416 protein-coding genes, 5 tRNA genes, 1 other RNA gene, 5 pseudogenes and 1 riboswitch (2 of these 428 only partly in view) are annotated in these 461,373 nt (G+C 65.0%); of the genes and pseudogenes, 275 read left to right on the top strand and 152 right to left on the bottom strand.

All coding sequences use genetic code 11. The features are described 5' to 3' along the window. Nucleotides 1–261, top strand: partial view of a 16S rRNA (adenine(1518)-N(6)/adenine(1519)-N(6))-dimethyltransferase RsmA gene (gene rsmA, locus IEX24_RS10945; protein WP_188678259.1) — the final stretch only. Its footprint begins 636 nt before the window's first position; 261 of the gene's 897 nt are visible here — the last part of the coding sequence; the start codon falls outside the window, past its left edge; it ends in the stop codon at nt 259–261. Nucleotides 262–376: 115 nt separating this feature from the next. Further along, complete coding sequence (locus tag IEX24_RS10940; protein ID WP_188678031.1) at nt 377–1,312, top strand: 4-(cytidine 5'-diphospho)-2-C-methyl-D-erythritol kinase; 936 nt, start codon at nt 377–379, stop codon at nt 1,310–1,312. A 6-nt stretch (nt 1,313–1,318) separates the two neighbouring features. On the opposite strand, the gene IEX24_RS10935 is transcribed toward IEX24_RS10940, so the two are convergent. Then, entirely contained in the window at nt 1,319–1,852 is a 534-nt protein-coding gene (locus IEX24_RS10935) for an adenine phosphoribosyltransferase (protein WP_268236246.1), read from the bottom strand. A 106-nt stretch (nt 1,853–1,958) separates the two neighbouring features. On the opposite strand from IEX24_RS10935, the gene IEX24_RS10930 reads away from it, so the two are divergent. Further along, nucleotides 1,959–3,851: an ABC-F family ATP-binding cassette domain-containing protein gene (locus IEX24_RS10930; protein WP_188678028.1), complete on the top strand. Its 1,893-nt coding sequence runs from the start codon at nt 1,959–1,961 to the stop codon at nt 3,849–3,851. Here the strand turns inward: IEX24_RS10930 and IEX24_RS10925 are convergent, their stop codons facing one another. After that, on the bottom strand, nt 3,852–4,352 hold the full coding sequence (locus IEX24_RS10925) for a MarR family winged helix-turn-helix transcriptional regulator (protein ID WP_188678026.1): 501 nt from the start codon (nt 4,350–4,352) through the stop codon (nt 3,852–3,854). It lies immediately after the preceding gene. Nucleotides 4,353–4,469: 117 nt separating this feature from the next. On the opposite strand from IEX24_RS10925, the gene IEX24_RS10920 reads away from it, so the two are divergent. The 4 genes from IEX24_RS10920 (at nt 4,470) to IEX24_RS10905 (ending at nt 7,374) form a co-directional block, all read left to right on the top strand. Beyond that, a tRNA-Gln gene (locus IEX24_RS10920) sits at nt 4,470–4,541 on the top strand. Between the two features lie 43 nt (nt 4,542–4,584). Beyond that, entirely contained in the window at nt 4,585–6,069 is a 1,485-nt protein-coding gene (gene glmU, locus IEX24_RS10915) for a bifunctional UDP-N-acetylglucosamine diphosphorylase/glucosamine-1-phosphate N-acetyltransferase GlmU (RefSeq protein ID WP_188678023.1), read from the top strand. Next, nucleotides 6,070–7,047 (top strand): ribose-phosphate diphosphokinase, encoded by a 978-nt coding sequence (locus tag IEX24_RS10910; RefSeq protein ID WP_188678021.1) that lies wholly within the window; start codon nt 6,070–6,072, stop codon nt 7,045–7,047. Between the two features lie 57 nt (nt 7,048–7,104). Next, the gene (locus IEX24_RS10905) at nt 7,105–7,374 is read left to right on the top strand and encodes a mycoredoxin (RefSeq protein WP_188678018.1); all 270 of its coding nucleotides are present in this window, start codon (nt 7,105–7,107) and stop codon (nt 7,372–7,374) included. Here the strand turns inward: IEX24_RS10905 and IEX24_RS10900 are convergent. The 3 genes from IEX24_RS10900 to gnd form a co-directional block, all read right to left on the bottom strand. Then, nucleotides 7,371–7,754, bottom strand: a complete 384-nt coding sequence (locus IEX24_RS10900; RefSeq protein WP_188678016.1) for a hypothetical protein — start codon at nt 7,752–7,754, stop codon at nt 7,371–7,373. The two genes, IEX24_RS10905 and IEX24_RS10900, sit on opposite strands and share 4 nt — an antisense overlap. 10 nt (nt 7,755–7,764) lie before the next feature. Next, nucleotides 7,765–8,637 (bottom strand): SDR family NAD(P)-dependent oxidoreductase, encoded by an 873-nt coding sequence (locus IEX24_RS10895; protein WP_188678012.1) that lies wholly within the window; start codon nt 8,635–8,637, stop codon nt 7,765–7,767. Between the two features lie 84 nt (nt 8,638–8,721). Next, entirely contained in the window at nt 8,722–10,179 is a 1,458-nt protein-coding gene (gene gnd / locus IEX24_RS10890; RefSeq protein ID WP_188678010.1) for an NADP-dependent phosphogluconate dehydrogenase, read from the bottom strand. A 216-nt stretch (nt 10,180–10,395) separates the two neighbouring features. Here gnd and guaD point away from each other — a divergent pair, with 216 nt between their 5' ends. The 6 genes from guaD to mfd all read left to right on the top strand — a co-directional run bounded on the left by guaD (nt 10,396) and on the right by mfd (nt 18,981). Then, nucleotides 10,396–11,823 (top strand): guanine deaminase, encoded by a 1,428-nt coding sequence (gene guaD / locus IEX24_RS10885; protein WP_188678007.1) that lies wholly within the window; start codon nt 10,396–10,398, stop codon nt 11,821–11,823. A 5-nt stretch (nt 11,824–11,828) separates the two neighbouring features. Beyond that, the gene (locus IEX24_RS10880; RefSeq protein WP_188678004.1) at nt 11,829–12,824 is read left to right on the top strand and encodes an antibiotic biosynthesis monooxygenase; all 996 of its coding nucleotides are present in this window, start codon (nt 11,829–11,831) and stop codon (nt 12,822–12,824) included. A 24-nt stretch (nt 12,825–12,848) separates the two neighbouring features. Then, on the top strand, nt 12,849–13,367 hold the full coding sequence (locus tag IEX24_RS10875; RefSeq protein ID WP_229715239.1) for a gluconokinase: 519 nt from the start codon (nt 12,849–12,851) through the stop codon (nt 13,365–13,367). Nucleotides 13,368–13,599: 232 nt separating this feature from the next. Continuing rightward, nucleotides 13,600–14,205 (top strand): 50S ribosomal protein L25/general stress protein Ctc, encoded by a 606-nt coding sequence (locus IEX24_RS10870; RefSeq protein ID WP_188678001.1) that lies wholly within the window; start codon nt 13,600–13,602, stop codon nt 14,203–14,205. Nucleotides 14,206–14,389: 184 nt separating this feature from the next. After that, nucleotides 14,390–14,989, top strand: coding sequence for an aminoacyl-tRNA hydrolase (gene pth, locus IEX24_RS10865; RefSeq protein WP_188677999.1), 600 nt, complete (start codon nt 14,390–14,392; stop codon nt 14,987–14,989). A gap of 182 nt (nt 14,990–15,171) precedes the next feature. Continuing rightward, a complete protein-coding gene (mfd, locus tag IEX24_RS10860; RefSeq protein ID WP_229715238.1) occupies nt 15,172–18,981 on the top strand; it encodes a transcription-repair coupling factor in 3,810 nt (1,269 codons plus the stop codon). On the opposite strand, the gene IEX24_RS10855 is transcribed toward mfd, so the two are convergent. Together IEX24_RS10855 and IEX24_RS10850 are read right to left on the bottom strand one after the other, a co-directional pair. Continuing rightward, entirely contained in the window at nt 18,881–19,852 is a 972-nt protein-coding gene (locus tag IEX24_RS10855; protein ID WP_229715253.1) for an EamA family transporter, read from the bottom strand. The two genes, mfd and IEX24_RS10855, sit on opposite strands and share 101 nt — an antisense overlap. A 97-nt stretch (nt 19,853–19,949) precedes the next feature. Continuing rightward, nucleotides 19,950–21,197: a Na+/H+ antiporter NhaA gene (locus tag IEX24_RS10850; protein WP_188677994.1), complete on the bottom strand. Its 1,248-nt coding sequence runs from the start codon at nt 21,195–21,197 to the stop codon at nt 19,950–19,952. A 136-nt stretch (nt 21,198–21,333) separates the two neighbouring features. Between IEX24_RS10850 and IEX24_RS10845 the strand changes: the two genes are divergently transcribed. Beyond that, the gene (locus IEX24_RS10845; protein WP_229715237.1) at nt 21,334–22,047 is read left to right on the top strand and encodes a nucleoside triphosphate pyrophosphohydrolase; all 714 of its coding nucleotides are present in this window, start codon (nt 21,334–21,336) and stop codon (nt 22,045–22,047) included. Nucleotides 22,048–22,074: 27 nt separating this feature from the next. Then, nucleotides 22,075–23,349, top strand: coding sequence for a histidine--tRNA ligase (gene hisS / locus IEX24_RS10840; protein WP_188677993.1), 1,275 nt, complete (start codon nt 22,075–22,077; stop codon nt 23,347–23,349). Between the two features lie 32 nt (nt 23,350–23,381). Here the strand turns inward: hisS and IEX24_RS10835 are convergent, their stop codons facing one another. Next, nucleotides 23,382–23,888, bottom strand: a complete 507-nt coding sequence (locus IEX24_RS10835; RefSeq protein WP_188677991.1) for an SHOCT domain-containing protein — start codon at nt 23,886–23,888, stop codon at nt 23,382–23,384. Nucleotides 23,889–24,220: 332 nt separating this feature from the next. Between IEX24_RS10835 and IEX24_RS10830 the strand changes: the two genes are divergently transcribed. The 7 genes from IEX24_RS10830 (at nt 24,221) to IEX24_RS10800 (ending at nt 30,600) form a co-directional block, all read left to right on the top strand. Then, nucleotides 24,221–24,658, top strand: a complete 438-nt coding sequence (locus IEX24_RS10830; protein WP_188677988.1) for a MarR family winged helix-turn-helix transcriptional regulator — start codon at nt 24,221–24,223, stop codon at nt 24,656–24,658. Nucleotides 24,659–24,802: 144 nt separating this feature from the next. After that, nucleotides 24,803–26,083 (top strand): phosphopyruvate hydratase, encoded by a 1,281-nt coding sequence (eno, locus tag IEX24_RS10825; RefSeq protein WP_188677985.1) that lies wholly within the window; start codon nt 24,803–24,805, stop codon nt 26,081–26,083. Nucleotides 26,084–26,115: 32 nt separating this feature from the next. After that, nucleotides 26,116–26,709 (top strand): FtsB family cell division protein, encoded by a 594-nt coding sequence (locus tag IEX24_RS10820; RefSeq protein ID WP_188677982.1) that lies wholly within the window; start codon nt 26,116–26,118, stop codon nt 26,707–26,709. A 7-nt stretch (nt 26,710–26,716) separates the two neighbouring features. Then, nucleotides 26,717–27,250 (top strand): DUF501 domain-containing protein, encoded by a 534-nt coding sequence (locus tag IEX24_RS10815; RefSeq protein WP_188677980.1) that lies wholly within the window; start codon nt 26,717–26,719, stop codon nt 27,248–27,250. A 109-nt stretch (nt 27,251–27,359) separates the two neighbouring features. Continuing rightward, a complete protein-coding gene (locus IEX24_RS10810) occupies nt 27,360–28,766 on the top strand; it encodes an NAD(P)/FAD-dependent oxidoreductase (RefSeq protein ID WP_188677977.1) in 1,407 nt (468 codons plus the stop codon). Between the two features lie 11 nt (nt 28,767–28,777). Continuing rightward, a tRNA-Leu gene (locus IEX24_RS10805) sits at nt 28,778–28,851 on the top strand. 255 nt (nt 28,852–29,106) lie between these two features. Continuing rightward, nucleotides 29,107–30,600, top strand: a complete 1,494-nt coding sequence (locus IEX24_RS10800) for a DUF1254 domain-containing protein (protein WP_188677973.1) — start codon at nt 29,107–29,109, stop codon at nt 30,598–30,600. Here IEX24_RS10800 and IEX24_RS10795 read toward each other — a convergent pair. Then, on the bottom strand, nt 30,587–31,282 hold the full coding sequence (locus IEX24_RS10795) for a tyrosine-type recombinase/integrase (RefSeq protein WP_188678251.1): 696 nt from the start codon (nt 31,280–31,282) through the stop codon (nt 30,587–30,589). The genes IEX24_RS10800 and IEX24_RS10795 overlap by 14 nt on opposite strands. Nucleotides 31,283–31,623: 341 nt before the next feature. On the opposite strand from IEX24_RS10795, the gene IEX24_RS10790 reads away from it, so the two are divergent. Continuing rightward, nucleotides 31,624–32,556 carry a TolB family protein gene (locus IEX24_RS10790; protein ID WP_188677969.1) on the top strand — a complete coding sequence of 311 codons (933 nt, stop codon included), beginning with the start codon at nt 31,624–31,626 and terminating at the stop codon, nt 32,554–32,556. After that, nucleotides 32,550–33,227 carry an endonuclease/exonuclease/phosphatase family protein gene (locus IEX24_RS10785; RefSeq protein WP_188677966.1) on the top strand — a complete coding sequence of 226 codons (678 nt, stop codon included), beginning with the start codon at nt 32,550–32,552 and terminating at the stop codon, nt 33,225–33,227. Before IEX24_RS10790 ends, IEX24_RS10785 begins: the two co-directional genes overlap by 7 nt. 79 nt (nt 33,228–33,306) lie before the next feature. Here IEX24_RS10785 and IEX24_RS10780 read toward each other — a convergent pair whose 3' ends face one another. Further along, nucleotides 33,307–34,041: an SDR family NAD(P)-dependent oxidoreductase gene (locus IEX24_RS10780; protein WP_188678249.1), complete on the bottom strand. Its 735-nt coding sequence runs from the start codon at nt 34,039–34,041 to the stop codon at nt 33,307–33,309. Nucleotides 34,042–34,043: 2 nt separating this feature from the next. Further along, nucleotides 34,044–34,655 (bottom strand): NADPH-dependent F420 reductase, encoded by a 612-nt coding sequence (locus tag IEX24_RS10775; protein WP_188677964.1) that lies wholly within the window; start codon nt 34,653–34,655, stop codon nt 34,044–34,046. Between the two features lie 128 nt (nt 34,656–34,783). On the opposite strand from IEX24_RS10775, the gene IEX24_RS10770 reads away from it, so the two are divergent. From IEX24_RS10770 to IEX24_RS19575, 4 genes and pseudogenes are all read left to right on the top strand, one after another. Beyond that, nucleotides 34,784–35,443, top strand: coding sequence for a TetR/AcrR family transcriptional regulator (locus IEX24_RS10770; RefSeq protein ID WP_188677961.1), 660 nt, complete (start codon nt 34,784–34,786; stop codon nt 35,441–35,443). 20 nt (nt 35,444–35,463) lie between these two features. Beyond that, nucleotides 35,464–35,961 carry a GNAT family N-acetyltransferase gene (locus tag IEX24_RS20050; RefSeq protein WP_372435698.1) on the top strand — a complete coding sequence of 166 codons (498 nt, stop codon included), beginning with the start codon at nt 35,464–35,466 and terminating at the stop codon, nt 35,959–35,961. Between the two features lie 227 nt (nt 35,962–36,188). Then, nucleotides 36,189–36,521 (top strand): annotated as a pseudogene (locus tag IEX24_RS20045) (phosphorylase family protein); the annotation flags it as partial. 13 nt (nt 36,522–36,534) lie between these two features. Then, entirely contained in the window at nt 36,535–36,708 is a 174-nt protein-coding gene (locus IEX24_RS19575; RefSeq protein ID WP_229715235.1) for a nucleoside phosphorylase-I family protein, read from the top strand. A gap of 28 nt (nt 36,709–36,736) precedes the next feature. Here the strand turns inward: IEX24_RS19575 and IEX24_RS10755 are convergent, their stop codons facing one another. Continuing rightward, nucleotides 36,737–37,585, bottom strand: coding sequence for an NmrA family NAD(P)-binding protein (locus IEX24_RS10755; protein ID WP_203585900.1), 849 nt, complete (start codon nt 37,583–37,585; stop codon nt 36,737–36,739). Between the two features lie 100 nt (nt 37,586–37,685). Here IEX24_RS10755 and IEX24_RS10750 point away from each other — a divergent pair, with 100 nt between their 5' ends. Continuing rightward, nucleotides 37,686–38,591 (top strand): LysR family transcriptional regulator, encoded by a 906-nt coding sequence (locus IEX24_RS10750; protein ID WP_188677955.1) that lies wholly within the window; start codon nt 37,686–37,688, stop codon nt 38,589–38,591. A gap of 38 nt (nt 38,592–38,629) precedes the next feature. Here the strand turns inward: IEX24_RS10750 and IEX24_RS10745 are convergent, their stop codons facing one another. Continuing rightward, nucleotides 38,630–39,607 (bottom strand): zinc-binding dehydrogenase, encoded by a 978-nt coding sequence (locus IEX24_RS10745; protein WP_188677954.1) that lies wholly within the window; start codon nt 39,605–39,607, stop codon nt 38,630–38,632. A 110-nt stretch (nt 39,608–39,717) separates the two neighbouring features. Here IEX24_RS10745 and IEX24_RS10740 point away from each other — a divergent pair, with 110 nt between their 5' ends. The 3 genes from IEX24_RS10740 (at nt 39,718) to IEX24_RS10730 (ending at nt 41,411) form a co-directional block, all read left to right on the top strand. Next, complete coding sequence (locus tag IEX24_RS10740) at nt 39,718–39,882, top strand: hypothetical protein (RefSeq protein ID WP_188677952.1); 165 nt, start codon at nt 39,718–39,720, stop codon at nt 39,880–39,882. 22 nt (nt 39,883–39,904) lie between these two features. After that, a complete protein-coding gene (locus IEX24_RS10735; protein ID WP_229715234.1) occupies nt 39,905–40,522 on the top strand; it encodes a class I SAM-dependent methyltransferase in 618 nt (205 codons plus the stop codon). Nucleotides 40,523–40,583: 61 nt separating this feature from the next. Then, nucleotides 40,584–41,411, top strand: coding sequence for an SMP-30/gluconolactonase/LRE family protein (locus IEX24_RS10730; protein ID WP_203585901.1), 828 nt, complete (start codon nt 40,584–40,586; stop codon nt 41,409–41,411). 111 nt (nt 41,412–41,522) lie between these two features. Here IEX24_RS10730 and IEX24_RS10725 read toward each other — a convergent pair whose 3' ends face one another. Together IEX24_RS10725 and IEX24_RS10720 are read right to left on the bottom strand one after the other, a co-directional pair. Then, nucleotides 41,523–42,947: an alanine--tRNA ligase-related protein gene (locus tag IEX24_RS10725; RefSeq protein WP_188677950.1), complete on the bottom strand. Its 1,425-nt coding sequence runs from the start codon at nt 42,945–42,947 to the stop codon at nt 41,523–41,525. A 43-nt stretch (nt 42,948–42,990) separates the two neighbouring features. Continuing rightward, entirely contained in the window at nt 42,991–43,752 is a 762-nt protein-coding gene (locus IEX24_RS10720; RefSeq protein ID WP_229715233.1) for a CPBP family intramembrane glutamic endopeptidase, read from the bottom strand. Between the two features lie 54 nt (nt 43,753–43,806). Here IEX24_RS10720 and IEX24_RS10715 point away from each other — a divergent pair, with 54 nt between their 5' ends. After that, nucleotides 43,807–44,157: a nuclear transport factor 2 family protein gene (locus IEX24_RS10715; protein WP_188677947.1), complete on the top strand. Its 351-nt coding sequence runs from the start codon at nt 43,807–43,809 to the stop codon at nt 44,155–44,157. A 53-nt stretch (nt 44,158–44,210) separates the two neighbouring features. Further along, complete coding sequence (locus IEX24_RS10710; RefSeq protein ID WP_188677943.1) at nt 44,211–45,017, top strand: DUF4190 domain-containing protein; 807 nt, start codon at nt 44,211–44,213, stop codon at nt 45,015–45,017. A 13-nt stretch (nt 45,018–45,030) separates the two neighbouring features. Here the strand turns inward: IEX24_RS10710 and IEX24_RS10705 are convergent, their stop codons facing one another. After that, entirely contained in the window at nt 45,031–45,969 is a 939-nt protein-coding gene (locus tag IEX24_RS10705; RefSeq protein WP_203585902.1) for an NADP-dependent oxidoreductase, read from the bottom strand. A 108-nt stretch (nt 45,970–46,077) separates the two neighbouring features. Between IEX24_RS10705 and IEX24_RS10700 the strand changes: the two genes are divergently transcribed. The 3 genes from IEX24_RS10700 to IEX24_RS10690 all read left to right on the top strand — a co-directional run bounded on the left by IEX24_RS10700 (nt 46,078) and on the right by IEX24_RS10690 (nt 47,993). Next, nucleotides 46,078–46,719: a TetR/AcrR family transcriptional regulator gene (locus tag IEX24_RS10700; RefSeq protein WP_188677940.1), complete on the top strand. Its 642-nt coding sequence runs from the start codon at nt 46,078–46,080 to the stop codon at nt 46,717–46,719. A gap of 256 nt (nt 46,720–46,975) precedes the next feature. Continuing rightward, on the top strand, nt 46,976–47,401 hold the full coding sequence (locus IEX24_RS10695) for a MarR family winged helix-turn-helix transcriptional regulator (protein ID WP_188677937.1): 426 nt from the start codon (nt 46,976–46,978) through the stop codon (nt 47,399–47,401). 22 nt (nt 47,402–47,423) lie between these two features. Further along, nucleotides 47,424–47,993: a YbhB/YbcL family Raf kinase inhibitor-like protein gene (locus tag IEX24_RS10690; protein WP_188677934.1), complete on the top strand. Its 570-nt coding sequence runs from the start codon at nt 47,424–47,426 to the stop codon at nt 47,991–47,993. Between the two features lie 103 nt (nt 47,994–48,096). Here the strand turns inward: IEX24_RS10690 and IEX24_RS10685 are convergent, their stop codons facing one another. Next, nucleotides 48,097–48,501: a VOC family protein gene (locus IEX24_RS10685; protein WP_188677931.1), complete on the bottom strand. Its 405-nt coding sequence runs from the start codon at nt 48,499–48,501 to the stop codon at nt 48,097–48,099. A 111-nt stretch (nt 48,502–48,612) separates the two neighbouring features. Here IEX24_RS10685 and IEX24_RS10680 point away from each other — a divergent pair, with 111 nt between their 5' ends. Then, nucleotides 48,613–49,725, top strand: a complete 1,113-nt coding sequence (locus IEX24_RS10680; protein WP_188677928.1) for a helix-turn-helix transcriptional regulator — start codon at nt 48,613–48,615, stop codon at nt 49,723–49,725. On the opposite strand, the gene IEX24_RS10675 is transcribed toward IEX24_RS10680, so the two are convergent. Beyond that, nucleotides 49,685–50,194: a MarR family winged helix-turn-helix transcriptional regulator gene (locus IEX24_RS10675; RefSeq protein ID WP_188677925.1), complete on the bottom strand. Its 510-nt coding sequence runs from the start codon at nt 50,192–50,194 to the stop codon at nt 49,685–49,687. The two genes, IEX24_RS10680 and IEX24_RS10675, sit on opposite strands and share 41 nt — an antisense overlap. 103 nt (nt 50,195–50,297) lie before the next feature. Here IEX24_RS10675 and IEX24_RS10670 point away from each other — a divergent pair, with 103 nt between their 5' ends. From IEX24_RS10670 to IEX24_RS10660, 3 genes are all read left to right on the top strand, one after another. Next, nucleotides 50,298–51,884: a DHA2 family efflux MFS transporter permease subunit gene (locus tag IEX24_RS10670; RefSeq protein WP_188677922.1), complete on the top strand. Its 1,587-nt coding sequence runs from the start codon at nt 50,298–50,300 to the stop codon at nt 51,882–51,884. Beyond that, the gene (locus IEX24_RS10665) at nt 51,881–53,098 is read left to right on the top strand and encodes an FAD-dependent monooxygenase (RefSeq protein WP_188677920.1); all 1,218 of its coding nucleotides are present in this window, start codon (nt 51,881–51,883) and stop codon (nt 53,096–53,098) included. Before IEX24_RS10670 ends, IEX24_RS10665 begins: the two co-directional genes overlap by 4 nt. Before the next feature lie 206 nt (nt 53,099–53,304). After that, entirely contained in the window at nt 53,305–55,635 is a 2,331-nt protein-coding gene (locus tag IEX24_RS10660; protein ID WP_188677918.1) for an arylsulfatase, read from the top strand. 58 nt (nt 55,636–55,693) lie between these two features. On the opposite strand, the gene IEX24_RS10655 is transcribed toward IEX24_RS10660, so the two are convergent. Beyond that, nucleotides 55,694–58,054, bottom strand: coding sequence for an arylsulfatase (locus tag IEX24_RS10655; protein WP_188677915.1), 2,361 nt, complete (start codon nt 58,052–58,054; stop codon nt 55,694–55,696). A gap of 108 nt (nt 58,055–58,162) precedes the next feature. After that, nucleotides 58,163–59,059 carry an SDR family oxidoreductase gene (locus IEX24_RS10650; RefSeq protein ID WP_188677912.1) on the bottom strand — a complete coding sequence of 299 codons (897 nt, stop codon included), beginning with the start codon at nt 59,057–59,059 and terminating at the stop codon, nt 58,163–58,165. Between the two features lie 143 nt (nt 59,060–59,202). On the opposite strand from IEX24_RS10650, the gene IEX24_RS10645 reads away from it, so the two are divergent. The 3 genes from IEX24_RS10645 to IEX24_RS10635 all read left to right on the top strand — a co-directional run bounded on the left by IEX24_RS10645 (nt 59,203) and on the right by IEX24_RS10635 (nt 62,249). Next, a complete protein-coding gene (locus IEX24_RS10645; RefSeq protein ID WP_188677909.1) occupies nt 59,203–60,042 on the top strand; it encodes a class II glutamine amidotransferase in 840 nt (279 codons plus the stop codon). Nucleotides 60,043–60,104: 62 nt separating this feature from the next. After that, a complete protein-coding gene (locus IEX24_RS10640; RefSeq protein WP_188677907.1) occupies nt 60,105–60,431 on the top strand; it encodes an antibiotic biosynthesis monooxygenase family protein in 327 nt (108 codons plus the stop codon). Between the two features lie 138 nt (nt 60,432–60,569). Beyond that, entirely contained in the window at nt 60,570–62,249 is a 1,680-nt protein-coding gene (locus IEX24_RS10635) for a SulP family inorganic anion transporter (protein WP_229715232.1), read from the top strand. Between the two features lie 199 nt (nt 62,250–62,448). Here IEX24_RS10635 and IEX24_RS19855 read toward each other — a convergent pair whose 3' ends face one another. Together IEX24_RS19855 and IEX24_RS10630 are read right to left on the bottom strand one after the other, a co-directional pair. Next, nucleotides 62,449–62,571, bottom strand: a complete 123-nt coding sequence (locus tag IEX24_RS19855; protein ID WP_268236245.1) for a hypothetical protein — start codon at nt 62,569–62,571, stop codon at nt 62,449–62,451. A gap of 155 nt (nt 62,572–62,726) precedes the next feature. After that, on the bottom strand, nt 62,727–63,707 hold the full coding sequence (locus IEX24_RS10630) for a 5'-3' exonuclease (RefSeq protein WP_188677905.1): 981 nt from the start codon (nt 63,705–63,707) through the stop codon (nt 62,727–62,729). 59 nt (nt 63,708–63,766) lie between these two features. On the opposite strand from IEX24_RS10630, the gene IEX24_RS10625 reads away from it, so the two are divergent. The 5 genes from IEX24_RS10625 (at nt 63,767) to IEX24_RS10605 (ending at nt 67,784) form a co-directional block, all read left to right on the top strand. Further along, nucleotides 63,767–63,967 carry a ribbon-helix-helix protein, CopG family gene (locus tag IEX24_RS10625; protein ID WP_188677902.1) on the top strand — a complete coding sequence of 67 codons (201 nt, stop codon included), beginning with the start codon at nt 63,767–63,769 and terminating at the stop codon, nt 63,965–63,967. Continuing rightward, on the top strand, nt 63,964–64,338 hold the full coding sequence (locus IEX24_RS10620) for a type II toxin-antitoxin system death-on-curing family toxin (RefSeq protein ID WP_188677899.1): 375 nt from the start codon (nt 63,964–63,966) through the stop codon (nt 64,336–64,338). Before IEX24_RS10625 ends, IEX24_RS10620 begins: the two co-directional genes overlap by 4 nt. 107 nt (nt 64,339–64,445) lie before the next feature. Further along, nucleotides 64,446–65,255, top strand: a complete 810-nt coding sequence (locus tag IEX24_RS10615; RefSeq protein ID WP_188677896.1) for a tyrosine-protein phosphatase — start codon at nt 64,446–64,448, stop codon at nt 65,253–65,255. Between the two features lie 96 nt (nt 65,256–65,351). Next, nucleotides 65,352–67,352, top strand: coding sequence for an ABC1 kinase family protein (locus IEX24_RS10610; protein ID WP_188677893.1), 2,001 nt, complete (start codon nt 65,352–65,354; stop codon nt 67,350–67,352). Nucleotides 67,353–67,355: 3 nt separating this feature from the next. Then, a complete protein-coding gene (locus tag IEX24_RS10605) occupies nt 67,356–67,784 on the top strand; it encodes a hypothetical protein (protein WP_188677890.1) in 429 nt (142 codons plus the stop codon). Between the two features lie 63 nt (nt 67,785–67,847). On the opposite strand, the gene IEX24_RS10600 is transcribed toward IEX24_RS10605, so the two are convergent. After that, entirely contained in the window at nt 67,848–70,355 is a 2,508-nt protein-coding gene (locus IEX24_RS10600) for an HAD-IC family P-type ATPase (RefSeq protein WP_188677887.1), read from the bottom strand. An 84-nt stretch (nt 70,356–70,439) separates the two neighbouring features. Then, nucleotides 70,440–71,852, bottom strand: coding sequence for a protein kinase domain-containing protein (locus tag IEX24_RS10595; protein ID WP_229715231.1), 1,413 nt, complete (start codon nt 71,850–71,852; stop codon nt 70,440–70,442). A gap of 160 nt (nt 71,853–72,012) precedes the next feature. Between IEX24_RS10595 and IEX24_RS10590 the strand changes: the two genes are divergently transcribed. The 3 genes from IEX24_RS10590 to IEX24_RS10580 all read left to right on the top strand — a co-directional run bounded on the left by IEX24_RS10590 (nt 72,013) and on the right by IEX24_RS10580 (nt 74,771). Then, the gene (locus IEX24_RS10590; protein ID WP_229715230.1) at nt 72,013–73,290 is read left to right on the top strand and encodes an APC family permease; all 1,278 of its coding nucleotides are present in this window, start codon (nt 72,013–72,015) and stop codon (nt 73,288–73,290) included. A gap of 9 nt (nt 73,291–73,299) precedes the next feature. After that, the gene (locus tag IEX24_RS10585) at nt 73,300–73,713 is read left to right on the top strand and encodes a hypothetical protein (RefSeq protein WP_188677885.1); all 414 of its coding nucleotides are present in this window, start codon (nt 73,300–73,302) and stop codon (nt 73,711–73,713) included. A gap of 122 nt (nt 73,714–73,835) precedes the next feature. Then, a complete protein-coding gene (locus IEX24_RS10580) occupies nt 73,836–74,771 on the top strand; it encodes an MFS transporter (RefSeq protein WP_229715229.1) in 936 nt (311 codons plus the stop codon). Nucleotides 74,772–74,830: 59 nt separating this feature from the next. On the opposite strand, the gene IEX24_RS10575 is transcribed toward IEX24_RS10580, so the two are convergent. Together IEX24_RS10575 and IEX24_RS19570 are read right to left on the bottom strand one after the other, a co-directional pair. After that, complete coding sequence (locus tag IEX24_RS10575; RefSeq protein ID WP_188677882.1) at nt 74,831–76,474, bottom strand: DUF222 domain-containing protein; 1,644 nt, start codon at nt 76,472–76,474, stop codon at nt 74,831–74,833. A 162-nt stretch (nt 76,475–76,636) separates the two neighbouring features. Further along, a pseudogene (locus IEX24_RS19570) lies at nt 76,637–76,798 on the bottom strand (ArsR/SmtB family transcription factor); the annotation flags it as partial. 51 nt (nt 76,799–76,849) lie between these two features. Between IEX24_RS19570 and IEX24_RS10565 the strand changes: the two are divergent. Next, nucleotides 76,850–77,272, top strand: coding sequence for an arsenate reductase ArsC (locus IEX24_RS10565; RefSeq protein WP_188677879.1), 423 nt, complete (start codon nt 76,850–76,852; stop codon nt 77,270–77,272). 30 nt (nt 77,273–77,302) lie between these two features. Here IEX24_RS10565 and IEX24_RS10560 read toward each other — a convergent pair whose 3' ends face one another. Further along, nucleotides 77,303–77,782 (bottom strand): NUDIX hydrolase, encoded by a 480-nt coding sequence (locus tag IEX24_RS10560; protein WP_188677875.1) that lies wholly within the window; start codon nt 77,780–77,782, stop codon nt 77,303–77,305. Nucleotides 77,783–77,797: 15 nt separating this feature from the next. Then, nucleotides 77,798–79,198 (bottom strand): dihydrolipoyl dehydrogenase, encoded by a 1,401-nt coding sequence (gene lpdA / locus IEX24_RS10555; protein WP_188677872.1) that lies wholly within the window; start codon nt 79,196–79,198, stop codon nt 77,798–77,800. Nucleotides 79,199–79,328: 130 nt separating this feature from the next. On the opposite strand from lpdA, the gene IEX24_RS10550 reads away from it, so the two are divergent. Continuing rightward, entirely contained in the window at nt 79,329–80,237 is a 909-nt protein-coding gene (locus IEX24_RS10550; protein WP_188677869.1) for a cation diffusion facilitator family transporter, read from the top strand. A 61-nt stretch (nt 80,238–80,298) separates the two neighbouring features. On the opposite strand, the gene IEX24_RS10545 is transcribed toward IEX24_RS10550, so the two are convergent. From IEX24_RS10545 to IEX24_RS10535, 3 genes are all read right to left on the bottom strand, one after another. Next, the gene (locus tag IEX24_RS10545) at nt 80,299–80,904 is read right to left on the bottom strand and encodes a nucleoside deaminase (protein WP_188677866.1); all 606 of its coding nucleotides are present in this window, start codon (nt 80,902–80,904) and stop codon (nt 80,299–80,301) included. 128 nt (nt 80,905–81,032) lie between these two features. Beyond that, on the bottom strand, nt 81,033–82,043 hold the full coding sequence (locus tag IEX24_RS10540; RefSeq protein ID WP_188677864.1) for an FKBP-type peptidyl-prolyl cis-trans isomerase: 1,011 nt from the start codon (nt 82,041–82,043) through the stop codon (nt 81,033–81,035). Nucleotides 82,044–82,127: 84 nt separating this feature from the next. Beyond that, on the bottom strand, nt 82,128–82,805 hold the full coding sequence (locus IEX24_RS10535) for a TetR/AcrR family transcriptional regulator (RefSeq protein WP_188677862.1): 678 nt from the start codon (nt 82,803–82,805) through the stop codon (nt 82,128–82,130). Nucleotides 82,806–82,947: 142 nt separating this feature from the next. On the opposite strand from IEX24_RS10535, the gene IEX24_RS10530 reads away from it, so the two are divergent. The 4 genes from IEX24_RS10530 (at nt 82,948) to IEX24_RS10515 (ending at nt 88,688) form a co-directional block, all read left to right on the top strand. Then, a complete protein-coding gene (locus IEX24_RS10530) occupies nt 82,948–85,491 on the top strand; it encodes a beta-glucosidase family protein (protein WP_188677860.1) in 2,544 nt (847 codons plus the stop codon). A 65-nt stretch (nt 85,492–85,556) separates the two neighbouring features. Next, complete coding sequence (locus tag IEX24_RS10525) at nt 85,557–86,867, top strand: ABC transporter substrate-binding protein (protein ID WP_188677858.1); 1,311 nt, start codon at nt 85,557–85,559, stop codon at nt 86,865–86,867. Further along, a complete protein-coding gene (locus tag IEX24_RS10520; RefSeq protein ID WP_188677855.1) occupies nt 86,867–87,856 on the top strand; it encodes a carbohydrate ABC transporter permease in 990 nt (329 codons plus the stop codon). Before IEX24_RS10525 ends, IEX24_RS10520 begins: the two co-directional genes overlap by 1 nt. Continuing rightward, nucleotides 87,849–88,688, top strand: coding sequence for a carbohydrate ABC transporter permease (locus tag IEX24_RS10515; protein ID WP_229715228.1), 840 nt, complete (start codon nt 87,849–87,851; stop codon nt 88,686–88,688). The genes IEX24_RS10520 and IEX24_RS10515 overlap by 8 nt, the downstream gene beginning before the upstream one ends. A gap of 24 nt (nt 88,689–88,712) precedes the next feature. Here IEX24_RS10515 and IEX24_RS10510 read toward each other — a convergent pair whose 3' ends face one another. Next, nucleotides 88,713–89,039 carry a hypothetical protein gene (locus tag IEX24_RS10510; protein ID WP_188677853.1) on the bottom strand — a complete coding sequence of 109 codons (327 nt, stop codon included), beginning with the start codon at nt 89,037–89,039 and terminating at the stop codon, nt 88,713–88,715. Between the two features lie 40 nt (nt 89,040–89,079). Here IEX24_RS10510 and IEX24_RS10505 point away from each other — a divergent pair, with 40 nt between their 5' ends. Both IEX24_RS10505 and IEX24_RS10500 read left to right on the top strand, forming a co-directional pair. After that, entirely contained in the window at nt 89,080–89,460 is a 381-nt protein-coding gene (locus IEX24_RS10505; RefSeq protein ID WP_188677850.1) for a hypothetical protein, read from the top strand. 76 nt (nt 89,461–89,536) lie between these two features. After that, the gene (locus tag IEX24_RS10500; protein ID WP_188677848.1) at nt 89,537–90,232 is read left to right on the top strand and encodes an SOS response-associated peptidase; all 696 of its coding nucleotides are present in this window, start codon (nt 89,537–89,539) and stop codon (nt 90,230–90,232) included. A 28-nt stretch (nt 90,233–90,260) separates the two neighbouring features. Here the strand turns inward: IEX24_RS10500 and IEX24_RS10495 are convergent, their stop codons facing one another. The 5 genes from IEX24_RS10495 to IEX24_RS10475 form a co-directional block, all read right to left on the bottom strand. Then, nucleotides 90,261–91,067 (bottom strand): hypothetical protein, encoded by an 807-nt coding sequence (locus tag IEX24_RS10495; protein WP_188677846.1) that lies wholly within the window; start codon nt 91,065–91,067, stop codon nt 90,261–90,263. Between the two features lie 136 nt (nt 91,068–91,203). Next, nucleotides 91,204–92,460 (bottom strand): sugar ABC transporter permease, encoded by a 1,257-nt coding sequence (locus tag IEX24_RS10490; RefSeq protein WP_188677843.1) that lies wholly within the window; start codon nt 92,458–92,460, stop codon nt 91,204–91,206. 2 nt (nt 92,461–92,462) lie between these two features. Beyond that, nucleotides 92,463–93,410 (bottom strand): ATP-binding cassette domain-containing protein, encoded by a 948-nt coding sequence (locus tag IEX24_RS10485; protein WP_188678226.1) that lies wholly within the window; start codon nt 93,408–93,410, stop codon nt 92,463–92,465. Nucleotides 93,411–93,516: 106 nt separating this feature from the next. Further along, a complete protein-coding gene (locus tag IEX24_RS10480) occupies nt 93,517–94,623 on the bottom strand; it encodes a sugar ABC transporter substrate-binding protein (RefSeq protein ID WP_188677840.1) in 1,107 nt (368 codons plus the stop codon). A gap of 102 nt (nt 94,624–94,725) precedes the next feature. Further along, complete coding sequence (locus tag IEX24_RS10475; RefSeq protein WP_188677836.1) at nt 94,726–95,907, bottom strand: ROK family transcriptional regulator; 1,182 nt, start codon at nt 95,905–95,907, stop codon at nt 94,726–94,728. Between the two features lie 88 nt (nt 95,908–95,995). Between IEX24_RS10475 and IEX24_RS10470 the strand changes: the two genes are divergently transcribed. Further along, nucleotides 95,996–96,532, top strand: a complete 537-nt coding sequence (locus IEX24_RS10470; protein ID WP_307821304.1) for a pilus assembly protein CpaE — start codon at nt 95,996–95,998, stop codon at nt 96,530–96,532. After that, nucleotides 96,529–97,239, top strand: a complete 711-nt coding sequence (locus tag IEX24_RS10465; RefSeq protein ID WP_188677834.1) for an esterase/lipase family protein — start codon at nt 96,529–96,531, stop codon at nt 97,237–97,239. The genes IEX24_RS10470 and IEX24_RS10465 overlap by 4 nt, the downstream gene beginning before the upstream one ends. On the opposite strand, the gene IEX24_RS10460 is transcribed toward IEX24_RS10465, so the two are convergent. Together IEX24_RS10460 and IEX24_RS10455 are read right to left on the bottom strand one after the other, a co-directional pair. Further along, complete coding sequence (locus tag IEX24_RS10460) at nt 97,211–98,368, bottom strand: glycoside hydrolase family 76 protein (RefSeq protein ID WP_188677832.1); 1,158 nt, start codon at nt 98,366–98,368, stop codon at nt 97,211–97,213. The genes IEX24_RS10465 and IEX24_RS10460 overlap by 29 nt on opposite strands. Before the next feature lie 57 nt (nt 98,369–98,425). Further along, nucleotides 98,426–101,020, bottom strand: coding sequence for an Ig-like domain-containing protein (locus IEX24_RS10455; protein ID WP_188677829.1), 2,595 nt, complete (start codon nt 101,018–101,020; stop codon nt 98,426–98,428). Nucleotides 101,021–101,152: 132 nt separating this feature from the next. Here IEX24_RS10455 and IEX24_RS10450 point away from each other — a divergent pair, with 132 nt between their 5' ends. The 7 genes from IEX24_RS10450 (at nt 101,153) to IEX24_RS10420 (ending at nt 108,724) form a co-directional block, all read left to right on the top strand. Next, nucleotides 101,153–101,749, top strand: coding sequence for a TetR/AcrR family transcriptional regulator (locus tag IEX24_RS10450; RefSeq protein WP_188677825.1), 597 nt, complete (start codon nt 101,153–101,155; stop codon nt 101,747–101,749). Beyond that, a complete protein-coding gene (locus IEX24_RS10445; protein ID WP_229715227.1) occupies nt 101,746–103,122 on the top strand; it encodes an MFS transporter in 1,377 nt (458 codons plus the stop codon). The genes IEX24_RS10450 and IEX24_RS10445 overlap by 4 nt, the downstream gene beginning before the upstream one ends. Further along, entirely contained in the window at nt 103,122–104,381 is a 1,260-nt protein-coding gene (locus IEX24_RS10440; RefSeq protein WP_188677822.1) for an alanine racemase, read from the top strand. Before IEX24_RS10445 ends, IEX24_RS10440 begins: the two co-directional genes overlap by 1 nt. After that, a complete protein-coding gene (locus IEX24_RS10435; RefSeq protein ID WP_188677819.1) occupies nt 104,378–105,691 on the top strand; it encodes a D-arabinono-1,4-lactone oxidase in 1,314 nt (437 codons plus the stop codon). The genes IEX24_RS10440 and IEX24_RS10435 overlap by 4 nt, the downstream gene beginning before the upstream one ends. After that, entirely contained in the window at nt 105,688–107,133 is a 1,446-nt protein-coding gene (locus IEX24_RS10430; protein WP_229715226.1) for a glycoside hydrolase family 1 protein, read from the top strand. Before IEX24_RS10435 ends, IEX24_RS10430 begins: the two co-directional genes overlap by 4 nt. A 75-nt stretch (nt 107,134–107,208) precedes the next feature. After that, a complete protein-coding gene (locus IEX24_RS10425) occupies nt 107,209–107,775 on the top strand; it encodes a LemA family protein (RefSeq protein WP_188677817.1) in 567 nt (188 codons plus the stop codon). A gap of 73 nt (nt 107,776–107,848) precedes the next feature. Further along, complete coding sequence (locus tag IEX24_RS10420; RefSeq protein ID WP_188677814.1) at nt 107,849–108,724, top strand: M48 family metalloprotease; 876 nt, start codon at nt 107,849–107,851, stop codon at nt 108,722–108,724. Between the two features lie 135 nt (nt 108,725–108,859). Here IEX24_RS10420 and IEX24_RS10415 read toward each other — a convergent pair whose 3' ends face one another. Further along, entirely contained in the window at nt 108,860–110,056 is a 1,197-nt protein-coding gene (locus IEX24_RS10415; protein ID WP_188677811.1) for a winged helix-turn-helix domain-containing protein, read from the bottom strand. A 66-nt stretch (nt 110,057–110,122) separates the two neighbouring features. Here IEX24_RS10415 and IEX24_RS10410 point away from each other — a divergent pair, with 66 nt between their 5' ends. Together IEX24_RS10410 and ilvA are read left to right on the top strand one after the other, a co-directional pair. Then, nucleotides 110,123–111,352, top strand: coding sequence for an AI-2E family transporter (locus IEX24_RS10410; protein WP_188677808.1), 1,230 nt, complete (start codon nt 110,123–110,125; stop codon nt 111,350–111,352). Then, a complete protein-coding gene (gene ilvA / locus IEX24_RS10405) occupies nt 111,345–112,598 on the top strand; it encodes a threonine ammonia-lyase (protein WP_188677805.1) in 1,254 nt (417 codons plus the stop codon). Before IEX24_RS10410 ends, ilvA begins: the two co-directional genes overlap by 8 nt. A 30-nt stretch (nt 112,599–112,628) precedes the next feature. Here ilvA and greA read toward each other — a convergent pair whose 3' ends face one another. Both greA and IEX24_RS10395 read right to left on the bottom strand, forming a co-directional pair. Continuing rightward, nucleotides 112,629–113,117: a transcription elongation factor GreA gene (gene greA / locus IEX24_RS10400; RefSeq protein ID WP_188677802.1), complete on the bottom strand. Its 489-nt coding sequence runs from the start codon at nt 113,115–113,117 to the stop codon at nt 112,629–112,631. A gap of 46 nt (nt 113,118–113,163) precedes the next feature. Then, a complete protein-coding gene (locus tag IEX24_RS10395) occupies nt 113,164–113,640 on the bottom strand; it encodes a DUF4307 domain-containing protein (protein ID WP_188677799.1) in 477 nt (158 codons plus the stop codon). Between the two features lie 120 nt (nt 113,641–113,760). On the opposite strand from IEX24_RS10395, the gene mca reads away from it, so the two are divergent. The 4 genes from mca to IEX24_RS10375 all read left to right on the top strand — a co-directional run bounded on the left by mca (nt 113,761) and on the right by IEX24_RS10375 (nt 117,462). Then, a complete protein-coding gene (gene mca / locus IEX24_RS10390; protein WP_188677795.1) occupies nt 113,761–114,690 on the top strand; it encodes a mycothiol conjugate amidase Mca in 930 nt (309 codons plus the stop codon). Next, nucleotides 114,687–114,962 carry a hypothetical protein gene (locus IEX24_RS10385; RefSeq protein ID WP_188677792.1) on the top strand — a complete coding sequence of 92 codons (276 nt, stop codon included), beginning with the start codon at nt 114,687–114,689 and terminating at the stop codon, nt 114,960–114,962. The genes mca and IEX24_RS10385 overlap by 4 nt, the downstream gene beginning before the upstream one ends. Nucleotides 114,963–115,205: 243 nt before the next feature. Continuing rightward, a complete protein-coding gene (locus IEX24_RS10380; protein WP_188677787.1) occupies nt 115,206–116,840 on the top strand; it encodes an HNH endonuclease signature motif containing protein in 1,635 nt (544 codons plus the stop codon). A gap of 97 nt (nt 116,841–116,937) precedes the next feature. Then, entirely contained in the window at nt 116,938–117,462 is a 525-nt protein-coding gene (locus IEX24_RS10375) for a DUF1003 domain-containing protein (protein WP_188677784.1), read from the top strand. A 3-nt stretch (nt 117,463–117,465) separates the two neighbouring features. On the opposite strand, the gene trhA is transcribed toward IEX24_RS10375, so the two are convergent. Beyond that, nucleotides 117,466–118,236 carry a PAQR family membrane homeostasis protein TrhA gene (trhA, locus tag IEX24_RS10370; RefSeq protein ID WP_188677782.1) on the bottom strand — a complete coding sequence of 257 codons (771 nt, stop codon included), beginning with the start codon at nt 118,234–118,236 and terminating at the stop codon, nt 117,466–117,468. 70 nt (nt 118,237–118,306) lie between these two features. Here trhA and IEX24_RS10365 point away from each other — a divergent pair, with 70 nt between their 5' ends. Further along, nucleotides 118,307–119,092: an isoprenyl transferase gene (locus IEX24_RS10365; RefSeq protein WP_188677779.1), complete on the top strand. Its 786-nt coding sequence runs from the start codon at nt 118,307–118,309 to the stop codon at nt 119,090–119,092. Between the two features lie 216 nt (nt 119,093–119,308). After that, nucleotides 119,309–120,649 carry an RNA 5'-3' helicase PhoH2 gene (gene phoH2 / locus IEX24_RS10360; RefSeq protein ID WP_229715225.1) on the top strand — a complete coding sequence of 447 codons (1,341 nt, stop codon included), beginning with the start codon at nt 119,309–119,311 and terminating at the stop codon, nt 120,647–120,649. 29 nt (nt 120,650–120,678) lie between these two features. On the opposite strand, the gene IEX24_RS10355 is transcribed toward phoH2, so the two are convergent. The 6 genes from IEX24_RS10355 to xseA all read right to left on the bottom strand — a co-directional run bounded on the left by IEX24_RS10355 (nt 120,679) and on the right by xseA (nt 125,768). After that, nucleotides 120,679–121,155 (bottom strand): prepilin peptidase, encoded by a 477-nt coding sequence (locus IEX24_RS10355; RefSeq protein WP_188677777.1) that lies wholly within the window; start codon nt 121,153–121,155, stop codon nt 120,679–120,681. Between the two features lie 69 nt (nt 121,156–121,224). Next, complete coding sequence (locus IEX24_RS10350; protein WP_188677774.1) at nt 121,225–122,637, bottom strand: class II fumarate hydratase; 1,413 nt, start codon at nt 122,635–122,637, stop codon at nt 121,225–121,227. A gap of 133 nt (nt 122,638–122,770) precedes the next feature. After that, the gene (locus IEX24_RS10345; RefSeq protein WP_239082907.1) at nt 122,771–123,400 is read right to left on the bottom strand and encodes a carbonic anhydrase; all 630 of its coding nucleotides are present in this window, start codon (nt 123,398–123,400) and stop codon (nt 122,771–122,773) included. Between the two features lie 32 nt (nt 123,401–123,432). Then, nucleotides 123,433–124,146, bottom strand: a complete 714-nt coding sequence (locus IEX24_RS10340) for a DUF4245 domain-containing protein (RefSeq protein WP_188677768.1) — start codon at nt 124,144–124,146, stop codon at nt 123,433–123,435. Nucleotides 124,147–124,153: 7 nt separating this feature from the next. Further along, a complete protein-coding gene (locus IEX24_RS10335; RefSeq protein WP_188677765.1) occupies nt 124,154–124,465 on the bottom strand; it encodes an exodeoxyribonuclease VII small subunit in 312 nt (103 codons plus the stop codon). Nucleotides 124,466–124,475: 10 nt separating this feature from the next. Beyond that, nucleotides 124,476–125,768, bottom strand: coding sequence for an exodeoxyribonuclease VII large subunit (gene xseA / locus IEX24_RS10330; RefSeq protein WP_188677763.1), 1,293 nt, complete (start codon nt 125,766–125,768; stop codon nt 124,476–124,478). A gap of 57 nt (nt 125,769–125,825) precedes the next feature. Here xseA and IEX24_RS10325 point away from each other — a divergent pair, with 57 nt between their 5' ends. From IEX24_RS10325 to IEX24_RS10315, 3 genes are all read left to right on the top strand, one after another. Further along, nucleotides 125,826–126,860, top strand: a complete 1,035-nt coding sequence (locus tag IEX24_RS10325) for a 4-hydroxy-3-methylbut-2-enyl diphosphate reductase (protein WP_188678218.1) — start codon at nt 125,826–125,828, stop codon at nt 126,858–126,860. 96 nt (nt 126,861–126,956) lie between these two features. Further along, nucleotides 126,957–127,727, top strand: a complete 771-nt coding sequence (locus tag IEX24_RS10320) for an ABC transporter ATP-binding protein (protein WP_229715224.1) — start codon at nt 126,957–126,959, stop codon at nt 127,725–127,727. Next, entirely contained in the window at nt 127,709–129,286 is a 1,578-nt protein-coding gene (locus IEX24_RS10315) for a transporter (protein WP_188677759.1), read from the top strand. Before IEX24_RS10320 ends, IEX24_RS10315 begins: the two co-directional genes overlap by 19 nt. 31 nt (nt 129,287–129,317) lie before the next feature. Here IEX24_RS10315 and IEX24_RS10310 read toward each other — a convergent pair whose 3' ends face one another. Continuing rightward, entirely contained in the window at nt 129,318–129,941 is a 624-nt protein-coding gene (locus IEX24_RS10310; protein ID WP_188677755.1) for a DUF6264 family protein, read from the bottom strand. A gap of 33 nt (nt 129,942–129,974) precedes the next feature. Beyond that, a complete protein-coding gene (gene fbaA, locus IEX24_RS10305) occupies nt 129,975–131,027 on the bottom strand; it encodes a class II fructose-bisphosphate aldolase (RefSeq protein ID WP_188677752.1) in 1,053 nt (350 codons plus the stop codon). Between the two features lie 113 nt (nt 131,028–131,140). Here fbaA and glpX point away from each other — a divergent pair, with 113 nt between their 5' ends. Further along, complete coding sequence (glpX, locus tag IEX24_RS10300; protein ID WP_372435708.1) at nt 131,141–132,133, top strand: class II fructose-bisphosphatase; 993 nt, start codon at nt 131,141–131,143, stop codon at nt 132,131–132,133. A 144-nt stretch (nt 132,134–132,277) separates the two neighbouring features. On the opposite strand, the gene IEX24_RS10295 is transcribed toward glpX, so the two are convergent. Beyond that, entirely contained in the window at nt 132,278–133,849 is a 1,572-nt protein-coding gene (locus tag IEX24_RS10295; protein ID WP_188677745.1) for a DNA recombination protein RmuC, read from the bottom strand. Between the two features lie 111 nt (nt 133,850–133,960). Here IEX24_RS10295 and IEX24_RS10290 point away from each other — a divergent pair, with 111 nt between their 5' ends. The 5 genes from IEX24_RS10290 to IEX24_RS20040 all read left to right on the top strand — a co-directional run bounded on the left by IEX24_RS10290 (nt 133,961) and on the right by IEX24_RS20040 (nt 139,751). Then, on the top strand, nt 133,961–135,463 hold the full coding sequence (locus IEX24_RS10290) for a CoA-acylating methylmalonate-semialdehyde dehydrogenase (protein WP_275411842.1): 1,503 nt from the start codon (nt 133,961–133,963) through the stop codon (nt 135,461–135,463). 150 nt (nt 135,464–135,613) lie between these two features. Next, nucleotides 135,614–136,690: a redox-regulated ATPase YchF gene (ychF, locus tag IEX24_RS10285; protein ID WP_188677742.1), complete on the top strand. Its 1,077-nt coding sequence runs from the start codon at nt 135,614–135,616 to the stop codon at nt 136,688–136,690. A gap of 155 nt (nt 136,691–136,845) precedes the next feature. After that, a complete protein-coding gene (locus IEX24_RS10280) occupies nt 136,846–138,438 on the top strand; it encodes an isocitrate lyase (protein WP_188677739.1) in 1,593 nt (530 codons plus the stop codon). A gap of 144 nt (nt 138,439–138,582) precedes the next feature. Next, nucleotides 138,583–139,044, top strand: a complete 462-nt coding sequence (locus IEX24_RS10275; protein WP_188677736.1) for a hypothetical protein — start codon at nt 138,583–138,585, stop codon at nt 139,042–139,044. Nucleotides 139,045–139,397: 353 nt separating this feature from the next. After that, a complete protein-coding gene (locus IEX24_RS20040) occupies nt 139,398–139,751 on the top strand; it encodes a PIN domain-containing protein (RefSeq protein WP_203585903.1) in 354 nt (117 codons plus the stop codon). On the opposite strand, the gene IEX24_RS10265 is transcribed toward IEX24_RS20040, so the two are convergent. Further along, nucleotides 139,736–140,218: a DUF1877 family protein gene (locus IEX24_RS10265; RefSeq protein ID WP_188677734.1), complete on the bottom strand. Its 483-nt coding sequence runs from the start codon at nt 140,216–140,218 to the stop codon at nt 139,736–139,738. The genes IEX24_RS20040 and IEX24_RS10265 overlap by 16 nt on opposite strands. Nucleotides 140,219–140,327: 109 nt before the next feature. On the opposite strand from IEX24_RS10265, the gene IEX24_RS10260 reads away from it, so the two are divergent. From IEX24_RS10260 to IEX24_RS10245, 4 genes are all read left to right on the top strand, one after another. Beyond that, entirely contained in the window at nt 140,328–140,534 is a 207-nt protein-coding gene (locus IEX24_RS10260; protein WP_188677731.1) for a hypothetical protein, read from the top strand. A 42-nt stretch (nt 140,535–140,576) separates the two neighbouring features. After that, a complete protein-coding gene (locus tag IEX24_RS10255) occupies nt 140,577–141,038 on the top strand; it encodes a DUF8821 family protein (RefSeq protein ID WP_188677727.1) in 462 nt (153 codons plus the stop codon). A gap of 156 nt (nt 141,039–141,194) precedes the next feature. Then, a complete protein-coding gene (locus tag IEX24_RS10250) occupies nt 141,195–141,728 on the top strand; it encodes a hypothetical protein (protein WP_188677724.1) in 534 nt (177 codons plus the stop codon). 63 nt (nt 141,729–141,791) lie between these two features. Beyond that, nucleotides 141,792–143,414: an ABC-F family ATP-binding cassette domain-containing protein gene (locus IEX24_RS10245; RefSeq protein WP_188677721.1), complete on the top strand. Its 1,623-nt coding sequence runs from the start codon at nt 141,792–141,794 to the stop codon at nt 143,412–143,414. A gap of 11 nt (nt 143,415–143,425) precedes the next feature. Here the strand turns inward: IEX24_RS10245 and IEX24_RS10240 are convergent, their stop codons facing one another. Next, nucleotides 143,426–143,617 (bottom strand): hypothetical protein, encoded by a 192-nt coding sequence (locus tag IEX24_RS10240; RefSeq protein WP_188677717.1) that lies wholly within the window; start codon nt 143,615–143,617, stop codon nt 143,426–143,428. Between the two features lie 143 nt (nt 143,618–143,760). Here IEX24_RS10240 and IEX24_RS10235 point away from each other — a divergent pair, with 143 nt between their 5' ends. Then, on the top strand, nt 143,761–145,167 hold the full coding sequence (locus tag IEX24_RS10235; protein ID WP_188677714.1) for an FAD-binding oxidoreductase: 1,407 nt from the start codon (nt 143,761–143,763) through the stop codon (nt 145,165–145,167). Nucleotides 145,168–145,177: 10 nt separating this feature from the next. Here the strand turns inward: IEX24_RS10235 and IEX24_RS10230 are convergent, their stop codons facing one another. Continuing rightward, nucleotides 145,178–145,375, bottom strand: coding sequence for a hypothetical protein (locus tag IEX24_RS10230; protein ID WP_188677711.1), 198 nt, complete (start codon nt 145,373–145,375; stop codon nt 145,178–145,180). Nucleotides 145,376–145,567: 192 nt separating this feature from the next. Between IEX24_RS10230 and IEX24_RS10225 the strand changes: the two genes are divergently transcribed. The 5 genes from IEX24_RS10225 to IEX24_RS10205 all read left to right on the top strand — a co-directional run bounded on the left by IEX24_RS10225 (nt 145,568) and on the right by IEX24_RS10205 (nt 152,339). After that, nucleotides 145,568–146,413, top strand: a complete 846-nt coding sequence (locus IEX24_RS10225) for a copper resistance CopC family protein (RefSeq protein WP_188677708.1) — start codon at nt 145,568–145,570, stop codon at nt 146,411–146,413. A gap of 51 nt (nt 146,414–146,464) precedes the next feature. Then, nucleotides 146,465–146,582, top strand: a riboswitch (glycine riboswitch). Nucleotides 146,583–146,774: 192 nt separating this feature from the next. Continuing rightward, the gene (locus tag IEX24_RS10220; RefSeq protein ID WP_188677705.1) at nt 146,775–148,166 is read left to right on the top strand and encodes a glycine cleavage system aminomethyltransferase GcvT; all 1,392 of its coding nucleotides are present in this window, start codon (nt 146,775–146,777) and stop codon (nt 148,164–148,166) included. A 2-nt stretch (nt 148,167–148,168) separates the two neighbouring features. Next, nucleotides 148,169–148,597, top strand: a complete 429-nt coding sequence (gene gcvH, locus IEX24_RS10215) for a glycine cleavage system protein GcvH (protein WP_188677704.1) — start codon at nt 148,169–148,171, stop codon at nt 148,595–148,597. 4 nt (nt 148,598–148,601) lie between these two features. Beyond that, nucleotides 148,602–151,490 (top strand): aminomethyl-transferring glycine dehydrogenase, encoded by a 2,889-nt coding sequence (gene gcvP, locus IEX24_RS10210; RefSeq protein WP_188677702.1) that lies wholly within the window; start codon nt 148,602–148,604, stop codon nt 151,488–151,490. A 3-nt stretch (nt 151,491–151,493) separates the two neighbouring features. Further along, nucleotides 151,494–152,339, top strand: coding sequence for a pentapeptide repeat-containing protein (locus tag IEX24_RS10205; protein WP_188677700.1), 846 nt, complete (start codon nt 151,494–151,496; stop codon nt 152,337–152,339). Between the two features lie 9 nt (nt 152,340–152,348). On the opposite strand, the gene IEX24_RS10200 is transcribed toward IEX24_RS10205, so the two are convergent. After that, nucleotides 152,349–153,140 (bottom strand): CPBP family intramembrane glutamic endopeptidase, encoded by a 792-nt coding sequence (locus tag IEX24_RS10200; RefSeq protein WP_188677698.1) that lies wholly within the window; start codon nt 153,138–153,140, stop codon nt 152,349–152,351. Between the two features lie 283 nt (nt 153,141–153,423). Between IEX24_RS10200 and IEX24_RS10195 the strand changes: the two genes are divergently transcribed. The 5 genes from IEX24_RS10195 to typA all read left to right on the top strand — a co-directional run bounded on the left by IEX24_RS10195 (nt 153,424) and on the right by typA (nt 160,929). Beyond that, the gene (locus IEX24_RS10195; RefSeq protein WP_188677696.1) at nt 153,424–155,043 is read left to right on the top strand and encodes a peptide ABC transporter substrate-binding protein; all 1,620 of its coding nucleotides are present in this window, start codon (nt 153,424–153,426) and stop codon (nt 155,041–155,043) included. 120 nt (nt 155,044–155,163) lie between these two features. After that, complete coding sequence (locus IEX24_RS10190; protein WP_188677694.1) at nt 155,164–156,093, top strand: ABC transporter permease; 930 nt, start codon at nt 155,164–155,166, stop codon at nt 156,091–156,093. After that, nucleotides 156,083–157,063, top strand: a complete 981-nt coding sequence (locus IEX24_RS10185) for an ABC transporter permease (protein WP_188677691.1) — start codon at nt 156,083–156,085, stop codon at nt 157,061–157,063. The genes IEX24_RS10190 and IEX24_RS10185 overlap by 11 nt, the downstream gene beginning before the upstream one ends. After that, entirely contained in the window at nt 157,060–158,814 is a 1,755-nt protein-coding gene (locus IEX24_RS10180; RefSeq protein ID WP_188677687.1) for a dipeptide ABC transporter ATP-binding protein, read from the top strand. Before IEX24_RS10185 ends, IEX24_RS10180 begins: the two co-directional genes overlap by 4 nt. 201 nt (nt 158,815–159,015) lie before the next feature. Then, entirely contained in the window at nt 159,016–160,929 is a 1,914-nt protein-coding gene (typA, locus tag IEX24_RS10175) for a translational GTPase TypA (protein WP_188677685.1), read from the top strand. Between the two features lie 168 nt (nt 160,930–161,097). On the opposite strand, the gene IEX24_RS10170 is transcribed toward typA, so the two are convergent. Further along, nucleotides 161,098–163,128: a bifunctional 3'-5' exonuclease/DNA polymerase gene (locus tag IEX24_RS10170; protein ID WP_188677682.1), complete on the bottom strand. Its 2,031-nt coding sequence runs from the start codon at nt 163,126–163,128 to the stop codon at nt 161,098–161,100. Nucleotides 163,129–163,345: 217 nt separating this feature from the next. Here IEX24_RS10170 and efeU point away from each other — a divergent pair, with 217 nt between their 5' ends. Genes efeU through efeB form a run of 3 tightly spaced genes read left to right on the top strand, consistent with a single transcriptional unit; the run spans nt 163,346 to nt 167,559 of the window. After that, nucleotides 163,346–164,992 (top strand): iron uptake transporter permease EfeU, encoded by a 1,647-nt coding sequence (efeU, locus tag IEX24_RS10165; protein WP_188677679.1) that lies wholly within the window; start codon nt 163,346–163,348, stop codon nt 164,990–164,992. A gap of 14 nt (nt 164,993–165,006) precedes the next feature. After that, a complete protein-coding gene (gene efeO, locus IEX24_RS10160; protein ID WP_188677676.1) occupies nt 165,007–166,218 on the top strand; it encodes an iron uptake system protein EfeO in 1,212 nt (403 codons plus the stop codon). Further along, nucleotides 166,219–167,559 carry an iron uptake transporter deferrochelatase/peroxidase subunit gene (gene efeB / locus IEX24_RS10155; protein WP_229715223.1) on the top strand — a complete coding sequence of 447 codons (1,341 nt, stop codon included), beginning with the start codon at nt 166,219–166,221 and terminating at the stop codon, nt 167,557–167,559. It begins immediately after the preceding gene. 123 nt (nt 167,560–167,682) lie between these two features. On the opposite strand, the gene IEX24_RS10150 is transcribed toward efeB, so the two are convergent. After that, on the bottom strand, nt 167,683–168,627 hold the full coding sequence (locus IEX24_RS10150) for an EfeM/EfeO family lipoprotein (protein ID WP_188677673.1): 945 nt from the start codon (nt 168,625–168,627) through the stop codon (nt 167,683–167,685). Between the two features lie 119 nt (nt 168,628–168,746). Between IEX24_RS10150 and IEX24_RS10145 the strand changes: the two genes are divergently transcribed. The 4 genes from IEX24_RS10145 to IEX24_RS10130 all read left to right on the top strand — a co-directional run bounded on the left by IEX24_RS10145 (nt 168,747) and on the right by IEX24_RS10130 (nt 172,123). After that, nucleotides 168,747–169,226 (top strand): hypothetical protein, encoded by a 480-nt coding sequence (locus IEX24_RS10145; protein WP_188677670.1) that lies wholly within the window; start codon nt 168,747–168,749, stop codon nt 169,224–169,226. A 37-nt stretch (nt 169,227–169,263) separates the two neighbouring features. Continuing rightward, nucleotides 169,264–169,590 carry a ferredoxin gene (fdxA, locus tag IEX24_RS10140; protein ID WP_188677667.1) on the top strand — a complete coding sequence of 109 codons (327 nt, stop codon included), beginning with the start codon at nt 169,264–169,266 and terminating at the stop codon, nt 169,588–169,590. 30 nt (nt 169,591–169,620) lie between these two features. Continuing rightward, entirely contained in the window at nt 169,621–170,757 is a 1,137-nt protein-coding gene (gene dapC, locus IEX24_RS10135) for a succinyldiaminopimelate transaminase (protein ID WP_188677664.1), read from the top strand. A 73-nt stretch (nt 170,758–170,830) separates the two neighbouring features. After that, nucleotides 170,831–172,123 carry a citrate synthase gene (locus tag IEX24_RS10130; protein ID WP_229715250.1) on the top strand — a complete coding sequence of 431 codons (1,293 nt, stop codon included), beginning with the start codon at nt 170,831–170,833 and terminating at the stop codon, nt 172,121–172,123. Between the two features lie 65 nt (nt 172,124–172,188). Here the strand turns inward: IEX24_RS10130 and dapD are convergent, their stop codons facing one another. Next, the gene (gene dapD / locus IEX24_RS10125; RefSeq protein WP_188677653.1) at nt 172,189–173,163 is read right to left on the bottom strand and encodes a 2,3,4,5-tetrahydropyridine-2,6-dicarboxylate N-succinyltransferase; all 975 of its coding nucleotides are present in this window, start codon (nt 173,161–173,163) and stop codon (nt 172,189–172,191) included. A 181-nt stretch (nt 173,164–173,344) separates the two neighbouring features. On the opposite strand from dapD, the gene dapE reads away from it, so the two are divergent. From dapE to IEX24_RS10110, 3 genes are all read left to right on the top strand, one after another. Then, complete coding sequence (gene dapE / locus IEX24_RS10120; protein WP_188677650.1) at nt 173,345–174,445, top strand: succinyl-diaminopimelate desuccinylase; 1,101 nt, start codon at nt 173,345–173,347, stop codon at nt 174,443–174,445. A 5-nt stretch (nt 174,446–174,450) separates the two neighbouring features. After that, nucleotides 174,451–175,728: a glycosyltransferase family protein gene (locus IEX24_RS10115; RefSeq protein ID WP_229715222.1), complete on the top strand. Its 1,278-nt coding sequence runs from the start codon at nt 174,451–174,453 to the stop codon at nt 175,726–175,728. A gap of 81 nt (nt 175,729–175,809) precedes the next feature. Beyond that, nucleotides 175,810–175,983, top strand: coding sequence for a DUF3117 domain-containing protein (locus tag IEX24_RS10110; protein ID WP_104244821.1), 174 nt, complete (start codon nt 175,810–175,812; stop codon nt 175,981–175,983). Nucleotides 175,984–176,058: 75 nt separating this feature from the next. Here the strand turns inward: IEX24_RS10110 and IEX24_RS10105 are convergent, their stop codons facing one another. After that, nucleotides 176,059–176,688 carry an O-methyltransferase gene (locus IEX24_RS10105; protein ID WP_188677646.1) on the bottom strand — a complete coding sequence of 210 codons (630 nt, stop codon included), beginning with the start codon at nt 176,686–176,688 and terminating at the stop codon, nt 176,059–176,061. Between the two features lie 95 nt (nt 176,689–176,783). Between IEX24_RS10105 and IEX24_RS20035 the strand changes: the two genes are divergently transcribed. After that, complete coding sequence (locus IEX24_RS20035) at nt 176,784–177,251, top strand: twin-arginine translocase TatA/TatE family subunit (protein ID WP_372435702.1); 468 nt, start codon at nt 176,784–176,786, stop codon at nt 177,249–177,251. Between the two features lie 84 nt (nt 177,252–177,335). On the opposite strand, the gene IEX24_RS10095 is transcribed toward IEX24_RS20035, so the two are convergent. The 4 genes from IEX24_RS10095 to IEX24_RS10080 all read right to left on the bottom strand — a co-directional run bounded on the left by IEX24_RS10095 (nt 177,336) and on the right by IEX24_RS10080 (nt 181,591). Further along, nucleotides 177,336–178,313, bottom strand: a complete 978-nt coding sequence (locus IEX24_RS10095) for an aldo/keto reductase (protein WP_188677644.1) — start codon at nt 178,311–178,313, stop codon at nt 177,336–177,338. A 219-nt stretch (nt 178,314–178,532) separates the two neighbouring features. Beyond that, the gene (locus tag IEX24_RS10090; RefSeq protein ID WP_229715221.1) at nt 178,533–179,696 is read right to left on the bottom strand and encodes a P-loop NTPase; all 1,164 of its coding nucleotides are present in this window, start codon (nt 179,694–179,696) and stop codon (nt 178,533–178,535) included. After that, entirely contained in the window at nt 179,689–180,318 is a 630-nt protein-coding gene (locus IEX24_RS10085; protein WP_188677642.1) for a DUF1003 domain-containing protein, read from the bottom strand. Before IEX24_RS10085 ends, IEX24_RS10090 begins: the two co-directional genes overlap by 8 nt. Further along, on the bottom strand, nt 180,296–181,591 hold the full coding sequence (locus tag IEX24_RS10080; protein ID WP_188677640.1) for a magnesium transporter MgtE N-terminal domain-containing protein: 1,296 nt from the start codon (nt 181,589–181,591) through the stop codon (nt 180,296–180,298). Before IEX24_RS10080 ends, IEX24_RS10085 begins: the two co-directional genes overlap by 23 nt. A gap of 70 nt (nt 181,592–181,661) precedes the next feature. Here IEX24_RS10080 and IEX24_RS10075 point away from each other — a divergent pair, with 70 nt between their 5' ends. Next, nucleotides 181,662–182,246 (top strand): YflT domain-containing protein, encoded by a 585-nt coding sequence (locus IEX24_RS10075; RefSeq protein ID WP_229715220.1) that lies wholly within the window; start codon nt 181,662–181,664, stop codon nt 182,244–182,246. Between the two features lie 88 nt (nt 182,247–182,334). Here the strand turns inward: IEX24_RS10075 and IEX24_RS10070 are convergent, their stop codons facing one another. Beyond that, a complete protein-coding gene (locus IEX24_RS10070; protein ID WP_188677624.1) occupies nt 182,335–183,867 on the bottom strand; it encodes an aminopeptidase P family protein in 1,533 nt (510 codons plus the stop codon). Between the two features lie 133 nt (nt 183,868–184,000). On the opposite strand from IEX24_RS10070, the gene IEX24_RS10065 reads away from it, so the two are divergent. Then, on the top strand, nt 184,001–184,888 hold the full coding sequence (locus tag IEX24_RS10065; protein ID WP_188677621.1) for a PHP domain-containing protein: 888 nt from the start codon (nt 184,001–184,003) through the stop codon (nt 184,886–184,888). Between the two features lie 122 nt (nt 184,889–185,010). On the opposite strand, the gene IEX24_RS10060 is transcribed toward IEX24_RS10065, so the two are convergent. After that, a complete protein-coding gene (locus IEX24_RS10060; protein WP_229715219.1) occupies nt 185,011–186,405 on the bottom strand; it encodes a DUF445 domain-containing protein in 1,395 nt (464 codons plus the stop codon). A gap of 24 nt (nt 186,406–186,429) precedes the next feature. Beyond that, complete coding sequence (locus IEX24_RS10055; protein ID WP_443741640.1) at nt 186,430–188,280, bottom strand: DEAD/DEAH box helicase; 1,851 nt, start codon at nt 188,278–188,280, stop codon at nt 186,430–186,432. Between the two features lie 320 nt (nt 188,281–188,600). Between IEX24_RS10055 and IEX24_RS10050 the strand changes: the two genes are divergently transcribed. Continuing rightward, nucleotides 188,601–189,317, top strand: a complete 717-nt coding sequence (locus tag IEX24_RS10050) for a ferritin-like fold-containing protein (RefSeq protein WP_188677618.1) — start codon at nt 188,601–188,603, stop codon at nt 189,315–189,317. A gap of 60 nt (nt 189,318–189,377) precedes the next feature. On the opposite strand, the gene IEX24_RS10045 is transcribed toward IEX24_RS10050, so the two are convergent. Genes IEX24_RS10045 through IEX24_RS10035 form a run of 3 tightly spaced genes read right to left on the bottom strand, consistent with a single transcriptional unit; the run spans nt 189,378 to nt 191,194 of the window. Then, nucleotides 189,378–190,628 carry a kynureninase gene (locus tag IEX24_RS10045; protein ID WP_188677615.1) on the bottom strand — a complete coding sequence of 417 codons (1,251 nt, stop codon included), beginning with the start codon at nt 190,626–190,628 and terminating at the stop codon, nt 189,378–189,380. Nucleotides 190,629–190,655: 27 nt separating this feature from the next. Next, nucleotides 190,656–190,958, bottom strand: a complete 303-nt coding sequence (locus tag IEX24_RS10040; RefSeq protein ID WP_188677613.1) for a hypothetical protein — start codon at nt 190,956–190,958, stop codon at nt 190,656–190,658. A gap of 11 nt (nt 190,959–190,969) precedes the next feature. Continuing rightward, on the bottom strand, nt 190,970–191,194 hold the full coding sequence (locus tag IEX24_RS10035) for a DUF3107 domain-containing protein (protein WP_188677610.1): 225 nt from the start codon (nt 191,192–191,194) through the stop codon (nt 190,970–190,972). 150 nt (nt 191,195–191,344) lie between these two features. On the opposite strand from IEX24_RS10035, the gene IEX24_RS10030 reads away from it, so the two are divergent. Both IEX24_RS10030 and IEX24_RS10025 read left to right on the top strand, forming a co-directional pair. Next, nucleotides 191,345–194,659 (top strand): ATP-dependent DNA helicase, encoded by a 3,315-nt coding sequence (locus tag IEX24_RS10030; protein WP_229715218.1) that lies wholly within the window; start codon nt 191,345–191,347, stop codon nt 194,657–194,659. Continuing rightward, nucleotides 194,656–197,946: an ATP-dependent helicase gene (locus IEX24_RS10025; protein ID WP_188677603.1), complete on the top strand. Its 3,291-nt coding sequence runs from the start codon at nt 194,656–194,658 to the stop codon at nt 197,944–197,946. Before IEX24_RS10030 ends, IEX24_RS10025 begins: the two co-directional genes overlap by 4 nt. 23 nt (nt 197,947–197,969) lie before the next feature. On the opposite strand, the gene IEX24_RS10020 is transcribed toward IEX24_RS10025, so the two are convergent. Beyond that, nucleotides 197,970–199,022, bottom strand: a complete 1,053-nt coding sequence (locus IEX24_RS10020) for a phosphotransferase (protein ID WP_229715217.1) — start codon at nt 199,020–199,022, stop codon at nt 197,970–197,972. A 62-nt stretch (nt 199,023–199,084) separates the two neighbouring features. Here IEX24_RS10020 and nudC point away from each other — a divergent pair, with 62 nt between their 5' ends. Together nudC and IEX24_RS10010 are read left to right on the top strand one after the other, a co-directional pair. Further along, nucleotides 199,085–200,122: an NAD(+) diphosphatase gene (nudC, locus tag IEX24_RS10015; protein WP_188677601.1), complete on the top strand. Its 1,038-nt coding sequence runs from the start codon at nt 199,085–199,087 to the stop codon at nt 200,120–200,122. Nucleotides 200,123–200,187: 65 nt separating this feature from the next. Further along, nucleotides 200,188–201,939 carry an ATP-dependent helicase gene (locus tag IEX24_RS10010; protein ID WP_188678204.1) on the top strand — a complete coding sequence of 584 codons (1,752 nt, stop codon included), beginning with the start codon at nt 200,188–200,190 and terminating at the stop codon, nt 201,937–201,939. On the opposite strand, the pseudogene IEX24_RS19565 reads toward IEX24_RS10010, so the two are convergent. Continuing rightward, a pseudogene (locus IEX24_RS19565) lies at nt 201,917–202,516 on the bottom strand (hypothetical protein); the annotation flags it as partial. The gene IEX24_RS10010 and the pseudogene IEX24_RS19565 sit on opposite strands and share 23 nt — an antisense overlap. A gap of 386 nt (nt 202,517–202,902) precedes the next feature. Further along, nucleotides 202,903–204,252 carry a zinc-dependent metalloprotease gene (locus tag IEX24_RS10005; RefSeq protein WP_188677598.1) on the bottom strand — a complete coding sequence of 450 codons (1,350 nt, stop codon included), beginning with the start codon at nt 204,250–204,252 and terminating at the stop codon, nt 202,903–202,905. A 166-nt stretch (nt 204,253–204,418) separates the two neighbouring features. Between IEX24_RS10005 and IEX24_RS10000 the strand changes: the two genes are divergently transcribed. From IEX24_RS10000 to IEX24_RS09990, 3 genes are all read left to right on the top strand, one after another. Then, a complete protein-coding gene (locus IEX24_RS10000) occupies nt 204,419–205,477 on the top strand; it encodes a YlbL family protein (RefSeq protein ID WP_229715216.1) in 1,059 nt (352 codons plus the stop codon). Between the two features lie 90 nt (nt 205,478–205,567). Further along, complete coding sequence (locus IEX24_RS09995; RefSeq protein WP_229715215.1) at nt 205,568–208,543, top strand: UPF0182 family membrane protein; 2,976 nt, start codon at nt 205,568–205,570, stop codon at nt 208,541–208,543. A 229-nt stretch (nt 208,544–208,772) separates the two neighbouring features. Continuing rightward, nucleotides 208,773–208,846 (top strand) — tRNA-Met (locus IEX24_RS09990). 193 nt (nt 208,847–209,039) lie between these two features. On the opposite strand, the gene IEX24_RS09985 is transcribed toward IEX24_RS09990, so the two are convergent. The 4 genes from IEX24_RS09985 to ku form a co-directional block, all read right to left on the bottom strand. Further along, nucleotides 209,040–209,327: a hypothetical protein gene (locus IEX24_RS09985; RefSeq protein WP_188677595.1), complete on the bottom strand. Its 288-nt coding sequence runs from the start codon at nt 209,325–209,327 to the stop codon at nt 209,040–209,042. Nucleotides 209,328–209,377: 50 nt separating this feature from the next. Then, nucleotides 209,378–210,070, bottom strand: coding sequence for a DUF305 domain-containing protein (locus tag IEX24_RS09980; protein ID WP_229715214.1), 693 nt, complete (start codon nt 210,068–210,070; stop codon nt 209,378–209,380). Then, nucleotides 210,067–210,765: a thioredoxin-like domain-containing protein gene (locus tag IEX24_RS09975; protein WP_229715213.1), complete on the bottom strand. Its 699-nt coding sequence runs from the start codon at nt 210,763–210,765 to the stop codon at nt 210,067–210,069. Before IEX24_RS09975 ends, IEX24_RS09980 begins: the two co-directional genes overlap by 4 nt. A gap of 118 nt (nt 210,766–210,883) precedes the next feature. After that, nucleotides 210,884–211,741, bottom strand: coding sequence for a non-homologous end joining protein Ku (gene ku, locus IEX24_RS09970; protein ID WP_188677593.1), 858 nt, complete (start codon nt 211,739–211,741; stop codon nt 210,884–210,886). A gap of 70 nt (nt 211,742–211,811) precedes the next feature. Between ku and IEX24_RS09965 the strand changes: the two genes are divergently transcribed. Beyond that, the gene (locus tag IEX24_RS09965) at nt 211,812–214,481 is read left to right on the top strand and encodes an ATP-dependent DNA ligase (protein ID WP_188677590.1); all 2,670 of its coding nucleotides are present in this window, start codon (nt 211,812–211,814) and stop codon (nt 214,479–214,481) included. A gap of 27 nt (nt 214,482–214,508) precedes the next feature. Beyond that, nucleotides 214,509–214,739 (top strand): hypothetical protein, encoded by a 231-nt coding sequence (locus IEX24_RS09960; RefSeq protein ID WP_188677587.1) that lies wholly within the window; start codon nt 214,509–214,511, stop codon nt 214,737–214,739. 95 nt (nt 214,740–214,834) lie between these two features. On the opposite strand, the gene trxA is transcribed toward IEX24_RS09960, so the two are convergent. Beyond that, complete coding sequence (trxA, locus tag IEX24_RS09955) at nt 214,835–215,233, bottom strand: thioredoxin (protein WP_188677584.1); 399 nt, start codon at nt 215,231–215,233, stop codon at nt 214,835–214,837. A gap of 15 nt (nt 215,234–215,248) precedes the next feature. Next, nucleotides 215,249–215,845 carry a hypothetical protein gene (locus tag IEX24_RS09950; protein WP_188677580.1) on the bottom strand — a complete coding sequence of 199 codons (597 nt, stop codon included), beginning with the start codon at nt 215,843–215,845 and terminating at the stop codon, nt 215,249–215,251. Between the two features lie 109 nt (nt 215,846–215,954). On the opposite strand from IEX24_RS09950, the gene IEX24_RS09945 reads away from it, so the two are divergent. Continuing rightward, nucleotides 215,955–216,989 carry a zinc-dependent alcohol dehydrogenase family protein gene (locus IEX24_RS09945; protein WP_188677577.1) on the top strand — a complete coding sequence of 345 codons (1,035 nt, stop codon included), beginning with the start codon at nt 215,955–215,957 and terminating at the stop codon, nt 216,987–216,989. Continuing rightward, complete coding sequence (locus tag IEX24_RS09940) at nt 216,986–217,810, top strand: carbon-nitrogen hydrolase family protein (protein WP_188677575.1); 825 nt, start codon at nt 216,986–216,988, stop codon at nt 217,808–217,810. The genes IEX24_RS09945 and IEX24_RS09940 overlap by 4 nt, the downstream gene beginning before the upstream one ends. Before the next feature lie 3 nt (nt 217,811–217,813). On the opposite strand, the gene IEX24_RS09935 is transcribed toward IEX24_RS09940, so the two are convergent. Further along, entirely contained in the window at nt 217,814–219,010 is a 1,197-nt protein-coding gene (locus tag IEX24_RS09935; protein WP_188677572.1) for an aminotransferase class I/II-fold pyridoxal phosphate-dependent enzyme, read from the bottom strand. A 142-nt stretch (nt 219,011–219,152) separates the two neighbouring features. On the opposite strand from IEX24_RS09935, the gene IEX24_RS09930 reads away from it, so the two are divergent. Beyond that, complete coding sequence (locus IEX24_RS09930) at nt 219,153–220,964, top strand: trypsin-like peptidase domain-containing protein (protein ID WP_229715212.1); 1,812 nt, start codon at nt 219,153–219,155, stop codon at nt 220,962–220,964. Between the two features lie 92 nt (nt 220,965–221,056). Then, a complete protein-coding gene (locus tag IEX24_RS09925; RefSeq protein WP_188677569.1) occupies nt 221,057–222,133 on the top strand; it encodes a glycosyltransferase in 1,077 nt (358 codons plus the stop codon). Here the strand turns inward: IEX24_RS09925 and IEX24_RS09920 are convergent. From IEX24_RS09920 to IEX24_RS09910, 3 genes are all read right to left on the bottom strand, one after another. Continuing rightward, complete coding sequence (locus tag IEX24_RS09920) at nt 222,114–222,431, bottom strand: hypothetical protein (protein ID WP_188677566.1); 318 nt, start codon at nt 222,429–222,431, stop codon at nt 222,114–222,116. The two genes, IEX24_RS09925 and IEX24_RS09920, sit on opposite strands and share 20 nt — an antisense overlap. A gap of 40 nt (nt 222,432–222,471) precedes the next feature. Beyond that, nucleotides 222,472–222,810 (bottom strand): hypothetical protein, encoded by a 339-nt coding sequence (locus IEX24_RS09915; protein ID WP_229715211.1) that lies wholly within the window; start codon nt 222,808–222,810, stop codon nt 222,472–222,474. A 70-nt stretch (nt 222,811–222,880) separates the two neighbouring features. Beyond that, the gene (locus IEX24_RS09910; RefSeq protein ID WP_188677563.1) at nt 222,881–223,735 is read right to left on the bottom strand and encodes a hypothetical protein; all 855 of its coding nucleotides are present in this window, start codon (nt 223,733–223,735) and stop codon (nt 222,881–222,883) included. Nucleotides 223,736–223,926: 191 nt separating this feature from the next. On the opposite strand from IEX24_RS09910, the gene IEX24_RS20030 reads away from it, so the two are divergent. From IEX24_RS20030 to IEX24_RS09890, 4 genes are read left to right on the top strand one after another with little or no spacing between them, the layout of a single operon-like run. Next, nucleotides 223,927–224,577 carry a pentapeptide repeat-containing protein gene (locus IEX24_RS20030; protein WP_188678189.1) on the top strand — a complete coding sequence of 217 codons (651 nt, stop codon included), beginning with the start codon at nt 223,927–223,929 and terminating at the stop codon, nt 224,575–224,577. Further along, nucleotides 224,574–225,509 carry an ABC transporter ATP-binding protein gene (locus tag IEX24_RS20025; RefSeq protein ID WP_373283850.1) on the top strand — a complete coding sequence of 312 codons (936 nt, stop codon included), beginning with the start codon at nt 224,574–224,576 and terminating at the stop codon, nt 225,507–225,509. The genes IEX24_RS20030 and IEX24_RS20025 overlap by 4 nt, the downstream gene beginning before the upstream one ends. Next, entirely contained in the window at nt 225,485–227,062 is a 1,578-nt protein-coding gene (locus IEX24_RS09895) for an ABC transporter permease (protein ID WP_188677561.1), read from the top strand. Before IEX24_RS20025 ends, IEX24_RS09895 begins: the two co-directional genes overlap by 25 nt. 36 nt (nt 227,063–227,098) lie before the next feature. Further along, nucleotides 227,099–227,401: a DUF3039 domain-containing protein gene (locus IEX24_RS09890; RefSeq protein WP_188677558.1), complete on the top strand. Its 303-nt coding sequence runs from the start codon at nt 227,099–227,101 to the stop codon at nt 227,399–227,401. Nucleotides 227,402–227,404: 3 nt separating this feature from the next. On the opposite strand, the gene IEX24_RS09885 is transcribed toward IEX24_RS09890, so the two are convergent. After that, nucleotides 227,405–228,763, bottom strand: a complete 1,359-nt coding sequence (locus IEX24_RS09885; RefSeq protein WP_188677553.1) for a nicotinate phosphoribosyltransferase — start codon at nt 228,761–228,763, stop codon at nt 227,405–227,407. Nucleotides 228,764–228,814: 51 nt separating this feature from the next. Here IEX24_RS09885 and murI point away from each other — a divergent pair, with 51 nt between their 5' ends. The 4 genes from murI (at nt 228,815) to IEX24_RS19555 (ending at nt 232,073) form a co-directional block, all read left to right on the top strand. Next, the gene (gene murI, locus IEX24_RS09880; protein ID WP_188677550.1) at nt 228,815–229,660 is read left to right on the top strand and encodes a glutamate racemase; all 846 of its coding nucleotides are present in this window, start codon (nt 228,815–228,817) and stop codon (nt 229,658–229,660) included. After that, nucleotides 229,657–230,412: a ribonuclease PH gene (gene rph, locus IEX24_RS09875; protein WP_203585904.1), complete on the top strand. Its 756-nt coding sequence runs from the start codon at nt 229,657–229,659 to the stop codon at nt 230,410–230,412. The genes murI and rph overlap by 4 nt, the downstream gene beginning before the upstream one ends. A gap of 4 nt (nt 230,413–230,416) precedes the next feature. Beyond that, nucleotides 230,417–231,052 carry an RdgB/HAM1 family non-canonical purine NTP pyrophosphatase gene (gene rdgB, locus IEX24_RS09870; RefSeq protein ID WP_188677547.1) on the top strand — a complete coding sequence of 212 codons (636 nt, stop codon included), beginning with the start codon at nt 230,417–230,419 and terminating at the stop codon, nt 231,050–231,052. Between the two features lie 97 nt (nt 231,053–231,149). Then, nucleotides 231,150–232,073: a cation diffusion facilitator family transporter gene (locus IEX24_RS19555; RefSeq protein ID WP_203585929.1), complete on the top strand. Its 924-nt coding sequence runs from the start codon at nt 231,150–231,152 to the stop codon at nt 232,071–232,073. 58 nt (nt 232,074–232,131) lie between these two features. On the opposite strand, the pseudogene IEX24_RS09865 reads toward IEX24_RS19555, so the two are convergent. The 4 genes and pseudogenes from IEX24_RS09865 to IEX24_RS09850 form a co-directional block, all read right to left on the bottom strand. Beyond that, nucleotides 232,132–233,241, bottom strand: a pseudogene (locus tag IEX24_RS09865) (cation:proton antiporter); the annotation flags it as partial. A gap of 6 nt (nt 233,242–233,247) precedes the next feature. Beyond that, a complete protein-coding gene (locus IEX24_RS09860) occupies nt 233,248–234,021 on the bottom strand; it encodes a DedA family protein (RefSeq protein WP_188677542.1) in 774 nt (257 codons plus the stop codon). A 54-nt stretch (nt 234,022–234,075) separates the two neighbouring features. Further along, nucleotides 234,076–234,157, bottom strand: a tRNA-Leu gene (locus tag IEX24_RS09855). A 12-nt stretch (nt 234,158–234,169) separates the two neighbouring features. After that, nucleotides 234,170–235,390, bottom strand: coding sequence for an MFS transporter (locus tag IEX24_RS09850; RefSeq protein WP_188677538.1), 1,221 nt, complete (start codon nt 235,388–235,390; stop codon nt 234,170–234,172). 74 nt (nt 235,391–235,464) lie between these two features. Between IEX24_RS09850 and prfB the strand changes: the two genes are divergently transcribed. The 3 genes from prfB (at nt 235,465) to ftsX (ending at nt 238,781) form a co-directional block, all read left to right on the top strand. Further along, nucleotides 235,465–236,571, top strand: coding sequence for a peptide chain release factor 2 (prfB, locus tag IEX24_RS09845; protein WP_188678182.1), 1,107 nt, complete (start codon nt 235,465–235,467; stop codon nt 236,569–236,571). 105 nt (nt 236,572–236,676) lie between these two features. Further along, the gene (ftsE, locus tag IEX24_RS09840) at nt 236,677–237,867 is read left to right on the top strand and encodes a cell division ATP-binding protein FtsE (protein ID WP_188677535.1); all 1,191 of its coding nucleotides are present in this window, start codon (nt 236,677–236,679) and stop codon (nt 237,865–237,867) included. Continuing rightward, nucleotides 237,864–238,781, top strand: a complete 918-nt coding sequence (gene ftsX / locus IEX24_RS09835) for a permease-like cell division protein FtsX (RefSeq protein ID WP_188677532.1) — start codon at nt 237,864–237,866, stop codon at nt 238,779–238,781. The genes ftsE and ftsX overlap by 4 nt, the downstream gene beginning before the upstream one ends. Before the next feature lie 70 nt (nt 238,782–238,851). Here the strand turns inward: ftsX and IEX24_RS09830 are convergent, their stop codons facing one another. After that, a complete protein-coding gene (locus IEX24_RS09830) occupies nt 238,852–239,973 on the bottom strand; it encodes a S1C family serine protease (RefSeq protein WP_188677529.1) in 1,122 nt (373 codons plus the stop codon). Between the two features lie 118 nt (nt 239,974–240,091). Between IEX24_RS09830 and smpB the strand changes: the two genes are divergently transcribed. Beyond that, a complete protein-coding gene (smpB, locus tag IEX24_RS09825; protein ID WP_188677527.1) occupies nt 240,092–240,568 on the top strand; it encodes an SsrA-binding protein SmpB in 477 nt (158 codons plus the stop codon). Nucleotides 240,569–240,597: 29 nt separating this feature from the next. Here the strand turns inward: smpB and IEX24_RS09820 are convergent, their stop codons facing one another. Continuing rightward, nucleotides 240,598–241,527 carry an oxidoreductase gene (locus IEX24_RS09820; RefSeq protein ID WP_188677520.1) on the bottom strand — a complete coding sequence of 310 codons (930 nt, stop codon included), beginning with the start codon at nt 241,525–241,527 and terminating at the stop codon, nt 240,598–240,600. Nucleotides 241,528–241,663: 136 nt separating this feature from the next. Here IEX24_RS09820 and ssrA point away from each other — a divergent pair. Then, nucleotides 241,664–242,060: a transfer-messenger RNA gene (ssrA, locus tag IEX24_RS09815) on the top strand. Between the two features lie 48 nt (nt 242,061–242,108). On the opposite strand, the gene IEX24_RS09810 is transcribed toward ssrA, so the two are convergent. Beyond that, a complete protein-coding gene (locus IEX24_RS09810) occupies nt 242,109–242,402 on the bottom strand; it encodes a hypothetical protein (protein ID WP_188677518.1) in 294 nt (97 codons plus the stop codon). Between the two features lie 417 nt (nt 242,403–242,819). Between IEX24_RS09810 and IEX24_RS09805 the strand changes: the two genes are divergently transcribed. Further along, the gene (locus tag IEX24_RS09805) at nt 242,820–244,271 is read left to right on the top strand and encodes an amidohydrolase family protein (protein WP_188677516.1); all 1,452 of its coding nucleotides are present in this window, start codon (nt 242,820–242,822) and stop codon (nt 244,269–244,271) included. A gap of 43 nt (nt 244,272–244,314) precedes the next feature. Here IEX24_RS09805 and IEX24_RS09800 read toward each other — a convergent pair whose 3' ends face one another. Further along, nucleotides 244,315–245,511, bottom strand: coding sequence for a MarP family serine protease (locus tag IEX24_RS09800; RefSeq protein ID WP_188677504.1), 1,197 nt, complete (start codon nt 245,509–245,511; stop codon nt 244,315–244,317). A 111-nt stretch (nt 245,512–245,622) separates the two neighbouring features. Between IEX24_RS09800 and IEX24_RS09795 the strand changes: the two genes are divergently transcribed. After that, nucleotides 245,623–248,289, top strand: coding sequence for a phosphoenolpyruvate carboxylase (locus IEX24_RS09795; RefSeq protein ID WP_188677493.1), 2,667 nt, complete (start codon nt 245,623–245,625; stop codon nt 248,287–248,289). Nucleotides 248,290–248,305: 16 nt separating this feature from the next. On the opposite strand, the gene IEX24_RS09790 is transcribed toward IEX24_RS09795, so the two are convergent. Next, complete coding sequence (locus IEX24_RS09790) at nt 248,306–248,671, bottom strand: UBP-type zinc finger domain-containing protein (RefSeq protein ID WP_188677491.1); 366 nt, start codon at nt 248,669–248,671, stop codon at nt 248,306–248,308. A 91-nt stretch (nt 248,672–248,762) separates the two neighbouring features. On the opposite strand from IEX24_RS09790, the gene IEX24_RS09785 reads away from it, so the two are divergent. Continuing rightward, nucleotides 248,763–250,406 (top strand): FAD-dependent oxidoreductase, encoded by a 1,644-nt coding sequence (locus tag IEX24_RS09785; RefSeq protein WP_203585905.1) that lies wholly within the window; start codon nt 248,763–248,765, stop codon nt 250,404–250,406. 52 nt (nt 250,407–250,458) lie between these two features. Here the strand turns inward: IEX24_RS09785 and IEX24_RS09780 are convergent, their stop codons facing one another. Continuing rightward, on the bottom strand, nt 250,459–250,791 hold the full coding sequence (locus IEX24_RS09780; protein WP_188677489.1) for a DUF7882 family protein: 333 nt from the start codon (nt 250,789–250,791) through the stop codon (nt 250,459–250,461). Nucleotides 250,792–251,119: 328 nt separating this feature from the next. Further along, on the bottom strand, nt 251,120–252,646 hold the full coding sequence (locus tag IEX24_RS09775) for an HNH endonuclease signature motif containing protein (RefSeq protein WP_188677487.1): 1,527 nt from the start codon (nt 252,644–252,646) through the stop codon (nt 251,120–251,122). A 116-nt stretch (nt 252,647–252,762) separates the two neighbouring features. Between IEX24_RS09775 and IEX24_RS09770 the strand changes: the two genes are divergently transcribed. From IEX24_RS09770 to IEX24_RS09745, 6 genes are all read left to right on the top strand, one after another. Further along, complete coding sequence (locus IEX24_RS09770) at nt 252,763–253,467, top strand: NUDIX hydrolase (protein WP_188677485.1); 705 nt, start codon at nt 252,763–252,765, stop codon at nt 253,465–253,467. A 74-nt stretch (nt 253,468–253,541) separates the two neighbouring features. Continuing rightward, the gene (gene nadA, locus IEX24_RS09765; protein ID WP_188677483.1) at nt 253,542–254,813 is read left to right on the top strand and encodes a quinolinate synthase NadA; all 1,272 of its coding nucleotides are present in this window, start codon (nt 253,542–253,544) and stop codon (nt 254,811–254,813) included. Beyond that, nucleotides 254,810–256,603, top strand: a complete 1,794-nt coding sequence (gene nadB / locus IEX24_RS09760; RefSeq protein ID WP_188677480.1) for an L-aspartate oxidase — start codon at nt 254,810–254,812, stop codon at nt 256,601–256,603. Before nadA ends, nadB begins: the two co-directional genes overlap by 4 nt. A gap of 47 nt (nt 256,604–256,650) precedes the next feature. Further along, complete coding sequence (gene nadC, locus IEX24_RS09755) at nt 256,651–257,529, top strand: carboxylating nicotinate-nucleotide diphosphorylase (RefSeq protein ID WP_188678178.1); 879 nt, start codon at nt 256,651–256,653, stop codon at nt 257,527–257,529. Further along, nucleotides 257,526–258,668 (top strand): cysteine desulfurase family protein, encoded by a 1,143-nt coding sequence (locus IEX24_RS09750; protein WP_188677477.1) that lies wholly within the window; start codon nt 257,526–257,528, stop codon nt 258,666–258,668. Before nadC ends, IEX24_RS09750 begins: the two co-directional genes overlap by 4 nt. A gap of 144 nt (nt 258,669–258,812) precedes the next feature. After that, the gene (locus tag IEX24_RS09745; protein ID WP_188677474.1) at nt 258,813–258,974 is read left to right on the top strand and encodes a hypothetical protein; all 162 of its coding nucleotides are present in this window, start codon (nt 258,813–258,815) and stop codon (nt 258,972–258,974) included. Nucleotides 258,975–259,079: 105 nt separating this feature from the next. Here IEX24_RS09745 and epsC read toward each other — a convergent pair whose 3' ends face one another. The 5 genes from epsC to aroA all read right to left on the bottom strand — a co-directional run bounded on the left by epsC (nt 259,080) and on the right by aroA (nt 264,155). Next, a complete protein-coding gene (gene epsC, locus IEX24_RS09740) occupies nt 259,080–259,613 on the bottom strand; it encodes a serine O-acetyltransferase EpsC (protein WP_188677471.1) in 534 nt (177 codons plus the stop codon). A gap of 14 nt (nt 259,614–259,627) precedes the next feature. After that, nucleotides 259,628–260,563, bottom strand: a complete 936-nt coding sequence (gene cysK / locus IEX24_RS09735; RefSeq protein ID WP_188677468.1) for a cysteine synthase A — start codon at nt 260,561–260,563, stop codon at nt 259,628–259,630. 112 nt (nt 260,564–260,675) lie between these two features. Beyond that, nucleotides 260,676–261,539, bottom strand: coding sequence for an inositol monophosphatase family protein (locus IEX24_RS09730; RefSeq protein ID WP_188677455.1), 864 nt, complete (start codon nt 261,537–261,539; stop codon nt 260,676–260,678). Nucleotides 261,540–261,566: 27 nt separating this feature from the next. Next, the gene (gene rsgA, locus IEX24_RS09725) at nt 261,567–262,619 is read right to left on the bottom strand and encodes a ribosome small subunit-dependent GTPase A (RefSeq protein ID WP_188677452.1); all 1,053 of its coding nucleotides are present in this window, start codon (nt 262,617–262,619) and stop codon (nt 261,567–261,569) included. A gap of 30 nt (nt 262,620–262,649) precedes the next feature. Continuing rightward, complete coding sequence (gene aroA / locus IEX24_RS09720) at nt 262,650–264,155, bottom strand: 3-phosphoshikimate 1-carboxyvinyltransferase (RefSeq protein WP_188677439.1); 1,506 nt, start codon at nt 264,153–264,155, stop codon at nt 262,650–262,652. A 149-nt stretch (nt 264,156–264,304) separates the two neighbouring features. Here aroA and IEX24_RS09715 point away from each other — a divergent pair, with 149 nt between their 5' ends. After that, nucleotides 264,305–264,991: a sigma-70 family RNA polymerase sigma factor gene (locus IEX24_RS09715; RefSeq protein ID WP_188677436.1), complete on the top strand. Its 687-nt coding sequence runs from the start codon at nt 264,305–264,307 to the stop codon at nt 264,989–264,991. Beyond that, on the top strand, nt 264,988–265,230 hold the full coding sequence (locus IEX24_RS09710; RefSeq protein WP_188677434.1) for a zf-HC2 domain-containing protein: 243 nt from the start codon (nt 264,988–264,990) through the stop codon (nt 265,228–265,230). The genes IEX24_RS09715 and IEX24_RS09710 overlap by 4 nt, the downstream gene beginning before the upstream one ends. Before the next feature lie 281 nt (nt 265,231–265,511). On the opposite strand, the gene IEX24_RS09705 is transcribed toward IEX24_RS09710, so the two are convergent. Continuing rightward, on the bottom strand, nt 265,512–269,378 hold the full coding sequence (locus IEX24_RS09705) for a multifunctional oxoglutarate decarboxylase/oxoglutarate dehydrogenase thiamine pyrophosphate-binding subunit/dihydrolipoyllysine-residue succinyltransferase subunit (protein WP_188677431.1): 3,867 nt from the start codon (nt 269,376–269,378) through the stop codon (nt 265,512–265,514). Between the two features lie 149 nt (nt 269,379–269,527). On the opposite strand from IEX24_RS09705, the gene guaB1 reads away from it, so the two are divergent. The 3 genes from guaB1 (at nt 269,528) to IEX24_RS09690 (ending at nt 273,580) form a co-directional block, all read left to right on the top strand. Beyond that, entirely contained in the window at nt 269,528–270,967 is a 1,440-nt protein-coding gene (gene guaB1 / locus IEX24_RS09700) for a GMP reductase (RefSeq protein WP_188677428.1), read from the top strand. Nucleotides 270,968–271,083: 116 nt separating this feature from the next. Further along, complete coding sequence (locus tag IEX24_RS09695) at nt 271,084–272,550, top strand: hemolysin family protein (protein ID WP_188678177.1); 1,467 nt, start codon at nt 271,084–271,086, stop codon at nt 272,548–272,550. Next, nucleotides 272,543–273,580 (top strand): hemolysin family protein, encoded by a 1,038-nt coding sequence (locus IEX24_RS09690; RefSeq protein ID WP_188677425.1) that lies wholly within the window; start codon nt 272,543–272,545, stop codon nt 273,578–273,580. Before IEX24_RS09695 ends, IEX24_RS09690 begins: the two co-directional genes overlap by 8 nt. Nucleotides 273,581–273,625: 45 nt before the next feature. Here IEX24_RS09690 and IEX24_RS09685 read toward each other — a convergent pair whose 3' ends face one another. After that, complete coding sequence (locus IEX24_RS09685) at nt 273,626–274,714, bottom strand: NADH:flavin oxidoreductase/NADH oxidase (protein WP_188677424.1); 1,089 nt, start codon at nt 274,712–274,714, stop codon at nt 273,626–273,628. Nucleotides 274,715–274,792: 78 nt separating this feature from the next. On the opposite strand from IEX24_RS09685, the gene IEX24_RS09680 reads away from it, so the two are divergent. Then, nucleotides 274,793–275,692, top strand: coding sequence for an ADP-dependent NAD(P)H-hydrate dehydratase (locus IEX24_RS09680; RefSeq protein ID WP_188677423.1), 900 nt, complete (start codon nt 274,793–274,795; stop codon nt 275,690–275,692). A 14-nt stretch (nt 275,693–275,706) separates the two neighbouring features. Here the strand turns inward: IEX24_RS09680 and IEX24_RS09675 are convergent, their stop codons facing one another. Next, nucleotides 275,707–276,402 carry a YceI family protein gene (locus tag IEX24_RS09675; RefSeq protein WP_188677422.1) on the bottom strand — a complete coding sequence of 232 codons (696 nt, stop codon included), beginning with the start codon at nt 276,400–276,402 and terminating at the stop codon, nt 275,707–275,709. Nucleotides 276,403–276,552: 150 nt separating this feature from the next. On the opposite strand from IEX24_RS09675, the gene IEX24_RS09670 reads away from it, so the two are divergent. The 3 genes from IEX24_RS09670 (at nt 276,553) to IEX24_RS09660 (ending at nt 279,533) form a co-directional block, all read left to right on the top strand. Next, the gene (locus tag IEX24_RS09670; protein ID WP_188677419.1) at nt 276,553–277,809 is read left to right on the top strand and encodes a glycosyltransferase 87 family protein; all 1,257 of its coding nucleotides are present in this window, start codon (nt 276,553–276,555) and stop codon (nt 277,807–277,809) included. Next, complete coding sequence (locus IEX24_RS09665; protein ID WP_188677418.1) at nt 277,809–278,126, top strand: thiamine-binding protein; 318 nt, start codon at nt 277,809–277,811, stop codon at nt 278,124–278,126. Before IEX24_RS09670 ends, IEX24_RS09665 begins: the two co-directional genes overlap by 1 nt. Before the next feature lie 90 nt (nt 278,127–278,216). Then, nucleotides 278,217–279,533 (top strand): MFS transporter, encoded by a 1,317-nt coding sequence (locus IEX24_RS09660; protein ID WP_188677417.1) that lies wholly within the window; start codon nt 278,217–278,219, stop codon nt 279,531–279,533. Here IEX24_RS09660 and IEX24_RS09655 read toward each other — a convergent pair. From IEX24_RS09655 to IEX24_RS09635, 5 genes are all read right to left on the bottom strand, one after another. Continuing rightward, entirely contained in the window at nt 279,479–280,186 is a 708-nt protein-coding gene (locus IEX24_RS09655; protein ID WP_188677414.1) for a response regulator transcription factor, read from the bottom strand. The two genes, IEX24_RS09660 and IEX24_RS09655, sit on opposite strands and share 55 nt — an antisense overlap. A 26-nt stretch (nt 280,187–280,212) precedes the next feature. Then, nucleotides 280,213–281,493: a hypothetical protein gene (locus tag IEX24_RS09650; RefSeq protein ID WP_188677411.1), complete on the bottom strand. Its 1,281-nt coding sequence runs from the start codon at nt 281,491–281,493 to the stop codon at nt 280,213–280,215. Then, on the bottom strand, nt 281,490–282,632 hold the full coding sequence (locus tag IEX24_RS09645) for a sensor histidine kinase (RefSeq protein ID WP_188677408.1): 1,143 nt from the start codon (nt 282,630–282,632) through the stop codon (nt 281,490–281,492). Before IEX24_RS09645 ends, IEX24_RS09650 begins: the two co-directional genes overlap by 4 nt. Nucleotides 282,633–282,708: 76 nt before the next feature. Then, nucleotides 282,709–283,914: a homoserine O-acetyltransferase MetX gene (gene metX, locus IEX24_RS09640; protein ID WP_188677405.1), complete on the bottom strand. Its 1,206-nt coding sequence runs from the start codon at nt 283,912–283,914 to the stop codon at nt 282,709–282,711. Between the two features lie 138 nt (nt 283,915–284,052). Further along, a complete protein-coding gene (locus IEX24_RS09635) occupies nt 284,053–285,378 on the bottom strand; it encodes a bifunctional o-acetylhomoserine/o-acetylserine sulfhydrylase (RefSeq protein WP_188677402.1) in 1,326 nt (441 codons plus the stop codon). A gap of 134 nt (nt 285,379–285,512) precedes the next feature. Here IEX24_RS09635 and IEX24_RS09630 point away from each other — a divergent pair, with 134 nt between their 5' ends. From IEX24_RS09630 to IEX24_RS09595, 8 genes are all read left to right on the top strand, one after another. Next, nucleotides 285,513–286,307, top strand: a complete 795-nt coding sequence (locus IEX24_RS09630; RefSeq protein WP_188677399.1) for an SDR family oxidoreductase — start codon at nt 285,513–285,515, stop codon at nt 286,305–286,307. A 79-nt stretch (nt 286,308–286,386) separates the two neighbouring features. Beyond that, a complete protein-coding gene (locus IEX24_RS09625; RefSeq protein WP_188677396.1) occupies nt 286,387–286,971 on the top strand; it encodes a phosphoribosyltransferase in 585 nt (194 codons plus the stop codon). After that, nucleotides 286,926–287,732, top strand: coding sequence for a type 1 glutamine amidotransferase family protein (locus IEX24_RS09620; RefSeq protein WP_188677394.1), 807 nt, complete (start codon nt 286,926–286,928; stop codon nt 287,730–287,732). Before IEX24_RS09625 ends, IEX24_RS09620 begins: the two co-directional genes overlap by 46 nt. Then, nucleotides 287,729–288,457 (top strand): uracil-DNA glycosylase, encoded by a 729-nt coding sequence (locus IEX24_RS09615; RefSeq protein WP_188677392.1) that lies wholly within the window; start codon nt 287,729–287,731, stop codon nt 288,455–288,457. The genes IEX24_RS09620 and IEX24_RS09615 overlap by 4 nt, the downstream gene beginning before the upstream one ends. Nucleotides 288,458–288,467: 10 nt before the next feature. Continuing rightward, a complete protein-coding gene (locus IEX24_RS09610) occupies nt 288,468–289,046 on the top strand; it encodes a GNAT family N-acetyltransferase (RefSeq protein ID WP_188677390.1) in 579 nt (192 codons plus the stop codon). Between the two features lie 38 nt (nt 289,047–289,084). Further along, entirely contained in the window at nt 289,085–290,518 is a 1,434-nt protein-coding gene (locus IEX24_RS09605; RefSeq protein ID WP_188677388.1) for an amidase, read from the top strand. Between the two features lie 63 nt (nt 290,519–290,581). After that, nucleotides 290,582–291,100 (top strand): SIP domain-containing protein, encoded by a 519-nt coding sequence (locus IEX24_RS09600; RefSeq protein WP_188677385.1) that lies wholly within the window; start codon nt 290,582–290,584, stop codon nt 291,098–291,100. Between the two features lie 177 nt (nt 291,101–291,277). Beyond that, nucleotides 291,278–292,564 (top strand): HNH endonuclease signature motif containing protein, encoded by a 1,287-nt coding sequence (locus IEX24_RS09595; RefSeq protein ID WP_188677381.1) that lies wholly within the window; start codon nt 291,278–291,280, stop codon nt 292,562–292,564. Between the two features lie 152 nt (nt 292,565–292,716). On the opposite strand, the gene IEX24_RS09590 is transcribed toward IEX24_RS09595, so the two are convergent. The 5 genes from IEX24_RS09590 to IEX24_RS09570 form a co-directional block, all read right to left on the bottom strand. Further along, nucleotides 292,717–293,610, bottom strand: a complete 894-nt coding sequence (locus IEX24_RS09590; protein ID WP_229715209.1) for an SDR family NAD(P)-dependent oxidoreductase — start codon at nt 293,608–293,610, stop codon at nt 292,717–292,719. Continuing rightward, on the bottom strand, nt 293,607–293,987 hold the full coding sequence (locus IEX24_RS09585) for a Fe-S oxidoreductase (protein ID WP_372435712.1): 381 nt from the start codon (nt 293,985–293,987) through the stop codon (nt 293,607–293,609). Before IEX24_RS09585 ends, IEX24_RS09590 begins: the two co-directional genes overlap by 4 nt. A 71-nt stretch (nt 293,988–294,058) precedes the next feature. Further along, nucleotides 294,059–295,570 (bottom strand): dihydrolipoyl dehydrogenase family protein, encoded by a 1,512-nt coding sequence (locus IEX24_RS09580; protein ID WP_188677378.1) that lies wholly within the window; start codon nt 295,568–295,570, stop codon nt 294,059–294,061. Nucleotides 295,571–295,691: 121 nt separating this feature from the next. Beyond that, complete coding sequence (locus tag IEX24_RS09575) at nt 295,692–296,615, bottom strand: arginase family protein (protein ID WP_229715208.1); 924 nt, start codon at nt 296,613–296,615, stop codon at nt 295,692–295,694. A 126-nt stretch (nt 296,616–296,741) separates the two neighbouring features. Continuing rightward, nucleotides 296,742–297,419 carry an NADPH-dependent F420 reductase gene (locus IEX24_RS09570; protein ID WP_188677376.1) on the bottom strand — a complete coding sequence of 226 codons (678 nt, stop codon included), beginning with the start codon at nt 297,417–297,419 and terminating at the stop codon, nt 296,742–296,744. 118 nt (nt 297,420–297,537) lie between these two features. Here IEX24_RS09570 and IEX24_RS09565 point away from each other — a divergent pair, with 118 nt between their 5' ends. Then, the gene (locus tag IEX24_RS09565; protein WP_188677373.1) at nt 297,538–298,281 is read left to right on the top strand and encodes a gamma-glutamyl-gamma-aminobutyrate hydrolase family protein; all 744 of its coding nucleotides are present in this window, start codon (nt 297,538–297,540) and stop codon (nt 298,279–298,281) included. A gap of 99 nt (nt 298,282–298,380) precedes the next feature. Here the strand turns inward: IEX24_RS09565 and IEX24_RS09560 are convergent, their stop codons facing one another. After that, nucleotides 298,381–298,539 carry a hypothetical protein gene (locus IEX24_RS09560; protein WP_188677369.1) on the bottom strand — a complete coding sequence of 53 codons (159 nt, stop codon included), beginning with the start codon at nt 298,537–298,539 and terminating at the stop codon, nt 298,381–298,383. A gap of 320 nt (nt 298,540–298,859) precedes the next feature. Then, entirely contained in the window at nt 298,860–299,156 is a 297-nt protein-coding gene (locus tag IEX24_RS09555) for a hypothetical protein (protein WP_188677367.1), read from the bottom strand. On the opposite strand from IEX24_RS09555, the gene IEX24_RS09550 reads away from it, so the two are divergent. Beyond that, on the top strand, nt 299,155–299,475 hold the full coding sequence (locus IEX24_RS09550) for a hypothetical protein (RefSeq protein WP_188677364.1): 321 nt from the start codon (nt 299,155–299,157) through the stop codon (nt 299,473–299,475). The two genes, IEX24_RS09555 and IEX24_RS09550, sit on opposite strands and share 2 nt — an antisense overlap. A gap of 795 nt (nt 299,476–300,270) precedes the next feature. Here IEX24_RS09550 and IEX24_RS09545 read toward each other — a convergent pair. The 3 genes from IEX24_RS09545 to IEX24_RS09535 all read right to left on the bottom strand — a co-directional run bounded on the left by IEX24_RS09545 (nt 300,271) and on the right by IEX24_RS09535 (nt 301,527). Beyond that, nucleotides 300,271–300,651, bottom strand: a complete 381-nt coding sequence (locus IEX24_RS09545) for a hypothetical protein (protein WP_229715248.1) — start codon at nt 300,649–300,651, stop codon at nt 300,271–300,273. Between the two features lie 53 nt (nt 300,652–300,704). Further along, the gene (locus tag IEX24_RS09540; RefSeq protein WP_188677358.1) at nt 300,705–300,893 is read right to left on the bottom strand and encodes a hypothetical protein; all 189 of its coding nucleotides are present in this window, start codon (nt 300,891–300,893) and stop codon (nt 300,705–300,707) included. 559 nt (nt 300,894–301,452) lie between these two features. Further along, nucleotides 301,453–301,527, bottom strand: a tRNA-Arg gene (locus tag IEX24_RS09535). Between the two features lie 86 nt (nt 301,528–301,613). On the opposite strand from IEX24_RS09535, the gene IEX24_RS09530 reads away from it, so the two are divergent. From IEX24_RS09530 to IEX24_RS09520, 3 genes are all read left to right on the top strand, one after another. Then, nucleotides 301,614–302,408, top strand: coding sequence for a transglutaminase-like domain-containing protein (locus tag IEX24_RS09530; protein WP_188677355.1), 795 nt, complete (start codon nt 301,614–301,616; stop codon nt 302,406–302,408). Between the two features lie 160 nt (nt 302,409–302,568). Next, the gene (gene argS, locus IEX24_RS09525; protein WP_188677352.1) at nt 302,569–304,248 is read left to right on the top strand and encodes an arginine--tRNA ligase; all 1,680 of its coding nucleotides are present in this window, start codon (nt 302,569–302,571) and stop codon (nt 304,246–304,248) included. A 147-nt stretch (nt 304,249–304,395) separates the two neighbouring features. Then, nucleotides 304,396–305,214: an LmeA family phospholipid-binding protein gene (locus tag IEX24_RS09520; protein ID WP_188677349.1), complete on the top strand. Its 819-nt coding sequence runs from the start codon at nt 304,396–304,398 to the stop codon at nt 305,212–305,214. A gap of 132 nt (nt 305,215–305,346) precedes the next feature. Here IEX24_RS09520 and IEX24_RS09515 read toward each other — a convergent pair whose 3' ends face one another. After that, on the bottom strand, nt 305,347–305,685 hold the full coding sequence (locus IEX24_RS09515) for a hypothetical protein (protein ID WP_188677347.1): 339 nt from the start codon (nt 305,683–305,685) through the stop codon (nt 305,347–305,349). Nucleotides 305,686–305,917: 232 nt separating this feature from the next. On the opposite strand from IEX24_RS09515, the gene lysA reads away from it, so the two are divergent. From lysA to IEX24_RS09415, 20 genes are all read left to right on the top strand, one after another. Then, nucleotides 305,918–307,399 carry a diaminopimelate decarboxylase gene (gene lysA / locus IEX24_RS09510; protein ID WP_188677344.1) on the top strand — a complete coding sequence of 494 codons (1,482 nt, stop codon included), beginning with the start codon at nt 305,918–305,920 and terminating at the stop codon, nt 307,397–307,399. Then, nucleotides 307,396–308,727 (top strand): homoserine dehydrogenase, encoded by a 1,332-nt coding sequence (locus tag IEX24_RS09505; RefSeq protein WP_188677341.1) that lies wholly within the window; start codon nt 307,396–307,398, stop codon nt 308,725–308,727. The genes lysA and IEX24_RS09505 overlap by 4 nt, the downstream gene beginning before the upstream one ends. After that, a complete protein-coding gene (gene thrC, locus IEX24_RS09500) occupies nt 308,727–309,833 on the top strand; it encodes a threonine synthase (protein ID WP_239082797.1) in 1,107 nt (368 codons plus the stop codon). Before IEX24_RS09505 ends, thrC begins: the two co-directional genes overlap by 1 nt. Then, nucleotides 309,830–310,771, top strand: coding sequence for a homoserine kinase (thrB, locus tag IEX24_RS09495; RefSeq protein ID WP_188677338.1), 942 nt, complete (start codon nt 309,830–309,832; stop codon nt 310,769–310,771). Before thrC ends, thrB begins: the two co-directional genes overlap by 4 nt. A gap of 223 nt (nt 310,772–310,994) precedes the next feature. Further along, entirely contained in the window at nt 310,995–313,607 is a 2,613-nt protein-coding gene (rho, locus tag IEX24_RS09490; RefSeq protein WP_188677335.1) for a transcription termination factor Rho, read from the top strand. 6 nt (nt 313,608–313,613) lie between these two features. Next, entirely contained in the window at nt 313,614–314,696 is a 1,083-nt protein-coding gene (prfA, locus tag IEX24_RS09485; protein ID WP_188677333.1) for a peptide chain release factor 1, read from the top strand. Between the two features lie 85 nt (nt 314,697–314,781). Then, nucleotides 314,782–315,654 carry a peptide chain release factor N(5)-glutamine methyltransferase gene (gene prmC, locus IEX24_RS09480; protein WP_188678167.1) on the top strand — a complete coding sequence of 291 codons (873 nt, stop codon included), beginning with the start codon at nt 314,782–314,784 and terminating at the stop codon, nt 315,652–315,654. A 292-nt stretch (nt 315,655–315,946) separates the two neighbouring features. Then, nucleotides 315,947–316,894, top strand: coding sequence for a hypothetical protein (locus tag IEX24_RS09475; RefSeq protein ID WP_188677331.1), 948 nt, complete (start codon nt 315,947–315,949; stop codon nt 316,892–316,894). Between the two features lie 126 nt (nt 316,895–317,020). Beyond that, nucleotides 317,021–317,785 (top strand): L-threonylcarbamoyladenylate synthase, encoded by a 765-nt coding sequence (locus tag IEX24_RS09470; RefSeq protein WP_188677326.1) that lies wholly within the window; start codon nt 317,021–317,023, stop codon nt 317,783–317,785. Nucleotide 317,786: 1 nt separating this feature from the next. Continuing rightward, complete coding sequence (locus tag IEX24_RS09465; protein ID WP_229715207.1) at nt 317,787–318,980, top strand: MraY family glycosyltransferase; 1,194 nt, start codon at nt 317,787–317,789, stop codon at nt 318,978–318,980. A 4-nt stretch (nt 318,981–318,984) separates the two neighbouring features. Further along, nucleotides 318,985–319,512 carry a Cg1360 family ATP-synthase-associated protein gene (locus IEX24_RS09460; protein WP_188677323.1) on the top strand — a complete coding sequence of 176 codons (528 nt, stop codon included), beginning with the start codon at nt 318,985–318,987 and terminating at the stop codon, nt 319,510–319,512. A 295-nt stretch (nt 319,513–319,807) separates the two neighbouring features. Further along, nucleotides 319,808–320,500, top strand: a complete 693-nt coding sequence (gene atpB, locus IEX24_RS09455) for a F0F1 ATP synthase subunit A (protein ID WP_229715206.1) — start codon at nt 319,808–319,810, stop codon at nt 320,498–320,500. A gap of 112 nt (nt 320,501–320,612) precedes the next feature. Further along, complete coding sequence (gene atpE, locus IEX24_RS09450) at nt 320,613–320,837, top strand: F0F1 ATP synthase subunit C (RefSeq protein ID WP_229715247.1); 225 nt, start codon at nt 320,613–320,615, stop codon at nt 320,835–320,837. Between the two features lie 41 nt (nt 320,838–320,878). Then, entirely contained in the window at nt 320,879–321,472 is a 594-nt protein-coding gene (locus IEX24_RS09445; protein ID WP_188677319.1) for a F0F1 ATP synthase subunit B, read from the top strand. Between the two features lie 2 nt (nt 321,473–321,474). Further along, on the top strand, nt 321,475–322,275 hold the full coding sequence (locus IEX24_RS09440; RefSeq protein ID WP_188677318.1) for a F0F1 ATP synthase subunit delta: 801 nt from the start codon (nt 321,475–321,477) through the stop codon (nt 322,273–322,275). An 84-nt stretch (nt 322,276–322,359) separates the two neighbouring features. Further along, nucleotides 322,360–323,997, top strand: a complete 1,638-nt coding sequence (gene atpA, locus IEX24_RS09435; protein ID WP_188677316.1) for a F0F1 ATP synthase subunit alpha — start codon at nt 322,360–322,362, stop codon at nt 323,995–323,997. 76 nt (nt 323,998–324,073) lie between these two features. After that, a complete protein-coding gene (locus IEX24_RS09430; RefSeq protein WP_188677314.1) occupies nt 324,074–324,973 on the top strand; it encodes a F0F1 ATP synthase subunit gamma in 900 nt (299 codons plus the stop codon). A gap of 45 nt (nt 324,974–325,018) precedes the next feature. After that, a complete protein-coding gene (atpD, locus tag IEX24_RS09425; RefSeq protein ID WP_188677310.1) occupies nt 325,019–326,503 on the top strand; it encodes a F0F1 ATP synthase subunit beta in 1,485 nt (494 codons plus the stop codon). A 2-nt stretch (nt 326,504–326,505) separates the two neighbouring features. Beyond that, a complete protein-coding gene (locus IEX24_RS09420) occupies nt 326,506–326,787 on the top strand; it encodes a F0F1 ATP synthase subunit epsilon (RefSeq protein ID WP_188677308.1) in 282 nt (93 codons plus the stop codon). A gap of 20 nt (nt 326,788–326,807) precedes the next feature. After that, nucleotides 326,808–327,551 (top strand): YaaA family protein, encoded by a 744-nt coding sequence (locus tag IEX24_RS09415; protein WP_188677306.1) that lies wholly within the window; start codon nt 326,808–326,810, stop codon nt 327,549–327,551. 20 nt (nt 327,552–327,571) lie between these two features. On the opposite strand, the gene IEX24_RS09410 is transcribed toward IEX24_RS09415, so the two are convergent. Both IEX24_RS09410 and IEX24_RS09405 read right to left on the bottom strand, forming a co-directional pair. Continuing rightward, nucleotides 327,572–328,198, bottom strand: a complete 627-nt coding sequence (locus tag IEX24_RS09410; protein ID WP_188677304.1) for a DNA-3-methyladenine glycosylase I — start codon at nt 328,196–328,198, stop codon at nt 327,572–327,574. Beyond that, nucleotides 328,162–328,740: a methylated-DNA--[protein]-cysteine S-methyltransferase gene (locus IEX24_RS09405; RefSeq protein ID WP_188677303.1), complete on the bottom strand. Its 579-nt coding sequence runs from the start codon at nt 328,738–328,740 to the stop codon at nt 328,162–328,164. Before IEX24_RS09405 ends, IEX24_RS09410 begins: the two co-directional genes overlap by 37 nt. Nucleotides 328,741–328,915: 175 nt before the next feature. Here IEX24_RS09405 and pdxH point away from each other — a divergent pair, with 175 nt between their 5' ends. Further along, a complete protein-coding gene (gene pdxH, locus IEX24_RS09400; RefSeq protein ID WP_188677299.1) occupies nt 328,916–329,563 on the top strand; it encodes a pyridoxamine 5'-phosphate oxidase in 648 nt (215 codons plus the stop codon). A 37-nt stretch (nt 329,564–329,600) separates the two neighbouring features. Here the strand turns inward: pdxH and IEX24_RS09395 are convergent, their stop codons facing one another. The 3 genes from IEX24_RS09395 to IEX24_RS09385 form a co-directional block, all read right to left on the bottom strand. Then, nucleotides 329,601–331,217, bottom strand: a complete 1,617-nt coding sequence (locus tag IEX24_RS09395; protein ID WP_188677296.1) for an NAD(P)/FAD-dependent oxidoreductase — start codon at nt 331,215–331,217, stop codon at nt 329,601–329,603. A gap of 266 nt (nt 331,218–331,483) precedes the next feature. Next, on the bottom strand, nt 331,484–332,929 hold the full coding sequence (locus tag IEX24_RS09390; RefSeq protein ID WP_188677292.1) for an aspartate aminotransferase family protein: 1,446 nt from the start codon (nt 332,927–332,929) through the stop codon (nt 331,484–331,486). Between the two features lie 3 nt (nt 332,930–332,932). Further along, nucleotides 332,933–333,400, bottom strand: a complete 468-nt coding sequence (locus IEX24_RS09385; RefSeq protein ID WP_188677290.1) for an Lrp/AsnC family transcriptional regulator — start codon at nt 333,398–333,400, stop codon at nt 332,933–332,935. 124 nt (nt 333,401–333,524) lie between these two features. On the opposite strand from IEX24_RS09385, the gene IEX24_RS09380 reads away from it, so the two are divergent. The 6 genes from IEX24_RS09380 (at nt 333,525) to IEX24_RS09355 (ending at nt 340,313) form a co-directional block, all read left to right on the top strand. Further along, nucleotides 333,525–334,958 carry a gamma-aminobutyraldehyde dehydrogenase gene (locus IEX24_RS09380; RefSeq protein WP_188677287.1) on the top strand — a complete coding sequence of 478 codons (1,434 nt, stop codon included), beginning with the start codon at nt 333,525–333,527 and terminating at the stop codon, nt 334,956–334,958. A gap of 85 nt (nt 334,959–335,043) precedes the next feature. After that, complete coding sequence (locus tag IEX24_RS09375; RefSeq protein WP_229715204.1) at nt 335,044–335,826, top strand: PP2C family protein-serine/threonine phosphatase; 783 nt, start codon at nt 335,044–335,046, stop codon at nt 335,824–335,826. Nucleotides 335,827–336,062: 236 nt separating this feature from the next. Beyond that, nucleotides 336,063–337,295 (top strand): ABC transporter substrate-binding protein, encoded by a 1,233-nt coding sequence (locus tag IEX24_RS09370; protein WP_188677281.1) that lies wholly within the window; start codon nt 336,063–336,065, stop codon nt 337,293–337,295. Then, nucleotides 337,295–338,494, top strand: coding sequence for an ABC transporter ATP-binding protein (locus IEX24_RS09365; protein WP_188677279.1), 1,200 nt, complete (start codon nt 337,295–337,297; stop codon nt 338,492–338,494). Before IEX24_RS09370 ends, IEX24_RS09365 begins: the two co-directional genes overlap by 1 nt. Before the next feature lie 5 nt (nt 338,495–338,499). Further along, nucleotides 338,500–339,417, top strand: a complete 918-nt coding sequence (locus IEX24_RS09360) for an ABC transporter permease (RefSeq protein ID WP_188677275.1) — start codon at nt 338,500–338,502, stop codon at nt 339,415–339,417. Further along, nucleotides 339,414–340,313 (top strand): ABC transporter permease, encoded by a 900-nt coding sequence (locus tag IEX24_RS09355; protein ID WP_188677273.1) that lies wholly within the window; start codon nt 339,414–339,416, stop codon nt 340,311–340,313. Before IEX24_RS09360 ends, IEX24_RS09355 begins: the two co-directional genes overlap by 4 nt. A gap of 151 nt (nt 340,314–340,464) precedes the next feature. On the opposite strand, the gene IEX24_RS09350 is transcribed toward IEX24_RS09355, so the two are convergent. The 4 genes from IEX24_RS09350 to gabT all read right to left on the bottom strand — a co-directional run bounded on the left by IEX24_RS09350 (nt 340,465) and on the right by gabT (nt 345,127). Next, entirely contained in the window at nt 340,465–340,980 is a 516-nt protein-coding gene (locus IEX24_RS09350) for an endonuclease domain-containing protein (protein WP_188677270.1), read from the bottom strand. Continuing rightward, nucleotides 340,967–341,437 carry a hypothetical protein gene (locus IEX24_RS09345; RefSeq protein WP_188677268.1) on the bottom strand — a complete coding sequence of 157 codons (471 nt, stop codon included), beginning with the start codon at nt 341,435–341,437 and terminating at the stop codon, nt 340,967–340,969. The genes IEX24_RS09350 and IEX24_RS09345 overlap by 14 nt, the downstream gene beginning before the upstream one ends. Nucleotides 341,438–342,575: 1,138 nt before the next feature. Next, nucleotides 342,576–343,769, bottom strand: coding sequence for an asparaginase (locus IEX24_RS09340; RefSeq protein WP_188677265.1), 1,194 nt, complete (start codon nt 343,767–343,769; stop codon nt 342,576–342,578). Further along, nucleotides 343,766–345,127, bottom strand: coding sequence for a 4-aminobutyrate--2-oxoglutarate transaminase (gene gabT, locus IEX24_RS09335; RefSeq protein WP_188677262.1), 1,362 nt, complete (start codon nt 345,125–345,127; stop codon nt 343,766–343,768). Before gabT ends, IEX24_RS09340 begins: the two co-directional genes overlap by 4 nt. Before the next feature lie 99 nt (nt 345,128–345,226). Between gabT and IEX24_RS09330 the strand changes: the two genes are divergently transcribed. Further along, on the top strand, nt 345,227–345,700 hold the full coding sequence (locus IEX24_RS09330; protein ID WP_188677259.1) for an OsmC family protein: 474 nt from the start codon (nt 345,227–345,229) through the stop codon (nt 345,698–345,700). Between the two features lie 97 nt (nt 345,701–345,797). Next, nucleotides 345,798–347,156 (top strand): DHA2 family efflux MFS transporter permease subunit, encoded by a 1,359-nt coding sequence (locus IEX24_RS09325; protein ID WP_229715203.1) that lies wholly within the window; start codon nt 345,798–345,800, stop codon nt 347,154–347,156. Nucleotides 347,157–347,234: 78 nt separating this feature from the next. Here IEX24_RS09325 and IEX24_RS09320 read toward each other — a convergent pair whose 3' ends face one another. Both IEX24_RS09320 and IEX24_RS09315 read right to left on the bottom strand, forming a co-directional pair. Further along, the gene (locus IEX24_RS09320) at nt 347,235–348,590 is read right to left on the bottom strand and encodes a M1 family metallopeptidase (protein WP_188677253.1); all 1,356 of its coding nucleotides are present in this window, start codon (nt 348,588–348,590) and stop codon (nt 347,235–347,237) included. Then, the gene (locus tag IEX24_RS09315; RefSeq protein WP_188677250.1) at nt 348,590–352,921 is read right to left on the bottom strand and encodes a Pls/PosA family non-ribosomal peptide synthetase; all 4,332 of its coding nucleotides are present in this window, start codon (nt 352,919–352,921) and stop codon (nt 348,590–348,592) included. Before IEX24_RS09315 ends, IEX24_RS09320 begins: the two co-directional genes overlap by 1 nt. Before the next feature lie 262 nt (nt 352,922–353,183). Between IEX24_RS09315 and IEX24_RS09310 the strand changes: the two genes are divergently transcribed. The 20 genes from IEX24_RS09310 (at nt 353,184) to rbfA (ending at nt 378,075) form a co-directional block, all read left to right on the top strand. After that, nucleotides 353,184–354,227: an FKBP-type peptidyl-prolyl cis-trans isomerase gene (locus IEX24_RS09310; protein WP_188677247.1), complete on the top strand. Its 1,044-nt coding sequence runs from the start codon at nt 353,184–353,186 to the stop codon at nt 354,225–354,227. Nucleotides 354,228–354,250: 23 nt separating this feature from the next. Continuing rightward, complete coding sequence (gene dxr, locus IEX24_RS09305; RefSeq protein WP_188678160.1) at nt 354,251–355,384, top strand: 1-deoxy-D-xylulose-5-phosphate reductoisomerase; 1,134 nt, start codon at nt 354,251–354,253, stop codon at nt 355,382–355,384. 62 nt (nt 355,385–355,446) lie between these two features. Next, nucleotides 355,447–356,781: a M50 family metallopeptidase gene (locus IEX24_RS09300; RefSeq protein ID WP_188677243.1), complete on the top strand. Its 1,335-nt coding sequence runs from the start codon at nt 355,447–355,449 to the stop codon at nt 356,779–356,781. 119 nt (nt 356,782–356,900) lie between these two features. Then, a complete protein-coding gene (locus tag IEX24_RS09295; RefSeq protein ID WP_188677240.1) occupies nt 356,901–358,316 on the top strand; it encodes a sensor histidine kinase in 1,416 nt (471 codons plus the stop codon). Further along, nucleotides 358,313–359,020, top strand: a complete 708-nt coding sequence (locus tag IEX24_RS09290; RefSeq protein WP_229715202.1) for a response regulator — start codon at nt 358,313–358,315, stop codon at nt 359,018–359,020. Before IEX24_RS09295 ends, IEX24_RS09290 begins: the two co-directional genes overlap by 4 nt. 316 nt (nt 359,021–359,336) lie before the next feature. After that, nucleotides 359,337–359,768, top strand: a complete 432-nt coding sequence (locus tag IEX24_RS09285; protein ID WP_229715201.1) for an SHOCT domain-containing protein — start codon at nt 359,337–359,339, stop codon at nt 359,766–359,768. A 69-nt stretch (nt 359,769–359,837) separates the two neighbouring features. Then, nucleotides 359,838–360,989, top strand: coding sequence for a flavodoxin-dependent (E)-4-hydroxy-3-methylbut-2-enyl-diphosphate synthase (ispG, locus tag IEX24_RS09280; RefSeq protein WP_188677238.1), 1,152 nt, complete (start codon nt 359,838–359,840; stop codon nt 360,987–360,989). 57 nt (nt 360,990–361,046) lie between these two features. Next, nucleotides 361,047–361,649, top strand: coding sequence for a GNAT family N-acetyltransferase (locus tag IEX24_RS09275; RefSeq protein WP_188677235.1), 603 nt, complete (start codon nt 361,047–361,049; stop codon nt 361,647–361,649). A 161-nt stretch (nt 361,650–361,810) separates the two neighbouring features. Continuing rightward, nucleotides 361,811–362,281: a MarR family winged helix-turn-helix transcriptional regulator gene (locus tag IEX24_RS09270; RefSeq protein WP_188677232.1), complete on the top strand. Its 471-nt coding sequence runs from the start codon at nt 361,811–361,813 to the stop codon at nt 362,279–362,281. A 5-nt stretch (nt 362,282–362,286) separates the two neighbouring features. Continuing rightward, on the top strand, nt 362,287–362,466 hold the full coding sequence (locus IEX24_RS09265) for a hypothetical protein (protein ID WP_188677229.1): 180 nt from the start codon (nt 362,287–362,289) through the stop codon (nt 362,464–362,466). Further along, nucleotides 362,463–363,875, top strand: coding sequence for an MFS transporter (locus tag IEX24_RS09260; protein WP_188677226.1), 1,413 nt, complete (start codon nt 362,463–362,465; stop codon nt 363,873–363,875). Before IEX24_RS09265 ends, IEX24_RS09260 begins: the two co-directional genes overlap by 4 nt. 49 nt (nt 363,876–363,924) lie before the next feature. Then, nucleotides 363,925–365,556: a trypsin-like peptidase domain-containing protein gene (locus IEX24_RS09255; RefSeq protein WP_188677223.1), complete on the top strand. Its 1,632-nt coding sequence runs from the start codon at nt 363,925–363,927 to the stop codon at nt 365,554–365,556. A gap of 91 nt (nt 365,557–365,647) precedes the next feature. Next, a complete protein-coding gene (locus IEX24_RS09250; RefSeq protein WP_188677220.1) occupies nt 365,648–367,417 on the top strand; it encodes a proline--tRNA ligase in 1,770 nt (589 codons plus the stop codon). Nucleotides 367,418–367,516: 99 nt separating this feature from the next. Next, nucleotides 367,517–368,557 (top strand): 3-oxoacyl-ACP synthase III, encoded by a 1,041-nt coding sequence (locus tag IEX24_RS09245; RefSeq protein ID WP_188677218.1) that lies wholly within the window; start codon nt 367,517–367,519, stop codon nt 368,555–368,557. Beyond that, nucleotides 368,557–371,556, top strand: a complete 3,000-nt coding sequence (locus tag IEX24_RS09240) for an alpha/beta fold hydrolase (RefSeq protein WP_188677215.1) — start codon at nt 368,557–368,559, stop codon at nt 371,554–371,556. Before IEX24_RS09245 ends, IEX24_RS09240 begins: the two co-directional genes overlap by 1 nt. Nucleotides 371,557–371,605: 49 nt before the next feature. After that, nucleotides 371,606–372,754, top strand: a complete 1,149-nt coding sequence (locus IEX24_RS09235; RefSeq protein WP_188678154.1) for an NAD-dependent epimerase/dehydratase family protein — start codon at nt 371,606–371,608, stop codon at nt 372,752–372,754. A gap of 137 nt (nt 372,755–372,891) precedes the next feature. After that, nucleotides 372,892–373,998 carry a transcription termination factor NusA gene (gene nusA / locus IEX24_RS09230; RefSeq protein WP_188677212.1) on the top strand — a complete coding sequence of 369 codons (1,107 nt, stop codon included), beginning with the start codon at nt 372,892–372,894 and terminating at the stop codon, nt 373,996–373,998. Then, nucleotides 373,991–374,320 carry a YlxR family protein gene (locus IEX24_RS09225; protein ID WP_268236242.1) on the top strand — a complete coding sequence of 110 codons (330 nt, stop codon included), beginning with the start codon at nt 373,991–373,993 and terminating at the stop codon, nt 374,318–374,320. Before nusA ends, IEX24_RS09225 begins: the two co-directional genes overlap by 8 nt. 80 nt (nt 374,321–374,400) lie before the next feature. After that, nucleotides 374,401–377,472: a translation initiation factor IF-2 gene (gene infB, locus IEX24_RS09220; protein ID WP_188677209.1), complete on the top strand. Its 3,072-nt coding sequence runs from the start codon at nt 374,401–374,403 to the stop codon at nt 377,470–377,472. Between the two features lie 72 nt (nt 377,473–377,544). After that, nucleotides 377,545–378,075, top strand: coding sequence for a 30S ribosome-binding factor RbfA (gene rbfA, locus IEX24_RS09215; protein WP_188677206.1), 531 nt, complete (start codon nt 377,545–377,547; stop codon nt 378,073–378,075). Nucleotides 378,076–378,156: 81 nt separating this feature from the next. Here the strand turns inward: rbfA and IEX24_RS09210 are convergent, their stop codons facing one another. Together IEX24_RS09210 and IEX24_RS09205 are read right to left on the bottom strand one after the other, a co-directional pair. Then, nucleotides 378,157–379,164, bottom strand: coding sequence for a ketopantoate reductase family protein (locus tag IEX24_RS09210; RefSeq protein WP_188677203.1), 1,008 nt, complete (start codon nt 379,162–379,164; stop codon nt 378,157–378,159). 62 nt (nt 379,165–379,226) lie between these two features. Then, the gene (locus IEX24_RS09205; RefSeq protein WP_188677201.1) at nt 379,227–380,246 is read right to left on the bottom strand and encodes an iron-sulfur binding domain-containing protein; all 1,020 of its coding nucleotides are present in this window, start codon (nt 380,244–380,246) and stop codon (nt 379,227–379,229) included. A 60-nt stretch (nt 380,247–380,306) separates the two neighbouring features. Between IEX24_RS09205 and IEX24_RS09200 the strand changes: the two genes are divergently transcribed. The 14 genes from IEX24_RS09200 to IEX24_RS09135 all read left to right on the top strand — a co-directional run bounded on the left by IEX24_RS09200 (nt 380,307) and on the right by IEX24_RS09135 (nt 393,590). Further along, the gene (locus tag IEX24_RS09200) at nt 380,307–380,933 is read left to right on the top strand and encodes a nucleoside/nucleotide kinase family protein (RefSeq protein WP_188677198.1); all 627 of its coding nucleotides are present in this window, start codon (nt 380,307–380,309) and stop codon (nt 380,931–380,933) included. Between the two features lie 114 nt (nt 380,934–381,047). After that, nucleotides 381,048–381,983: a tRNA pseudouridine(55) synthase TruB gene (gene truB / locus IEX24_RS09195; RefSeq protein ID WP_188677196.1), complete on the top strand. Its 936-nt coding sequence runs from the start codon at nt 381,048–381,050 to the stop codon at nt 381,981–381,983. Next, complete coding sequence (locus IEX24_RS09190) at nt 381,980–382,348, top strand: hypothetical protein (RefSeq protein WP_188677193.1); 369 nt, start codon at nt 381,980–381,982, stop codon at nt 382,346–382,348. Before truB ends, IEX24_RS09190 begins: the two co-directional genes overlap by 4 nt. A 13-nt stretch (nt 382,349–382,361) precedes the next feature. After that, on the top strand, nt 382,362–382,901 hold the full coding sequence (locus tag IEX24_RS09185) for a hypothetical protein (RefSeq protein ID WP_229715200.1): 540 nt from the start codon (nt 382,362–382,364) through the stop codon (nt 382,899–382,901). After that, nucleotides 382,898–383,827, top strand: a complete 930-nt coding sequence (locus tag IEX24_RS09180; protein WP_188677190.1) for a bifunctional riboflavin kinase/FAD synthetase — start codon at nt 382,898–382,900, stop codon at nt 383,825–383,827. The genes IEX24_RS09185 and IEX24_RS09180 overlap by 4 nt, the downstream gene beginning before the upstream one ends. Continuing rightward, the gene (locus IEX24_RS09175) at nt 383,824–385,086 is read left to right on the top strand and encodes an MFS transporter (protein ID WP_188677188.1); all 1,263 of its coding nucleotides are present in this window, start codon (nt 383,824–383,826) and stop codon (nt 385,084–385,086) included. Before IEX24_RS09180 ends, IEX24_RS09175 begins: the two co-directional genes overlap by 4 nt. Nucleotides 385,087–385,089: 3 nt before the next feature. After that, nucleotides 385,090–386,097, top strand: a complete 1,008-nt coding sequence (deoC, locus tag IEX24_RS09170; protein WP_188677186.1) for a deoxyribose-phosphate aldolase — start codon at nt 385,090–385,092, stop codon at nt 386,095–386,097. 12 nt (nt 386,098–386,109) lie between these two features. Further along, the gene (locus IEX24_RS09165; RefSeq protein ID WP_188677183.1) at nt 386,110–387,660 is read left to right on the top strand and encodes an aldehyde dehydrogenase family protein; all 1,551 of its coding nucleotides are present in this window, start codon (nt 386,110–386,112) and stop codon (nt 387,658–387,660) included. After that, nucleotides 387,657–388,517 (top strand): aldehyde dehydrogenase family protein, encoded by an 861-nt coding sequence (locus IEX24_RS09160; RefSeq protein ID WP_188677181.1) that lies wholly within the window; start codon nt 387,657–387,659, stop codon nt 388,515–388,517. The genes IEX24_RS09165 and IEX24_RS09160 overlap by 4 nt, the downstream gene beginning before the upstream one ends. A 46-nt stretch (nt 388,518–388,563) precedes the next feature. Beyond that, on the top strand, nt 388,564–388,701 hold the full coding sequence (locus tag IEX24_RS09155) for a hypothetical protein (RefSeq protein ID WP_188677178.1): 138 nt from the start codon (nt 388,564–388,566) through the stop codon (nt 388,699–388,701). A gap of 39 nt (nt 388,702–388,740) precedes the next feature. Further along, nucleotides 388,741–389,472 (top strand): spermidine synthase, encoded by a 732-nt coding sequence (locus tag IEX24_RS09150; protein WP_188677175.1) that lies wholly within the window; start codon nt 388,741–388,743, stop codon nt 389,470–389,472. 120 nt (nt 389,473–389,592) lie between these two features. Next, nucleotides 389,593–391,191, top strand: a complete 1,599-nt coding sequence (locus IEX24_RS09145; protein ID WP_188677171.1) for an HNH endonuclease signature motif containing protein — start codon at nt 389,593–389,595, stop codon at nt 391,189–391,191. Between the two features lie 208 nt (nt 391,192–391,399). Next, nucleotides 391,400–392,947: an SDR family oxidoreductase gene (locus tag IEX24_RS09140; RefSeq protein ID WP_229715199.1), complete on the top strand. Its 1,548-nt coding sequence runs from the start codon at nt 391,400–391,402 to the stop codon at nt 392,945–392,947. A 64-nt stretch (nt 392,948–393,011) separates the two neighbouring features. Beyond that, on the top strand, nt 393,012–393,590 hold the full coding sequence (locus IEX24_RS09135) for a GDSL-type esterase/lipase family protein (protein ID WP_188677166.1): 579 nt from the start codon (nt 393,012–393,014) through the stop codon (nt 393,588–393,590). Nucleotides 393,591–393,599: 9 nt separating this feature from the next. On the opposite strand, the gene IEX24_RS09130 is transcribed toward IEX24_RS09135, so the two are convergent. Further along, nucleotides 393,600–394,706: a carbohydrate kinase family protein gene (locus IEX24_RS09130; RefSeq protein WP_188677165.1), complete on the bottom strand. Its 1,107-nt coding sequence runs from the start codon at nt 394,704–394,706 to the stop codon at nt 393,600–393,602. Next, on the bottom strand, nt 394,699–395,619 hold the full coding sequence (locus IEX24_RS09125) for a pseudouridine-5'-phosphate glycosidase (protein ID WP_188677162.1): 921 nt from the start codon (nt 395,617–395,619) through the stop codon (nt 394,699–394,701). Before IEX24_RS09125 ends, IEX24_RS09130 begins: the two co-directional genes overlap by 8 nt. An 18-nt stretch (nt 395,620–395,637) precedes the next feature. On the opposite strand from IEX24_RS09125, the gene IEX24_RS09120 reads away from it, so the two are divergent. The 4 genes from IEX24_RS09120 (at nt 395,638) to IEX24_RS09105 (ending at nt 400,649) form a co-directional block, all read left to right on the top strand. Then, nucleotides 395,638–396,153 carry a heme-degrading domain-containing protein gene (locus IEX24_RS09120; protein WP_188677159.1) on the top strand — a complete coding sequence of 172 codons (516 nt, stop codon included), beginning with the start codon at nt 395,638–395,640 and terminating at the stop codon, nt 396,151–396,153. A 10-nt stretch (nt 396,154–396,163) separates the two neighbouring features. Further along, nucleotides 396,164–396,637, top strand: a complete 474-nt coding sequence (locus IEX24_RS09115; RefSeq protein ID WP_229715198.1) for a DUF6804 family protein — start codon at nt 396,164–396,166, stop codon at nt 396,635–396,637. A 239-nt stretch (nt 396,638–396,876) separates the two neighbouring features. Further along, nucleotides 396,877–398,997, top strand: a complete 2,121-nt coding sequence (locus IEX24_RS09110; RefSeq protein WP_188677156.1) for a DEAD/DEAH box helicase — start codon at nt 396,877–396,879, stop codon at nt 398,995–398,997. After that, complete coding sequence (locus tag IEX24_RS09105) at nt 398,994–400,649, top strand: stealth family protein (protein ID WP_188677154.1); 1,656 nt, start codon at nt 398,994–398,996, stop codon at nt 400,647–400,649. Before IEX24_RS09110 ends, IEX24_RS09105 begins: the two co-directional genes overlap by 4 nt. Nucleotides 400,650–400,668: 19 nt before the next feature. Here the strand turns inward: IEX24_RS09105 and IEX24_RS09100 are convergent, their stop codons facing one another. After that, nucleotides 400,669–401,607 (bottom strand): phosphodiesterase, encoded by a 939-nt coding sequence (locus tag IEX24_RS09100; protein ID WP_188677150.1) that lies wholly within the window; start codon nt 401,605–401,607, stop codon nt 400,669–400,671. Between the two features lie 348 nt (nt 401,608–401,955). On the opposite strand from IEX24_RS09100, the gene IEX24_RS09095 reads away from it, so the two are divergent. Next, nucleotides 401,956–402,969, top strand: a complete 1,014-nt coding sequence (locus IEX24_RS09095) for a magnesium and cobalt transport protein CorA (RefSeq protein WP_229715243.1) — start codon at nt 401,956–401,958, stop codon at nt 402,967–402,969. Nucleotides 402,970–403,110: 141 nt separating this feature from the next. Beyond that, nucleotides 403,111–404,616, top strand: a complete 1,506-nt coding sequence (locus IEX24_RS09090; RefSeq protein ID WP_188677147.1) for an FAD-dependent oxidoreductase — start codon at nt 403,111–403,113, stop codon at nt 404,614–404,616. A gap of 127 nt (nt 404,617–404,743) precedes the next feature. Here the strand turns inward: IEX24_RS09090 and IEX24_RS09085 are convergent, their stop codons facing one another. Next, a complete protein-coding gene (locus IEX24_RS09085) occupies nt 404,744–406,297 on the bottom strand; it encodes a maltokinase N-terminal cap-like domain-containing protein (protein WP_188677144.1) in 1,554 nt (517 codons plus the stop codon). A gap of 121 nt (nt 406,298–406,418) precedes the next feature. After that, on the bottom strand, nt 406,419–408,617 hold the full coding sequence (locus tag IEX24_RS09080; RefSeq protein ID WP_188677142.1) for a S9 family peptidase: 2,199 nt from the start codon (nt 408,615–408,617) through the stop codon (nt 406,419–406,421). 75 nt (nt 408,618–408,692) lie between these two features. Between IEX24_RS09080 and IEX24_RS09075 the strand changes: the two genes are divergently transcribed. Then, nucleotides 408,693–410,243, top strand: a complete 1,551-nt coding sequence (locus IEX24_RS09075) for a CYTH and CHAD domain-containing protein (protein WP_188677139.1) — start codon at nt 408,693–408,695, stop codon at nt 410,241–410,243. A 21-nt stretch (nt 410,244–410,264) separates the two neighbouring features. Here IEX24_RS09075 and IEX24_RS09070 read toward each other — a convergent pair whose 3' ends face one another. Beyond that, a complete protein-coding gene (locus tag IEX24_RS09070; protein WP_188677126.1) occupies nt 410,265–410,414 on the bottom strand; it encodes a hypothetical protein in 150 nt (49 codons plus the stop codon). A gap of 130 nt (nt 410,415–410,544) precedes the next feature. Between IEX24_RS09070 and IEX24_RS09065 the strand changes: the two genes are divergently transcribed. Continuing rightward, nucleotides 410,545–411,648: a potassium channel family protein gene (locus tag IEX24_RS09065; RefSeq protein WP_229715197.1), complete on the top strand. Its 1,104-nt coding sequence runs from the start codon at nt 410,545–410,547 to the stop codon at nt 411,646–411,648. Here IEX24_RS09065 and IEX24_RS09060 read toward each other — a convergent pair. The 4 genes from IEX24_RS09060 to IEX24_RS09045 form a co-directional block, all read right to left on the bottom strand. Then, the gene (locus IEX24_RS09060; RefSeq protein WP_229715196.1) at nt 411,581–413,596 is read right to left on the bottom strand and encodes an APC family permease; all 2,016 of its coding nucleotides are present in this window, start codon (nt 413,594–413,596) and stop codon (nt 411,581–411,583) included. The two genes, IEX24_RS09065 and IEX24_RS09060, sit on opposite strands and share 68 nt — an antisense overlap. Before the next feature lie 35 nt (nt 413,597–413,631). Continuing rightward, complete coding sequence (locus IEX24_RS09055; RefSeq protein ID WP_188677123.1) at nt 413,632–414,486, bottom strand: hypothetical protein; 855 nt, start codon at nt 414,484–414,486, stop codon at nt 413,632–413,634. Beyond that, nucleotides 414,479–416,221: a cation:proton antiporter gene (locus tag IEX24_RS09050; protein WP_188677120.1), complete on the bottom strand. Its 1,743-nt coding sequence runs from the start codon at nt 416,219–416,221 to the stop codon at nt 414,479–414,481. The genes IEX24_RS09055 and IEX24_RS09050 overlap by 8 nt, the downstream gene beginning before the upstream one ends. 117 nt (nt 416,222–416,338) lie before the next feature. Continuing rightward, nucleotides 416,339–417,838, bottom strand: a complete 1,500-nt coding sequence (locus IEX24_RS09045) for an MFS transporter (protein WP_229715195.1) — start codon at nt 417,836–417,838, stop codon at nt 416,339–416,341. 120 nt (nt 417,839–417,958) lie between these two features. Here IEX24_RS09045 and IEX24_RS09040 point away from each other — a divergent pair, with 120 nt between their 5' ends. The 4 genes from IEX24_RS09040 (at nt 417,959) to IEX24_RS09025 (ending at nt 423,898) form a co-directional block, all read left to right on the top strand. After that, complete coding sequence (locus tag IEX24_RS09040; RefSeq protein WP_188677117.1) at nt 417,959–419,017, top strand: Gfo/Idh/MocA family protein; 1,059 nt, start codon at nt 417,959–417,961, stop codon at nt 419,015–419,017. Between the two features lie 255 nt (nt 419,018–419,272). After that, a complete protein-coding gene (locus IEX24_RS09035) occupies nt 419,273–420,772 on the top strand; it encodes a carboxylesterase/lipase family protein (protein WP_188677114.1) in 1,500 nt (499 codons plus the stop codon). 29 nt (nt 420,773–420,801) lie between these two features. After that, a complete protein-coding gene (locus IEX24_RS09030) occupies nt 420,802–422,310 on the top strand; it encodes an aldehyde dehydrogenase family protein (RefSeq protein ID WP_188677112.1) in 1,509 nt (502 codons plus the stop codon). 19 nt (nt 422,311–422,329) lie between these two features. Beyond that, on the top strand, nt 422,330–423,898 hold the full coding sequence (locus IEX24_RS09025; RefSeq protein WP_188677109.1) for an aspartate ammonia-lyase: 1,569 nt from the start codon (nt 422,330–422,332) through the stop codon (nt 423,896–423,898). Here IEX24_RS09025 and IEX24_RS09020 read toward each other — a convergent pair. Both IEX24_RS09020 and IEX24_RS09015 read right to left on the bottom strand, forming a co-directional pair. Beyond that, nucleotides 423,840–424,925, bottom strand: a complete 1,086-nt coding sequence (locus tag IEX24_RS09020) for a YihY/virulence factor BrkB family protein (protein WP_188677106.1) — start codon at nt 424,923–424,925, stop codon at nt 423,840–423,842. The two genes, IEX24_RS09025 and IEX24_RS09020, sit on opposite strands and share 59 nt — an antisense overlap. Beyond that, entirely contained in the window at nt 424,922–425,404 is a 483-nt protein-coding gene (locus IEX24_RS09015; RefSeq protein WP_188677103.1) for a DUF6328 family protein, read from the bottom strand. Before IEX24_RS09015 ends, IEX24_RS09020 begins: the two co-directional genes overlap by 4 nt. Before the next feature lie 78 nt (nt 425,405–425,482). Here IEX24_RS09015 and IEX24_RS09010 point away from each other — a divergent pair, with 78 nt between their 5' ends. Continuing rightward, nucleotides 425,483–427,789: a HelD family protein gene (locus IEX24_RS09010; RefSeq protein WP_188677101.1), complete on the top strand. Its 2,307-nt coding sequence runs from the start codon at nt 425,483–425,485 to the stop codon at nt 427,787–427,789. Between the two features lie 37 nt (nt 427,790–427,826). Then, entirely contained in the window at nt 427,827–428,198 is a 372-nt protein-coding gene (locus IEX24_RS09005; protein ID WP_188677097.1) for an FKBP-type peptidyl-prolyl cis-trans isomerase, read from the top strand. A 146-nt stretch (nt 428,199–428,344) separates the two neighbouring features. Here IEX24_RS09005 and IEX24_RS09000 read toward each other — a convergent pair whose 3' ends face one another. Next, nucleotides 428,345–429,652, bottom strand: coding sequence for an MFS transporter (locus tag IEX24_RS09000; protein WP_188678138.1), 1,308 nt, complete (start codon nt 429,650–429,652; stop codon nt 428,345–428,347). Nucleotides 429,653–429,931: 279 nt separating this feature from the next. Between IEX24_RS09000 and IEX24_RS08995 the strand changes: the two genes are divergently transcribed. Further along, nucleotides 429,932–430,396 carry a PaaI family thioesterase gene (locus IEX24_RS08995; RefSeq protein ID WP_188677094.1) on the top strand — a complete coding sequence of 155 codons (465 nt, stop codon included), beginning with the start codon at nt 429,932–429,934 and terminating at the stop codon, nt 430,394–430,396. A 40-nt stretch (nt 430,397–430,436) separates the two neighbouring features. On the opposite strand, the gene IEX24_RS08990 is transcribed toward IEX24_RS08995, so the two are convergent. After that, the gene (locus tag IEX24_RS08990) at nt 430,437–430,676 is read right to left on the bottom strand and encodes a hypothetical protein (protein WP_188677091.1); all 240 of its coding nucleotides are present in this window, start codon (nt 430,674–430,676) and stop codon (nt 430,437–430,439) included. Nucleotides 430,677–430,717: 41 nt separating this feature from the next. Here IEX24_RS08990 and crcB (IEX24_RS08985) point away from each other — a divergent pair, with 41 nt between their 5' ends. The 7 genes from crcB (IEX24_RS08985) (at nt 430,718) to IEX24_RS08955 (ending at nt 435,221) form a co-directional block, all read left to right on the top strand. Continuing rightward, entirely contained in the window at nt 430,718–431,311 is a 594-nt protein-coding gene (gene crcB, locus IEX24_RS08985) for a fluoride efflux transporter CrcB (RefSeq protein ID WP_229715194.1), read from the top strand. Further along, entirely contained in the window at nt 431,308–431,691 is a 384-nt protein-coding gene (gene crcB, locus IEX24_RS08980; protein ID WP_188677087.1) for a fluoride efflux transporter CrcB, read from the top strand. The genes crcB (IEX24_RS08985) and crcB (IEX24_RS08980) overlap by 4 nt, the downstream gene beginning before the upstream one ends. A gap of 86 nt (nt 431,692–431,777) precedes the next feature. Next, the gene (locus IEX24_RS08975; RefSeq protein WP_188677084.1) at nt 431,778–432,131 is read left to right on the top strand and encodes a hypothetical protein; all 354 of its coding nucleotides are present in this window, start codon (nt 431,778–431,780) and stop codon (nt 432,129–432,131) included. Nucleotides 432,132–432,136: 5 nt separating this feature from the next. Then, nucleotides 432,137–433,105 carry an FAD:protein FMN transferase gene (locus IEX24_RS08970; protein ID WP_229715193.1) on the top strand — a complete coding sequence of 323 codons (969 nt, stop codon included), beginning with the start codon at nt 432,137–432,139 and terminating at the stop codon, nt 433,103–433,105. Between the two features lie 3 nt (nt 433,106–433,108). After that, on the top strand, nt 433,109–433,666 hold the full coding sequence (locus tag IEX24_RS08965) for a ferric reductase-like transmembrane domain-containing protein (RefSeq protein ID WP_188677078.1): 558 nt from the start codon (nt 433,109–433,111) through the stop codon (nt 433,664–433,666). Beyond that, entirely contained in the window at nt 433,663–434,964 is a 1,302-nt protein-coding gene (locus IEX24_RS08960) for an NADH-ubiquinone oxidoreductase-F iron-sulfur binding region domain-containing protein (RefSeq protein ID WP_188677075.1), read from the top strand. The genes IEX24_RS08965 and IEX24_RS08960 overlap by 4 nt, the downstream gene beginning before the upstream one ends. Further along, nucleotides 434,961–435,221 (top strand): ferredoxin, encoded by a 261-nt coding sequence (locus IEX24_RS08955; RefSeq protein ID WP_188677072.1) that lies wholly within the window; start codon nt 434,961–434,963, stop codon nt 435,219–435,221. Before IEX24_RS08960 ends, IEX24_RS08955 begins: the two co-directional genes overlap by 4 nt. A gap of 54 nt (nt 435,222–435,275) precedes the next feature. Here the strand turns inward: IEX24_RS08955 and IEX24_RS08950 are convergent, their stop codons facing one another. After that, entirely contained in the window at nt 435,276–436,523 is a 1,248-nt protein-coding gene (locus IEX24_RS08950) for a sensor domain-containing phosphodiesterase (RefSeq protein ID WP_188677069.1), read from the bottom strand. A 158-nt stretch (nt 436,524–436,681) separates the two neighbouring features. Between IEX24_RS08950 and rpsO the strand changes: the two genes are divergently transcribed. From rpsO to IEX24_RS08920, 6 genes are all read left to right on the top strand, one after another. Beyond that, entirely contained in the window at nt 436,682–436,951 is a 270-nt protein-coding gene (gene rpsO / locus IEX24_RS08945) for a 30S ribosomal protein S15 (RefSeq protein ID WP_104243121.1), read from the top strand. Between the two features lie 130 nt (nt 436,952–437,081). Next, complete coding sequence (locus IEX24_RS08940) at nt 437,082–437,678, top strand: hypothetical protein (protein ID WP_188677066.1); 597 nt, start codon at nt 437,082–437,084, stop codon at nt 437,676–437,678. 166 nt (nt 437,679–437,844) lie between these two features. Beyond that, the gene (locus IEX24_RS08935) at nt 437,845–440,148 is read left to right on the top strand and encodes a polyribonucleotide nucleotidyltransferase (protein WP_188677063.1); all 2,304 of its coding nucleotides are present in this window, start codon (nt 437,845–437,847) and stop codon (nt 440,146–440,148) included. A 213-nt stretch (nt 440,149–440,361) separates the two neighbouring features. Next, entirely contained in the window at nt 440,362–440,880 is a 519-nt protein-coding gene (locus IEX24_RS08930; RefSeq protein ID WP_188677059.1) for a hypothetical protein, read from the top strand. A gap of 60 nt (nt 440,881–440,940) precedes the next feature. Further along, complete coding sequence (locus tag IEX24_RS08925) at nt 440,941–442,506, top strand: M16 family metallopeptidase (protein WP_188677056.1); 1,566 nt, start codon at nt 440,941–440,943, stop codon at nt 442,504–442,506. A 2-nt stretch (nt 442,507–442,508) separates the two neighbouring features. Beyond that, a complete protein-coding gene (locus IEX24_RS08920) occupies nt 442,509–443,111 on the top strand; it encodes a histidine phosphatase family protein (RefSeq protein ID WP_188678134.1) in 603 nt (200 codons plus the stop codon). Here IEX24_RS08920 and IEX24_RS08915 read toward each other — a convergent pair. Beyond that, nucleotides 443,108–443,623 carry a GNAT family N-acetyltransferase gene (locus IEX24_RS08915; RefSeq protein ID WP_229715192.1) on the bottom strand — a complete coding sequence of 172 codons (516 nt, stop codon included), beginning with the start codon at nt 443,621–443,623 and terminating at the stop codon, nt 443,108–443,110. The two genes, IEX24_RS08920 and IEX24_RS08915, sit on opposite strands and share 4 nt — an antisense overlap. A 60-nt stretch (nt 443,624–443,683) precedes the next feature. Here IEX24_RS08915 and dapB point away from each other — a divergent pair, with 60 nt between their 5' ends. After that, nucleotides 443,684–444,520 (top strand): 4-hydroxy-tetrahydrodipicolinate reductase, encoded by an 837-nt coding sequence (dapB, locus tag IEX24_RS08910; RefSeq protein WP_188677053.1) that lies wholly within the window; start codon nt 443,684–443,686, stop codon nt 444,518–444,520. 23 nt (nt 444,521–444,543) lie between these two features. Beyond that, nucleotides 444,544–444,969: a tetratricopeptide repeat protein gene (locus tag IEX24_RS08905; protein ID WP_203585906.1), complete on the top strand. Its 426-nt coding sequence runs from the start codon at nt 444,544–444,546 to the stop codon at nt 444,967–444,969. 17 nt (nt 444,970–444,986) lie between these two features. Here the strand turns inward: IEX24_RS08905 and IEX24_RS08900 are convergent, their stop codons facing one another. The 3 genes from IEX24_RS08900 to IEX24_RS08890 form a co-directional block, all read right to left on the bottom strand. After that, nucleotides 444,987–445,901 (bottom strand): TIGR01777 family oxidoreductase, encoded by a 915-nt coding sequence (locus IEX24_RS08900; protein WP_188677047.1) that lies wholly within the window; start codon nt 445,899–445,901, stop codon nt 444,987–444,989. Nucleotides 445,902–446,029: 128 nt separating this feature from the next. Then, entirely contained in the window at nt 446,030–446,536 is a 507-nt protein-coding gene (locus IEX24_RS08895; RefSeq protein WP_188677045.1) for a DUF4395 domain-containing protein, read from the bottom strand. Further along, a complete protein-coding gene (locus IEX24_RS08890; protein ID WP_229715191.1) occupies nt 446,536–447,072 on the bottom strand; it encodes a TlpA family protein disulfide reductase in 537 nt (178 codons plus the stop codon). The genes IEX24_RS08895 and IEX24_RS08890 overlap by 1 nt, the downstream gene beginning before the upstream one ends. A 119-nt stretch (nt 447,073–447,191) precedes the next feature. On the opposite strand from IEX24_RS08890, the gene IEX24_RS08885 reads away from it, so the two are divergent. The 5 genes and pseudogenes from IEX24_RS08885 (at nt 447,192) to IEX24_RS08865 (ending at nt 455,192) form a co-directional block, all read left to right on the top strand. Next, nucleotides 447,192–448,511, top strand: coding sequence for an alpha/beta hydrolase (locus IEX24_RS08885; RefSeq protein ID WP_188677043.1), 1,320 nt, complete (start codon nt 447,192–447,194; stop codon nt 448,509–448,511). A 98-nt stretch (nt 448,512–448,609) separates the two neighbouring features. After that, a complete protein-coding gene (locus IEX24_RS08880; protein ID WP_188677040.1) occupies nt 448,610–451,261 on the top strand; it encodes a bifunctional lysylphosphatidylglycerol flippase/synthetase MprF in 2,652 nt (883 codons plus the stop codon). A 150-nt stretch (nt 451,262–451,411) separates the two neighbouring features. Then, on the top strand, nt 451,412–453,178 hold the full coding sequence (leuA, locus tag IEX24_RS08875) for a 2-isopropylmalate synthase (RefSeq protein WP_188677037.1): 1,767 nt from the start codon (nt 451,412–451,414) through the stop codon (nt 453,176–453,178). 251 nt (nt 453,179–453,429) lie between these two features. Beyond that, nucleotides 453,430–454,146 (top strand): annotated as a pseudogene (recO, locus tag IEX24_RS08870) (DNA repair protein RecO); the annotation flags it as partial. A 239-nt stretch (nt 454,147–454,385) separates the two neighbouring features. After that, nucleotides 454,386–455,192: an isoprenyl transferase gene (locus IEX24_RS08865; protein ID WP_188677034.1), complete on the top strand. Its 807-nt coding sequence runs from the start codon at nt 454,386–454,388 to the stop codon at nt 455,190–455,192. A 40-nt stretch (nt 455,193–455,232) separates the two neighbouring features. Here the strand turns inward: IEX24_RS08865 and IEX24_RS08860 are convergent, their stop codons facing one another. Then, a complete protein-coding gene (locus IEX24_RS08860; RefSeq protein ID WP_188677031.1) occupies nt 455,233–455,718 on the bottom strand; it encodes an aminoacyl-tRNA deacylase in 486 nt (161 codons plus the stop codon). 107 nt (nt 455,719–455,825) lie between these two features. Here IEX24_RS08860 and IEX24_RS08855 point away from each other — a divergent pair, with 107 nt between their 5' ends. The 5 genes from IEX24_RS08855 to dnaG all read left to right on the top strand — a co-directional run. Further along, nucleotides 455,826–456,584, top strand: a complete 759-nt coding sequence (locus tag IEX24_RS08855; protein ID WP_188677028.1) for a DsbA family oxidoreductase — start codon at nt 455,826–455,828, stop codon at nt 456,582–456,584. After that, nucleotides 456,581–456,823: a hypothetical protein gene (locus IEX24_RS08850; RefSeq protein ID WP_188677026.1), complete on the top strand. Its 243-nt coding sequence runs from the start codon at nt 456,581–456,583 to the stop codon at nt 456,821–456,823. The genes IEX24_RS08855 and IEX24_RS08850 overlap by 4 nt, the downstream gene beginning before the upstream one ends. Nucleotides 456,824–456,883: 60 nt before the next feature. Continuing rightward, nucleotides 456,884–458,074: a tRNA dihydrouridine synthase DusB gene (dusB, locus tag IEX24_RS08845; protein WP_188677023.1), complete on the top strand. Its 1,191-nt coding sequence runs from the start codon at nt 456,884–456,886 to the stop codon at nt 458,072–458,074. A 115-nt stretch (nt 458,075–458,189) separates the two neighbouring features. Then, on the top strand, nt 458,190–459,566 hold the full coding sequence (locus IEX24_RS08840; protein WP_188678123.1) for a deoxyguanosinetriphosphate triphosphohydrolase: 1,377 nt from the start codon (nt 458,190–458,192) through the stop codon (nt 459,564–459,566). 8 nt (nt 459,567–459,574) lie between these two features. Further along, a protein-coding gene (dnaG, locus tag IEX24_RS08835) for a DNA primase (RefSeq protein ID WP_188677019.1) crosses the window boundary here: on the top strand, nt 459,575–461,373 show its 5' portion. Its footprint extends 154 nt past the window's final position; only the first 1,799 of its 1,953 coding nucleotides appear in the window; its start codon is at nt 459,575–459,577; its stop codon lies beyond the right edge, outside the window.

Below are 461,373 nucleotides of genomic sequence, written 5' to 3'. Positions count from 1 at the left end.
GATTCGATACTCGTGGCGTTCGAGCGTTCGGCGACGAGCCTGGCGAGCGAAGAGCTGCGAATCGCCACGTTCGAACTGGTCGACGCAGCGTTTCAGCAGCGCCGCAAGATGTTGCGGCAGTCGCTCTCGAGCGTGTTCGGCGACTCACGAACAGCAGCCGAGGTTATCGCGTCGGCGGGCCTTGAGCCGACGGTTCGCGGCGAGCAGCTCACCGTGCACGACTTTCTCGCCATCGCTCAAGAGGCCACCCGCCTCGAGTGAACGCCGGGCACGAGTGAGAGTCGGCCTCGAGTGAATGCCAGGCCCGAGCATCCAGCCACTTAGCAGACGGCAACCAGCGCAAGTGACGAGCTCCGCCCTGGGCTAGGTTAAATGCATGACAGTGAACACGGGTCTCCGAACGGTTCATGTCAGGGCCCCGGGCAAGATCAACGTGTTTCTCAAAGTGGGCGCCGTCATGGAAGACGGCTACCACGACGTAGCCACCGCCTACCAGGCCGTTTCGCTCTACGAAGAAGTTCGCGCCTTTCAGGCCGATGACTTCTCTGTCTCGTTCACCGGATCTATCGACACGAGCACCCTCGTGACCGACGGCTCGAACCTCGCCATTCGAGCCGCGCGCATGATCGCGCACAAGGCGGGTTACCGCGGCGGCGTGCACCTCGAAATCGTCAAGAACGTGCCCATCGCCGGCGGAATGGGCGGTGGGTCAGCGGATGCCGCGGCCACCCTGCTGGCCTGCGACACCCTCTGGCAGACCGAACTCGGCCGCGAAGAACTGCTCATTCTCGCCGGCCGCCTCGGTGCTGACGTGCCGTTCGCCTTCACTGGCGGAACAGCCATCGGCACCGGCCGCGGCGACCAACTGAGCCCAGCATTGGCAAAGGGCCAGTTTCAGTGGGTGCTCGCCATCGCCGATTTCGGCTCCAGCACCCCCGAGGTTTACCGCGAACTCGACCGGCACCGCGACCGTCACGCACAAGACATCTTTCCCGCCCAGACGCAGCCGTCGGTCGACGCGGATGTTCTGCAGGCCCTCCGCGCAGGCGACCCCCACATGCTGGCCGAGTCGCTGCACAACGACCTGCAGGCTCCGGCGCTGCACCTCGCGCCCGCCCTGGCAACCGTGCTCGAGATCGGCGAGGCGAACGGCGCGCTCGCCGGAATCGTCTCGGGTTCGGGCCCCACGGTCGCGTTCCTCGCGGCCGACCTCGATGGTGCCCTCGAGCTGCAGATCGCTCTGAGCGCCGCCCGCTACACCGTGGTTCGGGCCACCGGGCCCGTGCACGGTGCCCGCGTCATCGGCGATTGACGACTGTCAGTCGATGGTGAGCAGCGCGTTGATGGGGTAACCCGAAAGCGTCGCGCGTCCGTTCAGCGCGGTCAACTCGATCGCCACGCCGACGCCCGCCACGATGTAACCGGCACGCTCGAGCAGCCGGATGGCCGCCGCCATCGTTCCGCCGGTGGCGAGCACATCGTCGAGCACGTACACACGCGATCCGGCGGCTAGCGCGTTCGGCTGCAGTTCGATGGTGGCCGTGCCGTATTCGAGATCGTACGTCTCCGCTAGCACGTCGCCCGGCAGCTTGCCCTGTTTGCGCACGGGAAACACCCCAATGCCACGAACCACTGCAGCGGCTGCGGCGAAGAGAAATCCGCGAGCCTCGACGCCCACAACGGCATCGACATCAGCCGGAATCTCGTCGAGCAGAGCATCCGTCACCGCTCGAAGCGTCGGGCCATCGGCCATCACCGCGGTCAGGTCTCGAAACAGGATGCCCGGCTCAGGAAAATCGGGTGTCGTCGTCATCTTCGCGGTGATCAACTCACTGATACTGGTTCTCGTCACCCGCCCACGTTACAGCCCCTCCTGCTCGCCCCTGTGGATAACGAATTGTGCACAAGACAGCAGCCCGCGGGAGTCTGCCTGCTCGCGGGTGTGGTCAACTTGAGTAATGGCACATTTACTGGGAGCCGAGTCTCTCCACCTCGAATTTCCGACCCGCGTTATTTTCGATAACATCACGCTGGGCATCAACGAGGGCGACCGTATCGGCATCGTGGGCCGCAACGGCGACGGCAAGTCGACCCTGTTGCAGCTGCTCTCGGGGCGCCTCGAACCCGACTCGGGCCGGGTGACCCGCCGTAACGGTGTTACTCTCGCGGTGCTCGACCAGTCTGATGTGCTCGACGGTTCGCTCTCCGTCGGTCAAACCGTGGTGGGCGACCTCGACGAGCATGTCTGGGCCGGCGACCCCATCGTTCGCGATGTGATCGCGGGGCTGGTCTCAGACATTCCGTGGGAGGCGAAGGTCGCCGACCTTTCGGGTGGCCAGCGGCGGCGCGTTGCGCTCGCGGCGCTGCTCATCGGCGACCACGACATCATCTTTCTCGACGAACCCACCAACCACCTCGATGTGGAGGGAATCGCCTGGCTCGCCGGGCATCTGAAGAAGCGCTGGTCGACCAACGCCGGCGGCCTCGTGGTGGTGACACACGACAGGTGGTTTCTCGACGAGATCTGCACCGCCACGTGGGAGGTGCACGACCAGATCGTCGAGCCGTTCGAAGGCGGCTACGCGGCGTACATTCTGCAGCGCGTCGAGCGCGACACCATGGCAGCAACCATGGAGTCGAAACGTCAGAACCTCATGAAGAAAGAGCTCGCTTGGCTACGCCGCGGCGCGCCCGCTCGAACCGCCAAGCCGAAGTTTCGCATCGAGGCGGCGAACGCTCTGATCGAAAACGAACCGCCGGCTCGAAATTCCATCTCGCTGGCATCGATGGCCATGCAGCGCCTCGGCAAAGACGTGGTCGATCTCGAGAACGTGTCGGTCGTCTACACCGGCGCCGCCGGCGAGAAGAAGGTTCTGCACGACATCACCTGGCGCATCGCGCCGGGCGAGCGCACCGGAATTCTCGGCGTGAACGGGGTCGGCAAGAGCACGTTGCTCAGCCTGGTCTCGGGCTCGTTGCAACCCACGAGCGGCCGGGTCAAACGCGGCAAGACCATCAAGGTCGCGACTCTCACCCAGCAGCTGTTCGAACTCGATGAGATTCTGAACGACCGGGTGAGCGAGGTCATCGGGCGGCAGCGCAGCACCTATGTCAGCGGGGGCAAAGAAATGACGCCCAGCCAGCTGCTCGAACGAGTGGGGTTCTCGAGTGCGCAACTCTCCACCCCCGTGAAAGACCTGTCGGGCGGCCAGAAGCGGCGCCTTCAGCTGTTGCTCATTCTGCTTAGCGAACCGAACGTCTTGATTCTCGACGAACCCACGAACGATCTCGACACCGACATGCTCGCGGCCATCGAAGACCTGCTCGACACCTTCCCGGGCACTCTGCTCGTGGTCTCGCACGACCGGTACCTGCTCGAACGTGTCACCGACAACCAATATGCGGTGATCGAGGGTGGATTGATCCACTTGCCACGAGGGGTCGACCAATACCTCGAGGTGCGAGCGCTGCAACAACGCGATGCGGTACGTGGGTCGAGCAGCGTCGGGGCGAACCCGTCGACGGCGGGCGCGGCATCCGGAGCTGGAGGCGGAGCCGGAGCGGGCGGAACGGGAGCGGCCGGAGGCGCCGCGGGCAGCAACGCAACCGCACCGGCAGCACCGAAGTTGGGCGGCGCAGAACTACGCTCGGCGCAGAAAGAACTCGCCTCGGTCAACCGCCGTCTCGAGAAATACGGCACCCAGGTCACCGGCATTCACAATCGCATGGCCGCCCACGACCAGAGCGATTACGCCGGCCTCGGCGAGCTCTCGGCCGAACTCGACTCCACTCAGAACATTCTCAGCGATCTCGAAGTTCGCTGGCTCGAACTCTCTGAACTTCTGGCCTGATCAGCCGAAGTCGCGGCTGAGTTTGCGCAACAGCACGGCGAGGCGCTCTTGATCGGGCTTGGTGAGGCTCGAGAGCAGCGCGGCCTCAGAGGTGACGAGCTCGGAGATGGCCGCATCGGTGCGCGCCACCCCGTCGGCCGTCATGGTGACGAGGATGCCCCGCCCATCGTGCGGGTCGGTGCGCCGTTCTACGAGCCCCCGCGCCACGAGCCGGTCGATGCGGTTCGTCATCGTTCCCGACGACACAAGGGTCTGCTCCAGCAGCGTCTTCGGGCTCAATTGGTACGGAGCACCGGCGCGCCGAAGCGCAGAAAGAACGTCGAACTCCCACGAATCGAGGTCACTCGTCGAGAACGAATTGCGTCTGGCCCGGTCGAGGTGACGCGACAGCCGCCACACGCGCGACAGCACTTGAAGCGGCGCGAAGTCGAGATCGGGCCGCTCGCGTTCCCACGCATCGACGATCTGGTCGACGGAGTCAGCGGATTCGGTGTCGGGCATCTACTCATTATCCGGGGCTTTTCGTAGGATTTCTTCGCACAGATGCTCAAACCCGTGCGCAGCACCCTCGAAGCTCTGGCAGACTTGTTTACTGCACGCGGGCCAGCCCCTGTGCATTCCGCCTTGGTGTAACGGCAGCACGACAGCCTTTGGAGCTGTTAGGACTAGGTTCGAATCCTGGAGGCGGAGCGCACCACAAGAGGCGGCGCACACAAGAAACAAGGAGAGTTTTGTGACCGACGCCAATCTCGCGATCATCATCTTGGCGGCAGGCCAGGGAACGCGAATGAAAAGCGAAACCCCGAAACTCCTCCACACGCTCGCCGGAATCCCCATTGTCAGCCACGTGCTCGCGACGGCCCGCGAACTTGACGCGGCCTACACGGTCGCCGTTGTGCGGCACGAGCGCGATGCCCTGGTCGCCGTCATCACCGACGAGCTACCGAACGGCGTGGTCGTCGACCAAGACGAGACGCCGGGTACGGGTCGCGCAGTAGAGCAGGCCCTCGCAGCGCTGCCAGCCGATTTCGACGGCGATGTTCTGGTCATCAACGGCGACACCCCGATGCTGGATGTTCAGACCCTCGCAGGCCTCGTCAACGAGCATCGTCGTGGCCGGGCATCCGCCACCCTGCTCTCGGCCTTTCTCGATGACCCGTCGGGCTACGGCCGCATCGTGCGCGCTGCGCCCGAAACCAGCGCCGGCGCTGCCACCGACACCAACGGCCGGGTCGACCGCATCGTCGAACACAAAGACGCCACCGACAGCGAGCTTGCCATCGCCGAGATCAACGCGGGCGTCTACCTGTTCGGCGTCTCAGAGCTTCGCGACCTGCTGCCGCAGCTCACGCTGCACAATGCACAGGGCGAGAAATACCTCACCGACATCATCGAGCTGCTGCGCCGCGCCGGCTCTGAGGTGACGGTGCTTCCGGTGGCCGAGTCGTGGCTCGTGGCCGGCATCAACGATCGCGCTCAGTTGAGCGAGGCGGCCGCCAAGCTGAATGCCCTGATCATCCGGGGCTGGCAGTTGGCGGGTGTGACAGTCGAAGACCCGGCGAGCACCTGGATCGATCTCAAGGCGAGTTTCGAGCCCGACGTCACGCTGCTGCCGGGAACCCAGATTCGCGGGGCGACCGTGGTGGCGCGCGGCGCCATCGTGGGCCCCGACACCACTCTCGTCGACTGCGAAGTGGGCGAGGGTGCAACCGTGAAGCGCACCGACGCGACGTTGAGCGTCATCGGCGCCGGCGCATCCGTCGGCCCGTTCGCCTACCTGCGGCCGAACACCATTCTCGGCGCGAACGGCAAGATCGGCACCTTCGTCGAGACGAAGAACGCGCAGATCGGCGAGGGCAGCAAGGTGCCGCACCTCTCGTATGTGGGCGACGCGCACATCGGGGTCGACTCGAACATCGGCGCCGGCTCTATTTTCGCGAACTACAACGGCGTCACCAAGAGCGAGACCGAGATCGGCTCGAACGTGAAGCTGGGCTCGCACAACGTCTTCGTCGCCCCGGTTACAATTGGTGACGGAGCATACAGCGGTGCCGGCACTGTGGTTCGCAAGAATGTACCGCCGGGCTCGCTGGCCATGAATGTCGCTCCACAGCGCAATCTCGAAGGGTGGGTAGCGACCCACCGCGCCGGCAGTGCTGCCGATGCGGCTGCGCGCCGTTCGCTCGAGCAAAATTCAACAGAACAAACCGGAGAATAAGTGTCTGAGATCACCTCTAACGGCGAAAAGCATCTGGTTCTGGCAACCGGTCGCGCGCATCCTGAACTGGCTGAAGCCATTGCGGCAGAGCTCGACACCACGCTCATCGGTTCGACCAGCCACACTTTCGCCAACGGTGAGCTTTACGTTCGGTTCGACGACAGTGTTCGCGGCAGTGATGTTTTCGTCATTCAGTCGCACTCCACGCCCATCAACGAGTGGCTCATGGAGCAGCTCATCATGGTGGATGCCCTGAAGCGCGCCTCGGCGAAACGAATCACCGTCGTGGCGCCGTTCTACCCCTACGCCCGGCAAGACAAGAAGCACCGCGGTCGCGAGCCCATCTCGGCTCGCCTCGTGGCAGACCTGTTCAAGGCAGCGGGCGCCAACCGCATCATGTCGGTCGATCTGCACGCCCCGCAGATTCAGGGTTTCTTCGATGGCCCCGTCGACCACCTCTTCGCGATGCCGGTGCTCATGGAGCACATGCGAAAGACCTACGACATGGCCGAAGTGACCGTGGTTTCGCCTGACATGGGCCGCGTTCGCGTGGCTGACGTGTGGAGCGACAAGCTCGGCACACCGCTGGCGATCATCCACAAGCGCCGTGATCCGCTGGTGCCGAACCAGGTCACCGCGCACGAGATCGTGGGTGACGTGAGCGGGCGGTGGTGTTTGCTCGTCGATGACCTCATCGACACCGGGCGAACCATTGTCGCGGCATCCGAAGCTCTGAAGAACGCGGGAGCGAAGGGTGTCATCGTGGCGGCGACGCACGCGGTGTTCTCTGACCCGGCGACGGAGATTCTGCAGTCAGACTTCATCGACTCGGTCGTCGTCACCGACACGCTGCCGATTCCCGAAGCGAAGCGCTTTCCTTCGCTGACGATTCTGCCCATCGCCCCGCTGCTTGCCCGCGCCATTCACGAGGTCTTCGACGACGGTTCGGTCACCTCGATGTTCGACGGCGACGCGTAGAAACGCTCAAGAAACGTAGCCCGAAATATTCGGCCGGCTCTGCTGGTTGAGGCAAGCATGACTTTGACCACAGACTTTGTTCCCGCCGCCGAATCGATCACGATGTTCTCCACATCGTGGTGCGGCTACTGCAACCGACTCAAGAAGCAGCTCGACAAAGACGGCATCGCCTACATCGAGGTGAACATCGAAGAGGTCGAGGGCACTGCCGCTCTGGTCGAGTCGCTGAACGGCGGCAACCAGACCGTACCCACCGTGCTCTTCCCCGACGGCTCGAGCGCGACGAACCCCTCAGCGCATGAGGTCAAGGTTCGCCTCGGCCTCTAACTGCCGTCGGTCGGCGCCTGAATCGACGGATACGTCGGAATCAGCCCCAGCGGCGCCACCGGCTGCCGGTCGCCGCCGTACGCACCGACGGTGTAACACTGCCAGCCCAAACCGCCTGGCCCGAAGACCTCGAACTGCACCCGCGAACCGACGCGTGTGCCCATCAGGCTGGCCGGCAACGCCGCCACGGTAGCCGCGCACGCCGCCTGAGCGGTCGCCCGCGCCAGGCTATACGTCGTCAGGATCCCCGGCAACACCAGCGCCACAATGCCCAGAATCACCACGATGCGAATGGTTCGCTGCATCCGCACGCTTCGTAGCGGCCGCTCACCGTGCGGCTCGTACCCTGTGAGCTCTGGCTCGTCGTAGTAGTCGGTCATGACGTGCCGGCTAGGCGACCCACGAAGCAGTGAAGCCCGTCACAGCCGAGCCGTCGAGGTCGCGCAGCTTGGTGCCCGCGAACGCCGTCGCGCCGTCTGACGATTGCAGTCTGAACGGAATCTCGTCGGCCAGTAGCGCGCCCACAATCACGTCGGCGACGCCCTGTGCGAGCTGCGCATTCGCGAAGGCGCCCCGCGTGCGCTCGATGTAGTGGTCGAACGCTTCGGCGTAGGCTCCGGATGCCGTGACCCCCGCATCGGCAATGCCCACATTCTCGACGAAACTCGTCGCAACCGCTCCCGGCTCCACGATCACGACGCGCACGCCCACCGCGGCCGCCACCGGCTGCAGACTCTCCATCATGCCTTCGACGGCGAATTTCGCCGCGCAGTACGCCTCGTTGAACGGCTGGCCCACCACGCCGCCCACACTCGAGACGGTCACGAGGGTGCCACCGGATGCCCGTAAATGCGCCATCGCGGGCTTCGTGACGTTGACCACCCCGAAGTAATTCACTTCCATCACCCGACGAATGGCGTCGATGCTGTCGTCTTCGACCGTTCCGACGTGCCCCGAGCCCGCGTTGTTCACGACGGCGTCGAGACGCCCGTAGCGCTGCGCTATGTCGTTCACGGTAGCGGCGGAGGTCTCGGCATCGGTGATGTCGAGCATCCGCAGCTCGATGTCTGACGAAACCCCCGCAATGTCTGCGGCCGTGCGCAATTCACCATCACTGCCTTCGCGGCGAATCGTGGCGACGACCTGCCAGCCGGCCATGGCGGCTGTGACGGCCACGGCGAGGCCGATTCCGGTCGACGTGCCGGTGACCAGCACCACAGGTTTCGTCGACCTGCCCGCCTGGTTTTCGTTCGTAAGGCTCATGCTCAAATTATGCGCTCATTTGTGCGTGCGCGGGGCTGCGCGGCCAACGACAAGCCGAGGCGCGCAGCCCTCTGCAAGCCGCCGCTAGTGCGAGCTGCCCTCGGTCTCGATCTCGCTGCGGTCGCCCGACCACAGAGTGTGAAACGTGCCCTCGGTGTCGACCCGCTTGTAGGTGTGCGCACCGAAGAAGTCGCGCTGAGCCTGAACGAGCGAGGCCGGCAGCCGCTTCTCGGCGAGCGAGTCGTAGTAGCTGAGCGCCGAGCCGAACCCGGGCACCGGGATGCCCGACAGTGCTGCGGTCGAAACGATGCGCCGCCAGGCGGCCTCACCGTTGGCTACAGCCGAGGCGAAGTACGGGTCGGCCAGCAGCGTCTTCAGCCCCGGGTTCTTGTCGTACGCCTCAACGATGCGGTTCAAGAACTGAGCGCGAATGATGCAGCCACCGCGCCAGATCTTGGCGATGTTGCCCTTGTTGATGTCCCAGCCGTACTTCTCAGCGCCCGCGATGATCGCGTCGAATCCCTGCGCGTAGGCGACCACTTTCGAGGCGTAGAGCGCGGCGTTCACGTCGTCTGAAAACGAGTCACCCACCTCCACGGGGGTCGGCCGCGACGTGATGACGGCCTGCGCTGCTTCGCGCTGCTCGGGGTGGCTCGACACGGCGCGAGCGAACACGGCCTCGGCGATTCCGCCGACGGGCACGCCCAGGTCGAGCGCGTTCTGCACCGTCCAGACGCCGGTGCCCTTCGAGCCGGCCTGGTCGAGCACGATGTCGACGAACGGCTTGCCCGTCTTCGCGTCGACCTGCTTCAGCACCTCGGCTGTGATCTCGATGAGGTACGACTCGAGGTCGCCCGAGTTCCATTCGGTGAACACGTCTGCGGCGGCGGCCGGCGTCAGCCCGCCGATCTTGGTGAGCAGGTCGTACGACTCGGCGATGAGCTGCATGTCGGCGTACTCGATGCCGTTGTGGATCATCTTGACGAAGTGCCCCGCACCGCCGGTGCCCACGTGGGTGACGCACGGCTCGCCCTCGGCGACGGCCGCAATCGACTCCAGAATCGGCCCGAGTGTCTGCCACGACTCATTCGACCCGCCGGGCATGATCGACGGGCCCTTCAGTGCGCCCTCCTCGCCCCCCGAGATTCCGGTGCCCACGAAGTGAATGCCCTTGGCCGTCACGGCCTCTTCGCGGCGAATCGTGTCGGTGAACAGCGAGTTGCCGCCGTCGACGATGATGTCGCCCTCCTCGAAGAGTTCGGCGAGCTCTGAGATCACGGCGTCGGTGCCCTTGCCGGCCTGCACCATGATGATGGCTGTTCGCGGCTTCGAAAGCGACGCCACAAAGTCTTCGATTTTCTCCGAAGCCACGAACCCGGCTTCAGGATGCTCGTCGGTGAGCAATTTCGTACGTTCAGGTGAGCGGTTGAACACCGCCACCGTGTTGCCTTCGCGGCTGGCAAGGTTTCGTGCCAGGTTCGAGCCCATCACGGCAAGCCCGACGACACCGATGTTTGCTGCAGCAACGCTTGTTTCAGCCATTGTTTTCCTCCTGATTACCAACCTGTTCAGCGTACCGGGAAAGCCTTGCGCCGCCGGGCCTGCACTGGTTGACTGAGGCCGACCGCGGCACGTCTGCGGCTTTCACTGTGGCACCCGAACGAGGGGTATTCGCTCGGGGCATCTGGCCACTACGATCGGGCGATGGGGCGGGTTTTCGCGCCATTTTCAACTGAATATGACCGAAGGATTTGATCTGTGACCACTCACGCCATCCGAGGAACTTTTTTCGATTTCGTCGATGACCCCTGGAACCATGTCGGCGACGAAGAGGCGTCGGCCCGTTTTGTCAAAGACGGCCTGCTGGTCGTTGAAGACGGCATCATCACCGCGTTCGGCCCCTACTCAGAACTCAGTGCAGAGTACGGCGATGTTGAAACCACTCACATCGAGCACCGCATCATCACCCCCGGTTTCATCGACGGTCACATTCACCTCCCGCAGACCCGCGTTCTCGGCGCCTATGGCCTGCAGCTGCTGCCGTGGCTGCAGAAGTGGGTCTTTCCCGAAGAAGCCCGCTATGCAGACCGCGACTACGCCATCGCCGGCACGAAGCGTTTCTTCAACAACCTGCTCGCATCCGGCACCACCACGGCCCAAGTGTTCACCAGCACCTCGCCGGTCTGTACCGAAGAGCTGTTCGAAGAGGCGACTCGGCGCAACATGCGCATGATCGGCGGCCTCACCGGCATCGACCAGAACGCTCCCGAGTACTTCGCCGACACACCTGAGAGCTTCTACGAGAACAGCAAGATCCTCATCGAGAAGTACCACAACGTCGGTCGCAACCTCTACGCCGTCACCCCCCGCTTCGCCTTCGGCTCGAGCCCTGAGCAAATGGAGAAGTGCCAGCAGCTCAAGAAGGAATACCCCGACACCTGGGTGAACACCCACATCTCAGAGAACCCGCACGAAATTCGCGGTGTGCTCGACCTTCACCCCGACTGCGACGACTACCTCGCCGTCTACGAGAAGTACGACCTGGTGGGCCCGAAGTTCTCTGGCGGTCACGGCGTCTGGCTGAGCGATGACGAGTTCAAGCGCATCCACGATAAGGATGCCTCGGTCACGTTCTGCCCGCACTCGAACCTGTTTCTCGGCAGCGGCCTGTTCCGCCTCGGCAAGGCAAAAGACCCGGCACAGAAGGTGCGTCTCTCGTTCGGCACCGACATGGGCGGCGGCAACCGGTTCGGCATGCTGCAGGTGCTCGACGGCGCCTACAAGGTGGGCATGATCAACAACACCATCCTCGACGGCAGCATCGACCCGTCGCGAATGGCGACCGCCGAGTCTGAGCGCAACAAGCTCTCGGCTTACCGCGCGTTCTACTCCATCACCCTGGGCGGGGCAGAGGGCCTGTTCATCGACGACAAGGTGGGCAGTTTCGAGGTCGGTAAAGAGGCTGACTTCGTCGCCCTCGACTGGACGCAGGGGCCGGCGGGTGCCGACTGGCACTCGCAGCTCATCGCCGACGGCGGCGACCCGGTCACGGTCGATGACGCGGCCAACATGCTCTTCGGCATCATGATCGTCGGCGACGAGCGTGCCGTCGACCAGACCTGGGTGATGGGCGAGAAGGCCTACCAGAAGGCGGCCGAGGTCGAGCCCACCTTCGCGGCGGTCTAGCCCTCGTGTCTACGTCAGAAAGCGGCGCCCCCTCGGTCACCACGGCCGGCGGCGGCGCCGCTTCACCTGCGGGCGGCCCCCCGGTTTCGCTCATCATCGAGAGACGGGTGATACCCGAGAGCGACGACCTGTACCGCGATTGGCAGCGCCGACTCGGTACCGTCATGGCCACCTGGCCCGGGTTCATCGACCGCAAGGTCATCGAGCCGTCTCCGCCCACCCAAGACGACTGGGTTCTCATCCAGCGTTTTGTGAATGCCGAAGCCGCGCGCCAGTGGTTGCAGAGCGCCGAGCGCGCCGCCCTCCTCGAAGAGATCAAGGGCCACTTCGTCGGGCAAGAAGACATCCACCTCGTCACCGAAGACTCGTCGGTCAACAAGGCTGCCTCGATCATCGTGACCAGTCACGTCGACGCCGGCGGTGAAGACGCGTTTCTAGCGTGGCAGCGAAAGATCTCGGCGGCCGAATCGAGTTACCCCGGGTTTCTGGGGCACAAGATCGAGCGGCCTACTCCCGGTGTGCAAGAAGACTGGACGGTCATCCTCACCTTCGACACCGACGAACACCTCGACGCCTGGCAGAGTTCAACCCAACGCGCGAAGCTCTTGAAAGAGGGTGAGGCGTACAACTCGAATATGCGCGTCACCAAGTCGAGCTACGGCTTCAATTTCTGGGCGCCGGGGCGACCGAACCGGGCCACCATCTTCAAAGACAACCTGCTCGTGTTGCTGGTGCTCTACCCCATCGTGTTCTTGTTCGGTTACTTCATCACCGACCCGTTTCTCGGTGGCTTACCGTTCTGGGCCAGTCTGTTCATCGGCAACTTCGTCAGCACTCAGTTGCTTGGTTGGTTCATTGCGCCGTGGATCTTCAAGGTGTTCGACTGGTGGCACAACCCCGGTGCAGGCGTGCGCCGCAATGTCTACGGTTACCTGATTCTCGCGGTGCTCTACGCCGCGCTGATGGGTGTCGACGCGTGGCTCATCTCGCTGAAGGCGTAGCGCTCGCTCGGATAGGCTGGGCAGGTGACTTCTGAGCCCGTGCTTCTGCCCCCTGTCGTCGTCATGGGGGTGTCGGGCTCCGGTAAGTCGACCGTGGGTACCGCGCTCGCCGCGGCACTCGGAGTCGACTTCATCGATGCCGATGACCTGCACCCCGCGGCGAACAAAGCCAAGATGGCAGCCGGCATTCCGCTGACCGACACCGATCGGCAGCCCTGGCTGGTGCTGGTAGGGGATGCCCTGCACGCCCAGCCCGGGCGTGGCCCCGTCATCGCGTGTTCGGCCCTCAAGCGGGTGTATCGCGATACGCTTCGCAGCTCTGCTCCCGATGCGGTTTTTCTCGAGCTCGAGGCGGGCAAGGCCGAACTGCGTGCGCGCATGGAGCACCGCCCCGAACACTTCATGCCGGCCGCGTTGCTCGACTCCCAGCTCGAGACGCTTCAGCCGCTCGAGGCCGACGAGCGCGGGGTCGTACTCGACACGAGTGCTCCGTTCGCCGAGGTTCTTACACACGCGGTCGCGTGGCTGCGTGCATCCGTGTAGACTTATTGACTGAACTTCGGCGAGGGATGCCCGGCATCCGTAATCGACGCGGTGGACGAAGCAGAGAGCTTTTGCACACTGGCTTTTCCTCACGCTGACGCGTTCGAGTTGAACACTAACCCAGATCTTTCGGCGGCTGTTTCGTCGCGATTCGCTTCGGCATGAATCGCTTCGGGGCTGCTGCTCGAGAACAGACAAACGCGTGCCGTTTCGGCCGCGACAGGAGAAACCAATGGCTGACGACAACAAAATCGTTGCAGAAACTCGCACCTCGTTCGGCAAGGGCGCGGCACGCAAGCTGCGCGCCGCCGGCAAGATTCCCGCAGTGATCTACGGTCACGGCGCCGAACCGCAGCACGTGAGCCTGCCGGGCCACGAGGTGTTCTTGCTCATTCGTAAGTCGAACGCTCTGATCGAGCTCGACATCGAAGGCAAGCAGCAGCTGGCGCTCGTGAAAGACGTTCAGAAAGACCCCGTACGCCAGATCATCGAGCACCTCGACCTGATCGTCGTGCGCGCCGGCGAGCGTGTGCAGGTCGAGGTCACCGTGCACGTCGAGGGCGAGCCTGTCTCCGGTACCACCGCAGACCTCGACACGTTCACGTTGCTGCTCGAGGTGCTCGCCACGAACATCCCGACCCGCGTCATCGTGAACATCGAAGGCGCCGAGGCCGGCACCCAGATTCTGGCGAAAGACATCACGCTGCCCGAGGGCGCTGTGCTCGTCGGCGACGAAGACCAGCTCATCGTGGCCGTGTCTGTGCCCGAGGAGCAAGACCTCGGCGACAGCCTGTCGGCCGGCGACGCTTCGACCACCGACGCGCCGACCCCCGCGTAACCCGCTCTCGCCTCTTTGCCGCTTCCCGGCGGCCCTCGGCGGTTGCGCAAAAGCACCCTCATCGCGAGATGGAGGTGCTTTTGTGCAACCTGCGGCCACTTCTCGCCAGCGCTGAGGGCGGGCGAGGTGGAGTGGGGCAGCGGATGCCCGGGGCAGACTGATTCGAAATGCAAGGAGTGGCGCCGTGGCTGATGACCTCTGGCTGGTAGTCGGGCTCGGTAACCCCGGGGCCGAGTACGCCGGCAACCGGCACAATGTGGGGCAGATGGTGCTCGATGAGCTGGCGGGGCGACTGCGTGCATCGTTCGGGTCTGCCGCTGGCCGCGTCAACGCGCGCGTCGCGACCGGGCGCGTGACGCCGGGCGGCCCGCGATTCGTGCTCGCCAAGCCGAACAGTTTCATGAACAACTCGGGCGGACCGACGGCGGCGCTGCTCTCGTATTACTCTGTCGAGCCGTCGCACCTCATCGTGGTGCACGACGAACTCGACATTCCGTTCGACACCCTTCGCCTGAAGTTCGGCGGCGGGCACGGCGGGCACAACGGCATTCGTGACATCATTGCGGCCGCTGGCACCGGCGACTTCACCCGCATACGTGTGGGCATCGGCCGCCCGCCCGGCCGCCAGAGCGCGGCCGACTTCGTTCTTCGCGACTTCACCTCAACCGAACGCACCGTGCTGCCCAACCTGCTGGCGGATGCCGCCGACGCCGCAGAGAAAATCGCCGCAGACGGGCTCACCGCCGCGCAGCAACAGTTTCACGCGCCGCCGCCCGTCGCCTGAACCGGCGCCCGCCGCTCGAGCCGGTGCCCGCGGCCTGAGCCGACGCCCGTCGCTTGAGCCGCCGCCCGTCGCTTGAGTCGGCGCCCGCCCCCTGAGCCGCCGGCCCGGCGCCCTGTCGCTTGAGCCGACGCGGGCGCGGCGGCCGGGGCGGGAGTGTCAGGGGGTGCCCGTAGACTTGTCCAGTGATCCTTCAGGGCTTAATCGCTGCGCTTTCGCGCGCCTCGACGTTCGAGCGCGCCCTCGACGAGTCGGGTCGCAACGCCGACTTCTCGCTCGCCGACGGGCTGCGGGCGCCACTGCTTTCTGGCCTGTTGGGCCGCCGCGCCGAGAAGGGCCTACCGCAGGCGCTGCTCGTGGTGACTGCGACCGGGCGCGACTCTGAGAGCATCCGTGCCGGCCTTGCGTCGCTCGCACCCGAAGCCGAGATACTCGAGTTTCCGGCGTGGGAGACCCTGCCGCACGAACGCTTGAGCCCCAGCGCCGAGATCGTGGGCAAGCGCATCGCGGCCCTGCGCCGGCTCGCCGCCTGGTCTGCCGAGACCGCCGCTGTGGATGCCGCGGGCCTGCCCGCCTACGCGCCGACACCGACTTCGGCGGCGAAGAAGCGCCCCGCGGCGAAGTCCGCTGAAACCGCTGGATCCACCGCGGCCGCCGCAGCCGGGGGTCGCGCGTCCGCCAGCCGGAACGCGGCCACCTCCGCCACGCCCCTTGCGCCACAGCGCCCGCGGCCGATCGTGGTCGTGGCGTCGGTGCGCGCAGCGTTGCAGCCCCTGGCCGACAACCTCACCGAGCACGAACCGGTGCGGCTCGTCAAGAACGGGCGCGGGTACGACCTCACCCGGCTCACCGCAGACCTCGTCGGCCTCGCCTATTCGCGAGTCGACATGGTCACCCGGCGCGGCGAGTTCGCGGTGCGCGGTGGCATTCTCGACGTGTTTCCGTCGGTCTCCGAGCATCCGGTGCGCGTCGATTTCTTCGGCGACGAGATCGAATCGATCCGCCTGTTCTCGGTAGCCGACCAGCGCTCGCTCGACGACGAGCTGGTCGAGGTCGAACTGCCGCCGAGCCGCGAGTTGCTGCTCAGCGACTCGGTGCAGCAGCGGGCGCGCGAGATGCAGCACGAGTTTCCGAGCCTGGCCGGCCTGCTCGAAAAGATCGGGCAGGGCATTCCGGTCGAGGGCATGGAGTCTCTGGCACCTGCGCTGCTCGACCGGCTCGTCACCGTCACGCACTACCTGCCGGAGGGCGCGGCCATCGCCGTGATTTCGCCCGAACGAGTCGCATCCCGCGCCGTCAGCCTCACTGAGACCAATCGCGAGTTTCTGCAGGCCGCCTGGAGTGCCGCGACCGTCGGTGCTGAGGCGCCCATCGACCTGGCGTCGGGGGAGTTCATCACGCTGAACGATCTGCGCGATGCCGCCGGGGTGAACCGCCCGTGGTGGACTCTCAGCACGTTTGACAGCGGTACGGCATCCACTGACGAACACCTGCAAGCCATCGTCGATGCCGACGCCCACTATGTTCGTATCGCAGCGGATGCCGTACCGAGCTTTCAGGGCAATGTCGACGGTGCGCTCGAGCACGTCGCCACCCGCCTTCGCGACGGCTGGACGGTCGCCGTGGTCGCCGCCGGAGCGGGCCTCGTCGAGCGTGCGGCCGATGTTCTGGCCGGGCGCGAGCTGCCCGCACGCATCGTCGACGAATTTCCGGCTGACGCCGAGCCGGGCATCGCCTACCTCGTCAAAGCCACCGTCGAGAGCGGATTCGAGCTGCCCGAGACGAAGCTCGCGCTCATCAGCGAGTCTGAGTTCTATGGCCGAAGCGCCGGGTACGACGCACGCCAGGTCAAGAAGTTGGCGACCCGCCGCAAGAACGTCGTCGACCCGTTGCAGCTGAAAACCGGCGACGTGGTCGTGCACCAGACCCACGGCATCGGCAAGTTTCTCGAGCTGACCCAGCGCGAGGTGTCGAGCGGCGGGCGAAACCCGGTCAAGACCACACGCGAATACCTGCTCATCGAGTACGCGCCCTCGAAGCGCGGTTACCCGGGCGACAAGCTCTACGTGCCCACCGACCAGCTCGACCTGCTCACCCGATACGTCGGGGGAGAGACTCCGGCGCTGTCGAAGATGGGCGGCAGCGACTGGTCGTCGGCCAAATCGAAGGCGCGCAAGGCCGTGCGCGACATCGCCGTCGAGCTCGTGAAGCTGTACAGCGCGCGCATGGCCTCGAAGGGCTACGCGTTCGGCCCCGACACGCCCTGGCAGCGTGAGCTCGAAGAGGCGTTTCCGTTCGCCGAAACCCCCGATCAGCTCACCACCATCGACGAGGTCAAGGCCGACATGGAGCGGCCCATTCCGATGGACCGCCTGCTGGCCGGCGACGTGGGCTTCGGCAAGACCGAAGTCGCCGTGCGTGCCGCTTTTAAGGCCATCCAAGAGGGCAAGCAGGTCGCCATGCTCGTGCCCACGACGCTGCTTGTGCGCCAGCACCTCGAAACGTTCAGCGAGCGGTTCGCAGGCTTTCCCGTGCACACGCGGGCCCTCTCGCGCTTCCAGTCAGACAAAGAGGTGCGCGAGACCATCAAGGGCCTGGCAGACGGCACCATCGACATGGTCATCGGCACTCACCGCATTCTCACCGAGGGCATGGTCTTCAAAGACCTCGGCCTCGTCATCATCGACGAAGAACAGCGTTTCGGCGTCGAGCACAAAGACAAGCTCAAGAAGCTCAAGACCAACGTCGACATACTCTCGATGAGCGCCACGCCCATACCGCGCACGCTCGAGATGGCGGTCACGGGCATCCGCGAGATGTCGACGCTCGCGACCCCGCCCGAAGACCGGCACCCGATTCTCACCTACGTCGGCCCCAACTCAGACCGGCAGATCGCCGCAGCCATTCACCGCGAGATGCTGCGCGAAGGCCAAGTGTTCTTCGTGCACAACCGCGTGCAGTCGATCAGCCGGGTGGCCGCGCACATCGCCGAGCTGGTTCCGGATGCCCGCATCGCCGTAGCCCACGGCCAACTACCCGAGCACGTGCTCGAACAGGTGATCGTCGACTTCTGGGAGCGCAAGTTCGACGTTCTCGTGTCGACCACCATCATCGAGACCGGTCTCGACATTCCGAACGCCAACACGCTCATCATCGACCGTGCCGACAAGTACGGGCTCTCTCAGCTGCACCAGTTGCGCGGCCGCGTCGGCCGTGGGCGTGAGCGGGCTTACGCGTACTTCTTGTACGACGAAGGAAAGCCGCTCTCTGAGACCGCCCATGACCGGCTCTCGACCATCGCCGCGAACAACGAACTCGGCTCGGGCATGCAGGTCGCCCTCAAAGACCTCGAAATTCGAGGGGCCGGCAACCTGCTCGGCGGCGAACAGTCGGGCCACATCGCGGGGGTCGGCTTCGACCTGTACTTGCGCATGATCGGCGAGGCCGTGTCGACCTTCCGCGGCGACGTCGCCGAGGGTCAGACCGAGCTGCGACTCGAGCTACCGGTGGATGCGCACATTCCCGAAGACTACGTCGACAGCGAGCGGCTGCGACTCGAGGCGTACCAGAAGCTCTCGTCGGCGACCTCCCCGTCGTCGCCCGACGGCCAGATCGATCAGGTTCTCGAAGAACTCACCGACCGCTACGGCGAGCCGCCGGAGCAGGTGACGAACCTCATCACCGTCTCGAAACTGCGCCGACTCGCGCAGCGCACTGGGCTCTCTGAGGTCGTGGCCATGGGCTCGAACCTGCGTGTGGCGCCGGCGAACCTGCCCGATTCCATCCAGGTGCGGCTGAAGCGCCTGTACCCGTCGTCGAAGTACTTCGCGGCGGCCGCGGCGCTCTCGGTGCCCATGCCCGTGGTCAACGGCGAGTCGCTGCCCGACGCCGAGCTCATCGCGTGGGTCGAGAACCTCCTCGCCGCGATTTTCCCGCCGCCGCCCGCGCCCGCAAGCTCCACCGCTGCTGCGACTGCGCCGCTTGCAGCGGAGTGATGGCGGCGGCTGAGTCAGCCACACGCCGTGCGCGCATCGCCGACGCCCGCACGGCGCCGATGCTCGCCGCGATCACGAGCGCGATCGCCGCACCCTCCACCCAGGTCAGCGACTGCCCCAGAATCACGAGGCCGGCCAGCGCCGCGATGGCCGGCGCGAGACTCATCAGAATCGAGAACACCGCTTCGGGCACCCGCCGCAGCGCGATCAGCTCGAACGCATACGGAATCGTCGACGACAGCACCGCCACCGCGAGCCCCAGCACCACTGCGGTGGGCTGGATGATCGATACCCCCGCCGTGCTCAGCCCGAACGGCAGCGACAGCACCGCCGCGAACCCCATGGCGAGGGCGATTCCGTCGAGCTTCGGAAACCTCCGGCCCGACCGCGACGAGAGCAGAATGTACCCGGCCCAGGCCGCCCCCGCCCCGGCCGCGAAGGCGACACCGATGGGGTCAAGAGCATCCGCACCCCCCTGGCTGAGCAAGGCCACCCCCACGAACGCCAGAATCGCCCACAGCCAACTGGATGCGCGCCGGCTGACTACAACCGACAACACCAGCGGGCCTAGAACCTCGATTGTCACCGTCGTGCCCAGCGGCAACCTCGCAAGCGCTTCGTAGAACAGCATGTTCATCGTGGCGAGCACGGCGCCGAACCCGATGACGGTGATCCAGTCGCTGCGCCGGTAGCCGCGCAACTTCGGGCGGCAGACGATCAGCAGAATGACGGCCGAGAACACCAACCGTAAGGTGACCATGCCGAGCGCCCCCACCAACGGAAAGAGCACCACGGCAAAAGACGCGCCGACCTCCTGGCAGGCCAGCCCCGCCACAACCAGCCCAACCGGCCACAGGGCCGCCGGCTTCACGGCCGTGGCGTGTCCGCTCCGGCCGGTGGAAAAATCGAGCGGTTCGGTCACCCGACAACGCTACCCGCCCGTGCGCGCCAGTACGCTGACCTGTCGCTCACTCGGCGAACGGCGAATCTGCTGGCGCCGCGTCGTCTGCATCGATCGAAGCCGCAGCCATCTGCCCGCTGCGATACGCCCGCGACCGCCCCGACACCAACAGCGACGCCACCACGATCGACACTGCCGACCCCAGCAGCACCGCGAGCGTACCTTCGTCGATCACCTCGTCGATGCCCTTGAACGCCAGCTCATTCATCAGCAGAGAGACAGTGAACCCGATACCACCGAGCCCCCCGATCATCACCAGATCGGGCAACGTCAGCACGCTCGACGCGGGCGCGCGCCGGCCCACGAACCGGCTGCCCAGCCAGCCCGCTACCGTGATTCCCACGAGTTTGCCCACCGGCAGCGCCACCAGAATTCCCCAGAACGCTGGGCTCAGCTCGCTGATTCCCACCGACGGAATCGCCACCAGCGCCGCCGAGAACGCAAAAAGCGGCAGCACGATCGCGTTCGACCACGGCTGCAGCGCATGCGCCGAACGCGCAGCGGGCTTCGCGGCCATCACCAGCCCCAAAGCGACCCCCGCGATGGTTGCGTGGATGCCCGACTGATAGGTCAGATCCCACGTCAGTAATGCAATCAGCACCATCACGACGCCAATGAGTATTCGTACGCCTCGCCTGGTCAGGGCACCGGATGCTCCTGCCCGAGAACCTCTGCCGAGCATCCAACTCAGCACACCAAACGCCGCGACACACACCGCCGCGCTCGCCAGCGCCGGCAGGTTCAGCGAGGTCGTGAAGAAGACCGCGATGATGAGAATGGCAACGAGGTCGTCGAGCACCGCCAAGGCCAGCAGAAACACGCGGATCTTGGTGGGCAGAGTGCGCCCGAAAATAGCCAGCACGCCCAGGGCGAAGGCGATGTCGGTGGCGGTGGGAATCGGCCATCCGTCGCCGTAGGGGCTGCCGAGGTTGAAGAGCAGGTAGACGCCGGCTGGCACGACCACGCCGCCGAGCGCCGCGATGGCCGGCAACAGTGCTTTGGCAGGCGAGTTCAGCGAGCCGGCAACGAGTTCGTGTTTGAGCTCGACGGCCACGATGAAGAAGAAAACGGCGAGCAGGCCGTCGCTGGTCCAGTGCTCAACCGAGAGGTCGAGGTTGATCGCCGGAAAGCCGATGTGCGCCGCGTTCGCATTCAGCAGCGCGGTGCCGAAGCCGGTGTTCGCGAGAATGAGCCCGAGGGCGGCCGCGACCAGCAGAATGGCGGCCGCGTTGCGTTCGGATCGCAGAAAGCTCATACGCTCATCCTGTCAGGGTTGCTGTCGCACCATCAGAGTGGATGCTCGTCGGCATGCCCTTTCGGCTCGGGGTGATCATGACGCAGCAGGGGCTACAGTCGAATTCAGCTCCGACCGTGCCGACCAGAGGATTTTCGTGGCAACCGAATCGAAACTCGACGAACTCATCGCCGTCACCGCCCGCCTGCGCGCACCCGGCGGATGCCCGTGGGACGCCGAGCAGACCCACGAGTCTCTCGTGAAATACCTCATCGAAGAAACCTACGAACTCGTCGACGCCATCGAAACCGGCACCCGCGACGACCTACTCGAAGAACTCGGCGACGTGCTCTACCAGGTCATCTTCCACGCCGACCTCGCGGCGCACACCGCTGGCGAGCAATTCGATATTCACGACGTCGCCGCACACATGACCGCGAAAATGGTGGGCCGACACCCGCACGTGTTCGGCGAGGTGAGGCTCGAGACGGCAGACGACGTGGTGGCCGTATGGGATGACCTGAAGGCGGTCGAGAAACCCTCTCGCACGAGCATCCTCGACGGAATACCGCAGGGCATGCCCTCGCTCGCCCTCGCCGACAAACTGCTCGGTAAGGCTGCGAAGATCGGGCTGCTCGACGCCGATGCTCCGCAGAGCATCCCGGTCGCCTCAGAAGACGAACTCGGGCCGCTGCTGCTCGCCATCGTGGCATCTGCAAAGGCGCAGGGCCTCGACGCCGAGCGTGCGTTGCGTTCGACGCTGCGCGACCTTCAGTCTGAAATTCGCGAGGCCGAAGTGGATGCCCGGCAAACACCATTCGACCCAGACTCGTCAGACGCCGGCGTCATCGCGTTCCCCGCGGCCGACTGACCCAGCCCGGGCTGGCACAATTGAGGCATGGCCCAAGCAATAACCCCGCCCCGCGGCATGCGCGACTTTCTGCCCGCCGAGAAGGCGGCTCGCGAGCGTGCGCTCGGCATCATCCGCACCAGTTACACCGCCCACGGGTTCGACGAGATCGAGACGCCCGTGATGGAAGACATCGAGCGCCTGCACTCCGGCCTCGGCGGCGACAACGAAAAGCTCAGCTTCAGCGTACTGAAGCGCGCCATTCCGGGCCCCGAGCTGGCCACCGCGGCGGCGAATGACGACCCGCAAAGCCTCGCTGACCTGGGCCTGCGTTTCGACCTCACTGTTCCCCTCGCGCGGTTCTACGCCAGTCACCGAGCCGAACTGCCGAGCGTCTTCCGCTCAATTCAGATCGCACCCGTCTGGCGTGCCGAACGCCCGCAGAAGGGGCGGTACCGCCAATTCGTGCAGTGCGACATCGACATCATCGGTGAAAAGAGCCAGCTCGCCGAGGCCGAGATCATCACCGCGACCCTCGCCACCCTCGACGCCCTCGGGCTCGAGGGCTGCACCATTCGCATCAACGACCGGCGGCTGCTCACCGAGATGCTGAACGTGTTCGGGTTCGGTGCGGCCGAGCATCCACAGGTCTTGATCACCGTCGACAAGCTCGACAAGGTGGGCCCCGACGGCGTAGTCGCAGAATTGCGCGAACGCGGCGCAACGCCCGAGGCCGTCGACGCCCTCGACGCCTTCTTTCACCGGGTCACCACGCTCGAGTTCAATCCGTTCGGCGTGCGTGCCATCACCAAGGCGCTGCCGCACGGAGTCGACGAGGTCCTCATCGCCGAGCTCGCGGCCCTCGCCGAGGTCGTAGACCCCGAGCTTCTCGTTTTCGACCCGTTTCTCGTGCGCGGCATGGGCTATTACACGGGCACCATCTTCGAGATCGCCCACCCCGACTTCTCGTTCTCGCTCGGCGGGGGAGGCCGTTATGACGGCATGATCGGCCGTTTCCTCGGTCAAGACGTGCCCGCGTGCGGTTTCTCCATCGGTTTCGAGCGCATCGTCGACCTCTTGCAGGCCGAACAGATCGGGCTACCGGATGCTCTGCTGCTGCTGCACGAATCAGACGCCACCCCGGCTCAACTGCTCGGCCTCAAGACGCAACTCATCGCGGCCGGCACCCGTGTGCGCCTCGAACGCCGCACCAAGAACACCAAGGCGCAACTCGACCGCGCCGCGGCCTCGGGCTACATCACCTTCGCGTTCGTCACCTCAGACACCCACGACATGGCAGACCTGACCCCCAAACCCCTCTAACGTGAAGTCCAGTTTTTACGCCACCAGCGACATTAGAGGCTGAGGAGCTTCTGTTTCTGAGCCTCGAACTCAGCCTGCGTCAAAATTCCACGATCGCGAAGGCTGGCAAGCCTGTCTAATAGGGGTGCGACGTCGGTTGTTTGGGCGGGGCGCGACAGAGGTGCAGATGAGGAGCTGGCCGCGGCCATCAGACCATCGAAGTTGCGCCACAGAGCTTCTGTGTCCACTTGGGATGAATCGATCGGTGAGCCGTTTAGAGATATCTGCTGACGCTCATCGCCCTGGGCGGGCGTTTCTTCGACGTGTGCGGCCGACCGGTCTGGCGCTTTCATTTGTGCGGCGATATCTTCTGCGCGACGATGGCCCGACTCAGGGCCCGAGTTGAGTTGCTGCCACAGAATGGTGAACTTCTGGGGATTCGCGGGATCTATCGACGCGGGCAATGTCATTCCGGGTTCAGGCCATTTTGACGTCACGATCGCATGCGAGTAACGGGCAGCAACCGGTGTCAAACCTGGAGCCGAGAGCACCACATCCATGTCGCAGTAGCCTTGCGCGGAGCTGGCCCATTGCCGATGCGATCGTACTGTGACAACGTACGCCGAACCAACTACTCCATTGCGAACGCTTTTTGGCCGAGCGTTACGTCTGGTCGTGACAAGAATCACGCCGACTAGAATCACGGGTAGGACCGCCAAAACCCACAAAGCCATGAAAAACTCCCAATGTTTCACCCGAGCGCGACAATTTCCCGACAAGAAGTCGGCCAAATGCTCGTATATGAGAATACATCACTGTTTTATCGAATGGCTGGGTAAGCGCTGAGCGAACGGTTTTGGTTTATATATAGTTCGGCTATACAATAAATCAAGTGAACAGCGAATTATCAGCACTTTTGGGCGACCTCGTAACCGTCACCCACCGTCTTACCCGTCTCGCGGCCCAGGCCACGGGAGAAAACACCTCACCTGCGGCCTGGCGCACTCTGAGCGTTCTGACATCGGCCGGCCCCATGCGCCTCGGCGAATTGGCCGCCGCGAGCCGCGTCAGCCAGCCCACGATGACCAAGATCGTGCGGGGCCTCAACGAACTCGAGTGGATCAAGCGCATCGCCGACAGCTCAGACGCCCGCGCCTGGCAGATCGCCATCGCCCCCAAGGGTCAGATCGCGCTCGACGACTGGCGCTTCCGCCTCGGTGTCGCCCTCGAACCCCTCTTCGCCGACCTCTCCAGCCGCGAGGTCGACGTGCTCGCCGAGGCGACAGACCTCATCGGCGACCGCATGGGCGTTCAAGAACTCGCCGCCTGACCACTTCTTCACAGGGTGACGTTTGCACGATCATCCACAGGTCGAAGGCCCCGACTGCAGGCGTTCTCAGCGAGTCGTTAGACTGGGCGGCGGATGCACGCTGAACGCGTCATCCGTCATTTTGAACCCTGAGGAGACAATCCAGTGGCATTGATCGAAGCTGTAGGTGCTCGCGAAATTCTTGATTCGCGCGGCAACCCGACCATCGAGGTCGAGGTTCTGCTCGATGACGGCGTGGTTTCACGCGCCGCCGTACCGTCTGGCGCATCGACCGGGGCTTTTGAGGCCTACGAGCTGCGCGACGGTGACAAAAGCCGTTACCTCGGCAAGGGTGTTCTGAAGGCAGTGGATGCCGTGATCGACGAGCTCGGCCCGGCACTCGAAGGCTTCGACGCCAGCGACCAGCGCCTTGTCGACGGCGCAATGATCGCCCTCGACGGCACCGAGAACAAGAGCCGTCTAGGCGCGAACGCCATTCTCGGCGTCTCGCTCGCTGTGGCCCGTGCCGCGGCCGACTCGGCCGACCTGCCGCTGTTCCGTTACGTCGGTGGCCCGAACGCCCACGTTCTGCCGGTGCCCATGATGAACATCATCAATGGTGGCTCGCACGCCGACTCGAACGTCGACATTCAAGAGTTCATGATCGCCCCCATCGGCGCCGAGACGTTCGCTGAGGCGCTGCGCTGGGGCGTTGAGACCTACCATGCCCTGAAGTCGCTGATGTCGAGCAAGGGCCTCTCCACGGGCCTCGGCGACGAAGGCGGCTTCGCGCCGAACCTCTCGAGCAACGCAGCAGCGCTCGACCTCATCGTCGAAGCGATCACGAAGGCCGGCTTCACCCCCGGCAAAGACATCGCTCTGGCCATGGACTGCGCTGCGAGTGAGTTCTACAAAGATGGCGCGTACCAGTTCGAGGGCAAGGCGACTACGGCGCAGCAGCTCAGCTCGTACTACGAGAACCTGCTCGCGAACTACCCGCTGGTCTCCATTGAAGACCCGCTCGAAGAAGACGACTGGGAGGGTTACCAGCACCTCACCGGCGAAATCGGCAGCAAGGTGCAGCTCGTCGGCGACGACCTGTTCGTCACCAACCCGACTCGCCTTGCGAAGGGCATCTCGCTCGGAGTCGCCAACTCGCTGCTGGTGAAGGTGAACCAGATCGGTACGCTCACCGAGACGCTCGACGCGGTCAGCCTCGCCCAGCGCAGCGGTTACACCACCATGATGTCGCACCGTTCGGGCGAAACCGAAGACACCACCATCGCCGACTTGGCCGTTGCCACGAACTCGGGTCAGATCAAGACCGGTGCGCCTGCCAGAAGCGAGCGAGTCGCTAAGTACAATCAGCTCTTGAGAATAGAAGAAGAGCTGGCCGAAGCCGCCGTCTACGCGGGCCGCACCGCGTTCCCGCGCTTCACGGCCTGACCTCTCGTCACGGGCTAAGTGCAAGGAAATTCATGAGGCCACCGGCCAAAACATCAGCGACAGGTTCTTCGCGCCCGGTGCACGTCACCGGCCGGGCTCCCGCTGGTGCGGCGGCCGGTGGTTCCGCATCGACGAACTGGCTGCGCAGCATTCGGTTCTCGGGGTTCACCGTGCTCATGCTGATTGTGCTCGTGCTGTTCGTGGTCATCGTCGCTCCGGGCGCGCGTGTGTTCATCGAGCAGCGTCAGCAGATCGCAGACCTGCAGAACAACCTGCAGTCGGCCCAAACGCAGAACTCCACGCTCACAGCCCAGGTTGCCCGGTGGAGCGACCCGGCCTACATCAGGGCCGAGGCACGCGAGCGGCTCTATTTCGTGATGCCCGGCGAGACCAGTTTTCTCGTGCTCAATGACACGGCGCCCAATGCGACCGGTTCGAGCGCTCCGGTCAGTACGAGCATCCAATCGACCCGGAGCAATTGGATGGCCGCCCTGTTCGCCTCGGGCATGACAGCGGGTTTGAGCAACCAGACCCCCGACCAGCTCGGGGCTGCGACGCCGGCTCCCGCCGACCCCGCGACGCCCGCCCCGGCGACGCCCGCCCCCACCCCAGCACCAACACAGTGAGCACTTCATGACCACCCCACCGTTCGACCCGCCAAGCGAGGCCGACATCGCCACCGTCTCAGCTCAGCTGGGCCGCCCGGCACGCAACGTTCTCGGCATCGCGGCTCGCTGCGTCTGCGGCGCGCCGACGGTGGTCGCTACTGCGCCTCGACTCGATGACGGCACGCCGTTTCCGACGCTGTACTACCTGAGCCACCCCGCCGCCACGGCTGCCATGTCAGACCTCGAGGCGACACAAGTGATGCCCGTTCTGCAAGACCTGCTCGCTACTGATGAGACCGTGCGTGATGCCTACCGTCTCGCCCACGAGACCTATCTCGCAGACCGCGAGGGCATCGCCGTCGTTCCCGAAATCGAAGGCATCTCGGCCGGCGGAATGCCGGTTCGGGTGAAGTGCCTGCACGCTCTTGCGGCGCACTCGCTCGCCGCGGGGCCGGGTGTGAACCCCATCGGCGATTTGGCGCTGGCGCAAGGTGACTGGTCGCCGCTCGTCTGCCAGTGCGTCGACTACAATAAAGACAGGGCCAGTGCGGGCCAATAACATGCTTCGTCGCTCGTCTTCGGCCGATCATCGATTGGTAGTCGGTTCAGGGGGCGTGTGGCGGAGGTAGTAGCCTATGGCTATACCTTCACTGAGGAGATCTATCACTGTGCCCAAAATCTTGATCGTCGGCGGCGGTTACGCCGGCTTCTACACCGCTTGGAAGCTTGAAAAATGGCTTCGCGCAGGCGAGGCAGAAGTCACTGTCGTCGACCCTCTGCCCTACATGACCTACCAGCCGTTCTTGCCGGAGGTCGCGTCGGGTTCGATCGAGCCCCGTCACGCAGTGGTCTCGTTGCGCCGGCACCTCAAGAAGACCAGGGTCATCGCGGGCAAGGTCGAGAAGATCACGCACGCTGAAAAAACGGTCACCATTCTGCCCAACGCGGGCGAGCAATACGAGCTCGACTACGACATCATCGTGGTCACCGCCGGCGCCGTTTCGCGAACCTTTCCGATTCCCGGCATCGCCGACGAAGCCATCGGCCTCAAGACCATCGAAGAAGCGACCGCAATTCGCGACCGAATTCTGACCAACTTCGACAAGGCCTCACAGCTGCCCGAAGGCCCCGAACGCGATCGCCTGCTCACCTTCGTCGTCGTGGGCGGCGGATTCGCGGGCATCGAGATCTTCGCCGAAATGCGTTCGTTCGCCAGCGCTCTGCTCGACAAGTACCCTGAGCTCGAGTTCGAAGACACCCACTTCCACCTCATCGAGGCCATGGGCCGCATCATGCCCGAGGTTTCGGTGAAGACCGCGAACTGGGTGGTCAAGAACCTCGCCGAGCGAGGTGCCGAGGTTCACCTCGAAACCCAAGTGCAAGGCGCTGTCGGAGGGCTCGTCGAGCTCTCGACCGGTGTCTCGTTCGAGAGCGACACCATCGTCTGGACGGCCGGCGTCATGGCCAGCCCCATGCTCAAGAACACCGACCTGCCCACCGAAGAGCGCGGTCGCCTGCGCGTTCGCCCCGACCTTCGCGTGCACGACGATAAAGACGAGGTCGTCATCGACGCCTGGGGTGCCGGTGACGTTTCTGCTGTTCCCGACCTCAGCGGTGGTGGTGTCGGCGGCTTCTGCGTGCCGAACGCTCAGCACGCTGTTCGCCAGGGCAAACAGCTCGCGAAGAACCTCGTTTCAGAGCTTCGTGGTGAAGACCTCAAAGACTACGAGCACAAGAACCTGGGCGCGGTCGCCGGCCTCGGGCTCGGCGTGGGCGCCTTCCAATCGGGCAAGATCGGCATCACGGGCCTTCCCGCGTGGTTCATGCACCGCGGCTACCACGGTCTCGCCATGCCGAGCTGGGAGCGCAAGTTCCGTGTCGTCTGGGGTTGGGTGCTCAACTTCTTCCTCGGCCGAGACATCGTCTCGCTTGAGGCTCGCGTGCACCCCCGCGCGGCGTTCGAAGAGTTTGCCTCACGCCCGCGCGTGGCTGTCGCTGCCGAGCCGGCTGCTGCAGGGCATCCCGGCCCCGCCGGCGCACCCGTGCCCGTAGGCGGCGCTGTCTCGAAAGAGTAGCTGCACAGGTCGCCCCCATAGCCCAATTGGCAGAGGCAGTCGACTTAAAATCGACACAGTGAGGGTTCGAGTCCCTCTGGGGGTACTCAGCTCGAAGGCCCTTCTTCCCCTTATTCATGCGGAAGTGGGGCCTTTTTTGTTGCATCTCCGAGTGGTAATCAGATCACCCTGGATATCGGTTGATCATATGGAGTGGTTTCAGGCTTGCTCTAGCGTTTCTGGAGTGTTCTCTTCGGATAGTTCAGAAATCGAGGCTCGAGGACTATCGCGGAGTCAGAGCACTAGCATCTACGCTCAGACTGTCGGAAAAACCGACGTTGCTCTACGAGGAGGCATCTGGATGACTGAGCACATCAGCGTTGAGCAGACGGCGACATCGTTCCTTCCTGGTCACCCCAACCTGCCCCACGCGGCAGGGGTCTCGGCGCAGTCTGCGAGCGAGAATTATGTCGAGGCGCTCGCCCGTGTGGTGTTCTACTGGGCCTACCCCGGCGTTGATACGTTCGGGCGCACGAATGTGTGGCAGATCATGGCCGGTCAACGCGGCACCATGCTCGGAATCTTGCCGGGCGGGCCGAAGAACCACACCGGCGGCCTCGGTGACTACATGAGCCCTGCGCAACGCTGGGTCGTGACGCCGAACTATGACACGATTTACGGCGCCGGATTCTTCGACCTCAGCAGCGAGGCCGTGATCGTTCAGACTCCAACCGACGTTCCGGATGGTCACTACTGGACCATCCAGATCGTTGATGTGATGACCAATGTCGTGCATCAACTCGGCTCTGCCTCGGCCACACCGGGGGGTAAATTCTTGATGGTGGGGCCGGAATGGGCCGGCGAAGTGCCAGACGGATTCCTCGGACTGCTGCGCATGCCTACCGAGGTTGGTGCGGTGCTGCCCCGCAGCTTCGCAACACAAAACCCAGAAGGCAAACAGCGCGCTCGAGCGGTGCTGAATCAGTTGGGCATGTATCCGTTCAGCGAGAACACCGAGGGGCAGTTCGATTTCGCCTACGACAGTTACGCTCGCAACGCAGTGTTCCCGCCCGGCGTCACGGCTGAGATGATTGCGGCTAACCCGTCGGCGAGCCGACCCGACTGGGTGAAACCGCAATCGTTCTGGACCGATCTTGAATCGATGCTCGAGCTCGTCACGCACTTCGGGCCCGACGACGCTCCGATGGCCGATCAGGCGCGCGCCCTCGTGGCTCTCTACAAATCGAACGACAACTATCGGGGAATCCTCGATCGTGTCGCAACCGCGGCGTACACCGATCTCCACGCCGCGGCGAACTACATTCAGGCTGGGCTCGACGTCGGAAACGGGTGGCGGCGCCAGCCCAACGGCGGCCTGTGGGAATCAGACTGGTACGGGCGAGCCATCGCCGCGGTCATCTACATTTTCGTCAACGACTATCACGAAGCTCTGTACCTGACACGCGGGCTCGACAGTGACGGTCAGGTGCTGAGCGGTCTCGAGGACTACACGGTCACCTTCGATGCGGACGATCTGCCACCCGTTGATGCGTCACGAGGCGGCTTCTGGTCGATCACCATGTATAACGCCGAAATCTTTATGCTCGCCAACCCGAGCAACGGTCGCGTCAACCTTGGTACGGCGTATCTGGATGCTGGTGCGTTGCGCATCATCGACGGAAAGCTCACGCTCTACCTCGGTGCGGCAGTGCCCGAGGCCGACGACGCACGAGCGAACTGGCTTCCAGCGCCCGACGGATCGTTCTGCCTTGCGGTGCGTGCATACGTACCGGATGAGTCACTCATCGGAGGCAGCTACCTCATGCCAGATGTGATTCGCGTCAAAGACCGGTAGTGCTCAGCACTTCAAACTCGATTGATCGGCCCGGGGAGAGTGTCGCAGAAATCGCAGAGGCTTTTGAACGCGAGCGAGCATCGTTGAGCGCGTCAGTGACTGCGTCGAGATCGTCGTCGAAAAGATCGGCATAGGTGTCGAGTGTCATCGCGGCCGACTTGTGGCCGAGCATCCGTTGTACGGCCTTCACGTTTGCTCCAGCGCTGATCGCAAGGCTCGCAGCAGTGTGCCTCTGGTCGTGGAGCGTAATGCGCGGAAAGGAGGGATCTGCTGTCTGAAGTCGGCGAATCGCGTAGTCGTACCAGCCGTCTCGGGACGACGGCGTTCCGAGGTGAGTGATGCCGTCACCGAACACAAGCTGATCGCGTGACTTCCCCTCGCATAACCGCGCCAACGGCTCGGCGAGGAATGAGGGATGGGGCACGCTTCGAGCCTCGTGGCCCTTCGGAGTGCCGACAATAATTCGGCCACCGACGCGTGACGAGTGCACCTGCACGAGGACTCGTCGGCGCAGTGTGTCGAGCGATCCGACTCGCTTCTCAATTGCCTCACCCCACCTCAGGCGCGTGTAGGCGAGGAACAGCACGAGTGTCTCGTTCTGACCACACTTAGCGTCCAAGCGATCCGCCTGTTCGTGGGTGAGATAGACACGGCGTTTCGGTGTTTTTGGGGGGACGTTTATTCCTCGGGCTGGGTTCGCTCACCCGCCAACGCTAGCTGGAATCCTCAACGGAACGAGGTATGGAGTTGACTTCAGTGAGATCCGACGTTGAGCCAGGCTGAGGCGACCTGTTCGGCAAGGGCTGTTGCCTCAGTAACCTGAATATTGTAGAAAGCACGCGCTGAGCTGGAAAAGGTTCAACGATTCCCGGCGGAGGTTCGTTTGCTCCGAGATGAGAACTGATGCACAGCTTCAGGATCCACATCGCTAGCGACGTTTCGGCACGCGATGGTCTGGCTGCTGAGTTGGTCGCGGAGCCGCCCGGCGATTGCTTGATCTGCATTCGATAGAAAGACGGCACCATGGCACGCACACTCGCGCGAGGGCAACTGGCACGCATCCTCACCCTCGACGTAAACACGGGGGAGGAGCAGGTGCGTTTCGAGTCGCGCGAGATTCTGTACGAGGCCCCCAACTGGTCGCTCGATGGCTCGACGCTCTACATCAATGGTGACGGGCATCTTTTCCGGCTCGAACTCCGTGACGGCGCAGAGCCCGAGCGCATCGACCTGGGCGATATCCCCGAACTCAACAACGACCATGTGCTTGATCCCGACGGCGAGCACGTGTTCGTCTCCGCACAAGACCGGCACATCTATCGGGCCCAGCTGACGGGCGGGCCACTGACACGCGTAACGAACGACAACGACGGTCGACTGCATTTCTTGCACGGTGTTAGTCCCGACGGATCGACCCTCGCCTATATCGGCATCGCAGCACCTGCTGACGGTGTTTGGTCGCCAGCAAACGTCTTCACGGTTCCTGCTGCGGGCGGCACCGACACCCAGCTGACAGACGACGAGTACCCCGACGACGGGTCTGAGTACTCACCCGACGGCGAGTGGATCTATTTCAATTCCGAGCGCGAGCGCACCCGACCAGGTCACGCACAGCTCTTCCGCATGCGCCCAGACGGATCTGGCGTAGAACAACTGAGCGACGACGAGCGGGTCAACTGGTTTCCGCACATCTCACCCGACGGCACCACGATTGCGTACATCAGCTTCCCACCAGAAACCGAGGGGCATCCGGATGATCGTGAGGTCGTTCTTCGACTCTGCGACCCCGATGGGTCAAACGTACGTGACCTGCGGCACCTGTTCGGCGGGCAGGGCACAATCAATGTGCCCAGCTGGTCGCCAAACTCCACCCACATCGCGTTCGTCGAATACCCCATCGAGACAGCAACTGCTAAGTTGCTAAAGAGTGGACCGGAAGGATATCCACAGTGCTGAAAGTGCTCAGCTATAACCTGTGGCAAGGGCGCGCTCAACGCGAACTAGAGTCGCTCGTCACGACTCACTCTCCCGACGTTCTCTGTCTTCAGGAAGCCCACTCGTCGAGCCTGCCGACCCGGCTCGGCAACCTGACACTGGCATCCGGAACGACGGGTAACCGTCTTGCTGTAGCGCTTTACGCACGCTCCGACCGCTTCACTGTCGAAGCGGCAGCGAAGATCAAACTGTCTATCTCGCGCCATGACCGACTCGTCGGCGGAACCGAACACCGACTGGTCACAGCGCGAGTGCACGACAGACAGACGGGTCGACGCTTGGTTCTGGGCTCGTTCCACGGCACGCCGTTCACCGACTCCAATGCGTTCCGACGCCTTCAGGTCGACGACGCCCACGAAGCTCTCCGAAAGCTGGGACCGAGCCTGCCCGCGGTAATGGCCGGTGACTACAACCACCCCATCCTGCTGAGCATGCTCCGACGCCACCTCAAACGTCGCGGCTTCACCGTCGCCCGCACATCGACCAGCACGTACAACAAGAATCGAAGCCTCGTACGAGGCAAGTTCGACCTCGCCACCGCCTCTGGGCTCGATGTCAGCGGCGCCGACGTGCTGCCCCGAGGAGCATCAGACCACCGCCCGGTGCTTTTCACCTTCGAGTACACCCGCTGAGCCGACACTCGGTCGAAAGTCAGCCGATAGCGAAGGCCGGCCCCGAGATGCGGGTGGGCTTGGCCACCCGCATGACGGTTCAGATCACTGTGCTGCCGCCGTCGGTGACCAACTCCAAGCCGTTGACGTAGCTCGAGTCATCCGACGCGAGAAACAACGCGACCGACGCGATTTCGTCTGGTTGGCCCATTTCGCGCCGCGGAATCACCGACTCGAACATTGCCTTCATCTCCGCATCCATCACCTGCTCCAGAACCGGCGAATTCACTTGCCCTGGGGTCAGCACGTTCACCCGAATCTTCCGGTCTCTCAGCTCAGACACCCACACTCGCGCATAGGCGAGCTGCACGGCTTTGCTCGCCGCGTACACGCTCCAGTCTGGGTAACCTCGAAGTGACGCATTAGACCCGGTCATGAAGATCGAGCCTCCGTCGTTGAACAGCGGCAACGCCTTTTGAACCGTGAAGAGGGTGCCACGTGCATTGACCGAGAAGGCGGCATCGAAGTGCTGCTCGGTGATTTCACCGAGCTTGCCCTGTTCGCCAATTCCGGCGCTGGCCCACAGAACGTCGATCGAACCCTTCTCCTGTTTCACCGTCTCGAATAGTCGGTCGAGGTCGTCGAGGTTCGCCGAATCGGCCTGCACCCCGGTCACGTTTCGGTGAATCAGTTTCACCGCCTTGTCGAGTGCGTCTTGCCGCCGGCCCGAAATGAAGACATGCGCCCCTTCTTCAACGAACAATTTGGCGCCGGCCAGAGCCATGCCACTCGTCGCACCGGTGATCACTGCAACTTTGCCATCGAGCTTTCCCATGGTCACTCGGCTCCCAACGTGATGCCGAAGCCGCCACCGTTTCGAGCTAAGCCCATGAGCAGGATGCCCGCCCATTCGAGCGCGTGGGTTGTCTCTAGCCCGCCTGCATCGAGGGGCCGCAGGCCCATGCTCTCCAAGAGTGCCGAGACGCGCACCCTCGCCTTGGCATTGCCGCCGGCAAAAAACACGTCTAATTTCCGGTCGGATGCCAGCACGTCACGGAAAATCGTATTGAACGCCTTCACAACCTGCGTGTCGGCGGGCGCGACCGCAGCGATCTGCTGGGTTATCGAATTGCCCGGGGTCGTGACCACTCCACTTGCGTCTGCGTTGAAGGGGTTGGTGATCTCGATGATGATCTTGCCTGCCAGTTTGTCGCCGTAGTGCGTGACGATGTCGACGGCGCTGGCGTACAGAACGGCGAGAAAGACAATGTCGCCTGTAGGTTTCGTTCCATACTCGGCGACCGTGGCTCCGTGGCCGATGTCGTCAGCGGCTGCCCGAGCTTGGACAGAGTCGCGGCCCAATATTTCGACGGTGTGGCCGTGTGCTGCGGCGCGGGCGCCGATGGCCGTGGCCATGTTGCCGGAGCCGATGATGCTGATGGTGGTCATAACCCGTATTCCTTCGTGACGTATCGATCAATTGAGTGGGGGGATGCCCTAATGTGAGGCACCCCTCCGGTGATGATGTAAACCTGAGGGGTACCTCCCCTTATTCCCGATCGGAGTAAAGTGGTTTCATGATCGGTCAGGTCGAGCAGACTCGAATGCCGCGGCGGCGCGACGCTATTGAGCGCCACGATCGACTTGTCGCTGCGGCGCAGCAGGAGTTCGCCGTTCGAGGCGTAAACGCTTCGCTCGAAGCAATAGCACGCGATGCGGGCGTGGCAATCGGCACGCTGTACCGTCACTTTCCCACCCGAATGGATCTGCTCCTGGCAGCTTTCGAGCCTCGACTCCAGGAGTTTCTCGAAGGAGCGAAACTATCCATCGAGATCGCTGATCCCTGGGAGGGGTTCGTCTCCTACCTGGAGAACCTGTTCAGGGTGCAGGCAGGAGACCGGGGTTTCAACGACTTCCTTTCCCGTCGCTTCCCCGGCAATGCTGAGACTGAGCGGATTCACGACCAGATGTGTCTGCACATCGCGAGCGTGCTCACCCGAGCACAAAAAGCGGGGCAGGCGCGCTCAGACATTAGATTGGCCGATATCGTCAACCTCATCTGGTCGAACGGCCGCATGATCGACGCCACGGGCACCACGGCTCCCAACGAGTGGCGACGCCACCTCTACCTCATGCTCGACGCCTACCGCGCCGAACGCGCGCATCCGCTCCCTGAACCGCCCATGACAGACGAGCAGCTCTATGACGCGATGGTGCATCTGGGCAACGCAGACTAGAGAGCGCGCCGACCATCCATATGTCTGTTTCTCTGCTCGCTGTCGACGAATCCTCCGTGGCAGCGCTACGGCGATTGTGGCAGCTCTGTCAGCACGATCTTTCTGAGTTCCGCGGCACATATCCGGGCACAGATGGCTGCTTCAAGACCGATCGCCTCGAGTCGTACCTCGGAGACTCCAACCGCAGCGCCCATCTGATCTTCAACGACGCTCATGTGGCTGGCTTCGCTCTGGTTCGCGGCGTCACCGAAGACTCGCGTGCTCTCGGCGAGTTCTTTGTCACGCGCGCAGCGCGGCGTGCAGGAGTCGGTCGCGATGCCGCGCACCAAATCCTTCGCAGCCATCCGGGTAGATGGGCGATCGCATTTCAGGACGCGAATGCTGCCGCGGCACAGTTCTGGCCAAACGTCGCACGAGCCCTCGTCGGCACTGCTTGGACGCTGGAACACCGCCCTGTACCAGGCAAGCCTGACGTTCCCCCCGACGCGTGGATCGAATTCGAGCTACCCCAGTGCTGAGTAGGTAGACACAAGCCGCAGACGCCGCGCAGACGTTGGCGGCGCGCCGGTGCCCCTGAGCGAACAAGCGCCGGGGCGAAGTCTTCTCGTCTCCTCCGGTTGGAAACGATCAGTCGGAGTCATCCAATGAACATAACGTTTCGAGTACCAGGTGATTATCGGAGCTATGCCGGAACCCGCGTCGCTATTGTCTATCACGGCAGCGGCCCGGTTTCGATTCGGTCGCGATCGAGGAGCTCGCGCGCCTTGGGGTGTCTTCGATCATCCGTGCCGGCAACTCAGGCGGCCTCAGCCCCAAGGTTTTTGTCGGCGATATCGTCGCGGTCACATCTGCAGTCCGCGCCGAACGGATGCTGCTGGATTATGTACCGCCGGAGTACCCGGCATCAAGTGACCGCGAACTGGTCGGCCGCTTGGTGCACGCGGCGCAATCGCTTGGCGTCGGTGCGCGAGTTCACGAAGGCGTGGTCGTATCGGTCGCCAGTTTCTATGCGGGAAGCGGAATGCCGACCGCGGCCGGGGTGATCAACCACGATCAGATCGCGAAACTCAGGTTGTGGCAGCACCTCGGCGTTGAACATCGACGCGGAATCGTCGACAGTGCTGGTTCTCGCGTCGATCTTCGGAATGAAGGGCGGCTGCGTGCTCGGAATCGGCAATCACATCGACACCGGTGCTGGGCACCACCTCACCAACACCAAATCACTCGCACAAATCGCGCTGAACGCACTCACGAAAACCAGCTGACACGGGCTTCTCGAACGGGTTACGAAGTTCAGTGAGCAACCGCGAACGCGGGTCGGTAGTCGGCTGCGAAGGCGCGGAAAGAGAGCGCCGGGCGCCCGAGAAGGTTCGCCGCGTCGGAGGAGAGCCACTCAGCGTCTCCGTCAGCGATGAGGCTGAACGCCTGCGCATTTTGAGTGGCGATCGTGGGGGGAACTCCCGCCTCGATCATCGCCGCCTCGTCTTCGGCACGGGTTCTGGTGGCAAAGGTCACCGGATGATCGAGCGCGTCGGCGAAAATCGCGGCCACATCACCGTAGGTGAGAAGTTCAGGGCCGGTGAGCCAGTACGTTTTCGCGAGATGCGACTCCGGCGCTGTCGCAATCGCGGCCGCGACGTCGCCTACGTCACGAGCATCGATGAATCCGACTCGGCCAGCACCTGCCGATGAGGCGAGATGACCGGTCGCGATGGCGGGCGCGAGCGCCAGAAAGTTCTGCATGTACGCGTTCGAACGAAGCAGGGCATGCGGGATGCCCGAGGCAATCAGTCCGGCCTCGATCTCGCTCTGGCCGCGGCGACGCGCGATCGGCGAATCGGCTGACGCCTTGCTCGTGGCCTTGACGATGAAACCGACGCTGGTCGCCGCCGCGCATTCGATGACCCGAAGCTCCTGGTCGGGAATGGCCAGGCTCACGAGCACCACCGTGTCGACGCCGTCGACTGCGGCGGCAACCGACACCGTGTCGGCCAAATCGCCTTCTACGAGCTCGGCCCCGGCATCCTTGAGAATCTCGTGTCGTTGTGGGTCGCGAACGAGAACGCGTACGTCATGCCCAGAGCGGGCGAGCGTGAGAGCTGTTTGGGTGCCGACCTTGCCGGCAGTGGTGACGAGAATCATGATTTACCTTTTCGAATGTTTCGACTCTTTCCATCCTTTTCGATGCAATAGAGCTGATCAAGGGGCGATTGCCGAGCGCAACGATTAGTCTCAGTAATTGATGTGGGATGAATTAGAACTACGCGACCTGCGAGTGTTTCTCGTGCTCGCCGAAGAGTTGCACTTCGGGCGTACTGCGTCGCGGCTTTATCTCTCGCAGAGTCGGGTCAGCCAGAGCATCCGCTCACTCGAAGCGCGTCTCGGCAGCAGGCTCTTCGAGCGCACCAGTCGCCGCGTCGAACTCACGCCTGTGGGTGCTGAATTTCGAAAGCAGGTTGGGCCGGCGTACGAAAGTCTGCGCGACGCTGTCATGTCGGTGTATGAACGAACGGCCAATCGTGTGACGGGAGTGCTTCGGCTCGGGCTGCCCAATCCCGCCAGTGGGGGCCCGCGCCTGGTCGAGATCGTACGCCGGTTTCGCGAGGCCAACCCTCTCTGCGAGGTTCGAATCGTTGCCTCAGACATGCTCGAGAGTCCTCTGCAGCACCTGCGACAAGGCAGCCTCGATGTCGTTGCGTTTCGACTTCCGCTCGATGACGACGATCTCGAGATTGGGCCGATTCTCTCGACCGAGTCCCGGGTTCTGCTCGTCGCTGCCGATGACCCGTTGGCAGCGCGCGACTGGGTCGACTACGACGACGTTGGCGAGCGGCCGGTGTCGCGCAACCCGTTTTTTCCGACGGAGATGATGGACGAGTTCATTCCACCGATCACCGCTACCGGGCGGATGCTCAACCGCATCGACAACGTCAGCATCGAGCAGCTCATGCTGCGCGTGGCACTCGGAGAACAGGTGCATCCCACAGTGGCCAGCTGGCTCGAGTATCATCCCCACCCCGGCGTGAAAGCCGTCGCCATTCGTGATCTGCCGCTGACCCGCACCGCGCTCATCTCCTTGAGATCGGTGCACAGCCCACGGGTCACCGCCTTCATCAACGCGGCTCGTGACGTGCTCGCCGAGGCGTAGTTACCGCGCGGCTTGCGTGCGGGCGACGAACGGGGCGGCTACGGGCGAAGCAGAATCTTGCCGTCGCGGCCCGAAACAAAATTCGCGTCGCTCGCCACGCGTGCGTCGTCGAACGAGTACGTTGCTTCAACGGGCAGGGTGAGATCGCCATCGTGGATGCGTTGAACGAGTTCGGCAAACAGCGCACGACGCGTGTCGCTTGGCATGGTGGCGCCGACGGTGCTGCCCCAGAATCCCTTCACGGTGAGATTCTTGAAGATGATGTCGCCGGAGCTGATCTTCATGACCGGTGAGGCCATGGCCCCGAACACGACGAGCGAGCCCTGTTCGGCGAGCAGCGAGAGCACATCGCCGCTTGCTGAGCCGCCCACCGAATCGATGCCCACCCGAAGAGGCGCACCTCCAGTCAGCTCGCGAACCCGTTCGACCCAGTTCTCAGCGTCAGTCGATACGACGTTGACGATGCCTTGCGCAGCGAGTTCGTCAACCCCTGCAGCGCGGCGCACGAGGCCCAGAATGTTGATCTTGCGCGGCGCGGCAAGCTGGGCCACGAGTCTGCCGACGGCACCGTTCGCCGCGTTCTGAACCAGCCAGTCGCCTTCGGCGAGGCCGAGGCTTTCGAGCAGGCTGATGGCGCTGAAGGGCATCGCAACGAGCTGGGCTGCTGCCTCGTCGGTGATGCTGTCGTCGACCGGAATCAGTGCGCCGGCTTTGGCGATGAAAAACTCGGCCCAGACTCCGAAGGTCGAGCCAGAAGCGACGCGCTGCCCCACGCTGAGGCGCGTCACCCCCTCGCCAAGTGCGTCGATGATGCCCACCGCTTCGGTGCCGGCGCGGGCCGGAAGTTCGGGTTTGAAGCCGTAGGTGCCGCGAATGGTCCACAGGTCGTGGTTGTGAATGGGCGAAAGAATCGTGCGCACCCGAACCTCACCAGCACCCGGTTCGGGAAGGGGTACTTCTTCGACCGAGAGTACATCGGAGGCTTCTCCGAACTGGGAGTGAATGATGGCGCGCATGACGGTCTTCCTTACTTCAATGACCGTCTCATCATATTTTGGGTGCCCCGATCATCCACTACCGAAAGGCACGATCGCACGAACGTGCAGAGGCGAGGCGTGCACAGGGAGTGCACACACGCGATTGCACGTCATGGGGCCAGTTGGTGCTGGCGATTGACGCGGTTCTCGGTCAGCAATGGGGTTTTCTGCTGCTCGAGGGCGTCTGGGCGATCGTTTCGGCGATAAGTCTTCTAGCTGTGCTCACCCGTCGCGAGTCGCGCGTCGCCCACTAGCGATTTCTCTAGACTCGGTCGCGTGGTGAACGAAATCAGTGAGGTCAGCCGCGCCTACTCGGGTCGGGCGGCCGAATACATCGACCTCGTGGGGTCGATGAGCGCCGTGCATCCATCTGACCTTCAGATCGTGTCGACGTGGGCGCAGACCGTCGACGGCGAGATTATCGATGCGGGCTGTGGGCCTGGTCAGTGGACGAACTTCTTTGTAGAGGAGGGGCTCACGGCCAGGGGAGTGGATGCCGTGCCCGAGTTCATTGCGCATGCCAGAAGCACGCACCCCGAGGTGAGCTACACGCTCGGCAACCTCGATGCTCTCGATGCGGCCGCCGGGTCGGTAGGCGGCGTTCTCGCCTGGTTCTCGCTCATTCACCGCGAACCCGAAACGGTAGGGGTCGCGCTGCGGGAGTTCGGCCGCGCGCTCAAGCCCGGCGGCACCGTACTGATCGGGTTTTTCGAAGGCCCCGTGGTCGAGCAATTCGCCCATAAGGTGACGTCGGCATATCGATGCTCGGTCGACGACCTGAGCGCTGAGCTGACTCAGGCCGGCTTCGAGGTGGTCGAATCGTACGTGCGCAAGACCACCGGTCAGCGGTCGCACGCATCCATCATCGCCCGGGTTTCGGCGCTAGATCGCTAGGGCGCACGCTGCGGCGAGTGCAGAATGGTGTCGGCACTGAGAGCCGACCGGGAGGGCAAACGTGACTGAGGCGAAAACTGTCATCGCAGGCATCGGCATGGGCGAGAGCGCTCGTTGGCACGATGGTTCGCTCTGGTTCGCCGATTGGCTCGCCGGCACCATCTCGGTGCTCGAGGCCGACGGGCAGGCGCGTGTTGTGGTTCGCGTTCCGTCGTTTCCCATTTCGTTCGACTGGTTGCCAGACGGGCGGATGCTCGTTGTCTCCGGTGCGCACGGCAAGCTCTTGGTGCTCGACGACGGCGAGCTTCAGCCGTACTACGATCTGCACGACCTCAACTCGTTTTCGTGGAACGAAATCGTCATCGATGATGCCGGCAACGCTTATGTGAACGGCATCGGCTACGAGTTTCCGGGCGAGCCCAAGGTCGCTGGGGTGGTGGCCGTGGTCAGGCCTGATCGCACGGCGCAGCTGCTCGCCGCCGACCTCGCCTTTCCGAACGGCATGGTTCCGACGCCCGATGGCACGACCGACGGCACGCCCGCCGGCACGACGCTGATCGTGGCAGAGTCGCACGCCGGGCAGCTGACCGCCTTCCCTGTGCTGCCCGATGGCTCGCTCGGGCAGCGGCGGGTGTGGGCGGCAGTACCAGAGAGCGCTCCCGACGGAATGTCGTGGTCGCCCGACGGCGTCTGGTACGCCGATGTGCCGAACCGGCACTGCGTTCTTGTCGGCGAGGGCGGAGCCGTACACCGAGTCGCCGACTTCGGGGCAGCCTGCTTCTCGTGCGCGACAGACGGCACAACGCTGTTCGCTATGACCGCGGCCTGGCCGCTCGATTTCACCCCGGGCGCCGCGCCAACGGGCGAGGTTCGCACGCTCACCCTCTGACAAGTGGATGCTCGGCCCCGCGCGCTCGTCGCGCAGCGCTCATTCGCGATGTGGCCGCGCGCTCGCACTGAAGCCTCCGAGCTGCCGGTTCGCCGAGCCGCCGAGCCGCCGCTACGCCGCCCCGCCCGGCAGCCCCGCCGCCCCCAGGTGCGTCGCCGCCCGCGACCGCGCCCGCTGCTCATCGAGCGCCGCCTCGAACTCGGCCTCCCACTCCGCGTCGACGTCGATGCCCTGCCGCAGGGCCTCCTCGACGCTCAACTCTTTCGGAAATCCGTTCGTATCTGAGAGCACGAAGATGTCGTGCCCCGTCATGGTTCGCCCCGTGAATCCGGCAACCGACCGAAGCCCTGAGGCGAGCGTGCGCCTGAACGCGCGCTCCTCTTTCATCAGCACCTCGATGACCTCACCGCGCCGCTGCCGCACCTCGGGGTAGTCGTCGGCGTACAGGTCGGCGATGACGGGAACGACCTCACCGAAGAAATTCTCGCTCAACCCGAGCGCGAGGGCGAACCGAATGGCGCGCCGCAGCAGGCGCCGCATCACGTAACCCTGCTCCTTGTTCGACGGCCGCACACCGTCGACGGCGAGAAACGTCGCCCCGCGCAGGTGATCCGCGATGATGCGCATCGCTCGCGTCTCGTCGTCGTAACTCGTGCCCGTCAGCTCTTGCAACTTCTCGACGATGGGCCAGAGCAGACTGATTCGAAATACGTCAGGCGAGTGGATGGCGGCCGCCGCAATACGCTCCAACCCACCCCCGAAGTCGACGTTTCGGCGCGCGAGCGGCACGAACGAACCATCGTCGAGGCGCCGATACTGCATGAACACCTGGTTGCCGATCTCCATGAACTGCCCGCTGTCACTCGCCGGGTGCGCCAAGCCGAAGGCGGGGTCGTGGTGTTCGGGGCCGAAATCGTAGAACACCTCGCTGTCGGGCCCGCACGGGTCACCGATGGGAGTGCCCACGAGCGAGCCGCCCCGCGACCACCAGTTCTCACCGCCGTCGTAATAGAAGATGCGTTCGCCCGTGCGTACCCCACGGGCATCCCTATCGGCCTGGCTGCCGATCGCAGCGATACCGGCCTCGATGCCGCGTTCGGCGAATACGGCCTGCCAGATGTGCGCGGCCTCTTCATCGCGCGGAATGCCGTTCGCCTCGTCGCCGATGAAACAGGTGACCGAGAGTCGTTCGGGGTCGAGGCCCACGATGTCGACGAGAAACGTGAAGAACTGGCGAATCTGCTGCTCTTTGAAGTAGTCGCCGAGGCTCCAGTTGCCGAGCATTTCGAAGAAGGTGGTGTGCCGGTTGTCGCCCACCTCGTCGATGTCTTGGGCGCGCACGCAGGGCTGGCTGTCGGTGAGGCGTACGCCTAATGGATGCTCGGCGCCCAGCAAATACGGCAGAAGTGCCTGCATTCCGCCGCCCGTGAAGAGCGTGCTGGTGTCAGCCGGAACGAGATTCGCCGGCGTGATGACCGCATGGCCACGCTCGCGCAGGTAGTGCAGGTACGAGTTGCGAATTTCGTGCGCATCCATCTGTCAAGAATTCCATATCGTTTCGCATCTGTGCGACGCGATGCTACGCGGTGAGCTTCTCGTCGGCACCGCGGATGACGAAGGCCACGGTGGCCAGGCCCACGATGCCCGCGACGATGTTAACGATGGCGCCAAGAGCCGATGTGGCGGCGGGAGTGCCGTGGCCCACCGCGAATGTCGAGAAGTCCCAGAGGCCGTGTAGCACCATGGCCCAGATGAGCGTGCCCGAGGCGCGCCTCAGAATGTAAAAGATGGTGCCGCCGAGAAAGGCGAGACCGACTTGTTGAATCGTCGGACCGAGAGCTTGCCCCGAAAAGGCATTGATCAGGTGCATCAGCCCGAAGAGCGCTGAGCTGATGAACCAGACCCAACCCTCGCCCAAGCGGCTGCGAAGCGCGGTGAGCAGGAGGCCCCGTGTTGTGAGTTCTTCGGTGAACCCCACGAGAATCAGAACGATGCTGGCGCCGAAGAAGGCGAGGTCGTACGAACCCCAATCGGTTGACACCAGGTTGAGTACGAGGGCGATGCCCATGATGATCGGCGCGATCAGAGTCCAGCGGGGTGCGTGATGGCGCTCGAACAGGGCTGGTCGCCACCAGCCCAGAAGGCTCGTCGTCACAGCGAGCAGAATGGCGGCGACGATGAGCGACAGCCCAGCTCCGAAGAAGAGGTTCGACCCGCTGTCGCCGAGTGCCGGGTACGAGACGCCGCTCAGCTTCTGCACGGCGAATACCACGACGATGTACCCGACGTAAATCGCAAGGCCGATCCAGATACGCGGGCGAACTCTCAACTCTGCTCCCATGAGACGATACTGGCAGAGCATTCGCCGAAATTCGGCTATTGAGGGAGAACTGCGATGGCCACGACGGCTGAACTACTTAGAGCTAATCTGCACCAGGTGTTCGGGCGTGATGCCGCGCTGCGGCGCCCCGCAATCGAGGCCTCATTCGCCGCCGAGGCCACGTTCACCGACCCCGAGCACGCCACGCAGGGGTGGGATGGCATCGAGCAGACCGCCGCAGCATTCCTCGACGCTGCTCCGGCCGACTTCGTCTTCGTCGAAGACGGCCCCATCTACACGGGCACCGGTTCAGGCGCCTTACCATGGGCTTTCGGCCCGGCGGGCGCCCCCGTCGTTCACGGCATAGACATCATCACCGTTCGCGACGGCAAAATCGTCGCCCTGAACACCCTCGTGCACCAATAGCCCCGAATTCCTCTCGCTCAGAGCGCCGCGCATCCATCAGCTAGGGTCGAGTCGTGACCAGTGATGACACCCGAACGGATGCCCGGCCTTTTAATTCGCTCGCGATTGTGTCGTTCGTCTGTTCGTTCGTTGTGTCGCTCGCGGCCGTCATCACCGGGCATATCGCCCTCTCGCAGATCAAGCGTCGCAGCCAGCAGGGGCTGGGGGAGCGGGGCCGCGGGTTGGCTATCGCGGGTGTGGTCATCGGGTATGCGGGTATCGCAATCAGCATCGTCACCGTGGGCGTCGTTGCAGCGCTGTTCGTGACGGGGAGCATCCATACCGGGTCGAATGCGGCGCCGCTGGTACCCGTCATTGCCCCTGACCTCACGTTCGCGGCCGGTCAGAGCCTGAAACCCGAGAGCACGGTTGCGTTCACCGATTCGTTTGCGAAGAAGTCAGGTTGGAACGAAACGAAGAAAGACTACGGTGACGGCAACTCGCAGTACAGTTCGCCTGGCGGCACCTGCACGGTGAAGTTTGCGCGCACGCCGCTCGAGTCTGTTCAAGTGGTCAAGAACGACGACAAGGCGACCACAGACAATCTGCTGGCAATGGTCGACGATGCGAGTTACGCCGATGTCGGCACGTACGCCGATAGCAGCACCATTTCGCAAGGCAACACCCTGAACGGGTCCTCGGTCGACGTTCGCGAGATGGGCTGGTCGGGGGCCGACGGAGCCGAAGGCGCGACGCTGGCGCGTGCGTTCACTGCCGTCGGCTACGGGCTCTCGGCCGACATTTCCTGCCCCGACTCGGCGACCCTCACCAAGGCTTCGGCCACAGTGTCGAGCACGCTCGCGATCGCCGTCACGGGCTAGCGGCGCCGACGGTTTACGGCAGCAGCATCAGCTTGCCGCGGGCCTTGCCGCTCAGGCTGATGGCGAGCGCGGTCTGCCACTTGTCGAGCGCGAACGTGCCAGCGATGGGCACGACGAACTTTGCGTCGGCCGCGAGCTGCGCGAACTCGGGCAGCGGCTCGGGTCTGTTCGTCAGGTCTTCGCTGAAGGTGGCGCGAACACCGAGCTCGGCTGCACCGGCGAAGTCGGAGGCGGTGAGCACGTGCTGCGGGTCGCCGCCGGCAAGGCGCAGCAGGTCGGGCAGCGCGCCGCCGACGGGCGATGTGTCGAACGCAAGATCAACAGGCCGGCCGTCGGTGAGCTCGAAAACGCGCTCGACCAGCCCATCGCCGTAGGGCGTGACGAGTGCCCCGAAATCGCGAAGCTGCTGCGCGTAGGTGTCTCCGGCAGTCGCGATGACACGCATACCGCGAAGAAGCGCGATTTGCACGGCGGCGAAACCGATGGTGCTGCCGGCCCCGTGAATGAGGATGGTCGCGCCCGGGTCGAACCCCAGCCAGTTGAGGTGGTGAAACGCCGTATCGACGGTCATCGGCAGCGCGGCAGCCTGAACAAGATCGAGCCCGTCGGGCACGGCGAACCAGCGGTTCATGATCGCCTCATCAGACGCACCTGCGCTTGAGCTGTTCGCCCAATCCGTGGTTCCGAACACCACATCTCCGAGCGCGACGCCGGTGACGCCGTCGCCGATCGACGTGACCGTGCCCGACACGTCACAGCCGATGCCTCGGGGCAGGTTGCCGGCGAAGAGCCCCCGGCAAAGCGCCCAGTCGGCGGGAGCAAGCCCGGCGGCATGCACTGCCACCCGAATTCGCCCGGGCCCGGGCTCCGGAATGGGTGCGTTCTCGAGTGTCAAAACATCGGCCGGCTCGCCGTAGTCGTGAAATCGCACGGTTCGCATCTGGTCGGGCATGTTTTCTCCACTCGTTCGGTGACGGCCGCTGAGCTCCGTCATGCGGTAGCGTCAGCCACTGACTATACCGTTTCGTCAGTGGCTGACGCAACCTGCTAGTCTTACGACATGCCCCGTGATGGTCGTGTCGTTCGCAAACGCCTGGAGCGCGCCGGCCTCGAGCTGATGTCTGAGCACGGCTTCGACGGCACGACGGCTGAGCAGATCGCCGCGCGCGCCGGCGTCACCGAACGCACCTTCTTTCGGCACTTCCCCGACAAACGCGAAGTGTTGTTCGCCTCCGAAGACGAACTGCACGAAGTGACAGTGGATGCCCTGGCCGCCGTACCTCTCGATCTCGATGCTCTCCCTGCCTTGCAGAGAGCGTTCCACGGTGTCGTGCCGTTGATCGAACGCAACCGTACTCTTGCGGCGCTACGTGCGCCGATCATCCGCGCTTCCCCCTCCCTCATGGAGCGCGAGCTGGCCAAGACGAGTTCGCTGATCGAGCTCGTTGCAGACGGCCTCAAGTGGCGAGGTGTCAGCGAGATCACTGCCCTCTTCTGCGCTCAGGTGGGCATGGATGCGTTCAGCACGGCCATCAGGCGCTGGAATGCTGCGACTCACGGCTCGACTGCGGCTGTCGGCACTTTCGCGGCTGTTGGCACGCCCGCGGCGGCCGGCACCGCTGACCTGCACGAAGAGCTCGACGAGGTCTTCGACGATCTCCGCGTCATGACGCAGACGCTCACGCCAACCGCTGTGCGGTAGCGAGTGCGTCGGCTGGTTCGACGGCAGTCGACGCCGTGGCGGCTGCTCCGGAGTGTCTCGCCCTTACACGGCGAGGCGACCACCGTCGACGGGCAGAACCGCGCCGTAGATGTGCTTCGCCTGCTGCGAGGCCAAGAACACGATCGCGTCTGCACTGTCGTGCCCACGTTGCGCCCGGCTCGCTAGGTGGTGTCGCTCACAATTACTAAGGTCTACTAAGTAAATGCTATGGTCTACTAAGCAATAGGAGACGAGCATGAGCGAGAACGTCGATGAGGTCGGCGCCGAACTTCGGCGAGCCGCCACGCGGCTGTACAGCCGATTTCGCGCAGAGCGACTCGAGGGCGAAGTCACCGACGCCGCTTTGCTGGTGCTGCTCGTTCTCGACAAGCAGGGTCAGCTGAATCTCACCGAACTCGCCTCGTCGGTGAAGGTCACGCTCGGCTCCGTAAGCCAGACAGTGCGGCGCCTCGAGCAACTCGAGTACGTGACCAAGAGTCGCGGCCTCGAAGACCGCCGCACGGTGCTCTTCAGTCTCACCGAGCAGGGCATGGCTGCCGTGACGGCGTCACGGCAGCACCGCCGCGACTGGCTCAATGGGCATCTCGCCGAACTCAGCCCTGATGAGTTGTCAACGATTGCCGCGGCGGCACCGATCTTGCTCGCCATTGCCGATTCCTGAAGATTCTTGAAGAAGGAGCACTATGCATCCCGTCGAAGTTCTGCTCGTTCCACTCGGTCTGGCGTTCCGCGGCCGCCGCGGAGACGAGGCAGCGAGCTTTTCCCACGCGCCAGAACTCGCTACCGATACGCGCCTCACGCTGACCTCGCCGAGCTTCGCTGAAGGCGAAGAGATTCCCGCGAAGCACTGCGGCCGCTTCATCGGCGCCGAGATTTCGCCCGCGCTCAGCTTCGGTGATCTGCCCGCAGAAACGGTGGATCTGCTGCTCGTGATCGAAGATCTCGACGTTCCGCTCGCCACTCCGAGCATCCACACCATCGTCGCGTTCGAACCGCGTGGCGATGGTCTGCCCGAGGGTGCTCTGAATGCTCCGGATGCCCGTTTTCGGTTCATTCCCGGCACCGGCGGGCGCACCGCCTACATCGGACCCCGACCTTTGCCGGGCCACGGCCCGCATCACTACAGGTTTCACCTGTATGCGCTCGACGCTCGCGTCGATGCCACCGCGATTTCTGGCATCAGTCAGGTGCCCGCCGCGCTCGACGGGCATGTGTTGGCCTCGGGCCTGCTGACGGGTACCCGAACCTCGTAGCGAACGTGGCGGCGGCAGACGGCGGGGGCGGGAGCGGCGCGTGACCGGCGACGGGTGGCGGGTGGCGGGTGCCGAGTGCCGGGCGCCGGGTGGCGCGAGCTGGCTACTGAAGGCCGAAGCGTTCGCGCGCGGCCGCCGTGGTAGGGGTGAAGAAGTTGATGAGGTTGCCGTCGGGGTCGCGAAAGAGCAGCGAACGGTTTCCCCACGGCAGTTCGGTCGGGCCGCTCACGAAGTCGGCGACGATCTCGCGAAGGCGCGGAACAAGCGCGTCGACATCGTCGACCAGAAAGTCGAGGCACACGCTGCGGTTCGCGCCGGCCTCGGCGGCGCCGTCACCGAGTAAGCTCACCGTCTGCGTGCTGGCAATGGCGAGAGTGCCGAGCGGCGTCTCGAGTACGCCGAATAGTGGGTGCAATCTGCGGGAGGCGATGCCGGTGACCGCCTCATAGAACGCGATGAGGTCGTCGACGTTGTCGGTGAAGATGCGAGTGGATGCGAATTGAGTCATTGCTGCTCTCCTGTGCAGTCGAGGCGTGCCCGGATGGGGCCGGCGCCGGAATGCCCAGACTAGAAACAGTAGCGGGCGTATTGCGCCCGGTATTTGGCTCAGAATTGCCTTATGGTGTCTGCAACTTCACGAGCCCTCGAGTTGCTCGAGCTGATGGAATCGGCGGGCATCCGCTCAGCTCGAGAACTTGCCGATCGGCTGAACCTCGACGAACGCTCGGTGCGCCGGCACATCGAGAGGCTGCGCGAGTTGGGAATACCGGTCGAAACCGTGCGGGGGCCCGGTGGTGGCTATCGAATTGCATCGAGTTTTCGGCTGCCGCCTCTGATGTTCAGCGAAGAGGAGGCCGTCGCTTTACTCGCCGGGCTGACTGTTGCGCGCGGGGGAGTGAATCAGCTCGCAGCGAGTTCAGCGCTTGCCACTGCCATCGCGAAGGTACAGCGCAGTCTGCCGAAGGCGCTCGCTGAACGGGTGAGCGCGCTTCTCGACGTGGTGGTGGGCGCCGAGCGTGCCGGCGACGAGACCGACCCGACCATCGTGCTCACCGCGGCCGACGCGATACGGTCACGGCGGCCCGTTGCGCTGCGATACCGGTCTGCAGAACGAAGCTCTCAGCGCACCGTTCAGCCGCACGACCTGGTTGCCTACAACGGGCGGTGGTATCTCACCGGTCTCGATTCGCTCGGCCGAGAGCGCCGCGTTTTTCGGCTCGACAGGGTCGCGTCGCTTCGCGCGCTCGACGGCAGCTTCGCCGCGCCGCTCCCGCGAGATGCGCTGGGCGATCTGGTTCGCGGGTTCGCGACCGCGCCCCATCGGTACACCGTGCGTTTGCGCATTCAGGCTGCGCCCGACTGGATCGAGAGGCATCTGCCGCCGAGTGTCGCCACGCTCGAGCGGCTGCCAGGGCAGCCTGCTTCGGTTTCGGCCCCTGCCACAGGCTCGGCGGCCCCGGGCTCGGCAGTCACGGGCACGGCGGCCACGGGCACGGCGGCCACGGGCTCGGCGGCCACGGGCTCCGCCGCCGCCGCGCGCTCAGCCGAGCGCGGAGATGCGTGGTTTCGCGCGATCATCCACGCCGAGTCGCTGGAGTGGCTGCCTCGCATTCTGCTCGCGCTCGATCGGCCCGTCATCATCGACGAGCCCGACGAGCTTCGAGTCACTCTGATCAATCAGGCGGCGAAACTCACTCGGATTGCTTCTGCGAGTGTGCCGGCGCTTGACTGACCTCGCTGAGGTACTCGGTCATGGTCTGTGTCACCTCGCCCAGAAACCGTTCGATCTCGGCCAGAGTTTCGGGGGAGTAGCTCGCCAGCATGGCGCCCATGCGCTCGGCGAGCGGGTCGAAGAAGTCGTCGATCATCGATTCGACACCATCGGTCGAATGTAGAGTCACCACCCGGCGGTCGGCGTTGTCTCTGGCCCGTTTGATGTGGCCGGCGTCTTCGAGGCGATTCAGCAACGACGACGTGGCGCCGCCGGTGAGTCCGATGCGGTGACTGAGTTGGGTCTGAGTGAGCGGCTGGCCGGCGTCTTGGGCGGCGAGTATCTCCACCAGCGCGGTGGCGTCGGTCGTGTGAAGGCCCGAGTTCACGCCGAATTGGTGGCCCATGTCGGCGAACGCGGCCCCGTGCATCCGCAGGCCCGCCAGTATGCGGTCGCGCTGGGCGGCGTGGATGTTCGTGGAATCAGTCATGGCCGAAACTCCTTCTGTCAAGCAGTCTAGCGACATTTGGTTACATCGTCATTTCATTTGATGATGGGGTATATTGATGGTGTAACTAATTGAGAGGTCGCCCATGGCAGGTTCAGCAGTATCGCTACGACAATGGCTCGGTTTGATCGGGGTGTCGCTCGGCGTCGCGATGATCGTGGTCGACACCACTATCGTCAACGTCATCACGCCCGCTGTGATCGACGACCTCGGCATCGACTCGTCGCAGGCGCAGTGGATTCAGGAATCGTACGCGATCACCTTCGCGGCGTTGCTGCTGGTGTTCGGCCGGCTCTCTGACCTGATCGGGGCCAGGCGGGTCTTCACCATCGGAATCGTCGCGTTCGGCGCAACCAGCCTGCTGGCCGGGCTGGCGCCGAGCGGTGACATTCTCATCGCGGCCCGGTTTCTGCAGGGAGCAGCGGGGGCGATGCTGCTGCCGACCTCGCTCGCACTGCTCAACCAGACCTTCACGGGCGCGACCAGAAACCTCGCCTTCGCCGTCTGGGGCTCGACCATCGGTGCGGCCACAGCAGTCGGACCGGTTATCGGCGGCTGGCTCTCTGAGCACGCCAGCTGGCGGTGGGCGTTCGGTATCAACGTGCCGCTGGTCATCGTGGTTCTCGTGTTGATTGTGACCTGCATTCTGCCCTCGGCCAAGCGAGCCGGGAGCATTGATGCGGTTGGCGCCGTGCTCTCGGCGATCGGCCTCGCAACCCTCGCATTCGGTTTGATCGAGGGCCGAACCTACGGCTGGGTGACGACAGAACGCTCGCTCGACGTGTTCGGTTTCAGCTGGAACAGCGGGCTCTCGCCGGTTTTCGTCTCGCTGCTGATTGCGCTCGTTGCGCTCAGCCTGTTCGTTTGGCGACAGGTGCGGTTGAGTCGCGAGGGTTCGAGCCGCGAGCCGCTGATGGACACGCGACTGTTTCGCATCTCATCGTTTCGCAACGGCAACGTTGCAACCCTGATCATCGGGCTCGGCGAGTTCGGCATCATCGCAATCGTGCCGCTGTGGCTGCAGTTCGCCCTGAACTACTCGCCGTTGCAAGCGGGCGTGGCTCTGCTGCCGCTGGCCGGCGGCAGTTTCATCGCGAGCGGGTTGAGCTTCAGCGTTGCGAGCAGGCTCTCGGCCATCGCCCTGGTGCGTATCGGCCTGGTGCTCGAGGCGACGGGCCTCGTCGCGCTCGGCGTCGTGGCAGCAACTACGAGCGCACCGTGGTGGGCGATCTCGCTCGCGCTGTTCGTTTATGGCATCGGGGTGGGGTTCGCGACAGCGCAGGTGACGAATGTGGTGCTCGCCGAGGTGCCGGCAGAAGACGCGGGCCAGGGCGGGGGCATCCAATCGACGTTCAGGCAGCTCGGTTCTGCACTCGGCATCGCGGCCTTGACGACGCTGTTCTTCAGCACGCTTCGGTCAGGTGTAACTGACTCACTGACGTCGAGTGGCGTGCCCACAGATCAAGCGAACCAGTTCGCCTCGGCGATCACCGACAGCGCGGGTGCCGCCATTGCACAGCTCGGCGCGAACCCGGCCACCGCGGCGGTCGCCCAGGCGGCGCGCGACGCGATGGCGAGCGGCGTGGCGATCGGCGCCTACGTTGCCGCCGGCACGTTGTTGCTCGGTTTCATCTCGACCCTCTTCATTCCCCGAGCGAAAGATCACTCATGACTCGTCAAATAACCGCACTCATCTCGGGAGCCAGTATCGCCGGCCCCGCCCTCGCGTACTGGCTCGATCGGTACGGTTGGGCGTGCACGGTGATCGAACGTGCCCCAGAGTTTCGTGACGGCGGCCAGAACATCGACGTTCGCGGTGCCGGGCGCGAGGTACTGCGCCGGGCCGGGCTCGAAGAGGCCGTGCGAGCAGCCACCACGGGCGAGGTCGGCACACGATTTCTCGGCAAGGGCGGCGCGGTTGTAGCCGAGTTTCCGGTGCGCGAATCTGAGTCGGAGGGCGCCACCGCCGAACTCGAGATTCTTCGCGGCGACCTCGCCCGCCTTCTCGTCGACGCCGGCAACGAGCGAATCGAGTACATCTACGGCGACCAGATCACCGGTATCGACGACTCGAGCGACGGCGTCGAGGTCACGTTCGAGCACGCCGCCCCGCGCCGCTTCGACCTCGTGATTGCGGCCGACGGCATGCGCTCGAGCACTCGCGACCTCGTCTTCGGCAGCGAGGCGTCGGTTCGCCCGCTCGGCATGCAGACGACCTACCTCACTATTCCGCGCACCGAAACCGACACGTCGTGGTGGAACTGGTACAGCGAACCCGGCGGACTCACCGTCACCCTGCGACCCGACCGGCACGGCACCACCCGGGCGGTGCTCTCGTCGGTCGTCTACGGCGAGCAGGTCGATGTGGATGCCCGTGCCGCCCGCACCTCGGCCGCCGACCACAAGGCACGCCTCCGCAGGCAATTCGCGCACGTCGGTTGGGAGGCCCCGCGCATCCTTGCCGCCCTCGACGATTCGCCCGACCTGTATTTCGAGAGCATCGGGCAGGTCACCGCGCCTCGCTGGTCGCTCGGCCGCGTCGTTCTGGCCGGTGACGCGGCGTGGTGCGCTTCGCCGGTGAGTGGCATGGGCACCAGCCTCTCGCTCGTGGGCGCCTACGTGCTGGCGGGCGAACTCGCCGCGCACGTGCACCACGCAGACGCGTTCGCCGGGTACGAGCGCATCATGCGGCCCTTCGTCAACCAGGCGCAAAACCTGCCTCCGGGCGTGCCGAAGATCGCAAACCCGAGAACGCGCGCCGGTCTGGCTGCCTTGCACGTCGCGCTGCGCGCCGCATCCACCCCCCTCGTCGGCAAACTCACCGGCCGCTTCTTCAGGCCGCCGGCCGACAAGATCGACCTGCCCGACTACAGCCACCTCGGGTAGCGAGTGGCGGCGGCAGCCGTGCCAGCTCGTGCCGAACCCGAGCGGGGGGCGGGCGCGGCTCGCCGAGAACCGGCCTGCCCTGCACGCCACCGTACAACTGAGCCGGCGCCGCAATCGAGCAAGAAGCTGCACTCGGGCACTGGCCGTCAGACAGGGTACATGCCACCATTATGGGGGCATCACCGATACGTCTGACGGAGGACAACATGGCAGAGTTCAAGGGAATCATCAATCTCGACGTGCGTGACTCGACTCCCGATTGGGATGCGTTTCTGCCCAAGAAGGCGCCCGCAGGGTCGCCGAACGTGTTGGTGGTGCTCTTCGATGACACCGGGCTCGCGGCGTGGTCGCCGTATGGTGGCCGCATCGAGATGCCGACCCTCGACCGGCTGGCGGCGAACGGACTCACCTACTCGCAGTGGCACACCACGGCGCTCTGCTCGCCGACGAGATCGACGTTCTTGACCGGCCGCAACCATCACTCGAACGGGTTCGCCTCGATTTCGGAGTCGTCGACGGGCTTTCCCGGGTACAGCTCACACATTCCGCGCGAGAACGCGACCATGGCCTCCGTTCTGCGCCGGGCCGGCTGGTCGACGTTCTGGGTCGGCAAGAACCACAACGTTCCCGTCGACGAGTGGTCGATGGGCGCCTCGAAAGAGCGCTGGCCTCTCGGCCAGGGTTACGACCGGTTCTACGGATTCGTAGGCGGCGAGACGAACCAGTGGTACCCCGACCTCGCCGAAGACAACCACTACATCGACCAGCCGTACCTGCCAGAAGAGGGCTACCACCTCTCGAAAGACCTGGCCGACAAAGCGATGTCGTTCATTCGCGACAGCAAACAGTCTGAGCCCGACAAGCCTTGGTACCTCTGGTTCTGCCCGGGCGCGAACCACGCCCCGCATCACGCGCCGCAAGAGTACATCGACAAGTACAAGGGAATGTTCGACGACGGCTATGAGGCCTACCGCGAGTGGGTTCTGCCCCGGATGATCGAGCGAGGCATTCTGCCCGAAGGCACAGTATTGACCGAATTGAACCCCATGCCGCCCGAAACTTTCGCTGAGGGCGACTCCGTGCGCCCGTGGGCGGAGCTGTCTGACGACGAAAAGCGCCTCTTCAGCCGTATGGCCGAAGTGTTTGCAGGCTTTTCGGAGTACACCGACGTGCAGGTGGGGCGCATCATCGATTACCTCGAGGAGTCGGGTCAGCTCGACAACACCCTCGTCATCTTTGCTGCAGACAACGGTGCTTCGGGCGAAGGATCACCCAACGGCTCGGTGAACGAAGGGAAATTCTTCAACGCGTACCCCGACACGATCGAAGACAATCTGCCGCTGATCGACAAGCTCGGCTCGCCCGCCACATACAACCATTACCCCACGGGGTGGGCGGCCGCCTTCTCAAGCCCGTTCCGCATGTTCAAGCGATACACCTATCAGGGCGGCGTCTGCGACCCCTTGGTGATCTCGTGGCCGAAAGGAATCGCAGCGCGCGGCGAGGTGCGCTCGCAGTACCACCACTCCACAGACATCGTGCCGACCATTCTCGAGGCTTGCGGAGTCGAGTTTCCCGACATCGTCGACGGTACCGTGCAGAATCCACTCGCCGGAGTCTCAATGGCGTACTCGTTCGACGAACCAGACGCGCCCACGACGAAGAAGGTTCAGTACTACGAGATGTTCGGGCAACGCGGCATTTGGCACGATGGTTGGAAGGCCGTGACCGAGCACGGGCCGATCTCGGGCATGAGTAACTTCGAAAACGACACGTGGCAGCTTTTTCACACCGACGTCGACCGAGCTGAGGCCTCTGACCTCGCAGCCGAGCATCCCGAGAAGGTGCAAGAACTGGTAGCTCTCTGGTTCGAAGAGGCGCAGGCTAATAATGTACTGCCTCTGAACGATATGCAGGTCGCCGGCAAAGACCTCGCAGCGTTCATCGCCATGGAGTTCAAGGTGCCGGTGCCGCCGGGCGGAACGTACACCTACTACCCCGGCACGAGCGAAGTGCCAGAGCGGTCGGCCGCGAACACCCACGGAGTCTCGTGGAAGGTGCTCGCCGACCTGACCACCACCGCCGACACGGCCGGGGTCATCTTCGCCCACGGCGCCCGATTCGGCGGCCACTCGCTCTACGTCAAAGACGGTTCGCTGCGGTACGTGTACAACTTCTTGGGCATTCCACCCGAGCAAGTCATCGAAGCGCCGATGCCCGCCGCCGGCGACCACGTTTTCGGGGTCGACTTTCAGAAGGAAGAGCGTGGGCAGCACGGCGAGTGGCTGGGCACCGCAACGCTGTTCATCGACGACGACCCCGTCGCCAGCGAACGCATTCGCACCATGCCGGGTCACTTCACCCTCTGCGGCGAGGGGCTCTGCATCGGGTACGACGGCGGTGACGTGGTGAGCACCGCGTACAAGCCGGGCTACACCTTCACGGGCGGCGAATTGCGAAAGGTCGTGTTCGATGTGGCCGACGACGTGTACATCGACGTCGAACGGCACCTCGCGGCTGCGCTGTCTCGCGACTGAGCACTGAGTTCGTCGGCTGAACCCCGTCGGTAGCGGCGGGGTTCAGCCGACGTGAGCGCTACTGCTTCGCCATCGCTACCCTGAAGCGCTCTTCTGGCGAGATGAGATGGTCGACGTCTTCGGCGGCGGCGTCGATGTCGAGCTGCACCCATTCGACTCGGCCGTTGAACACGTTGTTGCGAGGTCCGTACTCTTCAGAGACCGAGGAGCCGGCGTCGCTTCCCACCTCGGTGGTCTCGTCCATGGAGAAAATTCCCCAGTGGGTGCGCTCGACGCGGCCGGTACCGACAGGCGAGCCGTCGACGTAAAGGGTCACGTCGCCGCCCTTACCGATTCCGCCACCGTCGTAGACGAACTCCATGCGCACCTGATGCTTTCCAGCTGGCAGTGGCGCGTCTGAGCCCACGTAATACATGCGCGCGCCGGTGAAGTTGTACGCGTACCGCAGGGCGCCGTCGAGTGTGTAGAGCGACCACCCGCCGCCGTTGCCACCCTGGGCCACGATGACTCCGCTTGCTCCCGCCTCAGGGACAGTGATCTCTGCCGTCACCGAGTGCGACTTGTTCTTCGTGTTAATGACCACGTTCTCTTGCAGCCGGTGCATGCCGCCGAACAGCAGTTGCGTGTTGCCGGCGATGGGGTTCGGCCGGCCGGCGAGCTCGGGGTTGAAACGCTCGGCGAACCGGGGTTCGAGTGGAAAAACGTTGTATTTGCCCGCCTCGAGATCGAACAGTCGCTGCAGAGCCTTCAGCTTCTCGGGGTTCGATGCGGCGAGGTCATTCGCCTGCGTCCAGTCGGTGTTCGTGTCGTAGAGCTCCCACACGTCTGAGTCGATGTCTTCGCTGCGGCCCGAGAACTCCCACGGGGTGGCGTGCTTCGTCACGGCAGTCCAGCCCTCGTGGTAGATGCCGCGGTTGCACATCATCTCGAAGTACTGCGTCGTGTGCCGCTCGGCCGCCGCCTTGTCGTTGAAGCTGTACGCCATGCTGACCCCGTGCATCGGTTCTTGCTGCACACCGTTGACCGAGGTGGGTATCGGCAAGCCGGCGGCCTCCAGGATGGTCGGGGCGATGTCGATGACATGGTGAAACTGCGTGCGAATCTCACCCTTGGCCTCGATGTTCGAAGGCCAGTGCACGATGGTTCCGTTTCGGGTGCCGCCGAAGTGCGAGGCGACCTGCTTGGTCCACTGGTACGGGGTGTCCATGGCGTGGGCCCAGCCCACGGCGTAGTGGTTGTAGGCGCGGGGCGATCCGAGATCGTCGATGCGGTCGATAATCCACTCAGCCGTGGCCAGGTCAGGCGCCTCAGACACCATGATCTCGTTCGAGGTGCCGAGCAGAGTGCCCTCGGCAGAAGCTCCGTTGTCGCCGATGATATAATACACGAGGGTTTCGTCGAGAATGCCGAGCTCGTCGAGCGAGTCGATGACCCGGCCGATGTGAAAGTCGGCGTATTCGAGAAAGGCCGCGTAGACCTCCATCTCGCGGGCGAGCACGGGCCTGAGGTTCTCGGGCTGGTCATCCCAAGACGGAATCTCGTCGGGTCGTGTGGTGAGTGCGGCGTCTTGCGGCACCACGCCGAGCGCCTTCTGGCGGCCGAACATCTCTTCGCGCAGCACATCCCAGCCCTGATCGAATTTACCCTTGTACTTGGCGACCCACTCTTCGGGCACGTGGTGCGGGGCGTGGGTCGCGCCCGGGGCGAGGTAGGTGAAGAACGGCTTGTCGGGCGCCAAGGCCTTTTGCTGTTTCATCCACAGAATTGCGTGGTCGGCGAGGTCACCCATCAGGTGGTAGCCCTCTTCGGGAGTACCCCACGGCTCGACGGGCGTGGTCTGCTCGTAGAGGGCCGGGTACCACTGGTTGTTTTCGCCGCCGATGAAGCCGTAGAAGTACTCGAAGCCGCCGCCGGGGTGTGGCCAGTGGTCGAACGGGCCAATGGGGCTCGACTCGAACACCGGAACTTCATGGCACTTGCCGATCTGCGCGGTCGAGTAGCCGTTCAACCGCAGAATCTCGGCCAGCGGCGCGCAGGTGTTCGGGCGCAGCGAGTTGTAGCCCGGGGCCGAGGTCGCCATCTCGGTGATGGCGCCCATGCCGACAGAGTGGTGGTTGCGGCCCGAAAGCATCGCCGCGCGGGTGGGCGAGCAGAGCGCCGTCGTGTGAAAGCGGTTGTACTTCAGGCCGTCGGCCGCCAGGCGTTCGGCTGTCGGGGTGGCGCAGGGCCCGCCGAAGGCACTGGATGCTCCGAAGCCCACATCATCGAGCAGAATGACCAAAACGTTTGGGGCGCCCTTCGGGGGCCGCAACGGCTCGATGGGCGGAAACGACGTGTCGGGGTCTGTCGTGACGTACGTAGTCAATCCCACCGGCTTCGTGTCTGCAATCGGCAGAACCTGTCGTTGAATCTCGGCCATCGAAGCACCCTTCCACACCATCGAACAGAACATGTTCAGTCTGTCGGGAAGCGGCGCTCGGGTCTAGTGCACCCCGCCGGGGAGTGCATGACCCGAGCAAAGCGCTCCTCACGATGCCGAGTACGCGCCGCCCTCAATGTCTTCGATGAGCGTCGGGCCAGAGGGAACCCAGCCCAGCAACTGCTGCGTGCGCGCCGACGACGCCGGAATGTCCATACCGAAGAACGTGCCGATCGGGCCGAATTGCGGCACGGTTTCGTCGGCCGATATCGACCGCACGGGCAGATCGAACGCGCGCCCGATGGCCTCCGCGATCAGCTTCGTCTCGATCGCCTCTTCGCCGATGGCGTGCAGCACGGTGCCCGGCGCCGCCTTCTCGAGCCCGAGACGCACAACGCGGGCAGCGTCAGAGCGGTGCACCGCGGGCCAGTGATTCGTTCCCTCGCCGATGTACGCTGCGAACCCCTTGGCCCGGTCGGCGTCGACGAAGATCTTCGTGAACCCGTTGTCGCCCACGCCGTGCACCGTGGGCGCGAAGCGCACGCTCACCGCACCAACGCCGCGGTCGACGAACTCGAACGCGCGGTTCTCGCTGCCGCCGCGCGGCGACTCGAGACCGTGAAACGGTGACGCGTCGTTTTCAGTGAGCGAACGACCAGGCACAGCGCCAGCCACACCAGAGGCCAAAAGCAGCTTACGATTCGACCCGGCGAGCACCTCGCCGATCGTTTCGATGGCCTCGCGCTCAGCCTTGTTCGACAGCTCCGGATGCGCCCAGTCATGCTTGTTGGCCAGGTGAATAGTGGCGTCGGTCGTGGCCGCACCCTCACGCAGCGAGTCGAGATCGTCGAGGTCGCCGCGCAACACCGAGGCTCCCTTCGCTGAAACGGAGGCGGCCGACGCGTCGGAGCGTGCGAGCCCCAACACCTCGTAGCCGCCTGCGAGCAGCTCGTCGGTGACGGCCGAGCCGATCCAGCCTGATGCTCCAGTAACAAAAATACGCATGAAAATACTGCTTTCTGCTCTGCCCCGCGGCAATGGCGGAGGAGTAATGTCAGAACCTGTCATGAGGTTCTGATCTCACTCTAGCGCGTCATGTCAGCTTCTGTCATCACTGCTTTTCACTGACTGATCAGACGGAGAAGAAAATGTGCCGCTGGCTCGCATATTCGGGTGAACCGCTTCGACCGGCAACAGTCGTGCTCGATCCGCAGCATTCGCTCGTCGCCCAGTCGCTGAACTCGCCGCTCGGCAACGAAACCGTCAACGGCGACGGCTTCGGTTTCGGCTGGTACCCCTCTGGAGCGGTCGCGGGCAGCATTCCGGCCCTGTTTCACTCCATCGAACCGGCCTGGCACGACACGAACCTGCGCGAACTGACGGGCGCGATCGAGAGCCCCTTGTTCTTCAGTCACGTGCGCGCAGCCGCGGGGCCGCCCATTCAACAGACCAACTGCCATCCATTTCGCTACGAGAATTGGATGTTCATGCACAACGGTTTCGTGAGCGGGTTCGCTGCCTTCAAACGTGAATTGGTCTTCGCGATCGACCCCTCGCTGTACCTCGAACTCAAGGGCACCACCGACTCCGAGGTGCTTTTCTACCTCGCGCTCACGCTCGGTCTGCGCGAAAACCCGATGGCGGGGCTTGCCGCGGCCATTTCGCTGATCGAGAAGGTGGGCCGCGAGCACGGCGTCGCCTTTCCCATGCAGGGCACCATTGCTGTGGCCGACGGCGCCACCATCTGGGCGCTGCGGTATTCGTCGCAGGGGGCGACTCGCACGCTGTTCCACTCAGCCGACATCGAGGCACTTCGAGAGCTGTACCCCGACACGGCGTGGCTGAATCTGTTCGGAAAGGCTGCGCACGTGGTGGTGTCGGAGCCACTGAACGATCTGCCGGGGGCATTTCTCGAGGTGCCGGAGTCGACTTTCGTGACCCTCGATGCCAGCGGGTACCATCACCAACCGTTTCTCGTGGCAGCATGAATACATCCACCCGCGAACGTCTCGTTGACATCGCCGACCTCGCCGACCACAAAGGATGAACCATGACCGTCATCAAAATCAACGCCATCACCGTGCCCGCCGACAGTGGCGACGAGCTGGCGCACCGCTTCGCGGCCCGAGCGGGGGCCGTTGACGATCAGGCCGGCTTCGAGGGCTTCGAGTTGCTGAAGCCCACCGACGATCGCACCACCTGGCTGGTCGTGACACGCTGGGCCGACGAAGACTCGTTTCAGGCCTGGGTCAGCTCGCCGGCATTCGGGCAGGGGCACCGCAGCGAAGCCGAGCGTTCGGGCCAGCCCGCAGCCCGCCCTGTGGGCGTGAGCAGCGAGCTCTGGTCGTACGAGCCCGCCGGTGGCTCGGGTCACTGAGATGGCTGGGCCGAAGAAGTCGCGTCTCGCGAACAGCGACCAGTCTCGCTTCGCCGACCGCTCCAGACGCCGCGCATAGCAGCGAGTGGCGACCAGCGTGCGGCGAGGAGTGGGGGAGTGAGCGAGCGGCAAACAGTAGTGCCTGAACGAACTCGGCGGGGCTGGTTCTTTCCGACCATCCGGGAATACCAGCGCAGCATGCTTCAAGCCGACGTTCTGGGCGGACTCACCGCTTCTGCGGTGATTCTGCCTCAGGCGATGGCCTACGCCACCATCGCTGGTCTGCCGGTGCAGATCGGGCTGTACACCTGCATGCTGCCGGCCGTCGTCTACGCTCTTCTCGGTGGTTCGCGAGCGTTGAACGTTTCGACCACGTCGACCATCGCCACGCTGACCGCCTCGTCGCTGCTCGCCGCCTCGACTGCGGCAGAGTCGGCCGAGCCGGTTCGCGATCTCGTGACGCTCACCCTCATCGTTGGCGTTTTGCTGATACTGGCCCGGCTGTTTCGCTTGGGCTCGCTCGTCGAGAACGTGTCTGAGGCCACGCTCATCGGCATCAGAGCCGGTACCGGGCTCACCATTGCGGCAACTCAGCTGCCCAAGCTGCTGGGCATTGCGGCACCACCATCGGGCACGGGCTTCTTCGAAACGCTCGGGTACACCGTGGCACACCTGGTCGGTGCGAACGGCGCCACCGTCGTGTTGTCGGCCGCATCCATTGCCCTGTTGCTGCTGATCGCGCGGTTCTTCGCGCGCATTCCGGGGGCGCTCATCGTGGTGGTGGTAGGCATCGTGCTCATGGCGTTCACTGGGCTGGCGGGTGCGGGGGTGGCGCTCATCGCACCTGTTCCGAGTGGGCTGCCGGGCATCCAGCTGCCCGACGTCGCGGCGTTCGGGGCAGTGCTGCCGAGTGCCATCGCCATTGCCATCATGGCGTTTCTCGAGTCGATTTCGGCCGGGCGCAGCGTGCGAACGAGCGACGAACCCGATATCGATGCCGATCAAGAGCTGCTCGCGCTCGGCGCCGCGAGTGTGATTTCGTCGTTCACGCAGGCGATGCCGGCGGGCGGCGGATTCTCGCAGGCGGCCGTATCGCGTCAGGCCGGCGTGCGCACCCAGGTGGCGAGCCTCACGACCGCGGTCATCGCGGTGCTCGTGGCGTTGTTCTTGGCGCCGGTGCTCAGCGACCTGCCGCAGGCGGTGCTCGGGTCGCTCGTTATCGTGGCGGCCGTCGGGCTGGTGAAGGTGCGCGACTTCACACGGTTGGCGCGCATCAGCCCGGTAGAGGCGTGGCTCGCTCTCGCTACCGCCGTCGTCGCCGTCACGGCGGGGCTGCTGGCGGGTGTGGTGACGGGTGTGCTGATAACGCTGGTGCTCGTGCTGCGTGAACTGAACCAGCCGCAGGTGGCGCCGATCTACCGCCGCGCCTCGGGAGCCTGGTCGATCGTCAGTCAGCCCGGCGACCAGCCGCCGCTCGCGGCCGTTCTGCCCCTGCACCTGACGTCTGGGCTGTACACGGCGAACATCAAACCCACCACGCGTGCCGTTGTGAGTGCAGTGCAGGCGCTCACGCCGATGCCGGCGATCGTCATCTTCGAGGTGGCGAGTTTGCCGCACATGTCGGTGACAGTACTCGACGGCTTACGCGACCTCGAGGCGTCGCTGGTAGGGCTCGGCTGCACGCTCTACCTCGTGGGCTTACCCGAACGGGCAGTGGATGCCGCGTGCAACTCCGAGTGGTTCGCGGGCTTCGAGGGTGCCGGCCACCTGCAGCCGACCATTGATGCGGCGCTCAAGGCGGCAGGCCGCCTGACCTGAGGTGGCGCGTGTCGGCGAAAGGCGAGATCTGTCGGGTCGGCTGACTGTGCGGGTCGGCTGACTGTGCGGGTCGGCTGGCAGTGCGGGTGCTGGCAGTGCGGGTGCCGGCAGTGCGGGGTGCCGGCAGTGCGGGTGCTGGCAGTGCGGGTCGGCCGGCAGTGCGGGTGCTAGCAGTGCGGGTCGCGGGTCGACCGCTCTGCTAGTGCTGGTCGCGAATGCGAATGACTTGGCCGAGCGCGATGGCCACGGGCACCGAGATGATGGCCCAGAGTGCGACCACGGTGATGGTTGCGTCGAAGAGGTGGTGCGTGATGTCAGACATCAACGCGGGTTTCGTTCCGTTTTCATGCTTCAACGCTACGTCTGGTAGAGCGGCCGGGCATCCGTCGACAGGCTGATTTTCAGCGTCATCACATGTGTGTATCAGGCTTCGCTCGGGCCCGGCCACGATGGCGCGGCACCGCGCTGGGAGAGATCTCAGCGCGCGGCAGCGGCCCGGGCATCCAGAGCCGTTCGCGCCCGGTCGGCCGAACCGCCGAGGCCCCATTCGGCGGCCAGCTCAGTGATGCGGTCGAGCTGTTTCGGCGTGAGCGGCTCGATCGTGTCGGCCACCTCACCGAGATCGAGATCGCGCACTACCTCGACCACCTTCGGTGCCACCGCGAGGTAGTCGACTGCCGCGCTGATCTTCGTGCGAACCGACGCCGACATGGTGGCCGCTGTCGCATCGGCTTGCGCACCGCCATCAGCGTCATCTGTCGCGGCCGCCACGATGTCGTCGATACCGCCGAAGTCACGCACCAGGGTCGCCGCGGTCTTGTCGCCGACCCCGGCAACCCCCGGCAGGCCGTCTGAGGTGTCGCCGCGCAGCACCGCGAAGTCGACGTACCGGTCGGGCCCCACCCCGTATTTCGCCCGAACAACATCGTCGGTGACGAGCTCGAGCTTGCTCATGCCGCGGGCGGTATATATGACGCGAGCGCTCGCCGCATCGTTCACGAGCTGAAACAGATCGCGGTCGCCGGTCACGATGTCGACCGGTATCGATGCTGCACCGGCGCGCGTGACGAGCGTGCCGATCACGTCGTCGGCCTCGTGGTCTGGCGCACCCACGATGGCAATGTCGAACGCCCCGAGCAACTCTCTGATCAGCGGAAGCTGCTGCACCAACCCCGGCGGCGTCTCTTCGATGTCGACTCCGCCCGGCACCTCTTCGGCCACCCGATGCGCCTTGTAGCTCGGGATGAGCGCGGCCCGCCACATCGGCCGCCAGGCGTCATCCCAGCAGGCGACCAACGCGGTCGGCTCGAACTCGGCGACGAGCCGCGCGATCATGTCGAGCAGCCCCCGAGCGGCGTTCACCGGCGTTCCGTTCGGCGCCTTCACCGTGTCGGGCACACCATAGAACGCGCGAAAGTACAGTGATGCGGTGTCGAGCACCATCAGTCGGCCGGTCATACCCCCGATCATCCCACGCCTCACCCTGGGCGCTCGAGTGGTACCATAATGGTATGGCTATGACGGTACGACTCCCTCAAGAACTCGATCGTCAACTCGATGAGTTGGCGGCGCGTGAGCACATGTCGAAGCACGCCCTTCTTCTGCAAGGCGCTGAGCTCGTGGTGCGCGCTCGTTCGCGTAGGGAAGACATCAACCGTGGCATGGACTTCGTCTTGCAGCACGACGCTGAGTTACTGAGGCGCCTCGAAGACGCGTGACCGACTACCTCACTCTCGACGACGCGCTACACATCGTAAGTCGACTGGGCTTTTACGTCAGAGATGCAGGGTTACTGTCTTCTGCGCTGGCTCGCCCCTCCGCCTCCCTGTTCGAGGTGGATGCCTACCAGTCCATTGACCGCAAGGCGGCGGCGCTGCTCGAGTCGCTGGTTCAAAATCACTCGCTCGTCGATGGCAACAAGCGTACGGCCTGGGCCTTGATGATTATCTTTTTGTGGATCAACGGTTGGCAACACGAGTTCACCGTCGACGAGGGCTTCGCCCTGGTGATGGGAGTCGCGGAGGGCGCCATCGACATCGACATGGGAGAGCGGCTGATCGCCGAGCGACGGGTGGGCCGGCGCGACTGAAGCGGCGAGCGAATCCCACGCCGCCACCCCGGTGCGAGCGAATCCCACGCCCCTGCCCGGCCCACGGGGAATTCGATAGGCTCCGGGCAGTGAACGAAGGAGACGTCATGGTCAGCGAAACGCCCGCGCCGGGGCAGAACATCGCCATTGCTACGGTGCCGAATCTGCGCGACGTCGGAGGGTGGCAGACAAGCACGGGAACGGTCGCACGCGGCAAGCTGTATCGTTCGGCCCAGTTCTCGGCGCTTCAGGGGGCTGACGCGGCCGCGTTCGCAGAGCTCGGCATCAGAACGGTATTCGACATGCGCACCGAGCCTGAACGCCAGGAGCAGCCGAACATCGTTCCCGACGGCACGAACTACGTCGTCATCGATGTGCTGAAGGATGCCTCGGGCGCAGCCCCCGCGCAGCTCATCGCCTTGCTGCAGAACCCGAAAGCCGCGGAAGAGATGCTCGGCGACGGCAAGGGCGTAGAACTCTTCACAGGTGCCTACAAACAGATCGTCGACCTTCCGAGCGCCCGCTCGGCCTACCACGACTTCTACACGGCACTGGCAGACGAGCACATCTTGCCAGCCGAATACCACTGCACCACCGGCAAAGACCGCACGGGCTGGGGCACCGCGGCCCTGCTGCTCTTGCTCGGCGTGAGTTACGACGACGTGCTCACCGACTACCTGCTCACAAACGACCAGCTTCTGCCGACACTGAAGCCCGTCTTCGACCAGTTCGCTTCGATCGGCGGCGACCCTGACCTCTTGCTGCCCGTTCTGGGTGTGCAGAAAGAATACCTCGACACTGCCGAAGCCTCGATGACCGCCCAGTACGGAGACATCGAGACCTACTTCACGAAGGGCCTCGACATCGACGAGGCGACCATCGCGAAGCTGCGCGAAATCTATATCGAGGTGGCGTAGTACCCGAGGTCACGATCTCACCGTAGCCGACCCGGCAGGCGGTGGTTGGCTAGACTGCGAGGCAACGTCTTGCCGCTAAGCAGGGGAGCAACAGCCGTGTTCGACATTGTCATTCTGATCATCGTGGGCATCATCTCGGCGGTGTTCGTCGGGTTCGTGAGCCGCCGGGTGCTCGGGGTGCCGGTGGGCTGGCCGCGCAGCATCGTGGTGGGCATTCTGGTGTTCATCTGCGGCCTGCCCTTCTCGTTCTGGGTGCTGAGCGAAACCGGCGCCATGGTGAACAACACGGCCAACGCGTCAGACGCCGTCATCATCACGCTGATTCTGCTGTCGGTCGCCTGGGTTTTTGCGCTCGGCGTAGGCCTGCTGGTGATTCTCGAAGCCATTTTTCCGACCTCTGGCCTTCGTAACCCCATCGATGTGGTTCGGGCAGCGTTTCAACGGCAGAAGCGAACGCGGCGCTATCTGCAGATTCTCGAGATAGCTTCGCGCAGCGGCGCCGGCTGGCTGGTGCGCGGGCGTAATCGCACCGACGCAGAGCTGACTACCTCTGAGCAACGTGCGGCCGCGGTCGTGAAGACCATCAACCAGTCGGGTGTCACCTTCGTGAAACTCGGCCAGGTGCTCTCGACCCGGCGTGATTTGGTGCCCGAGCCGTACCTCTCGGCGCTCGCGTCGCTGCAATCGGGCGCAACGACCATTCCCTGGGTCTCGGTCAAGGCAGTCATCGAAAGCGAACTCGGCCGGCCCATCTCTGAGGTGTTCACTGCCATCGACGAAGAACCGCTCGCGGCCGCTTCGGTCGCCCAGGTGCACACCGGCATTCTGCTCGACGGCACGAAAGTCGTGGTGAAAGTGCAGCGGCCCGAAGCCAGGGCGCAGGTCGAAGCGGATGTCGACATCATTCTGCGGCTCGCCAAAACGGCCGAACTGCACACCCAGCAGGGTCGCGACCTGCGGGCCGAATCGGTAGCGCGAGGCTTTACGCAGACCCTGCTCGAAGAACTCGACTACCGCATCGAGTACTCCAACACCGAGATGGTGCGCCAGACGCTCGTGCAGATCGCTCAACACGCAGATGACGCGGACATCACCATCGACGTGCCGAAGGTGTATCGCGAGGCGAGCACGCGGCGCATGATCACGATGGACTTGGTCGACGGCCAGCCGCTCAGCCGTGCATCCGCTGCTGTCGCGGCCATGACGCCCGAGGCCCGGCGGGCGCTCGCGGTGGGGCTGATGAACGCTGTGCTCGAGCAGATTCTGGTCTGCGGAGTGTTTCACGCAGACCTGCACCCGGGCAATGTGATTCTGCGCGAAGATCAAACACTCGGGCTCATCGATTTCGGCGCGGTGGGAGTCATCGAGCGCAGTCAGCGCGAGAACCTGGCCGCGCTGCTGCTGGCGGCCTCTGCCGAAGACGACATTGCGGCGACCGACGCGCTCATGCTCATCGTCGACGTGCCAGAAGAGGCTGACATCGACAGCTTTCGGCACGACATCGGCCTGGTGCTCACCACGGTTCGGTTTCGGCGCGGCGGCGACGGTTCGATCTTCAGCCTCATGCTCGACGTGATTCGGCAGCACCACATCGCGCTGCCGGCGACACTCTCGTCGGCGTTCCGCAGCTTTGCAACGCTCGAGGGCTGCCTTCACGTGATCGTGCCCGACTTCGACATGGTGACCGAGGCGCTGCCGCGGGTGCCCACGTTGATGCGGCGCATGCTCGACCCGAAACGCATCGCCGTTTCGGCTCAGGCGCAGGTCGCTGTGGGCCGTGCTCTGCTGCGCAAGTTTCCGCGGCGTATCGACTCCATCATGCAGAAGCTCGAATCGGGCACGTTCGGCATTCGCATCCGATCGTTCGGCGAGGGCGACGACCGCGAGTGGATCAACGGCATCGTCTCAGAGTTCGTGGGCGCTTTCGTGTCGGTCGCGGCCGTCGTCATCGCCATCGTTCTGGTCATCAACGGCGTGGGCCCGCTCGTGGCGCCGAACCTGCACCTCTTCGACCTGCTCGGGGCGGTCGTAGGCTTCTTCGGGTTCTTAGGCATTTTGCGAACCCTCTTGCGTACGTTCGTGAAGCGGGTGCATTGACCGATGAGTGAAGTGGATGCTCAACAAGCCACCCGCGCACCGGCGAGTGTGATCGTGGTGGTCGTTCTGACCTACATCGCCGGAGTGCTCGACATCGTGGCCGGCATCTTCGTCATTCTGCTGCGATACGCCGACGACGTCGACGAGATCGGCGGGCAGGCCACGGTGACCCTCATCGGCGCTGCGACGATTCTGCTCGGACTGCTGACCATCGCCATCGCGTCGGGGCTGTCGCGGGGCGATCGGGCCGCGCGCATCGCCGCGACGGTGATTCTCGGCATCACGCTTGCGGTGGGCGTCACCGCCATCGTCACCGGGTCGGGCATCTCGGTGTCGACCATCGTCGAGGTGGTGCTGATCGCCGGGGTGATGACGGCGCTCTACGTCGGCCCGGCATCCCGATACTTCGCCAAGCGCAGCGCTGACTCGTAAGCCGGGCCGCGCATACTCAAAGCAGAGGCCGAGTCAGTGCTTGCCGAGTCAATGCTTGCTGGGTCAGTGCTTGCCGAGCAGCGGAGGCGGCCCCGAGTGCCGGCGCACGTAGCGCACGTGCACGAACCGCACGATCTCGATGCCGCCGATGGTGAGCGCCGAGATCAGGATGACCAGCAGCGCTGTCGTCAGCGACGGGTTCACCAGCTCGAGAAAGTTCGTGACCAGCGGAATCGAGTACACCAGAACCAGCCCGATCATCATGGCACCGATGATCAGCGTCTTGATGCCGTCGATGGGCCGCGAGAGCACGATCAGAATCCACAGGCCCACAATGGCGAGAATGAGGGTAGAGCCGGTGCGGAGTTCGGCTTCGCTGATGCCGGCGTCGAGCGAGAGCCGGGTGTAAAGCGCCAAAGCGAGCGCGATCACGAGCCCGGCGGGAATGGCGAAACTCAGCGAGCGACGCAGGAAGCCCGGAATGTACCGCCGCGTGTTGGGCATCAGCGCCAAGAAGAACGACGGAATGCCGATGGTCAGACCGTCGACAATCGACAGCTGGCGCGGCAGAAACGGAAACTGCAGCAGAAATGCGCCGAAGATCACCGCGAGCGCTGTGGCGTAGGCCGTCTTGGTGAGAAACAGCATCGACACGCGTTCGACGTTCGCGATGACCTGCCGGCCCTCGGCGACGACGCCGGGAAGGTGCGAGAAGCGGCCGTCGAGCAGAATGATGCGGGCGACGGCCTTCGTGGCTGCCGAGCCCGAATCCATAGCGATACCGATGTCGGCCTCTTTGATGGCCAGCGCGTCATTGACACCGTCGCCCGTCATGGCCACGGTGTGACCGGCCTGCTGCAGGGCGATGACGATGTTCTTCTTCTGCGCCGGAGTCACGCGGCCGAAGACCACGTGTTCAGCCAGCACGGCGGCGAGGGCATCCCTATCGTCGGGCAACTCGCGGGCGTCGAAGCCGTCGAGCACTTCGAGGCCCACCTCGCGGGCGATGGCGGCCACGGTGTGCGGGTTGTCGCCCGAGATGATGCGAACGGCCACGCCTTGGCTGGCGAAGTAGTCGAGGGTTTCGCGGGCGTCTGAGCGCACGCTCTCGCGGAACGTCAGCAGCACCACGGGCTGCACGCTGCCGTCGCCCGGCAGACGTTCTAAATCGATGTCGTCGGCGCTGAGCTGGTGGGGGGAGTGGGCGAGCACCAGCGTGCGTCGGCCGGAGGCGGCGAGTTCGGCAGACTGCTGGCGGAGCGCCACGCCCGAGTCGGCAGAGTCGGCCGAGCTCCCGCCTGCTGGAAAGACCATTTCGGGCCCGCCCAGAACCCAGGTGCCGCCGGCGCCGGTCACCTCAGCGAAACTGACCGCGCTCCATTTACGTGCAGACGAGAACGGAATACGCCCGCTCGGCTCACGGGCATCGGTGACCGGGTACGGCACGGTGAGGCAGCGTGCGGTCGCATTCGCGTCGGGCTCGGCCCCATACCAGGCGAGAACCCTCTGCCAGCCCCGCGCAGAAACGTTGCCAGCGACATTGCCGGTGGCAGCATCGCCCGCGCCAGCAGCGCTAGCAGCGCCACCAAGAGCAGGCACCGGATGCACCGCGTCGAACACGATGTCGCCTTCGGTCAGTGTGCCCGTCTTGTCGAGACAGATCAGGTCGATGCGGGCGAGCCCCTCGACGGCGGCAAGCTCTTGCACGAGCACCTTCTGCCCCGAGAGCTTCACCGCGCCCACCGCGAATGCGATGCTCGTCATCAGCACCAAGCCGAGCGGAATCATGGCCACTACCGAGGCGATGGTCGACACCGCACCGTTGCGCCACGCGCCCGACGAGATAGCCTCGGGCCAGCCGCCGAGCGCCACCATCTGGGCATTCAGAACGAGCAGGGCGATGGGGCCGATGATCCAGGCGATCCACTTCAGAACCCTATTGATCGAGGCGCGCAGCTCGCTCGTAACGAGCGAGAACTTCTTCGCCTCGCTCGAGAGCTGGTTCGCGTACGAGTTGGCGCCGACGTGCGACACTCGCGCCGTGCCTTCGCCGCCCACCACGATGGAGCCAGAGAGCACGGTGTCGCCTGCGACCTTGTCAACGGCATCCGATTCGCCCGTCAGCATCGACTCGTCGAGCTGCAACCTCGCGGAGTCGACAATGACCGCATCTGCCGACACCTGATCGCCCGCGCGCAACACCACGATGTCGTCGAGCACCAGGCCGGCGACAGGGATGTTCGCCTCGTCGCCATCACGCAAGACCCGTGCGAGCGGGGCGTGCATCAGCGCGAGCTGATCGAGCGAACGTTTCGCCCGAAACTCTTGCACCGACCCGATGACGGTGTTCGCAATGGCGCTGAGGCCGAACAGGGCGTCTTGCCAGCGGCCGAGCAGCAGCAACACGATGAAGCAGGCCGCGATGATTCCATTGAAGAGCGTGAACAGGTTGGCGCGAACGATGCTCCATGCGCTGCGGCTCGAAGCGGCAACGTAGGCGTTATCGTCGCCGCGGGCAACACGTTCATCAACCTCTGCAGATGACAACCCGAGTGTCGCTATAGCCGTCATGGCATCCCCTCGTTGAGCCGGCTACACCAGTTGCACTGGCTGAGCCGAATTCCCGCCCGCCAAGTCTCGCAAGCCGGTGCCTCACTATCGAGACAACGGTAGCGCCTCACCGGGCGTGCCCGCGATGTCACTAGTGGTGCGAAGGCCCACCTGGCGAAGCTCGAGCTGCGCCACAACGAGGGCCGCGAGGTCTTTGAGGTTCTCGATTTCGGCCTCGTCGGCCTCACCAGGAACGAAGTCCATCACGCCCAGCGTGCCGATGAGCTCGCCCGACGAACGCTTCAGCGGCACCGAAACATAGAATCGCAGCCCCAATGGGCCGGTGACCAGCACGCTGTCAGATGTGCGGGTGTCGAGCATGCCGTCTTCGATGACGACCGGGTCGTTCTGCGGCAGCATGATGGTTGTCAGATCGACCTCGCGAGCGATGCGTTCAACATCGTCTCCGTAGTGCGATTTGAACCACACCCGGTCGTGATCGACCACGCTCACAATGGAGATCGGCGCCGAGAACAGTCGCGCGGCCATAGCGGTGACCCGGTCGAGCGCTTCGTCGGGAAGGGTGTCGAGCGACGCGGGCCGCGAAACCGGCTCGCCGTGAACCTCGCCCGGCGCGAAAAGCGGCTCCATGGCCTCGTCTTTGTGCTTGCCGCTCTCGGCGATGACCACCTGTTTCAGCACGGCGACCAGCTCGTGACGTACGGGCCGCGCGGCCGGATCGCGAGCGGTCATGGCGGCGAGCAATTGCTGCCAATAGTCGGGCAGGTCGTCGGGAATCACCGGGTCACGCGAGAGGCGGGCGAGGGCAGATTCGACGACGCCGCCGGGAAATTCAAGGTGCCGTGTGAAACACTCCAGCAGCACAAGACCGAGCGAGTAGACATCGCTGGCCGGCCCGATGGGCTGCCCCGATGCCTGCTCCGGGCTCAGGTACCCGGCGGTGCCAGTGGTCGTTCCGTCGGTCGTGAGCCGTTCGAGGTCTTCGGCGATGGCGATTCCGAAGTCGGTCAGTTTCGCGCGAGCCCGAGGTGAGCCGTCACCGTAGTCGACCAGCAAGATGTTCGACGGTTTGATGTCGCGGTGAATGACTCCGTGCGCGTGAATGTAGTCGAGTGCCTCGGCGAGGTCGTAGCCGATCTCGGCGATGTGCCGTGAGGTGAGTGGATGCCGCGACAAACGCTCGTGCAGGTCGCTGCCATTCACCAGTGCCATCACCAGGTAGCGCGTCGACCGACCGTATTCGTCGACGTCGATGCCGGCATCGTGAATCTGCACAAGAGCGTGGTGGTCGAGCCCGGCAAGAACGGCGAGTTCGCTCTCTTGACGGCCCGAGTTGACAGCGCTAGCGTGAAACAGCTTCACCGCGACGTCGCGACCCAGGGTCTCATCATGCGCGAGAAAAACCGTGGCGAGACCGCCGTGGCCAATGGTTTGGCCGAGGCGGTAGCGCTCGCCGAGCATCCGTGCTCTCGGTTCGTCAGAAGGCGCATCGGCCACAAGTGCTGCTTTCGGTTGACTCTAGAATCGGGTCAGGTGACCAGCCTCTAGAATACCGCGAACCCCCAATCTGGCGGTGGGCCTTGACGGTGAGCCGATTTTCCCGGAAGACGTCGCTCTCGTTCACCGGCCAGATGCATCGCTGCCGTACGATACGCGCGTGACTCCGACTGTGCCGCCCTCGCTCGCACGCCGCCTCGGGCTCGGCGACGCTGTTTTCATCGGCCTGGGCTCGATGATCGGTGCTGGAATCTTCGCGGCGTTCACCCCGGCCGCACAGGCGGCGGGCAGTGGGCTGCTCATCGGTCTTGGCGTCGCCGCCATCGTCGCGTTCTGCAACGCGACCTCGTCTGCTCAGCTTGCGGCGACGTATCCGGCCTCGGGCGGAACGTACGTTTACGGGCGAAAGCAACTCGGCCCGTGGTGGGGTTTCATCGCCGGCTGGAGCTTCATCATCGGTAAGACGGCGAGTTGCGCTGCAATGGCACTGACATTTGCCGCGTATGCCGCGCCGCCCGGCTGGCAGAAGCCAGTCGCCGTTATTGCCGTGCTTGCGCTCGCAGCAGTGAACTATCGCGGCGTGACACGCACGGCGACGCTCACGCGCGTCATTGTCGTGGTGGTGCTGCTCACGCTCGCGCTGGTCGTAGCGGCCGGGTGGAGTTCTGGGCTTCCGGTGCTGAACGCCTGGGAGTCGGGCAATCTCTCCGGCGATCTCGTCGCTCACGGGTGGTACGGAATTCTGCAGTCGGCCGGACTGCTCTTTTTCGCGTTCGCCGGTTACGCGCGCATCGCGACCATGGGTGAAGAGGTTCGCAACCCCGAGCGCACGATTCCGCGCGCCATCACGCTCGCTCTGGGTATCGCGGTGGTGGTCTACGCGGTCATTGCGATCATCGTGCTGGGCACTCTGGGAGCCACAGCGGTGGCCGGTTCGTCTGCTCCGCTCGCCGATACGGTGACGGCAAGCGGATGGCTGTGGGCCGTGCCTGTGGTGCGTTTCGGTGCCGCCGCTGCGTCACTCGGTGCGCTGCTGGCGCTGATCGCGGGCATCGGCCGAACAACGCTCGCGATGTCACGCGAGGGCGATCTGCCGCGCTGGCTGGGCGTCATCCACCCCCGCTTCGCCGTGCCGCACCATGCCGAGGTAGCGCTGGCTGTCGTGGTGAGTGTGCTGGTGCTGACCGTCGACCTTCGCGGCGCCATCGCCTTTTCGTCGTTCGGGGTGCTGCTCTACTACACGGTGGCCAACGCTTCGGCCTTCACCCAGCGCGCGGCGCAGCGTCGGTACCCGCGAATGCTCGCTGTGCTCGGGGTAGCCGGATGCCTGACCCTCGTCATCACGCTGCCCTTAGCCGGCATCGTTGTTGGTATCGCTGTCGTTCTCGTGGGTGTGGTCTACCGCCTTGTGCTTCTGAGCGTTCGTCATGGCCAATAGAGTTCTGTCATGAGTAACACGCGCCACAATCAATCAGGCAGCAAGATCAGCAGCGGGCAGCGCAAGAACAGCCAGACGGGCGGGTCGACGCAGCACACAGCGCTCGAAGACGGCCGCCGCGGTGGCTGGGGCGCTTTCGCCGGGCTGATCACCTTCGTGCTGATCGCTTTTCCGCTTTCTACGACCATCGCGTTCGCCACACACCCCGCTACACAGACACTGTTCGGCTCGCACCTGGCCGACGCGAGCCAGTTCGGCTACCGTGCGTTCTGGTGGATTCTGTCGCTGATGCTGCTGGCGTTGCCGTTTCTGGTGGGCTACGGTCTCAGCAACCTCGGCGGTCGGGGCATCAAGATCGCAGGCGCCGTGGTGGCTTTGTTCGTCATCGTCGTTGTGGTGCTGGGGCAGCTTTTCGTCTACTGACGCACGTGCCCTGCCGGCGCCGCTGCCGAGCGGAGCGTACGCCTGAGACTGGCGTTTGTCACCTGGTTCCCGGCACGAAAAACACAGGGCGGCCCGGTGCGGCTCTCGGCTCATTCGCCAACTTGTTTCTGCTGAACCCCGACATCTTCGCCGAGAACATCGGCTGGCGCATCGGCTTCTTCATCGGCCCGGTGCTCGGTCTCGGCGTCATTTTCCTGCGCAGACACATTCCCGAGAGCCCACGCTGGCTGATGACGCACGGGCGCGAGAAAGAGGCCGAAGAGACGGTCGACGACATCGAAGCGCGGGTCGAGCGCGAGGGCGGTGAGCTGACGCCGGTGGATGATTCGCTGGCGATCACGGTGAAGGCTACCGAGAGCATCCCGTTTCGCCAGATTGCGCACGTGCTGCTGAGGCAGTACCCGAAGCGCACCCTGGTGGGCGCGACCATGATGATCACGCAGTCGTTCTTGTACAACGCCATCTTTTTCACCTATGCGCTGGTGTTGCAGAACTTCTACGGTACGAGCCCGAGTTCGACACAGTACTTCTTCTTTCCGTTCGCCATCGGCAACCTGCTCGGGCCCCTGGTGCTGAGGCATCTGTTCGACGTGTGGGGTCGACGCAAGATGATCTTCTTGACCTACGGAATCGCCGGGGTCGTGTTGGCCGTATCTGCGGTGCTCTTTCACGCCGGAACCCTCAACGCCGCGACCCAGACCATTTTCTGGTGTGTCTCGTTCTTCTTCGCTTCGGCAGGCGCTTCGAGTGCGTATTTGACGGTGAGCGAGATCTTTCCGCTCGAGCTTCGCAGCCAAGCCATCTCGTATTTCTTCGCGCTCGGGCAAATAGCCGGCGCCGGTGCACCGTTGCTGTATGGCGTGCTGATCGGTGACGGCTCCGACCGTGGGCCGCTCACCGTGGGGTACTTCATCGGTGCCGGCGTGATGATCATCGGCGGTATCGTGGCGCTGATCTTCGGGGTGGATGCCGAACGGAAGTCTCTCGAGACCGTGACGGCACCGCTTTCGCTCGTGACGACTGACGACAAGAGGTAGCGCCCGCACTGCAGCTGTAGCTTCTCGGTGGCGTGCCGCAGGTCAGGCGTGCGGATGCGTCAAGCGACTCCGCCGGCTCGCGTTGGTGGCCGGTTCGCCTGCATTTTCGTGTCGAATCGGTAGGGTGTTGGTGGGTTGAGTCGGTCGGTTTGTTGGATGCATCGCTTGGGTGTTTGGTCGGGTTCGACCCATTTCGGGGGGATCATGTGTGGTACCCCGTATCGCATGACGAGTTTCCAGTCGGATTGGTGCAGGTGTCGGTGGTGGAAGCTGCACACTAAAGCGCCGTTGTTGATGTCGGTTCGGCCGGGGGCGTGGTTGTCGTGTTTCCATTCGTCGACGTGGTGGGATTCGCAGAATGAGGGTGGCCGGTCGCAGCCGGGCCAGACGCAGCCGCCGTCGCGGGCGGCTAACGCCCGGTTTTGTGCGGGAGTGAAGTAGCGCCGGGTCTTCCCGTGTTGCAACACGTGCCCGTGCTTCCCGAACAGGGTGGTGATCACATCGCCGTGGCAGAGCAGCTGTTCGACAACGGATGCGGGTATGGGTTCGTCGATGCCGTCGACCCAGCCGACCCCGCGGCCGGCGATGATGTCTTCGAGGGTCGCGTGAACGTTGATCGTGGGCGCGGCCCCGTTGATGACCGGCATGCCCGGTAGCCCGGAGCTTTTCCGCGCAAGCTCGGTGTAGAAGTCCACTCGCCGTTTCGACAGCGTACGAGTATCAACGTTCTGACCTTCCGGGGTTTCCAGGCCGCTCAGAAAAGGTTCGGCCGCAGCCCCGCCAGCCTCGGCGTTACCTTCGGCGGCAGCATCGCCGCCGTTCTCGCCGTCGCCGGCTTGACTGCCGTCGCCTGCGGCATCGCAGCCTTCAGAGCCGTCGCCGGTGTCGTCGCCGTTGGTGAAGGTGGGTGTGATGCGGGGGCTGAACGCGGCGTTGTCGATCGCTTTCCATACCGCGGCTTGGTCGGGGGTGAAGATCGCGACCATTTTGGTGTTCCCTGACCGCATTCGTGAGAACGTGAGGCCGCGTTGTTCTTCCAAATCTGTGTACCGGGGTTCAGCACCGTCGGGGTCGATGTTCTCCCGCACCCGTACAGCGAGGCCCCTGATTTGGTCGGCGGTGAACCCGAACCCGCCCACACTCATCCCGGCCTGCTCGACAAGCCGCACGGCGGCAGCGTGTACTTCGTCGGTGAGGGCTGCGCCGCTGATGTCGTCTAATGGCCGGATGATCGCATCAGCGACATCAACCCCGATCCGCCCGTCAGAGAGTGCTTCACGTACGGCGTCGTATTTGCCTGGTAGCGCCTGCCCGAGGAATGACTCGCCAACTCGTACCTGTTCCCCGAGCCGTACCCGCCCCCGGGCCGTTCTTATTGACACGGACGTGACAGCGGCGATCATCGCGGCCGGTGAGCTGAAGTTGTTGCGTACCGTGAGCCCGTCGTTTCCGAGGTCGTGTCGGCCGCGGTAGGCGATCTCAGCCGCGTACGAGACCCGTAACCCATCCACCAGCCGGCCCAGCGCCTCGACCGCTGCCAGACCAGCCACAGCATCCTCATCGGCAAGCCCAGTGGGCGCGGCAGCCCGGAACCCCCCACAGTCATCGAGCGCCCCCACTGCGGCCAGTAATCCTTCCCGCAACCGCGCGCCGGCTGACCCGGCTGATGCCGGGCCGGGAGCGGGGTTGGGGTTCACGTTCATAGAACGATTCTACCACAAACACGAGTATGACTCACTAAAATTATGGCCGAAACCACCGACACTCCGACCCGCACTGCCGCGCCCAACGGGCTTGCCTTCAGATGGATGGGCCGGCTTCAGGAGACTGGCAATAGTTGGAATGTGGCCGGATGAATTAGACGGAGCGAGGAGGGCTGCAGCGGAATTCAGGGCGCCTGGAACCAGCCGGTAGTAGTGCCAAGTTCCTCGTTTGGTTGCAGAAAGGTAACCGGCGTCGACGAGAACTTTCAGGTGATGGGCGACGGATGGTTGTGAGAGGCCGAGTGGGTCGGTGAGGTCGCAGACGCGACTGCGAGTATGGTGGCGGCCGAACTGCTCAATCGATAGGGAGCCAAAGTGACCGACCAGCCCACAGTGTTGTTCGTGTGCGTGCACAATGCGGGCCGGTCGCAGATGGCCGCCGGGTTCATGCGCCAGCTGAGTGGCGGCCGCGTTCGGGTGTTGTCGGGCGGTTCCGAGCCCGCGTCGTCGATCAATGCGGTGGCGGTCGCGGCGATGGCCGAGAGCGGCATCGATATTGCGGATGAATTGCCGGGCATCCTGCAGACCGACGACGTTCGAGCGTCAGACGTCGTCATCACCATGGGCTGTGGCGATGCGTGCCCGATTTTTCCCGGCAAACGCTACGAAGACTGGCAACTCGACGATCCCGCCGGTCTGCCGATCGACGCGGTTCGGCCCATTCGAGACGACATCCGCGCTCGAGTCGAGGCGCTGTTCGCCGAGCTTGTTGAGTCGCGTCAGATCGGCGGCGCCTGAAAGGAGATTCGGGAGTGGGCCTGGCACCCGCTATTGCGCGAGACGCTCGCGCAGCGCATCGAGCAGAGCAACCTGGCCGGCCACGAGTTTCAGCGACGCGTCGCCGAGGCTGAGCCAGCGCGCCTCGGCGATCTCGGCGAACTCCTGTTGTGTGCCCGAGTGCGGTGGCCACTCCGTGGTGAAGGTGTTGCTCGACGAGAAGGCGACGGATGCCTCGCTGCCCGGCGTATCGGTGCGAGCAACGAAGGCGCGCACGACTTTGCCCGAGCGCTGCCGAAAATCGCCGAGCAGCTCGTAGGGCAGTGGGGGAGCATCCGCCCCGATCTCTTCACGAAACTCACGCCGGGCCGCATCGAGCGAATCTTCAGAACCTTCGAGTAACCCCTTCGGAATCGACCAGGCCCGCTCGTCTTTCTTCGCCCAGAACGGGCCGCCCATGCGCGCCACAAAGACTTCGAGTGAGGCCGGCTCGCCGCGAAACAGCAGGATGCCCGCACTGACGATCGGCATTGAAACCGCCCTCGCCTAGAGGTTGATCATGTGGCCGATGAGCCCATGGAACGCGTCTTGCATCGACTCGCTGAGGGTCGGGTGCGTGTGCACGTTGCGGGCGAGTTCGTAGGCCGTCAGATCCCACTTCTGCGCCAAGGTCAGCTCGGGTAGAAGCTCGGAGACGTCGTGACCCACGAGGTGACCGCCGAGCAGCTCGCCGTAGGTCGCGTCGGAGACGAGTTTCACGAACCCGCTCGGCTCGCCTAGCGCGTGCGCCTTCGCGTTCGCGGTCATGGGGAAGGTTGCGACGCGAACGTCGTACCCTTCGTCGCGCGCCTGCTGCTCGGTGAGGCCGAAGCTCGCCACCTGCGGCTGGCAGAACGTGGCACGCGGCATCATGCGGTAATCGCCGAGCGACATGGTCTCGGCACCCCCGATGGTCTCGGCGGCAACGATGCCCTGCGCTTCGGCGACGTGTGCGAGCTGCAGTTTCGCGGTGACGTCGCCGACCGCGTAGATGCCGGGCACGTTGGTACGCATGAACTCGTCGATGGCGATCGCCCCGCGCTCGGTGACCTCGACGCCCGTGTTCTCGAGCCCGTAACCGTCGACGTTGGCGGCGAACCCGATCGACATGAGCACACGATCGGCCTCGATCTGGCCGGGCGCACCCTTCGCATCGGTGTAGCTCACGGTGACCGACGACCCGTTGTCGACCACGCTGTCGACACGCGTCGATGTGAGAATGGGCACACCGAGCTTCTTGAAGTTCTTTTCGACCTCTTTCGAGACATCAGCGTCTTCGTTCGGCAGCGCCCGCGAGAGAAATTCGATGATGGTGACCTCGACGCCGTAGTTCGCCAGCACGTAGGCGAACTCGATTCCGATGGCCCCAGCGCCCACGATGGCGATCGATTTCGGCAGGTCGCGGTCGAGAATCAGCGTCTCGTAGGTGACGACGTTCTCGCTCAGGCTGGTGCCCGGCAGCAGCCGCACGGTCGAGCCCGTGGCGATGATGGCGTTATCGAACGTGATGTGCTCGCTGCCGCCCTTGCTCAGCGCGACGTCGAGCGAGTGCGCGTCGGCGAACGTACCGCGGCCGTCGTATTCGGTGACCTTGTTCTTCTTCATCAGAAAGTGCACGCCCTTGGCGCGGCCGTCGGCGACCTTGCGGCTGCGGTCGTATGCGACTCCGTAGTCGAAACTGACGTCACCCGAGATGCCGAACGTGTCTGCCTCGGCATAAAAGATGTGCGCGAGTTCTGCGTTTCGAAGCAGTGTCTTCGCCGGAACACACCCCACGTTCAAACACACACCACCCCAGTACTTCTGCTCGACCACTGCCACACTGAGCCCCAACTGGGCGGCGCGCACAGCGGCGACATAACCGCCGGGGCCGGCTCCGAGAATGACGACGTTGTAGTGTGCGGCCACAGTTGTTCCTCCTGGTTGAGTTGCCTGACTCTTCTATTGTTCCCCTGTTTCTGGATGCTCGGCACCTGCTGTGCCGCGTGCACCCCTTTCGTTAGGCTGGGGCCGAAGCCCATGGCACGAGGGGGAAGTGATGGTCGTCGTACTCGCGTTCATCGCGAACATTCTGGTTGCGCTGGCAAAGACGGCGGCGGCGGCCGTCACGGGTTCGGCGTCGCTGGTCGCCGAGGCCTCGCATTCGTGGGCTGACGCGGGCAACGAGATCTTTTTGCTCGTCGCCGATAAGCGGTCGGTGCGGGCCAGTGATGACGAGCATCCGCTCGGTTACGGGCGCGAGGCCTACGTATGGTCGTTGCTGGCGGCAGTTGGCGTGTTCACGGTGGGCGCCGTCATTTCGGTGATGCACGGCGTGCAAGAGCTGTTCGACCCCGAACCGGCCTCGAACTTCGGCATCGCGTATGCCGTGCTGGGAGTGTCGGCGGTGCTCGAAGGGGCCTCGCTCGCGCAGTCGCTCGTACAGGCGAAGCGTGCAGCCACCACACTCGATCGGCAGCCGCTCGACTATGTGGTGAACGGTTCTGACGCCACGCTCAGGGGAGTGGTGGCAGAAGACACGGCCGCGATCGCGGGTCTTCTCATCGCCTTTCTGGGCATTCTTCTGCACCAGATCACCGGAAACCCCGCTTACGACTCCATCGGCTCGATTCTCATCGGGCTCTTGCTCGCCGTGGTCGCCATCATTCTGATCAACCAGAACAGGCGCTATCTGGTGGGGCTGAACCCGCCCGAGAAGGTTCGCACAGGCGCTGGGCGCGACCTGCTCTCGATTCCCGACATCGAGCGCGTGACCTACCTGCACCTCGAATTTGTCGGCCCTAGTCGCCTCTTTCTGGTCGCCGCGGTCGACCTGGCCGGCAACGACACCGAAGAGCACGTGGCGGTGCGGATGCGCCGACTCGAGAAACTCATCGAGAAGAACGAGCGGGTGCAGCAGGCGGTGCTCACCCTCTCGGTCGCCGACGAGCCGTCACTCGTCTTCTAAAGCGCAGCACGTTCCGTCAGCCCGCCGCCCCGCGGGTTGCGCGCCAAGCCCTCGACGCGACTCACGCGCCGGGAATGACCACCCCGTCGCCGCCGCGCGCGTTGTACACGACCGCGCTCGAGGCGCCATAGGCCGCGAACACGGCGAGCGCGTCGTCTCGCCCCACGTTCTGCGTCACCGAGATGCCGCGCGCCTCGAACTGCTCGGCCCAGTCGTCACGCATCGGCCCTTCGTCGAAACCGGTGAGCTGCTCGAGCTCAGGCCCAGATCCGGCCACCACGAGGTACCGGATGCCCGACCACAATGTCGATCCGTAACACATCACACACGGGCGCCAGTTCACCACCAGCTCGAGTTCGCGTTCACGGTCGGCCCCGAGATCCCACGAGCCCACCTCGGCCTGAGCAAGGCTCAGCGCCATGAACTCGGCATGGGCTGCGGCGATGCCGCTCGAGAGCACCACGTTCACGCCCACCGAGATGAGTTCACCGGTCTGCCGATCGGCCACGAGCGCGGCGAACGGGCCGCCGTTGCCCTCGACGTAGTTTCGCGCCGCGAGCCGATTGACGAGCGCCATGCGCTCTTCTGCCGTCTCGAGTCGCGTCGGTAACAGCGGCAGGTCGTCGATCAGCCACTCGGGCAGATTCAGGGCGAGGGAACTCTTCATGGCTGTCTCCAAACGCTCTCGAGGGTGTGACCACACCCGGGGGCCGCTGACCCCCTGCAGCCGCTCTGTGCAGCCGCTCTGTGCAGCCGCTCTGTGCAGCCGCACTGTGCGGCCGCACAGTGTTTCCGCTATGCAGCCGCCGTAGCCAGAATATCGATCACGAAGACGAGGTCGTCGGTGCCGCTGATGCCGGCCGTCGAGTTGCCGGCAGCGCCGTACCCCTGGTCGGGCGGAATCACGGCGATGATCTGCGAACCCACGGCGTAGCCCACCAGTGCGGCGGAGAAGCCCTTGATGACTTGGCCGGTGGTGAACGTCGCCGGAGACTGGCCCCAGCTCTGGTCGAAGACCTTGCCGGTCGACCAGATGACGCCCTGATACTGCACGGTCACGCTGTCGCCATCGGCGACGGTGGCGCCGTCGCCCTGCTTCAGTACACCGATCTGCAGCGTGGTGGGGGCCGGGGTGCTCGGAATCGTCACGGTGGGGGTGCCGTCGTCGGCGAGGGTCACGGTGGGAAAGCCGGCCGGGGCCGGCTGGGCGGCACCGGTCGCCTTCAGCGGCATGTTCGGGTCGAGCGTGGCCGACGGCGTGGGAGATGCAGTCGCGGCAGCAACAGACTTCACGTCGATGACGAACACAACCGTGTCGGTCGCAGCGACGCCGAGCGTGCTGTTGCCATCGGTGCCCCAAGCATCAGCCGGCGGAACCACGGCGACGATTCGTGAACCGACGGTCGCGCAGTCGACGGCCTTCACGAGGCCCGGCAAGAACTGCGCCGAGTCGACAGTGACCTGCTGCGGCCCGACCTCGGCGTCGGTCGTGGTGAAGAGCTGAGCGCCCGAGGTGGCGTTGTAGAGGGTGAAGTCGACGGTGGCGACAGAACCGTCAGTGACCTGCTCTCCGCTGCCGGTAGTGACGACCGAACGCTCAGTGGTGGTCGCCGTCATGGGCGCGGTGAACGTGGTGGTCGGCAGTGCGTCGAGGTCGCCGGTCACCGTCACGGCTGCGGAGTTCGTGCCAGGGGCAGTGAGCGTGCATCCTGCAGCAGTGGGCGTCGCAGACGACCCCGACGAACTGCAGCCGGCGAGAGCGAGCGCTACGGCGGCTGCCGCGGCGAAAAGGGCGATCTTGCGCATGAATCCTCTAAAAGGGTTAGAACCTGGGGGCTGTGAGTGAAGCAGACCCCCACAGTCTGGCCCGTGAGGCTATGAGCAAGCTGGCTACGCGCTGGGAGCGGGCGAGGTATCAGCTGCCATGATCTCGGTCACGGCCGGCGCCCCCAGCCGCGCGAGCAGCATGTCGAGCACCATCGACACCGCCCGCGGCATGTCGACTTCGTCGGGGTCGAGCAGCCACTGCACCTGCAAGCCGTCCATAGTGGCGATCAGCGCGTTCGCCGCATCGCGCAACTGTACCGGGTCGGGGTTTTCGACAACCTCGGCGAGCACACCCTCGATCTTGTGCCGCAGGTTGGCGAGCCGGTCACGAAAATATTGCTGAGCCGGATGCCCGTCGGTGACGCTCTCGCCCGACAGCACCGTATACGCCTGAACCACCCCGCGCCGCTCGGTGTTCTCTCTCACCGTCTGCACGATGTGACCCAAGAACGGCGGCCCCTCGACCTGTTCGCGGGCGTCGATTCCGGCCACCGCTTCGCCGTCACGATATTGCAGCACGGCCACCAGCAGGCCCTCTTTGCTGCCGAAGTGGTGCAGCACACCGGCGTGTGTCATTCCGGCCCGATCGGCCACCTCGACTAAAGCACCTTTGTGATATCCGTACGCGCCGAAGACGGCCATGGCGGCCTCGAGAATGCGTTCTCGTTTCGCAGCAGTCGGCCCGTGGGGCTTCACAACGCGGTCGGCGGCGGCGACCTGGCGTGCCTTGGTCACTGCCATTGTGTTCTCCCTGATGTGAACGATGCGTGCGCAGATAGTGCCGATTGTGGTCGAATACTTACTGACTCATATGTAAGTATGTCTCTAGCGGGAACGCGAATCAACGCAACGATGCGAAGACTCAACAATTTGGAGTATAGACATGAACGCTTTCGCAGCGGTTCCAGACAACCCGCAAGCGAAGGCATCCGCCGCCACGCTCCGTGCTCGTATCGAGACGCTGCCTCTCGCAGACAAGGTGCGCCTGCTCACCGGTGAGACCTCGTGGACGCTTTTCGCAGTGCCCGAGCTCGACCTGTCGCCCATCGTTGTCTCTGACGGCCCCATCGGCATTCGCGGCATCGAGCAGGTCTCGACCGAGGCTGCTCAGATGCCCAGCCCCAGTGCCGTAGCGGCCACCTGGAACACCGACCTCGCCGCGCGCCTCGGCACGCTCATCGCGGGGGAGGCCCGCCGTAAGGGAATCGACGTCGTGCTCGCTCCCGTGGTGAACCTGCAGCGCACGCCCGTGGGCGGCCGCCATTTCGAGTGCTACTCAGAAGACCCGCTGCTCACCGGAGCGATTGCCGCCAGTTATGTCGCAGCGGCCCAGGTCGAGGGCGTCGGTATGTCGGTGAAGCACTTCATCGGCAACGAGTCTGAGACAGACCGCACGACCTATATAGCGAAGGTCAGCGAACGAGTTCTGCGTGAGGTCTATCTCGCCCCGTTCGAGACCGTGGTTCGCGAGGCGAACGTGTGGTCGGTGATGGCGGCCTACAACGGGGTCGACGATGGCACGGGCGTCGCCCCCGCGACCGAGCACGATCATCTGCTGAACGACGTGCTGAAGCGCGAGTGGGGTTTCGACGGAGTCGTTGTGAGCGACTGGCTGGCTGCGAACAGCACGGTCGAATCGGCGCTCGGCGGCCTCGACCTGGTGATGCCCGGCCCCGGCGGCCCGTGGCAAGACAAACTGCTGCAGGCAGTGCACGACGGGTTGGTCGCCGAATCGATCATCGACGACAAGGTCGAGCGCATCCTGCGGCTCGGCGAACGGGTGGGCGCGGTGGGTCGCGTTGCGCACGCCGTGCCCGATGCTCCGGATGCCCTGCACTCCGCCCCCGAAACGCGGGCGCTCTTGCGTGAAACAGTCGCGCGCTCCATCGTGGTGCTCGGCAACAATGGCATTCTGCCGCTCGACCCGGCCCGCGCCGCTATCGGCAGCATCGCCCTCATCGGCCCAGCCGCCGTCGACCCATTCGTGCAGGGCGGCGGCAGCGCCTTCGTGCAGGCGCCCTACGCGTCGACGCCCGAGGCCGCGATACGCGATGCGTTTCCGCACGCCCGGCTGCGGGTCGAGCGCGGCGGCACGAGCAGGCTGCACGCGCCCGCCATCGATCCGGCCGTAGTCACCACGCCAGGGGGCTCGCCGGGGTACGAACTGAGCCTGTTCGATGCCCACGGGCATCCACTCGGCGACACCGTCGTGGTCGACGCCGCAGAGTCGTGGAACCGCGACGTGCCCATCGAGGCCCGGTCAGCCAGGGTGAGGGCGCGGGTGAGACTCACGCGGCCCGGGCCCAACCGGCTCGAGGTCGGCGTGTCAGGAGCCCACGAGGTGTGGTTCGACGGCGAACTCGTCTCGGCCTCGACCGAGGTCGCGAACTCGAACGTGATTCTGAACTCGTCGGCGAATCACCCGGTGGGCCCCGCGAAACGCTTCGAGGTCGGCGACGCCGAGCCTGTCACGAAAGCCATCGATGCCGAATTGCAGGTGGTCGATGCCGAGGCGTACGGCACTTTCGTGCGCTTCGAACTGCGGCACGAGCCGCACGACATCGACCTCGACGACGAACTAGCTGCAGCCGTCGAAGCAGCCGCAGAGGCCGACGTGGCCATCGTGCTCATCGGTACCACCGAAGAGACCGAGTCTGAGGGCTGGGATCGCCCGAACCTCGACCTGCCCGGCCGCCAGAACGAACTCGTCACCCGGGTGCTCGCCGTCAACCCGCGAACCATCGTGGTGGTGAACGCCGGCGCGCCTGTGCTGTTGCCCTGGCTCGACGACGTGCCTGCGGTGCTCTGGTGGTGGCTGCCCGGTCAAGAGGCCGGCAACGGGCTTGCTGACGCCCTCACCGGCCGCGTCGAGCCGAGCGGTCACCTGCCCTGGACACTTCCGGCCCGGTTCGCCGATGTGCCCGTTCAGGATGCCCGGCCGATCGACGGTGTCATCGATTACGTCGAGGGTGGTGATGTGGGCTACCGCAGCTGGGATCGCCTCGAACGCACCCCCGCCCGCCCCTTCGGCTTCGGACTCGGTTACGGCGCCTGGGCTATCCCGCACATCGCCGGCACGACATGGCGCCCCGACGGCTCACTCGTGGTCTCGGTCGAGGTCGAGAACCGCGGCGACCGCGATTCTCGGGCTACCGCTCAGGTGTACCTCGAGTGCGTCGAGCCTGACCCCGACCGCCCGCTGCGCTGGCTGGCAGGTTTCGCCCTGCTTGACGTACATGCTGGTCAGAGGGCAGTTACCGACATTGTTGTGCCGTGCAGACAGTTCGAGGTCTGGAGCGAAGAAAGCCAGCAGTGGGTCGTCTCGACGGCCGAACTCGCCATTCGCGTGGGTCAATCCAGCCGGGAACTCTCGCCTTCGCGGCCGTTACCGAATCGTGATCTAATACATTTACAAACAAGTCAGTAAGTATGTCTAGACTGCTGACAGCACCACATGAACCACCGTTACACACACCGACAAGGGAGTCACAGATGAAGAAACGCGTTCTCGGCGCAGCGGCTATTTTCGCCGCCGCCGCACTCACGCTGGCGGGATGCTCGGGGTCTGGTGGTTCCAGCTCGAGCACCGACTCGGCCGGCTCGATCACCTACTGGGCGAGCAACCAGGGCACCAGCCTGCAGAATGACAAAGACGTCTTGCAGCCACTGCTCGATAAGTTCACCGCCCAGACCGGCGTGAAGGTCAACCTCGAGGTCATCGGCTGGAACGACCTGCAGACGCGCATCCAGACCGCCATCACCTCAGGTGTGGGCCCCGACGTCGTGAACATCGGTAACACGTGGGCCACGTCGTTCCAGGCGACCGGCGCTTTCTTGCCGTTCGACGACTCGGCCATGAGCGCCATCGGCGGCGCAGACAAGTTCGCTGCTACCGCACTCAGCACGGGTGGCGCTGCGGGCCAGACGCCCACTTCGGTGCCGCTCTACGGTTACGCCTACGGCCTGTACTACAACAAGGCCATGTTCGCGGCGGCCGGACTCACACCGCCCACCACCTGGGAAGACATGGTGGCCGATGGCAAGAAGCTCACCGACCCGGCAAAGGGCGTGTGGGGCACGTCGATCGAGGCGGGCAGCTACACCGAGAACAACCACTTCGCCTTCATCACTTCGGCCCAGAATGGCGGAGCCTACTTCGACGGCAGCGGCAACCCCACCTTCACGCAGAGCCAGAACGTCGACGGCATTCAGCGCTACATCGACCTGATGCAGACCGACAAGATCGCCGACACCGCTGACGCGCAGTACAGCACCGGCACCGAGTCGATCTCGAACTTCGCCAAGGGCACCGCGGCGATGATCTTCAACCAGAACAACGCCGAAGCGAATCTCACGGCAGACGGTATGGATGCCAGCCAGTACGGTGTCGTGCCGATTCCGGCTCCCGCTTCGGGTAAGCCGGTCGCGAGCTTCATCGCCGGCATCAACCTCTCGGTGTTCAAGAACACCAAGAACCAAGATGCCGCACTCAAGTTCGTCAACTTCATGACGAGCCCCGACACTCAGTCGGCACTCGGCAAGCCGTTCAGCTCGATTCCGGTGCTGAAAGACGCAACTCCCACCTTCACCACCGACCCCGACATTGCGAAGACGTTCTCGAACATCTACAACAACCTGTCGCAGCCGCTGCCGACGGTTCCGCTCGAGGCGTCGTTCGAAACCGAGGTGGGCAACTCGATGAATACGCTCTTCGCCACGGTGGCGACGGGCGGCTCGGTGAGCTCGTCAGATATACAGAGCGCACTGAACACCGCTCAAGAGAAGGTTGCAGCATCTAACTGATGGTGCTCACGACCGAAAAGCCGGAGGTCGCCCCTGTCGGGGTGGCCTCCGCGCCGGGCGCTGTGAAGCTGCCCAAGAAGAAACGCCCCAAGGGGTGGTGGTTGCCGTTCGCGTTGATCGCCCCCGCTATTGTCTTCGAACTGCTCATCCACGTCATTCCGATGATCGTCGGAATCTGGATGAGCTTCATCAAGCTCACGCAGTTCTACATAGCGAACTGGTCGGCGGCGCCGTTCGTGGGCTTCGGAAACTACCAGATCGCGCTGAACTTCAACGGCGCACAAGGTCAGGCCCTGCTCTCATCATTCCTGGTGACCTGCGGGTTCACCATTCTGGTCGTCGGGCTCGCCTGGGGGTTCGGCATGGCCGCGGCCGTGGCGTTGCAGAAGGCCTTCCGCGGTCGGGCGATCTTCCGAACGATGTTCTTGATTCCCTATGCCGTGCCGATGTACGCCGGCATCATCACCTGGAAGTTCATGTTCCAGCAGAACACCGGGGTCATCAACCAGATTCTCGGCGCGCTGCACCTGATCGACCCGAACAATCCGCCTTTCTGGCTGATCGGCAACAACGCGTTCGTCGCGATGGTTGTCGTCGCCATCTGGAAGCTCTGGCCGTTCGCTTTTCTCATGCTCATGGCGGGCCTGCAGACCATCAACGAAGACCTCTACGAGGCAGCTTCCCTCGACGGCGCGAAGCCGTTTCGGCAATGGCGCAATATCACGTTGCCGGGCCTGGGCGCGGTGAACAACGTGTTGCTGCTGGTGCTGTTCTTGTGGACCTTCAACGACTTCAATACTCCGTTCATTCTGTTCGGCGGGGGAGAACCGCCCGCTGGCGACCTGATTTCGTTCCACATCTACAACACCTCGTTCATCACGCTGAACTTCGGGTTCGGCGCGGCCATGTCAGTGCTCTTGCTGCTGTTCTTGATGCTCGTTTCGGCCATCTATCTCGTGTTCATCAACCGGAGGTCGCGTCGTGCGTGAAACTACTGGATTCAAGACGTTTCGCATCGTCACCTTGGCGGCCCTGGCCGTGTTCGTGCTGCTACCCCTCTACGTGATGATCACCTCGGCGCTGAAGCCTCTGGGCGACGTGCAGGGGAAGTTCACCTGGTGGCCCACGAACTTCACCATCCAACCCTTCATCGACATCTGGTCGACCATCCCGCTGGCGTCGTACTTCGTGAACAGCGTCATCGTGTCGACCTCGGCCAGCGTGATCAGCGTCATCATTGCCATCTTCGCTTCGTACGCGGTCTCTCGGTACAAGTTTCGGGGGCGCAACGCGTTCACCACGACCATCCTGTCGACCCAGATGTTTCCCGGTGTGCTGTTCTTGCTGCCGCTGTATTTGATCTTCATCAACATCAGTCAGACGCTCGGCATCCAGTTGATCGGCAGCTACCTCGGGCTGATCATCACCTATCTGACGTTCACTCTGCCGTTCGCGATCTGGATGCTTACCGGCTACTTCGACAACATTCCGCGTGAACTCGACGAAGCCGCGAAGGTCGACGGCGCTTCAGCCATCGGTACGCTCATTCGGGTGATTCTGCCGGTGGCGCGGCCCGGCATCGTGGCAGTGCTGGTGTACTCGTTCATCACAGCATGGGGCGAAGTACTGTTCGCCTCGGTACTCACCACACAATCAAGCCGCACACTCGCCGTCGGCCTCGGCGAATACTCCACGCAAGTCAACGTGTACTGGAACCAGATCATGGCTGCATCGGTCGTGGTGAGCATACCGGTCGTCATCGGGTTCTTGCTGCTGCAGCGCAACTTCGTCGCCGGCCTCAGCGCAGGCGCAGTGAAGTAGCGCGGGCCGCATCGTCGCGGCGGGTCAGACCGAGATCTGGCTCGCCGCGATGATCAGGATGCTCACCAGCGCCACCGCGGCTATGCTGAGCATCAACACCGCGAGCACCCCGAGCCGCGCGCGCCCCCGCCGCGTGAGCAGCTGAGTGATGACCATGGCCGCGTACAGCAGCACCACCACGGCCAAGGCAACGGCCGCCAGCCCGTGCGGTGAGAACGGCAGCAGAAAGAACAGCACCACGGCGGCGATCAGGGCGAACAGGCCGCCCATGATGAGCCACACCCGACCCGTCGACGTGGTGAGCGAGGGCTGATTGCGTACCTTCGTCGGGTCTGGGGTTTCGTTCGACATCGCGCCTCCTCGGCTCTATCTAAAGTACCCTCGAAGTACGATGATCACACGACGAGAAGCCGCGCTGAGGCTTGATATTCCGCTCGAGATGGCCCAGCGGCACGGCATTCCGTCGCGGCTCTCCGAGGCAGAGGTCGTGGCGATCGACGCCGATCCGCCGGCCTGGCTGGTGCAGTCGCGCGCGAATCGCACGGGCAAGAAACCGGTCTGGGTGCAGCTCACCTGCACGGTCTGCGGATACACGGAGGCGGTGCGGCCGAAGAAGTGGTGGCCCGCCTTCACCTATCTCAGCTGCGACGACCATTCTCCGGCCGAGCTGCCCGCCGAGCAGAGCGGATACACCCGGCGCGAGATCGACGGCATCGGCAGCAGGTTCGTCGGCATCGTCGATGAGCCCGTGGGCGAGCATCCGGAGCCGTGATCGACTGGGTGAAAGACGGGGTGAAAGCCACAGGCTCTGACCGTTGTGACGGGCTCTGGGCCATAATCTAGAAGCAATGCGCAGTAGATTCGCTCTCACCGAAACTCCTGACCGACTTGCGGCCGCCTTTGGGGCGACGGCCTCCAGTACCATCGGGTGGAAACCCTCGTACAAGTTCGGTCCGGCACGAAAGATCATCATCGTGCGCGATCAGTCGAGTGATTCTTCTGAGGCGCGCTCTCGTGAACTGATGACCGCGTCGTGGGGGTTCACCCCCGTCTGGAACAGCGGCGAGGTGCCGCCGACCATTCGGGTGGGAATGGAGCGACTGGCGCAGAACGGGTTGTTTCGCGACTCGTTCGTACAACGCCGGGCCCTCGTGCCGATGCTGGGCTATTACGACTGGCAGCTGGGCCCTGACGGAATTGAGCGATCGTATTTCGTGCGCAGCGAAGACACCGTCATGGCCGCCCTCGCCATCTACAACGTTCGTGAAGATCAGGGTCGGCGGCGCACCTCGGTCGCCCTCGTCACCCGAGACACCGGCGCAACGGGAGACGATCGAGTGCCGTCGATTCTCGCGGCGCCCGACTGGAACGAATGGCTCGACCCGGCCCCGGTAGCCGACCCGGCAGAGCTGCTCGGCCGGGTGAGCGAACAGTCGAGCCTTTTCGCGGCCACTCTCGTTCAGCACCGGGTGGCCGACTCGATCAACTCGCCGTATTCGCGTGACGCGGCCAATCTGATCACTCCGTTACGCCGGCGCGCCTGACTCAGGCCTAGGCGCCCGCGCGCCGGACTCAGGCCTGGGTGCCGCCGCTACCCGGTTTCAGCGCCTGCAGATTTGCGGCAGCTGTCTTCACCACCGCGTCGAACAGGGTCGAGTTGAGCTTTCCGCTGTCTGTCGATGCGGCGTCGGCAGTGATGCGAGTGACGATGTTGCCGCGCTGCAGGTCGGCGGCGAAGTAGGAGCCTCCGGTGTGGCTGGCGGTGCCGGTCTCGACCCAGGCCGAATGCGAGATCGAGACGCCCGGCAGGGTCAGGGGAGCGACAGTGGCGCTCCACGACGAGGTGGAATACGACGTGCATCCGGCAACCAGCTGACGCATCTGCCCGATGAACGCTGACGCTTCGCCGGCGCTACCGAAAACCCTCGTCGACTGGCTGAACGTCGAATCGGTGTCGATGCTCAGAAACTGATCGTTCAGCGCGAGGGGCTGCTGTTCTTGAGCGCCCGTCTCGAGATTGGTGACGGGGTAGAGAGAGTAGGCGAATTCGCAGGGCAAGGCCGATGCGGCAGGCGTGTCACCCTTCCAGTCGCTCGCGAGTTCGCTTTGCGCGTCAGACACAACAGCGGTTGTGGTTTCGGGGGCCGACCAGGTGCCGTACGGCTGGCTCTGCGTCTCGGTGAGCAGAACGGCCGAAGCGTCGTCGGCTTCGAAGTGGGGGGCAGCGGTTCGAGCGAGAATTGCGCCCCACACCGTTGCCGACACCAGAGCCACAACGACGGCCAACCCGATGAACACAAGCACACCGGCCCCGCCCAGCACGACCCAGAGACCGGTTCGAGGTGTGGCCTTCTGCGGGGCGATCGGGCTGTACGTCATCGGTGAAACGTCTCCTCGGTGGTGCGGGTGGTGCATTCTTCAGCCTAATGCGGCGGCGGCACAATGAACTTCGGCCCACTCGAAAACTCTCGAGTGGGCCGAAGTGTGGCCGAAGCCGAATGGTGCCGAGCGGTTGTTAGGCCTGGCCGTGGCTGGCACGCGAGCGGCGTGACAGCGAGTCGATGATGACCGCGAGCAGCAGAACTGCACCGGTGATCATGTAGCGAATCGACGAGTCGAGGTTGAGCAGCGTCAGGCCGCTCGAGATCGACTGGATGACCAGAATGCCGAGCAGTGCGGAGTAAGCGCTACCACGGCCACCGAAGAGGCTGGTACCACCGATGACGGCCGATGCGATGGCGTTCAGGTTCGTGTCGCCACCACCCGACGACAGGCTGGCACTGGTCAGGCGGGCCGAGGCCAGCAGACCACCGAGGGCCGCGAACGACGAGCACAAGATGAACACCGTGATGTAGACGCGGTTGACGCGGATACCGGCGCGGCGCGCTGCCTCAACCGAACCACCGACGGCGAACACCGAACGGCCCCACCGGGTACGGGTGAGGAAGAAGTTCATGATGACCACGAGCAGAACGAACAGCAAGAACGATGCACCCAGGCCGCGGTCGGTTGCGAGGTAGGCGACGGCTGCGAACAGTACGACCAGCAGGGCGATGGCCTTGATCAAGGTGACCGAGAGGGCGCCCGTTGAGAGACCGGCCTTACGGCGTCGGCTGGAGCGTCTGATGTCGCCGAAGAACAGCGCGGCGGCGGCAATGAACGCCAGTGCGTAGGCGGCCCACGGCGGCAAGAACGCCGAGGTGGCGAATTGCACGATCCACGAGTCGTACGGCAGGTTGATCGATCCCGCTGGGCCGAGAACCTTCAGCTGCAGGCCGAGGAATGCGAGGAGGCCAGCAAGGGTGATCACGAAGCTCGGTACACCGAACCGGGTGAACAGCAGCCCGTAGAGGTAACCGATGGCAGCACCGACGACCAGAGCCACGATGACAGCGACGATGATGGGCCAGTGCAGCTGAGTCATTCCCACACCGAGAATGGCGGCAGCCAGACCGCTGACGGAACCGACCGACAGGTCGATCTGGCCGAGCAGCAGCACCAGAACGATGCCGATCGAGATGGTACCCACGGCCGCGCACTGCAGCGTCAGGTTCACCAGGTTGTTGGCCGAAAGGAAGTTCGGGTTCAGAATCTGAAAGATGACGCAGATGACGATCAGGCCGATGACAACGGGCAGCGAGCCCAGGTCACCGCCGCGCACTCGCTGACGGAAGGCGAGAACCGCTCCGCGAACACCTTCGGTGCGAACGAGACGTTCGTCTTGAAGATCGGCGGCGCGCTCTGCCGGGGTTTCAGTTGGGGTGGTGGTCATGACTAGCGGTTCTCCTCTGAATCGGCGTCGATACCCGTTGCGTTGTTCGGCAGAGCTTCGGTGACGGAACCGGCACTCGGCGCCGCGACGGCTTCTGCTTCGGCAATGGGTGCCTCGACGGGCGCAGCGGCCGCGTTGTCGGCCGCTGCTTGCACAGCATGTGCGCTGGCACGACGGGTGACCACGTTGTCGGTGGCGCCGGTGATCGCCGAGATGATCTCTTCGTAGCTCACGTCGGCGACGTGGAAGTCGCCGTTGTTGCGGCCGAGCCGCAGAACGACCACGCGGTCGGCGACAGCCTGAACGTCAGCCATGTTGTGGCTGATCAGCAGCACTCCGAGCCCACGCTCGCGCAAACGCTCGACGAGGTTCAGCACCTCGGCGGTCTGCGCCACACCGAGGGCGGCGGTCGGCTCGTCGAGAATGACGACGCTCGGCTCACCGATCAGCGATCGGGCGATGGCGACGGTCTGGCGCTGGCCACCGGAAAGTGAAGCGACGGCGATGCGAACCGAGGGAATCTTCGCTGAGAGCTGGCGCAGCAGAGTCCAGGAGCGCTGCTCCATCTCTTCTTCGTCCATCGAGATGCCGCGTACGATCTCACGGCCCAAGAAGAGGTTCGACACAACGTCGAGGTTGTCGCATAGAGCGAGGTCTTGAAAAACGGTGGCGATGCCGAGCGCGCGCGACGCGGTCGGGGTCGGAATGCTCACGACCTGGCCATCGAAGCTGATGGTGCCGGAGTCTTGCGGGTGAACACCGGCCAGAATCTTGACGAGAGTCGACTTTCCGGCTCCATTGTCACCGACGATGGCCACCACCTCACCCGGATAGATATCGAGGTCGATGTCGGTCAGTGCTCGAACTGCACCGAAGCCTTTCGAAACCTTCTTGAGCGAAAGTACCGGCTCTCGAGTGGTGCTCGTGGGTTCAGCGACGGCTGATTGCATCGTCACAATTACTCCTTTGATTAGCGTTTGGTCTAAATAACGCGCTGGGCATCAAAGTAAACCCGGGCGGGGTGTGTGTACACCCCGCCCGGGTTTTTTTCGATACTTACTTGATGCCCGCGGTGGCGCAAGCTGCTGCGTAGTCTGCGGTGCAGATCTGCGCAGCGGTGTAGAACCCGTCAGCGACAACGGTGCTCTCGATGTTGTCTACCGTCACAGCAACCGGAACCAACAGGAAGGAGGGGATAGCGGCCCCGCCGGCGGTGTTGGTGGTGCTGGTGCCGTTGACAGCCTGGCCCTTCGCCAGAGCGACGGCCAGCGTTGCGGCCTGCTCTGCTTCAGGCTTGAGGGCCTTGTAGACGGTCATGTACTGGTCACCCGAGAGGATGCGCTGGATACCAGCGAGTTCAGCGTCTTGACCGGTGACGGGGGGCAGGGGGCTGACGTTCGCGCCCTTCAGTGCTGCGATGGCGCCACCTGCGGTGCCGTCGTTCGCTGCATAAAGACCCTTGATCTGGCTGCCGAACTGCGTGATCTGGCCTGCGACCCAGGTCTGAGCCTGCGCCGGGTCCCACCCGGGTGTGTCGTACTCGGCGAGCACCTTGTAGCCCGAGGTGTCGATCACAGAGTGAGCACCCTTCTTGAACAAGGTTGCGTTGTTGTCAGTCGGCGAACCGTTGACCATGATGATGCCTGCGCCCGCAGGAACTCCGGTCTTCTTCAGGTCGTCGACCAGAGCCTGACCCTGGAGTTCACCGACCTTCTCGTTGTCGAACGAGATGTAAGCCGAGGAGTCGGGGCTGTCGATGAGACGGTCGTATGAAATGACCGGCACGTTCTTGGCCTTTGCTTCGCCGACGATCGACGCTGCTGCTTCGCCGTCGAACGGGTCGAGAACGAGAACGTTCACGCCCTGGGTCAGCATCGACTCAGCCTGCTGTTGCTGCTTCGAAGCGTCGCCATCGGCGTTCGCGTAGAGCACCGTGCAGTCGGGGCACAAGGCGGTGACCTTGGCTTCGAAGTACGGCTTGTCAGCGCTCTCATAGCGAGCGGTGACGGAGTCGGGGAGCAGCAAGCCAATCTTGGCGCTTGATGCGGTTGCTGTCGACGCACTTGATCCATTGGATGATCCGTTGGAACACGCGGTCAGTGAGCCGGCTGCGAGCAGGATTGCGGCCGTGGCTATGACCGCTCTCGTGGTGGCGATCTTCATTGAGAAACCTCCGTAATCGGGCCGCCCTCTTTGGCGGCTGGAGCGAGCTTGGCATCTTTCGATGTTGTCGTCAAGTCTTGAAGTCAAGCATTTGATAACAAGTTAAGCACTTCTCTCGTCAGACAAGATATTTGCGCTGTCGACCGCGAAAACAGCGGCCCCCAGAGTGGCTGCGCGCGCACCGAGCTGACCCTGAACGATTTCGGGCATGAGTTCAGGCCCGACGATGATCGAGCGTTCGACTGCGTGTCTCAGTGGCCCGAGCAGCAGCTCGCCGGCCCGGGAGAGTTCGCCGCCCACCACGATGCGTTCAGGGTCGAGCAGATTGCAGAGGTTCGCAGCTGCAACGCCGATGTGCCGCCCGGCGTCGGCCACCGCGCGAATCGAGGCCGGCTCGCCCGACATGGCGCGCAGCACGATGTCGTTGAGCTTGATGGTGCCGAGTTGTTCGCGCAGGTTGTCGAGCAGCGCTGGGCCGCCGGCGATGGCCTCGAGGCAACCCCGGTTTCCGCATCGGCAGAGCGGGCCGTTCTCGAGGATGGTCGTGTGCCCGAATTCGCCCGCGACCCCGTTGTGGCCCCGAAACAACGCCCCGTTCAGAATGAGACCGGCGCCGATTCCGTCTCCGATGTCGAGCGTGACGGAGTTCGATTTGCCGCGAGCCGCACCCAGCCGGTATTCGGCCAGAGCCGACATGTTCGCCGCGTTGTCGACGTAGACGGGGCGCTTCAGCCGGCGCTGCATCACCTCGGCCACGGCCACGCCGTCCCACCCACGCATGATGCCACTGCGGGCGGTGGTTCCGGTTTCTCGGTCGATGGGGGCAGGCACCGCGATGCCCACGGCCAGAACCTCGTGCATCGAGGCATCCACTGATTCGAGCATGTCGGCCAGCAGAAGCGTGGTCTTGTCCAGCTCGTTGTCGGCGCGATGGTCTTTGGCCAACGGCATGTGGTGCTCGGCGACCACCGTGCTTGCCGCGTCGGCCAGAGCGATGCGCATGTGGCGGGTCGAGAAGTGCACCCCCACGAAGAGGCCGAGGGTGTGCGCGAGCGTCACGTGCTGGGCTCGGCGACCACTGCGTGTGCTCGGCGCGGTATGCAGCAGACCTGAGCCGACACCCTCTTTGACGATGTTCGAGACAGTGGCCGGCGAGAGACCCGTAGCACCGGCCAATTCGACCTGAGTCAGGCCGCCGTGTTTCTTAATGGCATCGACGATTCGTGCCCGGTTGGCTTCACGAAGTGAAGTCTGCGAGCCGGGAGTGCGTCGTTGGTCTTCCACCAGAACAACATACAGCCCCTGTCAATGGGAACTTCTCTCACGAATAGTTACCAGATCGTCACTCAGCCTGTGCACCGATAATGAAGCCATGATCTCACCTCAGCTCGCCCGAGCGCTGCGGGTCGCCGGGTTACGTTGGCACCCGATTTCGGGGGATATGTTTCTCATCGATCGCCCCGGCTTCGAGGGTGACGTGTTCGCGCTCAGCAACATGACCATCGAGGCGCACGAGTTCGCCACCGGCACCGTGCTGGGCTTCAACGGCACCACCGAGTGGGCGCTCGATTCTGTCGCGCTCGACGACGCCCTCTGGCTGCCAGCCGAACACCAGTTGCGGGCGCTGCTCGCCGCGACCTTCGTGGCGCTGCGCCGCGACGAAGACGGCTACGAAGTCGAAACCGTCTTGGCCGGTCAGAGCCAGGTTTTCGCGGCGACTGACCCGGCCGATGCTTACGCCGGGGCGCTCTTGGTGCTGATCAGCGCTTCGAGTGACGAGTTCAGCGCGGGCCTGGGCGACGTGGCGTCGGGTGACGCGGGCCTGGGTGACGCGGGCCTGGGTGACGCGGGAATGGGTGACGCGGGAATGGGTGACGCGGGAATGGGTGACGCGGGGCCGGTTCGGTGAATCGTGCTGCCAAAGCAGGCTTCTGGATGCTCGACTACGCCTCCACCGTGACCGACGAGCTGTGCTCCGCACTCGAACGCCGCACGGCAGAACCGTTCGCCGATGCGAGCGCCTATCGGGTGCGCGAAAACGTATTGCGACCCGTGCTTCTGCTGCCGGGAGTGTTCGAAACGTGGCAGGCCTTGAGGCATGTCGGTGACGAGGCGGTTCGGCTCGGGCATCCGGTGCACATCGTGCCGAGCCTCGGCCGAAATGTGGCGCCCATCGACGAGAGCGCCGCAGTTCTCGCTCGCTACCTCGACGACCATGACCTTTCGAGCGTCATTCTGGTAGCGCACAGCAAGGGTGGCCTGGTGGGCAAGTACCTCATGACACGATTTGACGACGCCGGGCGAGTCGACGGCATGATCGCCATCAACACACCGTTCTCGGGGTCGCAGTGGGGCGATTACCTGCCCATTCGAAGCGTTCGGGCCTTGGCGCACGACGACCTGATCGTGCGCTATCTCGGTGCGTCGGCAGCGGTCGATGACCGCATCGTTTCGGTGTATTCGACGTTCGATCAGAACGTTCGGGCGGGCAGCAGGCTGGCTGGCGCCCGAAATGTGCGACTGAACGTCGCCGGGCACGCGCGAATTCTGCGGTCGAAAAAATTGCTGCGGCTGTTGCCCGAAGCGTTCAGCTGGCTGCCTCAGCGGCCCCGGTAACGGCGTCAAGTCGTGCTCGTGCTTCGAGCGCGAGCACCGCACTGAGTTCGGTCGACAGCGCTACGGTTCGGGTCGCGAACCGCCGCCAGTCGTCGGCCGACAGCAGGCTCGGCTCGAAGGTCTGCCAGAGCACATCGGTGCTGTCGACGAGAAAGGCCGTCAGAAATGGTACGTCTTGTGCCGAATTCCCACGTGAGGCCGAATCTGCTTCTGCTCGGGCGATCGGGTGAGCTGCCAGGTCGGCCGCGTACCGGTAGAAAACGCCCTTGAACAGGCCGATATCGGCGCCGCCGCGCCGTGAATCGTCGACGTTCTCGCCCGCGATGACCCCCTCGGGTGCCAGCGTCTCGATGGTCGTTCGGGCCGTGCGCAGAGCTTCGGTGAGGTGCTGCCCGTCGCGGTCTCGGCCGAACGCTTCGAGCTGTGCGCCGATGTATAGCCCCTGGCTGTAGCTGAATCGCCAGTCGCGATCGATGGTGCCGTCGCCGGTTCGGTTGATTCCGTCGGCGAGAAATCCGGTACCTGGGTCTCTGAGCACGGTCTCGAGGTAGCCGAGTGACGAGTCGGCGAACGCGCTGTAGGCGGTTCTGCCGGTGCGCTCGAAGAGCCGAGCCGAGAGTATGCCGAAACTGCCGTTGGTCGGGGCGTTCGTGTAGGCCGGCTGTTGGCGGCGCCAGCCGATGGCCGGCAGAGAATCTGTTTCGGTGGCCAGTTCGTAGTAGCCCGTGCGCACAATGTGGCGCCAGAGCGACTCGGCGTCGGCGAGATACCTCGACTCGTGCGTGGCGTCGAACAGCCGAAGTGCTGCTAGGGCGAGCCAGCTCATGTCGTCGAAGTAGTCGTTGAACAGCGAGTTACCGTTGCGCCGACGGATGCCCGCGTAGGTCTTCTGGGCGAGAGTGAGCCACCTCGGGCATCCGCTTCGCTCGAAGGCATCAACCCGAACCTCGACTGCGTGCGCGAGCCACCAGTAGTTGAAGGCTGCGAGGTCGCCGAGGCGCGGGCGCGAATGGGATCGAAGGCTGCCGGCACGCACTCCGCCGAAGTGCTGGGTGAGGCCGTGCTGTGCGCGGTCGGCCCGTTCGGCTGACGTCGTCACGGGATGCTCGGCTCGGGCAGCGTCACGCATCCGCCCGGTCGTTCCCGGTGGGGTGTTGCAGGTACCCGCGCGAGAGCATCACGGTCGTCACTCGTTCAACGTGGGCGTCACGAATTTCTGCCACGCCCACACCGAGATGCTCACCGCGGCGAAGGCGACGCCCACGATAATGACCTGTGCCGCCTGAAATGCGCGGCCAGCGTGTTCGAACGAGGGTACGAGCACCGCTGCGAGAAGGGTGAACGACACCACGGCCGCCGCGAACCACGCGGGCTTCGACCAGTCGAAGAGGGTCTTGCCGAGCATCCGGCCGAACGGCAAGACGGTCACCGCGGCGGCACTGAAGGCGGCGAGCGCCAGGGTGTTGAGGGTCTCGTTCGCGAAGGTCGAGAACGGGTCGATCGCAGCCGCCGACGACCCGAATGCCGGAACCACGGCCACCAGCAGCCAGGCGAGCGAGCCGCTGACAACGCGCGCCGCCAGCTGCAGTAACGCGAACTGGGCCCGTTTAGTGCGCGAGACCACCTCGGCGAGGGTGAGCATGAACAGCAGCCCGAACAAGACGGCCGGTTGCAGGTCGAAGAGGCGCGAGGCGAGAGCTGCGGCGCCGGCGATGAGCAGGTACCGGGGGGCGAACAAGATGTCGCTCGACACCCCGAGCCACCGTTTCGCAAGCGCACGAGGCAAAACGACGGCCGCCGCAGTGAGCAGGGCGAACGCTGCGCAGAGCGCGAGTAACAGACGAAGGTAGGCGGGCTGGTTGGCGACGGGGCCCGACAACATTCCGATTCCCGCGGCCACGATGATGGCGCCCGCAGCGATCAGCCAGGGGTTCACCCGCACGTCGGGTGCTGAATCGTATTCGGTGCGCGACCGGTTTCGCCCCGTGACTCGAGGCTTGCGGGCAGACGCCGCCGTCGCCGTCGTCGCCGTCGTCAACGGCGCGGTGGCGCCCCTGGCGACAGAGCGCAGGCGCGGTGCGACGGTGGCGGGCGCGACCGATCGCAGCCGTGAGAGGCCAGAGCTGAGCAGCCGGCCGGGGGCGGCGATCAGCACGATGATGGCGAGCGCCGCGAGAAGCGAGAGCAGCCAGGTCGTCACCGGTGAGGTCTGCAGAACGGGCTGCAACGCCGAGGTGAACCGGGTCGCTCCGGCCCACGCGCTGGGGTCGTTGGCCGAGCCGGGCGTGAGCGAATTGCCGCCCGGGTCGCCCCCGCCGCCGTTGCTGGTGCCCGAGCCGCCGGTGCCTGCGCCCGCGCCGCCGCCCGCGCCCGTGCCGCCCGTGCCGCTGTTGCTGCCCGAACCGCTGCCGCCGGTGCCGCTGCCCGACCCGCTGCCGCTCGAGTCTCCGCTGCCTGACGAACCGCCCGAACCGCCCCCGGCCTGCCCAGTCGAACCGCCTGCCGCCGTCGGCCCCGGCGTGCCGGCCGCGCCGGTGGCCGTGCCGTCGCCACCGGTACCCGAGTTGGGCGAAGCGCCGCCCGACGAGCCAGCGGAGCCCGTGGGCGTTGGCGAACCCGGTGTCGAACCGCCCGCGCCCGCGCCCGTCGCCGCGGCGAAAGCCACGGCGTAGGGTGCGCTTTCGTCGCTGACGTTTCCGGCAGCGTCTTGCTGAATCGCCGAGAGCGGGTAGCTGCCAGCGGCGACCGTTCCGGCCAGACAACTCCACGCGCTGCCTTGCACCGTGGCAGTGCAGGCCGCGAACGAGCCCGCGAAAACCGTGACCAGCGCGCCTTGCTCGCCCGTTCCCGAAATCGCGGCGCCCGTCAGAGGCATGCTCGCGCCGGCAACCGGTGCGGTGATCGTCGGTGGCGAGGGCGGGTCAGAATCGATCTGCAGCGTGAGCGGCGAACTCGCCGAACTCACGCCATTGCTCCAGCCCGTCGCCTGACTGGCGCGCACGGTGATCGACCCGCTCGGGATGCCCGAACCGAGGTTGCACGCCCAGCCACCCTGACCGTCAGCCACCGAAGAGCACGAGTAGCCCCCACCGTGTGCTGTGACGGTAGCCCCGGCGAACGCCGTGCCGCGCACCGTTCCGTACCCCGTCGACACGCCACCGGCTGCTCCCGATCGCAGCGTCGGAGCCTTCAGCACGTTCACAGTCACCGACGCACTCTGGCTGTCTTCTCCGGGCACGAGTTGAACGACCGTGAGCACCACGTTCGGTGCGCTCGGCAGACCCGAACTCGTGCAGCTGAATGAACCGTCGTCGCCAGCGGTCAGTGTGCAGAGCGGGTCGGATTGTGTGCTGCTCGACACCTGGATGCTGCTGTCGGGCAGCGCAGACCCGGTCACCGTGACGGAGCCGCTGAGCAGATCGGCAGCGGCGGGCGAGTCGATCGTCGGGCCTGAACTGGCCCCCCATGTGGGCGGCGCAGACGGCGACGACCCAGCTGGCGACGACTCCGCCGGCTGCGACGACTCTGCCGGCTGCGACGACTCTGCCGACAGAAACGACTCTGCCGGCTGCGACGACTCTGCCGACAGAAACGACTCTGCCGGCGGGGTGTCGCTTGGCGTGGCCGTTTCGCCGGCCGCCCGAGCAGGCTCCGCAGATTGCGCCAGAACGAGGGGCAGCGCCACAGCGAGCACCCCGAGCCCGAGCAGGCAGACTCGCGAAAGTCTGGCAGCCGAACTCGCCGACGCTGTGCGTTTGGTGCCCTGCTTCAGAACTGTCACGTTCTTCCATTTAGCAAGCAAATCGGCGCGATGTCAAAGCACCATGCGGTTGCATGTAGTGTTTCGTGTCATAATCGCTCAACTGGGTCAGATGACCCACTCGAGAAGGCCCCACACCAACGAAGGTGAGCAATGCCCCGACTACCCGTTGCCGAGCGCCGTGAGCTGCTGCTCGAGGCTGCGCTTCGCGTGGTGGCTGCGCAGGGCATCCAGGGCGCCACCACCCGCGCCATTGTGGCCGAAGCCGGCGTTTCGCTGGCCAGCTTTCACTACGCCTTCGCGAGTCGCGATGAGCTCATCGCCGAGCTGGTGAACTCGGTCATCGCGAGTGAAGAGCTGGCCTTGACTCGACTTGAGCTGCGCGGCGGCTCGATGCGCGACACCCTGCGCGAGGGTCTGATGCACTACTTCGACGTTCTGCGCGAAAACCCGATGAGAGAGAAGGCCATGTTCGAACTGACGCAATACGCCATGCGCTCGCCCGAGCTCGAGCCCCTCGCTAAGATGCAGTACGAGCGGTACTACGCTCTGGCCGAGCAGGCGCTCGACGTTGCGGCTGCCTCCACGGGGCTTCGGTGGAGTAAGCCGGCGGCCGAACTCGCAACCGTGTTGGTCGTTCTGACCGACGGCCTCACCATCGGCTGGCTGGTGAATCGCGACGACGCTGCGGCGCACGCCATCATCGACTTCGCTGCAGACTCGTTGAGCGCATTGGCAGAAGCCGCATGAGCGGCACAGGTGACGCGAGTGGCGCCAGCGGCGCGGCGGGCATGAGCGGCGCGAAGGGCACGAGCGGCGCAGGCGACTTCACCGCCGAAGCCCCGACCGGCAGCGGCTCCGCCCTCGGCGGCGTCGGCGTGCTCGGTGTCTTCACCGAACCTACCAAACGCATCGGCGGCGGCTGGATCGCCCTCTTCGCCATCGCCTGGCTCGGCATCTGGATGGCCCAGCTCACCCCCATTCAGCTCTTGCTGCCCTTGCAGGTCGAGAACCGGGTGAACACGGGCAACTGGATGGACAGCGTGGTGGCGTTCGGCGTCATCTCCGGCATTTCGGGCGTCGCTGCGCTCATCACCTTTCCCATCACCGGCGCCATGTCTGATCGCACCACGTCGCGCTTCGGTCGCCGTCGCCCCTGGATCGCCTTCGGCACCCTGCTCTTCGCGGTCTCACTGGTGCTCTTGGGCGCCCAGGAGTCGCTCGTCGGCGTGGGCATCTTCTGGACTCTCGCCATCATCGGCTTCTGCATCGTGACGGCATCACTCACCGCCACGATCTCAGACCAGGTTCCGGTGGGTCAGCGCGGCTACGTCTCGGGCTGGCTCTCGGCACCGCAGGCCATCGGCATCATCTTGGGTCTGGTGCTCGTCACCGCCGTGTTCACCGGTCTCTTCGTGGGCTACCTCGCGGTGGCCGTCGCCCTGGTCGTGTTGGTCGCTCCGTTCTGCATCTGGATGCCCGACACCGTGCTGCCGAAAGCCGACCGAGCTCGTGTCACGGCCCGCGCCTTCGTCGATGGGTTCTGGATCAGCCCTCGAAAGTACCCCGACTTCGGATTCACCCTGCTCAGCCGCATTCTCGTCAACATCGGCAACGCCCTCGGCACGGCCCTCTTGCTCTACTTCTTGATGTTCGGGCTGAACGATGCCTCGGCCCAAGACGACCTGATTCTGCTGGTGCTCATCTACATGGTGTTCGTCATCATCGCCGCCCTCGGCGCGGGTGCACTGTCTGACCGAATCGGCCGGCGGCGGGTTTTCGTGTTCGTGTCGTCTGCACTTCAGGCCGTGGCCGCGCTGCTGCTCGCCTTCGTTCCGTCGCTTGACGTGGCGATGGTGGCCGGCGGCTTGCTCGGCCTCGGCTACGGCTGCTTTCTCTCGGTCGATCAGGCGCTCGCAACCCAGGTGCTGCCCGACCCCGCCACCAGAGGCAAAGACCTCGGCATCATGAACATCGCCACCGCCGTTCCGCAAGCCATCGCACCCCTGCTCGGTGCCGGAGTCGTCGCCCTGTTCGGCGGTTTCACCGCCCTTTTCGTGTTGTCTGGTCTGTTCGCCGCCGCGGGTGCTTTCGCCGTGGCCCGAGTGAAATCGGTTCGCTGATGCCTGCCACCCTGCCCTTCGCCCTCACCCGCTCCGAGGCCACGCCCTGGCAGAACCCTGCGCAGTACTGGGGCGACCTCACCGCGGCAACGGCGAACCTCGATACCCCGCTGGCCGCACTCAGCCTGACCGCGCTCGCGCACAACGCTTTCTCGATGCTCGATCGCGCGGCGGGTAAACCCATTCGTGTCGCCAGCAAATCGGTTCGCGTTCGCGAGGTGCTCGACGCCGTGCTCGCGTTACCGGGTTACGCCGGAATTCTCGCCTACACGCTGCCCGAGGCGCTCTGGCTCGCCGAGACCATCGACGACGTGGTGGTCGGGTACCCCACGGTCGACCGCGCCGCGATCGCTCGATTGGCGTCGGATGATCGGCTCGCCTCACGGGTGACGTTGATGATCGACTCGGTGAGTCAGCTCGATCTCATTGACGCCGTCGTTTCGCCGAAGGTCCGCGCGAGCATCCGCATCTGCATCGAACTCGACACGTCGTATGTCACGCGTGCCCTCGGGCATATCGGGGTGTGGCGTTCGCCCATCTTCACGGTGGGCGAGGCGCGCACGCTCGCGCAGGTCGTCGAGTCGCGCCCGGGCTTCAGCCTGGTGGGGCTGATGGGCTACGAGGCGCAGATCGCGGGAGTCGGCAACCGGCCGAAAGGCAACCCTGCCAGGGCACGGGTGCTCGACTGGATGCAGCACCAATCCATCGCCGAACTCGCCGACCGGCGGGGTGCCGTTGTGCGCGCCGTGCGCGAGGTGGCCGATCTCGAGTTCGTGAACGGTGGCGGTACAGGGTCGCTCGAGAGCACTTCTGCCGACTCATCCGTCACCGAGATCGCCGCCGGCAGCGGGCTCTTCGGCGGCCACCTCTTCGACACCTACTCGCGGTTTCAGCCCGCGCCCGCGGCAGCGTTCGCGCTCTCGGTGGTGCGCAAACCCACGCCGAAGATGGCGACGCTGCTCGGTGGCGGCTGGATCGCCTCGGGGCCGGCGCAACCCGACCGGCTGCCCGAAATCGTGTGGCCCCTCGACCTGAAGATGCAGGCCCGCGAGATGGCGGGCGAGGTTCAGACTCCGCTCTCGGGTGCGGCCGCCGAGGTGCTGCGACCCGGTGACCGGGTCTGGCTGCGGCACACCAAATCGGGGGAGCTCTCTGAGCACGTCACCGAGTTTCAGCTCGTCGACGACCAGGTGCGGGGCGCAGCATCCATTGTCGCCGCACTGCCCACTTATCGGGGCGAGAATAAGGCGTTTCTGTGACGGCGACGGGAGCGGTTTGGCGCAACTGGGGCCGCACCGAAGCGGTGAAGCCGGCCCGGGTCGAAAGGCCGTCGAGAGTCGAGGCGGTGCAGCGTGCCGTCATAGCCGCGGCGAAGTCGGGAATGCGCATCAAGGCCGTCGGCGCAGGCCATAGTTTCAGCGGAATCGCGGTGGCCGGGGGAGTGCAGCTCGACCTACATGCCCTGAGAGGCATACGTTCGGTCGACAGTGCACGCTTGCAGGTCACGCTAGCCGGCGGCACGTTTCTGCACGAGATTCCGCGCCTTTTGGCGCCGTTCGGGCTCGCCATGCAAAACCTCGGCGACATCGATCGACAGACCATCAGCGGCGCCATCTCCACCGGCACGCACGGCACCGGTCGGAGGTTCGGCGGCATCTCGACCCAGGTGGTCGGCGCTGTTCTGGTGGTGGGCGACGGGTCGCTGCTCACCGTGAGCGAGACCGAGAACGTCGAGCTGCTGCCGGCCGTGGCCCTCGGCCTCGGCTCGCTCGGCATCATCGTCGAGGTGACGCTGCAGTGCGTGCCCACGTTCGTGCTGCACGCCACCGAAGCCGCCGAGCCGCTCGACGACGTGCTTTCGCGAGTGGATGCCCGTGCCGACGCCGTCGACCACTTCGAGTTCTACTGGTTTCCGCACACCCGCACCGCACTTACCAAGACGAACGCGCGACTCCCCGCACACACCGTTCGGCGGCCGCTCTCGCCGCTGCGCAGGTTCATCGACGACGAGCTCGTATCGAATCAGCTCTTTCGGGTCACCTGTATGGCCGGGCGGGCGGTTCCCGCGGTCATCCCGCACATCAATCGGGCGGCCGAGAAACTCACTGGCACGCGAGAATTCAGCGATCTATCGGCCCGGGTCTTCGCCACGAAACGCACCGTGCGCTTTGTCGAGATGGAGTACGCCGTGCCCGCCGAAGACGTACCCACCGTGCTGGGGGAGATCGACGACCTCATCGAGAGTCGGGGCTGGCGCATCTCGTTTCCCATCGAAGTGCGCTTCGCTGCGGCCGACGATGTGCTGCTCTCGACCGCCTCGGGTCGCGAAACGGGATACATTGCAGTGCACCGTTACTACCGAGACGACCCGGCAGAGTACTTTCGGGCGGTCGAGGAGATCATGATGGCGCACCACGGCAGGCCGCACTGGGGCAAGATGAACACCCGCGACGCCGCGTCGTTGCGCACCGTGTACCCGCACTTCGACGAGTTTCTCGCGGTGCGCGACCGGCTCGACCCCGAGCGGCGCTTCGCGAACACGTACCTCGAGCGGGTGCTCGGCCGATGAGCGAGAACGCCCGCGACGCCGCCATGGCCGAGGCCGAGGCGTTCGCCTCGATCATCCCCGCCGGTTTCGTGATGGGAGTTGCCACTGCGGCATTTCAGATCGAGGGCGGCGTGCACGATGGCGGCCGCGAACTGTCGGTGTGGGATGAGTTCAGCCACCAGCAGGGCCGCATCGCTGGCGGCGCGAACGCCGACGTCGCGGCAGACCACTTTCACCGGGTGAGCGAAGACGTCGCCCTGATGGCCGACCTCGGCGTCGACTCCTACCGGTTCTCGTTCGGCTGGCCCAGGCTTCAGCCCGGCGGCACCGGTAGCCTCAACCGTCAGGGCATCGCGTTCTACGACCGGTTGCTCGACGAGCTGCTCACGGCCGGAATCAGCCCGATGGCCACCCTCTTCCACTGGGACACCCCGCTCGAACTGCGTGGCAGCTGGCTGAACCGCGACACCGCGCAACGCTTCGGCGACTACGCCTACGCCGTGGGCGAGGTCTTCGGCGACCGAGTCGACCGGTGGGTCACCATCAACGAGCCGGCCACCGTCATGCTGAACGGCTACGCACTCGGCATTCACGCCCCCGGTACGACACTGCTGTTCGACGCGCTGGCCGCGGGTCACAATCAGTTGCTCGGCCACGGGCTCGCCGCGCAGGCCCTGCGTGGGGCCTCGGTTCGCGGCGACATCGGCATCACCAACGTGCACTCGCCGGTGTCAGCGGTGACCAGCTCCGATGACGACGAGGCGTTCGCTGGGCTCTTCGACATCGTGCACAACCGGATGTTCGGCGACGCGGTGCTGCTCGGCGAGTACCCCGATGTGCCAGAGGCGTTCGCCGCGCTGCTGCGCCCGTTGGTCGAGGCTGAGCCGGGCGATCTGGCGATCATCCACCAGCCCCTCGATTTCTACGGGCTGAACTACTACTTTCCCACCCGCATCGCGGCCGGAGCTGGGGGAGTGGCCTCGCCCGACGGCGAGTCGAGTGCGCTCTCGTCGTTGCCGTTTCACCTCGGCGAGTGGCCCGAATTTGCGCGCACCGGTTTCGGCTGGCCGAACGCTCCCGAGTTTCTCGGCGTCGCCCTCACCGAGCTGGCCGAGCGGTACGGCGAGGTACTGCCACCGGTGTTCATCACCGAGGGCGGTGTCAGCCTGCCCGATGCGGTGGTTCTGGATGCCGAGACCGGCGTCGCCCGCATCGGCGACTCCGCGCGCATCGACTATCTCGCCGCTCATCTGCAGTGCGCCCTCGACGCCACAGCGCCCGGCGGCCCGGCCTCGGCGGTGGATCTTCGCGGGTACTACGTGTGGTCTCTCCTCGACAACTTCGAATGGGCAGCCGGATTCAGTCAGCGTTTCGGGCTCGTTCACGTGAACTTCAGCACCCTCGATCGCACGCCGAAAGAGTCGTTCGCATGGCTGCGACGGGTGCTCGAGGCGCGTTCGTAACCCGAGGCTGCCCGATGGCTGAGAGCTTGCCTCGACCCCTCTGTGTGAGTACATCTCAGTCGTTATAGTTGTGGCATGGGCTGGATAATCGCACTGATCGTCGTCGTCGTACTCGTCATCATCATCGGTATATACCTGTGGGCGACCTACAACTCGCTGGTGACGCTGAACGTTCGCGTCGACGAGGCGTGGAGCGACATCACCGTTCAGCTGAAGCGTCGAGCCGATTTGCTGCCGAACCTCATCGAGACGGTCAAGGGCTACGCGGCGCACGAAAAAGGCGTGTTCGAGGCGGTTACGAAAGCGCGTGCTGAGACACTGAGCGCGCAGGGGCCTGCCGAGGCATCTGTTGCCGAGAACCACATGCAGACCGCCCTGAAGAGCATTTTCGCGGTCGCCGAGGCGTACCCGCAGCTGCAGGCTTCGCAGAACTTCTTGCAGTTGCAAGCCGAGCTGGTCGACACCGAAGACAAGGTGCAGGCGTCTCGACGGTTCTACAACGGCGGGGTGCGCGAGCTCAACACCAAGATCAAGGTCTTTCCGAACAACGTCTTCGCCAAGCGGCTCGGCTTCACCGCCCGCGACTTTTTCGAGGTGGCCGACCTGGCTGCCATCGCAGAGCCGCCGCGTGTGCAGTTCTAGAGCAGTGGCGATTGTCAGTCACCCTCACGTACTTTCTCTCTTTTGACACAAACCTCTCTGACCCGAACGTCACATGTATAAAGCAATAGCGGCGAACAAGCGCAACACCGTGGTGATTCTGGTGCTGTTCGTCATCATCATCGGCGGCCTCGGCTGGCTTGCCGGGTACCTCTACAGCAGCTACAGCCTGACCATCGTGATTCTGGTGTTCGCCATCGGGTTCGCCATTTTTCAGTACTTCTTCGCTGCGTCGCAGGCCGTCATGCAGTCGGGCGCCATCGAGATTCAGAAGGCCGACAATCCGAGGCTCTGGCGCGTTGTGGAGAACCTCGCCATCACCACCGGGCAGCCCATGCCGAAGGTCTACATCATCAACGATGCGGCGCCGAACGCCTTCGCCACCGGGCGCGACCCGAAGCACTCCGTGGTCGCGGTCACCACGGGGCTGCTCGACATCATGACCGACTCCGAGCTCGAAGGCGTCATGGCGCACGAGATGGGGCACGTGCAGAACTACGACATTCGCGTGTCGCTGATCGTCTACGGGCTCGTGGTGGCGGTGGGGCTCATCGCCGACATGTTCTTGCGCATGGCCTTCTTCGGGCGCGGCAACAATAACAACAACAATCCGCTGGTGCTCGTTCTCGGGCTGGTGGCGGCGGTTATCGCGCCCATCATCGCGACCGTCGTGCAACTCGCCGTGTCACGGCAACGGGAGTATTTGGCCGACGCCACGAGTGCGCTCACCACGCGGCATCCGGATGCCCTGGCCTCCGCCCTCGAAAAGCTCGAGGCCTACGGCAAACCCATGCAGAAGCAGACCACGAGCATGGCGCACATGTGGATAGCCGACCCCCTGAAGCCCGGCCTCATGAACCGCCTCTTCGCGACGCATCCGCCCATCCCCGACCGCATCGCGCGCCTAGAAAAAATGGGCGGCAGTTTCTGAGCATATGGCCCGCCCTGCGGGCGGCGCCGCATGAATCCTCGCGGCGGTAGTGGCGGGACTGGCGTCGCATGAATCCTCGCGGCGGTGGTGGTGGTTGCGCGCCCGGGCGAGGTGGGGCGGCACCCGGGTGCGGGCCTAAGGCGCGGCTACGGCCGCGGCCAGGGGCGCCGCGAAGTTGCCGCGGGGGGCTACGAGTACGTCGGTGAGGTTCTGCCAGGCCGCAGTTTGGCGCAGCACGATGGCGAGGCGCGCTGCCGCGTCTGCGGGAGTGTTCGGCTCGCTCCAGGCCGCCTGCACGCGCAAGACGCCGGCCTGCCGATCGTTCTTGAGGTCGACGCGCCCCACGACGCGATCGTCGATCAGCACCGGCAGCACGTAATACCCGAACACTCGCTTGGGCTGCGGAGTGTAGATCTCGATGCGGTAGTGAAAGTCGAAGAGCCGCTCGGCGCGGTCGCGCTGCCACACCATCGGGTCGAACGGCGACAGCAGAGCGGTGGCCTCGATGCGGCGAGGCTGCCGGGCGTCGCGGTGCAGCCAGGCCGGTTTGTTCCAGCCCTCGACCGACACGGGCAGCAGCTCGCCTGAGGCCTCGAGGTCGCGAATGGCCGGCTGAGCATCTACCCCCTTCAGCCGAAAATAGTCGGCGATGTCACCGGCGGTGCCGATGCCGTGAGCCTTCGCCGAAATGGCCACGAGTTCACGAATCGCGTCGGGTCGCGTGACCTCTCGCGAGGCAATCTCGGCCGGCAGCACGTGCTCTGGCAGCGCGTAGGTTCGCTCGAACCGGGTGCGCCCGGCACTCACCACATCGCCCCAGCGAAAGAGCGTCTCGAGCCCGACCTTGACGTCAGACCAGCCCCACCACGAGCCGGTGCCCTTGTTCGACTCGTGCTCGATGGCGCTGGCGGGCAGCGGCCCCTTCTCGGCCAGCTCAGCCAACAGCCACCGCAGCATCTGCGGGTTCGCCTCGGCCCACGAGCCTGGCTTGGTCGAGTGCGCCCGAAAGTCGGCCATGCGCCAGCGCAGCAGCGGAAAGGTCTCGACCGGAATGAACGACGCCTCGTGCGCCCAGTACTCGATCATGCGTTTGCCGTAGGTCAGCCGGTCGAGATCGGTCTTCTGATAGGGCCCGAGCCGCGAGAACGCAGGCATGTAGTGGCTGCGCTCGAACACGTTCACCGAATCGATCTGCAGCAACGCGAGCCTGTTCACCAGCCCTGTGAGCTGTCGCAGGCCCACAGTGGATGCCCGGCTCGCCCCGCCCGAACCGAACCCTTGCGCGCCCAGCGCTATGCGCCGCGCCACCCCCGCAGAAATCGTAGAAACCACACTCGAAGCGTACCGGCGCCCTCAGACACCAGCCGCTCTTCAGAGGGCGCTGTCTAGACTGAACTCATGTCAGATTCCGTCGAACCCACCGATCGGTCGAGTTTCTTCGCACGTCGACGTGCCGCGGTTCTGAAGGCCCAGGCCGACCAAGCCGCGGTGCAGGCCGCGGCGCTGGCTCGAGTAGTGGAAGATTCGGCCCCGGCTTCTGCCTCGGCAGACGGAATCGTGCCACCCGCCATGATGATCGCCGGCGCGTGGGCATGGCGCATCGTGGTTATCGTTGCGGCACTGGCAGCCTTGCTCTGGGTCGTGTCGCAGTTCAGCCTCGTGGTGATTCCTTTGCTGATCGCCGTCATTCTCTCGGCGCTGCTCGTGCCGTTCAAGAACTTTCTGATTCGGCACCACTGGCCGCACTGGGTCGCGATCGTGGTGCCGCTGCTTGCTGTGTTCGTCGTGATCGGTGCGCTCGGGTTGCTCGTGACCACGCAAATAACCTCGGGTTACGACGACCTGAAGGCGCAGAGCACCGCGGCGTACAACTCGTTCATCGACACCTTGAAGAACGGGCCGTTGCACCTCACCGATGACCAGATCAGCAGTTACATCGGTCAAGCGTGGACAGCGATTCAGAACGACAGCGCCGCCCTCTTCCGCGGCGCTCTGAGTGTGGGTTCGACCGTCGGGCACGTGCTCACCGGTGTTCTGCTGGTGCTCTTCTCGACGCTTTTCATCCTCATCGACGGCAAGGGCATCTGGAGCTGGCTGGTGCGCGTCTTTCCGAAACGCGCCCGTGCGGCCGTCGACGGCGCGGGGCTTTCGGGCTGGAATACCCTGCAGAGCTTCATCAAGGTGCAGATTCTGGTGGCGTTCGTCGACGCGGTCGGTATCGGGCTGGGCGCTCTCATTCTGCAGGTGCCGTTGGCCATCCCGATCGCCGTGCTCGTGTTTCTCGGGTCGTTCATTCCCGTCGTGGGCGCGGTGCTGACCGGGGCGCTCGCCGTGTTCATCGCTCTCATTTACAACGGCTGGGTCGTGGCACTCATCATGCTCGGCGTGGTGCTTCTGGTTCAGCAGATCGAGGGCCACGTGTTGCAGCCGCTCGTCATGGGCACGGCTGTTAAGGTGCATCCACTCGCCGTTGTTCTTGCCGTAGCTGGGGGCAGTATTATCGCTGGTATCCCGGGCGCATTTTTTGCCGTTCCCTTCATCGCGGTTCTGAACGTGATGATCAAATACGTGGCAAGCGGCGTCTGGCACGGCAAACCCGAACCGAAAGAGCCCCTACTCGATGCCTGAAACACCCGCACAGACCGTCTCTGCCATACCCGACCTGGCAGACATCGAGTCTGCGCGGCAGATCGTGGCTAGAGTAGCGCAGCCCACGCCCATCGAGACCTCGCGGTTTCTGGCCGAGGTGCTCGGGTCTGACGTTCTGCTGAAGCTCGAGAACCTGCAGCGCACCGGGTCGTACAAGATTCGCGGCGCCTACTACCGCATGTCGCGGCTGAGCGCCGAAGAGAAGACTCGCGGCGTCGTTGCGGCCTCTGCCGGCAATCACGCTCAAGGTGTCGCCTTCGCCGCCCGCGAACTCGGCATCAAGGCCACCATCTTCATGCCGCTCGGTGTCGCCTTGCCGAAACTGCAGGCCACACGCGATTACGGTGCGGATGTTCTGCTCCGCGGTCACACGGTCGAAGAACCCTTGAGAGCCGCCGCCGAGTACGCCGCGACGACGGGGGCGGTGCTCATACCGCCGTTCGATCATCCTGATGTCATCGTGGGCCAGGGAACGCTCGGGCTGGAGATCTTCGACCAGGCGCCCGACTTCGAGACCATCATCATTCCTATCGGCGGAGGCGGGCTGATCTCGGGTGTCGCCAGTGCAGTCAAGCAGCGAGCTGCGGCCGACGGGCGTCAGGTTCGGGTCATCGGCGTGCAAGCAGCGAACGCTGCCGCCTACCCGCCCTCGCTCGAGGCCGGCGTCGCCACCGAGATTCGCACCTCGGCCACCATCGCAGACGGTATCGCCGTGGCGAAACCCGGCATCTTGAACTTCGAGATCATTCGGCAGCTGGTCGACGAGATCGTCACCGTGAGCGAAGCAGATATCGCCAGGGCCATTCTCGTGCTGCTCGAGCGAGCGAAACTCGTCGTGGAGCCGGCCGGCGCAGTGGGCGTCGCGGCGATCTTGGCGGGTCAGATCTCGAACGCTGGCAAAACGGTGGTCATACTCTCAGGCGGAAACATCGACCCGCTGTTGATGCAGCGCGTCATCAGCCACGGCCTGGCCGCGTCAGACCGGTACCTGAAACTGCGCATCATGCTGCCCGATCGGCCTGGTCAGCTTGCTCGCACCTCAGAGATCGTGGCTGAGGCCAACGCGAACGTCATCGAGGTGCTGCACACACGTCACGGCGGCGGAATGCAGCTCAGCGAGGTCGAGCTCGAACTCAGCGTCGAGACGCGTGGGCCTGAGCATCGTGCAGAGGTTGTAGAGAAGTTGCGCGAGGCGGGCTACGACCCTCGGCTCGTGCTCGACTGAGCCGCATCCGCTTCGCAACGTCGAGCGGTCTCAGCCGGTGTAGTTCTCGACCGCGGTGACCTTTACGGTGATGGCGCGGCCGTTCGGCGCCTCGTAGGTGGTGGTGTCGCCTACCGCGAGACCCATGATGGCTGAGCCCAGCGGGCTCTTCTCCGAGTACACGTCAAGGTCGCTCTGGCCGGCGATCTCGCGGCTGCCCAAGAGAAAGACGGTCTCATCTCCCGCGATGACTGCCGTGATGACGGTGCCGGGGACGACCACTCCGTGGCTCTCGGGCGCTTCGCTCACCTGTGCGGTTTTCAGCAGGTTGGTCAAGAACCTGATGCGAGCCTCTTGTTTGCCCTGCTCGTCTTTGGCGGCGTGGTAACCGCTGTTTTCTTTGAGATCGCCCTCTTCGCGCGCCGACTGAATCTTGTCGGTGATCTCTTGCCGGCCGGTGGTAGTGGCGTATTCGAGCTCATTTGCTAGACGGTCGTACGCTGCCTGTGTCAGCCAGCTGACCTCTGCTTCGTCTGCCATGAAGTTTCCCTTACGTTGGTGCGCGGCCCGTGGTCTGGCGGGCTGCCTAGGTGAGCCAGCAGCTGTCGAGGGTTCCGGTGACAGCTGGTTCTGTGGTCAATACAGTAGTGGTGATCTGCTGAGTTCGTTGCGCCGACGCGGGCACGTCGATCACTTTGAAACCCACCACCGAGTGGTTCGAGTTCTGCGCCTCGATAGCGCACGACACCGCGCGGCCACTGTCGACAGACACCGTCACCGCGACGTCGACCCGGGTGCCGCTGACGATGACGAACGCCCGATTCTGTGCATCTACTGTGGATGCCGTACCGTCGAACCCCGCCCATACGACCCACGAGCCGATGACCACGACAACCGCGGCACCGAACGCGAGCGCAATGATGCGACCGCGCTTTGACGTGCGGGGCGTGCGGCCATACCGTTCTGCGCGAACGTATGAGGCCGGTTCTGCTGTTGATGAGGGCGCGAGCGGCGCGCTCGAAGCGGCGAAAGGGCCGTCTTCGCTCAACTCGTCTTCGTTCACGTCTTCGAATCTCTTTCGTCGAAACGATTAGTCTAGGTCAGTGCAGAAAATCCCCGCACAACCCATTTCACTAGGGTAGTTCGCTTACCTGAGGAGTTGAGACACCTGGCATTTCGTCTCATGGCAGTTCACGCCCATCCCGACGATGAGTCGAGTAAAGGCGCAGCCACGTATGCCTATTACGAGCACCACGGGGCCGACGTCATGGTGGTGAGTTGCACCGGCGGTGAGCGCGGCAGTGTTCTGAACGAGAACCTCGAAGCGCGAAGCTGGGCCGAGCGGGACATGGCTGGGTTACGCCGGGTCGAGATGGCGGCAGCGCAGGCCGCTGTCGGGTTCGAGCACCGCTGGCTCGGGTATGCCGATTCGGGGTTGCCCGACAAGGGTGATCCGTTGCCTGCGAACGCTTTTGCGAGCATCCCGACCCAGGTGAGTGTGCGGCCGCTTGTGAAACTGGTTCGCGAGTTTCGCCCGCACGTGCTCCTCACCTACGACGAAAATGGGGGGTACCCGCACCCCGACCACATTCGCTGCCACGACATCTCGGTGCTCGCGTACGAGCTCGCGGCCGACGAATCGTACGCGCCCGAACTCGGGCCGGTGTGGCAGGTGTCGAAGCTCTACTACGACCGTATCTTCAGCTACCAGCGCATGCAGTCGATCTACTCGCTGCTTCTCGAAACCGACCCCGAAAGCCCGTTGCTCGAGTCGTTCACCGAGATCAAGAGGTGGATGACCGAAGCCCCGTACCTCGCGACGACTCAGGTTCCGGCGGGCGAATTCTTCGGGGCTCGTGACGCGGCGCTGCTCGCGCACGCCAGCCAGGTCGCGCCCGACAGTTCGTTCTTCTTCTGGCCGAACGAGCTGCAGCAGAAAGCGTGGCCGTTTGAAGACTTTCAGCTGATCGATTCGAAGGTGCCGCTGCCTGAGCGCGGCGATGCGCTCGAATCAGATCTGTTCGAGGGCGTCGTCGACGAAAGTGCTGATGCACAGGCCCTCGACCACGACCAGACCCGCGTTGATGCACAGGCGACGGAGGCCGCGAAATGATGCTCCTTACCGTCACCGCCCTGAATTGGCTAGCCGACGACTCCACGCCGACGCCTGACCCCACCTTCAACCCAGACACCGTGACGCCGGGCACAATCGGCTTTGTCATCACGTTGTTGGTCGCGATCGCTGCCGTCGTACTGATCATCGATATGGTTCGTCGAATTCGACGTGTCAACCTGCGTGCCCAAGCCAAAGAAAAGATCGACGCAGAAGAGGCGGCTGCGGCTGCAGCCGCGATCAGCGGCCCGAAGGGCAAGAAGAACCGCTAGCCGCGCTTGCGCGCTTGTTCGTTCGCAGATCATCTTTCGACTGAACGCTCGACCCCGATCGCTAGTCTCCATCTCCATAATTCTGCGCCGTAGCCTGCCGTGCATTGACGATCCGTTGTCTCCTGAAGCCGGCCCATCCATCTGAAGGCAAGCCCGTTGGGCGCGGCAGCTTTGGGTCGGAGTGTCGGTGGTTTCGGCCATAATTTTAGTGAGTGTTACTCGTGTTTGTGGTAGAATCGTTCTATGAACGTGAACCCCAACCCCGCTCCCGGCCCGGCATCTGCCGGGTCAGCCGGTGCGCGGTTGCGGGAAGGATTACTGGCCGCAGTGGGGGCGCTCGATGACTGTGGGGGGTTCCGGGCTGCCGCGCCCGCTGGGCTTGCCGATGAGGATGTGGTGGCTGGTCTGGCAGCGGTCGAGGCGCTGGGTCGGCTGGTGGATGGGTTACGGGTCTCGTACGCGGCTGAGATCGCCTACCGCGGCCGACACGACCTCGGTAACGACGGGCTCACGGTACGCAACAACTTCAGCTCACCGGCGGCGATGATCGCCGCTGTCACGTCCGTGTCGATGAGGACGGCGAGGGGGCGGGTGCGGCTCGGGGAACAGGTACGAGTTGGCGAGTCGTTCCTCGGGCAGGCGCTACCAGGCAAATACGACGCCGTGCGTGAAGCACTCTCTGACGGGCGGATCGGGGTTGATGTCGCTGATGCGATCATCCGGCCATTAGACGACATCAGCGGCGCAGCCCTCACCGACGACGTACATGCTGCCGCCGTGCGGCTGGTTGAGCAGGCGGGGATGAGTGTGGGCGGGTTCGGGTTCACCGCCGACCAAATCAGGGGGCTCGCTGTACGGGTGCGGGAGAACATCGACCCCGACGGTGCTGAACCCCGGTACACAGATTTGGAAGAACAACGCGGGCTGACGTTCTCCCGAATGCGGTCAGGGAACACCAAAATGGTCGCGATCTTCACCCCCGACCAAGCCGCGGTATGGAAAGCGATCGACAACGCCGCGTTCAGCCCCCGCGTGAAACCCGCCTTCACCACCGGCGACGACACCGCCGAAGGTAACGCCGAGGCCGGCGGGGCTGCTGCGGAAGGTAACGCCGAGGCCGGCGGGGCTGCCGGCGAAGGTAATGCCGAAACCGGCGATGCTGCCGGCGAACCAGAGTTTCTCGGTGGGCTGGAAACCCCGGAAGGTCAGAACGTTGATACTCGTACGCTGTCGAAACGGCGAGTGGACTTCTACACCGAGCTTGCGCGGAAAAGCTCAGGACTACCCGGCATGCCAGTCATCAACGGTGCAGCGCCCACGATCAACATTCACGCGACCCTCGAAGACATCATCGCCGGCCGCGGCGTCGGCTGGGTCGACGGCATCGACGAACCCATACCCGCATCCGTCGTTTCGCAACTGCTCTGCCACGGCGATGTGATCACCACCCTCTTCGGCCAACACGGCCACGTGTTGCAACACGGCAAAACCCGGCGCTACTTCACTCCCGCACAAAACCGGGCGTTAGCTGCCCGTGACGGCGGCTGCGTCTGGCCCGGCTGCGACCGGCCACCCTCATTCTGCGAAAGTCATCATGTTGATGAATGGAAACACGACAACCACGCGCCCGGCCGAACCGACATCAACAACGGCGCTTTAGTGTGCAGCTTCCACCACCGACACCTGCACCAATCCGACTGGAAACTCGTCATGAGGTTCGGGGTACCACACATGATCCCCCCGAAATGGGTCGACCCCGACCAAACACCCAGGCGATGCATCCAACAAACCGACCGACTCAACCCACCCACACCATACCGATTCGACACGAAAATGCGGGCGAGCGGGCCACCAACGCGAGCCGGCAACGCTGTCTGAATAAATGTGAGCTTCATTCGAAATGGCTGGGAAACGAGCCGTGGTTGGTTGGCGCGTCCGTATGATTCGGCAGGGGATTCGCCGAACGAGAAACCACATGACTGACACACTCACGAATCAGAATGAAGCAGCAGACGCCAACACCGCACCCTCGACGCCCATAATCGCAGGCCGAGATGAGGTCGCGCAGGTTCACCACCCGCTCGTTGCGGAGCAGCTGCGGCGACGGGCGAACAGCGTTCAATTGCGTGTCGCCGATGCCATTACCGCATTCGCGGGGTCGATGCGGTTCGTGTACCTTCACGCGGCGATCTTCGTGGTGTGGATGCTGCTCTTCGAACAAAGCCCGTGGCCGACGCTGACGCTCGTTGTGTCTCTCGAGGCGATCTTTCTTTCGACGTTCGTCATGGTGGGGCAGAACCGTCAGGCGGCCTTTCAGCAGGCGAAGGCAGACCACGACTTCGCCCAATCAGACCATGAGCTGCTGTCGAACACCGAGCTGACCCGGCAGGTGCACGAACTGACCAAACAGATTCACGCGTTCGTCATGAAGGAGGCCCAAGCGGTTGACGCCGGCAAACATTGCGATGAGGGCCCGACCGGTGAGACGCAGCGGCTGTGAGACTCAGGCGTTATACGGCGGGTTCACCGCGAGCAGCAGAATGCCCGTCCAGTGGCATGCGAATGCCACGAGGGTCAGGGCGTGAAAGATCTCGTGAAACCCGAAGACTCCCGGAATAGGGTTGGGCCGCTTCAAGCCGTAGATGACGGCCCCGATCGTGTAGGCGAGACCGCCCACGAGCACCAGCGTCATGGTGGCAGCATTGGCAGCGAAGATGTCTGCGATGAACAGCAGGGCCGCGAAACCCATCAAGACGTACAGCGGGGTATACAGCCAGCGGGGAGCGTCGATCCAGAACACCCGAAAGCCGATGCCCAGAACAGCGGCTATCCAAATGAGCACGAGTAGCAGTGTGCCTTTACCCGGCGGCAGTGCGAGAACGGCGATGGGTGTGTAGGTGCCGGCAATCAGCAGAAAGATGTTGGCGTGGTCGATGCGCTTCAGTATGCGCTTCGTCTTGAGCTTCCAGTTGAAGCGGTGATAGAGCGCCGAATTGCCGAATAGCAGCAGCGACGTGATCGCGAACACGGCGCAGCTGGCCTTCGCGGCCGGCCCATCGGCTACGGCGACCAGCACGATGCCTGCGGCAATTGCGAGCGGAAACGTGACCGCGTGAATCCACCCGCGCCAGGTGGGCTTCACTTCGAGCGGTGCGGCATCGTCGTCGGCCTCTTCGAGCAGGGGCAAATGGGGGATGGGCGGGGCTGGGTCGAGAGGCTGCGCGGCGCCGAGGCGCTCGTCGGGCGTCGGCAGGGCATCCGGATGTTCGGGCATGACTCAACACTATGGCGGGCGAATAGTGCTGCGCTGTGAGTTTGAGGCGCACGAGGGGTAGCGTAGCTTCGTGGCAAACAGGCAGGGCTCACCGGCACGTGGATTGCTTTACGGGCTCTACCAAAAGCGACTTCGCCGTGAACTTGAGGCCGGCGAGATGCCGCATCACGTCGCCATGATCATCGACGGCAACAGGCGGTGGGCGAAACAGAACTTTCTGGCGACCGCGGCACACGGGCATCGCGCCGGCGCCGCCAAGGTCATCGAATTTCTGGAATGGTGCGACGACCTCGGAATCTCGGTAGCGACGCTCTATCTGCTCTCGACCGACAACCTGAAGAGCCGCAGCACCGATGAACTCACCGAGCTGATCGAAATCATCGCTCAGCTGGCAGAAGAGCTTGCGACCTACCGCAACTGGCGCATCAAGCACGTCGGCAGCAACGAGGGATTGCCTCCCCGGCTCGTCTCCGCCCTCACTTCGGCCGAAGAGCAGACAACCGGCAACACGGGCCTGCACGTGAACCTCGCTGTGGGCTACGGGGGCCGCAGCGAGATAGCGGATGCGGTACTCAGCATCATTCGCACGCATCAGGCCGCGGGGCATTCGCTCGAAGACCTCGCCGCCAACCTCGACGAAGACCTGATTAGCGCCAACCTCTACACCGGCGGCCAGCCCGACCCCGACCTCGTCATTCGCACCTCTGGCGAACAGCGGCTGAGCGATTTCATGCTCTGGCAGAGCGCGCACAGCGAGTTCTACTTCATGGAGGCCCTCGGCCCTGACATTCGCCAGGTCGATTTTTTGCGCGCGCTGCGCGACTATTCGCGGCGCCACCGCCGTTACGGCAGCTGACCTGCAGCGACGTAACACAGAGTTAATCTCCGAAGTCGCGTGTCGTTACCTAACTCGGAGGTTCGAGCCGTAGCTTGGTCTCATCAGGTATGGCACCTGATCGAAACGGCCACATAAGTACGTTTCGATACCAACCTGGTCTTGAAAGAGACTGCGGGGCCGTTTCGCCGGAAAGAGATCCGGCGCCGCATTTCGCGGGCCGGGGTTGGAGTACTTGTGCCCGATCAGAAAACTCAAAAGTCCGTCACCACCAGCGCAATTCAAGCCGAGCGTACCTACGTGTTAGATACCTCGGTTTTGTTGTCTGACCCCAAGGCTATTTTTCGGTTCGCCGAACATCCTGTGGTCTTGCCGGTGGTGGTCATCTCTGAACTCGAATCGAAACGAAACGACCCGGAGATCGGATATTTTGCTCGCCAAGCGCTTCGAAACCTCGATGAGCTGCGGGTGCTGCACGAGCGACTCGACTTTCCGATAGCTGTCGGAGACGCCGGCGGCAGCTTACGCGTCGAGCTGAACCACTCGAACATGTCTGTGCTGCCGTCTGGCTTGCAATTGCAGGACAACGACTCGCGTATTCTCGCCGTTGCGCTCAACCTCTCGAACGACGGTCTTGACGTCACGGTGGTGTCGAAAGACCTGCCGTTGCGCGTGAAAGCAGCCTCGATTGGTCTCGCCGCCGAAGAGTATCGCGCAGAACTCGCCGTCGATTCAGGATGGACGGGGCTTGACGACATCACCCTGAGTGCCTCAGACATGTCGAAGCTCTACGAGCACGAGGGTATGCAGACCGATCTCGTGAAAGACATGCCCATCAACACCGGGCTGGTCATTCACTCAGACAGAGGATCAGCTCTCGGCCGCGTCAACGGAAAACGGAGCTTTCAGCTAGTGCGCGGCGACCGCGACGTGTTCGGCCTGCACGGTCGTTCGGCAGAGCAGCGGGTGGCGATCGACATGCTACTCGACCCAGAAGTGGGCATCATCTCGCTGGGGGGTCGAGCCGGTACAGGGAAGTCTGCTCTGGCCCTCTGCGCTGGCCTCGAAGCAGTGCTCGAGAAGCAGCAGCACAAGAAGATCATGGTGTTCAGGCCGCTTTACGCGGTCGGTGGACAGGAGCTCGGCTTCTTGCCAGGCGACGCGTCAGAAAAGATGAACCCGTGGGCTCAGGCCGTGTTCGACACGTTGGGTTCGCTCGTTTCGCAGAACGTGCTCGACGAGGTGGTAGAGCGCGGCATTCTCGAGGTGTTGCCGCTCACCCACATTCGCGGTCGGTCGCTGCACGACGCGTTCGTGATCGTCGATGAAGCGCAATCGCTCGAACGTAATGTTCTGCTGACGGTGCTTTCTCGAATCGGGTCGAACTCGCGTGTCGTGCTCACTCACGATGTCGCTCAGCGCGACAACCTGAGGGTGGGCCGTCATGACGGTGTCGCTTCTGTCATTGAGACTCTGAAGGGGCATCCACTCTTCGGCCACATCACCCTGACGCGTTCAGAGCGTTCGGCGATCGCCGCGCTCGTCACCGAGATGCTGGAGTCGAACGAACTGGCCTAGCCAGACGAGCCGGCCTTAAGCTGATCGGGTCAGCCCAGGCCAGCCCAGACGAGCACAGCCAGCCAGAACCCGGCGAGCAGAAACGGGCCCAGTGGCAAGCTGTGGCGACCGTAGGAGAACGCTAAGAGTGCCGCGGGCGCGATCAGCAACAGGGTCGCGCCCGCGGCAACCGCCGGTAGCGGGGGAGCGTTCGCACTCGGTAGCAGCTGGAGGCAGCCGGCCAGCAGCCCCATGAGCTTGACGTCGCCCATGCCGATGGCACCGAGCATCCACAGGCCACCTGCGCCGACGAGGGTCGCCAGGCAGACGAGTGCAGGCGATGGAGCACTCTTCGACAGCGCACCGTTCGATGGGGCCGTCAGCGTGTGGAGCTCGGCGGCGCACGCGAAGGCGACGTAGCCGACAAGAATCAGCCGGTTGGGCAGCCGAAGCCGGGTGACGTCAGACATGACAAGGGGTGCAGTGATGCCTGCAATGACGATGAGTGGTGCGAGCCAGAAGAGCATGGCTCGACCCTAAAACAAACAGCGGAGGGCGCCCGGGAGTTATCCACAGGCGCCCTCCGCTGGGTGAGGCTACTTCGCCTGGGGCGGCCGTGTCATCGAGAGCACGTCGAGCGCGCTGTCGAGCTGCTCGAGGGTGACCTCGCCGCGCTCCACGAAGCCGAGGTCGATCACAGCGTCGCGAACGGTGATGCCCTGGGCGACCGAGTGCTTCGCGATCTTGGCAGCGGCCTCGTACCCGATAATGCGGTTCAACGGTGTGACGATCGACGGCGACGACTCCGCGAGCGCAAGCGCGCGAGCGAGGTTCGCCTGCAAGCCGTCGACGGTCTTGTCGGCGAGCAGCACCGACGAGCTCGACAGCAGCCGAATCGACTCGAGCAGCGCCGTGCCCATGACCGGAATGGCCACGTTCAGCTCGAACGCACCTGAAGCGCCCGACCAGGCGATGGTCGCATCGTTACCGATCACTCGCGAGCACACCTGAAGCACGGCCTCGGGAATGACGGGGTTCACTTTGCCGGGCATGATTGACGAGCCGGGTTGAAGGTCGGGGATGTGCAGTTCGCCAAGCCCGGTGTTCGGGCCTGAGCCCATCCAGCGCAGGTCGTTGCAGATCTTGGTGAGGCTCACCGCGAGAACACGCAGGGCACCGGATGCCTCGACGAGCGAATCACGGGCGCCCTGGGCCTCGAAGTGGTCGCGCGCTTCGGTAATAGGCAGTTCGGTCTCTTCGGCCAGCAGGCTGATGACGAGCTGGGGGAAGCCGGCGGGCGTGTTGATTCCGGTGCCCACAGCCGTTCCGCCGAGCGGAACCTCGGCGACGTGCCTCAGCGTGCCTTGCACGCGCTCGATGCCGAGGCGAACCTGTGACGCGTAGCCACCGAATTCTTGCCCGAGCGTGACGGGTGTGGCATCCATCAGGTGGGTTCGGCCCGACTTCACGGCCGTCTTCCACAGCTCTTGCTTCACTTCGAGCGCCTCGGCGAGGTGGGTCAGTGACGGAATGAGGTCGTTGATGAGTGCGCCCGTGACGGCGACGTGCACCGACGTGGGAAAGACGTCGTTCGACGATTGCGAAGCATTGACGTGGTCGTTCGGGTGAACCTTCGAGCCCAACCGGGTCGATGCGAGCGAAGCCAGAACCTCGTTCATGTTCATGTTCGTCGAGGTGCCGCTACCGGTCTGGTAGATGTCGATGGGAAACTGGTCGGCGTATCCGCCGGCGATGACGTCGTCGGCGGCAGCAGCGATGGCGGTTGCGATGCCGGAGTCGAGTACGCCGAGCTTCTCGTTGGCCAGCGCGGCGGCCTTCTTGATGCGCGCGAGAGCCGTGATCTGGGCAACCTCGAGCACATCGCCCGACACGGGAAAGTTCTCGACCGCCCGCTGGGTCTGCGCCCCGTAGAGCGCACTGGCGGGCACTCGCACCTCGCCCATCGTGTCGTGCTCGATGCGGTACTCGGTGTCAGTAGAGTTCTCCACCACTTCGTGGTCTTCCTTTCATTTGTCGCCCGCTATCCATGCAGGGGCGCGCTGGGGGTGTGATGTTGTGGGTGTGATTCTGGGTGCTTGTGTCTGTTCGCTGCCGAAGGCTGACGCCAGTCTTGCGCCATTCTTACGCCGCAGGTTGGTCGACGGCCCCCACGATGATGTCGGGTACCACCTGACCCTCGGCAAGGCGGTAGTTGGCGCCGACGATGGCCAGCCGCCCCTCGGCGATGGCCTCGGTGATCATTTCTGAGGTCTCAAGAAGCTCGGCGACGGTGTCTCGCAGGTGATACTTGCCCACCTTCTGCGGGTCGGCCGACGCCGGGTTCACTCCGCTGCCTGGATGCTCGGCCTCTGCCTCCTCGGCCACCTGCGTGATGGCGGGCACAATCTTGTCGACCAGGTGCGCGATGTGCGGGGGCAGCGGGGGAGTCTCGGGGTCTTGTGACGCAATGGCTGCCGCTACGGCACCGCACGCGTCGTGCCCGAGCACCACGATGAGCGGCACGTTCAGCACGCCCACTGCGTATTCGAGGCTGCCCACGACCGACTCAGACATGACCTGACCCGCATTTCGAACCACGAAGAGGTCGCCGAGGCCCTTGTCGAAGATGATCTCAGCGGCAAGGCGCGAGTCGGCGCAACCGAAGAGTGCGGCATGCGGGTTCTGACCGGTGGCGAGCTCATGGCGACGGTCGACGTCTTGCCGGGGGTGCCGAGGGTGCCCGAGCACGAATCGCTCGTTGCCGCGAACCATTTCGGCCCAGGCCGACGTGGGCGTCGTCACGCTCACTGGCCGACCACCGCCGTCGCCGGCTGCGACTGGATGTTCGGGGTGATCGATTCGGCCACCTGGGTGAACTCCTCTGTCGTCGCCGTGCCGAGCAGCACGTAGGTGGTGGCACCCGATTGAGTGCTGAGCGCGTAACTGGCGTTACCCACGTCGTTCGGAGTCTGCCGGTTGTCGTACACCGTCCACTGCACGCCATCGATGGTCACGGTGTCTGTGGCCGCGGTGTCGTGCAGTTGCTCGGCGAGCCAGGCGTCAGTTCCGCCGTTCGTCGGGGTCGTAACTGCTTGTTCGAGCCCGATGTAGGCGTTGCTCGGGGTGACGAGGCCGATGTACCAGTACGGAACAGTGGCGGCCGCAGTCGCCCCGGTGCTCGACCTGATCTCGGCGGCGTTCGCACTCCAGGTGCTGGGCAAATCGGGCGAGGCCACGGGAACGGGGAAGGCCGCTTGAGCGCTCGAAGCGATCGAACGATAGTCGACCGGCGGCAAGTGCGATGTGTTGTCGCGCGGCACGAGCAGCACGATGACGATCACCACGGCGACGCACACGATCAGCGACAACCAGAGGTTGTTGATGGTCTTGTTGGCCCGGTACTTGCGAGAATTCTCGGCCTTGCGCGCGGCGGTTTCGTCGGGAGTTTCGGGCCTGCCGAGTTCGGCGACCACCTGCGGCGGCTTCTGCCGCCTCGAGACTGTGCCGTTCGAACTCACCGCGCGCCTACTCTGTTACCGCTGCGCGTGAAGAAGACGAAGACGAAGACGACGGCGAGGAGGCGGAGCCGTCGGCGGAATGCCCCGCGGCGCGCGCGGCATCGAGCCGCGACTTGGCCCCGATGAGCCACTCCTCGCAGCGAGCGGCCAGCGCCTCGCCGCGCTCCCACAGGCCGAGTGACTGCTCGAGGGTGGCGGCGCCGCGCTCGAGCTCGGCTACGACACGAACGAGCTCGTCTCGAGCCTCTTCGTAGCTGAGTGCGCTGACGTCGCCCGGCTGACCGGCGCGCGCGTCAGTATTGGTCGGTGACGTGGGCATGGCTTCAATCTTACCGATGAGTCGAGGTCTCGAGCTCACCTTCAGAGCGTGCTCGCAGAGCTCCGCTGGCAAGGGTGATTGTGAGGGAGGAGTCAAGCGGAGCATCCACTGGCCGTCTGACAATGTGACCGGCTCGGCTGCCCTGGCCCGAACTGCCGCTGCCGCCCGGGCCGCCGTCGGCGCGCTGCACGATGGCGTACCCGCGGTCGAGAGTGCTTTGCGGAGACAGTGTGCGTAGCCGCGCGCTGAGCTCGCTTGTGGTCGTGCCAGCACGTTCGAGCACGCGGTTCATCAGTTCGACCCCCCGCGAAACGTAACGGGTGAGGTCTTCTGCGCGCGTGTCGACGATCCAGCTCGCGTTCTGGAGCACCGGCCGCGAACGCACCTGTTCGATGCGATCGATCTCCGAGCGCACGAACGCCGTGACACGCAGGCTGAGCCTGGCGCGGGCCTGCTCCACCTTGTTGAGCTCTTCAGACACGTCGGGCACTAGCCGTTTCGCCGCGTCGGTGGGGGTGGATGCCCGAAGGTCTGCCACCTCGTCAAGAAGTGGTCTGTCGGCCTCGTGCCCGATGGCGCTCACCAGCGGTGTTCGGCAGGCGGCCGCCGCGCGTACCACTGACTCGTCACTGAACCCGAGCAGGTTCTGAAAGTCACCGCCGCCGCGCGCCACAATGATCACGTCGACCTCAGCATCGTCGTCGAGCGTCTTTATCGCTGCAGCAACCTCGCGCGGCACTCGATCGCCCTGAACGGCCGCGTGCACGACCCGAAACGACACCGACGGCCAGCGCAGCTGAGCGTTTCGCAGTACGTCTTTCTCCGCATCGCTGTCTTTGCCGGTGATCAGCCCGATGCAGCCAGGCAGAAAAGGCAGCCGCTTCTTGCGCGACTCATCGAACAACCCCTCTGAGGCGAGCTGGCGACGCAGCCGCTCGAGGCGCTCGAGCAGGTCGCCGAGGCCGAGGTGCCGCATCTCGAACACCTGCATGCTGAGCGTGCCGCCCTTGAGCCAATAGTTCGGCTTGACGAGCGCGATGACACGATCGCCCTGCTTGAGGTCGGCAGGAAGCTTCGAGCGCACCGACGACCAGATGTTGAACCCGACGGTCACGTCTTCGCTGGTGTCTTTGAGTTTGCCGTAGATATTGCCGCCGCTGACACCCCATTGGGTGATCTCACCCTCGACCCACGCGGTGCCCAGTCTGTCGATGTACGACTTGATTTTGCCCGAGAAATAGCCCACCGGCCACGGGTTCTCGAACGTGGGCGGGCCCTCGGCGAAGCTCGGCGCTTCGGCCATGGTGGTACCTCCTGCACCTAGAATCGTAGGGTGAGCGACACAACCATCAGCCTGCCCATGCCGAGAATGCCCGGCGTTCGCAACAGGCTAAACGATACCCCTGTCATCGGCGCCAAGAAGGTGCTGCTGGCCGCTCCACGGGGGTACTGCGCCGGTGTCGACCGCGCCGTCGTGGCCGTTGAGAAGGCGCTCGAGCGCTACGGAGCACCGGTGTACGTGCGCAAACAGATCGTGCACAACATCCACGTCGTGGCCACCCTCGAAAAGGCGGGCGCGATCTTCGTCGACGAGGTCGATGAGGTGCCGCACGGCTCGCACGTGGTCTTCAGCGCCCACGGCGTTTCGCCCGCGGTCGTGCAGGGCGCCGCCGACCGGCAGCTTCAGGCCATCGACGCGACCTGCCCGCTGGTCACGAAGGTGCATCGCGAGGCGGTGCGGTTCGCCCGCGACGATTTCGAGATTCTGCTCATCGGCCATGAAGGCCACGAAGAGGTCGAAGGCACAGCAGGCGAGGCGCCCGAGCACACCACGCTCGTTGGCAGCCCAGAAGAGGCAGACACCATTCAGGTGCGCAACCCCGACAAGGTGGTCTGGCTCTCGCAGACCACATTGAGCGTCGACGAGACCATGGAGACCGTGCGGCGCCTGCGCGCTCGTTTTCCGAACCTGCAAGACCCCCCGAGCGACGACATCTGCTACGCCACCCAGAACCGCCAGGTGGCCATCAAGAAGGTCGCCAAAGACAGCGACCTGGTGATTGTGGTGGGCTCGGCCAACTCCTCGAACTCTGTTCGTCTGGTCGAGGTGGCACTCGAGTACGGGGCGAAAGCCGCCTACCGCGTCGACTACGCGCACGAGGTGAAACAAGAGTGGCTCGACGGTGTGAACACGGTCGGCGTCACGTCAGGGGCATCCGTACCCGAAGTTCTCGTTCAAGAACTGCTCGACGACCTGGCAGGGGCTGGCTACGGCGACATCGAGACCGTGCAGACGGCCGAAGAAGACCTGATCTTCTCGCTGCCGAAAGAGTTGCGTCAGGGCCCCACGGGCAACACGGATGCCCGAGCCATCGGCGGGCGAACGAGGCCGTAACCCGCCCCTTCCTTATCGCAACGCCCGACGGCGGCGCAAGACGTTGGCGTGGCCGCCGCTTCCGCTTAGGCTGCAGGCGACGACAAGGAGATCGTTGTGCACTCTGACCTCCCGGTGGCCGCCCTCGAATTGCGCGGGCTGACCAAGCGGTTCGGCGAGAAACTCGCCGTCGACAAACTCAGCCTGACGGTGCCTACCGGCTCGTTGTACGGCCTGGTCGGGCCGAACGGCGCGGGCAAGACCACCACGCTCTCGATGGCCACGGGGTTGTTGCGGCCCGATGCCGGGCAGTCGATCATCCACGGAGTCGACATGTGGCGGCGGCCACTCGAAGCGAAACAGCTCGTGGGCAACCTTTCTGATGGCGTGAAACTCTTCGACCGGCTGACCGGCGAACAGCTCGTCACGTACAACGGCCTGCTGTTCGGAATGGATCGAGCAACGGTGGCCGAACGCGTGGGCGACTTGCTGCGCCTGCTCGACCTGGAAAGTGCGGCTGGCACGCCGGTGGTCGATTATTCGGCCGGCATGACCAAGAAGATCGCCCTGGCTTGCGCTCTCGTGCACGCGCCGAAACTACTCGTGCTCGACGAACCGTTCGAGTCGGTCGACCCGGTTTCGGCCGCGAACATTCGCGACATGCTCACTGAGTACGTGAAGGGCGGCGGCACCGTCATCGTGTCGAGTCACGTGATGGATCTGGTGCAGCGTATGTGCGACCACGTGGCCGTCGTCTCGGCCGGGCGAGTGCTTGCCGCGGGCACCGTCGACGAGGTTCGCGGTGACTCGTCGCTTGAAGACCGCTTCGTCGAACTCGTGGGCGGGCGGCACCACTCCGAGGGGCCCGAGTGGTTACGACACTCCTGAGACTGCGGTTTCGGGTTCTGGCGAACTCGCTGAAACGCAGCCCGTGGCAGCTGGTCGCGGTGATCATCGGCGGTCTCTACGGGGTGGGGGTGTTGGTCTTCGCCGTGGTGGGCCTCATCGCGCTCGGTTTCGCGAGCATCCAACTCGCCAGCACCATCGTGGTTCTCGCCGGCTCAGCGCTGATTCTCGGCTGGATTCTGATTCCGCTGGTGGCAACGGGAATCGAGCAGACCCTCGAGCCCGCGCGGCTCGTTCAGTTTCCGTTGCCCATGTCGAAGCTCCTTCTCGGGCTGACGCTCGCGGGCGTACTGGGCATTCCCGGCATCATCACCTCTATCGCGGCGCTCGCCACCCTCGGCACCTGGATCAGATACCCGTTCGCGGCAGTCGCAGCGGTGGTCTGCGCGGCGCTCGGCGTGCTCATCTGCGTTGTCGGGTCGCGGATGATCGCAGCGCTCAGTGTCTCGCTTTCGTCGCGGCGGCGCTTTCGCGAACTCTCGGGCATTCTCATTTTCATTCCGCTCATCTTGCTCGGGCCGATCATTTTCGGGGTGACGCAGGGCATTCGGAGCTCGGCTGACACGCTGCCGGCCGTGGCTCGAGCGCTGAGCTTCACTCCGCTCGGTGCGCCGTGGTCGGTGCCGGCCGATCTCGCCACCGGCGATGTCGGGGCTGCCGCCCTGAAGTTCGCCATCACGCTGGTGACGCTCGCGCTACTGGTGTTCATCTGGCGGCGGAGCCTCGCCATTGCGCTCGTCACGCCGCCCTCAAACGCCAGAAAGCAGGTGGCTCGGGGAAAAATCGGCTTGTTCGGGGTGCTGCCGGCCAGCCCGGCGGGCGCGGTGGCGGCTCGCTCGCTCACCTACTGGCTGCGTGACCCGCGTTACGCTCGCCAGCTGATCGTGGTGCCGTTGATACCCGTTCTGCTGTATTTCTACTCGAGCACTTTTCATTCGCTTGCGCTGCTGAACCTGACCGGGCCGCTCATCGCGTTTCTGCTCGCGCTGAGCACGTACGCCGACGTATCGTACGACGGAACCGCTTTCGCCACTCATCTGGCCGACGGCGTTCGGGGGCGCGACGATCGGCTCGGGCGAGCCGCTGCGCTCGGCGTCATCGCGCTGCCGATCGTGATCGTGCTCACCATCGCGTCGGTGGCGGTCACCGGGTCATGGGCGCTCCTGCCGCCCATCGGCGGCCTGGCGCTCGGCGTCATGCTCTCGGGAATCGGGCTGACCGCGGTGTCGTCGGCGCGCATCGTGATTCCGGTGCCCGGTGCGGGCGATAACCCGTTCAAATCGGCACCGGGAGCCGGGTTCACCACTGCGCTCAGTGCATTCGCGATCTGGGGCATCCTGTTGCTGCTGACACTGCCCGAGATAGCACTGGCCGTTGCTGCAGTTCTCACCGGTTCGGTGCTGCTCGGCTGGGCCGGGTTGGTCGTCGGGGTGGTGCTTGGTGCCTTCTTCGCTGTGCTCGGAATTCGGCGCGGCGGGGCGCTCTATGACCGGCGTTCGCCCGAATTGCTCATGCAGCTCAGAATGCTTCGGGGTGCCTGAGGGTTTGCGGTCAGACCGAGTGAGCTCGCAGTCAGCCGGCCTTCGTCGTCGACATGATCTGCTGCACGAACGCCGGGTCGTTGAAGAACGCGTACGTGATGGCCGCGATCCACACCGCGAACGTGACGATGCCGAAAAGCAGCACCCAGACGAAGGCGAGTTTGCGGCGTTGCAGCCGTCGTACGCCCACAACAATGGCAAGCAGCTGCAGGATGATCGTGACGACACCCGCAATCGTGCCCGCGGTATGAGCGGCTTCCGATGGCGCGAACGACCCGTAACCCTGCATGGCCGCGGCCTGCGTCAGCACAGGGTTGAGGTTAAATAGCGCCGGAATCGTGCTCGCCGACAGCAGCACGCCCACCAGAAGCAGTAGCCCAGTCGCCACAACATCGATCGTGTTGACAGGCTTCCGAGCGGGGTTGTCGCCGCTGTTCGCCGAAATCGACGACCCGGTCGTGCGGGGGTAAGGCGTGAGCGGTGCGGAGTAGGGTGCTGCCGAACGGGTGTCGTCTCGGGGAGCCTCCGCGCCCGGATCTTGCTGCGAGCCCGACGGGACAGGCACGTCCGACTCCGCCGGGGGAGCAGGAGGCGTCCACGTCCAGCCCTCCGGGGCGAGTTCGCCGTATTTCGGCTTCGGCCGGTCGTCACTCATCAGTGCGGGTCACGTCTTGGTTCGCTGACGGCGTTACTTGCCCGAATGGCCGGCAGAGCCGAGTTGCTCGGTGGCCTCGACGACACGTGAGGCCATGTGGGTCTCGGCCAGCTTGCCCCAGGCACGCGGGTCGTAGATCTTCTTGTTGCCCACTTCGCCGTCGACCTTGAGCACACCTGAATAGTTGGTGAACATCGTGTCGGCAATAGAGCGGGTGAACGAGTACTGGGTGTCGGTGTCGATGTTCATCTTGATGACGCCGTTCGAGACGGCCTCGGTGATCTCGGCGTCGGTTGAGCCTGATCCGCCGTGAAAGACGAGGTCGAACGGCTTGGTGTTGTCGCCGAGAGTCGAGGCGTACTTCGCGTAGACGCCGTCTTGAATCTCTTTGAGCAGCTCGGGGCGAAGCTTCACGTTGCCGGGCTTGTACACGCCGTGCACGTTGCCGAAGGTGAGGGCGGCCATGTACCGGCCGTTCTCACCGAGTCCGAGCGCTTCGACGGTGGCCAGAGCATCCGACACCGTGGTGTACAGGTGCTCGTTAATGTCGTGGCTCACGCCGTCTTCTTCGCCGCCCACGACGCCGATTTCGACCTCGAGAATGGCGTTGATGGCCTTGACGCGCTTCAGCATGTCTTCGGCGATGGTGAGGTTCTCGTCGAGGGGAACAGCCGAGCCGTCCCACATGTGCGACTGGAAGATGGGCTCGCGGCCGGCCTTGACCTCGGCCTCACTCGCTGCGATCAGCGGCAGAACGAAGGTGTCGAGCGCGTTCTTCGGGCAGTGGTCGGTGTGTAGCGCCACCGTGATGGGGTAATTCTTCGCGACCTCGTGCGCGAATGCAGCGAACGCGAGTGCACCCGTCGCGCGGGCGCTGCCGGTGGGGGAGACCGCGCGCTGACCGGCGAAATAGTCGGCGCCGCCGGTGGTGACCTGAATGATGCCGTCAGATCCGGCATCAGAGAGCCCCTGCAACACGGCGTTCAGCGTCTGAGACGACGAAACGTTGACGGCCGGGTAGGCGAACCCGCCTGACTTGGCTTTGTCGAGCATTTCGGCATACTGGTCGGGCGTTGCAATGGGCATGTCATCTCCTTTGGTGGGCGCGATGGCGGCGCGCCGGCCTGCGTACAGAACCGAGTCTAGCGAAAGCGCGCAAGGTGGCCCGAGCGCTACGCTGAGGTGGCCTGAGCGCTACGCTGGGAGCCATGACCGCTGACAGCACACCCCTCTACGAGCACCCCGACCGCAACCTGGCCCTCGAGTTGGTTCGAGCGACAGAGGCAGCTGCCATTCGTGCGCAGCCGTTCATCGGCAAGGGCGACAAGAACGCCGCCGATGGCGCGGCTGTCGACGCTATGCGCGCGTTCCTCGGCACGGTCGACTTCGACGGCGTGATCGTGATCGGTGAGGGCGAGAAAGACAAGGCCCCGATGCTCTTCAACGGCGAGCACGTCGGCACCGGCCGCGGCCCGTCGTGCGACATCGCGGTCGACCCGATCGACGGCACGTCGCTCACGGCTGCGGGTCGTCAGAACGCCATCTCGATGCTGGCCGCCTCCGACCGCGGCACAATGCTCGATGCGTCGTCGGTGTTCTACATGAACAAGATCGTGACCGACGGCGACGGTTTCGGAGTGATCGACATCGATCGGCCCATCGGCGACAACATCCGCGCGTTCGCAAAGGCCAAGGGCAAGGCTGTCGGCGACATTCGCGTGGCAGTGCTCGACCGGCCGCGGCACCAGCAGCTCATCGAAGACATCCGCGCAACAGGTGCGGGCACGAGACTCATGCTCGACGGTGACGTTGCCGGCGGCATCAACGCGGCGCGCTACGGCACCCGCATCGACATGTGCGTCGGCATCGGCGGCAGCCCAGAGGGCGTGGCCACGGCTTGTGCCATCAAGGCGCTCGGCGGATTCATTCAGACCAGGCTCGCCCCGAAAGACGACGATGAGCGCCAGAAGGGTATCGACGCCGGTCTCGACATCGACAAGCTCTACGAGGCGAACGATCTCGTATCGGGCGACAACACCTTCTTCGTGGCAACTGGCGTGACCGACGGCGGACTCGTCGCCGGCGTGAAGCGGCTCGGCCCGATCATCCGCACCGAGTCGATCGTCCTGCGCTCGCACTCGGGCACCATCCGCCGCATTGAGGCCGACCACCTCGTTTCGCGCTGGCTCTAAGGCCTCGACTCGCCCGCCGTGACAGTTCGCCCGCCGCAATAGATCGTCTGACGCGGCGATTCTTGCGTCGTGAGCCCTTTACTCCTTTTGAGCCCACTACACCCGGCTCGATACGGCGTAATGGGCTCACAAAGCATGTGCGGCTCAGATCAGGCGGGGCTGAGCCGAGCGGTCACCTCTGTGCAACAGATCTACCGAACTCAGGTCGTCTTCGAGCTCGAGCTGCGCCACGAGTTCGGGACTGGTGACGTCGCGCGCCTTCTCCTCGATGGGCTCGAGCGGCTTCAGCACGATCGACTCGTCGAGCGAGTTCAGCTTGCGCGCCGTCGAGTAGACGTTGCGCTCGAACGAACCAATGAACGCGTTGTAATGCTTCACCGTGCGGTCGATGGTGCTGCCGAGCTTCTCGATGTGCGACGCCGTCACGGCGAGCCGCGAATACAGTTCTTTGCTGAGGTCGAAGAGCGTCTTCGCTTCGTGCGTCAGCACGTCTTGCTGCCAGCTGAACGCAACGGTCTTCAGCAGCGACCACAGCGTCACGGGCGACACGAGTGCCACCCGCTTGCTGAACGCGAAGTCCATGATGCTCGGATCAGCCTCCATCGCGGTCGAAATCAGCGATTCGCTCGGGATGAACGCCACCACCAACTCCGGCGAAGCATCCAGCCCCGCCCAGTACCCCTTCGTGCCCAGCGTGGTGATGTGATCGCGCACCGCTTTGACGTGCGCTTTCAGCAGTTCGGAGCGGCGGGCGCCTTCGGCACCGGTAGCAGTGGCGGGAATCTGGCTCGCCTCGAGGTACGCGTTGAAGGGTACCTTCGCATCCACGGCGATGTTCTTACCGCCCGGCAAATGCACCACCATGTCGGGGCGACCCGCACCGTTGTCGCTCACGAGAGTCGACTGCACCTCGAAGTCGACGCGGTCGAGCAACCCAGCGGCCTCCACCACGTTGCGCAGCTGGGTCTCGCCCCAGACCCCACGCGTGCTGTTCGAGCGCAACGCAGAAGCGAGTGACTCTGCCGTGTTTCGCAGCCGCTCTTCCGACTCGGTGGCCGACTTCAGCTGCTGGCTGAGTTCGCCGTGCTGCTGCCGGCGCTGCTCTTCGAGTTCGGTGACCTTCGCCTGAACCAGCCGCAGGCTCTCTTGCACGGGGCTGAGCGCAACCAGCACCTTGCCGTCTGATTTCACCCGCTCGGCCTCTGCCTGTTGAACCTCGGCCAGGCGCTGTTGAAACTCGACGAGCCGCTCTTCTTGCTGGGCGATCTGGGCGCGATACTGCACGTCTTTCGTGGCGATCTGCTCGCGAAAAAGCGTCTCTTGCTCGGCAAGGCGTTCGGCGAAGTGCTCACGCTCTTGCTGAAGTTGGGCATCGGTCTGCGCTCTGGCTTCGAGCACTCTGCTGCGCGAGTCGGCGAGCTGAGCATCCGTCTGCTCGCGGAGTTCTGTGACTCGAGAGCGAGCTTCGGCAGCTTGTTCGGCCGAGTGGGCTTGTGTGAGCGCGAGCTGCTCACGCAGGCCGGCCGCCGTCACCTCGGCGGTGGTGCGCAGATTCTGCAGTTCTACGAGCTCGGCGACGCTCTCGGCGGTTGCGGCGCTGGCCGCATTGCCTCCCGCCGAGGTCTCGGCCCGGCGCGCACGAATGAGCCAGCCGATGAGAAAACCGGCGGCGCCCCCAACAATGAGGGTGATCAGTAGCGGTACGAGTGTCTGCATGAAAACAGTGTCTCAGCAGCATCCGACACTGGCTCGGAGGCTGGTCGGCCCGCCGCCACGAATGCGTATTAGGGTGTTCGAGAACACCTCACAACGAAGAAACAGGATTCAATGTCAGATTCGGCACTGCCCGTCGTCAACCACTTCATCAACGGCACCGAATACGTGAGTGCGAGCGGGCGAACGGCGCCGGTCTACGACCCCGCGCTCGGCGTGCAGACCAAAAGCGTGGCACTCGCCAATGCCGCCGAGATCGAGGCGGCCATCGATGCCGCGAAGGCCGCGTTCCCCGCGTGGCGCGACACCTCGCTGGCGCGTAAGCAGCAGATTCTGTTTCGGTTTCGCGAGTTGTTGTCGAGCCGCCGAGACGAACTCGCCGAGATTCTGACGAGCGAGCATGGCAAGGTGCTCTCAGACGCGGCCGGCGAGATCACCCGCGGGCTCGAAGTAGTGGAGTTCGCCACCGGTTTTCCGCACCTCATCAAAGGCGAGTATTCAGAGAATGTGTCGACCGGCGTCGATGTCTATTCGACTCGCCAGCCCCTCGGCGTGGTCGGCGTTATCAGTCCCTTCAACTTTCCGGCGATGGTTCCGCTGTGGTTCTTTCCCATCGCCATTGCGGCGGGCAACACAGTCGTGCTGAAGCCCAGCGAAAAAGACCCGTCTTCGGCGAATTGGCTTGCCGCTCTCTTCCAGGAGGCCGGGCTGCCCGACGGCGTGCTGAACGTTCTGCACGGTGACAAGGAGGCAGTGGATGGCCTGCTCACCAGCCCCGACGTCAAATCCATCTCGTTCGTAGGCTCGACCCCCATCGCCCACTACGTCTACGAGACGGCAACCCAGCACGGCAAGCGGGTGCAAGCCCTCGGCGGAGCCAAGAACCACATGCTCGTGCTGCCCGACGCCGATCTCGACCTCGCGGCCGACGCAGCCGTCAACGCCGGTTTCGGTTCGGCAGGCGAGCGCTGCATGGCTATCTCGGTGGTCGTCGCGGTCGAGCCCGTCGCCGACGAGCTCATCGCGAAGATCCAGTCGCGCGTGGCCGGCCTCGTGGTCGGCGACGGGCGTCGCGCTTGCGACATGGGCCCGCTCGTCACCGAGGCGCACCGCGACAAGGTGTCGTCGTACCTCGACATCGCGCTCGAAGACGGTGCCTCGCTCGTCATCGACGGCCGCGGCATCGAGGTCGACGGCGACGCGAACGGCTTCTGGCTCGGCCCCACCCTCATCGACAACGTCACGACCTCGTCGCGGGTCTACACCGACGAGATCTTCGGCCCGGTACTGTCGATCGTGCGCGTCGCCTCCTACGACGATGGCCTGGCGCTCATCAACGCCTCACGGTACGGCAACGGAACGGCCATCTTCACCAATGACGGGGGAGCGGCCCGCCGCTTTCAGAACGAAGCCGAGGTGGGCATGATCGGCATCAACGTGCCGATTCCGGTTCCCGTGGCCTACTACTCCTTCGGCGGATTCAAAGACTCCATCTTCGGCGACACGAAGGCCTACGGCGCCGACGGCTTCCACTTCTTCACCCGTCAGAAGGCCATCACGTCGCGCTGGCTCGACCCGTCGCACGGCGGCATCAACCTGGGCTTCCCGCAGAACTAGCTCCGCGGCCCCTGGCACGGCTTTTGCGTCCGATCACTGAGGCCGTTGCGCCCAATTGAGACCGGTAGAACGGCCTCACAACGGCGTAGTGGGCTCACGTGTGGCAGCGGGCATCCGGATGCCCGTGTCAGCGAAGTACGATAGACCCTCGTGGCTCTAACTATTGCAATCGTCGGGCTGCCCAATGTGGGCAAGTCCACCCTGTTCAACGCGCTCACCAAGAACCAGGTTCTGGCAGCGAACTACCCGTTCGCCACCATCGAGCCGAACGTGGGCGTGGTGAGCCTGCCCGACGCGCGGCTCGAGAAGCTCGCCGAGCTGTACTCGAGCGAACGCATTCTCGCGGCTCCCGTGTCGTTCGTCGACATCGCGGGCATCGTCAAGGGTGCGAGCGAGGGGGAGGGGTTCGGCAACAAGTTTCTCGCGAACATCCGTGAGGCCGATGCAATTGCGCAGGTCGTGCGCGGGTTCGCCGACCCTGACGTGGTGCACGTCGACGGCAAGGTCGACGCTGCGTCAGACCTCGAGACCATTAACACCGAACTGATTCTGGCCGACCTGCAGACCCTCGAAAAGGCCGTGGCGCGCTACGAAAAAGAAGTCAAGACGAAGCGCGTCGAGCCCATCGTTCTCGAAACCGCACGAGCCGCCCAGGCCATTCTCGACGCCGGCAAGCCGCTCTCATCTGACAGCAAACTCGACCTCGAACCCATTCGTGAACTCGGTCTGCTCACCGCGAAGCCGTTCATCTACGTCTTCAACGTCGACGAGGCCGTGCTGGGCGACCCGGATGCTCTCGCCTCACTCTCAGCCCTGGTCGCCCCCGCGCCCGCCATCTTTCTCGACGCAAAACTCGAGTCAGAGCTGATCGACCTCGACGCAGAAGACGCCGCAGAACTCTTGGCCTCCACGGGCCAAGACGAAAGCGGGCTCGACCAGCTCGCCCGAATCGGATTCGACACCCTGGGCCTGCAGACCTACCTCACCGCAGGCCCGAAAGAGTCGCGCGCCTGGACCATCGGCAAGGGCTGGACGGCCCCGCAGGCGGCCGGCGTCATTCACACCGACTTCCAAAAGGGCTTCATCAAGGCAGAGATCGTCTCCTTCGACGACCTCATCGCGGCCGGCTCCCTCGCCGAGGCCCGCTCCCGCGGCAAGGCCCGCATCGAGGGCAAGGAGTACGTCATGCACGACGGCGACGTCGTCGAGTTCCGCTTCAACGTCTGACCGGGTGCGTTGGTCGTTGAGCCAAGGCGACAGCACTTCTTCTGCGCCGTAGAAAAATCGCGAAAGTTCTGTTCTGACCTCGCGTGATGAGTCGGTGTTCTTCACCCAGAGTGGTCTTACGTGCACTGCACGAGCACTCATAACGAAGGAAGAACATGACCGCTTACCAAGATGACATCGACCAGGTCGAAGCGCTGAAGCAGGAAGCCGGCAGCAGCTGGGATGCAATCAACCCTGAGTCGGTCGCCCGCATGCGCGCCCAGAACCGCTTTCGCACAGGCCTTCAGATCGCCCAGTACACCGCAGACATCATGCGCAAAGACATGGGCGAATACGACGCCGATTCCTCCGTCTACACCCAGTCGCTCGGCGTCTGGCATGGCTTCATCGGCCAGCAGAAGCTCATCTCCATCAAGAAGCACCTGAAGACCACCAACAAGCGCTACCTGTACCTCTCGGGCTGGATGGTCGCCGCGCTGCGTTCGGAATTCGGACCGCTGCCCGACCAGTCCATGCACGAGAAGACGGCCGTGCCAGCTCTCATCGAGGAGCTCTACACGTTCCTCCGCCAGGCCGACGCCCGTGAGCTCGACCTGCTGTTCACACAGCTGGATGCCGCGCGTGCCGCCGGCGACGAGACCTCGATCGAGCTCATCCAAGCGCAGATCGACAACTACGAGACTCACGTCGTGCCGATCATCGCCGACATCGACGCCGGCTTCGGCAACCCGGAGGCCACATACCTGCTGGCCAAGAAGATGATCGAGGCGGGCGCCTGTGCCCTCCAGATCGAGAACCAGGTTTCTGACGAGAAGCAGTGTGGCCACCAAGACGGCAAAGTCACTGTTCCCCACGAAGACTTCATCGCCAAGATCAACGCGGTGCGCTACGCGTTTCTCGAGCTGGGAATCGAGAACGGCGTGATCGTCTCTCGCACCGACTCGCTCGGCGCAGGGCTCACGCAGAAGCTCGCCGTGAGCCACGCGCCCGGTGACCTCGGCGACCAGTACAACTCGTTCCTCGACGTCGAAGAGATCCCCGAGTCGGGGCTCAGCGACGGCGACGTCGTCATCAAGCGCAACGGCAAGCTCGTGCGGCCGAAGCGCCTGCCCAGCAACCTCTTCCAGTTCCGCGAGGGAACCGGTGAAGAGCGCTGCGTGCTCGACAGCATCACGTCGCTGCAGAACGGTGCCGACCTGCTGTGGATCGAGACCGAGAAACCGCACATCGGCCAGATCGCCGGCATGATGAATAAGGTTCGCGAGGTCATCCCGAACGCCAAGCTGGTCTACAACAACAGCCCGTCGTTCAACTGGACCGCCAGCTTCCGCCAGCAGGCCTACAACGACTTCGTCGAGCAGGGCAAAGACGTTTCGGCGTACGACCCGACCAAGCTCATGGGCGTCGAGTACGACGACACCGAGCTGGCTCAGGTCGCCGACGAGAGCATCCGCACGTTCCAGCGCGACAGCTCGGCACAGGCCGGTATCTTCCACCACCTGATCACCCTGCCGACGTACCACACGGCCGCGCTGTCGACGGATGACCTGGCCAAGGGTTACTTCGCCGACCAGGGCATGCTCGCCTACGTCAAGGGTGTGCAGCGCCGCGAGATCCGTGAGGGAATCGCCACCGTGAAGCACCAGAACATGGCCGGCTCCGACATCGGTGACAACCACAAGGAGTACTTCGCAGGCGACTCGGCCCTCAAGGCTGGCGGCGAGAACAACACGATGAACCAGTTCTAGGCGCTCGTTCTCCTGCACCACACCGATGCCGGTCTCCCTGGGGAGGCCGGCATCGCTGCGTTTCATGGGTACAGTAACGACTGAGAGTTGGAGCGCAAATCTTCGCCCCGTTGTCGGGCGATCCTTCTCGCGAAAGGATGCTCGATGTCGACTTTGCCCGCTGCCTCAGCCCTTCACCGTGTCGGGGGCATCAGCGTTGCTTCGGGCGCACTATTCGTGGCCGCCGGAGTCGGTGCCTGGGTGACGGTCACGAAGCAGCTCCGCGCAGAAAAGATCACGGTGCCCGGTAATGCACCGAGACTCGCCGGAAAGCGGGTGCAAGGCCCCGCGACGGCCTACGTCGAGGCCCTGGTCATCAAGGGCAACGCCGAGCGCGGCGCGGGCGGGCGCACCTTCGCTGACATCAGCGAGGCACTACGCGGGGTCGACTCGGGCAGCGACGAGGCTGCCCAACTGCGAAAGCAGAGCGCCGCCCTTTCGACAGCGGCGTCGCTGCGCACATCTCTCCTGACCTCCGTGTTGGCATACGGCGTGAGCGCTTTCGCCACCGGCCTCGGCGCCGTTCTCCTCCTCACCGGATTGCAGCTGCGTCGCGTCGATAACTGATTGGTTACTAATGGGATTCGAACGGGAGAATTTTCCCATGGAAGCCACAACTGACTCTGGTGGTCGACTTCTGCTGCCCACAAGCCTTAGAGAAGCCTCGGGCCTCCGTCCCGGCTCGAAGGTAGATGTGTCGGCATATGGCCACGATTTACAGGTGACGCCTGGGGGTCGTACGGCCCGATTGGAGCGAGCAGAAGACGGCCGTCTCGTCGCTTCGTCGACGACAACTGTCTCCGATGATGTCATGTTCGCGTTGATCGACGCTGGGCGACGGTGAACCCGAGCGTTCGATTCGCTGTTGACACGAGCGTTTCAGTTCCTCTTCTCGTCGCCTCCCATGAGGCGCACCCTGGGTGGCTTCGTGGGCTTCAGGTCGTTTGCTTGCGTTGAGTGGGCATGCTCTAGCCGAGACGTATTCGGTGCTGACTCGACTCCCCGGAGACTCACGAGTGGCTTCTGTCGACGCGGTTTCGCTCATCGACGACAACTACCCAGATTTGCTGATGCTCTCTCCGGAGACTTATGCATCAGCTCATCGCGAGTTAGCGCGTAACGGAGTATGGGGCGGAGCGACCTACGACGGGCTTGTCGCCCTAGCGGCGCGTGAGCACAACGAGGTTCTCGTCACGAGAGATGCACGAGCACGGTCGACGTATGAAGCAGTCGGAGCGCGAGTCGAAATTCTCGCTGATCAGCCAATCAAATAGACCAACCCTTTGCCCTGTTCGGCAAGTCGGCTGACGAAAGACTTCGCGTCGGCCAAGAGCGGCGAAACGTAATCGAACTCCTGCTCGGAAGTTTCGTTAGGTCTGAGAGTCATGAGATCACTGATTTCGGCGCGAAGCGTTTCAGAGGTGATCGTCGCGAGGTCAGCGGCCACTTCTCTCACTTGAGCGGGGCTGAGTGCACGTTCAAACGCGATCCATCCCGTCGACGTGAATTCGACCTCGCCTTGCACCAGCATGAAGGCGGGCCGCGCCGGCCGAGACTCCGATACGCCGAAGAGGTACTGAAATTCCTGCCAGCACTTGTCGAGATAGAGCATGTCTGGTCGGTCTTCCTCCTTCCCCCAGGCATCGAAAAGAGGGTCGTCGCCGTGAAAGAGGCACGGATTCTGCCGGGCCCGCTCGTAATCGGCGGCGTTGATCGGATAGGCGTAGTAGCGAATTCCCATGCGACCACTGTGATTCGTCGGGCCCCTGAGTTCAGCTGATGCCACGGCATCTGTGGATAACCGACGAGGGGCAGCACATGTGGACGAGTCGCTGAGATACCCTACCTGCATGGCAGAGACCACTTACGCACTCGAATACGAGGGCCGCACCTTCGTACTCAGCGAGGCCGACTACACGAGGCTGCATAAGGTGTACGACCGAGGGCTCTCGATCAGCAGCAGCCTGTTCGCTTTCGTGCCCGTGGGCAGTGATGTCGAGGTCGAAATCGCGATCGGCAGCGGTGCGCAGTTCGTCTTGTCGAAACAGACTGCCTGACGCGCTACCGTGGAGGTGCACTGTCGCCGATCAGGAGGATCCATGTCGTACGCCGTCGACTTTCAAAACGTTTCGACCGAGGGGCTCGAATCGTCGCCTGTCGTTGAAGCTCTCGCAGGGCTGCGCGCCAACGAGGCGCGTTACTACAAGAACAAATACGACCACGTGTTCACGGTGACCCCCGCGGCCGAAGCTCCTGAGACGCTCGACTGGATCACGGGCATCCTGAAGGATGAACGCAACATCGTCATCGCCTCACCGGCCCTCGAGGTAACCGACTTCGAGGTCGAGGGCCTGCACATGGCCTACGTCTTCTACGAGTCGGGCTTGTCGATCAACGTGATGTACAACGTCGCAGAAGGCGGAAAGCGCGCGGTGGGCTTCAAGCTCTCTGACGGAATAGAGATTCCCGACGAACTCGCCGCCTTCAAGTTCGCCCGCCAGAAGTCGAAGCTCGCCGGCACCATTCGCGGCTCGTACTTCGTCATCAAGGGCGAGCACTGAGCGCCCTTGCCACGAATCGCCCGGGCGCGCGAACGCGGGTCGGTTCAGGATGCCCGGCAGATCTTTCAGCGCGATCAACCTGAGCGATCGCAGGAGCGCGTCGTGTCGGCGAAATGGAGGACTGCGCCGAGCTCGTACAATCGGCAAGATGAAGGTGTGCCCCACCTTTTACGCCGCCGACTTCTCGCGCTCGCCGTCACAACGCTCATCGCTGGGTCGCTGGCCGCGTGCTCGACGAACATGAATCTGGAGGCGGTTCAGACAAGCGTGCCGACGCCGACGCCGACTCCGACGCCCACCCCGACTCCGACGCCCACCCCGACGCCCACCCCGACGCCGACGGTCACGCTCGAACCGCCACCCCCGCCACCCCCGCCGACACCGCCGAACGCAATGGGCGGCCAGACCGACGGTGGCAATACGGCGAACACGCCCGAGGTGAACGACACCGGTGACCAGCCCTTCGCCATCGGCCACGCGACTCAGGTGAATGACTATGAATATCGCTATGTGGTCGCGAAGAACGATCAGGTGCTCGCCATCGCTTCGCGGTTTCAGCTGCAGACGATAGACGTCGACAGGGTGAACTTTCCGTGCTCCGATCCGCTCAATGTGCAACCCGGCGATGTGCTCGACATTCGCTGGCCCGTCGATTCGGAGCAGGTCGGTCCGCTCTCGTCCCGATGCTGATGGGGCCGCCAGGGGCTACCATCGAGAGTCTCGACCCTCGAGCGACCAACAACGAAGGCCGACATGAGTCTCATCCGCATGAACGACGTGAGCGTGAGCTTCGAGAACAACCAGGTCTTGCGTGAAGCCTTTTTTCGCCTCGAAGCGCGAGACAGGGTGGGCCTGATCGGGCGCAACGGTTCGGGCAAGTCGACGCTGTTGAAGCTCGCGCTCGAGCAGGTCGCTCCCGATGGCGGAACGATTGCGCTCGACCCGGGCCTCACCCTGGGCTACTTCTCGCAGTTCTCTGAGCTCGATGGCACGGCGTCGATCACCGAAGTGCTCGAGGGGCTCTTTGCGAGCATCCACCTCATTGAGGCAGAACTCGCTTCGATCGACGCCGAGGTCGCCGCCGCCGCTGCAGACCCCGCAGCGGGCGCGGCCCTCGACGCGCTGATCAATCGTCAGGCCGAGCTGTTCGAGCAAATGGAGCATCTCGACGGCTGGGATTACGGCCGCCGCATCGACAAGGCGCTCACCACTCTCGGTTTCGACGAGCCGCATCGGGTCTGCCCGATCGACGAACTGTCGGGCGGGTGGCGAAATCGAGCTGCGCTCGCCAAAATTCTGCTCGAAAACCCTGACGTTCTGCTGCTCGACGAGCCCACCAACTTTCTCGACGTGGCCGGTGTCGAATGGCTCGAGAGCTGGTTTCGCGACTTTCGCGGCGCCGCCATCATCGTGTCGCACGATCGAACTTTTCTCGACGCCGTCGTGACGCGCATCGTCGAGCTCGAGAACTTTCATCTGCACGAGTACCCGGGCAATTTCGACGAATACGTGGTGCAGAAGCAGTTTCGGCTGAAGACGCTCGAGGCGCAGTTCGTGCACGAGTCTGAGCTGCTCGCGTTCGAGGCCGAGGGTATTTCCGACCGCCGCGAGGCGGTGAAAGCAACGAAGGTTGCAAACTCGGCCGGTCGCGGCCTGACCAAACAGCTCTCGACCATCAAGAAGTCACGCGCCCCACGCCCCGTCGACCAGATCATCACCGAGATCTACGGCGGGCTGCACGTGAAAGACGTGCTCTGCCGAGTGGATGCCCTCACCAAGTCATTCGGCACGAAAACGCTGTTCAGCGACCTGACCTTCGAGATCAGGCGCGGCCACCGCATCGCCGTTCTCGGCCCGAACGGCAGCGGCAAAAGCACCTTGCTCGAGGTGCTCGCGGGCGACGTAGCCCCCGATTCGGGCTTCGCCGACTGGCCGAAGGGTGTGAAAGTCGTCTCCTACAACCGGATGCTCGCCGATCTCGACGAGGCAGACACCCTCACTCACGCAGTGAATGCCCTGCCCGACAGTCTGGCGCTCACCGCCACCCGCAAATCGGTCGGCCGCTTCCTCGCCATGTTCCAGTTCTCTGAGGCCGATCTGAAGCAGCGCATCGGCAACCTCTCGGGTGGGCAGCGCGCTCGGGTAGCGATGGCGCAGTGCTTACTCTCGGGAGCCTCGGTGTTGTTGCTCGATGAGCCCACGAACCACCTCGATCTGCCGAGCATCCAGGTCATGGAGCGTGCCCTCGCGCACTTTCCGGGCGCCGTGGTCGTGGTCAGTCACGACCGCTTCTTCACCGACAAAATAGCCAACCGTTACCTCGTTTTCGGCGCCGATTCGGCGGCCCCCGGCCACATCGAGGTCGCCGTCGCGTAGCTGCCTGACGGTCAGGGCAGCGGGGTCGAGCGCGGGCCGATCAGGCCTCTGCTCGAGTCGGCCGGCTGTCGCACCTGAAAGCCGTCACGCACCTGAAGGGCGTGGTCGCGGCAGATGGCGTAGATGAGCAGCAGACCGTTCGAATCCACCGTGAGGCGCTCAACCGGGTCACCCGGGCAGCCCTCCACCACGCACTCGATCATGTGCCAACGCTATTGCCTCGTCAACCGTTCGTCTACGACCGCGGCCGGTCGAATAGCCGGTCGAGCGGATGTCTGGCTGCCCGAATCCTGTTCGAGTGGCTGCCTCGTGGCATGGCTTCCGACCGAACGATACGATGACCACCATGCCTGAGACTGCGCCGACCGGTTCGTATTCGCGCCTGACGCCCGGCGACGCGGGTTTTGTGGAGGCGGTCTCTGGCGGCCTCTTTAACTCTCTCCGGGTCGACGGCGAGCCAGACGCGGTGGTCGTGCCTCGCACCGAAGCCGACGTCGTAGCGATCGTGCGCGACGCAGCGCGAACGGCAACGAAGGTCGCCATCAGGTCAGGCGGCCACAGCTGGGTCGCCTCCTCTGTGCGCGAGGGCAGCATTCTCGTCGACCTCGCCGCCTTCGACGCAATCGACGTCGACGTCGAAGCCCGAACGGCGCGCGTCGGCCCGGCCGTCAGAGGCCAGCGGCTGTCGAAAGAGCTGGTGGCGCATGGCCTCGCCTTTCCGGTGGGGCACTGCGGCAACCCAGCGCTCGGCGGCTTTCTGCTCGGCGGCGGTCTCGGCGTGAACTGGGGGCATTGGCTGCCCTCGTGCTTCTCCATTCGCAGCATGCGCGTGGTGCTCTCATCGGGCGAGGTGGTCGTGGCGTCTGAAACGTCGAACCCCGAGCTGTTCTGGCTCGCACGCGGCTCGGGCCCGGGCTTTCCCGGTATCGTCACCGAATTCGAGCTCGACCTTCAGCCGTTGCCGGCCGCGATTCGCCTCTCGAGTTGGATGTTCGCCCTCGCCGATCTCGCGGCCGTCACCTCATGGGTCACCCGCGTTTCGGCCGCGCTGCCGAGCAACGTCGAAGTCTCGCTCGTTGTGGCGGGCCCCCAGAGGCCCGGCGCCTCAGCCGATTCTGAGCCGTTCATCGTGGGAGTGGTTGCCACGGCCTTCACGGCTGACGAGGCCGAAGCGGCCGAGGCGCTGCACGCGTTCGCCACCGATCGAGGGCCCGGCGTTTCCCCGCTCGAGTATCTCGACGCCGTACCCGTGGCGTTCGACACCGTGCACGAAGCCGTCGATGCGACCTACCCCGAAGGCTACCGGTATCTCGCCGACACCTTCTGGAGCCCGCTCGACCTCGGCGCCGCCCTCGAACCGCTCGCAGAGCTCATCACACGGGCTCCCTCGGGCGTCTCCTACATTCTGTCGGGCATGCCAAAGAACGGCGATGGCGCCAACCTGGTGCCGAAAGGTGTCGCGGCCTACGGGATGCACGACAAGACCCTCGTCGTGCCCTACGTGATCTGGGCCGACGAGTCAGACGACGCGGCCAATCTCGCGTGGCTGAACGAACTGCGAGCGGTGCTCGAACCAGTCAGTAGTGGGCACTTTATGAGCGAAGCCGATCTGCGCCATGATGCCTCGCGCGTCAGCCGGTCGTTCGCGGGCGACGATGGGGAGCGGGTTCTGCGACTGATCCGGCAGTTCGACCCTGACTCACTGTTCTGCGGCTTTCCCCGGCCTGCTGGCGTCGCCGAGCCCACACCGTAGCGTCGCCCGATCAGCGTTTTCGGGGGAGTTTCAAGCCGAGCAGGCCGTGCTGATCGTCGCGTTGCTCTGAGAATGTGGCGCCCCAGCGCATCTCTGTGGCGTGAGCCCCGCACACGGAATAGACGAGGGTGAGGCCGTTTGCCTCAACGATGACCTCGTCGTCGGGCTCCGCCGAGCATCCGATCACCAGGCAGCTGACAGCAGTCATGTCGACACCTTACAGAAATCGCCCGCGACCTGCCTGTCGAGGCTCTGCGTTGCGACTCAATCGGGCCCTGAATCGGCCGGTCGGTGCACTAGCCTGAGGGCCATGACTTTACGCTGGGTCAAACCCGCTAGTCCGCTGAGCATCCGGCCGCTCGGCCCGGCGAATGCGGGTGCCTCCGGTTATCGTTGATCTGTGCGAATCTCCCCCCACGATGCCCCGCGACTCGTCGGGTTCGGGCTTCTGGCGGGGCTCGTTCTGGCCGGTGTCGGTGCAGCCGTCGCCGCTGCCCCGGCGCTCGCGCACGACACGGTGGTTTCGTCGAGCCCGTACAACGGCGAAGTCGTGACGAAGCCCATCGACACGGTGACCGTTTCGTTCAGCGACGCCCTGATGGCCCTCGGTGCCGGTTCGGCCACGGCCGGCACGGCAGGCTCGCCCAGCACGTCGGCCTCGAGCCCCGCGGGGTTCGCCATTCAGGTGACCGATGCCGACGGTGGCCACCACGAATCTGGTTGTGTCACCGTCGACGGCAGTGGCGCCACCACGAGCGTGGCGCTCGGCGAGGCCGGCGAGTACGACGTGACGTGGCGAGTGGTGTCTGACGACGGGCATCCGATTTCTGGCACGTACTCGTTCACCTGGCAGCCCACCGCCGTCACGGTCGCTGCGCCTGCATATGACGGAGCGCCTGCGTGCGGGGCGGTGTGGTCTGGCGCAGCAGCGTCTGGCGGCGCGGGCACAGCGACCGGTTCGCCCGGCGAAGCGACCGCAGGGCAGACGAACCAGACGGGCGAGTCTGGCTCGGCTACTCAGCTCGGCGAGTCGGGTCAGGTGGGCCAAACGGGTCAAGCAGGCTCTTCAGAAGCGAGCACAACGCCGCCCGAGCCGACCATGACCATTCTTTCTGCGGTGCCCGCCGACTCGAACGAAGACCAGGGGCTGGCGTTGCCTATCGCCATCGTCGCGGGCGTCGGTGCGCTCGCAGCATTAGCAGTCGTGGTCGTGACGGTGTTTCGCCGCTCGCGCACGGGCCGGTAGGCTAGCCACGTACCCGCACGTAGGTACGCACAACTGAATACTGTTGGCCGAAAGGTCGGCGCGGGAGAGCCCAGCACTTTCGAAGCAGCGCAGTGCGCTTATTCGAAACGGGCACCGAAGGAGCAATTCTCTCCGATAATCTCTCAGGTTCGTGTACCGCGCTGAACTGGCCACTCTGAAAAGCAGACGCCCGAAAATGGGCGGCTCGCCCACGGTGAAAGCTTCTGTTGCGCAGTTCGGCGCCGCGGCGGTGAAACTCTCAGGCAACGATGACAGAGGGGGAGTTCGCTGAGGTTCTGCCGAACCTCGATGACCTTGACCGACCTGCCAACACGCGGGCCGGTAATGATCAGGAGAACTCATGACCGCCGACCCACCCCCACCCGCTCCGGTGTTCTCGCCGCTGCATGCCGTGCATGTCGCAGCGAATGCGAGCTTCACCGACTTCGCGGGCTGGCAGATGCCGGTGCGTTACTCGGGCGACCTGGCTGAGCACCACGCGGTTCGTACCGCAGCGGCGATCTTCGATCTGTCGCATATGGCCGAGCTGAGCATCCACGGGCCTGATGCCGCAGCGTTTCTCGACTACGCCCTGGCGGGCAAGCTCTCGGCGATCGCTCTCGGCCAGGCGAAATACAGCCTGCTGCTGGCGCCATCTGGCGGAATTATCGACGACGTGGTGGTCTACCGCACCGGCGAATCTGAGTTCATGGTGGTCGCCAACGCCGGCAACCATGAGGTGGCGTTCGAGACGCTTCTCGAGCGCAGCGCCCCATTCGATGTCGAGGTGGTCGACATCAGTGACGACCTGGCGCTCATTGCGGTTCAGGGCCCCCGCTCGCGCGAGATCGTGGCTGCGACCACGGCACTGGCGTTCGATGTCGTAAAGCCCGGCACTGTGCATACCGACACTGTGCATACCGACACTCTGCAGGTCGGCACTGTGCAAACCGACACTGCGCAGGTCGACACTGTGCAGGTCGACACCCCGCGGTCGGCTCCGGATGCCCGTTCCCTCGAATCGCTGAAGTATTACTGGTCGCTTACCGCCGCCTACTCAGGTGAACCGATCCTCGTCGCTCGAACCGGTTACACCGGTGAAGACGGCTTCGAGCTGTACGTTCCCGTTCGTCTGGCTGCCGAACTGTGGCGTGACCTTGTGACTGCCGGCGAGCCGTACGGCCTGATTCCGGCGGGGCTCGCGTCGCGTGACACGCTGCGCCTCGAGGCGGGAATGCCCCTTTACGGTCACGAGCTGAGCCTCGACACGCTGCCCGCCCAGGCAGGGCTCGGCCGGGTGCCCAACCTCAGCAAGGGAGACTTCGTGGGTCGCGCCGCGCTCGAGAACGCTGCCAGTGCACCGACCGCTCTCGGAGCCGAGACCGGTGGTGCGCCCTCAGCTTTCGTCGACGAAGGCGAGACACACAGCCCGTCGACGCCGTCTCGCGTGCTCGTTGGTCTCGTCGGCGACGGCAAGCGTGCCGCGCGCGCCGGCTACCCGCTCTATGCCGATGACACCCCTGGCGGCACCCTCGACAACGCCGCTGGCGACACCCACGACGACCCCGCCCCCGCACCCATCGGCGAGATCACCAGCGGCGTTCTCTCGCCCACCCTCGGCGTGCCCATCGCCATGGCCTACCTCGACCCCGCCTTCGCCGCCGAAGGCACCGCCGTCTCGGTAGACGTTCGTGGCAAACGCCTGCCTTTTCGTGTCACCCCGTTGCCGTTCTACAGCAGAAAGAGAGCCTGACCGTGACTGACTACTCCGCCCTTACATTCACTGCCGAACACGAGTGGATTCGTCTCGAGCCCGTTTCAGAAGGCTCCCCGGCCACCGCGACCATCGGCATCACCTCGTATGCCGCCGGTCGACTCGGCGACGTCGTGTTCGTCGACCTGCCTGAGGTGGGCGCAGAAATCGCCAACGGCTCGGTCGTCGGCGAAATCGAGTCGACCAAATCGGTCGGCGAACTCTTCGCGCCCCTCAACGGCATTGTTCTGGCGAAGAACCAGTCGGTCGAAGACTCGCCCGAGCTGGTGAACAGCGACCCGTTCGGCGAAGGCTGGCTCATCAAGGTGGAGTTCACCGAGCTGCCCGAGCTGCTCACCTTCGCCGAATATCAGGCGCTGCTGGGCGACGACGCACTCACCGACGACGAGACCGACCGAGCGGGAGCCTGACTAGATGAGCGCCCCTTTCGTCGACCGCCACATCGGAACAGACCGCCTGGCGCAAGCCGCCATGCTGAAGGTGCTCGGCTACGACACTGTCACCGAGCTCGTGGAGGCGGCTGTACCGCCCTCGATTCACACTCAGAGCCGGGGCGAGCTATCGGTCATCCCGCAGCCCGCCAGCGAACGCGAAGTGTCGGCCGAACTGCGCAGCCTCGCCGACCGTAACTCGGTGAAACGCTCGATGATCGGGCTCGGCTACTACGACACCATCACGCCCGCCGTCATCAAGCGCAACGTGTTCGAGAACCCGAGCTGGTACACCGCGTACACGCCCTACCAGCCCGAGATCTCGCAGGGGCGTCTCGAGGCGCTGATCAACTTTCAGACCATGGTTGCCGAGCTCACCGGCCTCACCACGTCGAACGCGTCGATGCTCGACGAGGGCACAGCGGTCGTCGAAGGCATGCTTCTCGCGCGCCGGGCCAGTAAGTCGAAATCGACCGTGTTCGTGGTCGATTCGGATGCCCTGCCGCAGACCAAGGCGCTGCTGGTGTCACGGGCGTCGGCGGTGGGCATCAACCTCGTCGAGCTGAACCTCGCGACGCTTTCGCCCGCCGAGCTGCCTGACGCGTTCGGCGTCTTCGTGCAATACCCCGGCGCTTCTGGGTTCGTCTGGAACCCCTCGGCAGTGATCGAGCAGGCCCACACCACCGGCGCGCTCGCCGTCGTGGCGGCCGACCTGTTGGCCCTCACTCTCATCACGTCGCCCGGCGACCTCGGCGCCGATGTCGCCGTGGGCACGAGCCAGCGTTTCGGTGTTCCGATGGGCTTCGGCGGCCCGCACGCCGGCTACATGGCGGTGCGCAAGGGCCTCGAGCGCCAGCTGCCCGGGCGTCTGGTCGGGGTCAGCGTGGATGCTGTCGGCAACCGCGCCTACCGCCTCAGTCTGCAGGCTCGCGAACAGCACATCCGCCGCGAGAAGGCCACCTCGAACATCTGTACTGCGCAGGTGCTGCTGGCGGTGATGGCCGGCATGTACGCCGTCTACCACGGGCCGAAGGGTCTTCGCGACATCGCCCGCGAGGTGGCGGGACGAGCCACGTCTCTCGCCGTGCTGCTGCGCACGGCAGGCGTGGTCAGCCGCCACGATGAGTTCTTCGACACCCTCACGCTCGACGTTCCCGGGGGCGCGCGAGCGGCAGCAGAGCGCGCCTACGACCGTGGCTACCTGCTCAACGTCGTCGACGACGACACGCTCAGCATCTCGGTCGACGAGACCAGCACCGACGACGACATCGCACAGGTCGTGGCTGCGGTCGCAGGAAGCGTCGGCAGCGTCAACAGCGTCGAAGGCACTCCCGCCGATTCGCAACCGAGCCTCCCCGCCGAGCTGCTGCGCACCAGCGAGTTTCTCACCCACCCTGTCTTCAACACGCACCGCTCGGAGACGAGCATGATGCGCTACCTCAAGCGTCTCGCCGACTACGACTACGCGCTCGATCGCGGCATGATTCCGCTCGGTTCCTGCACCATGAAGCTGAACGCCGCCACCGAGATGGAGGCGGTGAGCTGGCCCGAGTTCGCCGGGCTGCACCCCTTCGCTCCCCGAGCAGACGTCGAAGGGTATCTCACCCTGATCGACCAGCTCGAGTCGTGGCTCACCGAGGTGACCGGGTACGACACGGTTTCACTGCAGCCGAACGCCGGCAGCCAGGGTGAGCTCGCCGGTCTGCTGGCGATTCGCGGCTACCACCACTCCCGCGGCGACGATGGGCGCACGGTGTGCCTCATTCCGTCGAGCGCTCACGGAACGAACGCTGCTTCTGCGGTGCTCGCCGGCATGCGCGTCGTCGTGGTGGCCTGCGACGACCTGGGCAATGTCGACGTCGCCGATCTGCGAACGAAGATCGGCGAGCACGCTGACGAACTCGCCGCGCTGATGATCACCTACCCGTCGACCCACGGTGTGTACGAGCACGACATTGTGGATATATGCCGTTTGGTGCATGAAGCGGGCGGGCAGGTTTACGTCGACGGCGCTAACCTCAACGCGGTGCTGGGTTTCGCCCGCTTCGGCGAGTTCGGTGGCGACGTTTCGCACCTGAACCTGCACAAGACGTTCTGCATTCCGCACGGTGGTGGCGGCCCCGGTGTGGGGCCGGTGGCAGCGAAATCGCATCTGGCACCCTTCTTGCCCGGTCACGAGTTCGCTCAGAAATCCGAGCATCCTGCAGCAGGCGGCGGCTCGGTCGTGCACGGCGGGGGAGCGGTCTCAGCGGCCCCCTACGGCAGCTCGAGCATTCTGCCCATCAGCTGGGCCTACGTGCGCATGATGGGCTCTCAGGGCCTCGCGGCTGCAACCGAAGCGGCGGTGCTCGCGGCGAACTATGTCGCAGCTCGGTTGCGTGACCACTTTCCGGTGCTGTACTCGGGCGATAATGGTCTTGTGGCACATGAGTGCATTCTCGACCTCCGACCGCTGCGCGAGGCCACCGGAATCACGGTCGACGACGTGGCGAAGCGGCTCATCGACTACGGCTTCCATTCGCCCACCATGAGCTTTCCGGTAGCCGGCACGCTGATGGTCGAGCCCACCGAGAGCGAAGACCTCGCCGAGATCGACCGGTTCATCGACGCGATGATCGCCATCAAAGCCGAAGCAGACGCCGTGGCACGCGGTGTCTGGCCCGCCGACGACAACCCGCTCGTGCACGCTCCGCACACTGCGCAGTCGATCGCTGTGGGCGAGTGGATGCACGCCTACGACCGCGAGCGTGCCGTCTTTCCCGTGGCATCCCTCGTCGCGCAGAAGTATTGGCCCCCGGTGCGCCGCATCGACCAGGCTTATGGCGACCGCAATCTGTTCTGCGCCTGCCCACCACCCGAGGCGTTCGAGTAGCCGATGGATATTGTCAGGGCAACACTCACGAAATCAGCACTCACGCTCGCCATCGGCTTGGGGGCACTGTTACCCGTGGCGCTCGCGTCATCGGCTGACGCGAGCGTGCTCGCGGTCACACCGGTCTATTCGAGCGGTGGATGCGTAATCAACCACAGCGCCGACGGGCCGGTGGCCGGCGGCAGCCAGTGCGCGAACGTCGACCTCAGCGGCGTGCACCTCGCCCAGTCTGATTTCGACGGAGCGAATCTCACGAACGCCGATCTGAGTGCGGCCGATGTTCAAGCCTCGACGTTCGCGAACGCGACCCTCACGGGCGCCGACTTCACCGGGGCTCGCGTGGTGGGCGCCGATTTCACCGGAGCCGGCATTCTGCCGGCGACTCTCGAGGTGTCGGCGGCCACCGCCGATGGCGCGCCGGTGAACTTCACAGCGACGCCGCCGAAAGGCTTGACGATGACGGGCTGCAGCATTGCCGGCGAGCCGGTCGACTCGGGGGCGGTCTTTCCGCTCGGCCAGAGCGGAGTGGTGTGCTCGTTCGCCTCATCTCGCCCGAACGAGGTGGCTACCGCGCTCGTCATGGTGACCGTGTCGAGCCCGCAGACCTCGGCTCCGCCCGTGCCGGTGTTCAGCGCCGAACCGGGCTCCGCTGCGCCCTCGGCCACCGCGTCAGCAGCTGAAGGGCTCAGCCCTGCCACGGCGACCCTGCTGGTGGGCGGAGCGGGTGTGATCGTGCTTCTCGGAGTGGTGGGGTTGATCATCCGTGGCGCGCGTGGCTCACGGGGCGCGGGCGGCGGCGGGAGCGGTGGCAGCACTGGCGGCTCTGGCCGAGGCCGCAGCAGGCACTAGGCACTAGCCCTATTTGAACAGCTGAGGAAACGTGGCGACTGCCCAGGCGTAGCCCACGAACGAGGCGATGTCGAGAATCCAGTGCGTGATGACCAGCGGCACGGTTCGGCCCCAGCGGGTGTAGAACCAACCGAAGACCACACCCATCACGAAATTGCCGATGAACGGCCCGAAGCCCTGGTAGAGGTGATAGCTACCGCGCAGCAGAGCGCTCGAGCCGATGATGACCCATGTGTTCCAACCGAGTCGGCCGAGGCGCTCGAACAGGTAACCGACCACGATGAGTTCTTCGGTGATCGCCGCACGCAGAGCCGACAGAATCAGAATGGGAATGGTGTACCACGATGGGTCTAGTGGTGCGGGAACCACGTTGACCGTGATGCCGAGCGCGCGGCCGACGAAATAGAACGCCAAGCCGGGGATGGCGATGATCGCCAGCAGTAAGCCTGCCCGTCGCAGGTCTCGAAGGGGCTGGGATGCGTCGAAACCGAGTCTCTTGAACGGGTTGACGCCCGAAAGGGTCAGCAGGTGGAAGACCAGTAGAACCGGAGCAATGGCGAACGCAATGCCGAGAAACTGGTAGGTGAGATCAAGCCAGGCCCGAGCGCTCTGGGTCTGGTTGATCGTTGCAGTCTGCGAGCCCAACGAGGTGGGCCGAGTGAGTAGATCGATCAGCTGAACGATGGAGTACACCGCCGATGCACCGAGCGACAATGCCAGCACGACGATGACTTCGAAGCCGATTCGGCCTTTTGTGAAGATCGGCGGCGGCGGGTCGGTACGGGGTGTCGAAGGGTCCATTTTCGCTCCGCCGCTTTCTTGCGTTTTTCGGTCTGAAATCACAATTATTGTGCGAACTGCACAACAATCCCGTGATATTAGTTTCTAATATGTAACTTTTTTGGCTCGCATTTGGTTCTGGGCGATACCCCTTTTAGGGTACTCGTTAGTCATCGAGCGCGTCGTTCACCGCGGCGTGCTCGATTTGCGAGGCAATCACACGCACCGCGAGCGACACATTCATTCGAATTCACCGGCCACAAGCCGTGAGATCGATTTGCCCAGTTTGCACAGGAGGAAAACCTTGAAAAAGAACCGTATTGGAGTGGGCGTTGTCGCTCTGGCTGCAGCCAGCGCGCTCGTGCTCACGGGATGCTCGTCAGGCGGCAGCAGCAGCACGCCTACGTCGAGTGCCAATCTGTCGGCCGTCATCACAGCCAATGGCTCAGAGCCCCAGAACCCGCTCATCCCCACCAACACGCAGGAGACGGGTGGTGGCCGTATCGTCGACTCCATCTTCGCCGGCCTCGTTTACTACGACGCAACGGGCAAGCCGATCAACGACGCGGCCGACTCGATCACCACGACTGACTCGCAGACGTTCACGATCAAGCTCAAGGCGAACCAGACCTTCAGCGACGGTACGCCCGTCACGTCGAACTCGTTCGTCAAGGCGTGGCAGTACGGTGCGCTGCTCAGCAACGCTCAACTCAACCAGTCGTTCTTCGCTCCGATCGAGGGCTACAGTGCCACGGCAGACAGCCCCCTCACGGGTCTGACGGTGGTCGACGACACCACCTTCACGGTCAAGCTCAGCGCACCTCAGGCCGACTTTCCGCTCGAGCTGGGTTACGACGCGTTCTACCCGCTGCCTGACAGCGCGTACGCAAACATGACCGCGTACGGTACCGACCCCATCGGCAACGGCCCGTACAAGCTGGCTTCGCCCACCGCATGGCAGCACAACGTTCAGATCGACCTCGTTCCGAACACCAGCTACACCGGCGGCCGCAAGGTGCAGAACGGTGGCCTGACCATCAAGTTCTACGCCGACCTCGGCGCTGCGTACGCAGACCTGCAGGGCAACAACCTCGACGTGCTCGACTCGATTCCGAGTGCCGACCTGGCCACGTTCCAAAACGACCTCGGCAGCCGCGCGGTGAACGAACCGACCGCCGTGTTCCAGTCGTTCACCATTCCGGGCCGTGACGCTCACTTCAGCGGTCAAGAAGGCCAGCTGCGTCGTCAGGCGCTATCGGAGTCGATCGATCGCGACACCATCACGAAGGTCATCTTCAATGGCACCCGCACCCCTGCCAGCGACTTCACGTCGCCGGTCATCAATGGCTGGACCGACAGCCTCTCGGGTGCGAGCTCGCTGAAGTACAACCCCGACGACGCGAAGAAGCTGTGGGCAGAGGCCGACGCCATCTCGCCGTGGAGCGGTACCTTCCAGATCGGCTACAACGCCGACGGTGACCACCAGGCCTGGGTTGACGCTGTGAGCAACAGCATCAAGAACACCCTTGGAATCGACGCATCTGGCGCACCCGTGCCCACCTTCGCCGCGTTCCGCACCTCGGTCACCGACAAGTCGATCAACACCGCCTTCCGCACCGGATGGCAGGCCGACTACCCGGGTCTCTCCGACTTCCTCGTGCCGCTGTACAGCACCTCAGGAAGCTCCAACGACGGCCAGTACTCGAACCCCGCAGTTGACGCCCTCTTCACCAAGGCATCGGCTGAGACCAGCACCGACGCAGCGAACCAGGATTACCAGGACGCTCAGAACATTCTTCTGAAAGACCTGCCTGCTATTCCGTTGTGGTACTCCAACATCACCGGTGGCTACGGCACCTCGGTGTCGAACGTCTCGTTCGGCTGGAACTCGGAGCCGCTCTACTACGCGATCACGAAGAGCTAGTTTCGTCCGCTAACCATTGGGGGGCGGCAGCATCATGCTGCCGCCCCTTTTGGTTTGACTCCTAAATAAGGTCTACTTACCCGTATGCGCATTTTCTCCAGGTTGCGAGGCTGACCCTCCATGGGCGGTTATATTCTCAGGCGCCTTCTGCAGGCGATTCCTGTCTTCTTCGGAACAACGTTCCTCATCTACTTCATGGTCTTCGCTATGCCGGGAGACCCCATCATCGCCATGTTTGGCGACAAGACCCCGAATCCGGCGCTCGTCGCCCAGCTTCGGGCGCAATATCACCTCGACCAGCCGTTCATCGTTCAGTACTTCATCTACATCGGCGGCATCTTTCGCGGTGACTTCGGTATTTCGTACTCGGGCGTGCCGGTGGGCGACATTCTGCTGCGCACCTTCCCCGTCACGCTGAAACTCGCGGTCATCGCGCTGTTCTTCGAAACGGTCTTCGGCATCGTCGTCGGTCTGATCTCGGGCCTGCGCAAGGGCAAGCTCTTCGACGCGAGCTCGCTGGTGATCAGCCTGATTCTGATCTCGCTGCCTATCTTCGTGATCGCCTTCGTTGGCCAGTACGTGTTCGGAGTTCAGCTCGGCTGGGCCAGAACGACGGTGGGCCCCGGTGCACCGGTCGCCGACCTGATACTGCCAGCGCTGGTGCTGGCGAGCATCAGCTTCGCCCAGATCGTCAGGCTCACACGGTCGTCTGTCATCGAAACGTCGAGCCTCGATTTCGTGCGCACCGCCTACAGCAAGGGCCTCAGCCGTAACCGAATCGTTCCCGTGCACATTCTGCGCAACTCGCTGATTCCCGTGGTCACCTACTTGGCCACCGACTTCGGTGTTCTGCTGGTGGGCGCGACAGTCACGGAAGGTATCTTCAACGTTCCCGGTGTGGGTAACACGCTGTACCAGGCCATTATTCGAAGCGAAGGCCCCACCGTCGTGTCGTTCGTGACGGTGATGGTGCTTCTGTACCTTGTCGTCAACCTCATCGTCGACCTGCTTTACGGCTTGCTAGACCCAAGGATCCGCTATGTCAAATGACCTCACTGAGCGACCGCCTCTCGAGGCGACTCCGCCATCGGCGAACCATTTCGTCGCTCCACTCGAAGAAACTCCCCTGCTGGCAATCGACGTCGTCAAGGTCGCCGACAAGCCGTCGAACCTGTGGATCGATGCCTGGCGAGACGCGAGGCGTCGCCCCATCTTCTGGATCTCGGGCTTCTTCATCATTCTGGTGTGCGTTGTCGCGCTCTTCCCCGGCCTGTTCACGAACGTGCTACCGAACAACAACTGCCAATTGATCAACAGCAACGGGGGGCCGACGGCCGGGCATCCACTCGGCTTCACGAAGCAGGGTTGCGACGTATACTCGCGCATCATCAACGGTACGTCGACCTCGCTTTCGGTCGGCATCATCGTCATTGTTCTGACCACGGTTCTCGGCATCGTCTTCGGTGCCTTTGCCGGGTTCTACGGGGGCGTCGTCGACGCATTTCTTTCGCGCATCGGCGACATCTTCTTTTCGATTTCGTACATCTTGGCCGCCGTGGTCATCATGTCGGTGCTCGTCAACTACCGGAGTGTGTGGACGATTTCGCTCGCCATCGGCATCTTTGCGTGGCCCGCGACGGCCCGCGTGTTGAGAGCCGAGATTCTGCGGGTGAAGAACTCCGACTTCGTCATGGCGTCTGAGGCGCTCGGAGTTTCGAGTCTTCGCATTCTGCTGCGCCACGTGCTGCCCAACTCCATCGCCCCGGTCATCGCCATCACGACGATCTCGCTCGCCGCCGCCATCGTGGCCGAGGCGACCCTGTCGTTTCTCGGTGTGGGCCTCGGCAGCAGCATCATGTCGTGGGGCAACGACATCAACCAGGCTCAGAAAGACCTGCGTACCAACCCGCAGACACTGATCTACCCGTCGCTCGCACTTTCGCTCACCGTATTCGCCTTCATTCTCATGGGCGAAGTGATTCGAGACGCGCTCGACCCGAAAGCGAGAGCACTTCGATGAGTACAACACTGCCAAGCCCGTCGGCTGACGGCCGAGTGGATGACCGTGTTCCCCTTCTGCAGATCAACAACCTGCAGGTGGGTTTTCACACGCAGACCGGTGTCGTTTCCGCCGTTCGCGGGGCGAACCTGACGCTTCATGCCGGCGAGACCCTCGCCATTGTGGGGGAGTCTGGGTCAGGAAAGTCGACCACGGCTCACGCCATCATCAACCTGCTGCCGGGCTCTGGAAAGGTGACCGGCGGCGAGATTCTCTTCGACGGTCGCGACCTGACCAAAATCTCTGAAAAAGAGATGCAAGAGATTCGCGGCAAGCTCATCGGGTTCGTGCCGCAAGACCCGATGTCGAACCTCAACCCGGTGTGGAGTGTCGGCTTTCAGGTGCAAGAGGCCATCAAGGCCAACGGCATCGCCAAAGGCAAGGCCGACATCAAGAAGCACGCCGTACAGGTGCTCAAAGAGGCGGGGCTCGCCGACGCAGACAAGCGTCTGAAGCAGTTTCCGCACCAGTTCTCGGGCGGTATGCGCCAGCGTGTGCTCATTGGCATCGGGTTGTCGTCACGGCCCAAGCTGCTGATCGCCGACGAGCCGACCTCGGCGCTCGACGTGACCGTGCAGCGCACCATTCTCGACAACCTCGAGAAGCTCACCCGCGAGATCGGTACGGCACTGCTCTTCATCACGCACGACCTGGGTCTGGCGGCCGAGCGTGCCGAGCATCTCGTGGTGATGTACAAGGGCCAGGTTGTGGAATCGGGCCCCTCGCGCGAGATTCTGGCGAACCCGCTGCACCCGTACACGCAGCGTCTGGTAGCTGCGGCGCCCAGCTTGGCTTCGCGTCGCATCCAGTCGTCGTCGCGCAAGCTCACCGACCTCGACTACCAGGCGAGCGATGTGACCGAGGGGCTCGACCTCATCGAGACCGCAGAGGCGCGCGCAGATCTGCTTGCTGCAGCGAAGCCTCGCGAAGACGCCATCGTGGTGCAGAACCTCACCAAGGTCTACAAGATCCGCGGCAACAAAGAGGCCTTCACCGCAGTCGACGACGTGTCGTTCAGCATTCAGCGCGGAACGACCATGGCGCTGGTGGGGGAGTCGGGTTCGGGCAAGTCGACGGTTGCGAAGATGCTGCTGCGCCTCGAAGACGCGACTCACGGCGAGATCGTCATCAACGGCACGAACACGGCGCCGCTGAAGGGAAAGGCTCTGCTCTCGCTGCGGCGCAAGATGCAGCCCGTGTTTCAAGACCCGTACGGTTCTCTCGACCCGCTGCGCAACATCGGCCACACCATTGCCGAGCCGCTCAACACGCACAAGGTCGGCGACAAGAAGTCACAACGCGAACGCGTGAACGAGTTGCTCGACCAGGTCTCGTTGCCTCGGGCGCTGGCCAGCCGCTACCCGGGTGAACTCTCAGGGGGCCAACGGCAGCGCGTGGCGATCGCTCGCGCGCTCGCGTTGAAGCCCGAAATCGTGATTCTCGACGAGGCGGTTTCGGCCCTCGATGTGCTCGTGCAGGCCCAGATTCTGCAGTTGCTCTCTGATTTGCAGACCGAGCTCGACCTGACGTACCTCTTCATCACTCACGACTTGGCCGTCGTTCGCGTGATCGCCGACCATGTCTCAGTGATGCAGCGTGGCAAGATCGTCGAGCGCGCAACAACTGACGAGGTGTTCGACAACCCGCAGACGCAATATACTAAAGAGTTGCTGAATGCGATTCCCGGGGCAGGTATTGCCCTGCGGGTATAATCGCATCAACAACCCGCATGCATTCAGTGCTCGGTTATGAACGCGGTGTCTCGGCACCGAGTTCGGCGCTCGCACTGTGTGCAGCGCTCCGCGGGCGTCGCTGCCCACAGTTCAGTCGGGCTGCTCAACAGCCCGACGTCGTTTATTTCGTCGGGCTCGTAGAGAATATGTGAGTCCGCATTACTTTGAGGACGATCATCCATGGCGTCAGCCACCCGCGATGACCTACGTAACGTAGCCATTGTCGCCCACGTCGACCACGGCAAGACCACGCTTGTCGACGCAATGCTCAAGCAGACCAACTCGTTCGACGCCCATTTCGAGGGCGAAGACCGCATGATGGACTCGAATGACCTTGAACGCGAAAAGGGCATCACGATTCTCGCTAAGAACACTTCGGTGCTCTACAGCGGTAAGCACGCCAACGGCAAGTCCATTGTCATCAACGTGATCGACACCCCGGGCCACGCCGACTTCGGTGGTGAGGTCGAGCGCGGCCTCAGCATGGTCGACGGTGTCGTGCTGCTCGTCGATGCGTCTGAGGGCCCGCTGCCGCAGACGCGTTTCGTGCTGCGTAAGGCGCTCGAGGCGAACCTTCCGGTCATCCTGCTGGTCAACAAGACCGACCGGCCGGATGCCCGAATCGACGAGGTCATCGCTGAGTCGCAAGACCTGTTGCTCGGCCTCGCGTCAGACATGTCAGACGACCACCCCGATCTCGACCTCGACGCGGTGCTCGACGTACCGATCGTCTACGCATCGGGTCGCGCCGGCGCTGCATCGAACAACAAGCCCGAGAACGGCACGCTGCCCGACAACGACGACCTCGAGCCGCTGTTCGAGGCGATTCTGAAGCACGTTCCGGCTCCCGTCTACGACGACGAGCACCCTCTGCAGGCGCACGTCACCAACCTCGACGCGTCGCCGTTTCTCGGTCGTCTCGCCCTGCTGCGCATCTTCAACGGTCACATCAAGAAGGGCCAGCAGGTCGCCTGGGTGCGTCACGACGGTTCTGTGCAGAACGTGAAGCTCACCGAGTTGCTGATCACCAAGGCTCTCACCCGCTTTCCGACGGAGACCGCCGGCCCCGGTGACATCGTGGCCATCGCCGGTATCGACGAGATCACCATCGGCGACACCATCAGCGATCCCGAAGATGTGCGCCCGCTGCCGATCATCACGGTCGACGACCCCGCCATCTCGATGACCATCGGTACGAACACCTCGCCGATGATCGGCCGCACCAAGGGTTCGAAGGTCACCGCCCGCATGGTGAAAGACCGTCTCGACCGCGAGCTGGTCGGTAACGTCTCGCTCAAGGTCGTCGACATCGGCCGCCCCGACGTGTGGGAGGTGCAGGGTCGTGGCGAGTTAGCTCTCGCCATTCTGGTCGAGCAGATGCGCCGCGAGGGCTTCGAGCTCACCGTGGGTAAGCCTCAGGTGGTCACCAAGCAGGTCAACGGCAAGACGCACGAGCCGTACGAGCATTTGACGGTGGATGCCCCTGAAGAGTTCTTGGGCGCCATCACCCAGTTGCTCGCCTCGCGTAAGGGCCGCATGGAGACCATGCAGAACCACGGCACCGGCTGGGTTCGTATGGAGTTCATCGTTCCGTCGCGTGGGCTCATCGGGTTCCGTACGGAGTTCTTGACCACCACGCGCGGCACCGGCATCGCAAACGCCATCTCGCACGGCTACGACGCGTGGGCCGGCCCCATCGTGACCCGTAACAACGGCTCGATCGTCGCCGACCGCTCGGGTGTCGTCACTCCGTTCGCCATCGTGAACCTGCAAGAGCGCATGTCGTTCTTCGTCGAGCCGACGCAGGAGGTTTACGAGGGCATGGTCATCGGTGAGAACTCGCGCGCCGACGACATGGACGTGAACATCACCAAAGAGAAGCAGCTCACCAACATGCGCCAGTCGACATCTGACACGTTCGAGCGCATGACCCCCTCACGCAAGCTGACCCTCGAAGAGTCGCTCGAATTCGCTCGCGAAGACGAGTGCGTCGAGGTGACGCCCGAGTGGGTGCGCATTCGCAAGGTGGAGCTCTCGGCGCAGGCCCGCCAGCGCAGCGCTTCGCGCGTCAAGTCGCAGAACGCGAACGCGTAGGCGCTTCGCGCCCCCGCTGCGCTCCGCGCCGCACCTCCACAAGCGCCCCGTCCTTATCGGCCGGGGCGCTTGTGCGTGCGCGCCCGTTGCTTTTGAGCCCGCCGAGGCGTTTCGAGTCCGGTACACCGGGCTCAATTGGTCGTAACAGGCTCACGTGATGCTGAGTGGCTACGCGGCGTCGGCGTACGAGGCGACGATAGAGATGTCGAGGGGAACGTCGACGGGAAAGGCCCCGAAGAGCAGGCGGGTAGCGGATGCCGCGGCGGCACGAATGGCGTCTGCGACGGCCTCGACGTGCTCGACGGGGGTGTGCACGATGACTTCGTCGTGCAAGAAGAACACGAGGTGCGGTTCGCGATTGAAGGGAGCCGCGGCCTGGCCGGGGATGGCGGGCGTGACGGTGGGGTCGTTTGCCGGCGCGGAGGGTGCGGCGGTTGTGCTAACTGCTCGGGTGTTTGCGGGTGTTGCGGGCGACGCGTCGGTGGGTGCGGGTGCTGGTGCGGTGTCGGTGTCAGCGAGCGGGGCATCGGGCGTGGTCGGCGTGGCGGGAGGGAAGGCGGCTAGGCGGCGGCGGAGGTCGGCCATCCAGCAGAGGGCCCAGTCGGCGGCGCTGGCCTGCACGACGAAGTTGCGGGTGAAGCGGCCCCAGTCGCGGGATTCGCGGCGGGCGCGGGTGAGTTCGGCGTCGTTGGCGGCGCCCTCGGCGGCGCGGGCCTGCGACTCCCACCACTCGGAGCCGGGCCGGGGAGCGCTGCGGCCGAGACGCGAGGTGACCACTTCGCCGCGCTCACCCGCGCGCGCCGCCGTCTCGACGAAGGCGAGCGCCGTGGGGTAGGCGCGAGCGAGCCGGGGCAGGAGCCGCCCGCTTTCACCGGTCGTGGCTCCGTACATCGCCCCGAGCATGGCGACTTTCGCCTGAGCGCGGGTTTCGACGGCGCCGCTGGCAACGATTCCGGCGTAGAGGTCGGTGCCGCGACCGGCGGCAGCCATGGCGGTGTCGCCTGCGATGCCAGCGAGAATGCGCGGCTCGAGTTGCGCCGCGTCGGCGACCACGAGCATCCAACCGTCGTCGGCAGTTACCGCTCGCCGAATCTGTTTCGGCAGCTGCAGGGCGCCGCCGCCTCGGGTGGCCCAGCGGCCCGAAACCACTCCGCCCGGAACGTAGTCGGGCACGAAACGGCCGTTTCTGACCCACTGCTGCATCCACGACCATCCATTCGCGCTCGCGAGGCGCGAGAGTTTCTTGTACTCGAGCAGCGGTTCGATTGCCGGATGCACGAGCTTCTGTAATTCCCACGACCGCGTTGTAGCGACCGAAAGTCCCGCGTTTCGCAGAGCCCGAAGCACGTCGGCGGGGGAATCGGGGTTGAGGTCGGCAATGCCGGTCTCGGTGCGAATTCGCTCGGCCAGCCGCTCGAGCCGCTCGGGGCGAACGCCTGCAGCCGTGCGCGGCCCGAGCAACGAGGTGAGCAGTTCGTCGTGCAGATCTTCGCGCCACGGCAAGCCGGCGTGCGACATCTCGGCCGCGATCAGCGCGCCCGCCGACTCCGCGGCGAGCAGCAACCTCAGTCGATTCGGGTCGGTCGACTCGCGAAGAGCGTCTAGCTGCAGCCGAAATTCGCTGAGGGCGGCGGCCATCGTGAGCGAATGTGATTCGGCCTCAAGCAGAGTCGCACCCAGGGCCGAGTCATAAGCCGCGCTAGCGGCCGCGCCCGGGCCCTCGCCTGCGGCCGAGAGGTCGAAGAGCGTGACCTGCTCGCGTGCCCCGGCAGGCGTGGCGGGCTGCAGCGGCGACGCCGCATCCCACGGCGAAGTGGATGCCCGGGCCAGCGCCGTCTCGGCTGACAGGCTCGACGACCGAAGTATGGCGTGGCTGAGCCGAAGGTCATGACACCGCTCGACGCGTACGCCCACCGCTAGTAGCTCGGCGTACACCGAAGCCGTGTCGGCCCACACCCAACGCGGGGCAGAGCCCGCCGGTGCTTCGGTGCCGGAGCCCGTTGTTTCGACCGGGGAGCCGGTTTCGTTGCCTTCATGGAGTGACCCCGACGCACCAGCGTGTTGCCGTTCGACCGCTGCGACGGCGGCGGCCACGTCTGCCTGTGCGACGCGGTCGACCGGCCGAGCATCCGACCCGTCGTCGTTCAGCGTCGCCAGACTGAACGAACTGTCAGGCGAAGCGCAGAGAACGAAGTACACGCCTTCATTCTCGCCTGCGCCACTGACTGTGCGTACGCTCAGCCAATGCTCGGCGAGAAAGTTAAGACAGGCGACCCTTAGTAAGTGTAGGCTTACCTTCGTAGCGAGGCCTCGAGAGCTCGTCACCCGTTCCGCACGAATTCACCGTCTCTGCCCGTCTCTGCCCGCCTGTGCACCCCGCACCTCTGCGCCCGCACCCCACTGCTGGAGTCTCTACTTGCTTGCCACCTTCGTCATCGGTCTTCGTGAGGGCCTCGAAGCGGCGTTGATCGTCGGCATCATCGCCGCATTCTTGAAACGCAATGGGCATTCACTGAGGTCGATGTGGGTGGGTGTCGTCGCCGCCATCGTGCTGAGCATCGCCGTGGGCGTGACCCTCGAGATCATCTCGGTGGGCTTGCCGCAGGCGCAGCAAGAGGGCATGGAGTCGATCATCGGTGTCGTCGCCGTGATCATGGTGACGTTCATGATCACCTGGATGAGCAAGCACGCCCGCAATATGCGCAGCGAGCTCGAATCCACGGCGACCAGCGCGCTGGCGCAGGGCTCCGTATTCGCCCTGGCGGGCATGGCTTTTCTCGCCGTGCTGCGTGAGGGATTCGAGACCTCGGTGTTTCTGCTGGCCGCTTTCCAGTCGTCAGTGAGCCCCTTCGCGGCCGGTGCTGGCGCGGTGCTCGGGCTGCTGCTCGCTGTGGCCATCGGTTACGGAATCTACCGCGGCGGTGTGAAGCTCAACCTCGGCAAGTTCTTCACCGTGACCGGCGTGTTTCTCGTCTTCGTCGCGGCCGGGCTCGTGATGAGCGCCCTGCGTACGGCGCATGAAGCAGGCTGGATCACCGTCGGCCAGAACGCCACCGTAGACCTGTCGTGGCTCGCCCCCGGCGGCTCGGTGCAGGCCGCTCTCGTCACCGGAGTGCTCGGCATTCCCGCTGACCCCCGCGTCATCGAGGTGCTCGGCTGGGCGCTCTACCTCGTGCCCATGCTGCTCTTTGTGCTCTGGCCGCACTCGAAACGCCCCGGCAAGCGTGCGTACCGCGTGCAATTCGGCATCGCCGCCGCGTGTGCTGCGGCAGCTCTTGTGCTGTTCATCGCGGTTCCGGCCGCACCGCAGGCAGCGGTGGGTGCGGTCGTCATCACCGGCGCCGACGGCGCACAGGTCGGCACGGCCGAGGTCACCGCGTCTGGTTCGGGGCCAGACCTCTCGCTGACTGCGACGGTGCTCGGTGTTACGACGGTGACGGCGCTCGATTCGTCGGCGGCGAGCATCCAGAACCACCTGGGTGAGGATGCCCGGGCGTTCTCCATCACGACCGACACCCCCATCAGCGGGCAGCCGTCGACCCTCACGCTCGATGCTGTGGCCCAGCTGAACGGCGGCCGCACCCCGGTCGGAGTCAGTCGAGTCACCAACCCCGGCCCGTTCGACGCCACCTGGCAGGCCACGCAGACCGTTCAGGCGTGGGTGGTCGGCGACACGCTGCTCGATGCCTCGAGTTCGTCGGTGACAACGCTCACCCTTTCGGGTGGCGGGCTCTCGTCGGCTCGAACGGTTTCCATTTCGGGCAGTGGTACGGCGCCGACGGCTATCGCCTGGGGCGTTTCGCCGCAGCAGGCCTCGGCAACAGCCGCGGCGCTGTCTGACGCGCAGGTAGCCGCCTCTGAGGCGCAACTCTTCAAGGTGTATCTGCCGATTGTGCTGGCCGTCGCCGCGCTGATTCTCGCGGCCTTCGGTCTGCGCGGGCTGCGGTCGGCACGGCGCACGGGCGACCGGGCCGACGCTGACGTTTCTGCCTCCGGCGCGAGCGAGCCCGACGACTCACTGTTCCATTCCGACAAGACCCCTGCTCACAGCACCAGCTTCTAGGAGTTGCACCACCGATGACGAAATTCGCCACCCCTTTTCGCGCCCGAAACGGCGCGCGCTTCGCCGTGCTGGGCGGCCTCATTGCGGGCAGCCTGCTCTTGACGGGCTGCAGCAGCGCCAGCACACCGGGCTCGACCGCAGCGCCGACCGGCGGCAGCGCCCCCGTGTCGAACGGCGCCGCTCAGGTCAAGGTCACGCTCTCTGGTTCGGAGTGCGCGCTCGACTACTCGAGCGCCCCGGCAGGCCCTGTGACCTTCGAGGTGACGAACACCGACGCAGCCGGCCTCAGCGAGGTCGAACTGCTCAGCGACAAGCGCATCATCGGTGAGCGCGAGAACATCGTGGCCGGTCTTCAGCCCGCCTCCTTCACCGTCACGCTCACCGGCGGCACCTACAACCTGAACTGCCCCGGTGCGACCACCGAAAACACCGCGTTTACCGTGGTGGGCGCCGCAGCAACCACCGCCAGCGACACCCAGAGCCTGCTCGCTGAGGGCACCACCGGCTACGGATCGTACGTCGAAGACCAGGCGCAGGCGCTGGTCACCGCAACCCAGGCACTCGACACGGCCATTCAGTCGGGCAATGTGACGGCGGCGCAGACGGCATATGCCGAGGCGCGCCCGTTCTACGAGCGCATCGAGCCCGTTGCCGAGAGCTTCGCCGATCTCGACCCTGAGATCGACGCACGCATCGCCGATGTCGACCCCGGAACTCAATGGACGGGCTTTCATCCCATTGAACAGGCCCTCTTTACCAACCAGGCCATCACTGACGACACGAAGTCGCTGAGCACCAAGCTCGTCGCCGACGTCACGCAGTTGCAGACGCTCACCACGGGTCTGACCTATAAGCCCGAAGAGCTCGCGAACGGGGCATCCGGTCTGCTCGACGAGGTTCAGTCGTCGAAGATCACTGGTGAAGAAGAGGCCTACAGCCACATCGACTTGCTCGACTTCGCGGCGAACGTCGAAGGTTCTGAGCAGGCGTTCGAGTACCTGAAGCCGGGCCTCACCACCATCGACCCGACTCTCACGCAGCAGATCGCCGACCAGTTCACGTCAGTGGATGCTCTGCTCGCCACCTACAAAGATCCTTCGGCCATCGGCGGTTACGCCCTCTACACCGACGCCCTGAAGGCCTCTGACGCCACGAAGCTGACGCAGGCCATTCAGGCTCTGCAGGCGCCGCTCTCGCAGATCTCCGAAAAGGTGGCGACGGCGTAAGTGCGCAAACGCGGTAAGAACGACGCCGGCGTGCCCCTCGAAGGTGCGCCGCCCACCCCCTCGAGAGGCGTGCCCCTCGAGGGTGCGCCGGCCACCCCCACCGGTATCTCGCGCCGCGCGCTCTTCGGCGGCGCGCTCGCCAGCGCCGCGGCCGGCGCCGCCGTGGGCATCGTCGCTACCGGCGTCGCCGAGCAGTCGGCCGAGGCAGCCGAGGTTGCCGCGGCGTCACCGAACGACTCGGTGGTCGATTTCTACGGGGTGCATCAGGCGGGCATCCAGACCCCACCGCAAGACCACCTCGTGCTGATGGTGTTCGACGTGACCACGGCCTCGGCCTCTGAGCTGCAGGTCATGCTGGCCAAGTGGTCTGCCGCCATGGCGCAATACTCGAAGGGCGTGCCCGTGGGTGCCGTCGAGCCAGACCGCGACCAGGCCGTTCCGGGTGACACGGGTGAGGCCTATGGCATGGGCCCGAACGCGCTGACGCTGACGCTCGGCTTCGCGCCGTCGATGTTCGACAGCCGGTTCGGCTGGGCGAAGTACAAGCCGGCCATCTTCAGCGATCTGCCGGCCTTCGCCAGCGATGCGCTCACGCCCGAATTCACCGGCGGCGACATCTGCATTCAGGCCTGCGCGGCAGATCCCCAGGTGGCCTACCACGCGATTCGAAATCTGGCGCGCATGGCCAGAACCACCGCGACGACACGGTACACGGTGCAGGGGTTCGGGCGGGCATCCGCTGGCCAGGGCCAGACCACCCCGCGCAACCTGATGGGTTACAAAGACGGCACGCGCAACATCAAGACCGACGACGAGCTCGACCAGTTCGTCTGGGTGGGCAATGAGAGCGACCAGAGTTGGATGGTCGGCGGCAGCTATCTCGTGGCCCGCAAGATTCACATGCTCATCGAAACCTGGGACGCCGACTACATCGCCGACCAGCATGCCGTCTTCGGCCGCACCAAAGCTGCGGGCGCCCCGCTCACCGGCACGGGTGAGTTCGACACCCCCGATTTCGCGGCGAAGGGCTCAGACGGTGCGCTCGTGATTCCGGCGAACGCTCACGTGGCGCTCGCCGCCCATGAGAACAACGGGGGAGTGAAGATTCTGCGCCGCGGCTACAACTTCACCGACGGCATCGACAGCGTGGGGCGACTGGATGCTGGGCTGATGTTCTTGTCGTACCAGAAAGACCCGGCGCAGTTCGTCTCGATACAGTCGCGTCTCGGGGCATCAGATCGCCTCAACGAATACATTCGGCACGTGGGTTCTGGGGTGTTCGCGGTGCCGCCCGGGCTGAGCGGCGCGGGCGACTACTTCGGTAAGGCCCTGTTCGCCTGATTCTGGCGCGCCGGCGCCTGGCGGTTGGCGACCGGCAAGGGTGAGCAAAAGCAAAGAGCGCGGCGCATGGTGCTTTTGCGCAACCCGCGCGGGTTCTAGAACGACCCGGCTGCGAAGCGCGGGTCAGCCGGCGGGCGCGGGAGTGGGCGTCGCAGTGGCCGGAGCCATCGTCACCGTCACCTGGCTTAGTGAGGCAGCGAGAGCCGACACCTTGTCTTTGAGCGAGGCCAGGTCGTCTGCGCTGACCTTGTCGTACCGTTTGAACGCCACCCCTTCACGCTGAGCGTTCAGGGAGTCTTGTATGCCGCCGAATTCGTGATCGAGGGTGGTCGCGAGGGCCGCGTCTTGCGTCACCAGAACCACACGGATGCCCTCGAAGACCAACTGCGCGCCGTCGACGTAGCCCTGCAGGTCGTACAGGTCAGAGCTCGAGGCCGCGTCTTCGGCGCCGTTGGCCGCATTCACACCGCGCGTTTGCAGCAGCTTCGCCGCACCCTCGGTCTGCTGGTCGACGGTAGGTCGCAGACCGTTGATCTGCTCGACGAGGGCGTGCGTATCGGCCGCGAGCCCCGTCGCCAGCGCCGTGCGCTGCTCTGCCGAATACGGTGCTTGGCCGGCCACCGGGTAGAGGTCTTGTTCGATGGCGTGCCACCCCGTGAACGCCTCACCGGCGGTCAGGTCTTGCTGGCGGGTGTCGAGCCGGGCATCGAGGTCGGCGAACGAGTCGGAGACCACGAGCATCCGGTTGTAGAACATGCGGGTGGGGGCGTAAAGCGAACGGGCGAGGTCGTCGTCGCCTGCCTGATAGGCGGCTGCAAATTCTGCTGCGCCGCCGTCGAGCTGTTCGGCCTGCTGACGCAAGTAGTACGCGAGATCGCTGGTCGATTCGCTCAACTCGACCGCCACCGAGATCTGGGGCGTCATCGCTTGGCTGCCCGAGCTGTTCGAACTATTCGAGCTGCCTGAGTCGCCAGAGGTCGACGTTTGAGACGTTTTCGCCGTGCATCCACTGAGCGCCAGCGCGGCGATGAGAGCGGCCGCTGCGAGCGCTGAGGTTCTGGATTTCACGAATGGTCTCCGTGTGAGGTGAGGGGATGCTGCCGAAAAGTGTCGCGGCACCATTGCCTCTTTTACGGTACAGCGTTCAGGTAGCCTCGCTAAATTGAGGGCAATAACGAAAGGCAATTGTGATCTCTGCAGAAACTGAGCGCGCGCCAGAGGTGGGCGAGTCGTGGTTGGTTCGGGTGGGCAGCTGGTTGGTTGCGTTGCTGCTCGGTGTGGTTTTCGGCATGCTCGGTACGGTCGTGAATCAGTTCACCATCAGCATTTTCGGCTGGTTCGACCTGCCCATCGGGCTCATCATGGGCTGCCTGGCGAGCGCTCTGCTGCTGCTCGGGTTGCGACTCATTCTGCCGACGCGCACGCTCGCCTTGCTCGCGGCGGTCGGGCTCGTGGGCATCGTTGCGGCGCTCACCTTGCAGAGCCCGGGCGGGTCGGTGCTGATTCCGGCGAATGCTCTGGGCTATGTGTGGACGTTCGCGCCCACGGTGATCTCGCTGGTCATTCTGGCCTGGCCGCGCCGGGTGGCTCGTCGACAAGAGCCGACTGCGCAAGAGCCGACCGCGCAGGAGCCGACCGAGCAAAAGCCTGTCAGCGCGAGCGAATAGACTTGACAACGATCAGTTTCGAAGGGATTTCACCACTGTGACCTATGTCATCGCTTTGCCGTGTGTCGATGTCAAAGACAGGGCCTGCATCGACGAATGCCCTGTCGACTGCATTTACGAAGGCGAACGGTCGCTGTACATCCACCCCGACGAGTGCGTCGACTGCGGTGCGTGCGAGCCGGTGTGCCCCGTCGAGGCCATCTACTACGAAGACGATCTGCCCGAAGAATGGGCCGATTACTACAAGGCGAACGTCGAATTCTTCACCGACATCGGTTCGCCCGGCGGCGCGGCGAAAATCGGCGTTATCGCCAAAGACCACCCCGTCATCTCGGCCCTGCCGCCGCAGGCCACGCACGCCTAGCCCGGCCGGCGACGCTGTGAGCGTGTTTCGGTGAGCCTTCAGGAGCTGCCCGACTACCCGTGGGAGCAGATGGCTCCATTCGTCGAACGCGCGAAGGCGCACCCCGACGGGCTGGTCGACCTCTCGATCGGTTCGCCGGTCGACCCCACTCCGGCGCTAGTGCGTGAGGCGCTGGCTGCGGCGACGGATGCCCATTCCTACCCGCAGACGGCCGGAACCCCTGAGCTGCGCCGCGCCATCACGTCATGGTTCGCGAGGCGTCGGGCGGTGCCCGGGCTGTCAGAAACCGCGGTTCTGCCCACCATCGGCTCGAAAGAGTTCGTGGCGTGGCTGCCCTTCATGCTCGGTTTCGGCGAGGGCGATGTTCTCGTGCATCCGCGGGCCGCCTACCCCACGTACGAAATGGGCGCCATCATCGCGGGCGCACCCGCGGTGGCAGCGGATGACCCTGCCGAGTGGCCGACGGGCACAAAACTGGTCTGGCTCAATTCTCCGGGCAACCCCGACGGCAGCGTTCTGACCGTGGAGCAACTCGCTGCCGCGGTGGCACGCGCGAGGGAGCTCGGAGCCGTGATCGTGAACGACGAGTGTTACGCCGAGCTCGGCTGGGAGGGGCGGTGGGCCGAGGAGCCGGTGCCGAGCATCCTCGACCCCCGGGTGGTGGGCGACAGCACCGCCGGAGTTCTTGCCGCGTACTCGCTCAGCAAGCAGTCGAACCTGGCGGGTTACCGTGCGGCCTTCGTCGCCGGCGACGAGTCGCTGATCGCCCGGCTGCTGAACGTGCGCAAGCAGGCCGGCATGATGCCGCCAGGGCCGGTTCAGACCGCTATGACGGTGGCGCTAGGCGATGACGCTCACGTCGCCGAGCAGAAGGAGCTCTACCGGGCCAGGCGTGCCGTGCTGAAGCCCGCGCTCGAGGCGTACGGGTTGCGTATCGACCGCAGCGAAGCGGGGCTCTACCTCTGGGCGAGTGCGGGTGTGTCGTGCTGGCAGAGCATCGCCGAACTGGCCGACCTCGGCATCGTCGCGGGCCCCGGCGAGTTCTACGGTTCGTTCTACCCCGACCACGTTCGCTTCTCGCTCACCGCGACAGATGAACGCATCGAAACTGCGGCAAGGCGACTGCACGAAGTATCTCGGCATCGAGATACCCGTCGCGTCGTTTAGGCTGAGACATGTGAACGTGAATTCTCAAGGAGGCACAGTGGGCGACAACGACGGTCAGCCAGATACCGCGGGCGTGAACGAGACGCCCGAACCGGGGGTTGCGAAGCTGACTTTTCCGGGCGGAACCGCTGAGTTTCCCATTCTGCCGTCGGTCGACGGTGCGTCATCCATCGACATCTCGACGCTGACCAAGCAGACCGGCTTCACCACGCTCGACTACGGGTTCGTGAACACCTCGGCCACTCGCTCGAGCATCACCTACATCGATGGCGACAAGGGCATTCTGCGTTACCGCGGCTACCCCATCGACCAGATCGCCGAGAACTCGACGTACCTCGAGACTGCATGGCTGCTCATCTACGGTGAGCTGCCCACGCCCACCGAGCTGGCCGAATTCGACGACCGAATTCGCCACCACACGCTGCTGCACGAAGACCTGAAGAGCTTCTTCGATGCGCTGCCGCACGACGCGCACCCGATGTCGGTGCTCTCGGCCGGCATCTCGGCTCTGTCGACGTATTATCAAGACTCGCTCGACCCCCGTAACCCCGAGCACGTCGAGATTTCGACCATCCGGTTGCTCGCAAAGCTGCCCGTGATGGCGGCCTATGCGCACAAGAAGAGCCTCGGCCAGGCGTTCTTGTACCCCGATAACTCGCTCAGTTTCATCGACAATTTCTTGCGCCTGAACTTCGGCACCATGGCCGAGCCATACGTCATCAACCCGGTGCTCTCGAAGGCACTCGAGCGGCTGTTGATTCTGCACGAAGACCACGAGCAGAACGCCTCGACCTCGACGGTTCGGCTGGTCGGCTCGACCGAGGCCAACATGTTCGCCTCGATCTCCGCCGGAATCAACGCGCTCTACGGCCCGCTGCACGGCGGCGCGAACGAGGCCGTGCTCACCATGCTCGCGCAGATTCGCGACTCGGGTGAGGGCGTCGAGAAGTTCGTCGAGCGCGTCAAGAACAAAGAGGCGGGCGTTCGCCTGATGGGCTTCGGCCACCGCGTCTACAAGAACTACGACCCGCGCGCGAAGCTCGTGAAAGAGGCCGCAGACGAGGTGCTGGCGGCGCTCGGCGTGCAGGATGATCTGCTCGACATCGCCAAGGAGCTCGAGGCCATTGCGTTGGCCGACGAGTACTTCATCTCGCGTCGGCTGTACCCCAACGTCGACTTCTACACCGGCGTCATCTACAAGGCGATGGGGTTTCCCACGCGCATGTTCACGGTGCTCTTCGCTATCGGCCGGCTTCCGGGCTGGATCGCCCACTGGCGTGAGATGCAAACCGACCCGGCCACCAAGATCGGCCGCCCGCAGCAGCTCTACTTAGGTTCGCCCGAGCGCGAGTTTCCCGCCCGCTAGAACATGGATCACGAAAATCGCCCCACCCACTCGGGTTTGGGGCGATTTTTGTGATCCAATGTGGGTCAGGCGTGCAGGGTGGTGTTGAGGGTTACGCCAGCGCCGGTGCGCGAGAGAACCTCGACGGCGCCCGTGATGGAGTTGCGGCGAAAGAGAAGGTTCGGCACGCCCGAAAGCTCGACGGCCTTGGTCGTGGGGGTGGTGCCGTCGGGCCTGGGTGCCGCGCCCACGAGCACGACCTTGGTGCCGGCGGTCACGTAGAGGCCGGCCTCCACCACGGAGTCGTCGCCGATCGAGATGCCGATGCCCGAGTTGGCGCCGAGCAGCGCGCGCTCACCGATCGACACGCGCTGGGTTCCGCCGCCCGAGAGGGTGCCCATGATGGATGCTCCGCCGCCGATATCCGACCCGTCGCCCACCACCACTCCCTGCGAAATTCGGCCCTCGACCATAGAGGTTCCCAGGGTGCCGGCGTTGAAGTTCACGAACCCTTCGTGCATCACGGTGGTGCCAGGGGCCAGATGGGCGCCGAGACGAACCCGCGAGGCATCCGCAATTCTTACTCGGTCGGGGCTCACGTAGTCGAGCAGGCGCGGAAACTTGTCGATGCCGTGTGCGGCGATTCCGGCTCGTTGAAGTGACGGTCGCAGCCGGTCGAAGTCTGCCGGATGCACGGGGCCGGCGTTCGTCCAAACGACAATCGGCAGGTGACCGAAGATGCCGTCGAGGTTGATGCTGTTCGGTGCGGTGAGCAGGTGCGAGAGCAGGTGCAGCCGAAGGTAGGCGTCTGAGGTGCCCTGCGGCGCCTTTGACAGCTCGATCTCCACGGTGACGACCTCGGTGCGCACATTGCGGCGCGCATCGGCACCTGCGACGTCTTCGAGCTCGGCGGGCACGACCCACGGCTCGACCGCGTCGCTCAGCCGCCCGAGCCGGGGCGCGGGGTACCACGTGTCGAGCACGGTTCCGTCGCCCGCGATCGTGGCGAGCCCATACCCCCAGGCGAAGTGGGCGGGCGATGCGGGCGTGGCGAAGTTCATGCCTCCAGGGTAGCGCCGCAGCTCCGGATGCTCGCGCACGTGTCACGCGGAGAATGCGCGCAGGTTGCGCGAAAGCACCTCCCCCCGCGCGTCTGGATGCTTGTGCGCAACGTGGGCGCCCGAGGAGGCTCCCGAGCGCCCCAATCGGAAGCGATCAGGTTCGGCATCGTAAACTTGTGGCATGGCTCAGACCGACACCGCGACACCCGTTCTCGACCTGGGGGCGTCGTCGATCGACCTCACCCGGCAGATCTGCGACATCGAGTCGGTTTCGGGTAACGAGACGACACTCGCCGACGCCATCGTGGCCAGCCTCGAGGGGTTCGCGCACCTCGAGATCATCCGTGACGGCGACACCGTGGTCGCCCGCACGAACCTCGGCCGCGCAGAGCGCGTGGTGATCGCCGGGCACATCGACACCGTGCCGCTGAACAACAACCTGCCGACCCACTTCGAAATCATCGACGGCCGCGACTACCTCTGGGGCCGCGGCACCGTCGACATGAAGGCGGGCGTCGCCGTGCAGCTGAAGCTCGCCGCCGAACTCGCCGACCCGAGCGTCGACCTCACCTGGATGTGGTACGACCACGAAGAGGTCTCGGCGGCGCTGAACGGCCTCGGCCGGCTCGCCGCGAACCGCCCCGACCTGTTCGTGGGTGACTTCGCCATTCTCGGCGAGCCGAGCAACTCGCAGATCGAAGGCGGTTGTAACGGAAACCTGCGCATCGAGGTGCGAACGTTCGGCCTGCGGGCGCATTCCGCTCGCGGCTGGGTCGGCGACAACGCGGTTCACAAGCTCGCGCCCATCCTCAACACCCTGGCCGGCTATCAGGCGCGGGAGGTGGAAGTCGACGGGCTCGTCTATCGTGAGGGCCTGAACGCCGTGGGCATCAGCGGGGGCGTCGCGGGCAACATCATTCCCGACGAGGCCATGGTGCACATCAACTATCGTTTCGCCCCGAACCGCTCGGGCGACGAGGCCATTGCGCACATGCACGAGCTGTTCGGCGAGTACGACATCACCGTGGTCGACCTCGCCGAGGGCGCGCGCCCCGGCCTCGACGCCCCGCTGGCGCAACAGTTTCTTGAAGCAGTGGGCGGGGTCGCGAAGCCGAAGTACGGCTGGACAGACGTTGCCCGTTTCTCGGCGCTCGGCATGCCCGCGGTGAACTTCGGCCCGGGTGATCCGTTGAAGGCGCATGCCGATGACGAGCGCGTGCTGCTCACGCAGATCACCGAGTGCGAAGAGGCCCTGCGGGTCTGGCTGATGCGGCGCGGGTAGGGGCGGTGTCACAAGCAGTAGATTCGCACGCCGAAGAGCTGCCTTCGAGCGACGATTCGGCGAGCATCCGGAGCCTGGCCGACGCAGGCGGTGAGCGGATGCCCGCCAGCCGTCGTTTCTCGTGGTGGCTCTATGTGGTGCTCATCTACCTGGCCGCGCGGGTCGTCACCACGGTGATGCTGCTCGCGCTCGCGAGTGTGCAGGGCAAGAACCCGTGGACAGGCGCGCACCCCTCTTACTGGGATTACGCCTCCATTTGGGATGGCACCTGGTACAAGATCATCGCGTACTGGGGGTACCCCAGCCAGCTGCCGATCACCACCTCGGGGCACATCGCCCAGAACGCGTGGGCGTTTCTGCCGGGCTACCCGTTTCTCGTGCGCGGCCTCTCGACCCTGACCACCGCGCCGTGGGAGTATGTGTCGGTCTTTGTGTCACTGGCCTTCGGGCTCGGCGCTGCGCTGGTGTTCTACAAGCTGATGCGGGTGTGGCTGCCGGCTGGCACCGCCATGTTCGCGGTGCTGCTGTTCTGCATTGCTCCGGTGTCGCCGATGTTTCAGGTGGCCTACGCCGAGTCGATGTACATCTTCTTGCTCGTGCTGGCGCTGTATTTGCTGGTCAAGCGGCGTTACGCGTTCTTGTTTCCGATCATCTTCGTCATGTCGTTCACCCGGCCGAGTGGGTTGGCCTTTGCGCTGTGCCTGGCGATGCATTTCGCGTACCGCTGGTGGCAGCGCCGGCGAGACCCTGAGGGCCACCCGTTCTCGACGCGCCAGCAGGTACTGGTCGGCTCTGTCACCATCTTCAGCGGCCTGATGGGCATCGGCTGGAACCTGATTGCGTGGGGGAGCACCGGGTTCTTCTCGGCCTACACCGAAACAGAGCTGGCCTGGCGGGCGACCTACATCGGGTATGCGAAACTGCTGCCGTTCTCGTCGTGGATTCAGGGTGGCAACTGGTGGCTCGGCGCGCCGGCCGGCGCCATCGTGGTGGTGTTACTAGTTGTGACGTTCGGCCTGTTCATGGCCACGAAAGCGGTTCGCCGTCTGCCGATCGACTTGCGTTTCTGGGTGATCGCCTACGCTATCTATCTGCTTGCCGTGTTCTTTCCGCAGTCGAGCACGTTTCGGCTGCTCATGCCGCTTTTTCCGCTTCTCGGCGTCATTGCGTTGCCGAAGTCGCGCATCTACCGGGTCGCTGTGGTGATTCTGTTTCTCGCCGCGCAGTGGGGGTGGCTGCTGATCTGCTGGGGCGTCGACGGAGCCGACTGGACTCCGCCGTAAACCGCCTCACCGGGCGCGGGTTTTTTCGCTCGGCCTCGATGACCGATAATAGAAGAACGACACCACGAAAGGGGATGCCGCATGGCCGCCATGAAACCAAGGACCGGTGACGGCCCGATGGAGGCTGTTAAAGAAGGACGCCTCATCATCGTGCGCGTGCCACTCGAAGGGGGAGGGAGGCTCGTCGTCTCTGTCAATGATGCAGAGGCCCGTGAGCTTCACGACGCTCTCGCCGGAGTGGTAGCGCCCGCATAGCCAAAAGAAACCCCCTGCACCGACTTCAGCTGAAATCGGTGCAGGGGGTTTCTTCGGTTTAACCGATCGTCGAGCTCAACCGATCAGCTTCGTGATCTGCAGCAGACCGTCGCCGATGGGCGACAGCGCAGTGATCACGGCGGGTGACGAGGCGAGTTCGCTCAGCAGACTGCGGAAGTCGGCCACGGTGTCGTCGCGCTGCACAGGGTCTGCCACGCGGTCGCGCCAGAGGGCGTGCGGCACGAGCACCGTTCCGCCCACGCGAACGAGCCGCAGGGCGTGCTCCACGTACTCGATCACCGACTCGGGGTCGGCGTCGACCAGCACGAGATCGTAGGTGTTCTCATTCATGCGCGGCAGAACATCCCGAGCCTTGCCCGTGATCAAACGAATGCGGTTGGCCGGGATGCCCGCCTCGAGGTATGCCGCCCGAGCTGACTGCTGGCGGTCGACCTCGGTGTCGATGGAGGTGATGGTGGCCTGCGGCGCCCCCGCGAACAGCCAGAGGCCCGAGACGCCGACACCGGTGCCGATCTCGACGATTGCTTTCGCGGCCGCCGTGCCCGAGAGCACGGCGAGCTGCGCGCCGATGCCCGGGCTCACCGATTCGACGCCGAGTTCGAGGGCGTGCGCCCGTGCCGCCGCAATGACGGCGGGCTCGGTGACGAAGTCTTCTGCGTACTTCCAGTTGGTCTCTTTAGACAAAAGTTGTGGCCTCCGGTGTGAAGTTTAGGTTACGTCTGGCCGTGTGTACGCAAGGCTCGCAGGAGCGCAGGGTGACGACGCGGTAGTGTGTATTCATGTTCGGGTTGACTTTCGAGAAGCTGATAATCGTCGGCGTGATCGCGGCCTTCGTCATCGGCCCCGAGCGCCTGCCGCACTACGCCGCAAAGCTGGCGCAGTTCGTGAAGCAGTTGCGCGAATTCACCAACGGCGCCAAATCTCGCATGAAAGAAGAGATGGGGCCCGACTTCGACGACATCGAGTGGAAGAAGCTCGACCCGCGTCAGTACGACCCCCGCCGCATCATTCGCGATGCTCTGCTCGAAGACCCCGCAGACTCTGTGGGCGCACCGGTGAAGCCGGCCTCGCCGATGGCTGCCGCCGCGCCGCTTGCTCCCGACGGGTCGTCGGCCGAGCCCGTGACGCTGACGCGCCCCGAGCCGGCGTACCTGCAGCGCAAGAAGAAGCTCGAAGCGGCCGCCGCGTCAGGTACCGACGGCATGCCCATCGCGCTGCCGGTGCCGCACGACTCCGAAGCGACCTGAGCCGCTTCGCCTTAAGTCGCTTGGCCTTGAGTCGCTTCGCTCCGATCCGAGTTGCGCCCGACCTGAGCGCGTCGACAGGCCGCGCTACCGGTTGACCGACGACATATCGGGGTAGCGGTCGCCTGCGGCCGCGGCCACCGCACCGAGGGCGCTGAGTTGCGACGGGCTCAAGACCAGAGCATCCGCCGCCGCATTCTCTTCGAGGTAGCTGACGCGTTTGGTTCCCGGAATCGGCGCGATGTCATCACCCTGAGCGAGCAACCAGGCCAACGCGACCTGGCCGGGCTTCGCGCCGACTTCTGCCGCCACAGCGTCGACCTGCTCGACGATGCGAATGTTCGCTTCGAGGTTCTCGCCCTCGAACCGCGGGTTCGACCGCCGAAAGTCGCTCTCATCGAGCTGGTCGACCGAGCGGATGGTTCCCGTCAGAAACCCGCGCCCGAGCGGCGAGTACGGCACGAAACCGATGCCGAGTTCGCGCAAGACCGGCAGCACCTCGGGCTCGGGGTCTCTGGTCCAGAGCGAGTATTCCGATTGCACGGCCGTGATCGTATGCACGGTGTGCGCCCGGCGAATAGTGCTCGCCGCTGCTTCAGACAACCCGATGTACCGAATCTTTCCCTCGTCGACGAACTTCGCCAGCTCGCCGACGGTCTCTTCGATGGGAACCTTCGGATCCATGCGGTGCTGGTAGAAAATGTCGATGTAATCGGTGCCGAGCCGCTTCAGCGAACCCTCGAGCGCGAGCCGGGCGTTCTCCGGGCTGCCGTCGAGCCCTCGGCTGCCGTCGGTGCGGTGCTGCAGAAAGCCGAACTTCGTGGCGATCACCGCTTCGTGGCGGCGGCCGGCCAGCGCTTTGCCCACAAGCTCTTCATTCGTGTAAGGCCCATAGACCTCTGCAGTATCGAAGAAGGTGATGCCCAGTTCGAGCGCACGATGGATGGTCGCGATCGATCCTTGCTCGTCGGTGCCGCTACCGGTGTAGAACGCCGACATTCCCATGCAGCCGAGTCCGAGGCGAGGGACCTCGGGGCCATTCGTTCCGAGCGTGATTCGTTTCATGGTTTCAGCCTAGGCCCGCTGTTGCGCGGGGAGCCTTCATGAGAGTCTTCACAGGCTGCCTGTAGGCTGGAAAGCATGGAGCTGGGGATCTACGCCCACCCTTCGCGCATTCTCGCCGAGGCCCAGGGCATGCTCGACCTCGAGGAGACGCGCCTGCGCTCCCGCGACCCCGGCCTCTGAGGCGGCGGCGTCTGAACGTGCCCCGCTGGCCCTGCCGCGTCAGCGGGGGGAGACGGGGAGCTTGAGGCCCGAGAGCCCGCGGGGGCGCACCGCGAGAGTGTCGGCTATACGGAGGATCGCCGCGGCAGCGGGGTCGAGTGGGTCGGTCAGCACGATGGGGGCTCCCACGTCGCCGCCGGCGCGGAGGGCCACGCTGAGCGGAATCGAGGCCAAGAGCGGCACCCGGGCATCCTGACCCGCAGACAGTCGCCGCGACACCTCGTCGCCGCCGCCCGAGCCGAAGAGTTCGAGCACAGTGCCGTCGGGCTGCGGCAGGCCCGCCATGTTCTCGATGACGCCCACGATGTTCTGGCCGGTCTGGCGCGCGACGACGCCCGAGCGCTCGGCCACATCGGCCGCCGCGGGCTGCGGAGTCGTCACCACGATGACCTCGGCGTGCGGCAGCAGCTGGCCGATCGAGATGGCCACATCGCCCGTTCCGGGTGGCAGGTCGAGCAGCAGCACGTCGAGGTCGCCGAAGTACACGTCGGTCAGAAACTGCGCAATCGTACGGTGCAGCATGGGGCCGCGCCACGCAACGGCAGCATTGTCGTCGACGAACATTCCGATCGAAATGACTTTTACGCCGAAACCGACCGGCGGCAGAATCATGTCGTCGACCCGAGTGGGCTTCTGCGCCGTGCCGTTCGAGGTGAGGCCCAGAATGCCCGGAATCGAGAAGCCGTACACATCAGCGTCGACGACCCCCACCGCCAGCCCCCTGGCGGCCAACGCCGCGGCAAGGTTGGCCGTGAGCGTCGACTTACCGACCCCGCCCTTGCCGCTGGTGACGGCGTAGATGCGGGTGAGACTATCGGGGCCGAACTGCATCGCGCGGGCACCGCCAGGGCCGCGGAGCTTCTCGGTGAGAGCGGCCCGTTCGTCTCGCGTCATGACGGTGACCTGGATGCTCGCGGCGGTCACTCCCGGCACGCCGAGCGTGGCCGCGGTGACATCACGCTCGATGGTGTCGGCGGCCGGGCATCCGACGATCGTCAACTTCACGGTAACAGAGGCGACGCCGGCCGCATTGACATCGACGCTGCCGACCATATCGAGGTCGGTGATGGGTTTGCGAATCTCGGGGTCGAGCACGCGCGCGAGGGCCGCGCGAACCGCCGTGGCGAGTGCAGTCGGCTCTCGCAGGTGCGCTGACTCAGGCACTCCCGGTCAGCTTCGCCTCGGCGCGTGGAGCCCGGGTCGCTCGTGGCGCAGAACTTGCGGTGGCCCCGCCAGCAGCGCCACTTGCGCCACCCACGCTCTCGCGCCGGGCGGGGGGCTCGTCGTCGGCCGCCGTCAGCTCTTCGAGCAGCGCTTTGAGCTCGCTGCGGATGAAGTCTTTGCTGGCCATGTCTTGCATCGCCAAACGGAGCGCCACGACCTCGCGCGCCAAGTACTCGGTGTCGGCGAGGTTACGCTCAGCACGCTGTCGGTCTTGCTCGATCTGCACGCGGTCGCGGTCGTCTTGGCGGTTCTGCGCAAGCAGAATCAGCGGTGCAGCGTACGAGGCCTGCAGCGACAGAATCAGCGTGAGTGCGGTGAACCCGATGGCCGCCGAGTCGAAGCGCAGGTTCGACGGGCCGTAGGTGTTGAAGCCGATCCAGAGCAGCACGAACAGCGTCAGAATCACCAAGAACCACGGCGTGCCCATGCCGCGCGCGATGGCCTCGGTGCCCCGCCCGAAACGGTCGCGACTGGTGCGGCGCGCGGGCAGAACGCGCGTGCGAAGGCCCTTCGGGGCGTCTAACCGCGCGTCAGGAGTCTTAGTGGGCGAGTTGCGTGCCATTGGCGATCCTCCTTGCTCGGGGTGCGGGTGTTGTTACGTCGCCGTCGTGACTTCGCCAATCGTCGGGCAGCAGGTAGTCGAGAACATCGTCAATGGTCACCACCCCGACCAATCGGTGGTTCTCGTCGACGACGGGAACCGAGACCAGGTTATAGCTCGCGAGAATACGCGAGACCTCCGCGGCACTCGTGTCAGCCGTCACGGGGTCGAGCCCGTCGTCGATCAGACCGCCGAGCCGTTCGTGCGGCGGGTAGCGCAACATGCGCTGAAAGTGCACCATGCCGAGAAACCGGCCGGTGGGTGGCTCATACGGCGGCAGTGTGACGCAGATGGCGGCGCCGAGCGCAGGCGCGAGTTCGTGTCGGCGAATGAGCGCCAGGCCCTCGGCCACGGTCGCGTCTGCCGACACGATGATGGGCTCGGTGGTCATCAACCCGCCGGCGGTGTCGGGAGCGTAGGCGAGCAGCATTCGCACGTCGTCAGCCTCTTCGGGCTGCATGAGCTTCAGCAGCTCTTCACCGCGCGCTTCGGAGAGTTGCGCAATGAGGTCGGCCGCGTCGTCGGGTTGCATCTGGTCGAGCACGTCAGCAGCCCTGGTGTCGTCGAGCTGATTCATGATCTCGACCTGATCGCTCTCAGGCATTTCTTCGAGCACGTCGGCGAGCCGGGCATCCGGAAGCTCTTCAGCAACCTCGAGACGACGACCCTGCGGCAAATCGAGCAGAGTATTGGCGAGGTCGGCCGGCTTCATGTCGCCGTAGGTAGCGATGAGTTGTTCGGCCGACTGCGACTGGCCGGTCTGGCCTTTTTCGCGCACTTCGTTCCAGGTGGCGAAGACGGTGGGGCCTTTGCCGAACGGGCTCGCGGTGGTTTTAGGGCGACGTACGAAGAGCTGTGAGACGCTCCACTCGCCGGGCCCCGACTGCTCGATGGCCACGTCTTCGATGGTGCCCTCGCCAGAGCCGTCGGCGAAGGTGACCTTGCGGCCCAGAATCTCGGCGATCACGCGCACTTCGCCGCCGCGCTGCTCGAACCGGCGCACGTTCATGAGGCCCGTGGTGATGATCTGCCCGCTGCCGATGCTGGTCACGCGGCCGATGCTCACGAACACCCGACGCTTGCCCGGAATCTCGACGATCAACCCCACCAGACGGGGCGATTCGTTATTTCGGTACACCACAAGAACGTCACGCACCTTGCCCAGGCGGTCGCCCGCGGGGTCGAAGACGGTGCACCCGGCCAATCTGGCGACGAAAACTCTGGTGGCACTCACAGATCTAACTTAGACCGTCAATCTGTATGCCCGGCTGCCACGAGATGGATGCACGTGAAAGACTTACCCCGTGACCAACCAGTTGCCCGGCGGCGGTCGGGGCTCACGTCAGCCGGCACGTATGCCGCGCGGTGACGTCGTGATGACCTATGAGACCTACGAAGAGGCCCAGGCGGCCGTCGATGTGCTGGCCAAGGCCGACTTTCCGCTGCGGCAGCTCGCTATCGTGGGCAGCGATCTGAAGACGATCGAGGTCGTAACGGGCAAGCTCAGTTACGCCCGCGGTGCGCTGACCGGGGCTTTCAGCGGTGGCTGGCTCGGGTTGTTCGTGGGTTTGCTTCTGGTGATCTTCTCACCCACCGCGACGTCGGCCGAGTTCGTGGTGGCGGCGGTGTTCATCGGCGCGGGTTTCGGCGTTCTGTTCGGCATCGTGTCGTACGCGCTGAACAGGCGCCGGCGCGACTTCACCTCGAACATTCAAGTCATCGCCACGAGCTACCAGATCATCGCCGACCCCGACGTAGCGAATCGCGCGCGCAACCTGATCGCGCCGGGCGCCGCGTGGGGCGACCCGCCCGCGCATCCCTCCGACCCGCCCGCGCCTGCGCATCCCTCAGACCCGCCACCCTCGCCAGACCTTCCGCCGGCCCCGTGATCAAAAAAGTCGCTCACAACGAACGGTTTGACCGACTTTTTGTGATCACGCAGTGGCGTGTGGGCGGCCCGCCCGGCGCGCGAGCGGGCTAGAGGCGGGCGATCCACGCCTCGACGTCGTCGGCAGTGCGGGGGATGGCCGCAGAGAGGTTCTCGGCGCCCGTGGGGGTGACGAGAATGTCGTCTTCGATGCGCACTCCGATGCCACGGAACGACTCGGGCACGGTCAGGTCGTCGGGCTGAAAGTAGAGGCCCGGCTCGATGGTGAACACCATGCCTGCCGTGAGAACGCCGTCGAGGTACATCTCGCGCCGCGCTGCAGCGCAGTCGTGCACGTCGAGGCCGAGGTGATGACTCGTGCCGTGCACCATATAGCGGCGGTGCTGCTGGTTCTCGGGCTGAATGGCCTCTTCGGCGCTGACTGGCAGCAGCCCCCACTGGGCCGTCTTCTGCGCGATGACGCCCATAGCGGTGGCGTGAATCTCCCGAAACTTGATGCCGGGTCGCACGATGGCGAACGCGGCGTCGGCGGCCTCGCGAACGGCTTCGTAGATCATCCGTTGCGTCTGGCTGAACGTGCCGCTGACGGGCAGGGTGCGCGTGATGTCGGCGGTGTAGTACGAGTCGAGCTCCACGCCGGCGTCGACGAGCATCAGGTCGCCGGGCACCACAGGGCCGTCGTTGCGGGTCCAGTGCAGAATGCAGGCGTGCGGGCCCGATGCCGCGATCGTGTCATACCCCACCGCATTGCCATCGGCGCGAGCGCGGCCGTTGAAGACGCCCTCGACCAGACGCTCGCCTTGCTCGTGCGCGGTGATGCGTGCGAAGTCGGCGATGATGTCGTCGAACCCGCGTGCCGTGGCGGCGATGGCGAGGCGCATCTGCTCGATTTCGTACTCGTCTTTTACGAGCCGCAGCTCAGAGAGGTCTTGCGCCAGCAGCGTCGACTCGTCGACCTCGTCTCGCTCGCCGTCAGCGGGGCTGAACGCGATGGTGGGCAGTGCAGCTTCGTCTTCGGCTTCGACGACCGCTGCCGCGACCCGCGCGTCGATCAACGCAGTGAGGTCTGGGTCGGCGTCGCGGATGATCAGGGTCGACTCATCGCTCGAACCCACTACCTCGTCGAGTTCGGCGATGCCGAGTGTGGGTAGCGCGAGGTCGGCGGCGACTTGGGCGAGCGATGGGCGCGGCCCGATCCAGAATTCGCCGATCTCGGGGTTCGCGTAGAACTCATCAGAGTCACGGCCCGCGCGCTCGCGAAAGTACAGCGTTGCGTCGTGGCCGGCGGCTCCACTTGGGTCCAGCACGAGCACCGCGCCGGGCTCGGAGTCAGACCCCCAGCCGGTCAGATAGCTGAACGCGGTGTGCGCGCGGAACGGAAAGTCGGTGTCGTTCGATCGCTGCTTCAGCCGCCCCGCGGCAATGACGAGCCGTTTGCCCGGGTATTTCGCCGAGATGCGCGCGCGGCGTTCGGCCGCGAACGAGGCTTCGGGCCTGGCGGGCGGCAGAACATCCGTTCGCGCCGCCCAATTGCTCGAGATGTACTCTTTGAACGTCTCTGAGCCCGGCGTGGTGGAGCGGTTCGAAGTGGCACGGGGTGCGGTGTCGGTCTGTTCAGCCATGCTTCTATTGTCGCGCGCCCGAGTGCGAATGTCATTGCGGCTGTCGCGCGCCCGGGTGCGAATGTCAGCACAGCTGGCCCGAGGGTGAATGTCGCTTGGCAGGGCACCCCTCGAGATCGGAATACGATGAGGTATGCCCGACCATGCGCCCGTTTTCGAAGGCCCCATCGATTTGCACACGCACAGCAGCGCGTCTGATGGCACCGAAACGCCCTACAACGTGGTGCGTTCGGCGAAGGAGGCCGGTCTCGGGGCGCTGGCGCTGACCGATCACGACAGCACTGCGGGGTGGGCGTCGGCCACTCAGGCGGCGCACGACTTCGAGATCACACTGATTCCCGGCATGGAACTCAGCACGCGGTTGGAGCACGCGAGCATCCACCTGCTCTCGTACCTGTTCGACCCCACGAACCCCGCCCTGCTCGCCGAGACCGAGACGATTCGGGATGCCCGGCTGAAGCGCGCGGAACAGATCGTCGCCCGCATCGGCGCCGACTACGACCTCACCTGGCAAGACGTCGTGGCGCAAACCACTGCGGGTGCCACGGTGGGGCGCCCGCACATCGCCGATGCGCTCGTGGCCAAGGGGCTCGCCGAGTCACGCAGTCAGGCGTTTCAGGGCATTCTGCACTGGCGCGCTGGGTACTTTCAGCCGCACTACGCGCCGACGCCCCTCGTGGGGGTTCAGCTCGTGGTGGCGGCCGGGGGAGTGCCAGTGCTGGCGCACCCGGGAACGAGTCGCGACCGGGTGATTCCCGAGTCACGGCTGCGGCTGCTGGTGGATGCCGGGCTCTTCGGCCTCGAGATCGAACACCGTCAGAACACTCCCGACGCCAAAGAGGAGCTGTACGAACTCGCCGCGAAGTACGGTCTCGTGGTCACCGGTTCGAGCGACTACCACGGCGAGGGCAAGCCGAACCGCCTCGCCGAGAACACCACCTCGCCTGAGGTCTTGGCGCAGATCGTGAAGCGCGCCACAGGTTCGTCGCCGGTCTACGGCGCGGTAGCCCGCACGGCCTGACCCCCGGAAGCCCACTCCGCCCGACCTCCCGGAATCGAGAGGTCGAAATTCCTCCAAAACGGTGGGTTTTGAGAGAGATTTCGACCTATCGATTTACGCTCGGGGTGGGGCGGGTGGAGGCGTCAGGAGGCGAGCGCCACGACGGCCTGCGCCACGGTGAAGATGGCGAGGCCCGCGAGCGAGCCCACGACGGTGCCGTTGATGCGGATGTACTGCAGATCTTTGCCAACTTGAAGCTCGATCTTCTGGCTGGTCTCTGCGCCGTCCCACCGCTCGACGGTCTCGGAGATGACCGCCGCGATGTCGTGCCGATAGTTCTCCACCAGGTGGGCGGCGGCGTTCGCTACCCAGGCGTTCACCTTCGAGGCGAGCAGAGCATCCGTCTGCAGGCGCTTGCCCGTATCGGTGAGCGTCGATTCGACGGTCTGGCGCAGGGGGCTGTCGGGTTGCGCCAGCGAGGTTGCGAGGGCGTCTTTGAGTGACTCCCAGGCCAGCGAGGCGATTTCGCGCAGGCGCGGGTCATCGATCAGCGTGGCCTTGGCCGCCTCGACTCGCTCGCGAACCACAGGGTCGTCTTGCAGATCAGTGGCCAGCTCGCGCAGGTAGTCGTCGAGGGCGAGCCGCAGCCGGTGATTCGGGTCGTGCTGAACGGCCTGAACGAACTTCAGAGCCTCGTAATAAACGCGTTCGTCGACGATGCGGTCGACGAACGAGGGCACCCAGCTCGGCAGCCGACGCGACACCAGTTCGGTGAACGAATCGGGATTCTGCCTGAGCCACTCTTCGGCCTTGTCGACCAGCAGATCGACCACGAGGTGATGATTGCCTGACGCTACGACCTTCTCGGCCAGCGAACCGAGCTCGGGCGACCAGTCACGGTCGACGAAGTGCGTGCGCACCAAGCCCTCGATGACGCCGCGAATGTCGTCGTCGCTCAGCATCGTCATGGCGCCCTGAGCGGCACTCGCCAGTTCGGTGGTCAGGCGTTTCGCGTTGACCGGGTTCGCCAGCCAGCCCCCGACGACGCGAGAAACGCCCACCGACCCGAGCTTCTCGCGCACGACTGCCTCAGAGAGAAAGTTCTCTTCGACGAACTCGCCGAGGCTCGCCCCGATCTCGTTCTTTCGAGTCGGAATGATGGCGGTGTGCGGAATTTTCAGGCCGAGCGGATGCCGAAAAAGTGCCGTCACCGCGAACCAGTCGGCCAGCGCGCCGACCATTCCGCCTTCGCTCGCCGCCCGCACGTATTGCAGCCAGGGGTAACGCCCCTGCAGCGCGAACGACACGGCGAAGATGACTGCCATCAGCACCAGCAGCAAGGTCGCGATGAGCTTCATGCGTCGCAGCGCGTGCAGCTTCTCTACCTCGCCCGGCGTGAGGCCGGCTTTGGCAGAAGGCGAAAGAGGGAGCGTGGCTTCGGGTGCGGGCGGCGTCGTGAGGCCGGCTTCGGCGGAAGGCGACGCCGCGCCCGGCACCCGCGTTCCTCGCGCGTGCATGTCGGGCGTCGGCGTTGTCATCGAGCCGGTTTCTGACTACTCGCGCTACTCGGGGCGGGGCGCGCGGTTGCGTGAGCGGCTGCGACGCCGCGGGGCGCTATTGCCGTCGTGGTGCTCGCTGCCGGCGTGGCCGTCAGCCGAACCGGCCTGACCGGTGGTGGATGCGGCGGCGTTGTCGTGACCGCCGGCCGAGGCGGCCGAGTCAACGGAGCCGGAGAAGCTGACCGCTGTGGCGCTGCCGTTCATCCCGCCGCCGTCGACCGCGGTGGTGGAGGTGTTCTGGCCCGCCGTCGCGCCGGCGCCGGCGCTGCCACCGCTTCTTCGGCGGTTGCGTGAGCGTGGTGGGCGAGTCGAACCGTCGGTCGTCGTGGTCGACGATGCCGAACCATCGGCACTACTCGACCCTGAACCCGATGCGGGCCCTGCACCCGACGCAGTGCGGCCATCACGACCACCGTCACGATTGCCATCACGACCGCCGTCACGCCCGCCACCCTCGCGCGGTGCCCGCGGCGGGCGACTGCTCGCGCCCTCGGGCCCCTTGGCAGCGGGAGTCGGCTTCAGTCGCCCCTTCACACCCACCGGAATATCGAGATCGCTGAACAGGTGGGGTGACGACGAGTAGGTTTCGACGGGTTCGGGCTGACCCATGTCGAGGGCGCGGTTGATGAGCGCCCACTTGTGCAGATCATCCCAGTCGACGAAGGTCACCGCGATGCCCGTCTTGCCGGCTCGGCCGGTGCGGCCCGCGCGGTGCAGGTAGGTCTTCTCGTCTTCGGGAATGGTGTGGTTGATCACGTGAGTCACATCGTTCACGTCGATGCCGCGGGCCGCGACGTCTGTTGCGATCAGCACGTCACGCTTGCCGGCCTTGAACGCAGCCATGGCGCGCTCGCGCTGCTCTTGGTTGAGGTCGCCGTGCACGGCGGCGGCGTTGAAGCCGCGGTCGCCGAGCTCTTCGACCAGACGGGCGGCGGCGCGCTTGGTGCGGGTGAAGATGACGGTCTTACCCCGGCCGTTGGCCTGCAGAATGCGCGCGATGACCTCGTCTTTGTCGAGGTTGTGCGCGCGGTACACGACGTGCTTGATGTTGGCCTGGGTCAGGCCCTCGTCGGGGTCGGTGGCGCGAATGTGGATGGGCCGGCTCATGAAGCGGCGGGCGAGCGCGACCACCGGGCCGGGCATGGTGGCCGAGAAGAGCATGGTGTGCCGGCCGGCCGGGGTCTGTGCGAAGAGCTTCTCGACGTCGGCGAGAAAGCCGAGATCGAGCATCTTGTCGGCCTCATCGAGCACCATGACGCGAACGTTCGCGAGCGAGAGCAGGCGCTGGCCTGCGAGGTCGAGCAGGCGGCCGGGGGTTCCGACGACGACCTGCGCGCCGGCCTTGAGCTGCTCGATCTGGCCCTCGTACGATTTGCCGCCGTAGATGGCGATGACGGTGGTGGGCCGGTTCTTCGCGGCGAGCTGAAGGTCTTCGGTCACCTGAACGGCGAGCTCACGGGTCGGCACGACGACGAGCGCCTGCACGCCGGGCTCGGGGTTCGGGCCGAGCTCCTGCAAGAGCGGCAAGCCGAAGCCGAAGGTCTTGCCGGTGCCGGTTTTGGCCTGACCGATGATGTCTTGGCCTTCGAGGCCGAGCGGAATGGTCTGCACCTGAATCGGAAACGGGTGCAGAATTCCGTGCGAAGCGAGTGCCTCGACGAGGTCGCCCTCGACCTTCAGGTCGGCGAAGGTGATCTCGGGCAGCACGGCCCCGTCAGAGAGCGGGTCGGGTGCGATGATGTCGATCTCGATGAGATCGTCTTCAGAGGGGTCGGTCGGCTCGGTGTCGACCAGGCCGCTGTCGACCAGGCCGGTGGGTTCGGGTTCGGAGAATTGCGGTTCGATGAAAGTCATGTAGTGATTTCGCCCTGTCAGTGATGGGGCTACGCCTGAGAATGTCTGAGTTCGTGCTGCGCCGTTCTGCAAGGGCTCGATTTCACAACTGCTGAAACGCGAAAGCCACTGGTAGATGGGCGTAGCGGGTGGTGGCCGGCGATGGCGCCTGGCGAGGCGTAGATGCCCCGATTCGTGTCAGGGCTTCCCTCAGTTTAGCTGTGCGCACCGAGATTCGGCGTTTTCGCTGCACGCCAGCTGCGAACTCCATATTCCCGAACAGGCATGAAGCGCCATTCTGCGCTCAGCGGCTCTCAGCGCCACCAGATAGACTCGGGGCCGTGTTCGACGTTTTCAAGCGCCCAGCGGTGCGCCTCGAGGTTCCGCGGCTGAAGCCCCGCCGGGCTCCCGACCAAGCGCTGCGCGTCAACCTCGCCGAACTCACGCCAGAACTCGTGCCGTACCTTGGGCAGGCCGCGTACATCCAGCTCGCCATCTTCGAAGCACTCGCACGCGCGCTGATGCTCGCCCCCAGTGTGGGCGCCAAAGAAGCTCTCGGTCCGGCCTCCGGTCTCGCCCTCGAGAAGCACGAGCGACTGGTTGCCGAGCTGCGGAGGCTGGTTGACGACCCTGCGGTGGTGATGGCGCCGTTCGCACCGGCGATCGACGCCTACGCGGCGGTGGTTCGCGGAGTCGATTGGTATGAGTCGCTGACCAGCGTCTACCTCACCGCCGGAATTCTCGACGACTTCTTCATTCTCTTGGCCGCGGGGCTCGCGGGCGATGTGGGGCCCAAGGCGGCGCGCATCGTTGATTCGGCCACCGGGCGCGAGATCATCGAAACGCTCTTGGCCGACGCCATCGCCGAAGACGACACGCTCGGCTCGCGCCTGGCGCTCTGGGGCAGGCGGCTGGTGGGCGACACGCTGCTCGTCGCCCGGTCGGCGATTCACCACAGCGGCAACGTGCGCACCGACGAGCAGCGCATCGAGCCCGTGTTCACCGAACTCATCGCCAAGCACAGCCGCCGTATGGACGGCCTCGGCCTCACCGCGTAATCGCGGAGCATCCTTCTGCGGTGCTCGACCGAGACCACTCTCTCGCCGTCGCCGTCGCCTTCACCGCGTAAGCGCGTCGCGAACCGCGTCGAGGCCCACTGCTACCTCGGCGAAGCTCGTCGAGAGCGGCGACAGCCCCACCCGCAAGCCGAACGGGGCCCGAAAGTCGGGAATCACGCCGCCCTGCCACAACTCGGCGACCACTCGCTTGAACTGTGGATGATCGAGGGTGATGTGACCACCGCGCCACGCCGCATCACGGGGCGACGTCACTTCGACTCCGAGCGGCGCCAGCACTTCGTCGGCGAACCCGATCGCGAATTCGGTGAGCGCCACTGACTTCTGACGCACGGTACGGATTCCGACGCTCGCGATGAGCGCGATCATCTCCCGCATGGCCAGCATGCCGACGACCGGGGGAGTGCCGCTCTGAAACCGGCGCATGCCGTGGGCGGGCTGGTACGAGGGGCCCATGGCGAAGGGCTCCGCATGGCCGAGCCAACCCTGAATCGGCTGCTGCAGCTCTGCCTGAAGGTCGGCGCGAACGAAAACGAAGGCGGGCGAACCGGGGCCTCCGTTGAGGTACTTGTACGTGCATCCCACCGCGATGTCGACGCCCCAGGCATCGAGTTCGAGCGGAACACTACCGACCGAGTGGCAGAGGTCGGCGACGATGAGCGCGCCGGCTTCATGGCTGAGGCGCGTGAGTTCGGGCAGGTCGGCGAGAAACCCCGAGCGGTAGGCGACGTGGCTTACCAGCACGACCGCGGTGCGATCGCTGAGGGCTGCAGCGAGCAGCTCGGCCGAGAGCCCCGAATCGGGCGTGGTCGTGACCCATCGCACGGTGAGCCCGCGCTCTCGCGCGATGCCTTCGACGAGGTACCGGTCGGTGGGAAAATTGTCGGTGTCGACGACGATCTCGGTTCTGCCAGGCCGGGCGGCGACGGCAGCGCGAAGCAGTTTGTAGAGCAGCACCGTGGTCGAGTCGCCGATGAGGGTCTGGCCGGGGGCCGCGCCCAGGGCGGCCGCCGCGAGTTCGTCTCCGATGACGGTAGGCAGCTGCATCCACTCCTCGTCCCAGCCGCGAATGAGGCGGTCACCCCAGGCGTCGTCGACAAAGGCTGCGAGAAGAGGCCCGACCGACTTCAGTGGGCGGCCGAGCGAGTTGCCGTCGAGGTACGAGACGACGTCGGTCGTGGGAGTCGCCTCTAGGCCGGCCACCTCGTCGCACCCGACGAAGAGCGCCCGAGAGGAGGCGAGCGGGTCTGCCGCGTCGAGGTCGGCAGCACGCCGTGAGCGCGAGTCGGGCATCCTGCTGCCGCAGTCAGCGCGAACGGCTCAGGCCCGGGCTTTGCGCGAGAGAAGTGCGGTCAGCTCGGCGCGGTCGCGCGAGCGGCGCGTGCGGCCCAGAACGGGGGCCGTGATACCCACCACGAGGGCGGTCACGATGAGGGTGATCACCCAGATCCACCCACCGTCGTACGGCCAGTTCAACCAGGTAAGCACCTCCCAGATGATGGCCGCGGTGATTCCACCGACCGCCGGCATCAACACGACGCCGTGCGTCTCGCGCAGCGGAAAGAGGTAGCGCGCGACGCCGCCCATGATGATGCCGGCCAAGACGATGAAAAGCAGTTCCATAGCGTACGAACTTAGCCCACGAAACCGATGCGGCGGTTCTCTTCTTTGCCGATCTCGACGTAGGCGAGGCCCGAGACGGGAACCAGGTAGAGGTTGCCTTTGCTGTCTTTCAGCGAGAGGTGGCCGCTGCCGGTGGCGAGTGCGTCAGACACGGTCTTCTCGACTTCATCGGGCGACTGGCTCGATTCGAAGCTCAGTTCGCGAGGAGATTGGGTAATGCCGATACGAATATCCACCAGGTGTGCCTTTCAACTGTGATGTGGCTTGTGCTTGCCCACCCAAGAAGATTACGGCAGATCGGATGCCCGGCAGCGCCTGAACGCCCCGCCCGGCCCTCGCCGTGAGCGAACACGCGAATGTCACAGGGTCGCGCTAACTTTGCTGACGTGCCTTCTTCGAGTCTGGATCAATCGCAACGTGCCGTCGTGGCCCTCGCCGACGACGTGAACGTTGCGGTGATCGGCGCGCCTGGCTCGGGAAAGACCCACACTCTCGTCGAGTTGGTGGCCGATCGTGTGCTCAATCGCGGGTTCGATCCGTCTGAGCTGGTCGTGCTGACCCCGTCGCGCCAGAGTGCCACTCGGCTGCGTGACCGGCTGGCTCTGCGGCTCGGCGTGCCGACGAACGGGCCGCTGGCTCGCACGGTCAACTCGCTCGCGTTTCAGATCGTGCAGGCCGAGGCGGTGGTCGCCGGGCTCCCATCGCCGACGCTTTTGACCGGCGCCGAACAAGACCGCATCATCGCCGAACTTCTGGCCGGGCATCTGGCCGATGGCACCGGGCCGGCCTGGCCGGCGCCGCTGACGCCCGACGTGCGTGCGTTGCGAGGCTTTCGCACCGAGCTGCGTGAGCTGCTCATGCGTGCCACCGAAGACGGCGTATCGCCAGGCGAACTGCGCGAGCTGGGCCGGCGTCACGAGGTGCCGGAATGGGTGGCCGCCGGGGAGTTCGCGGCGGAGTACGGCGCGGTGGTCGCCGGGCTCGATGAGGCGCACCTCGATTCGGCCGAGCTCATCGCGGCGGCGCGGCTGGCGGTAGTGCGCGGCGATTCGGGCGGGGCGCCGGGGCTCCAGACCGTGCCCGTGCTGGGGTCCCTGCGGCTGGTGGTCGTCGACGATTTTCATGAACTGGCCTCTGGAGCCGTGAACTTCTTGTCGACACTCGCCAGGCGCGGGGTGTCGATCATCGCCTTTGGCGACCCTGACGTGGCCACGGCGAGCTTTCGGGGCGGCGAGAAAGACGGTCTCGGGCGACTCGGCTCGGTGCTCGCGGCGCCGGTGGCCGAGCCGCTGTACCTCTCGACGGTCTATCGGCACGGCCCGGGCATCCGGAGCCTCGTCGACCGCGCGACAGCCCGTATCGGTGCGGCGGCGGCCGGCAAGCAGCGGGCCGCGCGTGCCGCGGAGCCCGTGGCGCAGCTCGCGCCCGCCGAAATGGCTGCTGCAGGCGGCGGCGTTGTGGGTGGCGCGGCGAGTGGTGGCATCACCCGCGGCGTCGAGCCGGTGCGGCGGGTCTTCAGCACGTCGACGGCAGGCGAAGTCGCCGCCATCGCGCACGTGCTGCGCGAACACCACCTGCTGGGAGGCGTGCCGTGGCGTGACATGGCCGTGGTGGTTCGTTCTGGTGCGTTGCTGTCGTCGTTCTCGCGGGGGCTCGCGCTGGCCGAGGTGCCCACCAGCACCGTGTCGGGTGGCCTCGCCTTACGCGACGACTTCGCGGCGCGGCAGCTGATCACCGCCATCATGATCGCCATCGGTGCCCTCGAACTCACCGACCCGCCCATCAGCGAGCTGCTGCTGGGCCCGTTCGGTGGTCTCGACGCGGTGTCGCTGCGCCGGCTGCGGCTGTCGCTGCGGCAAGAAGAACTCGCTGGCGACGGAAATCGAACGGCTGAAGAACTGTTGCGTGATGCAGTGCTGAACCCGGGCCGCCTCGTCACCATCGACTCGGCCCCTGCCCGGCGCGTGGGCCGCCTCGCTGCCAACCTCGACCGAGTGCGCACCCTGAACGACGAGGGTGCGAGCGCCGAAGAATTGCTCTGGCAGCTGTTCAGCCACAGCGGGCTCAGCGAACAGTGGCTGGCTGCGTCGAGGGGCTCGGGCATTCTCGCCGACGAGGCGAACCGCAATCTCGACGGCGTGGTCGGTGTGTTCACCGCGGCAAAGCGGTTCGTCGAACGCACGCCCAACCGGCCGGCCATCGACTTCTTCGTGGGTCTGCTCGAAGCCGAAGTGGCCGAAGACTCGCTGTCACCGCGGTCGGCAGCCGATGCCGTCGTGGTTTCGACTCCGAACGGGGTGATCGGCACCGAATTCGATGTGGTGGTCGTGGCGAGACTGCAAGACTCGGTGTGGCCGAACCTGCGGCTGCGCGGTTCGCTGCTGCACCCCGACCGGCTGAGCGCCGTTGTGGCGGCCCGGCCGCTGGGCGATGTCGACGAACGCGCTGAAGTGCTCGGCGACGAGCTGCGGATGTTCGCGCTCGCCGCTTCACGTGCGAAAACCCAGGTCGTGCTGAGCGCCGTCGCCAACGACGACGAACAGCCGTCGCCGTTCACGCGCCTGGTGCCGGGTGCGCCTGGTGCGGGCGGTGAAGCGGCGGGCGGTGAAACGGCGGGAGGTGAATCTGCGGGAGGTGAACAGGCGGCCGTCGAATCGGCGACCGTCGATTCGACGCTCGGGGAACCAGCGGCCGGGCACCCGCTCTCGTTGCGATCGCTGACGGGAGCGCTCCGTCGCCGGCTTGTCGAGACGGGCGACCCGGGTGCGGCCGCTGCGTTGGCACGACTGGCGGCCGAGGGCGTGCCGGGCGCGCATCCCGAGTCGTGGTACGGCCTGCTCGAGCCGTCGACTCTTGACGAGCTGGTCGACCTGAGCGACCCAGATGCGGTGGTCGACGTTTCGCCGTCGAAGCTCGAGACGTTCGAGAAGTCGCCTCTGGCCTGGTACATCGACAAGGTGTCGGGCGGCACGTTCGGTCTGCCCGCGGGCATCGGCACACTGCTGCACTCGGTGATGGAAGAGGTGACGAAACGCCCTGACCCCGATTTCAGTGTCGTCGCCCTCTGGGATGAGCTCGACGAGCGCTGGAACGAGCTGCATTTCGAGTCGCCGTGGCTCGCCGAACGCGAGCGGCGGCGCACCGAGACGAAGGTGCGGGGCCTCTCGGAGTATCTGCAGCGGTTCGAACGAGACGGCGGCACGTTGCTCGGCGGAGAAGAGAGTTTCACGCTCGACGTGGGGCGCGCCCGGCTCCGCGGCACGGTCGACCGCGTCGAATTGCGGCCCGACGGTCACGTCAGCGTCGTCGACCTCAAGACGGGCAATTCGACGCCCAAGGCGTCTGCAGTCGAGAAACACGCTCAGCTCGGCAGCTACCAACTTGCGCTCGCCAACGGCCTCATCGGTGGCGAGCGGCCGCCGGGCTCCGACGCTGACCCGTCCGAACCTGTTATGAGCGACGGCGCCGTGCTGCTCTACGTCGCTGTCACCTCGGGCAGCGGCGCCAACAAGGTGCAGTACAAGCTGCTCGCCCAGGCGCCACTCGATGCAGAAGCCGAGGCCGAATTTCGGCAGCGAATCGAAGAGGGAGCCGAGGGTATGGCCGGCTCCGTCTTTCCGGGTCGTGAAGGTCTCGACGAACGCGACCCCCACGGTCGCTGGAACTACCGTATTCATCTCGTGAAAGCCGTGAGCGCATGAGCACTCCCACCCTCGACTCGTTCGGTTACCCCGAACCGCACCGCCCGGCCGACCGGGCAGCGCCCGTCAGCAGCGCCCGTGTCAGTGCCATCCAGATTGCCGCTCACCTCCACCTCCCGACCCCCACCGCACAGCAGCAAGCCGTCATCGAAGCTCCGCTCGGCCCGAGCATCGTCATCGCGGGCGCCGGCAGTGGCAAGACCGAGACTATGGCGAACCGCGTGGTCTGGCTGCTCGCCAATAAGTTCGTCGACATCACCGAAGTGCTCGGCCTGACGTTCACACGAAAGGCCGCCGGTGAACTCGCTCAGCGCATTCGTTCCCGCATCGACCAGCTCGCTGCCGCAAACCTCACCGACGCTGTTTTCGACCCGTTCGACGCTCCCACCGTGGCCACCTACAATTCGTTCGCCAACACGATCTTTCGTGACAACGCCCTGCTCATCGGGCGCGAGGGCGACTCGAGCATTCTGAGCGAAGCCTCGGCCTGGCAGATCGCCAGGCGGCTGGTGACCAGCAGTACTGACGACCGGTTGCTCGACCTCGACCGCTCTCTCGACACCATCACCGAGGCGGTGCTCACCCTCAGTCGGGCTATCAGCGAGAACGTCGTCGACCCGGCCGACGTCTCTGCCATGGCGCTCGACTTCTTGGCGCTCGAACTGTTGCCCACGGGCAAGACCGGTGACGCTGGGGGCTCGCGAAATGCTGTGGTGAGAGATTCGGCGAAAATGGTGAGTGCGCTGCCCGTGCTCGTCGACCTGGCCGAACAGTTCGGCCGAGAGAAGATCAGACGCGGGTTCGTCGAGTATTCCGACCAGGTCGCTTTGGCTTTGGCGATCACCGAGCGCGTTTCCCGTGTGATCGGTGACTACCGCCAGCGCTACAAAGTGGTGCTGCTTGACGAATATCAAGATACCTCTGTCGTGCAGACGAAGCTTCTGGCTAGGCTCTTCGCCGGGCATCCGGTCATGGCCGTGGGCGACCCCCACCAGTCGATCTACGGCTGGCGAGGCGCGAGTGCGGCCAACCTCGCCACGTTCGCCGCCGACTTCACCGGCAACCCGGCCGGCGCAGCCGAATTCGCTCTCTCGACGAGCTGGCGCAACCCCGTGCACGTGCTCGACGCGGCGAATACCCTGGTGGCGCCGCTCAACGCTCTCTCGCCTGTGGCCGTGCACCGGCTCGAATCACGCCCCGACGCGGGGCGCGGCACTCTCGACGCCGTGTTTCTCGAAACCGTGAACGACGAGGCCGCCGCGGTGGCCGGGTGGCTCGCCGACCAGCTCGAAACCCCGAACGCCAAGGGTGAAAAGCGTTCGGCCGCCATTCTCTGCCGCTCGATCAAGAAGATCGACGCCTTCACCACAGCGCTCACCGAACGGGGTGTGCCGTTTCATGTGCTCGGGCTCGGCGGTCTGCTCGAAGAGCCCGCCGTCGCCGATCTGGTGTCGGCTCTGCGGGTCATCTACTACCCGAGCGCCGAGTCAGAACTGGTGCGACTGCTCGCCGGAGCGCGCTGGCGCGTGGGCCTTCGTGATATTTACGCGCTCAGTCAGGTGGCATCGTGGCTTGCCGCGCGAGATCACAGCTTCACCCGGCTGAACGACGATGTGAAGCAGCGCCTCCGCAACTCGGTCGATCCCGACGAGGGCCGCTCACTCGTCGACGCGCTCGATTTCGTGGCAGAAGCACCTGCCGGGCACGGGATGCTCGCCGATTTCACCGAGGCGGGCCTCGAACGCCTGCGCGCGGCAGGCCGCCAGCTCGCGTTTCTGCGCACCCGAACCGGCCTCGACCTGCTCGACCTCGCGAATCTGGTCAAGCAAGAACTGCTGCTCGACATCGAGGTGCGCGCGAACGAACGCTCGTACCTCGGCCAGGCCAGTCTCGACGCGTTCTCCGAGCAGATCAGCGCCTTCGTGGCAGCCGACTCCACCGCCGGCCTCGGCATGTTCTTGTCGTGGCTCGAAGAAGCCGAGAAGCGCGACCGACTCTCGCCGCAGTCTGACGAACCCGAGCCGGGCACCGTGCAGATTCTGACCATTCACGGCGCCAAAGGGCTGGAGTGGGACACGGTGGTCATTCCCCGGCTCGTCGAAGACGAACTGCCGGGCAAGCCGCAGAGCAAACAGGGCTGGCTCGGGTTCGGTGAATTGCCCTACGAGTTTCGGGGTGACGCGGCCGAGCTGCCCTTTCTGCCCTGGCGCACCGTTTCGACGCAGGCCGAGTTCGCCGCCGCAAAAGCCGCCTACTGCGAAGAGATCGTCGACAGGTTCGCCGAAGAACAGCGCAGGCTCATCTACGTTGCCGTCACCCGCGCTCGCGAAAGCCTGCTGCTGAGCGGATCGTTCTGGTCGACGCAGCTGCAGCCGCGAAGGCCGGGGCTCTTTTTGCGCGAACTCGCCGAGCACGGTCTCATCGAAGCGGATGCTCTGCCAGACGCCCCCGACAACACCGAGAACCCCTTGCCTGCCACGCAGTTGCTCGTGCCGTGGCCGCTCGATCCACTCGGCACGCGCGCGGGCGCGGTGGCTCAGGCGGCGGCAGCGGTGCGAGCAGCAGACCCTGCCGCCTCGACAGAGTGGACTCATGACATCGAGCTGCTGCTGGCCGAACGAGCGGCGGCGCTCGCGGGCGAGCCGCCGAGCATCCCGATTCGTGTAGCGGCGTCGCGGTTCAAAGATTACGTAACCGACCCGGCGGCCGTAGCTCTGCAGTTACGCAGGCCCATGCCCGAGCGGCCGTACCGCCAGACTCGACTCGGCACGCGGTTTCACTCGTGGGTCGAGAACCGCTACAAGCTGATCGGCGGGTCTGAGCAGCTCGACGCGTCGGAGATCGAGCTCGATGCTGACACCCCCGACCACTCTGACGAACTCGCCCTCGAACGGCTTCAAGAGACCTTCGAGACCTCGCAGTGGGCCGGAATCGCGCCCGAAGAGGTCGAGGTGGAGATACATCTGGTGCTCGGCGCCAACATCGTGGTGTGCAAGATCGATGCAGTGTTCAAGCGTGGTGACCGCTTTCAGATCGTCGACTGGAAGACCGGTCGGGCGCCCACCGACGCTGCCGACCTCGAGGTGAAACAGCTGCAGCTGGCTCTGTATCGCCTCGCGTATTCGAAGTGGCGGGGCATCGACCCCGACCTCATCGACGCGGTGTTCTACTTCGTGGCGGTCGACGAAGTGATCACGCCCGAGCGCGTCTACTCCGATGCAGAACTCGTCGAGCTGTGGGCGGGCTCAGCCGGAGCCGGCGTTGAAGCCAAGGGGTCGCGGGCGTAGCCACCGGTGGCAGGGCGGGCGCCTCAGTCGTCGTCTGAGATGCGGGCCGCGTTAGCGTGGTCTCGTGCGGCAACCGGTTCTGGCCGGGGGGTGCTCTTCAGCATCTCTTCGACCTCATCGATGGCCATCACGCGGCCTGTGTCAGTCGAAAGCGGGTTCAACAGGTCGGCCTGAGCCGTTGACGCCAGGCCGACGAGCATGCCCACCGCGTCTTCGACAATGGCAGGGTCACGCAGATCTGAACCGTGCACCAGCCACTTCGCGATCTCGAGTTCGGCATAGAGCCGGGCTCGTTTGCGCAGCTGCCGATCGACGGGGCCGAGACGCCCGGCGTTGTAGCCGGCGAACACCCGGGTCGCCGACTCTTCGCGCGAGACCGAGCTGAGCCAGTACAGGTCGCTTGCCGGGTCGCCGACCTTCAAGTTCGACCAATCGAGAATTCCGGTGACACGTTCACCGGCGATCAGAAACGACTCAGGCCCCAGAGAACCGTGAATGACCGTGGGCTGAAACTGCCAGAGCGCGCTGTCTTCGAGGGCTAGAGACCACCTGGTGAGAAGCTCGGTGGGAACGCGCCCGGTCGCTGCGGCGCGGTCTTTGACGGTTCGGGCGGTTCGCGCAGACTCCGTCGCGCTGAATACGGGGAGCCCGGCGTCGGTGATCACCGAGGTGGGCAGTGAGTGCACAGCGGCAATGGCGCGACCGAACGACTCAGCGAGGTCGACGCTCACGTCGAGACTTTCGAGGCTGGCGGGGTAGCCCGGTATGTAGCGGTAGACGATGCCGCGGGTCTCACCGATGGGCGCTTGCCCGAGAAACTCGGGCGCCTCGAAGGGGAGGCGTTTGCGTGAACCGCCGGTGAGGGCACGAAGGGCGACGAGGTCACCCGACTGCTCGATTTCGGCCTCGCGCGCTGTCGGAACGCGCACGATGAGCTGGTCGCCGCCCCGAATCGTGAGCAGGGCGGAGTCGAAACGGCCGCCTTGCCCACTCGTCACTGGCGTGGTCGAAACGACATCGAGACCAGCGACTGCCGCAGTGGCAAGCGCGGCTAGAGTGAGAGAAGATCTGGCCATGCCTTCAGGGTACGGCTGGCTCCTGCGCTCGCTGGCTTTCGCCACGCACGATTGGTCAACCCATGCTGAAGACTTTGCTCGCCTCGCTGCCGCTTTCTCGTTTCGAGATCGACCGTGACCACTCGACTCGCGACCTACCTGGTCTCTTCGAGACGCTCTGGGCCGATGAGAAGACACGCATTCTGCCGTTCTGGAACGGGCAAGCGCTGCTGGCATCGGGCGACGCGTCAGACGGCGACTGGAGCGCGGCGCCAGCGCGAGACTCGGCGTCGGCGCGAGCTGCAGCCTCAGCCGGTGGTGCGGCCGACGGGCATCCGGCGCTCGCTTTTCTGCCGCCATCTCGGTTGACTGACGTTGAGCTTCGGGTGTACCTCGGTCTCTCGCTTGCCGTCGACGCACCAGAAGCGCTCGGTTCGCGGTTGGTTGCCGTTTCGCTCTCTGACGATGTGGCACGCGCACTCGAACCCGATGAATCACGGTGGGTGAATCTTCGTACGGCGGCCTCGTCGCTCAGCGACCGTGATGCGGGCGCCTTCACCGAAGCGCTCGGAATCATGAACTGGCATCGCTCGCACACCCACTGCCCGCGTTGCGGTGCTGCGACCGTGATCGAAAAGGGCGGCTGGGTGAGGCGTTGCCCGGTTCAAGACATCGAGATCTTTCCGCGCACCGACCCGGCCATCATCGTGGGCATCGTCGACGCCGACGATCGCATTCTGCTCGGCTCGAACGCGCTGTGGGAGAACAACCGGTATTCGCTGCTCGCCGGTTTTGTCGAGCCGGGCGAATCGCTCGAGGCGGCCACTATTCGCGAGGTGTTCGAAGAATCGGGCGTGCGCATTGTCGACCCCGAGTACCTGGGCTCGCAGCCGTGGCCGTTTCCGGCCTCATTGATGTGCGGATTTCTGGCTCGCGTCGACCCGGCAACTGCGCAGAACGCTTTGCTGCCCGACGGCGAAGAGATTCTCGACGTGCGCTGGTTCAGCCGTGACGATCTCACCGACCCGGCGAACGCTCCCTTGCTGCCGGGCTCGGCCTCCATCGCGCGGTCGATCATCGAGCACTGGTACGGCGGGCCTATTCCTGCCGCGTCGTGGTGAGCGTGGCTGCAGGCCGAACGATGCAGGGCGACTCCTTCGACCGCGACCAGCTTGCTGGCGAGCGGATGCCCGTACCGCCGCCGCGCGAATCGGCCGGCCCCGAGGCGCTGCTCACCGCACTCGACGACGAACAGCGTGTGGTGGCGACCACTCTGCTGGGCCCGATGTCGGTGCTCGCCGGAGCAGGTACCGGCAAGACCCGCGCCATCACCCACCGCATCGCCTACGGCGTTGCCACAGGCGTTTTTCCGCCGAACAAGGTGATGGCGCTGACCTTTACGGCTCGTTCGGCGGCCGAGCTCCGCTCGCGTCTGCGCCCTCTCGGTGCGGGCACTGTTGCCGCGCGCACGTTTCACTCCGCCGCCCTGGCGCAGTTGAACTTCTTCTGGCCGCAGGTGGTCGGAGGTGATGTGCCTCGTCTGCTCGACGGCAAGGCACGCCTGCTCGGGCAGGTGGCCGAGGGCCTGAAGCTGCGGGTCGACACGGCATCGCTTCGAGACCTGGCCGCCGAGATCGAGTGGCGAAAGATCTCGAATCTCACCCTTGAGCAGTATGAGCGTGCCGCCTACACGTCGAGAACGCAGCCCGGCTCGCTGAGCATTTCGCAGGTCGTCGACCTGCAGCTCGAATACGAGCGGGTGAAAGACGAACGCAAGCAACTCGACTTCGAAGACGTTTTGCTGGCGACCGCCGGCATGATCGAGAGCGAGCCGTCGGTGGCAATGCAGGTGCGCGAACAGTACCGGTTCTTCGTGGTCGATGAATTTCAAGACGTGTCGCCCCTGCAGCACCACCTTCTGTCGTTGTGGCTCGGCGATCGCCGAGACCTCTGCGTGGTGGGAGATGCCAGCCAGACCATCTACTCGTTCGCAGGCGCTCGGGCCGATTTTCTGCTGTCGTTCGCGCGCACCCACCCCAACGGCACGGTGGTGAGACTCGAGCAGAACTACCGCTCGACTCCGGCCATCGTCGACACGGCGAATCGGCTCATGCGCGGCCGCACCGGAGCCTTGAATCTCGTCGCAGCGGGCGCCGGAGCCGCCTTTTCTCGCGGCCCGGAGCCGGTCGTGACCCCGTACGCTTCTGAGGCGAGCGAGGCTCGCGGGGTGGCCGAATCGGTGGCCAGACTCATCGCAGACGGCACGAAGCCCGAAGACATCGCGGTGCTCTACCGCATGAACGCTCAGGCCGCCGCCCTCGAGGGCGCGTTGGCTGAGGCCGGGGTCACGTACCAGATTCGGGGCGCCAAGCGCTTTTTCGACCTGCCCGAAGTGAAACAGGCCGTGATGTCGTTGCGAGCCGCCTCTGTTTCGATTTCGGGTGAACCGCTCTTCAAATCGGTCAGCGACGTGCTGCGTTCTCTGGGGTGGTCGCAGAGCCCGCCAGAGGGCCGCGGCGCGGCGCGCGATCGCTGGGAATCGTTGAACGCCATCATGAGCCTTGCCGAGCAGCAACCGCCGCGCACCACGTTTCGCGTGTTCACCGACGAGCTTCTCGAGCGTCAAGCCGGGCAACACGAACCCACCATCTCGGCTGTCACCCTGGCGACCCTGCATTCGGCGAAGGGGCTCGAATGGCCCACCGTTTTCATCGCCGGGCTCAGCGAAGGGCTGGTGCCCATCTCGTACGCCACTTCTCTCGAGCAGATCGACGAAGAGCGCCGCCTGCTGTACGTGGGCGTCACCCGCGCGCGTCAACGACTGGCACTCTCGTGGGCTGCGACAGGTTCGACCAGGGCTCAGACCCGTGCTCCGTCGCGTTTTCTGGCAGAGCTTGACACGCACACTCCGGATGCACGCTCCGCACGGTCTCGGTGACGACACCGCTCGCGGCGTTCACATGCACCACAGCGCCCGGGCGCAACCCTCGCCCGTCGCGCGCCAGGTGCCCACGAACGAGACGCGCCGTGATGGCGCTGACCGATGCGACGAGCAGCGGTTCTTCGCTTGTCGCCCGGCGACCGAGCAATTGACTCGCCATGGCCGGCCAGGCCGCGTCGCGCGAAATGGCGGCCCGTTCGACGCAGTGCAGGCAGGGCCCCGTGCCGGGCGTCACGAGAGGCCCGATGCGTGCCTCCTGATCGCTGAATACCACCGCCAGGTGCGCAACGTCTTGGCGTAGCCAGCGCGCGGCGTCGGCCGGCCGAACGGCCCACGCGGCAACGATCACCGCGAGGTCGGGCCGCGTGTCGCCGCCGCCGCCACCAACCGCGCTGCCGCGCGCAACCAGTTGAGCGAACAACCGCCGCAGCGCTGAGGCAGCGGGGGAGTCGCCCTCCACCACGATGTCAGCCCCCGCGAAGGGCGAGGCCCGCGCAGAGTCGAGGGCCGGTCGTACGCGCTCGAGTACTCGCGTCAGAGCGCCCGCGTCACCCGTGGCGTCTTCGGCGAGCATCCGGAGCCCCTCGAAACCCGCGCCCACCCTTAACGCATGCAGCATGATCTCGTCGGCCGCTGATACCGAATCGAAGCGCGCGAGGGCGTGGTCGACTCCGATTTGGAGCGACGACGGCGTGCGCCAGACGAGGGGAAATCGTGGGTCGAGTCGGTAGCTGGAGAAGGTCATGCGTCAATGGTGCAACGCACAGCCAATCAGCCCGCGAAGTTATCCACAGGAGACGCCGAGAAGCCCGGAACGACGGGCCCGAGCGGCAGACGGGCCACCCGGCAGACGGCCACCCGGCAGACGGGCCGCCCGGCAGGCCGCCACCCGGCAGACCGCCACCTCGCAGACGACCACCCGGCAGGCCGCCACCTCGCAGACGACCACCCGGCAGGCCGCTACACGGCCGGCGGCGCCTCGGTCTCGCCCGGCCCATTCTCTTGCTCGCGAAAGAAGTCTTCGATGGCCTGATCCATCTCGTCAGGCTCCGGGTCACCGGCCAGCAGTCGAGCCACCAGCGCAGCGGGATTGTCGATGTCTTCTGAGGTAGGCACCACGTCGGGGTGCGACCACAGTGCATCGCGTGCCTCTGGCCCTACCGCGTCTGTCACGGCCTGCCACAGAGCGGCAGCCTCACGCAGCCGCCGTGGCCGAAGCTCGAGCCCCACCAGGGTGGAGAACGCCGACTCTGCGGGGCCACCCGTAGCGCGGCGACGCCGCACAGTCTCGGCCACCGCATCACGCCGCGGCAACCGAACGGTCGCCGCCGCCGTCACCACGTCGACCCAGCCCTCGACGAGCGCGAGCGTGGTTTCGAGCCGCGCTAGTGCCTGAAGTTGGCTCTCGGTCTTCGGCGGAATCAGCGCACCGCTCACCATGGCCTGGCGCAACTCTTCGGGGTTCGACGGGTCGAATCCGCTCGCCAGTTCTTCGAGCCGATCGGTGTCGATGGAGATGCCCCTCGCGAACTCGGTAATCGACGAGATCATGTGCAGGCGCAGCCACTTCGCGTGCCGAAAAAGCCGCGCGTGAGCGATTTCGCGCACCGAGAGGTAGAGCTGAACCTGATCGACCGGAATATCGAGCCCTTCACCGAACTCGTCGAGGTTCTGCGGAACAAGCGCCGCCTGCTGATCGCCCATCAACGGAATACCCACGTCGCCGCCCGACACCACTTCGGTCGAGAGCTGCCCCACCACCTGGCCGAGCTGCATAGCGAACAACGCCCCGCCGATGTTGCGCATCAGCTGACTGGCGCTCGCCATCATGCCCGAAAGCTCTTCGGGCGCCTGCTCTTTCAAGACACGGGTCAGTGCGTCGGCGATGCTCAGCGCCACCGGCTCGGCGACCTGAGTCCACACCGGCATGGTCGCCGTGACCCACTCCTTGCGGCTGAGCAGCTTGGGCGTCGCCGCGAGTTCGGCGACGAACGTCACCTCGTCGAGCCACAGCTCTGCCACGTGCAGCGCCTGCTCGAGCGCCGAGCGGGCTCCGGGCGAGATGGAGACCGCGTCTTTCGCGGCGATCTCCTGGGCGGCGTCGAGCGCCACCTTCCAATCGACCCCGTCGCCGGTGTGCTTCATCGCATTCTGCAGCTGCTGCATGAGCTGCGCCACGGCTGCAGGGTCAGAGGGCAGGCCGGCTGCACTGGCGAGCTTCGACGGGTCGAGTTCAGAATTGCCCGACAGAAACTGGCGCAGCATTTCGGTGAACTCGTCTTCAGGGTTCTTCTCGGGCTCGTCGCTCACGCTCGCACTACTCTCACGTCTGGTTCTATGGCGCCTATCAGCAACCACTTCTACGCTAACCCGTGGCCCAGCGGCCAAGCTGGAATTTCTCCTAAGCTGGGGTGCCTGCCCGTGCGCCTGTGGCGAACACGACAGCGACACGACGGGGCGAATACGAAAGGGCGACGTGAAGCGGCGCAGAACCATCGGCTGGGTCAGCCTCATTGCGGCATTGGCGCTCGCGCTCGGCATGAGCTTCATTCCCTCGCCCTACGTCATCGAGCAGCCGGGCCCCGTCTTCAACACGCTCGGCACGAGTTCGCACGACGGTAGCGAAGTGCCTCTCATCTCGATCACCGGCGCACCCACCTACCCCACCGCCGGGTCGCTCGACATGCTCACCGTCTCGGTGGTCGGCACGCCGAGCTCCCTGCCCAGTTGGGCCGAGATCGTGGGTGCGTTCTTCGACACGAGCAAGGCCATCGTTCCCCTCGACGCCATCTACCCGCCTCAGGTGACCGTCGATCAGCAGAACCAAGAGAACCAGGCCATGATGGTCGACTCTCAGCAAGAGGCCATCGCGGCCGCGCTCACGAACCTGAACATCGCTTTCACCACCCAGGTCACCGTCGCCCAGCTCGCCGATGGGTCGCCCGCCACCGGAATTCTGCAGGTCGGCGACATCATCGATTCGGTCAACGGCACACCCGTCACGAGTGTCGATGACTTGCGCGCTGCTGTCGCGGCCAACGGGGATGCCCAGCCGGCCACCCTCGTCATCACCCGTTCTGGCGCGCAGCAGACCGTGCAGGTCACGCCCACGAAGGCCAGTGACGGCACCATCCTCCTGGGCATCGGTGCCGGAGCCACCTACACGTTCCCCTTTACCGTGAACATCCAGCTCGACAACGTGGGCGGCCCGAGCGCCGGAATGATGTTCGCCCTCGGCATAATCGACCAGCTCACACCCGGCGAACTCAACGGAGGCAAGAACGTCGCAGGCACGGGCACCATCAGTGCAGATGGCACGGTGGGAGCCATCGGCGGCATCAGGCAGAAGATGTTCGGCGCCGTCGACAGCGGTGCGAGCTACTTTCTGGCTCCGGCATCCAACTGCGATGAAGTCGTTGGGCACGTGCCGAACGGGCTGCGTGTCTTCGCTGTGAAAACCCTTTCAGATTCCCTCACGGCGCTCGGCGACATCAGCTCGGGGCAGGGTATGGATTCGTTACCGACGTGTAACTGAAGTATCAGCGCACTGGGAGGTTGACGGGGCGGATTGCCAGCGGAGGTTGTCTAGGATTAGCTGACATCCACAGCTAACAAGAGGCTCAACGTGACAACGTCTACCGCGCAGAACCCCGCGCAGAAGCCCGCACGAAGGTCGCGAACGGTCATTGCGATCGCCATTGCGATCGTCGCGGTTCTGGCCATTCTTTTCTTCGTCTTCACGAATCTGTACACCGAGGTCTTGTGGTTCAACCAGCTCGGTTACCTCAGCGTTCTGACCACGCAGTGGGTTGCCGGCGGTGTGATGTTCTTCGTCGGGTTCTTCGCCATGGCGATTCCGGTGTTCGTGAGCATCGAGATCGCGTTTCGCTTCAGGCCGGTGTACGCCAAGCTGAATTCGCAACTCGACCGCTATCAGCAGGTCGTCGAACCGCTGCGCCGACTTGCGGCTTTCGGAATACCGGCCCTCTTGGGGCTGTTTGCGGGTGTTGCCGCCGCAACCCGCTGGCAAGTCGTTCTGATGTACCTGAATCGCACGTCGTTCGGCAAGACCGACCCGCAGTTCAACCTCGACATCTCTTTCTACGTCTACGACCTGCCGTTCTGGCAGAGCGTCGTGGGCTTTGCCTCTGCCGTTGTGTTGATCTCGGGCATCGCAGCCCTGGCCACGAGCTACCTGTACGGCGCGATTCGCTTCGGGCAACGTGAAGTTCGCATCTCGAAAACGGCGCGCATCCAAATCGCCATCACCGCAGGTGTGTACCTGCTGCTGCAGGGCATCAGCATCTGGCTCGACCAGTACGCCACGCTCACGGCGAGTGGCGGGCTCCTCACCGGGGCGTCGTACTCCGATGTGAACGCCACTATTCCCGGCCTTCAGATTCTCTCGGGCATCGCCATTCTGGTGGCGATTCTGTTCTTCGTAGCGGCCTTCATCGGCCGTTGGCGGCTGCCCGTCATCGGCACCGCGCTGCTGATCATCAGCGCCATCATTCTCGGTTCGCTGACCCCCTGGGTCGTGCAGCGTTTTCAGGTCGATCCTTCTGAGCGCAGCCTCGAAGCGCCCTACCTGCAACGAAATATCGACATGACGCGTGATGCGTACGGGGTCGCAGACGTTCAGACGATTCCCTATAACGCCACCACGACGGCTGAGGCGGGGGCGCTCCGGGCTGACGCGGCGACCACCTCGAGCATCCGCATTCTCGACCCTGCGCTCGTGTCGTCGACGTTCGCCGCGCTGCAGCAGTTCAGGCAGTACTACCAGTTTCCGACCGACCTCAACGTCGACCGCTACGAGGTGAACGGGCAGAGCCAAGACACGGTCACCACCGTTCGTGACCTCAACCTGACCCAATTGGGCACCTCGGCGAGCTGGTACAACCAGACTGTGGTCTACACGCACGGGTACGGCGTGGTGGCCGCGTATGGCAACCAGCGCTCGGCCGATGGTCAGCCCGTGTTCGCTGAGTCGGGCATCCCGAGCACCGGCGTGCTGGGCGACTACGAACCCCGCATTTATTTCGGTGAGAATTCGCCCACCTACTCCATCGTGGGGGCGCCCGCCGGAACGAAGCCGACCGAGCTCGACTACCCGTCGGGCAATGCGGATGCTCAGCAGACCTACACCACGTTCAGTGGTGATGGCGGGCCCAAGCTCGACAACGTGTTCAACCGGCTCGCGTATGCGCTGAAGTTTCAGTCGACCGAGATCTTTCTCTCTGATGCGGTAAACAACGACTCGCAGATTCTTTACAACCGCGACCCCGCCACGCGCGTGTCGAAGGTCGCGCCGTACCTGACCATCGACTCCGACCCCTACGCCTCGGTGGTCGATGGCCGAGTGGTGTGGATCGTCGACGGTTACACCACCTCGTCGAACTACCCGTACTCGAAGACCGAGGGGCTGAGTGCGGCCATTGCCGACACCTACACCCCGAAGCCGGGCTATGAGGTCGACAACAACATCAACTACATTCGCAACTCGGTGAAGGCAACGGTCGACGCCTACGACGGCAAGGTCACGCTCTACGCGTGGGACGACACCGACCCGATGCTGCAGACCTGGGAGAAGATCTTTCCCGCAACGGTGAAGCCGATGAGCGACATGAGTGCTCAACTGATGAGCCACGTGCGGTACCCGGCAGACCTGTTCAAAGTGCAGCGGGCCATTCTCGGTCAGTACCACGTGACCGACGCCGGGTCGTTCTACTCGCGTGAAGACGCCTGGACCACCCCGAACGACCCCATCTCACCGGCCACCAACCCCACGCTGCAACCGCCGTACTACCTGACGCTGCAGATGCCGGGGCAAGATCAGCCTCAGTATTCGCTCTACTCCACGTTCATACCGCTGACCGGTGAAGACACCTCCAAGAGCCTCAACGGCTATCTGGCGGTCGATTCGAACGCCGGTGACACTGCGGGGGTGAAGTCTGCCGATTTCGGCACCCTGAGGCTGCTGACGCTGCCGAAAGACGCCACGGTACCCGGCCCTGGCCAAGAGCAGAACAAGTTCAGCTCCGATCCGACGGTGTCACAGGCTCTCAACCTGCTGAAACAGGGCTCGACAGAAGTGCTGAGCGGTAACCTGCTCACGCTGCCGGTCGGTGGCGGGCTGCTTTACGTGCAACCGGTCTATGTACAGTCGCGTGGTGAAACGAGTTATCCGCTGCTGCAGAAGATCTTGGTGGGCTTCGGTGACAAGATCGCCTTCGAAGACACGCTCGACGCAGCCCTCGACGATCTGTTCGGCGGTGATTCGGGGGCCACGGCAGGTGACGGCAATACACCTGTGCCCAGTACCGGTGCGGGCACCGGAACGACGACCGACCCCGCAACCCCAGCAACGAACAACGCGGCGCTGCAAACGGCACTCAACAACGCTCAGGCTGCACTGGATGCCCGAGATGCAGCCCTCAAAGCAGCCGACTGGGCAGCCTACGGCGTAGCGGATGCTCAGCTGAAGGCTGCGGTCGACGCGGCCATCGCGGCCAGCGGTGGCACGCCGACCACGACGACGCCGAGTACCGACGCGCCGAGCACCGATACACCCACGCCTGCGCCAACCGCTGGCGGGTAGCGGAGGCCTCCATACGCCTGCGCCTGCCGCTGGCGGGTAGCGGAGGCCTCCATACGCCTGCGCCTGCCGCTGGCGGGTAGCGGAGGCCTCCATACGCCTGCGCCTGCCGCTGGCGGGCAGTGTCGGCCGCCGTGTGCCGCCGCCGGCGCCTTCGGGCGCGGCGCTGACCGCCCAGATGTGGCCCATGGTCATCGGCTGCCAACACCTGTGATAGTGTTGTCTCTTGTGCCGCGGGGTGGAGCAGTTCGGTAGCTCGCTGGGCTCATAACCCAGAGGTCGCAGGTTCAAATCCTGTCCCCGCAACAAACGCAAGACCAGAAAGGCCCGGAATCACTGCGATTCCGGGCCTTTTTGCGTTCCGCCGCTTCCGAACTTTCCTGGCACTGAGTGAGCCCATTCAGAACTCTCCTGACGCTGAGTGAGCCCAGTACGCCCAATTGAGGCAGTTATAGCGGCCTCAATTGGGCGTACTGGGCTCACTCCGAAGTGCCGCCGGCTACTTGTTGGCCAAAACGGGGGTGACCGCGCTGATTGTCGAGATGGGGGAGTAGCCCGATTTCGTTCCCGTGACGATGACCGTGATGCTCGTGCCCGCGTCTGAGTTCGTCAACACCCAGGTCGCCGCCGTGGCGCCGATGATGAGCACTCCATTACGGTTCCACTGGTAGGTCAACAGGGGCGTGATATCGGCAATCTGATCGCGCTCGCAGCTGAGAGCGGTGAGGCTCTGCAGTTGCGCTCGTGAAATGGATGCTGCGGGTGAAACCCCGAGCTGAGTCGCCACGCAGCTCTTCAGAGCCGAATCGGCGAAGGTGACGGCATCGCCGAGAAACTTTACGAACGAGCAGCGAGCAGCTGCTGCATGTAAGCGATCTCGCTGGTTTGCGCCGTGATGATGGTGTTCGCCAGCGCCAGAACGTCGGGATTGGTCGAGCGGGCCACCAGGGCATCCGCCATTTCGACTCCGCCCTGGTGGTGAGCGATCATCAGCGTCAAGAACAGCTTTTCGGCGTCGACACCGGTGAGCGACTGGAGGCGCGTGAGATCGGCTTGGCTCGCCATGCCCGGCATGGTGGGCGACGCCGCGATAGCGGCATCGGTGGTCGCGACCGAGCTCATGTTCATGCCGTGCTGGGCGTCGGTCTGGTCGAGGGTGGGCAGGGTCATCCACGTCATCGCGGGCACGGGGGAGGACTGTGGCAGGCCCCAGAGATTCAGCCAGGCGAACATCTGGCCGGCCTGCTGCCCCTGCGAGGTCGCGATGTCGTAGGCGAGCTGGCGAATCTCAGGATCGGTTGTTTCGTCACGGATGATCAGGGCCATGTCGATGGCCTGCTGATGATGCACTTGCATGTCTCGGGCGAATCCCGCCTCGGCGCTCAGAGTGCCGGGCGTCGTGGTGACGGGTGTGGTCACGCGGCCGACGACGAGGCCCACCACGAGCAGCAGCACGGCCCCGAGAACGAGCGCGATGCGTAGCCGCACGCGACTGCCGCCCGCGCTGGTATCTGAGACCTCTTCGCTCACGACACCAGGCCGGGCGCGGTCAACCCACCGGTGCAGGCCGCACCGGGCTCGGGGGCGTTCGGCGACTGCCAATACGTGTTCAAGAAGTCTTTGAGCCTTGTGTCATCGACCCCGGTGAGCTGAATCTGCGCGCCCCACGCCGACGCCACCACGGGCGAGGGCAGCCCGGCATACGGCGAGAGCACGATGTACGTGGTCGGTAGCTCGGCACGCAGTGCCGTCAGTTGGTCTCCGGTGATCTTCGTGGCGTCATAGGTGACCCACACGGCGCCGTGCTCCAAGTCGTGCACGGCGTTCTCGTTCGGCACCGGCTGGTCGTAGATTCCGCAGTTCAGCCAGACGGGGTTGTGATCGCCACCCACGGGCGGCACCTGGGCGTACTTCACCGTGCCGGTGACGTGATTGCGGGTGAGCCCGGTGAAGGTCTGCACGCCGTCAGCCTGAGTCGCCACCGGCGCGGGCGTCGAACTGCCACCGGTCACCACGAACACGATGACCAGAACCACGATCAGCGCGAGAACGCCGAACCCTGAACCGAAGGCGATGCGACGGTTGCGTGTGGCCTTCGCCTGCGCGCGCTTCATCGCCTCGACCTTTTCAGCCCGGCGAGCCTCGCGTTCTTGCTTGACGCTCAGCTGCTTCGCCGAACCGCCGTTCGGTGTGGAGGCGGGCTTTGAGCTGTCATCGGCTGGCACGCGCAGAGGCTATCGGCCGAAATTGGGAGAAAACCGTTAAAGCGACAACTATCTGCCCAAAACGGTCGGCCGAGCGGGGCCGCGCCGGTCGAGCGCCCACCGAGCGCCGCCCGAGCGCTCAGGCTGGCTTCTTCGCCGCGGACTTGCGCGGCGCCCGCGCCGGCTTCGACGTGTCAGAACCCTTCGCCCGGCTCTTCTCCACGCTCTGCCGCAGAGCCTCCATCAGGTCGAGAACCTCACCGCCCGAGTCTTCGGAGTCGTTCGCGCTTTCGCCGAAGGTGGACTCGGTGTCGACAGCGTCGCCGGCCTCGAGTTTGGCGTCGATGAGCTGGCGCAGCTGCACCTGGTAGTCGTCGCTGAACTTGTGCGGTTCGAAGTCAGAGGAGTACGAGTCGACGAGTCGCGCCGACATTTCGAGTTCTTTGGCGGAGACGGTGGGGCGGTCATCCAGCGACGAGAATTTTGCGTCGCGCACCTCGTCGTCCCACAGCAGCGTCTGCAGCAGCAGAACGTCGCCGTGCACGCGCAGGGCGGCGAGCCGCGACTTCTGCCGTAGGGCGAACTTCACGATGGCCGTGCGGTCGGTCTCTTCGAGGGTGCGGCGCAGCAGAACGTACGCCTTCGACGACTTCGAGTCTGGTTCGAGAAAGTAGCTGCGGTCGAAGCGAATGGGGTCGACCTGTTCGCTCGGCACGAATTCCACGACATCGATCTCGCGGCTCTTCTCGGCTGGCAACGACGCGAGGTCGTCTGAGGTGATGATGACGGTTCGCTCGCCGTCGTCGTAGGCCTTGTCGATGTGCGCATACTCGACGACCTTGCCGTCGATCTCGCACACTCGCTGATACCGGATGCGCCCGCCGTCAGCATCGTGCACCTGATGCAGCGAAATATCGTGATCTTCGGTTGCGCTGTAGACCTTCACCGGTACATTCACCAGCCCGAAGGTGATGGCGCCCTTCCAAATTGATCTCATGTCATGAGTTTTTCACCAAACGGCCGTCAAGAGCTAGTGCCTTGACGCCCCGCCGCCGCACAATAGCGCTATGACACCGGCGCGCACGGCCTCTTCGAGAGGCACATCCGGCGGTTCGGCGAACGACGTGCTGGTCAGCGTCGACGGCCACCGCATCAGGCTGACGAACCTCGAGAAGGTCATCTACCCAGAAACAGGCACGACGAAAGCGGATGTTCTGCGGTACTACTCCGAGATCGCCGACCTGATGCTGCCGTACGTTCGCGATCGCGCGGCCACACGAAAACGGTGGGTGAACGGGGTGGGTACCGCCGAGCATCCGGGCGACATGTTCTTTCAGAAGAACCTCAGCGACGGCACGCCTACGTGGGTGAAACGCCGCGCCATCGAGCACTCAGACCACGACAACGAGTACCCGCTCGTGAACGACCGCGCCACGCTCACCTGGCTCGCTCAGATCGCCGCGCTCGAGTTGCACGTGCCGCAGTGGCGGTTCGGCCGCACCGGAGTGCGCCACAACCCCGACCGGCTGGTGCTCGACCTCGACCCGGGTGACGGCACGGGCCTCGCCGAGTGCGCCGAGGTGGCGAAATACGCCCGCGAGCTTCTGCAGGGCATGGGGCTCGAACCGATGCCGGTCACGAGCGGAAGTAAGGGAATCCACCTGTATGCCGCGCTCGACGGCAGCCAGACCTCTGATCAGGTGTCGGCGGTCGCGCACGAGCTCGCCCGCATTCTCGAGGCCGACCACCCCGACCTGATCGTCAGCGACATGAAGAAGACGCTTCGGCAGGGCAAGGTTCTGGTCGACTGGAGCCAGAACAACGGCTCGAAGACCACTGTCGCGCCGTATTCGCTGCGCGGCCGATCGCACCCCATGGTCGCGGCGCCGCGCACCTGGCGCGAACTCGCGTCGCCCTCGCTCGCGCAGCTCGACTTCACCGAGGTGCTCGCGCGGGTGAAGCGGCGCGGCGACCCGCTCGCGGTGATCACCTCGTCGGCCGGGGGCGAGGTGTCGGTCGAGAGTGTCTCGGGCGCGTCAGGTTCTGGTTCTTCTGGTTCGTCGGGTTCTTCGCGTGCTTCGAGCCCCGAGACCTCCGAACCCGACCGCCTGCATACCTACCGCTCCAAGCGCGATCAGGCGAAGACTCCCGAGCCGGTTCCGGATGCCCGGCCGGCCCCAGGCGGCGGCAACTCCTTCGTCATTCAGAAGCACAACGCGTCTCGGCTGCACTACGATTTTCGCCTCGAACACGACGGCGTGCTCGTCTCGTGGGCGCTGCCGAAGGGCACTCCCACCGAAACGAAGGTGAACCATCTCGCGGTGCAGACCGAAGATCATCCGCTCGAGTACGGGTCGTTCGAGGGCACCATTCCGAAGGGCGAGTACGGGGGAGGCGTGGTCGAGATCTGGGATGAAGGCACCTACGACCTCGAGAAGTGGCGGGATGGTAAAGAGATCATTGCGACACTGCACGGCACGAAGAAGGGCGGACTCGGCGGCGATCGTAAGTTCGCCCTCATCCACACCGGTTCGGGCGGCGGTTCGAAGGCGCCCCAGAACTGGCTCATCCACCTGATGGAACCGCACTACAGCGCGGCGAGCGAAGAGCGTCACGCGAAGCTGCCGCCGCAGCCCGACGACGAGGCGCCCGCCATCAACGCGGCGCGGGAGTCGGCGCGAACCCCTGCCAGCGCCACTGCGCGATCGGCCACCTCTAAACCGGCCACCTCGAAGCCGGCCACCCCGAAACCGGCCACCCCGAGTGCGCCGCCCCCCATCTCACCGATGCTCGCCACCCTCGGCGCCGAGAAAGACATCAGCGGCACCGAGGCCTGGGCCTACGAGATGAAGTGGGACGGCATTCGCGCCGTCGCCTACCTCGACGCCTCGGGCGTGCGCCTGCTCACCCGCAACGGCAACGATGTCACCGCCGCGTACCCCGATCTGCTCGACGGCCTGAGCGCCGCGGCAGGCTCGCACGAGCTCGTGCTCGACGGCGAGATCGTCGCCCTCGATTCGAAGGGGCGGCCGAGCTTCAGCCGCCTGCAGCAGCGCATGAACCTTCAGGGTGAGGCTGAGGTCAAACGTGCGCTCGCCGCGGTCGCCGTGCATTACCTGGCCTTCGACATCCTGAGCCTCGATGGGCAGTCGCTGCTACGGCACAGCTACGACGAGCGCCGGGTGCTGCTCGAAGAGACGGTGCGACCGGATGCCCGTTCGGTCGTTCAGGTGCCCGCCGCCTTCGCCGGCGACTTCGAGGCAGCCTTCGCGGCCAGCAAGACGTTGGGCCTCGAGGGGGTCATGGCGAAGAAACACGAGAGCACCTACACGGCAGGCCGCCGTTCTCGCTCGTGGATCAAGATCAAACACCACCTCAGCCAAGAAGTGGTGATCGGCGGGTGGCGGCCCGGCGCCGGTCGGCGCGCAGACGGCGTCGGCTCGCTCCTGCTCGGAGTACCCGAGAACGACGGCCTGCGATATGTCGGCCGCGTCGGAACGGGCTTCAGCGACGCCGAGCTCAGCCGAATGGATGCCCGTTTCGAGAAACTCGGCCGAAAGACCTCCCCGTTCATCGACGTTCCGCGCGACGTCGCCCGCGATGCCCGCTGGCTGACGCCCGAACTCGTCGGCGAGGTGGAATTTGCCGAGTGGACAGCCTCGAATCACCTCCGTCAGCCGAGCTGGCGCGGCTGGCGAACCGACAAGGCCGTTACCGACGTGGTGCGCGAGTCGTGAGTGCCTCGAGGCCCTAAGATAGATGCCATGACACAGTTAGGTAAGGGCCCCGTAGAATCTCGGCAGTCGACCGGGGGAGTCGTGACGGTCGTCACGCTCATCGTTTCGCTCGTGCTGTTCATCGGCGGCATGTACCTGTTCGGTCTGGCCTTTCAGTTTCCTGACTTCGCGACGCTGATCTTCGCCTCGGGCCTGGTTTCGGTGTGCCTCGGTGTGTTCATTCCGCTGCAGCTGCTGCGCCACGTAGATGGCGCGTAGCTGCACACTTCACAATCTCAGCTCACAAAAAAGGCTCCCAATCGGGAGCCTTTTTTGATGCGTGGGTGTTGCTGCGTAGGTGACCGCTGCGCAGGCTATTCGGCCACCGCGGCCGCCTGACCTTCAGCGGTACGCTTCGCCATCGCCTCGTCGTATTCTTTGCGAACCTCGGTCATGTCGAGTTCGCGAACCTGTTCGATCAGGTTCTCGAGTGCGGGTTGCGGCAGAGCGCCGGGCTGACCGAAGATCGGGATTCCGTCGCGATAGACCACCAGGGTGGGAATCGACGTGATGCCGTAGCTGGCCGCCAGGGCTTGCTGGTCTTCGGTGTCGACCTTCGCGAAGGTGATGTCGGTGTTCTTCTCGCTGGTCGCCTCGTAAACGGGCGCGAATTGGCGGCACGGGCCGCACCAGTCGGCCCAGAAGTCGATCAGAACGATGCCGTCGGCCACGGTGCTGTCGTGGTTGTCTTGGGTGAGGGTTTGGGTGCTCATGGGGGGTAAAACCGACTACCGAGGCCCGGTATTCCCGGCGTTCTCGGTGGCCGCGGCGGTGGCGGTGGCCGTGGCGGTGTTGGTGGCCGCTGCGGTATTGGTGGCGCTGTCGGTGTTGCTATCGCTGTCGGTGACACCCAGCGTCCCCGGCTTCACGAACACCTGACGCATGTGGTCTGACGAGAGGTAGTCGGCCACCCCGATGAGCACCAAGCTGAAGAGAATCTGCTCGGTGATCATCCACAGCGGGTAGAGCCCCGGAATCGCGGCGATCACCAGCGTGATCACGGGAAAGATCTTGCTGAACAGCTTCAGCCTCGAATACGCCCAGTAGTACCCCTCGCGGGCACGCCAGGCGAAGTAGAACAGGGTCGTGGTGATGCCGAGAACCACGACGCCCCGAAACCAGACCGGCCACGACACGCTCTGACCGTTGAGCGTGAGAACGAGGGCGATCACCAGGGCGGTCACGCCGAGCGCGAACTCCACAGCGAGCAGCCAGGTGATGGCGGTGAACGCCCGCTTGGTTCGGGGGTGCGTGCGCAATTCGTCGGCGATGCGATAGCCGGCGGTGCGGCCCGCGGCCAACCGATCGACTCGCTCGAAAACCATGTGCCCGATTCTACGTGCCACTGCTGGGCTTCTCCGTGCCGCTGTGGGCGCGCTGCGCGGTCACCGTCATGCCGCGAGGTGCGGCCGCCGCTGGGTAGGCTGATGCGTTATGAGAGCTGCTGTCTACAATGCCCCGTTCGACGTTTCGCTGGGTGAGAGGCCAGACCCGATCATCCAGCAGCCCGGCGATGCGATCGTGCGGGTAACAGCGACCTGCGTGTGCGGTTCAGACCTCTGGTACTACCGCGGCGAGAGCAAACGTAAGCACGGCGGGCCCATCGGGCACGAGTTCGTTGGCGTGGTCGAAGAGGTCGGTGCCGACGTGACCACCGTGAAGGTGGGCGACTTCGTCATCGCTCCGTTCATGTGGAGCGATGGCACGTGCCCGCACTGCCGTTACGGCATCACGTCGTCGTGCGTGCACGGTGGTTTCTGGGCGACGCAGGGCGCCGACGGCGGTCAGGGCGAATACGTGCGGGTCGCCGAGGCGAACGGCACGCTCGTGGTCGTTCCCGGCGGGGTTCCGGATGCCCGGCTCATCCCCTCGCTGCTGGCACTCTCAGATGTGTGCGGCACCGGTCACCACGCCGCCGTCGGAGCGGGCGTCGTCGCTGGCTCAACGGTCGCCGTGGTGGGCGACGGCGCCGTCGGGCTCTGTGGTGTGCTCGCAGCCCGTCGACTCGGCGCCGAACGCATCATCTCGCTGAGCCGAAACCCCGCACGCCAGGTCATCGCCACCCAGTTCGGAGCGACCGATATCGTGTCGGCGCGCGGCGACGACGCGGTGGCCGAGGTGCTCGAGCTGACCGACGGCGTGGGCGTCGATGCGACTCTCGAGTGCGTGGGCACGGGCCAGGCCTTCACCACGGCATTCGCGATTGCGCGCCCGGGCTCGCGTGTGGGGTTCGTGGGGGTTCCGCACGGCGTCGAGGTGCCGATTCAGACGGCGTTCGGCAGCAATATCGGCTTGGGCGGCGGGCTTGCACCTGTGCGGGCCTATCTGCCCGAGCTGTTGACCGACGTGCTTTCGGGCGCCATCAACCCGGGCCTCGTCTTCGACTACGAGTTCGAGCTGGCCGACATCGGCGAGGCCTACAAGGCGATGGATGAACGCCGCGCCATCAAGGCGATCGCGCGACTATGAGCGCTGTTGCTACCCCCAGCGGCCCCGTGGGCGTCGCCGTCGCGCAGTTCGCCCCCACCGCCGACACGGCGGCCAACCTCGCCGAAATCGCGCGCCTCACCGCGCTCGCCGTCTCGCGCGGTGCCGCGCTCGTGGTCTTTCCCGAGTACTCGTCGCACTTCTCCAGCCCGCTCGGCCCGAACGCGCTCGCCGCAGCCGAGCCCATCGACGGGCCCTTCGCCACCGCCCTCGCTGCCATTGCACGGCACAACGGTGTGGTGCTGGTCGCCGGCCTGATCGAAAGCGCCGACGACGCGCACTACTACAACACCCTCGTCGCCTTCGACGGCAGCGGCGAATTGGTTGCGCGGTACCGCAAGGTGCACCTTTACGATGCGTTTGGCGGCCGCGAGAGCGAGTGGATGCGCGCGGGTGCCGTCGAGCATCCGCAGACCTTCACGGTGGGCTCATTCACCGTAGGGCTGCAGACCTGTTACGACATCAGATTTCCTGAGTCGACTCGGTGGCTCGTCGATGCGGGGGTCGATCTGGTGCTCGTTCCGGCCGAATGGGTGCCGGGGCCGGGCAAAGAGCGGCACTGGATGACGCTCGTGGCGGCACGGGCCATCGAGAACACCGTTTTCGTAGCCGCGGCCGATCACACCGCGCCCGGTGGCATCGGACTCAGCACGATCGTCGACCCCATGGGCGAGCTCGTCGCGAGCATCGGGGCGCAAACCGACGTGGCGGTGGCCTTCATCGACTCCGAACGGGTGGCTGCCGTGCGCCGCGTCAATCCGGCCCTGGCGTTGCGCCGGTTCGAGGTGGCGCCCAAAGCGTAGGAGCTACCGCCCCAGCCGCGCCAGCTGCGCGGCAGCGAGCTCGAGCACTTCGACACGCTTGCAGAACGCGAACCGCACGAGCGAGGCGTACTCGCCGGCCAGCTCTTCGTGACAGAACGCTGAGATGGGCACCGCCACAACTCCGGCAAGCTCGGGCAGTTCGCGGCACAGCGTCACGGCATTGTCGTAACCGAGCGGTGCGGCGTCGGCCACGACGAAATAGCTCGCCTCCGACGGAAAGACTTCGAACCCAGCCCTGGTGAGCCCGCTTGAAAGCACATCGCGTTTGTTCGTCAAATCTGTGGCGATGCCTTCGAAGTATTCGTCAGGCAGGGCGAGCCCGGTCGCGATGGCAGGCTGAAACGGCGCGCCGTTCACGTAGGTCAAGAACTGTTTCACGGCCAGAACGGCGGTGATCAGTTTTGCCGGCCCAGTCACCCAGCCGATTTTCCAGCCCGTGGTGCTGAACGTCTTGCCGCCCGAGGAGATGGTGAGCGTTCGCTCCCAGGCCCCCGGCAGGCTCGCGATCGGAATGTGCGGCAGCCCGAACGTGAGGTGCTCGTACACTTCGTCGGTGACGATGAGCGCATCGTGTTCGTGGGCCAGTTCGATAATCAACTCGAGGGTGTCGAGCGGCAAGACAGCGCCCGTGGGGTTGTGCGGGTTATTGATGACGATCAGCCGGGTGCGGTCGGTCACCGCCTTGCGCAGATCGTCGTGGTCGGGCAGAAAGTCGGGCAGGCGAAGAGGCACTGTGCGATGTTCTGCCCGCGACAGCGCGATGAGGGCACCGTAGGCGTCGTAGAACGGTTCGAGGGTCACGACTTCGTCGCCGTCATCCACGAGACCCAAAATCGTCGCAGCAAGTGCTTCGGTCGCGCCTGCAGTGACCAGCACTTCACGTTCGGGGTCGACCTCGATGTCGTAGAACCGCTTCTGGTGCGCGGCGATTGCCTCTCGCAAACCCACCGAGCCGCGGCCGGGCGGGTACTGGTTGACGCCCTTCTTGATGGCACGCCGGGCAGCGTCGAGCACCTCGTCTGGGCCGTCTTCATCAGGAAAGCCCTGGCCGAGGTTGATGGCGCCGGTCGCTTCGGCGAGCGCGCTCATCTCGGCGAAAATCGTCGCCCGAATCGTGCCGTCGGGCGCTAAGAGGCCCGCTCCGGCTGCCGCGTTCTGCCATGCACCGCTGATCAACATTCCCTAAACCTACCGGCGATGCGGTCGCTGCCTCGCAGCGGCGTAGCCTCGTCGTGACCAACCTGGCAGACCGTATTCAGCCTGCCCATATAAAACGCTCAGCTAAGGCGGGAATGCTGAACATGCTTGAAAGGAGCACCACGTGTCAGACAGCACCTCGAACTCAGACAGCGCAGCAGACATTCCCCAGCAGCCCGAGCACGTAGCAGGCACCGAGCACGTAGAAGGCACCGAGCACGTAGCAGGCACCGAGCACGCCGCAAGCACCGAGTCCGTAGCTAGCACCGAGCCCGTAGCTGGCACCGAGCCCGCCGCAAGCATCGAGCACGCCGCAAGCACCGAGCACGCCGCTAGCACCGAGGCAGTGCAGCCTCTGGCCGACCAGCCGACGGATGCTCAGCCGACGCTCGTGCAGCCTACCGAGGTTCTGCCGCCCGCTCCTGTCGTGCCTCCCGTCATCGCACCGGCACCCCCGGCAGCCCCCGCCGCGGTGGCCGGAGTGCCTCCCTACGGCCAGACCGCGCCCGTCGCCCCCGTTGCCGGGCAGCCGGCACAACCCGGGCAGCTGGCACAACCCGCGCAGCCGGCACAACCCGCCTACGGCCAGTACGCTGCAGCGCCCCAGCCCAACTACGGCAACGGCGCCTTCGGCCAGCCGCAGGCCGGCGCCCCGCAGTACGGCCCCGATGGGCGCCCGTTGCCGGTCGCCACCGCGCCCGCTCCCGCCAAGAGGCGAGGCGGTGCCGCTCTGGTGGCAGCACTGGTCATCGGCGCATTGATCGGTGGAGCATCCGGAGCAGGCATCAGCGTCTGGGCGCTCTCGCAGAACAACAGCTCGTCGACTCAGGCGTCGAGCCCGCAGACGATCAACGTCAACAACCCGAATAGCGTGAACGACATCACCGCGGTCGCCACCAAGGCGTCGCCCTCGGTCGTCACCATCTCGGTCACCGACAACTCCACCACCGCCGGCACCGGCTCGGGCGTGATTCTCTCGACCGACGGTTACGTGCTCACGAACACCCACGTGGTGACCCTCGACGGCGCCACCGCCAGCCCCACCATTTCTGTGACAGCGGCCGACGGCAAGATCTACGTGGGCAAAGTGGTCGGCACCGACCCCGTTGCAGACCTCGCGGTCATCAAGCTGCAAGACGCCAGCGGCCTGACCCCCATCGAATGGGGCGACTCGTCGAAGCTCAACGTCGGTGACACCGCCATTGCCATCGGTGCTCCGCTCGGGCTTTCGGGCACGGTCACCAACGGCATCGTCAGCTCGCTGAACCGCAGCATCACGGTTGCGTCTTCGGCGGCGCCCGACACCTCTGGCGAGCAGGCCACCCCCGACCCGAACAGCACCGGCAGCCCCTACGACTTCTGGAACTTCGACATTCCGGGCCAGGGCGGCGGCAGCACGCAGTCGCAGACCCCGTCGGCGAACAGCGCCATTTCGCTCGCGGTCATTCAGACCGACGCGGCCATCAACCCGGGCAACTCGGGTGGAGCGCTGCTGAACTCCGACGGCCAGCTGATCGGCATCAACGTGGCCATCGCCAGCGCCGATTCATCGGGTTCGTCTACGAGCCAGTCGGGCAGCATCGGCGTAGGCTTCTCGATTCCGGCCAACTTCGCCAAGCGCATCTCTGACGAGATCATTGCCACGGGCAAGGCGACCCACGGGCTCCTGGGTGCATCCATCGCGGCGACCGGCGATTCGTCGGCCACGGTGGTCGGCGCCACCGTCGCAGATGTGACGAGCGGGGGAGCCGCCGCCGCGGCCGGTCTTCAGAAAGGCGACGTGATCACGGCGTTCAACGGAATCGCTATCACTGACGCCACCGACCTCACCGCTCAAGTTCGGGTGCTGCCGGCCGGAGCCACAGCGCAGGTCACGTACCAGCGCGACGGTAAGTCGAGCACGGTCACCGTGACCCTGGGCGCACTCGCCAGCTAACCACCCGAAGACCCTCACCTGGTAGGCTCATCGTTGCTATTGGCGCGATGGGCCTATTGGTCTGTTTGCACCCCATCCACCGAGCGGAACCCATGACCGACCCCACGCCTGCATCTTCGGCGTTGCCGCCTCTCACCGCGATTATCGTGACTCGAAACGATAGAGAGACGGTTCGAGCGGCGATCGATTCGCTGCTCGCGCAGAACTACCCGTCAGACCTCGACATCATTCTGGCCCTCGCGCCGAACACCGACGGCACAGGTGATCTGATCGCCGAGATCGTTGCTGCGAATCCGCGCATCGCAGTCATCGACGTCAGTTCGAGTTCGCTGGTGGTCGGCCTGAACGAGGCCATCGCTGCCGCGCGCACAGCACTGATCATCCGGGTCGATGCACGAGCGGTGTTTCCGCCCGACTACGCAGCGAAAGCGGTGCGAGCCATGGGCCGAACCGGCGCCGCCGAACTCATCGGTGTGACGACTCCTGTCGGCGCGACACCGTTCGAACGGGCGGCGGCGCGTGGCATCGAGCATCCACTCGGTCTCGCACGCGACCCGTTGGCTCAGCACGCCGGCGAGGCGCAGACGCAGGCCTCAACCGCTCACGTCATCAGGCGCCGCACATTCATCGAGGCCGGGCTCTACGACGAAGAGATTCGGCACGGTCAAGGCTGGCAGCTTTCAGAGCGGCTGCGTGATGCCGGTCACACCGTGTGGTTCAGCCCCGAGCTGCAGTACGACTATCGGCCGCCGTCGAAGACGGTACAGCTCACTCGCTCGCTTTTCGCCGAGGGCTTGTGGCGGGGCGAATTCGCTCGCGCCTTTCCCGACGAGAAGGTGCTTCGCTTCCTGTTGCCGTCGATCGTCGTCATAGCCTCGATTCTGGGTTTCATTCTGGGCGCCATCGGCTTTTTCGGAGTGATCGCCGGCGCTCTGGGTGTTGCCTCCGTTGTCTCGCTGATTCTGTTCGCACTACTCGTTCTTCCGGCCGCCTATGTGCTCGGAGTGGTCGTGTTGGCGATCGCGGCGATGGTTCGCAGCACTGTACGCACGGGGTTGTGGTTCGCGCTGGTGCTGCCGTTCATCCACTTCAGTTGGGGTTTCGGCTTCATTGCGGGTTTCGTGAATCTCGAGGGTGCCGCCGACACGGTCATCGTCGATTTCGACTGATCACCGAGACGAATTCTTCGCCCAGGTCGTCGACCAGGCGAACGGCGACGATGCACGGCCCGTCATGACGAGCTACCCGGATGCGCGCAACGGTGGTCAGCGCATCGCCTCTGCGGCGGCCCGATGACCAGGTTGCTGCGAACATGCCGTCGTAGCTCGAATCGATGTGCCACGACTCAACGCGCGCGCCGCTCGGAGCCAGAGTGTCTGCGAGTTCGACCGTGGCTTCGTGCCACTCCACCTCGGGCAGGTGCCAGGTGAGGCGAACGGGAGAGGGCGCTGTAGTGATTATGTGCATGAGGCATTAAAGCATCAGCCACCGACACCCTCGGAACGGCTCAGAAACTGACGCGCCACAGGTACTCTTCGCCTGATGGCCGAAACCATCGGATGACGAGCACTGTTCGGCGAGCCAGGTCTTCCCCGCGAATGATGACATCAGTCGTGGCTCCCACGTCGAGCAAGCGTGGAGCGGGGCTGTTCATCACGCCCGAACCCAAAAGCGAGTAGGTCAGGCCGACGAGTTGCTCATGGCCGACGTTCGTAATGCGGTAGCGAGGCGCACCAGAGCGATCGATGCGCAGCGGAACGGCGTACGCGGGTTCGGGCAGGCGCGCGTCGTCGTCGAGACTCTGCCGGCCAGGGGGGCGCGGCTGATGACGCAGCACGTTTTGCATGCGCTGATACTAATTCGAGCCCCCGACGACGCCCAGCGCGCCGCTGAGTGACTGGGCACCCTTGTGCAATTCAGGCTCTAGGGGCGCTTTGTGGAGGAATGGAGGTTGGCAGCGGTTCTGCTCCGGCCCCGCGACGGGGAGGCGTCGGCACGTGGTCGTAGTTGGGTACCCGGTCGGGGCGTGGGGGCGCCTTCGGGGTCTTGGGCATTCGCATGTTCCATTCGAGCCCCGTCGGAAACTCGAGCGGTGCCGGCCCGAAAGCGGTACGCGCACTGCGAACGACCCGCCGGCCTAAAACGTTGTTGCCCGCACCGCCGATCACTGCTCCGATACCGAACGGCATCAGACGCCCGACCGCTGTCGAACCCGTCCAGGCTAGAAAGTGCTTCAGAAATGTCTTCTTGACCTGATCGGCGACGGGGCCCACAGCGGCGGCTGGCAAGCTGCGCGCAACGAGCGTGCCCCAGAATTCGGTGCGAGCCGCTCCGGCACCGCCGGCCTGTTTCGCGAGCTGCTGCACGAGATCGACTCCGCCGCTGCCGAGCATCAACGTCATGACCAGTGCCCTGGCGCGATCGGGGTTCTGCACGGCGATTCCGTGAATCTCGGTGATCGATTGAGCAAAAAGAGCGCTCGCCTCCAAGAACCCGAGCGTCTCGACGCCGGTGAGTGCCAGCGACGTCGCCGTTCCCACTGCCGGAATGACCGATGTTGCGCCAACCGCTGCGCCACCGGTGGTGACGGCTGTCAGATAGTGCCGTTCGAGAACCTTGATCAGCTGTTGTGGGCTTGAACCGGGGTGCCGGCTGCGTAAACCGCGAATGTGGGCGAGCACAACGGGTCGATGGATGCTCAGCACCCGGTCGATTCCACGAATCACTCGTGGGTTCACCTGAGTTTCGTTGAACGGTGGGTTCTCGGCCATCAGCGGTATCCTTCTGAACGGTGTGAACGGCTAATTGTATGTCGCTGGGGGCCCGACTTCGAGGCTCAGCTTGGTCGCCGCGCACTGTGATATACATGCTGCAGTCGCAGGTTAAGGCCAGGCTGCGCCGACGGGGAACGACGGGGATTGATAGGTTGAAGTAGTGAGTTCAGAAACAGACCATCAAGTCGATGACAGCGAGTCTGGCGGCTCGGCCGTGCCAGATTCCGCACTGCCATCGAGCGCTGAGGGCCCTGATTCGAACGATTCGCCCGAACAGCGCACCTCTACGAAGACTGCCACGCGGCCGCCCGCTCGCCGCGCGCCTGCGAGGCCGAAAACTGCGACGCCTCGAACCAGTGCTGGTGCCGTCGTGGAGAAGGCGCCCGCTCAGCCTCTCGGCGATGAGCCTGCGGCAGATGCACCGGATGCCCGTGCCCCCCGCACCGCCGCACGACGACCGTCTACGGCGAAGAAGCCCGCGCCCAAGGCCGTCACAGAACGAACGGCTGCCCCGCGCACACCGCGCACGGCAACCCCTCGCACGGCAGCCCCGCGCGCCTCGACGCCGCGCACCTCGACGCCGCGAACCGCAACTCCTCGAGCCTCGACACCACGCCCGGCAACTCCGCCCAAGACAACTCCGGTCAAGACAACGGTCGGGGTCGAATCTGTCGAGTTCGAATCTGTCGGGGTCGAATCTGTCGAGTTCGAATCTGTCGAGTTCGAATCTGTCGAGTTCGAATCTGTCGAGTTCGAATCTGTCGAGTTCGAATCTGTCGAAAGCACTCCGGTCGTCGTCGATCTGGCGGTCGTCGAAGAGACCATCATCGACGACGTGATCATTGAAGAGGCGAATCTCGACGGCGTGAACCTCGACGGCGTGATCCTCGACGAGGTGATCGTCGACGAGATCGTGGTCGTCGAATCCGCTGAAGACCACGACCCGAGTACCCACGACGCGGGCCAAGACGACGCAGCCGCCGACGAATCGGCCACCCGCGAACTCGCCGCAGACACCGTTCTTTCGCTCTCTGGTCTGGTGAAGAAGTTCGGCAGCGTCATAGCCGTCGACGGCGTCGACCTCGAAGTGCGGCGCGGCGGCTTCTACGGAATCGTCGGCCCGAACGGCGCCGGAAAGACCACCACACTATCGATGATCACCGGGCTCGTGCGCCCCGACGAAGGCGTTGTGCTCGTGAACGGCCACGACGTGTGGAAAGACCCCGTCGAAGCCAAACGCATCATCGGCGTTCTGCCCGACAAACTCCGGTTGTTCGAACGGCTTACCGGCCGTCAACTGCTGCAGTACTCCGGCTCGCTGCGCGGTCTCAAAGGCCAAGTCGTTCGCGAGCGCACCGACGAACTCGCCGAGGCCTTCGGAATTCACGACGCGCTCAATCGTCTCGTCTCCGACTATTCCGCGGGAATGACGAAGAAGGTCGCTCTTGCGGCATCCATGATCCATTCGCCCCGTCTGCTCGTGCTCGACGAACCGTTCGAATCCGTCGACCCGGTGTCGGCCGACACCGTCACCGAGATCTTGCAGAAATACGTCTCTGCCGGCGGCACCGTCGTGCTCTCGAGCCACAGCATGGACATGATCGAGCGCGTCTGTGACGGCGTCGCCATCATCGTGCACGGCCGCGTTCTTTCAAGCGGTACTGTCGACCACGTCAGAAACGGCTCCACCCTCGAAGACAGATTCATCGAGCTCGCGGGCGGCCACAAAGCAGTTGAAGGCATGGAATGGTTGCTCAGCTCTTTAGATTGAGGCTCGCGCTTCTCGGCAACATCTTCCTCGGCACGCGCACCCGCGTCTTCGGCGTGACCGTGGGCTTGCTGGCCTCGTTGGTCGCCGTTATCGCGGTCTGCGTGCGTGTGATTCGCCTCGGCGACGCAACTGCCAACGCGCAGACCGCCCGAACCGATGTGGTGATCGCCGGCTCGGTGATCGTGCTGGCCTTCGCCGTTGTGCCGCTTATTCTTCAGCGCGCCGACCCGGTCGATCCGCGCCGGTTTGCCCTGTTCGGCATTCAGCCGCGCACACTCGCCATCGCGCTGGTCGTGAGTTCGTTTGCTGCTTTACCGGTCGTGGCTGTCTCGCTGTTCGGCCTGTCGAGCATCGTCACGTGGGCGCATAGCCCTCTCGACGCACTGCTGGCCGTGGTCGGCGCCGCGCTCGGCGTTGCAACCTGCGTTCTGTTCGGCCGCATCTCGTCATCACTGGCGGCCTTCTTGCTGTCAACGCGCCGTGCTCGCGAGATCGCCGGAGTGATCGGCGTGCTGATTCTGGTGCTCCTGGCGCCTGCCGTCGTGCTGGCGCTGAGCCTCAATTGGGGCGAGCCTGGCGACACCATCGGGCAGAACATCGCCGCATTCGTCAGCCTCACGCCGCTCGGCGCCGCCTGGGGCGTACCGGCGGCCGCGGCGAACGGCGATGTCGGGGGAACCTTCTTGTCGTTCATCATCGCCGTAGTGACAGTCGTCGTGCTCTGGCTGGCCTGGCGTGCGCTGGTGACGATGATGCTGCAGTCGAACCGCGTCGACGACGATAGTGCAGAGCCGGCGGGCCTCGGCTGGTTCGCCCGCTTGCCGTCGACTCCGACAGGCTCCATCGCGGCCCGGAGTCTCACCTACTGGTCACGTGACCCCCGCTATTACGTACCGTTGATCATCGTTCCGGTCGTGCCGATCATCATGGCCATTCCGTTCATGCTCGTCGCCTTTCCGGTGACGACATATGCGCTCATTCCGCTGCCGGTGATGTGCCTGTTTCTGGGCTTCATGATTCACAACGACATCGCGCTCGACAGTTCGGCTGTGTGGCTGCACATCGTCTCTGGCCGTCGGGGTCTGGCCGACCGTCTCGGCCGCATGGCGCCGGTCTTTCTGATCGGCTTGCCGCTCATCGGGGTGGGCTCTGTGATCACCGTGTTCTTGGCGGCAAACAGCGCCGCGCTTCCGTCGGTGCTCGGAGTCAGTACCTGCCTGCTGCTCACGATCGTCGGCCTGGGCAGCGTCATCTCCGCTCGCTTTCCCTACGCGGCCACCAGGCCAGGCGACAGCCCGTTCGTGCAGCCTCAGTCGACGGGCTCGACCTCCGTTTTCGTTCAACTCGGCACCGTGCTCGGCACTCTCGTGCTCTCGGCCCCGAGCATCGTGTTCGCCATTCAGGCAGAAGCCGGTGATTCCGGCGCGCACTGGTCGGCGCTCTGGTGCGGAGTAGGCACCGGCGTCGTTGTTCTCATTCTGGGCGCGCTTGCCGGCGGGGCCGTGGTCAATCGCCGAGGCCCAGAGATTCTGGCCAGTTCGCTTCGTAGTTGAGGTAGACCAGTGGATGCCCGGCGGTAGAATTTCGCTATGACCACTTCGCCTCGAGCCTCCATCGCCGACCCCGGATCACCCGGAAGCCTTCCCGACGGCGGCGGCACGGCGACTCTCGAACGCGAGCTCGAAGAACTGCTCGAGGCTGAGCAGTTCGAACCCGGCGACCACGAGCGTTTTTCGCACTACGTGCAGAAAGAGAAGATTCTCGAGTCGGCCATGACCGGCACGCCCGTGAAGGCATTGTGCGGCAAGAAATGGGTTCCCGGCCGCGACCCCGACAAGTTTCCGGTCTGCCCCACCTGCAAAGAGATCTACGAGAAGATGCAGGCTGAGTAGCTCCTAAGCGCTCACATATTCGGTTGGGATGACCGGCTCGCCGCCATGCGCCAGCCGAAATGCCTGAGCGGGCAGTTCTTCGCGTACCTCAGCGTGATGTGCCCGAGCGGCCTCGACACCCCGGACGCCGGTATATCGCTCATCGATGACACCGTCGCGTACGAACACCTCGCTGAGCGCTCTACCATGCTCGAGTTCTGCGTCTGGCACGGGTTCGTCGATATACAGCACCTCGGCTACGGCGGTGCCTTCGGCATCGAGGCGACGCAGTGGCACTTTGCGCCCTCCGATCGACGTCTTCTTGGCCGATCGCTTGGCCACGGGCATCCACTCGCCAGCGCCTGCGCCAGAGCCAGCGCCAGAGTCAGCGCCCGAACCTGCCCCAGCCCGATGCGCCACGAGCTTGTACACCATCCCCGCAGCGACCGACCCGCTGCCCGTCACCAGCGACGTACCGACCCCGTACGAGTCGACGGGCGTGGCCGCCAGAGCCGCGATGGTGTACTCATCGAGGTCGCTGGTCACCGTGATTTTCGTGTCGGTGTTGCCGAGCGCGTCGAGCCTGGCGCGAACCGATGCCACAAGCGCCGGCAGATCGCCGGAGTCGAGCCGCACAGCGCCCAGCGACTGCCCTGCCACCCGAACCGCAAGATGTGCGCCTGCATCGACGTCGAACGTGTCGATGAGCAGGGTCGTGCCCGGCCCCATGGCGGCGACCTGCGAACGAAACGCGTCTTCTTCGGTGTCGTGCAGCAGCGTGAAGGCGTGCGCGGCAGTTCCCATGGTGGGCACGCCCCAGCTGCGGCCGGCTTCGAGGTTCGAGGTGGCGGCGAACCCTGCGATGTAGGCGGCCCGGGCAGCCGCAACCGCCGAGTGTTCGCCCGTGCGCCGAGAACCCATCTCGGCCAACGGGCGCCCGGCTGCGGCCGACACCATGCGCGCGGCGGCACTGGCCACCGACGAGTCGTAGTTGAACACGCTCAAGATGAGCGTCTCGAGAATGACACCTTCGGCGAACGACGACTCCACCGTGAGAATCGGCGACCCGGGAAAGTACAGCTCGCCTTCGCGGTAGCCCGAAATGGTGCCGCTGAATCGGTAGTCGGCCAGCCAGTCGAGAGTGGATGCCCGAACGACGTCATTTGCGCGCAACCACTCGAGCTCGGGCTCACCGAACCGAAAGTCACGGATCAGCTCGAGCACGCGCCCGGTGCCGGCTACGACACCGTAACGCCTGTCGTGGGGCAGCGAACGAGCGAACACCTCGAACAGGCACTCTCTCGCTGCGGTGCCGTCGGCCAGTGCGGCATCGAGCATGGTGAGCTCGTAGCGGTCGGTGAGAAGTGCTGTCGATGAACCCACAGTTCTGAGCATACGGTGTGTGCCGAGCGGGGGCGTATAAGCTTGACGCCCGTGAGCGACGCACCGATTGGCATTTTCGATTCCGGCGTCGGCGGTCTCACCGTGGCCCGCTCCATTCGCGATCAGTTGCCGCGCGAATCGGTGCTCTACGTCGGCGATACGGCTCATTCACCGTACGGCCCGAAGCCGCTCGCCGAGGTGCGCCGCTATGCCCTCGCCGTGCTCGACGACCTCGTCGCCCAGGGCGTGAAGATGCTGGTCATCGCCTGCAATACCGCGTCGGCCGCGATGCTTCGGGATGCCCGGGAGCGTTACTCCGTTCCCGTGATCGAGGTCATTCAGCCCGCCGTTCGCTCGGCTGTTCGAGCAACTCGCAACAACCGCGTCGGCGTTATCGGCACCCTCGGAACCATCAACTCCCGCGCCTATAACGACGCATTCGCAGCCGCCCCGCACCTCGAACTGTTCTCTGCGGCCTGCCCGAGGTTCGTCGACTTCGTCGAGTCGGGTGACACCTCGAGTGCTGAATTGCTTGGGGTTGCGGCCGACTACCTCGCCCCGCTGAAGGCCGCCGCGGTCGATACCGTGGTGCTGGGCTGCACGCACTATCCCTTTCTGAAGGGCGCCATTCGCGTGGTGATGGGCGACGAGGTGACGCTGGTGTCGAGTGACACCGAAACGGCGAACGATGTCTATCGCGTGCTGGTGGAGTTGGGCATCCAACGCACCGGCCGAAGCGTCCCCACCTACCGCTACGAAGCCACCGGCGAGAGCGCCGACGAATTTCTGCGCCTCGCCCACCAGTTTCTCGGCCCGCAAGTCTCGAGCGTCGATCTCGTCGAGACCGGGGTCATCTCACTGCCCGTTTCACCCGCCTTCTTCAAGGAGACCTCATGACCGACACCCACACCACACCACTCGTGCGAAAAGACGGCCGCGGGGTCACCGATCTGCGCGACGTCACCATCGAGCGCGGCTGGAGCACGCAGGCCGAGGGCTCGGCGCTCATCTCGTTCGGCAATACCCGCGTGCTCTGCACCGCCTCGTTCACGAACGGCGTGCCGCGCTGGATGCAGGGCAAAGGCAAGGGCTGGGTCACCGCCGAATACGCCATGCTGCCCCGCGCGACGAACAGCCGCACCGACCGCGAGTCGGTCAAGGGCAAGATCGGCGGCCGCACCCACGAGATCTCACGCCTCATCGGCCGTTCGCTGCGTGCCGTGGTCGACATGAAGGCGCTCGGCGAGAACACCATCGTCATCGACTGCGACGTGCTGCAGGCCGACGGCGGAACCCGCACCGCCGCCATCACCGGCGCCTATGTGGCCATGGTCGACGCCATCGAGTGGGCCCGCGAGAAGAAGTTCATCGGCCAGAAGTCGCAGCCGCTCATCGACAGCGTCTCTGCGGTGTCGGTGGGAATCATCGACGGCACGCCCATGCTCGACCTCGCCTACACCGAAGACGTGCGTGCCGAAACCGACATGAACGTGGTCGTCACCGGCCGCGGGCTGTTCGTCGAGGTGCAGGGTACCGCCGAGGGCGCCCCGTTCGATCGCGCCGAGCTGAACGCACTGCTCGACCTCGCCTTGGGCGGCGCGAACGACTTGGCCGAGTTTCAGCAGCTCGCGCTGAGCGACGGTGAGTGACCGGATGCCCGTGAGCAGCACGTCGCCGGGCACGGTTCCCGCGAGCATCCGTATCGTTCTGGCAACGCACAATCAGCACAAGGTCGACGAATTTCAGAAGATCTTGGGCGCCAGGCTGCCCGAACTCGAAATCGTGAAATACACCGGCCCTGAGCCCGTCGAAGACGGAGTCACCTTCGCTGAGAACGCGCTCATCAAGGCGCGGGCCGCTGCCGAGTTCACCGGTCTGCCGGCGATGGCCGACGACTCGGGTATCTGCGTCGACGTGCTGAACGGTGCGCCGGGTATTTTCTCGGCCCGCTGGGCCGGGCACGGCAAGGGTGATGTGGCCAACCGCGACCTGCTGCTCGACCAGGTCGCCGACATTCACGATGAGCATCGCGGCGCGGCATTCGCCTGCCACATCGCGGTGGTGGTTCCTGGCGTGTTCGAAGACGTGGCCGCGGGCCTCTGGCGCGGCACTCTGGCCCGCTCGGCGAGCGGAACGAATGGGTTCGGCTACGACCCCATCTTCGTGCCGAATGGTCACGACGTCAGCGCAGCCGAACTCGAGCCCGAGCAGAAGAACGCGATCAGCCACCGCGCGCTCGCATTCGAGAACGTGATTCCGCTACTGAGAATGAACGTCATTCCTAACTAGCTCGAACGCTGGTGTCTCGCCGTGCAGGCTGCCTATTCTTGAGGCAGTGGGCGACACGACGCTCCGAACGAAAACCGGATACGAGCGATACGAAGCGATGAGCGACAAACCCGCGGGCCATAGCCACGCACACGGTTCGACCAACCGCGCCAGGCTCGGTATCGCCATCGGCATTGTCAGCCTCGTGCTGCTGGTGGAGATCGGCGGCGCCTACGTCAGCGGCTCGCTCGCGTTGCTCGCCGACGCGGGGCACATGTTCTCCGACCTGTTCGGTCTCATCATTGCGCTCGTCGCCTCGATCATCGCCTTGCGGCCGGCCTCCGATCGCCACACCTTCGGCTTTCAACGCACCGAGGTGCTGGCGGCGCTGATCAACGGCGTCATTCTCATCGGTGTGGGTGTGTTCGTCGCCATCGAGGGCATCTCACGACTCATCACGCCAGAGACCGATAACGTGCAGGGCGGCATCATGCTCGTCATCGCCTCGATCGGGCTAGTGGCGAACATCTGCGCACTGCTGGTTTTGCGCGGGGGAGACACGAAGTCGTTCAACATGCGCGGCGCCTACCTCGAGGTGCTCGGCGACACGGTCGGCTCGATCGCGGTGATCGCCGCGGCCATCGTGATTCTGCTCACCGGCTTCGTGGCTGCAGACGCCATCGCGTCGCTCGCTATCGCCGTCATGATCATTCCGCGTGCGGTGATGTTGTTGCGCGATGTGGTGGGAGTGCTCATCCAGTCGGCCCCGAAAGAAACCGACGTGCAGAAGATTCGCGAACACCTTCTCGGTACCGCGGGGGTCGTCGACGTACACGACGTTCACGTCTGGGCGATCACCTCGGGCGAACCGGTTTTTTCGGCGCACGTCGTGGTCGACAGCCGCATTTTCGCCGAAGGAACTACGGGTGTTCTTCTCGATCAGCTGTCTGAGTGTCTGACTCAGCATTTCGACGTGGAGCATTCGACGTTTCAGCTGGAACCGGCAGAGCATGCAGGTCACGAACACGAACAGCATCGCTGAAGTTTGCCACGGTGACGATGCCGTTGCGCTTTGACAGCGCGACGGCGACCATCGGAAAGATCAGCACCGACAGTGCACCGGCACCCACGATGCTGGCCTCAGCTGCCTCGGTCATGGCGCCGTTGTCGACGCCGATCTCGGTGAGGGCGACGAGCAAAGGCAGAGCGGTGGCCCCGAAGAGCGTGAGTTCGAACCGTTCTCGAACCGGCACGTCATTGCGATACCAGAACAGCGCTGGAGCCCCGCGAATCAGCAGCATCGCCACGAAGAAGATGATGAGTGGTGCGGGGTTCTGCAGAATCGATGTCACGTCGAGCGTCATACCCGAATAGATGAAGAACAACGGAATGAAGAACCCGTAGCCCACGGCATCGAGCTTCACCTCGAGAATCTCCGACCCGCCGGGCGACCAGTGCCGTAAGAGCATTCCGGCCGCGAAGGCCCCGAGAACACTGTCGAAACCGAACGCGTTCGAGACGAAGAGCAGCACGAACAGCAAGGCGATGACGAGCCTCAGCACCAGCTGAGAGGTGGAATGGCGGCGCTTGTCGACCATCTCGAGAAACCACTTGGGCATCAGCGAGAACTTGGCAAGCGAGGCCGCGGCGATGACGCCCAAGAAGATGACGAGAGCGATGAACGCCGCGATCGTGCCGCGGGTGCCGAGAAAAAGAGCCATCGCGATGATGGGCGCGAGTTCGCCGACCGCGCCGGTGGCGATGATGTACCGCCCGAACTTGGTGGCGAACATCCCCTGCTCTTTGAGTATGGGAATCAGCGTGCCGAGCGCCGTGGTGCTGAGCGCGATGGTCAAGACGATGGGCGAATCGATGATGTGCACCGCGTAGAGCCCGAAGACGACGAGCGCCGCCAGCACCAGCGTGCTCAGCCACGCCCAGATGGCGAGTTTGCCGGCCCTTTCGACGAAGATCTTCGGGTCGAGTTCATAGCCCGCCAGCAAGAACAGAAAGCCCATGCCGATGGTCGAGAACAAAGAGATGTCGGTAGGGTCGGCGAGGTGCGCCACCTCGGGCCCGATGATCACACCGCCCACCAGCAGCAGCGCGACCTGCGGAATTCGAACCGGCCCCGGTATGAGGTCGACGATCAGCGGCGCCGCGGCGGCGAGCAGAACGACAACGACGAGTGACGCAAACGCCTCGTTCACGAAGCGTTACTCTGCGCGCTGGTTTTTGTCGTGGTGACGGTCGAACACCGTCGGGTCGAGCAGCAGCTCTTCGGCTGCTCCGGTGGCCTCGACGGTGTCTTCGTCGGCTGAAGCCGCCAGCTTGCGCGACTTTCGTGCAGACGAGACGGTGTGGATGACCGTCGGCACCAGGGTCACCACGACCACCGCCAGCAGCACCACATCGATGTACTTCTCGGTGAAGTCGCGCACCACCGGAATCTGGCCGAGAAAGTAGCCCAACAGAACGAATCCGCCGCCCCAGAGCAGTGCCCCGATGGCGTTGTACAAGCTGTACTTGCGGTAGTTCATCTTGCCGACGCCGGCCGCGACCGGCGCAAACGTACGCACGACGGGCACGAACCTGGCGATCACGACGGCGAACCCGCCGAACCGCTCGAAGAACGCGTTCGTTCGCTCCACGTTCTTGATGCTGAAGAAGCCCGACTCTTTTCGCTCGAAGATGCGCGGGCCTGCTTTGCGGCCGATCAGATACCCGACTTCGCCGCCGAGAAAAGCGGCGAGTGCCACAGCAGGCGCAACGAGCCAGATGGAGATGCCGATGCCACCGGTCGAGTTCTCTTGGGTGCCCGCGAACGTCAACAGCCCCGTGAAGAACAAGAGTGTGTCACCCGGCAGCACAAAACCGATGAGCAGACCGGTCTCGGCGAAGATGATGAAGCAGATGCCGAGCAACGCGAATGGCCCGAACGAGTGAATCAGAGTGTTCGGGTCAAGCCATGGTACGAGTGCGGTATGCAAGGGTCGTGCTCCAGTCGTCGTGCGGCGGCGAGGCGAGGTAAAACGGGTGACGCGTGCGGGAGAAGGGACTTGAACCCTCACGCTCGAAAGCACAGGTACCTAAAACCTGCGTGTATACCAATTTCACCACTCCCGCAGAGAAACACCCTCAGTGTAATGGTTCATACCGGGGAATGTACCGCACCAGAATGCCCGCCCCCACGAAGCCCAGCACCCCCATGACTCCCACGGCAAGCGGCAGCGAAACGAGCGCAACGACCAGCGAGATCAGCAGGGGAGCGGCGGCCGTTCCCAGATCGCCGGTGAACCGAAAGGCTCCCAGAAATGGCGCGGGGTTGTCTTTCGGCGCGAGGTCGGCTCCGAGCGTCATCACGATTCCACTGCCGACTCCGTTAGAGATGCCTAGTGCGATAGTCAGCACGATGAACCAGGTCACGGCTCCGGGCAGGTCATGGGTGAACGCGAGAACGAGTAGGCAGATTCCCATGCCGACCATGCAGGGCACTACGCTCGCGAGCCTGCCGAACCTGTCCATGATCTGGCCGCTCGCGTAGAACAGGGCGAAATCGAGTGCGCCGCCGATGCCGACGATCAGTGCGGTGTTGGCCTCGCTCAACCCCAGACTGACTGCCCAGAGCGGCAGGATGACCGTTCGGCTGGCCCTCAGCGCACCGACGAGCGCGACGCCAGACCCGATGCGAACGAGCAGCCCTCGAAACGAGTAGATCGTTGAAAAGAGCCCGTGCGATTCGCCGACCACCAACCGCTCACCGGCATCCGGTTTCATCAGCTTCTCGGTGGGGTCGGGCACAATCAGCAGCACCACGATGATCGCGACGGCGCAAACGCCCTGAATCCAGAACACCGACTGAGATGTGCCGCTCAGTGCGATGACTGCCGCGCCCAGAAACGGCCCCACGAACCAGCCGAGCCGAAACGTACCGCCGAGGGTAGAAAGCGCTCGCGCGCGAAACTGCGCCGGAACGAAGCTCGTCATGAAGGCGTGCCGGGCCAGGGCAAAAGTCGCAGCGGCGAGGCCGAGCAAGAAGATGCCCGTGCCGAAGAGCCAGGGCGTTGACGCTGCCATGCAGACCAGCACAGCGACGATGGCGAGCACAGCGGCTGAGATCATGGCGCGACGTTCGCCGATTCTGCCCACGACGAAGCCGCTCGGAATGTCGCCGACGAGCTGGCCGACCATGGTCATTCCAGCGATGAAGCCCGCGATGGCGAGCGTCGCGCCGAGGTTTGACGCGATAGCCGGAATCACCGGAATCACCGACCCTTCGCCGATGGCGAACAGCAGAGAGGGCAGCAACGCGGGGAGAGCAATGGAGCGGAACGTGAAGGTCGACTCAGTAGTACTCATCACCTCACGACTTTACTCGCGACGCAGTCTCGCGAGGGCCGCCTACCCAGCATGCCCGGGTAGGCTGGGTGACCGTGTTAGAACTCGACCTCTCTGAGCAGATTGCCGCCCTTCGCTCTACCTTCAGCGACATTCGAACGGTGGTCGATGTCGAAGGCCTGAAGGCGCAGATCGCCGATCTCAGTGAGCAGGCGGGTGTGCCCGACCTCTGGAACGACACCGAGAAGGCCCAGAACGTCACCAGCGCGCTGTCGCACCGGCAAGCCGAGCTCGCCAAGATCATGAGCATCGACTCCCGCCTCGACGACCTCGAGATCATGATCGAGTTGGCCAATGATGAGTCAGACGAAGAGGCGGTGGTCGAAGCCCAGGCCGAATTGTCCAGCCTCACCAAGGTGCTGGGCGAGCTCGAAGTTCAGACGCTGTTGAACGGCGAATACGATCCACGCGCCGCCGTCGTGACCATTCGCGCCGGCGCGGGCGGGGTGGATGCCGCGGACTTCGCTGAAATGCTGATGAGAATGTATTTGCGCTGGGCTGAACAGCACGGGCATCCCACCACCGTGCTCGACACGAGCTATGCCGAAGAGGCGGGTATCAAGAGCGCGACGTTCGAGATCGACTCTCCGTACGCCTTCGGCACCCTCTCTGTAGAAGCCGGCACCCACCGCCTCGTGCGCATGAGCCCCTTCAACTCCGCAGGAAAACGACAGACGAGCTTCGCCGCAGTCGAGGTGGTGCCGCTCATCGAGCAGACTGAAGTGGTCGAGGTTCCCGAGAGCGACATCAGGGTCGATGTGTTCCGCTCAAGCGGCCCCGGTGGTCAGTCGGTCAACACCACCGACTCCGCGGTGCGCATCACCCATCTTCCGACGGGAATCGTGGTCAGCTGCCAGAACGAGAAGAGCCAGATTCAGAACCGTGCCGCAGCACTTCGTGTGTTGCAGTCGCGCCTCCTGCTGCTGCAGCGCGAACAGGAGAACGCGACCAAGAAAGAGCTGGCCGGCAACATCACCGCGAGCTGGGGCGATCAGATGCGCAGCTACGTGCTCGCTCCTTACCAAATGGTGAAAGACTTGCGCACCGACTACGAGGTCGGCAACCCGGCTCACGTGTTCGACGGCGACATCGACGGGTTCATTTCGGCGGGCATCCGCTGGCGCAAACGCAAGCAAGATTAGGTCGTCTGACCATGCGCTCACTGATCGCTCAGGCTTCTCCAAGCCTTGCGATTGGGCGAGTCGCTGTGCCGCAATCGAACTGTCGCTGCTTAGGCTCGTCACGAAATGATTCGATTCGACCACGTATCCAAGATGTACAAGGGCACGGCGAAGCCCGCGCTCAACACGATCGACCTCGAAATTCTGCGAGGTGAGTTCGTCTTTCTCGTCGGCGCTTCAGGCTCCGGCAAGTCGAGCTTTCTGCGGTTGGTGCTGAAAGAAGACCGGCCCACCAGCGGCAGCATCCACGTGCTCGGGCAAGACCTCGGGTCGATCTCGTCGCGCAAGGTGCCGTACTTCAGGCGCAACCTCGGCGTAGTCTTTCAAGACTTCCGGCTGCTGCCCAACAAGAACGTCTTCGACAATGTGGCTTTCACGCTTCAAGTCATCGGCAAGTCGCGCGGGTTCATTCAAGAAGCGGTTCCGGATGTTCTTGCCATGGTCGGTCTCGCCGAAAAAGCAAACCGGCTGCCCCACGAACTCTCGGGTGGTGAGCAACAGCGTGTGGCCATCGCCCGCGCGGTGGTGAACAAGCCCGCCATTCTGCTCGCTGACGAGCCGACAGGAAACCTCGACCCCGTCACCAGCGCCGGCATCATGAACGTGCTCGACCGCATCAACGCCGGCGGCACGACCATCATCATGGCGACGCACGATAACGCCATCGTCGACCAGATGCAGCGTCGCGTCGTCGAGCTCGTCAGTGGGTCTGTCGTACGCGACGATCGCGTGGGCGGGTATGGCGTCACCACCGAGATCAGCCTGCAAGACAGTGGCATGACGGCCGAGATCACCCGGCCCGACCCGCTCTCGCTGCGCATGCAGGCCACGGGAGCCATCGAGCGGCCGGTCATTCCCGCGGCCGCCGCGCCTGCTGCGGTGGCGGTTGCTGTGGAGGTCATCGAGCGTTCGGCCGAGAGTGGTGCTGCCGAGCATCCTGCAGCCCTGCCTGTGGTGCCGCGCGTGCCTACGTCGTCGATTGCTGTGGCGCGGCCGGTCGAGAGTGAGCCGCTGTTCTTCCCGTCGGCGCCCGCGCCGTCACCGTCGGAGGATGCGGCAGCGGCAGCCGCGCCGGCTGCGGCACCCGAACAGGCTGCTGCAGCGGCAACCACGCCGGCACCCGCCGCCCCCCAGCCTTCAGACCCCATCGAAGACCTCACCACCGGCCAGATCAGCCTCGCCGAGAAGCTCGGCCTGCGCGCTCCCGGTGAGAACCATGACCCGACTCGAGACCAGAACGTGGGCCCCACCTCGTGAGATTCGCACTCATTCTCGGCGAGGTCGGCACCGGCCTTCGCCGCAACATGGCCATGGTCATTTCTGTGGTGCTTGTCACCTTCATTTCACTGACGTTCGTGGGTTCGGCCATTCTGCTGCAGATGCAGATCGGTCAGATGAAGGGCTACTGGTACGACAAAGCCCAGGTCGCGGTTTACATGTGCACAGCTACGTCGGGCAGCGCCAACTGCGCCAACGGCGAGGCGACCGACGACCAGATCGCGGCCGTCGACGCCCTGCTGAAGGGCTCGACTCTCGCTCCCTTCATCAAGACCTACGAGTTCGAGAACCACGAGCAGGCCTACGAGAAGTTCAAGGCGCAGTTCGCCGGCAACGATGTCGCGCAGTATGTGACGCCCGACCTGCTGAACCAGACCTTCTGGATCAACATGAACGACCCGCAGCAATCCGACGTGCTCGTCGAGAGCCTGTCGAGCCAGCCCGGCGTCGATAGCGTGGTCGATCAGCGAAGTTATCTCGAGCAGATCTTCAACATTCTCAACGCAGCCAGTTACACCGCCATCGGCATCGCGCTTCTGATGCTCGTGGCAGCCGTGTTGCTAATCGCCACAACGATCAGGTTGTCGGCGTTCTCGCGTCGAAGAGAGATCGGCATCATGAGGCTGGTGGGGGCATCCAATCGGTTCATTCAGACGCCCTTCATACTCGAGGGTGTGATCGCCGCGCTCATCGGGTCGGTGCTGGCGGGTGCAACCGTCTGGGCGATTGTGCACTTTTTCGTGCAGGGCTACCTGACCACTCAGCTGCCGTTGACCGCCTTCGTCACGGTTCAGGATGCCCTGTGGATCGTAGCTCCCGTACTGATCGTGCTCGGGGTGCTGCTTGCCGCCGTCTCGGCCAAGTTCGCCATCACGCGGTACCTTCGCGTATAGCCTTCGCGCAACAAGCCAGTCTGCCCTCGTACCTGCCTCACGTTTCGGCCGTCAGGCTACGGCCGTCACGCTACGGCGCCGCCACCAAGGTCACCGATGTGCTCGAGGTCACTCCACGCCGAACAAAGGTGACTGCAACGGTATCGCCGACCGCTTTCTCCTGCACGAGCGTGGTGATCACGTCGCTGCTCGTCGCCGGGCCGCCGTCGATGGTCGTGATGATGTCGCCTTCACGTAGGCCCGCAGCATCCGCGGGGCCGCCTGGCACGACAGATTCGATGAAGAGCCCTGGGGCAACGCCGAACTGCTTGGCAGTGGCAACAGGAATGAGCGACACCTCGGCGCCGAACCATGGAGTGCGCACGCCGCCGCCAGACTTGATGTCGGCCACGATCGAGTTCACGAGATTTACCGGCACAGCAAATCCGATGCCGACGCTGCCGCCGCCCGCATCGCCCGACGCGTTCGGAACGGTGGCGATGGCCGTGTTGACGCCCACGAGGGCCCCGGAGCAGTCGACGAGCGCACCGCCCGAGTTACCGGGGTTGATGGCGGCGTCGGTCTGAATCGAGCCGACGAGGGTGGTCGTCGTGCCGTTGTCACTCGGGGCCGTCACGTTTCGGTCGAGGGCGCTCACGATTCCCGCGGTGACGGTGTTCGACAGGCCGAGCGGGGCACCGAGAGCGACGACGGGCTCGCCAACCGACACGTTCGACGAGTTGCCGATCTGGATGGTCGGAAGCGCCTTATCGGTCGAGACCTTGAGTACGGCGAGGTCTGACACAGGGTCGCGCCCCACGAGCGTGGCGTCGACGGATTCTCCGCTCGAATACAGCACGCTGATGCTGCCGGAGTTCGCCGCGCTCGAGATGACGTGGTTATTGGTGACGATGTATCCGTCGGTGGTGAGAATTTCGCCTGTGCCGACGCCGTTACCTCCCGGAGCCTGCACTTGAACAGTGACGATCGCGGGCAGCACCTGAGTGGCGATCGATTGGGCGTTGCAGGTGTTCGCTGGTCGCCAAGCCGTGGCGACCAAGCCACCGAGTACGCCCGCCACCACCGCGATAGCCAAGCCGCCGGCCGCGATCGCCCAGAACCGCGACGTGCGCCACCATCGTTTGCGTACGGGAGCCTGGCCCGGGTGCGCCTGGTCGGGGGCCGTTTCGTCGGCGGGGCTTGGGTCTGTCATGGCTCTGTGCTGCTTTCGCATCGGGTGAACATGGGGCGTGGCATTCGATAGACTAGTGGGCTGCAGAGCGCGCTGTGCAGAGCATCCATCGTCAGATTTCAACCATTCAGGAGTAACCGTGCCACGCGAACGCGGAGAAAAGGTCGTCGCGACCAACCGCAAGGCGCGCCACGACTACACCATCGAAGACACTTATGAAGCGGGTCTCGTGCTGACCGGCACCGAGGTCAAGTCGCTGAGGGCCGGGCGGGCATCCCTTGTCGACGGCTACGGCTACATCGACGGGGGAGAAGCGTGGCTCGACGCCGTGCACATTCCCGAATTCAATCAGGGCTCGTGGAACAACCACCCGCCCCGCCGTAAGCGCAAAATGCTGCTGCACAAGGCGCAGATTCTGAAGATTCACAACAAGGTCAAAGAGGGCGGTTACACCCTCGTGCCGCTGCGCCTCTACTTCAGCGACGGCCGCGCCAAGGTCGAGCTGGCGGTAGCCAAAGGCAAGCGTGAGTACGATAAGCGCCAAACCCTGCGCGAACGTCAAGACAAGCGCGAGGCAGACCGCGCCATGGGCACGCAGCGCAACCTCGGCGACTAGCCGCGGCGTAGCTCGTCGACTAGCCGCGGCTAGAAGCTGAGCGGCACGCCCGTCATGGTCTCGGCCATGCTCCAGAGGGTACTGGCCGAGTGGATGTCGCGGGAGCGGTTCTTGGCCCGCACCACTGTGGGGCTGCCTTTCAGCTGCCGCCAGCCGGCTGGGCCCCAGTATTCGCCACCGCGGGCCACGGGGTCGGCTGCCGCGCGCACGGTCGGCAGCGCGCCAGCGTCTTTGCCCTGGGCGAAGGTGCCGAGGGCGGCGCGCACGAGAACGTTCGATCGGCTGCCGTTCGTGATTCCGGGCCGGGCTGCACTCAGCCCGTCGAGCGAGAAGCCAGGGTGCGCGACCAGACTCTCGGTCGACAGCCCCGCCGCCCGCAGTCGCCGGTCGAGCTCGAATGCGATGAGCATCACCCCGAGCTTCGAGCGGCTGTAGGCCCGAAAGCTGCCGTAGTTCTGGTCGCTCATGACGTCGGCGAGATCCATTTCGTTCATCTCGTGCGAAATGCTGCCGAGTGAGACCACGCGCGAGTTCTCGGTGGCCAGTAGTGTCGGCATCAGCCGAGCCGTGAGCGCGAAGTGACCGAGCACGTTCGTGCCGAACATGAGTTCGAAGCCGTCTGAGGTGAAGCCGCGCTTCGACGCGCCCAGCACGCCGGCGTTGTTGACGAGCACGTCGATGGGCTGCGCTGACAGCTCGGTGGCGGCGCGCTCGATCGAGGCAAGGTTCGCCAGGTCGAGCTTCACCCAGCTGACGTCGGCGAGGGGTGCCCGAGTCAGAATAGACGCGATGGCCGAGGTGGCCTTCTGCTCGTTGCGCGCCGCGATCACCACAGAGGCGCCGCGCCGCGCGAGAAACTCTGCAGCCCAGTAGCCGAGGCCCGCGTTGCTGCCCGTGATGACGAATCGTTTTTCGGTGAGAAGAGGCAGTCGGGCGGGAGTCCAGAGCGCAGTCGTCATGAGGTGAGATTAGTGCATATACTAGAGGGCTGCCTGAGCGCAGCGGTTAGATTGACAACTCAACAGCGCGTGATAGTGGCCCGAGTCTGTGCGCCGTTTCGATCTCTTTCGAAATAGTCGTACACAGCTCGTTCAGGGGGATGATCGGTTTCGACATTGCCTGAGTGAGTGTGAGAAGCGGGCCGAGGATGCACAGTTATCTCGCAAACGATCTGTGCAAACAATAAGTGCCAATCAAAAAAGCACTGTTCCGGCCACCAAGGCCGCTTTCGCTCTCGCAGCCTAAGCTCCTTGTAGCCGCTTAAGGAACCGTCAGACCGGGAATGCCCTCTACCCGGAGCCTGGCGTTATCTAGAGGGATTGCTTGTGCACTGAGCCTCAGGGTGCACAGGGACTTTTACTGAGACTGGGCTCGTCGATCTAGCTGCCAGTGGCAAAGATCGGAGCCGAGTAGAACGCCTGCACTGGCTACACCCGTAGAAGGCACACGACCACAGCAGTGGACGGGGGTTCAATTCCCCCCATCTCCACCGCCGGCCCCTGTCACGCGCTGTCGAGCATCCCTCTTGTGGTGGCTGTCGTCACTCTGGCTGTGCAGGGTTTCGAGTGCGACGAACGTGGGCTGCGGCCACACGGTGTGCGAACTTGCGATGTGCAGCCTGCCGCGAAGTGCCGAGCACGACGCTGATGGCCTCCCACGAATCGCCGGCGTCGTGAGCTTCGGCGACAGCGCGTTCGAGTGCATCTCCGGCGTTCTCAACTGCCGTGAGGGCGTCGCCGATAGCACGAAGATGACTCCCGTCTTTCATCGGCGACTGAGTCGGCTCGAACGAGTCGAGCCACTTTTCTGCGCTCGAGCGCGGATCTGATTTCATGATTCTCTCCTCACAGGTAGTGATAGAACTGCGGCCGCAGTAAGTCTGCGTGGATTATGCGGTTGGGTTGCGGCGACGGCACCGCCACGATTTCGAGAAAGCGCCCGTGGCGGTCTGTGCCGATGATGAATATTCGAGACTCGCCGTCGTAATCGTGTTCTAAATATCGGATTGTGTTTACGCACTGCGTGAGCAATGTCGGCATCAAGTACCCCATGCTTGCGGGCGCTCGGTGCAATTATCATTCTGTCATCATAGCGATGACAATCGAAAATAGCGAATAAAGCTCAGAAAAAGACCATCTGCCGGCGGAGGCCCAGCTGCGTCTGAGCTGCGTCTCGCCTGCGTCTGAGTTGCGTCGCGGCCGCGTTGCATTCGCGTAACGTGTTCGTCTTTTTTGCCGGATAGCGTGTGGCCATGCCCGCACCCTCACCCGCCCTCACTATTGTCAACGCCGTGATCATCACGATGGCCGATGGGGCCGAGTGGTTCAGAGGGTGGATGACCGTGGGCGACGACGGCCGCATAACAGGTTTGGGCGCGGGGGAGCCGCCCGAGCCTCCGCAGGCCGAAACCAGCGACGCGGTAGAGGGCGACACCGCAGCCGCAGCAGGCACCAGCGCAGCACCCACCGGCGAAGTGCTCGACGCCAACGGCGCCTTCGTCGCGCCCGGGTTCATCTCGGCGCACAGCCACATCTTCACCTCTGGCATGCGCGGCATGACCCCGGGCGACAACCTCTACGGGTGGGTCGGCGAGCAGTCGACGTTCATCTCAGGCGCCGGCGAAGACGACATCTACTGGTTCACCCTGCACGGCTGCCTCGACTTCATCGGCAACGGCATCACGAGTGCGTACAACTTCACCGATTCGCGCATCGTGGGCCGTTACGACGCCGCAACCGACCGCCGCGAGATCTTCGACGTCAGAAGCGAACGCTACCTGCAACGGCAAGTGGATGCCGCACGCCACTCCGGCCTTCGAGTGCTCACCTCGATCAGGCTCGACAGCGAATTTCAGCCGCCCGAGCAGGCCTTCGAGGTGTTCGCCGACGCGGTGGCCTACGTGGAGCAGAACGTGCCGACCGAGCTGAACCTCGGCACGAGCGTGTTCGGCGCCGTGCAATGGTCGGAGTCTGAGCAGGCGGCGCGCGACGAGGTTCGCGCGATGGACGCGCACGGCATCGGCAACCAGGCCCACTTTCTCGAGACGAGTGAGGCGCTCGACCAGCAGCGTGAAAAGTTTCGCTGGTACGAAGAGGCGGGTGCGCTGCGTGACGGGTTCTTGTTCGGCCACTTCGTGCACCCCGATACCTCAATGGCCGAGAAGGCCGCGAGTTCGGGCAGCGGAATGGTGTGGCAGCCCACCTCGAACGGCCGGCTCGGCTCGGGCGTCGCCGACATTGTGCGCTACCGCGACCTCGGCATGCCCATCGGCGTCGGTCTCGACGACCAGTCGTGCACCGACATCTCTGACCCGTTTCAGAACATGCGCATCGGCATGTACACCCAGCGCGCCGTGCACCAGAACGCCTCGGTGCTGATGCCGCGCGACATGCTGCGCATGCACACGCTCGGCTCGGCCGAAGCACTCGGCGTCGCAGACCGCGTCGGCAGTCTCGAGGTGGGCAAGTTCGCTGACTTCGTGGTGGTGAATCCGTCGTCGCCCGACACTGGCCCCGTGTGGGATGTGTACGCCAGCTATGCCTTCGCGTGCGGCCTGCGCAACCTCGAGAAGGTCTACATCGGGGGAGTACTCGTGTCGCAGAACGGTGTCTCCGTGCATCCACACGCCACAAGCGCCTCGGCCCACCTGCACGACCGCGTGCGCGCCGCCGCAGCCCGAACGGGCCTCTCCCTCGCTTGGTAAGCGAGAAGCCTGGTCAGTGACAGGCCTGGTCAGACAGATGTCGCTAGTCGGTCTGGCAGGCGCCTGACGAGACGGGGTCGGATGCCCCAACCTCCGCCACGACGGGCGCGAGTTCGTTGAGCGTGAGGGCGTACCCCGTATCGGCGTCTGACGTCGATCTCGCGAAGACCACGCCCACCACCTTGCCGCTGCTGTCGAAGAGGGGCCCGCCGGAATTTCCCGGCAGCACCGTGCCGCGCAACGAGTAGATCTCGCGGGTCACCGTTTCTTGCCCGTAGATGTCGAGCCCGACGGCCTGCACCACCTGACGCACTCGCGCCGTCGCTGTGGTGTAGGGTCCGTTCTCCGGGTACCCGGCCACCACGGCGGAGTCGGAGGCGCCGAGCTCGGTGCCGAGCGCGAGTGGCGAAACGTTCAGGTCGGGCACGTCGAGCACGGCCAGATCTCGTTGCGGGTCGTACACCACGAGGGTGGCGGCCATCAGCGACCCCGAGCCGTTGGCTTGCACGAAGATGTCGGTGCTGCCGGCTACCACGTGTGCGTTTGTGATGACGCGGTTCGCTGAGACGACCCAGCCGCTGCCTTCGGCGTCGTTGCCGCAGTTCGGCGCCGACGAGAGCACCTTCACGACGCCGGCAGATGACGCCGAAACCGCATTCGGCACCGTGGGGTCGGGCGCCTGCGCCCCCGCGATGAACTCAGCACCGTCGGCGAAGACGGTCGGAAAGCCCGCACTGCCGAGAGCACTGTCGAGCGTGCCGAGCGCGGCGGTGGCAGGCACGGGCGCGATGGAGTTCAGCGCCCTGACCACTTGAGACGAATTGACCAACTGAGTCGCCTGCAACTGCCCCGTCGAGAGCAGAAAGCCGCCCGCGAGCCACACCACCACAGCCCACGCCAGCACGCCGATGAGCGCGCCGCCCAGCGAATCGATGCCGCGCACCACCTTCACCCGCCCGAAGGCGCGCCGAATGAGCGTTGCCGCAGCCCCCAGCACCGACGAGCCGATGACGATGCACAGCACGAACACGGCGCCCGCGGCGATCGAGCGCTGCAGGGTGCTTGTCCAGCCGTATTGAACGAGCAGATCGACCATGACCGGCGCGACGAGCGTGGCGACGTAAGCGCCCAGAGCGATGCCCACCAGTGACGCCGCCATCACCACAGCGCCGCGCGCCCAGCCGCCGGCAATGGCGAGAAGGGCCGCGACCACGAGAACGATGTCGACGGCGAGTTGCATAGCTCTCAATGTCTCGTGCCAAGCTGAACAAACCCTGCGCCACGTCGGCTGGCACGTCGATCTGCGACCCACGTAACATGCTGTCAATATGCAGGCGCTAACTTGGTGTTTGTGACTATCGCAGAAGAACCCCACGTCGGTTCAGATCTCAGCCGCAGCGCCATCAGTGACGAGGTCGATGAAGACCTGCGTTCAGACGTTCGCCTGCTCGGCAGCCTGCTGGGCCGAGTGCTCAGCGAAGCCGGCGGCCTCGACTTGCTGAGCGATGTCGAGAAGCTGAGATCGCTCACCATCGAGGCCTACGAGCACGAGAACAACACCTCCATCGAAGACGCCGAGCGCCTCGTCGAGTCATTCACCCCCGAGCGCGCCGAGCAGATCGCCCGCGCCTTCACCTGCTACTTTCACCTCAGCAATCTCGCCGAAGAGCACCACCGCGTGCGGGTGCTGCAGGCTCGGGATGCCCAGGGCGACGCCGTGGCGACCGACTCCCTCGCCGCGGCAATCCAACGCCTCGAGGCAGAGGTCGGCGCGGCCGAAACCGCCACTCGCCTGAAGGGGCTGCGGTTTCACCCGGTTCTGACCGCTCACCCCACCGAGGCTCGTCGACGTGCTGTCGCATCATCCATTCGCCGCATCAGCGAACTGCTCGCCGAGCGCGATGTGCTTCAGCCGGGTACCCTCGGCAGCAGCGAGAACGATCGTCGCCTGCTCGAAGAGATCGACGTGCTCTGGCGCACCTCGCCGTTGCGCACCACCCGGCCGACGCCGCTCGACGAAGTTCGTACGGCCATGAACATCTTCGACCAGACCCTGTTCGAGATCGTACCGCGCGTCTACCGGCTGCTCGACGACTGGCTGCTCGGCAGCGATGCCGGCGCAAAGCCGACCGAGGCCCCAGCCTTCATGCGGCTCGGCAGCTGGATCGGCGCCGACCGCGACGGCAACCCCTTCGTCACGGCGGCGGTGACGAAATCGGCCGCCGCCATCGCCTCAGAGCACGTTCTGCTCGGCCTCGAGCACGCCGCGACGCGTATCGGGCGCACCCTCACCCTCGATTCCGCTGACACTCCAGCCGACAAAGCCTTGAACTCCCTGTGGGCTCGGCAGCGCAGCTTCGCCGGTGAGGTCACGGCTCAGGTGGGCACCCGTGCGCCGAACGAGCCGCACCGCCGAGTGCTGCTGGTGATTGCTGAACGAATCGCGGCGACCCGCCTGCGCAACGCCGACCTGGCCTACGGCGCCCCCGAAGAACTACTGACCGACCTGCGCATCTTGCAGACGTCGCTTCGCTCGGCCGGTGCCGACCGCAGCGCGAACGGCGAACTGCAGAACCTCATCTGGCAGGTCGAGACGTATGGCTTTCACCTCGCCGAACTCGAGGTGCGCCAGCACTCGAAGGTACACCGACAGGCCCTCGAAGAGATTCGCGCGGGTGGCGAACTCAGCGAGATGACGACCGAGGTGCTCGACGTGTTCGGCACCATTTCGTACCTGCAGAACCGTTATGGTCTGCGCGCGTCGAGACGGTACATCGTGTCGTTCACGCAGTCGTCAGAAGACCTCGGCAACGTCTATGCGCTCGCTGAAGCCGCTCTCGGCTCTGCCGAGGCAGCGCCTACGCTCGACGTGATTCCGTTGTTCGAGACCTTCGACGACCTGAACGCCAGCACGACGATTCTGGCCGAGATGATCGAGCTCGAGCCAGTGAAGGCGCGGCTCGAAGCGACCGGGCGCAAGCTCGAAGTGATGCTCGGCTACTCCGACTCGTCGAAAGACGTCGGGCCCGTGTCGGCAACGCTCGCGCTCTACTCCGCGCAGTCGCGAATCGCGCAGTGGGCGAAAGACAACGACATCGTCTTGACACTCTTCCACGGTCGCGGCGGTGCCCTCGGGCGAGGCGGCGGCCCGGCCAACGAAGCCGTTATGGCGCAGCCGCCCGGGTCTGTCGAGGGCCGCTTCAAGCTCACCGAACAGGGTGAGGTCATCTTCGCTCAATACGGTGACAAGACCATTGCCGCCCGGCACATCGAGCAGATGGCTGCCGCAACCTTGCTCGCTTCGAGCCCGTCGAACGAAGAAGAGAACCGCGCGGCGACCCTCGACTTCGAAAGTGTTGCGGCGACGATGGATGCCCGCTCACGCCAACGCTTTTACGAACTCATCAAGGCTGACGGTTTCGCGCCCTGGTTCGCGCAAGTAACCCCGCTCGAAGAGGTCGGTCTGCTCGCGCTCGGCTCCCGCCCGGCTCGCCGCGGGCTTTCGATCGAATCGCTCGAAGATCTCCGAGCAATTCCGTGGGTTTTCGCCTGGACGCAGGCCCGCATCAACCTGACCGGCTGGTTCGGCCTCGGTTCGGCACTGGCAGCGGTGGGCGATGTGGATGTTCTGCGCGACGCCTACGCACGCTGGCCGCTTTTCACGGCAATGATCAACAACGTCGAAATGTCGCTCGCCAAGACAGACGACCGCCTCGCAAAGCGCTACTTAGCGCTCGGCGACCGTGACGATCTGGCCGAGTTGGTGCTCGAAGAGATGGCTCTCACCCGGGAGTGGGTGCAGCAGACGACGGCCCATTCCGAACCGCTCGAAGGCCGCCCCGTGTTGCGCCGGGCCGTGCGCCTGCGGAGTCCGTACGTCGACGCACTCTCGTTGCTACAGCTTCGTGCGCTCAAGTCGATTCGGGCATCCGGCAGCGCAGACCCGGCCGATGAACCGCACCAGCTGCTGCTGCTCGCCGTGAACGGAGTGGCAGCCGGCCTGCAGAACACGGGCTAGCTGCTGCCGGGTGACGCTAGTTCAGCAGCTGCTCCCAGTTCGGCGGCACGTGGCCCTCGGGCCCGGGCGTCGGCTGGTCGAGCGGGTGGTGCACCGCGGGAGCAAGCTCGGGGCCCTCGGTGTAATCGTCGGTGCGGTAATCCCACATCCACGATTCACCCGGCTCGAAGGTCTGCATGATGGGATGCCCGGTGCTCTCGAAGTGGTGGGTAGCATGTTGTGACGGCGACGAGTCGCAGCACCCCACGTGCCCGCATTCCGCACAGCGGCGCAAGTGCAGCCACCACCCCGACACGGGGTCGCAATCGGCACACCCCGCACCGCTCGGGCCGATTTCTGGGTCGATTCCATTCGAAGCGCTCACACTAGGATCGTAAACCATGACCGATACATCGGATTCATCACTGCGGCCCTCTGCACGGGCAGTTTCTTCTCCCGCGCAAGACATGCCGGCTGCGCGTGTCGATTTGAATATGCCTGCAGAGGCATACCCCGTTTTGAGCCCCGATCAGCTGAGTCGGTTGCGCACGTACGGTGAGGCGAGACCGACCTCCGCAGGCGACATCGTCTTTCGCGCCGGTGATACCGAACTCGACTTGATCGTGGTCGATGAAGGCGTCGTCGAGATTGTGCAGGTGGCTACCGTGGACGGCCCAGAAGAGTTGGTGAGCCGGTTCACTGCCGGCCATTTCATCGGCGAACTCAACCTGCTCACTGGTCAGACCATCTATTTGACCGGTCGTGTCGTCGAGCCGGGCCAGATCACGCACATTTCGCCAGCGCGGTTCAGAGCGCTGATGGCAGAAGAGCCCGACCTCTCAGACCTGCTGCTGCGTGCGTTCATTGCGCGGCGCAAGCGACTTCAGCGTGGCGCTGGTGCGCGCAGCATCGAGATCGTCGGCACGAGCCTCTCGGCGGCCTCGCTCGCCCTGCGCACCTACGCGGCACGGCAGCAGCTCGCGCACCTCTGGTTCGACTCCGACAGCGTGGCGGGTCAGTCGCTGCTGAAGGTGGCTGAGCTGACTGCGGCTGATCTGCCCGCCGTGATCATGCCCGATGCCATTCTGCGAAACGCGACACCGGGCGAACTAGCCGAACACGTAGGTCTCTCGTACCGAAGCACCGGCGAAGAGGTCGTTGACCTCACTGTTATCGGCGCCGGCCCTGCCGGGTTGGCGGCGGCTGTCTACGGCGCGTCAGAAGGGCTCTCGACGATTCTGCTCGACGCCGTGGGAACCGGCGGCCAGGCGGCAGCCAGCTCCCGCATCGAGAACTACCTCGGATTTCCGTCAGGTCTCAGCGGCAACGAACTCGCCTCGCGCGCCGCCGTTCAGTCAGAGAAGTTCGGGGCTCGCCTGTTCAGCCCCTGCAAGGTGGTCAGCCTCGACGTCGGCGGCGACTCGCTGCGGGTGTTTCTCGACGACGGCACGGCGATTTCGTCGCGCGCCGTCATCATCGCCACTGGAGCCCGCTACCGCTCGCTTGCTCTGCCGAATTGGGCGCAATTCGAAGGCGCCGGCATTTACTACGCAGCGACCGAGCTCGAAGTGAGAGCGTGCAGCAAGCAGTCGGTCACCGTGATCGGTGGCGCGAATTCGTCGGGTCAGGCGGCGCTGTTTCTCGCCGGCCGCGGTAGCACCGTGACCATCGCGGTGCGCCACCACGACATCGGCAGTGGCATGTCGGCCTACCTCGTGGACCGATTGCAGGCGCACCCGAACGTCACCATCAAGGTCTCGACCGAGGTCACGGGCCTGGCGGGCACCGATTCGCTTGCCGGCATAGAGCTGCGCAACCGTGTAACGGGTGAAACCGAGACGATCGCGTGCACGGGGTTGTTCTGTTTCATCGGGGCTGATCCTGAGACGTCGTGGTTGCACGGTGTGATGACAGACGGCGACGGATTCGTAGTCACCGACCAGCAACTGCTGCCAGGTGACCTGCCGAAGTGCTGGGGGAGTATCGGTCGCACTCCGTTGCCGTTCGAGACGAGCATCCCTGCCGTCTTCGCTGCAGGTGACGTTCGTAGTGGGTCGATGAAGCGAGTTGCTGCCGCGGTAGGTGAAGGGGCGAGCGCTGTGCGGTCGGTGCATCAGGCCATCGGGGTGCAGGCCTAGCTGGCGCTGCGGGCTTGGTGCTCGGGCTTGTAGATGCCCGCGAGTGGATGCCCTAGGCCGACGACTTCGGCAGGGGAGTGCTGTGATCGCCGGGCTCTTCAATGAATGTCAGACCCGCACCGCTGTTCGCTGAGGCGGTCATGACCGTGATCCATTCGCGGTTGAGCGCGGGCACTTTGTTGGAGTTATACCGAAAGTAGAGCGGAACCGACGAGTCGAGCCAGATGCTGCTGCGGCCGTCACCCACTGCCGGGTCGTCTTTCCACGAGAAGAAGAAACTTTCGCGTCGTCGCAGCTTCGCGCCGATCACGATCTGCAGATGCGTGAGAACACGGTCGTCGAATTCGATTTCGGTTCCCGAGTCACCGTAGACAAGCTTTCCCATGACACTCCTCGCGGCTAAGACTACTGTGCTGCTGCACCAACGTGGTGAGCTGTTTCGGCGCGGGCTTGTTCAGCGCAGTGAGAGGTGTGGTCTGGCTTCGGACTACCCGATTGTCGGAAGCCAGACCACAGGAATTCGAGAAACCAGAGGCGTCAGAACTCGCTCAATGATTATTCGGGAACTCCGATCGCAGCGTCTTCGTGGGGGAGAGACGACTGCGTCATGACAAAACTATGGCGTCGCTTCGCGAGAAAACCAAACTTGGGCTCGGCCCTTGACCGTACGCCGAATGTAACCTAAAGTGGGGGGCTTTTTGCTTATATGTGAGCTAGTTTCGGAGTATGTGCCAGGGTTCCGAGCGTTTGGGGAGGTCGGCGAGGTTCAATGGTTTCAGCCGTGTTCGGGTGCGTTGCTGGGTTGCGGGTCTGGGGGTGCGTGTCCAATCAAGGCAGTCGGGTGGGATGAAGTGCGGTGCGCCGCTGATCATGACCAACGTCCACCCCGTTTTGTGTACGACGGAGTGGTGAAAATGGCACAGGAGCACGCCGAGGTCCACATCGGTACGGCCCGGGAGGTAGCCCTGGGAGGTCCACGGGGTTGTGTGGTGACTTTCGCACCAGGACGGTGGCCGGTCGCAGCCTGGCCAGACGCATCCGCCGTCACGGGCGGCCATGGCCTGAATCTGCCGGGTCGTGAACAGGCGTTGCTTCTTGCCTTGGCAGAGCACTTGCCCGCCCTCACCGAACACCGTGGTGGTTGTGTCGGCGTGGCAGAGCAGTTGCTGCACTGCACTGGCGGGTAATGGTTCGGTGATGCCGGGTACCCAGCCCACCCCGAGGCCGGCAACAATGTCATCAAGATCAGCATGCACCGAAACGACTGCGGCGGCACCGTTGATACGGGGCACATCAGGCAACGTCGCACCCCTCCGGATCACATCGGTGAAGACGTCTAAGCATTTCTGATCCCGAGTACGCGGATCCTCGAACACCACATCCACCGGCGGCACGGTTTCGTCGTCTGCGCCTTCAGAAGGCGGTGCCGGGTCGGCACGGAACGACGGCCTGACGCGTGGGCTTTGGGTGGCGGCGTCGATCGCGAGCCAGGATGCGGCGTCTTCGGGTGGGAGCAGGCCGATCATCTTCACCATCCCCGACGGCAGCGTGATGAACCTGAGGCTGCGCTGCTCGGTCAGGCCGGCGTCACGGGGTTCGACCCCGTCCGGGTCGAGACGGTCGCGGAGATTCCCCGCGAGAACACCGACTTCGTCCGCGGAGAAACCCAGCCCACCCGCCGACTGTGCCGCCGCCGTGACGAGATACTCCTCCGCCGCCCCGAGCTCCTCCGTGTACCCGGTGGCCTTCGCAACCTGCGACAGCTTCCGGGTGATCACCTCAGCCGTATCCACACCGAGAACCCCGGTACGGAGTGCTTCTTCCACGTGCGGGAACCGCGACGGATTCGGTACCCCAGCGAGCGACATATCCGTGCGGATACGACGGCCCAGCCGCACCCTGTCAGCCGCCGTCGACACCGACGTACCCGTATGCGCAGCGAGAAGCTTCTGCACCGTCGCGAAACCCAGTCTCACTGTCAAACGGTCGTCCCCTCGCGACACCTCACACCGGGCATCCACTGTAGAAGCGAACTCGACCCGCAGAGCATCAACCAACTTACCCAGCCGCTCCACGAGCACCAGCCCCGTCAACGCATCCGAGTCAGACAACCCAGCCACCAGCCCGTCGGCAAGCCCATTGGGCGCGGCAGCACGGCACCCCGACAGCACCTCAATCGAGCCGATAAGCGCGCGCATCCCATCACCCACAGACACGGAAGAAGACGCGGTTTCATTCATGACCCAAGTCAAACACCAACCACTGACATTCACTCAACTTCGCCTGTGGTTCACGCTAAAGCAAAAACAGTTGTATTATCAGTTCAGGTCAGTTACACCTTTACTCAGAGGAACTCATGAACCACGACGCACCAACGCTCGCCGTCTCAACGGTGATCTTCGCGTTGCGTGCAAATGAAGCGCAAACGAAAGACTCGGGAGAGACCAGCGCGGCGACCCTGTGGCTTCCGCTGGTGAGGCGCATACGAGAGCCGTTCGAAGGCAGGTGGGCGTTGCCTGGGGGGCCTATCGGGGCATCCGAAAGCCTCGGTGACGCGGCAGCGCGCAACCTGCTCGAGACCACGAGCCTGACCTCGAGGTACCTCGAGCAGCTCTACGCCTTCGGCACCGTCGATCGCTCACCCAGTCAGCGTGTCGTTTCGATTGTTTACTGGGCGCTCGTGCGACCCGACGAGGCAGAACGTGCGACCGAGGGTGAAAATGTGCGCTGGTTCGCGGCCGATGACCTGCCAGAGCTGGCATTCGATCACAACACCATCGTCGAATACGCATTGTGGCGGCTGCGCAACAAGATGGAGTACAGCCGCATTGCGCACGCCTTTCTGGGCGAACGATTCACGCTCACGCAACTCCGTGAGGTGTACGAAGCTGTGCTTCGAAAACCGCTTGACCCCGCGAACTTCAGGCGCCAGATCGAATCGACGAATTCGGTCGTGGCGACGGATGAACGGCTCGCCGGTGGGCGCCACCGCCCCCCTCGGCTCTACCGATACAACGAGTCGTTCGGCTTGGCCGACAACGGGCCGCTGCCGGTGACCTGAACGCCCGACACCCGACACACCCAGCACCACCCGATACACCCCGCACCACACCCGCTGTGCAAGAGGAGCACGAAATGCCATCTGTCGACACCACCATTCAGCTGATCCGCCCCGGCGGAAAAGTCACCAGCTGCAGCCCCGCGCTCAAAGACGCGCCGTGGAACTTCGACAAATCGCCCGCTCCCAGCTACGGCCCGGGGTCGTCGATGTACGACGTCGCCCCCGCTGACACCCCGAAGCAGGGCGAGATTCCGCTCGAATACCGCCTCGCCAGCAACGAAGAACTCGATGCTCGCATCATGGCTGCCAAGGCGACTCTCGGCGACCGGCTCGTGATTCTCGGCCACTTCTACCAGCGCGACGAGGTCGTGAAGTACGCCGACTTCGTGGGCGACAGCTTTCAGCTCGCGAACGCTGCGAAGGCCAAACCCGAAGCCGAGGCCATTGTGTTCTGCGGCGTGCACTTCATGGCCGAGACGGCCGACATGCTCTCGGGCCCGAATCAGTCGGTGATTCTGCCGAACCTCGCGGCGGGGTGTTCGATGGCCGACATGGCCGACATTGACTCGGTGACCCAGGCCTGGGAGCAGCTCGAAGAGATCTACGGCACTGAGCCTGATGCGAGTGGGCGGGTGCCGATCATCCCGGTGACCTACATGAACTCGAGCGCGGCCCTCAAGGGTTTCTGCGGAGAGCACGGCGGCATCGTCTGTACCTCGTCGAACGCCGCGACGGTGCTCGAGTGGGCATTCGAGCGCGGGCAGCGTGTGCTGTTCTTTCCTGACCAGCACCTCGGTCGCAACACGGCCAAGGCCATGGGGGTTCCGCTCGAGCGCATGCCCATGTGGAACCCACGCAAACCCCTCGGCGGCAACGACGAGCAGCAGATTCAGGATGCACAGGTGATCTTGTGGCACGGGTTCTGCTCGGTGCACAAGCGTTTCACCGTGGCGCAGATCGACAAGGCGCGGGCCGAGTACCCCGGGGTGCGCGTAATCGTGCATCCCGAATGCCCGATGCCCGTGGTCGACGCTGCAGACGAAGCGGGCTCGACCGACTACATTCAAAAAGCCATCGACGCGGCGCCCGCCGGCTCGACCTTCGCCATCGGCACCGAGATCAACATGGTGCAGCGCCTGCAAGCCGAGCACCCCGAGCACACCATTTTCTGTCTCGACTCGGTGATCTGCCCATGCTCGACCATGTACCGTATTCACCCGGGGTACCTGGCGTGGGTGCTCGAGGCGTTCGTGGCCGGCGAGGTCGTGAACCAGATCACGGTCGACGACGCTGTTGCCGTGCCGGCGCGTGTTGCGCTTGAGCGGATGCTGGCGGCCAAGCCATGACCACGAATTCTGGTGCCGGCCGACCGACCGCGATCGTGGTCGGCAGCGGAATCGCTGGGTTGGTCGTGGCGTTGCGTGCCGGTCGAACGCATGACGTGACGTTGATCACCAAGGCAGAGCTCGGCGAGAGCAACACCCGCTATGCGCAGGGCGGTATCGCCGTGGCGCTCTTCGCCGACGACAGCGTCGAGTCGCACGTGGCCGACACGCTGGTTGCTGGCGCGGGAATCAACCGGGTGGCTGCGGTGGAGGTGCTGTGCGCCGAGGGACCCGACCGCATTCGCGACCTCATTCGCTGGGGCGTCGAGTTCGACCGGGTGGCGTCTGAGGCCGGAGGATCGAGCGCTTTGTCGGCCGGACGCGTCGAGGGCGACGACCTCATCGACGGTCTCGCTCGTGGCATGGAGGCAGCACACGCGCACGCGCGTATCTTGCACGCCGGCGGAGACGCGACCGGAGCCGAGATCGAATCGGCGCTGGTGCGAGCTGTTCGCGCTACGGCGTCGCGCATTCTCGAGTACACGTTCGTCGCCGATCTGGTCGTCGAGGATGTGGCGGGTGACGTGGCTGGTGGTGTCGCTGGTGACGTGACCGACGCTGCGGCGGCCGAGCGCCGAGTCACCGGCGTCGTGGCGGGTGAACGGAGGGTCACTGGCGTCGAGGTGATCGGGCCAGATGGTGTCGCGAGCACGTTGCTGGCGGATGCCGTGATTCTCGCCAGCGGCGGAGCCGGACAGCTCTTCGCGCACACGACGAACCCCGAAGTGACCACGGGCGACGGAGTCGCCGCAGCCTATCGCGCGGGTGCGCAGCTCTCTGACCTGGAGTTCTACCAGTTTCACCCTACGTCGCTCGCGGTGCCGGGTAACTTTCTCATCTCTGAGGCCGTACGCGGTGAGGGAGCTGTGCTGCTGAACGCTGCCGGTGAGCGGTTCATGCCGGCCGTGCATCCTGACGCCGAACTCGCCCCGCGAGACGTGGTCGCCCGGGCGATAGCCGAACAGATGCAGAAGCAGGGCGGAGCGCCTGTGCTGCTCGACGCGACACGGCTCGGGGCGGAGTTTCTCGCCACGCGGTTTCCGAGCATCACCGAAGCGTGTCGGCGTAATGGGCTCGACTGGTCGGTTCAGCCGATACCCGTCACCCCCGCCGCGCACTACTGGATGGGCGGCGTGACGACCGACGAATGGGGCCGTACGTCGCTGGCAGGGCTCTACGCGGTCGGCGAAGTGGCGTGCACGGGGGTGCATGGCGCGAACCGGCTTGCCTCCAACTCATTGCTCGAATCGGTGGTGTTCGCGTGGCGGTGCGTCGACGCGCTTCGGGGTGAGGCTGACCCGACGCTGGCTCCGAGCCCTTTCGCAGCATCCGTCGCCCCCGCACCCCTCACCTCGGCCACGTCGGATGGCGAGAGTGCGCGTTTCGGACGAGAAATGCCGGTGCAACCCCCGCTTTCGTCTGAAACGCACTCTCTCGATGGAGCGGCACCGAGCCGCCTCGAGTTACAGCAGGTGATGTGGAACAACGTGGGGGTATACCGCGACGCTGCGACACTCGAGCGCGCGCTCGAGGCGCTCGAGGCGTGGGCGCCCAGCTACGCGACGCTGCACGATCGCGAGAACGCCAACCTGCTGCTGCTCGGCACGCTGATTGCCCGCTCGGCTCTGGCGCGCGAGGAGTCACGCGGAGCCCACTTTCGCTCGGACTACCCGGAGCCGCGTGAGGTCTTTCGCCGTCACATCAGCGTCCAGCAAGGCAGCGTCGAACGAGAGAGTGCAGTCGCCCGGTGAATTTCGTTTCAGAACTCAGCCCGCTCGCCGTGAGCCCCGTGGTGACCATGGCGCTGAACGAAGACGCGCCGTGGGGTGACCTCACCTCGCAGACACTGATTCCGGCCGATGCGACCGCGGCGGCGAGCTTGGTGGCGCGCGAGGTAGGCGTGTTCAGCGGGGGAGCGGTGTTTCGGGCCGCCTTCGAACTGCTCGACCCCACGGTCATCGTCGAACTGGTGGTGGCCGACGGAGCCGCCTTCCAGAAGGGTGCCACGCTCGCCACCGTGGCCGGCCCGGCGCGCTCGGTGCTGCAGTCTGAGCGCGTCGCGCTGAACTTCGTGCAGCGCCTTTCGGGCATCGCCACTCAGACGGCCGCCTACGTGGCCGAAATCGAAGGCACGAGTGCCCGCATCGTCGACACGCGCAAAACCACCCCGGGCCTTCGAGTGCTCGAACGCCACGCCGTGCGCTGCGGCGGCGGCCACAATCACCGATTCTCGCTCTCTGATGCTGTCATGGCGAAAGACAACCATCTCGCCGTGCTCACGCACGATGGGAGGCGTTCGGTGACGGATGCCCTGCTCGAGGTTCGGCGATCACTCTCTCACACGACCCACCTCGAGGCCGAGGTCGACCGGCTCGACCAGATCGAACCGGTGCTCGCGGCCGGTGTCGACACCATCATGCTCGACAACTTCAGCCTCGACGACCTGCGCACGGGTGTGGCCATGGTGGCCGGCCGCGCCATCGTCGAAGCGAGCGGATCGGTCAACCTCGGCACGGTTCGCGCCATCGCCGAGACGGGCGTCGACGTCATCTCGGTGGGCGCGCTAACGCACAGTGTTCGCTCGCTCGACCTCGGTCTCGACGTGACGCTCGCGACCAGCTCGCAGATCGCGCGCCCGACCGAGACCGCGCCCGCCAGCGCGCAATCCACGCCGTGATCTACCTCGACTCCGCCGCCACCACCGCGGTACGCCGCGAGGTGCTCGAAGCGATGTGGCCCTACCTCACGGGCGACTTCGGCAACCCTTCGAGCACACATTCGCTCGGTGAGCGGGCGGCTGACGCGTTGGCAGAGGCCCGAGCATCCGTCGCCCGCGCACTTGGCGTGCGTGCGAACGAGATCGTGTTCACGTCGGGCGGAACCGAGGCCGACAACCTCGCGATCAAGGGCATTGCGTTGGCGAATCCGCGCGGGCGGCACCTCATCACCACGCCCATCGAGCATGAGGCGGTGCTGGAGTCGTGCGACTACTTGCGCCGCCACCACGGTTTCACGGTGTCGTTTCTCGGTGTGAACCGCGAGGGACTGGTCGACCCCGACGAGTTCGAGCGCCTCCTCACGCCCGAGACCACGCTCGCGAGCATCATGTACGCCAACAACGAGATCGGTACGATTCAGCCCCTCGCCGAGCTCGCGGCCCGCGCACAGGCCGCCCGAGTACCGCTGCACACCGATGCGGTTCAGGCCGCCGGATGGCTCTCGCTGAACGTGCGGGCCCTCGGCGTCGACGCGCTCACCATCTCGGGCCACAAGCTCGGCGCACCCAAGGGAATCGGCGCCCTGTACGTGCGCGGGCGTCTCGCCCTCGAACCGGTGCTGCACGGCGGCGGCCAAGAACGCGGCGCTCGCTCAGGCACCGAAAACGTGGCCGCGGCCGTGGGCTTGGCGACCGCGCTGAACCTCGCCGAGGCGACCCGTGAGGCCGATGCGGCTCGGGTGTCGGCGTTGCGTGACGAGTTCATCGGCACAGTGCTGCGCGAGGTTGCGGATGCCCGGCTCACCGGCCCCGCCGAACACCGCCTGCCCGGGCTCGCCTCCTTCTGTTTCACGACGACGAGTGGTGAGTCGGTGCTGCTCGAACTCGAGCGTCAGGGCATCGTCTGCTCGAGTGGATCAGCCTGCGCAGCGGGCAGCGACGAGCCCTCGCACGTGCTGGTGGCTGTGGGCTACGAGCCCGAAATCGCTCAGACGGCCGTGCGGTTCACCATGGGTTCGAGCGTCACAGCCGCCGAACTGCACGAGGCCGCAGCGGCCGTGAAGTCGGCCGTCGAAGCGGTACGGGGCATCGCGCGCTGAAGTCGGCTCGTGCGTGAAAACGCTCTCTCGCCCCATACCGCAGCGTGGCGCTTCAGCGCAATCCCCCACCCGAAAGAGGCACGCACCAATATCATTGTGGTCGCGGTCACCACCGCACACACATCTCGGGAGGGATACAACACCATGAATATTCTCGTAGCAGTCATCGCGATCATCGCGATCATCTTGCTTATCACAGGCGGGATTTCGTCATCGCTCAGCTTCTTGATTTGGGTCGGAGTTGTGCTTCTGGTCATCGCCCTGATCGTGTTCTTGCTCCGTTTCATCACGGGCCGCAGGGTCTAGTTTCCGCGCAATCGCGCACCTGCACACGCTGAAGGGCCTTCTCGACGAATGGATCGTCGGGGAGGCCCTTCTTCGTGCCCGCTGCGCACGACAGCGAGAGAAGCTCTAGCGCGGCCGCGCTGCCGCGGGCACGCCTACGAGCAGAGAGTTGGGGGGCGCGTCGTGCAGCACCACCGCGTTGGCTCCTACCGAGCATCCGTCGCCGATGCTGATGGGGCCGAGCAGCTTCGAGCCCGCGCCCAACAGCACGCCGTCGCCGACAGTCGGATGCCGCTTGCCAACGCGAGGGCCCACACCGCCGAGTGTGACGCCGTGGTAGATGAGCACGTCGTTGCCGATCACCGCGGTCTCACCGATCACAACGCCCATTCCGTGGTCGATGAACACTCGGCGACCGATGACTGCCGCCGGGTGAATTTCGACGCCGGTCAGAAATCGTGCGAACTGCGAGAGCAGCCGGGCGGGCAGCTTCAACCCTGGGCGCTGCCACATCGTGTGAGTGAGGCGGTGCACCCACAGGGCATGAAGGCCCGAGTAGCCGAGCAGTATTTCGCCCTTCGAACGCGCAGCAGGGTCGCGCCGCTTGGCAACCGCGAGGTCTTCACGCAGGCGCGCGAAGAACCTCTGCGAGGTGCGCACGACGGCAGGGCCGCTCAGTTGCGAATGTCGTCGTAGAGCACCGACGAAACGTAGCGCTCACCGAAGTCGCAGACCACCGCGACAATAGTCTTGCCGGCGTTCTCGGGGCGCTTCGCCACCTCGAGGGCGGCCCACATGATGGCGCCTGATGAGATTCCGGCGAGAATGCCTTCGTCGGTGGCGAGCTGGCGTGAGACGCGGATGGAGTCGTCGAGCGACACGTCGATGATCTCGTCGTAGACCTCGCGATCGAGAATCTCGGGAACGAAGTTGGCGCCGATGCCGGCGATCTTGTGCGGCCCGGGCGCGCCACCGTTCAGAATCGGGGAGTCGAGCGGCTCGACGCCGATGATCTGCACGCCGGGCTTCTGCTCGCGCAGGTAGTGGCCGGTGCCGGTGATGGTGCCGCCGGTGCCGATGCCGGCCACGAAGATGTCGACCGCGCCATCGGTGTCTTCCCAGACCTCGGGGCCCGTGGTGGCGTAGTGGATGGCCGGGTTGGCCTCATTCTCGAACTGATGCGCCAGAATCGCCCCCGGCGTCTCGGCCGCAATGCGGTTCGCGGTTTCGACGGCGCCCTTCATGCCCTCGCCGCCCGGGGTGAGAACGAGTTCGGCTCCGTAGGCGCGAAGCACCACGCGGCGCTCCATGCTCATGGTTTCGGGCATGGTCAGAATGACCTTGTAGCCGCGAGCCGCGCCCACCATAGCCAGCGCGATGCCCGTGTTACCGCTGGTGCCCTCGACGATGGTGCCGCCGGGCTGCAGTGCACCAGCTTTCTCTGCCGCGTCGATGATGGCCACACCGATGCGGTCTTTCACGCTGTTCGCCGGGTTGTAGAACTCGAGCTTGCCGAGAATGGTGGTGTCGATGCCCTCGGTGAGCTTGTTGATGCGCACGAGAGGGGTGTGGCCCACCAGATCGGTGATGTTGTCGTAAATGTGTGACATGAGGTGCATGCTCCATCTGTGAACGTGTGGCCGCCGTCGGCCCAGGGTCAAGCCTAGCTATGTACACCGGTCGCTCGCCGTGAGTTACACGGGCGAGAGCGGCGCGGCACGTTTAGAGGGCGAGCAGCTCCACGACCGCGTCGTGCAGCAGCGCGTTCGTGGCGAGGGCGTCGCCGGCCCAGAGCGGGTCTGACCCGTCGAGGCTGGTGAAGGCGCCTCCAGCCTCTCGCACGATCGGGATGAGCGCCGCCACGTCATACGCCTTCAGGTCGAATTCGCCCACGGCGTCGACGAGCCCCTCTGCGAGCAGCATGTACGCCCACATTTCGCCGTAGGCGCGGGTGCGCCACACCGTGCGGTTGAGGCGGGTGAGGGCGTCGAGGTGGCCGGCGTCATCCCAGCCTTGGAACGAGTTGTAGCTGACCGAGGCGCCAGCGAGGTCGGCGACCTTCGAGACAGCGAGGCGCTGCGCGGTTTGGGCCGGGCCGGCGGCTGCGTTCGGGGCGGTGGTGGTCCCGTTCGGGGTGGCGGCTGCGTGCGGGGCTGTGCGGTCGAGCATCCATGCGCCCGCACCAGTGGATGCCCACCAGCGCTTCTTCAGCGCCGGCGAACTTGCGACGCCGACCGCCGGCACCCCGTCTACCACGAGCGAGATGAGCGTGCCCCAGATGGGAACGCCGCGCAGAAAGTTGGCCGTGCCGTCGATGGGGTCGATGATCCACTGGCGGTGGGCGTGCGCTTCGGCGCCGTCTCCGCCGTACTCTTCGCCGAGAATCGCGTCGTCGGGGCGTGCGCGCTCAAGCCCTTCGCGAATGGCACGCTCAACGGCCTTATCGGCGTCGGTCACCGGAGTGCGGTCGGGCTTCGTCTCTACCACCAGGTCGAGCGCCTGAAACCGGTCGAGCGAAATGGCGTCGGCGGCGTCGGCGAGGTCGAGGGCGAGCTGCAGGTCTTCGGCGAGGCTGAATTCGGTCACGGCTCCAGCGTACCGACGCGCGCTGTGCTACCTGGCGAGGGTGGTGATGATCTTCTGCAGAGACTCGAGGCGTGCCTTGCCGCTCTCGCCGAGCTCGCCGGCCTCGATGCGGTCGACGATCTCCCAGTCGTGGGCCTGGGTGAGCGCGATGCCGTCGGCCTCGGGGGGCAGAGTGGCTGCCGGAATGGCGTAGTTCGCGAACGAGCGCAAGATGTTCTCGGGGTTCACATGCCCGAGGCCGAACGAGCGCACGCCGGGGGTGTCGATGATCCAGCCCGGGTTGCCGTCGTTGTCGCGCACGCGGAGGCAGACCGTCGACGACGAGGTGTGCCGCCCGCGCCCGGTGACGTCGTTCACGCGACCGACGGCACGATCGGTGCCGGGCACGAGGGCGTTGACGAGGGTCGACTTTCCGACGCCGGAGTGACCCACGGTCACAGTGGTGTGCCCGACGAGCAGGGATTTCAGGGCATCCAGTGGGAAATCGTCTTTTGCACCCATGATGATCTCGAGGTCGAAGCAGTCGAACTGCGCGAGAAAGTCGCTGGGGTCTGCCACGTCGGTCTTGGTGATGCAGAGAATGGGCGCGAGGCCCGCATCGAAGGCGGCGACGAGGTACCGGTCGATGAGGTTCGCGCGCGGTTCGGGGTTCGCGGCGGCCACGACGATGAGCATCTGGTCGGCGTTGGCGACGATGACCCTCTCGACGGCATCAGAGTCGTCAGCGCTGCGCCGCAGCAGGGTCTTTCGCTCGTCGACGCGCACTACGCGAGCGAGGCTACCGTCGGCTCCGCTGGTATCGCCCACGAGGTCGACGGTGTCGCCGGTGACGATTCCGAGCCGGCCGAGTTCGCGGGCGCGTGACGCCGTGATGACGGCCTCGTCGGCAGCGTTCTCGCGCACCAGCACGCCGAAGCGCCCGCGGTCGACCGAGAGCACCCGGCCGCGAACGGCATCGTTGTGCTCGGGCCGAGTCTTGGTTCGGGGGCGGTTGCCTTTGGGGTTGGGTCTGACCCGAACGCTCGACTCGTCGAATTCGTCGTACTCGTCGGGTTCGTCGTCGTCGGTCAGCCAGCTCATGCGGGTCGCCCGATCATTCGCCGTGCCTCGTCATACTGGCAGCCCATCCGCATCGACCGCCCCGGGTTCGCCGTGGCGATGGCCCGCGCCGATGCCGCCGTTCAGGCCATTGCCCAGCAACCCGTCGCCCAGCGCGACACTGGCGCCGGCCGGTCTGCCGAGTGAGCCCGCAGCATCCGGAGCGCCGCCCGACACCATCTGCTGCCAGAGTGCCGCGAACTCGGGCAGGGTCTTCGCGGTGGTGGCGATGTTCTCGACGATCACGTCGTCGATCGCCAGGCCGATGATCGCCCCTGCGTGCGCCATGCGGTGGTCGTGGTAGGTCTGCCACACCCCGCCGTGCAGCGGACGCGGTTCGATATAGAGCCCGTCGTCGAGCTCGGTGACCGAACCGCCGAGCCGGTTGATCTCTGTCGCGAGCGCGGCGAGGCGGTCGGTTTCGTGGTGCCTGATGTGCCCGATTCCGGTGATGGTGCTGGGCGAATCGGCCAGCGCCGCAATGGCCACGAGAGCGGGCGCGAGTTCGCCGCCCGTGGTGAGGTCGAGTTCGATGCCCCGGATGCTCGAGCCGCCGGTCACGGTGACGCGATCGCCCTCGCGTGTGACCTCCGCGCCGAACAGAGGCAGAAGTTCGAGCAGGTCGTCGCCGACCTGGGTGGTCGACCCCGGCCATCCACTGATCGAAACGGAGCCGCCGGCCACGAGCGCGGCCGCGAGAAACGGTGCCGCGTTCGAGAGGTCGGGTTCGATGCTGATGTCGAGCGCGGCGATGGGGGAGGGCTCGATCATCCACTCGCCCGGCGACGGCGTTGCCACGGCAACACCGCGGGCGGCGAGGGCCGCAATGGTCATCTCGATGTGCGGCAGGCTCGGCAGACGTTCGCCCTCGTGGGTGAGGTGCAGGCCGTGCTCGAAGCGCGCGGCCGCGAGCAGCAGGCCCGAGACGAACTGCGACGAGCTGGAGGCGTCGATGGTGATTGCTCCGCCGTCGACACTGCCCGAGCCGTAGACGGTGAACGGCAGGTTGCTGCGGCCGTCAGCGTTGATGTCGACGCCAAGCGCGCGAAGCGAGGAGATGGTGGTGGCCATCGGGCGCTTTCGGGCACCCTCGTCGCCGTCGAACACGATGGGGCCGAGGGCCAGCGCGGCCACCGGAGGCAGGAAGCGCATGACGGTGCCGGCGAGTCCGCAGTCGATGGTGGTGCTGCCGAGCAGCTCGGGTGCGGGCGTGATGAGCCAATCGGGGCCGAACAGGCCGGTACCCGGGGTGGGCTCGATCGACACGCCCAGAGAGCGCAGCGCCTCGACCATGAGGGTGGTGTCACGGCTGTGCAGGGGCGAGCGGAGGCGGGAGGGGGCATCCGCTAGCGCAGACAACACCAGCTCACGATTGGTGAGGCTCTTCGAACCCGGCAACGAGACCGTGGCGTGCAGCGGCTGGTGGGCGCGGGGGGCGGCCCAGTCAGGATTCGGCTCGCCGGGGGCGGAGTCGCCGTACGGGTTGAAGTCTGGTGTGGAATATCTCGAGATCAGCATCAGTTATCTAGGGTATCGCCAGTAACCAACATCACGAGAGGCAGACGATGGCAACGGCATACGGCACCATCGCTCGACCCGTTATAGCTGCACCCAGCGTGCCGAGACTTGACCTGGTGAAGATAGCCCGAGAAGTAGACTTGGCGGTGATGACAACCGTGAAATCTGACCCCCGCGCGCTCTTCGAGGAGCAGGCCATTCCCTTTCTCGATCAGCTTTACGGCGCCGCCCTGCGCATGACGCGCAACCCGGCCGACGCGCAAGACCTCGTGCAAGAGACGTTCGTGAAGGCGTACGCCGCCTTCGCGCAGTTCGAACAGGGCACCAACCTCAAGGCGTGGCTGTACCGCATTCTCACCAACACGTTCATCAACGTGTATCGCAAAAAGCAGCGCGACCCCTACCAGGGCACCACAAGCGACCTCGAAGACTGGCAGTTGGGTAACGCCGAGTCGGCCACCGCAACGGGCACGTCGTCGCGTTCGGCTGAAGCCGAAGCCATCGATCACTTGCCTGACAGTGCGGTGAAAGATGCTCTGCAGTCGATTCCCGAAGACTTTCGTCTGGCCGTGTATCTGGCCGACGTCGAAGGCTTCTCGTACCAAGAGATAGCCGACATCATGAAGACCCCCGTAGGAACAGTGATGAGCCGCCTGCACCGCGGCCGTCGCCTGCTGCGGGGCCTGCTCTCTGAATACGCCGAAGGCCGGGGTGTCGCGGTGAAATCCACCGCCGCTGCGGAGTCGGCGAGCACGTCGCCCGCACCAAAAAAGGCGACTGCGAAAGGCGCGTCTTCTGTGAAGGGCGCGCTTGCTTCGAAAGGAAAAACGAAATGACCGACTGCGGCTGCTCGAAAGCCAAAGCTGAACTCGAAGAGTATCTCCACAACGAACTCGCCAGCACCGACGCTGCCGACATTCGTGAACACATGAGCGGATGCACGGACTGCTCGTCAGAGCTGCATGTGGGCCTCGTTCTCACCGAAGCCGTGCAGCGCGCCTGCAAAGAGGTCGCCCCTGAGCAGTTGCGCGACCAGGTGCTGCTGAGCATCCGCACGATCCAAGCAACGCACTGAGTCATTTGGTGCGCCGCCGCCTCTGCGGCGCACGGTGTGACCGGTAACTCTTCGCAATGTAGTTGCCGCGTCGAACGTCGGAAGCGACGTACACTCCCCCGCTTCCGCCCGACTACGCTGTGAGCGGAACTCTAAAGCTATTCAGCGCACGATTGACCCGAAAGCTCCCTATCAGCGCGTATAGGGAGCTTTTGCGTTTAACGGAATGAGCGGACGCGTGCAGAAACGCAGAACGCCCCCTCCCGGTGTGGGACGGGGCGTTCTGCGTTTGGCAGGCGATGCTACAGGGTGAGGGCACGCTCGAGGAGGTCGGCCTGCTGCTTGGCGTGACGCTTGGCGGAGCCGGCCGCGGGGGAGGCTGAGGCGGCACGCGACACCACGCGAATGGTGCGGCCTGCGGGCAGGCGCGAGGCCAGCTCGAGGCAGACGTACGGCCAGGCGCCCTGGTTCTGCGGCTCGTCTTGCACCCAGACCAGTTCGGCGTTCGGGTAGCTCTCGACCACGGCACGCAGATCGGCTTCGGGCAGCGGGTAGTACTGCTCGAGTCGAACGAGGGCGATTTCGTCGTTCGGCGTCTTCTGCAGTTCGTTCAGCAGGTCGTAGTAGATCTTGCCGGCCATCAGCAGAACCCGCTTGACGCTCGCCTTGTCGACGCCCGCCTCGAGCGCGCGGGGGTCGTCGAGCACGGGCTCGAACTTGCCCTGCGCCAGGTCGTCGACCGAGCTCGTGGCGCCACGCAGCCGCAGCATCGCCTTCGGCGTGAAGACGATCAGCGGGCGGCGCGGCCGGGCGTAGGCCTGGCGACGCAGCAGGTGGAAGTACGACGCGGGAGTCGACGGCCGAGCGACCGTCATGTTGTTCTCGGCGCACAGTTGCAAGAAGCGCTCGATGCGGGCCGACGAGTGGTCAGGACCTTGGCCTTCGTAGCCGTGTGGCAGCAGCAGCACGAGCGACGAACGCTGGCCCCATTTTTGCTCGGCGGCCGCGATGAACTGGTCGATGATGATCTGAGCGCCGTTGGCGAAGTCGCCGAACTGCGCCTCCCAGAGCACCAGGGCATCCGGTCGTTCGACTGAATAGCCGTACTCGAAGCCCATGGCCGCGTATTCGCTCAGCAGCGAGTCGTAGATCCAGAACCGGGCCTGGTTGTCGCTGAGGTTGACCAGCGGAATCCATTCCTGGCCGTTCTCCCGATCGTGCAGCACCGCGTGGCGCTGAACGAACGTTCCACGCCTGGAGTCTTGACCCGCAAAACGAACTGGCGTGCCCTCGAGCAGCAGCGACCCGAGCGCGAGCAGTTCGCCGAACGCCCAGTCGATGTTGCCGTTACGGCTCATCTCGAGACGTTTGGCCAGCAGCTGCTGCAGCTTCGGGTGAACCGTGAACCCGGCGGGAGGGTTGTTGAACGCATCGCCGATGAGCGCGACCGTCGACGGCGAGACGCCGGTGGTGTCGGGCTCGCCCACGCCATCGTCGTTCTGCTGCGCCTCAGGGCGCTCGAGGTCGGCGACCGCGTTCATGTCGTCGGTGATGATCGGAATCGACGAGGTCTGAGCGGCGTGCGTCTCGGCGAAGGCCCGCTCGAGGCGGTCTTGGAAGTCGCGGTGCGCGGCTTCGTACTCTTCTTGGCTGATGTCACCACGACCGACCAGCGACTCGGTGTACAACCGGCGAACCGAGCGCTTGGCTTCGATCAGGTTGTACATCAGCGGCTGCGTCATCGACGGGTCGTCGCCCTCGTTGTGGCCGCGGCGACGGTAGCAGATGAGGTCGATGACGACGTCGGAGTGGAACTCCTGGCGGTATTCGAACGCGAGCTGAGCGACGCGCACGACCGACTCGGGGTCATCTCCGTTGACGTGGAAAATCGGTGCCTGCACCGACTTGGCGACGTCGGTCGAGTAGACGGATGATCGGGCATCCGAAGGCCTCGTGGTGAAGCCCACCTGGTTGTTGATGTTGACGTGAATGGCGCCGCCGATGCGGTAGCCACGCAGCTTCTCCATTTGGAAGGTCTCGTACACGATGCCTTGGCCGGCCATGGCTGCGTCGCCGTGCACCAGAATCGGCAGCGTGGAGTAGCTGCCCTTTTCTTTGCGGTCTTGCTTGGCGCGCACTATACCTTCGACGACGCCATCGACAGCTTCGAGGTGCGACGGGTTCGCGGCGATGTAGACCGGAATCTCGGTGCCGTCATTGCCCGTGAAGGTGCCCTCGGTGCCGAGGTGGTACTTCACGTCACCTGAGCCCTGAACCGTGCGGGGGTCTTGGGTGCCCTCGAACTCGCGGAAGATCTGGCCGTAGGTCTTGCCGGCGATGTTCGTGAGCACGTTGAGGCGACCGCGGTGCGCCATGCCGATGGCGACCTCGTCGAGCCCTTCGTCTGCGGCGGCCTGAATGACGGCGTCGAGCAACGCGATGGTCGACTCGCCACCTTCGAGGCTGAACCGCTTCTGGCCGACGTACTTGGTCTGCAAGAAGGTCTCGAACGCTTCAGACTCGTTGAGCTTCGCCAGAATGCGCATCTGCTCGTCGTGCGTGGGCTTGGCGTACTTGCGCTCGACTTTGTCTTGAATCCAGGCGCGCTGGGCCGGGTCTTGAATGTGCATGTACTCGACGCCGATCTTGCGGCAGTACGAGTCGCGAAGAATGCCGAGAATGTCGCGCAGCAACGCGGTGCGCTTGCCGCCGAGGCCGCCGGTGATGAACTCGCGATCGAGATCCCACAGCGTCAGGCCGTGGCTCGCGATGTCGAGGTCGGGGTGCGAGCGTTGCTTGTACTCGAGCGGGTCGATGTCGGCCATCAGGTGACCCCGAACGCGGAACGAGTTGATCAGCTCTTGAACGCGAGCCGTCTTGTCGACCGCGTCGAAGTCGACGCTGATGTCGGGTGCCCAGTGAATGGGCTCGTACGGAATGCGCAGTTCGGCGAAGATGTCTTGGTAGAAGTTGTTCTCGCCGATGAGCAGCTCGTGCACCTTCTTCAAGAACTCGCCCGACCCGGCGCCCTGAATGACCCGGTGGTCATAGGTGCTGGTCAGCGTGATGACCTTGCCGATGCCGAGGTCGGTGAGGGTGCGGATGCTCGACCCCTGAAATTCGGCCGGATACTCGAGCGCGCCAGCGCCGATGATTGCTCCCGAGCCCTTCATGAGGCGCGGAATCGAATGTACGGTACCGATACCGCCGGGGTTGGTGAGCGAAATGGTCGCGCCCTGAAAGTCGGCGGCGGTCAGCTTTCCGCTGCGAGCCTTGGCCACGAGGTCGTCGTAGGCGGCGAGAAACTCGCCGAACGTCATCGTGTCGGCGCGCTTGATGGCGGGCACGACCAGCGAGCGGGTGCCGTCGGGCTTGGGCATGTCGATGGCGATGCCGAGGCCGATGTGCGCGGGCGACACGACGACGGGCTTGCCGTCGACCACGTCGTAGAAGACGTTCTGGCTCGGGAAGTCTTTCAGTACTTGCACGAGCGCCCAGCCGATGAGGTGGGTGAACGAGACCTTGCCGCCGCGCGAGCGCTTCAGGTTCGAGTTGATGACGATGCGGTTGTCGATGAGCAGCTTCGCGGGGATGCTGCGAACGCTGGTCGCCGTCGGCACAGTGAGGCTGGCATCCATGTTCGTCGCGAGCGACTTGGCGGGCCCACGCAGCGGGGTGACCTTGTCGTGCTCGGCGGCCTCTTCTTCAGCGGCACGGTCGCGAACGGTTGCTTCTGCAGGGATCGGCTGGGGGCTGGCCACCTTCGAGGTGGTGCGCGCCACGGGGGCGGTCGCCGGGGCTGCTGCTGCGGGGGCTGCGGCGGCTGCTGCCGGGGCCGAGGCGGCCGGCGCGGCGGCGGCAGGGGCTGCTACTGCGGCATCCTGAACCGGCGCGGCCTGAACCGGCGCGGCCTGAACCGGCGCGGCCTGAACTGGCGCGGTTTGGGCCGGCGCGGCTTCAGCTGGCGCGGCCTCAGCGGGCGGCAGTTCAGCGGTGGTCACCTCGCCCGAGCTGGGCTTGTAGTGCTCCAGAATGCTCCACCACGACTGGTCGACCGAGTTCTTGTCGACCACGTACTGCTCGTAGAGTTCGTCTACCAACCACTCATTGGCGCCAAATTCGCCCGACGAACTGTCGTCGGTTCCTGTTCCGGTCAACTGGCTCGACACTAGCCGATCGCCTACTTTCGTCAAATCACGTATGAATGACGTGTCAGATAGCTGCGTAGCAGAGGTTCACGCGCCGACACGTGCTTATCCAGCTTAAACCCCCGAGCAGGCCACCTGCCGAATCGGGGCATCAGGGCTAGCGTAAAGATATGCAGTTCTTGACTGGTACACATAATGACGACCTGACGTACTCCGATGTCTTTCTGGTGCCGAGTCGTTCAGACATCAGGTCACGACTCGACGTTTCGCTCGCTCCTGAAGACGGCACGGGAGCCACCATTCCGGTGGTCGCGGCCAACATGAACTCGGTCACCGGCCCCCGGCTCGCTGCGACCCTCGCCCGGCGCGGCGGGCTCGGCGTGCTGCCGCAAGACATGCACCTGCAAGACCTCGACGCGGCCATCCGCTGGGTCAAGGCGCAGTCGGTCGAATACGACACCCCGTTCGATTTCAGGCCAGACGCCACCGTCGAAGAGGCACTCACCGTGCTGCCCGCGGTCGCCGGCCAGGGCATCGTCATCCACGACCACGACGGCACCTTTGTGGGCTGCATCCCCGCGTTGCGCCTCGCTTCTGCGCTGCCGGATGCCCGGCTCGGCGATCTCTTGCACGGCCCCCTCACCTCATTGTCGGCCGACGACATCGACTCACCCCGTGAGGCCTTCGACGCCATGGTGGCGGCAGATCTCGATTTCGCAACGATCACGCAGCACGGTCGTGTCATCGGCACATTGAGCCGAACCGGAGCCCTGCGCTCGACCATTTACGAGCCCGCGGTAGACGCTCACGGCCGGCTGCGAGTCGCCGCAGCGGTGGGCATCAACGGTGACGTGGCCGCGAAGGCCACGGCCCTGGCTGCCGCCGGCGTCGACGTGCTTGTGCTCGATACGGCGCACGGTCACCAAGACGCCATGGTCGCGGCCATCCAATCAGTCAGAGACGCCGGCCTGCACCTGCCGATCGTGGCCGGCAACGTGGTGACGGCCGAGGGCGTGCGCGATCTGGCCGAAGCAGGCGCGAACATCATCAAGGTCGGCGTGGGGCCGGGCGCCATGTGCACGACGCGCATGATGACCGCCGTGGGGCGCCCGCAGTTCTCGGCAGTGATCGAGACGGCCGCCGCCGCGACACTCCACGGCGCTCACGTCTGGGCCGATGGGGGAGTGCGCTACCCGCGAGACGTTGCTCTCGCGTTGGCGGCCGGTGCGGCATCCGTCATGATCGGGTCGTGGTTCGCCGGAACCATCGAAGCCCCTGGCGTGCTGAAGCGCGATGCGGGCGGGCGGCTCTATAAGGAGAACTACGGCATGGCCTCGGCGAAGGCCGTGACCGACCGGTTCGGGCGGCTCGGAGCATACGAGCTGGCGCGAAAGCAGCTGTTTGCCGAAGGCATCTCGTCGAGCATGATCTACCTCGACCCGCTGCGGCCCTCGGTCGAAGACCTGCTCGACATGATCACGTCGGGGGTGCGCAGTTCGTTCACCTACGCGGGCGCCGCGTCGGTGGAGGAGTTTCACGACCGGGCGCGGGTGGGCATCCAATCGGCGGCGGGGTATGAAGAGGGTAAAGCATTGCCTGTGAGTTGGTGACGGCGGCCTCATTCGGCGGCCTCGCGAGGCATCGATTCTGTAGTATTGCTCAGACATATGGATGACCCTCCCGCGCCTGCTCGCTCCTCCTGTTTCAGCCTCAATCGGTGGCGCGAATGCTGACCGATTGGCTGTTGCTGCTCGGCGGCCTCGTTCTGACTGTCGGAACCGGTTTTTTCGTGGCGAGCGAATTCTCGCTCGTCAATCTCGACCGCTCTGACCTCGAAGGCCGGCAAGATCGCGGTGAGAAGGGCCTCGGCCCCACCATCGCGGCGTTGAAGATCACCTCGACGCATCTGTCGAGCGCACAGCTCGGCATCACGCTGACCACTCTGCTCACCGGTTACCTCATGGAGCCGGCCATCAGCCACCTGCTGCGCCCACTATTCGACGCGGTGGGGCTGGGCGACGACGTGTCGACCGTGATCGCGTCGATCGTGTCTATCGTGATCGCAACCCTGCTGTCGATGATCGTAGGCGAGCTCGTGCCGAAGAATTTCGCGCTCGCGTTGCCGATTCAGACGGCGAAGCTCGTCATTCCGTTTCAGCGGGCGTTCACCATGGTGTTCAAGCCGGCGGTGTCGCTGCTCAATAACAGCGCGAACGCGATCATCCGGCTGTTCGGTATCGAGCCGAAAGAAGAGCTCTCAGGCGCGCGCACCGCAGACGAACTCTCGTCGCTCGTGCGACGCTCGGCCCTCGAAGGCAGTCTTGACGTCGATACGGCCACTCTGCTCAACCGCACCCTGCTGTTTTCGGGTCACGATGCCTCAGACGTCATGACTCCGCGGCCGCGCATCGCGGCGCTCAAACGCACCGACTCGGCCAAAGACGTACTCGAACTCGCCCGCACCACGGGGTACAGCCGCTTTCCCATCATCGACGAGAGCATCGACGACGTGGTGGGTGTCGCCCACATCAAGCAGGCCGTTGCCATTCCCCGGGCACGGCGAGCGGATGTTCCGGTGGTCGCTCTGCTGACCGAACCGTTACGCGTGCCCGAGACCATGAAACTCGACATGCTGCTCGGCGAGTTGCGCGGCAAGGGGTACCAAATGGCCATTGTGCTCGACGAATACGGCGGAACGGCCGGCGTCGTCACCCTCGAAGACCTCGTCGAAGAACTTGTGGGCGAGCTGAACGACGAGCATGACCGTTCGCGGGTGGGCGTGGTCAAGGGGCGCGACACGATTTCGTTCCCCGGCCAGCTGCGGCCCGACGAGTTGCTCGAGCGTGCGGGCGTCACCGTGCCAGAAGACGGCCCGTACGAGACAGTTGCGGGGTTCGTGATGAGCGAACTCGGCCGAGTGCCGAAGGTCGATGACGTGGTGGGGTTGCCCGACGGTGAGCTTCGCGTCGAGAGAATGGATGGTCGGCGAATCGATCGCATCAGATTCAGCCCGACACCGGTCGAGGTGCTCGTCGACGTGCCCGAGAAGCAGGCCCGGCAGGCCGCGCAGGGTCGGGGCGCGGGGCGTGCCCGTGAAGCAGACCGCGAAGCAGAGCGCGAGGTCGAGCGCGACTCCGCTCGAGCATCCGCTGCGTCAGAGTCGCGCGGCGCGAACGGGGGCCGCGATGTCTGATTGGGCCGGAATCGCGTGGCTCGTCGTGCTGCTGCTCGTCAACGCGTTCTTCGTGGCGGCGGAGTTCGCCGTCATCTCGGCGCGGCGCTCGCAGATCGAGCCACTTGCCGAGGCGGGGTCGCAGCGCGCGAAGACCGCGCTGTGGGCGATGGAGCATGCCACGCTGATGCTCGCCACGAGTCAGCTCGGCATCACCGTGGCATCACTGCTCATTCTGAATGTGTCTGAACCGGCCATCCATCACCTGCTCGAAGGGCCGCTGGGGCTCACCGGCTGGAGCGAAGAGGTGATCGGCTCGGTGGCGTTCGTCATCGCGCTCGTCGTGGTGTCGTTCTTGCACGTGGTGATCGGCGAAATGGTGCCGAAGAACCTCTCGTTCTCGTTGCCCGACCGTGCCGTGCTGCTGCTGGCGCCGCCGCTGGTCTGGATCGGTCGCGCGCTGAAGTTCGCCACGGTTGCGCTGAACGCCACGGCGAACGGCGTCGTGCGGCTGTTCGGCGTAGAGCCGAAGAGCGAGGCCGCTAGCGCGTTCACGCTCGACGAAGTGTCGAACATCGTGGCGCAGTCGACCCGCGAGGGTGTTCTCGACGACAACTCAGGAGCACTTCACGCGGCCTTCGAATTCACCGAGAAGACCGTAGCCGCGGTCGCGTTGTCGCTCGACCGGCTCGTGACCCTGACCCGCGCCGCGACTCCCGCCGACATCGAGCGGGCGGTCGCGAAATACGGGTTCTCGCGCTACGTGATCGTGGATGCCCGGGGCAACCCCGAAGGTTACCTGCACCTCAAAGACGTGATCGACCTCGACGACGACGAGTTCGACGACCCGGTTCCGGCCAAGCGCATTCGCCAGCTCGCCTCCATCTACGACGGAACCGACCTCGAAGACGCGCTCGCCACCATGCGCCGCACGGGCGCTCACGTTGCGCGGGCGTTCACGGCCACCGGGGCCACCACGGGCGTGCTCTTTCTCGAAGACGTCATCGAAGAGCTCGTCGGCGAAGTGCAAGACGCGACGCGTCGCGACTAGCAGCGCTTTTGCTCGGTTGCGGCCTGGCTCCCGGCGGCGTGGCGGCTACGCGCGCCAGGCGGCGCGCTCGTACTGCCGCGGCCAGTAGTCGAGCGTGACGCCGAGGTCGTGTGCGGCCTGCAGCGCGAAGTGCGGGTCGCGCAAGAACTGCCGCGCCATCATCACGGCGTCGGCCTGCCCCGACGCCACCACGCCGTTCGCCTGCTCTGCCGTGGTGATGAGTCCGACCGCGCTCGTGGGCACCCCGGCACCGTCGCGCACGGCAGTGGCGAAGGTCACCTGATACCCCGGCGTCAGAGGAATGTGCACACCGGACACGTTGCCACCACTCGACACGTCGAAGAAGTCGGCACCGGCATCCCGAGCCCAGCCGGCAACCGTGGTGGTCTGCTCGATGTCCCAGCCGCCGGCTTGCACCCAATCGGTACCCGACAGCCGCACGAACAGCGGCACAGCGTCACCGACCTCGGCGCGCACGCCGGTCACGATGCGCAGCAGAAGTCGCGCGCGGTTCTCAAGGCTTCCGCCGTATTCGTCACTGCGTGAGTTGCTGAGCGGCGACAGAAACTGATGCAGCAGGTACCCGTGTGCCGCGTGAAGTTCGAGCACGTCGAACCCCGCATCGATGGCCCGGCGAGCGGATGCCCGAAACGCCTCCACGATCTCGTCGATCTCACTGACGCTGAGTTCGTGCGGTACGTCGTAGCCCTCGAATGCGAGCGCCGAAGGTGCCACCGTCTGCCAGCCGCCCTGATCGGCTGGCACGGTTCCTCGTTCGCTGGCCCACGGCTTGAACGTCGACGCCTTGCGCCCGGCATGGGCGAGTTGGATGCCCGCCGACACCCCCTGCGCATGAATCAGCCGCACGATTCGGGCGAACGCCTGCTGTTGCTCGTCGTTGTAGAGCCCGAGGTCTTGCGGTGAAATGCGACCGGCCGGTGTAACAGCGGTCGCCTCGGTGAAGATGAGGCCGACGCCGCCCGAGGCGAACGACCCCAGGTGCGCGAGGTGCCAGTCGGTGGGCACGCCATCTTCGTCGTCGGCCGAGTATTGGCACATCGGCGCCACCCAGAGCCGATTGCGAAAGGTCGTGCCTCGAATGGTCAGCGGGTCGAAGAGATTTGTCTGAGTCACTGTGAGTTCAATCGTGCGGAGCGTCTCAGTATTCCGACGCGCCTCCTCAACCGCGGCATCGAGACCTATCGTTGAACCATGACAGACCACCAGTCTCCTTCGCTCACCTTCACCGACTTCGGCGCAGCAGATGCAGCAGCATTTCTTGCACCACCTCAGCCGGGCGACGACAAGTACTCGCGCGGCGTTCTTGGCGTCATGACGGGTTCATCGAGCTTTCCGGGCGCCGCTCTTCTCGGTGTCGAGGGCGCGACCCGCACCGGCGTCGGCATGGTGCGGTACCTCGGCCCGGGTCGTGCGACGCGCATGGTGCTGCAGCGCCGCCCCGAGGTCGTGACCGCCGACGGGCGCGTTCAAGCGTGGCTAATCGGATCCGGAATGGCGGCCGAGGGGCGCGACCCCAGCGTCACGGCGGCGTTGATCGAGGTGCTATCGCACGGGCATCCGGTCGTGGTGGATGCCGGTGCCCTCGATCTGCTCGAACACGCCACGGGCCCAGTGGTCATCACGCCGCACGCAGGAGAACTGCTGACCCTGCTGTCATCGCACGGCATCTCGACCAGTCGAGCGGATATCACCGCTGACGCAGAGCACTGGGCCGCCCTCACTGCCCAGCTTCTGGGCGTGACCGTGCTGCTCAAGGGCCACCTCACCCACGTCGTCGGTGCTGCACAGGCGGGGAACTCGGCCGACCGTGCGCTTGGCCCGGCGGTGCGCGTGACCGCGCCGACGACCGAACTTGCCACCGCCGGCTCGGGCGATGTTCTCGCCGGCATTCTCGGGGCGCTGGTGGCGACTCATCACGAAGAACTCGACGCCGATGATGACGGTAACGGCGGCGTATTGGCCCGACTGGCCGCCACGGCGGCGACGCTGCACGGGCTCGCGGGGGAGCGGGCTTCGGGCGGTGGCCCCATCGTGGCGCTCGACATCGCCCACGCCCTCCCTGCCACGATCGCCGCGCTGCGCGCTCGCTGACTGCCGCGCCGCGCCTACTGCTTCACCGCGCTCAAGCTGAACACCACCGTGGCCGACTTGTCGGCAACGGCGAAGCCGAAATCGGGCCCGGTGACGTCGTAGTCGCCGAAGTCGATCGGAATGCTGCCGGTGAGCCTGGCCCCGTCGGCACCGAAGCTCGTCTGGAGAGCGACTGTCACCTGGCGCGTCACGCCGTGCAGAGTCAGCGTGCCCGTGCCCGAGAGGGTCTGAATCTGACCGGCGACGGCAGTCAACGAACCCGCGACGGGCTGGTCGAGCTGAAATGTCGCCGTGGGGTACGAATCAGTCTGCAGGGCGGTGTTTCGCAGGTACCGGTCGATTGTGCTGTTGCCGCACGTCAGGGAACCGGCTTGAACGATCACCGAGGCATCCGTCAGCGTGTCATTGGCAACCGTGACCGAACCCGTCACCTGGCTGGTCGACCCCGCGAGAGTGCCAGCGCTGTCGGGCTCGGCTATCTGGTAACCGGCGGTCGACCCGGCAGCGACGCTCCACACCCCGTTCACATTCATGCCCTCAGCGATAGACGACGCAGAGCCGTCGGTGACCGTCGGAATGACGCTCGCGGCCTGAGATGAGGGCGCAATGGTCACATCTCGATAAAGAATTGGCGCGGCAACCGCCGCCACGAGGCCTACCGACACGGCCGCCGCGACGAGCGCGAGGCTGATGCTGACGGGCTTTTTCATCGTGTTGACGAGCTAATCAGCCATTCTTGGCGACACGCTGGGAGGGGGTGGGGTGCAGCCTGTGTTTCGGCTGCGCGTGTGCCGCGAACCGATCGGCTCAGAACGACCGCATAAGATGGCGAGGTGCGTCGACTGGCAAAAACTCCCCTAGTGCTGTGGTTGGCGTTCATCGTCATTCACCTCTGGCTGGGCATCATGGGTCTCGTCGGCCCTGGTCTGCCCTGGGGCGACGTGACCATCGTGTACAACGACTGGATTCAGCACGGGCTCGACGGCTATTGGGTCGGCATCGACGGCCCTTTCGTCTATCCGCTGCTGGCGCTCGTGCCGATGATCGCCGCGATGGGGTTCGGTAGCTCGCTGTACGGCGTGGGCTGGCTGCTGCTCGTCGTGATCGCGAACGCCACCGTTTTCGCCTTCATTCTCAACTCGCGAGCTACCGCCGAGCCTTCAGACGAGGTGGCCATCGCCGATCGCGGGCAATTCACCCCGAACATCCGGTATCTGGCTGCCTGGTGGTGGCTCGCCTTTCTGCTTCTGCTCGGGCCGGTTGCTCTCGGCCGCATCGATACGTTCGAAGTCGACCTCGTCATCGTGGGGCTGCTGCTCGCCATGCGCCGCCCGGCGATCGCCGGCGTTCTGCTCGCCCTCGCCACCTGGGTGAAGGTATGGCCCGCAGCGCTCATCGTGGCAGTGGTCATCGCGGCGAAGAAGCGCGTCGCCGTGGCCGTTGGGGCGGCAGTCACCGCCATCGGCGTTGCCATCATCGGGTTCTTGCTCGGCGCGGGTTCGAACCTGTTCAGCTTCGTGAGCCAGCAGACCGGCCGTGGGCTGCAGATCGAGGCACCCGTCAGCCTGCCGTGGATGTGGATGGCCTACCTGCGCGTTCCCGGTTCGAAGGTGTATTACGACCAAGACATTCTGACCTTTCAGGTGAAGGGCAACGGCGGTTCGATCGCCGACTTCTTGACGACGCCGATGCTGGCCGTCGCCGTCGCGGCCGTGCTTGTGCTGGGTGTGTACGTGGTTCGCTCGGGAGCGTCGATCACCCGGGTGCTACCGAGCCTGTCGCTGGCACTAGTCACTGCGCTCATCGTGTTCAATAAGGTCGGCTCGCCCCAGTTCATGCTGTGGATCAGCGCTCCCGTGATTCTCGGCATCATCTGGCAGGGCCGCGAGTTTCGGCAGTTCGCCGTCATCGCCGCGGTTCTCGGCGCACTCACCCAGCTGATCTACCCGTATCTGTATGACTGGCTACTCTCGCTCGACCCGTTGATGCTGCTCGTTCTGACGGCGCGCAACGTTCTCGTGGTGGTGTTGTTCGCCCTCGCTGTGCGATCGTTGTTCCGTGCACGAGTGCGAGCGAAAGACCTCGCATTTCTGCCCAACGAAAGGGTGAGCATCTGATGTTGGTCGCATTTTCGGTCGCACCGTCGGGTGAAGGCCCCTTGGGCAGCGACAACGCCGACGCTTCGGTGCATGACGCCGTCGCGGCGGCTGTTCGAATCGTTCGCGAGTCTGGCCTGCCGAACCATACCGATTCGATGTTCACCACCATCGAGGGCGAGTGGAACGAGGTGTTCGACGTCATTCGCCGCGCCACCGAAGCGGTGGGTCAGTTCGGCTCGCGGGTCTCGCTCGTACTGAAGGCCGACATTCGCCCGGGCCACACGGGTGAATTGACGGGCAAGCTCGAGCGTCTCGAGAAGGCTCTAGGCGAGTAGAACTCCGCCGGGCCGGGTTCGTGTAACTATCGTGTAACCGATAATCGAATCGATTCGATTTTCGGCCCACACGTCGCTTACGATAGTTCTGTGACCACAACAAACCAGGCGACGACGTTCGGGCTGACACCTGCCCGCGTTCGCCTCGCCCTGCTCGCCCTCACTCTGGGCGGCTTCGGCATCGGTTGCACCGAATTCGTGGCGATGGGCCTTCTGCCGAATATCGCGCACGACCTGCTGCCGGCGCTCTTCGCCGCGTCGGTCGAGCAGGCGAACGCCCAAGCCGGTCTGCTGGTCACCGCATATGCCGCCGGCGTGGTGGTCGGCGCACCCACTATCGCCGCTGTTGCCGCTCGATGGCCGCGCAAGATCGTACTGATGTGCCTGCTCGGCATCATCATCGTCGGCACCGTCGCGTCGGCCTTGTTGCCGACGTTCGGCCTCGTGGTGCTCGCGCGATTCGTCTCGGCGCTGCCGCACGGCGCCTACTTCGGCATCGCCGCTCTGGTTGCCGCCTCGCTGATGGGGCCGGGCAAACGTGGCCGCGGGGTGGCGCTCGTGCTTGCCGGCTTGACCGTGGCCAACGTCATCGGCGTGCCGCTCATCACCTTCATCGGCCAGGCGACGAGCTGGCGGGTGGCCTACCTCGTTGTGGCCGCGGTCTTCGCGCTCGCGCTGCTCTCGATCGTGCTGACGGTGCCGAATATGCCCGGCGACCCCACCGCCACCTTGAAGCAAGAACTCACCGTCTTCCGGCGACCGCAAGTGTGGTTCACCGTGGCCATCGGCGCTATCGGGTTCGGCGGCTTCTTCTGCGTCTACACCTTCGTTTCGCCTATCGTGACGTCGATCACCGGTCTGCCGGCCTCCATCGTGCCCCTCGCTCTCATTGCCATCGGCATCGGAATGACCATCGGCAACTTGCTCGGCGGCTGGTTCGCCGATAGAAACCTCAAGCGCTCGATTCTCGGTTTCTACGCGGCACTCACAGTTATGCTCGTGTGCCTGGCGCTGTTCGCAACGAACCCCGTGGGCCTGTTCGTCGGCCTCTTTCTCGTCGGTATCGCCGCCTCCGCAATCTCGCCCCTCGTGCAGACCAGGCTGATGGATGTTGCGGGCGACAGTCAAACGATCGGTGCCGCCCTCAACCATTCGGCGCTCAACACCGGTAACGCGCTGGGCCCCATTCTCGGCGGGCTCGCCCTCACAGCAGGATTCGGTTACCTCGCACCCATCTGGGTGGGAGTGGTTCTCACGCTGCTCGGCATCGCGATTGCCATCGTCTCGTTCTCGGTCGAACGACGGGGCAAGGCCCGGGCACTCGCGCCGACGAAAACCGCGGCCTCAGCGGCTCATTCGGCCGGTGACGAGGCCGGCTCGGCCGTGTTCTCCGACGTATCGAGGTAATCGTCGTGCAGCAGCAGGCCGTCTTGAATGGCCCGCCGGCGCAACGCCACCTTGGTACCCACGTCGATGCCCAGCACGCGGTACTTCTCGCGAATGCGCTTGAGGTAGCTCTTGGCCGTCTCTTCTGAGATGCTCAGCTGTTCAGCGACCTGCTTCACGGGCTCACCGCCGCCGTAGAGCGCCATCACCCGACGCTCTTGAGCGCTGAGCTTCGGCGCACCGCCGAGTTCTTGGGCGCTGAGCGCCAGATCGAGTTCACTCGAAATGAACGGTTCGCCCTTCGCCGCGGCACGAATGGCCTCGACGATCATGTCTGCTTCTTCGCTCTTCACAAGGTAGCCGAGCGCGCCCGCGGCCAGTGCCTCACGGATGACCACGGGCTCGGAGTACGTGCTCATCAGCACGGTCTTGACGCCGGCTGACTTCAGTGCGCGGAGTTTGACCGAGATAGGCAGGTTGTCTTTGAGATCGAGGTCGAGCAGCACCACATCCACCGGAAACTCAGGGTGTGTGAGCAGATCGGGCCACGTCGTGACCGCTGCGACCATGCTGATGTCGCTGGCCGCTCCGCGTATCCACTCGGTGAGAGCACCGAGCAGCATCCGGTGGTCATCGACGATCGCCAATCGAATGTTGTCATGCGACGGTGACATGATCGACCCTTCTCGTTGTGCTCATCTTACGTTTCTGGCGTGTCGACATGCACGCTCATCTGTAAGCGCAGACTGCCGTGTCGACCGCTTTCGATGTGCGGCCCAACCCGATCGAGTGCCCCCCAGATCGTGACGTCGACTCGACGCCTCGGTATTCCTTCAACAGAAATATCTATCGGAAACGCAATCCTATCGGGTTGTGCCCCGGGTGAGGGGTCTGACTGCGGCCCCACTGTGATGATCAGGCGTGGTTGCTGCCGGGTCGCGGCGGCCGCGATCAGCCACACGGCAGACAACAGACCTTCACGCTGATCGGGTTCGAGGTAGCCCGCGAGACCTGCAGGGTCGAGCAGTGTCACGGTCGGGCTCAGCACCTCTGAGTCGTCGATGGCATGCTGAAGCCAGGTCTGCCGCCGACCGGCCACGAGGCGCAGCCTCAGCTCGCTGGCCAGTGCCGAGGCTGCCGATGCTTGTTGTTTGTTCAGCGGCAGACTGACGCGGCCCGATGCCACATCTGAGAGCAGTTCTTCGGCGCTCTGGTCGAGGCGCACGAGTTCATCGGCCCCCTGGATGCCCACCCCGAACCTCGGCGATGAAAGGGTGCTCTCCACCAGCGTGCGGTCGAGCTCTCGGTCGATGAACCGGCTGAACGACCGAACGATCAAGATGCCGATCAGTGTGGGTGCAATGGCCGCAACGATCACCTCGATCTGCGGCCGGGTGCCCGGCGGCTGCGAACTCACACCGGCGATCGTCACCGCGAGCAAGAAGGCCGCGAGAACGAGTGTCGCGAGCAGCAACTGGTTCAGCGGCCGGTAAGCCACGAGGGCGAGCAGTGCGGCGCCGGCGCCCACGATGACGGTGACTTCTGGCACCGCCGTGGCGAACCCGCCCGCTGACACCACGTCGAGAATCACCGCCGCACCGAGCAGCACCAGCATCACAATGAACGCCGGCGTGGGCAGATGACTGCCGTGTGCGTTGGCGATGAGAACGGCGCCGGTGAGGGCGATTGCCACGACGATCCAGGCGATCAGCGTCAACCACGGGTTCGGGTACAGCCCCCAATCGAAGATGAAGATCGCGAGCCCGCGCACGCTCAGAATCACCGCGGCCACGATGGCGCCCACCCCGAGGTACCCGATTCCGATACGCGAATCGCTTGCCATGTCTTTGCGCAACGCCTCGAGCGCTTCTGGGCCGAGCGTTCGGGCGCGCACCAACCGTGTCAGCAGCCCGGTGCTCGCCTCGTCGGGCTCGCTCTTCGTGCTCGGTTGCGCACTTTTCAGCACCGGATGCTCGCTCATCGGGGCACCTCCAGAACCACCGTCGTGCCGGCACCTGGCGCCGAGAAGATGCGCGCGTTGCCGCCCACATCTCGAATGCGAGCCACCACCGATTCGGTGATGCCGAGTCGCCCGCTCGCCACGTCGGCCGTGTCGAATCCGACTCCCGAGTCGGTGACCATGGCGCGCACTCCCGCGGCATCCTGTGAAATGGTCACATCGGCTTGGTCGACGCCCGAATGCCGTCTGACGTTCTCGAGGCATTCGCCGAGCGAGAGCAGAAAGGCGCTTCGCACCACGGGCGGCAGGGTCACGTCGCCGGCGCCGTGCCAATGCACGGTCAAACCGCGTCGCGCGAATCGGTCTTGCAGTGCCCGAATATTGTCGGTGACCCCCACCACGTCGTCGGCTTTGAGATTGTAGGCACCGGATGCCCGTGGTGCCGGTGTCTCGCCCAGCCGAAGTTGCCGCAGCAGCACGGCGTCTTCTGCAGCTTGTACTCGCAAGGCTTCGGGGTCGACTCCTCGGCCGGAATGCGCAAGCAGCGTGAGAGTGGCGAGCACGGTGTCGTGCATCAGTCGAGCGCTCTGCCGGCGTTGTGCTTCGATTTCGCTGGCTCGCCGTTCGGCTTGATGTGCAGTGCCGAGCCGGGCGATTCGGGCTCTGGCGCGTTTGACGCTGTCGTTGACCCAGATTCCGACCATCACGTTCACCGACCAGCCCACGATGAAGATGGTCAGTGCCTGAGTGACGTCACCGCCCTTCATGAACGGCAGCGTCACCGCAAGATTCGCCACGAACATCAGCACCAAGTACGCCCGGCCCGCCGCAGTGCCTTGCAGCACGATCGCCATGGCGCCGAGCCCGCCGCCTGAGACGAGCAGAATGGCGCTGAGCACCGACGGATTCTCGCCGCTCAACGTGCCGAGCAATAGGCTGATCGAGAGCCCGATGACGGTGGTGATGACAATCCACCACGACGAGGGCGACCGCCCCAGCATGAAGTACGAAAACAGCATCACCAGGTACAGAACGACGGCGATCAGAAAAGTGAAAATAGGCACCCCGCCGGCGATCGCAAGGCACGCGAACGACGAAACGGTGAAGACCGTTCCCTCGAGCCACGCAGCCGTGCCGAGAAGTGGTTCTTGATGCTTCATCGTTGATGCCTCATCACTGACTCCTCATCGCGCACGCGGTAGCACTGACTCGATGTTACCGATAGGTCGCAACACGTCAGGTTGCGAGCAGCCGCACCAGCTCGTTCGACACCGCGTCGTACTCGATCAAGAAGCCGTCATGGCCGAACCGCGATGTGATCACGGTGGCCTCATCGCCGTCGATGTTGCTCGAAATGTACTTCGCGATGACCTGCTGGTCGGGTACCGGAAACAGCCGGTCGCTGTCGATTCCGATGATCAGTGAACGCGCGGTGACTCGGCGAAGCGCCTCGATGACGCCGCCCCGGCCGCGCCCCACGTCGTGCGAATTCATCGCCTCGACGAGCGTGATATAGGCATTGGCGTCAAAGCGTCTCGTGAACTTGTTGCCGTGAAAGTCGAGGTACGACTCCACCGCGAATCGGCCGCCGTGCCCGAGCGGGCTGATTCCGCTCTGCCAGCTCCGCTCGAAGCGGTCGTTCAGCTCGGTGGGGCTCCGGTAGTTCAGCAGGGCCATGCGCCTGGCCAGCGCCAACCCTGAATGCGGCCCCTCACCGTCTTTCGCGTTGTAGTACGACCCGTGCCGGTACAGCGGGTCGGCGCGAATCGCCTCGATCTGCACCGAGTTCAAAGCGATCTGGTCTGCACTCGAAATCGGGGGAGCGGCGATGATCGCCAGCCGCTCCGCCTCGTCGGGGTACTCGACGCCCCATTCGAGCACCTGCATACCGCCCATCGAGCCGCCCACGATGGCCGCCCAGCGCGTGATGCCGAGATGCTCCATCACGCCGTGCTGCGCGCGCACCTGATCGCGAATGCTCGTGTACGGAAACCGGATGCCCCATTCCTCGCCGTCACCGTCGAGCGACGCGGGCCCGGTCGACCCCTGGCAGCTGCCGAGCATGTTGGGTGCGACCACGAAGTACCGGTCGGTGTCGAGCGCAAGGCCAGAGCCCACGATTCCGCCCCACCAGCCGGCTGTCGGATGCCCGGGGCCGGCCGCTCCGGCCAGGTGCGAGTCGCCCGTGAGAGCGTGCGCCACGAGTATCGCGTTGTCGCCGGCCGCGTTCAGCGTGCCGAACGTCTCGTACGCTATGCGAACGTCGGCGACGAACCCACCGCTCTCGAAGCTGACGTCGCCGATGTGGGCGAACTGGCGGTTGCCTACCGGGTCGCCGTCGCGCCAGGCACCCGTCGCCGGGGGCTTGCCCATGATCGACCGGATCTGCGCATCGGTGATGAAATCGCTCGGTACGGTGTCTTCAGATATCTGCCAGTCCATGGTTCTTCCATTCTGGCCAAAGAAAAGAGCGCCCGCGTCACTGTTACGTGACGTGGGCGCCCCTGCTCTGTGGTTACTGCTCTGTGGTTGATGCTCTGTAGTCGAACGTCAGGCGTAGTCGAACGTCCAGCGCGTCGCTTAGAGCGCGTTCGCGCGAGCAACCTCACGAGCCGCAGCGAGGCCGCCGGCAAGGTCGGCCTTGATGTCGTCGATGTTCTCGAGCCCGACCGACAGGCGAACCAGGCCCGGCGTGACGCCAGAGGTCAGCTGCTGCTCGGGGGTGAGCTGGGAGTGCGTGGTGGAGGCGGGGTGAATCACGAGCGAGCGAACGTCGCCGATGTTGGCCAAGTGCGAGAACAAGCTGAGGTTGTTGACCAGCGCACGACCGGCATCGACACCGCCCTTCAGCTCGAACGACAGCACCGCACCGACACCCTTGGGCGCGTACTTGTTCGCGGCGCCGTACCAGGGGCTCGACGGCAGACCGGCGTAGTACACCGCGGCGACGTCGTCGTGGCTGTCGAGCCATTCGGCGACCTCTTGGGCGTTCTGCACGTGGCGCTCGATGCGCAGAGACAGCGTCTCAATGCCCTGGATGAGCTGCCAGGCGCTCGCCGGAGCGATTGACGAGCCGAGGTCGCGCAGCAACTGCACGCGAGCCTTGATGATGTAGGCGATGCCGTCGCCGAGCGCCTCGGTGTAGGTGACGCCGTGGTACGACTCGTCGGGCGTGGTGAGGCCCGGGAACTTCTCCGAGTTCTCGCTCCACTTGAACTTTCCGCCGTCGACGATGACGCCGCCGATGATGGTGCCGTGGCCACCGAGAAACTTCGTGGCCGAGTGCACCACGATGTCGGCGCCGTGCTCGAACGGGCGAATCAGGTACGGAGTGGCGATGGTGTTGTCGACGATCAACGGAACGCCGTTCTCGTGCGCGACACCCGACACGAGCTCGATGTCGAGAATGTTGATCTTCGGGTTTCCGATGGTCTCGGCGAAGAACAGCTTGGTGTTCGGGCGAACCGCGCGGCGCCATTCTTCGGCGTCGTCTTGGTTTTCGACGAACGTGGTCTCGATGCCGAGCTTCGCGAGCGTGTACTTGAACAAGTTGTACGTGCCACCGTAGATCGACGAGCTCGACACGATGTGGTCGCCGGCCTGGGCGATGTTCAGCACCGAGAAGGTCTCGGCGGCCTGGCCCGAGGCGACCAGCAGCGCTGCTGTTCCGCCTTCGAGTGCTGCAACGCGCTCTTCGACAACGTTCTGGGTGGGGTTCTGAATGCGGGTGTAGATGTTGCCGAACTCGGCGAGAGCGAACAGGTTCTTCGCGTGGTCGGCGTCGTTGAAGACGTAGGAGGTGGTCTGATAGATCGGTGTCGCACGGGCGTTGGTGACGGGGTCTGGAGCGGCGCCCGAGTGAATCTGTTTGGTCTCGAACTGCCAGTCGGCGGAGTTGTCGGTCATGAGAGTATTCCTTTGGTCTGACGAGAAATCGCGGGTGAACTACGGCAACAGTAGGCAGCCCCGCCAGCGCGGTCAACAAGTGCCGAAACACGGGGTAACGAAGCGGTGCCTCGATCTCGGCTAGCGTTGAGAACATGGCAGAGAATTCCAGGCGCGCAGTCGTCACAGGGGCAAGTTCGGGCATCGGCGAAGCGACAGTGCGGGTGCTTCGCGCGCACGGCTGGCAGGTGGTGGGCGTGGCCCGCCGCGAAGACCGCCTGAAGGCGCTCGCCGACGAGACCGGCGCCTCCTCTTTCGTCGCCGACCTCACGAAGCAGGCCGATGTGGATGCTCTGGCGAGCTACCTCGCCGAAACCGGCGGCGTCAGTACTCTTATCAACAATGCCGGGGGTGCCGCAGGCCTCGACACCGTCGAAGCGGGCGACCCCGACGACTGGCGGTGGATGTACGAAATCAACGTCATCGCCGTCAAACGAGTCATCACCGCCCTTCTACCCCTGTTACGCGACTCGGTTCGTGGCGCGGAGACAGGCACCGCCGTGGCCGACATTCTCACGGTGACTTCTATCGCCGGCCATATCGCCTATGAGAAGGGCGGCGGTTACAACGCCGCGAAGTTCGCCATCGCCGCTGCGCTCGACGTTCTGCGACTCGAGCTGAGCGGCGAACCGATCCGTGTGCTCGAGATCGCGCCGGGCATGGTGCACACCGAAGAGTTCTCGCTCAACCGGCTGAAAGGCGACCAGGCTGCGGCCGATGCCGTGTACGCCAACGTGCCGAATCCGCTGACCGGTGACGACGTGGCCGAGACCATCGTCTCGATGGTCGAACTCGCGCCGCACATCAGCCTCGACTACGTGGTCATCAAGCCGGTCGCCCAGTCGGCAGCATACAAAGTGCACCGCGGCCCGCTGACGGCTAAAGGCTGAGGGCGACTGAGAAGACGAACCGAAGGCAAACGAAAGCTGCGGGGCTTCGAAATGCCGGGTAAACCGGTACCGTAGTCGAATGGCCGAGAGTGCAGAAGTCACAGAGAACACCGTTGATGTCGATTCAGTCGAGGCAGTCGATTCAGTCGAGGCAGTCGATTCAGTCGAGGTAGTCGATTCAGTCGATTCGGTCACGCCTGAACGCGAAGTGCTCGGCTGGCTGGAGTTCGGCGAGGCATCTCGAGTGCTCGCGACGAGTGTGCTCGAGAGCGGGTTCGTACCCGATTTCGTCATTGCGATTGCGCGCGGTGGCCTGCTGCCCGCGGGTGCGCTCGCCTACGCAACGGGCACGAAGAGCTGCGGCAGTCTCAATGTGGAGTTCTACAGCGATATCGAGACGACGTTGCCTGAGCCGATCATCCTGCCGCCCATGCTCGACAACACTGCACTGATCGGCAAGAACATCTTGCTCGTCGACGACGTCGCCGACTCGGGCCGCACGTTGGCGCTGGTGGTGGGGTTGCTTACGAAAATCGGCGTCATCGTGAAAACCGCCACGCTGTATTCGAAGCCACGCTCGGTGATCGAGCCCGACTTCTACTGGCGCAAGACCGATCGGTGGATCGTCTTTCCCTGGTCGGCGCACCCGCCCGTATCGGTCTGAGTTCGGTCGGCGTGGGCATCCATCTGGTGGGCGGCGGCTGGCCGCCCGAAGACGACGGAGCGGTCTACCGCGAATTTCTCTCTGAGGCCGCCGAATTGGCCCTGCGAGAGGGCCGGCTCGAGGGCCCGCGCGTTGTGATCGTTCTCGTGCGCGACGGCGACGCGCCTGAGAAGTACGCCGAGCTGCGGGCCGCGCTCGACCTGATCACCGAGTTCGAGCCCGTTCCTGTGCTGCTCGCCGAAGGGAGGTTGGTCGACCCGCGGGTGCTCGTGGGCTCGCACGGCATTCTGGTCTGGGGCGGCCTCACCCCGGCCTACCGCGACAGCCTTGCTCCCGCGTTCGACGAGATTCGGCGCCAGGTTTCAGCGGGCGTGCCGTATCTCGGCTTCTCGGCCGGAGCAGCTATTGCTTCAGAGCAGGCCCTTCTCGGCGGCTGGAAGATCGGCGAGGTCGAGGTGTCGCCGCAGGAGGCCTCTGAAGACCTCGACGAAATCACTCTGGGCGAAGGCATCGGCCTCATCGACCTCGCCGTCGATGTGCACGCGGCGCAGTGGGGCACGCTTTCGCGGCTGATCGCTGCCACCGAGGCCGGCCTGACCGACAGCGGGGTGGCCATCGACGAACACACGGCGCTCATCGTGGGCGACGGCCCGCTGCGTGTAGTGGGCCGCGGCAGCGTCTGGACGGTCACGCTCGTCGACGGTGCCGTGCGCGTCGCGACCATGGGTGAGCTCAGCGACGACCCCGAGCTCGACGTATGACAAGCAAATCACTCTCTGAACTCGCCGCCGACGGGCAGATGGATGCCGGCTGGGCCGAGGCGCTCACGCCCGTTGCGGGCACTATCGCTGCCATGGGCGACTTTCTCCGCGCCGAGGTGGCTGCCGGGCGCGGGTACCTGCCCGCGGGCGCGAACGTTCTGCGCGCGTTTCGGTACCCGCTGGCCGATGTTCGGGTGCTCATTGTGGGTCAAGACCCGTACCCCACCCCCGGGCATCCGATCGGCCTCTCGTTCGCGGTCGAACGACACGTTCGGCCGGTGCCACGCAGTCTGCAGAACATCTATCGCGAGCTGAACACCGACCTGGGCGTAGTGCCGCCGGTCCACGGCGACCTCACGGCCTGGAGCGAGCACGGCGTCATGCTGCTGAACCGCGTGCTCACGATTCAGCCGGGCGTCGCCGGCTCGCACCGCGGCAAGGGCTGGGAGGCCGTGACCGAGCTGGCCATCAAGACGCTCGCCGCGCGCAGCACACCCCTGGTCGCCATTCTGTGGGGTCGGGATGCCGCCAACCTCACGCCGTGGCTGGGCCAGACGCCGGTCATCGAGTCTGCGCACCCCAGCCCGCTCTCGGCCAGCCGGGGGTTCTTCGGCTCACGCCCGTTCAGCCGCGCAAATGCCGCGCTCATCGCGCAAGGATCGGAGCCCATCGACTGGGCGCTCGGCCCAGACGGGTCGCTCGGTTCTGACGGGTCGCTCGGCTAAGATCGAGCCCATGCTCGAAGAGGAATATCAGGCCCGCCGCACCCTGCCGGCGAATCTGCGACCTCCTACGCCTCCGCTGCCGAAATTCGAGTTCAGCATTCGTGACGCGACCATGGCCGACATGCCAGCGGTACGCGAGCTTTACAACCACTACGTGGCGAACACGGTAGTGACACTCGACGAAGACGCGATGACCCTGAAGGAGTGGCGCTCGAAGTTCGAGTGGGTGTCGAGGCTCAATCTGCCGTTCTTGCTTGCCGTGTCACCGACCGACCAGATGATCGGTTTTGCCTATGTGTCGCCGTGGAAGCAGAAGGCGGCCTACCGCCGAACCGTCGAAGACAGCATCTACCTCGGGCCGGCCGCGACCGGCAAGGGTCTCGGCAAAGCGCTCATGAAAGAGTTGCTCGCCCGCAGCAAAGCCGCGGGTGTCAAAGAGGTGCTCGCCGTCATCGTCGACAAGGGTGCAGAGGGCTCGATTCGGTTGCACGAGAGCCTCGGCTTCAAAGAAGTCGGCCGGCTCGGCAAGGTGGGCTTCAAGTTCAACCGGTGGCTCGGCACGGTGCTGCTGCAGAAGCACCTGAAGTAGCGCGCTGACTACTGGGTGTGCCGTGGCAGACTCGGTGCATGGCACAGTTGCATGACCTCAGCGCCCTCGAACAGTGGCACCTTCTGCAGAAAGGCGACGTCGGTGTCGTCGAACTGACCGAGCACTACCTCGGCCGCATCGAGCGTTTGAACCCTGAGCTCGGTGCCTTTCACGAGGTCACGGCCGAGAAGGCGCTCGAACGGGCATCCACTGTCGAATCGAACGTGCCGCGCACGACCACTCTGTGGGGGCTGCCGTTCGGCGACAAAGACCTGGTGCGGCGGGCAGGTGTTCGCACGACGTTCGGGTCGCGGCTGTTCGAGAACTTCGTGCCCGAGGAGTCTGACGAGATCGCCGACGCGCTCGACGCTGCCGGGGGAGTGAGCCTCGGTAAGACCGCAACGCCCGAATTCGGGCTGCCGAGTTACACCGAGAACCTCGTGGCGCCGCCGGCCCGCAACCCCTACGACACCGACCTGGGCCCCGGTGGTTCGAGCGGTGGCGCTGCCGTTGCGGTCGCGGCGGGGCTGCTGCCGTTCGCGCCCGGGTCTGACGGCGGCGGATCCATTCGCATACCAGCGGCGGCGACCGGCCTCGTCGGGCTGAAGCCGACTCGCGGGCTGATTCCGGCGGCGTCGGGCATCGGCACGCTGGCGGGGCTCGGGGTGGGCGGCCCGCTCGCGCGTACGGTGACGGATGCCGCACTGCTGCTCGACGGAATGATCAGCCCCTCGGGCGGTGCTCCGGCGCACCACTTCAGCCTGCGCGCCCCAGAAAACCTCGACGGCCCCTACCTCGGAGCAGCCATTCGCGGCGAGGGCCGCTTTCAGCTCGGCGTGCTCACCGATTCGCCCTGGGATTCTGCCTACGAGATCACCATCGACCCCGAGGTGCGCGAGACGTTCGAGCAGACCGTCGGCCTGCTGGGCGAACTCGGTCACGGGCTCGAATCGCTCTCGCTGCTGCCCTCGCCCGAATACGCGCCGGCGTTTCGCACCATTTGGCAGGCCGGCGCTGCGCTGATACCCGCCGATGACAGCACCGAGCATCTGCTCGAGCCGCTGACGCGCTGGCTGATGCATCGTGGGCGTGCGCTCGGGGCGGCCGAACTGGCTCGCGCGCTGCAGACCCTGTCGTCGTTCGAGCGGTCGGTCATCCACCAGTTCGAATCGTTCGACGCCGTCGTGACGCCCACGCTCGCGCTGCCGCCGCGGCCCATCGGCTGGTTCGACCCCGAAGACGGCGAGCACAACTTCGCGCAGCAGGTGCAGTACACGCCGTTCACTTCGTTCGTGAACGTGAGCGGGCTGCCGGCGATCACGCTGCCGGTGGGGCAGACGGCGGCCGGGTTGCCGCTCGGCGTTCAGCTCATCGGCCGGCCGGGCGGCGAGGCCACGCTGCTCTCGCTCGGGCGGCAACTCGAGAGGCGGCTGCGGTGGGATCTGGTGCATCCACCTGCGTTCAGCCTGTGAGTTCACGAAGGCGGGGCATCGCTGCGTTGCGAATAAGGTTAGGCAACCCTATGCTTGAGACAAATGAGCGTAGTGATGCAGAGCCCCCGCAGCGTGGATAAAGGCAGTGTGGTCGAAGGCGGCGTGGTCGAAGGCGGCGTGGTCGGCTCACCCCTTACGACCGGGCTCTCCGGTCAGGTTCTGGTCGCCGCTGACGAAACGTGCATCGCAGAGGTTCGTGACCTGGTCTCTCGGCTCGACGCCATTCAATCGCGATCGCGCCGCACGCGCGGACAGATCTTCATCGAGGTCGCTTCGGCCGCCGACATCGAGCTACTCGAGACTCCTGAACTCATCACGGTGACGTGGCTCGCCCGCGATGTCCGCACCGGTGACCCCGGTACCAGCACGGCCTGTGCCCCGGGCCAGGCCCTCGGCCGTTCGGTACGCGCGTGGGTTTCTGAGATGTGCACCGGCGACGCCGAGTTTGACGGCACCGAGATCACGGCGGTCGTCTTTGGCGACACCGAGTCGATCTCCGACCTGCGCCTCGACCTCATCGCCCAGCTCGGCGTAGAGACCGCGGAGTCTGCAGCTCTTTAGTCATCGATTCTCGGCACGTCAGGAACTCGGCACGGCACGTTAGGGCTCGGGCACGCTCGGGTCTCGCCACGTCTGGGTCTCGCCACGTTTGGGTCTAGCCACGTCTGGGTCTCGCCACGTCGGGCGCGAAAATTCGGGTGAAAACTCAATGTCGGTGGCTCATGGTGAACTTATCTCATGAAACTTCCACCGTCTGGCAACGTGCCGTCTGCGCACGAGCGGCTTCTGCTGCGCGAGCAATTCGCCGCCGCCATCACAGAGGTCGTCGCCCTCGAACGCCAGGTCTCCCGGGTGCAGGCCGAGCAACTCGCCTGCATCGAGCGAGCGCGCTTGGCCAGCCTCTCCATGGGCGTACGCGACCAATCGACGGGCGGCCCGGGCTGGTCGCCCGCGGTGGTGGCCGAACGAATCGTTGTGACAGAGTTGGCCGCCGCTGTGCACCTGAGCGAAACGGATGCCCGGCGGCGCCTCGACACGGCCGAAGCCCTCGCGGGGCCGCTCTCTGCCACTCGCGAAGCGCTACAGAGCGGCGACATCTCGTACCGGCACGCCGAGAAGATCGCACACCATGCGGCAGGTCTACGTCCAGACCGTCTGCACGACTACGAGAGCCTGGTTCTCACAGCGGCGAAGCGAGTGTCTGTTCAGCGGCTCGGTAGTGTCGCTCGCGCCGCCGTCGAAGAGGCTCAGCCCATGACCGACGTTGAGCGTCATCTCCGCGCGGCTGCCGAACGCAGGGTCACCATCGACGCGGCCACCGATGGAATGGCGTACCTCACCCACTACCTTCCGGCTGTCGAGGCGGTCGCGATCTACAACCGCGCGACGGAACTCGCCCGATCACTGAAGAACGGGGGCGACCTTCGCACCATGGCTCATCTCCGAGTCGATACGCTCAGTGACCTGATGCTCAACGGCGAGACGTCGATTCCAGGGTGCACGACGGGCATTCGGCCGCACGTGCGGGTTACCGTTCCGGTGTTGACACTGTTGGGTCATGATGGCGGCGGCGCCGCACAGCTTGAAGGTTATGGACCGATCGACCGGTTGACCGCTCTGCGACTCGCCCGTTCGGCACCCAGCTTTCGCCGTGTTCTCACCGACCCGATCACGGGGGTGGTGCTCAACTTCGGTCGCGAACGGTATCGGCCGCCTGCAGATCTTGACGAACTGATTCGGCTGACCCACACGGAGTGTGCTTTTCCCACCTGCGGAATTCCTTCCGCCGCGGCCGAACTCGACCATACCCGGCCGTGGTCAGAGGGCGGCGAGACGAATTTCGCCAACCTCGGCCCGCTCTGCTCGAGCCATCACAAAGTGAAGCACCACACCGAATGGAAGGTCGAGCACGATCCGGCCCCACCAGGCTCACTGCTCTGGACATCTCCCGTCGGGTTCGCCTACCTCGTCGAGCCGACTCCGGTGGCGCCCCGCTCCGCAGTTCGTCACGGCCCAACTCGGTGATGTGGCAAGTGAAGACTCCACGTTGAACGGCCCGGAGCCGCCCTTCTGATTCACCGTGGATTCACTTCGAGCAGGGGAGAGCAGGGGAGAGCAGGGGAGACTCGGGAAGCTCAGGTGCGAACGCTCAAGTGCGAACGCTCAGGCGCGGCGGGTCAGGCGACGGCGGGAGCCGTGTCTCGCGCCGAGACGGCCCAGAGCTTCGCAGCCAGGTCGGCGTCGTTCGCGCGCGCCGAGGTGCGTCCGTTCGGAGTGAGTTGGTCGAAGAAGGTGCCGCTCGGGGCATCCACATCGGGTATCGACGCCAGCTGCACCAAGGGAGTCCCGCCCGCTTCGGGCGAGAGGCCGATGTGACCCTGGCCCACCACGTTGGCGAACTTCAGCAGGGCCGTGTCGCCGGCGAACGACGTCGCCACGAAGCCTGGGTGAAAGGCGTAGGCCTCGAGGCCAGTGCCGGCCGTACGTCGGGCGAGTTCTTTGATGAAGAGGATGTTCGCCAGCTTGGCCGCGCAATACGCCGGCCAGCCGCCGAACCACCGTCGGTTACGCAAGTCGAGGTCGTCGAGGCGAATTCTGCCGAAGTTGTTCGCGCTCGACGCCGTTGAGATCACCCGAATCGGTGCCTCGGCCGCGTTCTCGAGCAGTCGAGGCAGCAGCAGAGTGGTCAGCAAGAAGGGCGCCAAGTGGTTGCTCTGAATGGTGCGTTCGTGCCCGTCAGCGGTGAGGGAGCGCTTCTTCACCAGCCCGCCGGCGTTGTTCGCGAGAACGTCGATGCGGTCGAATCGGGTCAGCAGAGCATCCGCCAGCCCGCGCACCTCGTCGAGGTGGTCGTAGTCGGCCAGAAACGCCTCGCCGCCCACGTCGCGCGCCACTGCTCGTGTTCGCTCGGGGTTTCGCCCGACCACGGCCACGGTTGCGCCTTCGGCGGCAAGAGTGCCGGCCGCAGAACGGCCGATGCCCGAGCTTGCGCCCGTGATCACGATGACCTTGCCGGTCAACGATCCGTTCGGTTCTTCGGGTGACGTGCCCGACGGCTCTGCAGCGCTCACCGGTAACCGCCTTTCTCGAGCCCGGCTTCGACTTCGAAGCGGTTGGTCAGTGGGTCAGATCCGGCGAGAAAATACGCCAAGGGAAAGAGCAGGCCGTACTTCTGCCACTGTAACCGGTGCACGGCTTCGTGTTCGAGAACCTGCGGGCCTGCATTCGTGTCAGTGAGGTACACCCCGCCGATGCATGACCCGCCGCGAGAGAACGCCCACGTCGGCACACCGGTGAACACGAACAGGCCGTCGACGCGGCGGATGCGGCCCGTGCTCAGCACGGCACCCCACACGACGCCGACCAGGGTGGCGTACAGATACCCGGCGCGTGCCAACGGGGGAGCGAGCAACACTGGTCGCAACAGCGCTCTCAGAGCCGTCGACACCGTTGTCGGGGCGGCCGTCGGCACGGCTGTCGGCGCTGAGGTCGCTACGGCGCTCGGCACCCTCGGCGGCTTCAGAAGCTCGACCCGTCTCGCCCGTAGGTCTCGAGCAGTCGCAACCAGACTTCGCTGAGCGTCGGATACGACGGCACCGCATGCCACAGCCGGTTCAGCGGCACCTCACCCACCACCGCGATGGTGGCCGAGTGGATGAGCTCGCCCACGTCTTGGCCCACGAAGGTCGCCCCCAGAAGCACCTGACGTTTTTCGTCGACCACCATCTTGGCGCGGCCGACGTAATTCTCGCTCGTCACGCTCGCGCCGGCGACCCAGCTGATGTCGTACTCCACGGCGCGAACCGAGTAGCCCGCCTTCTTCGCAGCCTCTTCGGTGAGGCCCACAGACGCAACTTCGGGGTCGGTGAAGGTCACCTGAGGAACCGCTTCGTGATCGGCCGTGGCGACGTGCGCGCCCCAGGATTCGATGGAGAGCTTCTTGCCGAGTGCGCGCGCCGCGATCACATCGCCAGCGGCCCTGGCCTGGTATTTTCCTTGATGAGTGAGCAGCGCGCGATGGTTCACGTCGCCGGTGGCATAGAGCCATTCGCCCTCGAGCGGCCTGCCTTCGTCGTCGAGCACGAGCAGCGTGTCGTCGGTGCTCAGCCACTGGTGCGGCTTCAGCCCGATGGTCTCGAGACCGATGTCGCCCGTGTGCGGGGTTCGGCCGATGGCCACGAGAAGCTCGTCGACCACGAGAGTGCTGCCGTCGTCGAGCGTAAGAGTGACTTCGCCGCCCGCACCGTTGCGCTCTACCTGCGTCGGTGAGACTCCGATCTTCACCTGCGCACCCAGACCGATGAGCGAGTCGCGCACCAGCTCGCCGGCGAAGGGTTCTTGGGTGCTGAGCAGTGCAGAGCGCGATAGCAGAGTCACCTCTGAACCGAGTGAGGCGTACGCCGTGGCCATTTCGCACCCCACGACTCCGCCGCCCATGATGGCGAAACGCTTCGGAATGGTCTGAGAGGAGGTCGCTTCGCGGCTGGTCCACGGTGCGGAGTCTGCGAGGCCCGGAATGTCGGGCAACAACGCGGCCGAACCGGTCGAGACGGTGATTGCGTGCCGTGCCACCAGCTTCGTGACGCTGCCGTTCTCGTGGGTGATAGCGAGCTCTTTCGGCCCGATGAACCGAGCGAATCCGCGGATGAGCGTGATGTGAGCCCCCTCGACCCACTCCACCTGGCTCTTGTCGTTCCACTCGTTGACGACCTCGTTGCGCCGGTTCAGCACGGCGCGCACGTCGAACCCATCGACGTTCACGGCCTCACGCGCACCCGACACGTTCTGCGCCTCGCGGAGGGCCGCACCGCTGCGCAGCAGAGCCTTCGAAGGCATGCAGGCCCAGTACGAGCATTCGCCGCCCACGAGCTCCGCTTCGACGAGTGCAACGGTGAGTCCGCCCTGCACGGCGCGATCTGCCACGTTCTCGCCGATCGCTCCAGCACCGATGACCACGAGGTCGAAGGTCTGGGTTTCGGCGAAGACCTGCGCATCGGCAGCGCTCGAACTCGAACCAGAATCTGACGTCATCGTAATCCTCTCGCAGAGCCGCATCCGGCTCACATCACACTACCTGCCGAACTTTTTTCAGGGTGATGGTTGACGAACGGCGCACTCGCTGCGTCTGCGTGGCTCAGAGGGTATGCGTGGCTCAGAGGGGACGAGTCAGAGCCGAGATGACGCGCAGCACCGCAGAGAGATCGTCGGTCGCCGCGTCAGGGCTGGCAGGCGCGAACTGAGTGATTCCGGCACCCACCACGGTGAAACGGCGGCGCACCGCCACAATGTTCTCGACGAGCGCGGCGACGCTCAGTCCGAACGGTTCGGGGTAACTGACGCCCGAAATCTCTGCGGGGTCGAGCACGTCGAGGTCGATGTGCAGGTACACCTTGGTCGCCCCGGTCGCGCTCACTGCAGTGACCAGCGCATCGCCCCGCTCGAGTTCTTCACTCTGCTGCAGAGCATCGACGCTCAGCTCGGTTATGCCGTTCTCCTCGACGAACTGCTGTTCCACGTCGTCGAGCGAGCGCACTCCGGCCAGAACAAGGCGGTCGGGCGTGAGCGCCCGCTCGGGCACGAGAAGTTCGGTGCCGTCGCCGAGCACCGTTCGGAGCACCATACTCGAGAAGGCTCCGTCGCCGGAGTCTTCGGGTTGCAGAAGGTCGGCATGGGCATCCAGCCACACCACAGCCAGCTCGGGATGGTCGCGCACCGCTTCGCTCACCGGAGCCAGCTCGACACCGCAGTCGCCGCCGATGGTGACCACGAAATCGGCGCGCGGCGCCCCCGAGTCGTCGCCGACCCCGTCACCCGACGCCGTCGAGTCGGTGGGTGCCGAACCCGCCAGCGGCGTGCTCGCCAGGGCACGTAATACCGAGTCGCGGATGCTCCGCAGCGCACTCACGCGCGCCACCCCCGTTGCGAGGCTTTCACCGGCGCCCAGAGCGATCTCCAAGCGGTTCGTCACCCGAGGCGGCAAGTCACCCGCAATGGCGTCGGCGCCATCGATGAGCTGCATTGCGCGAGAAGAACCAGAACCCTGCCACTGGGGCACCACGAGAAAAGTTGCTGACACCGTCTCAGTGTGCCACGAGCGGGCTGGGCAAGCTCGCACCGCAGCGCAGACTGTGCAGAACCAAAAGGTCGGCTCGTTATGCAGAACGAGCTCGCCCGTGCAGAACGAGTTGCGCTCATCGCCCCGCTACGCGTGCGAACCGAACTCGCCCGGCACCAGCTCCCCGACACGCTTCGCAGCCGCCAGGTCGCCTGTCAGCTCGTCGATGGTGCGGTATCCCGCCACATAGCCCGGCTCATCGCGCTGAATGCGCCAGCCCTCGGCGAGCGGGCCGGCATCGAGGGCGTCGAACCCGAACTCGTCGAGGAGGGTCGCCACGGTCGCCTTGGCTGCTTCGTCGTCTCCGGCGATGACGAGGGCGCGACGGCCCGTCGTACCAGCCGGCTTGCCGTCGGCGGTGAGTTGCGCCGACGCGATGTGGTTGAACGCCTTGACCACGTACGACTCGGGCAGGTGCGCTTGAAGCAGCTCGGCCGAGGTCGTGCTGCCATCATCGAGTTCGGCCACGTGCCCGTCGCGCTCGAAGTAGTAGTTGTTCGTGTCGATGACCACCTTGCCCGCGAGCTCGGCGACCGGCACGTCGAGGTAGGCCTTGAACGGAATCGAGACGACAGCGATGTCGGCTGCGGTTGCGGCCTCGACGGCCGTTGCCGCAGAGGCGAGCGGGCCGAGTTCGTCGACGAGCTCGGCGAGCGTCTCCGGCCCACGCGAGTTGCTGATCACCACGGTGTATCCGTTTGCTACCGCGAGACGGGCGACCTGAGCGCCGATGTTGCCTGAACCTATGAATCCGAGAGTTGTCATGCTGCCTCAAACCGCGGTGAGCGATCGAATGTTCCCGCGGGCATCCACAATTCGCCAGTGTTGCGAAACGTTACCGGCCTGCTTGGTGATCGTGCGTGCCGCGTCTTTAATAGAACGCATGCCCGCCGCCCCCTCAGCACTGCGCCTCGCCGTCGTCGAGGTGACCCGGTCTCGACCGCACGACTCGGCCTATCACTCGTACATCGACCTGCTCAATTCGCGTGTCGTTCGAGAGGCCGAAGCGCAGGGGTACAGCGTTTCTCGCATTGCCGCGGCAGACGTCGGGGCTGAGGCGCTGCTCGAGTCGACGCGCGACGCCGACGCCATCGTGGTGATGGGCGGCGAAGATATCGCTCCGCGGTTCTACGGGGGAGCATCCGAATACCCGAGCCAGGGGCGGCATTTCGAGGTCGCTGACGAGGCACAGATTGCGCTCGTTCGCCGTGCGGTTGAAACATCCACACCACTGCTCGGCATCTGCCGTGGTCTGCAGATCATCAACGTGGCGCTCGGCGGCACGCTCGTGCAAGACATCGGCACCGAGACGATTCACAAGAACCTCGATGTGCCGGTCGATGAAACCATGGCTGGGCACGACGTGGCGGTGCGCGCCTCGAGCCGTCTCGCCGCAACGCTCGGGGCCTCAGTCGTTGTGCAGAGCGCGCATCACCAGGCGGTGGATGCGCTCGGCTCTGGCCTCGTGGTCGTCGCAACGGCGGCTGACGGACTGCCCGAGGCCGTCGAACATGTGTCTGCACCGATCATCGGCATTCAGTGGCACCCCGAAGACCCGGGCGCGCCGGTCGGTCAGCTCGAACTGCTGCTTGCGGCGTTGCACCGCGACGAGGCGCTCGCGGCCTGAGGTTCAACGTCGAGCTGAGGCTTGCGTCGACTTGAGTGTTGGCGGTCGCAGGGCCGAGTTTGTCGCTGGGGTTCGGCGGCCTCCGGGCCAGAGTTCGGCTTAGCGAGTGATGGTGCCGATGGCGCCGGTCGTGTGGGCCTGCGCCTGACGCAGATCTGCGAGTTCGGCGATCTTCGGAATGCGGCCGACGATCAACGCAATGGGAAGAGACACGATCACCCAGACCGTGCCGACGATGACGATGAGTGCAAGCGTCATGTGGTGCTCCTTCGGTGGTTCGTCGAGAGGGGAATGATCCGTCGACGAGCTTTCGAAGAAGCCTGGCCCGACGCTGGGTCACTGGTGCGTTGTTGAGAGCATAACTCCGCATTTGAGCAGGGAAGCGCTCTAACGGCGTTTCGCGGCAAATTTCTTGAGAAATTTCTCAGATGCCTGTAGTCTCACCGAACTCGGCCCCCCGAACGGGGGTATTTCGCGGAAAAAGGGCTTGTGGTGTGGAGTTCCATTGCCAAAATGTTGCCAAGCCTATGAATCGGCGGCGATCTTCGTCAGGGGGCGTGAAGTCGTCGGGTGCCTGCTCAATTTCGACTCTTGTGACCGATCCAGCCGATTCCGTCAGGCTTACCCTCATCGTCGATTGGCAGCTGCTGTAGACCAGTCCGCGCAACCGTCAGACCGCTTTCTGGGTCATCCGACAACGCGCGCAAGGCTGCGGTGATCGCGTGAGGCCAATTCGAGACTCCGACCGGATCGAGATCGACGTACCCCGTTGTGTTGGGATACCGCGCTGACAGCTTCTCCTCGTCGGTGATGACGATCTCTATGTTCGCGCGTGTCCGTAGGTGCTGTAGCTCCTCGGAGAATTCGTCTGTCATGGGCATCACCGTATCGACCGTCGGGCTCGGCGTTCATGGTGGGGTTCGCGCAGGCCGGTGTGCACCAGCGAAGGAGATTTACCTGTGTCAGTCAGCCTTGGACGATGGTCAGACGCTGCCTTTCGAAAAGGATGTGACCGCGAAAACTGGTGGCGCGTTTGACTTCAGCAGCTTCCTGCTTTCGGCTGTCGGCGACCAGACCACAACGACGATTACGTGCACTATCACCGTGAATGGCAAGGTGATTTCTACCCAGACGGGCAGCGGGCCGTTCGCGAACGCGACGTGTAGCGTCTCAGGTTCTGACCTAACGAAGTAATCGCCCAAAACGAAAAAAGCCCCAGCCCCCCATGAGGCTTGGTGGGGCTCGTTCTATCTGCGGGAGAGCGACCCGGTACGGCTGATCACCACAGGCGCCGCGGGCACGCTGATCGAAGTGGATGACTTACCCTCGATGTTGTGAGCACTCCAGAGCCGCGCCGGCATCAGCTGCGGTCACACCTCAGCCCGTGTCGACCCAAGATGCGTTCGACCGGGGCATGAAGTCCGGTGTCGAGTACGAGAAATGGTTCTGCTCGAACACGGTTACACCGACGCCGACGCCATCGCTTTTCGGGTGTGCTGGTGTCGATGCCGTACTGCGCGAGGGCTTGCCAATCGATTCGTTGGCCAGTTAGCTCTTAGGCATGCGTGGTTGGCTCATGAGACATCGGTGGAACGGTTTAGCGCCACTCATCGTCAGTGTGGGTACTCTTATTCGCCATCTGATGCAACACGACCTTGACTCGCTGACCTGATTGTATTCGGTACGCTGTCAGCCATCGCGGTGATATGGATTTTATGGGCCTCGATTCTCATCCGACGCCACGGCCCTGTCGTGAGCGCTGCGCGTCATGCGTCGAGCAAGACCAAATACCTGTAACGACTAAGACGCCCCACGGGCCCAATGAATCCGCATTTAGGGTCGCTCGACTCAGCATGCATCTGACCCTCGAAGATCGCGCGACCGTGACGCTCACAAACGGCGTAGACGAGAAGCAGACCGGACTCGTTGACGGTGACCTGCTCGGTGGGCGCTTCGTCGCACCCGCCGATCATGCAGCCAGTCATAGCTTCAGTCGATGCTTTCGATGGATGAGATATCGTCGGGTGGCTCCGACCGGCATCGTTTCTGCCTATCTAATTCGTCCTGCATTGCGACGAAGAAGCGGTCGATCTCACCGACACGCCGAGTGAACAGGAGGGTCTCTGCGCCAGGAATTCTCCCGACAACATCAAGCTCGATCCGGGTGTGCGTCTCGTCAACGGCTGTATATCGAAGATGTGGCTCGAAGAGGGCATAACCGCCGAGCACCTGCGCAAAAGGATCCACGAGACTCGTGCCTTTTACCGCGCGGCGAACAAAATCACGCACCTCATCAAATGGCACAGGCACGACGAGTTGCGGTGCGTGTCTCGCGGCGAGTTCCTTTTTCGGATGTTTCCGCGGTTCCATCTCTTTCACAGGGCGAGCGTATCCCCAGCTTGGCGTGTTGTCGTCGGATGTGCCTACACTCGGCGCGTGCGCAGGCCGGTGCGCTCCGAGAGGAGCAGCCAGTGGTCGGTGACGGGCGTATCCGTATCGGATGGCACGAGTGGGTGATCGTACGGAATAACCCGCGATACCCGAAGGCTCTCATTCGTCGCATCGACCCGGGCGAACTTACCGAACACTTCAGAGTCGTTTCGTTCGATCATGACCCGACTAAACGCCAACTTCTCGGTAGATATCGCACTCTCGGGCAGCGAATGACTCGGTGTCGTACGACCGTGTTGATGACGGGCTGCCGGCGCATACCGGGTATCCGATTTACACCGGGAACACGCCGCTCTCGGAACGCGACTCTATCTCTAGTCGAGCGGCCGCAGCCGACGCCGATGATTAGTCGAGTCCGACGCACTCACGTAGGGCTGATCAGAAGTCGCTTGACGAGACCTCTTGCAATGGCTCTAAATCAGTGATGCGTTCTGGCGGATGGCGGATAAGGCGAATCGACGAGTTGAAATACAAGACTGCAAGCAGCGCATCCGTTGCAGTACTCACCTAGATGTCGAAACTCACCTAGATGTCGAACGTTCGATTGACTGCGCCCGAAACGGCCAGAAACAATAAGGGCCCGGCGCAGCGACCTTGACAGTGTTTCAGCGGCACTCGATCAGGCCATCCAGAAATCGAATGTTGCCAAAACGTTGCCAGAACGCGAATACAGAGGAAACCCGGAACCCGCGAGATCCGCGTAGTTCCGGGCTTCAAAGCTGGTGGCCCCACGCAGATTCGAACTGCGGCCCCTGCCTCCGGAGGGCAGTGCTCTATCCCCTGAGCTATGGGGCCAGGAGTGCGGTGTTCACATTACCACCGGCCGGGGGTCGCTCGAAGACGGCTGGGGCGGGCATCCGTTTCATGACAAAATCGAGAGCATGAAGCGAACGGTCAGCGCCCACATCGAATGTGACATCGACGCCCCCGCGAACCTCGTGTTCTCGATAGCCGTGGCGGCGGGGTTTATCGCCGAAACGGAGACTGTCGAGTATGAGTTCAACGGGCATCCGCTCACCCCCGTCGACATCACCGATGTGCACGGTACACGCCTTCATGAATTCGATACCGGCCGAGGGCATTTGAGCCTCAATTACTGGGCTGAGGTCGAGGGAACGGCAGCGGCGGCGCCGGTGAGCAAAAACGACCTCATTACGTATCTGCGGCCGAGCCGGTATTGCGAGAGTGACACTCTGTTGCCAACCGCGCGCTCGGAGTTCTCGGGGCTCGAGGGGCGCATGCTGCTTGACAGCGTGAGTTCGTGGGTGGGCGAGAAGCTGAGCTACGTTCCGGGCTCGAGTCTGCCCACCGACGGCGCGGTGCGCACGCTGCTCTCGCGGCAGGGCGTCTGCCGTGACTATGCGCACCTCGTGGTGGCGTTGCTGCGCGCGCTCGATGTGCCCGCGCGACTCGTGTCGGTGTATGCGCCGGGCCTTGACCCGATGGATTTTCACGCCGTCGCCGAGGCCTACGTCAATGACGAGTGGTTCGTGGTGGATGCCACCGCGCTCGCCCCCCGGCAGAGCCTGGTGCGCATCGCCACTGGCCGCGATGCCGCTGACACCGCGTTTTTGAGCAACCACGGCGGCTGGCTGGCCCTCACGGCGCTTGAAGTGACGGCGACAGTGGATGCTCTGCCGCGCGACGACACCCGAGAACTCGTTCAGCTGCACTAGCCCCGCTGCTTCCGCTGAGTACCCGCCGGCTCGACGCCGCGGGTTTGACGCAAAGGCGCGCTATCAAGCTTCAGAGGGGGCTTTCGCGTCAAATCGGTGACGAAGTCGGGTGACAGAGGGCGCAGGATGCACGCAGGGCGCCGCGATAGGCTTGAATACCGTGACTCCCGAAGCCCTCTCCAGCGCCCTGTTCGACATCGTGACCGCTCGACTCGACGCTCGACGTGCAGCTGAGCCGGATGCCGCTGCCGAGACCATCTCGGTGGTCGACGTTCAGCTCGAGCGCCCCCGCAACCGCGACCACGGTGACTGGACCACCAACATCGCCATGAAGCTCGCCAAGTCTCTGGGCACGAATCCGCGCGCGTTCGCCGCCGAGCTCACCCCCGAGATCGAGGCCATCGATGGCGTGGCGAAAGTGGATGTCGCGGGCCCGGGGTTCATCAACATCACCCTCGAAACCGCGGCCGCCGGCGAGATCGTGCGCACCATTCTCGAGGCCGGCGACGATTACGGTCACAACCACGTGCTCGACGGGCTCAGCGTGAACATGGAGTTCGTTTCGGCGAACCCTACCGGACCGTTGCATTTGGGGCACACCAGGTGGGCCGCTCTCGGCGACGCGATCGCCCGGGTGCTCAGCGCATCCGGAGCCGATGTGACGACCGAGTACTACATCAATGACGCCGGCAACCAGATGGACAACTTCGGCGCCTCAGTGCTGGCAGCCGCCAAGGGCGAACCGACGCCGCAGGGCGGGTACCCCGGGGAGTACATTCAAGAACTCGCCGCAAAAGTGCTCGCCCAGGTGCCGAACCTGCTCGAGTTGCCCGAGAAAGAGGCCATCGCGGTGGCCCGCGACCTCGGTTACCTGCAGCAGCTCGAAGAGATCAAGACGAGTCTCGAGAACTTCAATGTGCACTTCGATGTGTTCTTCTCTGAGCGCACCCTGCACGCGGTCGACCCTGAAACCGGTACGAGCCTCATCGACCAGGCCGCCGTGCGCCTGCGCGAGCAGGGCCACGTCTTCGAAAAAGACGACGCCGTCTGGGTGCGCACCACCGACTTCGGCGACGACAAAGACCGCGTTCTGACCCGTGGCAACGGCATCACGACCTACTTCGCTGCCGACGCGGCCTACTACCTCAACAAGAAAGACCGCGGTTTCACCGAGAAGATCTACCTGCTCGGCGCCGACCACCACGGCTACGTGGGCCGACTCAAGGCGCTCGCTGCCGCGGCCGGTGACGACCCCGACGTGAACATCAAAATTCTCATCGGGCAGCTCGTCAACCTCAACGGTGCCAAGCTGTCGAAGCGCGCGGGCAACATCGTCGAGCTCGATGACCTGCTCAACTGGGTGGGTGCGGATGCTCTGCGGTACTCACTCGCCAGGTACCCCGCCGACTCTCCGCTCTCCCTCGACGGTGAGACCTTGCGCAGCCGCACAAACGACAATCCTGTTTTCTATGTGCAGTACGCCCACTCCCGCACCCGCTCCGTGGCGAAGAACGCCCTGGCGGCCGGTGTGGATCGCAGCGCCTTCGAACCCGCGCTGCTCACCCACGAGACTGAAACCGAGTTGCTCGGCTCTCTGCAAGAGCTTCCGCGCATCGTGGCCCAAGCGGCCGAGCTGCGCGAGCCGCACCGTGTGGCGCGCTACCTCGAAGAGGTCGCTGGTCACTACCACCGCTGGTACGGCGCGTGCCGCGTGCTGCCGCTCGGCGACGAGCCGGTCAGCGACCTGCATCGCACCCGCCTGTGGCTGAACGACGCCACGGGTCAGGTCATTCGCAACGGCCTCGACCTGCTCGGCGTGTCGGCTCCCGACCGTATGTAGCCGTTGCGGCTACCCGCCTCCGGCAACGCCCTGCCGGTGGCCCGGTGCCGACCGCCCACCCCGGTCGCCGACGCCGGTCGCCCTGACCGGCACGCGTAGGAGCGGCCCAACCCGGCGGCAGCAAGAGGGATTATGTAGGCTGCCCGTATGGCAATTCCCGCTCCGCCACCGGCGTCATCGGCCAGAACGCCGGGGCCGTCATTGGCCGCTGGCGCGGCGCCGAACAAGCCCGCTGGGCACAATCGGGGCCGAGTGATCGCTATCGTCGTCGGCGCTGTCGTGCTGCTGGCGGTGATTCTGGTCGTAGCCGACTTCGGAGTGCGCGCCTACGCCGAAGGCCGCGTTCGCCAGGCGGTCATCGACAATCTGCCGGCGAGTGTCACGGGTGACGTCGATGTGAGCATCGGCGGCGGCCCGTTTCTGCTGCAGTACGCCACGGGTACTTTCAGCCAGGTAACCCTCACGAGCAAGAATCTGCAGGTCAATGGCGTTCCGGCCGAGGTGCAAGTGGTCGCCCACGATGTGTCGACCGATACGTCGAAGCGGGTGCCCCGGGCATCCGCTAGCCTGACGCTCGATCAGGCAGCGCTGAACTCGTTTCTGAGCATTCCGGGGTCGAATGAAATCACTCTGGGCGACGGAACGGTGGGCTACTCGGGCCAGTTTCAGGTCTTCGGGCTGACGCTCGGGTACGACGCCACAGCCACGGCGGCGCCGCAGGGCCCGGATGTTCTGCTGACGCCTACCGGAGCACAACTCTCCGCGGGCTCAGCCTCGTTCGACGTCAGCGGAGCCTTGAAGGCAGTCGTGTCGAAACCCATCTCCATTTGCGTGGCCCAGTATCTGCCCGCGGGAGTGCAGATCACGTCGATCGCACCCACGAATGGGCAGGTGACGGTGACCGCAGAGGCGACGAACATCACGCTGAGCGAAGACGCGTTGAAGACCACGGGCAGCTGCGACTGAGAGCGAGCGGGCTGGCTGACCGGGCAACTACAGGCAGGCAGGCAGGCGCCAGGCAGGCCGACAGGCAGCCAGGCATCCAAGCGCCAGGCAGGCGCCAGGCGCCAGGCAAGCACCCGTGCGCGAGGTTCGGCTCTACGACTTCGGCTGATCGGCCACCTTCGTGTCGATGTGAAAGTCGCCGCCGTTGACGTTGCTGATGGTCGACGTGGAGTCGTAGATCGTCGTCGGGTCGGTAGCCGAACTGATGTCGCAGTGCACAACGGTGCCGTTCACCAGCGGAATGGCAGCAGACCCGCAGTCGACCGTCGGCGTCTGACCCACCTGCTTCTCGAGCAATGTCGTCACCTGCTTCGCGAAGTCGCCAGAGCTGATGGTAGCGGTGCCCGCCGAGCAGCCGAAGAGCGCGAAGGGCAGGGCGAGCATAAGGGCGGCCGCGGCCGTAGTGAGGGCGGTTCGGGAACGCGTCGGCATGTTGTCTCCAGTCTCGATGATTACTCGATTAAGTGTAGAGGCATTCTCAATTGTGACGAAGCGAAAATGTGCTCTGCGGCGAACTCCGCTAGGATTTTCTCAATCCCACGCGCAGTCCCCCTCTGCACCGGCGCGGGGTTTGACGGCTTCAGGGACCAATCCGGGTTCGCTCGCCCACACCTGACGCGCGCCCTGCCGTAGGGTGTCGCTCGATCGCCAAAGGTTTTTCCTGATGACTGCCAACCCTCTCGCTCCCTCGTGGCTTGTCGTGCCCGACGACGCCAACGAGCTCGCGCCCGCTGTGTGGCCGAGTAACGCCACCCGCGCCGCTGGCGGCGAGCTCACCCTCGGCGGCGTCACTGCCTCTGCCCTCACGGCGCAGTTCGGCACCCCGCTCTACGTCGTCGACGAGGCCGATGCCCGCGCCCGCGCCCGTGACCTGCGCGACGCCTTCGACCGCGAGTTCGCGCGAATCGGCACCGACGTCACCATCTATTACGCGGGCAAAGCGTTCTTATGCGCCGCTGTGGCCGAATGGATGACCGGCGAGGGCCTCGCCGTCGACGTCTGTAGCGCGGGCGAATTCGCCGTCGCCCTGGCCGCCGGGGTCGACCCCGCTCGCATCGGCTACCACGGCAACAACAAGTCGCTCGCCGAGATCGACAACGCGGTCGAAAACGGCGTCGGCGCCATTGTCATCGACAGCCCCGTCGAGGTGGAGCGCGTGGCTGCTGCCGCCCGGCGTCACGGGCGGGTGCAGAAGGTGCGCCTGCGGGTGAATAGCGGGGTGCATGCCCACACCCACGACTTTCTGGCGACAGCACACGAAGATCAGAAGTTCGGAATCACGCTCGATGACGCTCCGACCTTGGTCTCGAGCATCCGGTCGCACGCCAGCCTGGAGTTTCTGGGGCTGCACTGCCACATCGGCTCGCAGATCTTCGGCGCCGATGGGTTCTCAGAGTCTGCCGCGCGGTTGCTCGCCGTGCACGCCGAACTGCGGGCGGGCGGCGAGATCGCCGAACTCAACCTCGGCGGCGGGTTCGGCATCGCGTACACGACGGCTGACGACCCCACCGCCATCGCGGTGCTCGCCCGGCAGCTCGCCGACATTGTGGCCGCCGAGTGTGCGCGGCTCCAGATTCCTGTGCCGCATCTCGCGTTCGAACCGGGCCGCGTCATCATCGGCCCGAGCGCGGTGACGCTCTACGAAGTCGGCACGGTGAAGCCCGTCTCGGTCGGCCTCGACGACGGCTCCAGCGCGGTTCGCACCTACGTGAGCGTCGACGGCGGCATGAGCGACAACGCACGCCCTGCGCTCTACGGCGCTGATTACTCGGTGCGCATCGCCAACCGGGTGACGGATGCCCGTGCCGCCCTCATTCGAGTGGCCGGCAAGCACTGCGAAAGTGGCGACATCGTCGTGTACGCCGACTATCTACCGGGCGATGTGCAGCCCGGCGACACTCTCGCGGTGCCTGCGACGGGGGCCTACTGCTGGTCGCTGTCGAGCAATTACAACTATCTGGGTCGCCCCGCCGTCGTGGCGGTGAACGATGGCGCTGCTCGCGTCATCGTGCGCGGCGAGACCATCGACGACCTGCTCGCGCGCGACCCGGGCATCGGTCGCGGTACCCGCAAGGCGCAGACCGCGGGCGACCACGACACGAACAACACCGCCGCGAGCAGCCCCGATTCGCAGAAAGCATCATGATCGAATACCGCAACCTCAAAATCGCGCTGCTCGGCGCCGGCAACGTGGGCGCCCAAGTGGCGCAGCTGCTTGACGAGCACGGCGACGAACTCGCTTCGCGCGTCGGCGCGGGGCTCGAGCTCATTGGCATCGCCGTGCGTGATGTCGACGCCGACCGAACCGCGAACATCGACCGCAGCCTGCTGACGACCGACGCCGAATCGCTGATTCTCTCGGCCGACATCGTGATCGAGCTGATGGGCGGCATCGAACCGGCCCGAACCTACATCTTGCAGGCGCTGCACTCCGGCGCCGACGTGGTGACGGGCAACAAGGCGCTGCTGGCGCTGCACGGGCCCGAGCTGTTCGAGGCCGCCGAGCAGGTCGGTGCTCAGCTGTACTACGAGGCCGCGGCCGGGGGAGCGATTCCGATCATCCGCCCGCTTCGCGACAGTCTGGCCGGCGACCGTGTCAAACGCATCTTGGGCATCGTCAACGGCACCACGAACTACATTCTCGACCGCATGGATGTGAACGGCGACACGCTCGACGAGGCACTCGCACTGGCAACCGACCTCGGGTACGCCGAGTCTGACCCCACCGCAGATATCGGAGGGTTCGACGCGGCGCAGAAGGCCGCGATTTTGGCGCGGCTCGCGTTCCACTCCGCCGTTCCTGTTGAGTCGGTCTACCGCGAAGGCATCACCGGGGTGACCGCCGAGCAGGTCGAACAGGCCCGGCGCTCGGGGTATGTGGTGAAGCTGCTCGCGATCTGCGAGCGCGTCACCGACCCGGTCACAGGTGCCGAGGGTATTTCGGCGCGAGTGCACCCGGCGTTGGTGTCGCGGCTTCATCCGCTGGCCGCCGTGCACGGGGCGAAGAACGCGGTGTTCGTCGAAGCCGAGGCTGCGGGCGATCTGATGTTCTACGGCGCCGGCGCCGGTGGGTTGGAGACGGCATCCGCAGTTCTCGGCGACCTCGTTTCAGCAGCACGCCGGCATGTCGCCGGGGGCCCTGGGGTGGCCGAGTCGTTCACCGCGCACCTGCCGATTCTCGGCATCGGCAAGGTGCACACGCGCTACCAGATCACCCTCGAAGTGGCCGACGAGCCCGGTGTGCTCGCGCGCATCGCGAACGTCTTCAGCGAGAACGGAGTCTCGGTCGAGGCCGTTCAGCAGTCGGCCGGCTCACGGGCTGTGTCGATGAGTAGCGAGTCGATGAGCACCGCTACCCTAGTCATTGTCACGCACGAGTCGACCGAGGCGGCGCTGTCAGCCACCGTCGATGCGCTCGCCCAACACGCCGCTGTCGCCAGCGTGACGTCTGTAATGAGAGTAGAAGGAGCCTGATGGCCGCCGAAAGTGCCCGTATTGTGTCTCGCCAATGGAAGGGCGTGCTGCACGAGTACAAAGACCGCCTCGACGTCACCGACGCAACACCCATCATCACGCTCGGTGAGGGTGGCACTCCGCTGATCGCGGCGCCGGCGCTCTCTGCGCGCACGGGCGCGAACATCTGGATCAAGTTCGAGGGCATGAACCCCACGGGCTCGTTCAAAGACCGCGGCATGACCATGGCCATTTCGAAAGCCGTCGAACACGGGGCGAAGGCCGTCATCTGTGCTTCGACCGGCAACACGTCAGCCTCGGCGGCCGCGTATGCGGCACACGCCGGCATCACCGCGGCGGTTCTCGTGCCCGAGGGCAAGATCGCCATGGGCAAGCTCAGCCAGGCCATCGCGCACAACGCCGAGCTGCTGCAGGTCGAGGGCAACTTCGACGACTGCCTCGACATCGCCCGCGAACTCGCCGCGAACTACCCGGTGCACCTGGTGAACTCGGTGAACCCCGACCGCATCGCGGGCCAGAAGACCGCCGCCTTCGAGGTGGTCGAGGTGCTTCAGGATGCGCCCGACTTTCACATTCTGCCGGTGGGCAATGCGGGCAACTACACCGCCTACTTCCGCGGCTACAGCGAAGAGCTCGAGCGCGGCGCCACCACGAAACTGCCGCGTATGTTCGGTTTTCAGGCCGCGGGCGCAGCACCCATCGTGCTCGGACACGTGGTGAAGCACCCCGAGACCATCGCCAGCGCCATTCGCATCGGCAACCCCGCCTCGTGGAGCTTCGCAACCGAAGCCCGCGAGAAGAGCGACGGCTACTTCGGCGCCATCACCGACGATCTCATTCTCGAGGCGCACCGCATTCTCTCGGCCGAAGTAGGCATCTTCGTCGAGCCGGCATCGGCCATCAGCGTCGCGGGCCTGCTCGAGCGCTCAGAGGCCGGCGCCATTCCGAAGGGCGCCACCATTGTGCTCACGGTCACCGGCCACGGCTTGAAAGACCCGCAGTGGGCCCTCCGCACGGCCGACGGCAGCGACATCACGCCCACCGTGGTTCCTGTCGATGTGCCCGAGATCGCGGGTGTGCTCGGTCTCTCCAAGGCAACCGCGTGAGCTCGACTGAGCTCACCGGTCGCTCGGTGACCGTTCGCGTGCCGGCCACCAGCGCGAACCTCGGCCCCGGCTTCGACACCCTCGGCCTCTCACTCTCGCTGTACGACGAGCTCACTGTCACCGTGCGTGACGCGCCGGGGGCGAGCGTAGATGTTCGGGGTGTCGGCGAGGGCGAAGTGCCCACCGACGACTCCAACCTCGTCGTGCGTTCGATCGCGCACACTTTTGCGGCGTACAACCAGCCCCTGCCGGGGCTCGACCTCATTGCGCGCAACTCCATTCCGCACGGCCGCGGGCTCGGATCCTCCGGGGCCGCCATCGTGAGCGGCATCATGGCCGCGAAGGGTCTGCTCGAGGGCGTGGTCGAGATCGACGCGTTGGGGCTACTCGCTCTCGCGACAGAGCTCGAAGGGCATCCCGACAACGTGGCGCCCGCCCTCTTCGGCGGCCTCACCATTGCCTGGGTCACGCCAGAAGGCCCGCAGTTCAAGAAGCTGATGGTGCACCGCGGGGTCTCGCCGCTGGTGCTCGTGCCGAAGGCCACCATGTCGACGGCCCTAGCGCGCAGCCTGCAGCCGGCGACCGTGCCGCACGAAGACGCCATCTTCAACGTGTCACGTTCGACGCTGTTGATCGCCGCGCTCATTCAGAGCCCTGAGCTGCTGTTCGCCGCCACCGAAGACAAGCTGCACCAGAGCTATCGTGCTGCCGCTATGCCCGAAACCGACCGGCTGATCAGTCTGCTTCGTGCAGCGGGTTTTCCGGCCGTCGTCTCGGGTGCCGGGCCCAGCATTCTCGTGCTCTGCAGCGACCCGGGGCAGCGCCTCGCCGCGGCCGAATTAGTGGCCGAACACGCCGAAACACCGTGGGATTCGCTCGTACTGGCAGTCGACTTCAAAGGTGCTACAGTGATAGCGCACCCGGTCGAAGCCGCGTAGATCTCAAGCGCCGCACAGATTCACAGCCCAACAGCTCAACGGCCCAACCAGCCATGCGGCAGGGCGGCCATGTTCATCTGACTACCGATTGCACATCCTCCACATTACCGCTGACGCTTGCAGTGCCGTGGAGCCACGACTCGTGGCCTCCGCCGACGTATTCAGGCGCGTACAGCCCTTTTGCCGCAACTCATAAGACGGCAGAGGAAGGAAAATCACTTTAGTGACTGACACCAATCTCCACGCTCCGAGCGTGGAATCCACCGCCGATCTGTCGACCCTCCGCGTTTCGGAGCTTCAGACTCTGGCAGCGGCGCTCGGCATCGCCGGCGCCTCCAAACTCCGCAAGGGCGAGCTCGTCGCGGCCATCCAGGGCGCTCAGCCTGCCACCGCCGACGGCGGCGGCGGCATGGTTGCTGCCGACGCCACCTCCGGCCCCGAGGTCACCGCGACGTTCGCGGCTCCCGAGACCGAATCTGCCGCAGCTGCTGCAGCTGCATCCGCCGCGCCCGTGCCCGACGCCGCTGTGGCACCGCGCCGTCGTGCGTCTCGCCGAGTGACGTCGAGCGAACCGACGAGCGCGCCGGCGCAATCCGCGATCGCGTCGCTTGACCCCGCGGGCGGCACCGACGCTTCAGAGCCAGATGCTGCGGGACCTGAAGCCTCAGACAACGCCGACAGCACTCCTTCGACCGCACCCACGCGCGGTAACGGCCGCGGCTCGCGTGCCGGGCGCGTCACGGCCACAGGGCACGTGAACGCCGGCGCGCCCGAGCACGCGACACTCGTTCCCGATGCTGCCGCCGCGAACGAGGTGGGTAGCGTCGCTTCAGACGAGTCCGCGATTGATACGAGCGCGCTCGACGCTGTGCTCGATGCGGCGATTTCGGGCGGCCGAGCATCCAATTCAGGTGACGGCGAGAACCGTACCGAGGGTGTTCGGGCTGAACGCCAAGTGCGCACACCGCGCCTGACCCGTGCTCAGCGTGCCGCGCAGGCCGCACGTGATTCTGCCGATGGAGGCGCTTCGCGCACCGACTCGATTCTGCCGAACCTGCCGATCGTGGGTGAAAGCGATGACTCGGGCAGCCGGGGTGCCGATGCAGACGCCGAGCCGAACGGTGCTGCCGACAGTGCCGGGCAGTACGACGGTTCGCAGAACGACGCCGGCCAGAACGACCGCGAGCAAGGCGAGGGTCGCCAAGGCGGCCGAAACCGCAACCGCCGCGAGCGTAACGCCGACCGCCAGAACGGCAACGCGGCCGGTGGTAACCAGAACGCGGGCAACCAGAACGCGGGCAACCAGAACGCCGCGAACACCGGCAGCCAGAACGCGGGCAACCAGAACGACCGCGCCCAGGGCAACCAGAACGCCGACCGCCAAAACGGCCGCGACCAGAACAACCGCGGCAACACCAACCAGCGCAACCAGCGCAATGACCGCAACGATCGCCAGAACGACCGCAACGACGAGGCGAGCTTCGATGAGCAGCAACTCGACGAGCTGAACGGGCGTGACGGCGACCGCAACCAGTCGCAGAACCCGAACGACCGCAATGACCGCAGCGCGCGCAACCGTTACCGCGATCGCAAGCGTCGCGGCCAGGGCCAGGGCGACGACCTCGAGCCCGAGATCAGCGAAGACGACGTGCTGATTCCGGTCGCGGGCATCCTCGACATTCTCGACAACTACGCTTTCGTGCGCACCAGCGGCTACCTGCCCGGCAACAGCGACGTGTACGTGTCGCTCGGCCAGGTCAAGAAGTACAACTTGCGCAAGGGTGACGCCGTTGTCGGCTCCATTCGCCAGCCGCGCGAGGGAGACAACAACGGCCGCCAGAAGTACAACGCCATCGTCAAGGTCGAGTCGATCAACGGCCTGCCCGTCGACGAGGCCGCGAACCGCGTGGAGTTCTCGAAGCTGACGCCGCTGTACCCGCAGGAGCGTCTGCGCCTCGAAACCGAGCCAGGCAAGCTGACCCAGCGCATCATCGACCTCGTCTCGCCCATTGGCAAGGGCCAGCGCGGCCTGATCGTCGCGCCCCCCAAGGCCGGCAAGACCATCGTCATGCAGCAGATCGCCAACGCGATCTCGACCAACAACCCTGAGGTTCACCTCATGGTGGTGCTGGTCGACGAGCGCCCTGAAGAGGTCACCGACATGCAGCGCACGGTGAAGGGCGAGGTCATCGCCTCGACCTTCGACCGCCCCGCCGAAGACCACACCACGGTCGCCGAGCTCGCCATCGAGCGTGCGAAGCGCCTCGTCGAGCTGGGCCACGACGTAGTCGTGCTGCTCGATTCGATCACCCGCCTGGGCCGCGCCTACAACCTGGCCGCCCCGCCGAGCGGGCGCATCCTCTCGGGTGGTGTGGATGCTGCGGCTCTGTACCCGCCGAAGCGTTTCTTCGGCGCGGCCCGCAACATCGAGAACGGCGGATCGCTGACCATCATCGCTTCGGCTCTCGTCGAGACCGGCTCGAAAATGGACGAGGTGATCTTCGAGGAGTTCAAGGGCACCGGCAACATGGAGCTGCGTCTCTCGCGTCAGCTCGCCGACAAGCGCATCTTCCCCGCCGTCGACGTGAACGCGTCGGGCACCCGCCGCGAAGAACTGCTGATGGGCGTCGACGAGACGAAAATCACCTGGAAACTGCGCCGCGCCCTCGCCGGGCTCGACCAGCAGCAGGCGCTCGAGATCGTGCTCGGCCGCCTCAAAGACACCACGAGCAACGTGGAGTTCTTGATGCAGGTGCAGAAGTCGATGCCGGCGACAGCCGCCACCAACGGGCACACCGCGTCGCACACAAACCACAACGGTCACAAAGAGGATTAGGCAGTTATGTTCGAATCAGTAGAAACCTTGCTGATCGAGCATGACGAGCTGCAAGAGCAGCTCGCTGATCCAGCGCTTCACTCGGATCCTGCTCGATCCAAAAAGGTCAACCGTCGTTACGCCGAGCTCAGCCGCATCATCGCGGCTTGGCGCGAGTGGCAGCAGCTGACCGATGACGTCGCCGCGGCCACCGAGATGGCGGCCGAAGACGAGTCGTTCGCGGCCGAGCTGCCCGGCATGGCCGAAGAACTCGAAGCGTCGACCGAGAAGCTGCGGCGCTTGCTCATTCCCCGTGACCCCAACGATGGCCGTGACGTCATCATGGAGATCAAGATGGGGGAGGGCGGCGCTGAGAGCGCGCTGTTCGCGGCCGACCTGCTTCGCATGTACCTGCACTACGCAGAGAGCAAGAAGTGGAAGACCGAGATCATCGAGCAGACCTCATCAGATCTCGGCGGCATCAAAGATGTTCAGCTCGGCATCAAGGGCAAGTCGACCGACCCCGCTGAGGGTGTTTGGGCGCACCTGAAGTACGAGGGCGGGGTTCACCGCGTTCAACGTGTTCCCGCCACCGAGTCGCAGGGGCGCATCCACACCTCCGCCGCCGGCGTCCTCGTCTACCCCGAGGTCGACGAGCCCGAAGAGGTGGAGATCAGCCCGAACGATCTCAAGATCGACGTCTACCGTTCGTCAGGCCCCGGTGGCCAGTCTGTCAACACGACAGACTCTGCGGTGCGCATCACCCACCTTCCCACCGGCATCGTGGTGGCGATGCAGAACGAGAAGAGCCAGCTGCAGAACCGTGAGGCCGGCATGCGCGTGCTGCGTGCCCGGGTGCTCGCGAAGCAGCAGGAAGAGATCGATGAGGCGGCCAGCGCCGTGCGTAAGAGCCAGATTCGCACCATGGACCGCTCGGAGCGCATCCGCACTTACAACTTTCCCGAGAATCGCATCGCCGACCATCGCACCGGGTACAAGGCCTACAACCTCGACGCCGTCATGAACGGCGCACTCGAGCCCGTCGTCGAGTCGTGCATCGCGGCCGACGAAGAGGCGCGGCTCGCCGAGCTGGGCACCTCGGCCGAGTAGTGGCAATGATGCACCGGATGCTCGCGCCTTTCGCTCAGGCCATCGAAATGCCCGTGCGGCGATTCTCGAGGGCGTCGTGAGCGTCATCCAGACAGATCGGCCTCTCACCGTGCGAGTGCTGCTCGAGCGATCGGTGCAGATTCTGGCGCGCGCCGGCGTGCCGACCCCCGATGTCGACGCCGAGCTGCTGATCGGCCACGTGCTGGGCGCAACGCGAGGTCGCGTGCAGTCGCTGACCATCACCGATGCGCCGGTCACGGTCGAAGACGCCGTCGCCATCACCGAAGCAGTCGAACGCCGCGCGGCCCGCGAACCGCTGCAGCACATCACAGGCGTGACGGGCTTTCGTACGCTCGAGCTTGCGGTCGGGCCCGGTGTCTTCGTGCCTCGCCCCGAGACTGAATTCGTGGCCGGCCTTGCCATCGACTCGCTTCGCGCAGATGCCTCAGAATCACCGATCGCGGTCGATCTCGGCACCGGCAGCGGCGCCATCGCCTTGTCACTAGCCACCGAAGTGCCGCATGCCCGGGTGGTCGCTGTCGAGAACTCGACGGCCGCCTTCATCTGGGCGAAGCAGAACTTCCGATCAGTGGATGCCCGTAACGCCCGCCTCGTTTTCATCGACTTGGCTGTGGCCCTGCCAGAACTCGACGGTCTCGTCTCGGTCGTCATCTCGAACCCGCCCTACATTCCCGACCGAGCCATCCCGCGCGACCCCGAAGTGCGGCTCTTCGACCCCGAACACGCCCTCTACGGCGGCCCCGACGGCCTCGACGTCATTCGTGAGGTCTCGCGCACGGCGCTGCGCCTCACCCGCCCGGGCGGAACCCTCGTCATCGAGCACGGCGAACTCCAAGGCGCGGCCATCCGTTCCCTCCTCACCGCCGACGGATGGACCGCCACCTCGACCCACCGCGACCTCACCGGCCGCGACCGCGCCACCACGGCCCTCCGCTAACCCCGCATCTCGCGCCCGCCCACGTCCGCCCGGACCCCAATCGCCCTCGAGCCCCCACCTCACCTCGCCCCGCCCCGCCCCATGCGCGACCGCGACATTCTCGGCGAACGCGACTGAAGCGGACGAGCGCGACCGCCTCTTCGGCTCATCTCGGCCGAAACGGTCGCTGTTGGGCCCGCCCCAGCGTCGGAAGCCACGTGCATCCCGCCCTCCCCACTCTGCACACGGCGAAGTTATCCACAAATGAGCTCGCAGGCGCAAATCGGGAGCCGAGCATCCGAAACCATGAGGCATGCACACGTCAGCCCCACTTCTCCTCGTTCGCGACCGAGTGCGAGTCGGCGAGAGCGACCGCGCTCTGAGGCGAGCGGCTGACGCCGGCACCCTTGTCAGGGTGCGCCGAGGGGCCTACGCGCGCGCTGACGAGTGGTCATGCCTCGACAGCCGCGGGCGCTACCGAACTCGAATCGACGCGGTAGTGCGCACTCGACGCACCAGGCCAGTGCTCGCGTTCGAATCTGCCGCGGCCATCTGGGGATGCGACCGCTGGGGCGGCTGGCCCGATACGGTGCATCTCATCGTCGATCAGGTTGCCGGGCCCACCCGCTCAGAGGGCGTGAAGGTTCATCGAGGCTCGACAGACCGCGTCGTCGAACGTAACGGATTTCTCGTCACCGACTATCGCCGAACCCTCCTCGACCTCGCACGAGTGATGCCGTTTGCGCAGTCCGTCATCGCGCTCGACGAGGCGCTCAACCGCAAGCGCGTCGGCGATCATCTCGCGCAGCAGCGTGAAGCGCTGCTCGACGAACTTGCCATCTTGTCAACATCGCGCGGCCGGGCGAAGGCCATCCAGGCCGTACAATTCACAGACGGACAAGCCGCCAACGGGGGAGAGTCCTACGCTCGGGTACTCATGCACGCGCTTGGATTTCCGCCGCCAGCGTTGCAAACGGAACATCGCAACCCGAGGGGCGGCAACTACTTCACCGACTTCGAGTGGCCGGAATATCGACTCATCGGAGAACTCGACGGCCGCGGGAAGTACCTGAAGACGGAATACCTCGGCCGGATGTCGCCGGGTGAAGCGGTCGTCGAGGAGAAAATTCGCGAGGATCACCTTCGGGCCGAAGGGTTTCGGTTCGCGCGCTGGACGACCGACGAACTACACAATCCCGCGAGGTTTCGCCCGCTGCTCCTGGGCGCAGGGCTGCCGGTGCGACCATTGCGGACGAGATGAGCCGGCGCGGCGGTCGCTCTCGGCCGCTAACATCGCGCTCGGTCGACCCAGGCGCGGTGGGTGCGGATGGGGATGCGGCGCGGGCGCAGGAGCGCGCAGGCCGCGCAAGCTATCATAGTCAGCGATATGGCTGCCATCTATGACTGCACGGTTCCGGCCGAACTCCTCGCCGGAATGCGGCTCTCCCGGGCGGCGATCGGCCGCGGTGAGCTCGTCGTGATACCCACCGACACCGTTTACGGGCTCGCGGCTGACGCGTTCAGCGCCGACGCCGTGCAACGACTGCTCGACGCGAAGGGCCGCACGCGGCAATCACCGCCGCCAGTGCTGATTCCGAACCTGCGGACGCTCGACGCCCTGGCCGAGAACGTCAGCGACGCGGTTCGCTCGCTCGCCGAAGCGTTCTGGCCCGGCGGCCTCACCATCGTGGTGCCCGCCCGCTCATCACTGATGTGGGATCTCGGCGAGACCGACGGCACCGTCGCCCTTCGCATGCCCGCAGACCCGCTCGCCCTCGAGTTGCTCGCCGAAACCGGCCCGCTCGCCGTCTCGAGCGCGAATCTCACGGGTCAGCCTGCCGCTCTGAACGCCGAAGAGGCCGAACGGATGCTCGGCGAAAGTGTCGCCGTGTACCTGCAGTCGTCCGCGCCCGAGACCGCTCCCGCCGGCCTCGCCTCGACAATCGTCGACGCGACCGACCCCGAGCGCGTCAGCATCATCAGGCACGGAGTCATCACCGAGGCGCAGCTGCGCGAGGTCATCGGCGACGCGCTCGTCGATCCGGCGGCACCCGTCGCACCCGATCCGGCGGCACCCGCCGCACTTGAGCCGCCGGCCGCACCCGAGCCGCCCGCGGCATCCGCTGCCCCGCCGGCCGACGAGTCGGCCTAGCGTGCGCTTCTACCTCCTCATCGGGGCGCTTTCGGCCGTCGTCACCTTCGTTCTGGCGATTGTGGTCTATCGGCTGAGCATGAAGTACCGGCTCTACCCGAAGATTCGCGAACGCGATGTGCACACGAGGCCCACGCCGAGGCTCGGCGGTGTTGCCATGTTTCTCGGCATACTCTTCGCCACGGGCATAGCCTCGCAGATCAGCTGGTTCAGCCTCGTCTTCATGAACCCAGGCCCGATTCTGGCGATTCTGGGCGCGGCCTTCATCGTGGTGGTGCTCGGCGTGGCCGACGACATCTGGGATCTCGACTGGGTTACCAAACTCGCCGGTCAGATCATCGCCGCGCTGCTGCTCGCCTGGCAGGGTGTGCAGATCGTTTCGCTGCCCATCGGCGGCCGCACCATCGGTTCGAGCGGTATGTCGCTGTTCATCACCGTGCTCGCCATCGTGCTCGTAATGAACGCCATCAACTTCATCGACGGGCTCGACGGCCTGGTGGCCGGCGTCGCGATCATCGCCAACAGCGTGTTCTTCTTCTACAGCTACATGCTCACGAAGCTCACCAGCCCCACCGACTACTTCAACCTCGCCTCGCTCATCACCGCCGTGCTCATCGGGGCATGCATCGGCTTTCTGCCGCTCAACTGGCACCCGGCGAAACTGTTCATGGGTGATGCCGGTTCGATGCTCGTGGGGCTTCTGATGGCCACGAGCGCCATCGCGGTGACCGGGCAGATCGACCCGACACCACTGGGTCGTTCGCAGTTGCTGCCCGCGTTCATCCCGATTCTGCTGCCGTTCGCCATTCTCGTGCTACCGCTGCTCGACTTCAGCCTTGCAGTGATTCGGCGTCTGCGGGCAGGCAAGAGCCCGTTCAGCGCCGATCGTAAGCATCTGCACCATCGGCTGCTCGATATGGGCCATTCTCAGCTTCACGCCGTGCTGATCTTCTATGGTTGGACTGCCGTGATCTCGATCGGCTGCCTGCTGTTCTTCGTGTTGAATCCGTACTGGCTGGCGTTCGTGTTTCTCGGCGTGGGCGTGGTCATCTGCACCGTTCTCACCCTCGCGCCGCTCACGAGGCGCAAGGCGCTCGAAGCCACGGTGCAGCTCGCACCCGCGCAGAGCATGATCTCAACAGAAGGTGCCGGCCTCGACCCGCTCGACGAGGCCAGCGACGAAAAGGATGTCTGAACCCGTGTCACTCGCCAAGGCCCCCACGCTCAGCTCGACCCCTGTGCTCACCAAGGCACTGAAGTTCGCCGCCGTGCTGACTGTCGCGCTCATCATCGTCGGGGGAGTCGTGGGCTACTTCGTCGACTCCTGGGTCGGGGTGCTGAGCGCGGTCATCGGGGCCGCAATGGCCTTCGTCTTTCTCGGCATCACGGCCGGCAGCATTCTCATCGCGAACCGCTCGTATGCCTCGCCGCTGTTCACCGCGACATTCTTCGCCATCGTGCTCGGCTCGTGGATCATCAAGTTCGTTCTGTTCATCGTGGTCGCCCTACTGCTTCGCAATCAACCATTCATCAACAAATACGTGCTCTTCGGCTTTCTGATCATCGGCGTGATCCTGACTCTGGTTGTCGATGTAGTCGTCGTTGCGCGCACTCGTTTGCCGTATGTGAGCGACGTCGAGCTGCCGAATGCGCAGCAAGTTCTACCGAATGTCGAAATTGACCCCGAAAATGGCCCAAATCGGCCTAAAACAGGCGAACGCGATTAGTTCTCAGGCCCAAAACCTTGATAGGGTTTGGTTGTAAGTTCCGCTGCCCGCGGCTGGTCACCTGTAACAATGAAGCTACAGTTCATGAGTTTTTGGTTGCCAAGCCTGGTCTGCAGCACCCCCCATTATTCGTAGACGCGAGAGCTGAGCTCCACGCCCGAAACAGGAGAAAGCGCTGATATCTAACGCTGTAAACCTGCTAGCCCCGTTAGCAACCGATGAAGGTGGCTTTACGGGTCCCTCCATCAATGAATTTTTTCCCGATGTGTTGTTGTTCGCGGGCACCCCCTTCGCGATGAACCGCATCATGATCATCCGCATCATTGCGCTGCTGGCGATCGTGCTCATCTTCTGGCTCGGCACGCGAAAGATGAAAATCGTTCCGGGCCGTTTCCAGAGTCTCGTCGAGATGGGGCTCGACTTCGTTCGAGTCAACATCGCCGAAGACCTGCTGGGCAAGAAAGACGGCCGGCGCTTCCTGCCGATTCTCACGACCATGTTCTTCATGATCCTGTTCTTCAACCTCACAGGCATCATTCCGGTCTTGAACATCGCCGGCACCTCGGTGATCGGCGTGCCGATCGTGCTGGCAGCGGTTTCGTACATCTGCTTCATCTACGCCGGTGTGCGCAAGCACCCCGCCGCGTTCTTCCGCAACGCGTTGTTCCCCCCAGGTGTGCCGTGGTTCCTCTACATCATCGTGGCGCCCATCGAACTCGTTTCGACGTTCATTCTTCGCCCCATCACGCTGACGCTCCGACTGCTCATGAACATGGTCGTCGGTCACCTCCTGCTGGTGCTGTTCTTTTCGGCGACCTCGTTCTTCTTGTTCACCGCCGGGGGCTGGTGGTCGCTGCTCAGCATCGGCAGTCTCGCTTTCGGTTTCGTCTTCACGCTGTTCGAGATTCTGGTCGCGGTTCTGCAGGCGTACGTCTTCGCTCTGCTGACGGGCGTCTACATCCAGCTCGCGCTGGCCGATGAACACTGAGACTGCAGAATCCTAGGCACTCCCCAGCACCACACCTAAGCACCACCCACAAACGAAGGCTGGCGGGCATCCGCTCGTACAGCCCCAACGGAAGGAAACACTCGTGGCAGACATTTCGACTCTTGCGGAGCTGAGCGGCAACATCGCAACCGTCGGCTATGGCCTCGCAGCCATCGGCCCGGCCATCGGCGTCGGCATCGTCGTCGGCAAGACCATTGAGGGCGTTGCACGCCAGCCTGAGCTGGCCGGCCGTCTTCAGGTGCTGATGTACATCGGTATCGCGTTCACCGAGGCGCTTGCGTTCATCGGTATCGCCGTCGGCTTCATCTTCACCTAAACCCTCCCTGACGAAACCCTCGAGTTTAGAAAGGAGGCACGATGTTCAATTCAGTGAACACAACGGTTCTCGCTGCAGAAGCGACCCACAACCCGATTCTTCCCGAGACCCCAGACCTGGTCTGGGGGTTCGTGTGCTTCATCGTCTTGCTGGTGTTCTTCTGGCGCCTGGTTCTGCCACGCATGAAGAAGCTGCTCGACGAGCGAGGCGAGGCCATCGAAGGCAACATCGAGAAGGCCGACATCGCGCAGAAAGAGGCCGACGCGCTGCTCGAGCAGTACACCGCTCAGCTGGCGGATGCTCGTGTCGAGGCCGGTTCCATTCGCGAACAGGCTCGTGCTGACGGTCAACGCATTCTCGCCGAGCTCAAAGAGCAGGCGTCGAGTGAGGCTGCCCGCATTCAGGCGACGGCACAATCACAGATCGAAGCCGAACGCCAGGCCGCTGTCGTGTCGTTGCGCTCAGAGGTCGGATCGCTTGCGATCGACCTCGCATCCGGCGTCATCGGCGAGAGCCTGACCGACGACAAGCGCTCCGCTGCCATCGTCGACCGCTTTCTCGCCGACCTCGAAGCGAGTGAGACGGCCTCTGCTGCTGGCGCGGCCGAGTCATCCACTGGGGCGGTGTCGTCGTAGGCATGGGTAGTGCAAGCAGAGAAGCCCTGGCTTCGTCGAAAGCGGCCATCGCGGCCGTTGCGCCTGGTGCGTTGACGCTGTCGACCGGTGAAGACCTTTTCGCCGCCGGCCGCATCATCGGCGCATCACCGCAGTTTCGCGGTTTGCTGAGCGACCCCGCCACCGAGCAGGCCGAAAAATCGGCCCTCATCAGGCGGGTCTTCGGCGACGACCTCAGTACTGACGCGTTGTCGCTGCTGACAACCATTGCGTCGGCGACCTGGTCGAGCACGGATGATCTGCTGAGTGGCATCGAAGAAGTGGCTCTGCGGGTCATCGCAACGAGCGCTCCGGCCGACCTGTCGATCGAAAGCGAACTGTTCGAGTTCGGCGAGGCCGTGTCGTCTGACTCCGGTCTCGAATTGGCGGTCAGCTCGAGCTTCGGTGCACCCGAAGCGAAGGTGGCGCTGATCAACGCCCTGCTGCACGGCAGGGCGTCAGAGCAGACCGTGGTCATCGTGAGGCACCTCGTGCTCCAGCCTCGCGGCCGGCGTATCGAAGAGCTGCTGAACACTGCGGCGACGATCGTGGCAGACACGAAGAACCAGTCGATCGCCACCGTGACGAGCGCCACACCGATTGCGCCCGCACAACTCGACCGATTGCGCGTGGCTCTAGGCCGCACCTATGGCCGCGAGCTGACCATCAACCAAGTCGTCGACGCATCAGTGCTCGGCGGGCTCCGGGTGCAGATCGGCGGTGACGTCATTGACGGCAGTATCGAATCGCGCCTGAACGACCTTCGGCAGAAGCTCACCGCATAACAGTGCGGAAGGTTTAGCCGGGCACACCCGCCCGAAGCCTCCCGCCCACACGCATACTTAGAAAAACACATCAAAGGATTGGCAATGGCAGAACTAACGATCAGCCCCGACGAGATCCGTAACGCGCTTCAAGATTTCGTGAAGTCGTACGAACCCACCGCCGCAAGCGCTGTCGAGGTCGGCTACGTCATCGACGCCGCAGACGGCATCGCCCACGTTCAGGGCCTGCCCGGCGTCATGGCGAACGAGCTCATCACCTTCGCCGACGGCACTCTGGGTCTCGCCCAGAACCTCGAGCAAGACGAGATCGGTGTCATCGTTCTCGGTGAGTTCTCCGGCATCGTCGAAGGCATGGAGGTGAAGCGCACCGGCGAGGTGCTCTCTGTTCCCGTCGGCGACGCGTACCTCGGCCGTGTGGTCGACCCGCTGGGCAACCCCATCGACGGCCTCGGCGAGATCGTCACCACCGAGCGTCGTGCTCTCGAGCTGCAGGCGCCCGGCGTCATGAGCCGCAAGAGCGTGCACGAGCCCATGCAAACGGGTATCAAGGCCATCGACGCCATGATTCCCATCGGCCGGGGCCAGCGCCAGCTGATCATCGGTGACCGCCAGACCGGCAAGACCGCTATCGCGATCGACACCATCATCAACCAGAAGGCGAACTGGGAGTCGGGCGACACCAACAAGCAGGTGCGCTGCATCTACGTGGCCATCGGTCAGAAGGGCTCCACCATCGCTTCGGTGAAGGGTGCTCTCGAAGACGCCGGGGCTATGGAGTACACGACCATCGTCGCAAGCCCGGCATCCGACCCGGCCGGCTTCAAATACCTCGCTCCCTACACCGGCTCGGCTATCGGCCAGCACTGGATGTACGACAGCAAGCACGTTCTGATCATCTTCGACGACCTGTCGAAGCAGGCCGAGGCATACCGCGCTGTGTCGCTGCTGCTGCGCCGCCCGCCAGGACGTGAGGCGTACCCCGGTGACGTGTTCTACTTGCACTCCCGTCTGCTCGAGCGTTGTGCCAAGCTCTCTGACGAGCTCGGTGCCGGTTCGATGACGGGGCTCCCCATCATCGAGACCAAGGCCAATGACGTCTCGGCGTACATCCCGACCAACGTGATCTCGATCACCGACGGCCAGATCTTCTTGCAGTCCGACCTGTTCAACGCCAACCAGCGCCCCGCTGTCGATGTCGGTATCTCGGTGTCGCGAGTCGGTGGCGACGCTCAGGTGAAGAGCATCAAGAAGGTCTCCGGCACCCTGAAGCTCGAACTGGCTCAGTACCGCTCGCTCGAGGCGTTCGCGATGTTCGCCTCAGACCTCGATGCGGCATCTCGTCGCCAGCTCGCCCGTGGTGCGCGCCTGACCGAGTTGCTCAAGCAGCCGCAGTACTCGCCGTACCCCGTCGAGAACCAGGTCGTTTCGATCTGGGCCGGCACGAACGGCAAGCTCGACGAGGTTCCGGTCGAAGACATTCTGCGTTTCGAGCACGAGTTGCTCGACTACTTCGGTCGCAACACCGACGTGCTGACCAAGCTGCGCGACACGAACGTGCTCTCTGACGAGATCACTGCGCAGCTCGAAGAGGGCGTCGACAAGTTCAAACTCGAGTTCCAGACGGGTGAGGGCAAGCCGCTCGCTTCGGTGGGCAGCGAGAAGTTCGACGCCTCGGCCAAAGAAGACGTCAACCAAGAGAAGATCGTCAAAGGGCGTCGATGATGCTTAGTAAAAAGGCGCAGTGCGGCTTTTTGCTCATCGGCGCCGAGCCGGTGACGGCTCGGTTTAGGGAGATCTCATGGCCGCACAGCTGAGGGTCTACCGGCAGAAGATCAAGTCTGCCCAGACGACCAAGAAGATCACGAGAGCGATGGAGTTGATCTCCGCCTCGCGTATTCAGAAGGCGCAGGCGCGGGTCGCGGCATCCTCGCCGTATGCGCGTGCGGTCACCCGCGCGGTGTCGGCCGTGGCGACCTACTCGAACGTCGACCACATTCTGACGACCGAGCCCGAAAAGGTCGAGCGCGCGCTTGTCGTTGTGTTCGCATCTGACCGCGGCCTGGCTGGTGCCTTCAGCTCGAGCGTGCTTAAAGAGTCAGAGCAGCTGACCACTTTGCTGCGCAGCGAAGGCAAAGAGGTCGTCTACTTTCTCGTCGGTCGCAAGGCTGCCGCCTACTTCTCGTTTCGCAAGCGCGCGGCCGAGAAGATCTGGACGGGCGGCACCGACCAGCCCACGTTCGAAACCGCGAAAGAGATCAGCGATGCGCTCGTTGAGATCTTCGTGAAAGAGGCTTCTGAGGGCGGCGTCGATGAGATTCACATCGTCTACAACCGCTTCGTGAGCATGGTGTCACAGGTACCCGAGATCGTTCGACTGCTTCCCCTCGAAGTGGTTGAAGAGATGGAGGTTCCGGGTGAACACGACGTGCTGCCGCTCTATGAGTTCGAGCCCGAGGTCGGCGATGTTCTGGATGCTCTGCTGCCGGTTTACATCGAAAGCCGCATCTTCAACGCCATGTTGCAGAGCTCGGCGTCTGAACATGCCGCGCGTCAGCGGGCCATGAAGTCGGCCAGCGACAACGCAGACAAGCTCATTCGCGACTACACCCGCCTTGCCAACAACGCCCGCCAGTCAGAGATCACACAGCAGATCTCCGAGATCGTCGGCGGCGCCGACGCACTGACCCCGGCTCGCTAACGCGCGGCCCTCACGTTTTAGTTTTTCTAGAGAAGGAAAGAAGCAATGACACCGACAGCAACAGCCACTGAGCCCGCTGCCGCCGACGAGAAGGTCGCAGGCGTAGGCCGCATCGCTCGCGTCACCGGCCCGGTCGTCGACATCGAGTTTCCGCACGACGCGATTCCGGGCATCTACCAGGCCCTGAAGTCGACGATCACCATCGACGGCGAGAGCCACGAGATCACGCTCGAGGTTGCACAGCACCTCGGAGACGACTTGGTTCGCGCCATCGCCTTGAACCCGACCGACGGTCTCGTTCGCGGTCAAGAGGTTACCGACACCGGAGCGCCGATCTCGGTGCCCGTCGGCGACGTTACCAAGGGCAAGGTCTTCAACGTCATCGGCGAGGTGCTGAACGCAGACGCCGATGGCACGATCAACGGTGAGAAGATCGAGATCACCGAGCGCTGGCCGATTCACCGCAAGCCGCCGGCGTTCGACCAGCTGGAGTCGAAGACGACTCTGTTCGAGACCGGCATCAAGGTCATCGACCTGCTCACCCCGTATGTGCAGGGTGGCAAGATCGGCTTGTTCGGTGGCGCCGGCGTGGGCAAGACGGTGCTGATCCAAGAGATGATTCAGCGCGTTGCGCAAGACCACGGTGGTGTGTCGGTCTTTGCGGGGGTCGGTGAGCGCACCCGTGAGGGCAACGACCTCATCGCCGAAATGGAAGAGGCGGGTGTCTTCGACAAGACCGCCCTTGTCTTCGGCCAGATGGACGAGCCGCCGGGAACGCGTCTTCGCGTCGCCCTCTCGGCGCTGACCATGGCGGAGTACTTCCGTGACGTGCAGAAGCAAGACGTTCTGCTCTTCATCGACAACATCTTCCGCTTCACCCAGGCCGGTTCTGAGGTTTCGACGCTGCTCGGCCGCATGCCGTCTGCCGTGGGTTACCAGCCGAACCTCGCCGACGAGATGGGTGTTCTGCAAGAGCGCATCACCTCGACGCGTGGTCACTCGATCACCTCGCTGCAGGCCATCTACGTTCCTGCTGACGACTACACCGACCCGGCTCCGGCGACCACCTTCGCTCACCTCGATGCGACCACCGAGCTCTCGCGCGAGATCGCATCGCGGGGTCTGTACCCCGCGGTCGACCCGCTGACGTCGACCAGCCGCATCCTCGACCCCCGCTACTTGGGTGCCGATCACTACAACACGGCTGTTCGCATCAAGGCGATTCTGCAGAAGAACAAAGAGTTGCAGGAGATCATCGCGATTCTCGGTGTCGACGAGCTCTCTGAAGAAGACAAGATCACCGTTTCGCGTGCTCGTCGTATTCAGCAGTTCTTGTCGCAGAACACTTACATGGCGAAGAAGTTCACCGGTGTCGAGGGTTCGACTGTTCCGCTGAAAGACACCATCGAGTCGTTCTCGGCCATCGCCAACGGTGACTTCGACCACGTGGCCGAGCAGGCCTTCTTCAACGTCGGTGGCATCAACGACGTTGAAGAGAAGTGGGCTCAGATTCAGAAAGAAGACGGCTAACCGTGGCCGAGGTTTCGGGTGAGGCGCCGCTGCAGGTGAGTGTCGTCGCCGCCAACCACGAAGTGTGGTCGGGCGGTGCGCGCCAGGTGATCGCGAAGACGACCGAGGGTGAGATCGGTATTCTGCGCGGTCACGAGCCGCTGCTCGCCATTCTGTCGGAGGGTGAAGTTCGCGTCACCCTCGTCGACGGCAAGCGCATCGTGGCCCAGGCCGACGAGGGCTTTCTGTCAGTCGAGAACGATCGCGTGACGATCGTGGCTCGCGCCGCAGAACTCGTCTCCTAACTTCTCTTCATGCAGCTTCGTTGTTAATTGTTCTACCGCCGTCTGAGACAAAACGAGACGGCGGCGTGGATGCTCGGCTCGACCTGGCCTCTCTTCGCTTCGCGAAGCTGAGGCCGCGTCGGGCCGAACTCATTCGTGCCGTACGTACGCTTGCGCGTGACCCCGAGGCGACGATCGCGGCGCTGAAGCTCGGCCGCACTCAGCACGATGAGATCAGCCGCAACCGTCGGCTGACGCTGTCGCCGACGATGCCGGCCCTCGACCGGTACACAGGCGTGCTCTTCGACGCGATCGATGCACCCTCTCTCACCCCCGCCGCGCGACAATTCGCGGGGCAGCACCTCATCGTGCAGTCGGCGTTGTTCGGGCCCATCGGCGCTCTCGACCACGTTCCCGCCTATCGGCTCTCGCATGACTCGCGTGTTCCCGGTTTCGCGCTCAAGAAGCACTGGGCACCAGGCGGTTCGCGGGCGCTGGCCGACGAGCCCGGCCTCCTGCTCGACTTTCGCTCAGAGGGTTACGTCGCTCTATCGCCGGTGGATGCTCGGCCGAACTCGTACTTTCTCCGAGTCAACGCGGTCGGCCCCGACGGCGAAGTTCGCGCGCTGAACCACTTCAACAAAACGGCTAAGGGTCGGCTGACGCGCGCGTTACTCGAAGCCGGTCTCGACTTCGACACCGTCGACGACGCGGTCGACTGGGCGCGCGGTGCCGGTTTCGCGCTTGGGCGAACGGCGCCCGCCGAAATCACCCTGACCGTCTGAGTTGGCCTCGGCCTAACGTCTTACGGCACAGCGCTGAAGCAGCCTTCTACGTGGTCGTCGACGAGGCCCGCAGACTGCATGAGCGCGTACATGGTGGTCGGCCCGACGAATTTAAAGCCGAGTCTGCGGAGTTCTTTGCTGAGGGCTACCGATTCGGGTGTGGTCGCCACGAAGTCGCCGAAACCTCGGGGGCGCGGCCGTTTTTTGGTGGGCTCGAAACTCCAGACCAGAGCATCCAGTGCACCGTCGCCGCGCTCTGCGATGAGGTTCTGCGTGACTTTCGCGTTGTTGATGGCCGCCTCGATTTTGCCGCGGTGTCTGATGATGGCGGCGTCGACAACGAGGCGTTCGACATCATTCTCATCGAATGCGGCCACAGTGGCGATGTCGAAGTTCGCGAACGCCCGACGAAATTCGCCGCGGCGGCGCAGAATGGTGATCCACGAGAGGCCGGCCTGAAAACCCTCGAGGCTGACCTTTTCGTAGAGCGCTCTGTCGGTGTGGAGCGGTTTTCCCCACTCGTTGTCGTGGTACGGCCGATAGTCGGGGTCATCGCCGGCCCAGGCGCACCGTGCCTTCCCGTCGTCTCCGATCACGAGAGCGCTGGCGCTCACAGGTGGCCGATGCTTTCGTGATCGAGCAACCATACTTTTGTGGGAATGCCGTTGCCGCCGCTGTAGCCGGTGATCTTGTTGTTCGAGGCGAGCACACGATGGCAGCCCACAATGATGGGTATGGGATTCGCGCCGACCGCACCACCGACCGCTCGACCGGAGCCCGGTCGCCCTGCCGCCAGACCGAGCTCGCCGTACGACACGTACTCGCCCCAACCGACGCGCTGGAGCTGCTGCCAAATGTCGCGCTGAAACGCGGTGCCCACCATGCGGAGGGGAAGGTCGAACTCGGTGCGCTCACCGGCGAAGTATTCGCTCAGCTGCCTGACGGCTTCATCGAGCACCGCATTCGAGCGTTCGGGCAGGTCGTCGTGCGGGAGCGAGAACGCGCGCTCGATGTGCAGCGTGAGGATCGACTCCGTGTCGGCGGTGAGTTCGAGGCGACCGAGGGGGCTCTCGGTGCGAACCAAGAACTGCGGCGATTGCAGTGTGAAGGGCGAGGGGGCGATCGCGGTGGGGATGGTCTCCGTGGGGATGGTCGCGGCGGGGGCCTCGGTGAGTGAGCTTGCTGTCATGGTTCGACTGTAGCTCGGGCCATCTCAGTGACGCTGGCATCGATGCGACATTGTGGAAAAGCTCGTGAGGTGACGGCATGTGGAGAGGGCGAGCGGAGGGGGCGAGTGGAGAAGGAGACACTCGACTGCCGGGGCGCTGCAGATGAAGCGCCAGGCAGGTAGCGTTGGCACTGCCATGAACTCACTCATCACACACCGCGACTACGGTTCTGAACCGCTCAACGAAGCCGATCTGGCCGCCGATCCGTTCGAGCAGTTCGCGTCGTGGCTGGCCGACGCCGAGTCTGCCGAGCTGACTGAGCCGAACGCGATGGTGCTCAGCACGGTCGATGGTGATGGAGTGCCGAGCAGCCGCACGGTTCTGCTCAGAGGAGTGCACGAGGGCGGCTTCGAGTTCTACACGAACTACGACTCGCGAAAGGGGCGGGCGCTGGCCGAGCATCCGGTGGCCTCAGCGCTCTTTCCGTGGTACTTGTTGCAACGCCAGGTGATCATCACCGGAACGGTCGAACGGGTGAGTTCGACAGCAAGCGATACATATTTCGCGAGCAGGCCGTACAAATCGCAAATCGCGGCGATTGCGAGCGAACAATCGCGGCCGATCGATTCACGTGGCGAGCTGGAGTCGCGCATGGCCGAGGTGGCGGCGACTTTTCCCGAAAATGAAAGCGTGCCGCGGCCCGACGGCTGGGGCGGTTTTCGCCTGGTTCCGTCGCGCGTCGAGTTCTGGAAGGGCCGCCGTTCGCGCCTGCACGACCGCTTGGTCTACTCGCGCGAGGCTTCGGGCGACTCCGCGTGGCAGGTCACACGCCTACAACCCTGAGAGCCGCCCGCGCGCCAACTCGAGCGCAATCAGGGTGTCAGTGGCCGGTGAGGGGCCCGAGCAGCTTCGCGGTGCGGGAGGGGCGGCCGGTCATCCATTCTTCGCGGTCGGCGAGGTCTGCCGATACGAGGCCGAGGTTTGCGCCGATGAAGCGCAGCGGCTCGGGCTCCCAACGCGGTGAGAGGTGGTTCACCCACGGCAGACGAGTGAGGTCGTTGCTGTGTGGGAGCAGGCTCGCGTCGGATCCCGTGATGAGTGCGGTGAGGGTGCGTCCCGCCAGGTTCGTGGTGCTGAGCCCGTCGCCCACGTATCCGCCCGCGAACGCGACACCGGTGCGCGGGTTGTAGCTCGCCGAGGCGTGCCAGTCGCGCGCGACTCCGAGCGGACCGCCCCATCGGTGCGTGATTTCAGCGTCGAACGCGTCGGGGTAGAGGTCGACGAGGGTGTTGCGCAGGTGATCGAACACGCGCTGAACCTGGTCATACGACGAGTGGATGCTCGAACCCCAGTGATACCGCGCTCCGCGCCCGCCGAACGCGAACCTATTGTCGGCCGTGCGCTGCCCGTAGATGAGCAGGTGCCGGTAGTCGCTGAAAGTGGTGCCGTGTGGCAGACCGGCCTGCTGCCAGAACGCGTCGGGAAGCGGCTCGGTCGCGATCATGAGCGAATAGAGCGGCATGATGCGGCGGCCGACGCCGGGAAGCTGGGCGCCGTACGCCTCGGTGGCGATGACGATGTGCTCGGCGCGTACGGTCGTGCGCGTCCCGGGCGTTTCGCGGGAGGTGCGCGAGTCGGCGCGGCCCAATGCCAATGCCAATGCCGATGCCGGCGCGGTTGTCGGCGCGGCTACGTGCGAGTCGCTCGTGCGCGGCGTCGCCACAGTCGCTTCGCGCGGCCGCCACGACGTGACTTCGGTGTGCTCGTAAATGGCGACCCCGAGCGCCTCGACGACTGCGGCGAGCCCGTGCACCAGCTTCGCGGGGTGCAGGCGTGCGCAAGCCGGGTCGAAGGTGGCGCCGAGCGCCCCAGCAGGGTGGCCCGACGACGCGAAAGCCGCCGGAGCCGCATCCGCGACGTCGCCGGCGACCGTCTCCCTTGCAGACCTCTGTGCCGCCGCAGGTGAGCTCGCTGCGTAGTCGGCCGAAGACGCCCCCGGGCCGGCGACGTAGTCGCGGTACTCGAGTTGGTCGACGCCGAAGTGGCGCGCCTCGGCGACGTCGGCGCGCGCCGCCGCGACCTGCACCGAGTTCATCGCGTAGACGAGGGTGCCGCCCTGTGCGAAATCGCACGAAATGTGCTCGGCGGCGACCACCGCGCCCACTTCGGCCACCGTGTCGATCATCGCGCGGCGCATGGCGACGGCCTGCGAGAATCCATACTCCCGCTCGAGTGACGCGGCCGAGCGCGGAAACAGCGCCGAACACCAGCCACCGTTGCGCCCCGAGGCGCCGAATCCCACCGTCTCTTTCTCGAGTACCGCGATCGAGAGCGAAGGGTCTGCTGTGGCGAGGTAGTAGGCCGTCCACAACCCGGTGAGCCCGCCGCCCACGATGCATACGTCGACGTCGAGGTCACCTTCGAGTGCGGCCCGCGGATGCCCGCCCGGCGCCAGCTCGCTCGAAGCCCATTCGCTCCAGTAGTTCTGCACGATCATCCGTTCGTGGGGTCAGCTGAGGCTCGGTATGTGAGCCCCTTACGTCGAAATGAGACCGGTCTACCAGGCTCAACAAGTCGCAATGGGCTCACCTGGGCACGGGGGAGCCGCAAGGCGGCGGCGGGAGTGGGAGGCCCGGAGGGGGCGGGACGGGCGCGACGGCGCGGCGGGCGGAAGCGGCGCTGCGCGCAGAGGCGGCGCTGCGGGCGGAGGCGACGCGGCGGGCGGAGGCGGCGCTGCGCGCGGAGTTGACATCGCGCGGCGAGTTACAGCTGCGCCCAGGCCTCGGTGAGCACCGAGCGCAGAATGCCCTCGATCTCGTCGAACTCGGGCTGGCCGATGGTGAGCGGGGGCGCGAGCTGAATCACGGGGTCGCCCCGGTCGTCTGCCCGGCAGTAGAGGCCGGCCTCGAAGAGCGCCTTCGACAAGAAGCCGCGCAACAGGCGCTCTGACTCATCGTCGTCGAACGTCTCTTTGGTGACCTTGTCTTTGACGAGTTCGATGCCGAAGAAATAGCCGTCGCCGCGTACATCGCCCACGATCGGCAGATCGTTGAGCTTCTCGAGCGTCGAACGAAACGCGGGCGAGTTAGCCCGCACCCGTTCGTTCAGCTTCTCCTCTTCGAAAATGTCGAGGTTCTCGAGCGCCACAGCAGCAGACACCGGATGCCCGCCGAACGTGTAGCCGTGGTAGAACGACGTGTTTCCGTGCTTGAACGGCTCATAGACGCGATCGGAGACGATAGTGGCGCCGATAGGGGAGTACCCGCTCGTCATACCCTTTGCGCAAGTGATCATGTCGGGCACGTAGCCGTACTCGTCGCAGGCGAACATGTGGCCGATGCGGCCGAACGCGCAGATGACCTCGTCGCTGACCAGCAGCACGTCGTACTTGTCGCAGATCTCGCGCACTCGCTGAAAATAGCCAGGGGGCGGCGGAAAGCAGCCACCCGAGTTCTGCACCGGCTCTAAGAACACCGCGGCCACCGTTTCGGGCCCCTCGAACTCGATCATCTCTTCGATGCGGTTCGCCGCCCAGACGCCGAACTCTTCGAGATTGTCGGCGTGCTCCGGCGCGCGGTAGAAGTTCGTGTTCGGCACCCGAAAGCCGCCGGGGGTGACCGGCTCGAACATCTCTTTCATGGCCGGAATGCCGGTGATCGCCAACGCACCCTGCGGCGTGCCGTGGTAGGCGACGTTGCGCGAGATCACCTTGTGCTTGGTGGGCCGGCCCTGCAGCTTCCAGTAGTACTTCGCCAGCTTGAATGCGGTTTCCACGGCCTCGCCGCCGCCGGTGGAGAAGAAGACGCGGTTCAAGTCGCCAGGGGCGTAGTCGGCGAGTCTGTCGGCAAGCTCGATGGCCGACGGATGCGCGTACGACCACAACGGAAAGAACGAGAGCTCAGCGGCTTGCTTCGCCGCAACCTCGGCAAGCCGCTGCCGCCCGTGCCCGGCGTTCACCACGAAGAGGCCCGAGAGGCCGTCGAAGTACTTCTTGCCCTGGCTGTCCCAGATGTGGTGGCCCTCACCCTTGACGATGATGGGCACGCCGTGGCCGTCTTCCATGACGGATTGACGGGAGAAGTGCATCCACAGGTGGTCTTTCGCCTTCTGCTGCAGGTCTGCTTCGTCGAATTTCGACGAGATCGACGAGTCGGTGACGCCTGTTCCGCGAGCGGCTGCAGCCGCGGCCGTTGATTCGGTGATGGTCATGAGTTATCTCGTTCCCCAGTTGTAGAGCTGCTTGTGCAGCTTCAGATAGACGAAGGTCTCGGTCGACAGCACCCCGGGCAGCGTTCTGATGTCGTTGTTCAGCAGGGAGATGAGGTCGTCGTCGTTCTCGCACACCACTTCGACCATGATGTCGAAGGTACCGGCGGTGAGAACGACGTAGTCGACCGCCGGGAGTTCTGCCAGGGCATCCGCTATGACTCGCGTGTCACCTGTGACCTTGAGCCCCACCATGGCTTGACGATAGAAACCGAGTTGCAGCGGGTCGGTCACGGCCACGATCTGCATGACGCCCGTTTCGGTGAGCTTCTGCACGCGCTGCCTGACGGCGGCCTCGCTCAGCCCCACGGCCTTGCCAATCTCGGCGTACGATCGGCGACCATCGTCTTGCAGTTGCTCGATGATGGCCTTTGAGGTTTCGTCGAGATGCGGCGCGCGTGCCTTGGTGCTCATGGCTCGATTCTGTCAGTGAAAATAGGCATCGGCAAGCGAATCCGAAGGAAATACGTCATTTGACCTATGAAAACGACAGAAATTGCCCTCGTGCTGAATGTCGGCTTCGCATTAGGATGGCCGCATGAGCGTTCGTGAATTGAAGAACTTCGTCAACGGTGAATACGTGGATGCGTCGGCCGATCGACGCCTCGACATCATTGATCCTGCCACCGAGCAGGTCTACGCAACCACTCCCATCTCGAACGCGGCCGACATCGACGGAGCCTATCGCGCCGCGGCGATCGCGTTCGAGAGCTGGGGCGAGTCGACCCCGTCAGAGCGGCAGCTAGCCCTTTTTCGCATCGCCGACGCCATGGAGGCCCGAGCCGAAGACTTTGCCGACGCCGAGTCGCTCGACACCGGCAAACCGCGCGGCTCCATCGTCGCCGACGAGATCTTGGTGTCGGTCGACCAGATCAGGTTCTTCGCGGGGGCGGCTCGCGTTTTGGAGGGGCGCGCGGGGGGCGAGTATCTCAAAGACTTCACCTCGTTCATCCGGCGCGAACCCATTGGCGTGATCGGTCAGGTCACCCCCTGGAACTACCCGCTGAACATGGCGGTGTGGAAGTTCGCCCCCGCCCTGGCAGCGGGCAACACGACCGTGCTCAAGCCATCTGACACCACGCCGGCCTCGACGCTGCTGCTCGCTGAGGTGGCGGCCGAGTTCTTGCCGCCGGGCGTGTTGAACGTGATCACGGGCGACCGTTCGACGGGCGCCGGGATGATCGAGAATCGCACCCCGCAGATGGTCTCGATCACGGGTTCGGTTCGAGCCGGTATGGAGGTGGCGAAGGCCGCGTCTGCCGATCTGAAGCGGGTGCATCTCGAACTCGGCGGTAAGGCGCCCGTGATCGTGTTCGACGACGCCGACATTCCGCTGGCGATTGAGGGCATCGTGGCCGCGGGGTTCTTCAACGCGGGGCAAGACTGCACGGCGGCGACACGCCTTCTCGTGCAGGCGGGCATCCACGACGAATTCGTGGTGGCTCTGGCCGCGTACGCCAAGGAGAACGCGCTGACCGGGGCGCCGAGCACCGATGGCATTTTGTTCGGCCCGGTGAACAACCAGAACCAGCTCGACCGGGTCACCGGCTTCATCGACCGACTGCCCGACAATGCGAACATCGAGCTCGGTGGTCACCGCCAAGGCGACACGGGCTACTTCTACGAGGCGACCATCGTGTCGGGCCTGCACCAGACCGACGAGGCCATTCAGACCGAGATCTTCGGCCCGGTCATCACCGTACAGAAGTTCACCGACGAGGCTCAGGCGCTCTGGTGGGCGAATGATGTGGAGTTCGGCCTCGCATCATCGGTGTGGACGAAAGACCACAGCCGCGCCATGCGGTTCGCCAAGAACCTCGACTTCGGCTGCGTGTGGATCAACACCCACATTCCACTCGTGGCCGAGATGCCGCACGGCGGATTCAAGCACTCGGGCTACGGAAAAGACCTGTCGATGTACGGATTCGAGGACTACACGCGCATCAAGCACGTCATGTCATACATCGGCTGAGTTTTCGGGGCCTGAACTCTCGTCTACAGTTATGTCGAGAAGCTGTTGCACCCGCAATCGACGGCTGGTCAGAGAGAGAATTCGCGTGACGCAGATCGGCGAGAGAACAGCGACGTTCCGAGTCACCAGCCCAACGACGCCGTCGCGGTCGTTCGTGGTCTCGTGGGCCGCTCTGACCGACATCGGCAGGCGGCGGGCGGTCAACGAAGACAGCGTGGTCGCGCATCCGCCCATTTTCGCCGTGGCAGACGGCATGGGCGGCCACGCGGCGGGCGATGTCGCCAGCGATGCCGTGGTCAAGCGGCTCGGTCAGCTGGGAGCAGACCCGTTCACCACCGGCGACGTCATCGACGAGGCCCTGTCGCTTGCACTCACCGACATCGACCTGGTGGGCGACACCACGACCCTGGGCACCGGAACCACCGTGACCGGTGTCGCGCTCAACCTGGTCGACGGCGAACCGACGTGGGCCGTGTTCAACATCGGCGATTCGCGGGTGTATCAGTACCTCGACGGGTCGCTCGCACGCCTCACGGTCGACCATTCTGTGGTGCAAGAGCTGGTGGATGCCGGGCTGATCACTGCCGAACAGGCCGAAACCCATCCCGACAGCAACATCATCACCCGGGCGGTGGGGTTTCATGAGAAGCCGGTGCCCGACTACTCGCTGCTCGACATCATTGCCGGCCAGCGCATTCTGATCTGCAGCGATGGGCTGACGAAAGAACTCACCGACCACGGAATCGCGCACTACCTCGGGCGCGAGGGGTCGGCGTGGCAGACCGCGTCATCACTGGTCGAGGCCGCGCTGACGAATGGCGGGCGCGACAACGTGACCGTTCTGGTGATCGACGTGGCCGCGGGCTGAGCCCCGCATGCAGGTTTGCCGCCGGGGGTCGCGACTGCCGGGCATCCGCTGGGCGTCGAAAAAGAGCCAGCAACGAAATCGTCGGTGAAAAGTCGAAACGCATACTGATTTCGTGAAGATTATGTTTCGACATTGCCCATTTCGTGGGTTTTGGTGTGATTGTGCCCCGGGGTATGCGAGTATCGAGTCACCCATTTTGGCCGCCCCGATCGCTCAGCCGAGGAGTGAACTCACCGATGCCGTTACAACCGCCACAAGACCCGATGATCATCGAAGCCATCAAGCATTCTCAAGCCATGCAACGGGCGAAACGCCTCGGCATGACCCGGCGCGGGTTTCTCGGCGCTGTGGGTCTCGGCGCAGGTGCGCTGACACTTGCCGCCTGCGCACCGACCACCGCGGCAAAGGCGGCGCTGACCCCGGCAACCGACGTGTCGGCCACCGAGAAGACGCTCGTGTGGGACAACTGGCCTTCCTACATGGATGAAGACGACGAAGGCAACTACCCCACGCTCGTGGCGTTTCAGCAGCAGTCGGGCATCACTGTCACCTACAACGTGGCTGTCGACGACAACAACACCTACTACGCGAAGGTCAAAGATCAGCTCGCGCTGGGGCAAGACATCGGCACCGACACCGTGTGTCTCACCGATTGGATGGTCGCCCGCCTGGTGCGCCTCGGCTACATTCAGACGCTCGACCATGCGAAGATTCCGAACATCTCGAACCTTTCTTCGGCTTTCGCGAACCCCGACTTCGACAAGGGCCGACAGCTTTCGCTGCCCTGGCAGGGCGGATTCGCGGGCATCTGCTGGAACACCGAGAAGGTACCCAACGGGCTGAAGAGCATCAGCGACCTCTGGAGCCCCGACTTGAAGGGCCGCGTCGGCGTGCTTTCAGAGATGCGCGACACGATGGGCCTGATCATGCTCTCGCAGGGCGTCGACATCACCGGCAGCTGGGGTGACAACGAGTACGGCAAGGCCGTCGATGCGTTCACCGAGCAGGTGTCGAACGGCCAGGTGCGCAACATCAAGGGCAATCAGTACCTCAACGACCTGCAGAACGAAGACACGTTCGCCGCCATCTGCTGGTCAGGCGACATCACCTCGCTGAACGCGACGGCCGGCAACAAGTGGCAGTTCGCCATTCCCGACTCGGGTGGAACGCTCTGGAACGACACCTTCGTCGTGCCGATGGGCTCGAAGCACAAGGCCAACGCCGAGGCCGTCATGAACTACTATTACGAGCCGGAGGTCGCTGCTGAACTGGCCGCCTGGGTGAATTACATTTCGCCGGTCGACGGTGCGAAAGAGGCGATGGATGCCATCGACCCCGACCTCGCGTCGAACCAGCTGATCTTCCCCGACGCTGACACGCTGTCGACCGTGCACATCTTCCGCACGCTCACCCCCACCGAAGAGACGAACTACGATGCGCAGTTCCAGAAGATTCTGCTGGGCTCGTAGTGGCAACGGGTACCTTCGCCGAAAAGGGCGCCGACCTCGAGCTGGTAGGCATTCAGAAGCGCTTTCCCGGCTTCACGGCCATCGAATCGCTTGACTTGTTCATTCCCGAGGGGTCGTTCTTCGCCTTGCTCGGGCCATCGGGCTGCGGCAAGACCACGACGCTTCGGCTGGTGGCCGGGCTCGAAGAACCCACCGCCGGGCGCATTCTCATCGGCGGCAAAGACGTCACATCGACAAAGCCGTTCCAGCGCCCGGTGAACACTGTCTTTCAGTCGTACGCGCTTTTTCCGCACATGACCGTGCTCGAGAACGTCGCCTTCGGGCTGCGGCGGCGCAGCATCGCGTCGCCGGTCGAGAAGGCGCACGAAGCCCTTCGGCTGGTGGAGCTCGACCATCTCGCCGCGCGCAAGCCGGGTTCGCTCTCGGGTGGGCAGCAGCAGCGCGTTGCGCTGGCCCGCGCCATAGTGAATCGGCCGGCACTGCTGCTGCTCGACGAGCCGCTCGGCGCCCTCGACCTGAAACTGCGGCGCCAGATGCAGCTCGAACTGAAAGACATTCAGACCGAGGTGGGGCTCACCTTCTTGCACGTCACCCACGACCAAGAAGAGGCGATGACCATGGCCGACACCATCGCGGTCATGAACAAGGGCCAGATCGAGCAGATGGGTGCCCCCGAAGAACTCTACGAACTGCCCCGTACGGCGTTCGTCGCTAACTTCTTGGGTCAGTCGAACCTTTTCACGGGGCAGGTGTCGGGCACGACACCGGATGCACTGACGGTGGCCCTGGGCAGTGCATCCATTACCGTGCCCGTGGCCCGCGCCCCGCGACGGTCGGGCACCGTGACGGTGGGCGTGCGCCCGGAGAAGCTCACGCTGCTGACGTCGGCGCCGGTGGCCGAGGCCGGGCGCAACGTGCTCGGCTCGGGCCGCGTGGTCGACGTGTCGTTCAGCGGTGTCAGCACGCAGTATGTCATCGCGATCCCTGGTGCGGGCGATGTGGTGGTGTTCGCGCAGAACATGGTGTTCGGGCCCGTAGTGCATGTCGGCGCCGAGGTGTGGGTGAGCTGGGCGGTGGAGCACGGCTTCGGGCTCGAAGACGCGCCCGATGAGGTGGCGGCGGGCGTCCATGACGCTGCCGTGGCGGCGGGGCTCGACGATTCGGGGTTCGACAGCGAACCCGCGCTCGAGAAGGCGTAAGCGCCATGGCGTTCACCGCGTTCTCGACACCCACGAGCACGGCTGCCGAGCCGGCGGTTCGCAAGCGCAGCTGGATCGCGCTCGTGTTGCTGCTGCCGGGCATCCTGTACCTGCTGTTGTTCTTCATTGCTCCGCTGATCTCGCTGATTTTCACGTCGTTTCAGCAGCCGGTGATCGACGGCGACATCGGGCAGTATTCTGCCGGGTTTCAGTGGCAGAACTACACCGATGCGGTGGGGCAGTACCTGCCGCTGATCTTCAGGGCCTTCGGGTACGCCATTCTCGCGACTGTGTTCGCGCTGGTGATCAGCTACCCGATGGCGTACTTCATCGGGGTGAAGATGCGGCGCTGGCCGCTCGCGCAGAGTCTGCTGCTGACCCTGGTGATTGCGCCGTTCTTCATCAGCTTTCTGCTGCGAACGCTGGCGTGGAAGCAGATCTTCAGCGACGAGGGGCCGGTGGTGCCGGTGCTGAAGGCGCTGTCGGTGCTGCCAACAGACGGGCACATCACGGGCACGCCGTTCGCGGTGGTGTTCGGGTTGACGTACAACTTCATTCCGTTCATGACGCTGCCGCTGTATGCCGTGCTCGAGCGGATGGACGTGCGGTACATCGAGGCGGGCGCTGACCTCTATGCTTCGCCCTGGACCACGTTTCGCAAGGTGACCATACCGCTGTCGATGCCGGGCATCGTGTCGGGAACGCTGCTCACGTTCATCCCGGCGGCCGGTGACTACATCAACGCGTCGAACGACTTTTTGGGTTCGTCGCAGACGTCGATGGTGGGTAATGCGATCGAGGCGAACTTCTTGGTGCTGCAGAACTATCCGATAGCGGCGGCGCTGTCGATCGTGCTGATGGCGGTGATTCTGATCATCGTGGGTATTTATGTGCGACGAGCGGGAACGGAAGACCTGATATGAGCGCTACTGCTTCTCGTTCGCGGTTCGCTTCGACGACCCCGGGTGGGCTTGCGTCGACGCTGGAGGCGCCGGTGCCGGCTGGGCCCAGGCGGCGTTCGCGCATCCGGTTTCGCGGGCTTGGGCTGCCGATCTACACGGCTCTGGCGCTCATCTTTCTGCTGATACCGATCGCCTACACGTTCGTTTTCTCGTTCAACAACTCGGGCAAGCTGAACATCGCGTGGCAGGGGTTCACGCTCGACAAGTGGACTCACGTCTGCGATGCGCAGGGCGTCTGTGAGGCATTCACGAACAGCATCATCGTGGGGGTGGTGGCGACCGTGCTGGCAACGGCACTCGGCACCGCCATTGCGATTGCGCTGGTGAGGTACCGGTTTCGGGCTCGCTCGCTGATCTCGCTGCTGCTGTTCTTGCCGATGGCGACGCCCGAGGTGGTGCTCGGGGCGGGGCTCGCGGCGCAGTTTCTCTCGCTCGGGGTGAACAAGGGGCTCGGCACCATCATCATCGCTCATACGATGTTCTGCATTTCGTTCGTAGTGGTGACGGTGAAGGCCCGGGTTTCGTCGCTCGACCCTGCGCTCGAAGAGGCCGGGCGCGATCTGTACGGGTCTGCTGCTGCGGTGTTCTGGCGCATCACGTTTCCGCTGCTGGTGCCCGGGATCGCTGCCGCCGCGCTGCTGTCGTTCGCGTTGAGCTTCGATGACTTCATCATCACGAACTTCAACTCGGGCGCGGTCGATACCTTTCCGAAGTTCATCTACATCGCGGCGGCGCGCGGTATTCCGGCAGAGGCGAATGTGATCGCGTCGGCGGTGTTCATCTTGGCGATCGTCATCGTGGTCGTGGCGCAGGTCACGCGTGCGGCGCGCGCGAAGCGCTTGGCGCGCCTGCATTAGGCGCGGCGCTCTCCGCGCGCGCCTCCCGCCGGCTTCTTCTCGCTGGCCGCCCTCACCTCACCTCACCTCACCTCACCACTCCCCACCTCTGCGCACCTCACCTCACCTCTTCGCGCCGCGCGTTTGACGCAAAATCACCTTATGGGGCGTCTTAGTGGGCTTTTGCGTCAAACCGGTCAGCGCCGAGAAGGGTCGGGAGGGGGCGGAAGCCCTTCAGAGCGAGTGCCTCAGTGATTTGCGCGATCGTTTTGGCGGGGCGGGCGAAGAGGTCATCATCGTGAAAGCGCAGCACATCCCACCCATTTCGGGCGAATCGTTGCCAGCGGATGACATCTTTTCGGTACTGCCGCTTATCCGTGCGATGCTGGTCGCCGTCGTACTCGATGATCACCCGATGCTCGGCGTAGACGAGGTCTGCACGACCGATGCGTCGGCCGGTCGAATCGTAGATGACGGGGTTCACTGCCGGTTCGGGCAGCCGGGCATCCTGCATCAGAAGGCGAAGTAGCGTTTCGGGTCGCGACTCGGCCCCCGGCCGAATCAGCTCGAGGGCTCGGGATGCTCGGCTTTTGCCTGCCCCGTGAAATGAGTCAGCTCGCACTCGAAGCTCGTCGAGCGTCACGTACGGGCGCAGGTCACGAGGGTCGAGCACTTCAGGCTCGAGCACGAAATGATCCCCGGCGACCACAAGTTTCAGCGATGGAGAACGCGCCGGCAAGGCTGAGCCACGTATCGGCTGCGTCGCTGCACGGTAATCCGAACCTTCGTACAACGCTGGGATGCTCGGCGGCGCTCTGATGCCCGCGGGCTCCTCGTGCTCGCGATGCCCCTGCGGGCGCGCGCACCGTGACGTGAACGGCGTCAGACATGCGCTCGCGGTCGCGTAGCGGCACGTGCCAGAGGCGCGCTGCCGATTGGTGACTGAACCATTCGTTCGTGCGCAGACGGGGTGCGAATGCGGCGATCGGGCTGTTCACGGCGCCTGCCTCAACGCGAACTCCGTGAAACGGGCGAAGCAGCGCCTGGTTGGCCAATCGCTTGCGGCCGATTCCGAGCGCTTCGGCCTCTGCAACAGAGAAGCTCGCGTCGGTGAGGGTCGGTGGAAGTGGTTCTCGTCTACGCATGAACCCATGGTGGCCGCTCGGAGTTTTGCACAGCGGCACTTATCCACAGGCGACTGACCGTGGGGGGCCTCCTGCCTGTCGTTTCGTGATCGATTTGACGCGAAAGCCCGCTATCGCCTGGCATAGGGCGCTTTTGCGTGAATCCCTCGTGGGCGACGCACTCGCGTGCGGGGAGGGTGCACGGGACCGGGTGAGCAAGGGCGGGCGAAAGGAGGTGGGCGAGGGTGGGGGCGGGGTTGGTTAGGCGAAGGTGGGGGACACGCGGATGGCGCCTACCGGGGTGGTGCCGCCGTAGACCGTGAGGTCTAGGTGAGGGTGGGCGAGAGCCGGATGGCGCCCACCGGGGTGGTGCCGCGGTAGACCGTGAGGTCTAGGTGAGGGTGGGCGAGAGCCGAATGGCGCCCACGGGGTGGTGCCGCGGTAGACCGTGAGGTCTAGGTGAGGGTGGGCGAGAGCCGAATGGCGCCCACGGGGTGGTGCCGCGGTAGACCGTGAGGTCTAGGTGAGGGTGGGCGAGAGCCGAATGGCGCCCACGGGGTGGTGCCGCGGTAGACCGTGAGGTCTAGGTGAGGGTGGGCGAGAGCCGAATGGCGCCCACGGGGTGGTGCCGCGGTAGACCGTGAGGTCTAGGTGAGGGTGGGCGAGAGCCGAATGGCGCCCACGGGGTGGTGCCGCGGTAGACCGTGAGGTCTAGGTGAGGGTGGGCGAGAGCCGAATGGCGCCCACGGGGTGGTGCCGCGGTAGACCGTGAGGTCTAGGTGAGGGTGGGCGAGAGCCGAATGGCGCCCACGGGGTGGTGCCGCGGTAGACCGTGAGGTCTAGGTGAGGGTGGGCGAGAGCCGAATGGCGCCCACGGGGTGGTGCCGCGGTAGACCGTGAGGTCTAGGTGAGGGTGGGCGAGAGCCGGATGGCGCCACCGGGGTGGTGCCGCGGTAGACCGTGAGGTCTAGGTGAGGGTGGGCGAGAGCCGGATGGCGCCCACGGGGTGGTGCCGCGGTAGACCGTGAGGTCTAGGTGAGGGTGGGCGAGAGCCGAATGGCGCCCACGGGGTGGTGCCGCGGTAGACCGTGAGGTCTAGGTGAGGGTGGGCGAGAGCCGAATGGCGCCCACGGGGTGGTGCCGCGGTAGACCCTGAGGTTTAGGTGAGGGTGGGCGAGAGCCGGATGGTGCCTACGGGGGTGGTGCCGCCGTAGACCGTGAGGTCTAGGCGGGGAAGGAGGGCGTCGAGCTGAGGTTGGGTGAGGGCGCCGGCGGAGACGAGAAGGGTGAGTCCTACGAGAGACGCGGCACGGAGGTTGCCGTCGAGCATTTTGAGGGCGACGGTGGCGCGGCCGGGCACCGACATCACCATGACTCCCTCGGCGCCGAGCTTGGCGAGCACGTGCAACTCGTCGATGACGAGGGTGTTGGCGCGGCCCGGGCCGTCGATGGCCCATCCGTTGGCTAGAACGGAGGCCGTGAGGGTGGCGGCGGGCCCGCTGGTGGCAGAGGTGATTCGGCCGATGCCTCGGGCTAGCCCGGTGAGCGAAACGGCGTGAATCGGGGCGCCGCAGCCGTCGATACCGGTGGCGAAGATGGGCTCGCCGGTCAGCCGCTCGACGTTCTGCGCGATCTTCTGCTGCAACGGGTGGTCGAGGTCGAGGTAGGTTTCGGTCGGCCATCCGTTCACCTGGCAGGCGTAGAGCATGGCTGCGTGTTTGCCTGAGCAGTTCATGTAGACGGATGCTCGGCCTTCGTGCGCTCGCACGAGTTCGTCTCGCGTGGCGGAGTCTCCGGGCCAGTCTGCGGGGCACTGCAAGGCATCGCGGCCGAGTGCTGCTTTGGCGAGGATAGAGTCGACCACCTCGACGTGCCGATGTGTACCGGCGTGGCTGGCCGTGGCCAGCACCGTCTGCACGGCGTCGAGCGCAACGTCGCTGCCTGCGGCGTACCTTGTGCCTGTGCCTGTGCCTGTGCCTGTGCCGTTGCGAGCGGAAGTACCAGTGCCGGTAAAGGTCGCAGGCTCGGAGCTGGAGGTGGAGCCGGTGCCCGTGCCGTTTCCGGTGCCGTGGACGATTGCGGCGTGGTCGCGGGTGCGTTCGCCGCTGATTCCGGTTTCGCCGGCCGCGAGCTCGGCGGCTTCCAGAGCCTCGAGTACGGTGAGCGCCTGGAACGGCTTCAGGCAGGAGCGTGGAAAGACGGGCGCCGAGGGAGTGCCGAGCGAACGGAGCACCTCGCCGGCCGCCCCGACCACGACGGCCGAGCCGATGTGGCGCGATTCGACGAAGCCGCTGCGCTCGACGACGGCTAGTTCGACGGCCTCCGTGGCCGTGAACGTGCTGGTCGTGGTCACTCGGCGAGGGTTGCGAAGCCGGCGTCGAGAACACTGAGGGCGTCTTCGAGGAGGGCGTCGCTGATGGTGAGGCTCGGCAGGAAGCGCAGAACGTTGCCGTAGGTGCCGGCCGTCAAGATGAGTACGCCGTGTTGTGCGGCGTAGGCCGCGAGAGCGGTAACTGCGGCTGGGTTGGGTTCTTTCGTGGTGCTGCCGGTGCCGGGCTGAACGAGTTCGATGGCGATCATGGCTCCGACACCACGAACCTCGCCGATGATGTCGTATTTCTTCTGCAGTTCGAGGAGACCGGCCGAGAGAGTCTGTTCGACACGCGTGGCCTCTGCGAGCAGGCCGAGTCGTTCGATTTCGCCGAAGACCGCGACTGCAGCCGCGGCAGCGACCGGGTTGCCGCCGAAGGTGCCGCCAAGACCGCCGGGTAGTGCGGAATCCATGATCTCGGCACGGCCTGTGACGGCGGCGAGCGGCAGACCGCCTGCGATTCCCTTGGCAGAAAGCACCAGGTCGGGCTCGAGACCGAAGTGCTCGCTCGCGAAATAGGCGCCCGTGCGGGCCATGCCGCTCTGAATCTCGTCGGCGACGAAGACGATGCCCTTCTCGGTGCACCAGGCCTGAAGCGCGGGCAGGTACCCCTCGGCGGGGATCACAAAACCGCCCTCACCCTGAATGGGCTCGACCACGAGGCAGGCCAGGTCGTAGGAGCCGACGGTCTTCTCGAGATAGTCGATGGTGCGCTTGGCCGCCTCGGCGCCCGAGAGCCCGTCGTGATAGGGGTACGAGTTGGGGGCGCGGTAGACGTCGCCGGCGAACGGGCCGAAGCCGGTGGAGTACGGCGATGCCTTGAAGTTCATGGCCATGGTGAGGTTGGTACGGCCATGGTAGGCGTGCTCGAGCACAGCAACGCCGACGCGGCGCGTGTACTTGCGGGCGATTTTGACGGCGTTCTCGACGGCCTCTGCACCGGAGTTCGCGAGCATGGTCTTCTTTGCGAACGACCCGGGGGTGTGCTCGGCGAGCAACTCGGCGACGCGCACGTACTCTTCGTAGGGCGTGACGGTGAAGAGGGTGTGGGTGACGTCGTTCAGCTGTTCTGTCGCGGCCTCGACCACGCCCGACTGGGTGTGCCCGATGGTGGTCACCCCGATGCCGGCGCCGAGGTCGATGAACTGGTTGCCGTCGACGTCGACCAGAATCGCGCCATTCGCGCGGGCGATGTAGACGGGCAGAACAGACGAAACACCCACGGGCACCACGGCGAGACGGCGAGCGTGCAGCGCGTCGGATTTCGGGCCGGGAATCGCCGTGACGATCTTGCGCTGCTGCGGCACGGTGAACGAGGTGGTGTCGATGGTGTCTGTCATACCCTCAAGATTACCGGGCAGAGGCTCGAGGCAACGATGCGCACGGCCGATTGTGCATAACTCGCCGCCTGTGCACAACCCGCGGCTAGGCTGAGAAACGTGAACGCCGAACACCACTACTTCGTGTCAGTCGAATGGCAAGGCAACCGCGGAACGGGCACGAGCGGCTACCGCGACTACAGCCGCGCCGGCGTGATTCGTGCCGAGGGCAAGGTCGAACTGCCGTCGTCTGCAGACCGAACATTTCACGGCGACCGTGACCGCTGGAACCCCGAAGAACTGCTGCTGGCGGCGCTCGCCGAGTGCCACATGCTCTCGTACCTGCATGTCGCCGTGCAGCACGGGCTGGTGGTCACGGCCTACGAAGATTCTGCGGTGGGCACCATGGAGCAAGTGGGGCAGGGCGGCCACTTCACCTCGGTGACGTTGCGGCCCGTGGTGACGGTGGCCGAGGCATCCCAAGCCGAATTGGCCGACTCGTTGCACCACGAAGCCAGCGAGCTGTGCTTCATCGCCCAGTCGGTGAACTTCGAGGTGCTGCACGAGCCGCGCGCTGTGGCGCTGACGCAGTGACGGTGCCTTCAGTCGCGGCAAAAACTCCCGGTGCGCAGAGAGCGTCAGCGTCAGCGTCAGTTCACGCGGGCGCAGTCTGTTGCGAGGGTGGATGCCCGTGACCGCCTATCAGCGCAAAGTACTCATCGTCGCCATTCTCGCCTCGTTCATCGCCTTTCTCGACGGCACGGTCATCAACGTGGCACTGCCGGCCATCAGCCGTGAACTCGGTGGGGGTCTGGCCGGCCAGCAGTGGGTCGTCGATGCCTATCTGATCACTCTGACTGCGGTGATTCTGCTCGCCGGTTCGCTCTCTGACGCGTATGGGCGGCGGCGGGTGATCTTCTGGGGGCTCATCGGGTTCGGCGGAGCATCCATTCTCTGTGCGATCTCACCGACCGACGAATTTCTCATCATTTCGCGCGGACTCCAAGGGCTGGCGGGCGCGCTGCTCGTGCCGAGTTCGCTGGCCATCATCATCTCGAACTTCGATGGGCCGAAGCGGGCGAAGGCTATCGGTCAGTGGACGGCCTGGACCAGCACCGCGTTTCTCGCCGGGCCACTGCTCGGCGGCGTGCTGGTGGACTACGCGTCGTGGCGGTTCGTGTTCGCGATCAACGTGATTCCGATCGCGGTGACGCTGTGGCTGCTGCGCGGGGTGTACGCCGAGCCACCGCGCCCGGTGAAACCGAAGATCGACTACCGCGGTGCCGTGCTCGGCGTCTTCGGCATCGGTTTGCCCGTGTTCGCACTGATCGAGCAGGGGCGGCTCGGCTGGGGAAACCCGATTGTGTGGGGCGCAATGGTCGTGGGGGTGGCGGCTTTCGCGGCGTTCATCGTGAATGAGCGGCGGGTGAAACAGCCGATGCTGCCGCTCAGCCTCTTCACGGTGCGCAACTTCTGGGTGGGTAACCTGGCGACCACCTTCATCTATGCCGCGCTCTCGCTCGGCGGCTTCTTGCTGACGTTGTTCTTGCAGCAGGTGGCGGGCTATTCGGCTACCGAGGCGGGGTTGGCCTCGCTGCCTTCGACCATCATCAGCATTTCGTTATCGACGCTGTTCGGCACTCTGGCCGGCAAGTACGGGTCGCGGTTGTTCATGGCCATCGGGCCCGTCATCGGGGCGGTGGGGTACGTGATGCTGTCGCAGGTGACTCCCTCGGCCAATTATCTGACGCAGGTGTTCCCTGGCACGGTGGTGTTTGCGCTCGGGCTCACCATCACGGTGGCGCCGTTGACGGCCGCCGTGCTCGGGGCGATCGACCCTGAGCGCGCGGGAATCGCATCGGCCGTGAACAATGCCGTCTCGCGGGTGGCAGGGCTGATTGCGACCGCCGCCGCGGCGCTTATCGTGGGAGATGCCCTGACCACGGAGGGTTTTGCGCGCGGCGCCATCGTCACGGCGGTGCTGCTGACGCTCGGTGGGGTGGTTTCGGCGATCGGCATCCAGAACGCCAAGCGCCCCGTTAAAGTCTGACGCGCTACCGCTGTCGGCGATCGCATGCGCCTCGGGATGCTCGGCGGCGCCGATGAGCTCCGAAAGTACTCGCGAGCCTCAGGCCGTCGGGTGTCGCCGGGGGAGCTTCGGCAGCGATGCCTGGTCGAGCCAGGAGGCGAAAAGTGCGCGCACCGGAACCGTGGCGTAGCGCTCCACGAGGGCGATGAACTCCGGGGTCGAAATGGAGCCGTGCCGATGAGACGCCGCCCAATCGCGCAGAACGTCGAAGAACACCGGGTCGCCGAGGGTGCGCCGCAGGGCGTGCAGCGTCAGGGCGCCTCGTTTGTAGACACGGTCGTCGAACATCCGGAGCGCACCAGGGTCACCGACGATGATGTCTTTGGACTGGCGATTGATTCTGGCCCAGTGCGTTTCAGCGCAGGCGTCTGCGGTGGCGCTGCCCGATTCTTCTGACCAGAGCCATTCTGCATAGCAGGCGAAGCCTTCTTGCAGCCAGATGTCTTTCCAGTGCGACACGGTGAGGCTGTTACCGAACCACTGGTGGGCGAGTTCGTGGGCGATGAGGCGCTCTGAGCCGCCGAGTCCGTCGATGTGGTTGCGGCCGAAAATGGCGAGGCCCTGCGCCTCGAGGGGAATCTCGAGGTCGTCGTCGGTTACCACGACGGTGTAGTCGGCGAAGGGGTACGGCCCGAACTGTCGCTCGAACAGCGCCATCATGCGCTCTTGCGCCTCGAAGTCGGCAAGAGCGTTCGGGCGCAGATCTTCGGGCAGCAGCACGTATTGCGGCACGCCGTGCTGCGAGACGCCCATGGTCTCGTAGAGGCCGATCTGCACGGTCGCGAGGTAGGTGGCCATCGGTTCGTGGCAGTGAAACTCCCACTGCGTGCGGCTGGCGCGCTGCGTTTTGCGCACCAGTTCGCCGTTGCAGAGCACGCGGTATGCGGTCTCGGCCGAGAGGGTGAACGTATAGGTCGCTTTGTTCGATGGATGATCGTTGCACGGAAACCACGAGGGCGCCCCGCTCGGCTGGCCGGCCACGATCACCCCGTCTGAGAGCTCTTCCCAGCCCACCTCGCCCCACTGGCTGCGAACCGGTCTGGGTAGGCCGGCGTAGCGCACCACAATGGTGAATTCGGCGCCGTTAGCCAGAGGGGTGGCGGGTGTGACGACGAGCTTGCGCGCGGTCTGCTGCAGGTGGGTGGTGCGAACGCCGTTGACGCTCACGCGGCTCGCGACGAGACCGGCGAAGTCGAGGCTGAATTTGCTGAGCCGCTGGGTGGCGCGAGCGGTGATGGTGGCGGTGGCGGTGAGCCGGTTGCTCGACACACGGTAGTCGCAGTCGAGGTCGTAGTGCAGCACGGTGTACCCGCCGTTGCCGCTCGTGGGCAGGTAGGGGTCGCCGTGCGAGCGCGCGCCTTCGGAGGCGAGGGCCGTTGACGTGGGCCGGGCCATCAGAAGGCCCCGCCCACGGTAGGCGATTCCAGGCCCGCAACCGCGGCATCCGTCGTCAGCGTGTCTGCCTCGCCCGTATGCACCGCCCACGGCGCGATGGGGTTTCCCGCCCACCGCGACCCGGCCGGAACGTTCTCGCCGCGCATCACGAGCGAGGCGGGCCCCACGGTGGCGTTCGACCCGATGGCAGCGGCCGGCAGAATCACGCCGTGCGGCCCGAGGGTGGCGCCGTCGTCGAGGGTGACGCCGTCGAGGCTCATCACGCGGTCGTGAAAGAGGTGGGTCTGCACGACACAGCCGCGGTTGACGGTCGACCCGGCCCCGAGCGACACGAGGTCGGCTTCGGGCAGCCAGTACGTTTCGCACCAGACGCCGCGGCCCACTGAGGTGCCGAGCGAGCGCAGCCACCAGGCCAAAGCGGGCGTGCCTGAAGCAGCATTCGCGAACCAGGGAGCAGCAACCATCTCTACAAAGGTATCTGACACTTCGTTGCGCCAGACGAACGACGACCAGAGCGGATGCTCGTCTCGGCGAATCCGCCCCACCAGAGCCCACTTCGCGGCCGTCGTAACCGCCGCGGCCACCGCACCAGCGGCGAGCATCACTGCGCCCGACAGCACAATCGCCCAGCCGAGCCCAAGAGCACCGAGCAGCCACTCCAGCAGCACCGCGATGCCGAGCCCGATGGCCACACTGATCATCACCGGCACGATGCGCCCGATCTCCCAGAGCGCACGGGCAAGCCGCAGGGCACTGGATGGCCGAAAGGTGCGCCCTTCATCGAATTCGTTGACCTGACGCCGCAGCCGCACGGGCGGGTTACCCAACCACGACGACCCGTTCTTCGCCTTGCGCGGAGTCGCCGACAGCACGGCGACCAGCCCGTTGCGCGGAACGGCCCGGCCCGGCGCGGTCATGCCGCTGTTACCCAGAAACGCTCGCTTGCCCACCCGGGCCTCGTCGATGCGCAGCCAGCCGCCGCCGAGTTCGTAGGAGGCGACCATGGTGTCGTCGGCAAGAAACGCGTGGTCGCCGATGGTCGTCATGACCGGCAGAAGCAGAACCGTCGAGGCTTCGACGTTCTTGCCGACGGTGGCCCCGAGCATCCGGAGCCAGACCGGGGTGAAGAGGCTCGCGTAGAACGGAAAGAGAATGGTGCGCGCGGCATCGAGCAGGCGTTCGGTTGCCCAGACTTGCCAGCCAACGCGGCTGCGCACGGGGTAGCTGCCGGGGCGAATGCCGATGCCAAGGAGGCGCGCTGCGATGACGGTGAGGCCGGCATAGACGATTCCGGCGGCGAGGGTGGCGAGCGGAATAGCTGCCAAGGCCCGCCAGGCCGCATCGCCGAGGGTGGCCATACTCGTGGAGGAGGCTCCGCCGAGCGAGCCGAGAAGACTCATGCCGTTCGAGCTGTGCGCGAACTGCGCGGCGGCCGCGGCAGCCGCCTGCGCGTTCGCCCGTGCGATGTCGGCCGTGTCTGCTGCGCCGCCGCCTGCGATGCTGCCGAGCCCGTGCACGGCACTCGGGTCGAGACTGAGGCCGAGAAACAGGCCGACGACGGCCGCCCCGGCGAGCACCGCGACGACGGGCAGCAACGAGAGTGCGACAGACCCGAGCGCGTAGGCGAACAGCCAGCGCGTGTTGCGCGGCGGGCGATGGTCTGGCCAGTCGGGCCGTGCTTTTCCGATGCGCTGTGCGGGCGAGCCTGCCCACAGCTGCCCCGACGGCACTCGACCCGAAACGGCCGACCCGGGGGCGATTTCGGCGCGGCGCCCGATGTGCGTGCCCGGCAAGAGCGTGCTGCGGGCACCGACGGCGGCATCCGCCCCGACCTGAACCTGGCCGAGGTGCAGCACGTCGCCGTCGATCCAGTAGCCCGCGAGGTCGACCTCGGGCTCAATGGATGCCCGCGCCCCGATCTTCAGCATTCCCGTAATGGGCGGCAGCGAGTGCAGGTCGACGCCCGGGCCGATTTTAGCTCCGAGCGCCCGTGCGTAGGTGATGATCCAGGGTGCGCCGGCGAGATTGGTGGCGCCCACCAGGTGCGCGATCTGTTCGGCGAGCCACAGCCGCACGTGCACGTTGCCCCCGCGCGGGTAGTCGCCCGGCTCGACGCCGGCCAGTAGCGCTCGCGCCGAGAGCACCGAGATGGCCATGCGCCCGAACGGCGTGATCAGCACGATGAAGCCGATGAGCAGGTACCACCACGAAATGGTGGGTGCCCACGGGAAGACGCCGAACGCCGAGAGAATGTTGTTGGCCGCAAGCACGTACACCAGCCAGCGCAGCCCCACCAGTACGTAGAGCGGAATGCCGAGCAACGTCTGCGCCAGCTGCGTGCCCACGGGGGTGGGCCGCACGGGTTCGCGGCTCGCACTGACCGCCGGTGTTCGGGCGTCTAGTTCGGCCGCGAGGGCGCCGATGCGCGGGTGGTCGTAGATGTCGGCCACGGTGGTCTCGGCGAACCGAGTGCGAATGGCTGAGACCAGCTGTGCGGCTGAGAGGCTTCCGCCGCCGAAGGCGAAGAAGTCGTCGTCGGGGCTCTGAACGGGGGCGCCCAGAATGGCGGTCCACTGTTCGGCAAGCCAGACACCCGTTTCGCCGAGTGCGGTGGTGAGGGCATCCGGATGCCCGGCGGTGCTCGAGCCCGACGACCCTGCCGTGCTGGAGTTTCGCCCGCCCGCGCGGCTGTCGCCGTTGCCGCCGGCACCTACACCGCCGGCCGACCCTGCACCGGGCAACGGCCACGGCAGCGCCGCCTTGTCGACCTTGCCCGATGTACGCGTGGGTAACGAGTCGACGACGGCCAGCAACGGAATGAGCGCCGCCGGAAGCTCCTCGCGCAGCAACCGCGTCGCCGCCGCTGTGTCGAAGAGCGTTTCACTCGGCGCGATGTAGCCCACCAGAATCTGGTTGCCGGCCGCCGTGCGCTGCACCACCACGGCCGCACCGGCGACGCCCGGCAGCGCTTGCAGCGCCGCCTCGATCTCGCCGAGCTCGATGCGGCGGCCGCCGAGTTTGATCTGGTCGTCGACGCGACCCTGAAAGACCAGCCCGTCGCTGTCGAATACGACGAGGTCGCCGCTGCGGTATGCGCGCTGCCAGCCGAGGCTCGGCATGGGGGCGTACTTCTCGGCGTCTTTGGCGGGGTCGAGGTACCGGGCCAAACCGACGCCGCCGATGATGAGTTCGCCGATTTCGCCTTCGCCGACGGGATGCCCGTCGCCATCGACCACGGCGAGATTCCACCCGTCGAGCGGCAGACCGATACGCACGGGCACCTCACCGGTGAGAAGCGCTCCGCACGCGACGACGGTGGCTTCGGTGGGGCCGTAGGTGTTCCACACCTCGCGGCCGTCGACCGCGAGCCGCGCCGCGAGTTCGGGCGGGCAGGCTTCGCCGCCGAAGATCAGCAGCCGAACGAGCTCGAGCGACTCCGGCGGCCAGAGCGCGGCGAGTGTGGGAACGGTCGACACGATGGTGACGCCGTGCGCAATGAGCCACGGGCCGAGGTCGACGCCCGATCGCACCAGCGAGCGCGGCGCCGGCACGAGGCAGGCGCCGTGGCGCCAGGCCAGCCACATCTCTTCGCAGGAGGCGTCGAAGGCGACCGAGAGGCCGGCGAGCACGCGGTCGCCGGGCCCGATGGGGTCGGCCTGCAGAAACAGGCGCGCTTCGGCGTCGACGAACGCGGCGGCCGAGTGGTGGGTGACGGCGACACCTTTGGGGGTTCCGGTCGACCCCGAGGTGAAGATGATCCAGGCGTCGTCGTCGACGGTGGGGCCGCCGACCACGGGGAGGGTGCCGGTGGGGGTGCCCAGGGTCGGGATGCTTGTGGTGGGGGCATGGCTGAAGACCACCTCGGCGGGCTGGAGCCGCCGAGCATCCACTCTCGCCAGCGCCCGGTTCAGCACGATCTCGCCGCTCGCTCCGACGATGCCCACGACCGCCGCTTCGGTGAAGACGAGCGTGGCACGCTCTTCGGGGTCGTCGGCGTCGACGGGCACATAGCTCGCGCCCACCGCGAGAGTGGCGAGTATCGATATGTAGATGGTTCGGGTACCCGAGGGAATGCGTATGCCCACCCGATCGCCACGCCGAACACCGGCCTCGGCGAGCCGAGCGGCCGACGCGTTGACGGCGCGCAGCAGTTCGCGATAGCTGAGGGTGCCGGATGCATCGGCCAGCGCCGACGCCTGAGGGTTCGCGGCGGCGGTTTCGCGCAGAATGTCCATCAGGGTGCGAGGTTCGGGTGCCCGGTCGCCCGCGAGCAAGAGACCCGGCGTCTGGGCTCCAGTGCCCGTACCGGGCGGGGGAGTGCTGGGGGGCATCCGGGCATCCTGTTCTGGTGGCTGACGTTCGCGTGATCGCGCGCGTCGTGGATCGAGTGCCTCGGATTGTACCGGCGTGATCTGTCGTCTTAGTTAACCAGCAGGCGCCGACGCCAGGGCGTGAGCACGCCGACCATTCGCGAACCAGCGCCTCAAACCAGCGCCGTGAACCAACCCTTGAACCAACCCCTTGAACCAGTGCCCCGAACCAGCACGCTGAACCCGCCGGGCTAACATGGTCACTTCGAACAGGTGAGGTTTCATGCGTACATTCCGTTCTGCCCTGGCGTCGACTGTGGTGTCGACTACGGCAGCCGCCGCACTGCTGCTGGCGCTCGCCGGGTGCAGTGGTTCTGCGGCTCCGTCGCCGAGCGCGAGTGCCCCCTGTTCGCTCACCGCGCCGGGAACGGCGTCAGATTCGGTGAAGGTCACGGGCGATTTCGACACGCACCCGACCACCACCTTCACGGCGCCGATGAGCGTCGACATCACCGAACGCACGGTTCTCACCACGGGTACCGGCGCGGTGGCGAGCACCGGTTCGCAGGCGACTATCGACTTCACGCTGTACAACGGCACCACGGGCGCCGAGCTGTTCACCACGCTGAAAACGGGCGGCTCGCCCATTCCGGTCACCGTCGATGAGTCGCAGTTTCTGCCTGGCCTCGTGAAGGCGGTGTCGTGCGCGCCGGTGGGCTCACGCGTGGTCGCGGTTGTTCCGCCGGGTGACGCGTACGGTTCCGCGGGCAATTCGAACCTCAACGTGGGCCCGACCGACACGCTCGTGTTCGTGGTCGACGTGAAAGATGTCGGGCCTGCTCCCACGTCGACCGCGCCCGCTACCGTCGACCCGAATCTGCCGACGCAGGCGACCGGGGTGCCCCAGCCGGCTCCCGCGGGCTTCCCCACCGTGGCACTCGCGCCCGACGGAACCCCGACCATCACCATTCCGCCGAGCGATCCGCCCACGTCGCTGCAGATCGCAGTGCTGAAGAAGGGCGACGGTGCGACGGTGGCGAGTGGTGACAGTGTCACGGTGCAGTATCAGGGCGTGATCTGGCGCACATCGACGATCTTCGACCAGAGCTGGGGCAAGGGGCCCGTCACCTTCGGCACCAGCCAGGTCATCCCGGGCTTCAGTCAGGCGTTGGTCGGCCAAACGGTGGGCTCGCAGGTCATCGCGGTGATTCCGCCCGGCCAAGGGTACGGCCCGGCAGGCGTGCCCTCGACCGACCCGGCGAAGAACATCACGGGCACAGACACCCTCGTGTTCGTGATCGACATTCTCGCCACGACGGCCGGTTGAGCGCCATGCCAGACCAGGCCGCCATGCCAGACCAGGCCGCCGCTTCAGCGCAGCACGCCACCTCAGACCAGCCTCGCCGCGTCATCATTCTCGGCTCGACCGGCTCCATCGGCACTCAGGCTCTCGATGTGATCAGAGCGAACCCTGGCCGATTCGACGTCGTGGGTCTCGCCGCCGGCAGCAATCGGGCCGAGATGGATGCCCAGGCCGCCGAATTCGGTGTCGCCGACCTCGCTCTTGGTGCAGTCGAGGCCGAGCAGCTCGTGCGGGGCATCGACGCCGACGTCGTGCTGAACGGAATCACCGGTTCCGTGGGCCTCGGCCCCACCCTCGCAGCTCTCGAGGAGGGCCGAACCCTCGCGCTGGCCAACAAAGAGAGCCTGATCGTCGGCGGCGAACTCGTGAAGGGCATCGCACGGCACGGGCAAATCGTTCCGGTCGACTCCGAGCACTCGGCCATTGCGCAGGCGCTGCGATCGGGCACCGCGGGTGAGCTATCGCGCCTGGTGCTCACCGCGTCGGGCGGCCCGTTTCGAGGCCGCACCCGGGAGTCGCTCGCGGGGGTCACGCCACGTGAAGCCCTCGCGCATCCCACCTGGAACATGGGGCTCGTCGTCACCACGAACTCGGCCACGCTCGTGAACAAAGGCCTCGAGGTGATCGAGGCACATCTGCTGTTCGACGTGCCATACGACCGAATAGTGGTGACCGTGCATCCACAGTCGGTCATTCATTCGATGGTGGAGTTCGTCGACGGCTCGACCATCGCCCAGGCCTCGCCGCCCGACATGCGGCTGCCTATTTCGCTCGGGCTCGACTGGCCGAATCGGGTTGCCGGCGTGGGTGTGCCGCTCGACTGGAACACCCCGCACAGCTGGACGTTCGAGCCGCTCGACACCTTCGCCTTTCCCGCCGTGAAGCTGGCGAAGCAGGTCGGCCGCGCGGGCTCGACCTACCCCGCCGTGTTCAACGCGGCGAACGAGCAGGCCGTGGCGGCCTTTCACGCCGGTCGCATCGGCTTTCTCGACATCGTCGACACCATCGAGGCCGTGGTGCAGCTGCACGAGCCCGCCAACGCCGTTCTCACGCGTGAAGCCCTCACCGAGGCCGAAGTCTGGGCGCGCCGCGAGGCCGACCGCATCATCGCGCACGTCTAACCCACAGCGTGGGTACAGGGTGCATTCAGCGGGGCGCGACACCCGCGGGGTAACGTGAGCGGGTGGAAAACGTGCTGCTGTTCGTCATCGGTGTGCTCATCATCGCGGTGGGCCTCGGTGTTTCGATCGCGCTGCACGAGGTAGGCCACTTGGTGCCGGCCAAGAAGTTCGGCGTCAAGGTGACGCAGTACATGATCGGCTTCGGCCCCACCATCTTCTCTCGCCGCCGCGGTGAGACGCAGTACGGCGTGAAGGCGTTTCCGCTCGGCGGCTACATCTCCATGGTGGGCATGTTTCCGCCCGCGAAGCCCGGCGGCAAGCTTCGTCGTACGAGCACCGGCTTTTTCAACAACCTGGTTCAGGATGCCCGCAAAGCCAGCACCGACTCGGTGGGCGACGACGACAGTCGCGCCTTCTACAAGCTGCCCGTCTATAAGCGTGTGATCATCATGCTCGGCGGCCCCACCATGAACTTGCTGCTCGGTATTTTCTTCTTCGCCATTGTGCTCTGCGGGTTCGGCATCGCAGGCCCCAGCACAACGGTCGGCTCGGTCAGTTCGTGTGTGCTGCCGGCGTCGAGCACGAGTCAGACCTGTGCCACTACTGATCCGGTCTCGCCGGGAGCGGCCGCGGGCATCCTGCCGGGTGACCGGCTCGTCAGCATCAACGGCACCGCCGTCACCAGCTGGGACGACTCGACGAACATCATTCGTCAGTCGGCCGGTGTGCCGCTCACGGTGGTGGTCGACCGCAACGGAACCGACACCACACTCACAGTGACGCCGTTGCTCACCGAGCGCAACGTGACCGAGTTGGTCAACAACCAGGTCGTCACCAAGACCGACGCCTCGGGTGCGCCGGTGACCGAGAACGTGGGTTTCGTGGGCATCGGCTACGCCACGCAGCTTCAGCCGCAGCCCATCACGGCGGTGCTGCCGTTCGTCGGTGAGAATGTGGCGGGCGTCGCGAACACCATCTTCAACCTGCCGCAGCGCCTGACCGGGGTCGCTCAGGCGGCATTCGGCGGCGGAACGCGCAGTGCAGACAGCCCTATGAGTGTGGTTGGCGTCGGCCGAGTCGCCGGCGAGATCGCGACCATCGACATTCCGCTGCAATCGAAGGTCGCCACGCTCATCGGTCTGCTCGGTTCGGTGAACATCGGGTTGTTCGTCATCAACCTGGTGCCGCTGATGCCGCTCGACGGCGGTCACATCGCGGGAGCCCTGTGGGAGGGCCTCCGTCGCCGCATCGCCAAGCTCTTCGGCCGCCGAGACCCCGGGCCGGTCGACACGGCGAAGCTCATGCCGCTCACTTTTGTGGTGGTCATCTTTCTCGGCGGAGTGAGCGCGCTGCTGATGTACGCCGACATCGTGAACCCGGTGAACATCTTTGGGTGAGCGGGCGGTGGTGGCCGCGGTGACGATGTCGGGTAGCTCAACGAGTACTCCCAGGGGAGTATGCGCTTGGGTACGGCTGACGGATGCCCGGCCGTCGTCACGGCGATACGATCGGTCTCATGGCTGTGCCTGACCGCTCTGTGCCGCGTCGCGCGGCGGCTGATCGCTCGGCGCCTGATCGCTCTGGGTTCGTCCGGGAGCCGTCGTGGCCCGAGGGGCCGCCCGCCTGGGCGCTGCGCCGGGCCGATCTCGGGTCGGGGCGGTCGCTGCAGCGCGAACCGCGCTTCGGGCCGCCGCGCGCGCTGTTCGTCTGGATTCCGGTCTTCTTGTCGTTCGTCGTACAAGTGCCGGCGTCGATACTCGTCAGCATGCATCATCCGGAGTTCGGGGCCGCCGGCGCGCTGATGGTGCTCTTGGCCATCGTTGGGCCCGTCGCCCTCATCTTCGCGAGGCGATTCCCCGGCCCCGTCGTCGCCATCACCGCGGCCGCGGCGTGTGCCGACCTCGTGTTCACACCGGGGTCTGGCGCTCCGTACATCGCGCTGGCGTTCGGCATCGTCTCGGCCATGGCCCGAGGGGCCCGCATCTGGGCGATCATTTCGGTGGGTTCGGGCTGGGTTCTCGCCCTGATCGGCTCGGTCGCCTTCGGAGTGACCTGGCATCCGGCGCGGGTGATTCTGACGACGGCCGGCGTGGTGATCGTGCTCTTCATCGGCGAGTCGATTCGCACCAGGCGAGACCGCGTCGTCGCCTATCAGGAGGCGTATCGCAAACGCCGCGACGATGTGACACAGGCTGAGCGTGAACGCATCGCCCGCGAGCTGCACGATGTGCTCGCCCATTCGCTCTCGCAAATCAACGTGCAAGCCGGCGTCGGGTTGCATCTCATTGACGATCATCCGGAGAAGGCGGCAGAGGCTCTCGCGAGCATCAAGGCGACCAGTAAAACGGCTCTCGATGAGGTTCGTGGTGTGCTCGGGTTCTTACGCTCGGAGAGCCCTCGTGACCCGGCCGACAGCATCGCCGGCGCATCTTCAGACGCGGCGCTGAGTGGAGACGCGTCGCTGAGTGCAGACCCGTCGCTTGGTGCAGCCGCACCGCTCGTACCTCAGGCAGATCTGACCCGCTTACCCGCGTTGGTCGATTCGGTCGCCTCCGACGACCTCGAGGTGACGCTGGTCAATCGGCTCACCACAGACCCGCCACCCGGAGTGCAGCTCGCTTTGTACCGCATCACCCAAGAGAGCCTGACGAACGTCACGCGGCACGCTCACGCGAGGCGCGTTCGGGTCACCATCGACGAACGCGCCGATGACTATCAGCTCTCGGTCATCGACGACGGCACCGTCGGCTCTGCCGGAGACGCCGCACGGCCTCGCGGCTACAGCACCGGCAACGGCGTAGTCGGCATGACGGAGCGCGCAGAGCTACTCGGCGGCCATCTCGAGGCCGGCCCCATGGCGACGGGCGGGTTCGCGGTGGTGGCGACCGTTCCGCGGCGGCGACGAAGCCCGACTTTCGGCGGCCGACCGTGACAGCGCTCGCGCGCACGCCTTCGACGGGCACAGTGCCGCCGAGCATCCGCGTCGTCATCGCCGACGACCAGCACCTCATTCGTGCGGGGTTCACCGCGTTGCTCTCGAACGAACCCGACATCGACGTGGTGGGCACCGCGGGCACCGGCACAGAAGTGGTCGACGTGGTCACCCGGCTGAGGCCCGACGTGGCGCTGCTCGACATCCGCATGCCTGACGGCGACGGGCTCTGGGCAACCGAGCAGATCGTCGCTGACCCCGCGCTCGCATCGACTCACATCGTCATTGTCACCACCTTCGAACTCGACGAGTACGTCGGCCGGGCCATTCGCGCCGGCGCCAGCGGATTTCTCGTGAAAGACACCGAGCCGGTCGAGCTGATCAGGGCGGTGCGGGTGGTGGCCGGTGGGGATGCTCTGCTGTCGCCGAGCGTTACCCGCCGTCTGCTCGAACGGGTCGCCGCCAGCCTGACCGAGGGTGCGCCGCACGCTTCACTCGCGGCCCTGACCGAACGCGAACGCGAAGTGCTGACGCTCGTCGGTGCCGGGCTCACGAACGGTGAAATCGCCACGAAACTCTTTCTGAGCCCGCTGACCGTGAAGACGCACGTGTCGCGCACCATGACGAAACTCGCCGCGCGCGATCGGGCTCAGCTCGTGGTGGTGGCCTATGAGGCCGGCCTGGTTCGGCCGGGCTGGAAGTAGCGCGAGGCTGACTGGCCGGACCGGGCCGCGATTCGACGGGCCGCAGCTCGAAGGGCAGCTCGACGGGCCGCAATAAAATGGGCCGCAGCCAGACGGGCCGCAACCAGACACGCCGCAACTAGCCGGCCGGCCGTCGCTAGCGGTACCGCAGTACCATGCGCGAGTACCACACGCGGTCACGAGCGCCTCTCGCAGCCACTCCCGTGGGAGTAGAGCGGATGCTCCACCCGGCCGATGTGCGAATCGAGCTGCACGACGAGTCTTGAGTGACAGGCCCGCGCCTCTAACGGGCTCGCATTCGAAAGGACAACTCATCGTGTTCACTTCTGTTCTCGCAGCAACTACTGCAGCGCCCGCTGCCGAGCCCGTCACTGCGGCCCTCACTCACTGGGGGCCGATGGGCTGGCACCCCGGCGGTTTCGGGTTTCTGTTTCTGCTGATTCCGCTGTTCTGGATCGGCGTCATCATTCTCATCGTGTCTCTCGCGACGCGTCGGCGTCGCAGGTTCTGGGCCGCGAACGGCGGGTACCCTGGCGCCTGGGGTGGGCGACCCGGCTGGGGCGGGGGCCAGGGTTACGGTGGTTTCGGTGGTGGCTGGGGCGGAGCATCCGGCAGCAGCGAAGCCGAGAAGACCCTCGCGGAACGTTTCGCTCAGGGCGACATCGACGAGGTGGAGTACCGCGCCCGCCTCGAAGTCTTGCGCGCGAACCGCCCCGGCCCGACACCGCCGACCCCGCCGACCGCCTGAGCCACGCGATTCGCTGCTCGGGTAGCGGTGCACGGGCTTCGGCCAACTCAGTGCGGGTAAGCTCGAATCGTGGCTGCAATCAATCTGGGTATGCCGAAAGTCGTCGAGACTCTCGCCCCCCGACGCAAATCTCGTCAGATCAAGGTCGGCAAGGTGCTGGTAGGCGGTGACGCGCAAATCAGTGTTCAGTCGATGTGCACGACGCCGACGACCAACATCAACGCGACGTTGCAGCAGATCGCTGAACTGACGGCATCGGGCTGCGATATCGTGCGCGTGGCCGTGCCGAGCCGTGATGACGCCGAGGCGCTGCCCATCATTGCGAAGAAGAGCCAGATACCGGTGATCGCTGACATCCACTTTCAGCCGAACTACGTGTTCGCGGCCATCGATGCCGGGTGTGCGGGTGTGCGGGTGAACCCGGGCAACATTCGCAAGTTCGATGACCAGGTGGGCAAGATCGCTGCGGCTGCCAAGGCTGCGGGGGTGAGCATCCGCATCGGGGTGAATGCCGGGTCACTCGAGCCGAGCATCCTCGCGAAGTACGGCAAAGCCACGCCAGAAGCTCTCGTCGAGAGTGCGGTCTGGGAGGCTTCGCTCTTCGAAGAACATGATTTTCACGACTTCAAGATCTCGGTGAAGCACAACGACCCCATCGTGATGGTGAAGGCGTATCGGCAGCTCGCCGAGCGGGGCGACTGGCCGTTGCATCTCGGTGTGACCGAGGCGGGCCCTGAGTTTCAGGGCACCATCAAGTCGGCGACAGCGTTCGGCATTCTGCTGTCAGAGGGCATCGGCGACACGATTCGGGTGTCGCTTTCGGCCCCGCCCGCGCAAGAGGTCAAGGTTGGTTTGCAGATTCTGCAGTCGCTGAACCTGCGCGAACGTAAGCTCGAAATCGTGTCGTGCCCCTCGTGCGGCCGTGCGCAGGTCGATGTGTACAAGCTTGCGAACGACGTGACCGACGGGCTCGAGGGCATGACCGTTCCTCTCCGCGTGGCTGTGATGGGTTGTGTCGTGAACGGCCCCGGCGAGGCGCGTGACGCCGACCTCGGGGTGGCGTCGGGCAACGGCAAAGGCCAGATCTTCGTACGCGGCGAGGTCATCAAGACGGTGCCCGAGTCGGAGATCGTCGCGACACTCATCGAAGAGGCGAACCGGATGGCCGCCGAGATGCCGCCCGGCGAACTCGGTAGCCCCCAGGTTGTGACCGCGGGCTGAGCCCGTGCGTCGTCGGTTGCTGGTTCGCATGGTCGTTGGTGTCGACGCCGCCCGCTCGTGACGCCTGAGGGCGGAACGCACAAGTTCGAGCCGCCGGTGTTCGCGTCGCCCGAGTTTCAGCTGCGGGTGCCGCTCGACAGCGATGCCGCCGAGTGGTTTCGGCTTTTCGATGACGCCGAGGTGATGCGCTACATCTCGAATGGGGCGACCCAAACACTCGAGTGGTACGTCGATTTCGTCGCGCGGCAGCAGCACCTCGCCTCGACGACGGGTGTCTGTCTGTTCGCGTTGACCGTGTTGCGGCCGGGTAGCGAGGCACCGGATGCTCGGCGCCAGGTGGCCGGGTTCGTCGGTCTTCAACCGTGGAGCAGACCGTGGGGCCCGGTCGGCCGCATCGAAGTCGGCTGGCGCTTGGGCCGCGAGTTTCAGGGCAGGGGGCTGGCAACGGCTGGGGCCTGCGCCGCGCTCGCTCTGTATAGGCACCGTGCCGACCTCGCTGACTCGCCCCGGGCATCCGACCAGCCGCCAGCAGATCGCACTCCGATCGCGATGATCGACGTACGCAACACCGCGTCAATGCGGGTGGCGACGAAACTCGGCATGTCTGAACGCGAAGTCTTCACGGCCCCCGACGGCGTGCGCGCCGCACTGTGGCAGTGATATCGTCTGGCGGCTCAGGTTGACGATGACGCGCGTGAGTATGCCTCAATTATGACCATGTGACCGTGATTTCCCGGGGATTGCGCGTGCACTTTCGAACCGCACGCCACACGTTCCTTCGCAAAAGCTAATTAGCTCGGCTAATGAGTTAGGCTAAGAAGATGACCGAATCGAGCCCCACCTCGGCACCCTCCATCGCCCCGCCCAAGCGTGTTGCCGCCGGCGAACTCTCCGCTCAACTGCGGCCCGCGATCTTGCGTGTCTCACGCCGTCTGCGCAACGAGAAGGCCGACGATGAACTGAGCGATTCGCAGTCGGCCATCCTGGGCTACCTGCTCAATCACGGGCCGAGCACTCCCGGCACGCTCGCCTCGTTCGAGCGGGTGACGCCGCCATCGATGAACCGCACCATCAACGCGGTGGTCGCCGCGGGCTACGCGAGTCGCACCCCATCTGAACACGACGGCCGAAAAGTGGTGATCTCGCTGACCGAGTCAGGCAGGGCACTGGTCGCAGAGACCCGCCGACGCCGCGATGCCTGGCTGTACCAGCGGCTCGCCGAGCTGACTCCGGATGATCGGCTCACCCTCGACCGCGCGGCGACGATTCTGCGCGGGCTGGCCGACAGTTGAGCTGGGTGACATTCTTCGACTGTTCGAGCACGTCCGGCGCATCCGCATCCGCCGCCGCATCCGCTGACGCCGCCGCATCCGCTGATGCCGCCGCATCCGCTGATGCCGCCGCATCCGCTGATGCCGCCGTGTTCACGCCCACATCGGCCGCCGCACGCGCACTGACTACTGGGCGCCGCTCATGAGCGCCATGTTCCGCTCGCTCAGCGACTACAACTACCGCATCTGGTTCGGCGGCGCCCTCGTCTCGAACGTGGGCACATGGATGCAGCGCACCGCCCAAGACTGGATCGTTCTCACCCACCTCACCAACAACAACGCCGTCGCCGTCGGTGCCGTCATGGCCCTCCAGCTCGGCCCGCAGCTCATCTTGGTGCCCTGGACGGGCCTCGTCGCCGACCGCTTCGACCGCCGCAAACTCCTCATGCTCACGCAAGGGGTGATGGGCATCCTGGGCCTGGGTCTCGGGCTCATTGTGCTGAGCGGTGCCGCCCAACTCTGGCAGGTGTATATCTTTGCGCTGCTCTTAGGCATCACGTCGGCGTTCGATGCCCCCGCTCGCCAGTCATTCGTGTCGAACCTCGTCTCCGACGGAAATCTCTCGAACGCTGTCGCACTCAACTCGGCGTCGTTCAACGCGGCTCGCATGATCGGCCCGGCCATCGCCGGCGTGCTGATCGCGGTCATCGGCGCCGGCTGGGTGTTTCTGATCAACGCGGTGAGTTTCGGTGCCGTTCTCTTCTCGCTGACCCGGATGCACCGCGAAGCCCTGCGCACAAAAAAGGCCGGGCGCGGTGGACCGGGCCAGCTGATGGGCGGGTTCAGATACGTGTCGAAACGGCCAGACATCGTGATCGTGCTCATCGTCATCGCCATCATCGGCACCTTCGGGCTGAACTTTCAGATCTTCACCTCGACAATGACCACGGTCACCTTTCATCTCGACTCGACGGCGTTCGGATTACTTTCATCTGTGCTCGCGGTGGGCTCGGTGGCCGGAGCCCTGCTCTCGGCGCGCCGCGAGACCCCACGCATGCGGTTGATCTTCGGCGCATCCGCTCTCTTCGGCCTGGCCTGTCTGTTGGGCGCGCTCGCGCCCTCGTACTTCACCTTCGCGTCGACATTGGTGCTTCTCGGTTTCGCCGGTCAAACCCTGATGACCACCGCGAACGGCACGGTGCAGATGACCACGGCGCCCGAATTCCGCGGGCGGGTGATGGCGCTCTACATGGCCATCTTCATGGGCGGAACCCCCATCGGTGCGCCGATCGTAGGCTGGGTGGCCGACAGTTTCGGCCCGCGCTGGGCTATCGCATTGGGTGCCGCCTCGGGCTTCGCCGCAGCAATCGTCGGGTTGATCTGGATGATCAGGCACCAGCATCTGCGCATTGAGATGCACTTGCGTGACTCTCCCCATTTCGTCATCAGTCATGACGGCGATGGGCGCAGCATCGACGTGCTCGAGACCCCCGGTGTGGCGGGCGAGATCGCGGAGCCGCGGCTCCTGGCAGATGAACGTGCCCCGTCGCCCGAGGTTGAGCGTGAGCGGTTGCGCGACGATGTTCTGAGCGACGAGATCACCGAGAATCGCTGAGGTAACGGCACCGAGATTGTGTATAGTGAGAATTCCTTGTAACTAATGAATGCTCACTATACCGGAGGCCCTCGTGTCGCTCACCCCTTCGCGCCGTCATCGCGCGCGGTTCGGTCTGCCCTCGATCATCGTCACCGCACTCGCGGCGGCCCTCGTGATCGGCGCGCCGTTGTTCGGCACGTCGCCACTCGGCTCCCCTCAGTTCGGCGCGTCGGCGGCTCGAGCTGACACTGCCGCCGCCTTACCTCAAGAGCAGATCGCCGCAATCGGTGAAGCCGGAACCGTGTATTTGAGCGGCACCTGGGCCGGTTACGTGAACTTTCCGACCCCAGACGGCGGCACTGCCTGGTCTGACGAAGTAGATGCGTCGTTCAGCTGCAGTGGGTTCGTCGCGAGCTCAGACGGCTCGGTTGTCACCGCGGGCCACTGCGCCGATGTCGCCGAAGGCAAAACCAGCATCATCGACGACTTTCTCGCGGGCGAAGTCTCGAACGGCGATATCACCGAGGCTGACTCAGAAGGCTACGTGGCTGCGGGAGCCGAGGCCAACTGGCCGGTCGAGGGCCAGAAGACCGGCGAGCCGCCCGTCTTGACCATGAAGGTGTACCCGGCCATCAGCATCTCGTCAGATGACTCGACGTCATACCCTGCTGTGCTGGTGGATGATCGGCCACTCGGTCAGGGTGATGTCGCCCTCTTCAAGATCGATACTCCGTCGCCGCTTCCCGTACTCGTCGTCTCGCCGACCGCGCCCGCCACGGGGCAGCAAGTCGACGCCATCGGGTACCCGGGTAACGTGACGAGTTTGGTGAGCGGCAATCCTGAGCCCACGTTCGCTCAGGGTCAGGTCAGCGGCCGGCAGCAGACCGATGGTGGGCCGTTCACCCAGATCGGCGTTGCGATGAGCCCGGGTATGAGCGGTGGCCCCGTGGTCGACGGCAACGCCGGTGTAGTCGGCACCGTGAGCTTCGGGCCTTCGAGCGACACGCAACAGCTGAACTTCGCTGCGGCTCCGGAGACTATCTCAGCGCTGCTCTCGCGAAACGCGATCAAGAACGAACTCGCCGACAGCGACAAGCAGTTTCGCGCCGGGCTGAACGAGTACTTCGCCGGCAAATACCACGCTGCCGCCGACGACCTCGGCAAGGCTCTCGCGGCCAACCCCGACAATGCGATCGCGCAGCAGTACCAGAGCAAAGCGATCACGGCCTTCCCGCAGGAGAACACCACCGGTTGGGTCATCTGGGTCGTTCTCGGCGGAGCACTGCTCGTAGCGGTGATCGTCGTGGTGGTGCTGCTGCTCGTTCTCGGCGGTGCGCGCAAGCGTCGTCGCGCAGCGCAGGCCGGCGGCGGTGCCGAGGCCGGTGGTGGTGCGCCCGTCAACGCCGGTGCGCAGGCCGTCGGTTACGCGACGCAGACCGTTGTGGAGTCGTCGGTCGCGGTTCCCGCGACGCCAGCGCCGGTGGCGGCCGCGCCGACTCCAGTTGCAGCCACGCCGACTCCGGTTGCTGCCATGTCGGCGCCAGGGCCAGTCACGTCGGCGCCAGTGACGGCCGTGCCGGCGTACGTCGCTGACCCGGAGTCACCGGCTGTCGTCGGTCGGCCGTGCCCGAGCTGTGGTGCACACAATGATGCGCGCGATCGATTCTGCGGCACCTGTGGTCACGCACTCACGCCGTGAGCGGCGGCCTGAGCGGGCCGTGCAGCGCGAGCTGACCGCGCACTGTAACCCGGCGCACTGCAACGCAGCGCACTGCAAATAGACTCTTCTCGTGCCAACACGCCTCACCAACTACTTTCTGAAGACCCTTCGCGAAGACCCTGCCGACGCCGAGGTGACCAGCCACCGCCTGCTCGTGCGCGCGGGCTACATTCGCCGGCAAGCCCCCGGCATCTTCGCCTGGCTGCCACTCGGGTTGCGGGTGAAGAGCAAAATCGAAGCGATCATCCGCGAAGAGATGACCAACGCCGGCGCCCACGAGGTGCACTTTCCCGCCCTCCTGCCCAAAGAGCCCTACGAGGTCAGCGGCCGGTACGTGGAGTACGGCGACGGCATGTTCCGCCTCAACGACCGCCGCGGCGCCGGGTACGTGCTCGCCCCCACGCACGAAGAGGTCTTCACCCTGCTCGTGAAAGACCTCTACAACAGCTACAAAGACCTTCCGCTCTCGATCTACCAGATTCAAGACAAATACCGCGACGAAGCTCGCCCCCGTGCAGGCCTTCTGCGCGGCCGCGAGTTCACCATGAAAGACGCGTACTCGTTCGACTACACCGATGCCGGGCTCGACGTTTCATATCAGGCTCAGCGCGACGCGTACGAGCGCATCTTCACCCGCCTCGGCCTCGAATACGTCATCGTCAAGGCCGACGCCGGCGCCATGGGCGGCTCGAAAAGCGAAGAGTTTCTGCACCCCACCCTCGTGGGCGAAGACACGTTTGTACGATCGGCCGGCGGCTATGCGGCCAACGTCGAGGCGTTCACGACTCTTGCTCCGCCGACGCGTTCGTACGAGAAACTGACTCCCGCCGAGGTGCTCGACACGCCTGACACTCCCACGATTGCGTCGCTGGTCGAGGTGGCGAATGCCGTGCATCCACGCCCCGACGGCACGGCGTGGAACGCGAGCGAAACCCTCAAGAACGTCGTGCTCGCCCTCACCCACCTCGACCACACCCGAGAGATCGTTGCGGTGGGTCTGCCGGGCGACCGCGAAGTCGACCTCAAGCGCGCCGAAGTCGCGTTCGCGCCCGCCGAAGTCGAAGCCGCCACCGAAGACGACTTCACACTGCATCCCGGGCTGGTCAAGGGGTACATCGGGCCCTGGTCGCCTGAAGGAGCCGTGCTCGGCGAGAAGTCGAGCACAGGCATTCGATACTTCGTCGACCCGCGCGTGGTTGACGGAAGCGGCTGGATCACCGGCTCGAACATCCACGGCAAGCACGTTTTCGGGCTCGTCGCCGGGCGCGACTTCACCGCAGACGGCACCATCGAGATAGCCGAGGTCAAGGCGGGCGACCCCGCACCCGACGGCTCGGGCCCCGTCGAACTTGCTCGTGGCATGGAGATCGGGCACGTCTTTCAGCTCGGCCGCAAGTATGCCGAGGCGCTCGGGCTCAAGGTTCTCGATGAGAACGGCAAGCTCGTCACAGTCACCATGGGGTCGTACGGAATCGGCGTCACCCGCATTCTGGCCATCATCGCCGAGCTCAACAACGACGAGAACGGCCTCATCTGGCCGCCCGCCGTCGCGCCGTTCGACGTGCACGTCGTCGTCGCAGGCCGCGCGGGCAAAGACGATGCCATCTTCGAGGCTGCCGAGACCATCGTCGCCGACATCGAGCGCTCTGGCCGTTCGGTGCTGTTCGATGACCGGCCGAAGGTGTCGCCGGGAGTAAAATTCGGTGACGCTGAGTTGATCGGTGTGCCGAAGATCGTGATCGTCGGCAGGGGAGTGGTCGATAAAACCGTCGAGGTCTGGAACCGCGCGAGCGGCGAACGCATCGAGGTGCCCGTCGACGGCGTGGTCAACGCGCTCTGACCCGGCTGGCTCGGGCGGGCAAACTCCCAAGAAGCTCAACCTAGACTTGAACGATGCATTCAGCCGAGTTTCGGCTGTTCCCGCTTTACGAAGGATTTCATGACCGCTCAGAATGCCACTTTTCGGCATCAGAACTCTGCGCTGCTCGCGGTGAAAGCTCGCCTCGCGCCGCTCGTCGTCACCAGCGAAGAGATCGACGTTCGCCTCGCTGAAGCGCTCACCCGGCTGCGCCTGCCCACGGGCTTGTTGCAGCGGGTCGCGGGTGTCATCTCGCGGCGTAACTGGGATGAGTCGGCCGACGGCGAAGGCCTGACGTTCGACGGCGCTGCCGCCCTCGCCGCCAAAGACGCCCTCGCAGAGGCGAATGTCGACCCGAGCGAGGTGGGGCTGCTCATCAACACCTCGGTGACCAGAAAGCACCTCGAGCCGAGCGTTGCGGTGGGCATCCATCACGCCCTCGGTCTACCCTCGTCGGCCATGAACTTCGACATCACGAATGCGTGCCTCGGCTTTGTCAACGGCATGACGCTCGCGTCGCAGATGATCGACTCGGGCCAGATCAAGTACGCCGTGATCGTCGACGGCGAAGATTCGAACGAGATTCAGGCGAACACCATCAACCGCCTCTCACAGCCCGGCATTTCGCGCAAAGACTTCGTGAACGAGTTCGCCTCGCTCACCCTCGGTTCGGGTGCGGCCGCTGCCGTCATCGGCCCGGCGGATGCTCACCCAGAAGGCCACCGCATCATGGGCGGCATCTCGCGGGCCGGCACCGAGCACCACCTGCTCTGCGTCGGCGACAAAGACGGCATGTTCACCCACACCAAAGAGCTGCTCGCGGGCGGTATGGCGCTGGTGGTCGAGGCCTGGAAAGAGGCCAAGGGCTCGTGGGATTGGCAGAAGATGGATCGCTACATTCTTCACCAGGTCTCAGACGTGCACACCGACTCCATCGTCAAGGCCGCGAAACTCGATCGTAAGAAGATTCCGCTGACCTACCCGATCTTCGGCAACGTGGGCCCGGCTTCGCTGCCGATGACGCTCGCGCTCGAGGTCGAAAAGCTGGTCAAAGGCCAGCGGGTGCTCTGCATGGGGGTCGGGTCGGGCATCAACACGGCCATGACCGAAATTCTCTGGTAGTGCCTGAAGCGCAGGCCTCGCTGCCCCCTGCAGGCTTGCCCGGCCTGAACGATCGCTGGTCGAGGCTCGTCACGGCGCCAGACGGTGAAGGTGTGCCGCGCACCTGGCACCTGCTCGACAATGCTTCTGAACTCGCCGCAGCAGGGCGCACCCCGACGGGCACGATTCTGTGCGTGCACGGCAACCCCACATGGTCATACTTGTGGCGTTCGGTGCTGTCGGCCGCAGTGGATGCTGCCCGCCACGGCTCCTCGCAGGTGTGGCGCGTCATCGCCGTCGACCAGCTCGAGATGGGCTTCTCCGAGCGCACCGACCAGACTCGAACGTTGCCACGGAGAATTGCCGACCTCAGTGCGCTGACGGCAGAGCTGCAGCTCGAAGCGCCGGTCGTGACGCTGGGGCACGACTGGGGCGGGGCCGTTTCGCTCGGCTGGGCGGTCGATCATCCCGAGGTGCTCGCCGGAGTCATGCTGCTCAACACTGCGGTGCATCAGCCCGAAGAATTTCCGCTGCCCGCGGCGTTGCGGCTCGTTCTCCAACGGTCGCTTCTGGCAAACAGCACCGTTCGAACCACTGCGTTTCTCGATACGACGCTGGCAATCGCGCACCCGACGTTGGCTCCGGATGTTCGGCGAGCCTTTCGCGCCCCCTACCGTTCGGCGGCCCGTCGTGCCGGTATCGGCGCATTTGTCGCAGACATACCCGTGGATGCCTTGCACCCGAGTTTCGCCGAACTGACCCGGGTCTCCACCGGCGTAGCTCAACTCTCGGTGCCTGCCCTGATGCTCTGGGGCCCGCGTGACCCCGTGTTCAGCGACCGTTACCTCGGCGACCTGATGGCGCGGCTGCCGCACGCCGCGGTGACGCGCTTCGAGAACGCGGGGCATCTCGTGGGCGAAGACGTGGCGGTGGCGCCCATCATGCTCGAGTGGCTGAGCGACACGTTCGGCGCTGGGGTCGCTGACGGTCTCGGTGATGGTGTGCGAGCGGCCGCGACCGAGAGCGTCGCGACGGGGGGCGCCGACTTTGGGGGCACCCAAAGTGAGGTTGCCACGGCCGCGACTGGGGGCGCCGCGACCGTGCCCGCCTACCGTGCGTTGTGGGAGACGCTCGATGAGCGCGCGCACGATGACTCCGCCGCGGTCGTCGAGATGGCACCGCGCGGCTCCGCGGGCGGCATCCGAACCGTCAGCTGGCGGCTGCTGGCGCGCCGGGTGAGCGAACTGGCCGCCGGGCTCGAAGCCGTGGGAGTAAAGAAGGGCGACCGGGTCTCGCTGCTCGTGCCGCCCGGTGCCGACCTCACCGCGGTGCTCTACGCGTGCCTGCGCATCGGCGCTGTCGTGGTCGTCGCCGACGCCGGACTCGGTGTGAAAGGGCTCAGTCGCGCTGTGCGAGGAGCTCGTCCGCAGCACATCATCGGCATCGAAAAGGGCTTGGCGGCGGCACGCGCGCTCGGCTGGCCTGGCCAGAAGATCTCGGCGCCCACCCTCTCGCGCACGCTCGCCGCGGCTCTCGGAGTGAGCCACTCGCTGGCCGACGTGATGCGCCTCGGGCAGGCGGTGCTGAGTGCGCAGCGAAGTGTCTCGTCACGACCGGCTGCCGCCGAGCATCCGGAGCCGGCGTCTGACGACGCTGGGCTCGCCGCTGCTGCCGGGCCCGCGAGGCTCGTGGATGACGACGCTGGGCTCGCGGCCGCGGCTGTCGCCGAGCATCCGGAGCCATCGCCTGACGACACTGCGGCCGTGCTCTTCACGTCGGGGTCGACCGGGCCGGCCAAGGGCGTCGTGTACACCCACCGGCAGCTCAGCGCGCTCGTGGGGTTGCTGCGTGAGCGCTTCGACATCAGCGTCGGCACGGGGCTGGTGGCGGGTTTCGCGCCGTTCGCCCTGCTGGGGCCCGCGCTCGGTGCAACTTCGGTGACTCCCGATATGGATGTCACGTCGCCCAAAACCCTGACCGCCACCGCAGTGGTTGCGGCCGCCCACGCGGTCAAGGCGACGGTGGTTTTCGCCTCACCGGCGGCGCTCGCCAATGTGCTCGCCACGTCGGGCGCGCTGACCCTTCCGCAGCGCCGAGTGCTTGGGCGAGTGCAGACTGTTCTCTCGGCGGGAGCGCCGCTGCCTGTTCCACTGCTCGAACGAGTTCAGACGCTGATGCCTGAGGCGAGCATCCACACGCCCTACGGAATGACCGAGGGCCTGCTGATGACCGACATCACGCTCGGCGAGATCGTCGAGGCCGAGCGCGAACACGACGCCGAGGGCGAACAGCCGCCGCTGAAACGCAGTGAGCGCGTGAGCGTGAGCGTGCATGCTGTGCGCGACGAGAATGCTCCGGATGCCCGAGATGTTCCGCTGGGCGGCGTGTGCGTGGGGCGCCCCGTTGCGGGTGTGCAGATTCGCATCAGTGCGCTCGACGAACTCGGGCACGCAAACGGCCCCCTCGAAGAGTCTGTCGGAGTCACGGGCGAGATCGTCGTATCGGCGCCGCACCTGAAAGACCACTACGACCAGCTGTGGCTGACCGACCGCGAGGCGACTCGCGGCACGCCGAGCGCCGCGGATGCGCCTGCGCCCGCGCCCGCCCGCTGGCATCGCACCGGCGACGTGGGCCACTTCGACGCCCGCGGCAGGCTCTGGGTCGAAGGCCGTCTCGTGCACGTCGTGACCACAGCAACCGGTGTTGTGACGCCCGTGGCGCCCGAGCAGCGCATCGAGCGCCTCGCCGCAGTTCGCCGAGCCGCGATCGTGGGCGTCGGGCCCGTCGCAACCCAACAACCCGTCGCCATCATCGAAACTCGTGAGCGCACGAGAGCCGCCGGGCTCGCGCCGACCGCGCTGGTGACCGCGGTGCGCGCAGCGTCGAAGCTCGACGTGGTCGCCGTTTTCGTGGTGCCCGAGTTGCCCACAGACGTTCGACACAACTCCAAAATCGACCGCGCGGCACTCGCCAGCTGGGCGAGCGACATGCTGGCCGGTCGCAGGGCTGGCAGGTTGTGACGTCGTGCCGACGCCCACGAGTTCTGCACTTCGCGAGAACACGCCTGCCATGAAGGTGCTCGTCACTGGGGCGAGTGGGATGCTCGGCAGAACCGTTGCGATCGAAGTGCTAGCCCAGGGCCACTCCGTTCGCACCTTTCAGCGCGGAGCCAGCGGCCTCGACGCTGGTGGCTCAGCCGCGGTCAGTGGCTTGGGAATGGCTGGTGGCTCAGCTGCGGCTAGTGGCTCAGCCGCGGTTGGTGGCTCTACCGAGTCGGTCGAAGCAGACTCCGCGGGGGCTCGTGCCGCGACCGGGTCGACACGATTGGCCGAAAGCGAAACCACGAGAGCGGGTGTGGCCAACGTCGAGGATTGCCGCGGGTCGCTGACCGACCGAGAGGCGGTGCGGGCTGCGGTCTCGGGGGTCGATGCGGTCATCCACCTCGCCGCGAAGGTATCGATGGCCGGGCGACGCGAAGACTTCGAGGCCGTGAACGTCGAGGGCACACGAACTTTACTCGCCGAGGCCAGGGCTGCCGGAGTGAGCCGCTTCGTGATGGTGTCGTCACCCTCGGTGGCGCACGCCGGATTGGCCGTGGTCGGCGACGATGCTTTGCCGGCCGACCCCGAGCGTGCGCGCGGCGAGTACGCCCGGAGCAAGGCCGCTGCCGAATTGCTCGCCCTGGCTGCTGACGAGCAAAGATTCGCCGTGGTGGCCGTTCGACCGCACATCGTGTGGGGGCCCGGTGACACGCAACTCATCGAACGAATCGTCGACCGATCGCGCCGGGGCAGGCTTCCGTTGCTGAGCGGTGGCCGGGCGCTGATCGACACGACCTACATCGACAACGCGGCCACCGCGATCGTGGCGGCGCTCACTCGCGCTGAACTCGTGCACGGTCAGTCGTATGTCATCACGAATGGTGAGCCGCGAACGGTGGCCGAGTTGCTCGATGGAATCTGCCGGGCGGCCGGGGTGCCCGGGCCGCGTTTCAGTGTTCCGGCAGCGCTGGCCCGTGAGGCCGGCGGCCTGATCGAGGCCGTCTGGAACCGTCGCAGCCATGCCGACGAACCGCCGATGACCCGGTTTCTGGCCGAGCAGCTCTCGACCTCGCACTGGTACGACCAGCGTCGCACGCGCGCAGACCTCGATTGGCGGCCCATGGTGAGCCTCGATGAGGGGCTCGAACGGTTGGGCGACTGGTACGGGCATCCGTAGACCGGCGTAAAAGCTGGTACCGGGTTCACCATTCTCGGCTATCCTGGGTAGCTGGGCTGTGCGGCGCCATGCGCTGTCATGCTCACCAGATTTCACCCATCACCCGAAACTGAATACAGAAAAGAAGGAGGCCGGCCGTGGATATCGACCTCAGCGTGCTCAAGCTCATGGAGCGAGAGCGCGATATACCGTTCGACGAACTGGTACACATCATCGAACAGGCGATTCTGACCGCCTACCTGAAGCACACCGACCAGGGTGAGCATGCCGCCGCGTCGCACGCTGCTCCGTCACACGGTGCCGCCGAATCTCATGCTGCTTCGTCGCACAGCGCTTCGTCACACGCTGCTTCGTCGCACACCGCTTCGCAGCACAGCGCAGACGAGCCCGCCAAAGCCCGCGTTCACCTCGACCGCAAGACCGGCCACGTGAGCATCTTCGTGCCCGAGTACGACGACGAGGGCGCCGTCATCGGCGAGGCCGAAGACAACCCGAGCGACTTCGGCCGAATCGCTGCCTTCGCCGCCAAGCAGGTCATCAACCAGCGTCTGCGTGACATCGCCGACGACGCCGTTCTCGGCGAGTTCAAAGGCCGCGAGGGCGACATCGTCGCCGGTGTCATTCAGCAGGGTCCGAACCCGCGCATGATTCACGTCGACCTCGGCAGCGTCGAGGCCATCATGCCGCCAGAAGAGCAGGTCGCCGGCGAGACCTACACGCACGGCAACCGCATTCGCGTCTATGTCACGGCCGTGGCCAAGGGTCTGAAGGGGCCGCAGATCACGGTCTCGCGCACGCACCCGTCGCTCGTGCGCAAGTTGTTCGCACTCGAGGTGCCCGAGATCGCCAACGGTCTCGTCGAGATCGTTTCGCTCGCTCGCGAGGCCGGTCACCGCACCAAGATCGCGGTTCGGGCGACCGAGCCCGGCATCAATGCCAAGGGCGCCTGCATCGGCGAACTCGGCCAACGCGTGCGCGCCGTCACCAGCGAACTCGGCAACGAGAAAATCGACATCGTCGACTACTCGGATGATCTGCCGACCTTCGTGGCGAACGCCCTCTCACCGGCCAAAGTCACCAGCTCGTTCGTCATCGACGCGTCGCTGAAAGCGGTTCGCGCGCTCGTTCCCGACTACCAGCTTTCGCTCGCCATCGGCAAAGAAGGTCAGAACGCCAGGCTCGCGGCCAAGCTCACCGGAGCGAAGATCGATATTCAACCCGATTCCATCCTTGAGGGTGACTGAGATCGCGGGTGCTAGAATAGAACCTGTAAGAACGTGTGTCGGGTGCCGAGCACGTGCCGAAAAGTCCTCATTGCTCAGAATCGTTGTGCAGAGTGGGGTCAATGCCCAGGGTTCAGTCTTAGTCGCCGATGAGGCGGCTGTTCTGCTAGGGCGCGGTGCGTACATCCACCCGACGCTGGTGTGTTTTGAGAAAGCTGTGAAGCGCAGGGCCTTCGGCCGGGCATTTCACATCGACCCTCATGACGGCACGCCACTTGATACGGCCAACCTACAGACAAGGCTGAACGGCATTGTGAACAAAATGAGCTCACCAAATGAGTGACAACTAATGAGCGACTCGAAATGAGTTGCGCACGTAGCTGAGGTCGTCCCTGTTCGGGGAGGGCCCGAACAAGGAGAATTGTGGCAAAACCACGCGTACACGAGATCGCAAGCGAGCTCGGTGTCGACAGCAAGGTCGCTCTGGCCAAGCTGAAAGAAATGGGTCAGTTCGTCAAAGGCCCATCGTCAAGCATTGAACCACCCGTCGCCCGTCGCCTCAAAGAGGCGTTGCAGGCGGAAAGCGCTGCCGCGAAGGCGACCGCTGGTGTTGGTGCAAGTGCGAGCAGTGCTGGGTCGGCTTCGGTCGGCTCTGGCTCTGCGTCAGGGTCTGGTTCCGTAGCCGCGGCTACGGCCGTGCGCCCCGGCACCCGCCCTGGCCCGGCTGCTCCGAAAGCCCCCGCTGCTCCCGCGTCGTCGTCATCGGCGACACCGGCAGCGAGTGCACCCGCCGCTTCGGCAGGCTCCGCAACCGCGACGACGGGCTCGACCGCCGGTTCATCGGCACCGCGCCCGTCGACCGCCGGTGGCTCCGCTGCTCCTGCGCGTCAGGGCGGCGCTACCGGTCAGAACGCTCCGGCTGCACCCGCTCAGGGTGGCGCACGCTCGTCGGCTGCCTCTGGTTCGGCCAGCAGCCCCGCCACGAGCACTTCGGCGGGCACCGCTGGTGCGGCATCCACCGCGCCGCAGGCACCCGGTGCCGCATCGTCGGCCACCGGATCGGCTTCTGCCGCAGCTCCGAGTGACGGTTCTGCGCCGCGCCCGAGCAGCGCACCGCGCCCCGGCGGCCCCCGCCCCGGTAACAACCCGTTCGCTTCGAGCCAGGGAATGCAGCGCCCCGGCGCCCCGCGCCCGGGCAACAACCCGTTCGCCAGCCAGCAGGGCATGCAGACCGGTGGCCAGGCTCCGCGCCCCGGTGCTCCTGCAGCGGGTGGCAACACCCCGAGCAACATTCCTCGCCCCGGCGCACCTCGCCCGGGTGCACCTCGCCCCGGCGCCCCGCGTCCCGGCGGAGCAGGTCAGGGCGCTCGCCCCGGCGGCTTCGGTGCACGCCCCGCGGGTGCCGGTGGCTTTCGTCCTGGTGGTGCCGGCGGCGCTCGCCCGGCCGGTGCCGGTGGCGGCTTCCGCCCCGGTGGCGCTCCTGGTGCAGCCGGCGGTAACACGTTCGGTGCTCCGCGCCCCGCAGCGGGTGCCGGTGGCCGTGGCCGTGGCCCCGGCGGTGGTACCGCAGGTGCCTTCGGTCGTGGTGGCGGTCGTGCCAAGGCTCGCAAGTCGAAGCGTACGAAGAGAGCAGAATTCGAGCTCAGAGAGGCTCCGTCGCTTGGTGGCGTGAGTGTGCCTCGCGGCGATGGTTCGACCATCGTCAGACTGCGCCGCGGAGCATCCATCACCGACTTCGCCGACAAGATCGACGCGAGCCCGGGCAACCTGGTGACCGTGCTCTTTCACCTCGGTGAAATGGCGACGGCAACCGAGTCGCTCGACGAGGCCACGTTCGGTGTGCTCGGCGAAGAGCTTGGCTACAAGATTCAGATGGTTTCGCCTGAAGACGAAGACCGCGAGCTTCTGCTCGGCTTCGACATCGACATCGATGAAGAGCTTGCAGAAGAGACCGACGAAGAGCTCGAGATCCGCCCGCCGGTCGTCACCGTCATGGGTCACGTCGACCACGGTAAGACTCGCCTTCTCGACGCCATTCGTAACGCGAACGTCGTCGCTGGTGAAGCCGGTGGCATCACCCAGCACATCGGTGCCTATCAGGTCATCGCCGAGCACGAAGGCATCGAACGCGCTATCACCTTCATCGACACACCGGGTCACGAGGCGTTCACCGCCATGCGTGCTCGTGGTGCGCAGGTCACCGACATCGCGGTGCTGGTTGTCGCGGCCGATGACGGCATCATGCCGCAGACCATCGAGGCGTTGAACCACGCTCAGGCGGCCAACGTGCCCATCGTTGTCGCAGTGAACAAGATCGACGTGCCCGGGGCCAACCCGGCGAAGGTGCGCCAGCAGCTCACCGAGTTCGGCCTCGTTGCCGAAGAGTACGGCGGAGACGTCATGTTCGTCGACGTATCGGCTCGCAACAACACCAACATCGACAAGCTGCTCGACGCCGTTCTGCTCACCGCAGACGCGGGCCTCGACCTGCGGGCCAACCCGAACAAGGATGCCCGAGGGGTTGCCATCGAGGCGAAGCTCGACAAGGGTCGCGGTGCGGTTGCTACCGTGCTCATTCAGTCGGGTACGTTGCACGTGGGTGACGCTATCGTCGCCGGAACGGCCTACGGCCGAGTTCGGGCGATGCACGACGAGAACGGGGTCGCGGTTCTCGCGGCAACACCGTCTCGCCCGGTTCAGGTGCAGGGTCTGTCATCGGTGCCTCGCGCCGGCGACACCTTCCTCGTCACCGAAGAAGACCGCACCGCCCGCCAGATCGCTGAGAAGCGTGAAGCCGTCGAGCGCAACGCTTTGCTGGCCCGTGCCCGCAAGCGCATCTCGCTCGAAGACTTCACCAAGGCGCTCGAAGAGGGCAAGGTCGAGTCGCTCAACCTCATCATCAAGGGTGACGTTTCGGGTGCTGTCGAAGCACTCGAAGAGTCGCTGCTCAAGATCGAGGTCGATGACAGCGTGCAGCTGCGCATCATCCACCGTGGTGTGGGTGCTGTCACGGCATCCGACGTCGACCTGGCGACCATCGACAACGCCATCATCATCGGGTTCAACGTGCGCCCCGACCCGAAGGCCCGCGAACGTGCGGCCCGCGAGGGTGTGGATGTTCGGTTCTACTCGGTCATCTACAACGCGCTCGAAGACATCGAGAACTCGCTCAAGGGCATGCTCAAGCCCGAGTTCGAAGAGGTGCAGTCGGGTGTTGCTGAGATTCGCGAGATCTTCCGTTCCTCCAAGTTCGGAAACATTGCGGGTGTCATCGTACGCTCGGGAACGATCACCAGAAACGCCAAAGCTCGCGTCATTCGCGAGGGTGTTGTGGTGGGAGACAACCTGGCCATCGAGTCGCTGCGTCGCTTCAAAGACGACGTCACTGAGGTTCGTACCGACTTCGAAGCCGGTATCGGCCTCGGCAAGTTCAACGACATTCAGATCGGCGACGAGATCGAGACGATCGAGCTGAAAGAAAAGCCGCGCGTCTAGCGGTTGCCGTACTCGGCGGGGCATTCTGTAGGTCAGGATGCCCCGCCTTTTCTTCTAAGAAATGAGACTGTCATGGTTGACGAAGCCAGAGCCCGCAAGTTGGCCGACCGCATCAAGGTCATCGTGGCCAAGAAACTCGAACGCGGAGTCAAAGACCCGCGCATGGGTTTCGTCACCATCACCGACGTTCGGGTGACGGGCGACCTGCAGCACGCGTCGATCTTCTACACGGTGTACGGCACCGACGAAGAACGTGCCGACAGCGCCGCCGCCCTGAAATCGGCTACCGGCATGCTGCGCACCGAGGTGGGTAAGAACATCACCTCGCGCCTCACGCCGTCGCTCGAGTTCATCGCCGATGGCGTTCCGGAGAACGCCAAACTCATCGACTCGCTGCTCACCGAAGCACGCAACCGTGACGCCGAGGTCGAGAGTCTGGCGAAGCAGGGTACGTACGCCGGCGACGCTGATCCGTACGTCAAGCCGCGGGTCATCGTCGATGAGAGCCTCGACGACTTCGACGACGAGGCAGACGACGGCGACCTCGATGACGAGCTAGAAGCGCTCGATGACGCGGGCGACAAGGGCGACGCGCCGGCCTAGCCCGCGCGAACTCGCCTGCTTGACGCTCGCGGCTCGTCAAACGCGGCTGCGCGCACGGAGGCGTTGCCCCCTGCGCACACGTTAGCGGCGCACTGCTGTTGCCACGTGCTCGGGGGTTGCGAATGTACCCGCGCGCTCCACCTCGTGCACGAGCTCGACAAGTGTGCGGTTGATCGGCGCCGACCGGCTCGCGGCGGCGGCCTGCGCTACCACCGCCCCATTGAGGTAGTCGATCTCGGTGAGCTGCCCGCGGCGGATGCTCTGCAGCGTCGACCCCGGATTCGGTGTATCACCCATTCTGCGAGCCATCAGCCTGGGCAACCCCTGGCCGAGGGTGATCGGCGCCACTGAGAAGGCGCGCAAGAGCGTGTTGCTGAGGCCTTGCAGCGAGACGTACCGCGTTCCGAGCGCGAACCCGGTGCGCACGGCCTCGCGCATGCTCGCCGTCACGATCGGCAGCAGAACTGGGCTCGAAATCGTCTCCTGCACGCTCAAGCCGGTGATCGCGGGCATCGCGTTGACTTGGTTGATGATGAGCTTGGTCCACTGCGCGCCACGAAAGTTCGTGATGGCGCGCGCCGGAATGGCCTCGGCGAGCGTCGCGGTGGCCAGGGTGAGAGCGGCAGTGAGAGTCGAGTCGGACGCACCATGGTCAGCCCCGAGAAACGTCTGGCCTGACGCGGTAATGGTGACCGCTCCCGGTGAAAGGTAGCTTGCTGCGTAGAGGGCGAGCGCGCCGATCCAGGTCGCCTCGGGTAGCGCGGAGCGCGCCGTGTCGAGCGACTCGAGACCGTTCTGTACGACGACGATGGGCAAGCCCCGCAGAACGTCGGCGTTCGCCAGAATGGCCGATCGGGCATCCTGAGCCTTCGTCGTGACGAACGCCAACTGTGGTCGCACGGTCAAAGCCTCGTGGGCTGTGACGTCTGCAACGTGGTCGCCCCAGGCTCCGGTGAGGTGGATGCCCGACCGCCGAATCGCGTCGAGATTCTCGCCTCGTGCGGTCAGCTCTACGGTATGCCCGGCACGATGCAGCGCGGCTGCGATGCTGCCCCCGATGGCGCCTGCGCCGACGATTCCGATCTGCATCAGATCAGGCTAGCTGGTCGGCAGCGTGGCCCGGTCGGTCGACCGATGTGCATCGGGCGTAGCTAGCTGGTCGGCAGCGTGAAGCCGTCGGCGGTGAGTGAAGCGAGGCCGTCGGCGAGCAGGCCGGCCAGGGCGCGGTCGAACTGCAGTCGGTCGGGCCAGAGCGCACTGAGCACCGCGTGCGACACCGCCTCGGGGTGTCGGGCGCGCAACGCGGCGAGAATGAGGCCGCGCACCTGCCGGTCTGATCCCTCGAACTTCTTCTGAATCGTCTTGCGCTTGCCGGTGAACTCGGGATAGCCGGCGGCGCGCCAGGCGCACGACGCGCGTAGGGGGCAGAGCTCGCACTTCGGTGCTCGAGCCGTGCAGACCACGGCGCCGAGCTCCATCATTCCGGCGTTGAAGGCGCGGGCATCCGTTCGGTCGGTAGGCAAGAGTGCCGCCATTTCGGCGAGATCACGTTTGCCGTTCGGCGGCCCGGGCTCGGCATCACCCTGTACGGCACGCGCTATGACGCGGCGGATGTTCGTGTCGACCACCGGGTGCCGGTCACCATAGGCGAAAGCAGAAACCGCTCGGGCGGTGTAGTCGCCGACTCCGGGCAGGGCGAGTAGGGCATCCACCTCGCGGGGCACGATGCCGCGGTGGCGTTCGACGATGGTGACGGCTGCCGCGTGCAGCCAGAGTGCGCGGCGCGGGTAACCGAGCGACTGCCAGGCGCCGACGGCATCGCCGGGGGAGGAGGCGGCGAGGGCGGCGGGAGTGGGCCAGCGCTCGAGCCACTCGGCCAGGCGCGGAACGACGCGAATCACGGGGGTCTGCTGCAGCATGAACTCGCTGACAAGCGTGCCCCAGGGGGTGAAGCCGGGTCGGCGCCACGGCAGATCGCGGGCGTTCTCGGCGAACCACGAGATCACCGCCCCGGCGAGGTCGGCCGGATCGCTCGACTCCGCGCGATCGGCTGAGCTGACGCGACCGCTCGATCCTGCGCGACTGCTCGAATCGGCGCGACCGGTTGAACCTGCGTGACCGCTCGAACCTGCGCGATCGCTTGTCTCGTCTTCGTCGCCGCTGCCAATCATCTGCACCAATCTAACAAGGCCACGCGCGCCTCGCGCCGCCACCGCTCGTAGACTGAACGCATGGTCTACCCGCCCACCCCTCGCAGCGAGTTTCTCGATGCTCTCGCCGCTGAGATTCTGCACAACTACGCCAAAGGCCGTGTGCTCGTAAGCGTCGACGGCGTCGTCGGCGGCCGGGCATTCGCCGACGACGTGGCCATTGCCCTGAGCGAGACCGGGCACGCCGTGTTTCGCGCTTCGCTCGACGACTTTCAGAGGCCGCGTGCCCTGCGCGTCAAGCGCGGAGCACACTCGGCCGAGGCCTACTACCTCGACTGGTTCGACTACTCCGCGTTTCTGCGCGTTCTCATTCAGCCGTTTCGCATGGGTGGCAGCGCTGGGTTCATCACGGCCAACTTCGACGCTGCCCGCGACATGCCACGCGAGTCGCGCTGGGTGACCGGCCCGCAAGACGCCATTCTCGTGATCGACGGCCCGTTTCTGCAGCGACCCGAGCTGCGTGGCAACGCGAACTTCATCGCCTACCTCGAGACGCCGGCCGAAGCGCTCGGCGCTGACCTCGATGCGCAGCTGGCCGGCGCCGCGACGCTCTACGAAGAAGCGGTCGGCCCGCGGATGCTCGCCGACGCCATCATCTCGGCCGACAACCCCGCTGCGCCCACGCGTCTCTTCGCCGACCGCTGCTGACTGCGTGACGCCCCACCCGCCGACAACAGCCACCCAGCGGCAACAGCCATTCGGTGGCCACCGCACGCGTCGGCCACAGCAGTCACACAGCTTCGGGCCTGTTAGCGTTGCCTTGTGACTTCTCTGGGCCCCGCCAGCGGCATTCTGCTCATCGACAAGCCCCTCGGCCTCACCAGCCACGATGTCGTGGCCAAGACCCGCCGAGCCGCTGGCACTCGTAAGGTCGGCCATGCCGGAACCCTCGACCCCCTCGCCACCGGCCTCCTCGTTCTGGGCGTCAACAGCTCAACCAGGCTGCTCACTTACGTGGTCGGGCTCGACAAAGAGTACGAAGCGACGATTCGCTTGGGTGCAGGCACGACCACCGACGACGCCGAGGGCGAGCTCGTCAACATCGCGCCCCCCGGCGCCGTCGAGGCTCTCACACCTGAGGCCATTCGTGACGGTCTGACGGCCCTGACCGGCGCGATTCTGCAACGCCCCAGCTCGGTGAGCGCCGTCAAGGTCGACGGCCGCAGGGCCTACGCTCGCGTTCGCCTCGGTGAGACGGTGGTTCTGGATGCCCGCCCGGTGACCATCTCTGCCATCGACCTGCTCGCCGACCGCCCCGCCACCGACGCGTCGGGCGCCCCGACCCTCGACCTCGACGTGCGCGTCACCTGCTCATCGGGAACCTACATTCGTGCCATCGCCCGCGACCTCGGCGAAGCTCTCGGCGTCGGCGGACACCTCACCGCTCTACGGCGCACCCGCATCGGGCCGTTCACCGTGGCGCAGGCGCAGACGATTGAGAACCTCGACCCCGCGCGCGATGTGCTGACCCCCGCAGAGGTAGCGGCTCACCTGTTCACCGTCGCGAACCTCGATGCGCAGCAGTCGGCCGACCTGCGTAACGGCAAGAAGATTCCGTTCGATGGCCCGAGCAAGTCCACCATCGCCGCGATCGACCCCGAGGGCAGCCTGATCGGACTGTTCGAGGTGCGGGGGGGTGTTGCGCGCGTGCTCGTGAACTTTCCGCCCGACGCGCAGGCCGAAAGCGCCGCCTCATGATCTTCTGGTTCTCGTACATCCAAATCGCCGTCGCCCTACTGGCCGGCCTGTTCTGCGTCATCTCGGGCTTCGCCGGCCGCACTCCGAACGACTTCACGCTCGGCTCGACGGCCCTCGTCGAGGTGCTGCTGGTCGTGCAGTTCGTGGTCGCGCTCATCGCTCCGGCTGTCGGCAACCCGCCGCACGGCGACGTGCTCACCTTTTACGTGTACATGATTTCGGCCCTCCTGCTGCCAGCCGCCGGGGTGTTCTGGGCGCTCATCGACCGTTCGAAGTGGAGCACCGTCGTTCTGGGTGTCACCTGCCTGGCCATCGCCGTCATGGTGTTTCGCATGAACGAAATCTGGCTCACTCAGAACGTCTAAACTCGACAGTGTCATGCCATCGACCAACGCGCCCTCAGAATCGATACCCCCCGCGTCGAAATCTGCTGCATCCACCGAAAAAACGGTTCGCCCTCGAGTAGCGGGCATCGGCCGAGTGCTTGTCGTCGTCTACGCGATTCTCGCCCTCGGTGCCTTCGGCCGTTCGCTCGTGCAGATCACCGAGCAGTTCAGTGACGCACCACTGGCCTACACACTCTCGGCCATCTCGGCAGTCGTGTACATCGTCGCGACCATCGCCCTGGTGGCCCGAGGTCTCGTCTGGTACCGCATCGCTTGGGTGACCATCTCGTTCGAGATGCTCGGCGTTCTGGTGGTGGGCACGCTCAGCTGGATTCAGCCCGACCTCTTCGCCCACGCCACCGTCTGGTCGTATTACGGCGACGGCTACGTCTGGGTGCCGCTCGTGCTGCCGTTTCTCGGCATGATCTGGTTGTCGAAGAACAAGCCCGTGCGCGCTGCTGACGTGGCTAGCACCAAGGCTGACACCGAGCCCACCGAGCCCACCGAGCCGACCGAGCCGAGCGCCTCGTGAAGGTCTTCACCGACGTCTCTGAGATTCCGGCCGACTTCGGCCCCTCTGCCGTTACCGTCGGCAAGTTCGACGGAGTTCATGAAGGCCACCGGGCCGTCATCAACGAGCTGCTCGGGGTGGCAGAGCGCGATCACCTCACCTCGGCCATCGTCACGTTCGACCGGCACCCGGCCCGCCTGCTCAAGCCCGCAAGTGCGCCCATCGCCTTGGTGGGCAACGACCAGAAGCTCGACTTGCTCGCTGCCACGGGCGTCGACGCGACCCTCATGCTCACCTTCGACCACGACATGGCGTGGCTGAGCCCGCGAGAGTTCGTCAAGCAGATTCTCGTCGACGGGCTGCACACCCGCATTGTTCTGGTGGGCGCCGACTTCCGTTTCGGGCACAAGGGCGCGGGCAATGTGGATGCTCTGCGCGAGTTCGGCGCAGAATTCGGCTTCGAGACCAGACTCATCCCCGACGTGAAGCCCACTTCAGACCGCCGAGTGTCGTCAACGTGGATACGCGAGTTACTCGCCGAGGGTGACGTGTTGCACGCGACCGCGCTGCTCGGGCATCCACCCGCCGTTCAGGGTGAAGTGGTGCACGGGGCCAAACGCGGCCGCGAACTCGGCTTTCCCACGGCGAACCTCTCGCCGCGGTCTGAGGGCCTGATTCCGGCCGACGGCGTGTACGCGGGCTGGCTGACCGACGGCGAGACGCGCTACCCCGCGGCCATCTCGGTGGGCAGCAACCCGACCTTCGAGGGAGTTCCGCCCAAGCAGGTGGAGGCGTACGTTCTCGACCAGACCATCGACCTGTACGATCACGTGGTGCTCATTTCGTTCGCCGACCGCATTCGCGGCATGGTGAAGTTCACCGGAATCGAGCCGCTGATCGAGCAGATGAACAAAGACGTAGAGCAGGTCAGAGAGCGTCTCGCGTGACGACGCTCGCGCCGCGGCCCCTCGGGGCCGGGCGTGCGCTTGCCCTGTTCGGCGTGCTGCTCGTCGCCGTCAACCTGCGCACGGCTGTCGCGGCGCTCTCGCCGATTTTCGCAGCCATCAGCGTCGATGTTCCGCTCAACAGTCTCTCGATAGGCGTGCTCGGCACGCTGCCGCCACTGTGCTTCGCCGTGTTCGGGCTGCTGACGCCGCTCTTTCAGCGCCACCTCAGACTCGAGTCGCTGCTGCTGATCGCGCTTGCCGCGATGGTGCTCGGCGACGTCGGTCGCGGGCTCTCTGGGTCGTACTGGATGCTCGCTGCGAGCAGCGCCCTCACCTTTGCGGGTATGGGAACGGGCAACGTTCTGCTGCCACCACTGGTGAAGAAGTACTTTCCCGACCGCATCGGGCTCGTCACTTCGCTGTACGCCACGGTGATGGCGCTGTTCTCGCTGCTGCCGCCGCTGATCGCTGTGCCGCTGAGCGACGCCACCAATTGGCGCGTGTCGGTCAGCATGTGGGCCGTCTTCAGCATCATTGCGGTGCTGCCCTGGATCGGCCTGCTCGTGCGCGATCGGCGCGCCACGCCGCAGGCGAGCGTGACGACCGTTGAGGGGGTCATCGAAGAACCCGATGCTCTGATCATGGGCCGAGCCTGGCATTCGGGCCTTGCCTGGGCGCTCGGCATCATGTTCGGCATCACCTCGCTGAATGTCTACGCCATGTTCGCGTGGCTGCCCGAATTGCTCGTCGATAACTCGGGCGTCACCGAAGCGCAGGCCGGAACGTTGCTCGCACTGTATGCCTCTGTGGGCATACCTCTTTCGCTCGTGGTTCCCGTTCTCGCCGTGCGTTTGCGCAGTATCTCAGTGCTGGTCTGGCTGGGCGCACTGTCGTACCTCATCGGCGACCTTGGGCTGCTTCTCGTGCCGGCAACAGCGACCTGGGTGTGGATCATCTTCGCCGGCCTCGGCCCGCTGCTCTTTCCGCTCTCGCTCGTGCTCATCAATTTGCGCACCCGAACGCAGGCCGGTTCGGTGGCGCTCAGCGGTTTCATGCAGGGCGTGGGCTACCTGATCGGCGCAATCGGCCCACTTCTTGTGGGTGTTCTGCATCAATTGACAGGGGAATGGACGCTGGCCTTGGTGTTTCTCCTGGCCACGGTTCCGATCATCCTCATCGCCGGTCTGATTGTCGCACGGCCCCGGATGCTCGAAGACGGCTGGCACCGGGGCAGGCCCCGTACTTCGCCGTACACTTGATCGGTGAGTATTGACAGAGTTGTAAGCGCCGCCTCTCGGGCGATCGAGGTCGTGGGCGGCGACCTCACCGAATCGAGCCTGAAACGGTATCTAAACGGCATTCCTGGGGTTGATGCGGTGGGTCTCGAGGCCCGGGCGGCCGATCTCGGCAGCCGGTCGATCAAGACCACCTCGAAGGCGTGGGCGCTCGACACCATCATCTCGCTCATCGATCTGACCACGCTCGAAGGTGCAGACACACCCGGCAAGGTTCGATCGCTGGTGGCGAAGGGTCTGACGCCCGACGCCGGTGATGTCAGCTGCCCGAGGGTTGCGGCTGTGTGCGTTTACGGCGACATGGTGCCGTATGCGGTCGAGGCGCTTGGCGCGTTTCACGGCGACTCGGTCGAGGGTGGCATCAACGTTGCCGCCGTCGCAACGGCCTTTCCGAGCGGGCGAGCCTCGCTCGCTGTGAAGCTCGCCGATACGGCCGATGCCGTGGCCGCCGGCGCCGATGAGATCGACATGGTCATCGACCGCGGCGCCTTCTTGTCGGGCCGGTACGGGCAGGTGTTCGACGAGATCGTTGCGGTGAAAGAAGCCTGCCGCCGTGCCGATGGCAGCTATGCGCACCTCAAGGTGATACTCGAGACGGGCGAACTGAACACGTACGACAACGTTCGCCGGGCATCCTGGCTCGCCATCTTGGCCGGGGGAGACTTCATCAAAACCTCGACCGGAAAGGTCGCGCCAGCCGCAACTCTGCCCGTCACCGTACTGATGCTCGAAGTCGTTCGCGACTGGTACCGGCTGACCGGCGAGAAGATCGGCGTGAAGCCGGCCGGCGGCATCCGCGCTTCGAAAGACGCCATCAAATACGTGGTCGCGGTCGCCGAGACAGCAGGCGAAGAGTGGCTGCAGCCGCACCTCTTTCGGTTCGGGGCATCGAGCCTCTTGAATGACGTGCTGCTGCAGCGGCAGAAACTCGCAACGGGTCATTACTCGGGCGCCGACTACGTGACCATCGACTGAGAGACGCAACACATGTCATTTTTGGAATATGCTCCCGCACCCGAATCGACGGCGCTGCTGAACCTGCAGTCGGAGTACGGCCTGTTCATCGACGGCGAGTTCACGGCCGGCTCCGACCCGACCTTCGCCACCATTTCGCCGGCGACGGAGAAACACATCGCCACCATCGCGTCGGCCTCGGCGGGCGATGTGGATGCTGCGGTGAAGGCCGCGCGGGCCGCCTACGACACCACGTGGTCGCGCCTGTCGGGCCGTGACCGGGGCAAGTATCTCTTTCGAATCGCGCGGCTCGTTCAAGAGCGTGCACGGGAGCTTGCCGTGGCCGAGAGCCTCGACAACGGCAAGCCCATCAAAGAGAGCCGCGATGTCGATATTCCGCTGGTCGCCGCGTGGTTCTTCTACTACGCAGGGTGGGCCGACAAGCTCGATCACGCCGGGCTCGGCGCGAACCCGCGTGCCCTCGGCGTGGCGGCTCAAGTGATTCCGTGGAACTTTCCGTTACTCATGCTCGCCTGGAAGATCGCGCCGGCACTCGCAGCCGGCAACACCGTGGTGCTGAAGCCGGCGGAGACAACGCCGCTGACCGCGCTGCTGTTCGCCGAGATCGTGCAGCAGGCGGGGCTGCCGGCCGGCGTCGTGAACATCATCACGGGCGCGGGGGAGACTGGCCGTGCTCTCGTCAACCATCCCGATGTGAACAAGGTCGCGTTCACCGGCTCGACATCAGTCGGGCGTGAAATCGCCAGGTCGCTCGCCGGTACGTCGAAGAAGCTCACGCTCGAGCTCGGCGGCAAGGGCGCGAACATCGTGTTCGACGATGCGCCCATCGATCAGGCTGTGGAGGGCATCGTTCGCGGTATCTTCTTCAACCAGGGGCATGTGTGCTGCGCCGGGTCGCGGTTGCTGGTGCAAGAGAACATCCATGATGAGGTGGTCGAGCGCCTGAAGGTTCGGTTGGGCACGCTTCGAGTGGGTGATCCGCTGGATAAGAACACCGACGTGGGGGCCATTAATTCGGCCGAACAGTTGCAGCGCATCCGGCAGCTTTCTGACATCGGTGAGGCTGAGGGTGGCGAGCGGTGGAGCCCCGCCTGTGAGCTGCCGTCGGAGGGATTCTGGTTCGCGCCCACCATCTTCACCAACGTCGCGACGAGCTCGCGCATTGCTCGAGACGAGATTTTCGGGCCGGTGCTGTCGATTCTGTCTTTTCGAACGCCTGCCGAGGCCATCGCCAAGGCGAACAACACACCGTATGGGCTTTCGGCTGGCATTTGGAGCGATAAGGGCAGCAAGATCTTGGCGGTCGCCGACAAGCTGCGTGCCGGGGTGATTTGGGCGAACACGTTCAACCAGTTCGACCCGGCGAGCCCGTTCGGCGGGTACAAAGAAAGCGGGTACGGCCGGGAGGGTGGCAAGCAGGGGCTAGCGGCGTACTTGGCGCCGGCTTCGAGCGCTTCTGCTTCAGTCGCTTCTGCCTCGGTGGCTTCAGCTTCAGTGACTTCTGCTTCAGTGCCGGCATCGTCGTCACGGTCTGTGCGCGCTTCGAAAGGTGGCAAGAAATGAGCCGACTGGCCGTTTTGAAGACATACAAGCTTTACATCGGTGGTAAATTTCCGCGCAGCGAATCAGGGCGTGTCTACGAGGTGCTCTCCGCTTCGGGCGACTTTCTCGCCAACGCGGCGAAGGCGTCGCGAAAGGATGCCCGTGACGCCGTTGTGGCCGCCCGATCAGCTCTCTCGGGCTGGTCGAAAGCGACAGGGTACAACCGCGGGCAAGTGCTCTACCGCATCGCGGAATTGCTCGAAGGTCGTCGGGCGCAGTTCATCGACGAAATCGTCTCCGCCGAAGGCGTGTCGGCAGCTGCTGCGGCGGCGCAGGTCGACGAAGCCATCGACCGGTGGATCTGGTACGCCGGCTGGGCCGACAAATACGTGCAAGTCGCGGGCAACGCCAACGCTGTATCGGGGCCGTTCTTCAACCTGTCGGTTCCGGAGCCGACCGGTGTGGTCGCTGTAATCGCGCCCCAAGACTCGTCATTGGTCGGGTTAGTGAGCGCGGTCGCTCCGGCGCTCGTTGCCGGAAACACGGTGGTGGTCGTCGCGTCTGAGCGCCTGCCGCTTTCGGCCATCAGCCTGTCTGAAGTGCTCGTGACGAGTGATGTGCCTGGGGGAGTGGTGAACATTCTCACCGGGTCGCCCGCCGAAATCGCACCGTGGCTCGCCTCGCACGCCGACGTGAACGCGCTCGACCTCGTGGGCGCTGGGTCGCTCGATTGGGTTTCGCTGCAGATCGCCGCGGCTGAGACGCTGATGCGGGTGTTTGCGCCAGAGAACGGAGCTGATGCTGCGGCGCCGTCGCTCGCGCGCGTCACGCAGTTCACCGAGACGAAGACGGTGTGGCACACGAAGTCGCTGCTCTGAAACGTCTTTGTTCGTGACAGATGCTCAGTATTGCTAAAGTGGGCTGATGTCAGCGCACTCATCAACGCCCACGCCACGCCTCGTCATTTCTCTTTCGGTTAGCGCACAGCACGCCGAACTGTTCTGCACTGACGAGGCGGCGCAGACGTTTGTGCTGACCGTCGACGAATTTCCGCAGTCTTAGGTTTCGCTGAGCGACCCGGTTGCGCTCGAGTTCGGCTACGTGCGTCACATCGCGCGGGTTGTCGATGCGTGGGCGCCGGCCGGGCATCCGCTCGCCGGTGCACACCTAGGAGCCGGCGCGCTGACGTTGGCGCGGTACATCGCCGCCACGAGGCCCGGGTCGATGCAGTGCGCGGTGGAGCGCGAGCGGGAGCTGCTCGAAGCGGTCTTGCGCGAGGTGCCGTTGAACGCTGAGGTCACTCTTCTATTCGGCGATGCGCGCGAGATCGTCGACTCGTCGCCTACCCCGGCGTGGGGCGCTTCTTCGCGCGATGTGACGGTTATCGACCTGTGGGCCGGCGCGGTGATCGGTGCTCGCGTCGCGAGTCTCGAGTTCTATCGTCGTGTCGCTGAGCGGGTGAGTGACGACGGGTTTGTGGCCGTGAATCTGCTTGACGGCCCGGGCTTCGAGTACTCCCGCAGGCAAGCGGCCACGCTGCAGGCGGTGTTCGCCGAGGTCGCCGTCGTTCTCGACGAGCGGATGCTCGGCAACACCGAACTCGGCAACGTCGTCGTTCTGGCGTCGAATCGGCCGGGCGCGTTCGCGGGCTCGGCGTCGTGGTTCGGTGGGGCATCCGCTAGCTCGGCTCGTGAGCCCTTCGTCATCTCGCGAGATCTCGAGCGTTTCATCGCTGGTGCCGCCATCGTCACCGATGCGACTGCGTGCGACTCGCCTCCGCCCGACGAGTCGCACTTCAACGAGCACCTCGGGCGCCCGTTCTTCGCCGCATAGACCTACTCGGTCGGCGGCTTCGGGGGCATGGTTCCCACAGTGTTACCTCCTTTCATGAGGGCGGTCTTCAAGTATAGGCGAAGTTGAGTGAATGTCAGTGGTTGGTGTTTGACTGTTGGTATGAAAAAAACCAGCTCTTCTCCGATGTCTCAGGGTGATGGGATGCGCGCGCTTATCGGCTCGATTGAGGTGCTGTCGGGGTGCCGTGCTGCCGCGCCCAATGGGCTTGCCGACGGGCTGGTGGCTGGGTTGTCGGACTCGGATGCGTTGGCTGGTCTGGTTTTGGTGGAGCGGCTGGGTAAGTTGGTTGATGCTCTGCGGGTCGAGTTCGCTTCTACAGTGGATGCCCGGTGTGAGGTGTCGCGAGGGGACGACCGTCTGACGGTGAGGCTGGGTTTCGCGACGGTGCAGAAGCTTCTCGCTGCGCATACGGGTACGTCGGTGTCGACGGCGGCTGACAGGGTGCGGCTGGGCCGTCGTATCCGCACGGATATGTCGCTCGTTGGGGTGCCGAATCGGTCGCGGTTCCCCCGTGTGGAAGAAGCCCTCCGTACTGGTGTTCTTGGTGTGGATACGGCTGAGGTGATCACCCGGAAGCTGTGGCAGGTCGCGAAGACCACCGGGTACTCGGAGGAGCTCGGGGCGGCGGAGGAGTATCTCGTCGCGGCGGCGGCACAGTCGGCGGGTGGGCTGGGTTTCTCCGCGGACGAAGTCGGTGTTCTCGCGGGGAATCTCCGCGACCGTCTTGACCCGGACGGGGTCGAACCCCGCGACGCCGGCCTGACCGAGCAGCGCAGCCTCAGGTTCGTCACCCTGCCGTCGGGGATGGTGAAGATGATCGGCCTGCTGCCACCCGAAGACGCCGCATCCTGGCTCGCGATCGACGCCGCCACCCAAAGCCCACGGGTGCGGCCGTCGTTCCGTGCTGACCCGGAACCGAGTTCTGAAGGCGCAAACGATGAGGCTGGCGAGCCGCCGATCGACCCTGTGTTCGAGGATCCGCGTACTCGGGATCAGAAATGTTTAGACGTTTTCACTGATGTGATCCGGAGGGGTGCGACGTTGCCTGATGTGCCCCGTGTCAACGGTGCCGCCGCAGTCGTTTCGGTGCATGCTGATCTTGAGGACATTGTTGCCGGTCGCGGGGTGGGCTGGGTACCCGGCATCACCGAACCATTACCCGCGTCGAGTGTGCAGCAGCTGCTCTGCCACGCCGACACGATGACCACGGTGTTCGGTGAGGGCGGCCAAGTGCTCTGCCAAGGCAAGAAACAACGCCTGTTCACGACCCGGCAGATTCAGGCCATGGCGGCCCGGGACGGCGGATGCGTCTGGCCAGGCTGCGACAGGCCACCATCGTGGTGCGAAAGTCACCACACCGAACCGTGGACCTCACAGGGCTACCTCCCTGGCCGTACCGATGTGGACCTCGGCGTGCTGCTCTGCCATTTTCACCATTCCGTCGTACACAAAACGGGGTGGACGCTGGTCATGATCAGCGGCGCACCACACTTCATCCCACCCGACTGCCTCGACTGGACACGCACCCCGAGACCCGCAACCCAACAACGCACCCGCACACGGCTGAAACCGCTGAAACTCGCCGACCTCCCCAAACGCACAGAACCCTGGCACCGCACCCCGAGCCCCGAGGGCTACGCCGCGAGCAACACCGCCGCTGGCACCCGCGCGGCCAACCCCGGCCGCGATACGCCATGACCCGCACGAGCACAGAACTCTGCTTTCGCCCGGGCCGGGCGGCGATAGGCGGTGGCCGGGCGGCGATATTCCGTGGCCTGACGGCGAAATCGACCCACGGAAACGCAAAACTCGGCCGAAGACGCGAAACCAGACCACACCTTGCCGCCCGATGCAAGCAGACTGTGCAAAAACGTCGACGGCCGCCCATCGGCGTAGCCTGTATCAGGTGACTACTCAGCGAACCGCCTTAGTGACCGGAGCTACGGGATACATCGGCGGCCGCCTCGTGCCGCGACTGCTTGATGCCGGTTTTGCCGTGCGCGTGCTCGTGCGCAACCCCAGCAAACTCGCCGACGTTCCATGGGCTGACCAGGTGGAGATCGTCAAGGGCGACCTCAGCGACCGCGAATCGCTTGCGACCGTCTTCGAAGACGTCGACGTGCTCTACTACCTCGTGCATTCCATGGGCAGCTCAGGCAACTTCGACGGCACCGAACTCGACTCCGCCAAGAACGTCGCATCCCTCGCCCTCAAAGCGAACGTCAAACGCATTGTGTATCTCGGCGGCTTGCACCCGCGGGGCGTCACCCTGTCGCGGCACCTGCGTTCGAGGGCGGCGGTCGGCAGCATCCTGTTGCAGTCTGGCGTGCCCACAATTGCCCTTCAGGCCGGCGTCGTCATCGGCTCGGGGTCGACGAGTTTCGAGATGATTCGGCATCTCACCGAGGTGCTGCCGTACATGCCCGCACCCAAGTGGGTTCGTAACTTCATTCAGCCCATCGCCGTGCGTGACGTTCTCTACTATCTCGTCAAAGCCGCTGACATCGACGAACCGCTCAATCGCACCTTCGACATCGGCGGGCCGGATGTTCTGCGGTACGGCCAGATGATGAACGGTTACGCCGTTGAAGCGGGCCTCCATCAGCGCCCCATCGCCTCGCTGCCCGTGTTCACTCCGTGGCTTGCCTCGCAGTGGGTGAATCTCGTGTCGCCGATTCCGCGCAGCCTCGCCATTCCCATCATCGAGTCGCTGCAATTCGAATGCGTGGCCAGCGAGCATGACATCAGAACGTACATTCCTGACCCCGTCGGCGGCCTCACCGGCTACCGCCGCTCGGTTCGGTTGGCGCTTGAGAAGATGCGCACGGGCCAGGTGGAGACCAGCTGGCAAGACAGCGACGTTGAAGGCGCCCCGGCTGACACGTTGCCGAGCGACCCCGACTGGGCCGGTCACACCGTGTACACGAACCTTCAGATTCGCGAAACGGATGCCCGGCCCGGCGACGTGTGGCGTGTCATCGAGGGCATCGGCGGTGACAACGGCTGGTATTCGTTTCCGCTCGCCTGGGCCGTTCGGGGCTGGATGGACAAGGCCGTCGGCGGCGTGGGCCTACGCCGTGGGCGCCGCAACCCCGACCACCTGCACACCGGCGATGCGCTCGACTTCTGGCGCGTCGAGCAGATCAAGCGCGGCAGTTTTCTGAGGTTGCGCGCCGAGATGAAGGTTCCCGGGCCGGCCTGGCTCGAGATGAGCGTCGAACCGCGTGACGGCGGCGGAACGAAGTACACCCAGCGGGCCGTATTTTTTCCGCGCGGGCTCGCCGGGCGCCTGTACTGGTACTCGATTCTGCCGTTTCATGGGTTCATCTTTCCGGGAATGGCGAACCGCATCACCCAGACGGCGACGGCTGAAGTCGAACGTCAGGCCGAGCATCCTGAACCGGGTGAAAAGACCGACGACACGCGTTCGAACACGGCCGACGAAATCGCTTAAGGGTCGACCGAGACCGCACGCGTTAGAATGGATGCTCGCGTAGCCCAACACTTCGGAGGCGGATATGCCCGACAACTCAACTCTCGTGTTCTTAGGCGACAGCCTCACCCAGAACGGCAGCTGGCAGGAGTGGTTCGGCGACTACGAGGTGCACAATCTTGGCGTAGGCGGTGACACGACCGACGACGTGAAGGCGCGCCTCGACGACGTCATCGCGCTGAACCCCGGAACGGTGGTGCTGCTGATCGGCACCAACGACCTCGGCAAGCGCCGCTCGGTGGAGCACGTTGTGCAGAACATCGAGACGATTCTGGCGACCCTGCGCAACGAATTGCCTGACGCCGAGATTCTGTTGGAGTCGGTGATTCCGCGCTCGGCCGAATATGCAGACGAGATTCGTGACATCAACCGGCACATCTGGCAGTTCGCATCGAGCGTTCGCACGCACTACCTCGACCTTTGGCCTGCGCTGTCGGTCGACGACAGTCGGCTCAACCCCGAGTACACCACCGATGAGGTGCATTTGACGCCTACGGGTTACGAAGCGTGGCTTTCTGAACTCGAACCGGCGCTCGAGCGCGTGTACGGGTTGCCGCCGAAGAGTCGGCCCATTCGGTTGCCAGAGTTGCGCCAAACGAGCTGAGTTGCGTGTTCAGTGCAGAGCGCCCGGGGCGTTCAGGCCGTGATGGTGCGTGACCACGCCGGGCGGCCTGGCGCCGACGTTTTCGATGGCTCGTGCGGCCGTCGCTACGCCGCGGGATGCTGCGGTCTGCAGTCTCGACTCGAGCGCTGACGATGCGCTGCGGCTGAAAGGCCGTTCGCCGGCGTAGCTGCCCTCGAAGAGTCCGGCGAGAAACCCCGCGTTGAAGGCGTCGCCCGCGCCGGTGGTGTCGCGGGGTTCGACGGGCTGGCATGGAACGGCGAAGCGGATGCCCGGGGTCGCTGAGGTGGCCCCGGGTGCGTCTGCGCTGATCTGTGCGCCCGCGCCGAGCTGCGCGCGTGCACCGGTCTGTGGGTCGGCGCCGGCCGGTGCGCCAGCGCCGATCAGCGCGCCCGACCGACCCAGAGTCAGGGCGACCACCGCGAAGTGTTCGGTCAGGGCATCCACCATCGCCGCGTCGTCGCTCAGGCCGGTGAGCGCCATCGCCTCGTCGCGGTTCGGGAAGAGAATGTCGGCGCCGGCGACGGCGTCGAGAAACGTCTGTGCGCCGTGGTCGGCGATGAAGCCCGATGAGGCCGGGTCGACCGACACCGTCACACCGTGCTCGTGCGCACGGCTGATCAGCCGTGCGAAGTCGCCGTGGGGCTGGCCGCTGAAGATCGTGTATCCGGTGAAGTGCAGGTGAGTGGCGACCTGCAGAAGCGCGTCGCTGACGTCGTTCGGAGACGTCAGCGCGTTCGCACCGCGTTCGGTGAGCATGGTGCGCGTGTTGCCTTCCACGATGACCACGATGGTGCCGGTGGGCAGCGTGCTTTCGCCGAGCAGGTGGGGCGTGACGCCGGAGTTGCGCAGTGCGGTCTCGTGCCGAACCGTGTCGGCCAGGTTCGTTCGGCCCACGAAATCGACCTGCGTGCCGAGGGCGCCGAGCCACGCCGCGGTGTTTGCCGCAGATCCGCCCGGGCGCCGCTCGATGCCCGCCAGAGTGTCGGTGTCAGAACGCACCGGAGCCGTGGGCTTCACGATGATGTCGTCGAACACGTCGCCGAAAACGACAACGCGCACGGGCAGGTGCAGGTCGGCCGGCGGCGCGCTAGACATGCCGGCCGAGTTCGCTCCAGGCGGTGGCGATCTGGCCGGCGAGGCGCACGTTGTTGCGCGCGATGTCGAGGTTCACTTCGAGGCTGCGGCCGCCCGATGCCCCCACGATGTACGAGAGCAGAAACGGCGTCACCGCTTTGCCCCGGATGCCCTGAGCATCAGCCTCGGCGAGGGCCTCCAGCAGCACGGCGTCATGTTCGTCGGGCTCCCATTGCAGCTCGGGGGGCAATGGATTGGCCACGATGATGCCCTGACCATGACCCAACTCGTCTTGACTGTGCATGATGTCGGCGATCTCGGCGGGGGAGTCGACCGACCAGTCGATCTGCTCGCCCGACTCGGTGAGCCAGAAGCTCGGAAAGTTGGTGGTGCGATAGCCCAGCACAGGAACACTGAGCGTCTCGAGGCGTTCGAGGGTGCCAGCGATATCGAGCACCGACTTCACCCCGGCGGCGACCACGGTGACTCCCGCCAGGGCCAGCGAGCTGAGGTCGGCCGACTCGTCGAACGTGGCGCTCGCACCGCGGTGCACGCCGCCGAGGCCGCCCGTGGCGAAAACGCGAACGCCTGCCTTGCCGGCCAGGTACGCGGTGGCGGCGACGGTGGTGGCGCCGCTGATCTTCTTCGCTGAGAGAATCGGCAGGTCGCGAACACTGGCCTTCACCATGTCTTCATTGGCGATGCGGGCGACCCCGTCGGCGTCGAGCCCGATACGCGGAATACCGTCGAGTACCGCGATGGTGGCTGGTGTCACGCCGGCCGACAACAGAAGCTCTTCGAACTCTTGAGCGGCGGCGAGGTTTCGGGGGCGCGGCAATCCGTGCGAAATGATGGTCGATTCGAGGGCGACAACCGGTTTGCCAGCTGAGAGTGCGGCTGCAACGGCGTCTGAGATTACGAAAGGCGATGGCATAGTTCTAGGCTAAGCCTTATGCCCAGCACCGATTTGCCGACCGAAAGCGCAGTCGACGAAGCCATTCTGGCTGCCGCCGAGAAGCTCGAACAACTGCGTCAGCACGAACGCGACCTGCAGTTCACCTCGTTCGACTACGACGACGCATGGGATGTCGGGTCGAAGCTGCGCGATCTCGCGCTCGAACGGTCGTTGCCGATCGCTATTTCAGTGGTCTTCGGCGAGCAGACCGTCTTTCACGCCGCGCTGCCCGGGGCGAATGCCGACAACAACGACTGGCTGCGGCGCAAGTTCAACGTCGTTCGCCGGTACGGCGAGTCGTCGTACACGGTCGGCACGCTCTTTCGGTCGCGAGGCACCACGTTCGAGGCCAGCTCGCGCCTGCCGCTCGCCGACTTCGCCGCGCACGGCGGTGCAGTTCCGCTTCGGGTGAATGGCTCGCTGATCGGCGCAGTGGGCGTCTCAGGCCTCGCGCAAGCCGACGATCACGATCTGGTCGTGGAGGTTCTCACGTGGCTCCGAGGCCAGGAATGACGGTCGCCCGATGAGCCCCTCAGCCAAGCGCACCACCGAGCAACAAGCGGCGTTGGTGGCCCGCCAGCAAGCGAATCAGGCCGCCAGGGCACGGGCAGCGGCATCCGGAGCAGCCAACCCGACGATACGAGACCCGAAAACGGGCAAGACCACGTCGCGCTACCCGACCTTCACGCGCACCGCGCTGGCCCCCGGTCTGCTCGGCGCGATCGCACTGCTTGCGGCCGTAGCCGTGATCGACTCGGGCTGGTTCACCCTGCTCGAGTACGTGATCAGCATCTTGGCGCTCATCGTTTGCGTGTTCGCCTGGCAGGCGAAACAGTGGTGGTGGATCATCGGGCTGGTGCCCATCGCCGTGATCTGGAACCCGGTGTGGCCGCTCGATTTCGACCCGCCCGTTTGGTACGCGTTTCACCTCGCGGCGGCGGTCATCTTTGTTGCGGCCGGGCTGCTGATCAAAATACCGGTCGACACCAAAAAGTAGTCAGCAAGAAGTAGTCAGCAAGAAGTACCGCCTCGCCCAGCCGCCTCGCGCCTGGAGTGCCCGGCGATCGGGTAGAATGAACGTGCACAGGGAAGATCCGCTCTAGCGCCGTCCGTGACCCGGTGATCTCATCGAAACGTAGACCGTTCGGTGATTCCATTCGTATCGTGTTGCACGGCCACGAACCCCTTGCAGGCAGTCAAGCTTTTTTTGGCACGTCACCACTCCACAGGAGGAGCATGTCACGATCAGGCGTTCGCCGATCAACCCGCACGGTTGACAACACCGGCCTCATTCCCATTCTCGCGCGCAAAGTGCGCGAAGTTGAGGCGGCAGCTCAGCGCGGCAAGGTCGTGCCGTCGAACCGCACCAAGTTTCTCGTCGTTGCGCTGCTCATGCGCGAAGAGCGAGCTCGCATCAAGGGTGATGCTGAGCTGAGCGACGGCGAACGCGCCGAGCAGCTGAAACGCCTCGACGGCATCGCCGGCATTCTGGCGCAGACCGCGGCTCGTGACACATCACTGATCACGTTGCTCGAGAGCGACGCGCCCGTCTCTCCCGTGGCCCAGCGGTTGCGCCGCGAATACCTGACGGATGCCGGCATCGAACTCGAAGAAGAAGAACCCGTCGCCCTAGCGCCGAGTTCGCCCTTCTCTACAGATCTTTTCTCCGAGCGCCAGGTGGTTCCGCAGTCGGTGAAGGCTCGCCAGCTGGCGAACCCGTTTCTCGCACCTGACTTCAGCGCCGCAACCGCGCACAAGCCCGTTTCGCGTGGCCGCCTGTCGAGCTGGGAGCTGCTCGGCCCGCTCTACCGCGCCTTCGAATACGGTTCGGGCGGCACCGTGGCGAGCATGGAGCTGCCAGAGGCGCCGAAGATCGACCGCATCTCGCCCCCCGGCCACGAACTCATGCACCACCAGGCGCGCTTCATCGCCGCTGTCGCTGCGGGGCACCGGTCGTTTCTGCTGGCAGACGAGCCCGGCCTCGGCAAGACGGCACAGTCGTTGCTGGCCGCATCCGTCTCTGATTCGTATCCGCTGCTGGCGGTGGTGCCGAACGTCGTGAAGATGAACTGGGCGCGTGAGGTCGAAATCTGGACTCCCCAGCGCCGCGCGACGGTCATTCAGGGCGACGGCGCCAACCTCGACGCCTTCGCCGACGTGGTGATCGTGAACTACGACGTGCTCGACCGGCACCTCGCCTGGCTCGGCACCCTGGGCTTCAAGGGCATGGTCGTCGACGAGGCGCATTTCATCAAGAACCTGCAGTCGCAGCGCTCGAAGAACGTGCTCGCGCTGGCCGACCGCATTCGCAAATACGCCCCCGGCGGAGACCCGCTGATGATGGCGCTCACCGGCACCCCGTTGATCAACGACGTCGATGACTTCAGGGCCATCTGGCAGTACCTCGGCTGGATCGACGGCGACAAGCCCACCCCCGAACTCATGGAGAAGCTCGAAGACACCGGCCTCACCCCGGCCGACTTCGGTTTCTTCGCCGAAGCCCGTGAAGCTGTCATCGACATGGGCATCGTGCGCCGCAAGAAAGTGGATGTCGCGGCCGACCTTCCGGCGAAACGAGTGGTCGACCTGCCGGTCGAACTCGACGACGACCTCGGCCGTTCGATTCGGCAGGCCGAAGCCGAGCTGGGCAAACGACTTGTGACGCGGTACCGCCGTGCGGCATCCGGAGCTCTCGGCAGTGGATACGACACGAGCGACGGGCCCAACGCGGAGCTCATGCGCATGGTCGCCAAGGCCGAACTCGAAGAATCCAAATCATCGACGACTGGCGAGAACGTGTTCACCATGGTGCGCAAGATCGGCCAGGCTAAGGCCGGTCTCGCGGCCGACTACGCCGCACAGCTCGCCCGCTCAGTGGGCAAGGTGGTATTCTTCGCCAAGCACATCGACGTGATGAACCAAGCCGAAGAGGCCTTCGCGCGTCGCGACCTCAAGACCATTTCGATTCGCGGCGACCAGAGTGCCGCCTTCAGGCAGACGCAGATCGACGCGTTCAACAACGACTCCGAGGTCTCTGTTGCGGTGTGTTCGCTGACCGCCGCCGGTGTGGGGCTCAACCTGCAAGCCGCCTCGAACGTGGTGCTCGCCGAGCTCTCGTGGACGGCCGCAGAACAGACGCAGGCCATCGACCGCGTGCACCGCATCGGGCAAGAAGAGCCCGTGACGGCCTGGCGCATCATCGCCGCGCAGACCATCGACTCGAAGATCGCCGAGCTCATCGACAGCAAGCAAGGTCTCGCTGCCCGAGCGCTCGACGGGTCAGACGCAGAGATCACCTCAAGCGACAGCGTGCAGCTGGATGCCCTCGTGCACCTGCTCGAACAGGCCCTCTCATGAGTTCGTTCAGTTCGGTTTCTCAGGCCGTCGGCCGGGTCGCCACCGGCAGCGCGGCGACGCACAACGTCGCGCTCGAACCCACCTTCGAGTCGGAGGCGCCCGAAGAGCTGTTCGGTGCCGTCTCGGGCAAACTGGGCGCGCCCCGGTCATGGCCGAAGAGTCACGGGCGCACCGATGTCATCGTGCGCAAGGGGCTGCTCGCGCTCGTCAACACGACGCTCACGCCGCACGATGCCATGGTCGAAGACCTGTTGTTCATCAGGCGGGCGCTCATCGACGCCTCCATTCCGTTTTTTCTGATTCGCGGCAATGACGAGCGACCGGTGGTCGTGGTGGATGCCGCCCGCCGCCGCCGCCTCGAACGAGCACTCGCGCGCGCCACCACAGACGAGCCGATGTATTCCAAGACGGTCGAGGGCAAGAAGCGCCCGCCCGTTTTGGTGTGCGACGGATCGCTCGGCGACAGCCGCAAGGCTCGCATCTTTCGGCTCTACCGGCCGCGGGTCGAACCGCTCGGCGGGCTGACCTACGGATCGTCGACGGGCATCGAGCTGCAACTGTGGAGCTTCGAAGACAACGTCATCATCTGCCCGGTGGAGAACTCGCTGACCCGGCGCGAACTGCCGCGGTCAGAGGCGATCGCGAGCACGGTCGATCTCTACGGCGTAACCTGGAACAGCCTGCGCGGCATGTTCGATGTTCAGGCGAACGATGTGGTGTTCGACATCGACATGGTGTTCTCGTGGGTCGACGGCAACGACGTGGAGTACCAGCGCCGCCGTCGGGCGCAGTCCGGGGGCTATGTGGTGGGCGACGGTGACGACTCCGATGCGCGCTACCGTCAGATCGATGAGCTGAAGTACGCGCTGCGGTCGGTGTACACGTTCGCGCCGTGGGTGCGGCGCATCTTCATCGCCACTGACTCGGCGAAACCCGAATGGCTCGCCGAGCATCCGCGGGTCACGTTTGTGAGAAGTGACGAATTCTTCACCGACCCGAGTGTGCTGCCGACGCACAACTCGCAGGCAGTTGAGAGCCAGTTGCATCACATTCCGGGCATCAGCGAGCACTTCTTGTACTCGAACGATGACATGTTCTTCGGCCGGCCCGTTCAGCCGAACATGTTCTTCAGCTCGGGTGGTGTCACCAAGTTCATCGAAGCGACCACGCGCATCGGGCTCGGCGAGAACGAGGCGTCGCGCAGTGGGTTCGAGAACGCGGCGCGGGTGAACCGCCGACTGTTGTTCGAGAAGTTCGGGCGCATCATCACCCGGCACCTCGAGCACGCCGCTGCTCCGCTTCGCCGCAGTGTCATGTCAGAACTCGAGATGGAGTTCGCCGACGACTTCGAGCGCACGGCCGCGAGCCGGTTTCGATCGAGCACCGACATCTCGGTGACCAACTCGCTCTACCACTACTACGCGCTGATGACCGGGCGTGCGGTGGTGCAAGAGGCCGCGCAGGTGCGGTACGTCGACACGACGCAGCGGTCGGGGCTGGCACTCTTGCCTGGTCTCTTACGCAAGCGCGCGTTCGACTTCTTCTGCCTCAACGACGGCAGCTACCCCGAGGTGTCGGCTGAAGAGCGCGCTGCCGTTGTGCAGTCGTTTCTGGAGCAGTACTTTCCGTTCAAGGCGCCCTGGGAGCGCTGAGGCGGGTGCCGGTTTCGATCTAGACGCCGGCGAGGGCTGGGATGACCAGCGGCTCTTCGGCGGGAACTGGAGCGTTGACCGGGGGAGCGATCTCGACGTTCGCGTCAGTGAGGATCTTCTGGGTGGCCGCCGCGTCGGTGTAGGAAACTTGCGCGTAGTGACCGATGGGAACTACCGAGTGGAGCACGGTGTTCTCGTAGACGTGAATGAGGTTGAACGCTTGAGCGCCGTCGCGCGCGAGCGTGCCGCCTACCGCAACGTTGAGGTCTTGGGTGTAGCAGGTGGCCGAGGCGACCGACACCGGAACGCCGGCGAACATCGCCGTCGAGGAGTAGTGCAGGTGACCGGCGATGATCGAACGCACATCTGAGCCCTGAATGACCTCGGCGAGCGAGGCCTGGTCGCGCAGCTCCACCATCACGGCCAGGTCGAGCACACTCGGCACGGGCGGGTGGTGCATAGCCAGAATGGTGCCGTGCGGCGCGGGGCTGGCGAGCTCTTCGGCGAGCCAGTCGAGCTGAGCGGGGGTGACTTCGCCATAGTGCGAGCCCGGAACGGTGGAGTCGAGCGTGATGATGCGCAGGCCGTTCACGTCGTAGACGCGGTCGACGGGCTGCATCGAGGGCAGCTGGTCGAGCAGACTGGCGCGAAAGGCGGCACGGTTGTCGTGGTTGCCCATCACCCAGATGACCTGGGCGCCCATCGCCGCGGCGGCGGGTTCGACCATGGCACGCAGTTTCTCGTAGGCCTTGGGGTCGCCCTTGTCGGCGAGGTCGCCGGTGAAGATGATGGCCTCGGGCCGCGAGCCAGACGCGTGCAGTTCGGCGAGAATCTCGACGAGGTGGCCCTCGGCGTCGATCTTGTCGTAGAGCAGGCTGTCGGTGCCGACGAAATGGGTGTCACTGAAATGAAGAACGAAGTGATCTGGCCTCGGGTACTGGGCCAACGTCGCTGTCATGAAAATGTGCCGTTCGGGTAGGCGGCCCGGCGCGTAAGCGAACAAAGTCAGCGCACGACGGGTGGTTCTGATTGATAACCCAAGCAGAGAAAGCTGAACGTGTGGTAAACGCCACGCGGGAGTTTTACGAACGATGACGTCGGTGAACTCTTGTCGAAGTGCGATTTATGCCCAGAGAAGTGTGGCAGTCTGAATTCGAATCGGCTAGGTCTGAGAGGCGGCGTGCGCGTGAAGAGCATGAGATTTTCGAGCATGGTCAGAGGCATCACATCGGTGCGGCCGAGCAACCGGCCCATCACACCTGCCCCTGAGACGGTCGAGCCAGAACCGTTCGAGCCGCACACGAGCATGGTCGACAACGCGGTCTACCGGCACGGTAAGCGGGTGCTCTCACCTTCTACTCCCGCCGAGACCATTGCGGCGCTGAACCGGTCACCGGGGTCATTGGCCTGGATCGGGTTGTATCGGCCGAGCGCCGATGAGCTCGTTGAAATGGAGAACGATTTCGACCTGCATCCACTCGCCATCGAAGACGCGGTAGGGGCCCACCAGCGCCCCAAGCTCGAGCGCTACGGCGAGGTGTTCTTCGTGGTGCTGCGGGCGGCCCAGTATGTGGATGAACGTGAAGAGGTCGAATTCGGCGAGCTGCACCTTTTCGTGGGCCCCAATTTCGTCATCTCGGTGCGGCACAGTGAATCGCCCGACCTCTCGGTGGTTCGCCGCCGCATGGAGAACGACCCCGACCTGCTGTCGCTCGGCCCCATCGCGGTGCTCTACGCCATCATGGACGCGGTTGTCGACCAGTACGCGCCCGTCGTGGCCGGCCTCGAAACCGACATCGACCAGATCGAGACGCAGGTGTTCGAGGGCGACCCGGCCGTGTCTCGGCGCATCTACGAACTCTCGCAAGAGGTGCTCGACTTTCAGCGCGCGACCCTTCCGCTAACAGGGATGCTCGAGGCTTTGCGCAGCCAGTTCGACCAAGTAGAAGGCACCCTCGAACTCAAGCGGGCGTTTCGAGACGTTGCCGACCACGTATCGGTGGTGAACGATCGGGTCGACGGGTACCGGCAGACGCTGCGCGAGATTCTGACCGTGAATGCGACCTTGGTGGCTCAACGGCAGAACGAAGACATGAAAAAGCTCGCTGAGACGAGCAACCATCAAAACGACGAGGTCAAGAAGATCTCGGCCTGGGCGGCTATTTTCTTCGCGCCGACGGTGGTGACCGGCATTTACGGTATGAACTTCGACAACATGCCCGAGCTGCATTTCGCGTGGGGGTACCCGGCGGCCATCGGGCTGATGGTGGCGCTGAGCGTGGGGCTCTATGTGATGTTCAAGAAGCGCGGGTGGCTCTGAGTGCGGATGCTCGCGAGGTAGTGCGCAGCCGCACACTATAACGCGGCCGTGCTCCGCGGCGCTTCTAGCACTGATTGCGGCGGCTGACTAGGCCCAGCCGCAGCCCACTCGTCGAGAAACCGCCCGGCGTAGGGTGAAACGATGACCTCACTGTGGCTCGATTCACCGCGCGACCAGGTATCAGACGAGTTCGTCGACGGCGCAACCTACGACGATGTGGTGGTAGGCGCAGGGCTCACCGGTTTGGTCACCGCACTGCTGCTCGCCCGGGCGGGCAAGAAGGTCGCGGTGCTCGAATCGCGCTTCATCGGGGCCGTGGCAACGGGCAACACCTCGGCCAAGCTGTCGCTGCTGCAGGGCATCCAGTTGCAGAAGATCAAGCGGCACACGTATCAGGCCATTACGCAGGCCTACGTCGACGGCAATCGTGCGGCGCAAGAGTGGCTGCTCGAATATCTCGAGTCGCGCGACGTGCCTGTGCAGTTTCGTGACGCCATCAGTTATGCCGGCACGCCCGAGGGCACCGAGACCGTCGAGCGCGAGTTTCGGGTCGCGCGATCGGTCGGGCTCGATGTGAAGCTGCGCGCCGAACTCGACGTTCCGTTTGCAACGTTCGGCGCGGTGGTGCTGGCCAATCAGGCTCAATTCGACCCCGTTCAGGTGCTCGAAGCGTTGGCTGCCGATGTTCGCGAGCTCGGCGGCGTGATCGTCGAGGGCGCGCGCGTCACGGGGGTGACGGCCGGGCCTCGCTCGCAGCCGGCTCGGGTGCGCACCGCGGCCGGCGAGCTTTTCGCGAAGCACGTGCTGCTCACCACGGGTACGCCGATTCTCGACCGAGGTCTCTACTTCGCGAAGCTCAAGCCGCTGCGCTCGTATGTCACGTCGTATGCGGTGCCGGGCGTCATTCCCGAGGCGATGTATCTCTCCGTGGACTCGCCCAGCCGGTCGCTTCGCACCGCGCCGAGTGGCGACGGCAAGCACGCGAGCGAACAGTTGCTGGTGGGCGGCAACGGGCATCCGGTGGGGCGTGCTTCGTCGACGCAGGCGCGGGTCGACGACCTGCAGGAGTGGACCGAGCGGTACTTTCCGGGTGCCAGGCTCACGCATTCGTGGAGCGCGCAAGACTACGAGACGCCCCACGGTGTGCCGTTCGTAGGGTATCTGCCGCGCGGCCGTGGCGCGATCTACCTGGCGACCGGGTACGACAAGTGGGGCATGACGAACGCCGTTTCGGCCTCTTTGACGCTGGTCAGCGACATCTACGGTGGCAGCCCCGACTGGGCGACGGCGTTGCATCACCGGGCGACGTTGCCTGCAGCGATGGGTGCGGGGCTCGGCAACGGCGCAGCCGTGGGCTGGTGGGCCGCGAAGGGCTGGGCGGGCGCACTGCTCGGTCCGCGAGTGGATGCCCTGCCGCGCCCAGCCGAACGTCAGGGCCTCATCGGGCGAGCGGGCATCCTTCCCGTGGGAGTCTCGACCGTGAACAGCGCCTCCTGCGCCGTTTCGGGCGTGTGCCCGCACCTCGGCGGTGTGCTCACCTGGAACGACGCCGAAACCTCGTGGGACTGCCCCCTGCACGGCTCACGTTTCTCAGCGACGGGCGAGCTTCTCGAGGGCCCCGCGACCCGCGATCTGGCACAGAAGTAGTGGGTGGAGGGTCTCGCTCGGCGGCTGCCCGCCGCCCGTGGCAGTGCGCGTTGCACGAAAGCACCTTCGGGCGCGCGGCGCGGTGCTTTTGCGCAACCCCGGAGGGGTGGCTGGAAACAGCAGCGGGTCAGCTGAGGGCGCCGCCGGCTAGGCGAGCGATGGCCGTGACGGGGATGGCGAGCCAGGTGGGGCGGTTGCGCGCCTCATAGATGGCCTCGTAAAGCGCCTTGTCGATTTCGAACGCCTCGAGCAGGGCACGGTTCGAGGTGAGGTCGAAGCCCGAGCGGGCTACGTAGCCGTCGAGAAAGGCCTGCCGAGCATCCTGAGCCCAGGCTGTCGCGCTTGGGTGCAGAGGTGTGTCGGCGAACGAGCCCGCCACGTAGTCGAACGAGCGCAGCATGCCCGCAATGTCGCGCACGGCGAGATCGGGCTGATTGCGCTCGGCCATGGGGCGCAGCGGTTCACCTTCGAAGTCGACGAGCACCCATCCGCCAGAAGGAACCGCGAGAACCTGGCCGAGGTGGTAGTCGCCGTGAATGCGTTGCAGGCGCGGCCAGTGCCCAGTCGCCGCTTTGTCGAAGATGCGGTCGACGGCCGCGCTGAACTGCCCGAGCTCAGGCACCTCGGCGACGGCTTCGGCGTGCCGACCGCGCATGCTGGCCAGAACCGCCGCGATGAGCTCGGGCGAGGGCTCGACGGTGGGCATGACGCCGGCCAGCGTCTCGTGCACTTCGGCCGTGGCCTCGCCGAGCGCGAAGGCATCAGCGGTGAACGGATGCCCGGCCTCCGCCGCCTCGAGCGCAACCCGCCAGGCGTCGCGAACGCCGGGCAGAAACTCCTGCGCGAACGCGAGGTGGCCCGATGCGATGCCGTCGAAGACGCGTTCGTCGCTCCACGTACCGACCACGCTGCCGACCGAAGCCGGAACCCGCGTCGAGCCCGCCTTCGCCAGCGCCGACTGCAGCACTACGTCGGGGTTGTCGCCGTGGTGCAGCACACGAAATACCTTGCAGATCACGGGCGCGGGGGCAGCCGCGGGTGCCGTCGAAGCTGCGGTGCCGGCCGCTGCCGCGTGGCTGACCGTCATGATGATCGAGGTGTTCGACTGCTCTCCGCTCAGCACGCGCGAGCTGGTGACGGCGAGTGGATGCCCGGGCTCCTGGCTGCGCCCCGATGCCGTCGCTCCACCGTCGTTTCCCGTGCTCTCGTCGCTCGTGATCAGCGTGAGAAGTGCCGTCGCGTACGCCGAGTCGAGGGCGCCGTCGTAAACGAACGAGCCGGAGTCGAGCGTGGTGATCAACCCCCCGGCGAGCTCGGGCAGAGCCTCGCTGCGTGCCGTGAGCGGAACCTGGTACAGCTTCGGCTGCGAACCGCCCTCGTCGAGCACGAGCGCTGTGGTGATGGTGACCGCGGGGCTGAGGCCCGCGCCAGAACCCGATGCAGCGGCGAGGTCGGCGAGCGTAGCGGCGGGGGAGCGTAGGTCGAAGCTGCCGACGAGGCGGAGTACTGGTGTGGTGCCTTTGCCGGCGAACCAGCGCTGGGCGGGCATCCACTCGGTGAGAGCGGCCAGCAACTCGTCGGTGCCGGGGTTTGCGAGGCCGACTTTCGCCGGGCCGTGCTGGTCGGTGGCTGGGCGTTCTTGGCCGAATTCGTTGACGCGCCGGGAATCTGAATCGCTCATGCTTTCACCCTACGCGCGGGCGGCTCACAGCGCCCGGTGGCTGCGGTGGGGGCCGAAACGGTGTAAAGAGGCGCGCTCACCACACGGATTCAGCTGAACGCAGCGGCAGTGCTCGCCCGATTCAGTGCTCTGCGGCACCCACCACATCGAGCATCCAGGCGTACTCATAGGCCGTCTCTTTCCAGCGCTCGTAGCGCCCGCTGACGCCACCGTGGCCCGCCGACATCTCGATTTTGAGCAGGGCCGGGGCACCCACTTCGCGAAGACGAGCGACCCATTTGGCGGGTTCGACGTAGAGCACCCGAGTGTCGTTGAGGCTGGTCACGGCAAGAATACGCGGGTAGCGCACGCCCTCGCGCACGTTCTCGTAGGGGGAGTACGACTTCATGTAGGCGTAGATCTCGGGGTCGTGGAGGGGATCTCCCCACTCATCCCACTCGATGACGGTGAGCGGCAACGAGGGGTCGAGTATCGACGTCAGCGCGTCGACGAAAGGGACCTGAGCGAGGATGCCCGCGAAGAGCTCGGGCGCATCGTTCGCGACCGCGCCCATCAAGAGCCCGCCGGCGCTTCCGCCCTGGGCCACGAGCAGCTCGGGGGTCGTCTCACCGATCTCGATGAGGTGCCGCGCGGCCGCGATGAAGTCGCCAAACGTGTTGCGCTTGGTGAGGGTTTTGCCGTTCTCGTACCACCACCTTCCGAGCTCGCCGCCACCGCGCACGTGGGCGATGGCGAAGGTGACGCCGCGGTCGAGCAGCGAGAGCCGAGCGACCGAGAACGAGGGGTCGATGCTGGCCTCGTACGATCCGTAGCCGTACAGCACGAGAGGCGTGGGCGCGGGCTCGGGATGCTCGGGGGCGGCCGTCGCGTCGAGATCAGCACGGGCATCCGCAGTACCAACCGGCTTGTCGCGCTTGAAGACCAGCGAAATGGGCACCCGGGTGCCGTCGGGCGCCACCGCCCACTCGCGGCGCTGGCCATAGAGCGAGGGTTCGTAGCCGCCGAGAACCGGCTGCTGTTTCAATTCGCGCAGTTCACCGGTGGCCACCACATAGTCGTAGACCGTCGAGGGGGTGACGAATGACGTGAAGCCGACCCGCAGCGTGGGCTGCGCGAACTCGGGGTTGCCGCCGGTTCCCACGGCGAAGAGCGGCTCGTCGAAGGGTAGCTCGAGCGGTTCTGAGTACGGCCAGCCGGCCGGCTCGCCCGGTTCGGCGACGGCGGCCAGTGTGATGACAGCGACGCGGCTGAGGGCGTCGCGGCGATATTCCAGGCTGAGGTGGGTTGCGAACGCGTCGACGCTCTCGAGTCGAACGTCGTGGCTGTGCGCCAGAATGGTGTGCTGGCGCGAGGCGTCGGTCGGAGCATCCACCGCCACCTCGACCAACTCGAAATTCTCGCCGTTCGCATTGTGCGTGATGAGCAGCCGGTCTTCGCCCGCTACGACGGCGTGCTCCACCGAGTACTCGACTCCCTCGACGCGCGGCCAGACCACGCTGAAGTCCCCCTCGGGCGTGGCCGCGTCGAGCAGGTGCGATTCGCTGGTGATGCTCGAGCCCACGCCGATTTCGAGGTACTTGCGGCTGCGGGTGAGCCCAACGCCTATCCAGTACCGTTCGTCGGGTTCGCTGAACACGATCACGTCGTCTGCGGCCGCGGTGCCCACGCGGTGCCGCCAGATGGTGTCGGGGCGCCACGACTCGTCGACGGTGGGGTAGAAGATGTAGCTCGCGTCGAGCGAGAAGGTGGCGCCGGGGGCGGTGTTCTCGATTTCGTCTGCCAGATCGAGGCCGGTTCGCAGGTCGCGAATGCGCAGGGTGTAACGCTCGTCGCCTTCGGTGTCGACGGCGTAGGCGAGCAGAGTGGCGTCGGCGCTCACATCGAAGCTGCCGAGCGAATAGAACTCGGTACCTTCGGCCTCGATGTTGTCGTCGAGCAGCACCACTTCACCGGCGATCGGATGCCCGGCCTCGAGCACCGGCGGCTGCCAATCGTCGGGCGCGGCGATGGGCGCTCTCGCATGCACTCCGTACTGCTGACCCTCGAGGGTGCGGGTGTAGTACCACCAGTCGCCCTCGCGCACCGGAACCGACAGGTCGGTCTCGAGCGTACGACCCTTGATCTCGTCGAAGAGCTGCTGCCTGAGCGTCTCGAGATGTTCGGTCTCTTGATCGGTGTAGGCGTTCTCTGCCGCCAGGTGGGCGAGCACCTCGGGGTCTTCTTTGTTACGCAGCCACTCGTAGTTGTCGATGACCACGTCGCCGTGGTGCTCACGACGCAGTTCGACTTTTCGGGCGAAAGGTGAAGTCAGTGGTGCCATGCATCAACCGTAGCCGGGATGCCCGGGTGCATTGCGCCCGATGCATTACGTTGGTACGCGGGAGGCGCACAGAACATGAACCATGAGGTACACGTTGAGATCGAGCGTAAGTACGATGTCGACGACACGGTGAGCGTGCCCGACCTCAGCGGAGTCTCTTCCATCGCCCAGGTCTCCGAGCCCGAGACCGCTACTCTGCAGGCCGTCTACTACGACACCGATCGGCTCGATCTGGCCTCTCAGCGCATCGTGCTGCGGCGCCGAGTCGGCGGCGCAGACGAAGGCTGGCACATCAAACTGCCGGGCGACGAGGGCCGTCTGGAGCTGCACTGGCCGCTCGGCGAGGAGTCGCCCATTCCGGCCGCTGTGCTCGATTTGGTGCTGGTGCATGTGCGTGACCGTGAGCTTTCACCGGTAGCCCGACTGACGACCACCCGAACGACGTTCTGCCTGTTCGACGCCGACGGGCTCGGTCTCGCAGAGGTGGCCGACGACCTGGTGTCTGCGGTCGACGAGACCACGGGCCTGCTTCGGGTGTGGCGGGAGTGGGAGGTCGAGCTGACCGACAATGCTCCTGGTTCGCCCAAGAAACGGGAGGCCCTGCTCGACGCCATCGAGAAGAGGCTTGCCGAGGTGGGCGCTACGCCGTCGAAGAGCATCTCGAAGCTGGCGCACGCGCTCGGGCGCGAGAAGCTCGGCGAGACTCCGCCGCGCTGGTCGCTGCGCAGCAAGAGCACCGCCGGCGAAGTTCTGCGTGAGGCGGTTTCTGCCCTGACCGATCGGCTGAAATCGGCTGATCCTGATGTGCGCCAAGACGAGGCCGATTCGGTGCACGCGATGCGGTCATCCATTCGCCGCCTGCGGAGCGTGTTCGCGACGTATCGGCCGATTCTCGCTTCAACCGCGGCGGCTCATCTCGAGAGCGAGCTGGCGGCCCTCGGGGTGGTTCTGGGCGATGCGCGCGACCCTCAGGTGATGCATGATCGGGCGCGAAACCTCGTGCGTTCGCAGTCGAACCGCAAGATGCACGACGCCGTGTTGTCGCGGCTGGTGGGCAGCAAAGACGACGAATACCACAAGGCGCTGAACTATCTGCACGTCATCATGTCGAGTCCGCGGTACTTCAGGCTGCTCGACGACCTCGAAGCGTTCGCTGCGAGTGCCAAATTCAACAGTTCGTCAGAAAAGCCAGCGGCGAAGGCTCTCGCCAGGGGCATCGCGCACGACTACGCGCGGGTGAAGAAACGGATGGCCGCGGTCAATGACGCTGCGAACCCGGCTGAATGGCAGGAGCGCATTCATGCGGTTCGCAAGGCGGCCCGTCGGTTGCGGTTCGGGGTCGAAGCGGTGACCTCGGGTGACACCGCGATCTTCGGCGACCGGGCCAGGCGACTCGCTCAGGCAGCCGAACGCGTTCAAGACTCGCTCGGGGAGTACCGCGACAGCGTACTGCTGCAGCACTTGCTGGTAGAGAGTTCAGAGCTTGCTTTTGCCGCGGGTGAGAATACCTTCGGCTACGGGCGACTGCACGCGCTCGAGCAGCAGCGCGCCGACTACGCCATCGAGGAGTACAGCCGGGCCCGAGGCGAGTTCAAGATCGCGAAGAAGTGGGTGCCGCAGCGCTAGGTGCCGACTAGCACGCTGGCGCTAGGCCCCCGGCGCTGGGCCGTCGGTCGGCGTCGCTTCGGGGGCGGGCAGCAGTCCGTCTTCTTCGACCGATTTGTCGAACTGCGCCTCTTCGCGCTTGTCTTCTGCCTCTTCGATGCGGTCGGTCTCGGTTTCGTTGGCGTCGCTCATGCCTCCAGCGTAAACGAACCGGGCTGTAACACGGGCGAAACGTGCCGTGGCGATTGGCGCACTATGCTTCCAGCATTCTTCGACTTAGGCCACGCGTCGGCGCGCGGCCACGAACGACGGGGCAACGCTGATGAGTATTCGCACCACGAGAAAGACCACAGTCTCTGGTGTGGGCTCACCGTCACTCACCGGGTCACCGACACTGACCGCCTCGCCGAGCTTCGGCATGACTCAGGCCGAGCGCGAAGCAGACGCGGCGGCGATCACCGACCGCATCACCGATGTGCTCACCGAGGCGCTTCCCGGCAAGGTGGGCGACGACGAAGTGGTGAGCGAACCGCTCACCGGGCCCGCCGCACATACCCGGTTCTTCGGTTTCAAGCGCGGTGACGAGGGTCAGGCGCGCTGGAACGCATCGGTGGAGTGGCCGCTCACCTTCGTCTCGATCATCTTTTTGATCGTGTACTCGTGGGATGTGATCGGAAATCTGAAGGGTTCGCAGCAGGTCACCGCCGAAATCGTCATGTGGGCGGTGTGGGGTGTGTTCATGGTGAACTACATCGCCAACCTCGTGCTGGCGCCGAGGCGCTGGCGCTGGTTCTTCACGCACATTCTCGAATTTCTGATCGTGGCGCTGCCGATGCTCCGGCCGTTGCGGCTGCTGCGATTGGTGATGCTCTGGACGGTGCTGCAGCGCACCGCCGGCACAGCGTTTCGGGGCAAGGTTGCCACGTACGTCATCGGTTCGGCCGGTCTCCTGGTGATCATCGCCGCACTCGGAATTCTCGACGCCGAGCAGAACGCGCCGGGTGCAGACATCACGAACATCGGCGACGCCCTCTGGTGGGCGTTCGTGACGATCACTACCGTAGGCTACGGCGACTACACCCCTGTCACGTTCGAAGGCCGGCTGATTGCGGTCGGGCTGATGATCGCCGGAATCGCTCTGCTCGGTGTGATCACGGCCACTCTCGCGAGCTGGCTGGTCGACCGGGTGCGTGCCGACTCCACCGCACAGAGCGCGAACGTCGACCACATCGACGCCCTGTCACAGCAGCTCGCCGACATGCAGGTCGAGATGGCGCGCTCACGCGAGGCCTTTGCCGACGAGCTGGCGGCGCTGCGCCGAACCGCCCAGCCATCGCGGCAGCGTGCCGGAGTAGTGATCAGCTCACGTGCACGGCGGGGCGCAGCTTCACGTTCTTCTCGGCCTCACGCAGCACCTCGCGAGTAACCGGCGCCACCTCGCCGCCACCGGTGATCAAGAAGCGCAGCATGTTCGAGAGCGGGTTGCCTTCGGTCCACTCGAAGTAGATCTCGGGCACGATCGATGTTTCATCGCGGATGGTCAGCAGCACCACCGCGAGGGTGTTCGGCACATTGCCGCTGCGCACCTCGAGCACGCGATAGCCGTGCTTCATGACGCCGCGAACCACCAGATCTTCTTCGAAGTTCGACGAATCGGCCGGGTAGACCTCGATGAAGATGATCTTCGTGCTGGTGGGAATGTGGCTGTCGTGCCGTTCTTCGGTGTTCTTGGCGCGATACTCGATAGCACTGCCGTCGTCGGGTTCGTTCGCGATGAGGTGAATGTGGCCGTGCTCGGCATCTGCCCGCAGAAAGGCCAGCGCCGACTCGTCGAGCGTGACACTCGTGGCGCGCAGCTGAAACGACCGCTGCACGCGGGAGACCAGCGAAACGACCAGAATCGTCAGAATGAACAGGGCAGCGATACGCACGCCGTCGGGGCGCTCGAACACGTTCGCCACCGTGGTGTAGAGAAAGACCACCGACACGATTCCGAAGCCGATGGTGCGTTTTTTCTGGTGCTGACGGCGGGCTGACAGGGTTACGGCGACCGAGGCCGAGGTGATGAGCACAAGTACTCCGGTCGCGTAGGCGCCACCCTGAGCATCCACACTGGCCTGAAAAACCAGCGTGATGAGAAAGGCGATGCCGGTGAACACCAGCACCAGCGGCCGCACCGCGCGAACCCACTGCGGGGCCATGCCGTACCGCGGCAGGTACCGCGGAACGAGGTTCAAGAGACCTGCCATCGCCGAGGCTCCGGCGAACCAGAGAATCGCGATGGTGCTGATGTCGTAGATGGTGCCGAAGGTGGGCCCGAGGTATTCGTGGGCGAGGTAGGCGAGGGCGCGGCCGTTTGCGGCGCCGCCGGGCTGAAACTCCGATTGCGGAATCAGCAGCGTGGTCACAAAGCTCGACGTGATGAGAAAGGCGCTCATGATGAGTGCTGCTGTGGTGAGCAGCCGCATGGTGCCCCGGATGCGGCCCTTCGGATTCTGCGGGGTGTCGGTTTTCGCGCCGGTGATCTGCGGCATCACGGCAACACCGGTTTCGAAACCCGAGAGGCCGAGGGCGAGCTTCGGAAAGACGATGAGCGAAATGCCCACCATCACGAGCGGATTGCCGTGCTGTGCGTTGAGTGCGGCCCACCAGTCGGTGACGACCACGGTGTTCTCGAACACGTGGCCGATCGACACCGCGACGACCACGGCGTTCAGTGCGAGATACACGGCCACCAGAACGGTGGCGATGCCGATGGCCTCTTTGAAACCGCGAATGAACACGGCGCCGAGCAGGGCGATCAGAACGAGGGTGATGACGATCTGGTTGCCGTGAAAGAAGGCCGGGGCGAACGGGTTCTCGATGGCGTGCGCCGTGGCATCGGCGGCCGAGAGGGTGATGGTGATCATGAAGTCGGTGGCTGCGAAGCCGAGCAGCACGAGAACGAAGAGTTTGCCGCCCCACCAGGGCAGCAGGCGTTCGAGCATGGCGATCGAGCCCTCGCCCTTGAAACTCTCACGAGCGACACGTCGGTACACCGGCAGGGCACCGAACAGGGTAAGCAGAATCAGCACGATGGTGGCAAACGGCGAGAGCAGACCGGCGGCGAGGGCGGCAATGGCCGGCTGGTAACCGAGGGTCGAGAAGTAGTCGACGCCGGTGAGGCACATGACACGCCACCAGCTGTGCGTCTTCTCGGCCGTCGCGCTGTACGAGCCCTGGTATCTGCCCGACTGATCGACGAGCCCTTGCAGCAGCCAGTGCCTGATTCGGCCGTTGGGGCGCTGTTCCCCGTCGACAACGACGTGGTGGGCGATGTGCGGGTCGTGGATGTCGATGGGTACCGGGTCTGACGTGGGGTGCGGGTGAGGCATGTTCATCCTTGCTGAGGCGGCCGGTCAGGGAGGGGTCAGTGCACGTTCCAGGCGGGAACGACGTCGAATCCGTCGTCGATGAGCCCGCGGTGAAAAAACGCGACAAGGTCGTCGAGCGCGCGTGAAGCGTACCGCGTGGCCTTCGGGTAGGCGGCCCAGCTGATGCCGGTGTCGGCGTATTCGATCTCGCGAACCGCTACGCCGGCCTCGCGCAGCAGCGCGGCGAGGTTCTCGGCGCCCAGCTGCGCCGAACTCGCGGTGGGGCGCTGCAGCAGGGTGGCGGGCAGCTCGCTGAGCCGGGCGACGAGCGAGGTGACGAGTGCTTCGGCGGTGGCCGGAGGACCGACGAGCAGGTGGAAGTCGGGGGAGATGAGCGCTTGGCGCTCGAGGTGCGGGGCGAGCGGTTCGGCGTTGCTTCGCCGCCGATCGCGCGCCAGCATCGCTGCCCGGGCGGCCAGAGCGCCGCCGGTTCCGGCGCCGAGCACGGCGAGTTGGGCGGCGGGATGCCGAACAGCCGCCCAGACGAGCGCCTGATACGCGGCCTCGCGCTGATCGGTGGTGTCATCGCCGATAACAGCACGAATGAGAACGACGCTGCCGAGACGCTTGACGAGCGAGCCGCAGAGCCACTCGCCAGCTCGTGCTCGCAGCGATTCGACTTCGGCGGAGTCAGGGAAGTAGACGATCACGGCGGCAGGCTCGGCGTGAGTGGGCCGAGTGTGCTGGGCCTGCTGCTCGTAGACGCGTAGGGTGACACGCGCGAAGGGCTCGGGCAGTGCGGCGTCAGTCGCGGCGATACTGCGGGGCCGGTGGCCCGCGTAGCGCCGCCGCAGGGCCGACAGGTGTGCGATGGCGAAGCCCGGCCATCCACTCGCCGCAGTATCAGTCATTACTGCCATTCTCTGCCAGAGTCTCGTCGTCTGGGCGCGCACGGCTGAAGGTCGAGGTGTCGAGGGCGAGTTGTTCGGCGTCGATTCCCCGTAGAACGCTGCGCATGACCTCTTCGTCGAGTTCGCCGGCATTTCTTTGGCGCAGGGCGATCTGGCGGCGGTGATCGAGCAGTTCGCCACGCAATTCTCTGAGCTGGGCGCCCGAGAGCCGGGGTTCGCGCACCACTGCCGTGTCGATGGTCTCGTCGAGGGTGGGTGCCTCGAGGTCTGACTCGTCGAGGTCGTTCTCTTCGAGCAGCACCGCCACTTGCCTGGCGTACTGGTTCTTCAGAATATCGATCGAGCGATCGAGCTTGTCGGCGCCGTACTTCTCGGCCCATTCGTCGTGGCGCTGGTCGATGTAGTCGCTCGTCTCCCGAATGCTGCGCTCGAACACGCGCACCTCGTCTTCGGTGTCGCGTTCGGCTTGACCGGTGTCGATGACGCCGAGCCGGCGAATCACCGTGGGCAGGCTGAGGCCCTGCAGCAGCAGCGTGCCCACCGTTACCGTGAAGGCGACCAGCGTGATGGTGTCGCGCTCGGCCACCGGGCCCTGCGCGGTCATGGCCGGTACCGCGGCGGCGGCCGCCAACGTCACCACACCGCGCATGCCTGTCCACGAGATGACAGTGAGTTCGCGCCAGTTGAGCTCGGGTTCTGGCCGAGGGCGAAAGCGCCTAATCAGGGGCACCTTTTCGCGAAATGACCACCAGCCGCGGTTGCGGTAGTACGCCGCGAACACGTAGATGGGCCTGACCAGAATCACCACCACGAGAACGGCGGCGGCCAGTGCCAGCGAGGGGCCGAGCCCCAGGGAGCTGGTGGCCACGTCATGCGCGATGTCGTTGACCTGCAAACCGATCAGCGCGAACACGAACCCTTCGAGCAGAAGATCGATAGATGCCCAGACCGGCCGTTCTTGCAGACGGGTTTGATAGCCGGTTCGCGGCGAGTTGTAGCCGAGGTAGAGCCCGGCGGCTACCACTGCCAGCACGCCGGAGCCGTGTAGCGCCTCACCCGCGGCGTACGCGCCGAAGGGCACAAGCAAGCCGAGAGTCGTGCCGACCAGGGAGTCGCGCACGTGCATCCGGATGAACTGCACGACCAGCCCGATGACGAGGCCCACGGCGACACCCACCACGATGGTCACGGCGAAGAGCCAGAGCACCCCGCCGACACTGAGCATCTCGCCGCCGATTACGGCGATGAACACCTTGAAGAGCGTCAGTGACGCCGCATCGTTGATGAGACTTTCGCCCGAGAGCACGGTCATCACCCGCCGAGGCAGCCCGAGTCGGCGGCCGATGGCGGCAGCAGAGACCGCGTCGGGTGGAGAGACGATGGCGCCGAGCAGCAGGGCCCCGGGCAGGGTGAGCGACGGAACAAGCAGATAGGCGATGCCGCCCACCACCAGCGCGGTGACGATGACGAGCCCGATGCCGAGCCGCCTGATCTGCCGAGCGCTCTCTCTGAAATTCTGAAACGAGACATCGAGCGACGCCGAATACAGCAGGGGCGGCAAGATGACCGTGAGAATGACTTCGGAGTCGATGGTCACCGCGGGCACACCCGGAATGAACGACACCGCGAGAGCAACCGCCACTACGAGCAACGGCGCCGGCCAGCCGCGCCAGCGAGCGAACGCGCTGACCGCCAGCGAACCTGCCAAGATGAGCAGCAGTTCAGCAGTATCCATAGGTTCTCACCTTACGGAAAAGGGCAGGCTGAACTAGCACTTTGCTCAGCGCAGCGCGGGCACGCAAGGCGGTGCGGACTCTCAGGGCAGCGCGGGCTTTCAGAGCAGCACGGGAACTCAGGGCAGCGCGGGCTCTTTCGCGGCAACCACCGGAATGCTGGCCGTCTGGTAGGCGGGTTCGCGCTTCGGAATGAAGAACGCTGCCACCACTCCGGCTAACGCGACGGCGCCGGCGACTGCGAAGCAGAGCTGAAACGCGCCCGCGCTGGGAATGGCGCGGCCGTCGCTGACGACCGCATTCGACGCCAGTATGAGCCCGAGAACGGCTGCAGCAACGGTAGAGCCGAGGCTGCGCATCACCGAGTTCAAACCGTTGGCGGCGGCCGTTTCGGTGGCCGGAACCGAGCGCATGATGAGGGTAGGCATGGCGGCGTAGGCGAAACCCACGCCGAGGCCCACGGCAGTGGCTATCAACACCGCGTGCCAGACCTGGGTCATCAGCCCGATGGCGAGGGCGTACCCCAGAAAGATGATCACGCCGCCGAGCACGAGACTGATTCGAGGGCCTCGCGCAGCGCTCAACCGAGCCGCGACCGGAGCGATGAAGAACATCACCAGTCCGCTCGGCATGAGGCAGAGGCTTGACACCAGCAGGGTCTGGCCGAGGCCCACACCCGTCGTGGTCGGCGCTTCGAGCAGCTGCGGCAGCACTGCGGCGGTCGCGAAGAAGCCGAATCCCACGGTGATGGAGGCGAGGTTCGTCATGAGCACCGGGCGCCGGGCCGCAATGCGCAGGTCGATCAGCGGGCTGGTGGTGCGGAGTTCGAACACGCCCCAGACCAGCAGAACGAGAACGCCGCCGCCGAGCATCCCGAGCGTGACAGGGCTGCCCCAGCCCCATTCGCCGCCCTTCGAGATGGCGAGCAGAATGCCCACGAGGCCGATGGCGAAGCCCACTGCGCCGATGAAGTCGAAGGAGCCGCCGGTGCGCAGCGTGCTGACCGGCACGAGGGTGTACACGAGCACGATGGCGATGACAGCGAGCAGGCTCGAGAGCCAGAACAGCACGTGCCAGTCGAAGTTCTGAGCGATGAGAGCCGAGATGGGCAGGCCTACTGCGGCACCGATGCCGAGGGTCGCGCTGACCAGGGCCACCGCGCCGCCGAGGCGCTTCGGGTGCAGCACGTCGCGCAGAATGCTCACCCCGAGCGCGATCACGCCGAGGCCCGCGCCCTGCAGCACACGGCCGACGATCATGATGATCACGTCGCTCGAGAGAGCTGCGATGATCGAGCCGGCGAACAGCAGAACGAGCAGCAGCAGGGCGATGCGGCGCTTGCCGAACATGTCGCCGAGCCGCCCGGCGATGGGGGTGATGATGGCCGCAGCGAGCAACGTCGCGGTGAGCACCCAGGTCGCATTCGAGGCTGACGTGTTCAGCAGCGTCGGCAGTTCGGGCACGATCGGCGTGACGAGTGTCTGCATGAACGACGCGATGAGGCCGGTGAAGGCCAGCGTGAAGATGATGGCGCGTTCGTTCTCGGGCTTCGTGAGCCTCTTGCGTTCGCGCGCGGTGAGAATGCCAGGGGCATCGGTGTTCGGTGTCGTCTGATTCACTTGGTTGCCAACTGCGAAGCACCTGAAAAAATTCCGAGAAGCGTTCAGAAACCTCGGTGCTCAGTGTTCTCCCGACATTCGCCTGACGCCCGCAACGCCCGACTCGCTAGGGTGGGCTGCATGACAAGCACCGCCAGTTCGACCAGCGTGTTCACGGCCCCCATTCGCACGGGCGTCATCGGTTTCGGGCTTGCGGGCAGCGTTTTTCACGCACCGTTCGTGGCCGCCGATTCGAGATTCGCGCTCGACGCCATTGTGACGGGCAATGCCGAACGCCAGGCGGCAGCTCAGGCCGCGTATCCGGATGCCCGCATCATCGCATCGACCGCCGAATTCTTCGAGCGAGCCGACGACCTCGACCTCGTCGTTCTCGGTTCGCCGCCGGCCACGCATTATCCGCTCGCGCTGGCCGCCATCAACGCCGGGCTCTCGGTGGTGGTCGACAAGCCGTTCGCCGCGACCGTCGACCAGGCGACCGAACTCATCGAACGGTCCGAAGAACTCGGCGTCGCTCTCACCGTGTTTCAGAACAGGCGGTGGGACGGCGACTTTCTCACCCTGCGCACCCTGCTCGACGAGGGCGCACTCGGCGACGTGTACCGCTTCGAGTCGCGGTTCGAGTGGTGGAAGCCGCAGGGCGGTCGCGACTGGAAGAAAAGCGCCAGTGTGGCTGACGGCGGCGGCATTCTGTTCGATCTCGGTTCGCACCTCATCGACCAAGCGCTGCAACTGTTCGGGCCGGTCGATCAGGTGTATTCCGAGGTGTCGACGAGGCTCGCAGGCGCGGGGGCAGAAGATGACGCCTTCGTCGCTTTGCAGCACGTCTCCGGCGTCAGCAGCCACCTCTCGATGAACTCGCTCGCGGCCCAGCGCGGCGCTCGCTTTCACGTGCTCGGCCAGGCGGGGGCCTACACGAAGTGGGGTCTTGACGGCCAAGAAGATGCCCTTCGCTCGGGCGCCAAACCGAGCGACGCGAATTTCGGTGTCGAGCCGGAGTCGACGTGGGGTGTGCTCGGCGTCGACGGCTCCCTCGACAAGCGACCCACCGAACGTGGCGACTACGCGGGCTTCTACCGCATTCTCGGCGACGCGCTCACGACGGGCTCAGCGCTGCCGGTCGACCCCCGAAGTTCGCTCGAGACGCTGTCGATCATCGAACAGATTCACCAGAAGAGTTAGGCGCGCTGTGACTATCGAGGCGGGGGCAACCAATCGGCATCGGGCGCACTGCAACGCCCCGGCCTCATGGTTGATGCCTGGGTGAGCGCCTACACCGGCATCAGAGATGGCGAACTGGTCGCCATGAGCGGCGACGTGAGACTCGTGACCGGTCACGAACCTCGTACGCTGGAAGACGTGCTGGCGGGGCGGTAGCCCACAGCGCAGCGCTGTAACTCGGCGCTGTAGCTCGGCGCGGTAGATCAGGAGGTCGTGATGGAGCAGGAAGACACGAGCGTGGTGCCCGAACAGGTCAACGAGGCTGAGGTGCCCACGCAGCCCGAGCAGACGACTGTGGTGCCCGAGCAGATCGTGCTGCCCGACCAGTCCGTCGATCCCGGCTTTCAGCGCGCGCCGGCTGACGCGCCGACCGTCGACGTCGAGACGCCGCTCGGCACTCTGCGCGGATCGATCGAGGGCGAGTTGCAGCGCTTTCGGGGCATTCGGTACGCGACCGCGGCACGCTTCGAGGCACCGACGCCGGTCGAGGCCTGGAGCGGCGTGCACGAAGCCCTGGGCGACGGCCCGATGTGCCCGCAGCCCAAATTCGGCCTGAGTCTGCTGGCGCTGCCGAAGCGCATTCCGCCGATGAACGAAGACTGCTTCTTTCTGAACATCACCAAGCCGGCGGCTGCTTCCGAGACGCCGCGACCGGTGATGGTGTGGATTCACGGCGGCGCCTACGTGAACGGCGCCGGTGGTGGCCAGATCTATGACCCCTCGCGCATCGCCGCCGACGGCGACGTCATCGTGGTGGGAATCAACTACCGGCTCGGCGTCTTCGGGTTTCTACCCATTGAGGGTGTTGCGCCGGCGAACCTCGGTATGCACGATCAGCTCACGGCACTCGAATGGGTGAAGAACAACATCGCGAGTTTCGGGGGAGACCCCGAGAACATCACGCTGTTCGGCCAGTCGGCCGGGGCCGACGCCATTGCTCATCTGCTGGCTGTTCCCGAAGCCGACGACCTGTACCACCGGGTCATTCTGCAGAGCCCGCCGCTCGGGCTGAACGTGGGGCGTGAAAAGCTTGCGCCGCAGCTGAGCGCGAACTTCGTCGCCGCACTCGGCCGAAACGACCGCGCGGCCGACCCGCGCATCGCCCCCGTTCTCGACATGTTGCACGCTCAGGTCGCCGCCATGAAGGGGCTCGACGGCGATCGATTGACGTCGGGGATGCCCTACGCACCCACCCCGGGAGTCTGGCCCATCGCGCCCGCGAGTGAGCGGGCCGAGCGTCTCGCCCGCCGCGCGCCGCAGATCGAAGCCATCATCGGCTACAACCGCGACGACTTCAGCCCTTTCATCGATGCCGTGAAAGCTTTGAGGGTGGCCCAGGCATCCCGTGCCCTGCGGCCGCTCACCGAACCGGTGACCTACGCGCTGACCATGCGCGGGTTCGGTACCCCGTCGCTTCGCTTGGCCGCCGAGCTCGACGCAGCAGGCGCCGAGGTGTACACCTATCGTTTCGACTGGCGACCGGCCGGTACCCAATGGGGTGCCTGCCACTGTATCGAGTTACCGTTCTTCTGGGCCGACGAAGAGTACTGGCGCGGTTCACCCATGCTCGGCGGGGTGAAGTGGGCAGATCTCGATCGGTTCGGGCGGGTTCTGCGGCGCACCTGGGCAGGCTTTGCGCGCACCGGCCGGGTGAGCGAGATCTCGAACCCGAATTTCTCGCTCAAACGTCGACGGAATCGGCGCACGACCGCCTGAGTGGAGGCGCACCGGCCTACGATTGGGCCATGAGCATCGACGCTTCGAGCACCAGCAAGATCAGCACGAGTGAGCCGGCAGGCGACACGCCCGGCGAGCCCAGCCCGGGCGAGGCCGAGGGCAACCAGAATAGCGGCGGTCAGTACAGCGGCATCGAGTCGATCGCTGCCGCCGTGGCCCGCCTGCGAACCACGTTCGACTCTGGCATCACGAAGCCGTACAGCTGGCGCATCCGTCAGCTGAAGGCTTTGAAGGCGCTGCTGCTCGAGAACACGCCCGAGATCGAGGGTGCGCTCATCGCCGACCTCGCGAAGAACCCCGCTGAGGCGCAACTGACCGAAATCGGCTTCGTGCTCGCCGAGATTGAGAACACGCTGGCGAATCTCAAGCGCTGGCTGCGGCCGAAGCGCGTGGCGACACCGCTCTTGATCGCCCCGTCGAGCGCGAAGACGGTTCGCGAACCGCTCGGCGTCGTGCTCGTCATTGCGCCGTGGAACTACCCGGTGCAGCTGCTGCTCGTTCCGGTCATCGGGGCTCTTGCCGCCGGCAATGCGCTCGTGGCCAAGCCGAGCGAACTCGCGCCGGCCACGTCGGCGGTGTTCGCACGCCTGTTCGCGCGGTACTTCGACGCCAGAGCGATCGCCCTCGTCGAAGGTGGCGTACCCGAAACGACCGAGCTGCTGAAGCAGCGCTTCGACCACATCTTCTACACCGGCAATGGCCGGGTCGGGCGCATCGTGATGCAGGCCGCGGTAGAGAACCTGACTCCCGTGACTCTCGAGCTGGGCGGCAAATCGCCCGTCTATGTCGACGACACGGTCGACCTGAAAACGGTGGCGCACCGCATCGCCTGGGGCAAGTTCATGAACGCCGGCCAAACCTGCGTCGCGCCCGACTACCTGCTCGCCACGCCCGCCGTTGCGGCAGCGCTCGAGCCGCTGCTCGTCGAGGTGATCGCCGAGTTCTACGGAGCCGACCCTGCCACAAGTGACAGCTACGGCCGCATCATCAACGACTCGCAGTTCGAACGACTCACCGGGCTGATCGAGGGCGAGAGCGTGGTGACCGGGGGCGATTCGGATGCCCGAACCCGCTATCTCGCGCCGACCATCTTGCACGATGTGAGCCGTGACTCGGCCGTCATGGCGCAAGAGATCTTCGGGCCGATTCTGCCTATCGTCACCGTCGACTCGCTCGGCGACGCCCTTCGCTACATCAACGCCGGTGACAAGCCGTTGGCGCTCTACGTGTTCAGCGACTCGAAGGCCGTTCGCCGGCGCTTCATCACGGGCACCTCATCTGGCGCTCTCGCCTTCGGCGTTCCGGCCGCGCACCTGCTCGTGCAGGGGCTGCCGTTCGGGGGAGTGGGCGCCAGCGGAATGGGCGCTTATCACGGCGAACGCAGCGTCGCTGTGTTCAGTCACGACAAGGCGGTGCTGAGCAAGATTTTGAAGCCCGACACGTTTAACCTCGTGTATCCGCCCTTCACACAGAAGAAAGATGCGTTCATTCGCGGATTCCTCAGAAAGCTCACCTAACCGGCAGATACCGCGAGTAATGTCGGCACTCGTGCAAACATCACAGACAGAATCAGCCAGCGACACCACCCGCATCGCTACCCGCACCGAGACCGATTCGCTGGGAGCGATCGAGATTCCGGGTGACGCCTACTGGGGCATCCACACCGCCCGTGCGCTCGAGAACTTTCCCATCAGCAGGCGGCCCATTTCGGTCTACCCCGATCTGATCGACGCGCTGGTCATCGTGAAGCAGGCGGCTGCTCGGGCGAACGCCGAAATCGGGGTGATCTCGGCTGAGAAGGCGCGGTTCATCGACGATGCATGTCAGCTGGTACGTAACGGCGAGTTTCACGACCAGTTCGTGGTGGGCGTGATTCAGGGCGGCGCCGGCACGTCGACCAACATGAACGCGAACGAGGTGCTGGCGAACGTGGCGCTGGAGCTGATGGGGCGGCCGAAGGGCGACTACGCCACGATGCATCCACTCGACGATGTGAATCGCAGCCAGAGCACGAACGACGTCTACCCCACGGCGGTGAAGCTGGCGCTCTGCTTCGGGCTGCAGCGGCTGCTTGTTGAGCACGAGCTGCTGCGTGATTCGTTCGCCAAGAAGGGCGTCGAATTCAACGACGTTCTGAAGATCGGCCGTACGCAGCTGCAAGACGCCGTGCCCATGACCCTGGGGCAAGAATTTCACGGCTTCGCCACCACGCTGACTGAAGACAATCAGCGTCTGGCCGAGACGGTTCCGCTGCTTTGGGAGATCAACCTCGGCGCCACCGCCATCGGCACCGGAATCACTGCCGACCCGCGGTATGCCGATGCGGTTCGACGGCACCTGCGAGAGCTGACCGGGTTCGAATACGTGACCGCGCCCGACCTTATCGAGGCGACGAGCGACGCCGGGGTGTTCATGCAGCTCTCGGGCATTCTCAAGCGTTCGGCCATCAAGCTCAGCAAGATCTGCAACGACCTGCGGCTGCTCTCGAGCGGCCCGCAGGCCGGCTTCGGCGAGATCAACCTGCCGGCGCGTCAGGCCGGGTCGAGCATCATGCCCGGCAAGGTGAACCCGGTGATTCCCGAGGTGGTCAATCAGATTGCGTTCTCCGTTGCCGGAGCCGATGTGACGGTCACCATGGCTGCCGAGGGCGGGCAACTGCAGCTGAACGCCTTCGAACCGGTGATTGCGCATTCGCTGCTGCAGAGCATCGCGTGGATGACGCAGGGCTGCCTGACGCTGCGAGTCAACTGCATCGACGGCATCACCGCGAACATCGATCGGCTCGACAGGCTCGTGTCCACCTCAGTGGGAGTGGTGACGGCGCTCACCCCGTACATCGGCTACTCGGCGTCGTCGGCGCTGGCGAAGACCGCGCTGCTCACCGGGCGAAACATCGCCGACCTGGTGGTTGAGGCTGATCTGATGACGCGAGAGCGGGTCACCAAACTGCTTTCGCCGGCCAGGCTCTCGGGGCTCGAGGCCGTGACGAGCGCCATACCCATCGTGACCGCTGAAGACCTCGAGAACGCAGCCGCTCGTGCTGTTGTCAGCTCTGATGCGGAGGCGCTTGCGGCAGCTGCAAGCGATCGGCCTGTTCTCGAATAGCGAGGCCCTGTTCGACATCGCGATGGTGCCTGGCGAGCAGTGCACGAACGCGCCTGGTATCGCGAAGGCCCACCAGAATCGTGCCCTCAGATTCGAGCCCGGCCAGCAACTGCCTGGCCCGGGTGAACTCCGCATCCACTTCGACACCGAAGACGAGCATCACGTTCGACAAGAACAACCAGACCAGCGTGATGATGGCACCCGAGAGCAATCCGTAGAGGCGGTCGTACGCTGAGAACGTCGACACGTAGACGTAATACCCGGCTGTTGTCGCGGCCCAGGCTGCAATAGCGAATGTCGCGCCGATCGAGACCCACCGCACACGGGGGCGGCGCATGTTCGGTGTGCCGTAGTAGAGCACGATCACCGTGAAGACCGCGAACAAGACCAGCAGCGGCCATTTGAAGTAACTCCACACGTCGACAGCGATGAGCGGCCAGCCCATGGTCAACACAACCGTTCGGGCCACCTCGGGAGTCACGACGATGATCACGATCATCACCGCGAGCAGGGCGACCAACACGACAGACTCGACGAGCATGAGCAGGCGCAGCTTGACGAATCGTCGGCCTTCGGTGACCTGGTACACGGCGTTCACGGTGCGGCCGAAGGCGGTCGCGTAACTGGCTCCTGCCCAGACGGTCAGCCCGAGACCGATGAGCAGCGACAGCACCGGCTGCGGAACGTGCGCGAACGCTTCGATGGCGAGCCGCGTGGAATCGTTTGCCGAGCGGGGGGCGAAGGTGTCGATGATGTTCAGTATCACGCGCACCGGTTCGCCGTTCGGGTCGAGCAAACCGACGATCGATACGACCGCCAGCCCCGCGGGAAAGAAGGCGAGTGCGGTGTAGAACGTGAGGGCTGCACTGGAGTCGATGCCGCGATGCAAGAAAAAACCGAAATAGGCGCGCCGCACCGCATACCAGAGGGCCGTGCGATCGAGGCGGCGTCTCGCGCCGGGGGTGGGCGAACTCTCGCCGTGGGGGTTCTGGTTGGCAGAACTCTGGCTCGCAGGGTTCTCGCTCACGGCGTCGGCAATTTTCTGCGAAGTGAGAGGGGCAAAGCCACCCAGAGCAAGGTGAGCACGATCAGGGCGACGATGCCTGCAACGATGCCGGCAGTGTCGCCGGCGACAACATCGAAGATGAACACGATGGTGCCAGTGAGCACAAGAGAGATCACCACAAGCGTGATCTGCGCGAGTCGATTCGCCGTTTCGACGATCTGCCTCTTCTCGCCTCGGCGAAACAGCAGCCGGTGCACGCTGACCGGCGCCAACGCCAGTGCGGTCGCCAGCGCCGAACCGCACACCAGAGCCAGGTACAACGTCGTCTGCAAACCGGTCAACGACGAGAATTTCGCCTGGAACGGCAGCGTGAGCAAGAACCCTGTGAGAATCTGCGTGCCGGTCTGAATGACCCGAAACTCCTGCAGCAGTTCACTCCAGTTGCGCTCCACCCGGGCGATCGGGGTTTCGCCCGTCGGCGAGTCTGAAGAAACGGTCATGCTGTGATTTTAGGGCGGGGCAGAAGCACTTCACGCGCGAGATAGACTGGTCTGCCGGAAATTTGAGGGGTACCAAACGTGGTTTCAGCTGAACTCGATCGTGAACGTGACTACGTTGCCAAGCTCTACGAACGGCTCGATGAGCTGCGAGCGGATGCCCAGCAGCAGTTGCAGCGCGTTCATGCCCAAGACGTGGGTGGCAACCACCAGAGCCGCTCAGAACGCGACGCTTTCGCGCGGGTCTTCGAAGACCGCATCGCTCAGCTGAACGATGTGGATGAACGGCTCGCGTTCGGGCGGCTCGAAGTGGCCGAAGCAGCCGAGGGCGCCACGGGCGCCGAGGGTGCCGACGAGAGCGACGCCGAGGGTGCCGAGTCAGACGACGACGGCTCGGCCTACCGCTACATCGGCCGCATCGGGCTGCGCGACGAGAACCTGAAGCCGATTCTGCTCGATTGGCGCGTGCCCCAGGCGGGCCCCTTCTACCAGGCGACCGCGGCGACACCCATGGGCATCCGGTCACGCCGTCATCTGCTGAGCAAAGGCCGGCGCATCGTGAAGATCGAAGACGAGATCTTCGACAGCACGGGCCTCAGCGAAGAAGAGGCCGGTGCGCTGCAAGGCGAAGGGGCGCTGATGGCCTCGCTGTCGACGCAGCGCACGGGCCGCATGCACGACATCGTGGCGACGATTCAGGCCGAGCAAGACCGCATCATCCGGTCGCCGCTGGCGGGAGTGCTCGTGGTGCAGGGCGGCCCCGGTACGGGCAAAACCGCGGTGGCGCTGCACCGCGCGGCGTACCTGCTGTACTCGTACCGTGACCGTTTGAAGTCGTCGGGGGTGCTCGTGGTGGGGCCGAGCCCGGCGTTTCTGCAGTACATCGAGGCCGTTCTGCCGAGCCTCGGCGAGTCAGGCGTAGTGCTCTCGAGCGTGGGGCAGCTCTACCCGGGCGTCGAAGCGACCTTCGACGACGAGCCCGAAGTGGCCAAGGTCAAGGGCGAAACGGGCATGGCCGCCCTCATCGAGCGCGCCATTCGCTCGCGGCAGAGGGTTCCGGCAGAACCGCAGGTGCTCGACATCAACGGCGAGCAGCTCACCGTCTCGCCCTCGGTGATCGCAAACGCTATGGCGCGGGCTGCCGAGAGCCGCAAACCCTATAACGAGGCTCGAGTGACGTTCGTGAAGACGGCTTTGGCCGAACTGACCCGGATGCTGGCGGCGCAGCTGCGCTCGCACGGCAACACGGTCGACGAAGACGACTATGGCTGGCTGCGTGAAGATCTGCGTTCGTCGTACGACGTGAAGGTGGCGCTGAATTCGGCCTGGATTCCGCTCACCCCGCAGAAGTTACTGCAAGACCTGTTCGCACGGCCGCAGTGGCTGGCCGAGCTGACCCCCACCTGGTCGCCCGCGAAACGCGCCCTGCTACGGCGCGACCGTGAGGCGCCGTTCACGATCTCAGACATCGCGTTGCTCGATGAGGCGGCCGAACATCTCGGCGAGTACAACGAGCGCTCGGCGGCGAACCAACGTGAGGTGAAGCAGCAGCGTAAGCGCGACATTCGAAACGCCGAGCAGGCCATCAAGAACATGGATGTCGAGGGCCTGGTGCGGGCCGAAGACCTGGCCGACAACTTCGCCGAGCAGGCCTCGCGCGGCACCACGGCCGAACGCGCCGCCGCCGACCGCACGTGGACGTATGGGCACATCGTGGTCGACGAGGCGCAAGAACTCTCGCCGATGCAGTGGCGTCTACTGCGCCGCCGCGGCCCGATGCGCTCGTTCACCATCGTAGGCGACATCGCCCAAGCGAGCGCTGCGGCGAGTGCGAGCAGCTGGCGCGAGGCGGTCGCGCCGCTCGTGGGCCGTGTGCAGCTCGGCGACGGCTGGCGGCTCGAAGAACTCACGGTGAATTACCGCACTCCGGCGCAGATCGCCGAAGCGGCGCAGGTCTTCGCCGAAGAACAGGGGCTGCCGGTGACCCGCTCGAGTTCGGTGCGCGAGAGTGAGTGGCCGATCAGCACTGTGCGGGCATCCGGTGCCCAGCTCGAAGCGCTGCACCAAGCGGTTCAGGATGCCGTGGCCATCGACCGAGGCATCGACCCGGTCGGCACGGTCGGGGTCATCGTGGTGCCGGCGGCGCTCACCGAGACATACGAGTACCTCGCGGCGGCACTGCCGGGCGCGGTGGGTGTGGGCGCGTCAGGATTAGCGCGGTCGGTGGCGGTGATGACACCGAATGAGGCGAAGGGGCTCGAATTCGACTCCGTGGTGATCGTCGACCGCGAACGGATTCTGCGGGAGATTCCGCGCGGCGCCTCGGCGCTCTACGTCTCGATGACCCGGCCGACCCAGCGGCTGACGTTCGTCGAACCTCGGTCATGACTTTGACGTGAGCGCCTCGGCCCGGTTGGATAGAGCTATGACAGATCTCACGACCAAGCCCGAAGTCGACGCGCCAGAAGGCCCCGCGCCCGACACTCTCGAAATCATCGACATCGTCGAAGGAGACGGCCCCGAGGCCGCCGCTGGGTCGACCGTCGACGTGCATTACCTCGGTGTCGACTACGAATCAGGCGACGAGTTCGACTCGTCGTGGAGCCGCGGCACGTCGATCAACTTTCCGCTGCGCCAGCTCATTGCCGGCTGGCAGCAGGGTATTCCGGGCATGAAGGTCGGCGGCCGCCGCCAGCTGACCGTTCCGCCCGAACTGGCTTACGGCCCGGCCGGCGGAGGGCACCAGCTCTCGGGCCGCACCCTGATCTTCGTGATCGACCTCAAGGGCGTGAGCTGAATATATTGTGCGCCGCCGCCCCTGCGGCGCACTGCTGGCAGCGCCTGATGGCGCCGAGGTAGCTGCGCCGGCAGACGAAGAAAGCGACGTACACGCCGCCGCTTTCTTCTGATCTGCGATTGCGTACCACTGAACCCGCTGACCGGTTACGGCAGCGGGTTTTGTGCGTCATAGTGGCGAAAACTCGGGTTAGCGCGCACGAGAATGCCGATGATGACGATGATCAGAAAGCCGCCGAGCAGGGGCGGAAACCAGACCGCGGCGAAGGCGGCGAGAATGCCGATATAGGCGTCGCCCACGCGAGGGCCGCCGGCGACAACCACCGTGAACACGCCCTGAATGCGGCCGCGCATGTTGTCGGGCACCGACGCCTGCAGCAACGTCGACCGGAAGATCGAACTGACGTTATCGGCCGCACCCGCACCGGCGAGAAACACGAACCCGACGATGAGCGCCACAAGATTCGCGTCGGTGAACGACTCGCCCACCGAATGCAGTTCGGGGTTCTGAATCGCCGTGATCAGCAGCACGACGCCGAACGCCGCGATGAACGCGCCGTAGACGGTGATCGCTCGCCCGATGGCCTTTCCCTGCCAGCGCACATGCCCGAGTCTTCCCGAGAAGACACTCGAGAGCAGTGCGCCGACGGCGACCGCTGCGGTCAGCAGCCCCACGGTGATGGCACCGCCGCCGATCAGCACTGCGCCCACCGCGGGGAACAGAACTCGAGGCTGGCCGAACGTCATCGCGATGATGTCGACGATGAACGACAAGCGCACATTCGGTGCGCCCTTCAAGAACGCGATTCCGTCGGCCACCGCCGAGAATCCGGCACGGCCCTGTGTTCCCTCGGGAATGATGTGCGGCAGCGAGAAGATACCCAGAAAGGCCGCCACGAACAGAATCACGTCGACGGTGTAGGTCCACTGGATGCCGACGGTCGCCACCAGCACACCGGCCAGCGCTGGCCCGATGGTGATCATGGCACCCATACTGATGCCGTTCAGCGCACTTGCCGCGGGCAGCAGCTCTTTCGGCAGCAGCCTCGGCACGATCGACTGACGGGTGGCGCCGATGACAGTTGCGGCGACGGCGATGACCGTCGACAGCACATAGTACGGCCACACCACATCGACGTGCGCCCACGCAATACCCGCGAGCGTCGCGGTCGAGACCCACGCCACGATCGCCGAGATCAGCGCCACCAGGCGACGGTCGAAGGTGTCGGCGAGAATGCCGCCATACAGCCCGAAGATGATCATGGGCACCAGCGCGAACACGCCCACCAGCGACACGGCGAACGTCGAGTCGGTGAGGGCGTAGATGTGCAGCCCCACCGCCACCACGGTCATCTGACCGCCGATGCCCGAAATGGCACCGCCGGCCCAGAGCCTCGCGAACGGTGCGCTGGCGCGCAGAGGAGTGAGGTCGACGAAGCGACTGCGGCGCGTCAGCGGCTCGGTCGCCTGCGCTCCGGCAGAAGGCTGCTGCCCCGCTGTCGGCGCCTCGAACGGCTCCGCGCTGTGCACCGAATCGACCCCGGCAGGTTCGTTCGCGGTTCTGGCCTCTTCGGTGTCGAGCGGATCGTCGGGGTTCACTCTGCGAACCGATTGGCCTGTGCTGCCACGTACATCACGAAATTCCGTTTCGAAAACTGTGGAATGTGTCTAAACGATTCCGGCGAAGAAGAGGCCGAACGCTAGCCTCACTCTCGACACTACGACACTCACGAGATGAGGAGCTTCACTGTGACGCTCGCCGACAACGCAGCCACCGACTTGACTGGCATCGAACAGCTTCGTGCGCTCATCGAGCATGACGCGCAGCCGCCCATCTGCCGCACTATGGAGTTCGCTCTCGTGAGCATCGAAGAGGGCCGCGCAGTTTTCGCCGGAACACCCACTCACAACGTCTACAACCCCATCGGCTCGGTGCACGGCGGCTACGCTGCCACCTTGCTCGACTCGGCCTGCGGATGCGCCGTGCACTCGTTACTGAAAGCCGATCAGGCCTACACCACCCTCGAACTGAAGGTCTCGTACCTTCGAGCCATCACCACCGAAACCGGCGAAGTGACGGCCGAAGCCACGGTCATCAAAATGGGTGGGCGCGCGGCTTTCACCGAAGCAAGGCTGACGGATGCCCGGGGCAACCTGCTGGCAACGGCCACCTCGACGCTGCTAGTCATTCAGCGCTGACACCGGGCTCGTTCTGCGGCTGGCTGGGGCTGAGCCCGCGCTACTTCTTGCTGTTCCAATCGTCGGCACGCTCGACGTAGCCGCTCAGCACCTCGAGAAAGTCATCGTCGGGTACGTACGACGGGTTGGCGTCGATCTTCGCGAGCTCCGTCTGCAGCCGGTCGATCTCTTCGTCGATCTCGAGCACGACAATGGCGTTGCTCTGCACCTCGTCGAGGTTCACCAGCATGTCGAGGGCTTTTTCGATGTCAGCGCGGCCACCGAATTCGTAGTTACTCATGGCCCGAGTTTAGGCCGTGACGGGTCGGTAGGCTGTCACAGGTGACGTTCGACCCGAGTGACCTGCCGATAGACAGCGATGTCGAGGTCGCCGACGACGTAACGAGCGAGCGGGCATCCGGCAGCAGAGGGCATGCTCCACGAAAGGCGCACTTTCGGCCGGTCAATCTCGGGCTCGTTGCCGTTGGCGGCGCCATCGGTACCGGCGTGCGGTTCTCGCTGGTCGAATCGGTGCCGTCGGTCGACTCGCTGCCGCTGACGGTGTTCGCCATCAACCTGGTCGGTGCGTTTGCGCTCGGTTTTCTGCTCGACACACTGGCGAGGCGCGGGCCAGATGACGGCACCCGTCAGAGGCTGCGACTGCTACTCGGCACGGGCGTGCTCGGCGGATTCACCACGTACAGCACGCTCTCGGTCGACACCGTGACGCTGGTGCACTCCGGCCAGAGCCTCACCGCCGTTGTGTACGCGTTGGCGACGCTCATTTTCGGGGCACTGGCGACCTTCTTGGGCATTCTGCTCGGGCAGCTGCTGCACCGACGCCGCACTGACCGGGGTGACCGGGGTGACCGGGCTGACCGGAGTGACCGGGGTGGCAGGGGTGACCGCACGAACGGTTCGGTGAGCGAATCGTGACCGCGGTCGAGCTTTTCGCGGTGGCACTTGCCGGCGGCGTGGGAGCCGTCGTGCGTTTCGTGGTCGACGGGCTGATTCGCGACCACGTGCGGGCGAGCTACCCGGTCGGCACCACCGTCATCAATGTCACCGGCTCGTTTCTGCTCGGTCTGATCACCGCACTCGCCGTGGGGGCGGCGCTCAGCGATGACTGGCGGCTGATCATCGGCACGGGTTTTCTCGGCGGCTACACGACCTTCAGCACAGCGAGCTTCGAAACTGTTCGGTTGACTCAGACCGGGCGGTACGCGGCGGCGCTGGCGAACGGTCTCGGTATGTTGGTGGCGTCGGTGGCGGCCGCTGCGCTCGGCTACTACCTCGGCTCGCTCAGCGGTTCATAGGCTTCTCCAGCTTTTCTCCAAGACACGAGGCGCAAGCTATACCCAACAGACGCGCACGAGTCGAACGATTCAGAAGGGTTGGTGCAGTGAATCTTCGGGAATCAGGAAAGCGCCGTGCCACCCTCGTGACCGTCGTCGTCAGTGTCGCCAGCGTCGTTGCCGCCGGCGCAACCAGCGCGGCACTGTGGGTGAGCACACCGCTTTCGTCGTCGACCAGCACGAGCGTGACGTCGAGCTCTGGCACCGACGGGTCGTCGGGCAGCACGGGTTCGTCGGGTGGCGCAGGTTCGTCGGGCGACACGGGTTCGTCGGATGGCACAGGCTCCAGCTCCAGCTCTGGTTCTAGCTCTAGTTCCACCTCAGATTCTGCGTCGGGCTCGGGCTCGTCGGTCACCTCGGGTCGCGGGTCGTCTTCGCATGCCCGTTCGTCGGGGTCGTGATGAGAATGCACGATGAGACTGCCGCCGCCGAGTGGATGCTCTGGAGCACGACAATGCGCGTTGTGGTCACCAATACCGTGCTTCTCGACCGGGCAGCGGCCCTGGTGTCAGAGGTGCTCGACGATATCGGTCAGGCCTGTGACAGGTTCGATGCGGAGTCTGAAATCAACACCATCGCAGCGCTGCTGCCGGCCGGTGTCGAGGTGAGCGACACTCTCGCCCTGCTCGTACGCACCACGCTGAATGCTGCGCGACTGACCGGCGGCGACGTCGACCCGACGCTCGGCAACGCACTCGTCGGGCTCGGTTACGACCGCGACATCAGCGAGGTCAGAAATGTCGGCGAGTCGCGGGCTGCTGCCAGCAGCGTGCCGAGCGCTGCCACCGTCGTCACGCTCACGAGCCGAACTCCCGGCTACACGCGCGTGACGCTCGAGGGCAACCGCCTCACGGTGCCGGCAGACCTCAGCCTCGACCTCGGCGCAACGGCCAAGGCGCTGGCCGCCGATCTGGCCGCCGCGACCGTCTTCGAGCAACTCGGCTGCGGCGTGCTGGTGAGCCTCGGTGGTGACATCGCCACGGCCGGTCCGGCCCCAGCGCGCGGTTGGCAGATCACCGTGTGCGATCAGCCGGGCGACCCAGAGTGCCAGGTCACGCTCGCCGCAGGCCAGGCCCTCGCCACCTCGAGCACCCAGAAACGCCGCTGGCAGCAGAACGGCAAGGCGCTCCACCACATTCTCGACCCTGCTCGGGGGCTGCCGGCCATGCCTGTGTGGCGGTCGGTGACCGTTGCGGCGCCCAGCTGTGTTCGGGCGAATACGGTGAGTACGGCATCCATTGTTCGTGGCTACCGAGCCATTGCCTGGCTTGCTCAGCGCGGCACCACCGCGCGCCTGGTGAATCACGATGGGCGCGTGCTGACCCTCGGCGGCTGGCCCGACGAGAACAGCGTGCACGTGCGCCAGGCGAGCTGACCGATGGATGCCGCACTCTGGGCATTCGGGCGAGGAACCGGTGTCGTGTCGCTGGTCGCACTCACGGTGACGGTGCTGCTCGGAATACTGACCCGCTCGGGTCGGCCGTTGCCCGGGCTGCCCAGATTCTCGATCACTCTTGTGCACCGGAACGTGGCGCTCGTGGCCTGCGCCTTCGTGGTGCTGCACGTGGTGCTGCTGTTCTTCGACTCGTTCGCTCAGCTCACGGTTCTCGACTTCGTGGTGCCGTTCTTCGGCAGTTTTCTGCCGTTCTGGCAAGGGCTCGGAACGGTGGCCGTCGATCTGCTGATCGCCATCATAGTGACCGCGTTGCTTCGCAATCGGCTCGGGCTTCGAACGTTTCGGGTGGTGCACTGGCTCACCTACGCCCTGTGGCCCATCGCGTTGGCGCACGCTATCGGCAACGGCACCGATGGCACGAGCGTGTGGTTCTTGTGGCTCGCCGGGCTGAGCACTCTCGCTGTGCTCGCGGCGGTGGCCTGGCGGGTGTCGGCGCGGTTCGTCGAGTTTCGTTCCGTTCGCACGGGGCAGCTGTCGTGACGGTGGCAGAGCTGACCGGCACCGCTCGACTCTTTCGAGCCGGTTCGCCGACGTTCGCGGCGCACCACGCGGTGTACGGGTCGCTGCCGAGCGTGACGGCACCCGATGCTCCGGATGCACTGATCGACGAACTGCGACGGTCGGGCCTCGAGGGGCGCGGCGGTGCGGGGTTTCCCGTGTGGCGCAAGCTCGCTTCGGTGCTGGCCAATAGTTCGGTGCTGGCCGACAGTTCGGGGCTGGCCAATAGTTCGGTGTTGGCCAACAGTTCGGCGCTGGCCAACAGCGCCGGCCGGGGCTCGTCACAGCGGCAGCCTGTGGTCATCGGCAACGGCGCAGACGGCGAGCCGCTCAGCCACAAAGACGAAACACTGCTGCGTCAGGCGCCACACCTGGTGCTCGACGGGTTGTTGCTGTGCCAGGCGGTGGTGCGGGCATCCGATGTCTCGCTGTATGTCGGCGCGGCGAGTGCAGCTGCGGTTCGGCTGGCCATTGCCGAGCGGCCCGATGCTCTGCACGTTCGAGTGCTGATTGCGCCAGAAGACTTCGTTTCGGGCGAGGCGACGGCAGTTGCCAACGCGTTCGAGCACGGAGTGAGCGTGCCCCGAGACCACATCGTTCATCTCAGTCAGTCGGGCGTGAAGAAGCGGCCCACTCTGGTGCAGAACGTCGAAACGTTGGCTCAGCTGGCGCTCATTGCGCGCTTCGGCGCAGAGTGGTTTCGAAGCGTCGGCACAGCGAGTGAACCGGGCACCCGGCTCGTGACCGTCAGCGGCGACGTGGGCACACCGCAGCTGCTCGAAGTGGCCGGTGGCACGTCGCTTCGCCGCATCGTCGATGCCTGTGCGCCGCTCGACGAAATGCCTCGCGCCGTGCTGGTGGGCGGGTACCACGGCGGCTGGGTGCCGGGCGACCGGCTAGATAGTGCGCTCTCCCGCGAAGCCCTGGCTCCATTCGGGGCGGCCCCCGGGGCGGGTGTGATCTTCGTGCTCGGCAGCGGTCGTTGCGGCCTGGAATCGGCGGGTGCTATCGCCGACTATCTCGCCAGCCAATCGGCGAGGCAGTGCGGGCCGTGCATCAACGGTCTGCCGGCCATGGCTTCGGTGCTCGGCTCGCTCGCGGCTCGTTCACGCGACCCGAGGCTGCCGGGCGAGCTCGCGCGCCTCGCCGATCTCGTCACGGGCCGCGGTTCGTGCTCACACCCCGACGGCACGGCTCGGTTCGTGCTCAGCTCGCTGCGGGCTTTCGAAACGGATGTTCGTGCCCACCTCACGGGCCGCTGCGAGGTGCACGGCGCATGACGAACTCCCCCCAGCCCGAACCCGCCGCGCTGCTGCATATCGACTGGACTCGCTGCGACGGACGCGGCCTGTGCACCGAACTGCTGCCCGAGCTGCTCGCGCGCGACGAGTGGGGCTACCCGCTGGCCCGCACAGGTTCGGCTGCGGGTTCGGCCGCAGAGCGTTCTGATATCGCTATTCCCCCCGCGCTGCGCGGTGCCGCGGCAGACGCGGTCGCGCTCTGCCCGCGGCAGGCGCTGAAGCTGACCTCGCGCTGAGGCTGGCTCCGCGGCGAAGGCGGCTCGCGCCGGCCGGCCACCCGCTCCCGCCGACTACAGGCGCAGCATGAGCGAACGCGCGGCCGCCACCGTGATCGCCCGGTCGTGCGTCAGCACGAACTCGAACTGGCGGTCGTCGTCGTTCTGATCCGGCCCGTCAAACGCGGCGTCTGCCGGCGCCAGTTCGCGCGCCGCCAGAAGCGCTGCGAAGTCGGGCGTCACAACGGCGACGCTCCATTCGTGCAGCAGAGCATCCGCTTTGTCGATGCCCTGCATGTGCACGCGGCCGAGGGCAGGGTCGGGCTCGAGGCCCGCCGCCAGCACCGCGACCATCGCCACGCTGTTGCCCAGCTCGCGGTAGCGTTCGACGGCTTCGCCCGAGAAGTTCGAGGCGCGCTGAAACGTCGAGAGTACGACGGCTGTCTCGCCCGCTGCGAGCGCCTGCGACTCGAGGTGCCGGCTGATCTCCACCAGCAGGTCGCGACTGTACGCACGAGCGACTCGCTTTCTCGCCGCGATAGTGAAGGGAGTCGCCCCCTCGGGCTCCGCAATGGTTTCGGTGGGGGAGGGCAGCCCGGCGATGGTCGGCAGCGGGTTCGGCAACTCGGTGGGCTTGCCGAACAGCCAGCCCTGGCCGAGCGTCGCTCCCATTGCTCTGGCGCTGTCGAGGTGCTTCTCGGTCTCGATGCCCTCGGCGACGATGATCGATCCGGTCGTCTCCGAGTGCGCCGTGATGGCGTTCATGATGCGTGCCACGTGCTGATTCGGCATCTCACGCACGAGCCTCAGGTCGAGCTTGATGATCTCGGGCTTGATCAGCGACAACAGGGCAATGGATGCCGCGTCGGCACCCACGTCGTCAAGCGCCACACTCCAGCCGAGCTCACGCACATGGTCGATCGACCGCAGCAATTGCGCGGGGTCGCCGGTCAGCTCGCGTTCGGTGATCTCGAGCACCATCGCCGGAGTGGTGGGCCGCACATCTCCCGCGAGCAACGCAAGCGCCTCGGGTTCGGAGTTCACGAACAGCCCCCGTGGGGTGTCGAGCCCGGCGGCGAACGCCGCGCGAAACGCCTCCACCCGGCAAGCCGAATCGAGTTCGGCGAGACGGCCTTCTTCTCGCGCGGCCGCGAACAGAGCATCCGGATTCTCTAGCGGCGAACCGATGGGGCCGCGAGTCAACGCCTCGTAGGCGACCACAGCGCGGGTCTCGAGTTCGACGATCGGCTGAAATACTGTACGAAGCCTCGAATTCTGCAAAATGTCAGCGAGCACGCTTGGCGATGAGCCCAACTCTGACATAGAACAAGCCCCAACTGTAGATACGGTCATTCTACGGGTAGACACCCCACCACGTCGATCTCTGCTAAACTCGCAAGGTTGCCGTCGAACGGCCGCGGATCAAGAGAGCCCACACATCAGGTGTCGGGCACCGCGCAACGAGAGAAAAGGGGTCATCTATGCCATTAACGCCAGATGCCAAGAAAGCCATCATTGACGAGTACGCCACCCACCCAGGTGACACCGGTTCTCCAGAGGTACAGGTCGCCATGCTGACGACCCGCATCCTCGATTTGACGGAGCACCTCAAGTTTCACAAGCACGACCACCACTCACGTCGTGGCCTGCTGCTGCTGGTTGGTCAGCGTCGTCGTCTGCTCGGTTACCTGCAGAGCGTCGACATCGAGCGTTACCGCTCGCTGATCGCGCGCCTCGGGCTGCGCCGCTAACGCACAGTCGCAAGGGTTGATCCCTCGCGTTTTCGAGAACGATCGCTTTCGAGCTGGCAAAAGGCCGTCTTCCTGCGGGGAGGCGGCCCTTTTCACATCTCCCTGACATGTCTGCCCTCTGATTCAACATATGACAAAGCGCAAAAAACTTCCGCTCTGGCGGTGGGATCCGTTTCTCCTCGGCGTGGTTCTCGTGGTCTCGCTGATCGGGGCACTCTTCGAGCAGCTCGACGCACCCGTGCTCAGCGCGGTTGCGCTGACCGTGCTGCTCACCATCGGAGCGGTCGCCGCCGTCTTGCTCGTTCTGCCCCTCTTCGTGCGCACGATGCGCCGCGACGGCGAAGGCTCATTCGCGCTGAGCCCTGACGTCACCCTGACCCCGGCCGAAACCGACGACGTGCTTCCGGTCGTCGACGGCAACCGCCATCAGGGCAGCATCGAAGCGGCAATCGCGCATGGCGATTCTCCGTTCACCGCGGTGCTTGTGCCGCGTTCCACCGCCTGGCTCGCACGGGATTACCGCGTGGCCGTCGATCTGCTTGCCGGCGGTCGCGTCTACCGGGCGGGTTACCTGCCGCGCGAGATCGATCAGCGAGTGGATGCCGCACTCGCCCCCCTCGCCCAGAGTGGTCATTACGTCACCGTGCCAGCGAGCATCCTGAACCAGAAGCGCCCCTACCAGCTCAGAGTCGCCGTCGGCCCCGCCCTCGTGGGCGAGCCTCACTAGGCGCAAGAAGACCGCACTGATAGACTTGGCGCGTAACACATGGATCGGATGCGGCACAATTCTCAAAATTTGCCCCCGTTCCCAGGAGGATCGTCTTCCACACGGGAAGACGACGTTCTACGCGCCGGTATGGTGCGGAACAAACACATAAGGAGAAAACCCCCACATGGAGGGTCCAGAAATCAAATTCGCCGAAGCCGTTCTCGATAACGGTTCGTTCGGCACTCGCACGATTCGGTTCGAAACCGGTCGTCTGGCGCAGCAGGCACAGGGTGCCGTCGCCGCCTACCTCGATGAAGAAACCATGCTGCTGAGCGCAACCAGCGTCTCGAAGCACCCGAAAGACAACTTCGACTTCTTCCCGCTCACCATCGACGTCGAAGAGCGTTCGTACGCCGCCGGCAAGATCCCCGGCTCGTTCTTCCGCCGCGAAGGCCGCCCCTCGACCGAGGCCATTCTGGTCTGCCGCCTGATCGACCGGCCGCTGCGCCCGTCGTTCGTCACCGGCCTCCGCAACGAGGTTCAGGTCGTCATCACCGTGCTGTCGATCGCCCCTGGCGAGTTCTACGACGCACTGGCCATCAACGCGGCATCCGCTTCGAGCCAGATCTCCGGCGTTCCGTTCTCGGGCCCGATCGGCGCCGTGCGCCTTGCGCTCATCGGTAAGCAGTGGGTCGCATTCCCCACCTTCGACCAGCTCAAAGAGGCTGTCTTCGACATCGTGGTCGCGGGCCGCGTTGTGACCGACAAGAACGGCAACGAAGACGTCGCGATCATGATGGTCGAAGCTGAGGCCACCGAGCACAGCTGGAACCTCATCCAGGCCGGAGCCACCAAGCCCGACGAGGCTGTCGTCAGCCAGGGTCTTGAGGCATCGAAGCCGTTCATCAAGCAACTCGTGGGCGCACAGACCGTTCTCGCGCAGCAGTCGGCCAAGGAGATCGCGCACTACCCGGTCTTCTTGCCGTACTCGAAAGAGACCTACGACAACGTCGCAGGCCTTACGTACGACAAGCTCGTCGACGTCTACCAGATCGCCGACAAGATCGAGCGCCAGAACGCTGACGACGCCGTGAAAGACGAAGCCAAGGTCGCGCTCACCGAGAAGGTCGAAGCGGGCGTTCTGCCGGCGTCGGTTCTCACCGAGTTCTCAGCCGCGTACAAGTCGGTCACCAAGGTGGTCGTTCGCGGCCGGATCCTGCGCGACGGCGTCCGCATCGACGGCCGTGGCCTCAGCGACATCCGCCCGCTCGATGCCGAGGTCGAGGTCATTCCCCGCGTGCACGGTTCGGCGATCTTCCAGCGCGGCGAGACCCAGATCTTGGGTGTCACCACGCTGAACATGCTGAAGATGGAGCAGCAGATCGATTCGCTGAGCCCCGTCACCAAGAAGCGCTACATGCACCACTACAACTTCCCGCCCTACTCGACCGGTGAGACCGGCCGAGTCGGTACGCCGAAACGTCGCGAGATCGGCCACGGCTTCCTCGCCGAGCGCGCCCTCGTGCCGGTGCTGCCAAGCCGTGAAGACTTCCCGTACGCCATCCGCCAGGTCTCCGAAGCTCTGGGGTCGAACGGTTCGACGTCGATGGGTTCTGTCTGTGCATCCACCCTGTCGCTGCTGAACGCCGGTGTGCCGCTGCGCGCACCCGTCGCCGGTATCGCCATGGGCCTCGTCTCCGACACCGTCGACGGTGAGACCCGGTACGCGGCTCTCACCGACATTCTCGGTGCAGAAGACGCGCTCGGCGACATGGACTTCAAGGTCGCCGGAACGAGTGAGTTCATCACGGCGATTCAGCTCGACACCAAGCTCGACGGTATTCCCACGTCGGTGCTCGATGGAGCGCTGGGCCAGGCCAAGGCCGCCCGCACCGCGATTCTCGAGGTGCTGAATGCTGCGATCGACACCCCCGACGAGATGGCGCCGACCGCGCCCCGCGTGATCGCGGTTCAGATTCCCGTAGACAAGATCGGTGAGCTGATCGGCCCGAAGGGCAAGACGATCAACCAGATCCAAGACGACACCGGCGCCGACATCTCCATCGAAGAAGACGGCACCGTCTACATCGGTGCAGTCGACGGCCCTTCGGCTGAAGCGGCTCGCGCGGCGGTCAACGCTATCGCGAACCCGCTGAACCCCGAGGTCGGCGAGCGCTTCTTGGGCACGGTCGTCAAGATCGCCACCTTCGGCGCCTTCGTTTCGCTCATGCCCGGCAAAGACGGCCTGCTGCACATCAGCGAGGTTCGTAAGCTCGCCGGTGGCAAGCGTGTCGAGAACGTCGAAGACGTGCTCGGCGTCGGCCAGAAGATCCAGGTCGAAATCACCAAGATCGACGACCGCGGAAAGCTGTCGCTTGCCCCGGTGATCGACGAGGCCGCTCTCGAAGACAACCTCGTCGCCGTCGGCGCAGACACCGAGGGTTCTGCTGCGCACAGCACGGGCCCCGAGGCGCCCGCCGAAGGCTAGGCCCGCTTCACCCGCCTGGTGCCACCGCGGACGGCACCGGATGCCCGTCACCCCTCTCGTTCGTGAGAGGTGGTGGCGGGCATCCGTCGTCTGCGCCCACGAATTTCTCCGAGTGCCGTAATGGATTGCCTCGCCGTGAATCTTTGTTGATATACGGCTTTTTGCCCGACCGGCTCACCGTGGGTCGGCTCGTCACCAGAGGAGATCACAATCATGAAGTTGCACTTTCGAGTCGGTATTGCCGCCACTGCCCTGACACTCGCGATGGCTGCATTGGTCGGGCTCGGCGGCGCTGCCGCGAACGCGGCTCCGGCTGGTTGTTCTGGGCCCGACGCCCCTCCGGCCTGCTTCCACACTCCGCCCGCCCATCCTCCGGCTCCCGACGTGCTTGAGACTCCGACGTTCACTCCTCGTTCGGGTGAAACGAACCTCTTCGACATTGCCGTGAAGGTGAATCCGTTGGTCTTGGCGGGGTACTCATCAGGAGCCACTACGAGTTACCACGTTTCGGTGAACTGCTCCAACGGATACTCCGTCTCGGCTGCACTCACGACGATGATCACCAGTGGCGGCAGTTTGCTCTATGCCAACTTCATAGCGAGCGCGAATGCGGCAGCGGGCACCTGCTCCGCGACCACCTGGGATCAACACGCACTCGGTCTGACCACGGCCAGCACGCGGCTGTACGACGCGTCAGAAGACGACCGGTTCTGGGGGTTGTCGTTCAGTTGACCGTCTGAGGAGCAAACAGACAGGGTTCGCACAGCACACTGTCGAGTAGGGTGAGTGGTGATGAACGGTGCTGTTGCTCTCCCACTCGACCTGCCCGAGCTGTCTTTCACCGCATCCGGTGACGCGCTGGTAAGGCGCTCAGTGCTCCCCAGCGGAATCCGGGTTCTCAGCGAGCGTGTGGCGGGCGCACGAAGTTCCACGGTGGGGTTCTGGGTGGCTGTGGGTTCGCGTGACGAACGAGGCGCTGTCGCCGCAATAGCGGGTGCGGATGCCCTGCCGATCGCTGCCATTCCGTCGCGATTCGGCTCGACACATTTTCTCGAGCACTTGCTTTTCAAGGGCACTCCGACGCGTACCGCCCTCGACATCGCGGTGTCGTTCGACGAGGTCGGCGGCGAACACAACGCCCTCACCGGTAAGGAATACACCTGCTACTACGCGAAGGTGCAAGACCGCGATCTGCCGATGGCCGTCGGCGTGCTGGCCGACATGTTCACCTCGTCGCTGCTCGACGAGACGGAGTTCGAGAACGAACGTGGAGTGATTCTCGAAGAGCTGGCGATGGCCGACGACGACCCGAACGATGTGCTGGGCGAGCGCTTGTTCGAGGCGGTGCTGGGCGAGCATCCACTGGGCCGGCCGGTCGGCGGAAGCGCCGAGACCATCAAGGCCGTCACCCGCGACGCCGTGTGGCAGCACTACCGCGCGAACTACCGGCCCAATGACCTCGTGGTGACCGTCGCCGGCGCCGTCGATCACGACGAACTCGTGGCGCTCGTCAGTGCTGCCGTCGAAACGGCCGGCTGGAGCCCGCAGGTCGCCGCGACCCCGGTTGCCCGTCGCGCCGCCGATCTCACCCCGGTCACTCGGGGCACCGCGCTCTCGCTGACCGACCGACCCAACGAGCAGGCCGTGCTCATGCTCGGGTACCCGGGTTTCTCGGCCGTCGACGACCGCCGGTCGGCGCTCGGTGTGCTGAACTCCGTGCTCGGCGGCGGCATGTCGTCGCGGCTCTTTCAAGAGGTGCGTGAGCGGCGAGGGCTGGCGTACTCGGTATATTCGTTCGCTTCGGGCTATTCGGATGCGGGCGTGTTCGGCATGTACGCCGGCTGCTCGCCGAAGAACGCGGGGCAGGTGGCCGAGTTGCTGCTCGCCGAGCTCAACCGGCTTGCCGAGACGGGAATCACCGCCGCCGAACTCGGGCGTGCCCGCGGCCAGCTCTCGGGCTCGGCGGCGCTCGCGCTCGAAGACTCCGACACGCGCATGTCGCGTCTCGGTCGTTCTGAGCTGACCACGGGCGAATTCGCCGACCTCGACGAAGCTCTGCGGCGGCTCGACGAGGTGACTCCGGCTGATGTGCAAGAGCTTGCTCGAGAGATCGCTTCGCGGCCGCTGTCGCTCGCTGCGGTGGGGGCGGTTGACGCCGACAGGTTCGCGCAGGTTGTGAGTGGCCTCGGGGCGGCGGCCCAGGCCGAGCCGGAGACCCTGCTCGAACGCCACGGCGCTATCGCGCTCGACGCGGCAGCGGCGACGACGACTGGGGCTACTCCGGTTGCGTCGTCGGCTCTTTCGTCGAGTGCGACGTCAGTGTCGGCTGCGGCTGCGACTTCGGTGGTGCCGTCATGACCATGGGGCACGTGCTCTACCTCGTGCGCCACGGCGAGCAGGTCGATGCCGAATACGGCGTCAGCGACGGCCCGCTGTCTCCGCGCGGCGAACGTCAGGCCCGGCTGATTGCCGACAGACTCGGGGGAGTACCGTTCAACAATGTCTGGCACTCGCCGCTGCAGCGCGCGGCCGAAACCGCCGCCATCATGGCGAAGCAGTTGCCCGCGCTCGACCCGAAGCCCACGCCGTTGCTGTTCGACTGCGTGCCCACCGAGTATTCACCCGAGATGCCGCACGCCTTCGAGCCGTTCTTCAACGCGGTGACCGAAGAAGAAGTGGATGCGGGCCGGGCGCAGATGGCCGATGCCGTCGCCGAGTTTCTGACTCCATCGCGCGAGACCACCCACGATCTGCTCATCACGCACAACTTCGTCATCGGCTGGTTCGTTCGGGAGGCGCTGAGTGCGCCGGGGTGGCGCTGGGTCGGGGTGAACCAGGCGAATTGCGCGCTCACGATCATCCGGTACCGAAGCGGTCGCATGCCCGAACTCGTGACCCACAACGACCTCGGTCACCTGCCGGTGGAGTTGCGCACCGGGCTCGCTGACGCGCAGCCGTACTAGCCGAGGGTTTTCGCGTACCAGTTCGTGGCGTTCGTGTTGGTGTTATAGGCGGCGATGGAGTGGTAGCCGAGCCGGGCGTAGAGGCGCGCGGCTGCCTCGAGGCTGGCGTTCGTGTCAAGAACCACTTCGGCGGCACCGAACGCGGCAGCGCGCGCCTCGAGCTCGGCCATCAGCGCGGCGGCGAGGCCCTGGCCGCGGGCGGCTGGCTCGATGAAGACGTGCTTGACCTCGTAACGCGCGCCAGTGGGGCCGTCTGCGATGCGCCTGATGCCGCCGCATCCGACGGCGTGGCCGACAGTGTCAGCCGCAGCATCGCCCTCGCCGCCCGCATCGCCCTCGCCGGTCTCGACGACCAGAAACACCCCGACGGGCGGCACGAACTGCTCGGGCGGCGGAAAGGTCACCCGGTAGACACCCTGGTTCGTGGGGAAGTCGAGTTCACGGCTCGTGAAGTACTCGGTCAAGAGGCGCACGGCGGGCTCAGAGGTCACCGGGGTTTCGCGAAGCTGCACCCTTCGAGCCTACGACCTGCTCGCATCTGACTCCCATGCCGATCTTGATAGATTGGCTGTATGAGTACGAAGGTCGCCATTGTCGGCGCATCAGGCAAACTGGGCCGAGTGGTGCGTGGCATCGTCGAGAGCGCAGACGAGTTCGAGGTGTTCGCCGAACTCTGTTCGAAAGACGAACTGTCGGGTGTTCTCGGTGCCGATCTGGTGGTCGACGTGAGTGTTCCGGGAGCCAGCCAGAGCGTGGTCGACTACGCGGTCTCGAACGGCCTCAATGTGCTGGTCGGCACCTCAGGATGGTCGGGCGACCGCATTCTGCGCCTCGAACACACTCTCGCGTCACTGCCCGACACGGGCGTGGTGATTGTGCCCAACTTCTCGCTCGGCTCGGTGCTCGCCACGGCCTTCTCGGCGATGGCCGCGCAATTCTTCAACTCCATCGAGATCGTCGAGGCTCACGGCGCCTCGAAGCTCGACTCGCCGTCGGGAACCGCGGTGCGTACGGCCGAGCTCATCGGCGAAGCGCGCGCCGGAGTGGGGCCGGTTTCGGCTCCGCACACCGATCAGCGGGCTCGGGGGCAGCAGGTGGCGAGCGTTCCGATCCATAGCCTGCGGTTGCAGGGCGTCAATGCCCGGCAAGACGTCATTTTCGGCGGAACGGGTGAGGTGATGACCATCAGCCACGAAACGATTTCATCGAGCTCGTATGAGACGGGCATCCTGCTCGGCCTGAAGGCGGCTCGCGATGCTCAGGGGCTCACCGTGGGCCTCGACAAGCTGCTGCACCTCGACCAGTTGCTGGCCGCAGGTGGCGATGCGGGCGCGACGAAGGCCGACAGTGGCTGGGTGCCCGAACCCGAAACGGTGTCGGGGCAAGCAGCACGGGCGACCATCGCATGAAGGGCCGGCTAGCGGCGTTCGGCATGGCCGCGCTTCTCGTGGTGTACATGGCGCTGGTGCTGCAGCATGCGGTGCTGTTCATCGGCACCGGCAACCCGGTTGGCATCGGAATCGGCGTAGGCCTCCTCATCATGCCGTTCATCGGCGCGTGGGCGCTGTACCGCGAACTCATGTTCGGGTTTCGCACCCAGAAGCTCGTGGGCATTCTGCGTGACAACGACGAGCTTCCGGTCGACGACCTGCCGAAGCGGCCGAGCGGGCGGCCCTATCGGGCCGAGGCCGACGCCGAGTTCGACACCTACCGCGTCGAGGTCGAAGAGCAGCCCGAAAGCTGGAAGGCGTGGTTCAGGCTCGGCTTGGCATATGACGCGAGTGGTGATCGCAAGCGAGCACGGCACGCGTTGCGTCAGGCGATCGACTTCTACCTGAAGCAGCCGCAAGCGGCCTGAGCGACGCCCGGCTGTTACTACGCAGCCTGCGGGCTGCGGCCGAGTGCCTGCTCGAGGGTCTCGTCGAGCGACGTATCGCGAAAGTCGAATCCGTCGGCGGCCAGCAGCTGCGACGACTGGTTCTGGTCGGCCAGAATGAGCTCCCGGCCCGCATCGGCCAGCGCGCCCTTGATGGCCCATGATGGTGCAGGCAGCCAGTACGGCCGATGCTCGAGCCGCGCAATGGTTTTCATCACATCGGCTGCGGTGGCCGGATTCGGCCCTGAGAGGTTCACCGGGCCGCTGAGCTCTGAGCCGAGCAGGTGACGGATGCCCGCTGCCTCGTCGTACAGGCTGATCCAGGGCCAGTGCTGCGAACCGCTGCCGAGCGGCCCCGCGCCGCCGAGCTTGGCGATGAGCTTCAAGGTGTTGACGAGGCCGCCGTTGCCGATGACCACTCCGGTTCGAAAGTTCGTGACTCGCGTGACGGGTGCGGCGATTCGGGATGCCCGCTCCCAGGCGTCGACGACCTTGGGCAGAAACCCCTCGCCGATGCCCGACTGCTCCGTCAGCAGTTCGCCCGGCCGGTCGCCGTAATACCCCACAGCAGAGCCGCTCAAAAAGACGGTCGGCGGCTTCTCGGCCTTGAGAATGGCCGAGGCGAGGGTTGTGGTGGCGTTCACGCGCGACTCGAGAATGGTGCGCTTGTACGCGAGAGTCCAGGGCAGTCGTGAGATCGAGGCGCCCGAGAGATTGATCACGGCATCCGCGCGCTCGACCGTCTCAGGGTTCAGCCAGCCGGCGTCTGGATCCCACATGCGCTCGTCAGGGTGATGCGTGGGGTGCCGAACCAGCACGACGACCCGGTGACCCTGCGCGCGCAGTTGCGACGTGAGTTCGGTGCCGATGAAGCCCGAGCCGCCCGCCAGAAGAATGCTGAGTGGTTCGGTCATGCTGTGGCCCTGTGCTGCTGTGGCTCGGTCATGTGGTGGCCCCGCTCATTCGATTCGCTTGAAGAACAGACTACTGCGAGGCATCCAGCCCGTGTGAGGGCTTGTGAGGGGCGCCTGACGTGGTCTGATCAGGCCGTGCGGCCCGCGACGCCGCCGCGAACGAGCAGCAGGTAGAGCTGGCAGCCGAGGCAGTACGCGAAAACCGAATTCAAGAACGCTGCGACGAAAGCGGCGGCCGCGCAGATGATGAGCGCGTACGGCACGCCGAACAGGGCGAGAATGACGCCGATGCCCGTGATCACGAGCCCCACGCCCTGGGCGAACCGAAGCGGTTTCGTGCTTTCGAGTTCGGCGGGCGCAGAGAGCAGCGGCCGCACCACCAGGCGAAAAAGAACTCCCCACGGGTGCCGGGCCGGGCCGGCGAATGCTCCCCAGGCGAACAGCACGGCGATGATGGTCAGCAGGATGAACGCGGGCTCGCTCGCACGTTGACCGACACTGGGCGGCGGGGCCGCGGCGGTGCCCAGCCCCAGCAGAAGCACCACGATCAGCAGAACCGCGGTAATTGCGGCGGCAAAGCGAGGGCCGCGCGGGTCGACCTCGGTCACTGGCTGGCGCGTGGATACGTCGGGCATCAGGGCACACTCACAATCGCGATCGAGTCGAGCTGGCGTTGAATCACGTCACGGCGGGTCGATCCGCCGATGCGCGCGACGAGGGTGCCGGCCCCGTCGAGGATGAACGTGGTGGGGGTCTGCAGAATGCCGTAGCGGTTGGCGAGATCTGCCCGGTTCGTGAGGTCGACGTCGACATGGGTCACGCCGTCTGAGCTTTCGGCGATCGCGCCGAGCATCCGTCTCGTGGCGGGGCAGCTGGCGCAGAATTCGGTCGAGAACTGCAGCAGGGTGGCGCGGGCGCCGAAGGTCGGCTCGGCGAAGGCCGGCTCGGCGGGGAACGGCTCGGGTGAATCGGCGCTGCTCGTAGGCACGCCGTTCGTGTGCGCGAGGCTCGCGCCGCTCACGTCGGCGGGGCGAACGACGAGAGCAGTCTGGGCGGTCTGGCGCGTGGAGACGGCGCCCTGTCGGCGGCGCCAGAGCAACCCGATCACCGTCGACGCCGCGATGAGCGCTAACACCAGATAGACAGCATTCAATGACATGGTGTTCGTCACGGTACGCTGCTCAACGCGGCGAGACCGGAATATTTCTTGTCGTTACGGGGGGCACGGTGGCATCGCAGCGCGCCAATGGCGCGGCGAACACCGGGTGAAAGGTTCAAACGAGGTCGTACATGGGTTCATTCGGAACCGTCAGCATCGTCGCTGGCGCGTTCGTGGTGATCGTCTATGCCGTCGCCGCAGTCTGTGCAGCCTACGAACTCGCGGTGCGCCCCGGCCCTCGCTGGAGTCGGCGACGGTGGTCTGCCACGAGTGGCATCGCGCTTCTTGCCGGGGCGGCGATCGGCCTCGTAGCGGCCTGGATCGTGACGGGCGTGCTCGACCTCTTCGGGGTCGATCTCTCGCTCGCGGCGCTGGTCTGGGTTGCCGTCGGCTTCGCGTTCATCGCGGTGTGTGTCTGTTCGTTCGTGGGCTCCCGCTGGCCGCGCACGGTGATCTCTGCGATCGCGATCGTCGTGTTCGCCGGCACGACCGCGATGAGCCTCAACATCGACATCGGCACCTACACCACGGTGAACTCGGTGTTCGGCATCAGCCCGTTCGCGGCAAACACGCTGCCCAATCTCGCTACGCCCACATCGTCGGCCGACGACAACGCGTCGCTCGGCAGCACCTGGGTTGCACCGCGCGATCAGCCGGCTGCCGGGCTCGTCAGCGAGGTCAAGATTCCGGGGGTCGTCAGTGGTTTCGTCGCTCGGCACGCGGTGGTCTATCTGCCGCCTGCGGCTTTGACCGAGCATCCGCCCGCCCTGCCCGTGGTCATTGCGCTGTCGGGGCAACCGGGGCAGCCCTCAGATCCGCTGGTGTCGGCTCACCTGATCGAGACGCTCAACAGCTACGCCGCCGCGCACCACGGGCTCGCACCCATTGTCGTGTCGCCCGATCAACTCGGCGACCCTGACAACAATCCGATGTGCGTCGACGGAGCTCTCGGCAATTCAGCAACCTATCTCACAGTCGATGTGGTCGACTGGATCGCTGCACACCTTCCGGTGGCGCATGAGTCTCGCAACTGGGGCATCTCGGGTTTTTCGCAAGGAGGAACGTGTTCGATTCAGCTGGGCGCGGCGCACCCCGAGCTGTTCGGGGCGATTCTCGACGTGTCTGGTGAACTCGTGCCGGCGAACGGTGATGAGGCGAACACCATCTCCGTGGGCTTCGCGGGCGATCGCGCTGCGTACCTGGCGGCGTGCCCTGAGAACATTCTGAGAAAACACACACCTTTCGCGAGCACGTTCGCCGTTTTCGCGGTGGGCTCTGACGATGACATTTTCAGACCCTTCGCTCAGCAGGTCTCGCGAGCTGCGCACGACGCAGGGATGTCCGTTACGTACTTCGAGGCGCCCGGCAGCGCGCACGACTACACCACCGCGACGTATTCGTTCGCGCGCGGTATGACCCTGCTCGGCGATCATTTCGGGCTCGGCTCGTGACGGGAGCGCGGAGTTCAGCGGGCCTGCTGGCAGCGGTCTCGACGTCGGCCTCCGCCTCGGCACCGCGGCCGGGGCGGGTGTCTCGAGGGGCCCGTGCCGTGGCCCGCTGGGCCGTGTCGATTCCCTTCACCTGGATCATCTCGGGTGTCGCCGTGGGCATCGGCATACTGCAACTGGTCTTCCACGCCGCCATCTACCAGCACTTCGACAGCACACTGTCGCTGAGCTACGACTCGGTTTTCGCACAGCACCATTGGTTTGCGGCGCTGACGTCGGTGCTGCTGCCCGCGCGGGCGCTTCATATTCTCATCGTGGTGCCGATCATCCTGATCGTGCTCGGTACGGCCGAGCGGATGATGGGTACCTGGCGCACAGCGGTCACCTACGTTCTCGTCGCGGTGCTCGGCGGCGGCCTCGGCCTGCTGTTGCAGGGCATCGGGCTGTGGCTCGGGCTGGTCGCAGCCGAGCAGATCAGGTCGCATGCCACCATCGATCCGCTGATTTCGGTGGTGGGCACCATCATGGCGGCGAGTGCGTTCGCAGGTCCGTTGCTGCGCCGGCGAATTCGGGTGCTCGGCTTCGCGGTGCTGTTGATGTTCGTGCTCTACTCCGGAATGCCGGTCGATCTGTATCGCTTTCTCGCTGCGGTGGTGGGGCTCGTGCTGGGCATCGTTCTGTGGGTGCTGCGACCGGCGACGCGGCGGGCGCGCGCCGAGGCTGCTGCTGCGGCTGCTGCGGCTGCTGCGGCTGCTGCTGTTGCGCCTGCGGTGGCATCGCAGGGGGGCGCGACAGGAGGAGCGAGGGCGACGAGTGCAGCGGCGCACGTGCCGCCGGCGCCGGCCTCGCGCCCCGAGCGCGGCTTGCGCCGAAGCACCCATCGCGAGCAGCGGTCTCTGCTCGCCGCCATTGTGGCCATCACCGCCGTCGGCCCGCTGATCACCATCGTGGCGCCGAACGGATTCGGCCCTCTGCAACCACTCGGGCTGCTTTTTCGCGACAACCTGGCCAATCCGGTTGCCGTCGCGGCGCAGTGCGCTTCGGTGGGCTACAGCGACGCCTGCTCCGATGCCTACGCCGCCTCTCGGCTCGACGGGCTCGGCCCGATTCTGGTGACCGTGCTGCCGCTGGTTGTGCTGCTGATTTCGGCTCTCGGCATTCTGCGCGGCCGCCGTGTGGCGCTCTGGCTGGCTGTTGCCGTCAATGTGTTCTTCTTCGTGCTCGGTGTGGCCTACTACGGAGTCTTGCCTGCCATCAGCGCGAACACGTTCTTCGACCTCTCGAACGGCACGTTTAATCAGAACAGCATCGCTGTCATCATCTCCATCGTGCTGCCGCTGGTCATCGCCGTGTCGCTGGTCTTCAGCCGGCGAATCTTTCCCGTCGACTCCTCGTTCGGCGCCACACCGCGGTTCTTCATCGTCATCGTCAGTGCGTTGGTGACCATCAGTGCGGTGTATCTGAGCATCGCCTATGCGCTGCGCGAGCAGTTCATCCCGGCGGTCTCACTCGGCGATCTGCTCTACGACCTGCCCGAACGGTTCATGCCCGTAGGGTTTCTCTCGCTCGAACGCATCGACGTTTTTCCGGCGAGCGATGCCGCGCGGTTCGTGTACGAGTGGGTGGGGCCGCTGTTCTGGTTCGTGGTCGCCGTGACGGCGGTGCTTTCGGTTTCACGCCACAGGCTCGGGCAGGCGGCAGGGGCTGAGGCGCGCATCCGCTCGCTTCTGCATCTCGGCGCACCCGGGTCTCTGTCGTTTATCGCAACCTGGCCGGGCAACCACTACTGGTTCTCCGAGCGTTCAGACGCAGCCATCAGCTATCGAATCGTGAACGGTGTGGCCATCGCCATCGGCGAGCCTCTCGGCGGCGTGAGTGAACGAGAGCGAGCGGATGCTCTGGCCGACTTCGCGGTGTTCTGCACCAATCACGGCTGGACTCCGGTGTTCTACGCCGTCTCAGCCGCTGTCGCACCGGCCTTCGCCGGCATGCACTGGTCGATGATGCAGATCGCCGAAGAAGCGCGCATCGAGCTGAACTCGTTCTCGTTCGAGGGCAAGAAGATGCAAGACGTTCGCACCGCGCGAAACAAGGCGGCGAAGCTCGGTATTCGTGCCGAATGGACCTCGTACTCTCGGCGGCCCGCGGCCCAGGCGGCGCAACTGCGCGAAATCTCCGAGCTGTGGGTGGCCGAGAAGAACCTGCCCGAGATGGGCTTCACGCTGGGCGGGGTGGATGAACTGCTCGACCCCGAGGTGCGCCTGATGCTCGCCCTCGATGCCGACGACCGAGTGCTCGGCGTCACGAGCTGGCTGCCTACCTTCGAGCACGGCACCGTCGTGGGCTGGACTCTCGATTTCATGCGGCGCCGACCCGACACGGTGAACGGGGTGATGGAGTTCACCATTGCCGAGTGCATCGAGCAGGCTCAGCGTGCGGGGCTCGCGTTCGTGAGCCTGTCGGCAGCGCCGTTGGCCCACAGCAGCGCTGCCACCGGAGCGCCTGGCGAGCAATTACGAAGCGACGGGGCCCGCGCCGCGCTGCTCGATGCCCTAGGGCGTGCGCTTGAACCGGTGTACGGTTTCGCCTCGCTGCTCGCGTTCAAACAGAAGTTTCGGCCCGAGAATGTTGCGCTGTATCTGGCCTATGCCGACCCGCTCACGTTGCCTGCGGTGGGCGTGGCTCTGGCCCGCGCGTACGTGCCGACTCTGTCGGCGCGGCAAGCGATCTCCCTGCTCGCGGGTCGTTCGTGATAGCCTCAAAGGGTGTTTTTCGGTCTGCTCCTTCTTAGCTGCCGCGACGAGCTTTCATAAAGCCTTCCTCGTCGCGGAGTTCGTCATTGGCTTGTCGTAAATAAAAAACTGCCAACCAGACGCAAACACTAAGACTTTGAGGAAGATCTCGTGAAGAACAATCAAACCGCCAGTTCGATGCCGGTGCACAAGTACCGCCCCTACCGTGAGCAGTTCGGTGTCGACCTGCCCGACCGCACGTGGCCGTCGAAGACCATTACCACAGCGCCGCGTTGGTGCGCGGTCGACCTGCGCGACGGCAACCAGGCCCTCATCGACCCGATGAACCCCGAGCGCAAGCGCATCATGTTCGACCTGCTGGTGCGCATGGGTTACAAAGAGATCGAGGTCGGCTTTCCGAGCGCGAGCCAGACCGACTTCGACTTCGTGCGCAGCCTCATCGAAGAGAACGCGATTCCTGACGACGTGACCATCCAGGTTCTGACGCAGGCACGTGAACACCTCATCGCACGCACGTACGAGTCGATCGCCGGTGCCAAGCAGGCCATCGTTCACCTGTACAACTCCACGAGCATCCTGCAGCGTGACGTGGTTTTCAGAAGCGACAAGCAGGGCATCATCGACCTGGCGCTCGAAGGTGCTCGGCTCTGCCGTGAGTACGAGAAGACCGTTCCCGAGACCGTCGTGTACTACGAATACTCGCCTGAGAGCTACACCGGCACCGAGCTGGAGTTCGCGCTCGACATCACCAACCAGGTGATCGAGGTGTTCGAGCCGACCGCTGAGCGCAAGGTGATCGTGAATCTGCCGTCGACGGTCGAAATGGCGACCCCGAACGTCTACGCCGACTCGATCGAGTGGATGTCGCGTCGCCTCGCACACCGTGAGAACGTCATTCTGTCGCTGCACCCTCACAATGACCGCGGCACGGCCGTCGCAGCCGCCGAACTGGGGTACCTGGCGGGTGCGGACCGCATCGAAGGCTGCCTGTTCGGCAACGGCGAACGCACCGGCAACGTCGACCTGGTGGCGCTCGGCATCAACATGTTCACGCAGGGCGTCGACCCGCAGATCGACTTCTCCGACCTAGACGGCATTCGCCGCACGGCCGAGTACGTGAACCAGCTGAAGGTGCACGAGCGGAGCCCCTGGGCCGGCGATCTGGTCTACACGGCCTTCAGCGGATCGCACCAAGACGCCATCAAGAAGGGTTTCGAGGCCATGGAGGCCGACGCGACCTCTCAGGGAGTGCACGTCGACTCGCTGGTCTGGGCCGTGCCCTACCTGCCGGTCGACCCGAAAGACCTGGGGCGGTCGTACGAAGCAGTCATTCGCGTCAACTCGCAGTCGGGCAAGGGCGGCGTCGCCTACCTGCTGAAGAACGACCATGCGCTTGACCTGCCCCGCCGCTTGCAGATCGAGTTCAGCGGTGTCGTGCAGGCGAAGACCGATGCCGAGGGTGGCGAGGTCACCAGCGACCAGATCTGGGCGATCTTCCAAGACGAGTACCTGCCCGCGCCTTCGTCGCGTGCCGAAGACAAGTGGGGCCGGTTCGAGCTCACCCGCACGAGCACGTCGAGCAACCTGAGCGGCTCGACGTCGCTCGCGGTCGACCTGCGCGTGGGTGACGAGTCGCGTTCGATCGTCGGCGACGGAAACGGGCCGATCGCGGCCTTCCTCGACGTGCTGGCGCAAGAGGGCGTCGAGGTTCGCGTCTTCGACTACGTGGAGCACGCTCTGAGCGCCGGCGGTGACGCGCTGGCCGCGGCCTACGTCGAGTGCCAGGTCGAAGGTGTGACGTACTGGGGTGTCGGAATCGACGCCGACATCTCGACGGCGTCTCTGAAGGCCGTCGTCAGCGCCGTGAACCGCGCCATCCGCGTGACGGGCCACGACCGCGAGCTCACCTCGGTCTGACCCGTTTCGCGGCTCCCGCCCGTCTCGAGCTTCGCGTCAGTCGCCGGTGACGCCGCGCGCATTCGCTCGGCGTGTCGTTGCGCGAAAGCACCTCTGCTCGCGCTCGGAGGTGCCTTTGCGCAACCTCCGCAGCGACGCGAGGTGAAGAGTGAAGTTGCGGGTCGGAATTCGGCGGCCGGAACGCGGAGTGCGGCGCGGCTGGCCGGCCGGGCATCCGGAGCAGCGTCGGGGGAGGCAGCGATAATAGAGGGGTGCCCCTTTACCGTGATGACGTCGTTGTGCTGCGCACCCACAAGCTGGGTGAGGCCGACCGCATCGTGACGATGCTCTCGCGGCAGCACGGCAAGATCCGCGCGGTGGCGAAGGGCGTGCGGCGCACGGCGTCGAAGTTCGGCGCGCGGCTCGAGCCTTTCATGGTGGCCGACGTTCAGTTCTTCGAGGGGCGCACCCTCGACACCATCACGCAGGCCGAGACCATCGCCTCGTACGGCGCCGAGATCTCGGCCGACTACGCGAGCTACACCGCGGCGAGTGCCATGGTCGAAACGGCCGACAAGCTGACCGAAGCAGATGCGACGCAGCAGCAATACCTGTTGCTGGTCGGTGCTCTGCGGTCGCTGTCGCGCGGCGAGCACGGCTCGAGCCTGACACTCGATTCGTACCTCTTGCGTGCGCTGTCGATGGCCGGCTGGGCGCCGAGCTTCTTCGATTGCGCCGTGTCAGGCGTGCCGGGGCCGCACTCGGCGTTCGTGGTGCAGCTGGGCGGTGTGGTGAGCGATGAGTATGCGCCTCCCGGCACCCCGAGGCTCGATGCCGCCACGCTCGGGTTGCTCGGGGCGCTTCTTTCGGGTGACTGGGCTTCGGCAGACTCCACCGCAGAACGGGTTCGGTCGCAGGCGAGCGGTATCGTGGCCGCGTATACGCAGTGGCACCTCGAGCGGGGGCTGCGATCGCTGCAGCACGTGGATCGGAGTAATTCGACCATCCACACCCTGCGTGAGGCGCAGCTCGCCCGCCAGGCCGTTGAAGCAGCACGGGCGACGGGTACCCCAGCTCGGCCCGTGAGTCCTGCGTCTGCTGCCACTCCCGCGGGGCCCGCGTTCTCTGCTGCTACCCCCGCGGGGCCTGCGTTCTCTGCTGCTACCCCCGTGGGGCCTGCGTTCTCCGTGGCCGCCCCCTCCGCTACCCCCACCGAAAGCACCACCGCATGAGCCGAGTAGGCAAGACCCACCGCGACGCAGTCGACTTCAAGCCGCTCGATTACACGGGGGTGTATCCGCCCGAGATTCCGCGCGGCGAGGTGCCCGAGCACGTCGCCGTGGTGATGGACGGCAACGGCCGCTGGGCCAACGCCCGCGGCCTGACCCGCGTCGAGGGCCACAAGGCCGGCGAGGCCGCGCTGCTCGACGTGGTGGCCGGCGCCGTTCAAATCGGCGTGAAACACCTCAGCGTGTACGCGTTCTCGACCGAGAACTGGAAGCGATCGCCCGACGAGGTGCGCTTCTTGATGGGCTTCAACCGCGACGTGCTGCACCGCCGCCGCGACCAGCTCAACGAATGGGGCGTTCGGGTGCGCTGGGCGGGGCGCCGGCCGAGGCTGTGGGCATCGGTGATCAACGAGCTGCAGTTCGCAGAACGGCTGACCGCGGCGAACTCCACGCTCACACTCACCATGTGCGTCAACTACGGCGGCCGCAACGAGCTGACGGATGCCGTACAGCACATCGCGGCAGAGGTCGCCGCCGGGCGTTTGAAACCATCGAGCGTGTCAGAGAAGCTCATTCAGAAGCACTTATACGTGCCCGACCTGCCCGACGTCGACCTCTTCGTGCGCAGCTCAGGAGAGCAGCGCACCAGCAACTTCATGCTCTGGCAGTCGGCCTACGCCGAAATGGTGTTTCTCGACCGGCTCTGGCCCGACTTCACCCGCACAGACCTCTGGGAGGCCATCGAGTACTACACCGGCCGCACCCGCCGGTTCGGTGGTGCCGTCGACGCGCCGACCTCGGCTTAGCGCTGGGGCCACGCTCGCGGCGGTCAGGCGGCGCGGTTTGTCAGTGGCGCGGTTTGAGGGGCTCCGTGATGTCAGCGACGGTCGCTCCGAAAGCGGCGACGAGGGCGTCGGCGTCGACGAGCAAGCTGTGGCCGTGCTCGCCCGCGCCGAGCGCGACCTGCTTTCCGAGCATCCGTTCGTCAGCGAAGACGGGCAACGCGGTGAGGCTGCCGAGCGGGGTGATGGTTCCGCGTTCGTAGCCCGTCGCCTCGAGGGCGAGGTCGGCAGAGGGCAGTGAGAGCTTGTTCACACCGAGCAGGGTGCGCAGTTTCGGCCAGCTGATCTGGCGGTCTCCGGGCGTCAGCACGAACAGGTAGTCGCCATCGTGCCGCTTCACCACGAGTGACTTGATCACGGCCGACGGTTCGAGGCCGAGCAGTGCGGCGGCCGCTTCGAGGCTGTCGGCGGCGGGCCGTTCAACGATTTCGATGGCGAGGCCGCGCTCGCGGGCATCCACTTCGACTCGTTCTGTACCGGTGAGCGTCATGACACCATCTAACCGGATGCCCGTGCCTCACCATTCCCGTGCCGGCGACCGAGTTCGGGAATATCACCAGCGCGGCGCCCGTTGCCACTGGTGTGAATGATTCTGTTGTGAGTGATGCAATCAAGATCGACGTGTGGTCAGACGTCGCGTGCCCCTGGTGTTACGTGGGCAAGCGCAAGCTCGAGAACGGCATCGTCGAGTACACGGCCGCGAGTGCTGACGGCAGTGCCGTTCCGGTGCAGGTCGAGTACCACAGCTTCGAGCTCTCGCCAGAGACTCCGGTCGATTTCGACGGATCTGAGACTGATTTTCTCGCTCAGCACAAGGGCCTGCCGCCCGAACAGACCGCGCAGATGCTCGAGCGCATCACTGGCATCGCCGAATCGGTGGGCTTGCATTACGATTTCGACGCACTCAAGCACACCAACACGGTGAAGGCTCACCAAGTCATTCACTACGCAAAGGCGCACGGCCTTCAGCTCGAGATGAAAGAACGCCTACTCAAGGCGTACTTCGAGGAGGGCAAGCACGTCGGCCGTGACGACGATCTCGCTGACCTCGCCGCCGAGGTCGGGCTCGACCGCGACGACGTTCTGCGCTCGCTTCAGGCCGACGAATTTCTCGATGCGGTGCGCGCCGACCAAGCGCAGGCCATCGAGTACGGTATTCAGGGCGTGCCGTTCTTCGTGTTCGACAACAAATACGGGGTGTCGGGCGCTCAGGATGCCGCGACCTTCGCCCAGGTGCTGACCCAGATCACAGGGGAGCGTGCCGCCGAGGCGGCGGCTGACGCTGTATTCGGGGCCGATGCCGATGCCGATGCGGATGCCGCTGCGGATGCCGCTGGCGTGGGGGAGGCGCGATGAGCTCGCAGGCTGATTCGCAAGCCGGTTTGAAAGGCGGTTCGAAAGTGCAGGCTGTCGGGTTTGCGTCCCCTGTGTTTCAGATGCTGGGAGCCGTGGATGGGCCCGAGGGCGCGGTGTGCGGCATCGATGGTGTCTGCGATGTGCCCGCCGTGGGTGTTGCTCCCGTCGCTGCTCCGGCCGGCTCAGCAGCTGAGAACCGCGCACAAGACTCGTCCTCCACAGCGGTGCGCTCGAAGTAGTTCTGCACCGACGGGCTCACGCCGGCTCGTCTGCTCCGAAACTCTGGGAGAATTAGACCAATGAATTCTCCAACCGCGCTCACGACAGCGCCTCGCCTCGCTATCGGGCCCATCACTCTTGATGTGCCCGTTGTACTCGCGCCCATGGCCGGCATCACCAACACGGCGTATCGGCGGCTCTGCCGCGAATACGGCGCGGGGCTGTATGTCAGCGAAATGATCACCTCGCGTGCATTGGTCGAGAGCACGCCCGAGTCGTTACGACTCATTACGCACCACCCCTCAGAGACCACCCGGTCTATTCAGCTCTACGGTGTCGACCCGAAGACGATGGGTGAAGCGGTCACCATGCTGGTTGCCGAAGACCTGGCCGACCACATCGACATGAACTTCGGCTGCCCGGTGCCGAAGGTGACCCGCAAGGGTGGCGGTGCCGCGTTGCCATGGAAGAGCGATCTGTTCCGCGGCATCGTCGAGGCCGCCGTGGGTGCAGCCGGCGAAATTCCGGTCACCGTGAAGATGCGCAAGGGAATCGACGACACCCATCTCACCTATCTCGAGGCCGCGCGGGCCGCAGAGGGCGCCGGGGTTGCCGCTGTCGCGCTGCACGCCAGAACGGCAGCCAACTTCTACTCCGGCCACGCCGACTGGTCGGCCATCGCCACACTCAAAGAGACCATCACGAGCATTCCGGTGCTCGGCAACGGCGACATCTGGTCGGCCGACGACGCGCTGCGCATGGTCGACGAGACGGGCTGTGACGGTGTGGTCGTCGGGCGCGGTTGCCTTGGCCGGCCGTGGTTGTTCGGCGATCTCTCGGCAGCCTTCCGCGTTCGGAGCGGCGAGCTGACCGAGGCAGAGGCGCTGGCGGCCCGCGCGCACCCGCCACTCGGCGAGGTCGCGACGGCACTGCGTCGGCACACCGAGTTGCTCGTCGACTTCTTCGACAGCGAAGAACGCGCTTGCCGAGACATTCGCAAGCACGTGGGCTGGTACTTCAAGGGCTACCCGGTGGGCCACGAGGTGCGGGCCGCGCTGGCGATGGTCAGTTCGCTGGCCGAGATGGATGCTCTGCTCGGCACCCTCGACCCCACACTGCCGTACCCCGGGGCCGACGCCGAAGGCCCACGCGGCCGAGCCGGCACCCCGAAGCGCCCGGCGTTGCCGAACAACTGGCTGGCGTCGCGCACGCTCGACCAGCCCGAACTCGCCGAGCTGGCGGGCGCAGAGCTGGAGCACAGCGGTGGCTGATGCGGGTGTCGTCGGGCGTGCCGCGGCCGGGGCATTCGAAACGCGCGTGGTTGCTGAGCGCGGGGCTGCTGAGAGCGCGGGTGATCTGAGCGCAACGAGTTCGGCCGACGCGAGCATGACCAGCGCAGGCGCCGAGGCGCTCGACGACTACACCGCGTTCGACGCCGAGCGGCCGCTGCCCGAAGAGCACTACTCGCGCCGCAGCGACTTCGCGCGCGACAGGGCACGCCTGCTGCACTCGGGTGCGCTCAGGCGGCTCGCCGCCAAGACCCAGGTGCTTTCTCCGGCGGCAGACCTCGACTTCGCCCGAAACAGGCTCACGCATTCGCTCGAGGTCGCTCAGGTCGGGCGTGAATTGGCGGCGAGCCTCGGGCTCGACCCCGACGTGGTCGACACTGCGTGCCTTGCACATGACCTCGGGCATCCACCATTCGGGCACAACGGCGAACGAGCCCTCTCAGAGTGGGCCGACGACATCGGCGGGTTCGAAGGCAACGCGCAGAGCCTGCGCATACTGACCCGGCTCGAGCCCAAGGTGTTCGGGCCAGACGGGCACGGGTACGGTCTGAACCTCACCCGCGCCAGCCTCGATGCGAGCTGTAAATACCCGTGGTCTGCCGCCGACTCGGTGACCGACGCAAGCGGCAGGCAGAAGTTCGGCGTCTATGCCGACGATGTGCCCGTGTTCACCTGGCTGCGCAGCGAAGCGCCCGCCGGGCGGCTGTGCATCGAGGCCCAAGTGATGGATCTCTCTGACGACATCGCCTACTCGGTGCACGACTTCGAAGACGCCGTGCTGAACGGCTATATCGACGTGCCGGCACTCGGCGGCCGGGTCGACCACGAAGCGCTGGTCACCAGCATGCATTCGTGGGTGGGCGGCTCGTTCAGTCACGCTGAGCTGATCGCCGCCTTCGATCGCCTCGACTCGCTCGATGTCTGGCTCGAGGGTTACGACGGCGGTCGATTCGCGCAGGCTCGGCTCAAGAACCTGACAAGCCAGCTGATCGGTCGGTTCGCCGGCGCCGCAACCCAGGCGACGCGGGAGAGTTACGCGCAGGCGAGCCTCATTCGTTACTCCGCAAACGTGGTAGTTCCGCGGGGCGTTGCTGCCGAGATCGCTGTGCTGAAGGGCATCGTGGCGGCCTTCGTGATGTCGAGCACAAAACGTAAGCCCATCTACCGCACCCAGCGGGCATTGCTCGTCGAGCTCGCCGAACGGTTGCTGGCCACCGAAGCCGAGCATCTCGAAGCTGCGTTTGCGGGCGACTGGGCCGCGGCCCCTGACGATGCCGCTAAGAAGCGTGTCATCGTCGACCAGGTGGCTAGCCTCACCGACCAGTCAGCGTTGTCGTGGCACCGGAGGCTCGTCGCCGAAACGGCCACGAAAACCAGGCCGTCGACCGCGACGGCACACGCGCAGACAACTGCACCGTCACACGCGCAGACAGCCGCGACGCCAACCACCGTTCACCACCGAGAAAAGTCGTAACCCCACCCATGGCAGGCCGCATCAGGCGCAGTGACATCGACGAGGTTCGCGCGCGCATCAACATCGCCGATGTCGTCGGCGAATTCGTCACCCTGAAAAGCGCCGGAATCGGTTCGATGAAAGGGCTCTGCCCGTTTCACGACGAGCGCTCACCCAGCTTTCACGTTCGACCTCAGGTGGGCTACTACCACTGCTTCGGCTGCGGTGAGGGCGGCGACGTCTTCACCTTTCTACAGAAGCTCGACCACGTCACCTTCGCCGAGGCCGTCGAACGCCTCGCCGCTCAAATCGGCTACGAGCTGCACTACGAAGACGGCGGTCAGGCCAGCGATCACAGCAATCGCGCCCGATTGCTTGCCGCGAACGAGGCCGCGCGCCTCTGGTTCGCCGAGCAGCTGACGACGGCGGGTGCAGATGCCGGGCGGCAGTTTCTGGGCGAACGCGGCTTCGATGCGGCCGCTGCTCAGCGTTTCGGCGTGGGCTACGCTCCCCAGGGGTGGGACAACCTCGGCCAGCACCTCCGCTCTCTGGGCTACACGGCTGAAGAACTGAGCACGGCGGGGCTGACCTCCACTGGTGAACGCGGCAGTTACGACCGATTTCGCGGCCGACTCGTCTGGCCGATTAGAGACCAGACCGGCCAGACCGTGGGCTTCGGGGCACGGCGGCTCTACGACGACGACAAAGGGCCGAAGTACCTCAACACTCCCGAAACGCCGGTGTATCACAAGTCGCAAGTGCTCTACGGTCTTGACCTCGCCAAGCGTGACATCTCGCGCAGTCGCCAAGTGGTGGTGGTCGAGGGCTACACCGACGTGATGGCTTGTCACCTGGCGGGCGTTACGACTGCGGTCGCGACCTGCGGCACGTCGTTCGGCGTCGAACACATCAAGGTCATGCGCCGCATTCTCGGCGACGACACCACTGGGCTCGGTGAGGTCGTTTTCACGTTCGACCCCGACGCTGCCGGTCAGAAGGCCGCGATGCGCGCCTTCAGCGAAGAGCAACGATTTGCGGCTCAAACCTACGTAGCGGTGGCGCCTGACGGCCTCGACCCGTGCGATCTGCGTCTCAATCGCGGAGATGACGCGGTGCGCAGACTCATCTCCTCGAAAAAGCCGATGTTCGAATTCGTCATCAAGCAGAAGCTCGCCAACTACAACCTCAATACAGTCGAGGGCCGCGCAGCAGGGCTGCGAGATGCGGCGCCGGTCGTGGCCGATATCCGCGACCCCGCGTTGCGCCCGGGTTACACCCGCGAGCTTGCGCGCCTGCTCGGCGTCGACATCTCTGAGGTGTCGCGCGCCGTTTCGCAGAGTGGGGGCACGGGTGGCGGCTCCGGTAGTAGCGCCGGCGGTGGGCCTGGCGGGTCTGCCGGCGCTTCAGGTGCCGGTGCCGGTGCAGCAGCGGGAAACGCCGGCGCTCGTACGCGAGGTACGACCGAAGAGTTCATTCCGGCCACGATTGTTCCAGCGCCCGTCGCGACGGTGTCGCTGACCTCGCTGCCGAGCACCACCTCAGTACGTCTTGAGCGTGACGCGCTGATGGCGATGCTGCAGTACCCCACGTCGGTCGGGCGAGATCTCTTGGTGCGGGCATCCGGAGTCGGCTACAGCAACGCCGCGCTTGCCGCGGTGCGAGACGCTATCGCGCTGTCGATCGACGCGTACGACCGGCCAGACTGGGTGGGCACTATCTCGGAGTCGATTGCTCCGCAGTACACAGGCCTCGTCGAGCAGCTCGCTGTGGCGCCCATACCCGAGCGGCCCGAACGCGAACTCGACGTGTATCTGCGGCGGGTCACCTC

Source organism: Subtercola lobariae (assembly GCF_014640255.1).
Classification (GTDB): domain Bacteria; phylum Actinomycetota; class Actinomycetes; order Actinomycetales; family Microbacteriaceae; genus Subtercola; species Subtercola lobariae.
Note: the sequence above shows the minus strand (reverse complement) of the source record. Positions and strands in the feature narration are given on the sequence as shown.

Excerpts from the sequence above, each read along its gene's own strand:
- IEX24_RS10325 (WP_188678218.1), top strand. The coding sequence starts at position 125,826 with ATGCCGAGAATGCCCGGCGTTCGCAACAGGCTAAACGATACCCCTGTC.
- IEX24_RS09940 (WP_188677575.1), top strand. The coding sequence starts at position 216,986 with ATGAGCGCTGTTGCTACCCCCAGCGGCCCCGTGGGCGTCGCCGTCGCG.
- IEX24_RS09850 (WP_188677538.1), bottom strand. The coding sequence starts at position 235,390 with ATGAGTACTACTGAGTCGACCTTCACGTTCCGCTCCATTGCTCTCCCC.
- IEX24_RS10500 (WP_188677848.1), top strand. The coding sequence starts at position 89,537 with ATGCGCAGTAGATTCGCTCTCACCGAAACTCCTGACCGACTTGCGGCC.
- IEX24_RS09145 (WP_188677171.1), top strand. The coding sequence starts at position 389,593 with ATGAAAAAAACCAGCTCTTCTCCGATGTCTCAGGGTGATGGGATGCGC.
- IEX24_RS10205 (WP_188677700.1), top strand. The coding sequence starts at position 151,494 with ATGGATATTGTCAGGGCAACACTCACGAAATCAGCACTCACGCTCGCC.
- IEX24_RS10535 (WP_188677862.1), bottom strand. The coding sequence starts at position 82,805 with ATGGCAGTGACCAAGGCACGCCAGGTCGCCGCCGCCGACCGCGTTGTG.
- IEX24_RS10905 (WP_188678018.1), top strand. The coding sequence starts at position 7,105 with ATGACTTTGACCACAGACTTTGTTCCCGCCGCCGAATCGATCACGATG.
- dapE (WP_188677650.1), top strand. The coding sequence starts at position 173,345 with ATGGCTCAGACCGACACCGCGACACCCGTTCTCGACCTGGGGGCGTCG.
- IEX24_RS10545 (WP_188677866.1), bottom strand. The coding sequence starts at position 80,904 with ATGAAGAGTTCCCTCGCCCTGAATCTGCCCGAGTGGCTGATCGACGAC.
- IEX24_RS09665 (WP_188677418.1), top strand. The coding sequence starts at position 277,809 with ATGTTGGTCGCATTTTCGGTCGCACCGTCGGGTGAAGGCCCCTTGGGC.
- IEX24_RS09790 (WP_188677491.1), bottom strand. The coding sequence starts at position 248,671 with ATGGTTTACGATCCTAGTGTGAGCGCTTCGAATGGAATCGACCCAGAA.
- IEX24_RS10310 (WP_188677755.1), bottom strand. The coding sequence starts at position 129,941 with ATGAGTGACGACCGGCCGAAGCCGAAATACGGCGAACTCGCCCCGGAG.
- IEX24_RS10695 (WP_188677937.1), top strand. The coding sequence starts at position 46,976 with ATGAGCGAGAACGTCGATGAGGTCGGCGCCGAACTTCGGCGAGCCGCC.
- IEX24_RS10640 (WP_188677907.1), top strand. The coding sequence starts at position 60,105 with ATGACCGTCATCAAAATCAACGCCATCACCGTGCCCGCCGACAGTGGC.
- rpsO (WP_104243121.1), top strand. The coding sequence starts at position 436,682 with ATGCCATTAACGCCAGATGCCAAGAAAGCCATCATTGACGAGTACGCC.
- IEX24_RS10200 (WP_188677698.1), bottom strand. The coding sequence starts at position 153,140 with ATGGACCCTTCGACACCCCGTACCGACCCGCCGCCGCCGATCTTCACA.
- IEX24_RS10720 (WP_229715233.1), bottom strand. The coding sequence starts at position 43,752 with ATGGGAGCAGAGTTGAGAGTTCGCCCGCGTATCTGGATCGGCCTTGCG.
- IEX24_RS09780 (WP_188677489.1), bottom strand. The coding sequence starts at position 250,791 with ATGGGAAAGCTTGTCTACGGTGACTCGGGAACCGAAATCGAATTCGAC.
- IEX24_RS10295 (WP_188677745.1), bottom strand. The coding sequence starts at position 133,849 with ATGCAGACACTCGTACCGCTACTGATCACCCTCATTGTTGGGGGCGCC.
- IEX24_RS09625 (WP_188677396.1), top strand. The coding sequence starts at position 286,387 with ATGGCCGAGAGTGCAGAAGTCACAGAGAACACCGTTGATGTCGATTCA.
- IEX24_RS10930 (WP_188678028.1), top strand. The coding sequence starts at position 1,959 with ATGGCACATTTACTGGGAGCCGAGTCTCTCCACCTCGAATTTCCGACC.
- IEX24_RS09935 (WP_188677572.1), bottom strand. The coding sequence starts at position 219,010 with ATGTTGATCAGCGGTGCATGGCAGAACGCGGCAGCCGGAGCGGGCCTC.
- IEX24_RS20035 (WP_372435702.1), top strand. The coding sequence starts at position 176,784 with ATGTTCGGGTTGACTTTCGAGAAGCTGATAATCGTCGGCGTGATCGCG.
- IEX24_RS09155 (WP_188677178.1), top strand. The coding sequence starts at position 388,564 with ATGTCAGCGCACTCATCAACGCCCACGCCACGCCTCGTCATTTCTCTT.
- IEX24_RS10275 (WP_188677736.1), top strand. The coding sequence starts at position 138,583 with ATGTCGACTTTGCCCGCTGCCTCAGCCCTTCACCGTGTCGGGGGCATC.
- fbaA (WP_188677752.1), bottom strand. The coding sequence starts at position 131,027 with ATGCCCATTGCAACGCCCGACCAGTATGCCGAAATGCTCGACAAAGCC.
- IEX24_RS19855 (WP_268236245.1), bottom strand. The coding sequence starts at position 62,571 with ATGTCTGACATCACGCACCACCTCTTCGACGCAACCATCACCGTGGTC.
- IEX24_RS08865 (WP_188677034.1), top strand. The coding sequence starts at position 454,386 with ATGAGCCGAGTAGGCAAGACCCACCGCGACGCAGTCGACTTCAAGCCG.
- IEX24_RS09090 (WP_188677147.1), top strand. The coding sequence starts at position 403,111 with ATGACCTCACTGTGGCTCGATTCACCGCGCGACCAGGTATCAGACGAG.
- IEX24_RS09545 (WP_229715248.1), bottom strand. The coding sequence starts at position 300,651 with ATGGAACCGCGGAAACATCCGAAAAAGGAACTCGCCGCGAGACACGCA.
- IEX24_RS09075 (WP_188677139.1), top strand. The coding sequence starts at position 408,693 with ATGAACCATGAGGTACACGTTGAGATCGAGCGTAAGTACGATGTCGAC.
- IEX24_RS09515 (WP_188677347.1), bottom strand. The coding sequence starts at position 305,685 with ATGCCGACGCGTTCCCGAACCGCCCTCACTACGGCCGCGGCCGCCCTT.
- dapD (WP_188677653.1), bottom strand. The coding sequence starts at position 173,163 with ATGAACTTCGCCACGCCCGCATCGCCCGCCCACTTCGCCTGGGGGTAT.
- IEX24_RS10495 (WP_188677846.1), bottom strand. The coding sequence starts at position 91,067 with ATGACGTACAGCCCGATCGCCCCGCAGAAGGCCACACCTCGAACCGGT.
- IEX24_RS19555 (WP_203585929.1), top strand. The coding sequence starts at position 231,150 with ATGAGCGACAAACCCGCGGGCCATAGCCACGCACACGGTTCGACCAAC.
- IEX24_RS09655 (WP_188677414.1), bottom strand. The coding sequence starts at position 280,186 with ATGTCACCGTCGCATGACAACATTCGATTGGCGATCGTCGATGACCAC.
- IEX24_RS10045 (WP_188677615.1), bottom strand. The coding sequence starts at position 190,628 with ATGCCCGACTCGCGCTCACGGCGTGCTGCCGACCTCGACGCGGCAGAC.
- IEX24_RS10680 (WP_188677928.1), top strand. The coding sequence starts at position 48,613 with ATGGTGTCTGCAACTTCACGAGCCCTCGAGTTGCTCGAGCTGATGGAA.
- IEX24_RS10940 (WP_188678031.1), top strand. The coding sequence starts at position 377 with ATGACAGTGAACACGGGTCTCCGAACGGTTCATGTCAGGGCCCCGGGC.
- ilvA (WP_188677805.1), top strand. The coding sequence starts at position 111,345 with ATGCCTGAAACACCCGCACAGACCGTCTCTGCCATACCCGACCTGGCA.
- IEX24_RS10925 (WP_188678026.1), bottom strand. The coding sequence starts at position 4,352 with ATGCCCGACACCGAATCCGCTGACTCCGTCGACCAGATCGTCGATGCG.
- IEX24_RS09570 (WP_188677376.1), bottom strand. The coding sequence starts at position 297,419 with ATGACAACTCTCGGATTCATAGGTTCAGGCAACATCGGCGCTCAGGTC.
- IEX24_RS10645 (WP_188677909.1), top strand. The coding sequence starts at position 59,203 with ATGTGCCGCTGGCTCGCATATTCGGGTGAACCGCTTCGACCGGCAACA.
- IEX24_RS10040 (WP_188677613.1), bottom strand. The coding sequence starts at position 190,958 with ATGGAACTGCTTTTCATCGTCTTGGCCGGCATCATCATGGGCGGCGTC.
- aroA (WP_188677439.1), bottom strand. The coding sequence starts at position 264,155 with ATGCTGATCTCGAGATATTCCACACCAGACTTCAACCCGTACGGCGAC.
- IEX24_RS10705 (WP_203585902.1), bottom strand. The coding sequence starts at position 45,969 with ATGCCCGACCAGATGCGAACCGTGCGATTTCACGACTACGGCGAGCCG.
- IEX24_RS09270 (WP_188677232.1), top strand. The coding sequence starts at position 361,811 with ATGACCGAATCGAGCCCCACCTCGGCACCCTCCATCGCCCCGCCCAAG.
- IEX24_RS10745 (WP_188677954.1), bottom strand. The coding sequence starts at position 39,607 with ATGCGCGCCATCATTCACTCCCAGTTCGGAGAAGCCTCCGATGTACTC.
- IEX24_RS10510 (WP_188677853.1), bottom strand. The coding sequence starts at position 89,039 with ATGTCGAACGAAACCCCAGACCCGACGAAGGTACGCAATCAGCCCTCG.
- IEX24_RS10585 (WP_188677885.1), top strand. The coding sequence starts at position 73,300 with ATGAGTAACACGCGCCACAATCAATCAGGCAGCAAGATCAGCAGCGGG.
- IEX24_RS10820 (WP_188677982.1), top strand. The coding sequence starts at position 26,116 with ATGAGGCCACCGGCCAAAACATCAGCGACAGGTTCTTCGCGCCCGGTG.
- IEX24_RS09410 (WP_188677304.1), bottom strand. The coding sequence starts at position 328,198 with ATGGTTGCTCGATCACGAAAGCATCGGCCACCTGTGAGCGCCAGCGCT.
- IEX24_RS10025 (WP_188677603.1), top strand. The coding sequence starts at position 194,656 with ATGAGCACTCCCACCCTCGACTCGTTCGGTTACCCCGAACCGCACCGC.
- dusB (WP_188677023.1), top strand. The coding sequence starts at position 456,884 with ATGAATTCTCCAACCGCGCTCACGACAGCGCCTCGCCTCGCTATCGGG.
- IEX24_RS10345 (WP_239082907.1), bottom strand. The coding sequence starts at position 123,400 with ATGGTTCGCGGCAACGAGCGATTCGTGCTCGGGCACCCTCGGCACCCC.
- IEX24_RS08950 (WP_188677069.1), bottom strand. The coding sequence starts at position 436,523 with ATGTCAGAGTTGGGCTCATCGCCAAGCGTGCTCGCTGACATTTTGCAG.
- IEX24_RS10420 (WP_188677814.1), top strand. The coding sequence starts at position 107,849 with ATGTATAAAGCAATAGCGGCGAACAAGCGCAACACCGTGGTGATTCTG.
- IEX24_RS10070 (WP_188677624.1), bottom strand. The coding sequence starts at position 183,867 with ATGGCTGAACAGACCGACACCGCACCCCGTGCCACTTCGAACCGCTCC.
- gnd (WP_188678010.1), bottom strand. The coding sequence starts at position 10,179 with ATGGCTGAAACAAGCGTTGCTGCAGCAAACATCGGTGTCGTCGGGCTT.
- IEX24_RS09505 (WP_188677341.1), top strand. The coding sequence starts at position 307,396 with ATGATCGAATACCGCAACCTCAAAATCGCGCTGCTCGGCGCCGGCAAC.
- IEX24_RS09560 (WP_188677369.1), bottom strand. The coding sequence starts at position 298,539 with ATGACGCTTGCACTCATCGTCATCGTCGGCACGGTCTGGGTGATCGTG.
- IEX24_RS09005 (WP_188677097.1), top strand. The coding sequence starts at position 427,827 with ATGACAGATCTCACGACCAAGCCCGAAGTCGACGCGCCAGAAGGCCCC.
- cysK (WP_188677468.1), bottom strand. The coding sequence starts at position 260,563 with ATGTCACACATTTACGACAACATCACCGATCTGGTGGGCCACACCCCT.
- IEX24_RS09405 (WP_188677303.1), bottom strand. The coding sequence starts at position 328,740 with ATGACAGCAAGCTCACTCACCGAGGCCCCCGCCGCGACCATCCCCACG.
- IEX24_RS09370 (WP_188677281.1), top strand. The coding sequence starts at position 336,063 with ATGCCGTTACAACCGCCACAAGACCCGATGATCATCGAAGCCATCAAG.
- IEX24_RS10790 (WP_188677969.1), top strand. The coding sequence starts at position 31,624 with ATGGCACGCACACTCGCGCGAGGGCAACTGGCACGCATCCTCACCCTC.
- IEX24_RS09745 (WP_188677474.1), top strand. The coding sequence starts at position 258,813 with ATGAATATTCTCGTAGCAGTCATCGCGATCATCGCGATCATCTTGCTT.
- IEX24_RS09915 (WP_229715211.1), bottom strand. The coding sequence starts at position 222,810 with ATGCAAAACGTGCTGCGTCATCAGCCGCGCCCCCCTGGCCGGCAGAGT.
- IEX24_RS10055 (WP_443741640.1), bottom strand. The coding sequence starts at position 188,280 with ATGACTTTCATCGAACCGCAATTCTCCGAACCCGAACCCACCGGCCTG.
- IEX24_RS09395 (WP_188677296.1), bottom strand. The coding sequence starts at position 331,217 with ATGATCGTGCAGAACTACTGGAGCGAATGGGCTTCGAGCGAGCTGGCG.
- IEX24_RS10470 (WP_307821304.1), top strand. The coding sequence starts at position 95,996 with ATGATCTCACCTCAGCTCGCCCGAGCGCTGCGGGTCGCCGGGTTACGT.
- trxA (WP_188677584.1), bottom strand. The coding sequence starts at position 215,233 with ATGAGCACCCAAACCCTCACCCAAGACAACCACGACAGCACCGTGGCC.
- IEX24_RS09925 (WP_188677569.1), top strand. The coding sequence starts at position 221,057 with ATGACCGACCCCACGCCTGCATCTTCGGCGTTGCCGCCTCTCACCGCG.
- IEX24_RS10525 (WP_188677858.1), top strand. The coding sequence starts at position 85,557 with ATGAAGAAACGCGTTCTCGGCGCAGCGGCTATTTTCGCCGCCGCCGCA.
- IEX24_RS09470 (WP_188677326.1), top strand. The coding sequence starts at position 317,021 with ATGGCTGCCATCTATGACTGCACGGTTCCGGCCGAACTCCTCGCCGGA.
- IEX24_RS09920 (WP_188677566.1), bottom strand. The coding sequence starts at position 222,431 with ATGCACATAATCACTACAGCGCCCTCTCCCGTTCGCCTCACCTGGCAC.
- IEX24_RS10750 (WP_188677955.1), top strand. The coding sequence starts at position 37,686 with ATGTGGGATGAATTAGAACTACGCGACCTGCGAGTGTTTCTCGTGCTC.
- IEX24_RS10240 (WP_188677717.1), bottom strand. The coding sequence starts at position 143,617 with ATGATCGAGTGCGTGGTGGAGGGCTGCCCGGGTGACCCGGTTGAGCGC.
- IEX24_RS10665 (WP_188677920.1), top strand. The coding sequence starts at position 51,881 with ATGACTCGTCAAATAACCGCACTCATCTCGGGAGCCAGTATCGCCGGC.
- IEX24_RS09770 (WP_188677485.1), top strand. The coding sequence starts at position 252,763 with ATGAACCACGACGCACCAACGCTCGCCGTCTCAACGGTGATCTTCGCG.
- IEX24_RS10800 (WP_188677973.1), top strand. The coding sequence starts at position 29,107 with ATGACTGAGCACATCAGCGTTGAGCAGACGGCGACATCGTTCCTTCCT.
- ku (WP_188677593.1), bottom strand. The coding sequence starts at position 211,741 with ATGAGATCAATTTGGAAGGGCGCCATCACCTTCGGGCTGGTGAATGTA.
- IEX24_RS09710 (WP_188677434.1), top strand. The coding sequence starts at position 264,988 with ATGACCGACTGCGGCTGCTCGAAAGCCAAAGCTGAACTCGAAGAGTAT.
- IEX24_RS09080 (WP_188677142.1), bottom strand. The coding sequence starts at position 408,617 with ATGGCACCACTGACTTCACCTTTCGCCCGAAAAGTCGAACTGCGTCGT.
- IEX24_RS09100 (WP_188677150.1), bottom strand. The coding sequence starts at position 401,607 with ATGACAGCGACGTTGGCCCAGTACCCGAGGCCAGATCACTTCGTTCTT.
- IEX24_RS10725 (WP_188677950.1), bottom strand. The coding sequence starts at position 42,947 with ATGGATGCGCACGAAATTCGCAACTCGTACCTGCACTACCTGCGCGAG.
- metX (WP_188677405.1), bottom strand. The coding sequence starts at position 283,914 with ATGGACTGGCAGATATCTGAAGACACCGTACCGAGCGATTTCATCACC.
- rsgA (WP_188677452.1), bottom strand. The coding sequence starts at position 262,619 with ATGAGCTGGCTGACCGACGACGACGAACCCGACGAGTACGACGAATTC.
- IEX24_RS10480 (WP_188677840.1), bottom strand. The coding sequence starts at position 94,623 with ATGAAGATCGCCACCACGAGAGCGGTCATAGCCACGGCCGCAATCCTG.
- greA (WP_188677802.1), bottom strand. The coding sequence starts at position 113,117 with ATGGCAGACGAAGCAGAGGTCAGCTGGCTGACACAGGCAGCGTACGAC.
- IEX24_RS09595 (WP_188677381.1), top strand. The coding sequence starts at position 291,278 with ATGAAACTTCCACCGTCTGGCAACGTGCCGTCTGCGCACGAGCGGCTT.
- IEX24_RS09130 (WP_188677165.1), bottom strand. The coding sequence starts at position 394,706 with ATGTCTAGCGCGCCGCCGGCCGACCTGCACCTGCCCGTGCGCGTTGTC.
- IEX24_RS10450 (WP_188677825.1), top strand. The coding sequence starts at position 101,153 with ATGCCCCGACTACCCGTTGCCGAGCGCCGTGAGCTGCTGCTCGAGGCT.
- IEX24_RS10900 (WP_188678016.1), bottom strand. The coding sequence starts at position 7,754 with ATGACCGACTACTACGACGAGCCAGAGCTCACAGGGTACGAGCCGCAC.
- IEX24_RS09025 (WP_188677109.1), top strand. The coding sequence starts at position 422,330 with ATGTCGGCACTCGTGCAAACATCACAGACAGAATCAGCCAGCGACACC.
- dapB (WP_188677053.1), top strand. The coding sequence starts at position 443,684 with ATGAGTACGAAGGTCGCCATTGTCGGCGCATCAGGCAAACTGGGCCGA.
- IEX24_RS10430 (WP_229715226.1), top strand. The coding sequence starts at position 105,688 with ATGAGCGAGAACGCCCGCGACGCCGCCATGGCCGAGGCCGAGGCGTTC.
- mca (WP_188677795.1), top strand. The coding sequence starts at position 113,761 with ATGGCAGTTCACGCCCATCCCGACGATGAGTCGAGTAAAGGCGCAGCC.
- IEX24_RS10290 (WP_275411842.1), top strand. The coding sequence starts at position 133,961 with ATGTCAGATTCGGCACTGCCCGTCGTCAACCACTTCATCAACGGCACC.
- IEX24_RS10375 (WP_188677784.1), top strand. The coding sequence starts at position 116,938 with ATGACTGACACACTCACGAATCAGAATGAAGCAGCAGACGCCAACACC.
- IEX24_RS10530 (WP_188677860.1), top strand. The coding sequence starts at position 82,948 with ATGAACGCTTTCGCAGCGGTTCCAGACAACCCGCAAGCGAAGGCATCC.
- IEX24_RS09600 (WP_188677385.1), top strand. The coding sequence starts at position 290,582 with ATGAGCGTAGTGATGCAGAGCCCCCGCAGCGTGGATAAAGGCAGTGTG.
- thrC (WP_239082797.1), top strand. The coding sequence starts at position 308,727 with ATGGCCGCCGAAAGTGCCCGTATTGTGTCTCGCCAATGGAAGGGCGTG.
- IEX24_RS09390 (WP_188677292.1), bottom strand. The coding sequence starts at position 332,929 with ATGACCATCACCGAATCAACGGCCGCGGCTGCAGCCGCTCGCGGAACA.
- IEX24_RS10060 (WP_229715219.1), bottom strand. The coding sequence starts at position 186,405 with ATGACAACGCCGACGCCCGACATGCACGCGCGAGGAACGCGGGTGCCG.
- IEX24_RS09320 (WP_188677253.1), bottom strand. The coding sequence starts at position 348,590 with ATGGCCCGGCCCACGTCAACGGCCCTCGCCTCCGAAGGCGCGCGCTCG.
- IEX24_RS09030 (WP_188677112.1), top strand. The coding sequence starts at position 420,802 with ATGAGCATCGACGCTTCGAGCACCAGCAAGATCAGCACGAGTGAGCCG.
- IEX24_RS09120 (WP_188677159.1), top strand. The coding sequence starts at position 395,638 with ATGCCCAGCACCGATTTGCCGACCGAAAGCGCAGTCGACGAAGCCATT.
- IEX24_RS10010 (WP_188678204.1), top strand. The coding sequence starts at position 200,188 with ATGCCCGTACCGCCGCCGCGCGAATCGGCCGGCCCCGAGGCGCTGCTC.
- IEX24_RS10650 (WP_188677912.1), bottom strand. The coding sequence starts at position 59,059 with ATGCGTATTTTTGTTACTGGAGCATCAGGCTGGATCGGCTCGGCCGTC.
- IEX24_RS10255 (WP_188677727.1), top strand. The coding sequence starts at position 140,577 with ATGTCGTACGCCGTCGACTTTCAAAACGTTTCGACCGAGGGGCTCGAA.
- nadC (WP_188678178.1), top strand. The coding sequence starts at position 256,651 with ATGGCGCTGAACGAAGACGCGCCGTGGGGTGACCTCACCTCGCAGACA.
- IEX24_RS10335 (WP_188677765.1), bottom strand. The coding sequence starts at position 124,465 with ATGCCCACGTCACCGACCAATACTGACGCGCGCGCCGGTCAGCCGGGC.
- IEX24_RS09630 (WP_188677399.1), top strand. The coding sequence starts at position 285,513 with ATGGCAGAGAATTCCAGGCGCGCAGTCGTCACAGGGGCAAGTTCGGGC.
- IEX24_RS10180 (WP_188677687.1), top strand. The coding sequence starts at position 157,060 with ATGAGTACAACACTGCCAAGCCCGTCGGCTGACGGCCGAGTGGATGAC.
- IEX24_RS09950 (WP_188677580.1), bottom strand. The coding sequence starts at position 215,845 with ATGGTTTTCGAGCGAGTCGATCGGTTGGCCGCGGGCCGCACCGCCGGC.
- IEX24_RS10630 (WP_188677905.1), bottom strand. The coding sequence starts at position 63,707 with ATGACCGGCCGACTGATGGTGCTCGACACCGCATCACTGTACTTTCGC.
- IEX24_RS10550 (WP_188677869.1), top strand. The coding sequence starts at position 79,329 with ATGGTCGTCGTACTCGCGTTCATCGCGAACATTCTGGTTGCGCTGGCA.
- gabT (WP_188677262.1), bottom strand. The coding sequence starts at position 345,127 with ATGACAGACACCATCGACACCACCTCGTTCACCGTGCCGCAGCAGCGC.
- IEX24_RS10085 (WP_188677642.1), bottom strand. The coding sequence starts at position 180,318 with ATGGCACGCAACTCGCCCACTAAGACTCCTGACGCGCGGTTAGACGCC.
- nudC (WP_188677601.1), top strand. The coding sequence starts at position 199,085 with ATGCTGAAGACTTTGCTCGCCTCGCTGCCGCTTTCTCGTTTCGAGATC.
- atpA (WP_188677316.1), top strand. The coding sequence starts at position 322,360 with ATGGCAGAACTAACGATCAGCCCCGACGAGATCCGTAACGCGCTTCAA.
- IEX24_RS10220 (WP_188677705.1), top strand. The coding sequence starts at position 146,775 with ATGACCGCCGACCCACCCCCACCCGCTCCGGTGTTCTCGCCGCTGCAT.
- IEX24_RS09540 (WP_188677358.1), bottom strand. The coding sequence starts at position 300,893 with ATGATCGAACGAAACGACTCTGAAGTGTTCGGTAAGTTCGCCCGGGTC.
- IEX24_RS10625 (WP_188677902.1), top strand. The coding sequence starts at position 63,767 with ATGACGGTACGACTCCCTCAAGAACTCGATCGTCAACTCGATGAGTTG.
- IEX24_RS10485 (WP_188678226.1), bottom strand. The coding sequence starts at position 93,410 with ATGCAATCAGCCGTCGCTGAACCCACGAGCACCACTCGAGAGCCGGTA.
- typA (WP_188677685.1), top strand. The coding sequence starts at position 159,016 with ATGGCGTCAGCCACCCGCGATGACCTACGTAACGTAGCCATTGTCGCC.
- IEX24_RS09800 (WP_188677504.1), bottom strand. The coding sequence starts at position 245,511 with ATGCAACTCGCCGTCGACATCGTTCTCGTGGTCGCGGCCCTTCTCGCC.
- IEX24_RS09255 (WP_188677223.1), top strand. The coding sequence starts at position 363,925 with ATGCTCACTATACCGGAGGCCCTCGTGTCGCTCACCCCTTCGCGCCGT.
- IEX24_RS09210 (WP_188677203.1), bottom strand. The coding sequence starts at position 379,164 with ATGCAGATCGGAATCGTCGGCGCAGGCGCCATCGGGGGCAGCATCGCA.
- IEX24_RS08970 (WP_229715193.1), top strand. The coding sequence starts at position 432,137 with ATGCACGATGAGACTGCCGCCGCCGAGTGGATGCTCTGGAGCACGACA.
- pdxH (WP_188677299.1), top strand. The coding sequence starts at position 328,916 with ATGAACTCACTCATCACACACCGCGACTACGGTTCTGAACCGCTCAAC.
- IEX24_RS08965 (WP_188677078.1), top strand. The coding sequence starts at position 433,109 with ATGGATGCCGCACTCTGGGCATTCGGGCGAGGAACCGGTGTCGTGTCG.
- IEX24_RS08935 (WP_188677063.1), top strand. The coding sequence starts at position 437,845 with ATGGAGGGTCCAGAAATCAAATTCGCCGAAGCCGTTCTCGATAACGGT.
- IEX24_RS10460 (WP_188677832.1), bottom strand. The coding sequence starts at position 98,368 with ATGCGTGACGCTGCCCGAGCCGAGCATCCCGTGACGACGTCAGCCGAA.
- dxr (WP_188678160.1), top strand. The coding sequence starts at position 354,251 with ATGCCAGACCAGGCCGCCGCTTCAGCGCAGCACGCCACCTCAGACCAG.
- IEX24_RS08925 (WP_188677056.1), top strand. The coding sequence starts at position 440,941 with ATGAACGGTGCTGTTGCTCTCCCACTCGACCTGCCCGAGCTGTCTTTC.
- IEX24_RS09355 (WP_188677273.1), top strand. The coding sequence starts at position 339,414 with ATGAGCGCTACTGCTTCTCGTTCGCGGTTCGCTTCGACGACCCCGGGT.
- IEX24_RS09050 (WP_188677120.1), bottom strand. The coding sequence starts at position 416,221 with ATGGATACTGCTGAACTGCTGCTCATCTTGGCAGGTTCGCTGGCGGTC.
- IEX24_RS09105 (WP_188677154.1), top strand. The coding sequence starts at position 398,994 with ATGAGTTCGTTCAGTTCGGTTTCTCAGGCCGTCGGCCGGGTCGCCACC.
- IEX24_RS10715 (WP_188677947.1), top strand. The coding sequence starts at position 43,807 with ATGGCCACGACGGCTGAACTACTTAGAGCTAATCTGCACCAGGTGTTC.
- IEX24_RS09675 (WP_188677422.1), bottom strand. The coding sequence starts at position 276,402 with ATGAAAAAGCCCGTCAGCATCAGCCTCGCGCTCGTCGCGGCGGCCGTG.
- IEX24_RS10755 (WP_203585900.1), bottom strand. The coding sequence starts at position 37,585 with ATGATTCTCGTCACCACTGCCGGCAAGGTCGGCACCCAAACAGCTCTC.
- IEX24_RS08905 (WP_203585906.1), top strand. The coding sequence starts at position 444,544 with ATGGCCGCGCTTCTCGTGGTGTACATGGCGCTGGTGCTGCAGCATGCG.
- IEX24_RS09645 (WP_188677408.1), bottom strand. The coding sequence starts at position 282,632 with ATGAAGCATCAAGAACCACTTCTCGGCACGGCTGCGTGGCTCGAGGGA.
- IEX24_RS09125 (WP_188677162.1), bottom strand. The coding sequence starts at position 395,619 with ATGCCATCGCCTTTCGTAATCTCAGACGCCGTTGCAGCCGCACTCTCA.
- IEX24_RS09580 (WP_188677378.1), bottom strand. The coding sequence starts at position 295,570 with ATGACGTCAGATTCTGGTTCGAGTTCGAGCGCTGCCGATGCGCAGGTC.
- IEX24_RS10505 (WP_188677850.1), top strand. The coding sequence starts at position 89,080 with ATGATCACACGACGAGAAGCCGCGCTGAGGCTTGATATTCCGCTCGAG.
- IEX24_RS08990 (WP_188677091.1), bottom strand. The coding sequence starts at position 430,676 with ATGAGTAACTACGAATTCGGTGGCCGCGCTGACATCGAAAAAGCCCTC.
- IEX24_RS10775 (WP_188677964.1), bottom strand. The coding sequence starts at position 34,655 with ATGACCACCATCAGCATCATCGGCTCCGGCAACATGGCCACGGCCATC.
- IEX24_RS09015 (WP_188677103.1), bottom strand. The coding sequence starts at position 425,404 with ATGACCGTTTCTTCAGACTCGCCGACGGGCGAAACCCCGATCGCCCGG.
- IEX24_RS10870 (WP_188678001.1), top strand. The coding sequence starts at position 13,600 with ATGGCTGACGACAACAAAATCGTTGCAGAAACTCGCACCTCGTTCGGC.
- IEX24_RS08840 (WP_188678123.1), top strand. The coding sequence starts at position 458,190 with ATGACCAGCGCAGGCGCCGAGGCGCTCGACGACTACACCGCGTTCGAC.
- IEX24_RS10065 (WP_188677621.1), top strand. The coding sequence starts at position 184,001 with ATGCCCGACCATGCGCCCGTTTTCGAAGGCCCCATCGATTTGCACACG.
- efeO (WP_188677676.1), top strand. The coding sequence starts at position 165,007 with ATGACGAAATTCGCCACCCCTTTTCGCGCCCGAAACGGCGCGCGCTTC.
- IEX24_RS09085 (WP_188677144.1), bottom strand. The coding sequence starts at position 406,297 with ATGAGCGATTCAGATTCCCGGCGCGTCAACGAATTCGGCCAAGAACGC.
- IEX24_RS09360 (WP_188677275.1), top strand. The coding sequence starts at position 338,500 with ATGGCGTTCACCGCGTTCTCGACACCCACGAGCACGGCTGCCGAGCCG.
- lysA (WP_188677344.1), top strand. The coding sequence starts at position 305,918 with ATGACTGCCAACCCTCTCGCTCCCTCGTGGCTTGTCGTGCCCGACGAC.
- IEX24_RS09775 (WP_188677487.1), bottom strand. The coding sequence starts at position 252,646 with ATGAATGAAACCGCGTCTTCTTCCGTGTCTGTGGGTGATGGGATGCGC.
- IEX24_RS20030 (WP_188678189.1), top strand. The coding sequence starts at position 223,927 with ATGACAGCGAGTCTGGCGGCTCGGCCGTGCCAGATTCCGCACTGCCAT.
- gcvP (WP_188677702.1), top strand. The coding sequence starts at position 148,602 with ATGAGCGCCCCTTTCGTCGACCGCCACATCGGAACAGACCGCCTGGCG.
- prfA (WP_188677333.1), top strand. The coding sequence starts at position 313,614 with ATGTTCGAATCAGTAGAAACCTTGCTGATCGAGCATGACGAGCTGCAA.
- IEX24_RS10265 (WP_188677734.1), bottom strand. The coding sequence starts at position 140,218 with ATGGGAATTCGCTACTACGCCTATCCGATCAACGCCGCCGATTACGAG.
- IEX24_RS09445 (WP_188677319.1), top strand. The coding sequence starts at position 320,879 with ATGTTCAATTCAGTGAACACAACGGTTCTCGCTGCAGAAGCGACCCAC.
- IEX24_RS09200 (WP_188677198.1), top strand. The coding sequence starts at position 380,307 with ATGGTCTACCCGCCCACCCCTCGCAGCGAGTTTCTCGATGCTCTCGCC.
- IEX24_RS08885 (WP_188677043.1), top strand. The coding sequence starts at position 447,192 with ATGGGTTCATTCGGAACCGTCAGCATCGTCGCTGGCGCGTTCGTGGTG.
- IEX24_RS09260 (WP_188677226.1), top strand. The coding sequence starts at position 362,463 with ATGAGCGCCATGTTCCGCTCGCTCAGCGACTACAACTACCGCATCTGG.
- IEX24_RS09385 (WP_188677290.1), bottom strand. The coding sequence starts at position 333,400 with ATGAGCACCAAGGCACGCGCGCCGCATCTCGACGAAACCTCAAAGGCC.
- IEX24_RS09530 (WP_188677355.1), top strand. The coding sequence starts at position 301,614 with ATGAAGCGAACGGTCAGCGCCCACATCGAATGTGACATCGACGCCCCC.
- IEX24_RS09185 (WP_229715200.1), top strand. The coding sequence starts at position 382,362 with ATGCCATCGACCAACGCGCCCTCAGAATCGATACCCCCCGCGTCGAAA.
- IEX24_RS10770 (WP_188677961.1), top strand. The coding sequence starts at position 34,784 with ATGATCGGTCAGGTCGAGCAGACTCGAATGCCGCGGCGGCGCGACGCT.
- IEX24_RS09565 (WP_188677373.1), top strand. The coding sequence starts at position 297,538 with ATGCCCGCCGCCCCCTCAGCACTGCGCCTCGCCGTCGTCGAGGTGACC.
- IEX24_RS09960 (WP_188677587.1), top strand. The coding sequence starts at position 214,509 with ATGACACAGTTAGGTAAGGGCCCCGTAGAATCTCGGCAGTCGACCGGG.
- IEX24_RS09135 (WP_188677166.1), top strand. The coding sequence starts at position 393,012 with ATGCCCGACAACTCAACTCTCGTGTTCTTAGGCGACAGCCTCACCCAG.
- IEX24_RS10245 (WP_188677721.1), top strand. The coding sequence starts at position 141,792 with ATGAGTCTCATCCGCATGAACGACGTGAGCGTGAGCTTCGAGAACAAC.
- IEX24_RS08955 (WP_188677072.1), top strand. The coding sequence starts at position 434,961 with ATGACGAACTCCCCCCAGCCCGAACCCGCCGCGCTGCTGCATATCGAC.
- atpB (WP_229715206.1), top strand. The coding sequence starts at position 319,808 with ATGAACCGCATCATGATCATCCGCATCATTGCGCTGCTGGCGATCGTG.
- IEX24_RS10260 (WP_188677731.1), top strand. The coding sequence starts at position 140,328 with ATGGCAGAGACCACTTACGCACTCGAATACGAGGGCCGCACCTTCGTA.
- IEX24_RS09055 (WP_188677123.1), bottom strand. The coding sequence starts at position 414,486 with ATGACTGATACTGCGGCGAGTGGATGGCCGGGCTTCGCCATCGCACAC.
- IEX24_RS10230 (WP_188677711.1), bottom strand. The coding sequence starts at position 145,375 with ATGACTGCTGTCAGCTGCCTGGTGATCGGATGCTCGGCGGAGCCCGAC.
- IEX24_RS09475 (WP_188677331.1), top strand. The coding sequence starts at position 315,947 with ATGCACACGTCAGCCCCACTTCTCCTCGTTCGCGACCGAGTGCGAGTC.
- IEX24_RS10385 (WP_188677792.1), top strand. The coding sequence starts at position 114,687 with ATGATGCTCCTTACCGTCACCGCCCTGAATTGGCTAGCCGACGACTCC.
- IEX24_RS09695 (WP_188678177.1), top strand. The coding sequence starts at position 271,084 with ATGCTGACCGATTGGCTGTTGCTGCTCGGCGGCCTCGTTCTGACTGTC.
- IEX24_RS10110 (WP_104244821.1), top strand. The coding sequence starts at position 175,810 with ATGGCCGCCATGAAACCAAGGACCGGTGACGGCCCGATGGAGGCTGTT.
- IEX24_RS10190 (WP_188677694.1), top strand. The coding sequence starts at position 155,164 with ATGGGCGGTTATATTCTCAGGCGCCTTCTGCAGGCGATTCCTGTCTTC.
- IEX24_RS10020 (WP_229715217.1), bottom strand. The coding sequence starts at position 199,022 with ATGGCCAGATCTTCTCTCACTCTAGCCGCGCTTGCCACTGCGGCAGTC.
- IEX24_RS10615 (WP_188677896.1), top strand. The coding sequence starts at position 64,446 with ATGGTCAGCGAAACGCCCGCGCCGGGGCAGAACATCGCCATTGCTACG.
- IEX24_RS09165 (WP_188677183.1), top strand. The coding sequence starts at position 386,110 with ATGTCATTTTTGGAATATGCTCCCGCACCCGAATCGACGGCGCTGCTG.
- IEX24_RS10690 (WP_188677934.1), top strand. The coding sequence starts at position 47,424 with ATGCATCCCGTCGAAGTTCTGCTCGTTCCACTCGGTCTGGCGTTCCGC.
- IEX24_RS10655 (WP_188677915.1), bottom strand. The coding sequence starts at position 58,054 with ATGGCCGAGATTCAACGACAGGTTCTGCCGATTGCAGACACGAAGCCG.
- IEX24_RS09310 (WP_188677247.1), top strand. The coding sequence starts at position 353,184 with ATGCGTACATTCCGTTCTGCCCTGGCGTCGACTGTGGTGTCGACTACG.
- IEX24_RS10235 (WP_188677714.1), top strand. The coding sequence starts at position 143,761 with ATGCCTGAGACTGCGCCGACCGGTTCGTATTCGCGCCTGACGCCCGGC.
- IEX24_RS09035 (WP_188677114.1), top strand. The coding sequence starts at position 419,273 with ATGGAGCAGGAAGACACGAGCGTGGTGCCCGAACAGGTCAACGAGGCT.
- IEX24_RS09785 (WP_203585905.1), top strand. The coding sequence starts at position 248,763 with ATGCCTGCAGAGGCATACCCCGTTTTGAGCCCCGATCAGCTGAGTCGG.
- IEX24_RS09890 (WP_188677558.1), top strand. The coding sequence starts at position 227,099 with ATGACCACTTCGCCTCGAGCCTCCATCGCCGACCCCGGATCACCCGGA.
- IEX24_RS08860 (WP_188677031.1), bottom strand. The coding sequence starts at position 455,718 with ATGACGCTCACCGGTACAGAACGAGTCGAAGTGGATGCCCGCGAGCGC.
- hisS (WP_188677993.1), top strand. The coding sequence starts at position 22,075 with ATGGCCCAAGCAATAACCCCGCCCCGCGGCATGCGCGACTTTCTGCCC.
- IEX24_RS10095 (WP_188677644.1), bottom strand. The coding sequence starts at position 178,313 with ATGAAACGAATCACGCTCGGAACGAATGGCCCCGAGGTCCCTCGCCTC.
- IEX24_RS09830 (WP_188677529.1), bottom strand. The coding sequence starts at position 239,973 with ATGACAGACCCAAGCCCCGCCGACGAAACGGCCCCCGACCAGGCGCAC.
- IEX24_RS10280 (WP_188677739.1), top strand. The coding sequence starts at position 136,846 with ATGACCGCTTACCAAGATGACATCGACCAGGTCGAAGCGCTGAAGCAG.
- IEX24_RS10670 (WP_188677922.1), top strand. The coding sequence starts at position 50,298 with ATGGCAGGTTCAGCAGTATCGCTACGACAATGGCTCGGTTTGATCGGG.
- IEX24_RS09820 (WP_188677520.1), bottom strand. The coding sequence starts at position 241,527 with ATGACGACTGCGCTCTGGACTCCCGCCCGACTGCCTCTTCTCACCGAA.
- IEX24_RS09040 (WP_188677117.1), top strand. The coding sequence starts at position 417,959 with ATGACAAGCACCGCCAGTTCGACCAGCGTGTTCACGGCCCCCATTCGC.
- IEX24_RS10850 (WP_188677994.1), bottom strand. The coding sequence starts at position 21,197 with ATGAGCTTTCTGCGATCCGAACGCAACGCGGCCGCCATTCTGCTGGTC.
- IEX24_RS09805 (WP_188677516.1), top strand. The coding sequence starts at position 242,820 with ATGCCCGCACCCTCACCCGCCCTCACTATTGTCAACGCCGTGATCATC.
- IEX24_RS09095 (WP_229715243.1), top strand. The coding sequence starts at position 401,956 with ATGGTCGACAACGCGGTCTACCGGCACGGTAAGCGGGTGCTCTCACCT.
- IEX24_RS08930 (WP_188677059.1), top strand. The coding sequence starts at position 440,362 with ATGAAGTTGCACTTTCGAGTCGGTATTGCCGCCACTGCCCTGACACTC.
- IEX24_RS08895 (WP_188677045.1), bottom strand. The coding sequence starts at position 446,536 with ATGCCCGACGTATCCACGCGCCAGCCAGTGACCGAGGTCGACCCGCGC.
- IEX24_RS09235 (WP_188678154.1), top strand. The coding sequence starts at position 371,606 with ATGAAGGTGCTCGTCACTGGGGCGAGTGGGATGCTCGGCAGAACCGTT.
- IEX24_RS10835 (WP_188677991.1), bottom strand. The coding sequence starts at position 23,888 with ATGGATGTGGTGCTCTCGGCTCCAGGTTTGACACCGGTTGCTGCCCGT.
- IEX24_RS10660 (WP_188677918.1), top strand. The coding sequence starts at position 53,305 with ATGGCAGAGTTCAAGGGAATCATCAATCTCGACGTGCGTGACTCGACT.
- IEX24_RS10560 (WP_188677875.1), bottom strand. The coding sequence starts at position 77,782 with ATGCCGATCGTCAGTGCGGGCATCCTGCTGTTTCGCGGCGAGCCGGCC.
- IEX24_RS10780 (WP_188678249.1), bottom strand. The coding sequence starts at position 34,041 with ATGGGAAAGCTCGATGGCAAAGTTGCAGTGATCACCGGTGCGACGAGT.
- IEX24_RS09945 (WP_188677577.1), top strand. The coding sequence starts at position 215,955 with ATGAGAGCTGCTGTCTACAATGCCCCGTTCGACGTTTCGCTGGGTGAG.
- IEX24_RS09605 (WP_188677388.1), top strand. The coding sequence starts at position 289,085 with ATGGCACAGTTGCATGACCTCAGCGCCCTCGAACAGTGGCACCTTCTG.
- IEX24_RS09610 (WP_188677390.1), top strand. The coding sequence starts at position 288,468 with ATGCTCGAAGAGGAATATCAGGCCCGCCGCACCCTGCCGGCGAATCTG.
- IEX24_RS10440 (WP_188677822.1), top strand. The coding sequence starts at position 103,122 with ATGCCTGCCACCCTGCCCTTCGCCCTCACCCGCTCCGAGGCCACGCCC.
- IEX24_RS10355 (WP_188677777.1), bottom strand. The coding sequence starts at position 121,155 with ATGCTCTTCTGGCTCGCACCACTCATCGTCATTGCAGGCATCACTGCA.
- IEX24_RS09635 (WP_188677402.1), bottom strand. The coding sequence starts at position 285,378 with ATGACCGACAACTCCGCCGACTGGCAGTTCGAGACCAAACAGATTCAC.
- IEX24_RS09715 (WP_188677436.1), top strand. The coding sequence starts at position 264,305 with ATGACAACCGTGAAATCTGACCCCCGCGCGCTCTTCGAGGAGCAGGCC.
- IEX24_RS10600 (WP_188677887.1), bottom strand. The coding sequence starts at position 70,355 with ATGACGGCTATAGCGACACTCGGGTTGTCATCTGCAGAGGTTGATGAA.
- nadB (WP_188677480.1), top strand. The coding sequence starts at position 254,810 with ATGACCACGAATTCTGGTGCCGGCCGACCGACCGCGATCGTGGTCGGC.
- IEX24_RS09430 (WP_188677314.1), top strand. The coding sequence starts at position 324,074 with ATGGCCGCACAGCTGAGGGTCTACCGGCAGAAGATCAAGTCTGCCCAG.
- IEX24_RS09680 (WP_188677423.1), top strand. The coding sequence starts at position 274,793 with ATGACAGACCACCAGTCTCCTTCGCTCACCTTCACCGACTTCGGCGCA.
- trhA (WP_188677782.1), bottom strand. The coding sequence starts at position 118,236 with ATGCCCGAACATCCGGATGCCCTGCCGACGCCCGACGAGCGCCTCGGC.
- IEX24_RS09245 (WP_188677218.1), top strand. The coding sequence starts at position 367,517 with ATGACCGCTCAGAATGCCACTTTTCGGCATCAGAACTCTGCGCTGCTC.
- IEX24_RS10490 (WP_188677843.1), bottom strand. The coding sequence starts at position 92,460 with ATGACCACCACCCCAACTGAAACCCCGGCAGAGCGCGCCGCCGATCTT.
- rph (WP_203585904.1), top strand. The coding sequence starts at position 229,657 with ATGACCGACACCCACACCACACCACTCGTGCGAAAAGACGGCCGCGGG.
- IEX24_RS09345 (WP_188677268.1), bottom strand. The coding sequence starts at position 341,437 with ATGCGTAGACGAGAACCACTTCCACCGACCCTCACCGACGCGAGCTTC.
- IEX24_RS09110 (WP_188677156.1), top strand. The coding sequence starts at position 396,877 with ATGTCACGATCAGGCGTTCGCCGATCAACCCGCACGGTTGACAACACC.
- IEX24_RS09965 (WP_188677590.1), top strand. The coding sequence starts at position 211,812 with ATGACACCGGCGCGCACGGCCTCTTCGAGAGGCACATCCGGCGGTTCG.
- IEX24_RS08940 (WP_188677066.1), top strand. The coding sequence starts at position 437,082 with ATGACAAAGCGCAAAAAACTTCCGCTCTGGCGGTGGGATCCGTTTCTC.
- IEX24_RS09690 (WP_188677425.1), top strand. The coding sequence starts at position 272,543 with ATGTCTGATTGGGCCGGAATCGCGTGGCTCGTCGTGCTGCTGCTCGTC.
- IEX24_RS09070 (WP_188677126.1), bottom strand. The coding sequence starts at position 410,414 with ATGAGCGACGCCAACGAAACCGAGACCGACCGCATCGAAGAGGCAGAA.
- nadA (WP_188677483.1), top strand. The coding sequence starts at position 253,542 with ATGCCATCTGTCGACACCACCATTCAGCTGATCCGCCCCGGCGGAAAA.
- IEX24_RS10380 (WP_188677787.1), top strand. The coding sequence starts at position 115,206 with ATGAACGTGAACCCCAACCCCGCTCCCGGCCCGGCATCTGCCGGGTCA.
- IEX24_RS10895 (WP_188678012.1), bottom strand. The coding sequence starts at position 8,637 with ATGAGCCTTACGAACGAAAACCAGGCGGGCAGGTCGACGAAACCTGTG.
- ftsE (WP_188677535.1), top strand. The coding sequence starts at position 236,677 with ATGATTCGATTCGACCACGTATCCAAGATGTACAAGGGCACGGCGAAG.
- IEX24_RS10700 (WP_188677940.1), top strand. The coding sequence starts at position 46,078 with ATGCCCCGTGATGGTCGTGTCGTTCGCAAACGCCTGGAGCGCGCCGGC.
- atpD (WP_188677310.1), top strand. The coding sequence starts at position 325,019 with ATGACACCGACAGCAACAGCCACTGAGCCCGCTGCCGCCGACGAGAAG.
- IEX24_RS10685 (WP_188677931.1), bottom strand. The coding sequence starts at position 48,501 with ATGACTCAATTCGCATCCACTCGCATCTTCACCGACAACGTCGACGAC.
- IEX24_RS08850 (WP_188677026.1), top strand. The coding sequence starts at position 456,581 with ATGAGCTCGCAGGCTGATTCGCAAGCCGGTTTGAAAGGCGGTTCGAAA.
- rdgB (WP_188677547.1), top strand. The coding sequence starts at position 230,417 with ATGCCCGTGAGCAGCACGTCGCCGGGCACGGTTCCCGCGAGCATCCGT.
- IEX24_RS09910 (WP_188677563.1), bottom strand. The coding sequence starts at position 223,735 with ATGGCCGAGAACCCACCGTTCAACGAAACTCAGGTGAACCCACGAGTG.
- IEX24_RS09550 (WP_188677364.1), top strand. The coding sequence starts at position 299,155 with ATGGGCATCACCGTATCGACCGTCGGGCTCGGCGTTCATGGTGGGGTT.
- IEX24_RS09440 (WP_188677318.1), top strand. The coding sequence starts at position 321,475 with ATGGGTAGTGCAAGCAGAGAAGCCCTGGCTTCGTCGAAAGCGGCCATC.
- IEX24_RS20050 (WP_372435698.1), top strand. The coding sequence starts at position 35,464 with ATGTCTGTTTCTCTGCTCGCTGTCGACGAATCCTCCGTGGCAGCGCTA.
- IEX24_RS10815 (WP_188677980.1), top strand. The coding sequence starts at position 26,717 with ATGACCACCCCACCGTTCGACCCGCCAAGCGAGGCCGACATCGCCACC.
- IEX24_RS09895 (WP_188677561.1), top strand. The coding sequence starts at position 225,485 with ATGGTTGCTCAGCTCTTTAGATTGAGGCTCGCGCTTCTCGGCAACATC.
- IEX24_RS09205 (WP_188677201.1), bottom strand. The coding sequence starts at position 380,246 with ATGATTGGCAGCGGCGACGAAGACGAGACAAGCGATCGCGCAGGTTCG.
- IEX24_RS10575 (WP_188677882.1), bottom strand. The coding sequence starts at position 76,474 with ATGAACGTGAACCCCAACCCCGCTCCCGGCCCGGCATCAGCCGGGTCA.
- rbfA (WP_188677206.1), top strand. The coding sequence starts at position 377,545 with ATGGTTGACGAAGCCAGAGCCCGCAAGTTGGCCGACCGCATCAAGGTC.
- xseA (WP_188677763.1), bottom strand. The coding sequence starts at position 125,768 with ATGGCCGAAGCGCCGAGCTTCGCCGAGGGCCCGCCCACGTTCGAGAAC.
- IEX24_RS09315 (WP_188677250.1), bottom strand. The coding sequence starts at position 352,921 with ATGCCCCCCAGCACTCCCCCGCCCGGTACGGGCACTGGAGCCCAGACG.
- IEX24_RS09555 (WP_188677367.1), bottom strand. The coding sequence starts at position 299,156 with ATGACAGACGAATTCTCCGAGGAGCTACAGCACCTACGGACACGCGCG.
- IEX24_RS10540 (WP_188677864.1), bottom strand. The coding sequence starts at position 82,043 with ATGCGCAAGATCGCCCTTTTCGCCGCGGCAGCCGCCGTAGCGCTCGCT.
- IEX24_RS10185 (WP_188677691.1), top strand. The coding sequence starts at position 156,083 with ATGTCAAATGACCTCACTGAGCGACCGCCTCTCGAGGCGACTCCGCCA.
- IEX24_RS09650 (WP_188677411.1), bottom strand. The coding sequence starts at position 281,493 with ATGAGCGAGCATCCGGTGCTGAAAAGTGCGCAACCGAGCACGAAGAGC.
- IEX24_RS09615 (WP_188677392.1), top strand. The coding sequence starts at position 287,729 with ATGACAAGCAAATCACTCTCTGAACTCGCCGCCGACGGGCAGATGGAT.
- IEX24_RS08900 (WP_188677047.1), bottom strand. The coding sequence starts at position 445,901 with ATGACCGAACCACTCAGCATTCTTCTGGCGGGCGGCTCGGGCTTCATC.
- IEX24_RS09295 (WP_188677240.1), top strand. The coding sequence starts at position 356,901 with ATGGCTGTGCCTGACCGCTCTGTGCCGCGTCGCGCGGCGGCTGATCGC.
- IEX24_RS09190 (WP_188677193.1), top strand. The coding sequence starts at position 381,980 with ATGATCTTCTGGTTCTCGTACATCCAAATCGCCGTCGCCCTACTGGCC.
- IEX24_RS09520 (WP_188677349.1), top strand. The coding sequence starts at position 304,396 with ATGGCAATTCCCGCTCCGCCACCGGCGTCATCGGCCAGAACGCCGGGG.
- IEX24_RS08995 (WP_188677094.1), top strand. The coding sequence starts at position 429,932 with ATGAGGAGCTTCACTGTGACGCTCGCCGACAACGCAGCCACCGACTTG.
- IEX24_RS09115 (WP_229715198.1), top strand. The coding sequence starts at position 396,164 with ATGAGCCCCTCAGCCAAGCGCACCACCGAGCAACAAGCGGCGTTGGTG.
- IEX24_RS10605 (WP_188677890.1), top strand. The coding sequence starts at position 67,356 with ATGAGTGAAGTGGATGCTCAACAAGCCACCCGCGCACCGGCGAGTGTG.
- IEX24_RS09065 (WP_229715197.1), top strand. The coding sequence starts at position 410,545 with ATGAGTATTCGCACCACGAGAAAGACCACAGTCTCTGGTGTGGGCTCA.
- IEX24_RS08920 (WP_188678134.1), top strand. The coding sequence starts at position 442,509 with ATGGGGCACGTGCTCTACCTCGTGCGCCACGGCGAGCAGGTCGATGCC.
- IEX24_RS10675 (WP_188677925.1), bottom strand. The coding sequence starts at position 50,194 with ATGACTGATTCCACGAACATCCACGCCGCCCAGCGCGACCGCATACTG.
- IEX24_RS09160 (WP_188677181.1), top strand. The coding sequence starts at position 387,657 with ATGAGCCGACTGGCCGTTTTGAAGACATACAAGCTTTACATCGGTGGT.
- IEX24_RS10425 (WP_188677817.1), top strand. The coding sequence starts at position 107,209 with ATGGGCTGGATAATCGCACTGATCGTCGTCGTCGTACTCGTCATCATC.
- IEX24_RS10410 (WP_188677808.1), top strand. The coding sequence starts at position 110,123 with ATGTCAGATTCCGTCGAACCCACCGATCGGTCGAGTTTCTTCGCACGT.
- IEX24_RS09060 (WP_229715196.1), bottom strand. The coding sequence starts at position 413,596 with ATGCCTCACCCGCACCCCACGTCAGACCCGGTACCCATCGACATCCAC.
- IEX24_RS09810 (WP_188677518.1), bottom strand. The coding sequence starts at position 242,402 with ATGAAATCAGATCCGCGCTCGAGCGCAGAAAAGTGGCTCGACTCGTTC.
- IEX24_RS10520 (WP_188677855.1), top strand. The coding sequence starts at position 86,867 with ATGGTGCTCACGACCGAAAAGCCGGAGGTCGCCCCTGTCGGGGTGGCC.
- IEX24_RS10445 (WP_229715227.1), top strand. The coding sequence starts at position 101,746 with ATGAGCGGCACAGGTGACGCGAGTGGCGCCAGCGGCGCGGCGGGCATG.
- guaB1 (WP_188677428.1), top strand. The coding sequence starts at position 269,528 with ATGCAGTTCTTGACTGGTACACATAATGACGACCTGACGTACTCCGAT.
- IEX24_RS09380 (WP_188677287.1), top strand. The coding sequence starts at position 333,525 with ATGAGCGTTCGTGAATTGAAGAACTTCGTCAACGGTGAATACGTGGAT.